This window comes from Kocuria turfanensis (genome assembly GCF_001580365.1).
Lineage (GTDB): Bacteria > Actinomycetota > Actinomycetes > Actinomycetales > Micrococcaceae > Kocuria > Kocuria turfanensis.
In genome coordinates this window covers 1,533,418-1,978,735 of sequence record NZ_CP014480.1, presented here as the reverse complement: position 1 = coordinate 1,978,735, position 445,318 = coordinate 1,533,418, and the positions used below count along the sequence as shown (strand labels likewise).

At 73.7% G+C, this 445,318-nt stretch carries 422 protein-coding genes, 6 tRNA genes, 1 other RNA gene, 4 pseudogenes and 4 riboswitches (2 of these 437 running past the window's edge); of the genes and pseudogenes, 221 read left to right on the top strand and 212 right to left on the bottom strand.

Annotation, left to right across the window (positions count from 1 at the left end; translation table 11 throughout):
• On the top strand, window positions 1-575 hold the 3' portion of the coding sequence (locus AYX06_RS09155; protein ID WP_186815682.1) for an arsenic resistance protein. Its footprint begins 430 nt before the window's first position; 575 of the gene's 1,005 nt are visible here — the last part of the coding sequence; its start codon lies beyond the left edge, outside the window; it ends in the stop codon at window positions 573-575.
• Here the strand turns inward: AYX06_RS09155 and AYX06_RS09150 are convergent, their stop codons facing one another.
• Window positions 576-1,817, bottom strand: a complete 1,242-nt coding sequence (locus AYX06_RS09150; RefSeq protein WP_062735511.1) for a glycosyltransferase — start codon at window positions 1,815-1,817, stop codon at window positions 576-578.
• A gap of 142 nt (window positions 1,818-1,959) precedes the next feature.
• Here AYX06_RS09150 and AYX06_RS09145 point away from each other — a divergent pair, with 142 nt between their 5' ends.
• Complete coding sequence (locus AYX06_RS09145) at window positions 1,960-2,586, top strand: TetR/AcrR family transcriptional regulator (protein ID WP_062735510.1); 627 nt, start codon at window positions 1,960-1,962, stop codon at window positions 2,584-2,586.
• A 10-nt stretch (window positions 2,587-2,596) separates the two neighbouring features.
• On the opposite strand, the gene AYX06_RS09140 is transcribed toward AYX06_RS09145, so the two are convergent.
• A complete protein-coding gene (locus AYX06_RS09140; RefSeq protein WP_062735509.1) occupies window positions 2,597-3,232 on the bottom strand; it encodes a flavodoxin family protein in 636 nt (211 codons plus the stop codon).
• Window positions 3,233-3,396: 164 nt separating this feature from the next.
• On the opposite strand from AYX06_RS09140, the gene AYX06_RS09135 reads away from it, so the two are divergent.
• Window positions 3,397-3,882, top strand: a complete 486-nt coding sequence (locus AYX06_RS09135; protein ID WP_062735508.1) for a pyridoxamine 5'-phosphate oxidase family protein — start codon at window positions 3,397-3,399, stop codon at window positions 3,880-3,882.
• 83 nt (window positions 3,883-3,965) lie between these two features.
• Window positions 3,966-4,148, top strand: a complete 183-nt coding sequence (locus AYX06_RS09130) for a PspC domain-containing protein (protein ID WP_062735507.1) — start codon at window positions 3,966-3,968, stop codon at window positions 4,146-4,148.
• Between the two features lie 11 nt (window positions 4,149-4,159).
• Here AYX06_RS09130 and AYX06_RS09125 read toward each other — a convergent pair whose 3' ends face one another.
• Window positions 4,160-4,606, bottom strand: coding sequence for a MarR family winged helix-turn-helix transcriptional regulator (locus AYX06_RS09125; RefSeq protein WP_062735506.1), 447 nt, complete (start codon window positions 4,604-4,606; stop codon window positions 4,160-4,162).
• A 107-nt stretch (window positions 4,607-4,713) separates the two neighbouring features.
• Between AYX06_RS09125 and AYX06_RS09120 the strand changes: the two genes are divergently transcribed.
• Entirely contained in the window at window positions 4,714-5,409 is a 696-nt protein-coding gene (locus AYX06_RS09120; protein ID WP_062735505.1) for a maleylpyruvate isomerase family mycothiol-dependent enzyme, read from the top strand.
• Here the strand turns inward: AYX06_RS09120 and AYX06_RS09115 are convergent.
• The 4 genes from AYX06_RS09115 to AYX06_RS09100 are packed head-to-tail and all read right to left on the bottom strand — an operon-like array spanning window position 5,367 to window position 7,713.
• Window positions 5,367-5,963 (bottom strand): biotin transporter BioY, encoded by a 597-nt coding sequence (locus tag AYX06_RS09115; RefSeq protein ID WP_062735504.1) that lies wholly within the window; start codon window positions 5,961-5,963, stop codon window positions 5,367-5,369. The two genes, AYX06_RS09120 and AYX06_RS09115, sit on opposite strands and share 43 nt — an antisense overlap.
• A 30-nt stretch (window positions 5,964-5,993) precedes the next feature.
• Window positions 5,994-6,623: an energy-coupling factor transporter transmembrane component T family protein gene (locus AYX06_RS09110; protein ID WP_062735503.1), complete on the bottom strand. Its 630-nt coding sequence runs from the start codon at window positions 6,621-6,623 to the stop codon at window positions 5,994-5,996.
• A complete protein-coding gene (locus tag AYX06_RS09105; protein WP_232319273.1) occupies window positions 6,620-7,390 on the bottom strand; it encodes an energy-coupling factor ABC transporter ATP-binding protein in 771 nt (256 codons plus the stop codon). The genes AYX06_RS09110 and AYX06_RS09105 overlap by 4 nt, the downstream gene beginning before the upstream one ends.
• An 8-nt stretch (window positions 7,391-7,398) precedes the next feature.
• On the bottom strand, window positions 7,399-7,713 hold the full coding sequence (locus AYX06_RS09100) for a CHY zinc finger protein (protein WP_062736967.1): 315 nt from the start codon (window positions 7,711-7,713) through the stop codon (window positions 7,399-7,401).
• Between the two features lie 215 nt (window positions 7,714-7,928).
• On the opposite strand from AYX06_RS09100, the gene AYX06_RS09095 reads away from it, so the two are divergent.
• Window positions 7,929-8,960 (top strand): LCP family protein, encoded by a 1,032-nt coding sequence (locus AYX06_RS09095; RefSeq protein ID WP_062735502.1) that lies wholly within the window; start codon window positions 7,929-7,931, stop codon window positions 8,958-8,960.
• Between the two features lie 159 nt (window positions 8,961-9,119).
• On the opposite strand, the gene AYX06_RS09090 is transcribed toward AYX06_RS09095, so the two are convergent.
• The 6 genes from AYX06_RS09090 to AYX06_RS09065 form a co-directional block, all read right to left on the bottom strand.
• Window positions 9,120-10,217, bottom strand: coding sequence for an NAD(P)/FAD-dependent oxidoreductase (locus tag AYX06_RS09090; protein ID WP_084271535.1), 1,098 nt, complete (start codon window positions 10,215-10,217; stop codon window positions 9,120-9,122).
• Window positions 10,218-10,256: 39 nt separating this feature from the next.
• A complete protein-coding gene (locus AYX06_RS09085) occupies window positions 10,257-10,463 on the bottom strand; it encodes a hypothetical protein (protein ID WP_047802618.1) in 207 nt (68 codons plus the stop codon).
• Window positions 10,464-10,508: 45 nt separating this feature from the next.
• Window positions 10,509-11,429 carry an EamA family transporter gene (locus tag AYX06_RS09080; RefSeq protein ID WP_062735501.1) on the bottom strand — a complete coding sequence of 307 codons (921 nt, stop codon included), beginning with the start codon at window positions 11,427-11,429 and terminating at the stop codon, window positions 10,509-10,511.
• A 33-nt stretch (window positions 11,430-11,462) separates the two neighbouring features.
• Window positions 11,463-12,335 (bottom strand): N-acetylglucosamine kinase, encoded by an 873-nt coding sequence (locus AYX06_RS09075; RefSeq protein WP_062735500.1) that lies wholly within the window; start codon window positions 12,333-12,335, stop codon window positions 11,463-11,465.
• Between the two features lie 74 nt (window positions 12,336-12,409).
• On the bottom strand, window positions 12,410-13,150 hold the full coding sequence (locus AYX06_RS09070; RefSeq protein ID WP_062735499.1) for a dienelactone hydrolase family protein: 741 nt from the start codon (window positions 13,148-13,150) through the stop codon (window positions 12,410-12,412).
• A gap of 76 nt (window positions 13,151-13,226) precedes the next feature.
• Complete coding sequence (locus AYX06_RS09065; RefSeq protein WP_062735498.1) at window positions 13,227-14,666, bottom strand: sodium/glutamate symporter; 1,440 nt, start codon at window positions 14,664-14,666, stop codon at window positions 13,227-13,229.
• Between the two features lie 125 nt (window positions 14,667-14,791).
• Here AYX06_RS09065 and AYX06_RS09060 point away from each other — a divergent pair, with 125 nt between their 5' ends.
• Entirely contained in the window at window positions 14,792-15,856 is a 1,065-nt protein-coding gene (locus AYX06_RS09060; RefSeq protein WP_232319272.1) for a DUF368 domain-containing protein, read from the top strand.
• A gap of 28 nt (window positions 15,857-15,884) precedes the next feature.
• Here the strand turns inward: AYX06_RS09060 and AYX06_RS09055 are convergent, their stop codons facing one another.
• The 6 genes from AYX06_RS09055 to AYX06_RS09030 all read right to left on the bottom strand — a co-directional run bounded on the left by AYX06_RS09055 (window position 15,885) and on the right by AYX06_RS09030 (window position 21,324).
• Window positions 15,885-17,549, bottom strand: a complete 1,665-nt coding sequence (locus AYX06_RS09055; protein WP_062735496.1) for an NERD domain-containing protein — start codon at window positions 17,547-17,549, stop codon at window positions 15,885-15,887.
• Window positions 17,550-17,706: 157 nt separating this feature from the next.
• Window positions 17,707-17,895 (bottom strand): CsbD family protein, encoded by a 189-nt coding sequence (locus AYX06_RS09050; protein ID WP_062735495.1) that lies wholly within the window; start codon window positions 17,893-17,895, stop codon window positions 17,707-17,709.
• A gap of 114 nt (window positions 17,896-18,009) precedes the next feature.
• Window positions 18,010-18,513: a hypothetical protein gene (locus tag AYX06_RS09045; RefSeq protein ID WP_147017345.1), complete on the bottom strand. Its 504-nt coding sequence runs from the start codon at window positions 18,511-18,513 to the stop codon at window positions 18,010-18,012.
• Window positions 18,514-18,533: 20 nt separating this feature from the next.
• Window positions 18,534-19,586, bottom strand: coding sequence for an alcohol dehydrogenase catalytic domain-containing protein (locus AYX06_RS09040; protein WP_062735493.1), 1,053 nt, complete (start codon window positions 19,584-19,586; stop codon window positions 18,534-18,536).
• Window positions 19,587-19,668: 82 nt separating this feature from the next.
• Window positions 19,669-20,646 carry a hypothetical protein gene (locus tag AYX06_RS09035; protein WP_062735492.1) on the bottom strand — a complete coding sequence of 326 codons (978 nt, stop codon included), beginning with the start codon at window positions 20,644-20,646 and terminating at the stop codon, window positions 19,669-19,671.
• A gap of 63 nt (window positions 20,647-20,709) precedes the next feature.
• Complete coding sequence (locus AYX06_RS09030; RefSeq protein ID WP_062735491.1) at window positions 20,710-21,324, bottom strand: PadR family transcriptional regulator; 615 nt, start codon at window positions 21,322-21,324, stop codon at window positions 20,710-20,712.
• A 174-nt stretch (window positions 21,325-21,498) separates the two neighbouring features.
• Here AYX06_RS09030 and AYX06_RS09025 point away from each other — a divergent pair, with 174 nt between their 5' ends.
• Genes AYX06_RS09025 through AYX06_RS09015 form a run of 3 tightly spaced genes read left to right on the top strand, consistent with a single transcriptional unit; the run spans window position 21,499 to window position 24,982 of the window.
• Complete coding sequence (locus AYX06_RS09025) at window positions 21,499-22,614, top strand: aromatic ring-hydroxylating dioxygenase subunit alpha (RefSeq protein ID WP_062735490.1); 1,116 nt, start codon at window positions 21,499-21,501, stop codon at window positions 22,612-22,614.
• 15 nt (window positions 22,615-22,629) lie between these two features.
• Entirely contained in the window at window positions 22,630-23,634 is a 1,005-nt protein-coding gene (locus AYX06_RS09020) for a PDR/VanB family oxidoreductase (RefSeq protein WP_062735489.1), read from the top strand.
• Between the two features lie 10 nt (window positions 23,635-23,644).
• Window positions 23,645-24,982 (top strand): MFS transporter, encoded by a 1,338-nt coding sequence (locus tag AYX06_RS09015; protein WP_062735488.1) that lies wholly within the window; start codon window positions 23,645-23,647, stop codon window positions 24,980-24,982.
• A 154-nt stretch (window positions 24,983-25,136) separates the two neighbouring features.
• On the opposite strand, the gene AYX06_RS09010 is transcribed toward AYX06_RS09015, so the two are convergent.
• Window positions 25,137-25,364, bottom strand: a complete 228-nt coding sequence (locus AYX06_RS09010) for a sulfurtransferase TusA family protein (RefSeq protein WP_017833997.1) — start codon at window positions 25,362-25,364, stop codon at window positions 25,137-25,139.
• Window positions 25,365-25,399: 35 nt separating this feature from the next.
• Window positions 25,400-26,452, bottom strand: a complete 1,053-nt coding sequence (locus AYX06_RS09005) for a YeeE/YedE family protein (RefSeq protein WP_062735487.1) — start codon at window positions 26,450-26,452, stop codon at window positions 25,400-25,402.
• A 142-nt stretch (window positions 26,453-26,594) separates the two neighbouring features.
• Between AYX06_RS09005 and AYX06_RS09000 the strand changes: the two genes are divergently transcribed.
• Window positions 26,595-27,092: a DUF427 domain-containing protein gene (locus AYX06_RS09000; RefSeq protein WP_062735486.1), complete on the top strand. Its 498-nt coding sequence runs from the start codon at window positions 26,595-26,597 to the stop codon at window positions 27,090-27,092.
• Between the two features lie 136 nt (window positions 27,093-27,228).
• Window positions 27,229-28,662 (top strand): gamma-aminobutyraldehyde dehydrogenase, encoded by a 1,434-nt coding sequence (locus tag AYX06_RS08995; protein ID WP_062735485.1) that lies wholly within the window; start codon window positions 27,229-27,231, stop codon window positions 28,660-28,662.
• Window positions 28,663-28,676: 14 nt separating this feature from the next.
• Here AYX06_RS08995 and AYX06_RS08990 read toward each other — a convergent pair whose 3' ends face one another.
• Window positions 28,677-29,342, bottom strand: a complete 666-nt coding sequence (locus tag AYX06_RS08990; RefSeq protein WP_062735484.1) for a TetR/AcrR family transcriptional regulator — start codon at window positions 29,340-29,342, stop codon at window positions 28,677-28,679.
• 161 nt (window positions 29,343-29,503) lie between these two features.
• On the opposite strand from AYX06_RS08990, the gene AYX06_RS08985 reads away from it, so the two are divergent.
• From AYX06_RS08985 to AYX06_RS08960, 6 genes are all read left to right on the top strand, one after another.
• Window positions 29,504-30,235, top strand: coding sequence for a DsbA family protein (locus AYX06_RS08985; RefSeq protein WP_062735483.1), 732 nt, complete (start codon window positions 29,504-29,506; stop codon window positions 30,233-30,235).
• 113 nt (window positions 30,236-30,348) lie between these two features.
• Window positions 30,349-31,785 carry a flavin monoamine oxidase family protein gene (locus AYX06_RS08980; protein ID WP_186815598.1) on the top strand — a complete coding sequence of 479 codons (1,437 nt, stop codon included), beginning with the start codon at window positions 30,349-30,351 and terminating at the stop codon, window positions 31,783-31,785.
• A complete protein-coding gene (locus tag AYX06_RS08975; RefSeq protein WP_062735481.1) occupies window positions 31,782-32,678 on the top strand; it encodes a universal stress protein in 897 nt (298 codons plus the stop codon). The genes AYX06_RS08980 and AYX06_RS08975 overlap by 4 nt, the downstream gene beginning before the upstream one ends.
• The gene (locus AYX06_RS08970) at window positions 32,675-34,201 is read left to right on the top strand and encodes an APC family permease (protein WP_062735480.1); all 1,527 of its coding nucleotides are present in this window, start codon (window positions 32,675-32,677) and stop codon (window positions 34,199-34,201) included. The genes AYX06_RS08975 and AYX06_RS08970 overlap by 4 nt, the downstream gene beginning before the upstream one ends.
• 181 nt (window positions 34,202-34,382) lie before the next feature.
• Entirely contained in the window at window positions 34,383-35,426 is a 1,044-nt protein-coding gene (locus AYX06_RS08965; RefSeq protein ID WP_084271748.1) for an agmatine deiminase family protein, read from the top strand.
• The gene (locus AYX06_RS08960) at window positions 35,423-37,204 is read left to right on the top strand and encodes an amidase (RefSeq protein WP_084271534.1); all 1,782 of its coding nucleotides are present in this window, start codon (window positions 35,423-35,425) and stop codon (window positions 37,202-37,204) included. The genes AYX06_RS08965 and AYX06_RS08960 overlap by 4 nt, the downstream gene beginning before the upstream one ends.
• 110 nt (window positions 37,205-37,314) lie before the next feature.
• Here the strand turns inward: AYX06_RS08960 and AYX06_RS08955 are convergent, their stop codons facing one another.
• Window positions 37,315-39,291: a M13 family metallopeptidase gene (locus AYX06_RS08955; RefSeq protein ID WP_062736964.1), complete on the bottom strand. Its 1,977-nt coding sequence runs from the start codon at window positions 39,289-39,291 to the stop codon at window positions 37,315-37,317.
• Window positions 39,292-39,449: 158 nt separating this feature from the next.
• Window positions 39,450-40,289 (bottom strand): ABC transporter substrate-binding protein, encoded by an 840-nt coding sequence (locus AYX06_RS08950; RefSeq protein WP_062735478.1) that lies wholly within the window; start codon window positions 40,287-40,289, stop codon window positions 39,450-39,452.
• Between the two features lie 259 nt (window positions 40,290-40,548).
• Between AYX06_RS08950 and AYX06_RS08945 the strand changes: the two genes are divergently transcribed.
• From AYX06_RS08945 to AYX06_RS08930, 4 genes are all read left to right on the top strand, one after another.
• Window positions 40,549-40,920 carry an RNA-binding S4 domain-containing protein gene (locus tag AYX06_RS08945; protein ID WP_062735477.1) on the top strand — a complete coding sequence of 124 codons (372 nt, stop codon included), beginning with the start codon at window positions 40,549-40,551 and terminating at the stop codon, window positions 40,918-40,920.
• Between the two features lie 61 nt (window positions 40,921-40,981).
• On the top strand, window positions 40,982-42,337 hold the full coding sequence (locus AYX06_RS08940) for an MATE family efflux transporter (RefSeq protein ID WP_062735476.1): 1,356 nt from the start codon (window positions 40,982-40,984) through the stop codon (window positions 42,335-42,337).
• Window positions 42,338-42,389: 52 nt separating this feature from the next.
• On the top strand, window positions 42,390-43,361 hold the full coding sequence (locus tag AYX06_RS08935; RefSeq protein ID WP_062735475.1) for a universal stress protein: 972 nt from the start codon (window positions 42,390-42,392) through the stop codon (window positions 43,359-43,361).
• Between the two features lie 47 nt (window positions 43,362-43,408).
• The gene (locus tag AYX06_RS08930; protein ID WP_062735474.1) at window positions 43,409-44,296 is read left to right on the top strand and encodes a universal stress protein; all 888 of its coding nucleotides are present in this window, start codon (window positions 43,409-43,411) and stop codon (window positions 44,294-44,296) included.
• A gap of 69 nt (window positions 44,297-44,365) precedes the next feature.
• On the opposite strand, the gene pdxT is transcribed toward AYX06_RS08930, so the two are convergent.
• Together pdxT and pdxS are read right to left on the bottom strand one after the other, a co-directional pair.
• A complete protein-coding gene (gene pdxT / locus AYX06_RS08925; protein WP_062735473.1) occupies window positions 44,366-44,968 on the bottom strand; it encodes a pyridoxal 5'-phosphate synthase glutaminase subunit PdxT in 603 nt (200 codons plus the stop codon).
• The gene (gene pdxS / locus AYX06_RS08920; RefSeq protein WP_062735472.1) at window positions 44,965-45,921 is read right to left on the bottom strand and encodes a pyridoxal 5'-phosphate synthase lyase subunit PdxS; all 957 of its coding nucleotides are present in this window, start codon (window positions 45,919-45,921) and stop codon (window positions 44,965-44,967) included. The genes pdxT and pdxS overlap by 4 nt, the downstream gene beginning before the upstream one ends.
• 112 nt (window positions 45,922-46,033) lie before the next feature.
• Here pdxS and pdxR point away from each other — a divergent pair, with 112 nt between their 5' ends.
• The 4 genes from pdxR to AYX06_RS08900 all read left to right on the top strand — a co-directional run bounded on the left by pdxR (window position 46,034) and on the right by AYX06_RS08900 (window position 49,150).
• A complete protein-coding gene (pdxR, locus tag AYX06_RS08915) occupies window positions 46,034-47,611 on the top strand; it encodes a MocR-like pyridoxine biosynthesis transcription factor PdxR (protein ID WP_198161389.1) in 1,578 nt (525 codons plus the stop codon).
• Between the two features lie 81 nt (window positions 47,612-47,692).
• Window positions 47,693-48,283, top strand: a complete 591-nt coding sequence (locus tag AYX06_RS08910; RefSeq protein ID WP_084271532.1) for a DUF308 domain-containing protein — start codon at window positions 47,693-47,695, stop codon at window positions 48,281-48,283.
• A gap of 60 nt (window positions 48,284-48,343) precedes the next feature.
• Window positions 48,344-48,835, top strand: a complete 492-nt coding sequence (locus tag AYX06_RS08905; protein WP_232319271.1) for a hypothetical protein — start codon at window positions 48,344-48,346, stop codon at window positions 48,833-48,835.
• A 117-nt stretch (window positions 48,836-48,952) separates the two neighbouring features.
• Entirely contained in the window at window positions 48,953-49,150 is a 198-nt protein-coding gene (locus AYX06_RS08900) for a hypothetical protein (protein ID WP_062735470.1), read from the top strand.
• Between the two features lie 81 nt (window positions 49,151-49,231).
• On the opposite strand, the gene AYX06_RS08895 is transcribed toward AYX06_RS08900, so the two are convergent.
• The 3 genes from AYX06_RS08895 to AYX06_RS08885 all read right to left on the bottom strand — a co-directional run bounded on the left by AYX06_RS08895 (window position 49,232) and on the right by AYX06_RS08885 (window position 52,114).
• The gene (locus AYX06_RS08895) at window positions 49,232-51,463 is read right to left on the bottom strand and encodes a heavy metal translocating P-type ATPase (RefSeq protein WP_232319449.1); all 2,232 of its coding nucleotides are present in this window, start codon (window positions 51,461-51,463) and stop codon (window positions 49,232-49,234) included.
• A gap of 73 nt (window positions 51,464-51,536) precedes the next feature.
• Entirely contained in the window at window positions 51,537-51,746 is a 210-nt protein-coding gene (locus AYX06_RS08890; protein ID WP_084271531.1) for a cation transporter, read from the bottom strand.
• A 53-nt stretch (window positions 51,747-51,799) separates the two neighbouring features.
• A complete protein-coding gene (locus AYX06_RS08885) occupies window positions 51,800-52,114 on the bottom strand; it encodes a metal-sensitive transcriptional regulator (RefSeq protein WP_047805310.1) in 315 nt (104 codons plus the stop codon).
• Between the two features lie 98 nt (window positions 52,115-52,212).
• Between AYX06_RS08885 and AYX06_RS08880 the strand changes: the two genes are divergently transcribed.
• Genes AYX06_RS08880 through AYX06_RS08870 form a run of 3 tightly spaced genes read left to right on the top strand, consistent with a single transcriptional unit; the run spans window position 52,213 to window position 55,246 of the window.
• Entirely contained in the window at window positions 52,213-54,213 is a 2,001-nt protein-coding gene (locus tag AYX06_RS08880) for a glycoside hydrolase family 15 protein (RefSeq protein ID WP_062735468.1), read from the top strand.
• On the top strand, window positions 54,210-54,938 hold the full coding sequence (locus tag AYX06_RS08875) for an AzlC family ABC transporter permease (RefSeq protein WP_062735467.1): 729 nt from the start codon (window positions 54,210-54,212) through the stop codon (window positions 54,936-54,938). The genes AYX06_RS08880 and AYX06_RS08875 overlap by 4 nt, the downstream gene beginning before the upstream one ends.
• The gene (locus AYX06_RS08870; protein ID WP_047805313.1) at window positions 54,935-55,246 is read left to right on the top strand and encodes an AzlD domain-containing protein; all 312 of its coding nucleotides are present in this window, start codon (window positions 54,935-54,937) and stop codon (window positions 55,244-55,246) included. Before AYX06_RS08875 ends, AYX06_RS08870 begins: the two co-directional genes overlap by 4 nt.
• Before the next feature lie 105 nt (window positions 55,247-55,351).
• Here the strand turns inward: AYX06_RS08870 and AYX06_RS20865 are convergent, their stop codons facing one another.
• The 3 genes and pseudogenes from AYX06_RS20865 to AYX06_RS08860 all read right to left on the bottom strand — a co-directional run bounded on the left by AYX06_RS20865 (window position 55,352) and on the right by AYX06_RS08860 (window position 57,744).
• On the bottom strand, window positions 55,352-55,666 hold the full coding sequence (locus AYX06_RS20865) for a BBE domain-containing protein (protein ID WP_307725488.1): 315 nt from the start codon (window positions 55,664-55,666) through the stop codon (window positions 55,352-55,354).
• A gap of 616 nt (window positions 55,667-56,282) precedes the next feature.
• Window positions 56,283-56,639: pseudogene (locus tag AYX06_RS20860) on the bottom strand (FAD-binding oxidoreductase); the annotation flags it as partial.
• 454 nt (window positions 56,640-57,093) lie between these two features.
• Window positions 57,094-57,744 (bottom strand): helix-turn-helix transcriptional regulator, encoded by a 651-nt coding sequence (locus AYX06_RS08860; protein WP_062735466.1) that lies wholly within the window; start codon window positions 57,742-57,744, stop codon window positions 57,094-57,096.
• A 387-nt stretch (window positions 57,745-58,131) separates the two neighbouring features.
• Between AYX06_RS08860 and AYX06_RS08855 the strand changes: the two genes are divergently transcribed.
• The 4 genes from AYX06_RS08855 to AYX06_RS08845 all read left to right on the top strand — a co-directional run bounded on the left by AYX06_RS08855 (window position 58,132) and on the right by AYX06_RS08845 (window position 62,986).
• Window positions 58,132-60,426, top strand: a complete 2,295-nt coding sequence (locus AYX06_RS08855) for a glycosyltransferase family A protein (protein WP_062735465.1) — start codon at window positions 58,132-58,134, stop codon at window positions 60,424-60,426.
• A gap of 166 nt (window positions 60,427-60,592) precedes the next feature.
• Window positions 60,593-61,987 (top strand): OFA family MFS transporter, encoded by a 1,395-nt coding sequence (locus tag AYX06_RS08850; protein ID WP_062735464.1) that lies wholly within the window; start codon window positions 60,593-60,595, stop codon window positions 61,985-61,987.
• A 1-nt stretch (window position 61,988) separates the two neighbouring features.
• Window positions 61,989-62,090: an MFS transporter small subunit gene (locus tag AYX06_RS20995; RefSeq protein WP_417466370.1), complete on the top strand. Its 102-nt coding sequence runs from the start codon at window positions 61,989-61,991 to the stop codon at window positions 62,088-62,090.
• A gap of 161 nt (window positions 62,091-62,251) precedes the next feature.
• Complete coding sequence (locus AYX06_RS08845; protein ID WP_062735463.1) at window positions 62,252-62,986, top strand: GAF and ANTAR domain-containing protein; 735 nt, start codon at window positions 62,252-62,254, stop codon at window positions 62,984-62,986.
• Between the two features lie 69 nt (window positions 62,987-63,055).
• Here AYX06_RS08845 and AYX06_RS08840 read toward each other — a convergent pair whose 3' ends face one another.
• Window positions 63,056-63,271, bottom strand: a complete 216-nt coding sequence (locus tag AYX06_RS08840) for a hypothetical protein (protein WP_062735462.1) — start codon at window positions 63,269-63,271, stop codon at window positions 63,056-63,058.
• 87 nt (window positions 63,272-63,358) lie between these two features.
• Here AYX06_RS08840 and AYX06_RS08835 point away from each other — a divergent pair, with 87 nt between their 5' ends.
• Window positions 63,359-63,946: a CGNR zinc finger domain-containing protein gene (locus tag AYX06_RS08835; RefSeq protein ID WP_084271530.1), complete on the top strand. Its 588-nt coding sequence runs from the start codon at window positions 63,359-63,361 to the stop codon at window positions 63,944-63,946.
• A gap of 6 nt (window positions 63,947-63,952) precedes the next feature.
• On the opposite strand, the gene AYX06_RS08830 is transcribed toward AYX06_RS08835, so the two are convergent.
• Window positions 63,953-64,783 (bottom strand): FadR/GntR family transcriptional regulator, encoded by an 831-nt coding sequence (locus AYX06_RS08830; protein WP_232319270.1) that lies wholly within the window; start codon window positions 64,781-64,783, stop codon window positions 63,953-63,955.
• A gap of 189 nt (window positions 64,784-64,972) precedes the next feature.
• On the opposite strand from AYX06_RS08830, the gene eat reads away from it, so the two are divergent.
• The 5 genes from eat to AYX06_RS08805 are packed head-to-tail and all read left to right on the top strand — an operon-like array spanning window position 64,973 to window position 70,799.
• Window positions 64,973-66,403, top strand: a complete 1,431-nt coding sequence (gene eat, locus AYX06_RS08825) for an ethanolamine permease (RefSeq protein ID WP_062735461.1) — start codon at window positions 64,973-64,975, stop codon at window positions 66,401-66,403.
• 48 nt (window positions 66,404-66,451) lie between these two features.
• Window positions 66,452-67,834, top strand: a complete 1,383-nt coding sequence (locus AYX06_RS08820; RefSeq protein WP_062735460.1) for a glutamine synthetase family protein — start codon at window positions 66,452-66,454, stop codon at window positions 67,832-67,834.
• 34 nt (window positions 67,835-67,868) lie between these two features.
• Window positions 67,869-68,612 carry a gamma-glutamyl-gamma-aminobutyrate hydrolase family protein gene (locus tag AYX06_RS08815; RefSeq protein ID WP_186815599.1) on the top strand — a complete coding sequence of 248 codons (744 nt, stop codon included), beginning with the start codon at window positions 67,869-67,871 and terminating at the stop codon, window positions 68,610-68,612.
• Window positions 68,609-69,970: an aldehyde dehydrogenase family protein gene (locus tag AYX06_RS08810; RefSeq protein WP_062735458.1), complete on the top strand. Its 1,362-nt coding sequence runs from the start codon at window positions 68,609-68,611 to the stop codon at window positions 69,968-69,970. Before AYX06_RS08815 ends, AYX06_RS08810 begins: the two co-directional genes overlap by 4 nt.
• A 52-nt stretch (window positions 69,971-70,022) precedes the next feature.
• Window positions 70,023-70,799, top strand: a complete 777-nt coding sequence (locus tag AYX06_RS08805) for a 3-oxoacyl-ACP reductase (protein WP_062735457.1) — start codon at window positions 70,023-70,025, stop codon at window positions 70,797-70,799.
• 84 nt (window positions 70,800-70,883) lie between these two features.
• On the opposite strand, the gene AYX06_RS08800 is transcribed toward AYX06_RS08805, so the two are convergent.
• The 3 genes from AYX06_RS08800 to AYX06_RS08790 all read right to left on the bottom strand — a co-directional run bounded on the left by AYX06_RS08800 (window position 70,884) and on the right by AYX06_RS08790 (window position 74,531).
• Complete coding sequence (locus AYX06_RS08800) at window positions 70,884-71,957, bottom strand: threonine aldolase family protein (protein WP_062735456.1); 1,074 nt, start codon at window positions 71,955-71,957, stop codon at window positions 70,884-70,886.
• A gap of 146 nt (window positions 71,958-72,103) precedes the next feature.
• Window positions 72,104-73,309 carry a hypothetical protein gene (locus AYX06_RS08795; protein WP_062735455.1) on the bottom strand — a complete coding sequence of 402 codons (1,206 nt, stop codon included), beginning with the start codon at window positions 73,307-73,309 and terminating at the stop codon, window positions 72,104-72,106.
• A gap of 85 nt (window positions 73,310-73,394) precedes the next feature.
• Window positions 73,395-74,531: a hypothetical protein gene (locus tag AYX06_RS08790; protein WP_147017349.1), complete on the bottom strand. Its 1,137-nt coding sequence runs from the start codon at window positions 74,529-74,531 to the stop codon at window positions 73,395-73,397.
• 140 nt (window positions 74,532-74,671) lie between these two features.
• Between AYX06_RS08790 and AYX06_RS08785 the strand changes: the two genes are divergently transcribed.
• From AYX06_RS08785 to AYX06_RS08765, 5 genes are all read left to right on the top strand, one after another.
• On the top strand, window positions 74,672-75,070 hold the full coding sequence (locus AYX06_RS08785; protein WP_062735453.1) for an NUDIX hydrolase: 399 nt from the start codon (window positions 74,672-74,674) through the stop codon (window positions 75,068-75,070).
• A gap of 43 nt (window positions 75,071-75,113) precedes the next feature.
• Window positions 75,114-75,587, top strand: a complete 474-nt coding sequence (locus AYX06_RS08780; RefSeq protein WP_062735452.1) for a DUF2867 domain-containing protein — start codon at window positions 75,114-75,116, stop codon at window positions 75,585-75,587.
• 155 nt (window positions 75,588-75,742) lie between these two features.
• Window positions 75,743-79,279 carry a proline dehydrogenase family protein gene (locus AYX06_RS08775; RefSeq protein WP_062735451.1) on the top strand — a complete coding sequence of 1,179 codons (3,537 nt, stop codon included), beginning with the start codon at window positions 75,743-75,745 and terminating at the stop codon, window positions 79,277-79,279.
• 45 nt (window positions 79,280-79,324) lie between these two features.
• Complete coding sequence (gene ggt, locus AYX06_RS08770) at window positions 79,325-81,979, top strand: gamma-glutamyltransferase (RefSeq protein WP_232319269.1); 2,655 nt, start codon at window positions 79,325-79,327, stop codon at window positions 81,977-81,979.
• 106 nt (window positions 81,980-82,085) lie between these two features.
• On the top strand, window positions 82,086-83,138 hold the full coding sequence (locus tag AYX06_RS08765; protein ID WP_062735450.1) for an LLM class flavin-dependent oxidoreductase: 1,053 nt from the start codon (window positions 82,086-82,088) through the stop codon (window positions 83,136-83,138).
• A gap of 104 nt (window positions 83,139-83,242) precedes the next feature.
• Here AYX06_RS08765 and AYX06_RS08760 read toward each other — a convergent pair whose 3' ends face one another.
• The 3 genes from AYX06_RS08760 to AYX06_RS08750 form a co-directional block, all read right to left on the bottom strand.
• Window positions 83,243-84,631, bottom strand: coding sequence for a sensor histidine kinase (locus tag AYX06_RS08760; protein WP_062735449.1), 1,389 nt, complete (start codon window positions 84,629-84,631; stop codon window positions 83,243-83,245).
• Window positions 84,628-85,251, bottom strand: coding sequence for a response regulator transcription factor (locus AYX06_RS08755; protein WP_062735448.1), 624 nt, complete (start codon window positions 85,249-85,251; stop codon window positions 84,628-84,630). The genes AYX06_RS08760 and AYX06_RS08755 overlap by 4 nt, the downstream gene beginning before the upstream one ends.
• Before the next feature lie 203 nt (window positions 85,252-85,454).
• Window positions 85,455-86,309, bottom strand: a complete 855-nt coding sequence (locus AYX06_RS08750; protein WP_062735447.1) for an AfsR/SARP family transcriptional regulator — start codon at window positions 86,307-86,309, stop codon at window positions 85,455-85,457.
• 309 nt (window positions 86,310-86,618) lie between these two features.
• On the opposite strand from AYX06_RS08750, the gene AYX06_RS08745 reads away from it, so the two are divergent.
• The 6 genes from AYX06_RS08745 to AYX06_RS08720 all read left to right on the top strand — a co-directional run bounded on the left by AYX06_RS08745 (window position 86,619) and on the right by AYX06_RS08720 (window position 92,498).
• Window positions 86,619-87,173, top strand: a complete 555-nt coding sequence (locus tag AYX06_RS08745) for a hypothetical protein (protein ID WP_147017355.1) — start codon at window positions 86,619-86,621, stop codon at window positions 87,171-87,173.
• Between the two features lie 94 nt (window positions 87,174-87,267).
• A complete protein-coding gene (locus AYX06_RS08740) occupies window positions 87,268-89,028 on the top strand; it encodes a multicopper oxidase family protein (protein WP_084271526.1) in 1,761 nt (586 codons plus the stop codon).
• Complete coding sequence (gene lepB / locus AYX06_RS08735; protein WP_186815600.1) at window positions 89,025-89,537, top strand: signal peptidase I; 513 nt, start codon at window positions 89,025-89,027, stop codon at window positions 89,535-89,537. The genes AYX06_RS08740 and lepB overlap by 4 nt, the downstream gene beginning before the upstream one ends.
• A gap of 117 nt (window positions 89,538-89,654) precedes the next feature.
• Window positions 89,655-91,304, top strand: coding sequence for a peroxidase family protein (locus tag AYX06_RS08730; RefSeq protein WP_062735445.1), 1,650 nt, complete (start codon window positions 89,655-89,657; stop codon window positions 91,302-91,304).
• A 139-nt stretch (window positions 91,305-91,443) separates the two neighbouring features.
• Window positions 91,444-91,776: an ArsR/SmtB family transcription factor gene (locus tag AYX06_RS08725; protein ID WP_062735444.1), complete on the top strand. Its 333-nt coding sequence runs from the start codon at window positions 91,444-91,446 to the stop codon at window positions 91,774-91,776.
• Complete coding sequence (locus AYX06_RS08720; protein ID WP_062735443.1) at window positions 91,773-92,498, top strand: cation transporter; 726 nt, start codon at window positions 91,773-91,775, stop codon at window positions 92,496-92,498. The genes AYX06_RS08725 and AYX06_RS08720 overlap by 4 nt, the downstream gene beginning before the upstream one ends.
• A gap of 196 nt (window positions 92,499-92,694) precedes the next feature.
• Here the strand turns inward: AYX06_RS08720 and AYX06_RS08715 are convergent, their stop codons facing one another.
• Together AYX06_RS08715 and AYX06_RS08710 are read right to left on the bottom strand one after the other, a co-directional pair.
• Entirely contained in the window at window positions 92,695-94,674 is a 1,980-nt protein-coding gene (locus tag AYX06_RS08715) for a hypothetical protein (RefSeq protein WP_062735442.1), read from the bottom strand.
• A gap of 163 nt (window positions 94,675-94,837) precedes the next feature.
• Window positions 94,838-95,413, bottom strand: coding sequence for a cysteine hydrolase family protein (locus tag AYX06_RS08710; protein ID WP_062735441.1), 576 nt, complete (start codon window positions 95,411-95,413; stop codon window positions 94,838-94,840).
• A 120-nt stretch (window positions 95,414-95,533) separates the two neighbouring features.
• Here AYX06_RS08710 and AYX06_RS08705 point away from each other — a divergent pair, with 120 nt between their 5' ends.
• Complete coding sequence (locus AYX06_RS08705) at window positions 95,534-96,037, top strand: phosphoribosyltransferase (protein ID WP_062735440.1); 504 nt, start codon at window positions 95,534-95,536, stop codon at window positions 96,035-96,037.
• A gap of 18 nt (window positions 96,038-96,055) precedes the next feature.
• Here the strand turns inward: AYX06_RS08705 and AYX06_RS08700 are convergent, their stop codons facing one another.
• Window positions 96,056-97,450, bottom strand: a complete 1,395-nt coding sequence (locus AYX06_RS08700; RefSeq protein WP_062735439.1) for an MFS transporter — start codon at window positions 97,448-97,450, stop codon at window positions 96,056-96,058.
• Between the two features lie 214 nt (window positions 97,451-97,664).
• On the opposite strand from AYX06_RS08700, the gene AYX06_RS08695 reads away from it, so the two are divergent.
• From AYX06_RS08695 to AYX06_RS08685, 3 genes are all read left to right on the top strand, one after another.
• Window positions 97,665-98,426 carry an IclR family transcriptional regulator gene (locus AYX06_RS08695; RefSeq protein WP_062735438.1) on the top strand — a complete coding sequence of 254 codons (762 nt, stop codon included), beginning with the start codon at window positions 97,665-97,667 and terminating at the stop codon, window positions 98,424-98,426.
• 73 nt (window positions 98,427-98,499) lie between these two features.
• Window positions 98,500-99,402, top strand: coding sequence for a shikimate dehydrogenase (locus tag AYX06_RS08690; RefSeq protein WP_062735437.1), 903 nt, complete (start codon window positions 98,500-98,502; stop codon window positions 99,400-99,402).
• A 54-nt stretch (window positions 99,403-99,456) separates the two neighbouring features.
• Entirely contained in the window at window positions 99,457-101,304 is a 1,848-nt protein-coding gene (locus tag AYX06_RS08685; protein ID WP_062735436.1) for a bifunctional sugar phosphate isomerase/epimerase/4-hydroxyphenylpyruvate dioxygenase family protein, read from the top strand.
• Window positions 101,305-101,350: 46 nt separating this feature from the next.
• Here the strand turns inward: AYX06_RS08685 and AYX06_RS08680 are convergent, their stop codons facing one another.
• Entirely contained in the window at window positions 101,351-101,830 is a 480-nt protein-coding gene (locus AYX06_RS08680; protein WP_062735435.1) for a hypothetical protein, read from the bottom strand.
• A gap of 204 nt (window positions 101,831-102,034) precedes the next feature.
• Here AYX06_RS08680 and ppc point away from each other — a divergent pair, with 204 nt between their 5' ends.
• Both ppc and AYX06_RS08670 read left to right on the top strand, forming a co-directional pair.
• On the top strand, window positions 102,035-104,842 hold the full coding sequence (ppc, locus tag AYX06_RS08675; RefSeq protein WP_062735434.1) for a phosphoenolpyruvate carboxylase: 2,808 nt from the start codon (window positions 102,035-102,037) through the stop codon (window positions 104,840-104,842).
• Window positions 104,843-105,332: 490 nt separating this feature from the next.
• Window positions 105,333-105,821 carry an FBP domain-containing protein gene (locus AYX06_RS08670; RefSeq protein WP_062735433.1) on the top strand — a complete coding sequence of 163 codons (489 nt, stop codon included), beginning with the start codon at window positions 105,333-105,335 and terminating at the stop codon, window positions 105,819-105,821.
• A 64-nt stretch (window positions 105,822-105,885) separates the two neighbouring features.
• Here AYX06_RS08670 and map read toward each other — a convergent pair whose 3' ends face one another.
• Window positions 105,886-106,659, bottom strand: a complete 774-nt coding sequence (gene map, locus AYX06_RS08665; protein WP_062735432.1) for a type I methionyl aminopeptidase — start codon at window positions 106,657-106,659, stop codon at window positions 105,886-105,888.
• Window positions 106,660-106,738: 79 nt separating this feature from the next.
• Between map and AYX06_RS08660 the strand changes: the two genes are divergently transcribed.
• Both AYX06_RS08660 and AYX06_RS08655 read left to right on the top strand, forming a co-directional pair.
• The gene (locus tag AYX06_RS08660; protein ID WP_062735431.1) at window positions 106,739-107,041 is read left to right on the top strand and encodes a helix-turn-helix domain-containing protein; all 303 of its coding nucleotides are present in this window, start codon (window positions 106,739-106,741) and stop codon (window positions 107,039-107,041) included.
• 66 nt (window positions 107,042-107,107) lie between these two features.
• Window positions 107,108-108,145 carry a zinc-dependent alcohol dehydrogenase family protein gene (locus tag AYX06_RS08655; protein WP_062735430.1) on the top strand — a complete coding sequence of 346 codons (1,038 nt, stop codon included), beginning with the start codon at window positions 107,108-107,110 and terminating at the stop codon, window positions 108,143-108,145.
• 108 nt (window positions 108,146-108,253) lie between these two features.
• Here the strand turns inward: AYX06_RS08655 and AYX06_RS08650 are convergent, their stop codons facing one another.
• Window positions 108,254-108,559 (bottom strand): DUF4193 domain-containing protein, encoded by a 306-nt coding sequence (locus AYX06_RS08650; RefSeq protein WP_062735429.1) that lies wholly within the window; start codon window positions 108,557-108,559, stop codon window positions 108,254-108,256.
• Window positions 108,560-108,728: 169 nt separating this feature from the next.
• Between AYX06_RS08650 and AYX06_RS08645 the strand changes: the two genes are divergently transcribed.
• Window positions 108,729-109,496, top strand: a complete 768-nt coding sequence (locus tag AYX06_RS08645; RefSeq protein ID WP_062735428.1) for an alpha/beta fold hydrolase — start codon at window positions 108,729-108,731, stop codon at window positions 109,494-109,496.
• 44 nt (window positions 109,497-109,540) lie between these two features.
• On the opposite strand, the gene AYX06_RS08640 is transcribed toward AYX06_RS08645, so the two are convergent.
• From AYX06_RS08640 to AYX06_RS08625, 5 genes are all read right to left on the bottom strand, one after another.
• Entirely contained in the window at window positions 109,541-109,909 is a 369-nt protein-coding gene (locus tag AYX06_RS08640) for a hypothetical protein (protein ID WP_084271525.1), read from the bottom strand.
• A 200-nt stretch (window positions 109,910-110,109) separates the two neighbouring features.
• Window positions 110,110-112,515, bottom strand: a complete 2,406-nt coding sequence (locus AYX06_RS08635) for a glycoside hydrolase family 31 protein (RefSeq protein ID WP_062735427.1) — start codon at window positions 112,513-112,515, stop codon at window positions 110,110-110,112.
• Window positions 112,425-112,847: a transposase gene (locus AYX06_RS20940; protein ID WP_084271524.1), complete on the bottom strand. Its 423-nt coding sequence runs from the start codon at window positions 112,845-112,847 to the stop codon at window positions 112,425-112,427. The genes AYX06_RS08635 and AYX06_RS20940 overlap by 91 nt, the downstream gene beginning before the upstream one ends.
• Before the next feature lie 45 nt (window positions 112,848-112,892).
• Window positions 112,893-114,209: an LLM class flavin-dependent oxidoreductase gene (locus AYX06_RS08630; protein WP_062735426.1), complete on the bottom strand. Its 1,317-nt coding sequence runs from the start codon at window positions 114,207-114,209 to the stop codon at window positions 112,893-112,895.
• A gap of 11 nt (window positions 114,210-114,220) precedes the next feature.
• Entirely contained in the window at window positions 114,221-114,985 is a 765-nt protein-coding gene (locus tag AYX06_RS08625; RefSeq protein WP_062735425.1) for a 3-oxoacyl-ACP reductase, read from the bottom strand.
• Between the two features lie 46 nt (window positions 114,986-115,031).
• Window positions 115,032-115,127, bottom strand: a riboswitch (TPP riboswitch).
• Window positions 115,128-115,733: 606 nt separating this feature from the next.
• On the opposite strand from AYX06_RS08625, the gene AYX06_RS08620 reads away from it, so the two are divergent.
• The 3 genes from AYX06_RS08620 to AYX06_RS19740 all read left to right on the top strand — a co-directional run bounded on the left by AYX06_RS08620 (window position 115,734) and on the right by AYX06_RS19740 (window position 117,367).
• Window positions 115,734-116,111: a hypothetical protein gene (locus AYX06_RS08620; protein WP_147017357.1), complete on the top strand. Its 378-nt coding sequence runs from the start codon at window positions 115,734-115,736 to the stop codon at window positions 116,109-116,111.
• 186 nt (window positions 116,112-116,297) lie between these two features.
• Window positions 116,298-116,933, top strand: coding sequence for a M15 family metallopeptidase (locus tag AYX06_RS08615; protein ID WP_186815602.1), 636 nt, complete (start codon window positions 116,298-116,300; stop codon window positions 116,931-116,933).
• 260 nt (window positions 116,934-117,193) lie between these two features.
• Window positions 117,194-117,367: a hypothetical protein gene (locus AYX06_RS19740; protein ID WP_157093457.1), complete on the top strand. Its 174-nt coding sequence runs from the start codon at window positions 117,194-117,196 to the stop codon at window positions 117,365-117,367.
• Between the two features lie 299 nt (window positions 117,368-117,666).
• On the opposite strand, the gene AYX06_RS08610 is transcribed toward AYX06_RS19740, so the two are convergent.
• The 6 genes from AYX06_RS08610 to AYX06_RS08585 all read right to left on the bottom strand — a co-directional run bounded on the left by AYX06_RS08610 (window position 117,667) and on the right by AYX06_RS08585 (window position 123,823).
• Window positions 117,667-118,167, bottom strand: a complete 501-nt coding sequence (locus tag AYX06_RS08610; RefSeq protein WP_062735422.1) for a hypothetical protein — start codon at window positions 118,165-118,167, stop codon at window positions 117,667-117,669.
• Window positions 118,168-118,372: 205 nt separating this feature from the next.
• A complete protein-coding gene (locus AYX06_RS08605; RefSeq protein ID WP_062735421.1) occupies window positions 118,373-119,356 on the bottom strand; it encodes a pirin family protein in 984 nt (327 codons plus the stop codon).
• Entirely contained in the window at window positions 119,353-119,895 is a 543-nt protein-coding gene (locus AYX06_RS08600) for a carboxymuconolactone decarboxylase family protein (RefSeq protein ID WP_084271523.1), read from the bottom strand. The genes AYX06_RS08605 and AYX06_RS08600 overlap by 4 nt, the downstream gene beginning before the upstream one ends.
• A gap of 245 nt (window positions 119,896-120,140) precedes the next feature.
• Entirely contained in the window at window positions 120,141-121,283 is a 1,143-nt protein-coding gene (locus AYX06_RS08595; RefSeq protein WP_062735420.1) for an acetate/propionate family kinase, read from the bottom strand.
• 76 nt (window positions 121,284-121,359) lie between these two features.
• Window positions 121,360-123,453 (bottom strand): phosphate acetyltransferase, encoded by a 2,094-nt coding sequence (pta, locus tag AYX06_RS08590; protein WP_062735419.1) that lies wholly within the window; start codon window positions 123,451-123,453, stop codon window positions 121,360-121,362.
• Window positions 123,454-123,565: 112 nt separating this feature from the next.
• Window positions 123,566-123,823, bottom strand: coding sequence for a metal-sensitive transcriptional regulator (locus AYX06_RS08585; RefSeq protein ID WP_047802863.1), 258 nt, complete (start codon window positions 123,821-123,823; stop codon window positions 123,566-123,568).
• A 238-nt stretch (window positions 123,824-124,061) separates the two neighbouring features.
• On the opposite strand from AYX06_RS08585, the gene AYX06_RS08580 reads away from it, so the two are divergent.
• From AYX06_RS08580 to AYX06_RS08565, 4 genes are all read left to right on the top strand, one after another.
• The gene (locus tag AYX06_RS08580) at window positions 124,062-124,379 is read left to right on the top strand and encodes a thiamine-binding protein (protein ID WP_047802862.1); all 318 of its coding nucleotides are present in this window, start codon (window positions 124,062-124,064) and stop codon (window positions 124,377-124,379) included.
• Window positions 124,380-124,402: 23 nt separating this feature from the next.
• Window positions 124,403-124,921: a GNAT family N-acetyltransferase gene (locus tag AYX06_RS08575; protein WP_062735418.1), complete on the top strand. Its 519-nt coding sequence runs from the start codon at window positions 124,403-124,405 to the stop codon at window positions 124,919-124,921.
• Window positions 124,918-125,817, top strand: a complete 900-nt coding sequence (locus AYX06_RS08570; protein ID WP_062735417.1) for a spermidine synthase — start codon at window positions 124,918-124,920, stop codon at window positions 125,815-125,817. Before AYX06_RS08575 ends, AYX06_RS08570 begins: the two co-directional genes overlap by 4 nt.
• A gap of 125 nt (window positions 125,818-125,942) precedes the next feature.
• On the top strand, window positions 125,943-126,158 hold the full coding sequence (locus tag AYX06_RS08565) for a helix-turn-helix transcriptional regulator (protein WP_062735416.1): 216 nt from the start codon (window positions 125,943-125,945) through the stop codon (window positions 126,156-126,158).
• Between the two features lie 22 nt (window positions 126,159-126,180).
• On the opposite strand, the gene AYX06_RS08560 is transcribed toward AYX06_RS08565, so the two are convergent.
• The 6 genes from AYX06_RS08560 to AYX06_RS08535 all read right to left on the bottom strand — a co-directional run bounded on the left by AYX06_RS08560 (window position 126,181) and on the right by AYX06_RS08535 (window position 133,668).
• Window positions 126,181-126,507 (bottom strand): hypothetical protein, encoded by a 327-nt coding sequence (locus tag AYX06_RS08560; RefSeq protein WP_062735415.1) that lies wholly within the window; start codon window positions 126,505-126,507, stop codon window positions 126,181-126,183.
• 125 nt (window positions 126,508-126,632) lie between these two features.
• Window positions 126,633-127,427 carry a GAF and ANTAR domain-containing protein gene (locus AYX06_RS08555; protein ID WP_084271521.1) on the bottom strand — a complete coding sequence of 265 codons (795 nt, stop codon included), beginning with the start codon at window positions 127,425-127,427 and terminating at the stop codon, window positions 126,633-126,635.
• Window positions 127,428-127,640: 213 nt separating this feature from the next.
• Window positions 127,641-129,527, bottom strand: coding sequence for a pectinesterase family protein (locus AYX06_RS08550; RefSeq protein WP_062735414.1), 1,887 nt, complete (start codon window positions 129,525-129,527; stop codon window positions 127,641-127,643).
• On the bottom strand, window positions 129,524-130,873 hold the full coding sequence (locus AYX06_RS08545) for a pectate lyase family protein (protein WP_232319428.1): 1,350 nt from the start codon (window positions 130,871-130,873) through the stop codon (window positions 129,524-129,526). Before AYX06_RS08545 ends, AYX06_RS08550 begins: the two co-directional genes overlap by 4 nt.
• Before the next feature lie 342 nt (window positions 130,874-131,215).
• Window positions 131,216-132,136 (bottom strand): alpha/beta fold hydrolase, encoded by a 921-nt coding sequence (locus AYX06_RS08540; protein ID WP_062735412.1) that lies wholly within the window; start codon window positions 132,134-132,136, stop codon window positions 131,216-131,218.
• On the bottom strand, window positions 132,133-133,668 hold the full coding sequence (locus AYX06_RS08535; protein ID WP_062735411.1) for a flavin-containing monooxygenase: 1,536 nt from the start codon (window positions 133,666-133,668) through the stop codon (window positions 132,133-132,135). Before AYX06_RS08535 ends, AYX06_RS08540 begins: the two co-directional genes overlap by 4 nt.
• Window positions 133,669-133,737: 69 nt before the next feature.
• Between AYX06_RS08535 and AYX06_RS08530 the strand changes: the two genes are divergently transcribed.
• From AYX06_RS08530 to AYX06_RS08520, 3 genes are all read left to right on the top strand, one after another.
• Window positions 133,738-134,760: an AraC family transcriptional regulator gene (locus AYX06_RS08530; protein ID WP_062735410.1), complete on the top strand. Its 1,023-nt coding sequence runs from the start codon at window positions 133,738-133,740 to the stop codon at window positions 134,758-134,760.
• A 117-nt stretch (window positions 134,761-134,877) separates the two neighbouring features.
• Entirely contained in the window at window positions 134,878-135,741 is an 864-nt protein-coding gene (locus AYX06_RS08525) for an SDR family NAD(P)-dependent oxidoreductase (RefSeq protein ID WP_062735409.1), read from the top strand.
• 9 nt (window positions 135,742-135,750) lie between these two features.
• Entirely contained in the window at window positions 135,751-136,116 is a 366-nt protein-coding gene (locus AYX06_RS08520; RefSeq protein ID WP_062735408.1) for a VOC family protein, read from the top strand.
• A gap of 11 nt (window positions 136,117-136,127) precedes the next feature.
• On the opposite strand, the gene AYX06_RS08515 is transcribed toward AYX06_RS08520, so the two are convergent.
• Together AYX06_RS08515 and AYX06_RS08510 are read right to left on the bottom strand one after the other, a co-directional pair.
• Window positions 136,128-136,517 (bottom strand): YchJ family protein, encoded by a 390-nt coding sequence (locus AYX06_RS08515; protein WP_062735407.1) that lies wholly within the window; start codon window positions 136,515-136,517, stop codon window positions 136,128-136,130.
• Window positions 136,518-136,587: 70 nt separating this feature from the next.
• Window positions 136,588-138,057, bottom strand: a complete 1,470-nt coding sequence (locus AYX06_RS08510; RefSeq protein WP_062735406.1) for an NCS2 family permease — start codon at window positions 138,055-138,057, stop codon at window positions 136,588-136,590.
• Window positions 138,058-138,326: 269 nt separating this feature from the next.
• Here AYX06_RS08510 and AYX06_RS08505 point away from each other — a divergent pair, with 269 nt between their 5' ends.
• The 9 genes from AYX06_RS08505 (at window position 138,327) to AYX06_RS08465 (ending at window position 148,143) form a co-directional block, all read left to right on the top strand.
• Window positions 138,327-138,806, top strand: a complete 480-nt coding sequence (locus AYX06_RS08505) for a general stress protein (protein WP_062735405.1) — start codon at window positions 138,327-138,329, stop codon at window positions 138,804-138,806.
• 122 nt (window positions 138,807-138,928) lie between these two features.
• Window positions 138,929-140,623 carry a nitrite/sulfite reductase gene (locus AYX06_RS08500; protein WP_062735404.1) on the top strand — a complete coding sequence of 565 codons (1,695 nt, stop codon included), beginning with the start codon at window positions 138,929-138,931 and terminating at the stop codon, window positions 140,621-140,623.
• Entirely contained in the window at window positions 140,620-141,387 is a 768-nt protein-coding gene (locus tag AYX06_RS08495) for a phosphoadenylyl-sulfate reductase (protein ID WP_062735403.1), read from the top strand. The genes AYX06_RS08500 and AYX06_RS08495 overlap by 4 nt, the downstream gene beginning before the upstream one ends.
• 26 nt (window positions 141,388-141,413) lie before the next feature.
• Window positions 141,414-142,346, top strand: coding sequence for a sulfate adenylyltransferase subunit CysD (gene cysD, locus AYX06_RS08490; RefSeq protein ID WP_062735402.1), 933 nt, complete (start codon window positions 141,414-141,416; stop codon window positions 142,344-142,346).
• 2 nt (window positions 142,347-142,348) lie between these two features.
• Window positions 142,349-143,740, top strand: a complete 1,392-nt coding sequence (locus tag AYX06_RS08485) for a sulfate adenylyltransferase subunit 1 (RefSeq protein WP_232319427.1) — start codon at window positions 142,349-142,351, stop codon at window positions 143,738-143,740.
• Window positions 143,741-144,877, top strand: a complete 1,137-nt coding sequence (locus AYX06_RS08480; protein ID WP_062735401.1) for an ABC transporter substrate-binding protein — start codon at window positions 143,741-143,743, stop codon at window positions 144,875-144,877. It begins immediately after the preceding gene.
• Window positions 144,874-145,653: an ABC transporter ATP-binding protein gene (locus AYX06_RS08475; RefSeq protein WP_062735400.1), complete on the top strand. Its 780-nt coding sequence runs from the start codon at window positions 144,874-144,876 to the stop codon at window positions 145,651-145,653. The genes AYX06_RS08480 and AYX06_RS08475 overlap by 4 nt, the downstream gene beginning before the upstream one ends.
• Complete coding sequence (locus tag AYX06_RS08470) at window positions 145,643-146,617, top strand: ABC transporter permease (protein WP_062735399.1); 975 nt, start codon at window positions 145,643-145,645, stop codon at window positions 146,615-146,617. The genes AYX06_RS08475 and AYX06_RS08470 overlap by 11 nt, the downstream gene beginning before the upstream one ends.
• A gap of 98 nt (window positions 146,618-146,715) precedes the next feature.
• On the top strand, window positions 146,716-148,143 hold the full coding sequence (locus AYX06_RS08465; protein ID WP_147017359.1) for an FAD-dependent oxidoreductase: 1,428 nt from the start codon (window positions 146,716-146,718) through the stop codon (window positions 148,141-148,143).
• A gap of 117 nt (window positions 148,144-148,260) precedes the next feature.
• Here the strand turns inward: AYX06_RS08465 and AYX06_RS08460 are convergent, their stop codons facing one another.
• Window positions 148,261-149,622 carry a D-arabinono-1,4-lactone oxidase gene (locus AYX06_RS08460; RefSeq protein ID WP_062735398.1) on the bottom strand — a complete coding sequence of 454 codons (1,362 nt, stop codon included), beginning with the start codon at window positions 149,620-149,622 and terminating at the stop codon, window positions 148,261-148,263.
• A 178-nt stretch (window positions 149,623-149,800) separates the two neighbouring features.
• Between AYX06_RS08460 and AYX06_RS08455 the strand changes: the two genes are divergently transcribed.
• On the top strand, window positions 149,801-150,874 hold the full coding sequence (locus AYX06_RS08455; protein ID WP_084271520.1) for a universal stress protein: 1,074 nt from the start codon (window positions 149,801-149,803) through the stop codon (window positions 150,872-150,874).
• Window positions 150,875-150,884: 10 nt separating this feature from the next.
• On the opposite strand, the gene AYX06_RS08450 is transcribed toward AYX06_RS08455, so the two are convergent.
• Complete coding sequence (locus tag AYX06_RS08450; protein WP_371860048.1) at window positions 150,885-151,229, bottom strand: metallopeptidase family protein; 345 nt, start codon at window positions 151,227-151,229, stop codon at window positions 150,885-150,887.
• Between the two features lie 191 nt (window positions 151,230-151,420).
• On the opposite strand from AYX06_RS08450, the gene AYX06_RS08445 reads away from it, so the two are divergent.
• The 6 genes from AYX06_RS08445 to AYX06_RS08425 all read left to right on the top strand — a co-directional run bounded on the left by AYX06_RS08445 (window position 151,421) and on the right by AYX06_RS08425 (window position 153,090).
• Window positions 151,421-151,493 (top strand) — tRNA-Glu (locus AYX06_RS08445).
• An 80-nt stretch (window positions 151,494-151,573) separates the two neighbouring features.
• Window positions 151,574-151,647, top strand: a tRNA-Asp gene (locus tag AYX06_RS08440).
• 77 nt (window positions 151,648-151,724) lie between these two features.
• Window positions 151,725-151,797: transfer RNA gene (locus AYX06_RS08435), tRNA-Phe, on the top strand.
• 105 nt (window positions 151,798-151,902) lie between these two features.
• Entirely contained in the window at window positions 151,903-152,376 is a 474-nt protein-coding gene (locus tag AYX06_RS08430) for a hypothetical protein (protein ID WP_147017361.1), read from the top strand.
• A 64-nt stretch (window positions 152,377-152,440) separates the two neighbouring features.
• Complete coding sequence (locus AYX06_RS19735) at window positions 152,441-152,596, top strand: hypothetical protein (protein ID WP_157093456.1); 156 nt, start codon at window positions 152,441-152,443, stop codon at window positions 152,594-152,596.
• On the top strand, window positions 152,593-153,090 hold the full coding sequence (locus AYX06_RS08425; RefSeq protein ID WP_062735395.1) for a hypothetical protein: 498 nt from the start codon (window positions 152,593-152,595) through the stop codon (window positions 153,088-153,090). Before AYX06_RS19735 ends, AYX06_RS08425 begins: the two co-directional genes overlap by 4 nt.
• 11 nt (window positions 153,091-153,101) lie before the next feature.
• On the opposite strand, the gene AYX06_RS08420 is transcribed toward AYX06_RS08425, so the two are convergent.
• Entirely contained in the window at window positions 153,102-154,808 is a 1,707-nt protein-coding gene (locus tag AYX06_RS08420; RefSeq protein ID WP_062735394.1) for a glycoside hydrolase family 13 protein, read from the bottom strand.
• Window positions 154,809-155,063: 255 nt separating this feature from the next.
• On the opposite strand from AYX06_RS08420, the gene AYX06_RS08415 reads away from it, so the two are divergent.
• From AYX06_RS08415 to AYX06_RS08390, 6 genes are all read left to right on the top strand, one after another.
• Window positions 155,064-156,611 carry an ABC transporter substrate-binding protein gene (locus AYX06_RS08415; RefSeq protein ID WP_062735393.1) on the top strand — a complete coding sequence of 516 codons (1,548 nt, stop codon included), beginning with the start codon at window positions 155,064-155,066 and terminating at the stop codon, window positions 156,609-156,611.
• A 52-nt stretch (window positions 156,612-156,663) separates the two neighbouring features.
• Window positions 156,664-157,605 (top strand): ABC transporter permease, encoded by a 942-nt coding sequence (locus tag AYX06_RS08410; protein WP_062735392.1) that lies wholly within the window; start codon window positions 156,664-156,666, stop codon window positions 157,603-157,605.
• Window positions 157,598-158,443 carry an ABC transporter permease gene (locus tag AYX06_RS08405; protein WP_062735391.1) on the top strand — a complete coding sequence of 282 codons (846 nt, stop codon included), beginning with the start codon at window positions 157,598-157,600 and terminating at the stop codon, window positions 158,441-158,443. Before AYX06_RS08410 ends, AYX06_RS08405 begins: the two co-directional genes overlap by 8 nt.
• On the top strand, window positions 158,436-160,061 hold the full coding sequence (locus AYX06_RS08400) for an ATP-binding cassette domain-containing protein (protein WP_062735390.1): 1,626 nt from the start codon (window positions 158,436-158,438) through the stop codon (window positions 160,059-160,061). The genes AYX06_RS08405 and AYX06_RS08400 overlap by 8 nt, the downstream gene beginning before the upstream one ends.
• A complete protein-coding gene (locus AYX06_RS08395; RefSeq protein ID WP_062735389.1) occupies window positions 160,048-161,349 on the top strand; it encodes an MFS transporter in 1,302 nt (433 codons plus the stop codon). Before AYX06_RS08400 ends, AYX06_RS08395 begins: the two co-directional genes overlap by 14 nt.
• Window positions 161,350-161,703: 354 nt before the next feature.
• The gene (locus tag AYX06_RS08390; RefSeq protein WP_147017363.1) at window positions 161,704-162,147 is read left to right on the top strand and encodes a hypothetical protein; all 444 of its coding nucleotides are present in this window, start codon (window positions 161,704-161,706) and stop codon (window positions 162,145-162,147) included.
• A 196-nt stretch (window positions 162,148-162,343) separates the two neighbouring features.
• Here AYX06_RS08390 and AYX06_RS08385 read toward each other — a convergent pair whose 3' ends face one another.
• The 6 genes from AYX06_RS08385 to AYX06_RS08360 form a co-directional block, all read right to left on the bottom strand.
• Entirely contained in the window at window positions 162,344-163,825 is a 1,482-nt protein-coding gene (locus AYX06_RS08385; RefSeq protein WP_062735387.1) for a phospholipase D-like domain-containing protein, read from the bottom strand.
• Window positions 163,826-163,933: 108 nt separating this feature from the next.
• The gene (locus tag AYX06_RS08380) at window positions 163,934-164,467 is read right to left on the bottom strand and encodes a hypothetical protein (RefSeq protein WP_062735386.1); all 534 of its coding nucleotides are present in this window, start codon (window positions 164,465-164,467) and stop codon (window positions 163,934-163,936) included.
• Between the two features lie 366 nt (window positions 164,468-164,833).
• The gene (locus AYX06_RS19730) at window positions 164,834-165,400 is read right to left on the bottom strand and encodes a hypothetical protein (RefSeq protein ID WP_147017365.1); all 567 of its coding nucleotides are present in this window, start codon (window positions 165,398-165,400) and stop codon (window positions 164,834-164,836) included.
• A 66-nt stretch (window positions 165,401-165,466) separates the two neighbouring features.
• A complete protein-coding gene (locus tag AYX06_RS08370; protein ID WP_062735384.1) occupies window positions 165,467-166,714 on the bottom strand; it encodes an MFS transporter in 1,248 nt (415 codons plus the stop codon).
• Window positions 166,715-166,772: 58 nt separating this feature from the next.
• Window positions 166,773-167,645, bottom strand: a complete 873-nt coding sequence (locus AYX06_RS08365; protein WP_062735383.1) for a hypothetical protein — start codon at window positions 167,643-167,645, stop codon at window positions 166,773-166,775.
• Between the two features lie 6 nt (window positions 167,646-167,651).
• A complete protein-coding gene (locus tag AYX06_RS08360) occupies window positions 167,652-168,458 on the bottom strand; it encodes an exodeoxyribonuclease III (protein WP_062735382.1) in 807 nt (268 codons plus the stop codon).
• Window positions 168,459-168,675: 217 nt separating this feature from the next.
• On the opposite strand from AYX06_RS08360, the gene AYX06_RS08355 reads away from it, so the two are divergent.
• Complete coding sequence (locus tag AYX06_RS08355; protein WP_062735381.1) at window positions 168,676-169,929, top strand: CAP domain-containing protein; 1,254 nt, start codon at window positions 168,676-168,678, stop codon at window positions 169,927-169,929.
• A 72-nt stretch (window positions 169,930-170,001) separates the two neighbouring features.
• Here the strand turns inward: AYX06_RS08355 and nadE are convergent, their stop codons facing one another.
• The gene (gene nadE, locus AYX06_RS08350; protein ID WP_062735380.1) at window positions 170,002-170,826 is read right to left on the bottom strand and encodes an ammonia-dependent NAD(+) synthetase; all 825 of its coding nucleotides are present in this window, start codon (window positions 170,824-170,826) and stop codon (window positions 170,002-170,004) included.
• A 73-nt stretch (window positions 170,827-170,899) separates the two neighbouring features.
• On the opposite strand from nadE, the gene modA reads away from it, so the two are divergent.
• From modA to AYX06_RS08315, 7 genes are all read left to right on the top strand, one after another.
• A complete protein-coding gene (gene modA, locus AYX06_RS08345; protein ID WP_062735379.1) occupies window positions 170,900-171,706 on the top strand; it encodes a molybdate ABC transporter substrate-binding protein in 807 nt (268 codons plus the stop codon).
• 160 nt (window positions 171,707-171,866) lie between these two features.
• Complete coding sequence (locus AYX06_RS08340; protein ID WP_062735378.1) at window positions 171,867-172,670, top strand: enoyl-CoA hydratase; 804 nt, start codon at window positions 171,867-171,869, stop codon at window positions 172,668-172,670.
• Window positions 172,671-172,724: 54 nt separating this feature from the next.
• On the top strand, window positions 172,725-175,079 hold the full coding sequence (locus AYX06_RS08335; protein WP_062735377.1) for a glycoside hydrolase family 65 protein: 2,355 nt from the start codon (window positions 172,725-172,727) through the stop codon (window positions 175,077-175,079).
• Between the two features lie 42 nt (window positions 175,080-175,121).
• The gene (recQ, locus tag AYX06_RS08330; RefSeq protein ID WP_232319448.1) at window positions 175,122-177,023 is read left to right on the top strand and encodes a DNA helicase RecQ; all 1,902 of its coding nucleotides are present in this window, start codon (window positions 175,122-175,124) and stop codon (window positions 177,021-177,023) included.
• A 188-nt stretch (window positions 177,024-177,211) separates the two neighbouring features.
• Window positions 177,212-177,610, top strand: coding sequence for a TOBE domain-containing protein (locus tag AYX06_RS08325; RefSeq protein WP_062735376.1), 399 nt, complete (start codon window positions 177,212-177,214; stop codon window positions 177,608-177,610).
• A gap of 70 nt (window positions 177,611-177,680) precedes the next feature.
• Complete coding sequence (locus AYX06_RS08320) at window positions 177,681-178,529, top strand: ABC transporter permease (RefSeq protein WP_062736955.1); 849 nt, start codon at window positions 177,681-177,683, stop codon at window positions 178,527-178,529.
• Entirely contained in the window at window positions 178,526-179,179 is a 654-nt protein-coding gene (locus AYX06_RS08315; RefSeq protein ID WP_062735375.1) for an ATP-binding cassette domain-containing protein, read from the top strand. The genes AYX06_RS08320 and AYX06_RS08315 overlap by 4 nt, the downstream gene beginning before the upstream one ends.
• Window positions 179,180-179,215: 36 nt before the next feature.
• Here the strand turns inward: AYX06_RS08315 and AYX06_RS08310 are convergent, their stop codons facing one another.
• Window positions 179,216-179,860, bottom strand: coding sequence for a TetR/AcrR family transcriptional regulator (locus tag AYX06_RS08310; protein ID WP_062735374.1), 645 nt, complete (start codon window positions 179,858-179,860; stop codon window positions 179,216-179,218).
• A gap of 82 nt (window positions 179,861-179,942) precedes the next feature.
• Here AYX06_RS08310 and AYX06_RS08305 point away from each other — a divergent pair, with 82 nt between their 5' ends.
• The 6 genes from AYX06_RS08305 to AYX06_RS08280 all read left to right on the top strand — a co-directional run bounded on the left by AYX06_RS08305 (window position 179,943) and on the right by AYX06_RS08280 (window position 184,931).
• Entirely contained in the window at window positions 179,943-181,151 is a 1,209-nt protein-coding gene (locus tag AYX06_RS08305; protein ID WP_062735373.1) for an acyl-CoA dehydrogenase family protein, read from the top strand.
• A 70-nt stretch (window positions 181,152-181,221) separates the two neighbouring features.
• Complete coding sequence (locus AYX06_RS08300; protein WP_062735372.1) at window positions 181,222-181,980, top strand: SDR family NAD(P)-dependent oxidoreductase; 759 nt, start codon at window positions 181,222-181,224, stop codon at window positions 181,978-181,980.
• A 51-nt stretch (window positions 181,981-182,031) separates the two neighbouring features.
• The gene (gene pyrE / locus AYX06_RS08295; RefSeq protein ID WP_062735371.1) at window positions 182,032-182,613 is read left to right on the top strand and encodes an orotate phosphoribosyltransferase; all 582 of its coding nucleotides are present in this window, start codon (window positions 182,032-182,034) and stop codon (window positions 182,611-182,613) included.
• Complete coding sequence (locus tag AYX06_RS08290) at window positions 182,606-183,268, top strand: TrmH family RNA methyltransferase (protein ID WP_062735370.1); 663 nt, start codon at window positions 182,606-182,608, stop codon at window positions 183,266-183,268. The genes pyrE and AYX06_RS08290 overlap by 8 nt, the downstream gene beginning before the upstream one ends.
• Before the next feature lie 89 nt (window positions 183,269-183,357).
• Window positions 183,358-184,380, top strand: coding sequence for a class II fructose-bisphosphate aldolase (gene fbaA / locus AYX06_RS08285; protein WP_062735369.1), 1,023 nt, complete (start codon window positions 183,358-183,360; stop codon window positions 184,378-184,380).
• 131 nt (window positions 184,381-184,511) lie between these two features.
• Window positions 184,512-184,931, top strand: a complete 420-nt coding sequence (locus AYX06_RS08280; RefSeq protein ID WP_062735368.1) for a DUF3151 domain-containing protein — start codon at window positions 184,512-184,514, stop codon at window positions 184,929-184,931.
• 42 nt (window positions 184,932-184,973) lie between these two features.
• Here AYX06_RS08280 and AYX06_RS08275 read toward each other — a convergent pair whose 3' ends face one another.
• The gene (locus AYX06_RS08275) at window positions 184,974-185,708 is read right to left on the bottom strand and encodes a trimeric intracellular cation channel family protein (RefSeq protein WP_062735367.1); all 735 of its coding nucleotides are present in this window, start codon (window positions 185,706-185,708) and stop codon (window positions 184,974-184,976) included.
• A 69-nt stretch (window positions 185,709-185,777) separates the two neighbouring features.
• Window positions 185,778-187,028 (bottom strand): phospholipase D-like domain-containing protein, encoded by a 1,251-nt coding sequence (locus AYX06_RS08270; protein ID WP_232319426.1) that lies wholly within the window; start codon window positions 187,026-187,028, stop codon window positions 185,778-185,780.
• Between the two features lie 286 nt (window positions 187,029-187,314).
• On the opposite strand from AYX06_RS08270, the gene AYX06_RS08265 reads away from it, so the two are divergent.
• On the top strand, window positions 187,315-188,088 hold the full coding sequence (locus tag AYX06_RS08265; protein ID WP_062735365.1) for a GAF and ANTAR domain-containing protein: 774 nt from the start codon (window positions 187,315-187,317) through the stop codon (window positions 188,086-188,088).
• A 197-nt stretch (window positions 188,089-188,285) separates the two neighbouring features.
• Here the strand turns inward: AYX06_RS08265 and metE are convergent, their stop codons facing one another.
• Both metE and AYX06_RS08255 read right to left on the bottom strand, forming a co-directional pair.
• On the bottom strand, window positions 188,286-190,703 hold the full coding sequence (metE, locus tag AYX06_RS08260) for a 5-methyltetrahydropteroyltriglutamate--homocysteine S-methyltransferase (RefSeq protein WP_062735364.1): 2,418 nt from the start codon (window positions 190,701-190,703) through the stop codon (window positions 188,286-188,288).
• A 124-nt stretch (window positions 190,704-190,827) separates the two neighbouring features.
• The gene (locus AYX06_RS08255; protein ID WP_062735363.1) at window positions 190,828-191,751 is read right to left on the bottom strand and encodes a methylenetetrahydrofolate reductase; all 924 of its coding nucleotides are present in this window, start codon (window positions 191,749-191,751) and stop codon (window positions 190,828-190,830) included.
• 68 nt (window positions 191,752-191,819) lie between these two features.
• A riboswitch (SAM riboswitch) is annotated at window positions 191,820-191,923 on the bottom strand.
• A gap of 229 nt (window positions 191,924-192,152) precedes the next feature.
• Between AYX06_RS08255 and AYX06_RS08250 the strand changes: the two genes are divergently transcribed.
• The 5 genes and pseudogenes from AYX06_RS08250 (at window position 192,153) to AYX06_RS08230 (ending at window position 195,859) form a co-directional block, all read left to right on the top strand.
• Window positions 192,153-193,145 carry a glycosyltransferase gene (locus tag AYX06_RS08250; protein ID WP_062735362.1) on the top strand — a complete coding sequence of 331 codons (993 nt, stop codon included), beginning with the start codon at window positions 192,153-192,155 and terminating at the stop codon, window positions 193,143-193,145.
• The gene (locus tag AYX06_RS08245) at window positions 193,133-194,539 is read left to right on the top strand and encodes a hypothetical protein (RefSeq protein ID WP_062735361.1); all 1,407 of its coding nucleotides are present in this window, start codon (window positions 193,133-193,135) and stop codon (window positions 194,537-194,539) included. The genes AYX06_RS08250 and AYX06_RS08245 overlap by 13 nt, the downstream gene beginning before the upstream one ends.
• Before the next feature lie 46 nt (window positions 194,540-194,585).
• Window positions 194,586-194,936: pseudogene (locus tag AYX06_RS08240) on the top strand (ArsR/SmtB family transcription factor); the annotation flags it as partial.
• 6 nt (window positions 194,937-194,942) lie between these two features.
• Window positions 194,943-195,440 (top strand): SRPBCC family protein, encoded by a 498-nt coding sequence (locus tag AYX06_RS08235; RefSeq protein WP_062736954.1) that lies wholly within the window; start codon window positions 194,943-194,945, stop codon window positions 195,438-195,440.
• 2 nt (window positions 195,441-195,442) lie between these two features.
• Window positions 195,443-195,859, top strand: coding sequence for a VOC family protein (locus tag AYX06_RS08230; RefSeq protein WP_062735360.1), 417 nt, complete (start codon window positions 195,443-195,445; stop codon window positions 195,857-195,859).
• A gap of 53 nt (window positions 195,860-195,912) precedes the next feature.
• Here the strand turns inward: AYX06_RS08230 and ehuA are convergent, their stop codons facing one another.
• The 5 genes from ehuA to AYX06_RS08205 form a co-directional block, all read right to left on the bottom strand.
• Window positions 195,913-196,674, bottom strand: coding sequence for an ectoine/hydroxyectoine ABC transporter ATP-binding protein EhuA (ehuA, locus tag AYX06_RS08225; protein WP_062735359.1), 762 nt, complete (start codon window positions 196,672-196,674; stop codon window positions 195,913-195,915).
• 70 nt (window positions 196,675-196,744) lie between these two features.
• Entirely contained in the window at window positions 196,745-197,386 is a 642-nt protein-coding gene (gene ehuD, locus AYX06_RS08220; protein WP_062735358.1) for an ectoine/hydroxyectoine ABC transporter permease subunit EhuD, read from the bottom strand.
• Window positions 197,383-198,114 (bottom strand): ectoine/hydroxyectoine ABC transporter permease subunit EhuC, encoded by a 732-nt coding sequence (ehuC, locus tag AYX06_RS08215; protein WP_062735357.1) that lies wholly within the window; start codon window positions 198,112-198,114, stop codon window positions 197,383-197,385. The genes ehuD and ehuC overlap by 4 nt, the downstream gene beginning before the upstream one ends.
• Before the next feature lie 4 nt (window positions 198,115-198,118).
• Window positions 198,119-199,066 (bottom strand): ectoine/hydroxyectoine ABC transporter substrate-binding protein EhuB, encoded by a 948-nt coding sequence (gene ehuB / locus AYX06_RS08210; protein WP_062735356.1) that lies wholly within the window; start codon window positions 199,064-199,066, stop codon window positions 198,119-198,121.
• Window positions 199,067-199,223: 157 nt separating this feature from the next.
• The gene (locus AYX06_RS08205) at window positions 199,224-200,639 is read right to left on the bottom strand and encodes an amino acid permease (RefSeq protein WP_084271517.1); all 1,416 of its coding nucleotides are present in this window, start codon (window positions 200,637-200,639) and stop codon (window positions 199,224-199,226) included.
• 236 nt (window positions 200,640-200,875) lie between these two features.
• Between AYX06_RS08205 and AYX06_RS08200 the strand changes: the two genes are divergently transcribed.
• Window positions 200,876-202,162 (top strand): adenylosuccinate synthase, encoded by a 1,287-nt coding sequence (locus AYX06_RS08200; RefSeq protein ID WP_062735354.1) that lies wholly within the window; start codon window positions 200,876-200,878, stop codon window positions 202,160-202,162.
• Between the two features lie 88 nt (window positions 202,163-202,250).
• Here AYX06_RS08200 and AYX06_RS08195 read toward each other — a convergent pair whose 3' ends face one another.
• On the bottom strand, window positions 202,251-202,610 hold the full coding sequence (locus tag AYX06_RS08195) for a DUF202 domain-containing protein (protein ID WP_062735353.1): 360 nt from the start codon (window positions 202,608-202,610) through the stop codon (window positions 202,251-202,253).
• Window position 202,611: 1 nt separating this feature from the next.
• Complete coding sequence (locus tag AYX06_RS08190; RefSeq protein ID WP_062735352.1) at window positions 202,612-202,998, bottom strand: YidH family protein; 387 nt, start codon at window positions 202,996-202,998, stop codon at window positions 202,612-202,614.
• A 147-nt stretch (window positions 202,999-203,145) separates the two neighbouring features.
• Between AYX06_RS08190 and AYX06_RS08185 the strand changes: the two genes are divergently transcribed.
• The 4 genes from AYX06_RS08185 to AYX06_RS19725 all read left to right on the top strand — a co-directional run bounded on the left by AYX06_RS08185 (window position 203,146) and on the right by AYX06_RS19725 (window position 207,224).
• On the top strand, window positions 203,146-204,186 hold the full coding sequence (locus AYX06_RS08185) for a M14 family zinc carboxypeptidase (protein WP_062735351.1): 1,041 nt from the start codon (window positions 203,146-203,148) through the stop codon (window positions 204,184-204,186).
• A gap of 157 nt (window positions 204,187-204,343) precedes the next feature.
• Window positions 204,344-205,150, top strand: a complete 807-nt coding sequence (locus AYX06_RS08180; RefSeq protein ID WP_062735350.1) for a carbon-nitrogen hydrolase family protein — start codon at window positions 204,344-204,346, stop codon at window positions 205,148-205,150.
• 4 nt (window positions 205,151-205,154) lie between these two features.
• Complete coding sequence (locus tag AYX06_RS08175; RefSeq protein WP_062735349.1) at window positions 205,155-206,690, top strand: DUF2142 domain-containing protein; 1,536 nt, start codon at window positions 205,155-205,157, stop codon at window positions 206,688-206,690.
• Between the two features lie 66 nt (window positions 206,691-206,756).
• Entirely contained in the window at window positions 206,757-207,224 is a 468-nt protein-coding gene (locus AYX06_RS19725) for a hypothetical protein (RefSeq protein WP_062735348.1), read from the top strand.
• Window positions 207,225-207,236: 12 nt separating this feature from the next.
• Here AYX06_RS19725 and AYX06_RS08165 read toward each other — a convergent pair whose 3' ends face one another.
• The 7 genes from AYX06_RS08165 to paaA all read right to left on the bottom strand — a co-directional run bounded on the left by AYX06_RS08165 (window position 207,237) and on the right by paaA (window position 214,100).
• Window positions 207,237-209,219, bottom strand: a complete 1,983-nt coding sequence (locus AYX06_RS08165; protein ID WP_062735347.1) for a M13 family metallopeptidase — start codon at window positions 209,217-209,219, stop codon at window positions 207,237-207,239.
• 112 nt (window positions 209,220-209,331) lie between these two features.
• Window positions 209,332-210,108: an enoyl-CoA hydratase/isomerase family protein gene (locus AYX06_RS08160; protein WP_062735346.1), complete on the bottom strand. Its 777-nt coding sequence runs from the start codon at window positions 210,106-210,108 to the stop codon at window positions 209,332-209,334.
• A 109-nt stretch (window positions 210,109-210,217) separates the two neighbouring features.
• On the bottom strand, window positions 210,218-211,378 hold the full coding sequence (paaE, locus tag AYX06_RS08155; protein WP_062735345.1) for a 1,2-phenylacetyl-CoA epoxidase subunit PaaE: 1,161 nt from the start codon (window positions 211,376-211,378) through the stop codon (window positions 210,218-210,220).
• A complete protein-coding gene (paaD, locus tag AYX06_RS08150; RefSeq protein ID WP_371860049.1) occupies window positions 211,378-211,926 on the bottom strand; it encodes a 1,2-phenylacetyl-CoA epoxidase subunit PaaD in 549 nt (182 codons plus the stop codon). The genes paaE and paaD overlap by 1 nt, the downstream gene beginning before the upstream one ends.
• Before the next feature lie 4 nt (window positions 211,927-211,930).
• On the bottom strand, window positions 211,931-212,758 hold the full coding sequence (gene paaC / locus AYX06_RS08145; protein WP_062735343.1) for a 1,2-phenylacetyl-CoA epoxidase subunit PaaC: 828 nt from the start codon (window positions 212,756-212,758) through the stop codon (window positions 211,931-211,933).
• Window positions 212,755-213,081 (bottom strand): 1,2-phenylacetyl-CoA epoxidase subunit PaaB, encoded by a 327-nt coding sequence (paaB, locus tag AYX06_RS08140; protein WP_047802111.1) that lies wholly within the window; start codon window positions 213,079-213,081, stop codon window positions 212,755-212,757. The genes paaC and paaB overlap by 4 nt, the downstream gene beginning before the upstream one ends.
• A 2-nt stretch (window positions 213,082-213,083) precedes the next feature.
• Entirely contained in the window at window positions 213,084-214,100 is a 1,017-nt protein-coding gene (gene paaA, locus AYX06_RS08135) for a 1,2-phenylacetyl-CoA epoxidase subunit PaaA (protein ID WP_084271514.1), read from the bottom strand.
• A gap of 200 nt (window positions 214,101-214,300) precedes the next feature.
• On the opposite strand from paaA, the pseudogene paaI reads away from it, so the two are divergent.
• From paaI to AYX06_RS08115, 4 genes and pseudogenes are all read left to right on the top strand, one after another.
• Window positions 214,301-214,693, top strand: a pseudogene (paaI, locus tag AYX06_RS08130) (hydroxyphenylacetyl-CoA thioesterase PaaI); the annotation flags it as partial.
• Window positions 214,694-214,819: 126 nt separating this feature from the next.
• Window positions 214,820-216,163, top strand: coding sequence for a phenylacetate--CoA ligase family protein (locus AYX06_RS08125; RefSeq protein WP_062735341.1), 1,344 nt, complete (start codon window positions 214,820-214,822; stop codon window positions 216,161-216,163).
• A gap of 108 nt (window positions 216,164-216,271) precedes the next feature.
• Window positions 216,272-216,895: a TetR/AcrR family transcriptional regulator gene (locus tag AYX06_RS08120; RefSeq protein ID WP_062735340.1), complete on the top strand. Its 624-nt coding sequence runs from the start codon at window positions 216,272-216,274 to the stop codon at window positions 216,893-216,895.
• 305 nt (window positions 216,896-217,200) lie between these two features.
• A complete protein-coding gene (locus AYX06_RS08115; protein WP_062735339.1) occupies window positions 217,201-217,566 on the top strand; it encodes a VOC family protein in 366 nt (121 codons plus the stop codon).
• Between the two features lie 265 nt (window positions 217,567-217,831).
• Here the strand turns inward: AYX06_RS08115 and paaZ are convergent, their stop codons facing one another.
• On the bottom strand, window positions 217,832-219,922 hold the full coding sequence (gene paaZ, locus AYX06_RS08110) for a phenylacetic acid degradation bifunctional protein PaaZ (protein ID WP_062735338.1): 2,091 nt from the start codon (window positions 219,920-219,922) through the stop codon (window positions 217,832-217,834).
• A 157-nt stretch (window positions 219,923-220,079) separates the two neighbouring features.
• Between paaZ and AYX06_RS08105 the strand changes: the two genes are divergently transcribed.
• Window positions 220,080-220,484 carry a hotdog fold thioesterase gene (locus AYX06_RS08105; RefSeq protein ID WP_062735337.1) on the top strand — a complete coding sequence of 135 codons (405 nt, stop codon included), beginning with the start codon at window positions 220,080-220,082 and terminating at the stop codon, window positions 220,482-220,484.
• Between the two features lie 61 nt (window positions 220,485-220,545).
• Here AYX06_RS08105 and AYX06_RS08100 read toward each other — a convergent pair whose 3' ends face one another.
• The 4 genes from AYX06_RS08100 to AYX06_RS08085 all read right to left on the bottom strand — a co-directional run bounded on the left by AYX06_RS08100 (window position 220,546) and on the right by AYX06_RS08085 (window position 224,282).
• Window positions 220,546-221,265, bottom strand: a complete 720-nt coding sequence (locus AYX06_RS08100) for a tyrosine-protein phosphatase (RefSeq protein WP_062735336.1) — start codon at window positions 221,263-221,265, stop codon at window positions 220,546-220,548.
• A gap of 147 nt (window positions 221,266-221,412) precedes the next feature.
• On the bottom strand, window positions 221,413-222,282 hold the full coding sequence (locus AYX06_RS08095) for a 3-hydroxyacyl-CoA dehydrogenase family protein (RefSeq protein WP_062735335.1): 870 nt from the start codon (window positions 222,280-222,282) through the stop codon (window positions 221,413-221,415).
• A gap of 12 nt (window positions 222,283-222,294) precedes the next feature.
• Window positions 222,295-223,074 carry an enoyl-CoA hydratase/isomerase family protein gene (locus AYX06_RS08090; protein ID WP_062735334.1) on the bottom strand — a complete coding sequence of 260 codons (780 nt, stop codon included), beginning with the start codon at window positions 223,072-223,074 and terminating at the stop codon, window positions 222,295-222,297.
• Window positions 223,074-224,282, bottom strand: a complete 1,209-nt coding sequence (locus AYX06_RS08085) for a thiolase family protein (protein ID WP_062735333.1) — start codon at window positions 224,280-224,282, stop codon at window positions 223,074-223,076. The genes AYX06_RS08090 and AYX06_RS08085 overlap by 1 nt, the downstream gene beginning before the upstream one ends.
• Before the next feature lie 233 nt (window positions 224,283-224,515).
• Here AYX06_RS08085 and AYX06_RS08080 point away from each other — a divergent pair, with 233 nt between their 5' ends.
• Complete coding sequence (locus AYX06_RS08080) at window positions 224,516-224,887, top strand: DUF1622 domain-containing protein (protein ID WP_062735332.1); 372 nt, start codon at window positions 224,516-224,518, stop codon at window positions 224,885-224,887.
• Here the strand turns inward: AYX06_RS08080 and AYX06_RS08075 are convergent.
• On the bottom strand, window positions 224,884-226,221 hold the full coding sequence (locus AYX06_RS08075; RefSeq protein WP_062735331.1) for a condensation domain-containing protein: 1,338 nt from the start codon (window positions 226,219-226,221) through the stop codon (window positions 224,884-224,886). The two genes, AYX06_RS08080 and AYX06_RS08075, sit on opposite strands and share 4 nt — an antisense overlap.
• An 88-nt stretch (window positions 226,222-226,309) precedes the next feature.
• On the opposite strand from AYX06_RS08075, the gene AYX06_RS08070 reads away from it, so the two are divergent.
• Window positions 226,310-227,113 carry an alpha/beta fold hydrolase gene (locus AYX06_RS08070; RefSeq protein ID WP_062735330.1) on the top strand — a complete coding sequence of 268 codons (804 nt, stop codon included), beginning with the start codon at window positions 226,310-226,312 and terminating at the stop codon, window positions 227,111-227,113.
• A 7-nt stretch (window positions 227,114-227,120) separates the two neighbouring features.
• On the opposite strand, the gene AYX06_RS08065 is transcribed toward AYX06_RS08070, so the two are convergent.
• The 4 genes from AYX06_RS08065 to AYX06_RS08050 all read right to left on the bottom strand — a co-directional run bounded on the left by AYX06_RS08065 (window position 227,121) and on the right by AYX06_RS08050 (window position 233,115).
• The gene (locus tag AYX06_RS08065) at window positions 227,121-228,791 is read right to left on the bottom strand and encodes a thiamine pyrophosphate-binding protein (protein ID WP_062735329.1); all 1,671 of its coding nucleotides are present in this window, start codon (window positions 228,789-228,791) and stop codon (window positions 227,121-227,123) included.
• A 145-nt stretch (window positions 228,792-228,936) separates the two neighbouring features.
• Entirely contained in the window at window positions 228,937-230,346 is a 1,410-nt protein-coding gene (locus AYX06_RS08060) for an MFS transporter (RefSeq protein ID WP_062735328.1), read from the bottom strand.
• A gap of 273 nt (window positions 230,347-230,619) precedes the next feature.
• Window positions 230,620-231,837, bottom strand: a complete 1,218-nt coding sequence (locus AYX06_RS08055) for a cobalamin-independent methionine synthase II family protein (protein ID WP_062735327.1) — start codon at window positions 231,835-231,837, stop codon at window positions 230,620-230,622.
• Between the two features lie 60 nt (window positions 231,838-231,897).
• A complete protein-coding gene (locus AYX06_RS08050; protein ID WP_062735326.1) occupies window positions 231,898-233,115 on the bottom strand; it encodes a cobalamin-independent methionine synthase II family protein in 1,218 nt (405 codons plus the stop codon).
• Window positions 233,116-233,405: 290 nt separating this feature from the next.
• On the opposite strand from AYX06_RS08050, the gene AYX06_RS08045 reads away from it, so the two are divergent.
• Complete coding sequence (locus AYX06_RS08045; RefSeq protein WP_062735325.1) at window positions 233,406-234,161, top strand: 3-hydroxybutyrate dehydrogenase; 756 nt, start codon at window positions 233,406-233,408, stop codon at window positions 234,159-234,161.
• A 16-nt stretch (window positions 234,162-234,177) separates the two neighbouring features.
• On the opposite strand, the gene AYX06_RS08040 is transcribed toward AYX06_RS08045, so the two are convergent.
• A complete protein-coding gene (locus tag AYX06_RS08040; RefSeq protein WP_062735324.1) occupies window positions 234,178-234,957 on the bottom strand; it encodes an IclR family transcriptional regulator in 780 nt (259 codons plus the stop codon).
• A 143-nt stretch (window positions 234,958-235,100) separates the two neighbouring features.
• Between AYX06_RS08040 and AYX06_RS08035 the strand changes: the two genes are divergently transcribed.
• The 5 genes from AYX06_RS08035 to AYX06_RS08020 all read left to right on the top strand — a co-directional run bounded on the left by AYX06_RS08035 (window position 235,101) and on the right by AYX06_RS08020 (window position 238,931).
• Window positions 235,101-235,844, top strand: a complete 744-nt coding sequence (locus tag AYX06_RS08035) for a CoA transferase subunit A (RefSeq protein WP_062735323.1) — start codon at window positions 235,101-235,103, stop codon at window positions 235,842-235,844.
• Window positions 235,841-236,563 carry a CoA transferase subunit B gene (locus AYX06_RS08030; protein WP_062735322.1) on the top strand — a complete coding sequence of 241 codons (723 nt, stop codon included), beginning with the start codon at window positions 235,841-235,843 and terminating at the stop codon, window positions 236,561-236,563. Before AYX06_RS08035 ends, AYX06_RS08030 begins: the two co-directional genes overlap by 4 nt.
• Window positions 236,560-237,750: an acetyl-CoA C-acetyltransferase gene (locus AYX06_RS08025; protein WP_062735321.1), complete on the top strand. Its 1,191-nt coding sequence runs from the start codon at window positions 236,560-236,562 to the stop codon at window positions 237,748-237,750. Before AYX06_RS08030 ends, AYX06_RS08025 begins: the two co-directional genes overlap by 4 nt.
• 152 nt (window positions 237,751-237,902) lie before the next feature.
• The gene (locus AYX06_RS20190; RefSeq protein ID WP_198161422.1) at window positions 237,903-238,064 is read left to right on the top strand and encodes a hypothetical protein; all 162 of its coding nucleotides are present in this window, start codon (window positions 237,903-237,905) and stop codon (window positions 238,062-238,064) included.
• A gap of 6 nt (window positions 238,065-238,070) precedes the next feature.
• Window positions 238,071-238,931 (top strand): potassium channel protein, encoded by an 861-nt coding sequence (locus AYX06_RS08020; protein ID WP_198161421.1) that lies wholly within the window; start codon window positions 238,071-238,073, stop codon window positions 238,929-238,931.
• Between the two features lie 37 nt (window positions 238,932-238,968).
• On the opposite strand, the gene AYX06_RS08015 is transcribed toward AYX06_RS08020, so the two are convergent.
• The 4 genes from AYX06_RS08015 to AYX06_RS08000 all read right to left on the bottom strand — a co-directional run bounded on the left by AYX06_RS08015 (window position 238,969) and on the right by AYX06_RS08000 (window position 242,901).
• Entirely contained in the window at window positions 238,969-239,550 is a 582-nt protein-coding gene (locus tag AYX06_RS08015; protein ID WP_062735320.1) for a hypothetical protein, read from the bottom strand.
• Window positions 239,551-239,567: 17 nt separating this feature from the next.
• A complete protein-coding gene (locus tag AYX06_RS08010; protein WP_062735319.1) occupies window positions 239,568-240,716 on the bottom strand; it encodes a zinc-dependent alcohol dehydrogenase in 1,149 nt (382 codons plus the stop codon).
• Window positions 240,717-240,814: 98 nt separating this feature from the next.
• Window positions 240,815-241,132 carry a hypothetical protein gene (locus AYX06_RS08005; protein WP_062735318.1) on the bottom strand — a complete coding sequence of 106 codons (318 nt, stop codon included), beginning with the start codon at window positions 241,130-241,132 and terminating at the stop codon, window positions 240,815-240,817.
• A gap of 242 nt (window positions 241,133-241,374) precedes the next feature.
• Window positions 241,375-242,901: a gluconokinase gene (locus AYX06_RS08000; RefSeq protein WP_062735317.1), complete on the bottom strand. Its 1,527-nt coding sequence runs from the start codon at window positions 242,899-242,901 to the stop codon at window positions 241,375-241,377.
• Window positions 242,902-243,128: 227 nt separating this feature from the next.
• On the opposite strand from AYX06_RS08000, the gene ilvD reads away from it, so the two are divergent.
• The 3 genes from ilvD to AYX06_RS07985 all read left to right on the top strand — a co-directional run bounded on the left by ilvD (window position 243,129) and on the right by AYX06_RS07985 (window position 247,308).
• Window positions 243,129-244,961 carry a dihydroxy-acid dehydratase gene (gene ilvD / locus AYX06_RS07995; RefSeq protein WP_062735316.1) on the top strand — a complete coding sequence of 611 codons (1,833 nt, stop codon included), beginning with the start codon at window positions 243,129-243,131 and terminating at the stop codon, window positions 244,959-244,961.
• A gap of 246 nt (window positions 244,962-245,207) precedes the next feature.
• Window positions 245,208-246,686, top strand: a complete 1,479-nt coding sequence (locus AYX06_RS07990; RefSeq protein WP_062735315.1) for an alanine/glycine:cation symporter family protein — start codon at window positions 245,208-245,210, stop codon at window positions 246,684-246,686.
• A gap of 100 nt (window positions 246,687-246,786) precedes the next feature.
• Complete coding sequence (locus AYX06_RS07985) at window positions 246,787-247,308, top strand: OsmC family protein (RefSeq protein WP_198161420.1); 522 nt, start codon at window positions 246,787-246,789, stop codon at window positions 247,306-247,308.
• A gap of 123 nt (window positions 247,309-247,431) precedes the next feature.
• On the opposite strand, the gene AYX06_RS07980 is transcribed toward AYX06_RS07985, so the two are convergent.
• Window positions 247,432-247,926 carry a CoA-binding protein gene (locus tag AYX06_RS07980; RefSeq protein WP_062735313.1) on the bottom strand — a complete coding sequence of 165 codons (495 nt, stop codon included), beginning with the start codon at window positions 247,924-247,926 and terminating at the stop codon, window positions 247,432-247,434.
• The gene (locus AYX06_RS07975) at window positions 247,923-249,266 is read right to left on the bottom strand and encodes an O-acetylhomoserine aminocarboxypropyltransferase/cysteine synthase family protein (RefSeq protein ID WP_062735312.1); all 1,344 of its coding nucleotides are present in this window, start codon (window positions 249,264-249,266) and stop codon (window positions 247,923-247,925) included. The genes AYX06_RS07980 and AYX06_RS07975 overlap by 4 nt, the downstream gene beginning before the upstream one ends.
• A 307-nt stretch (window positions 249,267-249,573) precedes the next feature.
• On the opposite strand from AYX06_RS07975, the gene AYX06_RS07970 reads away from it, so the two are divergent.
• The gene (locus AYX06_RS07970) at window positions 249,574-250,641 is read left to right on the top strand and encodes a tartrate dehydrogenase (RefSeq protein WP_084271513.1); all 1,068 of its coding nucleotides are present in this window, start codon (window positions 249,574-249,576) and stop codon (window positions 250,639-250,641) included.
• 128 nt (window positions 250,642-250,769) lie between these two features.
• Here the strand turns inward: AYX06_RS07970 and AYX06_RS07965 are convergent, their stop codons facing one another.
• From AYX06_RS07965 to AYX06_RS07935, 7 genes are all read right to left on the bottom strand, one after another.
• Window positions 250,770-252,389 carry an SLC13 family permease gene (locus AYX06_RS07965; RefSeq protein WP_062736951.1) on the bottom strand — a complete coding sequence of 540 codons (1,620 nt, stop codon included), beginning with the start codon at window positions 252,387-252,389 and terminating at the stop codon, window positions 250,770-250,772.
• An 81-nt stretch (window positions 252,390-252,470) separates the two neighbouring features.
• Window positions 252,471-253,184 carry a 2Fe-2S iron-sulfur cluster-binding protein gene (locus AYX06_RS07960; protein WP_062735311.1) on the bottom strand — a complete coding sequence of 238 codons (714 nt, stop codon included), beginning with the start codon at window positions 253,182-253,184 and terminating at the stop codon, window positions 252,471-252,473.
• A 42-nt stretch (window positions 253,185-253,226) separates the two neighbouring features.
• Window positions 253,227-254,012, bottom strand: coding sequence for a succinate dehydrogenase cytochrome b subunit (locus AYX06_RS07955; protein ID WP_084271512.1), 786 nt, complete (start codon window positions 254,010-254,012; stop codon window positions 253,227-253,229).
• A gap of 84 nt (window positions 254,013-254,096) precedes the next feature.
• Window positions 254,097-256,223, bottom strand: a complete 2,127-nt coding sequence (locus tag AYX06_RS07950) for an AMP-binding protein (RefSeq protein ID WP_062735310.1) — start codon at window positions 256,221-256,223, stop codon at window positions 254,097-254,099.
• Window positions 256,224-256,290: 67 nt separating this feature from the next.
• Window positions 256,291-257,145, bottom strand: coding sequence for an ABC transporter permease (locus AYX06_RS07945; protein WP_062735309.1), 855 nt, complete (start codon window positions 257,143-257,145; stop codon window positions 256,291-256,293).
• Window positions 257,142-258,182: an aliphatic sulfonate ABC transporter substrate-binding protein gene (locus AYX06_RS07940; RefSeq protein ID WP_062735308.1), complete on the bottom strand. Its 1,041-nt coding sequence runs from the start codon at window positions 258,180-258,182 to the stop codon at window positions 257,142-257,144. The genes AYX06_RS07945 and AYX06_RS07940 overlap by 4 nt, the downstream gene beginning before the upstream one ends.
• Window positions 258,183-258,268: 86 nt before the next feature.
• On the bottom strand, window positions 258,269-259,108 hold the full coding sequence (locus AYX06_RS07935; protein ID WP_062736949.1) for an ABC transporter ATP-binding protein: 840 nt from the start codon (window positions 259,106-259,108) through the stop codon (window positions 258,269-258,271).
• Window positions 259,109-259,113: 5 nt separating this feature from the next.
• Window positions 259,114-259,217, bottom strand: a riboswitch (SAM riboswitch).
• 104 nt (window positions 259,218-259,321) lie between these two features.
• On the opposite strand from AYX06_RS07935, the gene AYX06_RS20730 reads away from it, so the two are divergent.
• The 4 genes from AYX06_RS20730 (at window position 259,322) to AYX06_RS07915 (ending at window position 262,924) form a co-directional block, all read left to right on the top strand.
• The gene (locus tag AYX06_RS20730; RefSeq protein ID WP_062735307.1) at window positions 259,322-260,002 is read left to right on the top strand and encodes a maleylpyruvate isomerase N-terminal domain-containing protein; all 681 of its coding nucleotides are present in this window, start codon (window positions 259,322-259,324) and stop codon (window positions 260,000-260,002) included.
• A 129-nt stretch (window positions 260,003-260,131) separates the two neighbouring features.
• Window positions 260,132-260,596, top strand: coding sequence for a CoA-binding protein (locus AYX06_RS07925; protein WP_062735306.1), 465 nt, complete (start codon window positions 260,132-260,134; stop codon window positions 260,594-260,596).
• Window positions 260,597-260,681: 85 nt separating this feature from the next.
• Window positions 260,682-260,796, top strand: a riboswitch (SAM riboswitch).
• Window positions 260,797-260,872: 76 nt separating this feature from the next.
• Window positions 260,873-262,291 (top strand): LLM class flavin-dependent oxidoreductase, encoded by a 1,419-nt coding sequence (locus AYX06_RS07920; RefSeq protein WP_147017376.1) that lies wholly within the window; start codon window positions 260,873-260,875, stop codon window positions 262,289-262,291.
• Between the two features lie 147 nt (window positions 262,292-262,438).
• Complete coding sequence (locus AYX06_RS07915; protein WP_062735305.1) at window positions 262,439-262,924, top strand: DUF4383 domain-containing protein; 486 nt, start codon at window positions 262,439-262,441, stop codon at window positions 262,922-262,924.
• A gap of 112 nt (window positions 262,925-263,036) precedes the next feature.
• Here AYX06_RS07915 and AYX06_RS07910 read toward each other — a convergent pair whose 3' ends face one another.
• Window positions 263,037-264,167, bottom strand: a complete 1,131-nt coding sequence (locus AYX06_RS07910; RefSeq protein ID WP_062735304.1) for a baeRF2 domain-containing protein — start codon at window positions 264,165-264,167, stop codon at window positions 263,037-263,039.
• Window positions 264,168-264,327: 160 nt separating this feature from the next.
• Here AYX06_RS07910 and AYX06_RS07905 point away from each other — a divergent pair, with 160 nt between their 5' ends.
• Window positions 264,328-264,558, top strand: a complete 231-nt coding sequence (locus AYX06_RS07905; protein WP_062735303.1) for a hypothetical protein — start codon at window positions 264,328-264,330, stop codon at window positions 264,556-264,558.
• 72 nt (window positions 264,559-264,630) lie between these two features.
• Here AYX06_RS07905 and AYX06_RS07900 read toward each other — a convergent pair whose 3' ends face one another.
• Window positions 264,631-265,377 (bottom strand): SDR family NAD(P)-dependent oxidoreductase, encoded by a 747-nt coding sequence (locus tag AYX06_RS07900; protein WP_062735302.1) that lies wholly within the window; start codon window positions 265,375-265,377, stop codon window positions 264,631-264,633.
• 205 nt (window positions 265,378-265,582) lie between these two features.
• Between AYX06_RS07900 and AYX06_RS07895 the strand changes: the two genes are divergently transcribed.
• The 4 genes from AYX06_RS07895 to AYX06_RS07880 all read left to right on the top strand — a co-directional run bounded on the left by AYX06_RS07895 (window position 265,583) and on the right by AYX06_RS07880 (window position 268,712).
• Window positions 265,583-266,401, top strand: coding sequence for a DUF4397 domain-containing protein (locus AYX06_RS07895; protein WP_062735301.1), 819 nt, complete (start codon window positions 265,583-265,585; stop codon window positions 266,399-266,401).
• The gene (locus AYX06_RS07890) at window positions 266,401-267,237 is read left to right on the top strand and encodes a class F sortase (RefSeq protein ID WP_062735300.1); all 837 of its coding nucleotides are present in this window, start codon (window positions 266,401-266,403) and stop codon (window positions 267,235-267,237) included. The genes AYX06_RS07895 and AYX06_RS07890 overlap by 1 nt, the downstream gene beginning before the upstream one ends.
• 127 nt (window positions 267,238-267,364) lie before the next feature.
• On the top strand, window positions 267,365-267,928 hold the full coding sequence (locus AYX06_RS07885; RefSeq protein WP_062735299.1) for an RNA polymerase sigma factor: 564 nt from the start codon (window positions 267,365-267,367) through the stop codon (window positions 267,926-267,928).
• Complete coding sequence (locus tag AYX06_RS07880) at window positions 267,912-268,712, top strand: anti-sigma factor (RefSeq protein ID WP_084271511.1); 801 nt, start codon at window positions 267,912-267,914, stop codon at window positions 268,710-268,712. Before AYX06_RS07885 ends, AYX06_RS07880 begins: the two co-directional genes overlap by 17 nt.
• Before the next feature lie 52 nt (window positions 268,713-268,764).
• Here the strand turns inward: AYX06_RS07880 and cls are convergent, their stop codons facing one another.
• The 5 genes from cls to purS form a co-directional block, all read right to left on the bottom strand.
• Window positions 268,765-270,258, bottom strand: a complete 1,494-nt coding sequence (gene cls / locus AYX06_RS07875; protein WP_232319424.1) for a cardiolipin synthase — start codon at window positions 270,256-270,258, stop codon at window positions 268,765-268,767.
• A gap of 37 nt (window positions 270,259-270,295) precedes the next feature.
• A complete protein-coding gene (locus AYX06_RS07870) occupies window positions 270,296-270,814 on the bottom strand; it encodes a GNAT family N-acetyltransferase (protein ID WP_062735297.1) in 519 nt (172 codons plus the stop codon).
• Between the two features lie 93 nt (window positions 270,815-270,907).
• Entirely contained in the window at window positions 270,908-273,205 is a 2,298-nt protein-coding gene (gene purL / locus AYX06_RS07865) for a phosphoribosylformylglycinamidine synthase subunit PurL (protein ID WP_062735296.1), read from the bottom strand.
• 17 nt (window positions 273,206-273,222) lie between these two features.
• On the bottom strand, window positions 273,223-274,011 hold the full coding sequence (purQ, locus tag AYX06_RS07860) for a phosphoribosylformylglycinamidine synthase subunit PurQ (RefSeq protein WP_062735295.1): 789 nt from the start codon (window positions 274,009-274,011) through the stop codon (window positions 273,223-273,225).
• 2 nt (window positions 274,012-274,013) lie between these two features.
• Entirely contained in the window at window positions 274,014-274,271 is a 258-nt protein-coding gene (gene purS, locus AYX06_RS07855) for a phosphoribosylformylglycinamidine synthase subunit PurS (protein ID WP_062735294.1), read from the bottom strand.
• A 248-nt stretch (window positions 274,272-274,519) separates the two neighbouring features.
• Here purS and AYX06_RS07850 point away from each other — a divergent pair, with 248 nt between their 5' ends.
• Entirely contained in the window at window positions 274,520-275,359 is an 840-nt protein-coding gene (locus AYX06_RS07850) for an SDR family oxidoreductase (RefSeq protein ID WP_062735293.1), read from the top strand.
• 20 nt (window positions 275,360-275,379) lie between these two features.
• Window positions 275,380-277,173, top strand: a complete 1,794-nt coding sequence (locus AYX06_RS07845) for a glycoside hydrolase family 15 protein (protein WP_062736946.1) — start codon at window positions 275,380-275,382, stop codon at window positions 277,171-277,173.
• A gap of 48 nt (window positions 277,174-277,221) precedes the next feature.
• Here AYX06_RS07845 and AYX06_RS07840 read toward each other — a convergent pair whose 3' ends face one another.
• Window positions 277,222-277,644, bottom strand: coding sequence for a CBS domain-containing protein (locus tag AYX06_RS07840; protein ID WP_062735292.1), 423 nt, complete (start codon window positions 277,642-277,644; stop codon window positions 277,222-277,224).
• A gap of 227 nt (window positions 277,645-277,871) precedes the next feature.
• Here AYX06_RS07840 and AYX06_RS20935 point away from each other — a divergent pair, with 227 nt between their 5' ends.
• On the top strand, window positions 277,872-278,474 hold the full coding sequence (locus AYX06_RS20935) for a helix-turn-helix domain-containing protein (RefSeq protein ID WP_084271510.1): 603 nt from the start codon (window positions 277,872-277,874) through the stop codon (window positions 278,472-278,474).
• Between the two features lie 7 nt (window positions 278,475-278,481).
• Here AYX06_RS20935 and AYX06_RS19720 read toward each other — a convergent pair whose 3' ends face one another.
• The 6 genes from AYX06_RS19720 to ffs form a co-directional block, all read right to left on the bottom strand.
• Window positions 278,482-278,814 carry a Rieske 2Fe-2S domain-containing protein gene (locus AYX06_RS19720; RefSeq protein WP_232319423.1) on the bottom strand — a complete coding sequence of 111 codons (333 nt, stop codon included), beginning with the start codon at window positions 278,812-278,814 and terminating at the stop codon, window positions 278,482-278,484.
• 25 nt (window positions 278,815-278,839) lie between these two features.
• Window positions 278,840-279,775: a hypothetical protein gene (locus AYX06_RS19715; protein WP_062735291.1), complete on the bottom strand. Its 936-nt coding sequence runs from the start codon at window positions 279,773-279,775 to the stop codon at window positions 278,840-278,842.
• A 40-nt stretch (window positions 279,776-279,815) separates the two neighbouring features.
• On the bottom strand, window positions 279,816-281,102 hold the full coding sequence (locus AYX06_RS07820) for an aspartate kinase (RefSeq protein WP_062735290.1): 1,287 nt from the start codon (window positions 281,100-281,102) through the stop codon (window positions 279,816-279,818).
• Between the two features lie 96 nt (window positions 281,103-281,198).
• Window positions 281,199-281,795, bottom strand: a complete 597-nt coding sequence (gene recR, locus AYX06_RS07815) for a recombination mediator RecR (RefSeq protein ID WP_062735289.1) — start codon at window positions 281,793-281,795, stop codon at window positions 281,199-281,201.
• Between the two features lie 129 nt (window positions 281,796-281,924).
• Entirely contained in the window at window positions 281,925-285,323 is a 3,399-nt protein-coding gene (locus AYX06_RS07810) for a DNA polymerase III subunit gamma and tau (protein WP_062735288.1), read from the bottom strand.
• A 76-nt stretch (window positions 285,324-285,399) separates the two neighbouring features.
• Window positions 285,400-285,496: signal recognition particle sRNA small type (gene ffs, locus AYX06_RS07805), an RNA gene on the bottom strand.
• A gap of 132 nt (window positions 285,497-285,628) precedes the next feature.
• Between ffs and AYX06_RS07800 the strand changes: the two genes are divergently transcribed.
• Window positions 285,629-285,713, top strand: a tRNA-Ser gene (locus tag AYX06_RS07800).
• 122 nt (window positions 285,714-285,835) lie between these two features.
• Here AYX06_RS07800 and AYX06_RS07795 read toward each other — a convergent pair.
• Complete coding sequence (locus tag AYX06_RS07795) at window positions 285,836-286,552, bottom strand: hypothetical protein (protein ID WP_062735287.1); 717 nt, start codon at window positions 286,550-286,552, stop codon at window positions 285,836-285,838.
• Between the two features lie 182 nt (window positions 286,553-286,734).
• Here AYX06_RS07795 and AYX06_RS07790 point away from each other — a divergent pair, with 182 nt between their 5' ends.
• Window positions 286,735-288,096 (top strand): hypothetical protein, encoded by a 1,362-nt coding sequence (locus AYX06_RS07790; protein ID WP_062735286.1) that lies wholly within the window; start codon window positions 286,735-286,737, stop codon window positions 288,094-288,096.
• An 80-nt stretch (window positions 288,097-288,176) separates the two neighbouring features.
• Window positions 288,177-288,527: a type II toxin-antitoxin system VapB family antitoxin gene (locus tag AYX06_RS07785; RefSeq protein WP_062735285.1), complete on the top strand. Its 351-nt coding sequence runs from the start codon at window positions 288,177-288,179 to the stop codon at window positions 288,525-288,527.
• Here the strand turns inward: AYX06_RS07785 and AYX06_RS07780 are convergent.
• Window positions 288,511-289,179: a TetR/AcrR family transcriptional regulator gene (locus AYX06_RS07780; protein WP_062735284.1), complete on the bottom strand. Its 669-nt coding sequence runs from the start codon at window positions 289,177-289,179 to the stop codon at window positions 288,511-288,513. The two genes, AYX06_RS07785 and AYX06_RS07780, sit on opposite strands and share 17 nt — an antisense overlap.
• A 255-nt stretch (window positions 289,180-289,434) precedes the next feature.
• Entirely contained in the window at window positions 289,435-290,289 is an 855-nt protein-coding gene (locus AYX06_RS07775; RefSeq protein ID WP_062735283.1) for a hydroxymethylpyrimidine/phosphomethylpyrimidine kinase, read from the bottom strand.
• Between the two features lie 240 nt (window positions 290,290-290,529).
• On the opposite strand from AYX06_RS07775, the gene AYX06_RS07770 reads away from it, so the two are divergent.
• Window positions 290,530-291,243: a queuosine precursor transporter gene (locus AYX06_RS07770; protein ID WP_062735282.1), complete on the top strand. Its 714-nt coding sequence runs from the start codon at window positions 290,530-290,532 to the stop codon at window positions 291,241-291,243.
• A gap of 34 nt (window positions 291,244-291,277) precedes the next feature.
• On the opposite strand, the gene AYX06_RS07765 is transcribed toward AYX06_RS07770, so the two are convergent.
• Window positions 291,278-292,096, bottom strand: a complete 819-nt coding sequence (locus tag AYX06_RS07765; RefSeq protein WP_062735281.1) for an MBL fold metallo-hydrolase — start codon at window positions 292,094-292,096, stop codon at window positions 291,278-291,280.
• Between the two features lie 175 nt (window positions 292,097-292,271).
• The gene (locus AYX06_RS07760) at window positions 292,272-292,745 is read right to left on the bottom strand and encodes an SRPBCC family protein (protein WP_062735280.1); all 474 of its coding nucleotides are present in this window, start codon (window positions 292,743-292,745) and stop codon (window positions 292,272-292,274) included.
• A gap of 60 nt (window positions 292,746-292,805) precedes the next feature.
• On the opposite strand from AYX06_RS07760, the gene AYX06_RS07755 reads away from it, so the two are divergent.
• Window positions 292,806-293,552, top strand: a complete 747-nt coding sequence (locus AYX06_RS07755; protein WP_147017383.1) for a TVP38/TMEM64 family protein — start codon at window positions 292,806-292,808, stop codon at window positions 293,550-293,552.
• Window positions 293,553-293,678: 126 nt separating this feature from the next.
• On the opposite strand, the gene AYX06_RS07750 is transcribed toward AYX06_RS07755, so the two are convergent.
• Together AYX06_RS07750 and AYX06_RS07745 are read right to left on the bottom strand one after the other, a co-directional pair.
• Window positions 293,679-295,262, bottom strand: coding sequence for an alanine/glycine:cation symporter family protein (locus AYX06_RS07750; RefSeq protein WP_084271507.1), 1,584 nt, complete (start codon window positions 295,260-295,262; stop codon window positions 293,679-293,681).
• A gap of 156 nt (window positions 295,263-295,418) precedes the next feature.
• Entirely contained in the window at window positions 295,419-295,607 is a 189-nt protein-coding gene (locus AYX06_RS07745) for a hypothetical protein (RefSeq protein WP_062735277.1), read from the bottom strand.
• Between the two features lie 127 nt (window positions 295,608-295,734).
• Here AYX06_RS07745 and AYX06_RS07740 point away from each other — a divergent pair, with 127 nt between their 5' ends.
• The 3 genes from AYX06_RS07740 (at window position 295,735) to AYX06_RS07730 (ending at window position 297,288) form a co-directional block, all read left to right on the top strand.
• On the top strand, window positions 295,735-296,160 hold the full coding sequence (locus tag AYX06_RS07740; RefSeq protein ID WP_047804142.1) for an Lrp/AsnC family transcriptional regulator: 426 nt from the start codon (window positions 295,735-295,737) through the stop codon (window positions 296,158-296,160).
• A gap of 83 nt (window positions 296,161-296,243) precedes the next feature.
• Window positions 296,244-296,732, top strand: a complete 489-nt coding sequence (locus tag AYX06_RS07735; RefSeq protein ID WP_062735276.1) for a universal stress protein — start codon at window positions 296,244-296,246, stop codon at window positions 296,730-296,732.
• 109 nt (window positions 296,733-296,841) lie between these two features.
• Window positions 296,842-297,288, top strand: a complete 447-nt coding sequence (locus AYX06_RS07730) for a universal stress protein (RefSeq protein WP_062735275.1) — start codon at window positions 296,842-296,844, stop codon at window positions 297,286-297,288.
• Window positions 297,289-297,377: 89 nt separating this feature from the next.
• Here the strand turns inward: AYX06_RS07730 and tgt are convergent, their stop codons facing one another.
• The 5 genes from tgt to AYX06_RS07705 form a co-directional block, all read right to left on the bottom strand.
• Window positions 297,378-298,691, bottom strand: a complete 1,314-nt coding sequence (gene tgt, locus AYX06_RS07725; protein ID WP_062735274.1) for a tRNA guanosine(34) transglycosylase Tgt — start codon at window positions 298,689-298,691, stop codon at window positions 297,378-297,380.
• A 95-nt stretch (window positions 298,692-298,786) separates the two neighbouring features.
• On the bottom strand, window positions 298,787-299,329 hold the full coding sequence (locus tag AYX06_RS07720; protein ID WP_047804138.1) for an NUDIX hydrolase family protein: 543 nt from the start codon (window positions 299,327-299,329) through the stop codon (window positions 298,787-298,789).
• 98 nt (window positions 299,330-299,427) lie between these two features.
• Complete coding sequence (locus tag AYX06_RS07715) at window positions 299,428-300,696, bottom strand: glycoside hydrolase family 76 protein (RefSeq protein WP_084271506.1); 1,269 nt, start codon at window positions 300,694-300,696, stop codon at window positions 299,428-299,430.
• 42 nt (window positions 300,697-300,738) lie between these two features.
• Window positions 300,739-301,983: a DUF418 domain-containing protein gene (locus tag AYX06_RS07710; protein WP_062735273.1), complete on the bottom strand. Its 1,245-nt coding sequence runs from the start codon at window positions 301,981-301,983 to the stop codon at window positions 300,739-300,741.
• Window positions 301,980-302,915 (bottom strand): pseudouridine synthase, encoded by a 936-nt coding sequence (locus AYX06_RS07705; protein WP_062735272.1) that lies wholly within the window; start codon window positions 302,913-302,915, stop codon window positions 301,980-301,982. The genes AYX06_RS07710 and AYX06_RS07705 overlap by 4 nt, the downstream gene beginning before the upstream one ends.
• A 119-nt stretch (window positions 302,916-303,034) precedes the next feature.
• Here AYX06_RS07705 and idi point away from each other — a divergent pair, with 119 nt between their 5' ends.
• Entirely contained in the window at window positions 303,035-303,622 is a 588-nt protein-coding gene (gene idi, locus AYX06_RS07700) for an isopentenyl-diphosphate Delta-isomerase (RefSeq protein WP_062735271.1), read from the top strand.
• Between the two features lie 3 nt (window positions 303,623-303,625).
• On the opposite strand, the gene AYX06_RS07695 is transcribed toward idi, so the two are convergent.
• Window positions 303,626-304,534, bottom strand: a complete 909-nt coding sequence (locus AYX06_RS07695; RefSeq protein ID WP_062735270.1) for a LysR substrate-binding domain-containing protein — start codon at window positions 304,532-304,534, stop codon at window positions 303,626-303,628.
• 129 nt (window positions 304,535-304,663) lie between these two features.
• Here AYX06_RS07695 and AYX06_RS07690 point away from each other — a divergent pair, with 129 nt between their 5' ends.
• Window positions 304,664-308,170, top strand: a complete 3,507-nt coding sequence (locus AYX06_RS07690) for a bifunctional proline dehydrogenase/L-glutamate gamma-semialdehyde dehydrogenase (RefSeq protein WP_084271505.1) — start codon at window positions 304,664-304,666, stop codon at window positions 308,168-308,170.
• 113 nt (window positions 308,171-308,283) lie between these two features.
• On the opposite strand, the gene AYX06_RS19240 is transcribed toward AYX06_RS07690, so the two are convergent.
• From AYX06_RS19240 to AYX06_RS07675, 3 genes are all read right to left on the bottom strand, one after another.
• Window positions 308,284-309,123, bottom strand: a complete 840-nt coding sequence (locus AYX06_RS19240) for a class F sortase (protein ID WP_232319422.1) — start codon at window positions 309,121-309,123, stop codon at window positions 308,284-308,286.
• 13 nt (window positions 309,124-309,136) lie between these two features.
• The gene (locus AYX06_RS07680) at window positions 309,137-309,907 is read right to left on the bottom strand and encodes a hypothetical protein (RefSeq protein WP_062735269.1); all 771 of its coding nucleotides are present in this window, start codon (window positions 309,905-309,907) and stop codon (window positions 309,137-309,139) included.
• A 536-nt stretch (window positions 309,908-310,443) separates the two neighbouring features.
• Window positions 310,444-311,160 (bottom strand): hypothetical protein, encoded by a 717-nt coding sequence (locus AYX06_RS07675; protein ID WP_062735268.1) that lies wholly within the window; start codon window positions 311,158-311,160, stop codon window positions 310,444-310,446.
• Between the two features lie 154 nt (window positions 311,161-311,314).
• Here AYX06_RS07675 and AYX06_RS07670 point away from each other — a divergent pair, with 154 nt between their 5' ends.
• Window positions 311,315-311,941, top strand: coding sequence for a MarR family winged helix-turn-helix transcriptional regulator (locus tag AYX06_RS07670; protein WP_084271743.1), 627 nt, complete (start codon window positions 311,315-311,317; stop codon window positions 311,939-311,941).
• A 49-nt stretch (window positions 311,942-311,990) separates the two neighbouring features.
• Here AYX06_RS07670 and AYX06_RS07665 read toward each other — a convergent pair whose 3' ends face one another.
• Window positions 311,991-312,485: a nucleoside deaminase gene (locus AYX06_RS07665; protein ID WP_062735267.1), complete on the bottom strand. Its 495-nt coding sequence runs from the start codon at window positions 312,483-312,485 to the stop codon at window positions 311,991-311,993.
• 323 nt (window positions 312,486-312,808) lie between these two features.
• Here AYX06_RS07665 and AYX06_RS07660 point away from each other — a divergent pair, with 323 nt between their 5' ends.
• Entirely contained in the window at window positions 312,809-313,906 is a 1,098-nt protein-coding gene (locus AYX06_RS07660) for a pyridoxal-phosphate-dependent aminotransferase family protein (RefSeq protein WP_062735266.1), read from the top strand.
• Between the two features lie 122 nt (window positions 313,907-314,028).
• Here the strand turns inward: AYX06_RS07660 and AYX06_RS07655 are convergent, their stop codons facing one another.
• The 10 genes from AYX06_RS07655 to tadA form a co-directional block, all read right to left on the bottom strand.
• Window positions 314,029-314,361, bottom strand: coding sequence for a carboxymuconolactone decarboxylase family protein (locus AYX06_RS07655; protein ID WP_062735265.1), 333 nt, complete (start codon window positions 314,359-314,361; stop codon window positions 314,029-314,031).
• 77 nt (window positions 314,362-314,438) lie between these two features.
• Window positions 314,439-315,914 (bottom strand): stealth family protein, encoded by a 1,476-nt coding sequence (locus tag AYX06_RS07650; protein WP_232319421.1) that lies wholly within the window; start codon window positions 315,912-315,914, stop codon window positions 314,439-314,441.
• A 183-nt stretch (window positions 315,915-316,097) separates the two neighbouring features.
• A complete protein-coding gene (locus AYX06_RS07645) occupies window positions 316,098-316,937 on the bottom strand; it encodes a DNA-formamidopyrimidine glycosylase family protein (RefSeq protein WP_062735264.1) in 840 nt (279 codons plus the stop codon).
• A 27-nt stretch (window positions 316,938-316,964) separates the two neighbouring features.
• Window positions 316,965-322,076 carry an Lhr family ATP-dependent helicase gene (locus AYX06_RS07640; RefSeq protein WP_062735263.1) on the bottom strand — a complete coding sequence of 1,704 codons (5,112 nt, stop codon included), beginning with the start codon at window positions 322,074-322,076 and terminating at the stop codon, window positions 316,965-316,967.
• Window positions 322,066-322,917, bottom strand: coding sequence for a DUF4232 domain-containing protein (locus AYX06_RS07635; protein ID WP_062735262.1), 852 nt, complete (start codon window positions 322,915-322,917; stop codon window positions 322,066-322,068). The genes AYX06_RS07640 and AYX06_RS07635 overlap by 11 nt, the downstream gene beginning before the upstream one ends.
• Window positions 322,918-323,062: 145 nt before the next feature.
• A complete protein-coding gene (locus AYX06_RS07630) occupies window positions 323,063-325,930 on the bottom strand; it encodes an FAD-binding and (Fe-S)-binding domain-containing protein (protein WP_062735261.1) in 2,868 nt (955 codons plus the stop codon).
• Between the two features lie 85 nt (window positions 325,931-326,015).
• On the bottom strand, window positions 326,016-326,342 hold the full coding sequence (locus AYX06_RS07625; RefSeq protein ID WP_047803157.1) for a 2Fe-2S iron-sulfur cluster-binding protein: 327 nt from the start codon (window positions 326,340-326,342) through the stop codon (window positions 326,016-326,018).
• A 102-nt stretch (window positions 326,343-326,444) separates the two neighbouring features.
• A complete protein-coding gene (locus AYX06_RS07620) occupies window positions 326,445-327,278 on the bottom strand; it encodes a thioesterase family protein (RefSeq protein ID WP_062735260.1) in 834 nt (277 codons plus the stop codon).
• Window positions 327,279-327,486: 208 nt separating this feature from the next.
• Window positions 327,487-327,576 (bottom strand) — tRNA-Ser (locus AYX06_RS07615).
• Between the two features lie 29 nt (window positions 327,577-327,605).
• On the bottom strand, window positions 327,606-328,127 hold the full coding sequence (tadA, locus tag AYX06_RS07610; protein ID WP_062735259.1) for a tRNA adenosine(34) deaminase TadA: 522 nt from the start codon (window positions 328,125-328,127) through the stop codon (window positions 327,606-327,608).
• A 103-nt stretch (window positions 328,128-328,230) separates the two neighbouring features.
• Here tadA and upp point away from each other — a divergent pair, with 103 nt between their 5' ends.
• From upp to AYX06_RS07580, 7 genes are all read left to right on the top strand, one after another.
• Entirely contained in the window at window positions 328,231-328,866 is a 636-nt protein-coding gene (upp, locus tag AYX06_RS07605) for a uracil phosphoribosyltransferase (protein ID WP_062735258.1), read from the top strand.
• Between the two features lie 506 nt (window positions 328,867-329,372).
• Window positions 329,373-330,197 carry a winged helix-turn-helix domain-containing protein gene (locus AYX06_RS07600; RefSeq protein WP_062735257.1) on the top strand — a complete coding sequence of 275 codons (825 nt, stop codon included), beginning with the start codon at window positions 329,373-329,375 and terminating at the stop codon, window positions 330,195-330,197.
• Window positions 330,198-330,291: 94 nt separating this feature from the next.
• Window positions 330,292-330,831: a SixA phosphatase family protein gene (locus tag AYX06_RS07595; protein ID WP_062735256.1), complete on the top strand. Its 540-nt coding sequence runs from the start codon at window positions 330,292-330,294 to the stop codon at window positions 330,829-330,831.
• Between the two features lie 12 nt (window positions 330,832-330,843).
• Window positions 330,844-332,016, top strand: a complete 1,173-nt coding sequence (locus AYX06_RS07590) for an FAD-dependent monooxygenase (RefSeq protein ID WP_062735255.1) — start codon at window positions 330,844-330,846, stop codon at window positions 332,014-332,016.
• 250 nt (window positions 332,017-332,266) lie between these two features.
• On the top strand, window positions 332,267-332,641 hold the full coding sequence (locus tag AYX06_RS20930; protein WP_084271504.1) for a helix-turn-helix domain-containing protein: 375 nt from the start codon (window positions 332,267-332,269) through the stop codon (window positions 332,639-332,641).
• A gap of 46 nt (window positions 332,642-332,687) precedes the next feature.
• Window positions 332,688-332,921, top strand: a complete 234-nt coding sequence (locus AYX06_RS07585; protein ID WP_062735254.1) for a helix-turn-helix domain-containing protein — start codon at window positions 332,688-332,690, stop codon at window positions 332,919-332,921.
• 83 nt (window positions 332,922-333,004) lie between these two features.
• Window positions 333,005-333,775 (top strand): TIGR04255 family protein, encoded by a 771-nt coding sequence (locus AYX06_RS07580; RefSeq protein WP_186815605.1) that lies wholly within the window; start codon window positions 333,005-333,007, stop codon window positions 333,773-333,775.
• Between the two features lie 272 nt (window positions 333,776-334,047).
• On the opposite strand, the gene AYX06_RS19710 is transcribed toward AYX06_RS07580, so the two are convergent.
• Complete coding sequence (locus tag AYX06_RS19710) at window positions 334,048-334,254, bottom strand: hypothetical protein (protein ID WP_147017388.1); 207 nt, start codon at window positions 334,252-334,254, stop codon at window positions 334,048-334,050.
• Window positions 334,255-334,289: 35 nt separating this feature from the next.
• On the opposite strand from AYX06_RS19710, the gene AYX06_RS19705 reads away from it, so the two are divergent.
• Both AYX06_RS19705 and AYX06_RS07565 read left to right on the top strand, forming a co-directional pair.
• Window positions 334,290-334,721: a hypothetical protein gene (locus AYX06_RS19705; RefSeq protein ID WP_147017390.1), complete on the top strand. Its 432-nt coding sequence runs from the start codon at window positions 334,290-334,292 to the stop codon at window positions 334,719-334,721.
• Window positions 334,722-334,841: 120 nt separating this feature from the next.
• A protein-coding gene (locus AYX06_RS07565) for an IS3 family transposase (RefSeq protein ID WP_147018050.1) occupies window positions 334,842-336,097 on the top strand; the annotation gives its coding sequence in 2 pieces (ribosomal slippage) (window positions 334,842-335,115 and window positions 335,115-336,097; 1,257 coding nt in all).
• 24 nt (window positions 336,098-336,121) lie between these two features.
• Here the strand turns inward: AYX06_RS07565 and AYX06_RS07560 are convergent.
• The 16 genes from AYX06_RS07560 to AYX06_RS19230 all read right to left on the bottom strand — a co-directional run bounded on the left by AYX06_RS07560 (window position 336,122) and on the right by AYX06_RS19230 (window position 345,481).
• The gene (locus tag AYX06_RS07560; protein ID WP_062735251.1) at window positions 336,122-337,288 is read right to left on the bottom strand and encodes a hypothetical protein; all 1,167 of its coding nucleotides are present in this window, start codon (window positions 337,286-337,288) and stop codon (window positions 336,122-336,124) included.
• Entirely contained in the window at window positions 337,288-337,503 is a 216-nt protein-coding gene (locus tag AYX06_RS07555; protein ID WP_062735250.1) for a hypothetical protein, read from the bottom strand. Before AYX06_RS07555 ends, AYX06_RS07560 begins: the two co-directional genes overlap by 1 nt.
• 145 nt (window positions 337,504-337,648) lie before the next feature.
• Window positions 337,649-338,278 carry a hypothetical protein gene (locus AYX06_RS07550; protein ID WP_062735249.1) on the bottom strand — a complete coding sequence of 210 codons (630 nt, stop codon included), beginning with the start codon at window positions 338,276-338,278 and terminating at the stop codon, window positions 337,649-337,651.
• Window positions 338,275-338,472 carry a hypothetical protein gene (locus AYX06_RS07545; RefSeq protein WP_062735248.1) on the bottom strand — a complete coding sequence of 66 codons (198 nt, stop codon included), beginning with the start codon at window positions 338,470-338,472 and terminating at the stop codon, window positions 338,275-338,277. Before AYX06_RS07545 ends, AYX06_RS07550 begins: the two co-directional genes overlap by 4 nt.
• The gene (locus tag AYX06_RS07540) at window positions 338,469-338,858 is read right to left on the bottom strand and encodes a hypothetical protein (RefSeq protein WP_062735247.1); all 390 of its coding nucleotides are present in this window, start codon (window positions 338,856-338,858) and stop codon (window positions 338,469-338,471) included. The genes AYX06_RS07545 and AYX06_RS07540 overlap by 4 nt, the downstream gene beginning before the upstream one ends.
• Window positions 338,855-339,103 carry a hypothetical protein gene (locus tag AYX06_RS07535; protein ID WP_062735246.1) on the bottom strand — a complete coding sequence of 83 codons (249 nt, stop codon included), beginning with the start codon at window positions 339,101-339,103 and terminating at the stop codon, window positions 338,855-338,857. Before AYX06_RS07535 ends, AYX06_RS07540 begins: the two co-directional genes overlap by 4 nt.
• Window positions 339,104-339,419: 316 nt before the next feature.
• A complete protein-coding gene (locus AYX06_RS19700) occupies window positions 339,420-340,340 on the bottom strand; it encodes a hypothetical protein (RefSeq protein ID WP_147017499.1) in 921 nt (306 codons plus the stop codon).
• Between the two features lie 135 nt (window positions 340,341-340,475).
• A complete protein-coding gene (locus tag AYX06_RS07525; protein WP_062735244.1) occupies window positions 340,476-341,186 on the bottom strand; it encodes a helix-turn-helix domain-containing protein in 711 nt (236 codons plus the stop codon).
• A gap of 121 nt (window positions 341,187-341,307) precedes the next feature.
• Complete coding sequence (locus AYX06_RS19695) at window positions 341,308-341,595, bottom strand: hypothetical protein (protein WP_147017497.1); 288 nt, start codon at window positions 341,593-341,595, stop codon at window positions 341,308-341,310.
• Window positions 341,596-341,740: 145 nt separating this feature from the next.
• Window positions 341,741-342,901 carry an AAA family ATPase gene (locus AYX06_RS07520; protein ID WP_062735243.1) on the bottom strand — a complete coding sequence of 387 codons (1,161 nt, stop codon included), beginning with the start codon at window positions 342,899-342,901 and terminating at the stop codon, window positions 341,741-341,743.
• Complete coding sequence (locus AYX06_RS07515; RefSeq protein ID WP_147017495.1) at window positions 342,898-343,401, bottom strand: hypothetical protein; 504 nt, start codon at window positions 343,399-343,401, stop codon at window positions 342,898-342,900. The genes AYX06_RS07520 and AYX06_RS07515 overlap by 4 nt, the downstream gene beginning before the upstream one ends.
• The gene (locus AYX06_RS07510; RefSeq protein WP_062735241.1) at window positions 343,394-343,621 is read right to left on the bottom strand and encodes a hypothetical protein; all 228 of its coding nucleotides are present in this window, start codon (window positions 343,619-343,621) and stop codon (window positions 343,394-343,396) included. Before AYX06_RS07510 ends, AYX06_RS07515 begins: the two co-directional genes overlap by 8 nt.
• A gap of 353 nt (window positions 343,622-343,974) precedes the next feature.
• Window positions 343,975-344,466: a hypothetical protein gene (locus tag AYX06_RS07505; protein WP_062735240.1), complete on the bottom strand. Its 492-nt coding sequence runs from the start codon at window positions 344,464-344,466 to the stop codon at window positions 343,975-343,977.
• Window positions 344,454-344,882: a hypothetical protein gene (locus AYX06_RS07500; RefSeq protein WP_062735239.1), complete on the bottom strand. Its 429-nt coding sequence runs from the start codon at window positions 344,880-344,882 to the stop codon at window positions 344,454-344,456. The genes AYX06_RS07505 and AYX06_RS07500 overlap by 13 nt, the downstream gene beginning before the upstream one ends.
• Window positions 344,883-344,978: 96 nt before the next feature.
• Window positions 344,979-345,230, bottom strand: coding sequence for a hypothetical protein (locus AYX06_RS07495; protein ID WP_062735238.1), 252 nt, complete (start codon window positions 345,228-345,230; stop codon window positions 344,979-344,981).
• Between the two features lie 47 nt (window positions 345,231-345,277).
• Window positions 345,278-345,481, bottom strand: a complete 204-nt coding sequence (locus AYX06_RS19230) for a helix-turn-helix transcriptional regulator (protein ID WP_084271503.1) — start codon at window positions 345,479-345,481, stop codon at window positions 345,278-345,280.
• 121 nt (window positions 345,482-345,602) lie between these two features.
• Between AYX06_RS19230 and AYX06_RS07490 the strand changes: the two genes are divergently transcribed.
• Window positions 345,603-346,115 (top strand): helix-turn-helix transcriptional regulator, encoded by a 513-nt coding sequence (locus AYX06_RS07490; protein ID WP_062735237.1) that lies wholly within the window; start codon window positions 345,603-345,605, stop codon window positions 346,113-346,115.
• The gene (locus tag AYX06_RS07485; protein WP_062735236.1) at window positions 346,102-347,268 is read left to right on the top strand and encodes a tyrosine-type recombinase/integrase; all 1,167 of its coding nucleotides are present in this window, start codon (window positions 346,102-346,104) and stop codon (window positions 347,266-347,268) included. Before AYX06_RS07490 ends, AYX06_RS07485 begins: the two co-directional genes overlap by 14 nt.
• A gap of 102 nt (window positions 347,269-347,370) precedes the next feature.
• Here AYX06_RS07485 and AYX06_RS07480 read toward each other — a convergent pair.
• A tRNA-Arg gene (locus tag AYX06_RS07480) sits at window positions 347,371-347,443 on the bottom strand.
• 287 nt (window positions 347,444-347,730) lie between these two features.
• Between AYX06_RS07480 and AYX06_RS07475 the strand changes: the two genes are divergently transcribed.
• The 3 genes from AYX06_RS07475 (at window position 347,731) to AYX06_RS07465 (ending at window position 351,495) form a co-directional block, all read left to right on the top strand.
• Entirely contained in the window at window positions 347,731-349,596 is a 1,866-nt protein-coding gene (locus AYX06_RS07475; protein WP_062735235.1) for a phosphoenolpyruvate carboxykinase (GTP), read from the top strand.
• Window positions 349,597-349,758: 162 nt separating this feature from the next.
• Window positions 349,759-350,250 carry an RrF2 family transcriptional regulator gene (locus AYX06_RS07470; protein WP_062735234.1) on the top strand — a complete coding sequence of 164 codons (492 nt, stop codon included), beginning with the start codon at window positions 349,759-349,761 and terminating at the stop codon, window positions 350,248-350,250.
• Between the two features lie 57 nt (window positions 350,251-350,307).
• Entirely contained in the window at window positions 350,308-351,495 is a 1,188-nt protein-coding gene (locus AYX06_RS07465; protein WP_062735233.1) for a globin domain-containing protein, read from the top strand.
• A gap of 172 nt (window positions 351,496-351,667) precedes the next feature.
• Here the strand turns inward: AYX06_RS07465 and AYX06_RS07460 are convergent, their stop codons facing one another.
• A complete protein-coding gene (locus tag AYX06_RS07460) occupies window positions 351,668-353,068 on the bottom strand; it encodes a phosphomannomutase/phosphoglucomutase (protein WP_062735232.1) in 1,401 nt (466 codons plus the stop codon).
• A gap of 74 nt (window positions 353,069-353,142) precedes the next feature.
• On the opposite strand from AYX06_RS07460, the gene manA reads away from it, so the two are divergent.
• Both manA and AYX06_RS07450 read left to right on the top strand, forming a co-directional pair.
• Window positions 353,143-354,300, top strand: coding sequence for a mannose-6-phosphate isomerase, class I (gene manA, locus AYX06_RS07455; RefSeq protein WP_062735231.1), 1,158 nt, complete (start codon window positions 353,143-353,145; stop codon window positions 354,298-354,300).
• A 79-nt stretch (window positions 354,301-354,379) separates the two neighbouring features.
• Complete coding sequence (locus AYX06_RS07450; protein WP_062735230.1) at window positions 354,380-354,592, top strand: hypothetical protein; 213 nt, start codon at window positions 354,380-354,382, stop codon at window positions 354,590-354,592.
• Window positions 354,593-354,602: 10 nt separating this feature from the next.
• Here the strand turns inward: AYX06_RS07450 and AYX06_RS07445 are convergent, their stop codons facing one another.
• Together AYX06_RS07445 and AYX06_RS07440 are read right to left on the bottom strand one after the other, a co-directional pair.
• Window positions 354,603-355,475: an FRG domain-containing protein gene (locus tag AYX06_RS07445; RefSeq protein WP_147017493.1), complete on the bottom strand. Its 873-nt coding sequence runs from the start codon at window positions 355,473-355,475 to the stop codon at window positions 354,603-354,605.
• Window positions 355,476-355,590: 115 nt separating this feature from the next.
• Window positions 355,591-356,808, bottom strand: coding sequence for a glycerophosphodiester phosphodiesterase family protein (locus tag AYX06_RS07440; protein ID WP_232319420.1), 1,218 nt, complete (start codon window positions 356,806-356,808; stop codon window positions 355,591-355,593).
• 130 nt (window positions 356,809-356,938) lie between these two features.
• Between AYX06_RS07440 and AYX06_RS07435 the strand changes: the two genes are divergently transcribed.
• Complete coding sequence (locus AYX06_RS07435) at window positions 356,939-358,273, top strand: hemolysin family protein (RefSeq protein WP_062735229.1); 1,335 nt, start codon at window positions 356,939-356,941, stop codon at window positions 358,271-358,273.
• Between the two features lie 34 nt (window positions 358,274-358,307).
• Here AYX06_RS07435 and AYX06_RS07430 read toward each other — a convergent pair whose 3' ends face one another.
• Together AYX06_RS07430 and AYX06_RS07425 are read right to left on the bottom strand one after the other, a co-directional pair.
• The gene (locus AYX06_RS07430; RefSeq protein WP_062735228.1) at window positions 358,308-359,975 is read right to left on the bottom strand and encodes a thiamine pyrophosphate-binding protein; all 1,668 of its coding nucleotides are present in this window, start codon (window positions 359,973-359,975) and stop codon (window positions 358,308-358,310) included.
• Window positions 359,972-360,754 (bottom strand): cyclase family protein, encoded by a 783-nt coding sequence (locus AYX06_RS07425; RefSeq protein ID WP_062735227.1) that lies wholly within the window; start codon window positions 360,752-360,754, stop codon window positions 359,972-359,974. Before AYX06_RS07425 ends, AYX06_RS07430 begins: the two co-directional genes overlap by 4 nt.
• Before the next feature lie 252 nt (window positions 360,755-361,006).
• On the opposite strand from AYX06_RS07425, the gene AYX06_RS07420 reads away from it, so the two are divergent.
• A complete protein-coding gene (locus AYX06_RS07420) occupies window positions 361,007-361,303 on the top strand; it encodes a DUF1540 domain-containing protein (protein WP_062735226.1) in 297 nt (98 codons plus the stop codon).
• A 227-nt stretch (window positions 361,304-361,530) separates the two neighbouring features.
• Entirely contained in the window at window positions 361,531-362,130 is a 600-nt protein-coding gene (locus AYX06_RS07415) for a hypothetical protein (protein ID WP_062735225.1), read from the top strand.
• On the opposite strand, the gene AYX06_RS07410 is transcribed toward AYX06_RS07415, so the two are convergent.
• The 5 genes from AYX06_RS07410 to AYX06_RS07390 all read right to left on the bottom strand — a co-directional run bounded on the left by AYX06_RS07410 (window position 362,093) and on the right by AYX06_RS07390 (window position 366,846).
• Window positions 362,093-362,596, bottom strand: a complete 504-nt coding sequence (locus tag AYX06_RS07410; RefSeq protein ID WP_062735224.1) for a metallophosphoesterase family protein — start codon at window positions 362,594-362,596, stop codon at window positions 362,093-362,095. The genes AYX06_RS07415 and AYX06_RS07410 overlap by 38 nt on opposite strands.
• Window positions 362,597-362,600: 4 nt before the next feature.
• Window positions 362,601-363,683 (bottom strand): HoxN/HupN/NixA family nickel/cobalt transporter, encoded by a 1,083-nt coding sequence (locus AYX06_RS07405; protein WP_147017488.1) that lies wholly within the window; start codon window positions 363,681-363,683, stop codon window positions 362,601-362,603.
• Between the two features lie 210 nt (window positions 363,684-363,893).
• Window positions 363,894-365,246 carry an MBL fold metallo-hydrolase gene (locus AYX06_RS07400; protein ID WP_062735223.1) on the bottom strand — a complete coding sequence of 451 codons (1,353 nt, stop codon included), beginning with the start codon at window positions 365,244-365,246 and terminating at the stop codon, window positions 363,894-363,896.
• 198 nt (window positions 365,247-365,444) lie between these two features.
• The gene (gene trxA / locus AYX06_RS07395; RefSeq protein ID WP_062735222.1) at window positions 365,445-365,843 is read right to left on the bottom strand and encodes a thioredoxin; all 399 of its coding nucleotides are present in this window, start codon (window positions 365,841-365,843) and stop codon (window positions 365,445-365,447) included.
• Between the two features lie 139 nt (window positions 365,844-365,982).
• Complete coding sequence (locus AYX06_RS07390; protein WP_062735221.1) at window positions 365,983-366,846, bottom strand: sulfite exporter TauE/SafE family protein; 864 nt, start codon at window positions 366,844-366,846, stop codon at window positions 365,983-365,985.
• A 410-nt stretch (window positions 366,847-367,256) separates the two neighbouring features.
• On the opposite strand from AYX06_RS07390, the gene AYX06_RS07385 reads away from it, so the two are divergent.
• Entirely contained in the window at window positions 367,257-367,799 is a 543-nt protein-coding gene (locus AYX06_RS07385) for a type 1 glutamine amidotransferase domain-containing protein (RefSeq protein WP_062735220.1), read from the top strand.
• 85 nt (window positions 367,800-367,884) lie between these two features.
• Here the strand turns inward: AYX06_RS07385 and nhaA are convergent, their stop codons facing one another.
• The 3 genes from nhaA to AYX06_RS07370 form a co-directional block, all read right to left on the bottom strand.
• On the bottom strand, window positions 367,885-369,294 hold the full coding sequence (gene nhaA, locus AYX06_RS07380) for a Na+/H+ antiporter NhaA (RefSeq protein ID WP_084271501.1): 1,410 nt from the start codon (window positions 369,292-369,294) through the stop codon (window positions 367,885-367,887).
• Window positions 369,295-369,515: 221 nt separating this feature from the next.
• Window positions 369,516-371,120, bottom strand: a complete 1,605-nt coding sequence (locus AYX06_RS20725; RefSeq protein ID WP_062735219.1) for an ABC transporter permease — start codon at window positions 371,118-371,120, stop codon at window positions 369,516-369,518.
• Window positions 371,117-372,037, bottom strand: a complete 921-nt coding sequence (locus AYX06_RS07370) for an ABC transporter ATP-binding protein (RefSeq protein WP_062735218.1) — start codon at window positions 372,035-372,037, stop codon at window positions 371,117-371,119. The genes AYX06_RS20725 and AYX06_RS07370 overlap by 4 nt, the downstream gene beginning before the upstream one ends.
• A gap of 189 nt (window positions 372,038-372,226) precedes the next feature.
• Here AYX06_RS07370 and AYX06_RS07365 point away from each other — a divergent pair, with 189 nt between their 5' ends.
• Window positions 372,227-373,216, top strand: a complete 990-nt coding sequence (locus AYX06_RS07365) for a hypothetical protein (protein WP_062735217.1) — start codon at window positions 372,227-372,229, stop codon at window positions 373,214-373,216.
• A gap of 84 nt (window positions 373,217-373,300) precedes the next feature.
• The gene (locus tag AYX06_RS07360) at window positions 373,301-373,786 is read left to right on the top strand and encodes a hypothetical protein (RefSeq protein WP_062735216.1); all 486 of its coding nucleotides are present in this window, start codon (window positions 373,301-373,303) and stop codon (window positions 373,784-373,786) included.
• Window positions 373,787-373,810: 24 nt separating this feature from the next.
• Here AYX06_RS07360 and AYX06_RS07355 read toward each other — a convergent pair whose 3' ends face one another.
• The gene (locus AYX06_RS07355) at window positions 373,811-380,425 is read right to left on the bottom strand and encodes a DUF3320 domain-containing protein (protein ID WP_062735215.1); all 6,615 of its coding nucleotides are present in this window, start codon (window positions 380,423-380,425) and stop codon (window positions 373,811-373,813) included.
• A 378-nt stretch (window positions 380,426-380,803) separates the two neighbouring features.
• On the opposite strand from AYX06_RS07355, the gene AYX06_RS07350 reads away from it, so the two are divergent.
• Entirely contained in the window at window positions 380,804-382,294 is a 1,491-nt protein-coding gene (locus AYX06_RS07350; RefSeq protein ID WP_062735214.1) for an NCS1 family nucleobase:cation symporter-1, read from the top strand.
• Between the two features lie 283 nt (window positions 382,295-382,577).
• Here AYX06_RS07350 and AYX06_RS20440 read toward each other — a convergent pair whose 3' ends face one another.
• The 3 genes and pseudogenes from AYX06_RS20440 to AYX06_RS07335 form a co-directional block, all read right to left on the bottom strand.
• A complete protein-coding gene (locus AYX06_RS20440) occupies window positions 382,578-382,769 on the bottom strand; it encodes a hypothetical protein (RefSeq protein ID WP_062735213.1) in 192 nt (63 codons plus the stop codon).
• Between the two features lie 9 nt (window positions 382,770-382,778).
• Window positions 382,779-382,871 (bottom strand): annotated as a pseudogene (locus tag AYX06_RS20435) (thiamine pyrophosphate-dependent enzyme); the annotation flags it as partial.
• A gap of 201 nt (window positions 382,872-383,072) precedes the next feature.
• Window positions 383,073-383,306 carry a hypothetical protein gene (locus AYX06_RS07335; protein WP_062735212.1) on the bottom strand — a complete coding sequence of 78 codons (234 nt, stop codon included), beginning with the start codon at window positions 383,304-383,306 and terminating at the stop codon, window positions 383,073-383,075.
• 198 nt (window positions 383,307-383,504) lie between these two features.
• On the opposite strand from AYX06_RS07335, the gene AYX06_RS07330 reads away from it, so the two are divergent.
• Window positions 383,505-384,803 (top strand): cytochrome P450, encoded by a 1,299-nt coding sequence (locus tag AYX06_RS07330; RefSeq protein ID WP_062735211.1) that lies wholly within the window; start codon window positions 383,505-383,507, stop codon window positions 384,801-384,803.
• On the opposite strand, the gene AYX06_RS07325 is transcribed toward AYX06_RS07330, so the two are convergent.
• A complete protein-coding gene (locus AYX06_RS07325) occupies window positions 384,761-385,603 on the bottom strand; it encodes an SDR family oxidoreductase (RefSeq protein WP_062736938.1) in 843 nt (280 codons plus the stop codon). The two genes, AYX06_RS07330 and AYX06_RS07325, sit on opposite strands and share 43 nt — an antisense overlap.
• Before the next feature lie 182 nt (window positions 385,604-385,785).
• Between AYX06_RS07325 and AYX06_RS07320 the strand changes: the two genes are divergently transcribed.
• From AYX06_RS07320 to AYX06_RS07310, 3 genes are all read left to right on the top strand, one after another.
• A complete protein-coding gene (locus tag AYX06_RS07320; RefSeq protein ID WP_062735210.1) occupies window positions 385,786-386,286 on the top strand; it encodes a pyridoxamine 5'-phosphate oxidase family protein in 501 nt (166 codons plus the stop codon).
• A 121-nt stretch (window positions 386,287-386,407) separates the two neighbouring features.
• Window positions 386,408-386,947: a DUF488 domain-containing protein gene (locus AYX06_RS07315; protein ID WP_062735209.1), complete on the top strand. Its 540-nt coding sequence runs from the start codon at window positions 386,408-386,410 to the stop codon at window positions 386,945-386,947.
• Window positions 386,935-387,267, top strand: a complete 333-nt coding sequence (locus AYX06_RS07310; protein WP_062735208.1) for a cupin domain-containing protein — start codon at window positions 386,935-386,937, stop codon at window positions 387,265-387,267. Before AYX06_RS07315 ends, AYX06_RS07310 begins: the two co-directional genes overlap by 13 nt.
• A 52-nt stretch (window positions 387,268-387,319) precedes the next feature.
• On the opposite strand, the gene AYX06_RS19690 is transcribed toward AYX06_RS07310, so the two are convergent.
• Entirely contained in the window at window positions 387,320-387,487 is a 168-nt protein-coding gene (locus AYX06_RS19690) for a hypothetical protein (RefSeq protein WP_157093455.1), read from the bottom strand.
• Window positions 387,488-387,667: 180 nt separating this feature from the next.
• Between AYX06_RS19690 and AYX06_RS07305 the strand changes: the two genes are divergently transcribed.
• The 5 genes from AYX06_RS07305 to AYX06_RS07285 all read left to right on the top strand — a co-directional run bounded on the left by AYX06_RS07305 (window position 387,668) and on the right by AYX06_RS07285 (window position 390,789).
• Window positions 387,668-388,327: an SDR family oxidoreductase gene (locus tag AYX06_RS07305; protein WP_062735207.1), complete on the top strand. Its 660-nt coding sequence runs from the start codon at window positions 387,668-387,670 to the stop codon at window positions 388,325-388,327.
• 226 nt (window positions 388,328-388,553) lie between these two features.
• Window positions 388,554-389,036, top strand: coding sequence for a pyridoxamine 5'-phosphate oxidase family protein (locus tag AYX06_RS07300; protein WP_062735206.1), 483 nt, complete (start codon window positions 388,554-388,556; stop codon window positions 389,034-389,036).
• Window positions 389,033-389,371, top strand: a complete 339-nt coding sequence (locus AYX06_RS07295) for an acylphosphatase (protein ID WP_084271500.1) — start codon at window positions 389,033-389,035, stop codon at window positions 389,369-389,371. The genes AYX06_RS07300 and AYX06_RS07295 overlap by 4 nt, the downstream gene beginning before the upstream one ends.
• A 67-nt stretch (window positions 389,372-389,438) precedes the next feature.
• The gene (locus tag AYX06_RS07290; RefSeq protein WP_062735205.1) at window positions 389,439-390,410 is read left to right on the top strand and encodes a cation diffusion facilitator family transporter; all 972 of its coding nucleotides are present in this window, start codon (window positions 389,439-389,441) and stop codon (window positions 390,408-390,410) included.
• Entirely contained in the window at window positions 390,400-390,789 is a 390-nt protein-coding gene (locus AYX06_RS07285) for a hypothetical protein (RefSeq protein ID WP_062735204.1), read from the top strand. Before AYX06_RS07290 ends, AYX06_RS07285 begins: the two co-directional genes overlap by 11 nt.
• Here the strand turns inward: AYX06_RS07285 and AYX06_RS07280 are convergent.
• Window positions 390,764-391,162, bottom strand: a complete 399-nt coding sequence (locus AYX06_RS07280) for a DUF779 domain-containing protein (RefSeq protein ID WP_147017485.1) — start codon at window positions 391,160-391,162, stop codon at window positions 390,764-390,766. The two genes, AYX06_RS07285 and AYX06_RS07280, sit on opposite strands and share 26 nt — an antisense overlap.
• Before the next feature lie 108 nt (window positions 391,163-391,270).
• Window positions 391,271-392,041, bottom strand: coding sequence for a spermidine synthase (locus AYX06_RS07275; protein ID WP_062735203.1), 771 nt, complete (start codon window positions 392,039-392,041; stop codon window positions 391,271-391,273).
• 92 nt (window positions 392,042-392,133) lie between these two features.
• On the opposite strand from AYX06_RS07275, the gene AYX06_RS07270 reads away from it, so the two are divergent.
• Complete coding sequence (locus AYX06_RS07270; protein ID WP_062735202.1) at window positions 392,134-393,651, top strand: MDR family MFS transporter; 1,518 nt, start codon at window positions 392,134-392,136, stop codon at window positions 393,649-393,651.
• On the opposite strand, the gene AYX06_RS07265 is transcribed toward AYX06_RS07270, so the two are convergent.
• Window positions 393,617-394,297: a cyclodeaminase/cyclohydrolase family protein gene (locus AYX06_RS07265; RefSeq protein WP_232319419.1), complete on the bottom strand. Its 681-nt coding sequence runs from the start codon at window positions 394,295-394,297 to the stop codon at window positions 393,617-393,619. The genes AYX06_RS07270 and AYX06_RS07265 overlap by 35 nt on opposite strands.
• A 223-nt stretch (window positions 394,298-394,520) precedes the next feature.
• On the opposite strand from AYX06_RS07265, the gene AYX06_RS07260 reads away from it, so the two are divergent.
• From AYX06_RS07260 to AYX06_RS07225, 8 genes are all read left to right on the top strand, one after another.
• Window positions 394,521-394,949: a hypothetical protein gene (locus AYX06_RS07260; protein ID WP_062735201.1), complete on the top strand. Its 429-nt coding sequence runs from the start codon at window positions 394,521-394,523 to the stop codon at window positions 394,947-394,949.
• 76 nt (window positions 394,950-395,025) lie between these two features.
• On the top strand, window positions 395,026-396,288 hold the full coding sequence (locus AYX06_RS07255; protein ID WP_371860060.1) for an endonuclease/exonuclease/phosphatase family protein: 1,263 nt from the start codon (window positions 395,026-395,028) through the stop codon (window positions 396,286-396,288).
• Entirely contained in the window at window positions 396,285-398,114 is a 1,830-nt protein-coding gene (locus tag AYX06_RS07250) for a pyruvate kinase (protein WP_062735200.1), read from the top strand. Before AYX06_RS07255 ends, AYX06_RS07250 begins: the two co-directional genes overlap by 4 nt.
• Window positions 398,115-398,149: 35 nt before the next feature.
• On the top strand, window positions 398,150-399,124 hold the full coding sequence (locus AYX06_RS07245; protein ID WP_062735199.1) for an acyl-CoA thioesterase: 975 nt from the start codon (window positions 398,150-398,152) through the stop codon (window positions 399,122-399,124).
• Between the two features lie 104 nt (window positions 399,125-399,228).
• Window positions 399,229-400,020 (top strand): hypothetical protein, encoded by a 792-nt coding sequence (locus AYX06_RS07240; RefSeq protein WP_062735198.1) that lies wholly within the window; start codon window positions 399,229-399,231, stop codon window positions 400,018-400,020.
• 159 nt (window positions 400,021-400,179) lie between these two features.
• Window positions 400,180-401,133: a glycerophosphodiester phosphodiesterase gene (locus AYX06_RS07235; protein ID WP_084271498.1), complete on the top strand. Its 954-nt coding sequence runs from the start codon at window positions 400,180-400,182 to the stop codon at window positions 401,131-401,133.
• 125 nt (window positions 401,134-401,258) lie between these two features.
• A complete protein-coding gene (locus AYX06_RS07230) occupies window positions 401,259-402,149 on the top strand; it encodes an FAD:protein FMN transferase (RefSeq protein WP_062735197.1) in 891 nt (296 codons plus the stop codon).
• Between the two features lie 595 nt (window positions 402,150-402,744).
• Complete coding sequence (locus AYX06_RS07225; RefSeq protein ID WP_232319418.1) at window positions 402,745-406,812, top strand: Pls/PosA family non-ribosomal peptide synthetase; 4,068 nt, start codon at window positions 402,745-402,747, stop codon at window positions 406,810-406,812.
• 76 nt (window positions 406,813-406,888) lie between these two features.
• On the opposite strand, the gene AYX06_RS07220 is transcribed toward AYX06_RS07225, so the two are convergent.
• Window positions 406,889-407,596 carry an AfsR/SARP family transcriptional regulator gene (locus AYX06_RS07220; protein WP_062735195.1) on the bottom strand — a complete coding sequence of 236 codons (708 nt, stop codon included), beginning with the start codon at window positions 407,594-407,596 and terminating at the stop codon, window positions 406,889-406,891.
• 321 nt (window positions 407,597-407,917) lie between these two features.
• On the opposite strand from AYX06_RS07220, the gene AYX06_RS07215 reads away from it, so the two are divergent.
• Window positions 407,918-408,181, top strand: a complete 264-nt coding sequence (locus AYX06_RS07215) for a hypothetical protein (RefSeq protein ID WP_062735194.1) — start codon at window positions 407,918-407,920, stop codon at window positions 408,179-408,181.
• A 91-nt stretch (window positions 408,182-408,272) separates the two neighbouring features.
• Here the strand turns inward: AYX06_RS07215 and purB are convergent, their stop codons facing one another.
• The gene (gene purB / locus AYX06_RS07210; RefSeq protein ID WP_062735193.1) at window positions 408,273-409,700 is read right to left on the bottom strand and encodes an adenylosuccinate lyase; all 1,428 of its coding nucleotides are present in this window, start codon (window positions 409,698-409,700) and stop codon (window positions 408,273-408,275) included.
• A 166-nt stretch (window positions 409,701-409,866) separates the two neighbouring features.
• On the opposite strand from purB, the gene AYX06_RS07205 reads away from it, so the two are divergent.
• The 5 genes from AYX06_RS07205 (at window position 409,867) to AYX06_RS07185 (ending at window position 416,870) form a co-directional block, all read left to right on the top strand.
• Complete coding sequence (locus AYX06_RS07205) at window positions 409,867-411,030, top strand: histidinol-phosphate transaminase (protein ID WP_084271739.1); 1,164 nt, start codon at window positions 409,867-409,869, stop codon at window positions 411,028-411,030.
• 56 nt (window positions 411,031-411,086) lie between these two features.
• Window positions 411,087-412,394, top strand: a complete 1,308-nt coding sequence (locus AYX06_RS07200) for a thiamine pyrophosphate-dependent dehydrogenase E1 component subunit alpha (protein WP_084271495.1) — start codon at window positions 411,087-411,089, stop codon at window positions 412,392-412,394.
• Window positions 412,391-413,374 (top strand): alpha-ketoacid dehydrogenase subunit beta, encoded by a 984-nt coding sequence (locus AYX06_RS07195; protein WP_062735192.1) that lies wholly within the window; start codon window positions 412,391-412,393, stop codon window positions 413,372-413,374. Before AYX06_RS07200 ends, AYX06_RS07195 begins: the two co-directional genes overlap by 4 nt.
• Window positions 413,375-413,459: 85 nt before the next feature.
• Entirely contained in the window at window positions 413,460-415,061 is a 1,602-nt protein-coding gene (locus AYX06_RS07190; RefSeq protein WP_062735191.1) for a dihydrolipoamide acetyltransferase family protein, read from the top strand.
• Between the two features lie 579 nt (window positions 415,062-415,640).
• Window positions 415,641-416,870, top strand: a complete 1,230-nt coding sequence (locus tag AYX06_RS07185) for an aminotransferase class I/II-fold pyridoxal phosphate-dependent enzyme (RefSeq protein WP_062735190.1) — start codon at window positions 415,641-415,643, stop codon at window positions 416,868-416,870.
• Here AYX06_RS07185 and AYX06_RS07180 read toward each other — a convergent pair.
• The 5 genes from AYX06_RS07180 to AYX06_RS07160 all read right to left on the bottom strand — a co-directional run bounded on the left by AYX06_RS07180 (window position 416,836) and on the right by AYX06_RS07160 (window position 422,012).
• Window positions 416,836-417,654: a DNA-3-methyladenine glycosylase I gene (locus AYX06_RS07180; RefSeq protein WP_147017477.1), complete on the bottom strand. Its 819-nt coding sequence runs from the start codon at window positions 417,652-417,654 to the stop codon at window positions 416,836-416,838. The two genes, AYX06_RS07185 and AYX06_RS07180, sit on opposite strands and share 35 nt — an antisense overlap.
• A 128-nt stretch (window positions 417,655-417,782) precedes the next feature.
• A complete protein-coding gene (locus AYX06_RS07175) occupies window positions 417,783-418,796 on the bottom strand; it encodes a hypothetical protein (protein WP_062735188.1) in 1,014 nt (337 codons plus the stop codon).
• The gene (locus tag AYX06_RS07170) at window positions 418,793-420,088 is read right to left on the bottom strand and encodes a sensor histidine kinase (RefSeq protein WP_062735187.1); all 1,296 of its coding nucleotides are present in this window, start codon (window positions 420,086-420,088) and stop codon (window positions 418,793-418,795) included. The genes AYX06_RS07175 and AYX06_RS07170 overlap by 4 nt, the downstream gene beginning before the upstream one ends.
• A gap of 33 nt (window positions 420,089-420,121) precedes the next feature.
• Window positions 420,122-420,838, bottom strand: coding sequence for a LuxR C-terminal-related transcriptional regulator (locus tag AYX06_RS07165; RefSeq protein WP_062735186.1), 717 nt, complete (start codon window positions 420,836-420,838; stop codon window positions 420,122-420,124).
• A 136-nt stretch (window positions 420,839-420,974) separates the two neighbouring features.
• Window positions 420,975-422,012 carry a hypothetical protein gene (locus tag AYX06_RS07160; protein ID WP_147017475.1) on the bottom strand — a complete coding sequence of 346 codons (1,038 nt, stop codon included), beginning with the start codon at window positions 422,010-422,012 and terminating at the stop codon, window positions 420,975-420,977.
• A 74-nt stretch (window positions 422,013-422,086) separates the two neighbouring features.
• Here AYX06_RS07160 and AYX06_RS07155 point away from each other — a divergent pair, with 74 nt between their 5' ends.
• Window positions 422,087-423,793 carry a long-chain-fatty-acid--CoA ligase gene (locus tag AYX06_RS07155; protein ID WP_062735184.1) on the top strand — a complete coding sequence of 569 codons (1,707 nt, stop codon included), beginning with the start codon at window positions 422,087-422,089 and terminating at the stop codon, window positions 423,791-423,793.
• 10 nt (window positions 423,794-423,803) lie between these two features.
• Here AYX06_RS07155 and AYX06_RS07150 read toward each other — a convergent pair whose 3' ends face one another.
• Window positions 423,804-424,418 (bottom strand): flavin reductase family protein, encoded by a 615-nt coding sequence (locus tag AYX06_RS07150; RefSeq protein ID WP_062735183.1) that lies wholly within the window; start codon window positions 424,416-424,418, stop codon window positions 423,804-423,806.
• 179 nt (window positions 424,419-424,597) lie between these two features.
• Here AYX06_RS07150 and AYX06_RS07145 point away from each other — a divergent pair, with 179 nt between their 5' ends.
• Window positions 424,598-425,491 (top strand): LysR substrate-binding domain-containing protein, encoded by an 894-nt coding sequence (locus AYX06_RS07145; RefSeq protein ID WP_062735182.1) that lies wholly within the window; start codon window positions 424,598-424,600, stop codon window positions 425,489-425,491.
• A 363-nt stretch (window positions 425,492-425,854) separates the two neighbouring features.
• Here AYX06_RS07145 and AYX06_RS07140 read toward each other — a convergent pair whose 3' ends face one another.
• Both AYX06_RS07140 and AYX06_RS07135 read right to left on the bottom strand, forming a co-directional pair.
• On the bottom strand, window positions 425,855-426,337 hold the full coding sequence (locus AYX06_RS07140; protein WP_062735181.1) for a MarR family winged helix-turn-helix transcriptional regulator: 483 nt from the start codon (window positions 426,335-426,337) through the stop codon (window positions 425,855-425,857).
• Between the two features lie 59 nt (window positions 426,338-426,396).
• Complete coding sequence (locus AYX06_RS07135; RefSeq protein WP_062735180.1) at window positions 426,397-427,074, bottom strand: hypothetical protein; 678 nt, start codon at window positions 427,072-427,074, stop codon at window positions 426,397-426,399.
• Between the two features lie 184 nt (window positions 427,075-427,258).
• Here AYX06_RS07135 and AYX06_RS07130 point away from each other — a divergent pair, with 184 nt between their 5' ends.
• Together AYX06_RS07130 and AYX06_RS07125 are read left to right on the top strand one after the other, a co-directional pair.
• Window positions 427,259-428,335 carry a glutathione S-transferase family protein gene (locus tag AYX06_RS07130; RefSeq protein WP_062735179.1) on the top strand — a complete coding sequence of 359 codons (1,077 nt, stop codon included), beginning with the start codon at window positions 427,259-427,261 and terminating at the stop codon, window positions 428,333-428,335.
• Window positions 428,336-428,455: 120 nt separating this feature from the next.
• The gene (locus AYX06_RS07125; protein WP_062735178.1) at window positions 428,456-429,301 is read left to right on the top strand and encodes an HpcH/HpaI aldolase/citrate lyase family protein; all 846 of its coding nucleotides are present in this window, start codon (window positions 428,456-428,458) and stop codon (window positions 429,299-429,301) included.
• A gap of 34 nt (window positions 429,302-429,335) precedes the next feature.
• On the opposite strand, the gene AYX06_RS07120 is transcribed toward AYX06_RS07125, so the two are convergent.
• Window positions 429,336-430,052: an HAD family hydrolase gene (locus tag AYX06_RS07120; protein WP_084271494.1), complete on the bottom strand. Its 717-nt coding sequence runs from the start codon at window positions 430,050-430,052 to the stop codon at window positions 429,336-429,338.
• 135 nt (window positions 430,053-430,187) lie between these two features.
• Between AYX06_RS07120 and AYX06_RS07115 the strand changes: the two genes are divergently transcribed.
• From AYX06_RS07115 to AYX06_RS07060, 12 genes are all read left to right on the top strand, one after another.
• Window positions 430,188-431,180, top strand: coding sequence for an LLM class flavin-dependent oxidoreductase (locus AYX06_RS07115; RefSeq protein WP_062735177.1), 993 nt, complete (start codon window positions 430,188-430,190; stop codon window positions 431,178-431,180).
• Between the two features lie 71 nt (window positions 431,181-431,251).
• Entirely contained in the window at window positions 431,252-432,298 is a 1,047-nt protein-coding gene (locus AYX06_RS07110; RefSeq protein ID WP_062735176.1) for an NAD(P)-dependent alcohol dehydrogenase, read from the top strand.
• Between the two features lie 57 nt (window positions 432,299-432,355).
• A complete protein-coding gene (malQ, locus tag AYX06_RS07105) occupies window positions 432,356-434,566 on the top strand; it encodes a 4-alpha-glucanotransferase (protein ID WP_062735175.1) in 2,211 nt (736 codons plus the stop codon).
• 40 nt (window positions 434,567-434,606) lie between these two features.
• Window positions 434,607-435,506 carry an SGNH/GDSL hydrolase family protein gene (locus AYX06_RS07100; protein ID WP_232319417.1) on the top strand — a complete coding sequence of 300 codons (900 nt, stop codon included), beginning with the start codon at window positions 434,607-434,609 and terminating at the stop codon, window positions 435,504-435,506.
• A gap of 258 nt (window positions 435,507-435,764) precedes the next feature.
• Complete coding sequence (gene rpmB / locus AYX06_RS07095; RefSeq protein ID WP_047804470.1) at window positions 435,765-436,001, top strand: 50S ribosomal protein L28; 237 nt, start codon at window positions 435,765-435,767, stop codon at window positions 435,999-436,001.
• A 1-nt stretch (window position 436,002) separates the two neighbouring features.
• Complete coding sequence (rpmG, locus tag AYX06_RS07090) at window positions 436,003-436,170, top strand: 50S ribosomal protein L33 (RefSeq protein WP_017832642.1); 168 nt, start codon at window positions 436,003-436,005, stop codon at window positions 436,168-436,170.
• Window positions 436,171-436,174: 4 nt separating this feature from the next.
• Window positions 436,175-436,480 (top strand): 30S ribosomal protein S14, encoded by a 306-nt coding sequence (gene rpsN / locus AYX06_RS07085; RefSeq protein ID WP_047804469.1) that lies wholly within the window; start codon window positions 436,175-436,177, stop codon window positions 436,478-436,480.
• A 73-nt stretch (window positions 436,481-436,553) separates the two neighbouring features.
• On the top strand, window positions 436,554-436,838 hold the full coding sequence (locus AYX06_RS07080) for an HU family DNA-binding protein (protein ID WP_047804493.1): 285 nt from the start codon (window positions 436,554-436,556) through the stop codon (window positions 436,836-436,838).
• A gap of 340 nt (window positions 436,839-437,178) precedes the next feature.
• The gene (locus AYX06_RS07075; protein WP_062735174.1) at window positions 437,179-437,814 is read left to right on the top strand and encodes a hypothetical protein; all 636 of its coding nucleotides are present in this window, start codon (window positions 437,179-437,181) and stop codon (window positions 437,812-437,814) included.
• 171 nt (window positions 437,815-437,985) lie between these two features.
• The gene (locus tag AYX06_RS07070; RefSeq protein WP_062735173.1) at window positions 437,986-438,600 is read left to right on the top strand and encodes a copper resistance CopC family protein; all 615 of its coding nucleotides are present in this window, start codon (window positions 437,986-437,988) and stop codon (window positions 438,598-438,600) included.
• A 281-nt stretch (window positions 438,601-438,881) separates the two neighbouring features.
• Entirely contained in the window at window positions 438,882-441,044 is a 2,163-nt protein-coding gene (locus tag AYX06_RS07065; protein ID WP_062735172.1) for a cytochrome c oxidase assembly protein, read from the top strand.
• 41 nt (window positions 441,045-441,085) lie between these two features.
• Complete coding sequence (locus tag AYX06_RS07060) at window positions 441,086-442,981, top strand: NHL domain-containing thioredoxin family protein (RefSeq protein ID WP_062735171.1); 1,896 nt, start codon at window positions 441,086-441,088, stop codon at window positions 442,979-442,981.
• 152 nt (window positions 442,982-443,133) lie between these two features.
• Here AYX06_RS07060 and AYX06_RS07055 read toward each other — a convergent pair whose 3' ends face one another.
• Window positions 443,134-444,117, bottom strand: a complete 984-nt coding sequence (locus AYX06_RS07055) for a zinc ribbon domain-containing protein (protein ID WP_062735170.1) — start codon at window positions 444,115-444,117, stop codon at window positions 443,134-443,136.
• Between the two features lie 200 nt (window positions 444,118-444,317).
• Here AYX06_RS07055 and AYX06_RS07050 point away from each other — a divergent pair, with 200 nt between their 5' ends.
• Complete coding sequence (locus AYX06_RS07050) at window positions 444,318-444,968, top strand: hypothetical protein (protein ID WP_062735169.1); 651 nt, start codon at window positions 444,318-444,320, stop codon at window positions 444,966-444,968.
• Between the two features lie 78 nt (window positions 444,969-445,046).
• Here AYX06_RS07050 and AYX06_RS07045 read toward each other — a convergent pair whose 3' ends face one another.
• On the bottom strand, window positions 445,047-445,318 hold the 3' end of the coding sequence (locus AYX06_RS07045; protein ID WP_062735168.1) for an ABC transporter ATP-binding protein. 988 nt of this gene lie beyond the right edge of the window; the window shows 272 of its 1,260 coding nt (coding positions 989-1,260); its start codon lies beyond the right edge, outside the window — the gene reads right to left on this strand; its stop codon occupies window positions 445,047-445,049.

Genomic DNA, 445,318 nt, shown 5'->3' with positions numbered 1-445,318 from the left:
TGCTGCCCGCCTGGCTGCTGGTCCTCGCCGGTCCCGAGGCGGTCGCCCTGGTGGAGCTGGGGCCCTTCGTGGAGGCGTTCGTGCTGCTCATCGTCCTGCCCCTCGCGGCGGCCGCGGCGCTGCAGCGGGCGGTGCCGCGCTCCGCCGCGGCACGCCGGGTCGTAACGGCCACGGCCGCGGCGATGATGCCGCTGATGGCGCTGACCCTGTTCACCGTGATCGCCTCGCAGGTGCGCGGGGTGGGGGAGCAGCTGGCCGACCTCGTGACCGTGGTGCCCCTCTACGTCGGCTTCCTCGTGGCCATGGTCCCGCTCGGAGTCCTGGCCGCCCGGGTCGCGGGCCTGGACGTGGCGGCCTCCCGGGCCCTGGTGTTCGGCGGGGTCACCCGCAACTCCCTCGTGGTGCTCCCCCTGGCCCTGGCGCTGCCGGAGCGGCTGGCGCTGACACCGTTCGTCGTCGTCACCCAGACCCTGGTGGAGCTGGTGGGGATGGTGGTCCTCGTCCGGCTGGTCCCCCGCCTGGTGCCGGGCCGCGATCCGCGGCGCAGCGTGGTCCCGCCCGCGCCCGGGGGCTGATCACCGCCGCGGGTCGAGCGCGGCCCAGGTCTCCAGGCGGGTCACGGCCGTGCCCACGCCGTCCTCCGCGCGGATCGCGGCGCCCAGCTGCCGCGCCCGCTCCCGCAGCGACCCGTCCCGCAGGCACCGTTCGAGCGCCTCGACCAGGCGCTCGGTCGTCAGCCGCCTCCGGGGGATGGGGGCGGTGCCGGCCCCGAGCTCGTGGACCCGTGCCGCCCAGAACGGCTGGTCGACCCCGTAGGGAATCGTGACCTGGGGGATGCCCGCGCGCAGTCCCGCCGCCGTGGTCCCGGCCCCCGCATGGTGCACCACGGCCGCCGCCCGCGGCAGCAGGAGGTCGTGCGGGACGGCGGTGCGCACCAGGAACCCCGGGCCGGGGTCGTCGCCGGCGAGTCCGCCCCATCCGGTCAGCAGCACGCCGCGGGAGCCCGTGGCGCGCAGGGCGGCGGTGACCGTCCGCGACGCCCGGCGGGCGTCGGTGCTGGACATGCTCCCGAAGCCGACCACCACCGGGGGCGGCCCGTCGGCCAGGAACGCCTCGAGCTCGGGGTCGAGGGCGGCCCCCGGGTCGTCGAGGAACCAGTAGCCGGTCAGTACGTGACCGGGCGGCCAGTCGGAGGGCTGGGGGAGCACCTGCGGGCTGATGCCGTACAGGGCGCCCGTCTCCGGCCGGGCGGCGGGGCGCTCCGCGAGTCCCGCGGCCGTCCGGGCGGCACGCTCCGCCGGACGCGTGGGGGCGGCCGCCGCCAGGGCGGTGATCCGGTGGGCCAGGCGGTTGCCGGCCCGCCCCGACCACCGGGGCACGTGCGGGGCCAGGACCCCGGGGAACGCGCCCGTGGCCGGGCCCAGCGGATGCAGGTGCGCCGGGAGGAACCGTGCCCCGATCCGGTCGGCGACCGCGCGGGCGATGGGGGCACCCCCGATGCCCGCCAGGACCACGCCGGCCTCCGGGGCGGCCTCCAGGAGCGCGGCGGTCCGCACGGCGGCCTGGCGGCTCACCTCATCCTGCATCCCGCGCGGCACCAGACCGCGCATCCCCTCACTGGACGGCAGGCGCGCGGCGGCCTCCTGCATGCTCCCGGGCAGGGCGACGGCCGGGACGCCGTGCTGCTCCGGGAGCCAGGTGAGATCCTCGGGCGCCGCGACGACGGTGGGGTGGCCCCGGGCCCGCAGGCCCGCGGCGAGCGCGGTGTAGGGCTGGACACCACCGCGGGTGTCGACGGCGACGATGAGCACGTCCATGGGCACCTCCCTTAATGCAACATATTGTTGCATTAAGGGAGGTGCCTCGCCCAGGGGCCCGGGGCCGCCGGTGCGGGCTCCCGGTGCGAGCTCCCGGTGCGGCCGGCACCCGTAGGCGGCCGCGGCGGGCGACAATGAGGGCATGTCCGCCACCGGCTCCACCCCCGAGCCCCGCCCGGCACGGTCTCCCGGCCGGGTGGGACGGCCCGCCGTGCCCATCGACGGCGTGGTGCTGGCCGCCACGCTCGAGGAGCTGGCCGTGTCGGGACCGCACGCGCTGAGCGTCGACCGGGTCGCGCGGCGGGCGGGCGTCCACCGGACCTCCGTGTACCGGCGCTGGCCGGACCGCGGGTCGCTCGTCGTCGCAGCCCTGGAGCACCAGCTGGACGCCCTCGGGGCGCCGGCGGACACGGGCCGGCTGCGCACCGACCTGGCCTCCGTGCTCGGGCCGCTGGCGCGGCACCTGGCCACCCCCGGCGGCCGGGCCCTGCTGCTCGTGGCCCTGGCGGACGGGGTCTCCCACGAGGTGGAGGCGGTCGTCGCCCGGCGGCTGGCCGCCACGGAGCAGCCGCTGGACGCCCTGGTCCGCCGGGCCCGGGACCGCGGGGAGTGGGGGCCGGGGGTCACCGCCGCCGAGGTGGCGGACGCCCTGGTGGGCGCGGCGCTGCACCGGGTCGTGATGCTGCGCCGGCCCGTGACGGACGAGTGGGTCGATGCCGTGTGCGGCCTGCTGGCACGGGGTGCGGCGGCCGGGCCCGCCGGCGGCTGAGGCCGGGCGGCTACCGGCCGGAGCGGCCGCTGCCGCCGTCGTCCGCCGGGTAGGGCTCGGCGCGCAGCAGGCGCGCGAGGTGGGCGGCGTTGCGGGCGGCCCCAGCCGTGGTGGCCGCCACCTTCTCCGGCACCTCGTCCAGGTCCTGGTAGTCCACGGTGTGCATGGCCTCGCCCACCCAGTACGTCCCGGCCTGGGCCGGGACGGTGAAGCCGACGTCGCTGAGGGCCTGAGCCATGTCCGCGATCGTCTTGTGCGCGCCGTCCTCGTTGCCGACCACGGCCACGATCGCGGTCTTGTCGTACATGATCGGCCGGCCGGCCTCGTCGGTTTCGGCGAGGTCGGCGTCGAGGCGCTCGATCACCCGCTGGGCGACGCTGCAGGGGTGGCCCATCCAGATGGGGGTCGCCAGCACCAGGATGTCCGCGTCCAGGACCTGCTGCCGCAGGGCGGGCCAGGCGTCCCCGGCGCCCATGTCCACCTGGACGCCCGGGCGCACGTCGTGGTCGACCACCCGCACGGAGGAGGTGGCCACCCCGTGCCGCTCGAGCGCCTCCAGCACGTGGCGCGCCATCAGCTCGCTGCTGGACGGCGCCGGAGACGGGGTCAGGGTGCAGACGAGGGCGACGGCGGAGAGCTGGGGCATGGGAGGGTCCTTCCGGGCGGGTGCGGGCGTCGGCGCGGTCTCCCGGCCCAACCTACTCCGTCGCTCCCCGCCGGGGCCCGCCCCCTCGTGCGATCCGCCCGTGGTTCGTAGACTGGCCGTTCGCGCCGCGGAACCGCGGTGATCGACGAGAGAAGGGCATCCCCATGACCGATCAGCACGACGGCGCCGCCAAGGTGCGCGAGCTCATCCGGAAGACCCGCATCGCCATGCTCACCCACGCCGACGAGCACGGCAACCTCATCTCCAAGCCGATGGCCACGCAGGACGTGGACTTCGACGGCACCGTGTACTTCATCGCCGAGCGCACCTCGGACCAGGTGCAGGACCTCCAGCAGCGGCCCTCCGTCAACGTCGCCTACGCCGGGGAGGGCGCCTGGGTCTCGCTCACCGGGACCGCGCTGGTGCTCAACGACGTGGACAAGCTCAAGGAGCTGTGGGACAGCTTCACCGGCTCGTGGCTGGAGGGCGGGCCCGAGAACCCGGACAACGTCCTCATCGAGGTCACCGGCCGCTCCGCCGAGTACTGGGACACCCCCGGCGGGGGCAAGGTCACCCAGGTGGCCAACCTGGTCAAGGCCAAGGTCGCCGGGGACACCATCAAGGGCGACAAGGGCGTCGTCGACCTCTGACGCCTCCGCCGCCCGCTCCGCCCGGCCCGGAACGGTCGGTTCCGGCCCGGGCGTGTCCGGCGGTCCGCGCGTACAATCCGGGCATGACTACCACACTGGTCCGTCCTCGCAACGGCAAGCTCCTCGCCGGCGTCTGCGCGGCGCTGGCGAACCGCTTCGGTCTGCCGAAGTTCCTGGTGCGCCTCGGCTTCATCGTCTTCGGCCTCGTGGGCGTGGGCGAGCTGGTCTACATCGCGCTGTGGATCATCATTCCCAAGGAGGCGTGACCGCGGCACCGCTATGACGTCGGCGCCCCGTACGGGTCGGTGATCGTCCGGAGCTCGGTCAGTGCGTCGCGCAGCCGGGTCATCTGCTCCGGTCCGAGGTGCGCCGTCCACTCCGCCTCGATCCTGGCCTCCTCCGCCCGCGCGATCGGCACGAGGTCGGCGCCGCGGCCGGAGATGCGCACCAGGCGCGCTCGCCCGTCGCGGGGATCGGGCGTCCGCGCCACGTAACCCGCCCGCTCCAGGTGGTCCACGAGCACCGTGGCTGTCTGCTTGGTCACCTGTGCCTGCTCCGCCAGTTCGGACAGGCGTGTCCCGTCCGGGCCGATGCGGGCGAGGATGCGCGCCTGCGGCACCGTAAGGTCCTCGAAGCCCGCGCGGCGCACCGCGTCGATGATGCGGTTCTCCGCCGAGCGGTACGCGATGAACATGAGTGCACCGATGTGCAGCCGATCCGCCATGCCACCCCTTCATCTAGTTCTATCAACGAACTATACTGGGTGCATTCCACCCGTCACAGGACCGGGCAGCGTCTCCGGACACGGACCCCGGACGAGGGGGCAGCACCATGGACGACGACGAACTCTGGGCCGTGATCGATCGGCAACGCCGCCGCACGGCGGAGATGCTCGACGGGCTGTCGGAGGAACAGTGGAAGCACCCGTCCCTGTGCGAGGGCTGGACGGTGCGGGATGTGGCCGCCCACCTCACCCTGCAACAGATGGGGCTCGGGGCGGCGATCCTGTCCGTGCTCCGGCACCCGGGCGGACTGAACCGCACGATTCGCGAGGCGGCCCGTAGCCGCGCCCTGCTGCCGCCGGAGCGGCTGGTGGCCCAGCTCCGGGCCACGGTGGGGTCCCGCCGGCACAACGTGGGCCTGACCGCTCTCGAGACCCTGGTGGACATCCTGGTGCACGGGCAGGACATCGCCGTGCCCCTGGGGCTCGACCTCGAGGTGGCCCCGGAGGCGGCCGCTGTGGCGGCCGACCGGGTGTGGTCCCACAGGGGCCGGGCCAGGGGGAGGGTCTTCGCTGACCTCCCGCTCGGGGGTCACCGCTTCACGGCCACGGACGTCGCCTGGTCCGTGGGTGAGGGTCCGGAGGCGCGGGGGCCGATCGTCGCGCTGCTCCTGCTGCTCACGGGTCGCCGCGCAGGCCTGTCCCGGCTGTCGGGAGACGGCGCGGAGTCGCTGCGCCGGAGGCTCGCCCCACCTGAGGGCGCTCACCGCGCCGCGGCCGACACGCCGCCGAGGAGGCGGCGGTAGCTGCGGTGGACGTTGAGGGCCACGGCGGTGGCCACGACGGCCTTGAGCAGGTCGCCGGGGACGAACACGAGCGAGCCCAGCAGGGACGTGGACAGCGGCAGCCCGGCGACCACGGCCGTCCACGGCACCCCGAAGGCGTAGACCACGCCGATGCCGCCCACGACCGTGCTGAGCAGGACGGCGGCGAAACGGGCCGCGGGACGGGCCTGCCGCAGCGCCCAGTGCTGCACCAGGAAGCCGATGACCAGGGCGGCCGGGATCCAGCCGAGCACGTAGCCGCCGGTCGGCCCCAGGAACACCCCGAGCCCGCCCCGGCCGCCGGCCAGCAGCGGCAGCCCGGCGAGCACGAGGACCTCCAGCACGACCACGGAGAGCATGCCCCGGACCGGGCCGAGCAGCGCGCCGGCGAGCATCACGCCGAGGGTCTGCAGGGTGATGGGCACGGGGATGATGCCCACGGTGATCGGCGGCACCAGGCCCAGGGCGGCGATCAGGGCGGCGAAGACCGCCACGAGGACGGTGTTCTGGGTGGTCTGCGGGTTCTCGGCGGCCATGGGGATCCTTCGGGTGGGCGGGACGGGAGGTCAGTCGGACACGGGAGGAGCGGGGCGCGGGCCCGGCGGGGCGGAGTCGTAGCACCGGGCGTCGATCGCGGCGGAGATCTCCTGGGCGGACTCCAGGGTGCGCACCAGCAGGGGCACCAGCACGGCGACCGGGCGGTGGTGCAGGCCGCGGGCGAACTGCGCCTCGCGGATCGCGAGGTACTGGGTGCGGATCTCGGGGATGAACCGGATCGTCATGGACAGGGCCAGGCTGATCTGGGCCGGGTTCAGGCCCAGGTGCCGGGCCGGGCGCAGCAGGGTCTCGAACAGGGCCAGCATCTCGCTGAACGCGGTGCTCAGGGTGACGGCGTAGGCGAGGAAGCAGAGGCTGAGCAGCCGCAGGGCCGAGACCGCGGCGGCCTCCCAGCCGGTGGTCAGCACCAGGGTGACGGCGACGATCCCCACGACGAGGAACAGCCCGGCCAGCATGCGCGCCAGCCGCGGCAGCGGGGTGCGGGTCAGCAGCACCGCCGCCACCGCGAGGACGAAGAAGCCGATCTGCGCCGGGAGCCCGGGCACCGCGTACAGGGCGATGCTGGCGAGGAAGAGCACCGCGAACTTGGGTCCGGCCGGGACCGCGGCCAGGGGCCCGGCGGGGCGGGCGCCGGTCACGAGTCGCTGATCCGGCAGTAGAACTCGAGCGCCCGGCCGGGGTCGCCGTCGAAGGCGATGCGGCCCTCGTGGACCACGAGGACGCGGTCGTAGGCCTCGACCATGTCCAGGTCGTGGGTCACCACGATCGCCCGCTGGTCCAGGCCGTCGATCGTGGCCTGGAGCCGGCGGCGGTTGCGCCGGTCGAGCATGGTGGTGGGCTCGTCGAAGACGACGGTGGAGGGCTCCATCACCAGCACCGCGGCCAGGGCGACCATCTGCTTCTCCCCGCCGGAGAGCGTGTAGGACTCCCGGTCGCGCAGGTGGGCGATGTCCAGGTGCTGCAGGACCGCCTCCACCCGGTCGGTGAGCTCGGCACCGCGCAGCCCGAGGTTCTGCACGCCGAAGGCGATGTCCTCGGCCACCAGGGGCATCACGATCTGGTTCTCCGGGTGCTGGAACACGAACCCCACCTGGCGCCGGATCCGTTTGGCGTCCCGGGCGGTGGTCAGCCCGCCCACCTGCACCGTGCCGCGGGTGGGCAGCACCAGCGCGTTGAGCAGGCGCACGAGGGTGCTCTTGCCGGAGCCGTTGAGCCCGATCACGGCGATCCGGTGCTCGTCCAGGGTCAGGTCCACGTCCCGGAGGATGTCCCGGCCCTCCCGGGTGACGGTGACGTCCGTGAGCCGCAGCCCCGGATTGGGGCCGGAGGGGCCCGGGGGCACGGAGCGCTCTCCCCGGCGGCGCGGGCGGCCGGGGGCGGAGAAGGCGGGGCGGGGGATCGGCACGGTCCGGGTCAGTCCTCGAAGTACAGGGAGGCGTGCAGACGGCATCCCGGGTTGAAGCGCGCGCTGCAGCGCGGGCAGCCGTCCGCGTCCCGGTACTCGCGCACGGTCAGCTCGTGGGCGCAGACCCCGCAGAGGACGGCGGCGGCGTCGCGCTCGGCGGCCGGCCACGGCACCGCGGCGTGCCCCGCGCTCTCCGCGTGGCAGAAGTGGCAGGGGTAGTACTCCTGGCAGCACCAGAAGCGGATCGCGACGACGTCCAGCACCGTGCGGTAGTGGGTGCACCTCGTCTGGTCGTCGACCGTGCTCCCCAGGACTCTCGGCATGGCCACCTCTTCTCCTCGGTCCGGGACGCGCTCGTCCGTGCCGGCCGGCTCGGACGCCGATGTCATTATCCCTGCTCCCGTCCGGAGGGACCGTCCGGCGGGACCGTCCCGGTGCGTCCAGCCCGCGCCCAGAGGGCTGGCCTACAGTTCGGGGCTGACATCCGGAGGCCGCGTGGTGCGCCCCCACGGAATGCCCGAGACGACGCAGGAGCCGCATGCCGACCTTCCCCCGTTCCCAGTCCGTCGCCCTCGCGCCGCAGCACAGATGGCGGCCGGTCGTGGCGCTCGCCGCCGTGCTCGTCCTGCTGGTGGTGGCCACGGTCTCGGCCACGGCGGTGCGCTTCGCCCGGCTGGCCGGGAACATCGACACGGTGGACCTGGTGCGGGAGGACGTGGCCGCGGCCGGCGGGGGAGGGGTCAACCTCCTCGTCGTCGGCTCGGACGCCCGGGACGAGGATCCGCGGATGGGGGACCGGGCGGACTCCATGGTCCTGGTCCACCTGAGCGAGGACCGCTCCCGGATCGACGCGGTGCAGATCCCGCGCGACACCGTGCTGGACCTGCCCGCCTGCACCGAGGACCTCGGCTACGCGTTCTCCGGCTACTACGGCATGATCAACGGGGCGCTGGGCGCGGGCCCGGGGTGCCTCGTGTCGGCGGTGGAGGCGCTGAGCGGAGTGCGGCTCGACCACTTCCTCGAGCTGCGCTTCGAGGGCTTCTCCCGCGTCGTCGACGCGCTGGACGGCCTGCCCGTGGATCTGCCCGAGGCCATGGTCGACCCGAAGGCGGAGCTGGACCTGCCGGCCGGTGAGCAGGTGCTCGACGGGCAGCAGGCCCTGGCGTGGGCGCGGACGCGGGACAGTTTCCCGGACGGCAGCGACATCGGGCGGATGGGCAACCAGCAGACGGTGATGTACACGATCGTGGACCGGGTCAAGGAGCGGAAGCTGGTCACGCATCCCGGCCGGGCGTATTCCTTCGCGGACGCCGTGACGTCCTCGGTGCGCGCCGACGCCGACCTTTCCGAGCTGCGGACCCTTGCCCGGCTCGGCGCCGGGCTGGCGCGCGTTCCGCGGGAGAACATCAGCATCGCGACGATGCCGTGGCAACCGGATCTCCACGACCCCAACCGTGTCGTGCCCTCGGCCGCGGCGGAGGAGCTCTTCGTCGCCCTGGCCCGCGACGAACCGGCTCCGAGCCCCGTTGAACCGGACCCGGTGACCGGGGCGTCCGGCGCGGTCTCGTGAGGTCGGCGGCGCCCTCCGGGACCGGGTCCTCCTCGGGGCCGGCCCCGGGGGGCCGGGGCCTCGACGACCGGACGGTTCCTCGCGGCCGCACGGTTCGGCGGCCGCCGCCGGGCGGTGCCGCCACGGCAGGTCCGTCACCGCGGGAGGACCGGCCGGAACTCAGCCGGTGGAACGGCCCAGCCGCTGCGCGTGGTGCAGGTCCCCGGGAACCGTTCCGCTCAGGGCGGTCTCGGCCAGGGCCTCGCCGAGCGCGGGGGCCTGCTTGAACAGGTTGTGCCCGGCCAGGGCCGTGAGCCCGTCCTCGGACCACACGCCCACTCCGTCGTCGCCCCAGGGCAGGCGGGTGACCCAGCAGTGCACATGGTCCACCGGGGACGGGTCGAGCCCGGGCAGGGCCCGCCGCACGTAGCCGACCGTGCGCTCGGCGAACGCGGCGAGCTGCCCGGGGTCGGCCAGGCTGCCGTCCGCGCGGGCGTCCGTGTCGGCGCTGAGGCCCACGGAGTAGTGCCGGCCGTCCGGGTACGGTGCGGCGTAGACCCCCGTCTCCCCGAACGCGCCGCTGCCGTCCTGGAACGTGGGCAGCCCGGCCGGCCCCGGCGGGTCCGCCACGGCGAAGGTCAGGCGGACGTGGGCGCCCAGGGCGACCGGCAGCCGCAGACCGGCCCCGAGCGCCAGCGGGGCGGTGCCCCGGCCCGCGCACAGGACCACGTGGTCGTGGTCCTCGCAGGTGGTGCCGGTGCGCACCTCCACCCGGCCGGAGCCGGTGCGCCGCACCGAGAGCACGTGCTCTCGCAGCATCGACTCCCGCAGCCGGTCCGTCAGGGCGCCGACGGCGGCCAGGGTGCGGATCGCCCCGCCCTCGACGTCGAGCATGGCCGGCCCGTCCCAGGCGGCCAGCAGCGGCAGCCGCTCGCGCAGCTCCGCGGGCTCGAGCCGGCGGACGGGGATGTCCGGGAAGGGCTCCAGGGTGCGCAGCTTCTCCGCCACGCCGTCCCCGATGGCCACGGCCCCGTCCGGGGAGACCAGCTCCACCCCGAACTCCTGCTCCCACGCCCGCCACAGAGCCCGGCTGCGGGCGACCAGCGCCACCAGCCGGGGGTCGTCGTGGGCGTGCCGGAAGATCCGGGACTGCCCGGCGGACTGGCCGCCGCCGGGCGGGCCGGACTCGTAGAGGGTGACGTCGACGCCGCGGGCCCGCAGGGCGTGGGCGGTGGCGAGGCCGACGATGCCCGCGCCCACCACGGCCACCCGGCTCATCGTGGCCCTCCGGGGGTGCTCAGGTGCCGTCGCGTGGGCTCAGCCGTCCTGCGCGGGATCGGTGCTCTCCCCGAGGATGTCGTCGAAGGCCTCGCGCACGGCCTGCCGGGTGGCCAGGCGCACGCTCGCGGCGCCCTGCTTGTCCGCGGTGTCCGCGTCGGCGATGTTCTGGCGTTCCTCGCGCTCCTGCTCCAGGGCGTGGTCGCGGGCGGAGCGGATGCGGTCCATGATCTCGTTGGCTTCCATGGCCCCATCCCATCACGGGAACCCCCCATTTGCACAGGGGGCTGATCATTCGGCGCGCGACCGGACCAGCTCGACGGGCCCGGTCTCCGCGGGGGCCTCGGGTGATCCGCTGCCCACCATGACCACGGCGCTGGCCGCCACGACCAGGCCCATGCCCAGCAGCTGCAGGGTGGTGAGCCCCTGGCTCAGCACCAGCAGTCCCACCAGCGCCGCGACGGCGGGCTCCAGGCTGAGCAGGATCCCGAAGACCTTCGGCGGGATGGAGCGCAGCGCCAGGAGCTCGAGCGAGTAGGGCACCACCGAGGACAGCAGGGCGATCCCCACCCCGCCGGCGAGCACGCCCCAGGTCAGGGCCGGGGCGTGGGCGGTGGCGACGCCCACGGGGGTGACCAGCACCGCGGCCACGACCAGCGCCACGGCCAGCCCGTCCAGCTGGTCGAAGTGCCGGCCCGCGGAGCGGCTGCCCAGGATGTAGGCCGCCCAGCCCACCCCGGCCAGCGCCGCCCAGGCGATGCCCACGAGGTCGAGCTCCGCCCACGGCACCGTGAGCGCCTGGGAGATCAGCACGACCCCGGCCAGCGCCGCGAGCACGGCGAGCACGTCCCGGGCGCGGCGGGAGAGCACCGCCGAGAGCGTGAGCGGGCCCAGGAACTCCACGGTCACGGCCACCCCCAGCGGCAGCGTGGCCAGGGACTGGTAGAACGCGAAGTTCATCCCGGCCAGCGCGGCCCCGAACAGCAGTCCGGCGCGCCAGGCCTCGCGGCTGCGGCCGCGCAGCCGCGGCCGGATGACGAGCAGCATGATCACGGCGCTGAGGAGCAGGCGCATCGTCACCGTGGCGGAGGCGCCGATCAGCGGGACGAGCACCGCGGCGAGGGCGCCGCCGAACTGGACGGAGACGACGGCCGCCAGCACGTAGGCGGTCGGGCGCAGCCCGGGGCGGCGGGCGGGGGCGAGGGTGGTCACCCGTTCAGGGTAGGGCCCCGCCGCCGTCCCCGCTCACGATCGGTCCGCCAGGCGCAGCGCGCCGTGCACGGGCGCGCGGTCGAGCACCCGCACCTCTCCGAGCCCGCGCCGCGCGGCGGCCTCCCGGAGGCGCTCCCGCAGCAGCGGCTGGTGCACCGCGAGGCCGCCGCCGACCACCACCGGCCCGCTCAGCGCCAGGCGCCGGGACACGGTCGCGGCGAGCTCCGCCAGGGCGTCCGCGGTGCGGTCCACCAGCCGCATCGCGTCCTCGTCCTGCTCGGCCGCGGCGAACGCCACCCGGGAGAGGTCCGCCCAGAACCCGCGCTCGGGGAGCGTGTGGAAGCGTTCGATGAGCCCGCCGGGCTCGGCGAGGCCGCAGCGGTCGAGGACCGCCCGGTCCAGGGCGTCGGGGACCCGCCCGTCGTCGTGCCGGGCGAGCGCGCGGCGCACCAGCTCCCGGCCCATCCAGTAGCCGCTGCCCTCGTCGCCGAGCAGGTGGCCCCAGCCCCCGGCGCGGGCCTCCCGCCCGTCGGGTGCGGTCCCCCACGCGGCGGAGCCCGTGCCGGCGATGACCGCGATCCCCGTGCGGCAGCCCCCGGCGGCCAGCACGAGCCGGGTGTCGTGCACCACGACGACGCGGGCCCGGCCCGCGTGCGGGGCGATCAGCCCGCGCAGCGCCTCCGCGTCGGCCGCGGTGTCCACCCCGCCGGCGCCCGCCACCACGACGTCCGCGGCCGCGGCCCCCAGCTCGGCGAGGACCTGCGCCAGGACGGAGGCCGCCGCGTCACGGCTGACGTTCTGCACGTTCGCGCTGCCGCCGAACGCCTCCTGCGCCACCGTGCCGCCCTCGGCGCGCAGGCCGTGGGTCTTGGTGCCGCCGATGTCCAGGCCGATGAGGATGCTCATGGACCCATCCTGCCGGTCCCGCCCCCCGGACGAGGAGTTCCTGCTCGACGCCGCCGGGTCGTTGCGCCACCGGATCACGGGGGCGCCGGGGCGTCCTCCCGCAGGTGCCGGTCGAAGAAGGCGGCGATCCGCCGCCGGGCGTCCTGGGTGGCGGGGTCGTCGTAGGCGGTGCGGCTGAACCGGCCCAGGACCCGCAGCAGGGGAGTGAGGTCGGCGGGGTCGTGGTCGTTCATGAAGCCATGGCCTACCCCGGGGTAGATCCTGATGTCGTGCTCCACCCCGGTCTCGGTGAGGATGCCCTCCAGCCGGCGCCCGGCGTCCGCGCCCAGGGGCGAGCCGTCCGCGCCGCCGTAGCTGCCCACGATCGGGCAGGCCCGCGGCAGCCACTCCTCCGCTCCCTCGGGACAGCCGCCGTAGTTCGTGCTGGAGACCGCGAAGCCGTGCTCCGCGGCCAGCGCGAGGGCGTAGCCGCCGCCCATGCAGAAGCCGATGACGCCGATCCGCCCGGTGCAGTCGGGGCGGGCGGCGAGCCAGGAGCGGGCCGCCTCCACGTCGTCGAACGTGCGCCCGCGCCGGGCGCCGATGTCCTTCAGCACCGTGCGCAGGCAGCGCAGCCGGCCGCCCCAGTGGAAGAGGTCGGGGGCCACGGCGAGGAAGCCCTCCTGCGCCAGCCAGTCCGCCTGGTGGCGCAGGTCCTGGCTCATCCCGGTGAAGTCGTGCACCACGACCACCCCGGGCCAGGGCGGCGGCGTGGCGGGCACCGCCACGTGGGCGGGCATCTGTCCGTGGTCGGTGGCGAGCAGCGCGGTGGTCATGGCCGGATCCCCTCGACGGGCGGTGGAGCACGAGTCTGCCACCCCTCCGGGGGCCCTGCCACGGACCGGGGCCGGGTTACGCCCGGACGGCCGGCGGGCGGGCCTCCCCGCGGGCCACGAGCCGACGGCGGTGGGCGATGCCGCCGCCGAGGGCGGCCACGAACACCACCGACATGACCACGAGTAGCGGCCACGGGCCGAACTGGTAGATCAGCGGCACCGAGGCGGCCGTGACCAGGCCGCCGCCGAAGAACGGCTCGAAGAACAGCTGCTTGTAGCCGAAGGCCTCCATGGCCGGGCTCTCGTCGTGCGGGTCGGCGATGCGCATGAGGATCAGGCCGGTGGCCGTCACGCCCATGGACTGCCCGAAGTCCCCGATGCCGCGTTCGAGCCAGTAGTCGGGAATGACCTTGGGCACGAAGTAGAGCAGGAAGGCGGTGCAGAACACGACGCCCGCGAGGGAGAGGACCAGGAAGGCCTCCCAGTTCGCGGCGATCGCGGTCAGGGACAGGGTGGCGATCGCGGCGAGGATCAGGAAGTCGAGGGCGAGGCCCTGGATGCGCAGCATCATCTGGTGGTCCAGCAGATGGCCGATGCCGCGCCGGTCCATGACCAGCTGCACCACCACACCGCCCAGCATGGCCAGGGGGAAGAGCGGCACGAAGGCGAGCAGCTCCACGGTGTCCGCCCACAGGGCCTGCTCGATCCGCTGCAGGGCGGTGAGCATGAGGTAGCCGATGAGGATCGCGATGCCCACGACGGCCACGTGCAGCGTCAGCGGCTCGATGGACGCCGGGCGGGAGGTCATCATGGCCGCGGGGATGTTCTCGTCGCGGCGGTAGAGACCTTTCTGCTCCTCCACGGACTGCTCGACGTCGCCCTGGAACACCCGGGTGCGCCCGGTCCGCACACCCCAGTTGATCACCGCGATGCCGATGACGATCCCGCCCACGAGGCCGATGGTGGCCATGCCCAGGGCCAGGTCCGCGCCGTCGGCGAAGCCCACCTCCTCCATGACGCCGCGCATGCCGGCGGCCGTGCCGTGGCCGCCCTCGAAGCCGATCTCGATGAGCGTCCCGGCCATGGGGGAGATGCCGAACAGCGGGGTGAGCACCAGCACCACCAGCAGCAGCCCCACCACGTACTGCCCGGAGCCGAAGGCCAGGCCCACCGACAGCTGCGGGCCCGCGAGCTTGGCCACGCGCCGTGGCCCGGGGATCGTGGCGCCGAGGAAGAGGGTCGCGAAGACCACGCTGATCAGCAGGCCGGGCAGCGCGGACCAGACCTCGAGGATCTCCGGGGTGAACAGCCCGCCGTCCGCGAGCCAGCCGACGCCCGCCGCCTCCCCGACCCGGCCGAGCACCTGGGGGCCCGCCAGCAGGGCGAGGAAGCCCACGATGATGGAGCTGGGCAGGAAGATCTTCTGGATCCACCGCACCTTGACCCGCAACCACTTCCCCACCAGGAAGAGCGCGGCGAGCAGGACGAGGGCGAAACCGACGTGGTCGGGACTCATGGGAGGGCTCCTGGGTCGGGGGCACGAAGGGTCGGGCCAGTCTACGGGCGGCCCCGCCGCGGCATGCCCGGCCGGTGCCGGTAGCCTGGCAAGCGCCCATGCCGTTCCCTCGCCCAGGAGTCCCCGTGCCCGCTTCCCCCGCCCCGGACCATCCCTCGACGCCCTCCGGCGTCCTCCCCGCCGCGCAGTCCGGGGCCACCTCCGCCGGGGCCGCCTCCGCCGGGGCGCTCGGCGCCGGCGGCCCCGTCCGTCGCAGCCTCCCGGGCAACGTGGTGCGCGGCGCGCTGATCGGGGTGGTCGAGACCGTCCCCGGCGTCAGCGGCGGCACCGTGGCCCTGGTGGTGGGCATCTACGACGAGCTGATCAACTCGGCCGGCCACGTGGTCTCCGCGGGGAAGCGTCTCCTGCTGGGCCCCGACCGCGCCGCCGGGGCGAGGCACCACCTCGCCCGGGTCGAGTGGCGGATCGTGCTCCCCGTGGCGATCGGCATGGTCGCGGCCCTGCTGACCGTGGCCGGGCCGATGAGCCACCTCGTGGAGGAGCACCCGGTCACCATGCGCGCGCTGTTCTTCGGCATGGTCCTGGCCTCCGTCGGCGTGCCCCTGCGCCTGGCGGGCGGGGCCCTGCGCGTCCGGGACGCGGCGGTGGTGGCGGCCGCGACCGTCCTGGCGTTCGTGCTGGTCTCCGTGCCGCCCACCACGGTGGCCCCCGCGCCCCTGCTCGTCGTCCTGGCGGCCATGGTCGCCGTGTCCGCGCTGCTGCTGCCCGGGCTCTCCGGGTCCTTCCTGCTGCTGACCATCGGGCTCTACCAGCCGACCCTGCGGGCCGTGGACGAGCTCGATCTCGGCTACCTGTCCCTGTTCCTCCTGGGCGCCGCCCTCGGCATGGTCGTGATCGTGAAGGGCCTGCAGTGGTTGCTGGACCGCCACCACCGGGTGACCATGCTGGCCCTCACCGGCCTGATGCTCGGCGCCCTGCGCACCCTGTGGCCGTGGCAGCTCGAGGACCGCACCCTGCTCGCCCCCGAGGGGGACTGGTGGCTGCAGCTGCTCGCCGCCGCCGCGGGGTGCGTCGTCGTCCTCGTCCTCCTGGCCGTCGACGCCCGCACCCGGGCGCGCACCGGGCACGGCGCCCAGGAGGAGCTCGCCGGGGTGGAGTCCGGCGTCGAGGACACGGACCGCACGCGGTAGCCGGCCCGTCCCCCGCCCGGCGGGGTGCTCACCCGGCCGGCGGGCGCCATGCCTCACCGGCGTCGAGGGCGGCCAGCAGCTCCGGGCCGGCAGCCTCCTCCACGACCTCCCGCGGGCCGACGACGACGAGCAGCGACCGTGCGCGGGACATGCCCACGTAGACCATGTGCCGGGCACGGGCCATGTCGTGGAACCCGTTGACCGCCAGGACCACGGCCGAGCGCTCGAGGCCCTTGAAGCCCAGGACGTGCCCGTAGAACACGTCCTCCTCCGCGAAGTGCCCGTCCCAGTAGGCCCCGAACCCCTCGGCCTCCACGATCTCCCGCTGCACCGGGTGACGCCTGCCGGTGGTCAGCAGGGCGATCCGGCCCGGGTCCCAGCCCTCGTGCTGGAGGGCGACCACGGCGTCGTCGGCGAGGTCCAGGACCGCCCCCGGCTCGACGTCCACGAACCGCACCGCCGGTCCCTCCGCGTTCCGGCACCGCTGCGCCTCCCAGGCGAGCGGGGCGAAGGCCCGGGCGATGGTCGAGGTGTTGCGCAGGTTGTCGTCCAGCGGGAACGGGTTGAGGTCGATCGGGGCCTGCCCGTCGCGGTCGAAGATCCGCTGGTGCTCGTCGGTGAACACGAACAGCACGCCCTGCTCCGGGTCCTTGAAGCACTGCACGAGCGCCTCCCACCACAGCTCCCCGAAGTCCTGGGCCTCGTCCACGATGATCGCGTCGAACCGGCACTCCTCCGGCTGCTCGGCGGCCAGCTCCCCGAGCCGCCGGGGGAGCCGGCGCTCCCAGTGGTCGGGGTCGTCGTCCTCGCCGGGCTCGGCGCCCCACTCGACGGGCAGCTGATGGAACAGCCCGATGTAGGCCGGGCGCTCCGCGTCCGGCCAGGCCCGGGACATCAGCTGGAAGTACCGCCCGAGACCCCGGGAGTAGCACACCAGAGCGGTGCGGAACCCGTCGCGGGTCAGCCGGCGGGCCTTCAGCATCGCCAGGTGGGTCTTGCCGGAGCCGGCACCCCCGGTGATCTGGGCCCGGTGCTGCCAGCGCAGCAGGGACAGGGTCCGCTCCTGGTCGCGGGTGAGCTGGTTGCCGGAGTCCTCCAGCTCCCGCGCCAGCTCCTGCACGTTGCGCAGGGACAGGTGCGTGCGGCGCAGGTTCTTCACGACCAGCTCCACGGTGGCCCGGTCGGGCGGGCTGTAGGCCTGCGTGCTGCGGCGCAGCACCTGGCGCAGCCGTTCGGCGACGCCGTCCAGGTCGGTGCTGTCGAGCAGCCGGTCGCGCGGGGCGTCGGGGGCGTCCCAGCCCTGGGGCAGGCGGGTGTAGGACAGCGCCGCGAAGAAGGTGGTGCGGCCGGGCCCGCGGGACAGCCGAGGCTTGAGGTACTCCAGGAGGGCGTGCATCCCGGATCGGGCCTGGTCCAGCGGCGAGCGCCTCAGCCGGTGCGATCCGTCCCTGCCGGACTGGTGCCACTGCCCGTCGCGCAGCGCGACCTGTCCGCCCTTGACCTCGATCACCGCGTTGCCCACCCCGGGCCAGAGCACGAGCAGGTCGAGCTCCGCATCGACGTCACCGGTGATGCGCTGGCCGGAGATCAGGACCGCGTCCGCCGGCAGCTGCGCCCGCAGGGCGCGCCAGACGCACTGCTCCGCCTCGAAGCCGGGCGGGAACTCGGGGCACTCCGGAATGGTCTGCGGCATGGCCCCAGGCTAGCCATGCTGTGCTCCTGCAACCGGGAGTCGGCGTGTGCCCGCGCGCCGGGGCCGGGCGGGGCGCACGAGCAGGACACGGCGGAGGGCCCCGGCGTCGCGCACGACGCCGGGGCCCTCCTGGTGGTTCGACGGCTGAACCGTGGTGCTAGATGCCGTCCTTGAAGTTCTTGCCCGCGTCCTTGACGTTCTCGCCGGCCTGCTTGGCGCTGCCGGACAGCTTGTCCGCCTGGCCCTCGGCCTGGAGGTCGCGGTTGTCGGTGGCGTCGCCGACCTTTTCCTTCGCAGCACCGCCCGCCTTTTCCGCGGCGTTGCTGATCTTGTCTCCGAGTCCCATGGAATCTCCCTCCGGTCGGTGAACAGGTGCCCCCAGCCTAGACCCCTCAGCATGCTGAAGGAACAGCATCCGGGGGTGACGGGCCGGTTGTTCCCGCACGGCGAACGGCCCGGGTCAGCGCTCGGGCACCTCGAGGCCGGCCTCGGTCAGGCGCTGCCGCAGCCAGCCGGGGATCCTCCGGTCCATCCTCCGGTAGCGGAGCAGGTGCCGCCGCCAGTCCTCGGCCGCGACCGGGTGCGGGGCGTGCGCCGGGAGACGCGGCTCGTCGGTGTAGTTGAGCACCAGCTCCACCCCGGGCCGGTCCCAGCGCCGTTCGGAGACCGTGACGAGCAGGGTGGCCGAGAGCCAGGAACCGTCGACGAGGTCGGCGTAGTCGTCCTGGAGGGCACGGACCAGCCGTTGCGGGGCGCCGCGCCGCCCGGCGGCGTCCACGGGGTGGCAGGACGTGGTGCCGCCGCGGACCTCCCGCACCTGCAGGCGCAGGTCCCGGCCCACGCTGAGGACGTCCAGCACCAGGGCGTCCCACCCCGGGTCCGCGCCGTGGGTGCGTGTGAGCCAGCGGGCCAGCCGGTCGATGGTCTTCCGCTGCCGGGGGCTCTGGAGTCTGTCGGTCCGCACGGCCACACGCTAGCAACCGCTCAGTCGGCGCGGATGACGACCTTCACCGCCCGGTGCTGCGCGGCGTTGCCGAACAGGTCGTAGGCCTCCTCCATCTGGGACATCGTGAAGCGGTGCGTGGCCATCGCCTTCGCGTCGAGCCGGCCGGAGCGGACCATGTTGAGCAGGTTGCCCACGGTGCGGCAGTCGACGAGGCCCGTGGTGATCCGGACGTTGGAGATCCACAGCCGGTCCAGCGGCAGCTCGACCGGCCTGCCGTGCACCCCGGCGTTGGCCACGGTCCCGTAGGGCCGCACGACGTCCAGGCAGGTCCGGAACGTCTGCGGGATCCCGACGGCCTCGATGGCCACGTCCACGCCGAGCCCGTCCGGGGACAGGGCCCTGATCCGTTCGACGGCGTCCGGGTCCCCCGCGTTGACCTTGTCGGTGGCGCCGAGCTCGAGCGCCTTGTCCATCCGGTTCTCGTCGAGGTCCACGGTGATCACCCGCCCCGCGCCGCAGAGGTTGGCGGTCATCACCGCGCCCAGGCCCACCGGGCCCGCCCCGACGATCGCGACCGTGTCACCGGGCTTCGTGCTGCCGTTGAGGATTCCGATCTCGAAGCCCGTGGGCAGGGCGTCGGTGAGGAACAGGACGTCCTCGTCGTCGAGGCCCTCCGGGACCTTGTGCACGGAGGTCTCCGCGAACGGGACGCGGACGTACTCGGCCTGCGTGCCGTCGATGAGGTGGCCGAAGACCCAGCCCACGCCCCCGAGCGTCCGGCAGTGGGACGGCTGGTTGTTCTTGCAGTAGGAGCACTTCCCGCAGTTGGTGATGGCGGGGATGATGATCCGGTCGCCGGCCGCCAGGCCGGTCACGGCGCCGCCGACCTCGGTGATCGTGCCGATCGCCTCGTGGCCCAGGATCCGGCCGTCGGTCACCGCCGGGACGTCGCCCTTGAGGATGTGCAGGTCGGTGCCGCAGATGGTCGTCGTGTCGACCTTCGCGATCACGTCGGTCGGGTCCTGGATCGTGGGGGCCGGGACGTCCTCCCACGCCCTGTGCCCCGGTCCGTGGTAGACGAGCGCCTTCATGGGGTCCTCCTCGATCGGCGGACCGGCGGGCTGCCCGTCCGCTCTCCTCATCGTAGGCAGGAGCTCCCCGGGGGCCGAGGGGTCACTGATATGAGACGAACCAGGGCCGCGGCTCGATCGCGAACGTCTGCTCCGGGGTGAAGGTGGGGGTGTCCTCGTCGTAGAAGTTCTTCCACGCCATCCGGATCCCCGGGGGCAGGCCCTGCTGCAGCCGCTCCCACGTCCCCATCTTCAGTTCCGGCGTGCCGTGGCCGTCGGCGTGCAGCACGAGCGCGAGCTCCGGGCGCGAGGCGTCCACCAGGTGCCGGTCCGGAATCATCGACTCCGCGAACTGGTGCAGCAGCACCACCTTCTGCGGCAGCCCGTGGCGGGCGGTGAGGTCGGCCAGCCACGCCGTCGTCGCGTTGATCTCGGCCGCGTCCACCGAGCCGATCTGCGCCAGGTGCACCTGCCCGGGCGCGAGCCGCCACTCCGGGTCCAGGGCCAGTCCCACGTTGGGCAGGCGCAGCAGCTCCTCGTACTGCTGCGCCTGGCTCAGGAAGTCCTGGTGGCCGGGCTGCAGGTCGAGCACCACGTAGACGTCGTGCTCCGCCGCGGCCTCCACGTAGGGGCGCAGGTCCTCCACGGTGGACTCCCGCGAGTAGTCCCCGTCCTCGCCGGGCTCCGCCGAGGCCGTGGTCGCGATGATCTCGAACGCCGGGACCACCGGCTCCTCGCTGAAGGGCTCGTACTGCGCGGCCAGTTCCTTCGCCCGGAGCGCGGACTCCTCGGGGCCCTGCTCGCCGAGCGCCCCCAGGGCGGGGGTGCCGGGCTGCCCGTAGAGGGCCACCATCCGGCGCCCGGGGAACACCTCGGTGCCCCCGCCGATCAGCTCGGCGGGCTCCTCGGGGGTGGCGGTGGGAGTGGGGGACGGCGTCGGGGAGGGGGCGGACGACGACGAGCTCCCGTCCGCCGCGGGCGTGGCCGCCGCCCCTGGGCCGGTGTCCTGGGCGCAGCCCGCCAGGAGCAGCCCGGCGCACAGGACGGGGGTGAGCAGGCGGGACAGCGGCGCGCGGGTCATGACGGGTCCTTCGGCCGGAGACGGGACTGCGGCCAGCCTACGCACCCGCGGCCGGGGCCGCCGTCAGGACGTCTCCCGCGCGCCGGGCCCGTCCAGCTCGCCCAGTTCCGCCAGCAGGCGCAGGCCGCGCTCGGCCCACGCGATCTCCTGCTCGGCGCGGGCCACCTGCCCCTCGTAGGCGAAGACCTTGAACCGGGTGATCCGCTCCCACTGGTCCTCCGGGTTGGCCGCCAGACGCCGGGCGAGCGTGGGGTTCGTGCGGTCCTCGAGCGCCCGGATCTGCTCGAGGGCCTGCGCGCGCTGCTGCCGGTAGTGCTCGATGTGCGCGCGCAGCTGCGCGGCCGCCGCCCCGGGGGAGGCCCATTCGAAGTAGGCGGCCTTGAGCTGGGCGGGATCGCGTTCCCGGACGTAGTCCAGCGGGGTGTCCTGCCACTCCCGCAGGGCGCGCTCCCCCTCGGGGGTGATCGTGTACTCGGTCTTGGTGGCCCCGCGGGATCCCCAGGGGACCGGCCGGCTCGAGAGCAGCCCCTCCGCGTGCATCTTCCGCAGCTCCGGGTAGATCTGCGAGTCGGGGGCGTGCCAGACGTGGCCCACCGAGGTCCTGAACTGCTTGACCACGTCGTAGCCCGTCAGCGGGCCGGAGGAGAGCAGCGCCAGCAGGGCCGAACGGAGGCTCACGGGTGGCTCCTTCCGGGAAGCGGTGGATCGTCCCCCCGAGCCTAGTCCGATCGGCGGGCCGTGACCCTTGTCAACAACTATCTGCATAGCTAATCTGTGTTCCACGCCACAAACTATCTATGCATGTAGTTATTTGTTCGTGCTCATCCCGACCGCCCAGCAGAGGACCGCACCATGACCGTCACCGCCACGCGGACCACCACGACCGCCAAGCTCCTGTCCCATCCGCTCAACGCCTGGTACGTGGCCGGATGGGACCACGAGATCACCGGCAAGGGGATCCTCTCCCGCACCGTCGCGGGCCGGCCCCTGGCCCTGTACCGGACCCAGGACGGCCGCGCCGTCGCGCTCGCCGACGCCTGCTGGCACCGCCTGGCTCCGCTGTCCCAGGGCAAGCTGGTGGGCCGGGACGAGATCCAGTGCCCGTACCACGGGCTGCGCTACAACGCCGCCGGACGCTGCACCGCGATGCCGGCGCAGGAGACGCTCAACCCCTCCGCGACGGTGCCGTCCTTCCCGGTGCTGGAGCGCTACCGGTTCGTGTGGGTGTGGCTCGGCGACCCCACCCTGGCCGACCCCACGCTCGTGCCGGACATGCACCAGATGGACAGCCCGGAGTGGGCCGGCGACGGGGAGACCATCCATGCACCCTGCAACTACCAGCTCGTCCTCGACAACCTCATGGACCTCACCCACGAGGAGTTCGTGCACTCCTCCAGCATCGGCCAGGAGGAGCTCTCCGAGGCGGAGTTCGAGACCACCCACGACGAGCGCTCCGTGACCGTGACGCGCTGGATGCGCAACATCGACGCCCCGCCCTTCTGGCGGAAGAACATGCGGGACCGGTTTCCCGGTTTCGAGGGGAAGGTGGACCGCTGGCAGATCATCCACTACTACTTCCCCTCCACCATCTGCATCGACGTCGGCGTGGCCGAGGCCGGCACCGGCGCGCCCGAGGGCGACCGCTCCCGCGGGGTCAACGGCTACGTGATGAACACGATCACCCCGGAGACGGGCCGCTCCAGCCACTACTTCTGGGCGTTCATGCGCAACTACCGCCTGGACAGCCAGCTCATCACCACGCAGCTGCGCCAGGGCGTGCACGGGGTGTTCGGCGAGGACGAGGCCATGCTGCAGGCCCAGCAGGCGGCCATCGACGCCAACCCGGAGCACGAGTTCTACAACCTCAACATCGACATGGGCGGGATGTGGGTGCGCCGTCTCCTCGAGCGGGCGCTCCAGGCCGAGGGCCGCGCCGCGGCCGTCCCGACCGCCGCCTCCGGCGCCTGAGCGGACGGAACGGTCATGGCTGACTCCCACCACCAGGTCTGGCAGCGCGCGGTCGTCGTCACGGTCGAGGAGATCGCCACGGGCATCCGGCGCATCGTCCTGCGCCCCGAACTGCCCCGTCCCACGAGGCCCGGGGAGCACGTGGACGTCCGCGTCCTCGTCGACGGGGCGCCCGTCGTGCGCTCCTACTCCGTGGTGGACGCCGCCGCCGACGGGTCCGAACTGGCGCTCAGCGTCTTCCGCACCCCGGCCTCCCGCGGCGGGTCCGTGTTCATGCACTCGATCGGGGCCGGGCAGACCCTCGAGATCACCCAGCCGCTGCAGAACTTCCCCCTGCGCATCGGCGCGCCCTCCTACGTCCTGCTCGCCGGGGGCATCGGCATCACCGCGGTCGCCGGGATGGCGGCGCTGCTGCGCCGTCTCGGGGCGGACTACCGCCTCGTCTACGCCGGCCGCTCCCGCCCCGCCATGGCCTACCTGGAGGAGCTGGCCGCCCTGCACGGCGACCGGCTGCAGGCACACGTGGACGACGAGGGCGGAGCCCTCGACGTGGACGGCCTCGTGGCCGGGGTGCCCGAGGGCGCGGAGCTCTACATGTGCGGGCCCATCCGGCTCATGGACGCGGTGCGCCGCGCCTGGGCCGAGCGCGGACTCGACCGGACCGGCCTGCGCTACGAGACCTTCGGCAACAGCGGCTGGTTCGAGGCCCAGCCCTTCCTCGTGCGCATCCCGCGCCTGGGCGTCGAGGCCGTCGTCGGCTCCGACGAGTCCATGCTCGAGGCCCTGGAGAGGGAGGGCGTGGACATGATGTCCGACTGCCGCAAGGGCGAGTGCGGGCTGTGCCAGGTCAAGGTCCTCGACCGGGCCGCGCGGATCGACCACCGCGACGTGTTCTACTCGGACCGGCAGAAGGAGCCCGGCACCGCCATGTGCTGCTGCGTCTCCCGCGCCGTGCCGGCCGCCCCCGTGACCACCTCCGACGAGCGCCCGAGCGCCGTCCTCACCATCGACGTCCCCTGAGAGGCCCGCCATGGACATCCGACACCAGATCGACGCATCGAAGATGTCGTCCTACCAGTGGCTCATCATCGCGGTGGCCACGTTCCTCAACGCCCTCGACGGCTACGACGTCCTCGCGATGGCCTTCACGGCCACGTCCGTGACCGAGGAGTTCGGCCTCTCCGGCGCCCAGCTGGGCTGGCTGCTCAGCGCCGGCCTCATCGGCATGGCCGTGGGCTCGCTCGTCCTCGGCCCGTTCGCGGACCGGTACGGCCGGCGCACGATCCTCGTCGTGGCGCTGGCCGTCAACGCCCTGGGACTGTTCCTGTCCACCACCGCGGACTCCGCGACGGCGCTCGGGGCCTGGCGCGTGGTCACCGGCCTGGGGGTGGGCGGCATCCTCGCCTCGGCCACGGTCCTCACCAGCGAGTACGCCAGCGCCCGGCGCCGCGGCATGGCCGTGAGCATCTTCACCGCGGGCTACGGCGTGGGCGCCACGCTCGGAGGCATGGGCGCGACCCAGCTGATCCCCGCCTTCGGCTGGCGCTCCGTGTTCCTCACCGGCGGCCTCCTCACGCTGGTGGCGATCGGGCTCGTGCTCGCCCTGATGCCCGAGTCGGTCGACTACCTCCGCACCCGGCGCCCGGCCGGCGCCCTGCCGAAGCTGCAGCGCATCGCCCGGCGGATCCGGCTCTCCGGCGAGGTGGAGCTCGGCCCCGCCCCGGTCGCCACCGGCCGACGGCAGGGCGCCGTGGCCACGCTGCTGAGCCCGCGCTATCGCACCGCCAGCCTCCTGCTGTGGATCTCCTTCTTCGTCATCATGTTCGGCTTCTACTTCGCGAACTCCTGGACGCCCCGCCTGCTGGTGGAGTCCGGGATGACCGAGCAGCAGGGCATCGTCGGCGGGCTCATGCTCACCATGGGCGGCACCTTCGGCTCCCTGCTGTACGGCGTGCTCACGACCCGCTGGGAGGCGCGGGCCACGCTCATGGTCTTCACGGTCCTCTCGGCGCTCACCCTCGTCGTGTTCATCACGACCACCTCCGTGCCGCTGCTCGCCTTCGCGAGCGGGGTGCTGGTGGGGATGCTCATCAACGGCTGCATCGCCGGGCTGTACACGGTCGCGCCGCAGACCTACGAGCCCGGGATCCGGACCACCGGCGTGGGCTGGGGGATCGGCGTGGGCCGGGCCGGGGCGATCCTCGCCCCCATCGCGGTGGGCGCGCTGCTCGACGCCGGGTGGAGCCCGACCGCCCTGTACGTGGGCGTGGCCGCGGTCGTGGTCCTGGCGGCTCTCGCGCTGCTGCGGCTGCGCCCCTTCGAGGAGGCCGGCGCGACCGCTCCGGAGCGCGCCCCGGCGGTGCGGTGAGCCGAGGCCGGCGGGCGGCCCCGCCGGCTGCCGTCCGGGGTCGTGGGCCGGGCGGCGCCGGGCCGCTCCCCGGCGGCGACGACGGACCCCCGCGACCGATCAGCTCGGTCGCGGGGGTCCGTCGTCGGGGCCCGGGGCGTGCGGTGCCCGGGGCTCAGGCCTTCTGCACGGTGATCGACCACTCGGCCGCGCCGCGCTTGGAGAACTGCGTGACGGGGTAGCCGTTCTCGGCCGCCCAGCGCGGGATGGCCTCGGTGCCCTGCGTGCAGTCGAAGTTGATGACGAGCTCGTCGCCGGCGGGCATCTCGGCCATCGCGGCCTTCGCCTCGACGACGGGGAACGGGCAGACGAGACCGTCGGTCTCGAGGATGTGCTGTGCCATGAGGAGTGCCTCCTGGGGGTCGGGGTGGGTGGGGGTCAGACGCCGGCCGGGACGCGGCCCGGGGCGGCGGACTTCTTGCGGGGGGCGATGAAGATCTTGGCGGCGGCCCCGGTGCCGAGGATCATGGCGCCCAGGCCGATCCAGCCCTGCCACGAGAACATCGAGGTCTCGACGAGCCCGTTGCCGATGGTGCAGCCGCCGGCCCAGGCCGCGCCGATGCCCATCAGGGCGCCGCCGGCGATGGACCGGACGATCGTCTGCGCGTCGGGGACGCGGATCTTGAACTCGCCGGATCCCTTGGCCGCGATGAACGACCCGACCAGGATGCCGACCACCAGCAGCACGCCCCAGTCGACCATCTCGAGGTCACCGGTGGTGAGGTAGTTGGCGATGTTGGCCGAGGGGCCCGTGATGCCCAGGCCGAACTCGCGGCCGGTGGCCCAGCTGGCGGGCCAGGCGGCGAGCGCGATGAGGCCGATCACCACGGCGGTCGCGAACGGGTTCCAGGCCTTCTCGAACAGCAGGTGGTTGAGGCCCGTCCGCTCCGGCGGAAGGGTGGCGACCTTCATCCGGGGCTTGGTGAGGTGGTGGCGTGCCCAGAGAGCCGCGACCGCGACCAGCAGGGCGACCAGGATCCACGGGGAGACGTGCAGGGTCTCGTGGATCGTGCCGTGCTCGGTCGTGATCCCGCGCAGCGCCTGCGTGGTCCCGGCGAGCGGGCCGTACTTGGAGATCGCCGCGAACAGGGCGTAGAAGAGCAGGGCGAACCAGGAGCCGACGAGGCCCTCGCCCGCTCGGTAGTAGGTGCCGGTGGCGCAGCCGCCGGCGAGGACGATGCCGAAGCCGAAGACGAAGCCGCCGACGATCGTGGCCAGCCACGCGAAGCCGGTGGAGGAGAGGGTGATCACGCCGAGGGCGTCGAGCACCCACACTCCGACCGACTGGACCGCGATGGCCACGAACAGGGCGGACAGCCACCACGTGTTCTTCGCGATCCAGACGTCGCGGAACGCGCCGGTGACGCAGAAACGGCCGCGCTGGAGGACGAACCCGAGGGCGGCGCCGATGAGGAGACCTGAGATAAGCACCCGAAGATCATATTATTTCCGCGGCAAGCATTTCCAGGGTGCCGTCACGCGCCGTAGCATAGTGATGCATCCCTCAGCACATTGTGACGTCCCGTGGCCGGCCGGTGGGCCGTGACGGGCGGGGCGTCCGGACGGAGCGCGCATGAGCAGACCACGGCCCCGGACCCCGGGTCCCGGCCAGGAGTCCGTGTGGGACTACCCGCGCCCGCCCCGGGTCGAGCCCACCCCGGAGCGGGTCGAGGTCTGGCTGGGCGGGACCTGCATCGCCGCCACCACGGCCGCCCTCCGGGTGCTGGAGACCAGCCACCCGCCGGCCTACTACCTGCCCCGCGCGGCCTTCGCCGAGGGCAGCCTCCGCCCCTGCGAGGGGGCCTCGTGGTGCGAGTGGAAGGGCGCGGCGGCCTGGTTCGACGTGCAGGGCGGGCGGCGGAGCGCCCCGCGCGCCGCGTGGACCTATCCCGATCCGGCGCCCGGCTTCGGGTCCCTGCGGGGGCACGTGGCGGTGCTGCCCGGGGCGATGGGCCGGTGCCTGGTCGACGGGGAGCGGGTGGTCCCGCAGGAGGGCGGGTTCTACGGCGGCTGGATCACCTCCCGGGTGATCGGCCCGTTCAAGGGCGGCCCGGGCAGCCGGGGGTGGTGAGCCCGCACCGGGGGGACTTCTGCCCGCCGCAGCGGCGCTAGAGTTGTGCTGCCGGTCACTCCGGAGCCTACTAAAATGAAACCCGATCATTTAGAGTGGGCGGCACCGTGTTCCCGCCCGCAGAGGAGACCCCACCATGAGCGACGTCCTGCAGAACTACGTCGACGGCGCCTTCGTCGACGCCCACGGCACCGGCCGGATCGACGTGGTCGACCCGGCCACCGGGAAGACGGTGGCCGTCTCCCCGGTCTCCGACGCCACGGACGTGGACCAGGCCTTCGCCGCCGCCAAGAAGGCCTTCCGGACCTGGAAGCGCACCACCCCGAGCGAGCGCCAGCTCATGCTGCTCCGGCTCGCGGACGCGCTCGAGGCGCACAGCTCCGAGCTCGTCGACGCCCAGCACCGCAACACCGGCCAGCCCCGCCAGATGATCGCGGACGAGGAGGTCGCCGCCGGCGCCGACAACCTGCGCTTCTTCGCCGGCGCGGCCCGCACCCTCGAGGGCAAGGCCGCCGCGGAGTACATGGGCGAGCACACCTCCTACGTGCGGCGCGAGCCGGTCGGCGTCGTCGCGCAGGTCACCCCCTGGAACTACCCGCTGCTCATGGCGATCTGGAAGCTCGGCCCCGCGCTGGCCGCGGGCAACACCGTGGTCCTCAAGCCCTCGGACACCACGCCCGAGTCCACCCTCGTGCTGGCCCGGCTCATCGACGGCATCTTCCCCGCCGGCGTGGTGAACATCCTCCTGGGGGACGGCTCCACGGGGGCGCTCATGACCGCCCACCGCACGCCCTCCATGGTCTCCATCACCGGCTCCGTGCGCGCCGGCCGCGCGGTGGCCCTGGCCGCGGCGCAGAACCTCACCCGCGGCCACCTCGAGCTGGGCGGCAAGGCGCCCGCCGTCGTGTTCGCGGACGCCGACCTGCCCGCCGCCGCCAGGGCCCTCGTCGAGTTCGGCACCTTCAACGCCGGCCAGGACTGCACCGCGGTGACCCGCATCCTGGTCCAGGACAGCGCCCACGACGAGTTCGTGCGGCTGCTGGCCGCGGCCGCCCGGGACATCGTGACCGGGGACCCGGACGAGTCCAAGAACTTCTACGGCCCGCTCAACAACGTCCGGCACTTCGAGGACGTCTGCCGCAAGCTCGCCGACCTGCCCGGGCACGCGACCGTGGTCACCGGCGGGAAGCCGGTCGAGGGAGCCCCCGGCTACTTCTTCGAGCCCACCGTGGTGACCGGGGTCCACCAGGACGACGCCCTCGTGCAGGAGGAGACCTTCGGCCCGGTGCTCACCGTGCAGCCCTTCAGCACGGAGGAAGAGGCGCTCGAGCTCGCCAACGACGTGGACTACGCGCTGGCCTCGAGCGTGTGGACCACCGACCACGGCACGGCCATGCGGGTCTCCCGCGACCTCGAGTTCGGCTGCGTGTGGGTCAACACCCACGTCATGCTGACCTCCGAGATGCCGCACGGCGGGTTCAAGAACTCCGGCTACGGCAAGGACCTCTCCCTCTACTCGGTCGAGGAGTACACCCAGGTCAAGCACGTCATGCACGCCCTGGACGTCTGAGCGGGCCGGGCGGGTCAGTCCCGCCCGGCCGCCAGGCGCAGGCGCAGGCCGTCCAGCATGGCGCGCAGGGCCACGTCGAACGCCTCGTCGGCCGCCGCCGCCGCGTCCGCGGGGCGGGCCCGCACGGCGTCGGCGAACACCGGGGCCAGGTCCGAGCGCTCCCCGGGGTCGAAGATGTCGGCCGGCGCGGTGGCGTCGTAGGCGGCGCCGAAGACCAGGGACTCGACCGAGACGATCACGTCGGCGATGTCGCCGCGCGCCCAGCCGGCGTCCGCGAGCCCCCGGGCCACGGCCTCGTACATCTCCAGGGTGTGCGGGGAGTCCGCCACCGGCAGCACGGCCATGATCGGGATCATCGCCGTGTGCTGGGCGTAGCAGTCCCGGTAGGACCGTGCCCAGCGCTCGAGGGCCCCGTCCCACGGGAGGCTGCCGAAGCCGGAGCGGTCGATGCCCTGGTTGATCCGGTCCTGGACGCGGATCAGCACGTCGCGCTTCGAGGACGTGTGGTTGTACAGCGCCGAGGTGGAGACCTTCAGCTCGCGGGCGAGCTCCGTCATGGTGAGGTGCTGGTAGCCCCGGGTGGCCACGATCTTGATGGCGGCGCTGGTGATCCGCTCCTCGGAGAGCACCGGCTGGCTCGGGCGCCCGCGGCGCCGAGGAGGGGTTCGGGCGGGAGCCATGGGCGGTGTCCTCCTGGAGTCGGTGCTGCGGGTCCCGGTGCCGCCGGGGGCGGCCGCCGGGGGCGGGCGGTCAGGTCGAGTCTAGGTCGGCGGCCGGGCGGCCGTGTCCGCGGCCGCCCGGATCCTTGACCGCCGCCCGGGGCGGTCCTAGCGTGTGGACGATGACGGACGCCGACCTGCACTTCTACTTCGACCCCACCTGCCCGTTCGCCTGGCTGACCAGCAAGTGGGTCCGCACGGTCGCAGCCCGGAGGGACCACCGGGTGGACTGGCGGTTCATCTCCCTGCGCCTGCTCAACGAGCACGTGGACTACGACGCGTGGTTCCCGCCCGAGTACGAGGCCGGCCACACGGCCGGCCTGCACCTGCTGCGGGTGGCCGCCCGCACCCGCGCCGAGCACGGCCGCGAGGCCGTGGGGCGGCTGTACGAGGCCCTCGGGGCGCACACCTTCGACGCCGACCCGGTGCCCGACCCCGGGACGCCCGGGAAGGACCGCCGCGCCACACCGGCCTTCCTCGAGCCGGTCCTGGAGGCCGCCGGGCTCCCGGCCGCACTGGCCGCCGCCCTCGACGACGAGTCCCTGGACGCGGTGGTCCGGGCCGAGACCGAGGAGGCGCTGACCCTGACGGGCCGGGACGTGGGCACGCCGATCATCCACTTCGGCCCCCCGGAGGGCGTGGCCTTCTTCGGCCCGGTCATCAGCCGGCTCCCGGGGGAGGACGAGGCCCTCGAGCTGTGGGACCACGTGGTGGCGCTCGCCCGCTTCCCCGGCTTCGCCGAGCTCAAGCGCAGCCTCCGGGAGCAGCCGCAGCTGCGGGGACTCGGAGCCGCCCCGGACCGCCCCGGGGCCGAGGAGGACTGGCACGCCGGGAGCCGGCGGACCAAGAAGTAGCGTTCCCGCAGCGGGGCGGACCCGCTGTGTGAATTTCTTGTTGCGGCTCTTGACGGGTCCCGGTGCGCTCCCGCTTAATGAATCAAGTTCATTTTAGTGTGAAGGAGAACACCGTGACCGATCAACGCACCCTGGGCAGCGAGACCGCGATCGAGCGCGACGTCGTCGTCGTGGGAGCCGGTCCCGCGGGGCTGATGGCCGCCCGCGCGCTCGTGGCCGCCGGGCGCACCGTGGCCGTCCTGGAGGCCCGCGACCGCGTGGGCGGGCGCACCTGGTCGCAGACCGTCGAGGGCGCCTTCCTCGAGCTCGGCGGGCAGTGGATCTCCCCGGACCAGACCGAGCTGCTCGCCCTCGTCGACGAGCTCGGCCTGGGCACCTACCAGCGCTACCGCGAGGGCGAGTCCGTCTATCTCGCCCCCGACGGCGCCCGCCACACCTACACCGGGTCGATGTTCCCCGCCGGGGAGTCCACGATCGCCGAGATGGAGCGGCTCGTCGGGATCCTCGACGGGCTGGTCGAGCAGATCGGCGTGGCGCAGCCGTGGGCGCACCCGCTGGCCCGGGAGCTGGACACGATCTCCTTCTCCTCCTGGCTGCGGCAGCAGTCCTCGGACGAGGCCGCCTGCGACAACATCGGCATCTTCGTGGCCGGCGGGATGCTCACCAAGCCGGCGCACGCGTTCTCCGCGCTGCAGGCCGTGCTGATGGCCGCCTCCGCCGGGTCCTTCTCCCACCTCGTGGACGAGGACTTCATCCTGGACCGCCGCGTGGTCGGCGGCATGCAGTCCGTCTCCGAGACCATGGCCGCCGAGCTCGGGGAGGACGTCGTGTTCCTGAACACCCCGGTGCGGACCATCCGCTGGGCCGGCGAGGGGCAGACCTACGCCGAGCACGTGCCCGGGACCCCCGTGACCGTCTGGTCCGACCGGCTCACCGTGGTCGCCCGCGACGTGGTCGTGGCCGTCCCGCCGAACCTCTACTCCCGGATCTCCTTCGAGCCGCCCCTGCCGCGGCTGCAGCACCAGATGCACCAGCACCAGTCCCTGGGCCTGGTGATCAAGGTGCACGCGGTGTACGAGACGCCGTTCTGGCGGGCCCAGGGCCTCTCCGGCACCGGCTTCGGCGCCCACGAGCTGTGCCAGGAGGTCTACGACAACACCAACCACGAGGACCCGCGGGGCACCCTGGTGGGCTTCGTCTCCGACGAGAAGGCCGACGCGGTCCTCGCCCTGCCCGCCGAGGAGCGCCGCCGGCTGATCCTCGAGTCCCTCGCCCGCTACCTCGGCGAGGAGGCGCTGGAGCCGGTGGTCTACTACGAGTCCGACTTCGGCTCCGAGGAGTGGACCCGCGGCGCCTACGCCGCCAGCTACGACCTCGGCGGGCTGCACCGCTACGGCGCGCACCAGGCCACCCCGGTGGGCCCGATCCGCTGGGCCTGCTCCGACCTCGCCGCCGAGGGCTACCAGCACGTCGACGGGGCCCTGCGCCAGGGCCGCGCCGCGGCGGACGGGATCCTCCGCGCCGGCGCGCTGACGGGAGCGGGGCGATGACCACCGCCGGGGTGCCGCGCTACGTCATCGGCTGCAGCGGCGACCGCCGCAGCCGCGACGCCGTGCGGCTGGGCGCCGCGCTCGCCCGCGACGTGGGCGCCGAGCTGGAGATCGTCCTCGTGCTGCGCACGGACGACCCGTACCAGCAGGTCTACCCGCCGGTGGGCGACATCTCGCCGGTGCTCCACCGGCAGGCCCACCAGTGGCTGCGCGAGGCCGCCGCGCTGGTGCCCGAGGAGGTCACGGCCCGCACCCACGTGCGCGAGGCCCGGTCCGTGCCGGCCGGACTGGTCGAGGCCGCCACCGAGTTCGGGGCCGCGATGATCGTGGTCGGCGCCGGCACGGGCGGCGGGCGCCTGACCCTGGGTTCCGTGGTGAACTCGCTGCTGCACAGCTCCCCGGTCCCGGTGGCCCTCGCCCCGCGCCGGTATCCCGGGGACGAGCCGATCACCCGGCTCTACGCCGCCGTGGGCACCCGCCCCGGTGCGCACCAGGTCATCCGGGAGGCGGTCGAGGCCGTCGAGCGCTCCGGCCTGGAGCTGGAGCTGCTCTCCTTCCTCGAGGGAGAGGCCGCGGACCCGGACGCCACCGAGCAGGCCCGCCGCCGCGTCGAGGAGCACCTGGAGGCCGCGGCGGCCGAGGCCCGCCGCACCCGGCCCGTGACCGTGCGGGTCGCCTCCGGGCGGACCCTCAAGAAGGCCGCCCAGGACGTCGACTGGGCCCCGGGCGGGATCCTGCTCATCGGCTCCTCCCGCCTGGCCCAGGGGCGGCAGACCTTCCTGGGCACCACCGCAGCCCGGCTGCTCAAGCACATCCCGGTGCCGATGGTCGTCGTGCCCCGGCCCCTCCCGGAGGATGCTCCGGACCAGACCGAGAAGGAGGCCGCGTCATGAGCACCGGCACCGCACCGCTCGCCCACGAGCGCAGCACCCGCCACGAGAAGGGGCTCAGCAAGGGCTCCGTGGGCCTCCTCGGCTCCGTGGTCATCGGCGTGTCCACCATCGCGCCCGCCTACACCCTCTCCGGCGCCCTCGGGCCCACCGCCGCCGCGGTGGGGACCCATCTCCCGGCGATCCTGCTGGTCGGCTTCGTGCCCATGCTCCTCGTGGCCGTCGGATACCGGCAGCTCAACCGGGCCATGCCCGACTCCGGCACCACCTTCACCTGGGTGTCGAAGGCCTTCGGCCCCTGGGTGGGGTGGATGGGCAGCTGGGGCCTCCTCGCCGCGACCATCCTCGTGCTGTCCAACCTGGCCGGCATCGCCGTGGACTTCTTCTACCTGGCCCTCGCCCAGATCACCGGCAACGACGCCATCGCGGAGCTCACCCGCAACGTGCCCGTCAACGTGGCCACCTGCCTGGCGTTCGTGGCGGCCGCGGCCTGGATCTCCTACCGCGGCATGGAAGCCACCAAGGTGGTGCAGTACGTCCTGGTCGTCTTCCAGCTGCTCGTCCTGCTGTGGTTCGCCGCCGCGGCCTTCGGCCACGTCGCCGGCGGCACGGCCTTCGAGGGCCTCGTCGTGCGCGCCGAGTGGTTCAACCCGTTCGGTGTGGAGACCTTCTCCGCGTTCGCCGCGGGGGTGTCCCTGTCCGTGTTCATCTACTGGGGCTGGGACGTGGTGCTCACCCTCAACGAGGAGAGCAAGGACTCCACCACCGGGCCCGGCCGCTCGGCCATCGCGACCATCCTCGTCATCGTCGCCCTCTACATGGCCGTCTCGCTCGCCGTGCTGTCCTACTCGGGGGTGGGGTCCGCCGAGCTCGGCCTGGGCAACGAGGACATCCAGGAGAACGTCTTCGCGGCGCTCGCCGGGCCGGTCATGGGGCCGTTCGCGATCCTGATGTCCCTCGCCGTGCTGTCCTCCTCGGCGGCGTCGCTGCAGTCCACGATGATCTCCCCGGCGCGCACCATGCTCGCCATGGGCCACTACGGCGCGCTCCCGGCGAAGTACGCCCGGATCACCTCCCGCTTCCAGTCCCCGGGCTACGCCACGATCGCGGCGGCCGTCATCGCCTCGGTGTTCTACGCCGTCATGCGCGTGGTCTCCGAGAACGTCCTGTGGGACACCATCACCACCCTGGGGATGATGGTGTGCTTCTACTACGGGGTCACCGCCCTGGCCTGCGTGTGGTACTTCCGCCGCGAGGCCTTCCGCACCTCGAAGGCGTTCCTGACCAAGTTCCTGGCCCCGCTTCTCGGCGGGATCCTGCTGCTGGTCTTCTTCGTCCAGACGTCCTACGACTCCATGGACCCGGAGTACGGTTCGGGGTCCTCGATCGGCGGGGTCGGCCTGGTGTTCATCCTCGGGGTGGGCATGCTCCTGCTCGGCATCGTCGTCATGCTCGTCCAGTACCGGCGCAACCCCGCCTTCTTCCGGGAGCGCTTCGAGACCACCGAGCTGCCCGTCCTCGACTGAGCCGACCGGCGGACGGCCCCGGGCGCGAGCTCGGGGCCGTCGGTCCGCCCCCCACGACTGCGACCCGATCCGCCCCCGACCCGGACCACCGAACGACCCGAGGAAGACCGAGACCATGCACCCTGCCACCCGCGCCGACAGCCGTTCCGACCCCGAGACGGTCACCCCCGCGGTCACCGTGATGCCCCCCGAGTGGGCCCCGCACGAGCGGACCTGGATGGCCTTCCCGCCCCCCAACGACACCTTCGGCCCTGCCGGCAGCGAGACCCTCGACCGCGCCCGGCGCGCCTGGGCGGCCGTGGCCCGCACGATCGTCCGCCACGAGCCCGTCACCGTGGTGGCCGCACCCGCCGACGCCGACGCCGCCCGCGCCGCGCTGGGGGAGGGCATCGACGTCGTGACGGCTCCGCTCGACGACGCGTGGCTGCGCGACTCCGGGCCCACCTTCGCCCACGACGCGGCCGGGGACGTGGTCGCCGTGGACTGGGTGTTCAACGGCTGGGGCGCCCAGGAGTGGGCCGCCTGGGGCCACGACCAGCACCTGGGCCGTTTCGTGGCCGAGCGGTCCGGGGCCGTGGTGCGGGCCAGCACCCTGGTCAACGAGGGCGGCGGGTTCCACGTCGACGGCGAGGGGACCGTCCTGCTCACCGAGACCGTGCAGCTGGACCCCGGCCGCAACCCCGGCGCCACGAAGGAGCAGGTGGAAGCGGAGATCCACGCCCGGCTGGGCACGTCCCGGGCGATCTGGCTGCCCCGCGGGCTCACCCGCGACTACGACGAGTTCGGCACCCGCGGCCACGTGGACATCGTTGCCGCCTTCGCCGGGCCGGGGACCGTCCTGGTGCACCGGCAGGACGACCCCGCCCACCCCGACTTCGAGGTGTCCCGGCAGATCCGTGCGGTGCTCGAGGACGCCACCGACGCCCGCGGGCGCCGGCTGCGCGTCGTCGACGTCCCCGCGCCCACCGTGCTCGACGCCGGCGACGGGTTCGTGGACTATTCCTACATCAACCACTACGTCGCCAACGGCGTGGTCGTGCTGTGCGCCTTCGACGACCCGCACGACGCCCTCGCCGCGGAGATCCTCGCCGAGGCCTATCCGGGCCGGGCCGTCGAGCTGGTCGACGCCCGCGACATCTTCGCGTTCGGCGGCGGCATCCACTGCATCACCCAGCAGCAGCCGTCGCCCCGCGGCGCCGCCACGGACGGGGAGGGCACCCGATGAGCACCTCCGGCAGCCTGAGCAACAGGCCCGGCACCACGATCGACGGCAGGCCCGGCCGCGCGATCGACGTCGTGGAGGCGAGCATCGCGCGGCTGCGCGCGGCGCTCGAGGCCGGGCGCACCACCAGCGAGGAGCTGGTCACCGCCTACCTCGCCCGCATCGCGGCCTACGACCGCGGCGGCCCGGAGCTCAACGCCGTCGTCGTGGACAACCCTGCGGCGCTGGAGGAGGCCCGCGCCTCCGACGCGCGCCGGGCCCGCGGGGAGGTGCTCGGTCCCCTGGACGGGATCCCGTACACCGCCAAGGACAGCTACCAGGTCCGCGGCCTCACCGTGGCAGCCGGCTCGCCCGCGTTCGAGCACCTCGTGGCCCGGCGCGACGCCTTCACGATCGAGCGGCTGCGCGCCGGGGGCGCGGTGCTGCTCGGGCTGACCAACATGCCCCCGATGGCCAACGGCGGCATGCAGCGCGGGGTCTACGGCCGGGCCGAGAGCCCCTACAACGGGGCCTACCTCACCGCGGCCTTCGGGTCCGGCTCCTCCAACGGCTCCGGGACGGCCACAGCCGCGAGCTTCGCCGTGTTCGGCCTCGGCGAGGAGACCTGGTCGTCGGGCCGCGCCCCGGCCTCCAACAACGCCCTGTGCGCCTACACCCCCTCGCGCGGAGTGATCTCGGTGCGCGGCAACTGGCCGCTGGTGCCCAGCATGGACGTCGCCGTCCCGCACACCCGCACCATGGCCGACCTGCTCGAGGTCCTCGACGTGGTGGTCGCCGACGACCCCGAGACCCGCGGGGACTTCTGGCGCGTGCAGCCCTGGGTCGACATCCCGGCCGCCTCGGCGGTGCGGCCGGCCTCCTACCCTGCTCTCGCGGTGCCCCACGCCGCCGCGGCCGCCGGCGTCCTGGCAGGACGGCGCCTGGGCGTGCCGCGGATGTACGTCAACGCCGACCCCGAGGCCGGCACCGCCGACTCCCCGGGCATCGGCGGCCCGACCGGCCGGCGCATCGAGACCCGCCCCTCCGTGATCGCGCTGTGGGAGGCGGCCCGGCGCGACCTCGAGGCCGCCGGCGCCACGGTGGTCGAGGTCGACTTCCCCGTGGTGAGCAACTACGAGGGCGACCGGCCCGGAGCGCCCACCGTCGCCACCCGCGGACTGGTGAGCGCGGAGTACCTGCACCGGGAGATCGTGGACCTCTCATCCTGGGCGTGGCACGACTTCCTCGAGGCCAACGGGGACCCGGCCCTGCACCGGCTGGCCGACGTGGACGGTTCCCGGATCTTCCCGCACCCGCCCGGCGCCCTGCCCGACCGCTACGACGGGTTCGACGACGACATCGCCGACTACCCGCAGTTCGTGCGCGAGCACGGAGTGCCCGTGCTGACGCAGATCCCCCACCTTGCGGAGGGGCTGCGCGGGCTCGAGGAGACCCGCCGCGTCGATCTGGAGCAGTGGATGGACGACCTGGGCCTGGATGCCGTGGTCTTCCCCGCCGTCGCGGACGTCGGGCCCGCTGACGCCGACGTGAACCCGGCCTCCGCAGACCGGGCCTGGCGCAACGGCGTGTGGGTGGCCAACGGCAACCTCGTGCCCCGGCACCTGGGCATCCCGACCGTCACCGTGCCGATGGGCACGATGGCCGACACCGGCATGCCCGTGGGTCTCACCCTCGCGGGCCGCGCGTGGGACGACACCGCCCTGCTGCGCCTCGCCGCGGCCTTCGAGGCCACCGGTGCCCGCCGCACCGTCCCCCCGCGCACCCCGCCCCTGCCCGCGTGACCCGCCCGACCCCTCCTGCCCGCGAGACTGCACGCGTCGGCGACCCAGCACGCGTCGGCCGCCGACGCGTGCTGGGTCGCGGGCAGGGGGAGGGGGAGGAGGAGGGGCGGTCACCAGATGGTGACGCGGGCCTCCGGGGGGAGCCACAGGCCGTCGCCCGGGCGGGTGCGGAAGGTCTCGTGGAAGGCGTCCATGTTGCGGACCACGCCGTTGCAGCGGAACTCGTCCGGGGCGTGCGGATCGCCCGCCAGGCGGTTGATCAGCTCCTGCTCCCGGGCGGTCGAGCGCCACAGCCCCGCGTAGGCGTAGAAGAACCGCTCGGCCCCCGTGAGCCCGTCCAGCACCGGCGCCGTGGCCAGGTCCAGGCCCCGCTCCGCGAGCGCCATCCGGTAGGCCACCAGGGCGATCTCCAGGCCGCCGAGGTCCCCGATGTTCTCGCCCACGGTGAAGGCCCCGTCCACGTGGTGCTCGGCGGAGAGCCCGCGCGGGGTGAAGCCGTCGTACTGGGCCACGAGCGCTGCGGTGCGCCGGGCGAACTCGCCGCGGTCCTCGTCGGTCCACCAGTCCACGAGGTGCCCGTGGGCGTCGTAGCGGGCGCCCTGGTCGTCGAAGCCGTGGCCGATCTCGTGGCCGATCACGGACCCGATCGCGCCGTAGCACACGGCGTCGTCGGCGTCGGCGTCGAAGTACGGCGGCTGCAGGATCCCGGCGGGGAAGACCACCTCGTTGAGCACGGGGTGGAAGTAGGCGTTGACCCAGTGCGGGTAGAGCAGCCACTCGCCGCGGTCCACGGGCGCGCCCACCTTCCGCACGGCGCGGTCGTGCTCCAGGGCCAGGCCGGCGCGGACGTTGCCGAGCAGGTCCTCGGGGTCCAGGTCCAGGCCCGAGTAGTCCCGCCAGGTGCCGGGAGAGCCGACCTTGACGGTGAACGTGGACAGCTTCTCCAGGGCCCGGGCCCGGGTGGCCTCCGACATCCACTCCAGCCGGCCGATCCGCTCCCGGTAGGCGGCCAGCAGGTGCTCCACGAGCTGCTCCACCCGGGCCCGGTGCGCCGGCGGGAACCAGCGGTCCACGTAGGCCCGGGCCACGTCGTCGCCCAGGATCCGGGTGACCAGGAACTCGGCGCGCTTCCACCGCTCCCGGGGGCGGGTGATCCCGGACAGGGCGGTGCTGTAGAAGCGGAAGTTCTCCGCCACGAAGGACCGGGGCAGGAACGGGGCGCGCCGGGACACGATCCGCCACGACTGCCAGATCCGGATCTGCTGCTCCGACCACTCCGCCCAGAGCTCGCCGAGCCGGGTCGTGAAGGAGGGCTGGCGCACGATGATCCGGTCGAAGGCGCCCGTGCCCCGCTGCGGGGCGATGCCCGCCAGCCACGCCGCCCAGGGGAAGCCGGGGGCCAGGGCCACCAGGCCGGGCACGTCCACGGGGTTGTGCATCTGCGCCACGTCCCGCGCCGCGACGGTGTCCCAGTGCGCGGCGGCCAGCTGGGTCTCCATGGCCAGCACCGTGCCGGCGGCCTCCTCACCGGTCACGCCCCACCGCGCCGGCAGGCCCGCGAGCTCGAGCATCGCCGCGACGTGGTCGGTGAACGCCGCGCGCAGCGGCCCGTGCACGGCGTCGGTGTAGTAGGACCGCGTGGGCAGGGACAGCCCGTCCTGGCACAGGAAGAAGGAGTACCGGGAGGAGTCCCCGGAGTCGTTCTCCACGAAGAAGGACAGCAGGCCGTCCACCCCGGTGCGCTGCAGGGCCGCGGAGGCCCCGGCGAGCTGCTCCTTGCCGCGCGCGGCGCCGAGCAGCTCGAGGTCGGGGTCCAGGGCGGCCCGGCCGCGGCGCTCGACGGCGTCCTCGTCGAGGAAGGACCGGTGCAGGACCGCCATCCGCGACCCGGCCGGGGCCGCCCGGACGATCTCGTGCACCCGCCGGGCGTTGAGCTCCGTCAGGAGCGCGGACGCCCCGTCGGCGGCGCGGTCCTCGGGCAGCTCGTGGGCGTCGATCCAGCCGCCGTTGACGTGCCGGTGCAGGTCGTCCTGCGGGCGGACGCCGGGGTGGAGGTGCTGCAGGTCCAGGCCGGAGGCGGTCGTCACGGGCGCATCCCCTGTCGTGGTCGTGGGGCGTGTCGGAACGCACGGGGCCGACGACGTCGCCGCCCGGTCCCAGCCTACGGACGGGAACGCCGTGGCCCGCGGTCGGCGGGCCACGGCGTCCGTGGTGGTCGTCACACCCGGGGTGGGCGCGGGGCGGATCAGCTCGCGGTCGGCTCCGGGCTCGCCGAGCCGGCGGCCTCCCCGGTGCCCAGCCACTTGCCCTCGAGCTCCTCGAGGGTGCCGTCCTCCTCCATGGTGGCCAGCGACTGGTTGACCTGCTCGAGCAGGGCGGTGTTGCCGGTCTTCACAGCCAGGCCCAGCTGCTCGCCGGTCTCGATCTCCTCGACCAGGCGCAGGTCCGGGTTGTCGGTGATGGCCGGGCCCATCACGGAGATGTTGCCGATCACGGCCTCGACGTCGCCGGTGTTGAGGCCCTGGATCATCAGGGCGGAGTCCTCGTACTGCACGACCTCGGCGTTGTTCTCCTGGGCCTGGGTCTCGCCGGTGGTGGCCTGCTGCACGCCCACGCGCTTGCCCGTGACGTCGGCCAGGGAGTCGATGTCGGCGTCCGGGGCCACCAGCAGGGCGAGGTTGTCGTCGAGGTAGGGCTCGGAGAAGTCCATGACGGACTCGCGCTCCTCGGTGATGGTCATCCCGGAGGCGGCGAGGTCGCACTGGTCCGAGTCCAGGGCCACACCCGACTGGATGCCCTCGAAGGCGGTGCGGATGAACTCCGTCTCCACCCCCATGTCCTCGGCGATGTTGTTCACCAGGTCGATGTCGAAGCCGACGGTCTCCCCGTTCTCCGTGTACTCGAAGGGGCGGTAGGGGATGTCCGAGCACACCGTGAGGGTGCCCTCGTTGATCAGGCTGATCTCCCCGCCGGTCGCGTCGCCGCCGGCCTCCTCGCCGCCGCCCGTGTCCGAGCACGCGCTCAGCGCCAGCGCGGAGACGGCCAGCACGGACAGGGTCGCTGCCCCGTGGAACCTGCTCTTCATGGATCTTTCCTTCCCTCGGGAGGTGCTCGCTCGTCCGCCCCCGGCGCGGCGTCGCGCCGGGGAGGGAGCCACTGCTGAATGAGCCTCAGTGTAGGGCGTCCGGGGTTGCCGGTGTGTTGCGCGCCACTGGTCAGTAGCACATCGGTTGTCCCCACTGCTGTCCACGCGGACCGGTTGCGGGGTCCGCACCGGCGCGCGGTCTTCGGCACAATGGGCTCATGACTCGGACCGACCACATCCTCGCCCCCGAGGGGCACCGGTGACGGCCGCGCCGGCGAGCGTGCGCGTGGACGCGTGGCTGTGGGCGGTGCGCGTGTTCAAGACCCGGTCCGCCGCCACGGCGGCGTGCCGGGCCGGCCACGTCAAGATCGACGGCACCTCGGTCAAGGCGGCCCAGCCCGTGCGGCCCGGCCAGCGGGTGACCGTGCGGCGTCCCGGCCACGAGCAGGTCCTTGAGGTCGTGCAGCTGCTGACCAAGCGCGTCGGCGCCCCCGTGGCCGCGGCCGCCTACGTGGACCACAGCCCGCCCCCGCCCCCGGCCCTGCACGCGGCCGTGCCGCGCCGGGACCGGGGCGCCGGACGTCCCACCAAGAAGGACCGCCGCGAGATGGACCGCCTCCGGGGCCTGTGAGCGGGTCCGGCGGGACGGCCGGTCGCACCGGCGGGTGCGGGGGCGTCGGTACCCTGGTCCGGTGACCACCACCACCGCCCGCCCGCGCGGGCTCAACCGGCAGATCCTGGCCCTGGCGGTGCCCGCCTTCGGCGCGCTCGTGGCCGAGCCGCTGTTCCTGCTGGCGGACTCGGCGATCGTCGGGCACCTGGGCACCCCACAGCTGGCCGGGGTGGGAGTGGCCGCCGCCCTGCTCCAGACGGTCGTGGGGCTGATGGTCTTCCTCGCCTACAGCACCACGCCCGCGGTGGCCCGGCACCTCGGCGCCGGCCGGCTCCCCGAGGCCGTGGCGGTGGGCCGGGACGGGCTCTGGGTGGCCGCCGGGCTCGGCGTCCTCCTCTCCGCGGCGGGCTGGGTGCTCGGCCGGCCCCTGCTGGAGCGGATGGGCGCCCGCGGCGAGGTCCTGGAGCACGCGGTCGCCTACCTGCACTGGTCCCTGCCCGGGCTGACCGCCATGCTCCTCGTGCTCGCGGCCACCGGCGTGCTGCGCGGGCTGCAGGACACGAGGACCCCGCTGCTCATCGCGGGGATCGGCGCCGCGGCCAACGCGGTGCTGAACCTCGTGCTGGTGCACGGCGCCGGTCTGGGCGTGGCCGGCGCCGCGATCGGCACGAGTGCCGTGCAGTGGGCCATGGCCCTGGCCTACCTGCGCATCGTGCACCGGCTGGCCCGCCGGCACGGGGTGGGGCCGGCGACCTCGTGGGCCCGGCTGCGCGCCCACCTGGCCGTGGGGTCCTGGCTGATGCTGCGCACGGTGTCCCTGCGGGTGGCCATCCTCGCGACCGTCCTGGTGGTCACGGCCCAGGGCGCCCAGAACCTCGCCGCCCACCAGCTCGTGATGACGGTGTTCAGCTTCCTCGCCTTCGCCCTCGACGCCCTGGCCATCGCCGCGCAGGCGCTGCTGGGCCGGGACATGGGCGCCCGGGACCTGGCAGAGCCGGCCGAGCGGCAGGCGATCCGCGGCCTGATGCGCCGGCTGGTGCTGTGGGGCCTCGGGTTCGGGGTGGTGACCGGCCTGGCCGTGGCCCTGCTCGGGACGCGCCTGGGCTTCCTGCTCAGCCCGGACCCGGCCGTGCAGGCCCTGTTCGCGGCGGCCCTGCTCGTGGTCGCGGCGGGCCAGCCGCTGGCCGCCTACGTCTTCGTCCTCGACGGGGTGCTCATCGGGGCCGGGGACGCCCGCTACCTCGCCGTGGCCGGGGTGCTCAACCTCGCCGTCTACGCCCCGCTGCTGGCCCTCGTGGCCGGCTCCGGCGGCTCGGGCGCCGGCGGGCTCGTGTGGCTGTGGATCGCCTACGCGGGCGGCTACCTGGGGGCCCGGGCGCTGACCCTCGGACTGCGCGCCCGCGGCGACGCCTGGCTGCTCCGGAACGCGCGGTAACAACCGGGAACCCACGGCGGGGATGTGCGGTGGATCACCTAGGATTTCGACCATGGACAACGACTCCCGCACGCAGAACCAGCCCGCTGCCGGACACGACGTCGTGCTCGTCGGGATCGACGGGTCGGACCAGGCCCGGCACGCCCTCGACCGGGCGGTCGAGGAGGCCCGGGCGCACAACCTGTCGGTCCGCCTGGTCGGCGCCTATCCGGTCATCGGGGTGGGCGACCCCGGGCTCGAGCAGCGCTTCACCGAGGCGGTGACCAAGGAGAACGCGGAGCACCTCGCCGAGGCCCGGCGGGTCGTGGAGGCCGCGGGGCTGCCCGTGGAGACCGTCGAGGCCGCCGGGGACGCCGCCAAGGCCGTCGTCGAGCAGTCCGGCAGGGCCGCGCTCGTCGTCATGGGCAAGCGCGGCCGCGGCGGGGCCCTGCGCGGCCGGCTCGGCTCGGTGTCCGCGGCGGTCGCCGCCCACGCCAAGTGCCCGGTCGTGGTCGTCCCGGAGCCGGCCGAGAAGCGGCACAGCGAGCGCAGCCGCGGCGGCACCGACTACGCGCTCGAGGACCAGGGGCCGGTCAAGGCCGAGGAGGTCGACTTCTCGGGTCGGGTGGTCGTCGGTCTGGACGCCCTCGGCTCGCGCAACCCGGCGCTGTGGCAGGCCGTGCAGTACGCCGAGGAGCACGGCAAGCCCCTGGCGCTCGTCTCCGTCAACGGGGCCCTGTCCGGCACGCCCTCCTGGTTCCAGGACGAGTTCAACCAGGCCCGGTACTTCCGCGAGGCCGAGCGCAAGCTCGAGGAGATCTCGCAGGAGATCGCGTCCGAGCACCCCGGCCTGACCGTGGAGCACCACATCTTCGTCGGCCGCCCGGGGCGCATCCTGATGAACGCCACGCACTCCGCGGACCTGGTCGTGGTCGGCTCCCGCGGCATCGGCGGGTTCCGCGGGCTGCTGCTCGGCTCGGTCTCCCAGGCCGTGCTGGAGAACGCCGCCGGACCGGTCATGATCGTGCCCGCCCACCCCGCCTGAGCGACTCGACCGGCGGCGCCCGCCGCGAGAACAGGAAGCAGCCGTCCATGGCAGAGCAGATCGTCGTCGGCTACGACGGCTCCGAGAACAGCGACCGCGCCCTCGACTGGGCGATCCAGGAGGCGCAGTCCCTCGGGTCCGAGCTGAGGGTGGTGGTCTCCATGGGCCGGCCCGTGGCCGTGGACCCCAGCCTGTACGGGCCGTTCCTGGAGGCGATCGAGGCGGAGGCCGACCAGGTCGCCGGCACCGCCGTCGCGAGGGCCCGGGAGGCCGGTGTTCCGGCCGTCGGCGTCGTCGAGCGCGGTGACGCGGCGGGCGTGCTGGTGCAGGAGTCCGAGCACGCCGCGGCGCTGGTGCTCGGCCGCCGCGGCCGCCGCGGGGTGCGCGGCCGCCTGGGCTCGGTCTCGGCCGCGGCCTCGGCGCACGCCCGGTGCCCGGTGATCGTGCTCCCGGAGCGCTGGGACCCGCGGGCCGACCGCGGCGCCGGGGGGCCGTTCAGGGGCCGGGTGCTCGTCGGCGTGGACCGGCTGGGGCGGGACAACCCGGCGGTCGTCGCGGCCGCGCGGTACGCCCAGCGGCACGGCACGGGCCTGACCCTGGTCACGGTGGTGCCGGAGGCCGCGAGCGTGCCCACGGGTTCCGCGGACCTGGACCGGGCGGTGCGCGAGCAGCTCACCGAGCCCGCCCAGGCCCTGGTGGACCAGGTCGCCGCGGGCGTGCGGGAGGACCACCCGGGACTGGACGTCGAGACGTACGTGTTCTCGGGCACGCCCGCGGACCAGCTGGTGCAGGCGGGGCGGACGGCGGACCTCGTGGTGGTCGGCAGCCGCGGCTACGGCGGGTTCCGGGGCCTGCTCATGGGCTCCGTCTCCCAGGCCGTGCTCAACGAGGGCGGCAGCCCGGTGATGGTGGTCCCCACCCGTCGGAAGGGCTGAGCCCGGACCGCGCACGGCACCGTCCCGTGGGCGCGGCCCAGGGAGGTGCCGTGCGAGCGCCGGACCCGGTCAGGCGGGCAGGGCCCGCCGGGCGGCGACGAGGGAGAGCAGGTGCCGGTGCACGGCGGTCTCCCCGGTCAGCTCGGGGTGGAAGGAGATGCCCACGACGCTGCCGCTGGCCACCGCGACCACCTCGCCGCGGTGCCGGGCCAGCACCGTGACGCCCTCGCCCACGCGGGTCACCACGGGGGCGCGGATGAAGGCCGTGCGCACGGTGGCCCCGTCGTCGCCCCAGGCGAGCACGGCCTCCTCGGAGGCCGTCTGGGAGCCGAAGGCGTTGCGGGCCACCGTGACGTCCAGGACCTCGAGGGTGCGCTGGCCGGGGGCCGGGTCCTCGATGCCGGAGGAGAGCAGGATCAGCCCGGCGCACGTGCCCAGGGTCGGCAGGCCGCCGAGCACGGCGTCGCGCAGCGGATCGCGCAGCCCGAACAGGCGCAGCAGCCGGTCCATGGTGGAGGACTCCCCGCCGGGCAGCACGATCGCGTCCAGCCCGGAGAGCTGCTCGGCCGTCTTCACGAGCACGGCCTCGGCGCCGAGCTGCTGCAGCATCGCGGCGTGCTCGGCGACCCCGCCCTGCAGGGCGAGGACCCCGACCCGGGGCGCGGAGCTCACCAGCCGCGCTCCGCGAGCCGGTGCGGGGCGGGGAGGTCGCCCACGTTGATCCCGACCATCGCCTCGCCGAGCCCGCGGGACGCCTCGGCGATCTTCTCGGGGTCGTCGTAGTAGGCGGTGGCCTTCACGATCGCCTGCGCCCGGGCGGCGGGGTTGCCGGACTTGAAGATGCCCGAGCCCACGAACACCCCGTCGGCGCCGAGCTGCATCATCATGGCGGCGTCCGCGGGAGTGGCCACGCCCCCGGCGGTGAACAGCACGACCGGCAGCTTCCCGGTGCGGGCGACCTCGAGGACGATGTCGTACGGGGCGGCGAGCTCTTTGGCCTTCACGTAGAGGGCGTCGGGGGAGACGGCGTAGAGGGCCTGCAGCTCCGCGATCTGGCCGCGGATGGTGCGGATGTGCTTGGTGGCCTCGGAGACGTCCCCGGTGCCGGCCTCGCCCTTGGAGCGGATCATGGCGGCGCCCTCGGCGAGCCGGCGCAGGGCCTCGCCCAGGTTGGTGGCACCGCACACGAACGGGACGGTGAAGCGCTGCTTGTCGATGTGGTTGACGTAGTCGGCGGGGGAGAGCACCTCGGACTCGTCGATGTAGTCGACCTTCAGGTGCTCCAGGACCTGGGCCTCCACGAAGTGGCCGATGCGGACCTTGGCCATCACGGGGATCGACACGGCGGCCTGGATGCCCTCGATCAGGTCCGGGTCGGACATGCGGGCCACGCCGCCCTGGGCGCGGATGTCGGCGGGCACCCGCTCGAGGGCCATGACGGCCACGGCGCCGGCGTCCTCGGCGATGCGGGCCTGCTCGGCGGTGACGACGTCCATGATGACGCCGCCCTTGAGCATGTCGGCGAGGCCGCGCTTGACCAGCGGGGAGCCGGTGAGCGGGGTGGCGTCCGCGGGGGAGGTGGTCCGGGCGGAGTTCTGGGCAGGGGTGGTCTGCAGATCGGTCATGCGACCATCCTCCGCCCCTGAGTGGTCCATCAACAGGTCCACCAACGGTAGAATCTGTTGGACCACTTCCGGTCCGGAGCCGCCCGGACCCCGATCAGGACCCGAGGTGCCCGTGCGCCACCCCCACGACGTCGACCTGCCGGTGCGCGTCGACCGCGCCGACCCCGCCCCGCTGCCCGCCCAGCTCGTCCAGCAGCTGCGGGAGCTGGTGGTCTCCGGCGCGCTGCGCCCCGGGGACCCGCTGCCCTCCACGCGCGGGCTCGCCGCCCGGCTCGGCATCTCGCGAGGGTCCGTGGTGACCGCCTACGACCAGCTGCACGGCGAGGGCTATCTGCACGCGACCAACGGGGCCACGATCGTCCATCCCGACCTCGCCCGCTCCCGCGTCGAGCGGGCGGGGCCCCGGCCGGACGACCGGTCCGGGGCCCGGCCGTCGGCCCCGCCGCAGCGTCGGACCCGGGACCGGCCCATGATCGATCTCACCCCCGGGCGCCCCGACACCGCGCGGCTGGCCACCCCCGGCTGGCGGGCCGCGTGGCGGGACGCCGCGGCCGCGGCGGCGGGGGCGGCCGCGCCCCCGGCCCAGGGCGCGGAGCCGCTGCGCGAGCAGATCGCCGAGCACCTGCGGCTGATGCGCGGCGTGGTCCGGGACCCGCAGGACCTCTTCGTCACGGCCGGGGCGCGGGACGGGCTGCAGCTGCTGCTGGCCGCCCTGGGCGGCCTCGCCGGCCGTCCGCTGCGCGTGGCCGTGGAGGACCCCGGCTACCCCTCCCTGCGCCGGGTGCCGGAACGGCTCGGCCACCGGGTGCTGCCCGTGCCGATCGACGACCACGGCCTCGACCCCGCCCGGCTGCCGTCCGGCGCGTGGTCGGGCGCGTGGTCGGGGGACTGGGAGATCGACCGGGCCCCCGACGCCGTGGTGGTGACCCCCAGCCACCAGTACCCGCTCGGGGCCTCGATGCCCGCGGCCCGCCGCCTCGAGCTGCTCGACTGGGCCCGCGCCCACGACGCCCTGATCGTGGAGGACGACTACGACTCGGAGCTGCGCTACGTCGGCGAGCCCCTCCCGGCGCTGTCCGCCCTCGACCACGGTCCCGGCGCCGTCGCGCGCCCGCCCGCCCCGGGCCGGCGGCTCGGCGGCGGCGGGCACGTGGCCACGCTGGGCTCCTTCACCAAGGTCCTCGCCCCCGGACTGGGGGTCGGCTACCTGGTCGCCCCGCCGGCCCTGCGGGAGGAGCTGCTGCGGCTGCGCACCGACCTCGGCAACCCCGCCTCGGCGGTGGCCCAGGACGCGATGGCCCGCTTCCTCGCCGGCGGCGGGCTGCGCCGGCACACCGCCCGGATGCGGCGGGAGTACCGGCGCCGGCGGGACCTGCTCGGCGCCGCGCTCGCCGGGGTCCGCGGGGTGCGGGCCGTGCCCATGGACGGCGGGCTGCACGCGGTCCTGGAGTTCACCGGGGAGGTGGCCTTCGACGAGCGGGACGTCGTGGCCCGCGCCGCGGCGGCGGGCGTGCGGGTCGCCGCGCTGGGCTCCTACTGGGCGGAGGGCGCGCGTGGTGGGCGCCGCGGCGTCGTCGTGGGCTTCGGCGCCACCGGCGCCGCCCCGGAGGGAGAGGCCCTGCCGGACGCCCTGGGGGTGCTGGCCCGGGTGCTCTCGGCGCCCGGACGGGCCTCCGGGGCCGCTCGCTAGACTGTGCGGTGGCCCGCGGGCCCCGCCCGGGGGCGCCGCACCAGGGCCCCTCCCGCCGAGTCGTCCCCGAAAGGCCTCACCGTGAACCCCGAACCGAGCACCGGCATCCACCGCGACCTGTTCGCGCCCACGCTGCTGCGCGCGCTCGTGGCCCTGTGCTTCGCCGCCGTGACCATCTTCTGGCAGGAGCCGTCGATGGGCGCGGTGATCTGGGGCGTGGGCCTCTACCTCCTGCTGACGGGCGCGGCGAGCATCCTGCTGCAGCTGCGGCTCAACGGCAACGACCACGTGGACCTGGGCCGCAGCCGGCAGGTCCCGCAGTCCTACGGCCTGCTCTACGCCGTGGGCGGGGTGCTCACGGTCCTCGGCGCGGACGGCCCCGGCGGCCTCGCGCTGTACGCCGGACTCGTCATGGGCGTCGCCGGGCTCACCGAGCTCGCGCTCGGGCTGACGTCCCGCACCACCTTCCCGCTGGGCCGGGACTGGACCATCGCCGGGCTCGTCACGGTCCTCGCGGCCACGGGCCTCGTGCTGGTGGCCGACCTCGGCGCCAAGGCCCTCTTCGGCGTGGTGGGCGCCGCCGCGGTGGTCATCGGCGTCACCCACCTGCTCGCCGCGCTGAGCCTGCGGCACGAGGACCGCCGGGGACGGGCCCCGGCCGGAACGGCGTAGACTGGGCAACCGCACAGCAGGCCCCGACCTGCCGACGACACCGGTTCACGAGGAGGACGAGTGGCACAGCGCAAGGGTTCGCGAGGCGGCTTCCGGGCCGACGTCAAGGGCCCCCTGATCCTGTCCGCCGTGCTCGCGGCCGTGGCCTTCGGCGGCGTCGCGATCTTCGCCAGCGGCGGGACCGAGAACCAGCTGCGCCTGGACCTGGCCTTCACTGCGGCCGGCATCGTGTTCATCGTGGCGCTGGTGGTCAGCGCCACGCTCATGATCGTCGAGAAGCCCAACGATCCCCATCTCGGGGAGGGCACCGGCGTCAACCGCTCCTCGGCCAAGCTCTACGCCGAGGCGCGCGCCCGCCGCGAGGCCGCCGCGCAGCCGGCCGGCGAGGCCGAGTTCGGCCAGCGCGTCCACCCCGACACCCGCGGCGAGGACCTGCTCGGCCGGCGCCCCGCCGAGGACCCGGCCCGGGACACGACCGGCGACACGGGCGGGGACACGACCGGGGGCACGGGCGAGAGCACCCGTGGCGACGACGGAGCCCCCCGCCCCTGAGCCCCGGCGGCCGGCCTCGGGTCCTTGGCCGCCGTCCGCCCGCTCAGTAGATTGGACACCACCTGAGCAGCCGGGCCGACCCGCGCCCCCGCTCCAGACGCAAGGACGGGAATCAGCATGAGCCAGCAGCCGGAGCCGCCCACCGAGGGCGACGAGGAGTTCGAGAAGAAGGTCGAGCAGCGGATGGCGGACACGCCGGACGCCGACCCGGAGGACAGCTACTCGAACGCTCCTCAGGAGGGTCAGAAGAGCGACCTGCCGGTCCTCGAGGAGGACGAGGAGAGCGTGGCCACCCCGGGCAGCAGCGACGCCTGACGGGCGCGCTCCGCACACGGCGACGCCCCGGGAGGACAACGGTCCTCCCGGGGCGTCCGCGCGTGCGGGCCGGTGCCCGGGTCAGCGGCCGAAGCCGCGCAGCCGCAGGGAGTTCAGCACCACGAACACGGAGCTGAAGGCCATGGCGGCGCCCGCGATCACCGGGTTGAGCAGCCCGGCGGCCGCCACCGGGATGGCCACCGTGTTGTAGGCGAAGGCCCAGAACAGGTTGGACTTGATGATCGACAGGGTCCGTCGGGACAGCGCGATGGCCGTGGGCACCGATCCCACGTCGCTGCGCACGATGGTGATGTCCGCGGCCTCGATGGCCGCGTCCGTGCCCGAGCCCATCGCGATCCCGAGGTCGGCCTGGGCCAGCGCGGCGGCGTCGTTGACGCCGTCGCCCACCATGGCGACCACGCGCCCGTCGTCCTGCAGGTCGCGGACCACCGCGACCTTGCCCTCCGGGCTGACGTCGGCCACGACGTCCCCGGCGGGGATGCCGGCCTCGGCCGCGACCGCGCGGGCCACCGGCTCGTTGTCGCCGGTCAGGAGCAGGGGACGCAGCCCCAGGCCCTGGAGCCGCGCGATCGCCTCCCGGGCGTCGTCCTTCACGGTGTCGCGCAGGTCCACGAACCCGGCGAGGGCCCCGTCGACGGCCACGAGGATCGTGGTGAACCCGCCCTCCTGGGCGCGCCGCAGCGCGTCCAGCTGGGCGGCGTCGAGGCGCACGCCGTTCTCGGCGAGCCAGGTGGTGCGCCCGACCACCACCGAGCGGGAGTGCATCCCGTCCGCCACGTGCGCGCGGACGCCGCCCCCGGGGGCGGAGACGAAGCCGGAGAGCGGGAACCGGTGCGGGGTGGCCTCGGCCACGGCCCGGGCGATCGGGTGCTCGGAGTGCTGCTCCACCGAGGCGGCGAGGTCCAGCACCTGGTCCCGGGAGTAGGCGCCCACGGGGGTCACCGCGGCCACGGAGAGCCGGCCGCTGGTCACGGTGCCGGTCTTGTCCAGCACCACGGTGTCCACGGTGCGGGTGTCCTCGAGCACCTCGGCGCCCTTGATGAGGATCCCCAGCTGCGCGCCGCGGCCGGTGCCGGTGAGCAGGGCCGTGGGCGTGGCCAGGCCGAGGGCGCACGGGCAGGCGATGACGAGGACGGAGACCGCCGCCACGAACGCGGCGTCGACGTCGCCGGTGAGCACCAGCCAGCCCACCAGCGTGAGCAGGGCGAGCACGAGCACGACCGGGACGAAGACCCCGGAGATCCGGTCGGCGAGCCGCGCCACGGGCGCCTTGCTCGTCTGCGCCCGGGCGACCGCGCGGCCCATCTGGGCCAGGGTCGTGTCGGCGCCCACGCGGGTCGCCTCGACCAGCAGCCGGCCGTTCGTGTTGATCGTCGCCCCGGTCACGGCGTCGCCGGCGCCCACCTCGACCGGCAGGGACTCGCCGGTGAGCAGGGAGGTGTCCACGGCCGAGCGGCCCTCGACGACCACGCCGTCGGTGGCGATCTTCTCCCCGGGGCGCACCACGATCCGGTCCCCGGGCTGCAGCTGCTCGGCCGGCACGCTCGTCTCGACCCCGTCCCGCAGGACGACGGCGTCCTTGGCGCCCAGCTCGAGCAGCGCGCGCAGCGCCTCCCCGGAGCGGGCCTTCGCCCGGGCCTCCAGGTAGCGGCCCAGCAGCAGGAAGGCGGTCACGAGGGCGCCGGTCTCGAAGTACAGCTGGTGCCCGCTCATGTCCATGGTGTGGCCGAGCATCGCCCCGGCCGTCATGGCCGGGTCGCGCAGCAGGTTCCACAGCGAGAACAGGTACGCGGCGGACACGCCCAGGGAGACGAGGGTGTCCATGGTGGAGGTGAGGTGCCGGGCGTTGACGGCGGCCGAGCGGTGGAACGGCCAGGCGGCCCAGGTCACGACCGGCAGGCTCAGCAGCGCGGCCACCCAGCCCCAGTGCGGGAACTGGAAGCCGGGCAGCATCGAGATCACGACCACCGGCAGGGAGAGGGCGCCGGCCACGACCAGGCGCCGGCGCAGGGACTCGGGGGAGCGCAGCGAGGAGGCCTCCCGGCCGGACACCCGCTCCATCGCCGAGACGGACCCTCCGCCGCTCCCGTCGTCGTCGGGCCCACGGCGGGGCGCCGTCCTGATGACGGCCCCGTAGCCGGCGTTCTCGACCGTGCCGAGGATCTGCTCGTCGCTCACGCCCTCCGGGACGTGGACCGTGGCGGTCTCCAGGGCGAGGTTCACGGAGGCGTCCACGCCGTCGAGCTTGCCGAGCTTCTTCTCGACCCGGCTCACGCACGAGGAGCACGTCATGCCGGTGATCTCCAGCTCGAGGGTGCGCAGGGGCCCGGCCACCCGGCCGGGCACCGCCGCGCGCGTGCGGGTCTCAGGCAACCGAGTACCCCGCTTCCTCGACGGCCGCGGCGATCTCCTCGGGGGTCAGCTCGCGGGAGGCGGTGACGACGACGGGGGACACGCCGCCGGCGACCAGGTCGACGTCGACGGACTCGACGCCGTCCAGCTCGGTCAGCTCCTCGGTGACGGACATGACGCAGTGCCCGCAGGTCATTCCGGACACGTTGACGGTGGTCTGCACGGTGGTCTCCTCTGGGGTTTCTTCGGTGAGTGCGGGTCGGGGTGCGGGGCGGATCAGCTCTTGAGCAGGCGCGCGATGGCCGCGGACGCCTCCTGGAGCTTGTCGTCCACGCTGGCGACGTCCCCGGACTCCTGGGCGGCCTCGACGGCGCCCACGACGCAGTGGCTGAGGTGCTCGTCCAGCAGGCCGAGGCTCACGGCCTTGAGCGCCGACTGGATCGCGGAGATCTGGGTGAGGACGTCGATGCAGTACTTGTCCTCCTCGACCATCCGGTGGATGCCGCGGACCTGGCCCTCGATGCGCCGCAGTCGCTTGAGGTACGCGTCCTTGTCCTGGGTGTACCCGTGCGGCGGCAGGGTCTGGGTCATGGGTCCTCCTCGGTCGTCCTGCCGCCACTGTATACCCCGCGGGGGTATGTTTCAAGGGGTGGGCCGGGAGCGCCGCGGCGATGTGCCAATCTTGAGGCATGGCTTCACTGATCGAGGACTACGCCCTGCTCTCGAACATGCGCACGGGTCCGCTCGTCTCCCGCACCGGCTCGGTCGACTGGCTGTGCGCCCCGCGCTTCGACTCCCCCTCGGTCTTCGGCGCCCTGCTGGGCGAGGCCGACCACGGGCGCTGGCTGCTCGCCCCCTCCTGCACGGTCGCCGACGAGGCCGGCGGCGAGGTCCTCGACGAGGAGGAGAGCGGGGCCCAGGTCGCGGAGCGGTTCTACGTGGAGAACACCTTCGTGCTGCAGACCGTGTGGGTGACGGACTCCGGCTCCGTGCGCGTCACCGACTTCCTCCCGCTGACCTCCCGCACGGACGTGATCCGCCGCGTGGAGGGCCTCACCGGGGAGGTCGAGATGTACCAGGAGCTGCGGGTCCGCTTCGGCTACGGCGCCGTGGTGCCCTGGGTCAGCCGCTTCGAGGGGGAGGAGGACCCCGAGGGCGGGGACCCCGCCCCGCCCATGCTCGTGGCCATGGCCGGGCCGGACGCGCTCGTGCTGCGCGGCGAGCCCCTGCCCGAGTCCTCAGACGACGACGAGCGCCGCCACCGCGGGACCTTCACGGTCTCCGCCGGCCAGGCCCGGGACTTCGTCCTGACCCACTTCCCGTCCCACCGCACACCGCCGGCGCCGGTGGACGTCAACGAGCAGCTCACCCGCACCGTGGAGCTGTGGCAGGACTGGTCCGGGCTCTACACCCCGCCGGCCGCCGAGCAGGACGAGCCGGTGCACATCGTCCCGGTCCGCGGCCACGCCGTGGCCCGGCGCTCGGACGTGGTCCGGCGCTCGCTGCTCGTGGTGCGGGCCCTGATGCACCAGGAGACGGGCGGTCTGGTGGCCGCGCCCACCACCTCGCTGCCGGACGTGGTGGGCGGCGAGCGCAACTGGGACCACCGCTTCTCCTGGCTGCGGGACGCGGCGATGGCCCTGGAGGTCATGCTCGACCACGACCACGACCGGGAGGCCGTGCAGCTGCGCAACTGGCTGCTGCGGGCCGTGGCGGGGGACCCCCACGACCTGCAGAACATCTACGGCGTCGCCGGGGAGCGCCGCGGCCGCGAGCACCAGCTGGACCTGCCCGGCTACGAGCGCTCCCGCCCGGTCCGCGAGGGCAACGGCGCGGCGGGCCAGCACCAGACCGACGCCGTGGGCCACGTCATGGTCGTGTTCGAGAAGCTGCGCCGGCGCGGGGCGGCGGAGGACCACCTCTCCTGGCCGCTCCAGCAGGCGATGCTGCGCTCGGTGGTGGAGAACTACGAGGTCAAGGACCAGGGCCTGTGGGAGATGCGCGGCGAGCGGCAGTACTACACGCACTCCCGGGTGCTCATGTGGGCGGCCCTGCAGTCCGGGGTGGACGCCGTGCGCCTGCACGGGCTGCCCGGGGACGCGCCGGTGTGGGAGCAGCTGCGGGACGCCCTGGCGGAGGAGATCTGGACGAGCGGCTACGACCCCGAGGTCGGCTCCTTCGTGCAGTACTACGGGTCCAAGACCGTGGACGCCTCCCTGCTCCAGCTGCCGCAGGTGGGCTTCGTGGCCCACGACGACGAGCGGATGCTGGGGACCGTGCGGCGGATCGAGGAGGAGCTGCGGCACCCGTGCGGGCTGATCCACCGCTACCGCAACGTCCTGGGACCCGTGGACCCCGAGGACCCCGACGCCTACGCCGGGGTGATCGGCGTGGACGGGTTCTCGGGCCAGGACAACCCGCACCTCGGCGCGTCCCTGTGGCTGGCCGCCCAGTACGCCCGCTCCGGGCGCACCGACAGCGCCCGCAAGCTCGTGGACCTGGTCCTCTCCCGCGCCAACGACCTCGGCCTGCTGTCCACCGAGTGGTCGCCCGACCGGCGGCGGATGACCGGCAACTTCCCCCAGACCTTCACCCACCTGGCCCTCGTCCAGGCGATGGACGCCCTCGACGCCGCGCAGGGACGCCGGGGCGCGCCGGAGCCCCGGGAGGCCACGGGGGTCACCCCGTGAGCCACGCCGTCCCCGTCGACTGGCGGAGCTCGCCGGCGGTGCGGATCGGGCTGTCCCTGTCCGTGGCCACCGGGCTGTACGGGATCTCCTTCGGCGCGCTGTCCGTGGCGGCGGGCCTGAGCTTCTGGCAGACGGTGGCCCTGTCCGCGCTCATGTTCACGGGCGGGTCCCAGTTCGCCTTCATCGGGGTGGTCGCGGGCGGCGGGGCCGGGGCCTCGGCGCTGGGCGCCGCGACCCTGCTCGGGGTGCGCAACGCCGTCTACGGCATGAGCATGAACGCCCTGGTCCGCCCCCGCGGCGGGCTCCGGCTGCTCGCCGCGCACGTGACCATCGACGAGTCCAACGCGGCAGCGTCCTCCCAGACCCACCCCCTCGAGGAGAGACGGGGGTTCTGGACCGCGGGGGTCGGGGTGTGGCTGCTCTGGAACCTGTTCACCGTGGTCGGCGCGCTGCTCGGCAACGCCCTCGGCGATCCCGCGCGCTGGGGCCTGGACGGCGCCGCCGTGGCGGCGTTCCTCGGACTGCTGTGGCCCCGGCTCAGCGCCCGGGAGCCCGTGGCCGTCGCGGTGGTGTGCGCCCTCGTCACGGCGCTGACCATCCCGGTGCTGCCGCCGGGGCTGCCGATCCTGGTGGCCGCGGTGGTCGCCGCGCTCCTCGGCCGTTCCCGCCGCCGGGGGGCCGACGCGGCAGGGGCCGCGCCCGGCCGGACGGAGGCCGGGGCATGAGCATGTGGTTCTGGGTCCTCGCGGCGTGCGCGCTGGCCTACGGGCTGAAGCTCGTGGGCTACCTCGTGCCGGACCGGGTGCTGGACGACCCCCGGGTGGGCCGGATGGCGGGCACCGTCACGGTGGGCCTGCTCGCCGCCCTCGTGGTGATGAACGCCTTCGGCTCCGGTCAGGCGCTGGTGCTCGACGCCCGGCTCGGGGCCCTGCTGGTGGCGGGGGTCGCCCTGATGCTGCGGGCGCCGTTCCTGCTGGTCGTCGTCCTGGGCGCGGCCGCCGCGGCCGTGCTGCGGCTGCTCGGGGCCGCCTGAGCCGCGTCTCCGTGCTTGCGTCCGCTCGGCGCTGCGGTCCGGCGCTGCGGTCCGGCGCTGTGGGTGCGCTCGCGCGATCCGCGGTGGCGTCCCCGCACGGGCCCGTCAGGCGGCGCTCGGCACGATGTTGTGGTTGAGCCGGAAGATGTTGCCCGGGTCGTAGCGGTTCTTCAGCTCCACGAGCCGCTGGTGCGTCCGCTCCCCGTAGGCCTGCCGGGCCGCCTCGGGGGTGACGGGGCCCTGCTCGGCGCCGAGGAAGTTCACGTACTGGCCGAGCTCGGCGAACGGCGCCATGGCGGCGTGGGCCTTCCGGGCGAAGGCGGTCAGGCGGGCGTCCTCGGCCGGGTCCTGCCAGTAGCCGTAGACGTTGAGCCAGTACCGCGACGACCGGTTGGGGAAGGCGGTCGCCCCGGCGGGCACCCGGCCGAAGAAGCCCCCCCATGTGGTGGATGTCGATGCCGGTGCCGAACCAGGTGACCTCGCCGGCGAAGCCGAGCAGGGCGTCGATCACCTCGTCGTCCAGGCGGGAGAAGGAGGCGTTCTTCCAGTAGCCGCGTGCGCCCTGGGGGAAGAGCTCGTCCATGGCCGACTGCCACTCGAGCCACTGCACCGGGCCGACCTCCTCCTCGTCGGGCGGCGCGTCCGCGCGCAGGCGCTCGACCAGGCGCAGGCCGTCCTCGTGGTCGGGCGACATCCAGGCGAACCCGACGATCAGCAGCGGCTCCTCGCCCATGCCGAAGCTGGGCGGCAGGCGCAGGACCGAGACGATGCTGTTCATCTCGTCCGGCAGGTCCGCGGTCCAGCGGGCGTAGGCCTGCAGCGCGGTCCGCCACTGCGCTCGTCGGTAGACCAGGTTCCCGCCGAGCACGGACGGCGGCAGCCGCCGGGCGAGGAAGGTGAAGGAGGTCACCACACCGAAGTTCCCGCCCCCGCCGCGGATCCCCCAGAACAGGTCCGGGTTGTGCTCGGCGTTCACGTGCAGGTGCTCCCGGGTCCCGGTGATCACCTCGGCGCCGATGAGGTTGTCGAGGGTGAGGCCGTTGCTGCGGGTCAGCCAGCCCACGCCGCCGCCCACCGTCAGGCCGGCGACGCCGGTGGCGCTCACCACGCCGACGGGCACGGCCAGCCCGTGCGGGACGGTGGCGCGGTCGACGTCGGCGAGGGTGGCGCCGGGCTCCACGGTCACGTGCCGGGTCGCGGGATCCACGTCCACCCGGCGCAGTGCGCTCAGGTCCAGGACCAGCCCGCCCTCCACGGTGCCGTGCCCGGCCACGTTGTGCCCTCCGCCGCGCACGGCCAGCGGCAGGCCCGTGTGCTGGGCCGTGGCCAGCACCGGGTCGATGTCCGCCACGGAGCCCACCCGGGCGACGGCGCGCGGCCGCACGTTGATCATCCCGTTCCAGACCCGCCGTGCCTCGTCGTAGAGCGGGTCGTCGGGTTCGACCAGTGTCCCGGTCAGTCGGCTCCGCAGCGCCTCGAGCGCCCGCGCGACCTCGTCGTCATGTTCCCCACGGTCCACGATCCCCATCGGACTGGCTTCCTGTGTGCGGAGGCGCTCGCCCCCGGACGAACCTCTGCGATCGGCGGCGCGCACGCCACCGCCGACGACGCCGGGCCGGGCCGCCCTGGTCGTGCGCGTGGGCCGGGCCGGGAAGGCGGGTCCGGTGCAGGACGCGGACCCGCGCACGATGGTGCTGACCCCAGTCTAGGAACGGGTTTCCCGGAGCCACAACGGACGGTGCGCAACAGGCCGGTCACGGTCGCCCCGCCCGGCTCCGGCCCGCCCGCGGCGGTGTCCGCCCGGCTCCGGCCCGCCCGCGGCGGTGCCCGTCCCGGTGTGCCGGAACTCAGGCGAGCGGCAGGACGGGCGGGATGATGCCGTCCTCGATGGCCCGCTTGTACAGCTCGAGCTTGGTGCGCGCCGGGCGCTCCACGAGGGCGTACTTGCGCCGGATCCGCTTGAGGTGCTCCTCGACCGTGGACTCCGCGATCCGGAGCCGGGTGGCCACCTCCTGCTCCTGGAGGCCGTCCACGTAGAGCGCGAGCACCTCCCGCTCCCGGGCGGAGAGCTTGGCCGGGGCCCGGCTGGGCAGCTCCGCGAGGGAGGCCTGGAGACCGTCGCTCACGAAGTGGCCCAGCTGCTTGGCCAGCCGCATGGTCCGGAAGACCGCCTTGATCGGCTCGCACTTGCCCACGGCGCCCGAGGCCCCGCACGTGAAGGCCGAGCGGACGCGGACGAGCTCGTCCGGGGGCGTGAGGACCACCACGGTGTGCTCGTGCACGACGAGGTCGGTGATGTTCTGCACCAGGCTGCGGCCGTCCTGGGTGTTGAGGCTCAGCAGCACCACGGCGGCCTCCGCGGCGTTCTGGGCCAGGAACTCCGGAACCGTGCCCGCCACGGTGCCGATCCGCACCCCGTGCTCGGGGTGCTCCAGGGACTCCCGCTGCATCGCGATGCGGGTCATGGGCTGGGGGCTGACGACGGCGGCGGTCAACATGGTGGGAACTCCTCGACTTCTCCCGCGACGAGGTGCGCGGGGTCTCCGGGGCCGGTCCGGCCCGGGGCGGCGACGGGCGGTCGACGGCCCGGATCGTCCTGCCCCGACCTCCCCTTCATATGCCGGATCAGGCATGTACAGGGGGTCGGTGCAGAGCGTCCCGGGCGACGGTCCTCGACGTGGCCGCTGCCGGCGGAGACGGTGCTCTGTGGTTCCTCCACGATGGCGGACCCGCTCGCACACGGACAAGGCAGATCCGTACGGACCTGCAACTTCGTACACCGTACGAGGGACAGTCCGCGTCCGGACCCTGTCGTGGCCGCCCTGGAGAGGGTCGCCTGGGAGAATGGTGGCGCACGAGCCGCCGGAGGAAAGGCCTGTCCCGTCATGCGCATCGACGTCCTGAGCAGCACCAGCGGCCGGGGGCCGCACCTCGGCCAGGAGTCCGGGCCGGACCGCCTGCTCCAGCAGCTCGCGGCGCGCGGGGTCGAGGCGGTGCTCGCGCGGCCGGGTGCCCCGCGGCCGTCCACGGGGGCGGAGGCCGGGGCGGAGGGTCCCGCGGCTCCGGGTGCCGCGGAGGAGGCGCCGCCGGCCGCGGAGGGGCTCCTGCTGGTCGGGACCGAGCACCCAGCCGACCGGGAGCTGCTGGCCGGCTGGCTCGAGGCGGCGCGCGCCGCGGTGCGGCACGGCCGGCCGGTCGTGGTCAGCGGCCTGGCCCTGGACGTCCGGGACGCTCCGGCGGAGGTCCTGCGCGAGCTGCTGGCCGCGGCCTCGCTCGTGGGACTGCGGGACGAGCACTCCTCGGCCCTGGCCTCCCGGCTCTGCGCCGAGCACCCCGGTCTGCACCTCGGCTGGGACGACACCCTCTTCCTCCTCCCGGAACCCGCCGCACCGGGCGCCGCCTCCGTTCCCGCCCCGGGACAGAGGTCGGACCAGGAATCGGATCACGCGCCGGAGCGCCTGCCGGACCCAGCACCGGAGCGCGCGCCGGAGCACGTGTCGGACCCAGCATCGGAGCGGGCGCCGGAGCAGAGGCCGGACCAGGGATCGGATCGCGCGCCGGAGCAGATGCCGGAGCAGGCGTCCGACCGCGCGCCTGGGGAGGCTTCGCCCTCGGTCGTCGCGGTGCTCGAACGCCCCGCGGGGCCGATCGGCCCGGAGGAGGCCGCGCCGGTGCTCGCCGCCCTGCTGGACGCCCTGGTGCACCGGGCGCCCGGCGCGGTCGCCGTCCTGCCGTGCCGTGCGGAGGACGCGGACTTCGCCGCGGCCGTCGCCGCGCACCTGCCGCAGGACGTCCGGCGGCACTCGCCGGCGCCGGGAAGCGCGGACGCGCTGGTGGGCGCCGCCGAGCACGTCGTGACCACCTGCCCCCGCGCGGTCGCCCTCGGGCTCGCCGGCGGCGCCGACGTCCTTCCCATCGGCTCGGACGCATATGCCGCTGAGCGCATGGATGCGGTGCTGCACCGCTGGGGGCTGGCCGGGCACGTGGTGCCGCTGGCCGCGCTGCTCACCCCCGGTGACGCGGCGTGGGACACCCATGCCGCCGTCCAGCAGTGGGCCTCGGAGGCCGTCGAGCACCGGGCGGCGGTCCGCTCGGCGCTGGCCGACGCGGTGCCGGCCCTGCGCGCCGCGGGCGAGCGCTGGTGGGACGGGGTGGCCGAGGCGCTCCGTGGCGGGCGGCCCCAGCCGCCGCCCGCCAGGGTCGTCGCGCCGCGCGGGGTCGGTGCCCCGGTGGTGCGCTCCCTCCGGCGCCGGTACGTCGTCCCCGCGGTGCCGCCCGCACGTCCCACGGTCGCCGTCCTGCTCCGGACCCGCGGGCGGTCCTCGGAGCTGGCCCGCGCCCTCGACGGCGTCCTGGAGCAGACCTTCACCGACTGGCGGCTGGTCGTGGTGGACGACGGAGAGGATCCGGCCGAGGTCGACGAGCTCCTCGCCGTGCGGCGGGCGGAGCTCGCGGGGCGGGCGGCGGTTCTGCACCACCGTCGTGGCCTGGCCCCGGGGGCCGCGGCCAATCGCGGGCTGCGCGCGGGCGACTCGGAGCTGGTGGTGCTCCGGGACGACCACGACGGGTGGTCCCCCACGGCCCTGCAGCGGGCCGTGGCCCGGCTGGAGGACCCGCTGGCCACGGACGACGGCGTGGTGGTCCTCCGGCGCGGCCCGGACGCCGGGTCGCCGGCGCCCGCCGCCCCCAGTCTCACCGGCGCGCTCGGCGGCGACCGCGCGGCGTCCGGGGCGTTCGTGTACCGGCGCGCGGTGCACGGGGTGCTCGGTGACTACGACGAGACCCTGTCCGCCGCCGCGGACTGGGAGTTCCGCCTGCGCTTCCTGGAGACCTTCACCGTGGGTCTCGTCGAGGGCCCGCCGCGCCCCGTGCGGGCCCGGCGGGGCGGCGCGCCGGGTGCGGAGCTGCGCCGCCGGGACGAGCTGCTCGTGCGCGAGCGCCACCTCAGGCAGTGGACCGCCGAGAACGGCATCGGCCTGCCGCTCTACCTGAGCCAGGAGGTCCGCACGCAGGCGCAGGGGCTGCACGCGCGCCTGGACGGCTCCGAGGCCCTCGCCCGCGAGCTCCTCGAACTCGTCCGCGCGCAGTCGGACCGGATCGAGCAGCTGGAGCGGACGGTCGCGGAGCGGGGCTTCGCCGCCTTCTGGCGACGCGTGTGGCGGGCCGTGCGGGGGCGGTGAGGCAGGACGCGCCACGCCGCTGGTCGACAGGGTGCTTTCCGTTCGTGTCCGTGATGTGACATGATTCACCCTCGTGCGCCGGAGTGGGTGCGCCCGGTCCCGTGCCCCCAGGCTGTCCCGGGCCCGTCCCGTCACGGCATGTCCGCAGCAGAGAAGGAGTCGAGGCATGGGCTGGCTGGATCGAGAGCACACGGTGGCACCCCCCGGCTTCAACCGCTGGCTCATTCCCCCGGCGGCCCTGGCGGTGCATCTGTGCATCGGCCAGGCCTACGCCACGAGCGTGTACAAGACCGCGCTGGTGGAGCACTTCGACGCGAGCCTGACGGAGATCGGCATCATCTTCTCCATCGCGATCGTGATGCTGGGTCTGTCCGCGGCCGTCTTCGGCACATGGGTGGACACCAACGGGCCCCGCAAGGCGATGTTCACTGCCGCCCTGCTGTGGTCCGGCGGGTTCCTGGTGGGCGCGGCCGGGATCTTCACCGAGCAGCTGTGGCTGGTCTATCTCGGCTACGGCGTGATCGGGGGGATCGGCCTGGGCATCGGCTACATCTCGCCCGTCTCCACGCTGATCAAGTGGTTCCCCGACCGCCCGGGACTCGCCACGGGCATGGCGATCATGGGCTTCGGCGGTGGCGCGCTGATCGCCAGCCCGCTCTCCGCGGCGCTGCTCAACATCTACGACCCGGAGTCCGGCGGCCAGGGGTGGGTGGCCAGCGGGGACGCCGTGGGCAAGCTCTTCCTGACCCTCGCCGTCGTCTACCTCGCCTACATGCTCTTCGGGGCGTTCACCATCAAGGTCCCCGCCGACGGCTGGAAGCCCGAGGGCTTCGACCCGTCGACGGTCACGAAGAAGGCGCTCGTCACCACGAACCACGTCTCCGCGAACAACGCGATCCGGACCCGGCAGTTCTGGCTCGTGTGGATCGTGCTGTTCTGCAACGTCACGGCCGGCATCGGCATCCTGGAGCAGGCCGCACCCATGATCCAGGACTTCTTCCGCCAGGCCGACGGGGCGTCCCTCGTGACCGCCGGGGTGGCCGGCGGCTTCGTCGGGCTGCTGTCCATCGGCAACATGGGCGGGCGCTTCGTGTGGTCGACCACCTCGGACGTCGTGGGACGCAAGCGCATCTACATGATCTACCTGGGCGTGGGGGCCGTCCTCTACACCGTGCTGGCCCTGTTCGGGTCGAGCTCCACGCTCCTGTTCGTGCTCCTGGCCTTCGTCATCATCTCGTTCTACGGCGGCGGCTTCGCCACGGTGCCCGCCTATCTGCGGGACCTCTTCGGGACGTTCCAGGTGGGGGCCATCCACGGCCGGCTGCTCACCGCCTGGTCCGCCGCCGGCATCGCCGGGCCCCTCATCGTCAACGCGTTCCTCGACGCCCAGGGCACCCCCGGGGAGCTCACCGCGCAGGCCTACCAGCCCGCGCTGCTGACCATGGTCGGCCTGCTGGTCGTGGGCTTCGTCGCCAACCTCCTCGTCAAGCCCGTGGACGCCCGCTACCACGAGCCCGACACCGCCCCGTCCGACACCAAGGCCCTCGCGAAGGAGGCATGACATGAGCCGTGCACGACTGGCACTCGGCTGGGTCCTCGTCGGGGTCCCGCTGCTCTACGGGATCACCCAGACCGCCCTGAAGGTCACAGCCCTCTTCGTCTGAGCCGCCGCGCAGGGTCCCGGCCGGCCGGTGCGCTCCGCCGCGTGCGCACCGGCCGGCCGGCCGTCCGCACCGGCCCGGATTCCTGGCACGATGGATCCAGGACGTCCCGGACCTCCGGGGCGACCGCCGATCCGGCACCTGACCGACGACAAGGGGACCCCATGACCGAGCGCGACCCGAGCGGGGTCCCGGTGGCCCAGTTGCAGGAGCTGCTGCTGGAGTCCGAGGACATCACCGCGTTCCTCGACGAGTTCACCGCCACCATGGCCCAGGCCCTCTCCACCGACGGGGACGAGGTGTGGTGCGCGGTGACGCTGCTGCGGCCGCGGCGCTCGGCCACGGTGGCCTCCTCGAGTCCGCGGGCCGAGGCCCTCGATGAGATCCAGTACCACTACGGCGACGGCCCCTGCCTGTCCGCCGCCCGCGAGCACCGGGTGGTACACGTGCCCGACACCGGCGCCGATCCCCGCTGGCCGGCCTACGGGCAGGCCGCGGCCGCGGCCGGGATCGGTGCCGCTTTGGGCGTGCCGCTGGAGCTCGGGGGCGAGGCGGCCGCCGGCCTGAACGTCTACGCCGAGCGCCCCGGGACCTTCGACGCGGCCACCATCGAGGTGGTCACCCGCCAGGTGGCCTCCGTGTCGGCGTCGCTGGCCCTGGCCGTGCGCCTGGCCCGCCACCGCGACACCGAGACCGACCTGCGGGCGGCGATGGAGTCCCGCACCACCATCGACCTGGCCGTGGGCATCGTCATGGCCCAGAACCGCTGCAGCCAGGACCGGGCCGTGCAGATCCTCCGGGCCGCCTCCAGCCACCGCAACGTGAAGCTGCGCGACCTGGCGGCCGACCTGGTCGCCACCGTGTCCCAGGGGCCGACCAGCACCCACTTCGACGGCTGAGCGACCCTGCGGAGTGCCGGCGTGGTTCCGTGCCCCCCACGCTCGTCGTCGGCCGCGCGGTCCGCGGGATCAGCTCCGCCGCTGCGCCACCGGCCGGGCGGCCTCGTGCAGTGCCGGATAGGACGGTCCGTGCGCGCCGAGCACGGCCAGCCCGCGCCGGATGTTGTAGTACCCGTCCCGCAGCGTCCAGGTGCGCAGCGGCGTGCGCTCCCGCCGCGGCACGGACAGTCGCCCCACGGTGGCGAGGAGGACGAGCAGCACCAGGATGTAGACTCCGCCGGCCATGGAGGGCTCCTTCTCGCGACCGATGCCGCGTAATGGTCTAATAGCAATACGCCACTTACGCTAGCCCCGGAAAGGATAAGTAGTCAAGTGCATTTTGCCTATGACACCGAGGATGTCCTCGAGTTCGACGTGGCGTTGCTCAACACTGCTCCCGGCGCCTCCCGCTCCGGGGAGGAGGAGCTGGTGGGCACCGAGCAGCTGCGGGTCCTCCTCGAGGAGCACGGCTGGTCCGGGCGCTTCGACCGTGACGAGCAGGAGCTGTCCGACGTGCTGGGGGTGCGTCACGACCTGCGGCGCATCTGGGCCCTGGAGCGGGACGCCATGGTGGCGGCGGTCAACGCCGTCCTGGACACCGACGCCGTCGCCCCGCAGCTCGCGCGGCACGACGGCAAGGACTGGCACCTGCACGCCTCCCCGTCCCATGCGCCCCTGGCCACCCGGCTGCGCCTGGAGTCGGCCTTCGCTCTGGTGGACGTGATCCGCGCGGACGAGACCGACCGGCTGCGGGTGTGCGAGGCCGAGGACTGCGAGGGGGTGCTCCTGGACCTCTCCCGCAACCGCTCCAAGCGCTTCTGCAGCCAGCGCTGCGCCAACCGCACCAACATGACGGCCTACCGCCGGCGCCGGGCCGAGGACGCGGAGCCGGGCGGCGGGGAGTCCGGCGCCGGCGACTGAGGCGGCTCAGGCCCCGCCGTCGCCCCGGATCTCGGGCGGACCGCCGCCGGCGTCCTCGGGCCGCTGCCCGACCGCGGCACCGCCCCGGTCCGCGGCACCGCCCCGGCCCGCGGTCCGTTCCCCGGCCCCGTGGCCGAGGAAGCCCCGCAGCAGCGCCGCGGTGCCCTCCAGGTGGGCGAGGGCCGCGGCGCGGGCGGCAGGCGCGTCGCCGGTGAGGATTGCGTCCGCGATCTCGCGGTGCTGGCGGTCGGAGTGCTCCAGGTTGACCGGCAGCACCGGGATGCGGTCCAGCAGGTCGCTCGCCCGCGAGCGGACCTCTGCAACCGCCCGGACCAGGCTGGGGCAGCCGCCGAGCTCGGCCACGGCGATGTGGAACCGCGCGTCGGCGGGGCGGTAGTCCTCCGGGGGGCTCTCCTCGACCTGGCGGAGGCAGGTCCGCAGGTGGTTGCGCGCGGCAGCGCTCAGCGCGGCCCGGGCGGCGAGCTCGGCCGCGGCGGGCTCCACCACGGCGCGGAAGACGATCACGTCCTCGACCTCGGCGGGGTCCACGCGGGGGAGGTCCTCGTCCGGCAGGGCGGTCCGCCCGGTGACGAAGGTCCCCCCGTACCGGCCGCGCACCACCTCCAGCACGCCCGCCCTCTGGAGCTCGCGCAGGGCCTCCCGCAGCGTGGCGCGCGAGATGCCCAGCAGGGCGGCCGTCTCCCGCTCCGGCGGCAGCCGCTCGCCCCGGCGGAACAGGCCGAGCCGGATCGAGTCCAGGATCCGCTCGACGGCCTCCTCGAAGGCGTTGCCCTGCCGGACGGGCCGGATCAGCGGGTGCTGGACGGGGTCGCTCACGGTCGTGCACCTCCTCGCGCTCGGTCCTGCGCCCATCGTGCCACGGTCCCGCAGGCCGGCCGGTGGCCCCTGGCGGCGGGCGCTGGTGGCGCGCCGGGTCTTGACGGCCCCCGGGCGACGCCACAGACTGTCAGCACTGACGCCATATGTCTGTTTTCAGACCTTTGCGGAATCCGGAGGGATCGTCCCATGCCCGACTCCCCAGCACAGCCGACGCGCACCGACGAGTACTTCCAGCACCGCCAGCTCCGGTCCGGGGCGGCGGGCTGGGTCCTGCTGGCGGGCCTGGGCATCGCCTACGTCATCTCCGGGGACTTCTCCGGCTGGAACATCGGTCTGTCCCAAGGCGGGTGGGGCGGGTTGCTGATCGCCTTCGTGCTCATGGGCCTGATGTACACCTGCATGGTGTTCGGCCTCGCCGAGCTCTCCTCCACGCTGCCCACGGCGGGCGCCGGCTACGGTTTCGCCCGCCGCGCCCTCGGCCCGCTGGGCGGGTTCGCCACCGGGATGGCCGTGCTCATCGAGTACGCCGTGGCCCCGGCGGCGATCGCGACCTTCATCGGTGGCTACATCGAGGCCCTCGGCCTGTTCGGGATCACCAACTCCTGGCCCGTCTACCTGGTCACCTACCTCGTGTTCATGGGCATCCACATGTACGGGGTCGGCGAGGCGCTCAAGCTGATGTTCGGCATCACGGTGATCGCGGTCCTCGCGCTGGGGGTGACCGTCGTCGCGCTCGTGCCGCACTTCGACACCGCGAACCTCTTCGACATCGTCCCGAACGACGCCGTGGGGGCGAGCGCGTTCCTGCCCATGGGCTGGGCCGGGGCGATGGCGGCGCTCGTCTACGGCATCTGGTTCTTCCTGGCGATCGAGGGCGTGCCGCTGGCCGCCGAGGAGACCGCCGACCCCCGCCGGGACATGCCGCGCGGGATCATCGTGGCCATGGCCTTCCTGCTGGTCTCGGGGGCGCTGATGCTCGTCCTGGTGCCCGGGGCCGCGGGCTCGGAGGCGATGAGCACCTCGGACAACCCGCTGCCGGAGGCGATCCGCACGGTCGCCGGGGCGGACAGCGTGATGGCGAGCATCGTCAACTACGCCGGCCTCGCCGGGCTGGTGGCGAGCTTCTTCTCCATCATGTTCGCCTACTCCCGGCAGCTGTTCGCCCTCTCCCGGGCCGGCTACCTGCCCCGCTGGCTGTCGCTGACGGGCAAGCGCAGAACCCCCTGGGTGGCGCTCATCGTGCCGGGCACCATCGGCTTCGTGCTCGCGGCCGCGACCGGCGACGGCGGGCTGCTCATCAACATCGCGGTGTTCGGCGCCACCGTCTCCTACGTGCTGCTCAACCTCTCCCACATCGTGCTGCGGCTGCGCGAGCCCGACCTCCCGCGCGGCTACCGCACCCCGGGCGGCACGGTCACCACCGGCATCGCCCTGGTGCTGGCCCTCGTCGCGGTGGTCGCCACCTTCCTGGTCGACGTGGTCGCGGCCTCCATCACCGCCCTCGTGTTCGTGGTCTTCCTCGCCTACTACTGGTTCTACAGCCGGCACCGCCTCGTGGGCCACGCCCCCGAGGAGGAGTTCGCGCAGATCCGCACCGCCGAGGCCGACCTGCACTGACCACCCGGACGCACCCTCCCACCACCCCAGCGACGAAGGACCGGACCCATGACCGAGACGCCCCAGCACCCCCGCAACGCCAGGATGCTCACCGTCGAGCAGCTGCGCCGGCACGTCGCCGACGGGCTGGTGGACACCGTGGTGCTCGCCTTCACCGACATGCAGGGCCGGCTGCAGGGCAAGCTCAACCACGCGCAGTTCTTCCTGGACTCCGTGCTGGGCGAGGGCGCCGAGGGCTGCAACTACCTGCTCGCGGTGGACACGGAGATGAACACCGTGGGCGGCTACTCGATCAGCAGCTGGTCCTCCGGCTACGGGGACATGGAGTTCGACATGGACCTGGACACCATCCGGCTGATGCCCCACAACCCGGGCCAGGTCATGATCCAGTGCGACCTCACCGGACACGACGGCCGGCCGATCCCCATGTCGCCGCGGGCCATGCTGCGCCGCCAGCTCGACCGGGCCCGGGACATGGGCTTCCGGATGGTCACCGGCACCGAGCTGGAGTTCTGCGTCTACGACACCACCTACGAGGACGCGTGGGCGTCCAACTACCAGCGGCTGACGCCGGCCAACCAGTACAACGTGGACTACTCCGTGCTCGGCTCCCAGCGCGTCGAGCCCCTGCTCCGGGAGATCCGCAACGCGATGTACGCGGCCGGCATGACGGTGGAGTCGGCCAAGGGCGAGTGCAACCTCGGCCAGCACGAGATCGCCTTCCGCTACGACGACGGGATGGTCACCGCGGACAACCACGTGGTCTACAAGCTCGCCTCGAAGCAGATCGCCCACCAGCAGGGGAAGTCCATCACCTTCATGGCCAAGCCCAACGAGCGCGAGGGCAGCTCCTGCCACATCCACATGTCCCTGCGCGGCACCGACGGAGAACTCGTCTTCTGGGACGAGGAGCGCGGTGCGCGCAGCGCCACCTACGACCGGTTCATCGCCGGGGTGCTTCGCACCATGCGGGAGTTCGCGCTGTTCTACGCGCCCAACATCAACTCCTACAAGCGCTTCGCCAAGGGCAGCTTCGCCCCCACCGCCGTGGCCTGGGGTGTCGACAACCGCTCCTGCGCCGTGCGCCTCGTCGGCAGCGGCGCGAGCGCCCGGATGGAGAACCGGGTGCCCGGCGGGGACGTCAACCCCTACCTGGCGCTGGCCGCGATGCTGGCCTCCGGGCTGCACGGCATCGAGCAGGAGCTCGAGCTGGAGCCGATGACCGAGGGCAACGCCTACGAGTCCGACGCCCCGGTGGTGCCCTCCACCATGCGCGAGGCCCGGGACCTGCTGGCCGGCTCGGAGCTCGCGCGCGAGCTGTTCGGCGAGGACGTCGTCGAGCACTACGTGCACTACGCGGACGTGGAGCTGGACGCCTTCGAGTCCGCCGTCACCGACTGGGAGCTGCGCCGTGGCTTCGAGCGCCTCTGAGCCCTTCCGCGCGGGGTACCGTCCCCGGATCGCCATGACCACCTACTACCAGGAGGGGTCGTGGGGGGTCTGGAACTCGGTGGCCGCGATCGTCCCGGGCGCCTACGTGGAGGCCGTCGCCGACGCCGGAGGAACACCCCTGCTGCTGCCCCCGGTCGGCACGGACCCGGGGGTGCTGGAGCTCGTGGACGGGCTGATCGTGATCGGCGGCGTCGACGTGGACCCGCAGTTCTACGGCGCCGAGCGGCACGAGCTGACCTCCTCGCAGCCCTCCCGGGACGAGCACGACCTCGCCCTGACCCGGGCCGCGCTCGAGCGCGGGCTGCCGCTGTTCGCCATCTGCCGCGGCGCCCAGATCCTCAACGTCGCCCTGGGCGGCACGCTGATCCAGCACCTGCCGGACGTCAACGAGAACGCGGCCCAGTACCAGCCCGAGCCCGGCCGCTACGGGCGGGTCGCCTTCCGCACCGAGCCCGGCAGCCGCTGCCGGGAGCTGCTGGGCGCGAGGGCGGAGTCCCCCTGCTACCACCACCAGGCCCTGGACGAGGTCGCGGAGGGGCTGGTCGTCACCGCCCGCGCCGAGGACGGGACGATCGAGGCCGTGGAGACCACCACCGGGGGCTGGGCCCTCGGCGTCCAGTTCCACCCGGAGGAGAACCGGAAGGACCCCCGCCTGTTCGAGGGCTTCGTCGTGGTGGCCCACCACCACGCCCGCGGGCGCACCCCCTCCGGCGGCCCCGCCGGGGCCCTGCACCGAGAGGACACCTGCACCCCATGACCAGCACGCAGATCATCGACCCCACCACCGAGGAGGTCATCGGCACCGTCGCGCTGACCTCCCTCGAGGAGACGGACGCGGCCATCGACCGGGCGCACCGGGCCTTCCGGGCCTGGCGGGCCGTGGACCCGGGCGATCGCGCACGGCTGCTGCGCCGCTTCGCCGACGCGGTCGACGCCGACCTCGAGCACCTGGCGGCCCTGGAGGTGCGCAACGCCGGGCACACCATCGGCAACGCCCGGTGGGAGGCCGGCAACGTCCGGGACGTGCTGGCCTACTACGCCGGCGCCCCGGAGCGGCTCTCGGGCCGCCAGATCCCGGTGCCCGGCGGGGTCAACCTCACCTTCCACGAACCGCTGGGGGTCGTGGGCGTGATCGTGCCCTGGAACTTCCCCATGCCCATCGCCGGGTGGGGCTTCGCCCCGGCGCTGGCCGCCGGCAACACGGTGGTGCTCAAGCCGGCGGAGCTCACCCCGCTGACCGCCGTGCGGCTCGGGGAGCTCGCGCTCGAGGCCGGGCTCCCGGAGGGGGTGCTCACCGTGCTGCCCGGCAAGGGCTCGGTGGTGGGGGAGCGGTTCGTGACCCACCCCGCCGTCCGGAAGGTCGTCTTCACCGGCTCCACGGAGGTCGGCCGGAGGATCATGGCCGGGTGCGCGGACCAGGTCAAGCGCCTGACCCTGGAGCTGGGCGGGAAGAACTCCAACATCGTGTTCGCCGACGCCGACCTCGAGCAGGCCGCCGCGAGCGCCCCCGCCGGGGCGCTCGACAACGCGGGCCAGGACTGCTGCGCGCGCTCGCGCGTGCTCGTCCAGCGCTCCGTGCTGGAGCGCTTCCTGGAGCTGCTCGAACCGGCCGTGCGGGGCTTCACCTGCGGGAACCCGTGGGCCGAGGACACGCAGATGGGGCCGCTGGTCTCCGCCGCCCACCGGGACGCGGTGGCCGCGTACCTCGACGACGACGCGCCCGTCGCCTTCCGGGGGACCGCCCCGGACGGTCCCGGCTGGTGGTTCCCGCCGACCGTGCTCACTCCCGCGCCCGACTCCCGGGTGTTCCGGGAGGAGATCTTCGGCCCGGTGATCGCCGTGGTGCCCTTCGAGGACGAGGCGGACGCGGTCCGGATCGCCAACGACACGGAGTACGGGCTGTCCGGGTCGATCTGGACGCGCGACGTCGGCCGGGCGCTGCGGGTCTCCCGGGCCGTCGAGGCCGGCAACCTGTCGGTCAACTCGCACGCCTCGGTGCGCTACTGGACCCCCTTCGGCGGGTTCAAGCAGTCCGGCTTCGGCCGGGAGCTCGGCCCGGACGCTCCGCAGGCATTCACCGAGACCAAGAACGTCTTCCTCGCCACCACACCGTGACGACCGGCCCGTCCGGCTCCCCCGCCCCGCCCCCACCACCGAAGGAGAACTCATGGAGGTCAACGCCCGCCGCCTGGTCGGCCGCAGCGCCGTCGTCACCGGAGGCGCCAGCGGCATCGGTCTCGCCGCGGCACGCCGTCTCGCCGCGGAGGGCGCCCACGTCGTCGTCGCGGATCTGAACGCGGCAGCCGGGGAGGCGGCCGCGGCGGAGGTCGGGGGCCTGTTCGTGCGCACCGACGTGACGCAGGAGGACGACGTGGTCGCGCTCTACGCCGCGACGCACGAGGCCTACGGGTCCGTGGACATCGCGTTCAACAACGCCGGGATCAACCCGACGGACGACGGGTCGGTCCTCGACACCGGGCTCGACGCGTGGCGCAGGGTGCAGGAGGTCAACCTCACGAGCGTGTTCCACTGCTGCAAGCACGCCCTGCCCTACATGCGGGAGCAGGGCCGCGGCTCGATCGTGAACACCGCGTCCTTCGTGGCGGTCATGGGGGCGGCGACCTCCCAGATCTCCTACAGCGCCTCCAAGGGCGGGGTGCTGTCGATGAGCCGGGAGCTGGGCGTGCAGTTCGCCCGGGAGGGCATCCGGGTCAACGCCCTGTGCCCCGGGCCGGTGAACACCCCCCTGCTCCAGGAGCTGTTCGCCGCGGACCCCGAGCAGGCACAGCGCCGCCTCGTGCACGTCCCGGCGGGGCGGTTCGCGGAGCCGGAGGAGATCGCCGCCGCGGTGGCGTTCCTGGCCAGCGACGACGCCTCCTTCGTCAACGCCACCACGTTCCTGGTGGACGGCGGGATCGCCGGGGCCTACGTCACCCCGGTCTGAGCCCGCCCCCGCCCCACCCCGCGCGAATGACCCCGGGACCCCCGGCTGACCACGACTTCCCGTGGTCAGCCGGGGGTCGCGTGGTCAGTGGCCGGCGCCGACCGTCTGCTCCCGCAGGGCCGCCACGAACCCGTCGACGTCCTGCTCCGTGGTGTCCCACGAGCACATCAGCCGGACCTCCCCGGTGGCCGCGTTCCACACGTAGAACGGCCAGCGCTCCTGCAGCCGTGCGGTGGCCCCCGGAGGAAGCAGCGCGAACACCGCGTTCGCGTCGGGCAGCTGCGTCACCGTGACCCCGGGCACAGCGGCGAGGCCGGCCGACAGCCGCTGCGCCATGGCGTTCGCCCGGCGGGCGGCGGTGAGCCAGAGGTCCCCGGTGTGCAGCGCCAGCAGCTGGGCGGAGACGAAGCGCATCTTCGAGGCCAACTGGGTCGAGAGCTTGCGCACGAACCGGGGCTGGCGCACGGCCTCGGGGGTGAGCACGACGACGGCCTCCGCCCCCATCAGGCCGTTCTTGGTCCCGCCCCACGAGACCACGTCCACCCCCACGTCCGTGGTCAGCGCCCGCAGCGGCAGGTCGAGCGCCGCGGCCGCGTTGGCCAGGCGGGCGCCGTCGAGGTGGACGGTCATGCCCAGCCCGTGCGCGTGCTCGCACACCGCGCGCAGCTGCTCCGGGGTGTAGACCGTGCCGAGCTCCGTCGACTGGGTCACCGTGACCACGCGCGGCTGGGCGTGGTGCTCGAAGCCGAAGCCGTGGGCCTCCCGGTCGACCAGCTCCGGGGTGAGCTTGCCGTCGGGCGTGGACACGGGGAGCATCTTCACGCCGGCGACCTTCTCCGGCGCCCCGCACTCGTCGACGTGCGCGTGGGCGGTGGCCGTGCAGATCACCGCGTCCCAGCGATCCGTCATCGCCGAGAGCGCGACGACGTTGGCTCCGGTCCCGTTGAACACCGGGAGGCACTCCGACTGCTCCCCGAAGTGGCGGCGGACCACGTCCTGAAGGGCCTCCGTGTACGGATCCGCGCCGTAGGCCCCGACGTGGCCCCCGTTGACGGTCGCCAGCGCCTGGAGCACCTCGGGGTGGACCCCCGCGTAGTTGTCGCTGGCGAATCCCTTGCGGGCGGGGTCGTGCAGGCGGGTCAGAGCGGTCTCGATCACGGTGGGCCTTTCCGGTGGGTCGACGGCGTGCAGGGCCGATTCCGCACTCTACTCGCGCCGCCCGGGGGCGGCGCCGAGGTCGCGGGCAGCCCGGTGCCCCGGGGCGAGGTGCTCAGGACCCCGCCCCGGGGCACCGCAGCGCGCGGCTACCGCCGTGTCGCGCGCCGGCGGTCCCAGCGGTGCACCACCGCACCGCCGACCAGGGCGAGCAGCGCCGCCCCGAGGGAGTGGCCCGGGAACCCGGCCGTCGTGGTGGCGGCCGCAGGAGCCGCTGCGGAGACCGTCACCGGGCTGCACGTCTGTGCCGCGGCTCCGGCGGAGGGCTCCGCCGGGCGCGCGGAGGCCGTCACATCGGTGCTGGTGTTGGTGCTGGTGCTGGTGCTGCTGGTGGTGCCGGTGGCGAAGGAGCTGGCGGCGACACCGGCCGCGGCCCCGTCAACGGGCACCGCGGCCGTCAGGCAGTCGTGCACCTGGCCGGACCCCGTGGCCGGGACCGCGCTGTTCCCCCGCGTCGACTGCGCCTCGGCCTGGACCTGAGCCTCGAGGGCGACGGTGCGGCCCGCGCCGGAGGTCACCGGAGCGGTGGGCCCGCTGACGAGTCCGGCGGGGGCGGGGTCGCCGTCGGCCGTGGCCGGGGCGTCCGCGGGAGCCCCGCTCGCGCTGCCGACCTCGGCCCCGGTGTCGGTGCCGGGGTGAGCAGGGTTCCCCGCGGGCTCCTCACCGCTGTCGGTGCTGCCCGGGGTCCCGGGGGCGGCGGGGACGCCCTCGTCGGCCGGGGTCGTGCCCGCGTCCGGAACCGTTCCGCCGGAGCTGTTCTGGCTGGTGCCGGTGGTGGGGTCGCCGATGAGGGTGATCGGGTTGCCCTCGGCGGTGACGGGGGTGGTGATCACGGGGGTGACCTGGTTGCCGCCGGCGAGGCTGTCCTGGCCGGACGTCTCGGTGGCCGGGGTGGTGCCGTCACCGCCGGTGCCGGTGCCGGAGCCGTTCTGGCTGGTGCCGGTGGTGGGGTCGCCGATGAGGGTGATCGGGTTGCGCTCGACGGTGACGGGGGCGGTGATCACGGGGGTGACCTGGTTGCCGCCGGCGAGGCTGTCCTGGCCGGTGGTCTCGGTGGCCGGGGGTGCGGCCGGGGTGGTGCCGGCACCGCCGGTGCCGGTGGTGGGGTCGCCGATGAGGGTGATCGGGTTGCCCTCGACGGTGACGGGGGCGGTGACCACGGGAATGACCTGGTTGCCGGCGAGCAGGCCGTCCTGGCCCGAGGTCTCGGCGGCGGATGCCTCCGACGAGCCGATGGCGGCGATGCCGGCGGCGAGGACGAGGCCGTACAGGCCGCGACGAATGTCCTGATGCATGACTGTTCTCCTGATGTGATGACGGGTGACCGCGAGGCGGCCGGACAGGGCTGCGTCTGCCCGGGAACGGGCAGGGCAGTCCTCATCAATCAGGTGTGGAACCGGGGTCGAACGCCGGGGGCGCGGGGAGGTCCTCCGCGACCCCGCGCGGCAGCTCGGTGCCGTCGGCCGTCGACCGGGCCGTCAGGTCCAGGACGAAGGCCGCCCCGGGCATGCCGGGCCAGGCGCCGGCCCCGGCGTCGCCGAACGGTGAGCCGGTGCCGCCGCTGCCGGAGGACGAGGAGCTCGTCCCGGTCGTGCCGACCCCTTGAGCGCCCGTGTGGACACCGGCGTCGACCGGAGCCGGGGCCGCCGCAACGGCCCCGCCGCTCTGGGGAACGACCAGCGCGCGGAGGAGATCGGCGGGGGAGGCGACACCCGCCCGCGGGGTGATGGACGCTGCCGGGGTCACCGTCTCCGCCCGCAGGCGTTCGGCAGGCTCGGCCAGCGCGGCACGCTCCGCGAGCGCGGCCGGCGCGCGGTCTGCAGGAGCAGGGACGGCGCCGTCGGGCACCGGAGCCTCCGGCACCCCGTCCCGCGACGGGGCGGGGGCCGCAGGCGCCGGGGCCCCCGGCGCCTCGGCCGGTGACCCGGCGTCGAGCGGAGCCGTGTGCGGGGCGGACGGAACGGGCGTGACCCCCGGAGCGGGCACGAGAGGCGGAAGGCCGGGAACGGCGACGGGGTCCTGCCCGACGACGGGGGCCCGGACGAGCACGTCGTCCACGGTCCCGGTGACGGGCCGGACGACTGCGTCCACCGTGCCGGTGAGGTCCTCGACCAGTCCGGTGGTCTCCCGGGTGGCGGCGCCCACGGTGCCGGGCGGCACGATCTCGCCGACCACGGGCACCGCGGCGACGGTGTCGTCCGCCGCCTCGGCGAGCGGGACGGCGAGTTCCTCGACCGCCCGTGTCAGGTCGCCGACGGTGCCGGTGACCTCCTCCACGAGCGGGCCGGTGCGGAGCTCGACCGGTGGCACGGGCGCGGGAGCCGGGGACTCCGCGGAGGGAGCCGGCTGCAGGACGTCGCGGACCGTGCCGCCGAGGTGGTGATCGAGCTCGCCCACGGGCCCCTCCGCGGCGCTCGCCGAGGTCGCTCCGATCAGGAGCCAGCCGAGGGCGGTCAGCGCGGAGAGGAGCGCCAGGCGCACGGCGGCGGCACGGGAGCGCCGCATCGACGACGTCACGGTGGCACCTCCTCGTTCGCATCCTGACGAGTCCGGCCCGCTGGGGGGTGCTCCCAGGGTAGGACCGCACGACGTGCATTTCAATGAATTCGTCTGTAAAAGAGCGGCCGGCCCGCACCGGCCGCCGGTAGGGTCGGGACATGCGCATCGTGCGGGCCGCCGCGGCGGTGGTCGTCGGCGCGGACGGCCGGCTGCTGCTGATCCGCCGGGGCACGGACCCCCAGCGCGGTCGCTGGAGCGTGCCGGGCGGCCGGGTGGAGCCCGGTGAGACGGTGGCCGAGGCCGCCGTCCGGGAGGCCTTGGAGGAGACCGGCGCCCGGGTGCGCGCCGAGCGCGAGCTCGGGGCGGTGCGCGTCCCCGGCGGGCGGGACGTGGTCTACGAGGTGCACGACATCGCGGCCACCTTCCTCGGCGGGACGCTGCGCCCCGGCGACGACGCCGACGAGGTCCGGTGGGTCGCCCCGCAGGAGCTCTCGGCGCTGCCGACCACCGACGGGCTGCTCGAGCACCTCGCGCGCTTCGGGATCCCGGTGCGCTGATCCCGCGCTCCCCGGCCCGGCGCCCGCGTGCTTGGATAGGGGCATGGGACGGACGCAGGGCTTCTACGTCGACACGGTGCAGCGCACCAGCCCGGCCGACCGGGACGCGGTGTGGTCGGTCGTCGAGGGCATCGGCGGGGAGCGCGGCTGGTACAGCACCGACCGCCTCTGGGCGGCCCGCGCCGCAGCCAACCGCCTGGGCCTGCCACCCGGGCGGCTGCGCCACCGCGAGGACCCGGACCGGCTGGCGCCCGGGCAGCGCCTGGACTGGTGGACGGTCGAGGCCCTCGAGCCGTCACGGCGGCTGCGGCTGCGCGCCCTGGTCCGGATGCCCGGGGAGGCCTGGCTGGACATCTTCCTGGAACCCCGCGCCGACGGTGGCTGCCTCTACCGCCAGACCACGGTCTTCCGGCCCGCGGGCGCCGCCGGTCGCGCCTACTGGTACGCCATGCTCGCCCCGCACAAGGCGGTCATGGGCCGGCTCGCCTCGGACATCCTGGAGCACGCGCGCCGCTAGGGACCGCGCGGCCTCTTCCGCAGCGGCTCTTCCGCCGGCGGTCCCGCAGCCGTAGCGTGGTCTCACCGGCCACCGTGACGCCCGGTGGATGCGGCCGGTGGCCGAGGGAGTGCCTCGGCACCGCTGCCGGGCGGAGCTCCCAGGAGAGTGCCGCCATGTCCGCCGACGCCCCGTCCGTTCCCGACTCCCGCGCACTGGCCGACGAGGCCGTCGCCCTGGTCCGCGAGTGGCTCACCCGCGCCGCCGACGGCCGGAAGCACCGGGACGGCGCCGCCGACCGCCTCGCCACCGTCCTGCAGGACCCCCACGGGCTCGAGTTCACCGTGGGCTTCGTCGACCGGGTGGTGCGCACCGAGGACGTCCGCGCGGCGGCCCGGGCCCTGCGCTCCGTCGCGGAGATCGTCCCGCGCACCATGCCGGCCGCGGACCGCGCCCAGATCCGGGCCGGGGCCGCCATGGCCTCCACGGCCCCGCAGGTGGTCGTCCCCGCCGCGCGCGCCCGGCTGCGCCGGCTCGTGGGCCACATGATCGTCGACGCCCGGCCCAAGCCGTTCGGGCAGGCCGTGCGGAAGCTGACCGCCCAGGGGCACCGGCTCAACATCAACCTGCTGGGCGAAGAGGTCCTCGGCCAGGAGGAGGCGGACAAGCACCTGGCCGACGCCGCCGCGCTGCTGGACCGCGACGACGTCGACTACGTGTCCCTCAAGGTCTCCTCGGTGGTGCCGCAGCTGTCCCACTGGGGCTTCGAGGGCACCGTGGCGGCGGTGGTCGAGCGGCTGCTGCCCGTCTGCCGGGCGGCGGCCCAGGCCCCGGCCGGGAGCAAGTTCATCAACCTCGACATGGAGGTCTACTCCGACCTGCACCTGACCACCGAGGTGTTCACCCGGCTGCTCGAGCGCCCGGAGCTGCGCGGGCTCGAGGCCGGGATCGTGGTCCAGGCCTACCTGCCGGACGCGCTCGCGGTGGTCCGGCGGCTCTCCGCGTGGTCCGCCGAGCGGGTCGCGGCCGGCGGCGCCGGGATCAAGGTCCGTCTGGTCAAGGGCGCCAACCTGCCCATGGAGCGGGTGGACGCCGAGCTGCACGGCTGGCCCCTGGCCACGTGGGGCACCAAGCAGGACACCGACACCAACTACAAGCGGGTCCTGGACTGGGTCTTCCGCCCCGAGCGGATGAGCGGGCTGCGGCTCGGCGTGGCCGGGCACAACCTCTTCGACATCGCCTTCGCCCACCTGCTCGCGCAGCGCCGCGGCGTGACGGAGCGGATCGAGTTCGAGATGCTCCAGGGCATGGCCGTGGAACAGGCGCGGGCGGTCAGCGCGGACGTCGGCGAGCTGCTGCTCTACGTGCCCGCCGTGCGCCCCGCCGAGTTCGACGTCGCGGTGTCCTACCTCGTGCGCCGGCTCGAGGAGAACGCCTCGCACGAGAACTTCATGTCGGGGATCTTCGACCTGGCCCCGGACAACGAGGTCTTCGCCCGGGAGGAGCGCCGCTTCCGCGCGGCGCTCGAGGCGCTGGACCCGCGGCAGGACGCCGACCCGGTGCCCGCCCGCGCCCAGGACCGCAGCGCCCCCGGCGCCGGCTCCGAGCACCTGCCGCTGGACGAGGCCTTCCGCAACGAGCCCGACACCGACGTCGCGGTCCCGGCGAACCAGGCGTGGGCCGAGGGCATCGCCGCCCGGATCACGGACCGCCGCTGGTACGAGGAGCTGCCCGTGCCCGGGCCGGTGGACGCGGCCGACGTGGAGCGGCTCGTGGCCACCGGCCGGGCCGCCGCCGAGGACTGGCACGCCCGCGGCGCCCGCGAGCGCGCGGAGATCCTCAACCGGGCCGCCGACGTGCTGGCCGCCCGCCGCGCCCACCTGCTCGCCGTGGCCGGCGCGGAGGCGGGCAAGACCCTCGGGCAGTCCGACCCGGAGGTCTCCGAGGCGGTCGACTTCTGCCGCTGGTACGCCCGCCGGGCCCTCGAGCTCGAGACCGTCGACGGCGCCCGCTTCGTCCCCGACCGGCTGGTGCTGGTCACCCCGCCGTGGAACTTCCCGCTGGCCATCCCCACCGGCTCCACGGTGGCGGCGCTGGCCGCCGGGGCCGCGGTGCTGCACAAGCCCGCCCCCGAGGTCCGGCGCTGCTCGACCGCCGTGGTGGAGGCCCTGTGGGAGGCCGGGGTGCCGCGGGACGTGCTGCAGCTCGTGGACTCCGTGGAGGGGGAGGTCGGGCAGGCGCTCGTCTCCCACCCCGGGGTGGACCGGATCGTCCTCACCGGCGCCTACGAGACGGCCCAGCTGTTCGGCTCCTGGCGCCCGGGCCGCCCCCTCACCGCCGAGACCTCGGGCAAGAACGCCATGGTGATCACCCCCAGCGCCGACCGGGACCGGGCGGTGTGGGACCTCGTCACCAGCGCCTTCGGCCACGCCGGGCAGAAGTGCTCGGCGGCCTCCCTCGGGATCCTCGTGGGCAGCGTGGCCCGCTCCCCGCGGTTCCGCCGCCAGCTGCTCGATGCCGCGTCCTCGATGGTGGTGGACTGGCCGCAGAACCTGCAGGCCACGGTGGGCCCCACCATCGACGAGCCGGGCGGGAAGCTGCGCCGGGCCCTGACCCGGCTCGACCCGGGGGAGGAGTGGCTGCTCGAACCCCGGCAGCTCGACGACACCGGGCGGCTGTGGCGGCCCGGCATCAAGACCGGGGTGGCCCCGGGCTCCTTCTACCACCGCACCGAGTGCTTCGGCCCGGTCCTGGGGCTCATGGAGGCCTCCGACCTGCACGAGGCGCTCGAGCTGCAGAACGCCGTGCACTACGGCCTCACCGCCGGGCTGCACTCCCTGGACCCCGAGGAGATCAGCACGTGGGTGGACCTGGTCGAGGCGGGCAACCTCTACGTCAACCGCGGCATCACCGGCGCCATCGTCCAGCGTCAGCCCTTCGGCGGCTGGAAGAGGTCCTCGGTGGGGCTGGGCGCCAAGGCCGGCGGGCCCAACTACCTCGTCCAGCTCGGCTCCTGGCAGAAGGCCCCCTTCGCGGAGGTCCCGGCCGGGCAGAGCGGCACCGGGGCGCGCCCCGCCGGGCCGATCGCCCACCACCTCGAGGCCCTGCGCCCCCTGGTCCCGGAGGCCGACGCGGCCTGGCTCACCGCCTGCGCCGAGCAGGACCAGGCCTGGTGGGAGCGGGAGTTCGGCCGCGTCCACGACGCCAGCGGCCTGGCGTGCGAGGCGAACCTGTTCCGCTACCGCCCGCGCGACGTCGTCGTGCGCGCCGCGGAGGACGCCCCGCTCACGGACGTGATCCGGGTGGGGCTGGCCGCCGTGCGCTCCTGCTCCCGCGCGGTCCTCGTCCCGGCGGCCGAGGTGCCGGGGGAGGTGCGCGAGCTGTTCCGCTCCGTGCTGGACCCGTGCGGGGACGAGGCCTTCGCCCGGGTGGCCGCGGACTGGTCGGACCCCAGCGGGTCCGGGCGAATCCGGGTGGTCGGGACCGCGCACGGGCTGGCCGAGGCGCTGGCGGGGCGGCCCGAGATCGACGTGCTCGCGGATCCGGTGGTCGGCGCCTCCCGCGTGGAGATGCTCCCGATGCTCGCCGAGCAGGCCGTCGCCGTCACGATGCACCGCTTCGGCAACCCCTCGGCGGACGCCGAGACGGTGGTGCACCGGCTGGTGACGGCCTCGCAGCCGGCGGAGGCCCCCGCGCAACCCTCGGACATCTGAGCATCAGCCCTGGTGGGGTCGGGGATCCGGTGCCAGCATGAGCCCATGCGCGCATCCCTGAGGTACCTCGCACTGGGTCTGGCCGGAGCGCTCGGCGTCTCCGGCACCGTTCTCGGCGGCTCCGCGGCCGTCGCGCACCAGGATCGGCAGCACGAGGGCCGGGGCTCGCCCGTCACCGCGGAGCTGCCCAAGGTCCCCACCATGACCGGCGGCGGCGGGGCGGTCTCCTCGGTGGACCCGCTGGCGAGCCAGGTGGGCATCGACGTCCTCGAGCGGGGCGGCAACGCCGCGGACGCCGCCGTGGCCGCCGCCGCCACCCTGGGCGTCACCGAGCCGTACTCCGCGGGCATCGGCGGCGGCGGCTTCTTCGTGCACTACGACGCCGCCACCGGGGAGGTCCGCACGATCGACGGGCGCGAGACCGCTCCGGCCACCTACACCGAGGACGAGTTCCTGGGCGAGGACGGCGAGCCGCTGGACTTCGCCACCGTGGTCAGCTCCGGGGCCTCCGTGGGCGTGCCGGGGACGCTGGCCACCTGGGAGACCGCCGCCGAGGAGTTCGGCACGATGGACCTGCACCGGCTGCTGCGACCCGCCGAGCGGATCGCCGCCCGCGGCTTCACGGTGGACGAGAACTTCTCCGAGCAGACGGCGGCCAACGCCGAGCGCTTCCGGAAGTTCCCCGCGACGGCCGCGCTCTTCCTGCGCGAGGGCGAGGCGCCGGCGGTCGGGGACGTGTTCCGCAACCCGGACCTGGCCCGCACCTACCGCACCATCCGGCACGAGGGCACCGGCGCCTTCTACGACGGGTCGATCGGGGCGGCGATCGTCGACGAGAGCCGGGCGCCCACCACCGCCGAGGGCGTGGCCGTCCTGCCCGGGGAGATGACCCGCGAGGACCTCGGCTCCTACGAGGCCCTGCTCAAGGACCCGGTCTCCACCGAGTACCGCGGCCTGGAGGTCTACGGCATGGGCCTGCCCAGCTCCGGGGGGATCACGGTGGCCGAGACCCTCAACCTGCTGGAGGCCTACGACGAGCGGACCGGCACCGCCCTCGCGGACGTCCCCGAGACCCAGTACCTGCACCGCTTCTCGGAGGCCACGGCCACCGCCTTCGCCGACCGCAACCGGTGGATCGGGGACGTGGCGGGCGTGCCCGTCGCGGAGCTGACGAGCCAGGAGTTCGCCGACGAGCGCGCCTGTCTCTTCGAGGAGGGGACGGCCCAGCCCCGGCCCATCGCCTTCGGGGAGCCCGACGGGGACTACGCCGCGTGCGGGACGGGGCAGGCCCGCCAGCCCGAGCCCGTCGGCGGGGTCTCGACCACCCACCTCAACGTGGCCGACCGCTGGGGCAACGTGGTCTCCTACACCCTCACCATCGAGCAGACCGGCGGCTCCGGGATCACGGTCCCCGGGCACGGGTTCCTGCTCAACAACGAGCTGACCGACTTCAACTTCGCGCCCCTGACCGAGGGCGTGCCGGATCCGAACCTGCCGGGGCCGGGCAAACGGCCCCGCTCGTCGATGAGCCCGACGATCGTGCTGCGGGACGGGGAGCCGTGGATGTCGGTCGGCACCCCCGGCGGGGCCACGATCATCACCACCGTGGCGCAGATCCTCACCGGGCACATCGACCGGGACCTCGCCCTGGTCGACGCCGTGGCCGCTCCGCGGCTGAGCTCCCGCAACGGGACCGAGGGCGCCGACCTCGGCCTCGCCGGCTCGCCCACCGGCGCGCAGCTGCGCGAGCTCGGTCACGAGCTGGAGGACGTGCGCTGGATCGGCAACGCCTCGGCGATCCGCGTCCTCGGGGACGGGCGCTTCGTCGCGGCGGCCGAGACCGAGAGCCGCGGGTGCGGGCCGGGTCCCGTCCGCCGCGGACCGGGGCCCGTCCCGCGCGGGCGTGTCGTCCGCGCACCCGCCCGCGGCCTAGGCTGGGCCGGGAGTCGCGACCGCCGCGCCCGCCCGACCCAGGAGCAGCACGTGTTCAGCCATCCCGCCCCCGAGCCCGCCGAGCCCGCCGGTCCCTCCGCGGCCGCCCCCGGGGAGCCCGCCCTCGACGGGCGGTGGCGCGCCGCCACCGCCGGCTGGCGTCCGTCCTCGATCCGCTCCGCCGGCGCCGAGCGCGTCTGGGCCTGGGTGCGCCACGCCTGGGAGGCCCTCGCCGCCCCTGCGGCCGGGGACGACGACGAGGCGGTGGCCGGCGACGACGCCCCGGGCCGCTCCGGCACGGGGTCGGGGCGCCGGGCGGACGACCTCCTGACGGTGGCCGCGCTGCTGGCCCTCCAGGAGCGGTTCCTGGCCGTGGCCGCCGGCGAGCCGGTGCCGGCCGAGGTCCCCGACCCCCGCCGGGAGGGCGCCACCCTGGGCGAGGACGAGGTCCTGGCGGTGGTGCGCCGGACGTGGGAGATCGACCCGGCGGAGGCCGGCGCGGACGGCTTTGCGGCGGAGCTCTCCGGGTTCCTGCAGGACCACCTGGACGAGCTCGCCGAGGAGGTGCGCGAGCGGCTGGTGGATCGGCGCGGGCCGACGCAGCTGTTCGCCGAGCTGTGGAGCCTCGAGCACGTGGACGAGCTCGAGCCCGCCGCCGAGCAGGACGCGGCGCCGCCGTTCCCGCTCTCCACGGACGACATCGCCTGGATCGTCAGCGGCGTCCCGGGCCCCGAGAAGCACACCGCCTGGGAGTGGCTCACCCGCTGACCGGGGCGGCGGACCGGGACGCACCGGCCGGAACAGCGTCGGAATAGAACGGTCCGGCGGCGACTTTTATGGATGCATCCACAAAATCACGACCAGGAGCACCGCCATGACCCTCCAGCTCGGCCTCAACACCTTCGGCGACCTCTATCCCGGCCCGGACGGGCGGATGCTCAGCGGCGCCCAGGTCATCCGCAACGTCGTCGCCGAGGCCACGCTGGCCGACCGGGTGGGGCTGGACTTCTTCGGCATCGGCGAGCACCACCGGGAGGACTTCGCGGTCTCCTCGCCCGAGACGGTCCTGGCGGGCATCGCCACGGTGACCGATCGGATCCGCCTGGGCTCGGCCGTGACCGTGCTCAGCTCCGACGACCCGGTGCGCGTCTACCAGCGCTTCGCCACCGTGGACGCCCTCTCCTCCGGCCGCGCCGAGGTCATCCTCGGGCGCGGGTCCTTCACCGAGTCCTTCCCCCTCTTCGGCTATCCGCTCGACCAGTACGAGGCGCTGTTCGAGGAGAAGCTGCAGCTGTTCGACCGGTTGCGCACCGAGGGGGTCATCGACTGGGAGGGCCGGCTGCGCGCGCCCGTCCGGGGGCTGGAGGTCCACCCCAAGACCGAGTCCGGGTCGCTGCCGGCGTGGATCGCCGTGGGCGGCTCGCCCCAGTCGGTGGTGCGCGCCGCCCACTACGGGCTGCCCGTGATCTTCGCGATCATCGGCGGGAGCCCCGCCGCCTTCGCGCCCTTCGCGGACTACTACCGCCAGGCCCTCGAGCACTTCGGCAAGGAGCCGCAGCCGGTGGCCTTCCACTCCCCGGGCTACGTCGCGGAGACCGACGAGCAGGCCCGCGAGGAGTTCTTCCCGCACCAGGCCTACACGCACGCCCGGATCGGCAGGGAGCGCGGCTGGGGCCCGCTGACCCGCGCCGAGTTCGACGCGATGTGCGGCCCGGAGGGCGCCTACTTCGTGGGCTCTCCCGAGACCGTGGCCCGCAAGATCGTGCGCTCCTCGGCGGCGCTGGGCGCCGCCCGCTTCGACCTGAAGTACGCCGTGGGCACCCTGGACCACGCCCGGATGACCCGCAGCATCGAGCTGTTCGGCACCGAGGTGCGCCGCTACGTCGAGGACATGACCGCCGACCTGCCGGCGGGCCTTTCCGGCTGAGCCTCCCCGGCCCGGACGGCCGGACCCGGCGGGCCGGCCGTCGCCGCCGGCCGGGCACGGGAGCCTGCTGGGCCCCCGGGGCGGGCGGGGCCGGCACGGGACCGTCAGAACCGTACGGTGACGGCGTCGTGGGGCAGGGTCGTCAGCACGGTGGTCCCCACCCCCGGGCGGGACCGGATCGAGAGCTCGGCCCCCGCGGCGTCGGCGATGTCCCGCATGATGCGCAGCCCGAGGTGGCCCTCCGGCGACGAGCCGGAGTCGTCGAAGCCGGTGCCGTCGTCGCTGATGGTCATCACGGTGGCCCCGTGCACCACACCGAGGTGCACGGTGACCGTGGACGCGTGGGCGTGCTTGGAGATGTTCGCGAACGCCTCCCGCGCCACCTTCAGGAACATGCCCTCCTGCTCCGGGGTGAGGAACACGGCGGGATCGATCTGCACGGCGGTGTCGACCCCCCGCTGGACGAGCGGCTCCGCCAGGTTCGCCATGGCCTTCGGCAGGCCGAGGGTCAGCAGGTCGGGCGAGTAGAGGGCCGTGGTGATCCCGCGCAGCGTGCGCAGGCTGCCCTGCAGGATCGAGCGGGTGCGGCCGAGCACGCCGCGCTGCTCCGGGCCGGCCTGCATCTCCTGGGCCTCCAGGGCGTAGGAGAGTCCGGCGAGGTCCTGGATCACGTCGTCGTGCAGGTCCCGGGCGACCCGGACGCGCTCCAGCTCGGCCGCGTCCACGGCGTGCTGGAGCAGCCGGGCCCGGGCCGCCCGCTGGTCCTGGATCCGCCGGGCCAGACGCACTGCCGGACCGAGCTGGGCCAGCTGGAACAGCACCAGGGTCAGCAGCAGCGCGGGAGCCATGCCCAGGAGTACCGATCGCTCCTCCTCGCGCACGATCGCGTCGTCGTAGTAGGCCTCGAAGACCAGCTGCTCGCCGCTGGCGGGGACGAAGCCGACGTAGACCTCGACCAGCTGGCCGGCGCGGGACTCATGGGTGTTCTCCGTCCCCTCCTGGTGCTCGATGGTGGCAACCCCTTGACCTTGGGCGACCAGGTCCGCGTCCCAGGGCGGCGGCCCGAAGTTCTGACCGACGAGAGAGCGCTCGTCGGAGTAGAGGATCGTGCCGTCCTCGTCCCAGATCTTGATGCGGTGAATGGTGCCGTCCTGGAGCCAGGGGCGCAGACGCTGGTCCAGCTGAGCCGCGTCTGCCGTCCCGCCGGAGAGGAGGTCGTCGGTGATCAGGGGCGCGACGGCGTAGCTGGTGAGCCTCTGGGTGGTGCGCAGGACGTGGTCCACGGCATGCTCCTCGGCGACGACCCGGATCCACCAGGCCGCCGGCACGGCGGTCACCAGCAGGACCACCAGGCCGGCGAGCAGGAACCGCGCGATTGCCGCCCGCACCTCGGAGTGCCGGGACAGGGACTCCGAGGCGGTGACCGGCCAGGACGGGAACAGGGTCTCGACCTCCGGAGCGGTGCCGCCCCCGTGGGGCAGGGTGCGTCTCATCGGCCGTCCCCCAGCAGTCCCAGCCTGGACGCCGTGGCGACCGCCTCGAGCTGGGAGTGCGCGCCCAGCTTGGCGAGGATGGCCTTCACGTACCCCCGGCAGGTGTTCGGCGTGATGCTCAGCAGCTTCGCGTTCTGGCCCACGCTGTGGCCCTGGGCCATGAGCCGCAGCACCTCCATCTCGCGCTGGGTCAGTGCGGGTGCGTTCCCGGTGCGATCGGCGCGGCGGCAGGTGTGGGCCGCGGTGAGCAAGGACGGGTGGACGATCATGGTGCCGAGGCGTGCGCTGCGGATGGGCTGCAGCAGTGTGGCGAGGGAGCCGTCCTTGGGCAGGAAGGCGCAGATGCCCGTGCCCGCCGCGGTCTCCATCAGGTGCTGGGACGGATCCCCGGTCAGCATGACGATCCGTGTCGCCGGCGCCTCGGCCAGGATGCGCGCGGAGGCCGTCATGCCGTCTCCGCCGGAGAGGTGGTAGTCCATGACCACGACGTCGGGCCGCAGCGCTGCGCACAGGCGGACGCTCGACTCGACGTCGTCGGCCACGCCGACGCTGTGCAGATCCGGCTCGTGGCTCAGCGCGCCGGTCAGCAGCTCCGCGAACGTGGTGTGGTCGTCGACCACCAGTATCGAGGTGCGCGTGGCAGTCCCCTCATCACGCCCGTCGGCCATATCGGACCAGCCCCCCGGCATCCCCTCCATTACGTAGCGGTAGTATGCCGATCGCGAATCCTGCGGGGCAAGGGGTGCACTGTACCCACTTCGGGGGTTGACCAGGGGTTTTGTTCGGGAGCACCTCGGTGTGTGGGGCCGCATGACGTGGTCCGCTACGCGGCGGCGCTCAGGGACCGTCCCAGGAAGGCCCGGAGGACGCTGGCCGCCTCCTCGCGCGCCAGGAGCGGTTGCGTGCCGGACGACCACTCCGGGTCCCCGCCCCGGCCGTGGAGCACCAGCAGGGCGGACAGGGCCTGTCCCAGCTCACCGCCCGTCGCGGCGGTGCTGCGCAGCATGCGTTCGTAGGCCGCCCGCAGGACGATGGTGGGCGCGCATCCCAGTTCCTGGTCCAGAACCTGACGGCACCGGTCGTAGGCCTGGAGGCCCTCGATCGGGTGACCGGCGGCCTCGAGCCCGAGCACCAGGACCGTCCAGGACCGTTCGTGCAGCGGGTCCTCGCCGAGCACGTCGCGAGCGTGCCGCACCGCCTCCCGGTGCCGGCCCAGCTCCAGCGCCGCCTCGGCCGCCGAGATGCGGGCCTCGAGCACCTGCGCCGCGTGCAGCTGCCGCTGTCGCTCCACCCACTCGCAGCACAGCTCGTTCTCCAGCAGCGGGGCCGTGGCCAGTGCGAGCGCGTCGCACCACAGCGGATAGGCCCGGGCAGCGGGGCCGCGGCGGGCCCGCTCCACGAGCAGCTGGAAGCGGTGCACGTCCAGGTCCACCGCCGACTCGTCCATCACATAACCGCCGTTGGCGGTGCGCAGCGGCCCGCTGCGGCCGGCTCCGGGCTGCAGGCCTCGGCGCAGCACGCTCACGTAGCTCTCGAGGTTCTGCAGGGCGGCGGCCGGCGGCCGGTTCCCCCAGAGGAGCTCGACCAGCCGGTCCTTGGACACCGGCATGCCCAGCTGCAGCAGCAGGACCTCCAGGATCTGCCGCTGCTTCGGCCCTCCGAGCTCCTTGGGCGTCAAGGTGCGTTCCCCCCGGCGTACCTCGAGCGGTCCCAGGACACGGGCGCGCAACCGAACGCCCTGCCCACCTGTGCTTCCCGCATGGCCTGTTGTTCCCACGGGTCCCCCTTCCCGGAAGTGAACACCAGTGTGTCGGTGGGAGAGGAGAAGGATCAGCCCTCTTCGAGGGGGTGCGACCCCCCCCAAAACAGGGGGGTCGGCCCGGCTGTTGCCGGATTCCGGGAGAGTGCTTCCTGCCGCCGAGGAGAAGGCCCGACTTGTTTCCGTGCGGGCAACGTTTTCCCAAGGTCGGCTTTCCATCGTGCTGGCATGACCACTTCAGCCACGCCCACTGCCGTCGGTTCCGCTGCCGGTCCCGCCGGTGAGGACGGTCCCGCCCGACGGGCCCGCCGGCGCCGGCTGCTCCCGGCGGTCGCTGTGCTGGGGCTCGGCGGTGTCCTGGGCGGGGTCGCGCTCGCGCAGGACGAGGTGCCGAGCACTCCGCTCGGTGCGGTGGCCCCGGTGGCCGGGGGGCTCGCGCGCATCAACGGCGTCCTGCCGGTGGGCGAGACGGTCCCCGGCACGGGAAACCAGGCGGCCGAGGACGGCACCCACCGGGTGCGGGTGCTGCTGGAGCTCACCGCGCTGGAGCCGGGCGGGATCGGGTTCCGTGCGGACGACTGGGCGGTGGAGCGCCTCGGCGGCGGCGAGTCCCCGGTCCTGCAGGCCTCCGTCACGGAGACGTCCGTCCGGCAGGGCGACGTCCTGCTGACCGAGCTCGTCTTCGAGGTTCCGGACCGCGCACTGGAGCTGACCCTGGAGGGAGCCGGTGACGCCCGCCTGTCGCTGGGCTCCGACCACCACCGCGGGGGCGATCCCCGATGACCGCCCCGCCGCGCCCGGCCCCCGGGCCGTCCCGCCACCGGGTGTCCGGGACGCCCGGAACGCCGTTTCCGAGCCTGCTCGAAGGAGAAGTCCGATGACCCTCTCACGAAGGAATGTCCTGCTGGCCGGGGGCCTGGGAGTCCTGGGCGCCGGATCGCTCATGGTGCCCACACGGTCCGTGGACGCCAAGTCCGCCAGCCGGCTCGACGAGTCCGAGATGCCCCGGCCCTTCCGGACGGAATTCGTCCAGGCCCCGGTGCTGCAGCCGCACGCGCGGACGACCGACCCGGCCGACGGGGCGCCGGTGCACCACTACGTGGTCACCGAGCGGGCCGCCGACGCCCAGATCCTGCCCCGAGCCGGGCTCACCACCCCGATCCTGGGCTACAACGGGATCTTTCCCGGCCCCACCATCAGCCTCGAGCAGGGGACGAAGGCAGTGCTGCGCGTGCGCAACCAGCTGCCCCAGACGCACGCCCTGGACGGGCACGTCCTGTCCACCTCGACCCACCTGCACGGGTCCGCGTCCCTGCCGCAGTACGACGGCTACGCCAACGACGTCACGAACCCCGGCTTCTACAAGGACTACCACTACCCGAACTTCCAGTCGGCGAGGACGCTCTGGTACCACGACCACGGCGTGCACCACACCGCGCTCAACGCCTACTCCGGCCTGGCCGCGCAGTACCACCTGCACGACCCGCTCGAGCGGGGCCTCCTGCCGCAGGGCCGTTACGACGTGGCCCTCACCATCTCCGACGCGATGTTCGCGGAGGACGGCTCGCTCGGCTACGACGACAACAGCCACTCCGGGCTGTGGGGAGACGTCATGCTCGTCAACGGGCGGCCGTGGCCGGTCATGAAGGTGCAGAAGCGGGTCTACCGTTTCCGGGTGCTCAACGCCTGCATCTCCCGGTCGCTGCGCCCCACGCTGAGCACGGGCGACCCGATCGCGGTCGTCGGCACGGACGGCGGCCTGATGCCGGGCACCCAGTTCGTGAACAACTACCGCCACGCCGGGGCGGAGCGCTACGAGGTGCTCATCGACTTCCGCAAGTACCGCACCGGGCAGCGGATCGAGCTGCGCAACCTGTCCAACGACAACAACGTGGACTACGACTACACCCACCAGATCATGGCGTTCGACGTCGTGGACGAACCCGTGGACACCTCGGACCCGACCTGGAACCGGATCCCCGCGCAGCCGGCACCCGGCAACGAGGTGATGGCCCTGACCGCGGCCCAGTCGACGCGGACCCGGCACTTCGAGCTCGACCGCACCAACGGGCTCTGGACCATCAACGGCGCCATCTGGCAGGACGTCGTCGCCAGCGGCTACCAGAAGGTCGCGGCACAGGTGGACGTGGACGCCGTGGAGATCTGGGAGTTCGAGAACGGATCCGGAGGGTGGTTCCACCCTCTGCACATCCACCTCGTCGACTTCCAGATCCTCAGCCGCAACGGGGGCTCGCCCTTCAACTACGAGCGCGGTCCCAAGGACGTGGTGTACGTGGGCGAGGGGGAGACCGTCCGGCTGCTCATGAAGTTCGGTCCGCACCGGGGCCGGTACATGATCCACTGCCACAACCTCTCCCACGAGGACCACGACATGATGGTCCAGTTCCGCGTGGGCCTCGCAGAGGGCGAGCCGGACCCGTGGGACCCGATGACGGCCGCTCCGCCCCAGTGGGAGGGGGACGGGTCCTCCGCCCCGTCCCCGAGTCCCACGGCCAGCCCGACGCCCTCGCCCTCCCCGAGCCCCACGGTCAGCCCCACGCCCTCGCCCTCCCCGAGCCCCACGGCGTCCCCGAGCAAGGGCAAGGGCTCCGGCGGGGGCCAGCAGAAGCCGCGATGACGGCCCCGGCCGGAACCGCCCGGAGGGCCCGCCCCGGGCGGGCGGGGACCGCCGCGGGGCTGCTGGTCGTCGCCGCGGTCGTCGCGCTCCGGCTGTGGGTGGTCGAGCCCCTCGTCGTCGGCTCCGACAGCATGGAGCCGACCCTGCCGGAGGGCGGCCTGGTCCTCCTCCTCAAGAGCGGCTCCCCGCAGGAGCGGGCCGTGCCCGGGGCCCTGGTCGTCCTCGCGGGCCCCGACGGCGGGCACAGCACCGTCAAACGGGTCGTGGCCTCCGGAGGGCAGACCGTGGCCATCCAGGACTCCGTCCTGGTCGTCGACGGCGCACCCGTCCCCGAGCCGTTCGTCGACCACGACCGGATCGACGGCACCTGGTTCGGCCCCGTCACCGTCCCACCGGAGCACGTCTTCGTCCTGGGCGACAACCGCTCCCCGTCCGTGGACTCCCGCGACTACGGCAGCGTCCCCCTCTCCGTCGTCGAGGCCACGGTCCTGCTGCCCCGAGGGCCGTGACGGCCCGGACCCGCCGGGGAGCAGGTCCAAGGCTTTTCCAACCACAGCTCCCTTCACTGGTGTTCACACCAGCGAATACCGGGTCCGTCGTGGCGGGCCGTGCCGGAAGGAACCAGCATGCATCCCCTCGACACCGCGTCCACCTCGGCCGCTGCGACGGACGGGCCCGGTCTCTCGCGCCGCGGCGTCCTCGCCGGGCTGGCCGCCGGGCTCGTGGCTCTGCCGGCCGCGGGTGCCACACCGGCCCACGCCGCGCCACGCGCACCGGTGACCACCCCCGCCGGCGGAGTTCTCTCGGGTGGCGGCGGCCACGGGGCGGCCCACCTGCGGGGCGCCGACATCGCGGTGACCGCGGGGCGGAAGGTCGAGGGGCGGTTCGGGGTGATGTTCCCGAAGCTGCCCGCCTTCGCGCCCGACGACGCCCTGCTGGAGGGCCTCGCGCACCGGATGATCGACCGGACCCCGCCGCTGAGCGACGTGTCCCTGAGCAACGACGGCTTCGACAACCCCGACATGCCTGCGGGCTTCGCCTACCTGGGCCAGTTCATCGACCACGACATGACCCTCGACCTGACCCCGCTGCCGGAGCAGCAGGTCGACCCGACGGGCCTGACCAACTTCGACACCCCCTTCTTCGACCTCGGCTCCGTCTACGGGCGGGGCCCGGCGGCGGATCCGCAGCTCTACGACCCAGCGGACCCGCGGAGGATGCGCCTGGGGCGCACGTCCGACGGGCTGCCGGACCTGCCGCGGCGTGCCGACGGAACCGCCGTCATCGGGGACCACCGCAACGACGAGAACCTCATCGTCTGTCAGCTGCACCTGGCCTTCCTGCTGCTGCACAACGGTTTCGTGGACTCCGGGGCGTCCTTCGAGGAGGCCCGGCGGCTGACCCGCTGGCACTTCCAGTGGCTGATCGTGCACGACTTCCTCCCCCACGTGGTCGGCCGGCCCGTGGTCGAGGCCATGCTGCGGGCGGACGCGCGGGGTGCTGTGACCGTCGACCGCCGGTTCTACCGGCCGGGCAATCCGCACCGGCCGATGATGCCGATCGAGTACTCCGTGGGCGCCTACCGGTTCGGGCACAGCATGGTGCGGGCGGAGTACGAGATGCACGACGAGGTGACCATCCCGTTCTTCGGCTCCCCGGGCCACGACCTCCGGGGCTCACGGCCGATCCCCTCGATCGCCCGGATCGACTGGAACTACTTCTTCGAGATCCCCGGCACGAGCGCCCCGGACGACCGCAACCTGACCCGGCTCATCGACACGAAGCTCGCGCTGCCGCTGGCGGAGCTTCCCCCGACCGTGGTGAAGCACGTCGACGGCGCCATCCTCAACCTGGCCCAGCGCAACCTGCTGCGCGGCAAGCGCCTGGGCCTGCCGGCCGGGCAGGACGTGGCCCGGGCCATGGGGGTGGCGCCCATCCCGAACGACCGGCTGGGGCTGACGGAGCGCGGCTGGAGCGGGAAGGCCCCGCTGTGGTTCTACGTGCTCAAGGAGGCCGAGCTGCTGGGCGGACGGACGCTGGGGCCGGTGGGGGGACGGATCGTCGCCGAGGTGATCCTGGGCGTCCTCGCCCTGGATCGCTCCTCGTTCCTCAACGCACCCACCGCGTGGGCGCCGGCGAGCACGCCCTTCGCGTGCGGGGACCTCCTCCGGATGGCCGGCGTCGTCCAGGAGGGCCCCGGCGCGGAGGAGAACGAGCTCCCCGAGGAGCAGGGCCCGGAGGGGGATCCGCCGGAGGAGGCAGCGCCCGGGACGTAGCACGGCCACGGGGGAACCGGCGGGGCCGAGGGCGTCGACGGGGCGTGGCTCCGCTGTCCGGCGGAGGCGGAACGCGCCCCGGACGGAGGATCCCTGGCGACCGCCTCGTTGAGTACACGTTCGCGTGTACTGTGGGTGCATGACCTCGGTGACCCTCACCCACGCCGCTGCCCTGACCCGGCTCGGCCACGCCCTCTCGGAGGGCGCGCGCACCCGGATCCTGCTGAGCCTGCGTGAGGGCCCGGCGCGTCCCACGGACCTGGCCGAGCGCCTGGGCGTGTCGAAGCAGGTGGTCTCCAACCAGCTCTCGTGCCTGCGCGGCTGTGGGCTCGTGGTCGCCGCCCGCGAGGGACGCAGCACCTGGTACCGGCTGGCCGACCCGCGGCTGAACGGTGCCCTGGGGGACCTGCTGGACCTGGTGGTCACCGTGGATCCCGACTGCTGCTCCCCGGAAGGCTGCACCTGCACATGAGCTCCGTCAGCCTGGGCCGCACGCCCCTGACCGCCGCCCGCCGCTCGCTCCTGCACCGGCGGGTGCGCTGGATCGTGGCCGGCACCATCACCTACAACATCCTGGAGGCGGTCGTCGCGATCACCGCCGGCACGGTGGCCTCCTCCTCGGCGCTGATCGGCTTCGGGCTGGACTCCGTCGTCGAGGTGCTCTCCGCGGCCGCGGTGGCCTGGCAGTTCGCCGCCCCCGACCCGCACCGCCGGGAACGGGCGGCCATGCGGGTGATCGCCTTCTCCTTCTTCGGCCTCGCCGCCTTCGTCGCCGTCGACGCAGCGCGCGCCCTGCTCGGGGCCGCCGAGCCGGAGCACTCCCCGGTGGGGATCGGCCTGGCGGCGGTGAGCCTGGTGGTCATGCCGCTGCTGTCCTGGTTCGAGCGCCGCACCGGCCGGGAGCTGGGCTCGGCCTCGGCGGTGGCCGACTCCAAGCAGACCCTGATCTGCAGCTACCTCTCAGCCGTGCTGCTGGCGGGCCTGGTGCTCAACAGCACACTGGGCTGGACCTGGGCCGACCCCGTGGCCGCGCTCGTGATCGCCGCCGTGGCCGTGCGGGAGGGGCTGGAGGCCTGGCGCGGGGATGCCTGCTGCACGCCCGCGGCCGTCCTCGTCGGCGCGGACGACACCGGCGTGGACGGCGACGACCCTGCCGAGGGGTGCGGAGCCGGCTGCTCCTGCTGCGGTCACTGATCTCGGGCCGACCGACCCGTTCCCGCCCGCTCGCAGGAGCCGGACCGCGGTTTCCGCACCCTGGTGCCGTTCTCGGAGCCGGGAACCGGGCCCGCTGCCTCCACGTGTCCGGAGGACTCTCCTCGGGGCGCAGGCCGGCCCGCGCCAGGGGGGACCTGGGCGCGGGCCGGCCGGCAGGGGGTCTTGCTCCAGGGGCTCATCCGGCGCCGACCACACCCCTCGCCTCTCCGCCGCGGGTCGACTGCACGAGCACGCTCGAGACGCGCTGGCCCGGACCCGGCTTGGCGCGGTACTCCCAGCTGCCCAGGGTGTCCACCGGTGCGGAGCCGATCTTGACAGGCGTGCCCGAAGTCGTGTCGTAGAGGTTGACCGACGTGGCGGGGTTCAGCAGGGACGGTGCGCCGGGGACCAGGGCCGTGCCCGTGATCCGGATCTCCTTGCCCACACGGTGCCGGGAGCCCGCGGCGACGCTCACCACGTCGTCGCTCTTCACGGTGGTCGTCACAGGAGCGCTCCTGTTGCCCGCGGTGTCCGTGACCACCAGCTGGAGCACCGGGTCCGCGTCCGGCGCCGCGGGCGCCGTGGCGCCGGTCGTCGTGAAGAACGGCACGGTCACCTTCGGCTTCGCCGCGTCCGTCCTGTCGAACGTCACCGCGGGGCCGCTCACCTGGGACCACTCGTAGGTGACGGCTCCGGCGTTGTCCGCCGAGCCGCTGCCGTCCAGCTCGGTGGCGATGCCGCGGGCCACCGAGGCCGTCAGCTCGGCGATTGCCGCGGTCGGTTCGACGGTGTCTCCGGCCGGGGTGCCGGGGCCGGTCCCCGTGCCGCCCTCGGTCTCGGTGACAGGACCGGGGTTCTCCCCTTCAGGGGGCGCCGGAACCCCGACGGGCGACGCCTCACCGCCGGTGACGACGACCGGGACGGTGGCCTCGCTCGTGCCGGTCGAGACGGTGACGCTGACCGGAGGGGCAACGGTGTCGAACGAACCCTGATGGGTGCTGTCAGCCCCGGCCACCATGTCCCCGAAGCCTTCGACCTTCGCGGACGCGGACGTCGTCCTCGCCACGACGGTCAGCTTCGTGCCGTCGTACGTGGCGGAGGTGGGGATGGAAACGTCGCTCACACTCACCGTGCTGGTGCTCTGCGGGTCGTCGGTGAGGTTCGTGACGGTCACCTCGCTCGGTGCCGCCCCGTCGACCTTGATGCGGGCATAGGCGAGCTCGGAGGTCCCGGGCGCCTTTTCCAGGGGAGTGGCCGGGATGTTCTGCCCCGCCACCTCGAGACTGTCACCGCGGCTGGTCGCGAAGACGTCGAGGTAGGTGCCGGTGGCGTCCGAGCTGACGACGGCCTGCTCGGCCTTCACCCCCGTGTTCGTGGCGATCTTGCCCTGGACCGTGAACAGGTCGGTCGTCGCGGAGACGGCCTCACCGGTCTGCGCGTTCGTGCCGGACACCGAGAAGGTGGTCCGGAGGCCTCCCACGACCGTGTGCGGCACATCCGGGTTGCCGAGGTAGCCCTCGGGGGCTCCGGTGTCCCACTTCAGGAACGGGCCGAGATTGCTCCCCAGCGGCGTCTCGAAGTTGCCGACGGCGGGAGCGATGTCCTCCACGAGCTTGGCGCTGCCCTCGGCGTCGGTGTCGACCTCGATGGTCCCGTAGGGGTGGGGGAAGGAGAGCGTGCTGTTGGCCGGCCCGTCTTTGACCACCAGGCGCTGCCGGGCGAACACCATCTGCTCCCCGGGCGCCACCTCGTTGGCGAAGGCGGCCTCCAGCCCGAGCGTGAGCACCGCGCTTCCGCCGCCGGGGAGGTCCAGCTCGGAGCCGGCCAGCATGTAGAAGATCTCGTGGGGGAAGTTGCCCGGCAGCGCCAGGGGCCGCTCCGGGTCGAAGCCCTCCTCCGGAGCGAGGCCGCACAGCGGATTCCCGCCGTCGTCGCACAACTCCAGGCGTGTTCCGGTCGCGTCCTCGTACCAGGCCGGGAAGCCGTACTTGCTGTTCACCGGGCCGACGGCCGTCAACTGCCCGGGATTCTTCTCGGTGACCATGGTGGCGGCCACCGCGGCACTGAGGCCCGTGGCGCCCAGCACCAGGGCGACGGACGCTGCGAGGCCCCGCCGGAAGCGGGGTCGTCGTGGTGGGTCCCGCAGCAGCTCCCGGGGACCGGTTGACGTGCTCATGGCGACTCCTCATAGAGCGAAGGTGATGACCTCGCCAATATGTGGACCGCTTCTTGGAAAAATCCTGTTGCACATGCGATCGGGTCGGAGTCGTAGCAGGTCGGAGTGCGTGCGGTGTCGCGACGCAGACCGTCACACCAGGCTGGTGGTCACGTTCTTGCGCTCAGCCCCGCAGCCGGGCCACCGAGTCGGGCTGGTGCAGGATGTCCTGGCGCATCTCGTCCTCCAGGAAGGCCAGGAGCGCCTGGGACAGGTCCGCGTTCTCGGAGGCGACCGCGTCCCGGGCCACGGCGACCCGGAAGTTGTGCGCGAACGCGTCGATCGCGGTCTGCGCCACGCAGCTGTGCGTGGAGATCCCGCACAGCACCAGGCGGTTCGCGTCCAGGTTGCGCAGCCGGGCCGCGAGGTCCGTGTCGAAGAACGCGCTGTCCCGGGTCTTGATCAGCCCCACCCCGCCCTCGGTGTCGAGGCCGGCCACGTACTGGGACTGCTCCGTGCCGGGGTAGGCGAAGCCCTGCCCGTCGTCGTGCATGTTGACGGTCCAGGTGGAGCGGTCCCGCTCGTGCTGGGTGCGGATCAGCAGCACCGGGCACCCGCCCTCGCGGGCCGCCGCGATCAGCTCGTTCACCTTCGCCGTCACGGACTCCCGCTGCTCCTCGAGCTCGGGGAAGTCGAAGTAGGAGTTCTGCATGTCGATGACGAGCAGGGCCGTGCGGCCCTCCGTGCGCTGCGGGGTCATGGCGTCCTCTCCGGTGGGGGGCGTCGCCGGGGGCGGCGACGCGCGACGATCTGATCAGCGAACTTACTACCAATGCCGCGGACGCTCCAGCCGCCGTCCCGCTCGGGTAGCCTGAAGCCCATGGCTTATCACGCGGACGCCCTGGAGCTCGAGGGCAAGGAGATCCTGACCTGGGAGCGCTTCGGCGAGGCGACCCAGGAACTCGCCCGGAGCGTCGCGGACAGCGGCTTCCTCCCGGACATCATCATCGCGGTGGCCCGTGGCGGCCTCCTCCCGGCGGGCGCCCTGTCCTACGCGATGGGGGTGAAGCTCTCCGACGCGATCAACGTGGAGTTCTACACCGACGTGCACCAGACGCTGCCGGACCCGGTCCTGCTCGCCCCCATGCTGGACACCGAGTCCATCGCGGGGCGCAAGCTGCTGGTGGTCGACGACGTGGCCGACTCCGGGCGCACCCTCGCCCTGGTGCTCGAGCTGCTGCGCGGTTTCGGCGCGGAGGCGCGCTCCGCGGTCATCTACGCCAAGCCCCGCTCGGTCGTCGAGCCGGACTTCGTGTGGCGGGCCACCGACGAGTGGATCGTCTTCCCCTGGTCGGCCGCCCCGCCGGTCACGGCCGCCGGTTGACGCCGAGCGGGGTCCGGCTCACCGGGAGGCGCGGGAGCTCCCGCCGGCCCGGTCGATCTCGACCAGCTCGAGAGCCTCGGTGCGGGAGGTGTGCAGGTTGTCGATCTGCTCCAGGGTCCGGTCCTTGGTCTCCGTGGCCGTCAGGGCCGCCGCGGCGGAGACCGCGCAGGCGAGGCTGACGAACAGGGCCACGCCCATCCAGTTGGTGCCCTCGGCGCCGGCCAGGGAGCTGGCGATGACCGGGGTGAGGCCGCCCGAGACGGCGAAGCCGATCTGGGTGCCCATGGCCAGGCCGGTGACCCGCACCCGGGTGGGGAACATCTCGGCGTAGAAGGACGGCCAGATGCCGTTGGCCATCGAGTAGAAGAACCCGGACAGGATCGCGCCGAGGGCGAAGATCAGCACCCAGTTGCCGGCCGAGACCGCGGCCAGGTAGGGGTACATCATCACGGCCGGGCCGATGACGCCGGCGAGGAAGACCGGCTTGCGCCCCACCCGGTCGGCCACCGTCGCGGCCACGGGGATCATCAGCAGGGCCAGGGCGTTGGCGGCGACGGACACCCACAGCATGGTCGAGCGCTCCAGGCCCACCACCGAGGTGGCGAAGGACAGGGACCACACCAGGAACACGACGTTGACGGTGTTGATCATCGCCGCGGCGGCGATCCGCAGGACGGCGGCCTTGTGGTACTTGAGCATCAAGGACAGCGGGGTGGCGGGCTTCTCTCCGGGCAGCGCGGCCTTGGCCTGCTCGAACGCCGGAGGCTCCTCCAGCCGGCGACGGATCACCCAGGCGACGACCACCACCACGGCGGAGAGCCAGAAGGGCACGCGCCAACCCCAGCTGAACAGCTGCTCCTCGGTGAGGAGGAGGGTGAAGGGGATGAACACCGCGGTGGCCAGCAGGGTGCCGAACTGGGTGCCCTGCAGGGTCCAGGACGTGGTGAAGGCCCGGCGGTGCTCCTCGGAGTGCTCCAGGGAGACCGAGATCGCGCTGGCCTGCTCGCCGGAGGCCGACAGGCCCTGGATCACCCGGCACAGCACGAGCAGCGCCGGGGCGAGCAGCCCCGCCTGGTCGTAGGTGGGCAGGCACCCGACGGCGAAGGTCGCCCCGCCCATCATGAACAGCGTCAGCATGAGGACGAACTTCCGGCCCAGGCGGTCCCCGAGGGGACCCATGACCAGGGCCCCCAGCGGGCGCACGACGTAGGCCACGCCCACGGTGCCCATCGACAGCAGGATCGCCACTCCGGGGGAGGCGTCCTGGGGGAAGAACAGGTGGTTGAGCACCAGGGCGGCGGCGGTGCCGTAGACGGCGAAGTCGTAGTACTCCAGGGCCGAGCCGATCCAGCTGGCAAGCGCTGCCTTCTTCGGCGTCTTGACGTGGGCGGCCGGGGGCGAGGCGTGGGTCATGGTCAGGGTCTTTCACTCGAGGGACGCATGGGAAGGGCCGGGTGCGGTCGGTGGTCCGTCGGCGGCCGGCCGCCGGATAAGGGTGTCGACCCCGGGATCCCCCGCGGGAGACCATCAGGTCGACATCCCCTCAGTTTCCACATATCGGCAATAGTTTCTGTATGCTGGACTCACAGCATGTTCCAGATCACACTGGGCGTCAAGGGAGGTGCCTATGGCAACCGAGAAGTCCGGCACGGTCGGCAAAGCACTGGGGCTGCTCACGCTGCTCGGGGACTACCCCGAGGGCGCGACGGCCGGGCAGATCGCCGACGCGGTCGGGTATCCGTTCAGCACGGCCTACCGTCTGCTCAACACCCTGGTCGAGACGGGGTTCGCCGGCTACGACCGGCGGGAGAAGCGGTACCGGCTCGGCCTGCGGATCTACCAGCTGGGCCAGAAGGTCGCCCACCACCGCGGCTTCGAAGGGGCGGCGGTGCCGATCCTCCAGCGCCTGACCGACCTCACTGGAGAGAGCTCGATCCTGGCCGTGCTCGACGACGACCGGTTCCTGACGGTGCACAAGGTGGACGGGCCCCAGTTCCGCACCACCACCGACCCCGGCGACCGCGGGCCCCTGCACACCTCCGCGCTGGGCAAGGTCCTGCTCGCCTGCACCGACCCGGCCACGCGCGAGCACCTGCTCGAGACCATCGAGCTGACGCCGCGCACCGAGCACTCGATCACCGACCGCGCAGAGCTCCGCCGGCAGATCGACCAGGTCCGCCGCCGGGGCTGGGCCGGGCAGCAGGAGGAGAACGACATCGGGATGGCGGCCGTGGCCGTCCCCGTCCTGTCGGCCTCGGACCGGCTGGTCGCCGCCGTGGCCCTGGCCGCCCCGATCTTCCGGGCGGACCAGGAGGCCCTGCAGGCCCACCTGCCGGACCTGCGCCGGGCCGCCGCCACCCTCGCGCTGGAGCTGCCGCTGCGGGCCTGAGCCCACCACGGCCCGTCCGTCCCGGCCCGCCTCCCCGCGGGCCGCGTCCTGTCCACCTTCCGCAAGGAGCCCCATGAGCACCGTCTCCGAGTCCCACCTGGTCGGCCTGATCGGGGCGGGCATCACCGCCAGCCTCACCCCGCCGATGCACGAGACCGAGGCCGCCCACCACGGCCTGCACTACCTCTACCGGCCGGTGGACCTGGAGGTCATCGGCCGCCCGGGCACCGACGTCGGCGAGCTGCTGCGGGCCGGGCGCGACCTCGGCTTCAACGCCTTCAACATCACCCACCCCTGCAAGCAGCTGGTGCTGGCCCACCTGGACGAGGTCAGCCCCGCGGCCGCCGCGCTGGGCGCGGTCAACACCGTGCTCGTGCGGGACGGGCGGTTCATCGGCCACAACACCGACCAGTCCGGCTTCGCCGCCGGGCTCACCACCGAGCTGCCGGGCGCGGCGCGGGACACGGTGGTGCAGATCGGCACCGGGGGGGCCGGCTCGGCGGTGGCCGCCGCGCTGCTGTCCGCGGGGGTGCGCACGCTGCATCTGGTCGACGTGGACCGCACCCGGGCGGCCGAGCGCGCCGCGGCGCTCGCGGCGACCTTCCCCGGCCGCGAGGTGGTGGCCGCCCCGGCCGGGGCCCTGCCCGAGCTGGTCCCGGCCGCCGACGGGGTCGTCAACGCCACCCCGGTGGGCATGCAGCACCACCCCGGCACCCCCGTCGATCCCGCGCTGCTGGACGGGCGCCAGTGGGTGGCGGACGTGGTCTACCTCCCGGTGGACACCGAGCTCGTCGTCGCGGCCCGGGCCAAGGGCTGCCGGGTGCTCGACGGCGGGCACATGGCCGTGGGGCAGGCGGTGGACGCCTTCCGGCTGATCACCGGCGTGGTCCCGGACCGAGCCCGGATGCGCGAGCACTTCCTGCAGCTGCTCGCGGCCCGGCAGAAGGCCCCGCAGACGGCCCCGCTGGGCCCCTGAACCGACCCCGATCCGCCCACGTTCCGCCCACCGACCACAAGGGGCCCCCCCACCATGAGAACCTCCATCGCCACGGTCTGCCTCTCGGGGACGCTCGAGGAGAAGATGCACGCCGCCGCGGCGGCCGGCTTCGACGGGATCGAGGTCTTCGAGCAGGACCTCGTGGTCTCGCCGTCGGCGCCCGAGCAGATCCGGGACCTCGCCGCGGGCCTGGGCCTGGGCCTGGACCTCTACCAGCCCTTCCGCGACGCCGAGGCCGTGCGCCCCGAGCGGTTCGTCGCCAACCTGAAGCGCGCCGAGGCGAAGTTCCGGCTGATGAACCGGCTGGGCACCACGACCATGCTCGTGTGCTCCAACGTCGCGACCGCCGAGATCGACGAGGACGAGGTCATGGCCGGGCAGCTGCGGGCGCTGGGGGACCTCGCCGCGGACCACGGTGTCCGGCTCGCCTACGAGGCCCTGGCCTGGGGGACGTTCGTCGACGACTTCGAGCACGCCCAGCGGATCGTGGACCTCGCCGACCACCCGCACGTGGGCACCTGCCTGGACAGCTTCCACATCCTCTCCCGCGGCTGGGACCCCGCGCCCATCGAGGCCATCGCGGCCGAGAAGATCTTCTTCGTGCAGCTGGCCGACGCCCCGCTGCTGCACATGGACGTCCTCTCCTGGTCCCGCCACCACCGGGTGTTCCCCGGCGAGGGCGACTTCGACATGGTCGGGTTCCTCTCCCACCTGGTCCGCGCCGGCTACGACGGGCCGGTCTCCCTGGAGATCTTCAACGACGCCTTCCGCCAGGCCGACGTGCACCGCACGGCCGTGGACGGGCTGCGCTCCCTGCGCTGGCTGGAGGACCGGACCCGGCGGGCCCTGGCCGGCGAGCCGGCGCGGGACCGGCTGCAGCTGCAGCCGCTGCCGCCGGTGGAGGAACCGGAGGGCTACGACTTCGTGGAGATCCGCACCGGCCGCCTCGGGGAGACCACCCGGCTGCTGCACCAGCTGGGCTTCGCCCTCGGCGGGCACCACCAGTCCAAGGAGCACGTGCAGGTGTGGGTCCAGGGACCCGTGCGGATCGTCGTGAACAACGACGTCGCCCTGGACGACCCCACCGAGGTCGCCGCTCTCGGGTTCGAGGTCGCGGACCCCGACACCGCCCTCGAGCGCGCCATCCGGCTCGCGGCCCGGCCGGTGCCCCGCACCCAGGAGCCGGGCGAGCAGGTGCTGCGCGGGGTCTTCGCCCCGGACGGCACGGAGATCTTCTTCTGCCGGCGTCCCGGCAACGCCGTCCCGGCGTGGCTCGGCGAGTTCGGCGCGGACGAGGAGCTCGACCCCACCTCCCTGATCACCGGCGTGGACCACATCAACATGGCCCAGCCGTGGCAGCACTACGACGAGGCCGTGCTCTTCTACACGTCGGTGCTCGCCCTCGCCGCCCAGCCGGCCCAGGACGTCCCGGGCCCGTCGGGTCTGGTGCGCAGCCAGGTGATGCGCTCGTCCGACGCCGCGGTGCGGCTGCCGCTGAACGTGGCCCCGGCCGCCGCCGAACAGGGCTCCTTCGTGGGCGCGGCCTATCCCGAGCACGTGGCGCTGGCCTGCACGGACGTGGTCGCGGCCGCCCGCCGGGCCCGCCGGCGGGGGCTGGAGCTGCTGCCGGTCCCGCAGAACTACTACGAGGACCTCGCTACCCGGTTCGACCTGGACGAGGCGTTCGTGGGCTCCCTGCAGGAGCTGGACCTGCTCTACGACCGGGACGCCCAGGGCGAGTTCCTGCACTTCTACACGGGCACCCTGGGCACGGTGTTCTTCGAGGTGGTCGAGCGCCGCGGCGGCTACGCCGGGTTCGGGGCGCCCAACGCCCCGGTCCGCCTCGCCGCGCAGTACCGGCGCACGCACGCGCAGGGGTGACCCGCCCGCCGACCGTCCCCGGCGGCCGCGGCCGGGGCCGCGCCGCTCAGCGCAGCGCCGCCCGCACCCCGGGCCGGCCGGCCACCACCAGCCAGAGCACGTTGACGGCCACGAGGGCCACGGTGCTCAGCGCCGGCAGCACGTGACCGCCCAGCAGGAACACCGCCAGGTCGAAGACGTCGCCGAGCACGGCCAGGGAGCAGAAGACCAGGCCGAGCACCCACCCCCACTGCAGCTGCTCCCGCAGCGGGAACCAGACCAGCGCGTAGAGCACCGTCGTCATCACCACGCCGAAGAGCGCCAGCGCGGCCGCCGGCCCGCCCCCGGGCAGCCCGGGGACGCTGATGGCGTCCTCCAGGCCCGGCAGCAGGGTGCTGAGCCCCACCATCGCCTGCACGGCGGAGTCCGCCACGTTGACCGCGAACGAGAGCAGGGTGAGCCGCAGCAGCAGGTGCAGCTCGGCCGTCCGGGGCGGCCGGGCCGACCCCGGCACCGGGCCGGGCGAGCCGTACGGGTCTCGGGTCATGGCGGTGCCTCCTGGCGCGCGCGAGGTGCTCACCGCCGAACCTACCGCTCCGGGGCCGGACGGGCACGGGAGCACCCGGGCCGTGACGCCGGATACACCCGCCCGGGCCCGCGGGGTAGGGTGGACGGGTAGGCACCGACGGCGCGACCGGTCGTCGGTCGTGCGCGATTCCGCCCCGACCGACGAGCCAGGAGCAGCCGAGACATGACGACGCAGCACGACCGGCCCCCGCACACCGCCCCCAGCCCCGCCGGGGTGATCGACGCCCCGCTGCGGGCCGACGTCCGGCGGATCACCACCCTGCTGGGAGAGACCCTGACCCGCCAGCGCGGCGAGGAGCTGCTGGACCTCGTCGAGCAGGTCCGCCGGCTCACCAAGGACGCCAAGGCCTCCGAGGACGACGGCGCCGCGGCCCAGGTCCGCGAGCTCCTCGGCTCCCTGCCCCTGGACCGGGCGACCGACCTGGTGCGGGCCTTCGCCCAGTACTTCCACCTGGCCAACGCGGCCGAGCAGGTGCACCGGGTGCGCGTGCTCGGCGGGCGGCCCGAGGAGGAGGGATGGATCGCCGCGGCGGTCGGCGACGTCGCCGCGGAGGCCGGCCCGGAGGCCCTGCGCCGGGCGGTCGACTCCCTCGACGTCCGCCCGGTCTTCACGGCCCACCCCACCGAGGCCTCCCGCCGCTCCGTGCTGACGAAGATCCGGCACCTCTCCGACATCCTGGCCCACGAGACCCCGGAGGGCTCCGCCGCCCGCCGGAGCCAGGACCGGCGGCTCGCGGAGCTGATCGAGCTGCTCTGGCAGACCGACGAGCTGCGCCAGAACCGGCCCACCCCGCTGGACGAGGCCCGCAACGCCCTCTACTACCTGCGGGAGGTGCTCACCGAGACCATGCCCGTGCTGCTCGCGGACCTCGAGGAGCAGCTCGCGGAGCACGGCGTGCACCTCCCGGCGGGCGCCCCGCCGCTGCGCTTCGGCTCCTGGATCGGCGGGGACCGGGACGGCAACCCCAACGTCACCCCCGAGATGACCCGGAAGGTCCTGCAGCTGCAGGGACAGGCCGCCGTCGACATCGCACTGAGCTTCCTGGACGTCCTGGTCTCCCGGATCTCCTCCTCGACCGCCATCGTCGAGGTCGACCCCGAGCTGCTGGAGTCCGTGCGGCGGGACGTGGCGCACCTGCCCGGGCTGGACCCGCGGGTGCTGGAGCTCAACGCGCAGGAGCCCTACCGGCTCAAGCTCACCTGCATCAAGGCCAAGCTGATCAACACCCGCCGCCGCTTCGCCGAGGAGACGGCCCACGAGCCGGGCCGGGACTACCGGACCACCGCCGAGCTCGTGGCCGACCTCGACGTGGTGGCCCGGTCCCTGCGCCACCACGCGGGGGCGCTCGCCGCCGACGGCACTCTCGCGGCCGCCACCCGCACGATCGCCGGGTTCGGGCTGGGCCTGGCGACCCTCGACGTGCGCGAGCACGCCGACGCCCACCACGAGGCCGTGGGGCAGCTGCTCGACCGGCTCGGGGAGCTCGACCGGCCGTACGCGGAGATGTCCCGGGCCGAGCGCGCGCAGGTGCTGGCCGGCGAGCTCGCCGGCCGCCGCCCCCTCGCCCCTCCGGGGCTGTCCACCGGCGCCGTGCACCTGGACGGGGACGCGGACCGCACCTTCGCGGTGTTCCGGGAGATCGTCCGGGCGCAGGAGACCTACGGCGAGGAGGTCGTCGAGACCTACATCGTGTCCATGACCCGCGCGGCCGACGACATCCTGGCCCCCGTCATCCTGGCCCGCGAGGCCGGGCTGGTGGACCTCACGGGCGAGCAGGACCGCGCCGGCATCGGCTTCGCGCCCCTGCTGGAGACCGTCCAGGAGCTGCGCCGCTCGGCGGAGGTCATCGACGAGCTGCTCTCCGACCCCGCCTACCGGCGCGTGGTCGCGGCGCGCGGGAACGTCCAGGAGGTCATGCTCGGCTACTCCGACTCCAACAAGGAGTCCGGGGTGATGACCAGCCGCTGGGAGATCCACCGGACCGAGCGCCGGCTGCGCGACGTCGCCGCCCGGCACGGGGTCCGGCTGCGGCTCTTCCACGGCCGCGGCGGTTCCGTGGGCCGCGGCGGCGGCCCCACCCACGACGCCATCCTGGCCCAGCCCAGCGGCGTCCTGGCCGGGGAGATCAAGTTCACCGAGCAGGGCGAGGTGATCAGCGACAAGTTCTCCCTGCCCGCCCTCGCCCGGGAGAACCTGGAGCTGTCCCTGGCCGCCGTGCTGCGCGCCACCGCCCTGCACCAGGACCCGCGCTCCACGGAGGAGGAGCTGGACCGCTGGGGCGAGGTCATGGACGTCGTCAGCGACGCCGCCTTCGCCGCGTACCAGGGCCTGGTCGAGGACCCCGACCTGCCGGAGTACTTCCTGACCGCCACCCCGGTGGAGCAGCTCGGCGCCCTGAACATCGGCTCCCGCCCGGCCAAGCGCCCGTCGTCGGACAAGGGCCTGTCCGGGCTGCGGGCCATCCCGTGGGTGTTCGGCTGGACGCAGTCCCGCCAGATCGTCCCCGGCTGGTTCGGCGTGGGCTCGGGCCTGCGCGCCGCCCGCGAGGCGGGGATGGAGACCGACCTGCGCACCATGCTCGAGCGCTGGCACTTCTTCCGCTCCGTGGTCTCCAACGTGGAGATGACCGTGGCGAAGACCGACCTGGAGGTCGCCGCCCACTACGTCCGGGCGCTGGTGCCCGAACGGCTCCAGCACCTGTTCGAGGTGATCCGCCGCGAGTACGAGCTCACCCTGGACGAGCTCTCCCGGCTCACCGGGCAGGAGGAGCTGCTGGACGGCAACCCCACCCTGAAGCAGACGCTCCAGGTCCGGGACCAGTACCTCGACCCCATCTCCTACCTGCAGGTGGAGCTGCTGAGCCGGATCCGGGAGCAGGCCGCCGCGGGCCAGGAGGTCGACGAGGGCCTGCAGCGGGCCCTGCTCATCACCATCAACGGGGTGGCCGCCGGGCTGCGCAACACCGGCTGAGCCGGTGAGCCCGCACGGTGGCCGCCGTCGGCCACCGTGCGGCCCGGCGCTCCGCGCGGGGCAGGACCCCGGCGTGCCGGCGGCGTGGCAGCGGCGGCCCGGTCGGCCTAGAGTGGGGGCATGGGCGAACGGAGCGGCACGGCAGAGCTGCCGGTGCCCCCTGCCCGTCCGTCCTCGGCCGGCCCTGCGACGTTCCCAGGAGGTTCCGGCGGCTGCTCCGCCGGTCAGAGATAGTGCCGCCCCGTCGGATCCCGGGCCGGCGCCGCCTCCACCGCTCGGTGCGGTGACCGGGGCGGCCTCTCCCTGCCCGGGCCCGGTCCCCGGCGTGTGCCGGCCACCGGGCGTCCGACGGTCGACGACCACCTGACCCTCTTCCGCGCCGCCCCCTCGGACCGGCCGGGACCGGTGCCCCTCGCGGCGCACCCGGCTCCGGCCGGTGCCCTGGCGTGGGCGGGCGGGAGACCCTCACCCCACCCGAAGGACCTTCCGCATGCACCCGCTGACCGAAGCAGAGATCCGCTCCAGCCTCATCAACTGTTCCCGCAAGGACGCCGCCCGCCTGCCCGTGCCCCCGGACCTCGGGGCCCTGGACTGGGACCGGCTGGACTACCTGGGATGGCGCGACCCGCAGTCCCCGCGCCGGGGATTCGCCGTCGTCCCCACCGAGCAGGGCCCGAAGGGCATCGTGGTGCAGACCTCCGGGGCCGCGGGGGCGGGGAAGCAGGCGATGTGCGCCTGGTGCCAGGACGTGCGGCTGCCCCACCCCGTGGTGATGTACGTGGCCCGCCGCGCCGGGGCGGCCGGACGCGAGGGCTCGACCGTGGGCACCCTGGTCTGTGCGGGCTTCCAGTGCTCGGCCAACGTCCGCAAGCGCCCGCCCTCCCCGTACAAGGGCTTCGACATGGACGCCTACGTCGCCGACCGCATCGCCGGTCTGCGCGAGAGGTCCCGGGGCTTCGTGGCCGCCGTGGACCGCTGACGGCGCCGCGCTCAGGGCCCCTGCGCCGGCCCCGGGCCGGCGCAGGGGCCCTCGTGGCTGCGGCTCACTGCTGCGCCAGCGTGAGGATCTCGGGTCCGTCGTCGGTGATGGCGATCGTGTGCTCGCTGTGCGCCGCCCGGCAGCCCGTCGCGCTGCGCAGCGTCCACCCGTCGGCGTCGGTGACGAGCTCGGCGGTGTCCTCCATGGCCCACGGCTCCAGGGCCAGCAGCAGGCCGGAGCGCAGCCTGTAGCCGCGGCCGGGTCGTCCGGTGTTCGCCACGTGCGGGTCCTGGTGCATCGTCGACCCGATGCCGTGGCCCCCGAACTCCGTGTTCACCGGATATCCCGCCGCACCGAGGACGGCACCGATGGCGTGGGAGATGTCGCCGACGCGGGCCCCGGGGACGGCGGCGGCGACCCCCGCGGCCAGCGCGCGCTCGGTCGCGTCGATCAGCGCGACGCTCTCCGGGGGCTCGGCGCCGCCCACGAGGAAGCTGATGGCCGAGTCCGCGGCGAGCCCGTCCCGGGAGACGGCGAGGTCCAGGGTCAGCAGATCCCCGTCGGCCAGCTCGTAGTCGTGGGGACGCCCGTGGAGCACGGCGTCGTTGACGGCGGTGCAGATGTAGTGGCCGAACGGCCCGCGTCCGAAGGACGGCGCGTAGTCGACGTAGCAGGACAGCGCTCCGGCCTCCAGGATCATGGTCCGCGTCCACCGGTCGATGTCGAGGAGGTTCGTCCCCACCGTGATGCGGTTCCTGAGGGTCTGCAGGATGCCGGCGACCAGGGCGCCGGTGTCCTTCGCCCGGGCCGTCTCGCCGGGGTGCAGGATCTCGATCATGGGGGTTCTCCTCCGCCGTCCGATAACTATCCCGGTCCTATGATCCCGGCCATGTTATCCCGGTACTAGAATCGGAGCCATGGTCAGACTGCCGCTCACTCCCGCCGAGGTCGAACGCGGGCAGCGCCTCGGTGCCCTGCTGCGCCGGGGCAGGGGGGAGCGCTCGATGCTCGAGACCGCGCTCGACGCGGGGGTCTCACCGGAGACCCTGCGGAAGATCGAGTCCGGCCGCGTCGCCACTCCTGCCTTTCCGACCATCGCGGCGATCGCCGGCGTGCTCGGCCTGTCCCTCGACCAGGTGTGGGCCGAGATCAACCGGCCCCACGCCGAGGCCGGTCCCACGGGACCAGGCCCCACCGCCCGCGAACAGCTGGCCTCGTAGGCCACGGTCCCGCAGCCCCGTGCCGCCCGGTGCGGGAAGCCGGACGGCCGTGGGAGAGTGGGAGGCATGCGCGCAGTGGTGATCGATGCCGTCCGGGCCCAGCCCGAGGTCCGTGACGTCGCCGAGCCCTCGGCCCCGCCGCACGGGGTGGTCGTCCAGGTGCGGGCCACAGGCCTGTGCCGCAGCGACTGGCACGCCTGGGCCGGGCACGACGAGATCGCATGGCCCCACGTGCCCGGGCACGAGCTGGCCGGAGTGGTCGCCGCGGTCGGCGAGGGCGTGCGCCGGTGGAGGACCGGGGACCGGGTCACCGTCCCGTTCGTCTGCGGCTGCGGTCGCTGCGACTGGTGCCGGGCCGGCGACGCGCAGGTCTGCCCCGCGCAGGAGCAGCCGGGGTTCACCCACTGGGGGTCCTTCGCCGAGTACGTCGCCCTGCACGCCGCCGACACGAATCTCGTGGCCGTCCCCGAGCACGTCGACTTCGCCACCGCGGCCGGGCTGGGATGCCGGTTCGCCACGGCGTACCGGGCCCTGGCCGCGCGGGCGCGCGTGGCCGAGGGGGAGTGGGTGACCGTGCTCGGCGCCGGCGGCGTGGGGCTCAGCGCGGTGATGATCGCCCGCGCGCTGGGCGGCCGGGTGATCGCGGTCGACCGCAACCCCGAGGCGCTCGCCCGCGCCCGCGAGCTGGGCGCGGAGCACGCGCTGCGCGCGGACGGGACCGACGTCCCGGAGGCCGTCGCCGACCTCACCGGCGGCGGCAGCCACGTGGCCGTCGACGCCGTGGGCAGCGAGCAGACCTGCGCCGACGCCGTCCTGAGCCTGCGCCGGCGGGGACGGCACGTCCAGATCGGCCTGCTGCCGCCGGTCGAGGGCCACCCGCGGGTCCCGATGGCGCGCGTCATCGGCTGGGAGCTCGACCTGCTCGGCAGCCACGGGATGGCGGCGGCCGACTATCCGGCCATGATCTCGCTGATCGAGCAGGGCGCCCTGCAGCCCCAGAGGCTCATCGAGCGCACCATCGGCCTCGACGCCGCCGCGGCGCTGCTGCCCGTGTTCGACCGGGCGACGCCCGCCGGCATCACCATGATCGACCCGGCGCTGTAGCCGCCGTCGAGGAGTCGCGCGGCGGGAGGGCACCGGACCGCCGACGCCCGGGCCCCGGCGCGACGTGCGCCGGGGCCCGGGCCGTCGTGTGCCGGCGGGCTGCCGGGGTCAGCCCTCGCAGTCGCTGCAGTAGCTGGTGCCGGCGCTGGTGCGGGCGAGCTGGGAGCGGTGGCGGACGAGGAAGCAGGCCCCGCAGGTGAACTCGTCGCTCTGCTCGGGGATGACGGCCACGGTGAGTTCTTCGTGGGAGAGATCCGCCCCGGGCAGGTCGATGCCCTCGGCGGTGTCGAAGTCCTCGGCGTCGATCACCGCGGTCTGGGTGGCGGCGCTGCGCTGGACCTGGATCGCTTCCAGGGACTCGTTGGCCGGCTCGTCCTCGGGGCGAGTGCGCGGAGCGTCGTAGTCGGTGGCCATGATGTGGTGCGTCCTCCTGGGAAAGGCGTTGCTGTGCAGGGCTGCCCTGCACGGAAGGACCAAAGTGTAACCGCACCCGGTGGGGATCTGCTGGGCCCGGGGGCGTCGGCCCGGTCCGCCGCGCGGCGGTACTGGCGCGGCGCCCGCCGGGACGGCGAGACTGGGGCCCATGGGCACCGAGGAGACCGACCGGCCCGCGCAGCTGTGGTTCGGCGCCCGGGGGGACGGGCCGCCCTTCGTGCTGCTGCATCCCGGCGGCACGGACTCCCGGGCCCTGGAGCCGCTGGCCGGGGAACTGACGGGCAGCTACCGGGTGCTCACCCCGGAGCAGCGCGCCCACGGCCACACCCCTGACCCGGGCGGTCCGCTGTCCTACGCCACGATGGCGGGGGACACGATCGCCTTCCTGGAGCGGGAGGTGGGGGCCCCGGTGCACCTGCTGGGCTACAGCGACGGGGCCGTCGTCGCCCTGGCCGTGGCGCTGCGGCGCCCCGACCTGGTCCGCGACCTGGTCGTCGCCGCCGGGGTCCACCACCACAGCGGGTGGGCGCCGGGAGTCCTCGAGGACCGGGCGCAGGTGCCGGAGTTCATGGTCGACGCCTACGCCGAGGTCTCGCCCGACGGGCGCGAGCACTACGGGCAGGTGGTGGAGAAGCTGCAGCGGATGCACGCGGCGGAACCGGCCTTCACGGACGCGGACCTGGCGGGTCTCGACGTTCCCGTGCTGGTGCTCCTCGGCGACGACGACGAGGTCCGGCTCGAGCACGCCGTGGCCATGTACCGCGCCCTGCCGCAGGCGGAGCTGGCCGTGGTCCCGCACGCCTCCCACGGGGTGCTGGTGGAGAAGCCGGGGCTGTGCGCGCGGCTGATCACCGACTTCCACGCCACCGACAAGCCGGAGACCTTCGCCCCGATACGGCGCCGCACGGACGCCTGAGCGGGGCGCGCCGGGTCCGGCCGGGGCTCCCTCGGCGGCGGTTCCTAGTGCTCGGGAGACCCGGGGTCGTCGCGGTCCAGCACGTCGCCGTCCTGGACCGGGACGTTGGGCTCCGTCCCGGCGGGGTCCCCGCGGGGCGGGGCCCGGTCGCCCCGCAGGTCGTCGACGTAGGGGGCCGGCGGCGGGGCCTGAGCGGCGACGAGCTCGTTGGCGGCCTGGGCGAGCAGGTCCCGCTGCAGCGGCGGCAGGCTCAGGGAGTGGTGCAGATAGGCGTCGACCTCCAGCTCGCTGACCTCCCCGCCGATGCTGAAGTAGGACAGCCACAGCCGATCACGGTCGATCCCGGCGGCCACCATCGTGGCCCGCAGCCGGCGGGCCTGCTCGTGGCCGATCGCCTCGTCGTCGGCGCCCATGGTCCTCACCGTCCTCGCTCCTGCTCGCGGTCCCCAGCACCTCGGTGGTGACCCGCACCACGGTCGCGGACGAGCTCCCGTGCGCGAGCCGGCCGCACCGTCTCGTGCACAGTAGGCGCCGGGGACGGACGGGCGCACCTCGGTTGCGCTGTGCGGACGGCCCCGGACCGGAGGGTCCGGCCGGCTGCCGGGCGCCGGGGTCAGGCGCCGTCCCGGACAGCCAGGACCAGCTCGGCGAGCGCGCTGAGCAGCGGTCCCTCGGCGCCCAGGGCCGGGGCCTGGCCCAGCGCCGCCACGGGATCCTGCCGGACGGCGGTGTAGAGGCGCTGCTTGACGTCGTAGCCGATCTGGGCGTCGTTGAGCATGTCGAAGACCCGGGGCGCCGGATCCGGGACCGCCACCCCGCGCAGGCCCGGGGAGCGGAGCACGACCCGCGCCCCGGCCGGGACGTCCGGGACCGTGACGGAGGTGCGCCGGTCCCGCCGGACGACGGACACCGGGACGTCGTCGCCGTCCACGGTGACGGCGAGGCCGGTCAGCTCCGCGGCGCCGAGGACGGTGACGGTCCAGCTCCGCGCCGGCGGCAGGCAGCCGAGGTGGCCCCGCGCCGGGCCGAGCGAGAACTCCCCGGCCGCGACGTCGAGGGACAGCTCGGTGCGGGCCCAGCGGGCCGGGTCCCGGCCGTCGCCGGCGCCGTCGTCCTCGTCCAGGACGGAGCCGTGGGAGGCGCCGGCCACGACCAGCACCTCGAGCTCGGCGGGGTTTCCCGGGCCCGGCGCAGCGTCGGGGTCCGCGCCGGCCAGCGGGACGATGGCACCGGCGCGCGCCAGGACGGGCAGCTCGCCGAGGCCGCGGTGCAGCATGAGCTCGCGCCCCCCGTCGTAGACCGTGCCGGTGCACAGGTCCGTCCACGACCCCTCCGGCAGCCACACGGGCACCGCGGCGCGGGTGAGCACGGGGTCCACGGGCGCTGTCACGGGGGCGACCATCAGCTCGGGGCCGAACAGGTACTGGTGGTCGTAGCGGTAGGCCTGCTCCGCCTCCGGGTGCTCGAAGTACAGGGGCCGGACCAGGGGCACGCCGTCGACGGCCGCGGCGCGGTTGGCGGTGTGCAGGTAGGGGATCAGGCGGTGCCGCAGGCGCAGGCCGCGCTCCATGATCTCGGCGTAGGGGGAGCGGTAGCGCCACGGCTCCTTGGCGATGAAGTCGTTGTTGCCCGAGTGCAGGCGCAGCATCGGGGAGAACACCCCGAACTGCAGCCAGCGCGTGGCCAGCTCGTCGTCGCGGGAGCCGTAGATGTGCCCGCCGATGTCGTGGCTCCACCAGCCGAAGCCGATGTTCGCCGCCGTCGCGGTGAACCGCGGCTGGAAGGCCAGCGAGGCCCAGGAGATGACGGTGTCGCCGGAGAACCCCACGGGGTAGCGGTGGCTGCCGGGTCCCGCGTACCGGGAGAGGATCAGCGGCCGCTCGCCGCCCGAGGCGGAGTCCAGGAAGTGGTAGTGGTTGAGCACCCACAGCGGGTCGACCCCGGGCAGGCGGGAGTGCTCGCCGGACTGCCAGTCGATCCACCAGAAGTCCACGCCGTCCGCCTCCAGGCCCCGGTGCAGGACCTCGAAGTAGGCGGAGACGAACTCCCGGTCGGTGACGTCGAAGGCCACCGGCTCCTCCGTCCCCGGGTCCCGGCCCAAGGCCTGGAGCATCGCGGGATAGGGCTCCTCGAAGGAGCGCACGCCGTCGGCCGGGTGCAGGTTGAGGGTGACCCGGTAGCCGCGCTCGTGCGCCCATCCCAGGAAGCGCCGCGGGTCCGGGAAGAGCTCCCGGTTCCAGGTGTAGCCGGTCCAGCCCGAGCCGTGGTGGCGTTCCACGTGCTCGTCGGTGAGGTGCCAGTCCATGTCCACCACGAGCACGGAGAAGGGCAGGCGGCGGTCCGCGAAGTCCTGGACCAGCTGCCGGTACTCGGTCTCGTCGTAGGCGTGGTAGCGGCTCCACCAGTTGCCCAGCGCGTAGCGGGGCAGCACCGGCTGCGGCCCGGACAGCGCGTAGAAGGCGCGCAGGGCCTCCTGGTGGTCGTGGCCGTAGCCGAAGAAGTAGAGGTCCACCGCGCCCTCCTCGCGGGGACGCGGGGCGTACCAGCCGTCCTCCGTGAGCAGCACCGAGGCCGAGTCGTCGACCACCCCGAAGCCCTCCCGGGAGTTGATGCCCGGCTCGAGCGGGATGGGGCCGTCGGCCTCGTCGAGGGTGCGGGCGGTCCCGCCGAGCGTGGGCACCGGCGTGCCGTAGCGCCACACGCTGTGGTAGTTGGTCACCCCGCCGCGCACCTGCACGGACAGACCCGAGGGGCTGAACTCCCGCTCGTCGTAGCTCAGGTGGATCCGGTCGGTGAACAGCTCGAGGCCGGCCTCCGAGCGCCGGACGCGGAACGGCGGCACCGGGAACCGCCGGTGCACCGCGAAGGCCGAGGGCCGGTCCTCGAACCGTCCGCCGGGGCTGTACTCCAGGCGGAGCAGCCCGTCGGTCAGCACGGTGATGCGGTAGTGCGCGCCGGCGACGACGGCGGCGGGCTCCGGGGAGCCGTGGCCGGTGGGACGGAAGCGGGGGAGGGGCATTCCCCCAGCGTAGGGCCCCGGGTCCGGCGGGGGCTGGGGCACGTCTCCGGTGCAGTCCTCCGGTGTGGTCCTCCGGGTCGGAGGAAGGCGGCCCGGACCCTGTCCCCGGGTCCGTCGGCGCTGCAGCGGCCGCGCCGCGTCCGCCCGGCCTGCCAGGGCCCGAACTGTTCGGGGACGTCACGCCAGGCGGTCCCGCACCGGCAGGGGCAGCGGGTGCCCTCCACCACGGGACGGTCGTCGCGCAGCGGCCGGCCTCTCTTGCCGTCGGAGAACGGCCAGGGAGGCCGGATCCGTGCCCATCGGTCATCGCTCAGCACAGCCGCACGGGACATGCCTCCGGCGTCGAAGAACCCCTCCCACGATGGAGAGGACAGGCCCTATGCCGGTGCTCCGCGGGCGGGGCGGGGGAGCCCCAGGTGCCCGCGGAGTGAATGGGCGGTGTAGTCGGTGCGGAAGAGGCCGCGGCGCTGCAGTTCCGGCACGACGTGGTCGACGAAGTCGTCGAGGGCGTCCGGCAGGGTCGGGGGCATGAGGTTGAACCCGTCGGCCGCTCCGGAGCGGAACCAGTGCTCGATCCGGTCCGCGATGCTCTCGGGGGTGCCGACCATGGTGCAGTGCCCGCCACCGGCGGCCAGGCGGCCCAGCAGCTGTCGGACGGTGGGCCGTTCCACGTCGATGATCCGCAGGATCGTGGCGTAGCGGCCCTGAGGGCCGCCGAACCGCTCGAGCGGAGGCAGCGGTGGGACCGGGGCGTCGAGTTCCCATCCGCTGCAGTCCTGCTGGATGAACGTGCTCAGCTGGGCCAGCGACTGGGCGGTGGGCAGCAGCGCGTCGACCGCGGCCCGCTGGGCCCGGGCCTCCTGCTCGGTGGAGCCGACGTAGGTCACGAGCCCGGGCATCACCGCCACCGCCTCCGGGTTCCGCCCGGCCGCGGTGATACGGGCCTTGACGTCGGCGTAGTAGTCGCGGCCGGCGGTCAGGTCGTAGGCCACCGCGTAGATCGCCTCCGCGTACCGGGCGGCCAGATCCCGTCCGGGGCCGGAGGCCCCGGCTTGGAAGAGCACGGGTCTGCCCTGCGGCGGGCGCGGCACGGTCAGTGGTCCGTCCACCTGGAAGTGCTCGCCGTGGTGGTGCACCGGACGGACCCGGGCGGGGTCGGCGTAGAGCCCTGCCCGGTCGACGAGTACGGCGTCGTCGGCCCAGGAGTCCCACAGCTGCTGGGTGACCTGCACGAATTCCTCGGCCCGGGCGTAGCGCTGCTGTCGGGCCGGCATGGCCTCCAGCCCGTGGTTGCGGGCCTCGGCGTCGAACATGGAGGTCACCACGTTCCACCCCGCCCGCCCGCCGCTGATGTGGTCGAGGGAGGCGAGCATCCGGGCGGCGTGGAACGGGGTGAAGAAGGTGGTCGAGATGGTGCAGACCAATCCGATCCGCTCCGTGGCCCGGGCCATGGCGGACAGGGCGGTCAGCGGCTCGAGGAACCACCGGGGCCCGGAGGCGACGTCGCCGGTGCTGTGGCCGTCGGCGAAGAACACGGCATCGAAGAAACCGCGCTCGGCCGTGCGGGCCAGCCGCTCCCAGTAGGAGATGTCCCCCAGCTGCTCGGCGGGGGAGTCGGGGCGCCGCCAGGCCGCGCTGTGGTGGCCGGCGCCGAGGAGGAAGGCGTTGAGGTGCAGCTGCCGGTGCGTGCTCATGAGTGCCCGATTCACCCCATGACCAGTCCGCCGTCGACCACCAGGTTCTGCCCGGTGACCGACCGCGCCCAGGGCGAGGCGAAGAACAGGACGGTGTCGGCGAACTCCTCCGGGGTGGTCACACGGCCCAGCGGGGTGGAGGAGGCGATGAGGTCGAAGACCTCCTCAGGGGTGGCCGCGCTGGCGTCGGTGGTGCGCAGCAGCCCGCCGGAGACCATGTTCACCGTGACGTTGTGTTGACCCAGGTCCTTGGCCAGGGTCCGGGTCAAGGAGAGCAGGGCCGCCTTGGCCGCGGTGTAGTCGTGATACGGGACGACGGGATTCTGGAACAGGTTGGTGCCGATGTTCACGATCCGCCCGAACCCCTGCTCCTGCATTCCCGGCAGGCACGCCTGCATCGTGTTCAGCGCCCCCCGGACGCTGCCGGAGAACTGGCTGGTGAACTCGTCCCAGCCGATCTCCGCCGCACCCGAGCGGGCGTCCCCGTTGAAGGAGAAGTCCGCCAGCGCGTTGTTCACCACAGTGGTGACCGGGGCGCCGAAGTGCTCCCGGGTGCGCTCGAGCATGGCCGACACCTGCCCGGGATCGGTGACGTCAGCAGGCAAGGCCACAGCCCGTTGCGGACCGAAGCGGCTCACGAGCTCTTGGGCGGCGGTGGAGCTGGATCGGTAGTTGATGACCACCCGCGCGCCCTCGGCGGCGAAGGCCTCCACGATGCGGCGGCCCAGGCCGCGGGCCCCGCCGGTCACGAGGACGATCTGCTCTGCGATCTGCATGAGGTTCCCTGAGGATCAGGGCGAAAAGATGCAGGCCCGGCAACGGCCCGGCCTGAGAGGACATCCCTTCGCCAGTACGAACTGGATCAGGTTCGACGGGTGTCATCTCAGCCGGATGGAACCGGCACCCCGTGTCACTGCTCCGACCGTACACGCTCTGCCGAGAACGAACAGCCCCCCATTCCCATCGGCACAGCGCAGTCGATCGCGGCAACGCCGATGACCTGCCTACCGGAGCAGTCCGAGGTCCCGCGAGGCGCTCCACGGTCCGGGAACGGTGGCCGCCACCGGAGACGACAGGGCGAAGTTCGCCTTCCGACCCCGTACGGCCCAGGCGCCCCGCCCGCAGCGGCGACATCGCCGAGCCGCAGTGGAGATCGGGCACACCCCTCCGCGGGACCACGCCGGAAATGGTTGCGGTCATGCACCTGGTGCTGGCGGGGTTTCGCACCGACCACCTGGTGGTTGCGGCTCAGCAGGGGCCATCAGGCGTCGACGACTCCCGGGTCACCACGACGGTGACCGGTAGTGGCTGGGCGGGGAGACGGTTTTTCGACCGGGCACGCGGCAGGACGCAAGGTGACCCACCGGAGGTGCCTTTACATCTGTTACGACTCCTCTCCATAGTGGGGGAGAACTCTTCTCGGGAACGGTCCACCGATCGTTTCCGGGGAGGCCTGGCTGGGGCAGCAGTCGGAGATTCATGCGGTGCTCCGATCCGCTTGACGCCGGGTGAAAGGGCTTGATCGTGCGCGAGGACCTCATCGCTGCCTGCCGGCACTGGGGCGTGATCCAGCGGGTCTCGATGCGTGAGCACCTGCGACGGGCCGAGGCGTTGCTGGATCCGGCCGAGACCGTGCACGTGGTGGCGCCGGGATGGTGGCGAGGCCAGCGGACCCTTGTCCTCGTCACGACCTCACGGCTGCTGTTGGTCCGTCGGGAGCTGAAGTGCTCCACACGCGATCACGGGACCTACCCGTTGCGCAGCATCGGGGCCCTGCGTGTCCATGCCTGTCCGCCGGAAGGCGTGCGGTTCCGGGTGGGTGCGGGCCTGGACCTGGAGGAGTTCTCCGTGACCCGGCACGGCGACCTGGTGGAACATGCACTCCGGAAGGCGCGGTCATGATCACCGCCACCCGCCCCTCGTGTGAGTGCTCCCGGGGCTCGTCACAGTGTCACACAGCACATATCACGGGGGTCGTGCAGTTACGCTGAGGCGGATCTTTCCTGGACACGTGGGGGCGTAGACATGATGAGGAACTTCGGTGGACTTCTCGGTGGGGCGGCAGCACTGAGCCTGGCGACGGGGCTGATGGCGCCATCGGCGGCGGTCGCGACAGGGACGACCTACGACATCGACTCGGCCTCCAGCCTGACGGTGGTGGTGAACAAGCACCGCCCGCTGGACCCGCAGACCTACGTACCGAAGCCGCTCAGTCGTATTCAGGCCGAACGGATGCGGTCCGATGCGGCGGAGGCGTACAAGAAGATGGTCCGCGCCGCCAAGGCCGACGGGGTGAACATCGTGGCCGTGAGCGGGTATCGCTCCTACGACACGCAGGCCAGTCTCTACGACAGCTACGTGCAGCAGTACGGCCAGGAAACCGCTGACACCATCGCGGCTCGCCCGGGGCACAGCGAGCACCAGACCGGGCTGGCCATGGACGTGGGCAACGCCTCCGGGGTGTGCGCGCTGCAGGACTGCTTCGAGGACACCCCGGTCGGGGCGTGGGTCGCCGAGCACGCCGGGGAGTACGGGTTCATCATCCGCTACCCGGACGGTGAGGACAATCAAGCCGTCACCGGCTACGCCTACGAGCCCTGGCACATTCGCTACGTCGGTCATGACCTGGTCCGGGACATGCAGGAAGCGGCTCTCGCGGACCCGGAGGTCGACACCATGGAGGAGTTCTTCGGCCTGGAGCCTGCCCCCGACTACCTGCCGTAAGCGGAGTCGACCCCGATTCCACCGCTGCGCGACCCAGGACCTCACAGGCGTCACGGGCCATCTGCTGCGGTGAGGTACTCGTGCACGCGTCAATAGTTGACCCGGCTGTGCAGCACCTGCACCACCTGTCGGTCGGGCTGGTGCGCTCCGTCAGGACGAGCTGATGACGGCCGCCGGCCGGGTGGGAGCGGCGCGGCCGCTGCAACGCCGACGGAACTCGGGACCGGGTCCGGGCCGCGCTGCTCACCGATGCGCCGAAGATGGAACTGATCGACGGGGCGGTGTCGGTGGACTCCACCGTCGACCGGGCCCGTCAGCACGCCGCGAACCTCACCGGCGACGCCCCGATGGTGCCCCATCTCCTGGCCGGCCTGCGGGTGGCCCGTCACGGGCCGGGCCGTCCCCGGACCCGGCCCGCAGCACCTGCGCGGTGACCAGGCCTGCTCCTTCCGCGCCGTCCGCCCTCACCTGCGGGCCGGGGGCGTCACCGCCGTGATTTCCGGGCCCGCCGGCCGGCAGGGCCACCGGAAGCGCCGTGATCCCAGGGCGGTCGGCCGCCCTCCTCCGACCCGGAGGACGACCAGGGCCGCAACGTCGTGGCACGATCCTGCACCGCCTTCAGGCCATGGCGCGGGCTCGCGACACGCTGCGACAGAGTCGCGCCGACCTACCGCGGCGGGGCCGTGCTGCGCACCATCGCTGTCCGGCTCACGGCACTACCGGGAGACATGCCCTAGCGCAGGGCGGCGCGCACCCCCGGGCGCACGGCCACGACGAGCCACGCCGCGTCCACCGCGAGCTTGAGCGCGGCGGGCAGCAGCTGCAGCGGGTGCGTCCCGGTCGGCACGACGGGCACGGCGAAGGACAGCACGAGACTGGCCACGGTGCTGAGCACGGCCATGGCCGCGAAGACGATGCCGAGGATCCAGGCCCACTGCCGCTGCTCGCGCAGCGGGAAGAAGACCAGGGCGTACAGGCCCGCGTTGACGGCGAGGCCCACCACGGCGCTCGCGAGCACGAAGCCCGTGCCCAGGAACATGCCTCCCGAGGCGGCGGCCACCTGCTCCGAGGACGTCAGGTAGCCGATGACGCTGCCCAGCACGCCGATCGCGAAGGACGCCACCGTGAGCTGCAGCAGCAACCGGAGATCCGGGGTCCTCGGCGGGACGGGGCCGGCCGCCCACGGGCCGCCGGGGCCGGGGGCGCTGTGCGGGCCGTACGGGTACTGGGTCATGGCGGTCGACTCCTCGCGGCGGGACGGGGCCCCGTCGGGGCTCAGCACCGAACCTAGCCGCTGATCCCGCCCGCCGGAGGGTTCGCGGGTGCAAAGACGTCGGCGAGTCGTCGTACGACGGCCCCCTCGTGGCCGGGGGTCTGGCGGTGCAGGACGACCGGCCCGGTGCCGGGCGACCCGGACGGTCCGGGGCGGTCTCGGGGGCTCAGCCGCGCGGGCGCAGCGGGACGGTGGGCAGGGCGGGGGCCGGCAGCGGAGCGGGCTGTCCCTCCGGATAGGGGCCGAAGCGCGGGTCGGCCTCCCCGTCCGGCGCCGGTTCGGCTCCGATCTCCGCCTGCCATGCCGCCCGGTAGGCGGCGACCTCCGCGTGGCTGCGGCCCACGAAGTTCCACCACATCACGATGCGCTCGCCCAGGGGCTCCCCGCCGATCAGCAGCGCCCGCACCGGGCGCGGCCCGGCCTGCAGGACCAGGCGCGCCCGGCCCGGGGGCAGATAGGCCAGGTGGCCCGCCGGCACCGGGTCCCCCTCGAGGACGAGGTCCCCGGCGTCGAGCAGCACCCCGTGCTCGAAGGCCGGGTCCACCGCCAGTTCCAGCCGGGCGCCGGCGTCCAGGGCGATCTCGGCGGCCAGCAGGGGCGGGGTGTGGGTCCGCACCGGGGAGACGGACCCGGCCAGGGCGCCCAGGTACACCCGCAGCAGGCTGCCCGGGCCGGGCACGGGCTCCGGTGCGTAGTGCTCGAAGGTCGGGGCCGTGTGCCGGGTCCGGTCCGGCAGGGCGTACCACAGCTGCACCCCGTGCAGGAGGCCGGTGTCCGGGGTCGAGAACTCCTGATGGGAGATCCCGCGTCCGGCGACCATGAGGTTGACCTCGCCGGGGCGCACGATCGCGCGGTACCCGGCGGAGTCCTGGTGGGCGATCGCCCCGGTGAAGAGCAGGCTCACCGTGGCCAGGCCGGTGTGCGGGTGCCGGGCCACCCGCATCCCCCCGGACGCGGAGACCGGGTCCGGGCCGTAGTGGTCCAGGAAGCACCAGGAGCCGATCAGGCTCCGCCGGCGCTGGGGCAGGGTCCGGCGCACGGTCATCGCCCGGGGCCCGCCCAGCGGCACGTCGCGCGGCGGGAGCAGCTGCGGGCCGCCGCCGCCCTCGGCGCAGACGACCTCCTCGGGGCGCGCATCCAGATTGGTCATGCCCCGCTCCCGGGCACGCGCGCCGGGGCAGGGGTGGCCGGGGCCGGGGCCGTCCCCGCGGCCGCCTTCGCGGCGCCCCTCGACCGGACGGGGTGGCGGGAGAGGATCGAGATCCGGTTGAACGCGTTCATCGTCACCGCCGCCCACTGCAGCGCCGAGAACTGCTCGTCGGTGAGCGCCTCCCGGGCCGCGGCGAGCTCCGCGGCGCGCGCCGACTCCTCGGGCAGGACGGTGGCCGCCTCCCCGACGGCCAGTGCCGCGCGCTCGAGTTCCGAGTACAGGGCCTCGGCCTCCCGCCAGGCGGTCAGCACGGCGAGCTGCTGGGAGCTCACCCCGGCCTTCACGGCGTAGCGGACGTGCAGGTCCAGGCAGTAGGCGCACCCGTTGAGCTGGGAGATCCGCACGTTGACGAGTTCGAGCACCGCCCGGGAGATCCCCGCCTCCTCGGCGGCGCCGGCGACCGTGCCGGCCAGCCCGTTGAGGGCGTGCCAGGAGTCGGGATCGGACTTGTCGAGGAAGAAGCGGTCACGGGCGGTCATGGATCCTCCTCGCCGTCGGTGCGGCCCGGCGCGTCGGTCAGCGGAGCCCTGTCCTCAGCAGACACCTCCGCCGCCGCCCCGTCAAGGGCGGGCGGCACCGTGCCGTCATCGGTGCGCGGAGCACCGTCGTGGCGCACGATGGGGCGCGGCGGTGCGGCGCGCCCTGGTGCGGCGGTCCGGTGTCTTGGCCCGGTGTCCCGGCCCGGTGCTCCGCTCCGGTGCTCCGCTCCGGTGCCCCGGTCCGCTCAGCCGGCGACCAGCGCCGCGGTGGCCGCGGCGATCGCCTGCTCCTCGTCGGTGGGCACCACCAGCACCTCGAGCGCCGAGCCGGGGGCCGAGATCCGCCGGGTCCCGCGCGCGCGGGCGGCGTTGGCGTCGTCGTCGAGCCGGACCCCCAGGGCGCCGAGCCGGTCGCACACCCGCTTCCGGAACGGTGCGGCGTTCTCCCCGATCCCGGCGGTGAAGACCAGCGCCTGCGCCCCCTCCACGGCCACGTGGTAGCCGCCCACGTACTTCGCCAGGCGGTAGGCCGCCATCTCCAGGGCCAGCTCGGCACGCTCGTCGCCGCGCTCGGCGGCCTCCTGGACCGCGCGCATGTCGTGGTCCCCGGCCACGGCCCGCAGCCCGGACTCCTTGTTGAGCACGGCGTCGAGCCGCTCGGGGGTCATCTCCGGGTCCCGGCGCAGCACGGCGGTGACCACGGACGGGTCCAGGTCCCCCGTGCGGGTGCCCATCACGAGTCCGGCCAGGGGCGTGTAGCCCATCGAGGTGTCGTAGGACCGGCCGTCCCGGATCGCCGTGACGGAGGCGCCGTTGCCCAGGTGGGCGACCACGGCGCGGAACCGCTCGCGCGGGATCCCCAGGAACTCGGCCGCCTGCCCGGTCACCCAGTCGTGGGAGGTGCCGTGGAAGCCGTAGCGGCGGATCCCCCAGTGCTCGTAGAACCGCTCCGGGACCGCGTAGCGCCACACGTGCTCGGGCATGGTGCGATGGAAGGCGGTGTCGAACACGCACACCTGCGGCAGGTGCGGCCAGGTCTTCTGGACGGCGCGCAGGCCCAGGACCGCGGCGGGGTTGTGCAGCGGCGCCAGCGGGACGAGCCGCTCGATGTCGCGGATGATCTCCGGGGTCGCCAGCACCGGTGCGGAGAACCGCTCGCCGCCGTGCACCACGCGGTGGCCGGCGGCGTCGACGGTCCGCCCGTCCAGCTCGGTCTCGAGGCGACCGGCGAGCAGCTCGAGAGCCTGTGTGTGGTCCTGGATCCGGGAGCTGCCGATGTTCTCGATCAGCCCGGACGTGAGCACGGTGCCGCCGTCGGCGCCCGGCTCCAGCTCCCGGACCTGGTACTTCAGCGAGGACGAGCCGCAGTTGACGACGAGCACGAGCATGGTGGGACCCCCTGGGGCGGTCGGGAACGGGACGGTCGGGAACGGGTGGACGCGGACCGGGCGGCGGGGCGCCGGCTCACATGTGCTGGGCCTGGATCGCGGTGATCGCCACCGTGTTGACGATGTCGTCCACGGTGCATCCCCGCGAGAGGTCGTTGACGGGCTTGCGCAGCCCCTGCAGCACCGGGCCCACGGCCACGGCGCCGGCGGACTGCTGGACGGCCTTGTAGGTGTTGTTGCCGGTGTTGAGGTCCGGGAAGACGAACACCGTCGCCCGTCCCGCCACGGTCGAGCCGGGCAGCTTGGAGGCCGCGATCGAGGCGTCCACGGCGGCGTCGTACTGGATGGGGCCCTCGACCTCCAGCTCGGGGTCCGCCGCGCGCACGATCTCGGTGGCCGCCCGGACCTTGTCCACGTCCTGACCGGAGCCGGAGCCGCCGGTGGAGTAGGAGAGCATCGCCACCCTGGGCTCCACGCCGAACTGGCGGGCGGTGCGGGCGGAGGCGAGCGCGATGTCCGCGAGCTGCTGGGCGTCCGGGTTCGGGTTGACCGCGCAGTCGCCGTAGACCAGCACGCGGTCCTCGAGGAGCATGAAGAACACGGAGGAGACGATCCGCACGCCCTCGGAGGTCTTCACGAACTCCAGGGCCGGGCGGATCGTGTTGGCCGTGGTGTGCGCGGCGCCGGAGACCATGCCGTCCACGTCCCCCATCTGCACCATCATGGTGCCGAAGTAGGAGCCGTCGAGCATCCGCTCCAGGGCCGCCTCCGGCTGCACGCCCTTGTGGGCGCGCAGCCGCACGTACTCGCCGGCGTACTTCTCGCGCAGCGCCTCGTCGTGCTCGAAGTCGATGAGCGTGAGCCCCTCGTCGTCGAAGTCGAGGTTGATGCCCTCCGTCTGGCACAGGCCCGCGATCTTCGCCGGGTCGCCGAGGATCGTGAGGTCGCAGAAGTTGCGGCGGTGGATCATCTCGGCCGCGCGCAGGATGCGGGGGTCCTCGCCCTCGGGCAGCACGATGTTCTTCCGCTGCGTGCGCGCCGCCTCGACGAGTTCGTGCAGGAAGCGCAGCGGCGTGCGCCGCAGCGGGCGCGGCAGGTCAAGGCGGCTGACCAGCTCCTCGTCGTCCACGCGCCGGGCCCACTCGCCCAGCGCGGCCGCGACCTTGCGCGGATGCGCCCCCGAGAGGGTGCCCCGGGAGCGGGAGACCGCGCGGGCGGCGCTGTAGGTGTCGAGCCCCGTGGTGAGCACGGGGAACGGCGCCGCGGCGGTGAGCTCCTGGATCCGCCCCTCGGTGCCGAAGCCGCCGGTCAGCAGCATCCCCGAGGGGACCGGCAGGGCCGGGGACAGGGCGGAGGCCAGGGACGCGACGACGATGTCGGAGCGGTCCCCCGGCGTGATGACGAAGTCGCCGTCGGCGAGCTGCTCGAGGTAGTGGGCCACCGTCATCGCGGCGATCTTCACGCCCTTGACGTCGCGGTCCAGGGAGACGGCGGAGGGCCCGTCCCCGAAGCCGTGCCGGTCCCGCAGCTCGGCCACGGTGGGCGCGGCCACCGCGGCGTTCTCGGCGATCACGTAGACGGGCAGCCCGCGCACGCCCCGGGAGGCGTTGGTGCTGAGCTGGTCGACCCACTCGGGCCGGGCCCGGTTGACGATGACGGCGAAGATGTCGCACCGGGCCTGGTGGAGCTCCGCGCGGGTGACCTCGATCGCGTTGAGGACGTCCTCGGGGGACTCGGACTCGTCCGCGCCGATCACGGCCAGCACCGAGGTGCCCAGGTTGTTGGCCATCCGGGCGTTCATGTCGAACTCGGCGGTGGCCGCGTTGTGCGCCAGCAGGTCCGTGCCGTCCACCACGATCACGTCGCAGTGCCGGGCCATCTCGCCGTAGACGCTCACGGCCATCGAGTCGAGCTCGTCGTGGTCCCCGGCCGCGAGCAGCTCCCGGGTGCGGGCCAGCGAGAGGCCGCCGCGGCACCGCTCGTCGGGGAGGTCGAAGTTGCGCTTCATGAGCTGGACCATGGGGTCCTCCGCCGGGCTGCTCCCGAGGTGGACGGGGCGGAAGTAGCCCAGGCGGTCGGTCCTGCGGAACAGCGAGTCGGCCAGCCCGAGGGTCACGAGCGACTTGCCCGACTGCGGCGTCATGGCACTGACGTAGATGCCTTGGGTCATGGTCTGGGCGTCCTCCGGTGGGCGGGCTCGGGGCTGACGTGCTCGCCCCAGTCTAGGGTCCGCCCCTTCCGGGGACCGGGCCGCGGCGCCCGACGCCCGGCCCCGCGGCCGCTCAGGCCAGGGAGAGGAACATCTTCTCCAGCTCGGCCTTGTCCAGGCTCGGGTCCTCCTGGCGCAGGCACTGCTCCAGGCCGGTCGCGATGATGCTGAAGCCGGCCTTGTCCAGGGCGCGGGAGACCGCGGAGAGCTGGGTCACCACGTCCTTGCAGTCGCGGCTCTCCTCGAGCATGCGGATGACGGCGGTGAGCTGGCCCTGCGCCCGCTTGAGGCGGTTGATGGTCGGGGTGAGGTCCTGGGGATCGAGTTGCACGGGGCGCTCCTGGGAGACGGGGGAGGGTCACGCCCAGTCTATACCCCCTGGGGGATCCCGTATACCCTTGGGGGTATCGTTCGGGCAGGGGGTCCGCTCCCGCCGCTCGACGACCTGCCGCACGACCTCGGCGGTCGCTCCGGCCGGGCTCGCGGGGCGGAGGACCGCGGGTCGGGCGGGACCGTCGTCGTCGTGGCGCGGGGTTCTCCCCGGGCGTCCCGGATGGGAGACTGGGGGCATGCTGGTTGCCTTCTCCGTCTCCCCGTCCGGTGGCTCCGACGCCACCGGCTCCGTGCACGACGCCGTCGCCGCCGCCGTCCGGGTGGTCCGCGACTCCGGACTGCCGCACGAGACCGACGCCATGTTCACCACGATCGAGGGCGAGTGGGACGAGGTCATGGACGTCGTCAAGCGCGCCACCGAGGCCGTCGGCGCCTACGGGCCCCGGGTGTCCCTCGTGCTCAAGGCCGACATCCGCCCCGGTCGCACCGGTGAGCTGACCGGCAAGGTGGAGCGGCTCGAGGCCGCGATCCGGCGGCAGGCGATCGAGTCCTGACCCGCGCCACCACGGCCGCGCGGGTGCGCCCCGCGGGCGTCGCCGACGCACCCGCGTGGTCCGCCCTGCACCTGCGCTGCCTCGACGAGACCTATCGCCCGATCTTCGGCGACGCCTTCGCCGACCGGCAGCAGGACGCGGCCGACCGCACGGCCGGCTACGACCGCGACCTCCTCGCCGACCCGCGCGTGCGCACCCTCTGGGCGCTCGACGACGACGGGACCGCCCTCGGGCTGGTCTCCGCCGGACCGGCCCCCGCCGCGTGGGAGTCCCGCGCCGGGGTGCCCGCCCCGGTGGTCCCCCGGCAGCTGTTCCAGCTCTACACCCTCGCCGCGACGCACGGCACCGGACTGGGCGCCGCGCTGCTGGAGGCCGCCATCGGCCCCGCGGACGCCTACCTGTGGATCATGGACGGCAACGACCGCGCCGAGCACTTCTACGCCAAGCACGGCTTCCGCGCCCTGGACGAGTCCTTCCCCGCCGGCGGGCCGTGGACCGGCCAGCGCATGCACCGGATGGTGCGGACGACGGGCCCGGTGTGAGCCGCGCGGCCCGCCGCGGGCGCCGGGCGCCGGAGCCCGCCGCCCCGGGCGGCCCCGCGGCCGGCAGCTACGAGATCTCCACCGGCACCGCCGAACTGGTGCCGGACGAGTACGCTCCCGGCTCCTGGGTGCTGCACGTCAACGGGGTGCCCTCCTCCCACGTGGACCCGCAGCACCCCGAACGCCTGGACTTCGAGTACATGCGCTGGATCGCCGCGCTGGTCCACGCCCACGTCGGCGCGCACCTGGACCCCTCCGCGCTGCGCGTCCTGCACCTGGGCGGGGGCGCCTGCTCGATGGCCCGGTACCTCGCCCACGCCTATCCGGCGGCGCGGCAGGTCGTCGTGGAGCTCGACGGCCGGCTCGCCGAGCTGGTCCGGCAGTGGTTCGACCTCCCGCGCGCCCCGCGGCTGCGGATCCGGGTGGGGGAGGCCCGCGCCGTCACGGAGTCGCTGACCCCGGCCACCCGGGACGTGGTGGTCCGGGACGTGTTCGCCGGGGCCACGACCCCGCGACCGCTGACCACGGTCGAGTTCGCCCGGCACGTGGCCCGCGTGCTGGCCCCGGGCGGGCTGTACGTGCTCAACTGCGGGGACACCCGGGACCTCGCCGGGGCGCGGGCCGAGCTGGCCGCGCTGTCCGAGGTCTTCGAGCACGTGGGCGCCGTGGCCGACCCGGCGATGCTCAAGGGCCGCCGCTACGGCAACATCGTGCTGGCCGCCTCCGCCGCGCCGCTGCCGGCGGCCGGCTCGCCGGAGGCGGCGGCGCTCGGCCGGGAGCTGCTCGGCGGGGCGGTGCCCGCCCAGTACAAGGACGGGGCCTGGGCCCGCTCGTTCGTCGCCGGGACGCCCCCGCGCCGCGACGCCGCCCCGCCCGGGGCGTTGCACGCTCCGTGACGCGCCCCGCGGCGGGCTTCCGGGGAACGTGCAGGCACCCGTGCCGCGCCGCGTCCAGCAGTGCGCCGCCGAAGCCGCTAAGGTTGCTTGGTAACCGACGAGGGTGTCCGAGGAGGTGGTGTCAGATGCGCAACGAGCTGAAGGCGCTGCGGGCCGCCCGGACCCTGTCGCAGGGGCAGCTGGCCATCGCCGTGGGGGTCTCCCGGCAGACGATCTACGCGGTGGAGAACGGGCGGTCCGAGCCGTCCCTGTCCGTGGCCCTCGCCCTGGCGCGGTTCTTCGGCCGGTCGGTCGAGGACGTCTTCCACGACGACGCCGGCCGCACCCCGCCCCGGAGCTGACGGGCCGCGGCCGGCGCGGGGCTCACCCGATGCGCAGGAGCCCCCGGGCCGCGAGCTCGGCCGCCACGTCGTAGTGCCGGTCCCGGGTGAGCGGGTGCGGTCCTTCGACGGACAGGTGCTCGCGCTCGACCTGGCGGGTGACACGGCTGTGGAGCACCTGCAGCTCGACCAGGGAGAGGTCCTCCAGGATCTCCGGGAACTCCTCGGCAGGAGCGAGAACGGTCGCGTCGGTGGGCGGGGCGTCCGCGGCGGGGAGCCCGGCCCGGCCGTGCCCCGGCGCGGGATCGGCGTCACCGCCCAGGACGGCCACGGTCGGGGAGGCGGCGGGGGAGTCGGGAAGAGAGTGCACGGGAGCTTCTTTCGCTGGCTACGACAAAGTCGCGGCCGACTACTCGACGCACTCCCCGATCGTAGCCGCGCCGCCCCCGGGGCGCCACCGCCGGCGCCGGCCGGGACCCGCCGCGCCGCCCGGGCTCAGGCCACGCTCCCGTCCGCCGGGGACGGCACGGGCCGGGGCCGCGACGCGGGCGGCTCGGAGGGGTTGAAGTGCGTGCTCGTCGGCCCGTCGTTGGCCGCCGCCACCAGCTGGGCCGCGACGTCGCGCAGCTTGACGTTGCGGTGGTTCGACGCCGCGGTCAGCAGGGCCACGGCGTCGTCCTGGGTGCAGCCCTGGCGGGCCATCACCAGCCCGATGGCCATGTCGATCGTGGTGCGCGAGGCCATCGCCGCGGCCAGGTCGGTCTGCGTCTCGCGGTGCCGGGCCAGGCGCAGGGCCAGGCGCAGGGCCCGGGAGGCCAGCTCGACCTCCCGCTCGATCGCGGCGGTGGTCCGGGCGTCGAACTGGCGCAGCGTCCCCGAGTAGACGTTCAGCGCGGCCCGGGCCCGGTCCTCCAGCTCGAAGGGCACGGCCAGGACGGAGCGGATCCCGTGCTCCGCGGCCGCCCGGCTGTAGGCCGGCCACTGCCGGTCGGTGCGGGTGTCGGCCAGCAGCACGACCCGGTGCCGGTCCGCCGCGCTCAGGCACGGACCGCCGTCGAAGGTGTACTGGACCTCGTCCAGGGCGGCGGCCCGCCGGTGGCTGGCGACCACCGTGGCCGCGGCGGCACCGCGCACCAGGGTGATCGAGCACCACAGGTCGTCGGCGTCCTCCGCGAGGTGCCGTGCCGTGCTGAGCACGAACTGCTGCAGGAAGTCCGTCAGGTCCTCGGAGGCCAGCAGCAGGTCCTCCAGCTGCACGGAGCGCGCGTCGGCCGTCGTCGAATCCACCATGGGTCAGGCCCACCCGTTCCGTCCTGTGTGCGGGCCCCCTCGCCGCAGTCGAGTCCGGCGCGTGCGCGTGCCGGCGGCAGAACTGTACCAGCAGCGCTGACGGGTGCCGCCGCCACGGGCGCCGGCACCCGGGCAGGTGGCGCCGGGAGGCCTGCCGGGCGGTGGTCCGCCGGGGGCGCGCGCCGCCCGGCGGGCCACCCGCCCGTGGCGGCGTCAGCCCGGCAGGTCCAGCAGGGCGGTGCAGTCGACCGCCGTGCCGGCCAGCTGCGGGGCCCAGCCGTCCTCGCCCGCGAGATAGTCGCGGACGGTGAAGCGCTCCGCCTCGCCGGCCGGCAGCTGGGGGCGGTCCGAGGTGAGCTGCGCGCCCGGGCCGCGGTTGGCGTGCTCGGCGAAGCGGGCCTCCCGCCACGAGAAGCCGCTCATGTCCGTCCACGGGCTCGCCGCGATGTGGGCGCCGAGCCAGGAGTCGCGCACGAGCACCTGCGCCACGGCCCGCGGGTCGCCGCTGGGGTGCCAGGGGCGGCCCAGGTGCACGGTGCCGGCGGCGGCCCCGGACGTGAAGCGGCAGCCGGTGAACAGGTACCCGCGCTCGATGCTCAGATCCTGGCTGCCGGCCGTGACGTACCCGTTGTTGCTGTCGGAGCCGCGGTCGAGGGACCGCAGCTCGCAGCCGTCGAACACCGCGGTGCCGCGTCCGAACACGAAGTCGACGTCGCCCTCGACGTAGCACCGGTCGAACCAGGACCGCGCGGCCACGCCGCTCGCCGGGGAGTTGACCAGCAGGGTGTCCTGGTTGCCGAGGAGGCGCACCCCGGAGAGGACCGCCCGGTCACCGGTCAGGTGCAGGGCCACCGCCTGGCGGTTCTTCATCTCCGGGTGCGCGGCCTCGTCGAAGTCGTTGCCGAACGTCAGGTTCCGCGCCACGAAGTCCGCGCCGTCCACCCGGGCGGAGGCGCTGCCGAACGTGCCGAACGGGCCGCTCCCGTCGGGCTTCAGGGTCCCGGAGGCGTTGTCGTGCACCAGCACCACGTCCTCGGGTCCCGCGCCCGTCCCGACCAGGGAGATCCGCGGTCTGCTCGACGGCACGTGCAGGACCTCCCGGTACTCCCCGGGCTGGATCCGGATCACCGTCCGGCGGGCGCCGCCCGGCTCCGCCGCGTCCACGGCGGACTGCACGGTGCGGAACCGTTCGCCGGGCCCGACGTCGAGCACCACGGGGGTGTCCACGGGCCGCTCGCCGGGCCAGTACATCCGGCCCAGCGGGTCGGCCGCCGCGGCGGTGTCCGCGAACCAGCCCGGCGGCACGATCCGCCGGGACCGCAGCTCGCCGGCGACCAGCCGGGCCACCGCCAGGGCGCCGAGGGCCTGGAAGTGGGTGTTGTCCGCCGAGCCCTGCGGGTACTGCGGATGCTCGCCCGGCGCCAGGTGCAGGAAGTGGGACGTCGTCCCCTCGGGGCCGAGGCGCTGCCACAGGTCCTTGGAGGAGGCGGTCAGGTCCACCAGGGGCGTGCCGGTGGCCGCCGCGAGGTCGCGCACGGCCTGCGGATAGGCGCCGTGGGTGTCCCGGGCCGCCCCGAAGGCGTCGAAGCGCCGCCGCTCCACCGGGGTGACCAGTACCGGCTGCGCGCCGTGCGCGAGGGCGCCGTCGACGTAGCGGCGCAGGTACGCCTCGAAGGTGGAGCCCGGCAGCGTGCCGCGGGCCGGGTCCTGGACCTTCTCGTCGTTGTGGCCGAACGCGATGAGCAGGTGGTCCCCGGGCTGGAGCATGCCCAGCACCCGGTCGAGCAGCCCGGCGTCCGCGTAGCTCTTGGACGAGGCCCCGGACCAGGCGTAGTCCAGCACGCCGGCCCGGGGGCCCAGCAGCAGGGGCATCGCCTGGCCCCAGCCCGCGCGGGGGCGCTCGGAGTGCTGGTAGGCGGACGACGTCGAGTCGCCGACGACGAACAGCGCCGGGCGGGTGCGCCGGATCCCGCCGGTGTTGCCGGCGGCTCCCGGCGCGGCCAGGGCCGGGGTGCCCGCCGCGCCGGTCAGGGCGGTGGCGCCGGCCGCCAGCGCGAACGCGGTCAGGAGGGTGCGCCGGGTGGGCGCGGCGGGGCTCACCGGTTCCCGCCGGTGCTGAGCACGGGGCCGGCGGTGCGGGCCAGCAGCGCCGGCACCGCCTGTGCGGAGTGCACCTGGGGGCGCAGCGTGGGCGTCCAGGAGGTGTCGTGGGCCAGCTGCGCGGTCGCGGGGGCGGCGGCGTTGTAGGCGGCCCGGAGGTCGACCTTCCTGCCGTTCACGGTGTTGTCCACGGTGGCGATGACCGAGCCCTTGTAGCGGCCGATGATCCGCGCGGGGTCCGTGCCGGCGGGCAGGGTGAAGGCGTTGGCCTCCGCGTACAGGTGCGACTCGATCCCCGCGCCCAGGGAGTACACGTAGGGCACGGACCCGTCCTCGGGCACCACGTAGTGGTTGTTGTAGACGTCCACCTGGCCGTAGCGGACCCGGGGGGCCCGCTGGCCGACGTCCTCGAACACGTTGTGGTGGACGGTCACCCGCAGCCGGCCGGGGTCCCCCCGGGTGGGGGAGTCGGTGGAGCCGATGAGCATCAGCTTGTCGTGGTCGGTGAACCGGTTGTAGGAGATCGTGACCAGGTCCGAGCCGTTGGTCACGTCGAGGGCGCCGTCGTGCACCTGGTAGGGGGAGCCGAAGTAGCTGGGCTGCCCGCTGTCGGGGTTCGGGGCGTCGGTGAACTCCGAGTGGTCGACCCACACGTGGCTGGCGCCGTTGATGACCTGCAGCAGGTCGTACTCGCTGTTCCAGGCCCCGGTGCTGCCGTCGCCCGGGTCCCAGGCCGGGAAGCAGTCGGCGGCGTCGGAGAACGTCAGGTTGCGCAGGATGACGTTGTCGGCCCCGTTGACCCGCAGCGCGGCGCCGCGGATCTCGCTGTCCGGGCCCGCACCGACGATCGTGGTGTTGCTGGGGACGTCCCAGCGGATCGTGCGCGCCTGGTTCGCGGCCGCGGCGCGGCGGGCGTCCTCCTGCGCCCCGGCGGGGTCGCGGTCCCGGCCCCAGGTGGCGGGGTCGTAGTCCTGCAGGTACTGCTCCAGGTCGTAGCCGGTGCCGGCCGCGTAGTCCGCGCAGTCCAGCGCGGAGCCGTCGGGGGCCGTGTTGGCGTCGATCCGCCCGTGCACGCGGATGATCTTCGGCCGCTCGCCCGAGGCGGCGAGCGCCTTGAGGAGCCCGGCCCGGTCGTCGACGTCGTGGACGTCGGCGGGGGCGGCCGCCGCCCCGCCGGTGGTCCCGCCGTCGGCGGAGGCCCAGCCGTCACCGGCGGGCAGCACCTGCCGCTCGACCGGGGTGCGGGCCGACTGCGCCGTCGGGTCGGCGAGCGGACCGGGGGCGGCGGCCGCGGGGGCCGCCGTGAGCAGCGCCAGTGCGGCGGCGGTGGAGATGGACAAGGACATGGACAAGTACGAGGCGCGTGGGCGCATGATCCCTCTTCCGTCGTTGCGGTGGGCACGCCCCGGTGAGGGGGAGAACTGTGATGGGGGTCACTGGGGGTGCTGGGCAGGACGGTAGCCGAAAGCGCTTTCCCACCGGAAGGGGTCGGGGTGTGGATGCCGGAAAGGACCTGTTCGGGCGGCAGTCATGCCCGGCGGCGCCGCTCGCGGTGCGCCGCTCGGCACCGGGTCGACCGGGGCGGGATGCCGCGGGCGGGGTCACCGGGGAGGAGGGCAGGGGCAGGCGCCCCGGGGCGGAGCGGCTCCGGGATCCACGCCGCGGGCGGCCGGGGCCGCGGTGGGGGCTCAGGAGGCCGCGCGGCGCTCCTCGGCGGAGGCCACGAACTCCCGGGCCAGCTCCACCAGCTCCGCGGTCCGCTCGATCTGCGGCATGTGCCCGGTGTCCGGGAACACGTGCAGCCGGGCCTCGGGCAGGGCGGCGGCCGCGGCCTCGGCGTGGTGGGCGGGCAGCACGGCGTCGGCGTCGCCCCACAGCACGAGCACGGGCAGCCCGGAGTCGCGGATCCTCTCCAGCAGGGCCCGGCGCCAGCCGGGCAGCACACCCACCACCGGCAGCCCGATGCTGCGGTAGGTGCCCACGAAGGTGGCCCGGAAGTCCGGCTGGGAGCCCACCTGCGCCGCGTGCCGGAGGAGCTCGGGCGTGGCCAGCGCCGGGTCGAAGAAGCAGTTCTGGTTCGAGCGCACCGCGGCGGCCCTGGCCAGCGGGCGGAACCGGTGGCCCACCACGGGCAGGCGGGACAGCGCGGCCCACACCATCGGCAGCGGGGAGACGTTGGCCTCCCGGCCGAACCCGGCGCTGTTGGCCAGCAGCAGGCTCGCCACCCGCTCCGGGTGCTCCGCGGCCACGGTCATCGCCACGGCTCCGCCCAGGGAGTTGCCCATCAGGTGCACCGGGCGGTCCTCGCCCACCGCGTCGAGCACCCCGACCACGGAACGGGCGAACGCCGCGAGCCCCGGCTTCTCCGGGCCCGCGGGGCTCAGCCCGAAGCCGGGCAGATCGGTGCTCAGCACCCGGTGGTCCTGGGCGAGCAGCTCGTGGGCGGCCGACCAGTCCTCGAGGCTGCGCCCGATCCCGTGCAGCAGCACCACGGGCGGAGCCTGCTCCGGCCCGGAGAGGCGGATGCGCACGGGCCGGCCGGCGACCTGCACCGTCGTCGTGGCCCCCGGTGCGCCGGCGGCGGGCTGCGAGGTGTGCTGCTCGGTCATGCGTGGGTCTCCTGGGGTGCGGCCGCGGGGCGGGCGGCGGGGCGGGGGATCAGGTCGAGGGTCCGGGACAGCGGCGTGCGCAGGGTGGTCGCCGAGTCCAGCAGGTAGTTCTGCCGCACCCGCCACGGGTGGCGGTCGCCCTGGCGGGGGAACGCGTCGATCGAGCGCCGGACGTAGCCGGAGCTGAGGTCCAGCAGCGGGTGCTCGGTCATGCCCGGGGCGGCCTTGGGCACCGCGGCGGCGGCGTCGTGGCGCTCCAGGTGCTGGAGCACCTTGCAGACCAGACGGTGCGTCAGGTCGGCCCGCAGCGTCCATGAGGCGTTGGTGTAGCCGATGCACAGGGCGAAGTTGGGCACGCCCGTGAGCATGGCGCCGTTCCAGACGAACTGCTCCGACAGCTCCACCGGGGCGCCGTCCACGGTCGGGGCGATCCCGCCGAAGGGCAGCAGCCTCAGCCCCGTGGCGGTGACCACCACGTCGGCCTCCAGGACCCGGCCGCTGCTCAACCGGATCCCCTCGGGCACGAACGTGTCGATCGTGTCGGTGACCACGTCCGCCCGGCCCCGCCGCAGGGCCTTGAACAGGTCCGCGTTCGGCACGGCGCACAGCCGCTGGTCCCAGGGGTCGTAGGACGGGGTGAAGTGCTCGGCCACGAGCTCCTCCGAGCCGAGGATGCGCGCGGCCCGGGACGTGAAGTACTCCCGCGCCGCGGCCGGGCGGCGCCGGCAGAACTGGTAGACGGCCGTGCTGAACAGGATGTTCTTCGTCCGGATCAGCCGGTGGGCCGGTCCCGGGGGCAGGGCCCGGCGCAGGGCGTCGGCGCGCCGGTCCCGGCCGGGCACGGCGCTGATCCAGGTGGGGGAGCGCTGCAGCATCGTCACGCTCGCCGCGTCCGCGGCCATGGCCGGCACGAGGGTCACCGCCGTGGCACCGCTGCCGATCACCACCACCCGCTGCCCGCTCCAGTCCAGCTCCTCGGGCCAGAACTGCGGGTGCACCACCCGGCCCCCGAACTCCTCGATCCCGGGCAGGACGGGGTCGTGCCCCCGCTCGTAGTCGTAGTACCCGGCGCAGGAGTACAGGAAGGAGCACGTCATCGTGCGCCGCCGGAGCCCACCCTCGTCGTCGCGCTCCTCGAGGCCCAGCGTCCACCGGGCGTCCGCGGAGGACCAGTCGGCCGAGACCACCTTGGTGCGGTAGCGGATGTGCCGGTCGATGCCGAACTCCTCGGCCGTCTCGCGGATGTAGGCGAGGATCGACGGGCCGTCGGCGATGGACTGCGGGTCCCGCCAGGGCTTGAAGGAGTAGCCCAGGGTGAACATGTCGGAATCGGAGCGGACGCCGGGATAGCGGAACAGGTCCCAGGTCCCGCCCATCCCGTCGCGCGCCTCCAGGACGGCGTAGGACAGGCCGGGGCACTCGGTCTGCAGGCGGTAGGCCGCGCCGATGCCGGACAGGCCCGCGCCGACGACCACGACGTCGCGGTGCTCCGCCCCGGCGGGGTTCTCGGGGGTGGGGAAAGAGGCTGACATGGGTACAGGATCCCCCGCCGCGCCCGGCAGCACTTGACGCTGCACGACGATTGCTTGACTCTGGGCGACATGTCCGTCATCCGTTCCGCGGGACTGCGCGGCTTCCGCGCCGCCGTGGCCGAGCTCGGGGGCGACGCCGAGGCGCTCGCCGACGCCGCCGGCCTGCCCCGGGCCGCCCTGGACACCGACGACCTCCTGGTCCCGGAGCGGGCCGTCGGGCGGGTGCTGGAGACCGCCGCCCTGGAGCTTGCCTGCCCCGACCTGGGGCTGCGGGTCGCCGCCCGGCAGGACCCGGGCGTGCTCGGGCCGCTGGCGCTGGCCGCCCGCCACTCCGAGACGGTGCGCGACGCCCTGGAGTGCGTGTCCCGCTACCTCTTCGTGCACGCCCCCTCGCTCGAGCTCGCGCTGGTCGAGGACCCCTACGGCGCCCGCGGGGTGACGGCCGTGCGCTACGGCGGGCACGTCCCGGCGGCCCGGGGCGGGCGCGGCAGCCCGCAGGGCACCGACCTCGGGCTGGGACTGCTGCACCGGGCCCTCACCTCGCTGGTCGGCGGCCGCTACGGGCTGCGCACGGTCGACCTGGACCACCGCCCCGCCGCGCCGCTGCGGGTCTACGAGGAGTTCTTCGGCGTGCCGGTGCGCCCGGGCCGGCCCGAGGTCCTGCTGCGGATCCCCACGAGCACGCTCGCCCGGCCGCTGCACGGGGACGCCGGCGTGCGGCAGGTGGCGCTGGCCTTCCTCGACGCCCAGATCCCGGGGGCGGGCTCGGCGTGGGCGCCGCGGGTCCGCGGGGTGCTGGTGCAGCTGCTGGGCACCGCGGCCCCGGAGCTGGAGGCGGTGGCCCGCGTCCTGGACCTGCACCCCCGCACCCTCCAGCGCCGGCTGGCCGAGGAGGGCACCACCTTCGGCGCGGTCCTGGACGAGGCCCGGCGCAGCGCGGCCCTGCGCTGGCTCACCACCACCGAGGTCCCGCTGAGCCAGATCGCCGGGCTCGTGGGGCTGTCCGAGTCCTCGGCGCTGACCCGGTGCGCCCGCCGCTGGTGGGGCGCCCCGCCGCGGGAGGTGCGCCGCGGGACGGCCCGCGCCGGCTGAGCGTGTCGCACCGGGTCAACTTCCTGTCGTGAGCGGTCAAGCCCGGCTCGGCGACAGCGGCCCACACTGGAGCCTGAGCCCGTCCCCCGGTCCCGTCCCTCGTCCCAGGAGCAGTCCGTGTCCCCCTCCGCCCCCTTCCGCTTTCCCGGCGCCACCGCGGTGCTCACCGGCGCCGCCGGCGGCATCGGCGAGCAGCTGGCCCACGGCCTCGCCGCCCGCGGCGCCCACCTGGTGCTCCTCGACCGGGACGAGCCCGGGCTCGAGGGCGTCGCCGGCACGATCCGCCGGCGGCACCCGGAGGTGCGGGTGCGCACCGTCGTGGCGGACCTGGCCGAGCTCTCCGCGCTGCCCGCCGTCGCCGACCGGATCCTCGCCGAGCACCCGCGCATCGACCTGCTGGTGAACAACGCCGGCGTGGCCCTCGGCGGCACCTTCGAGCAGGTCTCCGCCGAGGAGTTCGACTGGCTCATGGACATCAACTTCCGGGCCCCGGTGATCCTCACCCGCCGGCTGCTGCCCGCCCTGCTCGCCACCCCCGGCAGCCACCTGGTCAACCTCTCGAGCCTGTTCGGGCTCATCGCCCCGCCCGGGCAGGTGGCCTACTCCGCCAGCAAGTACGCCGTGCGCGGGTTCACGGAGGGCCTGCGCCACGAGCTGGCCGGCCGGGTGGGCGTCACCGTGGTCCACCCCGGCGGGGTCCGGACCCGGATCGCCGAGTCGGCCCGCACCCCGGCCGGCGTGCCGGCCGAGCAGGCCGCGGCCGGCCGCGAGAGCTTCGCCGCGCTGCTGAGCTACCCGGCCGAGCGGGCGGCCGCGGACATCCTGGAGGCGGTGGAGCGGCGCCGGGGCCGGCTGCTGGTGGCCCCCAGTGCGGTGCTGCCGGACCTGGCGGCGCGGCTGTTCCCGGGCACGTACTGGCCCGTCCTCCAGCGCGCCCGCCCGCTCCTGCAGCGCCTTTCCCGGCGGCGGCGCCGGGCCTAGGCTGGCCCCATGACCAGCACCCTGTCCTCCGTCGTCGTCGACTGCCGCGACCCCGCGGCCCTGGCCCGCTTCTGGTGCGCCGCCCTGGGCTACGTGGTCCACGGCGAGGCCGAGGGCTACGTGGGGATCGCCCCCGCCGAGGGCCCGGGCCCGCACCTGGACTTCCTGCTCGTCCCGGAGCCGAGGACCGCCAAGAACCGGCTGCACCTCGACCTCCGGGCGGCGGACACCGACCAGGACGGGGAGGTGGCCCGCCTGGAGTCCCTCGGCGCGCGCCGGGTGGACGTGGGGCAGGGCCCCGAGGTGACGTGGGTGGTGCTGGCCGACCCGGAGGGCAACGAGTTCTGCGTGCTGGCCGACCTCGAGGACGACTGAGCCGCCCGGCGTCAGGCGGGGGTGCCGTCCACGTAGAACCAGCGGCCGCCCTCGCGCACGAACCGGGAGCTCTCCCGCTGCCGGCCGCGCGCCCCGGAGCCGTCGCGCCAGTGGGCGCTGAACTCCACCCGGCCCTCGCTCCCGAAGGGCCCGCCGCCGTCGGCGGCGTGCACGTCGAGCCGGTACCAGCGCACGTCCGGGTCCAGCGTCACGGAGGCGGGACGGGTGCCGGGGTGCCAGGTGGCCAGCAGGTAGGCCTCGTCCCCGGCGGCGAAGGCGCTGAACCGGGAGCGCATCAGCAGCTCGGCGGTCGGTGCGGCGCGGCCGCGGTGGAAGCGCCCGCAGCACGCGCCGTAGCTCTCACCGGTGCCGCAGGGGCAGCGGGCGTCGTCGTCGATCATCCCCCCATCCTCCCCCCACCCCCGTGAGCTGCGACCTCCCGGCAAGGGGAGAGGGGAGGGGAGCAGGGCGTCAGGCGAGCCAGCCCTCCACCACGCCCTTGCCGAAGAACACCACGAAGGCCGCGGCCACCACGTACATCAGCGGGTGGACCTCCCGGGCCCGGCCCTGCACGAGGCGGATGAAGACGTAGGAGACGAAGCCGGCCCCGATGCCGTCGGCGATCGAGTAGGTGAAGGGCATCACCGCGAAGGTCAGGAAGGACGGCACGGCCAGGCCCCAGTCCTCCCACTCGATGCGCACCACCTGCTTGGCCATGAGGAAGCCGACCACGACCATGGCCGGGGCGACGGCCTCGAACGGCACCACGTTGACCAGGGGCGTGATGAACGTCGCGAGCAGGAACAGCGCGCCGGTGACCACGTTGGCCAGGCCGGTGCGGGCGCCGTCGGCGATGCCGGTGGAGGACTCCACGAAGATCTGGTTGGAGGACACGGAACCCGCGCCGCCCGCGATCGCGCCCGCGGCGTCCACGAGCAGCACCCGGTCCACGTTCTCGATCTGCCCGTTGCGGCCCACCAGGCCGGCCTGCTGGGAGAGCCCCACCATGGTGCCCATCGCGTCGAAGAAGATCGAGAGCAGGATCGTGAAGACCAGCAGCAGCGCCGCGAGGGCCCCGAGGCTCCGGAACGCCTCCAGCGGGGCGACCGCGCCCACGAGCGAGAGGTCCGGGAGGGCCACGAAGGAGGTGGGGGCCGAGGGGACCACGAGCGACCACCCGGTGGGGTTCTCCGCCGAGGAGCCGGACGGGAAGACCGCCTCCAGCACGTGGGCGAGGACCGTGGTGAGGACCACGGCGATCAGGATCGCGCCGCGGACGTTGCGCACCATGAGGGCCAGGGTCAGCAGCAGGCCGACGACGAAGGTGAGCATGGGCCAGCCCAGCAGCGTCCCGCCGTCGCCGAGCTGCACGGGCACGGTGGTGCCGGCGGCGTCCGGGATGCGGCGCACGAAGCCGGCGTTCACGAAGCCGATCAGGGCGATGAACAGCCCGATGCCCACGACGATCGCGGTCTTCAGCGACGGCGGCACGGCGTTGAACACCGCCGTGCGGAAGCCGGTGAGCACCAGGACGAACATGATCACGCCGGCCCACACGACCAGGCCCATCACCTGCGGCCAGGTGAGCTCGGGGGTGGTCACGATCGTCACCGCCAGGAACGCATTCACCCCCAGGCCGGTGGCGATCGCGAACGGCGAGCGGGCCACGAGGCCCATCAGGATGGTCATCACGCCGGCCACGAGGGCGGTGACGGCCGCGACCCGCTCGGCGCCGAGGGTGTTCCCCGCGCCGTCCGGGCCGTAGCCGAGGATCAGCGGATTGAGGACCACGATGTAGCTCATCGCGATGAACGTGGCCACGCCGCCGCGGACCTCGCTCGTCACGGAGGAGCCGCGCTCGCTGATCCTGAAGAAGCGGTCCAGGCCGTTGCGCGGTGGACGGGAAGGGGTCTCCGTGGGAACGGAGGCGGAGGATGCCATGGCGGTCCTAAGGGCACTCGACGGGACAGGGCGGGCTCGACGGCGGCGGCCCCGGAGCGGCCCCGGATCCGCGTGCCACCGGGGGAACATTACCGGTCCCGCCCGGTGGTGTCGCGGTGAGCACCCGGACATGGACGAGGCCGGCCGGCGCCGGGCGGAACAGGGGCCCGGCAGATCCCGTTGCACCGGACGGCGGTCGCACCACGGGTGCGGCACCGGACCCCGCCCCAGCACGACGGACCACACGACGGAACAGGAGCGCAGCAGCCATGACCCAGCCCTCACGGATTCCTCCCACCTCCTCCGGCAACTACCGGGTGCTGCGGACCGTGCCCACCTACGCCGAGGCGCAGCAGATCGTCGACTCCCTCTCCGACGCGGGGTTCCCCGTCGAGCACGTGCGCGTGGTCGGCACCGGGCTGCGCTCGGTCGAGCAGGTCACGGGCCGGATGACCAACGGGAAGGCCGCCCTCTACGGCATGGCCTCCGGCGCGTGGCTCGGCCTGTTCGTGGGGCTGCTCCTCGGCCTGTTCACCGTGGGCGGCTGGCTGTCCGTGGTGCTGTGGGGCGTGGCGCTGGGCGCGGTCTGGGGCCTGATCTTCGGCCTCGTGGGCCACGCGGCCACCGGCGGACGCCGTGACTTCCGCAGCGTCCAGGGCCTCGAGGCGGACGCCTACGACGTCCTGGTGGACGCCGAGCACATCGACGACGCCGCGGCGCGGCTGACCGGGGGCGGGCCCGCCGCCTGAGGGTGCCCGCGCCGTTGCACATTCGGGTGCCGGTGTCCAGCCCTGTGTCACGTCAGGTCGATTCATGGCGGTTTGTGACGACCGGCGTGACTGTCCGGGGGAAGCCACGAAGAATCGACGCCATGACACAGACGACGCGCGCGCCCCGTGCCGCCCGGAAGCCGAAGCCCGAGGGGCAGTGGAAGGTCGACGGCCGGGATCCCCTGAACCCGAACGAGGTCTTCAAGCAGGCCGACGACGGGCTCAACGTGCGCACCCGGATCGAGGAGGTCTACTCCCGGGAGGGCTTCGACTCGATCGACCCCCAGGACCTGCACGGGCGGTTCCGCTGGTGGGGGCTCTACACCCAGCGCCGGCCGGGCATCGACGGCGGCCGGACGGGGTCCCTGTCCGACGCCGAGATCGAGGACAAGTACTTCATGATGCGCGTCCGGCTCGACGGCGGGGCGCTGACCCGTGAGCAGCTGCGCGTGCTCGGGCAGATCTCGGCGGACTTCGCCCGGGACTCGGCCGACATCACGGACCGGCAGAACATCCAGTACCACTGGATCCGCGTGGAGGACGTCCCGGAGATCTGGCGGCGGCTCGAGGACGCCGGCCTGGACACGATCGAGGCCTGCGGCGACGTCCCGCGCGTGATCCTGGGCTCCCCGCTGGCCGGGATCGCCGCGGACGAGATCATCGACCCCACCCCGGTGATCGAGCGGATCAAGTCCACCTGGATCGGTTCCCCGGAGTTCTCCAACCTGCCGCGCAAGTACAAGACCGCGATCACCGGCCACCCGTCCCTGGACGTGGTGCACGAGATCAACGACTGCGCCCTCGTGGGCGTGGTCCACCCCGAGCTCGGTCCCGGCTACGACCTGTGGGTCGGCGGCGCGCTGTCCGTGGTGCCGTTCCTCGGCAAGCGCCTGGGCGCCTTCGTGACCGAGGAACAGGCCCCGGAGGTCTGGAAGGGCGTCACCAGCATCTTCCGCGACTACGGCTACCGGCGGCTGCGCAACCGTGCCCGGCTGAAGTTCCTGGTCCAGGACTGGGGGCCCGAGAAGTTCCGCCAGGTGCTCCAGGACGAGTACCTCGGCTACGAGCTCGCGGACGGCCCGGCGCCGGAGAAGGCCGCCACCCCGGGCGACCACATCGGCGTGCACCGGCAGAAGGACGGCCGGTTCTACATCGGCGTGGCCCCGCGCGTGGGCCGCGTCTCCGGGGCGAAGCTGCTGGCCCTGGCCGACGTGATGGCCAGGTACGGCTCCGACCGGCTGCGCACCACCCCGCACCAGAAGCTCGTGGTCCTCGACATCGAGGAGGCCGACGTGGAGAGCGTGGTCGCCGACCTCGACGCCCTGGACCTGCAGGCGCGGCCCTCCGCGTTCCGCCGCTCCACGGTGGCGTGCACCGGCATCGAGTACTGCAAGCTGGCGATCGTCGAGACCAAGCAGACCGCCTCGGACACCATCGACGAGCTCGAGCGGCGGCTCGACGGCGTGGAGCTGCCGCACCCCATCTCGATGCACGTCAACGGCTGCCCCAACTCGTGCGCCCGGATCCAGACCGCGGACATCGGGCTCAAGGGCCAGCTTCTGCCCACCGAGGACGGCGGGCAGAAGCCCGGCTACCAGGTGCACCTGGGCGGCGGACTCGCCGCCGACGACCGGGCCGAGGCCGGGCTGGGGCGGACCGTGCGCGGCCTGAAGGTGTTCCAGGACGACCTGGCCGACTACGTCGAGAAGCTGGTCCGGCGCTTCCTGGCCCAGCGCACCGAGAACGAGACCTTCGCCGAGTGGACCCACCGGGTCGAGGAGAGTGAACTCGCATGACCAGCACCGACACGGGCACCCGCCCCGCGCTGCGCGACGAGCAGCAGCTGCGCGAGCTCGCGGCGGCCGGCGCCGCCGCGCTGCACGCCGAGCTGGACGCCGAGGGCCGGGTGCCCGCCGCCGGCGAGGCGTCCACGGAGGAGGCGATCCGCTGGGTCGCGGAGAACTTCGACCTGCGCAACGTCACCGTGGCCTGCTCGATGGCCGACGCCGTGCTGCCCGCCCTCGTCGCCGAGCAGCTGCCCGGGGTGGACGTGCTCTTCCTGGAGACCGGCTACCACTTCCCGGAGACCATCGGCACCCGCGACGCCGTGGCGCACATGCTCGACATCACCGTGGTCGACGCCCTGCCGGAGCTCACCGTGGCCGAGCAGGACGAGAAGCACGGCAAGGACCTCTTCGCCCGCGACCCCGGCCTGTGCTGCGCGATCCGCAAGGTGGCGCCGCTCAAGAAGTCCCTCGAGGGCTACGAGGTCTGGTTCACCGGCGTGCGCCGCGACGAGTCCTGGACCCGCACCAACGCGCCCATGGTGACCTTCGACGAGACGCACAAGCTCGTCAAGGTCAACCCGATGGTCCGCTGGACCCTCGACGAGCTGGTCCAGTGGTCCCAGGACCACGGGATCCCGACGAACCCGCTGATGGGGGAGGGCTACCTCTCCATCGGCTGCGCCCCCTGCACCCGGCCCACCGCCCCGGGCGAGGACCCGCGCGCGGGCCGCTGGGCCGGCCGGGACAAGATCGAGTGCGGGATCCACCTGTGAGCGCACCCACGACGACGGAGGCGAACGTGACCACCCCCAGCACCGCCCCGGCCCCCGCGGAGGCCGGCGTGCACAGCAGCCTCGACGCGCTCGAGGCCGAGTCCATCCACATCCTGCGCGAGGTCGTGGCCGAGTTCGACCGCCCCGCCATGCTGTTCTCCGGCGGGAAGGACTCGGTGGTCATGCTCCACCTGGCCGCCAAGGCCTTCTGGCCGGGCCGGATCCCCTTCCCCGTGCTGCACGTGGACACCGGGCACAACTTCCCCGAGGTCCTCGACTTCCGGGACCGCACCGTGGAGCGGCTGGGCATCCGCCTGGTCGTGGCGTCCGTGCAGGACTACATCGACGACGGCCGGCTGCTCGAGCGCGCCGACGGGACCCGCAACCCGCTGCAGACCGTCCCGCTGCTGGACGCCATCGCGGACAACCGGTTCGACGCCGTGTTCGGCGGCGGCCGCCGCGACGAGGACAAGGCCCGGGCCAAGGAGCGGATCCTGTCCCTGCGCGACGAGTTCGGCCAGTGGGACCCGCGCAACCAGCGGCCCGAGCTGTGGAACCTCTACAACGGCCGGCACACCGCCGGCCAGCACGTCCGGGCGTTCCCCATCAGCAACTGGACCGAGCTGGACATCTGGCGCTACATCGAGCGGGAGAACATCGAGCTGCCGCCGATCTACTACGCCCACGAGCGCGAGGTGTTCCGCCGCGACGGGATGTGGATGGCCGTGGGCGAGTTCTCCGCCCCCTCCGCCGCGGAGCCGGTCGAGCGGCGCAGCGTGCGCTACCGCACCGTGGGGGACATGTCCTGCACCGGGGCGGTGCTCTCCGACGCCGGCACCGTGGCCGACGTGGTGGCCGAGGTCGCCGTGTCCACGCTGACCGAGCGCGGGGCCACCCGCGCGGACGACAGGATCTCCGAGGCCGCCATGGAGGACCGCAAGAAGGACGGGTACTTCTAGACATGACTTCCCCCAGCACCGTGACCCCGCAGGCCTCCGCCGCCGATCAGGTCCCGACCATCGACCCCGGCTCGCTGTTCCGCTTCGCGACCGCCGGGTCCGTCGACGACGGCAAGTCCACCCTGGTGGGCCGGCTGCTGCACGACGCGAAGGCGATCCTCGCCGACCAGCTCGAGGCCGTGGGCCGCACCTCGGCCGAGCGCGGCTTCGGCGGCGGCACGGGCCGTCTCGACCTCGCCCTGCTGACCGACGGCCTGCGCGCCGAGCGGGAGCAGGGCATCACGATCGACGTGGCCTACCGCTACTTCGCCACCGACCGCCGCTCCTTCATCCTCGCCGACTGCCCCGGCCACGTGCAGTACACGAAGAACACGGTCACGGGCGCCTCGACGGCCGACGCCGTCGTGCTGCTCGTGGACGCCCGGCACGGGGTGGTCGAGCAGACCCGCCGGCACCTGGCCGTGGTCTCGCTGCTGCGCGTCCCGCACGTGGTGATCGCGGTGAACAAGATCGACCTCGTCGACTACGACCGGGAGGTCTTCGACCGGGTCGCCGCCGACGCCACCGGCATCGCCGCCCGGCTGGGCATCGAGGACGTGCACGTGGTGCCCGTCTCCGCCCTCGAGGGCGACAACGTGGTGGAGCCCTCCGAGCGGACCCCCTGGTACACCGGGCGCCCGCTGCTGCGCGTGCTCGAGGAGCTGCCCACGGTCGACGAGTCCGGGCGCGGCACCGCCCGCCCCTTCCGCCTCCCCGTCCAGTACGTCATCCGCCCGCAGGGCGGCACGGCGCCCGGCGCGGACGCCGAGGCCCTGCGCGACTACCGCGGCTACGCCGGGCAGATCGCCTCCGGCACGGTCGCGGTCGGCGACGAGGTCGTGGTCCTGCCCGCCGGCCGGCGCACCACGGTCACCGGCATCGACGTGGCCGGCACCGCCCCGGCCCCGGGCGCGCCCCTGCCCGGCGAGCAGCTCCCGGAGGCCGCCGCCCCGCTGTCCGTGACGCTGCGGCTGGCCGACGACATCGACATCGCCCGCGGCGACCTCCTCGCGAGCGCCGACGCCGAGCTGCCCGAGCCCACCCGGGACCTGACCGCCTCGGTGGCCTGGCTCGGCGAGCGGCCCCTGCAGCCGCGCGCCCGCGTGCTCGTCAAGCACGGCGCCGCCACGGTCCAGGCCATGGTCCAGGACCTCGAGGGGCGCCTGGACCTCGAGGAGCTGGTGCTGCGGGACGCGGCCACCCTGGAGCTCAACGACATCGGACGGGTCCGGCTCCGGCTGGCCTCCCCGCTGCCCGTCGACCCGTACGACCGGCTGCGGCGCACCGGCGCCTTCCTGCTCGTCGACCCCGCCACCGGCAACACGCTCGCCGCCGGGCTCGTCCGGGACGCCTAGGTGGACCGGCAGCAGCCGCCGGCCCTCACCACGGTGACGGCCGGCGACGGCGGGCGCCCCGCCGCGGGCCGCCGCCGCCCGGGCTGGCCGCTGGTGCTGACCGCGCTCGCGCTCCTGACCGCCCTGACGGTCGCCGCGACCGTACTGCGCGGCAACGGGACGCTGGCGGCATGGGAGCAGACCGCGGTGGAGACCTCCGACGCGGCCGAGCTGCGGCTGGGCTACTTCGGCAACCTCACGCACGGACCGGCCCTCGTCGGGCTCGAGAGCGGCGACTTCGCGGAGGAGCTGGGGGACACGACGCTGTCCGCCCAGGTCTTCAACAGCGGTCCCACCGCGGTGGAGGCCATGAACGCCGGATCGATCGACGCCGCCTTCGTGGGCCCCAACCCGGCGATCAACTCCTTCGTCCGCTCCCAGGGCCGCTCGCTCGCCGTGGTCGCGGGCGCGGCGTCCGGCGGGGCGCAGTTCGTGGTGGGCCCCGGCGTCACGGACGCCGGGGACCTGGCCGGGCGCACCGTCGCGAGCCCTGAGTTCGGGGGCACCCAGGACGTGGCCCTGCGGACCTGGCTCACCGAGCAGGGCTACGCGGTGGACGGCGACGGCGAGCGCGCGGTCGCCATCACCCCCATGGCCAACGGCCAGACCATCTCCATGCTGCGGCAGGGACGCGTGGACGGGGCCTGGCTGCCCCAGCCGTGGGCCACCCGCGCGGTGCAGGACGGCGCCCGGGTCCTCGTGGACGAGCGCGACCTCTGGGCGGACGGGCGCTATCCCACGACCGTGCTGGTGGTGCGCAAGGACTACCTCGAGCGCCATCCGGAGACGGTCGAGGAGCTCGTGCGGGGCCTGCAGCGGTCCGTGGACTGGCTGGACGAGCACGAGGACGACCCCGCGCTGCTGGCCTCGACCCTGAACCGGGGCCTGGAGCGCGCCCAGACCGAGACCCTGCCCGAGGAGACGGTCGTGGGCGCCCTCGAGGCGATCGAGTGGACCACGGACCCCCTCGCGGACACCTACCCGCAGCTGCTGGCCGACGGCGTGGCGGCGGGGACCACGGACGAGGCCTCGCTGGACGGACTCGTGGACACCACGGTCCTCGACCGCGTCCGCTCCGGCTCGCAGGAGGGCGCATGAGCACCGCGACCACCACCGCGATCCGGCTGCAGGGCCTCGGCAAGACCTTCTCCCCCGAGGACGGGCCGGTCCTGCAGGACGTGGACCTCGAGGTGGAGCGCGGGCAGTTCGTCGCGCTGCTCGGGGCCTCCGGCTGCGGCAAGTCGACGCTGCTGAACATCGTGGCCGGGCTCGAGGAGCCGACCGCGGGCTCGGTGACCGTCCCCGCGGAAGGAGCGGCCCTGATGTTCCAGGACGCCGCGCTGTTCCCCTGGCTCACCGCGCGGCGCAACGTGGAGCTCGCCCTGGAGCTGCGCGGTGTCCCCGCCCCGCAGCGGCGGGAGCGGGCCGAGGAGCTGCTCAAGCTGGTCCGGCTGCCGCACGCGGCGGACAAGCGCCCGCACGAGCTCTCCGGCGGGATGCGCCAGCGCGTGGCCCTGGCCCGGGCCCTGGCCCAGGAACGGGAGGTCCTGCTCATGGACGAGCCGTTCTCCGCGCTGGACGCCATCACCCGGGACCTGCTGCACGAGGAGCTGCTGCGCGTCTGGCGCGCCACGGGACGGACGATCGTGTTCATCACCCACAACGTCGGCGAGGCCGTGCGGCTGGGCCAGCGGGTGCTGCTCATGTCCTCCCGCCCCGGCCAGGTGGTCCAGGAGTGGGACACCCGGCCGTGGAAGGACCCCGAGTCCTACGGGTTCGAGGGCAGCGCCCAGTCGCTCGACGACACCCTCGCCGAGCTGACCCGCACCATCACCGCACGACTGCGTGAGGAGATCAGCCGCCATGCGAAATGACACGGCCCTGCCCCAGGTCCCGGCCGCGCCGCCGGCCGCGCCCCGCGCGCCCCGGGCGGAGGAGCGCACGGCCTCCGGGCCGCTCCCGGTGCCGCCCGCCGAGCAGGACGCCGCCGGCGAGGAGCTCGCCGGCCTGGACGCCCTGCAGACCGAGCGCGCCCGCAGGACCTCGGCCGGGGAGGTGTTCCGCACCAAGGTCGCCCCGCCGCTGGTCGCCCTGGTGGCCGGCCTGCTGCTGTGGCAGCTGCTCGTCGCCCTCCTCGGCCCCCGGCCCGACGTCATGCCGGGGCCGCTGGACGTCGGGCGGCAGTTCGTGGCGCTCCTCACCGACGGCACCGTCCTGGGCGCCCTCGGCACGAGCCTGTGGCGGGGGATCAGCGGCTTCCTGGTGGCCGCGGCGGTGGCCACGCCGCTGGGGCTGCTGATCGCCCAGCGGCGCGCCCTGCGCGACGCCGTGGGCCCCATCATCTCGGGCCTGCAGGTGCTGCCCTCCATCGCCTGGGTGCCCGCCGCGATCATCTGGTTCGGCCTCTCCGACGCCACCGTGTACTTCGTGGTGCTCATGGGGGCCATCCCGTCGATCGTCAACGGCATGCTCGCGGGGGTGGACCAGATCCCGCCCCAGCTGCGCCGGGCCGGCCACGTGCTCGGGGCCCGCGGCTGGACCATGGCCAGCAAGGTGGTGCTCCCCGCGGCCCTGCCCGGCTACGTCGCCGGGCTCAAGCAGGGCTGGGCCTTCTCCTGGCGCTCGCTCATGGGCGCCGAGCTCATCGCCATCGGCGGCTCCATCGGCTTCGGCCTGGGCTCCCTGCTGGAGCAGGGCCGGACGGTCTCCAACATGGCGGTGGTGATGGTCGCGGTCCTGTCGATCCTCGCCGTCGGCATCCTCGTGGAGCTGCTGTTCTTCAACCCCGTGGAACGCCGGCTGCTGCGCGGGCGGGGCCTGCTCGGCCACCGGTCGTGAGCATCCTCACCCAGGAGATCCTGGGACGACTTCACTAAACTTGGACCCGGTCTACGACGCGCGCGGTGCACGCCGTGCGCGCAATCGAAAGGAACCCTGTGGCTGACACCACCACCCGCCCTCTGCGCGTCGCCGTCGTCGGCGCCGGCCCGGCCGGCATCTACGCCGCGGACATGCTCACCAAGTCCGAGCCCGTGAAGAACGGGGAGCTCGAGGTCAGCATCGACCTGTTCGACCGCTACCCGACCCCGTTCGGGCTGATCCGCTACGGGGTGGCCCCCGACCACCCCCGCATCAAGGGCATCATCACCGCGCTGCGCGCCATCCTGGGCCGCGGCGACATCCGCTTCTTCGGCAACGTGGAGTTCGGCCGGGACCTGACCCTCGCCGACTTCGGCGCCCACTACGACGCGGTGATCTTCGCGACCGGCGCCGTCTACGACGCCCCGCTGAACATCCCCGGCAACGACCTCGAGGGCGTCCACGGCGCCGCCGAGTTCGTCGCCTGGTACGACGGGCACCCGGACTTCCCGCGCACCTGGCCGCTCGAGGCCGAGGAGGTCGCGGTCATCGGCAACGGCAACGTGGCCCTCGACGTCGCCCGGGTGCTCTCCAAGCACGCCGACGACATGCTCGTCACCGAAATCCCCGGCAACGTCTACCAGGGCCTGAAGGCCTCCCCGGTCACGGACGTGCACATCTTCGGCCGCCGCGGCCCCGCCCAGGTGAAGTTCACCCCGCTGGAGCTGCGCGAGCTCGCCAAGTCGCGCGACGTCGACATCGTCGTCTACGACGAGGACTTCGACTACGACGAGGGCTCCGAGCAGGCCATCGCCGAGAACAACCAGGTCAAGGTGATGGTCAAGACCCTCGAGAAGTGGCGGGCCGACGACTCCCCGAAGACCGCCTCCCGGCGCCTGCACCTGCACTTCCTGCAGAGCCCCCGGGAGGTCCTCGGCGAGGACGGCCGGGTCACCGGCCTGCGCATGGAGCGGACCCGGCTCAACGGGGACGGCTCCGTGTCCGGGACCGGCGAGTACGTCGACTACCCGGTGCAGGCCGTCTACCACGCCGTCGGCTACCTGGGCTCCCGGCTGCCCGAGCTGCCCTTCGACGACGGCCGCGGCGTGATCCCCAACGCGGAGGGCCGCGTCCTGGCCGAGGACGGCACGGTGCTGCACGGCCTCTACGCCACCGGGTGGATCAAGCGCGGCCCGGTCGGGCTGATCGGCGCCACCAAGTCCGACGCCCTCGAGACGGTCACCCACCTGCTGGAGGACCGCCCCGTGCTGCCCGGCGCCACCCGTCCCGACCCCGCGTCCGTGAACGAGGTGCTCGAGGCCCGCGGCGTCGAGTACACCACGTGGGAGGGCTGGCTGGCCCTGGACGAGTACGAGCAGGGCCTGGGCCAGTCCTCGCACGACGCCGAGGGCAACCCGCGCGAGCGGGTCAAGGTGGTCGAGCGCGAGGAGATGGTCAGCGTCTCCCGGGAGGGCGTGCCCGAGCCGGTCTCCTCGCCCGCCTGAGCCGGCGCCCAGCACCCGAGGGGCCGCGTCCTGCCCGACAGGACGCGGCCCCTCGCGCTCCCGGGACGGGAGGAGGCGCTCCGGGCCGCAGCGCCGGCTGGGCGGCGCCCCGCCGGGTCAGAGGCCCAGCAGCTCCCGGACGTGGTCGTTGAGGAAGACCCCGTCCGGGTCGGCCGCGGCACGGGCGTCGAGGAAGTCCTGGAAGCGCGGGTAGACCGCGTGCAGGTACCCGGCGTCCCGGGTGTGCACGGTGCCCCAGTGCGGGCGTCCGCCGTGGTCCACGAAGATCTCCTCCGCCGCGGCGAAGACCTTCGGGTCGTAGCGCCGCCAGTACTGCCGCAGCGCGATCCAGGCGGTGTCGCGGCCGTGGGCGGGCGCGAGCCAGGCCTCCTCGGCGGCGGAGCAGCGCACGTCCACGGGCAGCGAGAAGGCGTAGCCGCGGCGCTCGACGAGGGTCTGCAGCTCCCGGAAGGCGACCCCCAGCTCCTCCACGGGCAGCGCGTACTCGGTGGAGACGAAGCGGACCCGGCGCGGGACGGTGAACACCCGGAAGGAGAGGTCGCTGTACTGCCGCGGGCTGTTCGTGAGGGCGTCGACCCGGTTCAGCCCGGGCGTGGAGCGCGGCAGCGCCGTGGCCAGCTGGTTCAGCCCGGCCGTGAGGGTGTTGCGCAGCAGGACGTCGTCGAGCCGGCGCACGGTGCGCGCCACGGGGGAGCCGGGCCGGGTGAAGGAGTCCGGGAGCTTGTGCAGCCGGGTGAGGATGCGGGTCTGGGCGGTGGCGGTCCCCGGCATCCAGTAGAACTCGAAGTGGTCCGACCCGGCCATCCGGGCCGCCACGCTGTCCACGAGCTGGCCGAGCGGCTCGCGGATCTCGGCGGCGTGCAGCCGGAAGGCCGGTTCGCAGGCCAGGGTCACGCTCGCGAGGATCCCCAGGGCGCCCAGCCCGGCCCGTGCCGCCTGGAACAGCTCGGGGCGCTGCTCGGCGGAGCACTCCACGAGCTCGCCCCGGGCGGTGACCAGGGTCAGGGACACCACCTGGGCCGAGAGGGAGCCGAAGGCCAGGCCGGTGCCGTGGGTGCCGGTCGAGACCGCGCCGGCGATCGTCTGCCAGTCGCTGTCCGGCAGGTTGGTCATCGCCAGCCCGTGGGCGTCCAGCTCCTTGTTGAGGGCCCGGATCGTGGTGCCCGCCAGGACCGTGACCCGGTGCTCGTCCGCGTCCACCGCCGTGAGCCCGCTCAGCCCGGTGAGCTCGACCATCACCTCGGGCGCCAGGGGCAGCGCCGAGAAGCTGCAGCCGGAGCCCACGGCGCGCACGCCCAGGCCCCGCTGCGCGGCGGCGGCCACGCCCTGGGCGAGCTCCGCCACCGAGGACGGACGCAGGACGTGCCGGGGGGTGACGGCGTGCGTCCTGCCCCACGTGGCCCACTCCGTGGCCCCGGTCTCCCCGGGCAGAGCGTCGGGCAACGAGACCTCGCTCATCGGCGGGACCGTCCTTCCTGACAGGCGGGTGCACAGTGCGCCCTCATCTTCTCACCCCGGGCGCCGATCGTCCGTCGGCGGGGCGCCGTCCGCGGCGCGTCCGCGCGTACCATCGGAGGCGAAGCCCCGGACCGCGACGGAGCCGTCCGGGCGGAGGCCGCGCACAGGAGGCAGCACCATGACCGACCACCCGTCCCCGGAGCGCGAGGAGCGCCGCGACACCAGTCTGGGGGAGGAGGCCGTGCGCCGGCGCTCCCCGGCCGGCGGGGGGCAGCGCCGCGCCCTGGACGCCACCGGCGAGGTCGTCGTGGGCGTCGACGGCTCCGAGCAGAGCCTCGGCGCCCTGCGCTGGGCGGCCCGGGAGGCCCGCCGCCGCGGCCTGCCCGTGCGGCTGGTCACCGCCTACAGCGTGCCCGTGTTCTCGGGCTCCGGGTTCGATACCGGCTACGCCACCGTGGACGAGGCCGCGCTGACCCAGGGCGTCGAGGAGCTGCTGAACCACGCCGCGGACCAGGTCCGCCCCGTGGGGGTGGAGCTGCGCGCCACGGTCGAGACGGGGGACCCCTCCGGCGCCCTGCTCGAGCTCAGCCGCACGGCCGAGCTGATGGTCCTCGGCTCCCGCGGCCGGGGCGGGCTGCTGGGCCGGCTGCTGGGCACCGTCTCCACGGCGGTGCCGGCGCACGCCAAGTGCCCCACCGGGGTGATCCCCCTGCCCTGGTCCCAGGAGCACCTGGGCGCGGAGGAGCTCACCACCGGCCGGGCCCTCGTGGACCGCGTGGTCGTCGGCTCGGACGGCTCCACGCAGGCCCGGGCGGCGATGCTCTACGCCGCGGAGGAGGCCCGCCTGCTCGGGGTCCCCCTGACCGTGGTCTGCGCGCTCCCGCCGGTGAGCGGGGCGCTGGCCTGGATGCCCACGGCCGTGGACTTCGAGGTGATGTACGACGACGTCGCCCGGGCCCTGGGCGGCGGGGTGGCCTGGCTCAGGAGCTGGTTCCCGGACCTCGAGATCGGCTCCGAGCTGGCCGACGGCCCGCCGGTGCAGGTCCTGGTGGAGCAGACCCGGAAGAACTCCCTCGTGGTGCTGGGCACCCGGGGCCGGGGCGGCTTCGCGGGCATGCTGCTGGGCTCCACCTCCCAGGGGGTGCTGCACAACGCGGCCGGCCCGGTGCTGATCGTCCCGGACCGCTACGACCAGCGGATCGAGACCCGCAAGGACTTCGACTTCGACGACGTCCGCCCCTGGGACGCCTGAGCGGGCCGGCTCAGCCCCAGCCCAGCTCGTGCAGCCGCTCGTCGTCGATGCCGAAGTGGTGGGCGACCTCGTGGATGACGGTCACCGTGATCTCCTCCACGAGCTCCTCCCGCTCGGTGCACATGCGCTGCAGCGGGCCGCGGTAGACGAAGATCCGGTCCGGCAGGGACCCGGCCCCCCAGCCGCCGTCCCGGGCGGTGAGGGGCACGCCCTCGTAGAGGCCGAGCAGGTCCGGCGCGTGCGCGGGCGGTTCCTCCTCGACGAGGATCACCACGTTGTCCATGGCCCGGAAGAGCTCGTCCGGGATGAGGCCGATGGCGTCGTCGACGGCGCCGTCGAACTCCTGGCGGGTCATCTCGATCACGCCCCCCTTCCTACCCCACGCGCGGCCCGGACGCACGGGGGTGCCGGCCGCACGGGTGCCGCCGGGGGACCGGCCCGCACCGCAATTGTGCGAATTCCGGGCGAAGCCCTAAGCTGTACTCGGTTTCTCCCGTGTCAGGGTCCTCGGTCGTCGAGTCCGTGGCCGCCGGCGCGGGCGTTCTGGCCCCCATCGTCTAGCGGCCTAGGACACCGCCCTTTCACGGCGGCGGCACGGGTTCGAATCCCGTTGGGGGTACGCGAAGCAGGTGGGCCTCCCACCGATTTGCACAACCGGCGAGGAATGCTGGTAAGATCAGTCCTCGTTGGAAACAGCAAGGCCCTGTAGCGCAGTTGGTTAGCGTGCCGCCCTGTCACGGCGGAGGTCGCGGGTTCAAGTCCCGTCAGGGTCGCTCAGGCGGCGTTCACAGCGGAAGAGGTCTTTCCGTGGTGCGACGCCGTCGCGGCATATCCGCCTCGGATGTGCCGGGGCTCTGTAGCTCAGTTGGTAGAGCGTACGACTGAAAATCGTAAGGTCACCGGATCGACGCCGGTCGGAGCCACCGCGGAAGAACCGCCGGTCCCCACGGGGGCCGGCGGTTCTTCTCATGTCCGGCCCCCTCACCCGCTGCCAGCCCGCGCCGAGGTTCGCTCCGTATTCTGGAGCCGTGACCCGCCCGTCCCGACGCCCGAGCGCACCCGGCGCAGTGCTCGTTCCCGCCGTGCTGTGCCTGCTCGCCCTGACCGGATGCGGCACCGGTCAGCAGCAGGGGTTCGTCCTGGAGCCGGTGCCGGGACCGACCACCCCCGCCCCGGCCCCTCCCGGGGACTCCCCGGGCCCGGAGACCTGTTTCGACGTCGCCGGCGCCTACACCGCCCTGATGCTCGTGCCGCTGTCCACCGACGGGCCGCACCCCGGCTTCGACCCCGGCCGGGCGGCGGACTCCGTGCAGCAGCTCGCCCCCGGGATGCCCGCCGATCTCCGGCCGGCCTTCGACACCGCCGTGGCCGATCTGCGCGCCGCGGGCGACTCGCTGCAGCCGGTCGAGCTCGCCGGTCTGCAGCGCACGCTCGCCCCGGTCGACGACTGGCTGCAGCGGCGCTGCGGCGGGACCGCCCCGCCCACGGACCGACCCAACTGATCAGCTTCCTGTCTATACTGGCCGCGGGCCGCCCGGGCCGGGTGCCCGAACGGAAGGAGCGACCATGAGCGAGCAGCAGCGGGAGCAAGGACCGGCGCAGGAACCGGGGCGCGGGCCGGTCGGGGACCAGCGCGAGGACGGCGTGGTCGTCGAGCCGGGCGCCGAGCTGGACCGCGACCTGGCGCGACAGGGGCTCGAGGACGAGGGGGACCGGGCATGACCGCCGCCTCCCGTCCGGACCTGCTGCTGCGCGCCGCCGGGATCGGCGCCGCAGCCGGGGTGATCGGCGCCGCCGGGATGGTGGTGGGGGAGAAGGCCGAGCAGGCCCTCACCCGGCGCCCGAACTCCTACGTCCCCGGCCGTGCCCTGCTGACCCTGCTGGGGCAGCACCCGGGCGACGACGAGCGGCCCCGGGGCTGGAACTCCGTGATGCACTACGGCACCGGGGCCGCCCTGGGCTCCCTGCGCGGCGTGTGGGCGGTCACGGGCATCCGCGGCGGGTCCGCCAACGCGTGGCACACCGTGGTCCGGCTCGCGTTCGACCAGACGGTGGAGAACGCGACCGGTGTGGGCGCCCCGCCGGCGTCCTGGCCGGTCCAGGAGCTGACCGTCGACGTCCTGCACAAGGCGGTCTACTCGGTGCTGACCGGGGCGCTGGCCGACCGGCTGCTCGCCCCCGTGCTCGCCTCGGGCCGGGGCCGCACCAGCCACTGACCCGCCGCGGGTCAGTCCGCCAGGCGCACCCACACCGCCCGCTCGGGCCGCAGCGCGCCGTCGGCCACGGCGTCCTCCCGGCTGGCCACCAGCAGCTCTCCGGCGGGCAGAGGCACCGGGGCGGTGCCCAGGTTCGCCGCCACCAGCACCCGCTGCCCGGTCTCGGTGGTGCGCACGAAGGCGAGCAGGCCCGTCGCGGCGTCGTGCGCCTCGTGCCAGGCGAACGCGCCCCGGCCCAGGCCGAGCTCCCGGCGCAGGGCGATGGCGGTGCGGTACAGCGAGTGCGTGGACCCGGGGACGCCCACCTGCAGGTCCGCCGCCAGCTCCCCGAAGGCCTCGGGCTGCGGCAGCCACGGCTCGGGGCCGAAGCCGTGGCCGGGCTCACCGGCGGCCCAGGGCAGCGGCACGCGGCAGCCGTCGCGGCCGATCTCCTCGCCCCCGGTGCGGGCGAACGCCGGGTCCTGCCGCAGCTCGGCAGGCAGCCCCGTGTGGTCGGGCAGGCCCAGCTCGTCCCCCTGGTACAGGTAGGCGGAGCCCGGCAGGGCGAGCTCCACCAGGGCGGCGGCACGGCCCCGGGTCAGGCCCTGGTCGTGGTCCGGCTGCTCGCTGTCCGCGTCGATCCCCTTGGGATAGGCGATCGGGTCCGAGAGCCCGAAGCGGGAGACGTGCCGGACCGTGTCGTGGTTGGAGAGCACCCAGGTGGTGGGCGCCCCGACCTTCGCGGACTCGGCCAGCGAGTCCCCGATCGCCCGGGACAGCCGCGCCCAGTCCCACCCGGCGACCAGGAAGTCGAAGTTGAAGGCCTGGTGCATCTCGTCGGAGCGCACGTACATGGCCAGCCGGTGGGCCGGCTCGACCCACGCCTCGGCCACCATCATCCGGTCGCCGTCGTACTCGGCGAGCACCCGGTGCCAGTCGCGGTAGACCTCGTGCACCCCGTCCTGGTCGAAGTAGGGGCTGCCGGTGCTCATGGGGGTGTCCGGCTCGTCGTGCTCCCGGGCGTCGTGCTCGCCCTCCACCATGTGCACCTGGTGGTCCCAGTCCGGCAGGCCCTCGGCCTTGACCAGACCGTGGGCCACGTCCACGCGGAAGCCGTCCGCGCCGCGGTCCAGCCAGAAGCGCAGGACGGAGCGGAACTCCTCCCACACCTCCGGGTTCTCCCAGTTGAGGTCCGGCTGGGTGCTGTCGAACAGGTGCAGGTACCACTGACCGTCCGGCAGCCGCGTCCACGCCTCACCGCCGAACACGGAGCGCCAGTTGTTCGGGGGCAGCTCGCCGTGCTCGCCCCGGCCCTCCCGGAACATGTAGCGCTCCCGCTCGGGGCTGCCGGGCCCGGCCGCCACGGCCGCCCGGAACCACTCGTGCTCGCTGGAAGTGTGGTTGGGCACGAGGTCCACGATCAGCCGCATGCCCAGCTCCGCCATGCGGGCGCGCATCCGGTCGAAGTCCTCGAGCGTGCCGAAGCGGGGGTCGATGTCCCGGTAGTCGGAGACGTCGTAGCCGGCGTCGTGCTGGGGGGAGACGTAGAACGGGGACAGCCACAGGGCGTCCACGCCCAGGTCCGCCAGGTAGTCCAGCCGGTCGATGATGCCGGGGATGTCACCCATGCCGTCACCGTTGCCGTCGTTGAAGGAGCGCGGATAGATCTGGTAGATCACCGCGGAGCGCCACCACTCTCCGGCGGCGGTCGTGCGGGGCGTCTCGGCCTGCTGCGTCATGGAACTCCTCGGGATCGTCCAGGCGGGGGTGTCCGTCCCCTACTGTGCCAGGCCGCCGGTGCGGTGTCAGCCCGGACGCGCCCGGGTGCATATGACATGCGTGACGGGCGGCGAAACCCGTGCCGCTTCATGACGGGGCCCGGCGCCCGAGTGGACCCGGGGGTTAGGTTCCCCTAACCTTTCCCCCGGGGTTTTACCGAACTCTTCCGTGTCCTTATTCCCTGCCGTCCTCGGGCGGCGACCTGAGGTGGTCCCGTGCGCTCTCCGCTCCGGTCCGCGACGCCCGTCGGGCTCGTGGCTCTTCTCGCCCTGTCGGGCTGTGGCTTCAGCGGCGAGGAAGGAGGTGCCGCCCGGGCGGCCGACCGCGAGCAGCGGATCGTGGTGGACAACTTCCGCGCCCCGGTCGCCGACTGGGCGCTGGAGAGCGACGCCGCCTACATCCTGTCCCTGTCCGGGTGCCTCGAGACCCTGACCCGCTACGACGAGGCGGCGGGCGAGATCGTGCCGGCGCTGGCCACGGAGTGGGAGCAGGTCTCGCCCCTGGAGTGGGAGTTCACCCTGCGGGAGGGCGTGCGGTTCCAGGACGGCACGGCGCTGACCGCCGACGCGGTGGTGACCTCGCTGCGGACCGTCCTCGACGCGGAGGTCCCGGCCCGCGCCTTCAGCCCCGCCGTGGTCAGCGGCGTGGAGGCCGTCGACGAGCGCACGGTGCGGATCACGACCCCGTCCGAGAGCCCGCTGGTGCCGTACCGCCTGGCCAGCGTCAACACCGGGGTGCTGGCGCCGGCGGCCTTCGAGGGCGGGTCGGTGGACCCCTTCGGGCACTGCACCGGGCCGTTCACCCCGGTGTCGGAGCAGCCCAAGCAGTCCCTGACCGTGGACCGCAACGAGGACTACTGGGGCGGAGAGGTCCAGCTGGCCGGCGCCGAGGTCCGGTTCATCACCGACGGGGCGACCCGCGCCACGCAGGTCCAGACCGGGGAGGCGGACGTCTCCCTCTCCATCCCGGCGGCCAACGTCGCCGCGCTGGAGGCCGACTCCGCCGTCGAGGTCCTCAAGGCCGAGTCCCCGCGCACCGCGACCCTGTACATGAACAACGGCCGGGCACCGTTCGACGACGTCGACTTCCGCAAGGCCGTCCGCTCGGCCCTGGATCTGGACGCCCTGGCGGCCAGCGTCTACGAGGGGGCGGCCCTCCCGGCGACCGGGCCCTTCGCGCCCTCCGAGCCCTGGGCGACCGAGGGCGCCGAGGCCCCGCAGCAGGACGCCGACGCCGCGAAGGAGCTGCTGGCCGCCGCCGGCTACACCGCGGAGCGGCCGCTGGAGATCATCGCCATCGTGGAGCGGGCCGAGTTCGCCGACGTGGCCACCGTCATCCAGGAGAACCTCAAGAGCGTCGGGGTCCCCGTGACCATCACGACCAAGGAGTACGCCGCCGTGGAGCCGGACCTGCTGGCCGGGGACTACGACATGGTGCTGAGCCAGCGCAACCGCCTGATCGACATCGCCGACCCCATCGGCTTCCTCACCGCCGACTACACCTGCGAGGGCACGTACAACCTCAGCCACTTCTGCGACGAGGACTACGACCGGCTCGTGGCGCAGGCCGCCGGGACCGCCGACACCGAGCAGCGCTACGAGCTGTACGCCCGGGCCGGGGAGATCCTCGAGGAGCAGGCCGTGAACGTCTGGCTGGTCAACGAGCAGGCCGTCGACGCGGTCCGTGCCGATCTGCAGAACCACCGGCAGGACCCGCTGTCCCGGTACGTGCTGCGCGCGGAGACCACCAAGCCCGCCTCGTGAGCACCACCGGCAGCACCAGGACCCCGGGACGACCGGAAGGACGGGACCGCGCGTGACGGCCTTCCTCGCCCGGCGGACGGCGACCCTGGGGATCACCGTCCTGCTCGCGTCCTTCGTGGTCTTCCTCATCCCCTACGTGACACCGGGGGACCCGGTGCGCAAGATCATCCGGTCCCGGGTGGCCGGAGAGGTGATCGACGACTCCGTCGCCCAGGCCCTGGCCGCCGACCTGGGACTCCAGGACCCCCTGATGATGCAGTACCTGCGGTGGCTGGGCCGGCTGCTCGGGGGCGACATGGGGCTGTCCTACGCCAGCCGCACCCCGGTGGCCGAGCAGGTGCTGCCCGCCCTGGCGGTCACGCTGAGCCTCGTGGTGATGACCCTCGGGGCGGCCGCGGCGGTCTCGGTGGTCCTGGGCGTCGTCGCCGCGCTGCAGGAGGGCCGGGCCGCCGACCGGGTGATCACCACGGTCACCCAGGCGTTCATCGCCGTGCCGGAGTACTGGCTCGCCCCGGTGCTCGTGCTGGTGTTCGCCCTCAACCTGTCGCTGCTGCCCTCCGCCGGGTGGTCGGGGCCGTCCTCCGCGGTCCTGCCGGTGGCCGTCCTCGCGCTGCGGCCGACGAGCTACTTCACCTCCGCCGTGCGCGAAGGAGTCCTCGACGCGCTGGGCGCCGAGCACGTCGTCGCCGCCCGGGCCCGCGGCCTCGGACGGGTCCGGACGCTCCGGCGGCACGTGCTCCCCAACGGCCTGCTGCCCCTGACCACGCTGGTGGCCGTCTGGTTCGCCGGGCTGCTGGGCGGATCCGTCATCGTGGAGGTCGTCTTCGCCATTCCCGGCATGGGGCGGCTGCTCTACGACGCGGTGCGCAACAGCGACATCCCCCTGGCACAGGGCGGCGTGGTCGTCGTCGTGGGCCTGGCCGTCCTGCTGACCACCGCCGCCGACCTGGTCCACGGCCTGCTCAACCCGCGGCTCAGGGGGCGCCGTGCGTGAGCGCCGCGCCCTCGTGTGGGCCGCGTCGGCGGTCCTGGCCCTCGTCGTGCTCGCCGTGGCCCTCGCACCCTGGCTCGCGCCCCACCCGCCGGCCGCGCAGGACCTCACGGCCCGGCTCGCCCCGCCCAGCGCCGCCCACTGGCTGGGCACCGACCACCTGGGACGGGACACGCTGAGCCGGCTCCTCGACGGCGGGCGGTTCTCCCTGACCGTCGCCGCGCTGGCCACGGTGCTCACCGCGGTGACGGGCACCGCCATCGGGGTGCTCAGCGCCCGCCGCCGGGGCTGGCTGGACGAGCTGTTCACCCGGACCAGCGACGTCCTGCTGGCCCTGCCGGAGATGGTCGTGGCCCTGTTCCTGGTGGCCGTGCTCGGTCCCGGCCACCTGTCCCTGCTGCTGGCCCTGACCGTGACCGGCTGGACGCCGTTCGCCCGGCTGGCCCGGGCGCTGACCTACGACGTCTCGGCACGCGGCTTCGTGGAGGCCGCCCGGGTCCTCGGCTGCTCGCCCTCCTTCATCGTGCTGCGCCACGTCCTGCCGCACCTGGCGGGGCCGCTGCTCGGGCAGGCCACGCTGCGCTTCGGGCAGTTCCTGATCACCGTGGGAGCCCTGTCCTACCTGGGCCTGGGGGTGCAGCCCCCGCAGTCGGACTGGGGGGCGATGCTGGCCGCCGCCCAGCCGTACGCGGCCCGGTCCCCGCTGACGATCCTCGCCCCCGGGCTGGTGGTCTTCGTCGTCGCCCTGTGCGTCACCCTCGTCGGCCAGCGCCTGGCCCGGGCGACGAGCACCCGCATGGTGCTCTCCTCCGCGCCCTCCCGGACGGTGCCGGATGCCTGAGGGGCTGAGCGTCGAGCAGCTGCACGTCAGCCGGCGAGGGCCCTCCGGAGCCCCCCGGCCGGTGCTGTGCGGGGTCGACCTCGCCGTGGCGCCGGGGGAGTTCGTGGCCCTGGTCGGCGCCTCCGGCAGCGGCAAGACGATGACGGCCATGTCCGTCCTGGGCCTGCTGCCCCCGCAGGTGCAGCTCGACTCCGGATCGATCCGGCTGGGCGGGAGCGACCTCGCCCGGGCGGGCGAGGCCGAGCTGAACAGGGTCCGCGGCGGGCGGATCGGCATGCTGTACCAGCAGCCCAAGCGGATGTTCAATCCCCGCCGGACCGTCCTCGAGCACCTGCGGGAACCCCTGCGGCTCCACGGCGGGCTCCGGGGCGGGGCGGCCCGGGAGCGGGCGCTCGAGCTGCTGTCCGAGGTGGGCTTTCGGGACCCGGAGTCCTGCGCACGCGCGCACCCCCACCAGCTCTCCGGAGGCATGGCCCAGCGGGCCATGGTGGCCCTCGCCCTCGCCGGCCGGCCGGAGGTGCTGCTCGCGGACGAGCCGACCTCCGCCCTCGACACGGTCCTCGAGCGGCAGATCCTCGAGCTGCTCGACCGGGAGCGGCGCGACCGCGGGCTGGGGGTGCTCTACATCAGCCACAACCTGGCCACCGTCTCCGCCTACGCGGACCGCGTGGTGGTGCTCGACGCCGGGCGCGTCGTCGAGGCGGGCCCGGCCGGAACCGTGCTCAACCGTCCCCGGAGCGCGTGCACCCGGGCCCTGCTGGAGGCGGCGGCCCTGACCCCCGCCGGCACGCCGCCGCCCGCCGCGGGAACGGGTGCCGCGCTGGCGCTGGAACGCGTCACCAAGACCTTCGGCACGGGCCGGCGCCGTGGGCGCCCTGCCCTGGAACAGGTCACGCTCGAGCTGCGCGACCGGGAGATCCTCGGGGTCCTGGGCCAGTCCGGCTCCGGGAAGAGCACCCTGGCCCGTCTGGCCGTCGGGCTGGAGACCCCCGACGCCGGACGCGTCGCCCGGGCGCCGGGGGCGGCCGAGGGCGCCGGTCCGGTGAGCACGGCCGTGCAGCTGGTCTTCCAGGAACCGCACGACTCCTTCGACCCCCGCATGCGGCTGCGCACCAGCCTGGAGGCCCCCCTGCGGCAGCACAGGGACCTCACCGCGGAGGAGCGGGAGGCCCGTCTCCTGGACGCGGTGCGCGAGGTGGAGCTCGACCCCGAGCTGCTGGAACGGCATCCCGGCCAGTGCTCGGGCGGGCAGCTGCAGCGGCTCACCATCGCCCGGGCCCTGCTGCTGGAACCGTCGGTGCTCATCTGCGACGAGGCCACCTCGGCCCTGGACGCGGCGACCCAGCGCACCGTCCTGGACCTGCTGCTGCGGCTGCACCGGGACCGGCCGCTGTCGCTGATCATGATCTCCCACGACCTGGGCGTCATCCGCTACATGAGCCACCGGGTCGCGGTGCTCCACCACGGAGCCCTCGTCGAGCTCGCGCCGACCCGCGAGTTCTTCGCCGCGCCCCGCCACGAGCACAGCCGGCAGCTGGTCGCGGCGGCCCTGCCCCGGGTGTGCGCGATCCTGGACCACCACGCCCTGGCGTCGGAGCACCGTGATGTCCCCGCCTGATCCCCGGGCCGAGACCCGCACCCTGCTCGGGGCCCAGCTGGTGTTCAACATCGGCTTCTACGCCGTCATCCCCTTCCTCGCAGGCGCCATGGGCACCGAGTACGGCCTGGACGCCGCCGCGATCGGGCTGGTGCTCGGGGCCCGCACCTTCAGCCAGCAGGGCATGTTCCTGTTCGGCGGGCTGCTGGCCGACCGCTGGGGCCCCCGCCGGGCCATCCTCACCGGCTGCCTGGTGCGCATCCTGGGCTACGCCACCCTGGCGGCGGCCTCGGACTTCCCCCTCTTCCTGCTCGGCGCGGTCCTCACCGGCGCCGGGGGCGCCCTGTTCTCGCCCGCGCTGGAGTCCCAGCTCTCCCACGCCGACCAGCCGCCGGCCGGAGGTCCCGGGCCCGGGGGCGCGGGCCGGCGGTCGGTGTTCGTGTGGCTGGCGATCACCGGCGAGCTGGGCGCGGTGCTGGGCCCCGTGCTGGGCACCGCCCTGCTGGGCTGGGGCTTCGACGCGGCGCTGGCGGCCGGAATCGCGGTGTTCGCCCTCGTGACCGTCCTGCTGTGGTTCCGCCTTCCCGCCGACCCCGGCCGGCCGCCGCGGGGCCGGGACGCGGTGGACGCGGGCACGGGCCGACCCGGACCCGCCCTGGAGTGCCTGCGCAACCGGCGCTTCGTCGTGTTCTGCCTGCTCGCGGGCACGAACATGCTCGCCTACAACCAGCTCTACTTCACCGTTCCCGTCGACCTGGGCCGGCGCGGCCTGGACGCGGCCTGGCTGGGCGCGCTGTTCCTGCTCGCCTCGGCGCTGACCCTGCTCCTGCAGCTGCCGGTCTCCGCCCTGGGCCGGCGGATGGGGCCGGGGCGCGCCCTGTCGGCCGGGTTCCTCCTGGTCGCCGCCGCGTTCGCCACCGCCGCCGTCACCTCGGTGCCGGCGGGAGCGTCCGAGAGCTCCGTGCTGCCGGTCATGGCCACCGTCGCGGTCCTGATCCTGGGGCACATGCTGCTCACCCCCACGATCCTGTCCCTGATTCCCGGCTTCCTCCCCTCCCCGGGGGCCGGCGCCGGCCGGGGCGCCTACTACGGGCTGGCCGCCACCTGCGGCGGTGTCGCCGTGCTCGTGGGCAACGCCGGGCTCGGGATGCTGCTCGAGCTCACCGCCCGCCACCACTGGTGGCCCGGCACGCCGTGGATCCCCCTGGCCCTGCTCGCGCTCCTGGCCGCCGCGGCGCTGCCGGTCGTGCTGCGCGGCCACGGCCGCGACCGTTCTTCCGTCGAGGCGCCGTCCCGCACCGCTCCCTGAGCCCCGCCGGTCACGAGCCCGGGGTTCCTCCGGCCGGTGCGGACGGGTGCGGACGGGGCCTGTCCGGACGGGGCGGCGGCCGATCCTGCGTCCTGGACTCCCCGACGAGAGCGCGGGCACCAGCACGAACGGGTCACGATTCCCGCAGAGGATGCGCGGCAGGACCTCGGAAGGTCCGGGGCAGAGGCCCCGTCGTCCGCTGTCGTGGTGTGCCATGGGAGGAGGGCGGGGCTGTCCGGTCCTTCGCGACCGGCGGCTCCCACGCCCCGACCGGGTCCGGCAACCAGCGCGGCCGGACCGCGATCCAGGACCGACCACCGTGCGCACTCCGTCACCGCAGCACCGAGGAGGACCATGATGACCCACCGCACCCCGACCCGCCGCACCCCGACCCGCCGCACCCTGCCCCTGGCCGCCGCCGGCCTGACCGGCGCGCTGCTGCTGGCGGGATGCCAGGGCGAGACCCGGCTGACGGAGCTCGACCAGTCCCAGGTCGCCACCGAGGAACTGGTCGGGAAGGAGATCACCCTGACCAACGAGGTGGACGGCATCTACGGTGAGGAGTTCCTGACCATGGGAGACGAACAGACCGTCGTCTTCGTCGAGGACATGCCGGCCGATCTGCGCCCCGGCGACGAGGTGGAGGTCACCGGCACCGTGGCCGCCGGTGACCTGTTCAGCGATCCCGGGGACCGGGAGCGGCTGTACCGGCTCACCGACGAGCAGACCGCCAACTACCTCGTCAACCGTGAGACCGAGCCCTACCTCGTCGACGCCACCGTCACCGTCGCCGGGTAGGGCGGTCGGGCAGGGCGGTCGGGCAGGCCACCGGTCCGGTGCCGACGGCCGGCAGGACGGAGTTCCCGCCCACCGCGGGGCGCGTCCTCGTCCTGGCGGTCCTGCCCGGCGGCCCGTTCCGCGGCCGGTCCCCGTGCCCGTCCCCGGGGGAGTCGCGGCCCGTGGCGGATCGGCCGCCCCGCAGGGCTTCCCCGCGCTACTGCAGGGCGGAGGTCAGCCGGGCGGTGTTGTCCAGGTACTTCTGGTACCAGGGCCTCGCCAGCCAGTCCGCCAGCTCCAGCTCGTGGCTGTTCTCCCGGTATCCGGCCACGACCCCGTCCAGCCGGCCCACGAACTCGGCACCGACGACCAGGAGATTGACCTCGTGGTCGAGCACGAAGGAGCGGATGTCCATGTTCGAGGAGCCCACCACCGCGGTCAGCTCGTCGATCAGCACGAACTTGGAGTGCAGCACGTAGGGGGCCCGGTAGAGGTGGATCCGGATCCCGTCACGGATCAGACGCTCGTAGAAGGAGCGCTGGGCGTGGTGGGTGAGCACGTGGTTGGAGGTCTCGCCCATGTACAGGTGCACCTCCACCCCGCGGCCCACCGCGGTGCGCAGGGAGTTGTACATCGAGTCCTCGGGCACGAAGTAGGGGCTGCACACCGTGATCCGCTCCCGGGCGGTGGCGAAGAGGTGGTTGAACAGCTGCAGGTTCGACTCCTGGCCCAGGCCGGGCCCGGACGGCAGCACCTGGCAGGCCAGCTCCCCGCCGCCCGGTGCCGGGTCCGGGGCCGGAGGCCGGTCCGTGTCCAGGACCATGTCGTCGGTCTCGCAGTACCAGTCGGTGGCGAACAGCGCGTCCAGGTGCCCCACCGCCGGGCCCTGCACACGGACGGTCAGCCCGATCCACTGCAGGCCCTGTCGCTTGTTCCGGGTCTTGTTGTAGCTGCGGTCGATGACGTTCTGCGACCCGGTGAAGGCCACCGTCCCGTCGACCACGAGGATCTTGCGGTGGTTGCGCAGATCCGGGCGCTGGTACTCACCGCGCCAGGGTCGCACCGGCAGCATCCTCCGCCAGTCCACCCCGGCGTCCTCCAGGCGGCGCACGAGCTGCCGGTACCCGGGGTAGCCGGCCGCGCCGAGGTGGTCCACGAGCACCCGCACGGTGACCCCGCGGGCCCGGGCCTCCTCCAGGGCCGCGATCACCGGCTCGGTCGTGGCATCGGCCACGGCGATGTAGAACTGGAAGTGCACGCAGCGCCGGGCTTCCCGGATCGCAGCGGCCATCGCGGCCAGTGAGGCGTCGTAGTCGTCGAGGACCTCCATGCGGTGCCCGCCGGCCACGGGGAAGGCGCCGTTGTGCTGATTCAGCCGCACCGTCTCGGCCACCCGGTCCGGCAGCCGTTCGAGCAGCCGGGCCCCGTCCTCGGCGTCCCCGGGGTCGATCCTCCCCACCACCTCCTGCTGCTTCCGCTGCCGGGCCTCGGGCAGATCCGCCCGGCCCAGGGCCAGGAACACCAGCCCGCCGAGGATCGGGAAGAAGAAGATCACCAGCAGCCAGCCCCACGCCGCCGAGGGCCGTCGGTTGTGCGGCACCGTGCCCAGGGCCAGCAGCCGGATGACCAGGTCCACGGCGAAGAACGCGACCGCAGCCCACGGCGGCACGGTGTTCCACAGCAGGTGGGCGAAGTCCATGGGGCGGTGCCTCCGGGGCGTCGGGACAGGGGCGTTCGGGGCCGGCCCTGCCGCGTCGGCGGCCGGGTGTCCTGAGCCGCGAGGCTCGGGGCGCCGGGCCCTGGCGATCTACTGCTCGGGCAGCAGTCGGACGGAGTCGGCCTCGACGTAGGGCTGCTGCTCGTGGTCCTGGTAGAGCTCGTCGGTGAAGTCCTCCTGGGCCTGGTCGTCCAGGGTCGAGGGGTCGAAGGACCGCTGGACCGTGCCGACGACCTCCACGGCCTGGCCCTCCTCGACGTCGACCTGGTCCATGTCGTAGAGGACCAGCAGCGGGTCCACGGTGTTCTCCGCCGCGCCGGCGATCACCAGGCCGTCGTCGCCGATGACGTCGTCCACCTCGGCGGAGAGCGTGACCTGCTGGCCGACGTAGGTCTCCCGCGCGTCGTGGAAGCCCTGGTCGTAGTCGCCGACGAAGGTGTCCCCGGCGGTGGAGCTGTTCTGCGGGGCGGGGGAGGACTCCAGGACCTCTCCCTCGCTGACGTCCTCGACGTCGGTGCCGGTCTCGGGGCCCTCGGTGCTGCACCCGGTCAGGCCGAGCGCGGCGACCGCGGCGAGTGCGGCGGCGGCGGTGCGGGCGGTGGAACGGCGTTCACGGGCGGTCATGGAGTGCCTCCTGGTGCGTTGCTGCGACGGGTCCGGGCGGGCCCGGTGTGCAGGAAACCGTCGATGGACCGACAGACCGTAAGCACACTGAGCGGGGCCTTTCAACAGCCGAGGCGCTGTCCTGCCGGCCACGTCCGGAAACGTGACCGGTCCGTGACGGTCTGTGCAGGGACCTCGCCGCGCGCGTTGTGGTGGCGCCCAGGTCGGGGGTCATCACGTCCGCGGGCGCAAAGGCTCCGCCGGCATCTCAGCCGATCGCCGAGACGGCCGCGGGGACGACCTCGTGCCGCACCGCGCCGGGGCGGCGAGCGGATTCCCCTGGGAACCCGGGGGCCTCTGTCCGCACGCTCCCGGCCCGGGCGGGGATCAGGTCCCGGCGCGCCGCGCCCAGCGCAGCACCAGCAGCCCGGCGACCAGAGAGCCGCACATCCCGGCGAGCAGGTCCACGACCGTGTCCGTGTAGCCCACGAGCATGCCCTGCGGGCTGATCTGCTCGACCACCCACTCGTAGTACTCCCACAGCACCGCCGCGGTGGTGCCGACCACGCCCACCCACACGACCGGGGCCCATCCCCGGACCGGCCGTCCGGTCTCCCGGGCGTCGGGCAGCAGGCGGGCGTCCACCAGCAGGAAGTAGGACACCGCCGCCAGGCTGCCGGGGGTCAGGACATGGACGACCGTGTCGAAGTGCGGGACCTGCGCGTACCAGTGCTGCACCGAACCCCACATCGCCAGGAGCACCAGCACCGCGAAGGCCGCCACGAAGCCGGTGGGCACGCGCGCCCGCCGGGTCAGCAGCAGCACCACCGTCACCGCCGCGAAGCGCAGCATCCCGTCCCAGTGCTGGATCAGGCCCAGGCCCACAGCACTGGCCACGGCCGCGGCCACCGCCGCGCCGAACACCCACGCTCCCGCTCTGCCGCTCGTGCTCATCCGTCCACGCTACGGCCCCGGCCCCGGGGACGGCCACCACCGGGGCCGACGGCGGCCGGGCTGCCGCTACGGCCGGGGCGGGCCCGCGAGCTCGTCGTCGACCCAGCGCGGTGCGGCGGCGACCCAGCCGGCCGCGACGAGCACCAGGCCGGTGCCCATCAGCAGGACCAGGGGGACCGTCCAGCTGCCGGTGGCCTCGTGCAGGGCGCCCACGGCGAAGGGGCCGACCGCGGCCAGCAGATAGCCCACCGGCTGGATGAACCCGGAGAGCCGTGCGGTGATCCGGGGATCCCGGGTGCGCGCGGTGAGCAGGGCCAGGGCGGTGGGGAAGGCGAAGCCCCCGACCCCCAGCAGCAGGGCCCAGACCCAGGGGACCGTGGCGGGCGCGAGCATCAGCCCGAGGTAGCCGGTGACCATGCAGGTCCCCAGTCCCGCGATCCAGCGCCGCAGGTGCGGGGAGCCGGCCACGAGCAGGGGCATGAGCAGCCCGCCCGGGATCCCCATCGCGGCGATCAGGGCCATCAGCAGACCGGCACGCGCCTGGTCCAGTCCGCCGTCGCGGTAGATCTGCGCCACCCAGCCGAACTGGACGTAGGCGTGCATCGACTGGATCCCGAAGTACACGCACAGGGCCACGGCGGTGCGGGACCGGGCGATCGCCGCCCCCGGCCCCCCGGGCAGCGCCCGGGACGGTGCCGTGGCCGCCTCGCGCCGGTCCCGGGCGGTCACCAGCAGCCAGGGGAGCAGCGCCACCAGGGCCATCAGGCCCCACAGGCCGAGGGCGGCCCGCCAGCCCTCGGGGCCCCGGGCGGTCAGCGGCCCCGCCGCCAGCAGGGGCAGGGTGGCGCCCACGGCCAGGCCGGTCGTGTACACGGAGTTCAGCGCGGCGGTGCGCCGGCCGCCGTGGCGCTTGATGAAGGCCGGCACCAGGATGTTGCCCACGGCCATGCCGGCGAAGCCCAGGACCGTCAGGGCCAGGAACACCGGCACCGAGCCGGTGACCGCCCGCCCCAGCAGCCCGGCGGCGACCAGGGCGAGGCCGGCGGTGACGGCGCCGCTGATCCCCGTCCGGCGGGACAGCGCGGCCGCCCCCGCCCCGGCCACCGCGAAGGTGAGACCGGGCAGGGCGGTGAGCACCCCGGCCATCGTGGGGCTCAGCCCGAGGCCCTGCTGGATCTCGGCCAGGACCGGGCCCACGGACGTGGCGCCGGGACGGAGATTCACCGCGACCAGCACGACCGCGGCCACCACCAGCCACCGCGGGACGCGGGCAGGGGCGGGGAAGCGGTCCGGGGGCGGGGTGGGCGGGTTCACCGGGCAGTTCTACCACGGGAACCGCCGGGCCCCGGACGGGTGGTCCCCGCCGTGGGGCTCAGCTGGCGCTCTCCAGGTGGGCCAGGGGCAGCCAGCGGTGCATGAGCCGGCGGAAGGCCACGGCGGCGCCGTTGGCGTCCCGGGACGCCAGCAGCTCCACGGCGTCCTCGAAGTCCTGCGGGCTCTCGTCCGGCTGGAACGGGTCCGCGAGCGCCCCGTAGTGCAGGACCACCAGCGAGTTGGCGGAGAACGCGCCGAGCCACCGGCCGAGGTGCGTGAGGTCGTCGGCGAGCTCCTCGAGGTCCTCGCCGCCGGCGTCCTCGACCACCTGCGCCGCGTGCGCCACCCGCAGGGTCGCGGTGTCGACCGGCACGGCGCACCGGTGGACGCGGTTGCCGTGGTGGAAGCTCTCGGTGTGGTCCTCCGGGGTGAAGAGGGCGAACCACGCCATGGGCACCGTGAACGCCGACTGGCGGGCGTGGACGGGCACGAAGTGCTCCCGGGTGACCTGCTCGCCGGCGGCCCGGACCACGTCCTCGGGAATGAGCAGGTTGGGCAGGGGCTGGCCGCCCTCCTCCTCGGCGAGCGCGACGAGACGCAGCGAGCGCCGCAGCCGCTGCGGGGGGTGGTACACGGGGAAGTCCCCGACGCCGGCGGCGAGCATGTCCCGGCCCCGGGGTGCCGCCGAGAACGGCAGGGTCCACAGGGGCTCCACCGCCGGCGGCAGCGGCTCCTCGCCCGGCTCGGCCAGGCGGGCGAGCTGCTCGGTGAGCTCGTTCACCCCGGCCTCCTCGGGCGGCAGCGCCCGGGGCAGCAGCGGCGCGTACACGGCGTCGAGCTCCTCCGCGGGCACGTAGACGCGGAGGGCGAACTGGTGGGGGACTCCCGTGGCCGAGCGGAACGTCCGGCCGACCTGCAGCAGCTGGGCCACGGCGGCTCAGGCGATCTCGACGACGACGGGGGCGTGGTCCGAGGCGCCCTTGCCCTTGCGCTCCTCGCGGTCGATCACCGCGTCGGTGACCCGGTCGGCCAGGGCCGGGGAGTAGAGCTGGAAGTCGATGCGCATGCCCTCCTTCTTCGGGAAGCGCAGGCCCTTGTAGTCCCAGTAGGTGTAGACGCCCGGGCCGGGCAGCCGGGGGCGGACCACGTCCTGGTAGCCGGCCTCCTCGAGGAAGGCGCGGAAGGCGGCGCGCTCGGGCTCGCTGACGTGGGTGAGGCCGTTGTCCAGGAAGAACTGCATGTCCCACACGTCCTCGTCCAGCGGGGCGACGTTCCAGTCGCCCACGAGGGCGACCTGGGCCTGAGGGTCCTCCTCGACCCACTGCCGGGCGTGGTCCTTGAGCACGCGCAGCCACTCCAGCTTGTACGGCATGTGGGGGTCGTCCAGGCCGCGGCCGTTGGGGACGTAGAGGGACCAGACGCGGACCCCGTTGCACGTGGCGCCGATCGCGCGCGCCTCCTGCACCGGGTCCTCGCCGGGCTTGCCGAAGGCCGGCTGGTCCGGGAAGGTGCGCTCGACGTCGTCGAGGCCCACCCGCGAGGCGATCGCCACGCCGTTCCACTGGCTCAGGCCGAAGTGGGCGACGTCGTAGCCCATGAACTCGAAGAGCTCCCACGGGAAGTTCTCGTCCTTGGCCTTGGTCTCCTGGATGGCCAGGACGTCCACGTCGGAGCGCTGCAGCCAGGCCTCCACGCGGTCGGCGCGGGCGCGGACGGAGTTCACGTTCCAGGTGGCGATCTTCATGGGCCCCACGTTACCGGGTGGCCCGGACGGCAGCGCCCGCGCACCCGGGCGCGGCACCGGGGCGTGCCCGGCGGTCGTCCCCGGCGTGCTCCGGCGCCGTGCCGCCGCGCCGGATGACGTGGGGCGTCCCCGGGGTCTCGACCGCGTGTGGTTGCAGATGCTAATTTCCTGCTGGCCCGCGCCCCCGGCGGAGCCGCCCCCAGCAGGGAGAGACCCCATGAACCTCGCACGGACCGTGCTCACCGTGACCACTGCCGCCGCGCTGCTCCTCGGCGGGCTGCCGGCCGCGCTCGCCGCACCGCATCCTCCCGCCGTCCCGCCGGAGCCGGCCCACGCCGCCGGCGCACCGGCCGTGCAGCTGGAGGGCGGCTCGGCCACCGAGCCGGCCCCGGCCGTCCCGCCGGCGCCGGTGGACCCCTCCGCCGGCGGCGGCCTGGCCGGAGCGGCCTCCGCGGGCGTGCACCCCACCACGGTGGAGCACGTGACCGAGGCCTTCAAGATCGTCAACGACCACCGGCGCCAGGCGAACCGTGCCCCCCTGGTCTACAACACGGCCCTGTCCCGCAACGCCCAGCAGTGGGCCGAGACCATGGCCGGCGCCCGCAAGGAGTCGCGCAATCCGGACCCCTGGGCGGGCGCCCCGGCCGGCGGCGTCCGGATGGACCAGTACTACGGGAAGGGCGTGTTCACCGGCGCCTTCGCGGGCACCGACGCGGTCGAGGCGCTCACCCACTACCTGCTGGACTTCTTTCCCCGCAACGGGACCGACCAGTTCGCCCGGGACCTGACCCACCTCGGCATCGGTGTCAGCCACGTGGCCACGTCGGGCTCGGACGGCCCCGGCTGGGAGACCTATCTGACCGTCTACTACTACGCCTATCCGGCCGGGCAGGCCGTGCCCGGGACCTTCGCGACCCCGGCCCAGGGATTCGTGCCCCCGGTGACCGCCCCGGCCTACGCCGTCCGCGGCGCGATCGCCACCAAGTACCAGCGCCTGGGCGGGTCCGCCGTGCTGGGGGAACCCACGATGAACGAGCGCGGCGGCCTGGTGGACGGCGGGGTGTACCAGCAGTTCCGCAGGAGCGGCCGCACCACCACCATCTACTGGGCCCCCGGCTACGGGGCGATGGCGGTGAAGAACTACGGCTCGATCGGGCAGAAGTGGATCGGAGCCGGCCGGGAGCACAACTACGGTCTGCCGAGCACGGACGAACGCCCCGTCAGCGGGGGCGCCTACCAGGTCTTCCGCCGCGACGGGCGCTCCACCCAGGTGATGTGGAGCGCCGGCACGGGCTCCCGCGCGATCAAGCTGTACGGGGCGATCGGCCGGGCCTGGAAGGCCGCCGGCTCCGAGCGCGGCTACGGGTTCCCCGTCACCGACGAGTACCGCTACGGCGCCGAGGTGCGCCAGCGCTTCTCCAAGGGCTACACCGTCCACTACGCCGCCGGGCGGACCTGGGCCACCCGCTGAGCGGGCCCGACGACGGAGCCGCGCACCCCGATCGGGGTGCGCGGCTCCGTCGCGCTGCGGGTGCCCCCGGCGTCAGTCCCGCCACCAGTCGTCGAGGATCGTGGCCGGCGTGGTGCGCTTGTGCCGGGTCGTGAGCCAGCGGTGCTCGATCTTCTCGGCCACGGCGTCGTCCACGTCGCGGCCCTCCAGGTAGTCGTCGATGTCGTCGTAGGACAGCCCGAGCTCGGCCTCGTCCGTCTGGCCGGGGGCGTCGTCGAGCAGGTCGGCGGTGGGCGCCTTCGCCCACAGCCGCTCCTCGGCGCCGAGGGTCTTGGCGAGGAGCCGGTTCTGCCGCTTGTTCAGCCCGAACAGGGGCAGCAGGTCCGCCCCGCCGTCGCCGTACTTGGTGAAGAACCCGGTCACGGACTCGGCGCCGTGGTCGGTGCCGATCACCAGGCAGTGGTGCTCCCCGGCGATCGCGTACTGGGCGATCATCCGCACGCGGGCCTTGATGTTGCCCTTGTTGAAGTCCGAGATCCTCCGGTCCGTGGCGCCCTCGAAGCCGTGCTCGAAGCCGTCCACCGCCGGGGCGATGTCGTAGGTGATGGTGCGGTCGGCGGCGATGAAGCGCAGGGCGGCCTGGGCGTCGTCCTCGTCGTGCTGGACCCGGTACGGCAGGCGCACCGCCACGAACTGGGCCTCGCCGCCCTCGGCGCGCAGCCTCTCGGCGGCCAGCTGGGCCAGCCGGCCCGCCAGGGTGGAGTCGAGGCCGCCGCTGATCCCGAGCACGAAGCCCTGGCTGCGGCTGGCCCGGAGGTAGTCGCAGAGGAACCGGACGCGCGCCTCGATCTCCTGCTGGGGGTCGATCTCGGGCTTCACGCCCATCTCGTCGATGATTGCTGCCTGGAGTTTCCGCATGCACCCATGCTAGTGCTGGGCTCTGACGGCACCGCACGGACACCCGGGGGAGGGGCCGCGTAGGATGCGGGCCATGCCCCTGCACCGCTCCAGGACCCCGGCCCGGGCGCGCGGGCGCGCCCACCGGGCCGCCGCCGCGAGCGCTCTGCTGCCAGGCGCCCTGCTGGCCGGGGCGGTGCTGTCCGGGTGCGGGGCCTCGAGCGCGCAGGAGCGCGTCGACGTCTACGCGGCCTCCTCGCTCACCGGGGCGTTCACCGAGCTGGCCGCGGCGTTCGAGGAGCAGCACCCGGGCGTGGACGTGGCCCTGAACTTCGCCGGCTCCGCCGACCTCGCCGTCCAGATCGCCGAGGGCGCCCCCGCCGACGTGTTCGTCGCCGCGGACGAGCCCACCATGCAGCGGGTCGTCGCCTCGGGGCGGGCCGTGGCCGAGCCGGTGGAGCTGGCGAGCAACCGCCTGACGATCGCCGTGGCCGAGGGCAACCCGCACGGGGTGCGCTCGCCGGCCGACCTCCGGCGGGCGGACCTGGCCACCGTGGTGTGCGCCGAGCAGGTCCCCTGCGGCCGGGCCGCCCGTGCGCTCGAGGAGCGCGCCGGGGTCGCCCTGCGGCCGGTGAGCGAGGAGAACTCCGTGACCGACGTCCTGGGCAAGGTCCGCTCCGGCCAGGCCGACGCGGGACTGGTCTACGTCACCGACGTGGCCGCCCACGAGGACGAGCTGGACGGCGTCCCCCTCCCCGGGGCCGCGGCCTCCGCGAACACCTACACGGTGGTGGGCCTGGACGGCGCGGCCCAGGACCGGGCCGCCGAGTTCACCGCCTTCGTGACCGGCCCCGCCGGCCGGGAGCAGCTGCGGCAGGACGGCTTCGACGTGCCGGGCTGACCGGCCCCGCCAGCCCCCGGCGGCCGCGGGCCCCGAGGACAGGCGGACCGCCGCCTCCCGGACCCGCCGGCACCCGGCCCCGATCACTTCCCAGCCCCGACCAGCACCGAGCCCGGCGAGCACACCGCACCGGACCAGCACACCGACCCAGGAGATCAGCATGAGCGAGCAGCACGGCACCGACCCCCGCGAGACCCACCGGAACATCCTCGTCGAGACCCGCGGCCGGGTCGGGATCATCACCCTCAACCGGCCGAAGGCCCTCAACGCCCTGGACGAGGCGACCCTGCGCGAGGTCGTGGCCGCGTCCGCCGCGCTGGACGCCGACCCCGGGATCGGGGCGATCGTGCTGACCGGCTCGGAGAAGGCCTTCGCCGCGGGCGCCGACATCAAGGAGATGGCCGGGCGCGGCGCCCCGGAGATGTACCTCGCGGACTGGTTCGCGGGCTGGGAGGCCTTCACCCGGGTGCGCACCCCCGTGATCGGCGCCGTGGCGGGCTACGCCCTGGGCGGCGGGTGCGAGCTGGCGATGATGTGCGACATCCTGCTCGCCGCGGACACGGCCCGCTTCGGCCAGCCCGAGATCAACCTCGGGGTGATCCCCGGGATGGGCGGGTCGCAGCGGCTGGCCCGCGCCGTGGGCAAGGCCAAGGCCATGGACATGGTCCTCACCGGCCGGATGATCGACGCCGAGGAGGCCGAGCGCACCGGGCTCGTCTCCCGGGTGGTGCCCGCCGCGGACCTGCTCCAGGAGGCGCTGGGCGTCGCGGAGACCGTCGCCGCGAAGTCCCTGCCCTCGGTGCTGGCCGCCAAGGAGGCCGTCAACGCCGCGTTCGAGACGACGCTGGCGCAGGGTGTGCAGTTCGAGCGCCGGCTCTTCCACGCGCTGTTCGCCACGGAGGACCAGAAGGAGGGCATGGCCGCGTTCGCCGAGAAGCGCGAGCCGCGGTTCACCCACCGCTGAGCCGCGGCGCCGCACCCGGGGCCGCGGCTCGCCGGGGAGCGCTACCGTGGTCCCATGCCCACACCGCCGATCGACGCGTCCGCCTGGCAGGTCCGCGAGTCCGCCCTCGACCCCGGCGCGCGCGGCGCCCTGGAGTCCCTCTTCGCCCTGGCCAACGGGTGCGTCGGGGTGCGGGGCACCCTGGACGAGGCCCAGCCCAGCTCCTCCCGGGGCACCTTCATGTCGGGGGTCTACGAGTACCACCCGCTGTCCTACCCCGAGGGCGGCTACGGGCACCCCGAGCACGGGCAGGCCATCATCGGCGTGGCCGACGGCAGCACCGTGCGCCTGCAGGTCGACGGCGTGCCGCTCGACGTCCGGGAGACCCCGCCGGAGGAGCACGACCGCGTGCTGGACCTGCGCGAGGGCACGCTGCGCCGGGAGACCGAGTGGCGCACCCCCCGCGGCGCCCGGATGCGCCTGACCTCCACGCGCCTGGTCTCGCTGGTCCAGCGCTCGGTCTCGGCCGTCCGCTACGAGGTCGAGGCCGTGGACCGCGCGGTCCAGGTCGTGGTGCGCTCGGACCTGGTGGTCAACGGCACCCCGCCCAAGGTCCACAACTCCGACCCGCGGGTGGCCGAGGTCCTGGAGCGGCCCTTCCGGGCCCGGCTCAGCCGCCGCCACGCCACGGGCGGGGTCCTGGTGCACCGCACCCACGGCAGCCGGATCGGCGTGGCCGCCGCCGTGGACCACGCCGTGGAGCTGCCGGACGGCGGGGCCGTCAGCACCCGGGGCGACGACGACCAGGTCGTCACCACGCTCGTGGCGGACCTCCGCCCCGGGGAGCGCGTCGGGTTCGTCAAGTACCTCTGCCACGTCATGTCCACGGACGACCCCTCCGTGGACCTGCAGGAGCGGGCGCTCGCCGCGCTGGACGGTGCCCGGCACCGGGGCTGGGACGGGCTGCTCACCGCCCAGCGGGCCGAGCTGGACGAGTTCTGGGACGGCGCCGACGTGGAGGTGGACAGCGACCCGGAGCTGCAGCTGGCGGTCCGCTTCGACCTGTTCCAGCTCCTGCAGGCCTCCGCCTGCGTCAACGGCGCCCCCGTCGGCGCGAAGGGCCTCACCGGCGGGGGCTACAGCGGGCACACCTTCTGGGACATCGAGGGCTTCGTGCTGCCGGCGCTGGCCCTGCTGCGCCCGCTCGACGCCGCCCGGCTGCTGCGCTGGCGCTCCTCCACCCTGGAGCGGGCGCGGGAGCGGGCGCAGGTGCTGGACCTGGCCGGCGCCTCCTTCCCCTGGCGCACCATCGACGGGCACGAGACCTCGGCGTACTGGCCGGCCAGCACCGCCGCCATGCACGTCAACGCCGGCATCGCCCGGGCCTTCGGCTGGTACGCCGACGTCACCGGCGAGGACCTCACCACGGTCGGCGGCGTCGACGTCCTCGTGGAGACGGCGCGCGCCTGGGCGGCCATGGCGCACGAGGACCACGAGGGCGTCGTCCACTACCGCGGGATGACCGGCCCGGACGAGTACACCGGGGTGGTCGACGACAACGTCTTCACCAACCTCATGGCCCGGCGCAACCTCCGGGCGGCCGCCGACGCGTGCGAGGCGCACCCCGAGCACGTGGGGCGGCTCTCCGTGACGGCGGAGGAGCTCGAGCGCTGGCGGGCCGTGGCGGAGGCGATCCACCTGCCCTACGACGCGGTGTGCGGGGTCCACCCCTCCAACGAGGGGTTCACGACCTACCGCGAGTGGGACTTCGAGGCCAAGCAGGACGGATACCCCGTGGAGGAGCACTTCCACTACGCGAAGATCTACCGCCGCCAGGTCGTCAAGCAGGCGGACCTGGTCCTGGCGCTGTGGTGGTGCGCCGAGGAGTTCACCCCCGAGCAGGCCGCCCGGGACCTGGACTACTACGAGCAGCGCACCGTCCGCGACTCCTCCCTCTCCGCCTGCGTCCAGGCGGTGGTCTCCGCCCGCGTGGGCCACCTGGACCTCGCCTACCAGTACCTGCGCGAGTCCGCCCTGGTGGACCTGCGCGACATCCAGCAGGACGCCGACGAGGGACTGCACCTGGCCTCCGCCGCCGGGTCGTGGCTCGCCGTGGTCTGCGGGTTCGGGGGCCTGGACACGGCCGGCGGCGAGCTGCGCCTGGCCCCCCGCCTGCCGGACGACCTGCACCGGATCGCCTTCCGCCTCCGCTGGCGCGGCCACCGGCTCGCCGTGGAGATCACCCGCTCGGGCACGACCGTTCGGCTGCCGGACGGCGCCGCCGGCGAGGTGGCGCTGCGGATCGACGGCGCGCCCCTGACCGTCACGGCCGACCGCCCCGCGACCGCCCCGCTGCGCACCCCCCGCCCGTCCGCACCTGTCCCGCGCCAGCCCCCGGGCCGCGCCCCGCGCGCCCCCCACAGGCCGTGACGCTCCCGGGCCCGCACCGGCTACCCTGGCCGGGTGGCTGAGATGTGGAGCGGGCCGGAGCCCGGCGGGACCGGGCCGGCGCCGGACGCCCCGAGCGGGCAGGCCCCGCACGACCCCGCGGCGGCCGACGCGGTGCGTGCGGCGCCGTCGGCGGCTCTCGAGGTGCTCACCCGGGTCTGGGGCTACGACGCCTTCCGCGGGCAGCAGGCCGAGATCATCGAGACCCTCGTCCGGGGTGACGACGCGCTGGTGCTCATGCCCACCGGCGGCGGCAAGAGCCTGTGCTACCAGATCCCCGCGCTCGTCCGGGAGGGCACCGGAGTGGTCGTCAGTCCGCTCATCGCGCTCATGCACGACCAGGTCGACGCCCTCGAGCAGCTCGGGGTGCGCGCCGCGTACCTGAACTCCACCCAGACGGTCGAGGAGCGCCGGGCCGTCGAGGTCCGCCTGCTGGCCGGCGAGCTCGACCTGCTCTACCTCGCCCCCGAACGCCTCCCCGTGGCCGCCGACCTGCTCGACCGCGCCCGGATCGCGCTCTTCGCCGTCGACGAGGCGCACTGCGTGGCCCAGTGGGGGCACGACTTCCGCCCCGACTACCTCGGGCTGACCCTCCTGCACGACCGCTGGCCCCGGGTCCCGCGCATCGCCCTCACCGCGACCGCCACCGCGGAGACGCGCGAGGAGATCGTCCGCAACCTCCGCCTGGACGGCGCCCGCGTCTTCGTCTCCAGCTTCGACCGGCCCAACATCCAGTACCGCGTGGGGCCCAAGAAGGACGCCCGCCGCCAGCTGCTGCAGCTCATCCGGACCGAGCACAGCGGCGAGGCCGGCATCGTCTACTGCCTGTCCCGCGCCTCGGTGGAGCGCACGGCCGAGTGGCTGGCCGCCCAGGGCGTGCCCGCGCTGCCGTACCACGCCGGCCTGCCCGCCGAGCTGCGCGCCCAGCACCAGACCCGGTTCCTGCGCGAGGACGGGATCGTGATGGTCGCGACCATCGCCTTCGGCATGGGCATCGACAAGCCCGACGTGCGCTTCGTCGCCCATCTCGACCTGCCCAAGAGTGTGGAGGGCTACTACCAGGAGACCGGCCGCGCCGGGCGCGACGGGCTGCCGTCGACGGCGTGGCTGGCCTACGGGCTGCAGGACGTCGTCCAGCAGCGGCGGATGATCGAGGACGGCGAGGGGGACCGGCAGCGCAAGCGCGCCCAGACCCTCCACCTGGACGCGATGCTCGCGCTGTGCGAGACCGTGCAGTGCCGCCGGCAGCAGCTGCTGCGCTACTTCGGCGAGGACAGCGGGCCGTGCGGCAACTGCGACACCTGCCTCAGCCCGCCCGAGGCCTTCGACGGCACGGTCCCGGCGCAGAAGCTCCTGTCCACGATCGTGCGGCTGGACCGGGAGCGGGGCCAGCAGTTCGGCGCCGGGCACCTGGTGGACATCCTGCTCGGCCGGGAGACCGAGCGGGTGGTGCGGATGCGCCACACCGAGCTCAGCACCTTCGGCATCGGCACCGAACTGGGCGAGCAGGAGTGGCGCGGGGTGGTGCGCCAGCTGCTGGCCCAGGGCCTGCTCCAGGTGCAGGGCGAGTACGGCGTCCTGGCGATCACCCCCGCGGCCGGGGACGTGCTGCGCGGGCAGCGGGAGGTCCGGCTGCGCCGCGAGCCCGAGCGGGGCAGGACCGTCCGCACGCCGCGGACGGGCGCCGCGCGGCCGGTCCTCGACGAGCCCCAGCAGGAGCTCTTCCAGCAGCTGCGGGCCTGGCGCGCCGGCGTGGCCAAGGAGCAGGGCGTGCCGGCGTACGTCGTGTTCAACGACGCGACCCTCGCCGCGATCGCCCGGGCCCGGCCGAGCACGCTGGGCGAGCTGCGCGGCATCTCCGGCGTCGGCGACGCCAAGCTCGAGCGCTACGGCCAGGCCGTCCGCCAGGTCGTCACCGGCGACTGAGCTCCGCCTCCCGCCCGGAGCCGGCGTTCCGCTGCCCGCGGCCGGGCGCCGTTCCCCGGGACGGCCGGGGCGGGCTCCCGGACCCACCTCGGGGCCCGCCCCGCGCGCCGGTACAGCCAGGACCCGACGTGCCGCACCTGCGCCCTTGACCCCGGGGAATCGGCCGCAGATGCGGATAGCATGACGCCATGACCGAGATCAGGATCGCCGACGCGGCCCGCTTCCTCGGCGTCAGTGACGACACCGTCCGGCGCTGGATCGAGCAGGGCACGCTGAGCAGCACCCGCAGCGCCGCCGGCCAGAGCGTGGTGGACGGACTGGAGCTGGCCCGCCTGCTCAAGGAGCGCTCCGTGCGGCCCGAGGACCCCGCCCGCGTCGCCAGCTCGGCGCGCAACCGGTTCGTGGGCCTGGTCACCGAGGTCGTCTCGGACACCGTGATGTCCCAGGTGGAGCTGCAGTGCGGCCCGCACCGCGTGGTCTCCCTGATGAGCACCGAGGCCGTCCGGAACCTGGGCCTGGAGCCCGGACGCGTGGCCACGGCCGTCGTCAAGTCGACCGACGTCGTCGTCGAGACCCCCGGGACCTGAGGCCGTGGCGCAGCCCCGACCCTCCGCCGTCGCCGGCCGGCCGGCCGGCCCCGGGCGGGTCCGTGGCCCCGTGCTCCGGCGCCGTCCCCGCGGCTTCAGCACCGTGCCCGGCTGGGTGTGGGCCCCGGCGGCCCTGGGCGCCCTGGTGGTGGTCCTGCCGGTCCTCGGGATGCTCGCCCGGGTGGACTGGGCCGGGTTCCTGGGCCTGATCGGCTCGCCCTCGGCGCTGCGCGCCCTGGGGCTGAGCCTGCGCACGGCCGCGGCGAGCACGGCGCTGTGCGTGCTCCTGGGCGTGCCCCTGGCGCTGCTGCTGGCCCGCACCGAGTTCCCCGGCCGGCGCGCGCTGCGCGGCCTCGTGCTGCTCCCGCTGGTCCTGCCGCCCGTCGTCGGCGGTCTGGCCCTGCTGTACACGTTCGGGCGCCACGGCCTGATCGGCCGCCACCTGGAGCTCGCCGGGGTCAGCATCGCCTTCTCGACCGCGGCCGTGGTGCTCGCCCAGACGTTCGTGTCCCTGCCGTTCCTGGTCGTCAGCCTGGAAGGCGCGCTGCGCACCGCGGGGGAGCGCTACGAGCGGGTCGCCGCGACCCTGGGGGCGGGCCCCGGCACCGTGCTGCGCCGGGTGAGCCTGCCGCTGGCCCTGCCGGGACTGGCCTCGGGGGCCGTGCTCGCCTTCGCCCGCAGCCTGGGCGAGTTCGGGGCCACCCTGACCTTCGCCGGCAGCCTCGAGGGCGTCACCCGCACCCTGCCGCTCGAGATCTACCTGCAGCGCGAGACGGACCCCGACGCCGCGATCGCGCTCTCGCTCGTGCTCGTGCTGGTCGCGGTGCTCGTCGTGGGGATCTCCGCCCCCGGCCGGCTCCGGGGCCCGGGGCCGCGGGTCTCCAGCGGGTCCGGCTCCGGCTCGGGGGCCGGGGCATGAGCCTGGACGTCACTGCGCGGCTGCGCGCCCGGGACCTGGACGTCACCGTGTCGGTGGCCGACGGGCAGACCCTGGCACTCACCGGGCCCAACGGGGCGGGCAAGTCCTCGCTGCTGGCGGTCGTCGCCGGGCTGCTCGTGCCGGACACCGGCCGGGCCGTCCTGGACGGGCGGGTCCTGTTCGACCTCGACGCCGCCGGGCGCGGCCCGTGGGTCCCGGCGCACGACCGCGGGGTGGTCCTGCTCGCCCAGGACCCGCTGCTGTTCCCGCACCTGAGCGTGCTCGAGAACGTCGCCTTCGGGCCCCGCTCCCGAGGGGCGGGGCGGCGCCGGGCCCGGGCCGCGGCCGTGCAGTGGCTCGAGGCCGTGGGGGCCGCCCCGCTGGCGCACCGCCGCCCCGCGGCGCTGTCCGGGGGGCAGGCCCAGCGCGTGGCCGTGGCCCGCGCGCTGGCCGCCGACCCGCGGCTGCTGCTGCTCGACGAGCCCTTCGCCTCCCTCGACAGCACCGCCGCCCCGGCCCTGCGCGAGCTCCTGCGGCGGGTGCTCGCCGGGCGCATGGCCGTGGTCGTCACGCACGACCCCGCCGACGTCGAGGCCCTCGCCGACGCCGAGGTGCGCCTCGAGCACGGGCGGGTCGCCGGCGCGTCCTGAGGCGGTCCCCGGCCGCCCGGACCGGCGCACCCCGGCTCAGCCCTCCCCGGGCCGGCGCTTCTCGGTCCGGCTCTCCCCGGTCGGGTCCGCCCGGATGCCGCCCACGATCAGCAGGCCCAGCTCCCGGTAGGCGCCGGGGCCCTCCACCCCGCCCAGGCCGGTGCGCTGCTGGATCCGGTCCATGGCGGAGGAGATGACCTCCGCGATGAACTCGGTGGGCACCGGGCGGAACTCGCCGCCGGCCACGCCCTCGGCCACGAGCTCGGCGAGCTTGGCCGAGGCGATCCGCGTGTTGCGCTCGTAGACCTCCGAGGCCACGGGGGAGCCGGCCACGTCCTGCAGGAACCGGGCCGAGGCCGGCCGCAGCTGCTCGGCCATCGCCTCCAGGTAGGCGCTCAGCCGCTGCCCCGCCCCGCCCGGGCCGCGCAGGGCCTCCTCGGTGCCCCGGCTGACCTGTTTGAAGAACGTCACGAGCACCGCCCGCACCAGCTCGTCCCGGCTGCCGGCCAGGGCGTAGATCGTGGCCTTGGAGCAGTGCAGCCGTGCCGCGGCGCCGTCCATGGTGAACCCGCGGAAGCCCTCGCGCAGGAAGATCCCGAGCAGCTCGTCGAAGAGCTGCTGCTGGCGGGGCGTGCGGGCCGCGGCCCCGCGCGCCGCAACTGGTGGAGTGAGGTGAGTCACAGTACGATATTACTCACAACCGTACTGTTCGACCCGGTCCCCGCGGGCCACCACTCCGCCCGGACCGACGAGAGGACATCCCATGACTCCGGTCCTGCGCGGGGAATCCCCGTCCGTGGAGCACGTCGCCGGCATCCCCTTCCCGGACGCCGACCTCTTCTCCTTCGCCGCCCTCCTGCCGCCCGCCGAGCGCACCCGGCTGGCCGACCTGCACGCCTTCCTCCAGGAGCAGGTCCGCCCCGCGGTCACGCCGTACTGGAACCGGGAGGAGTTCCCGGCCCACCTGCTCCCGGCCCTGGCCGAGCGCGGACTGGGGGAGCTGGAGCTCTCCGGGGCGAGCCGGCTGTTCCGGGGGCTGGCCTACGCCGAGGTCGCCCGGGCGGACGTGTCCCTGTCCGCCCTGGTCGGCATCCACAACGAGCTCATCCTGGGGCTGATCGACGCGCTGGGCTCGCCCGAGCAGAAGGCGCGCTGGCTCCCGGAGCTGCGCTGCTTCCGCGCCCTGGGGGCCTTCGCCCTGACCGAGCCCGAGCACGGCTCCGACATCGCCGGGGGCCTGGCCACCACGGCCGTGCGGGACGGGGACGAGTGGGTGCTCACCGGGACCAAGCGCTGGATCGGGGCCGGCACGATCGCCGACGTCGCGATCGTCTGGGCCCGCGACACCGCCGACGGGCAGGTCAAGGGCTTCCTCGTGGAGACCGACCGGCCCGGCTGGTCGGCCTCGAAGATCGAGCACAAGATCGGGCTGCGGATCATGCAGAACGCCGACATCGTCCTGGACGAGGTCCGTGTCCCCGCCGCCAACGCCCTGCCCGGGGCCGGCAGCTTCGCCGCCGCCAACAAGATGCTGCGCAACTCCCGTGCCTGGGTCGGCTGGCAGGGCGCCGGGGTGCAGCTGGCGATCTTCGACGTGGCCCGCGCCTACGCCCTGGACCGGCGGCAGTTCGGCCGGCCGCTGGCGAAGTTCCAGCTCGTGCAGGAGCCGCTGGCCCGGATCCTCGGCAACGCCACCGCCTCCCTGGGCCTGATGGCCCAGATCGCCCGGCTGCAGGAGGACGGGGGCTTCGACATGCCGCACGCCGCCCTGGCCAAGGCCACCACCACGTCCCTGGCCCGGGAGTCGGCCGCCCTGGGCCGGAACATCCTCGGCGGCAACGGGATCGTCACCGACCACGAGATGGCCAAGCTGTTCAACGACGTCGAGATCCTCTACACCTACGAGGGCACCTACGAGATCAACGCCCTGATCGTGGGCCGCGCCGTCACCGGCGTCTCCGCCTTCGTCTGAGCCGGCCCGTCCCAGCCACCCCGTCCGGGCCATCCCGCCCGAGCCCTCCGCCCCCTGCGAAAGGACCCCCATGGACGTCACCGACACCTCCGCCCTCGTCACCGGCGCCGCCTCCGGGCTCGGCGCCGCCACCGCCGCGATGCTCGCCGGGCGCGGCGTGCGGGTCGTGGCCGTGGACCTGCCCGCCGCCGTCGACACCGCCCCCGACGTCCCCGGCGTGCGCTACGTGGCCGCCGACGTCACCGACCGCGACGCCGTGCGTGAGGCCGTGGCCGCCGCGGACGCCACCGGGCCGCTGCGCACCGTGGTCAACTGCGCCGGGATCGGGCCCTCGGCCCGGGTGCTGGGCAAGCGGGGGGTGCACGACCTCGACCTGTTCGAGACCGTGCTGCGCGTGAACCTCCTCGGCACCTTCACGGTCCTCGCGCTCGCCGCCGAGCGGATCGCCGCCACCGACCCCGTGGACGACGACGGGCAGCGCGGGCTGATCGTCAACACCGCCTCCGTCGCGGCGTTCGAGGGCCAGGTCGGGCAGGCCGCCTACGCGGCGTCGAAGGGCGGAGTGCACAGTCTGGGCATCACCGCGGCCCGGGACCTCGCCGGCTCCGGCATCCGGGTCAACACCATCGCCCCGGGCGTGATCGAGACCCCCATGCTCGCGGCGGTCAGCGAGGAGTTCCGGCAGGGGCTCGCCGCGGGCGTGCCCTTCCCGCGCCGGCTCGGCCGGCCGCAGGAGTTCGCGCAGCTGGTCGCCTCCTTCCTGGACAACGACTACCTCAACGGCACCACCGTCCGGATGGACGGCGCCCTGCGGATGGCCCCGCGCTGAGCCCTCCCGCGCGATCCGCGGACCCGTGGACGGACCCATAGACTGGGGCGCATGACCACCGACTTCTCGACCGTGGACCTCGCCACCGCCCGTGAACGCCTCCGCCGGCTGATCATCGACCTCGCCGTGGTGCGCGGCAAGGTCACCCTGGCCAGCGGCATCGAGGCCGACTACTACGTGGACCTGCGGCGCGTGACCCTGCACCACGAGGCCTCCCGCTACGTGGGTCAGGTGATGCTCGCCATGCTCGACGAGGCCGGGATCTCCTTCGACGCCGTGGGCGGGCTGACCATGGGCGCCGACCCGGTGGGGCACGCGATCATGTACGCCGCCGGTGACCGGGGGCGGGCCGTGGACGCGTTCGTGGTCCGCAAGGCACAGAAGAGCTACGGGATGGGCCGCCAGGTCGAGGGCCCCCCGGTGGCCGGCCGCGACGTCGTCGTCGTCGAGGACACCTCCACGACAGGAGGTTCGGCGCTCACCGCGGTGGAGGCCCTGCAGCGGGCCGGCGCCAACGTGGTGGCCGTGGCCATCATCGTGGACCGGCGCACCGGCGCCAAGGAGCGCATCCAGGAGACGGCGGGCGTGCCCTGCCTCTACGCCTTCACGAAGGACGAGCTCGGACTTGACTGACCCCGCTGCCGAGGCGGCCGCTGCCGAGGCCGCCGCGGCCGGGCCCGCGGTGGGCGTCGGCCCGTGGGAGGGCCCCTGGCCCGAGGGCGCGCAGTGGGACCCGGAGCTGCTGGCGCACGGAGACCGGCGCAACGTCGTGGACGGCTACCGGTACTGGACCATGGAGGCGATCGTCGCCGACCTCGACACCCGCCGGCACGGCTTCCACGTGGCCGTGGAGAACTGGCAGCACGACCTCAACATCGGCTCCGTGGTGCGCACCGCCAACGCCTTCCTGGCCCGGGAGGTGCACATCGTGGGGCGGCGGCGCTGGAACCGGCGCGGTGCCATGGTCACCGACCGCTACCAGCACGTGCGCCACCACGCGAGCGTCGAGGAGTTCACGGCCTGGGCCGCGGCCGAGGGGCTGCCGGTCATCGGGATCGACAACTTCCCGGACTCCCGGCAGCTGGAGACCTACGACCTGCCGGAGCGCTGCGTGCTGGTGTTCGGACAGGAGGGCCCCGGGCTCAGCCCCGAGATGCACGCAGCGGCGGGGGCGACCCTGTCGATCGCCCAGTTCGGCTCCACCCGCTCGATCAACGCCTCCGCCGCGGCCGCCGTGGCCATGCACGCGTGGGTCCGCCGCCACGTGTTCGGCCAGCCGCCGGGCTGAGCGCACGACCCGTGACGGCCTTCCGTCGTCCCCCGGCGGCGGTTTGGCTAGAGTGGGGGCCAGGCCGCACCCGACCCGAAGGAGCCAGCATGCCCATCGCAACCCCTGACGTCTACGCCGAGATGATCGACCGCGCCAAGGAGAAGGGTTTCGCCTACCCGGCGATCAACGTCACCTCCTCCCAGACCCTCAACGCGGCCATCCGCGGCTTCGCCGAGGCCGGCTCGGACGGCATCATCCAGGCCTCCACCGGCGGGGCCGCCTACTGGTCCGGGGCCTCCGTCAAGGACATGGTCACCGGCTCGCTCGCGATGGCGGCGTTCGCCCGCGAGGTCGCGAAGAACTACGACGTCAACATCGCCCTGCACACCGACCACTGCCCGCAGGACAAGCTCGAGGGCTTCGTGCTGCCGCTGCTGGAGGAGTCGGAGAAGGCCGTGGCCCGCGGCGAGGACCCGATCTTCCAGTCCCACATGTGGGACGGCTCGGCGATCGAGCTCGACGAGAACCTGAAGATCGCCCAGGAGCTGCTGGCCCGCACCCACAAGGCCAAGATCATCCTCGAGGTCGAGATCGGCGCGGTCGGCGGCGAGGAGGACGGCGTGGAGAACGCGATCAACGAGAAGCTCTACTCCACCGTCGAGGACGGCCTGGCCACCGTGGAGGCCCTCGGCGCCGGGGAGAACGGCCGCTACCTCACCGCCCTGACCTTCGGCAACGTGCACGGGGTGTACAAGCCCGGCGGGGTCAAGCTGCGCCCCGAGCTGCTGCAGCAGATCCAGCAGGAGGTCGGCAAGAAGCTCGGCAAGGACCGGCCCTTCGACCTGGTCTTCCACGGCGGCTCCGGCTCCACCGCGCAGGAGATCGCGAACTCCGTGGAGTACGGGGTGGTCAAGATGAACGTGGACACCGACACCCAGTACGCCTTCACCCGCCCGGTCGCCGGGCACATGTTCACCAACTACGACGGCGTGCTGAAGGTCGACGGCGAGGTCGGCAACAAGAAGAAGTACGACCCGCGCGTGTGGGGCGCCCTGGCCGAGGAGCACATGGCCGCCCGCGTGGTCGAGGCCTGCCAGAACCTCGGCTCCGCCGGGACCTCCGTCAAGTAGCGGCACCACCCTCCGCGGCCGCGGAGGACCGGCGGCGGCGCCCTGCCCGTGCGGGGCGCCGCCGTCGTCCGTCCCGCACCGCGCCCCGCACGCATCCCGCAGCTCCGCGCACCGAAAGGACCCCTTCCCTCATGAGTCTCACCGGCAAGAACCTGCTCGACGGCCCCGAGCCCACCTATCTCTCGGCGGATCCCGGGCTGGCCGAGCGCATCGAGGCGGGCGACGAGGCGGAGGACCTCGCCGCGCGCTTCCCGAAGTCCTCCCTCGCGTGGGCGATGTGCGCCGAGGACGCCCTCGCCGAGGGCCGGACGCTGGAGGGCTACGCGTTCGCCCGAGTGGGCTACCACCGCGGCCTGGACGCCCTGCGCGGCCACGGCTGGAAGGGCCACGGGCCCATCCCGTTCTCCCACGAGCCCAACCGCGGCTTCCTCCGCGCGCTGTCCGCCCTCGGCCGGGCCGCGGCCGCGATCGGCGAGTTCGACGAGGCCGAGCGCATCCAGAAGTTCCTCAACGACTCCGACCCCACGGCTGCCGAGCAGCTGCAGCGCTGATCCGGCGGCGAGGGCCCGGGGACGCCCCCGGGCCCTCGCCGGTCAGCTCCGGCCGGACTCCGGCCCGCGGCCGGGGCCGTCGCCCTTGCGGCGGCGGGGCCGGCGCGGACGCCAGGACGGGCGGGGCCAGTCCCGCTTCGGCAGGCGAACGTTCCACTCGCCCGCCCCGGGCAGGCGCCACCCCCGGCGCCGGGCGAGGACGGTGACCGTCGCGGCGGTGAGGATCGCCGCCGCCATGCCCCAGTTGGGCCGGCCCAGGCCGTGCAGGACCGCCATCTCGGCGCTGGCGATCACCGCCCCCGTGGCGTAGAGGGTGTTGCCGCCGAAGATCATGGGCACCCGCCCCACCGCGATGTCGCGGATCATCCCGCCGCCCACGGCGGTGATCACCCCGATCATCACGGCCGGCAACCAGCTCAGTCCGACGTCGAGGGCCTTGGCGGTGCCCGTGGCCGCCCAGCAGCCCACGGCCAGGGCGTCGGCCACGATCAGCACGCGGTGGGTCCATCTGCCGCGCAGCTGCAGGAAGAACGCGATCGCGGCCCCGGCGATCGCCGTGCCGAGGTAGGCGGGATTGGTCAGCGCCACGGGAAAGCCCACCTGCAGCAGCGTGTCCCGCAGGAGACCGCCGCCGAGCGCGGAGACGACGGCGAGGAACACGAAGCCGACCGGGTCCATCCGCAGCTGGCGCGCCACCGCCCCGCCCAGCACGCCGTTGGTGAGCACGCCCAGCAGGTCGACGACGTCGAACACGACGCTCGGATCCGTACTTCCCACGACCACCTCATCCACGGCACACCGACGCCCGAGGGTAGCACCCGGGCCGCTCCCGCCCGGAGGGGGTGCTCAGAGGAAGGGCCGCAGCGGGACCAGGACGGTCTCGGCGAACCATGCCGCGGGGGACCGCTCGTCCCACTGCCCGGCGGTGAGCTCCCGGCAGTTCTCGCTGTCGGCGGCGAAGACCGCCTCCATGTCCGCGGCGAAGTCGCGGTCGTGGATCTCCAGGTTGGTCTCGTAGTTGAAGCCCAGGCTCAGCCGGTCGATGTTGGCGGTGCCCACGATCGACCACTGCCCGTCGATGGTGGCGGTCTTGGCGTGGATCATGGCGTTGCGGTAGAGCAGCACGGTGATGCCCTCGGCCAGCAGCGTGGAGTAGAAGCCCCGGGAGAGCCAGTCGGCGAGCACGTGGTTGGAGTTCTCGGGCAGGATCACGCGCACGTCCACCCCGCGCCGGGAGGCCTCGATCAGGGCGGAGAGGATCTGCTGGTCGGGGATGAAGTAGGCGGTGGTCAGGTAGATGTGGTCCGTGGCGCGGTGGATCGCGTCGAGGTAGACGCTGCGGATCGGGTACACCAGGCTGGCCGGGATGTTGTTGATCGCCCGCACCCGGGAGTCCCAGGCGCCCGGGTTCACGTGCGGCAGCTTGGGCCGCCGCGCGGAGGGGTGGTTCCACACCGAGGCGAAGGAGTGGCCGAGCTCGAAGGCGGCGGGGCCGGTGAGCCGCACGTGGGTGTCCCGCCACTGCGTGGCGTAGAGCGACCCCACGTTGTACCCGCCCACGAAGCCGACCTCCTGGTCGACGACCAGCAGCTTCCGGTGCGTCAACCCGGTGGCCTGCAGCGGGCTGAGCAGGAGGTTGGGGCGCAGCACGGGGAACCGGTAGACGTGCACGTCGGGGTGGAAGCGGTAGAAGGAGCGCGGGACCACCAGGTTGCCGAAGCCGTCGTACATCACGTGCACCTGGACGCCGCGGGCGGCGGCCGCGTTGACGGCCTCCAGGAAGGACCGGCCGACCTCGTCGTCCTTCCAGATGAAGGTCTCCAGCAGGACCTGGTGCTGCGCGCCCCGGATCGCGGCGAGCATGTCCCGGTAGAGGTCCTCCCCGTAGGTGTACACCGTGGTCCCGGTGTCCGCGACCGTGTGCTCAAAGGTGCCCGGACGCGGGAAGCCGGAACGCTTGGCGCGCTGGCGGCGCTTGATCGCGTCCGTGGCCACGAGGGTGGCCACCACCGCTGCCTGGACGGCGACCATGCCCGCGACCGAGCGGACGGCGAGGGAGCGGAGCATGCGGGGACCCGTGGCGCGAGGGGACGTCATCCGCAAAGCCTACCCGTGGTGCTTCCGCCCCGGTGCCGGCGGCACCCCCGGCCGGGGACCCGGGAGGCGCGGCCGGGCTCCACACGGGCAGCGGGACGGGCCGGCACGTCGGGGCCGCGCGAGCCTCCGCGGACCTGCCGGTCCGGCTGGACCGAGCTCGCCCGGATCGGGCGAGCTCGGTCCGGGCGGCGGCTTGTGACGAGCGCGCACTGGTGTCAGGCTTGCCTGTGCCAGGCCCTGCTCTTCCGGGGCGCCGAACCGTCACCACGACCGTCCGGAGGTGCTCGTGAGCACGCCGCTCCCGGCCACACCGGCCGACCCGGACGGGTTGGCCGAGATCGCCGACGCCGTCGTACGGCTGGGTGAGACGCTGCGCACCGTGACCGCGGACACCCTGGTCGAGGCGGTGATCCGGCAGGCCGTGGAGACGCTGCCGGGGGCCCGGTGGGCCAGCATCACGACCCTGCGCCACGGCACGTTCCGCACCCTGGCCGCCACCGGGAAGCGAGCCCTGCAGGCCGACGCGCTCCAGTACCGGGTGGGCTCGGGCCCGTGCGTGGACGCGGCGCTCGAGGACAGCGTGCACCGCTCCGGGGACCTGGCCCACGACGTCCGCTGGCCGGAGTACGGGGCGCAGGTCGCCCGGGAGGTCGGGATGCGCAGCGCGCTGGCCTACCGGCTGACCCTGGTCGCGGACCCGGACCTGGTCGCCGCGCTGAACCTGTACTCCGACGTCCCCGACGCCTTCGACGCGCAGACCGAGTGGGCCGGCACGATGCTGGCCACCCACGCCGCCTGGGCGGTGTCGACGGCGCTCGCTCAGGAACGGGCCGAGAACCTGGAGCTCGCGCTGCGGTCCAACCGGGAGATCGGCACCGCCATCGGGGTGCTGATGGCCCAGCACAAGCTCACCCGTCAGCAGGCGCACGAGCTGCTGCGCCTGGCCAGCCAGGACACCAACCGGAAGATGGCCGACATCGCCACCGAGGTCGTGGACACCGGGGAGCTCTCGCTGCCGCGCCGGCCCGGCCGTCCCGCGCCGGAGGCCCGGGGGGACTGACCATGCCGAGCGCGGCCCGCGGTCCGTGCTCGGCGCTCGGTCGGGCTGGGTGCCGGCGCCGCGCCCCCTGGCCTCGGGGCGCGGCACCGGCACTGACCACGGGCACCGCGGGTGACCACGTGATCACGTGGTCACCCGCGGTGCCCGTGGTCACTCACGCCGGCCCGCCCGGCCGCCCGGCGTCCGTGCTGCCCGGGTCAGGCGCGCGAGCCGTGCTGGACGATCAGCGCCGGCCCCGCCGGCTGCGCCGAGCGCTCCCGGGCGGTCCGGGCCGCTGCCACGAGGTGCTCCAGGGAGGCCTTCGTCTCCTCGTAGCCGCGGGTCTTCAGGCCGCAGTCCGGGTTGACCCACAGGGTCCGCGCCGGCACGTGCTCGAGCGCCCGCTCGAGCAGCTGCTCGATCTCCTCCTGCCCGGGCACCCGCGGTGAGTGGATGTCCCACACGCCGGGGCCGATGCCGCGGGAGAAGCCGGCGGCCTCCAGGTCCGTGAGCACCTCCATCCGGGAGCGGGCCGCCTCGATGCTCGTGACGTCGGCGTCCAGGCCGTCGATCGCCCCGACGACCTCGCCGAACTCGGAGTAGCACAGGTGGGTGTGGATCTGTGTCTCGTCCCGCACCCCCGAGGTGGCCAGGCGGAACGCGTCCACCGACCAGCCGAGGTAGGCCTGCTGGTCGGCCCGGCGCAGCGGCAGCAGCTCCCGCAGGGCCGGCTCGTCGACCTGGATGATGCCGATCCCGGCGGCCTCCAGGTCCGCGACCTCGTCCCGCAGCGCCAGTGCCACCTGCCGCGCCGTCTGCTCCAGCGGCTGGTCGTCGCGCACGAAGGACCACGCGAGGATCGTGACCGGGCCGGTCAGCATGCCCTTGACGGGCCGGTCGGTGAGGGACTGGGCGTGGCCGATCCACGGGACGGTGAACGCCTCGCCGCGCAGCCCCGGGCCCTCCCGGCTGACGTCGCCCCACAGGATCGACGGGCGGGTGCAGCGGGAGCCGTAGGACTGCACCCAGCCGTGCACGGTGGTCGCGAAGCCGTCCAGGTGCTCGGCGAAGTACTGGACCATGTCGTTGCGCTCCGCCTCGCCGTGCACGAGCACGTCGAGGCCGAGCTCCTCCTGCAGGCGCACCACCCGCTCGATCTCCTCGCGCAGGAACCCCTCGTACTGGGCGTCCGGAAGCGCTCCGGCGCGGTGCCGGGCGCGGGCGGCGCGGACCTCGGCGGTCTGCGGGAAGGAGCCGATGGTCGTGGTGGGCAGCGGCGGCAGGGGACCGGACGCCGTGAAGGACCGGCCCTCCTGGGCGGCACGGCGCACCTCGGCGGGGGCGCGGCCGATCTCGGCCGGAGTCAGGGACGCGGCCCGCTCGCGCACCGCCGCGTCCCGGACCCCCGGGGCGTCCTCGCGGGATCGGCGGGCCGCGGCGGCCTCGGCCAGCTGGTCCGCGACCGCCCCGCGGCCCGCGGCGAGACCGTGGGCCAGGGTGACGACCTCGCCGACCTTCTGGTCGGCGAAGGCGAGCCAGCTGCGCAGCAGCGGGTGCAGCCGGGTCTCCTCGGCCACGTCGTGCGGGACGTGGAACAGGGAGGTGGAGCTGGCCACGGCGACCCGGGCGCCGGCGCGGACCAGGTCGTCCAGCTGGTCGAGCCGGCCGGCCAGGTCGGCCCGCCACACGTTGCGCCCGTCGACCGCCCCGGCCACGAGCGCGGGGGTGCCCTCGCCCGCGAACAGCGCCAGCTCCGCGGGGGCGGGGGCCGCACCCTTGACCAGGTCCAGGTGCACGGCCTCGACCCCGCTGCGGGCCAGCGGGCGCAGCAGGGCGCCCGGGGAGCCGTATGAGGTGGTGACGAGCAGCCGCGGCCGCCCGGGCACGGCCGTGAGCGCCGAGTAGGCCTCCTGCACGGCCGCGGCGAGCCGCGCGGCGGGCACGTCCTGGTCGGCCACCAGTGCCGGCTCCTCCAGCTGCACCCACGGGGCCCCGGCCGCGGCGAGCGCGTCGAGCAGCCGGGCGTACACCGGCAGCAGGTCGGCGAGCCGCTGCAGGGGGTCGAAACCGGCGGGGGCGTCGTCGTCGGCCTTGGCCAGGAGGAGGAAGGAGACAGGCCCCACGAGGACGGGGCGGACGGTGAAGCCGTGCTCGGCGGCGCGGCGGACGTCGGCCACGAGCCGGTCGGCGGAGGCGGTGAAGGGGGTCCCGGGGCCGATCTCGGGGACCAGGTAGTGGTAGTTGGTGTCGAACCACTTGGTCAGCTCCAGCGGTGCCCGCCCGGCGTCGCCGCGGGCCAGCACGAAGCTGCCGTCCAGGTCCAGGCGCCCGTCCTCCCCGGCGAGGTCCGCGAAGCGGGACGGGACCGCCCCGAGGGCCACGGTGGTGTCGAGGACCTGGTCGTAGAGGGGGAAGGCCGCGGGCAGGGACGCGTCCTGCGCGCCCAGGCCCAGCTCCACCAGCCGGCGGTAGGTGGCCAGCTGCAGCTCGCCGGCGGCCGCCTCGAGCTCCTCGCGGGTCGAGCGCCCGGCCCAGTAGGCCTCGAGGGCCTGTTTCAGCTCGCGGCGCCGGCCGATCCGGGGGTAGCCGGTGATGGTGGCGGCGGGGAAGGGGACGGCAGGGGTGGTCGTGCTCATGGGTGTGCTCCTCAGCAGGTCTGGGAAGAGGTCCGGGAAAGGGGTCGGGCAGAGGTCGGGGACGAGGTGCGGGACGGGGCCCGGGCCACGAGGGGCGGCCGGGCCGGACGGCGTCCCTGGCTGCTCAGGCGGGCAGCAGATCCGGCAGTGCGGCCGGCTGGTGGGGCACGCGCGGCAGGTCCACGCGCTCCAGCAGGTCCAGGGCGGCCCGGTGCTCGTTGAAGGTGTAGAGGTGCAGCCCGGGCGCCCCGGCGTCGAGGGCCGCGCGGGCGAGGCGGGTCGCGAAGGCCACGCCCGCCCGGTGCCGCTCGGCGGGGCCGGAGGCATCCTCCAGGGCCGCGGCCAGGCCCGGGTGGGGCCGGAGCCCCGCGAGCCGGCAGAGCGTGGCCAGCCGCCGCGGCTCCGTGACGGGCATGATCCCCGGCACGATCGGGATCGTCACCCCGGCGGCCCGGGCGGCGACCACGAGGCGCTCGTAGCGCTGCGGGCGGAAGTAGACCTGCGTGATCGCGAAGTCCGCCCCGGCGCGCTGCTTGGCCAGCAGCACCTCGATGTCGTGCCGGAAGGACGGCGACTCGGGGTGCCGGGTCGGGTAGGCGGCCACGCCCACGGCGAGCCGTCCGGCGGCGAGGGACGCGGTGTGGCGCTGCTCGACCTCGCGCACGAGCTCCACCAGGTCCCCGGCGTGGGCCAGCTCGCCGGGCTCCGCGCCCGGCTCCAGGTCCCCGCGCAGGGCCAGGACGCCCCGGACCCCGCGGTGGAGCAGGGAGGTGACGGTCTCCTCCAGCTCGGCCCGCGTGCTGCCCACGCACGTGAGGTGCGCCAGGGGCCGCAGGCCGGTGCGGGCCAGGAGGTGGTCCAGCAGCGCCAGTGACCCGGCCCGCCGCGGGGCGTCCCCGCTGTAGGTGACAGCGACGTGGTCGGGGCGGGTGGGCTCCAGCTCCTCGATGGTCCGCAGCAGCGTCTCGGCGCTCGCCGCGCAGCGCGGTGGATAGAGTTCGTAGGACAGGGCCGGCGGTGGCGCCGTCCGGTCGGGTGGTCGTCTCACAGAACCTCCTGGGGTCACCCCGAGGGAGGGCGCCGGCCGTCCCGGGGCGGACCCGGGAGGCTGCGACAGCTCCATCGGTCCTGGCGGGAGCACCGTTCCGCGGCCCCCGTGGGGCTGCGGATGGTTGCTGCGGCGTCGACGAGCCAGGTCTCTCGGCCGCTCTGGATAGATGCAGGACCCATTCCAGCGGGTGCCCGGGCGGGTGCCAAGTCCGGCGGCGCAGAAGACGCCGGTGCGCCGACTGTGACGGCGGGCGCGTCACGCGGCGCAACATCGACACCGGACGTCGCGCGACCCGCGGCGGCGCCGCGCAGTGCCACCGCTGCGGACCGGTTCGCACGGTGCCCGCCCGCGGTCATAATGAACGTGCCCCGCCGCCACGACCCCAGGAACGAGAATCCATGCCCAGTTCGCCCCGCATCGTGGCGGTCGTCCCGTGCCACAACGAGGAGGCCGCGATCGCGAAGGTCGTCACCGACCTGCTCGCCACGGTCCCCGGCATCGAGGTCCACGTCTACGACAACTGCTCGACCGACGGCACCGCCGAGGCGGCCCGGCGGGCCGGCGCGCACGTGCGGCGCGAGGAGGATAAGGGGAAGGGCAACGTGGTGCGGCGGGCCTTCGCGGACCTCGACGCCGACGTCTACCTGCTCATCGACGGCGACGACACCTACGACGTCGCCGACGCGCCCCGGATGATCGACACCCTGCTGGCAGGTCCCTACGACCACGTGCTCGGGGTGCGCCGCCAGGTCAGCGGCACCGCCTACCGGGCCGGCCACGAGTCCGGCAACCGGTTCTTCAACACCCTCGTCACCTTCGCCTTCCGCCGGCAGGTCACCGACATGCTCAGCGGCTACCGGGTCTTCTCGCGGCGCTTCGTGAAGTCCTTCCCGGCGCTGTCCCGGGAGTTCGAGATCGAGACCGAGCTGACCGTGCACTCCGTCAACGCCCGCGTGCCGCAGACCGAGGTGGAGGTGGGCTTCCGCGACCGGGCCGAGGGCAGCGAGAGCAAGCTGCGGACCTACCACGACGGCTTCCGGATCCTGGGCATCTTCGCCCAGCTGCTCTTCCAGGAACGGCCCTTCCTCGTCACCGGCGCCGTCTCGTGCGCACTGTTCCTGCTGGGCCTGGTCCTGGGCCTGCCCGTGGTGGTGGAGTTCGCGGGCACCGGGCTCGTGCCCCGCTTCCCGACGGCGTTCCTGGCCGCCTCCCTCGTGCTCCTGGCCGGGGTGTTCCTGCTGATGGGCGTCCTGCTGCACGGGCAGGCCAGGATCCGCCGGGAGACCTCCCGGCTGTTCTACCTGTGCCAGCCGGCCCCGCCGTGGAGCGGCGGGGCCGGGGCGGACCGTCCCGTTCCGCCCGCCGCGCAGGAGCGCCGGTGGGCCCGGTGACCGCGGCGGACACCGGCGGCCGCCTGGCCCCGCTGCGCCCCTGGCTCCAGGGCCTGGGCATGCTGGTGGTCCTGCAGTTCGCCCTGTTCGGGCTGCTGGTGGTGGGCCAGGCCGTGCCGGACCGGCCCGTCGTCGAGCACCTCCTCGCCGCGGTCGAGGACGGCACCTACGGCCCGCACGGCACGGTCGACCGGATGGGCACCCCGGCGGACACCTTCACCGAGTGCGTGGTCGCGGGCACGGGCCTGGGTGCGTCCCCGGAGGAGTCGGCGTTCAGCCGGGCCGTCCGGATGCCCCGGCTCGCCACCTGCGGCGGCGGGCCGGAGCAGCTCCGGGCCATCGCCGAGGGAGCCGTGCTCGAGGACAACGACTACTTCAAGTACTGGGCCGGCTACACGGTGCTCACCCGCCCCGTGCTGGCCGTGGCCGGACTGGAGGGGTTGCGGATCGTCTCGGGCACCCTCATGGTGCTCGCCCTGGCCGGGGCGTTCCTCGCGCTGCGCGCCCGGACCTCCACCGCCGTGGGACTGGCCCTCGTGCTGCCCTACGTCGCGGGGACCAACCTGCTGTCCACCCCCTCGACCTCCTTCAGCCAGTCGATCTCCATCGCCTTCATCTTCCTGTCCGTGGTCCTCGCCACGCTCGGGGCCGGCCGCTCGCCCCGGCTGGGCTGCGCGGGCGCCGCCCTGGGCGCCGCGCTCTTCTGCTTCGTCGACCTCCTGACCACGCCCGCCGTCCCGTGGGCGATGTCCGCCTTCGCCGTGGGCGCGGTGACGTGGTTCCACCGCCGCGAGCTGAGGGCCACGTTCGTGGCGGTGCTCCTGGCCGGGGCGGTCTGGCCCGTGGCCTTCGCCGTCACCTGGGCGGCCCGGTGGGTGATCGCCGGCGCCTTCCTGGGCGTCCCGGCCACCGTGGAGGTGGTCCGCCGCAACGTGGGGAACCGGACCGGCGGGGACCACGCGGGGGTCGCGGAGTCCTTCGGCGCGGGGGTGCGCGCCAACATCGACTACTGGTGGACCAGGGTGCCCACCGCGGAGCTCGTGCTCGCCGGCTGCCTGCTGGCGGCGGCCGCGGGCCTGGTCCTGGCCCACCGGCGCGGCGGGCCGTCCCGCTGGGCGGTCGCCCTGGTGCTGGCCCTGCCCGCGGCCGCGGTGCCCCTCTGGTACACCGTGCTCAGCAACCACTCCCAGATCCACGCGTTCTTCGTCAACCGCGGGGTGCCCGCCGCGCTCGCCGTCGTGACCGCCGCGTGCCTGGCCGCCGCCGCCCTGCCGCGCCCGGCGCCGGACGCCCCCGACGCCGCGGAGCGGAGCGAGCCCGCGGCCCCGGGGAAGGGGGCGGACGAGCGTCACGATCCGGTCTCGGGAGTGGCCGCACCGGCTCACCGGGCGTAGCCTTGAACAACCAACAGGTTGATCAAGGAATGCGTTGACAAATACCGTGGATCCCGACGACGACCTGCTCGACCGGGCCTTCCTGGCCCTCGCCGACCCGGTCCGGCGGCGGATCGTCGCCCGGCTCAGCCGGGGCCCGGCCACGGTCACCGAACTGGCGGAACCCTTCGCGATCTCCAAGCAGGCGGTCTCGAAGCACATCCAGGTCCTCGAGCAGGCGCAGCTCGTCACGCGCACCCGTGACGCCCAGCGGCGGCCCGTCCACCTGGACCCCGCACGGCTGGAGGCGCTCACCGCCTGGATCGACCGGTACCGGCTGGTCCGGGAGGAGCAGTTCCGCCGCCTCGACGCCGTGCTCGACACCCGCGCCGCACCCCGCGGCGCGCACCGGGAGGAGCCCACCATGGGACACGCCCTGTACCTGACCGTCCCCGACGACGTGCCGTACATCGACTTCGAGCGGGACTTCGACTTCCCCGTAGCGGAGGTCTACCGCGCCCACGCCGACCCCGAGCTGTTCCGGCAGTGGATCGGCCCGCGCGGGCTGCGGACCCGGATCGACGGCTTCGAGTTCCGCGCCGGCGGCGCCTACCGCTTCGTCCAGCGCGGCGAGGACAGCGCCGAGGAGCACGCCTTCCGCGGCGTCTTCCACACGGTGCGCGAGAACGAGCTGGTCGTCCAGACCTTCGAGTACGAGGGCTGGCCCGACGCGGTCGACCTCGAGTACCTGCGCTTCGAGGACCTGGGCGGCGGCCGGTGCCGGCTGCGCGGGCACACCGTCCACGCCTCGCAGGAGGCCCGCGACGGGATGGTCGGCTCCGGCATGGAGAAGGGCATGGCCGAGGGCTACGAGCGGCTCGAGGAGCTGCTGGCCGGGCTGCTCGGCGGACAGGGAGGCTGAGCGTGGACTGGACCCTCGAGGTGGTGCTGGTGCCGGTGCGCGACGTCGACCGGGCCGTGGAGTTCTACCGGGACCAGGTCGGCTTCCACCTCGACCACCACACCACCACCGAGCAGATGGACATCGCCCAGCTGACCCCGCCCGGGTCCGGCTGCTCGATCGTGGTGGGCAACCTCCCCGCCCACCGGGAGATGGCCCCCGGGTCCCTGCGGGGGCTCCAGCTGGTGGTCGCGGACGCCCGGGCGGCCCGGGAGGAGCTGCTGTCCCGGGGCGTGGAGGTCAGCGGGATCACGGTGATCGACGAGCGGGACGGTGGCACGGTCTTCGGCTTCAGCGATCCCGACGGCAACTCGTGGGTGGTCCAGGAGCTGCGGGCTCGCGCCGGTCGTCCGCTGATCCCGCCCGAGCACCGCCTCTGAGCGTCCGCTCCCGGGCGTTCCCGGACGGCCCGTACCCGCCCGGGAGCGGACGCTCACAGGATCGCGCGCAGGAACGTCTTCGTCCGCTCGTTGCGCGGTGCCGTGAAGATCATCTCCGGAGCGCCGTCCTCGACGATGCGCCCGGCGTCGAACATCAGCACCCGGTGGGACACGTCCCGGGCGAACTGCATCTCGTGGGTCACGATCAGCATGGTGATGTCCGTCGTGTCCGCGACCTCGCGCAGGACGTTGAGCACGTCGTCCACGAGCTCCGGGTCCAGCGCGGACGTCACCTCGTCCAGCAGGAGGATCTCCGGGTCCATCGCGAGGGCCCGGGCGATGGCGACGCGCTGCTGCTGACCGCCGGACAGCCTCGAAGGGTGCTCATCGGCCTTCTCCTCCAGCCCGACTTGCCGCAGCAGGCCCATGGCCTTGTCCTTCGCCTCGGTCTTCTTCATCCCCAGCACGTGCACGGGGGCCTCGGTGACGTTCTCCAGCACGCTCATGTTGGGGAACAGGTTGAACTGCTGGAAGACCATGCCGATCCGGCGTGTGATCTGCTTTTTCCGCTTGGCCGGCACCTCCACACGCCGCCCGTTGCGCAACTCGTGGGTCAGGGGCTCGCCGCCCACGAGGATGAACCCGTCCGTCAGGTCCTCCAAGGTCATCAGAAGCCGCAGGATGGTGGTCTTGCCCGATCCACTGGGGCCGATCAGCGTGACCCGCTCGCCGCGGTCGACGCTGAAGTCGAGTCCGTCGAGCACGGTGTGGCCACCGAACCGCTTCACGACGTCGCGGAACTCGATGGTCGGCACCTGGTCCCGCCCCGGCGCAGGAGGCGTCGAGTCGCCTGCGGTGCGCTGTTCGGGAAGCTCGTCCTCACGGTCAGTAGTGGGCAAGGCGTTTCTCCAATCGGCGGATCAGGACGGAGGTGGGGTAGCTGGCCAGCAGGAAGATCAGGCCGGCGAGCGTGAACGCCTCCGTGTACGCGAAGTTGCGGGCCCCGAACTGCTGGGCGGACGTGACGAGCTCCACCACGGAGATGGCGAACAGGAACGGCGTGTCCTTGAACATGGCCACCGCGTAGTTGCCCAGGGAGGGGATCGTCGCACGCAGGGCCTGCGGCAGGACCACCGCGCGCCACGTGCGGGACGCAGGGAGGGAGAGTGCCGTAGCGGCCTCCCACTGGCCCTTCGGCACTGACTCGATGCCCGCCCGATAGCTCTCGGCCATATACGTGGCGTAGTGGATGCCGATGACCGCGACACCGATAACCAGGGGGGACACCTCGGTGAGCAGGTAGTACACGAACAGCAGCTGCACCACGAGCGGGGTCATCCGGACGAACTCGGTGGCCCAGTGGACGATCTGTCGCAGGGGAGTGGGCAGCGCGCGCTTGAGCACGGCGATGACGAGGCCCAGCCCCGCGGCGATGAGCGTGCCCAGCACGGTGGCCAGCAGCGTGATCCTGAAGCCCTCCAGCAGCAGCGGCAGGGCCTCGAGCGCACGCTCCCAGCTCCAGATCACGGCGTGCCACCGCCCACCTCGGCCGACTCCGGCCGGGTCGGCCGCCAGATCTCGCGCATGGACGGGCCCCGCCCCAGGGAGTTCTTCGCACGGATCTCGAGGACGTTCATCCCCAGGTTCAGCAGGTAGGCGAGCACGAAGTAGATGAGCAGGCCCACCGTGAACGCGAACAGGGTATCCCCGGTGGCCTGTCTGAGCTGGACGACATGGAAGTTGAGGTCGCTCAGCGTGATGAAGCTGACCACCGCGGTCCCCTTGAGCAGCTGGATCAGAAGGTTGGCCAGGGAGGGGATCATCAGCGCCCACGCCTGAGGGAAGATGATCCGGCGCATCCGGTGGATCCCCGACATCCCCAGGGCGTGCGTGGCTTCCCACTGACCGCGGTCCACCGAGGCGATGGAGCCGCGGACCACTTCGGCACCGTAGGCGCCGTAGTTCAGGGCGAGGGCCAGGACACCGACCGTCATCGGCTCCAGACGGACCCCCAGCAGCGGCAGCACGAAGAACAGCCAGAACAGCTGGACCAGCAGGGAAGTGCCGCGGAAGAACTCCACGACCACGCGAGCAGTCCCTCTGAGGAGCGCGGCCTCCGACCGTGAGGCAAGGCCGAGGGCCACCGCGACGACGAACGCCCCGAGCGCCCCGCCCAGCGTCAGCTGCAGGGTGACGAGCACGCCGTCGACGAGCCGGGGCGAGAAGTCCCACAGGACGGCGAGATTCTCCCGCACGGGGCTAGCCTTCGGAATCCTCGGTCCCGGCGGGCGCAGCCTCCGGCGTCTCGCCCTCCGCCAGCTCACCGGCGCACAGCTGCTCGGTGGTCACGGAGCCGTCCGGGCGCTCCGCCGCGGTGAACCCGAAGTCTCCCATGATCTCCAAGTAGCGCTCCTCGTCACTGACGATCTTCTCGAGCTCCTCGTTGTAGGCCGCGAGCAACTGCTCGTCCTCGGTGCGGAACACGGTCCCGCCGGCGCCCACCTGGGGAACGCCGTCGATCTCCTGGACGTAGGACTCGGTCACCTCCACCGGGGCGTCGGGGTTCCCGTCCGCCATCCAGTTGAGCGAGATCCCGGTCAGGGCGAAGACGTCCGCGCGTCCGTTGACCACGGCGTCCATGCCGTCCTGCGGACCGGCCACCTCGTTGTTGTCGATGCCCAGCGAATCGGCGTAGCTGGACTCGATGGCCCCGGTCATCGTGACGAGTTGCACGTCCGGGTTGGCTGCCACGTCGTCGAGCGTCCGGAGCTCGTACGGATTGCCCTCGGCGACCATGAGCGCGGTCGTGTACATGAACTCGGGGTTGCTGAAGGACGCCTGCTCGCACCGCTCGGGAAGGATGGACATCCCGGCGCTGACGGCGTCGAAACGGCCCGCCGTGAGCCCGGGGATGAGCGACCCGAAGTCGGTGTTGACGCCCTCGAGCTCCTCGACCCCCAGCGCGCCGAAGATCTCACGGTGCAGCGCCACGGTTGCCCCGGTCAGCTCGCCGCCCTCCTCGAAGCTGTAGGGAGCCTCGCCGGCGAAGCCCACGGTGATACTGCCCGACTCCTGGGCCTGGGACAAGGTGTTGCCGGCATCCTCCCCCGCACCACCGCAAGCGGTCAGCAGGCCTAGTGCCGTCGCGCTCCCGAGCGCCGCGGCGCGGCGCTTCCTGTTCCACTGAGTCTTCGTCGACTGCACCATGGTGACGGCCCTCCGGGCTGATCAGTGCCCTGGCGCATCTCGCGGCACCGGTCCTTCGTGCCGCGGGCGAGGAGCCCGGGCGAGAGGTTGTGGTCCTGTCCGCTCATTCAACAGCGTCCCCTTGCGGATGTCACGCGATGTCAGTCGGAGATCCCCATCAGGTGGTCGATCCAGGGTGGCGGCCGAGAAGCTTCGAGGCCAGCGCGATGAGCAGCACCAGACCGGCGGTGAGCAGCAGCTGACCGCGCACGGCGTCGTCGAGCAGGCCGAGCAGCAGGATGCCGGCGAGGATTGCCAGCGCCAGCCAGGACAGCCACGGGAAGGCCCACATCCGCAGCGGCAGCTCGGTCCCGTCCCGGTCCGCGCGGCGGCGCAGCACGATCTGGGAGACCAGGGCGAGCCCCCAGACCACGAGGCAGGTGGCACCGACCGTGTTGAGCATCCACAGCAGCACGGTCTCGGGCCACAGGTAGTTCAGCACCACGGCCCCGAAGCCGAAGGCCACGGAGACGAGCACCGCGGTCCGGGGCACCCCGCGGGCGGAGACGTCGGCGAAGGCCCGCGGGGCGGAGCCGCGGCGGGCCAGGGAGTACAGCATCCGGGACGAGCCGTAGACGTTGGCGTTGAGCGCCGAGAGCAGCGCCAGGATGATGATCACGGCCATCACCACGTCGGCGCCCGGCACCCCGGCGGTCTCCAGCACGGCCACGAAGGGGCTCACGGAGAGCTGCTCGTCGTCCCACGGCAGCACCAGCACCATCACGGTCACCGCGCCCACGTAGAAGACGAGGATGCGGACCAGGATGGTGCGCACGGCGCGCGCCACGTTGTGCTGCGGGTCCTCGGTCTCCGCGGCCGCTATGGTCACCAGCTCCGTGCCGCCGAACGCGAAGATCACCACGAGCAGCGCGGCGGCGACCCCGGTGAGCCCGTTGGGCAGGAAGCCGCCGTGCGCGGTGAGGTTGCCGAGCCCGGGGGAGGGCACGTCGGTCAGGCCCAGCAGCACGGCCAGGCCGACCCCCAGGAACGCCAGCACGGCGAGCACCTTCATCAGGGCGAACCAGAACTCGGTCTCCCCGAGGGTGCGCACCTTCACCAGGTTGACCGCCGTGAACACCACCATGAACAGCAGCGCCAGCACCCACTGCTCGGCCACCGGCCACAGCTCTGTCAGCAGCTGGGCCGCGGCCGTGGCCTCCGCCGCGACCACCACCACGATCTGCGCCCACCACAGCCAGCCGAGGGTCCGGCCCACGGTCCGGCCCATGGCCTTCTCGGCGTAGGTGGAGAACGCGCCCGGGGACGGGTCCGCGGCGGCCATCTCGCCCAGCGCCCGCATGACCAGCACGAGCAGCACGCAGGCCACCAGGAAGGACAGCAGCACCGCCGGCCCCGCCGTGCGGATCGCGGCGCCGGTGCCGATGAACAGGCCGGTGCCGATCGCGCTGCCCAGGGCCATCATGACCAGGTGACGCGCCTTGAGGTGGCTGCCCGGTGCGGTCCCGGACGGTGTGGCCGGGCGCGGCGGGCCGGACGCGGTCCGGGTCCAGGAGGAAGGGGAACTCATGGGCATCCAGGGTATCGGACCGCGGCACTCCCGGGTGGCGGGCCCGGATGCGTGCGCCCGGTCACGGACCGCTAGACTTGCACGGTACGAGCCCCTGGGCCTCCATCCTGCCGGCGCGGCGCCGCCTCGAGCGTGCGGACAGGACCGGGTCGACACAGGGGCGTTGTCGTGCCCGGCCGGGGCGAGCCTCCGCCGGGCCCCGCGGGAGAGCTCCCGCGTCATCCAGGCAGGAGAGTCCGTCAATGCCAGCAATCGTGATCGTCGGCGCCCAGTGGGGCGACGAGGGCAAGGGCAAGGCCACCGACCTGCTCGGCGGCCGCGTCGACTACGTGGTCAAGCCCAACGGCGGCAACAACGCCGGGCACACCGTGGTGGTGGGCGGGGACAAGTTCGAGCTCAAGCTCCTGCCGGCGGGGATCCTGAGCCCCAACGCCGTGCCCGTGATCGGCAACGGCGTCGTCGTCAATCCCCAGGCACTCTTCGAGGAGATCGACGGCCTGGAGGCGCGCGGGGCGGACACCTCGCGGCTGCGGCTCTCCGCGAACGCCCACCTCGTGGCCCCCTACCACCAGACCATGGACCAGGTCACCGAGCGCTTCCTCGGCAAGCGGGCGATCGGCACCACCGGCCGCGGCATCGGCCCGGCCTACATGGACAAGGTCGGCCGGCTGGGCATCCGCGTGCAGGACGTCCTGGACGAGTCGATCCTGCGGCAGAAGATCGAGGGCGCGCTGCGGCAGAAGAACGAGCTGCTGGTCAAGCTCTACAACCGGCGGGCCATCGACGTCGAGGAGGTCGTGCAGTACTTCCTGGGCTACGCCGAGCGGCTGGCCCCGATGATCGTGGACTCCACCTACCTCCTCAACCACGCCCTCGACGAGGGCCAGGTGGTGCTCATGGAGGGCGGCCAGGCCACCTTCCTCGACGTGGACCACGGCACCTACCCGTTCGTGACCTCCTCCAACCCGACGGCCGGCGGCGCGTCCGTGGGCTCGGGCATCGGCCCCACCCGCATCACCCGGGCGATCGGGATCATCAAGGCCTACACCACCCGGGTGGGCGCCGGCCCGTTCCCCACGGAGCTGTTCGACGAGATGGGCGAGCGGCTGCGCACCACCGGCGGCGAGTTCGGCGTGAACACCGGCCGCCCGCGCCGCACCGGCTGGTACGACGCCGTGATGGCCCGCCACGCCTCCCGGATCAACGGCTTCACCGACTACTTCCTCACCAAGCTCGACGTCCTCACGGGCATCGAGCGGATCCCCGTGTGCGTGGCCTACGACGTCGACGGCGTGCGCCACGACGAGATGCCGATGACCCAGACGGAGTTCCACCACGCCAAGCCGATCTTCGAGCACTTCGACGGCTGGACGGAGAACATCACCGGCTGCCGCTCCCTGGAGGACCTGCCGGCCAACGCCCGCGCCTACGTGGAGGCGCTCGAGTCGATGAGCGGTACCCGGATGTCCGCCATCGGCGTGGGCCCGGACCGCGACGACACCATCGTGGTCCGCGACCTCATCGACTGATCCCTCCCGCACGCGAGGTCGCACGTCTCGGCGACCGAGCGCGCTCAAGGTCGCCGAGACGTGCGACCTCGCGTGCGGGAGCGAGGGGTCAGACGAGGACGAGCACCACCCAGACGCCGAGCGCGCCGAGCACGAGCACGGCGAGCGCGGTGGCCAGCACCGCCCCGGCCTCCGGGGCCGACTCCTCCCGGGCGATCCCGCGGGCGCTGCGCGCGTACCGCGGCCGCTGGGTCAGGTAGATCGACCCGGCCGTGAGCACCGCCAGCCCGAAGAGCACCAGCACGAACGGCCCGTGCTGGGGGAGCCAGCGCAGGAAGACCGCCGAGACCACCACGAAGGACATCAGGGTCCGCCCCCACGCCATGGTGGTCCGCTCCGGCTGCAGGCCCTCGTCCTCGTGCGGGCGCTCCGGCGGTGGGGCGGGCCGGCGGCTGTGCGGGCGCGGCATCTCAGCCCTGCAGGACGACGACGACGAGCACTCCCGCCGCGATCGCCCCACCCACCGCGAGCACCGGCGCGATCAGGGGCAGGGGCAGCGGGGCCTGGCGCCGCATGCTCCGCTCGACCCCGATCCAGCGGAACGTGGCGCCCGCGCTGACCAGCATGCTCAGCACCAGCAGGACGACCGCGAGAAACGTGCGGATGCCCTCGTCGAACAGGTCCGCGGTGAACGCCTCGATCGCGATCCCGCCGGCCAGGAACGCCAGCGCGGTCCGGATCCAGGCGAGGAACGTGCGCTCGTTGGCAAGGGTGAAGCGGGGGTCGGGGTCCTCCCCGCCGCCGAGCACCCGCTCGGTCAGCCGGCGCCGTCCCGGGGTTCCCGGCTGCTCGCCCATCGTCCGCCCTCCGCTCGCCCGGTCGTTCCACGGCCCATCCTGTCACGGGGTCCCGCCCGTGCCGGGGGCGGAGGGGACGGCACTGTTGTCCGGATCACGTCCGCCCCATACCCTGGGATTCCCTCCAACCCCCCTGAGGAGCCCCCCATGGAACACGCCCGCACCGCGCGTCTGACCTCCGTCCTGGCCCTGGCGGCCCTGCTCGCCGCCGGCGGCGCCGTGACCGCGCCCGCCACCGCCGTGGGCGAGGGCCCGAACCCCGGCACCGGCCAGTACACGACCGCCCACCTCAGCACCTACGAGGACCTGGCCGCGGAGCTGCAGGACCAGGACGCGCGCCAGGACGCGCTCGAGCTGAAGGTCATCGGCCAGTCCGTCAAGGGGCGGGACCTCTACCTCGCCGAGTACGTCTCCGACCCCGAGAACCCCACGATCCTGTACCTGACCCAGCAGCACGGCAACGAGCAGCTCACCACCGAGGGGGCGCTCAGCTTCATCAAGGCACTGGGCACCGGCAAGTCCGCCGACCTGCTCGAGAACGTGAACATCCTCGTGGTGCCCATGCTCAACCCGGACGGCGCGATGGGCGACGTCGACTTCTCGCTCGACGACTACCTGGCCAAGGACCGCCACCTCACCCGGTACAACGCCAACGGGATCGACCTCAACCGCGACCACGTCGCCCGCACGCAGCCCGAGACGCAGGCGCTGCACCAGAACGTGCTGGGCGCCTACGACATCGACTACATGATCGACCTGCACCACCAGGGCACGCAGTCCGAGGTGGACGGGGAGCTCGTCTCCGGCTCGATCCTGTACCCGACGACGCCGAACGCCGACCCCGAGCTCGTCCAGCGCTCGCAGCAGCTCGGCGCCGTGGTGCACTCCGCGATCGAGCCCACCGGCTGGGGCCGGCTCGGCAAGTACGTGGGCGGGACGGCCGAGACCATCAGCCGCAACGGGATCGCGGTCGAGTACGGGGTGGCCACGCTGCTGTTCGAGATGCGCGGGATGTCCGACCACTACCGCGAGGACTACATCCTCGGCGGCCGCAGCAACGGCTACCTGATCCGCCAGACGGTGCTGACCCTGACGGAGACGGCCCGGGCGATCGGGGACGGGTCGATCGAGACCGCCGACACCAGCTTCTGGGACACGCTGCCGGAGCAGACCACCCGCACGGAGTGACCGTGCGGGGTGACCGTGCGGGGTGACCGCGGCGGCGCGGGCCGCTCGACGTCGGGCGGTCCCGCCCGCGCGCGGCGGCGGATACAGTGGGCGCAGCGGCGCCGCCGGCGCACCGCGCCGGGGCGCCCCGGACCCGCCGCCGCACCGAGGAGAGACCGTGAAGATCGCCGTCGGACAGTTCGCGCCCACCGCGGACACGGCCGAGAACCTGCAGACCATGCGCCGGATGGCCGGGGAGGCCGCCGCCGCCGGCGCGGAGCTCGTCGTGTTCCCCGAGGAGGCCATGTTCTCCGAGCGGCTCATCGGGGAGCGGTTCGAGGAGCTGGTGCTGCGCGGGTGGTCCGGCTTCGTCCAGCAGCTGTCCTTCCTGGCCGCGCAGACGGGCGTGGCCGTGATCGCCGGCGGCTACGAGGCCTCCGCCGACGGCCGGCCCTACAACACGCTCGCGGCCGTGGACGGGCAGGGCGCGGTCCTCGGGACGTACCGCAAGCTCCACCTCTACGACGCGTTCAGCCACCGGGAGTCCGACCGGATCCGGCCCGGGGACAAGGGCGTGACGGTGGTGCGGATCGGTGAGCTCTCGGTCGGCATGATCACCTGCTACGACCTCCGCTTCCCCGAGATCTGCCGCGCCGTGGTCGACGCCGGGGCGCAGCTGCTGACCGTGCCCGCCGCCTGGTTCGCCGGGGAGCACAAGGTGGACCACTGGCAGGCGCTGCTCAAGGCCCGCGCGATCGAGAACACGGTCTGGGTGGCGGCCGCGGACACCTGCGCCGCGCACACGGTCGGCCGCTCCGCGGTCCTGGACCCGCTCGGCGTGGTCGTGGCCGAGGCCGGGGAGGAGGAGACGGTGCTCACCGCCGACGTCACCGCGGAGCGCATCGTCGAGGTGCGCGCAACCGTGCCCGTGCTCGCCAACCGCCGGTTCGGCCCGGCCCAGCTGCTGCCCGCCGACGATGACTGAGGCGGTGGCCACCGCGACCCCGGCCCCCGGACGGGCCCCCGAGGACACCGTCCGCCCCGCCCTGCGGCCCCGCACCGTGGTGGCGCTGTTCGCGGGGCTGTCCCTGCTCTTCGGGACGGTCTTCGCCCTGATGGTGCCCTCGGCCTGGGGCCCGGACGAGCACACCCACTTCAAGCGCGCCTACCAGGTGTCCCAGGGCGGATTCGCCCCCCAGCGGCTTCCCGACGACGGTCCCTATCCCGTCTACGGCGGCGCCGTGCCCGCCACCGCCCAGGAGTTCATGGCCGAGCACGCCGGGGCGCCGCGGTCCAAGGAGCGCAACTCCGACCCGCTGTACGTCGCGACCGAGGAGCGCGCGCGGGCACTGGCGGCGCCCCTGGCGGGCGAGCACGTGCTGACCTCGTTCTCCAACACCGCGGCGTACTCGCCGGTGCCCTACCTGCCCGCGGCCCTGGGGGCGCGGATCGCCACCGCCGCGGAGCTCGACGTCGGCACGGCCTGGACCCTGATGCGGATGCTGCAGGTGCTCGCCTACACGGGCGTGGCCGCGGTGGGGCTCTGGGCCCTGCGCGGCACCCGCTTCCTGTGGGTCGGCTTCTGCGTGGCGCTGCTGCCCACCGCCCTGTACCAGTCGGCGGTGATCTCCGCGGACTCGGTGACCAACGCCGTGGTGCTGACCTTCACCGCGCTCGTGCTGCGCGCGACCGTGCTGGACCGCTCCGGGGCGCCCCTCACCCGCACGGAGCTGGGGATCGTGCTCGCGAGCGCGATCGCCCTGCCGCTGATGAAGCCCACCTACGTGATCCTGTCCCTGCTGCTGCTGGCCGTCCCGCTGCGGAAGTACCCGCTGCCCCGCCGCCGGGACGGGCGGCCGGCGGCGGCCTCCCTGGTGCTCACCGGATGCCTGCTGCTGACGCTGCTGGGCTTCGCGGGATGGATGTCGCTGGCCGCCGGGACCACCGAGGCGATGGGGGCGCTGCGCGGCCCGGAGGAGCGGCACACCGTGCGGCCCGACGACCAGCTGGCCTTCGTGCTGAGCGAGCCGGTGGCCGTCCTGGGGATCGCCGCGCGGACGATCCTGACCGCGGACTGGGACTACGCGGCCGGCTTCGTCGGCCAGATGGGCTACGGGCCCGGGCGGACCATCGACGGTCCCTTCGTCGGGGCGGTGTGCTGGCTCGTCGCCGTGGGCGCCGCGTTCTTCCACGGCCCGCGGGGCGTGGCGTCGCGCCGGGTCGCGGCGTGGTTCGCCGGGGTGCTGCTGCTCAACGTCGCCGCGATCTTCGGCACGCTCTACCTCAGCTTCGCCCCGGTGGAGTCCGGCATCGTCAACGGTGTGCAGGGCCGCTACTTCGTCCCGCTCGCCCTGCTGCTGCTCGGGGCGCTGGTGCCGCTGGTGCACGCCCGGTTCCCCGCCACCCCGGCGGGCCTGCGCCGGGTGGACACCACGATCCTCGTCCTCGTACCCCTGTCGGCCGTGCTGGCCGTGGCCGGCTACGCCACCGTGGTGCACATCACCGGCCACTACGCCCTTCCCTGACCGGCCGCACCGCGCGCGCCGGCCGCACCGACGACTCCACCGCACCGACGACCTCTGGAGGACCCCGTGGACGACGACCGCTCCGACTCCCCGCCGCGCCCGGACCGCCCCGGCGGCGCGACCGGCCCCGGTGATCCGACCGGCCCCGGTGGGCCGGACGGCCCTCGCGATGCGCACGGTCCCGGAGGGCCGGGCGGGCCCGGCAGCACGCCGGTGCCCGGCGGGCCCGCGCCCGCCGGCGGCTACGGCCCGCCGCCCTCGTGGGGGCCGCCCCTGCAGTGGGAGCGCTTCGCCGCGGGCCGCAGCCACGCCGACACCGCGCTGATCCTGGGCATCCTCAGCGTGGTGGTGCTGCCGCTGCTGGGTCCCTTCGCGATCTGGCAGGCCAACGAGGCCGAGAAGCTCGGCACCCCGGCCACGCCCGGGCGGGTGCTGGGCTGGGTCGGGACGGTCCTGCTCGCCGTCCTCGCCCTCTTCCTCGTCCTGTGGCTGATCGCGGTGGTGTTCCTGATCAGCTCCGGCGGAGGCGGCTGAGCCGGGCCCGGCTCACCAGATGCTGACGCGCTCGGCCTCCGGCAGCCACAGCCCGTCCGACTCCTCGACGCCGAAGGCCTCGTAGAAGGCCGGCACGTTGCGCACCGTCTGGTTGGCCCGGAACTCGTTGGGGGAGTGCGGGTCGGTGGCGATGCGGTGGCGCAGCGCCTCGTCGCGGGACTTCTGCTGCCACACGTAGGCCCAGGACAGGAACAGCCGCTGCTCGGGGGTGTAGCCGTCGATCAGCTCGCCGGCCCCGAAGGTGCTGTGCTCCGCCCGGGACATCCGCCAGGCCTTGTGCGCGATCGTCAGACCGCCCAGGTCCCCGATGTTCTCGCCCAGGGTCAGCTCCCCGTTGACGCTCGTGCCCTCGTCCTGCAGCTGCTCCGGGACCAGCCGGTCGTACTGGCGCACCAGCTCCGCGGTGCGCTCCTCGAACGCCCGCCGGTCGGCGTCGGTCCACCAGTTGCGCAGCCGGCCGTCGCCGTCGCAGGTGGAGCCCTTGTCGTCGAAGCCGTGGCCGATCTCGTGGCCGATCACGGAGCCGATCGCGCCGTAGTTCACGGCGTCGTCGGCGTTCTCGTCGAAGAACGGGGGCTGGAGGATCGCGGCCGGGAAGACGATCTCGTTGCGCAGCGGGTGGTAGTAGGCGTTGACCGTCTGCGGGGTCATCAGCCACTCGTGCTTCTCCACCGGCCGGCCGGCCTTCCGGACCAGCTCGGCGAGCCGGAACTCCGTGGTGCGGATCCGGTTGCCCACGAGGTCCTCGGGGTCGATCCGCAGGGAGGAGTAGTCCTTCCACCGCTCCGGGTAGCCGATCTTCGGGGTGAACTGGGAGAGCTTCTTCAGCGCCTCCTGGCGGGTCTCCGCGGTCATCCAGTCCAGGCCGGTGATCGAGACCCGGTAGGCCTCCAGGAGGTTGGCCACGAGCTCGTCCATCCGCTCCTTGGCGGTGGGGGAGAAGTGCGCGGCCACGTAGAGCTCGCCCACGGCCTCGCCGAGCACCCCGTTGACCAGCTCCACCCCGCGCTTCCACCGGTCCTTCAGCCGCGGCGTCCCGGAGAGCACGGTGCCGTAGAACGCGAAGTCCTCCGCCACGAACGCCGAGGACAGGTAGGCGGCGCGCGCGGAGACCAGGTGCCAGCGGGCCCAGGCCCGCCACGCCGGCAGCAGCTCGTCGGCGAGCAGCTCCTCGACGCCCGTGAGGAAGGACGGCTGGGCGTTGACCACCGTGCGCAGGGCCGGGACGGGCAGCTCCGCGCCCTCGGCGAGCAGCGCCCAGTCCAGGACCGTGGTGGTCCCGGCGAGCTCCTCGAAGCTCATCGGGTTGTACATCTTGGTGAGGTCGCGGACCGTGACCTTGTCCCAGTGGTGGGAGGCGATCCGGGTCTCGAGCTCCACGACGGCGCGGGCCTGCTCGGCGGCGTCCTCCACACCGGCCAGGGACAGCATGGAGCGCACGTGGTCGTGGTACTTCTCCCGGATCGCGGCGTGCTGGGCGTCCCGGTAGTACTCCTCGTCGGGCAGGCCGAGGCCCGCCTGGCCGACGAAGACGAGGTTGCGCTCGGGGTCGCCCGGGTCGGCGTCGACGTCGACGCCCACCAGCCCGCCCACGCCCCGGCGGATCATCCGCCCGAAGTGGCGCACGAGGGCGGGCACGTCGGTCACCGCGTCGACCTCCGCGAGGTCCGGGGCCAGCGGCGAGGCCCCGAGCGCCTCGATCCGCTCCTCGTCCATGAAGGACGCGTAGAGGTTGGCGATCTTGGACTCGATCGCCTCCGGGTCCCCGGCCTCGGCCCGGGTGATGAGCTCGCGCACGGCGGCCTCGGCCTGGTCCCGCAGCTCGATGAACGCCCCCACCGAGGGCTTGTCGTCGGGGATCTCGGTGCGGCGCTGCCAGGTGCCGTTGACGTGCCGGTAGAGGTCGTCCTGGGGGCGGACGGAGCGGTCGAAGCCGGAGAGGTCGAACACCGAGGAGGTCGCCGTAGAAGTCATGGCCCCCACGTTAACGCCCGTCCGGCGGCGCGGCAGGTCTTTTCCCCGACCGCTTAACCCGTGCCGTGCAGTCCGTGCCGTTCATCCGGCGCCGTTCGGTCCGTGCCGCGGCTCAGGCCCGCCCGCCGGTGAAGCGGGGGCGGCGCTTCTGCTGGAACGCGGCGAAGCCCTCGGCGTAGTCGGCGCTGCGGCACAGCTCGCCCTGCACCCGGTTCTCGTGCTCCACGGACTCCCACAGGCCCAGCCGCTCGTCGCGGATCTGCGCCACGAGCTCCCGGGAGGCCAGGAACGCCCCGGTGGCGCCCTCGGCCACCGCGGCGGCCTTCGCCCGGGTGAGCTCGAGCAGCTCCTCGCGCGGCACCGACCGGCTGAACAGCCCGGAGCGCACGGCCTCGGCGCCGCTCATCAGCTCCGCGGTGTAGATCAGGTCCAGGGTCCGGTGGGCGCCCAGCCGCTCGGTGAACAGGGCGTGCCCGCCGGAGTCGAGGGTCGCGCCGAGGTTGGCGAAGGGGGAGCCGATCCTGGCGTCCTCGGCCACGTAGACCACGTCGGTGGCGATCGCCAGGCCCAGCCCCACCCCCAGGCACGCCCCCTGCACGGCGGCGAAGGTCGGCGCCGGGAAACGGCTCATCGTGCGCAGCAGCGGGGTGACCTTCCCGGCGAGGTACCCGTAGGCGTCGTCGGAGGCGGGGTCCACGGCGGAGATGTCCCGGCCGGCGCAGAAGCCGCGGCCCTCACCGCGCAGCACGAGCGCCCGGACGCCGGCCCGCTCTGCCTCGGCGTAGGCCTCGCCCAGCTCGGCGAGGGCGGCCTCGTCCAGGGCGTTCATCTTCTGGGGCGCGTCGAGCACCACCTCGGCCACGGATCCGTCGATGGTCAGGTCGATCACTGCTGCTCCTCGGGAGGGTCGGGCACGGGGCCGGGCAGGGCGCCGGGCAGGGGAGGGGGGACGGGCCGCGGGGGTCGCGTCCCGGGCGGCGCCGCCCGGGACGCACGGCTCAGGCGTCGAAGTCGACGGCGAACTCCTTGGAGGTCGGCCGGGTCTGGCAGGTGAGGACGTAGCCCTTCTCGACCTCGTCCTTCTCCAGGGCGTAGTTCTCCTCCATCTCGAACTCCCCGGAGACCACCTTCGCGCGGCAGGTGCCGCACACCCCGCCGGCGCACGCGAACGGCACGTCGGGCCGGACCCGCAGCGCCGCGTTGAGCACGGTCTCGTGGGCGCTCCTCGGGGACTCGATCGTGCTGGAGAGCCCGTCGAGGTTGAAGGTGATCTCGTAGTTCTCCCCCGAGGGGTCGGCGGGGACCACCCGGCCCTGCTGCCCCTGCGGGGCCTCGGGCCGGCCGGTGGTGAAGAGCTCGAAGCGGATCCGGTCCTCCGGCACACCGCGCTCGGCGAGGGCGTCCCGGCACAGCTGGACCAGCTCGAAGGGCCCGCACAGGAACCACTCGTCGGTCCGGTCCACCTGGACGACCTCGTCCAGGATGTCGTTGAGCTTGTCGGCGTCGATCCGCCCGGACATCAGGGGGCTGATCCGCTGCTCGCGGGAGAGCACGTGGTGGACCGCCAGGCGGGACGGGTACTTGTCCTTGAGGTCGCCCAGCTCCTCGGCGAACATCACGTCCATGGCGGAGCGGTTGGCGTAGACGAGGTCGAAGGTGGAGGTCGGGGAGGCCCGCAGCACCGCCTTGGCGATGGCCATGATCGGGGTGATCCCGGACCCGGCCGCGAAGGCCACCAGGTGCACCGACGCGTTCCGGGCGACCTCCTCCGCGGCGAGCCGCTCGGGGTCGTTCAGGCTGGTGAGCCCGAGCTTGGAGATGAACGCGCCCTGCGGGTTCATCACGTCGAGCCGGTCGCCGGCCTGCAGCGACTCGTTGGCCCAGGTGGAGAACACCCCGCCGATGTCCTGCTTGATCGCCACCCGGATCTCGCCCGGCTTCGGCTCCGCGCAGATCGAGTAGGACCGGCGGACCTCCTGGCCGTCGATGTGGGCGCGCAGCGCCACGTACTGGCCCGGCAGGTAGTCGTAGTCGTCCACGAGCTCCGGGGGGACCGCGAAGGCGACCTCGACCGAGTCCGCCGTGAGCTTGCGGACCTGGGAGACCTCGAGGGAGTTGAACGTGGCCCGGCGCCGGGCCGGGGCGGTGATCTCGGTCATCAGTGCACCTTGAAGTAGTCGAAGGGTTCCAGGCACTCGTTGCAGACGTGGAGCGCCTTGCAGGCGGTGGACCCGAAGCGGGTCATCTCGCGGGTGTTCAGGGAGTCGCAGCGCGGGCACTTGACGGCCAGGCTCAGCCGGACGGGCCCGGCGGCGGCGCGGCCGGTGGGCGGGGCGATGCCGTACTCGGCGAGCTTGCGCCGGCCGTCCTCGCTCATCCAGTCGGTCGTCCAGGCGGGCTGCAGCACGAGCTCCACGCGCACGTCCTCCCAGCCGTGCGCGTTGAGCGCCGCGGTGACGTCCGCGGTGATGGTCTCCATGGCGGGGCACCCCGAGTAGGTGGGGGTGATGACGACGACGGCGCGCTCGCCCTCGGCCCGGGCCCCGCGCAGGATCCCGAGGTCGGCGATGGAGAGCACCGGGATCTCCGGGTCGTTCACCGTCGCGGCGACGTCCCAGATGCGCGCCGAGGCCTCGTCCTGCGGCCGCAGCTCCCGGCCGGTCACCGGCGCGGGCCGCGTGTGCGGGTGGTCGGTCATCGTCGTCATCTCCTCACCAGGTGGCGCCGGGGTGCCGGCGGGCGAGCACCTGCATCTCGGCGAGGATGTGGCCCCGCTGCTCGCTGAACCGCCCGGAGCGGTCCCCGCCGTAGGCGCCCAGCACCTCGGGCACGGACAGCTCGGCCTCGTCCAGGACCGCCTGCAGGCGGACGTCGAAGTCCGCGCGCAGCTCGGACGGGCGCACGGCCGCGTCCCCGAGCGCGTCGACGAGCTCGTCGTCGTGGAAGAGCTCGTCCACGTAGGGCCACATGGTGTGCAGCCCCTCCTGCATCCGCCGCTTGGACTCCTCCGTGCCCAGGCCCAGGCGCAGCACCCACTGGCCCGCGTGGTCCTGGTGGTACTGGACCTCCTTGAGCGCCTTGTCGGCGATGGCCGCGAGCGTGGGGTCGGAGGAGTGCACCAGGCGGCGGTAGAGCTCGTACTGGTAGTAGGAGAAGATCAGCTGCCGGGCGATGGTCTGCCCGAAGTCGCCGTTCTCCTGCTCCACCAGACGGCAGGAGCGGAACTCCTCCTCGTCGCGGAAGTAGGCGAGGTCGTCCTCGGTCTTCCCCCAGGCGGTGCCGGCGTAGGTCAGGAAGAAGCGGGCGTGCCCGAGCAGGTCCAGGGCGATGTTGGCCAGCGCGATGTCCTCCTCGAGCTCCGGGGCCCGGGCGATCCACCAGCCCAGGCGCTGGGAGAGCATCAGGGCGTCGTCGCCCAGCTGCAGGGCGTAGCGGGCCACGTCCTCGGCGGCCTTCGCGCCGCCGGCCTGGATGTCCTCGGCGGTGATGGCGTGGCCCGCGCTCTGCTTGGTCGCGGAATCGTGGGACGCGAAGCTCACAGGTGCTTCACCCCTTCGCTCTTCGTGTAGTACGTGGCGTGCCGGTAGCTCTTGCCCTGCGCGGACTCGAAGTACCCGCCCTTGGAGTCGGGGTCCGAGGCGGTGATGGCCTCGGAGGGCACGACCCACACGGAGGTGCCCTCGTTGCGGCGGGTGTACAGGTCCCGGGCGTTGCGCACGGCCATCGTGGCGTCCGGGGCGTGCAGCGAGCCGGCGTGGACGTGGGACAGTCCGCGCGAGGAGCGCACGAACACCTCCCACAGGGGCCACTCGTCCGAGGCGGCGCCGATCGGGCGGACCGTGTTCTCGTGGTTCTCGCTCATGCTCAGGCTCCGATGAGTTCGGCGGAGGCGCGCTCCGCGGCGGTCTTGCGGGCGTAGGCGGCGGCGGCCTCGCGGACCCAGGCGCCCTCCTCGTGGGCCTGGCGGCGGCGCTGCATGCGCTGGACGTTGCACGGGCCCCTGCCCCCGACGACGGCCTTGAACTCGTCCCAGTCCAGCGGTCCGTAGTCGTAGTGGCCGCGCTCCGCGTTCCACTTGAGGTCCGGGTCCGGCAGGGTCAGCCCGAGGGCCTCGGCCTGCGGGACGATCATGTCGACGAAGCGCTGGCGCAGCTCGTCGTTGGAGAAGCGCTTGATGTTCCACGCCATCGACTGCTTCGAGTTGGGCGAGTCGTCGTCCGGGGGGCCGAACATCTGCAGGGACGGGCCGTAGAAGCGGTTGACGGCGTCCTGGGCCATCTCCTTCTGCGCGGGCGTGCCGTGGGAGAGCTCGTAGAGGATCTCCCAGCCCTGGCGCTGGTGGAAGGACTCCTCCTTGCAGATGCGCACCATCGCCCGGCCGTAGGGGCCGTAGGAGGCCCGGCACAGCGGGACCTGGTTGGCGATCGCCGCGCCGTCCACGAGCCAGCCGATGGCGCCCATGTCGGCCCAGGTGCGCGCCGGGTAGTTGAAGATCGAGGAGTACTTGGCCCGGCCGTCCAGCAGCTGCTGGGTGAGCTCGGAGCGCGGGGTGCCCAGGGTCTCGGCGGCGGAGTAGAGGTACAGGCCGTGACCGGCCTCGTCCTGCACCTTGGCCATCAGGATGGCCTTGCGCTTGAGGGACGGGGCCCGGGAGATCCAGTTGCCCTCCGGCTGCATCCCGATGATCTCGGAGTGCGCGTGCTGGGAGATCTGGCGGACGAGGGTGCGGCGGTAGGCGGCGGGCATCCAGTCGCGCGGCTCGATGCGGGAGTCCTCGGAGATGATGTGGTCGAAGTGCTCCTGGCCGGCGCGGTCCAGCTCGGCCTGCTCGGCCGGGTCCGCCGCGGCCACGGCGTGGAGGCCGGTGTTCTGCGAAGTCATGGTGTCCTTCTTCCGACGAGATGGCGCCGCGGGGCGCGGAGGGCCGCACGCGACTAACTGACCGTTCGTTCAGAATATGGGACCCCAGGGGCCGCGTCAACAGGTTGCGGTCCGGTGTCGCCGGGTCGGCGCGGGTTGACAGGGGCTCCCGAGTGAGATTGTCTACTGACCATTCGGTCGTGAATTGTGAGGAGAGTTACATGTCCCAGGGCCACCCGATCCTCGCGGGGGACCACACCTCGCGCTGGATGGGCATCACCGTGGACCGCGCGGAGTACGGCCACGCCCAGATCCGCATGACGCTGCGCGAGGAGATGCTCAACGGGTTCGGCATCGCCCACGGCGGCATGGTCTTCGCCTTCGCGGACACCTGCTTCGCCCTCGCGTGCAACGACCCCGCCGGTGACGGCAGCACCATCACGGTGGCCTCCGGGGTGGACATCAACTTCATCGCCTCCGCCCACCGGGGTCAGGAGCTCACCGCCGTGGGCACCGTGCGCGCCCAGGCCGGGCGCAGCGGCGTCTACGACATCCAGGTCACGGCCGAGGGCCGGCTCGTCGCCGAGTTCCGCGGCCGCAGCCGGACCATCCCGAACCCGGCCCTCCGCGCGGCGACGCCCGCGGAGCGCCCGGACGAGGTGCCGGCCGGCGCACCGGCCGAGCAGCCCGTCCTGCAGCCCGCCCAGCCGTCCGCCCCGCAGCCCGAGGAAGTCTGAATCATGGCCGAGTGCTCCGTCCCGAATCCCTACACCCCCGCTCCCGCCCCCGCGGACCGGTCGCAGCCGGACCCCGAGGAGACGATGAGCCGGGACCAGGTGGAGTCCCTCCAGCTGGAGCGGCTGCGCTGGACCCTGCACCACGCCTACGAGAACGTCCCCGCCTACACCGAGCTCTTCGACGCCCACGGCGTGCACCCGGGCGACCTCAAGGAGCTCGAGGACCTGCGGCTGTTCCCATACACGGACAAGGAGTTCCTGCGGAAGGCGTACCCGTTCAAGTCCCTCGCGGTGCCGATGGGCGAGGTCCGCCGGATCCACGCCTCCTCCGGGACCACCGGCCAGCCCACCGTGGTGGCCTACACCGAGAACGACATCAGCACCTGGGCGAGCCTCGTGGCACGCTGCTTCCGCCTCTCGGGCGTGCGGCCGGGGGACAAGGTGCACAACGCCTACGGCTACGGGCTGTTCACGGGCGGGCTCGGGGCCCACTACGGCGCCGAGCGCCTGGGCTGTGCGGTCATCCCGATGTCCGGCGGGCAGACCGAGAAGCAGGTCCAGATGATCCGGGACTTCGAGCCCCAGGCCATCCTCTCGACCCCCACGTATCTGCTGACCATCGCCGACGGCTTCCGGAAGCTGGGGCTGGACCCGCGCGAGACCTCGCTGCGCACCGCCGTGCTCGGCGCGGAGCCGTGGACCGAGGAGATGCGCCGGGAGATCGAGACCACGTTCGGGGTCGACGCGTGCGACATCTACGGACTCTCGGAGGTCATGGGCCCGGGCGTGGCCGGGGAGTCGGCGCAGTCCAAGGACGGCTCCCACATCTGGGAAGACCACTTCCGCCCCGAGATCATCGATCCCTTCACGGACGAGGTGCAGGAGACCGGCCGGCCCGGCGAGCTCGTGTTCACGGCGCTCACCAAGGAGGCCCTGCCGATCATCCGCTACCGCACCCACGACCTCACCCGTCTGCTGCCCGGCACGGACCGGCCCGGGCACCGGCGGATGGGCCGGATCACGGGCCGCTCCGACGACATGATCATCCTGCGCGGGGTCAACCTGTTCCCCTCCCAGATCGAGGAGCTGGCCCTGCAGGTGCCGGAGCTGAGCCCGCACTTCACGCTCGAGATCACCCGCCCGCACCGGATGGACCAGATGACCATCAACATCGAGCGGCGCGAGCAGGTGACCGTCGAGGCCGCCGAGGCGGGCGGGCAGAAGCTGCTGCACGCCATCAAGACGAAGATCGGCTCCTCGGCCTCGATCCGGATCGCCGAGCCGGGCACGCTCGCCCGTTCCTCCGGCAAGCTGCGCCGCGTCTACGACCACCGGGACAAGGCGTGAGCCGCCTCCCCTGAGACCTTCCGCGACAGCCCCCGGGACCCCCGGGGGCCGGCCGCGTCATAAGATCGTTGCTCGGCCCACCCCGTCATCGTCGAGATCGAGGTCCCCATGTCCCACGCACCGGCGTCCGCACCACCGGACAGCGGGGCGCCGCGCCGCGGTCGGCCCGGCTACGACCGTGAGACGCTGCTCGACGTCTGCGTCGAGGTGTTCAACGTCCACGGCTACGACGCCACCTCGATGGGCACCCTGTCCAAGCACCTGGGCATCTCCAAGTCCGCGATCTACCACCACGTGGAGTCCAAGGAGGAGATCCTCGAACAGGCGCTGAACCGGGCCCTCGATGCGCTCGAGGAGGTCCTGGCCGCCGCGGAGCGGACGGAGGCCCCCGCGGTCCAGCGGCTCGAACAGGTGATCCGCGGGACCGTGCACGTGCTCGTGGAGCAGATGCCGTACGTGACCCTGCTGCTGCGGCTGCGGGGGAACTCGGAGGTCGAGACACGGGCGCTCGAGCGCCGTCGCACGGTCACCCGCCGGGTCGGCGCGCTCATCGAGCAGGCGCAGGAGGAGGGCGACCTGCGCCGCGACCTCAGCGGCCGCTCCGCCTCCCGCCTGCTCCTGGGCATGATCAACTCGATCGTCGACTGGTACCGCCCGGATCCGGACAAGCCCGACGACGGGCTGGCCGACACCGTGGTCGCGCTCGCCTTCTCGGGCCTGCGCGCCCCCTGACCCGCCGGTCGGCCCTCCGCCGAGTCCCCATCGTGGCGGGTGGTTGCCCGCCGAGTCCCCACGGTGGCGGGTGGTTGCCCGCCGAGTCCCCAGATCACCCGCGATCCCCCACGCCGTTGCGTGGGGGATCGCGCTGTTCGTGGGGACTCGACGGAAGGGGGGCGGGGGAGTGCGCGAGGGAAGGCCACAGGGCGACCGGGCGTGGCGCGGTGAGGGCGGGGAGGCGTTCGAGCGCACTGGTGCCACGTCCCCGGGCGGACGCGCCGCAGGCCTGCCCGCCCCGACCCAGTGCACCGGGAGGCACCGTGGGAGTACGACTGTCGCGCACGACCGTCAGCGCGCTGGACCCCTGCGCCCAGGCCCGGTGGTGGCACCGGCTGCTGGGCTGGCCCCTCGGCGGGCAGTGCCGTCCCGGCGACACGGAGTGCTGGCTGGAGAGCCCGGAGGGCTTCCGCCTGCTGTTCTTCTCGGAGGGCGTCCGGGAGCCCAAGGGCCCGGCGTGGAACCGGCTCCACCTCGACCTGCGGCCCGACGAGGGCGGCACCTGCGAGGAGGAGGTCGCGCGCGCGGTGGAACTGGGCGCCGAGGTGGTCGACGACCGCCGTGGGACGGACTCCTGGGTGGTGTTGGCCGACCCGGAGGGCAACGAGTTCTGCATCCTGGGGGCCTGACGCCCCACCGCCCTGACGGCCCGACGGTCCGCCATCGCCGAGCCCCCACCGGCGCGGGTGGTCGCCCGCCGAGTCCCCACTGTCGCGCGCGACTGCCCGCCGAGTCCCCCCTGTTGCGGGCAGCTGCCCGCCGAGCCCCCAGGACGCGCGCGATCCCCCACGCCGTTGCGTGGGGGATCGCGCCGTTGCTGGGGACTCGAGGGAGCCCCGGGGGCCCGGCGGGCCGGAGTTCAGCGAGCCGGGGGTCCGGGGGCCGGTCAGGTGGTCACGCCACCGGCCAGGTCTTCGCGACCAGGGTCAGCACGTCGTAGGTCGCCACGATCTCGTCGTGCTGGTTGTGCAGGATCGCGTCCCAGCGGACCTCCCCGTACTCGTCGGTCACGCGCGGAGTGATCTGCTTGGCGGTCAGGGTCACCCGGACGGCGTCGTCGTAGGTCACCGGGGTGATGAACCGGAGGTTCTCCAGCCCGTAGTTGGCCAGCACGGGCCCCGGGGCGGGCTCCACGAACAGCCCGGCCGCCCAGGAGACCAGCAGGTAGCCGTGGGCCACCCGCCGGGGGAAGAACGGGTTGGCCGTGGCCGCCTCCTCGTCGGTGTGCGCGTAGAACGTGTCCCCGGTCCGCTCCGCGAACTCGGTGATGTCCTCCAGGGTCACCGTGCGCAGCTCGGAGGCGAACTGGTCGCCGATCCGCAGGGTCTCCAGCGACTTGCGGAACGGGTGCTCGCCGGTGCCGCTCTCGACCGCCTCCCGGGTCACCGTGTTCGCCGCGGCGCCCCGGTGCCACACGCCGGTGACGGCCGTGAGGATGTCCGGGGGCCCCTGGATCGCGGTGCGCTGCATGTAGTGCTTGACGCCGCGCACCCCGCCCAGCTCCTCGCCGCCGCCGGCGCGGCCCGGGCCGCCGTGGACCAGGTGCGGCATGGGGGAGCCGTGGCCGGTGGAGGTCCTGGCGTCCTGGCGGTTGAGGAAGTGCACGCGCCCGTGGTGGGAGCCGATGCCGGCGGCGAACCGGGCGGCGGTCGCGCCGTCGTTCGTGCACACGGTGGCCACCAGCGAGCCGCCGCCGAGCGCGGCCAGCCGCACGGCGTCGTCGACGTCGGTGTAGCCGAGCACGGAGGTCACCGGACCGAAGGCCTCGACGAAGTGCACCTCCGGGGTCTCGGGGTCGTCGAAGGACAGGACCGTGACGGGGAAGAAGGCTCCCGCCTCGGTGTCGGCCCCGCCCACGGAGGCGTCGGGCCCGCCGAGCCGGACGGTGCCGCCGGCGGCCACGAGGCGCTCCACGGCCTTGCGGACCTCCGACTGCTGCTCCTTGGAGGCCAGGGCGCCCATGGTGACGCCCTCGGTGCGGGGGTCGCCGATCACCACGCGCTGCTGCACGCGCTGGGCCACGGCCGCCACGACGTCCTCCACGCGCTCCTGCGGGACGATGACGCGGCGGATCGCCGTGCACTTCTGCCCGGCCTTGGCGGTGATCTCGACGAACACGGCCTTGACGAACGCCTCGAACTCCGGGGTGTCCGGGGTGGCGTCGGGGCCGAGGACGGCGGCGTTGAGGGAGTCCGTCTCGGCGGTGAACCGGACCCCGCCGTTGACCACGTTGTCGTGGTTGCGCAGCGACTGCGCGGTGCCGGCGGAGCCGGTGAAGGCCACGTGGTCGCGGTAGTCCAGGTGGTCGAGCAGGTCCCGGGCGGATCCGGAGACCAGCTGCAGCGAGCCCTCGGGCAGGATCCCGGAGTCGACCATCAGACGCACGCAGGCCTCGGTGACGTAGCCGGTGGGGGTCGCGGGCTTGACCACGGTGGGCATGCCGGCGAGGAAGGCCGGCGCGAACTTCTCCAGGAAGCCCCACACCGGGAAGTTGAACGCGTTGATCTGCACGGCCACGCCGGGCATCCGGGTGTAGATGTGCTCGCCCAGGAAGGACCCGTCCTTCGAGAGCTGCTCCACGGCGCCGTCCACGATCACGTTGGCGTTGGGCAGCTCGCGCCGGCCCTTGGAGGAGAACGTGAAGAGGGTCCTGATGCCGCCGTCGACGTCGAAGAAGTGGTCCTTGAGCGTGGCGCCGGTGGCGTAGGACAGGTCGTAGAGCTCCTGCTTGTGCTCGGTGAGGTGCTGCGCGAGCTCCTTGAGCTTCAGCGCCCGCTCGTGGATGGTGAGCTCCCCGAGGGAGTGCTGCCCCACGGTGCGGCCGTACTCCACCGCGGAGGCGATGTCGATGCCGTCGGTGGACACCCGCGCCACGATCTCGCCGGTCGAGGCGTCGGCGACCTCCGTGATCCGCTGCGGGTCCTCCGGGGTCCACCACCGGCCCCGCAGGTAGCTGGGGAGGACGGTCTGGGTCTGTGCTGCCACGGTGGGTGGTCCTTTCGCTCGGGTGCGTGCCGGGCCGGGAGGAGGTCCCGCCCCGGCCTCCTGACCGATCGTTCGGTATTATGACCACGATAACGTACGTCACACCCGGGGACCACAGGGAATCTGCGGTCCCCGTCCCCTGCCACCGAGGAGTGCCATGAGCGCGAGCCCCGAGCCCTGGCGGATCGTCCTGGGCGAACTGGACGAGAAGATGGGCGTCACCGTCCTCGAGCAGTCGGCGGAGCGGGTGGTCGCCACGATGCCCGTGGAAGGCAACCGGCAGTCGCTGGGTCTGCTGCACGGCGGGGCCATGGTGGCGCTCGGGGAGGCCGTGGGCTCCTGGGCGGCGGTGATCCACGCGTCCACGATGGGCAAGGTGGCCGTGGGGGTCGACGTCAACGCCACCCACCACCGGTCCTCCCGCACCGGCACCGTGACGGCCACGGCCACCGCCCTGCAGCTGGGCCGCTCCCTCACCTGCCACGAGGTGGTGATCGCGCACGAGGACGGCACCCGGCTGTGCACGGTGCGGATCACGAACTTCCTCAAGGACCGGAGCTAGGCACCGGAGTCAGGGGCCGGAGTCAGGCACCGGAGTCAGGGGCCGGAGTCAGGCATCGGAGTCAGGCGCCGGGGGCGGGGTGGCCGAGCCGACGGCGCAGGGCTGCCAGCTCCCCGGCGGGCACCCCCGCCTCGCGGAGATAGCGCTCGGCGTCGAGCCCGGCCACCAGCTCGGCGAGGGCGGCCCGGCGCCCGGCGAGCAGCCCGGCCAGCTCCTCCTCGGGATGGTGGCGCTCGACCGGATGGGGCACGGGCGAGACCCGGTGCCACTCGTTGATCCCGCGCGCGGCCGCTTCGTCCTCGGCGAGCAGGCGCCCCGGGGAGGCCCCGGCGAGGCCCAGGAGCAGCAGGGCGAGCACCCCGGTCCGGTCCCGCCCGGCCGAGCAGTGCACCACCACGGCGCCCTCGGCGGTCGCCACCGCCCGCACCGCCGCGGCGATCGGGCCCGGGAAGAGCCGCAGGTAGTCGCGGTAGCCGCGCGGGTGGTTCAGGTACGGGGTGCCCACGAGCGTGAACTCCGGGTGGGCAGGGTCCTCCGTGGGGCGGTGCAGGACGGTGATGCCCGCCCGGGCCGCCGGCTCGTCCACCGGATCGGTGGGCCGGCGCCGGCGCTCGCCGGCGTTGCGCAGGTCCACGACCGTGCGCACCCCGTCCGCCGCGGCGGCCCGCCAGCCCGCGGGCGTGAGCCGCTCCGAGCGGCCCATCCGCCACACGTCCCCGGCCAGGAGCCGGGCGTTGATCGCTCCCTCCCACGGGGCCGGGGTCCCGGGCTGCGCGTCCATGCCCCCACGGTAGGCCCTGCCCCCGACGACGCGCTCCTCCGGCACGTCGCCCGCGCTGGTCCCCGGCACCTGCGGGCACCGGCTCCGCCCGGGCCCCGGCAGGATCCGAGCGGCCCCGGGCAGAGCCGGCGGGTGCGGACGAGGGCGCTACCCGTCGTAGCTGAAGAAGCCCTTGCCGGTCTTGCGGCCCAGTTCGCCGCGGGCGACCATGTCCCGCATCAGCTGCGGGGGCGCGAAGCGCTCACCGAGCTCGGACTCGAGGTACTCCGCGATGCCCAGCCGCACGTCCAGGCCCACGATGTCCGTGAGCGCCAGCGGGCCCACCGGGAACTTGTAGCCCAGGACCATGGCGTTGTCGATGTCCGCGGGGGAGGCCACGCCCTCCTCGACCATGCGGATGGCCTCGAGGGCGATCGCCACGCCCAGCCGGGAGGAGGCGAAGCCGGGGGCGTCGTTGACCACCACCGGAGTCTTGCCCAGGCCCTCGACCCACTGCACCGACAGCCGCTTGAGCTCCTCGCCGGTGTGCTCCGAGACCACGACCTCCACGAGCTTGGAGGCCGGCACCGGGTTGAAGAAGTGCAGGCCGCAGAACCGCTCGGGGCGGGTCAGCTGCCCGGCCAGACCGTCCACGGACAGCGAGGACGTGTTCGTGGCCAGCCAGGCGGTCCCGGCCAGGTGCCGTTCGACCTGCTGCAGCGCCGAGACCTTCAGGTCCCAGGACTCGGGCACGGCCTCGACGACGAGGTCGCACCCGGCGAAGTCCGCGGAGTCCAGGGACACGGTCAGGCGCTCGGACCACTCGTCCAGGTTGCCGTCCACGCTCCCGCGCTCCAGCGACTTCGCCAGGTCCCGCTCGATCCGCTCCCGGGCGGCCTCGGCGGCCGGGCCGTCGCGCTCCACGACGGTCACCTGCGCCCCGGCGAGCAGGAAGGCGTGGGCGATGCCCGCGCCCATGCGGCCTCCGCCCAGGACGCCGACGGCGGCGGGGACGGCCAGTGCGTGCTTCTCGGTCATCGGTTGCTGCTCCTACTTCTTCTTGCGGTCCAGGAAGGCCTGCATGCGGTCGAACTTCGCCTCCGACTCGAAGAGCACGGCCTGGGCCAGCTCGTCGATGTGCGGGTGGGCGGACGGCGGGGCGGCGAAGACCCGCTTGGAGATGCGCACGGCCAGGGGGTCCTGGGCGCCGATCCGGTCCGCGAGCGCGTGTGCCGCGCCCACCAGCTCGGCGGGCTCGTGCAGCTCGGTGACCAGGTGCAGCTCCAGGGCCTCGGCGGCGTCGAGGATCCGCCCGGCGAGCAGGATGTCCAGGGCGACGGGCTCGCCGACGAGCTCCTTGAGCCGCCACAGCCCGCCGGCCGCGGCGATGATGCCCAGGTTCGTCTCCGGCTGGCCGATCCGCAGGTGCGGGGTCGCGATCCGGAAGTCCGCCGCGTAGGCCAGTTCGGCGCCGCCGCCCAGCGCGTAGCCGTCGATCGCGGCGATCACGGGCATGGGCAGCTGGTGGATCCGGGCGAAGATCCGGGAGTTGATGCCCTGCAGCGCGTCGTCGCGGCGGCGCTCGCGCAGCTGGCCGATGTCCGCGCCGGAGGCGAAGACCCCCTTCCCGTTCACCTCGGTGCCGGAGAGGAGCAGGATCTTCGGGTGCCGCTCCAGGTAGCCGCACACGGTGTGCAGCTCCTCGACCATGGTCGCGTCGATGGCGTTGCGCACGGCGGGCCGGTCCAGGACCACGTGCAGGCGGTCCTCGCGCTCCTCGAGCCGCAGGGCGGTGAACTCCCCGCCCAGGATCTCGCTGGGGCCGACCATCAGAGCTTCTCCACGAGCATCGCGGTGCCCTGGCCCACGCCCACGCACATGGTCGCCAGACCGCGGTCCGCGCCCTCGCGCTCCATGCGGCCCAGCAGGGTCACGACCAGCCGGGAACCCGAGGAGCCCAGCGGGTGGCCCAGCGCGATGGCCCCGCCGTCGTTGTTGACGGTGCCGGCGTCGAGGCCGAGGCGGCGGATGCAGGCCAGGGACTGGCTGGCGAAGGCCTCGTTGAGCTCGACCGCGCCGAGGTCGTCGATGCCCCACCCGGTGCGCTCCAGCACCTTCTGCGTGGCCGGGACGGGGCCGATGCCCATGATCTCCGGGGCCACGCCGGCGGAGGCGCCGTCCACGATCCGGGCGCGGGCGGCCAGCCCGTACTTCTCGGCGGCCCGCTCGGAGACCACCAGGATCGCCGAGGCGCCGTCGTTGAGGGAGGAGGAGTTCCCGGCGGTGACGACCGAGCCGTGGGCCACCACGGGGCGCAGCTTGGCGAGCACCTCGGCGGTGGTGCCCGGGCGGGGTCCCTCGTCGGTGTCCACGACCGTCTCGGCGCCCTTGCGGCCCGTGACGGTCACCGGCACGATCTCGGGGGCGAACCGGCCGGCGTCGATCGCGGTGATCGCCTTCTCGTGGGAGGCGACGGCGAACGCGTCGGCGTCCTCGCGGGTGATGCCGTCCACGGCGGCGACCTCCTCGGCCGTCTCCGGCATGGAGTAGGTCATCTTGTCCTGCTTCTTGAACTGCGGGTTGGTGAAGCGCCAGCCGATCGAGGTGTCGAAGACCTCGCCCGGCTTGGCGAAGCCCGTGGCGGGCTTCTCCATCACCCACGGGGCCCGGGACATGGACTCCACCCCGCCGGCGACGACGATGTCCGCCGCCCCGGCCTTGACCATGTGCGAGGCCATGATGATCGCGGACAGGCCCGAGGCGCACAGCCGGTTGACCGTGATGCCCGGGACGGTGTCCGGGAAGCCGGCCAGCAGCCAGGCCATGCGGGCCACGTTGCGGTTCTCCTCGCCGGCGCCGTTGGCGTTGCCCAGGATCACCTCGTCGACGTCGTGGGGGTCGATCCCGGCGTCGGTGACCGCGTGCTTGACCACCAGGGCCGCGAGATCGTCCGGGCGCACGCTCGAGAGCGCGCCGCCGTACCGGCCCACGGGGGTGCGCGCGCCCCCGACGAGGAAGGCCTGAGGGGTTGAGGACATGGCAGAACTCCTGTCGCGACGGGGAGGGCCGGTCGCGGGCGACGGTGCCCAGCAATAACCGACCGTTCGTTCACCTTACGATCCCACGAGCGCGCGCGCCGGGTCAACAGAGACCGCGTCCGTGAGATCCTGGCGTCTTCAGCGCAGATCCAGCGCAGAGTCAGTGCAGAGTCAGTGCAGAGTCAGTGCAGACACGATCCGGCGTCGACCGCCGGAGTCACCGGAGGTGCAGGATGTCTTTCCAGGAGTCCATGGAGCTCGTCGGGGAGGTCGTCGACGTCGCCGGGGTCGTCGCCATCGTGATCGGGGCGGTGGTGGCGTCCCTGCTGGCCGGACGGGAGCTGCTGGGCCGCCGGGGCGGAGGCCGCGACACCTATGTGAACTACCGGCAGCGGCTGGGCCGTTCGATCCTGCTGGGCCTGGAGCTGCTCGTGGCCGCGGACATCATCAGGACCGTGGCGATCACCCCCACGTTCGAGTCCGTGGGGGTGCTGGCGCTCATCGTGCTCGTGCGCACCTTCCTCAGCTGGTCCCTGGAGCTGGAGATCACCGGGCGGTGGCCGTGGCAGAAGGAGCCGGAGGCGGTCGGGCCCGCCGCGCCCTAGCGGTCCGGGACGGGGCCGTTCCGCCGGTCCGGGGGCGCGGCGGACGCCTCCGCGCGCAGTCCCTCGCAGACCGCGGTGAGCCAGGCCTCCACCGAGGACCGGGCCGCCGGGGTGCCGGGGAAGCGGGCCCGCAGGTGCAGGCCGTCCTCGCCGACGACGAACCAGACCTGCACGCCCGTGGCCGGCGCCGAGGCGGAGACGTGCTGGGCCCGCAGCTCCGCGGGCAGGCTCACCGGGAGGCGCCGGTAGTCCATGTAGGAGAGCATGAACATGCCCGCGGGGACGGGCATGCCGCCGTGCGGGCGCAGGATCGGCTCGAGCGCGTGGGAGCCCAGCTCCAGGGCCTCGCGCACGGCGGCCGCACCGGCCCGGGGATCGGCGTCGGCGCACTCGAGCACCGAGTTGGTGATGAACCAGCCCACGGCGTCGCGCCACCGCGGGTCGGTGCGGCTGTGCACCGGCAGCACGGCGCGCAGCGGCCGCCCGGCCAGCTCCAGGGTCGCCCGCGTCAGCACCGACACCAGCAGCGCCAGGAGCCGCACGCCGAGCACCTCGGCGCGGGCCTCCAGGCGGGCCAGCGCGCGGGCGTCGAGGACCTCCAGGGTGGTCACGGTCTCGGGCGCGGGGCGCGCGAGGTCGCCCAGCGGGAGCGGGAAGACCGGTATGGTGCCCCCGCCGTCGGCGAGGATCCGCCCCCACCGCTGTGCGACCCGCGCCGGGGCCGCGGGGCGGGCCGCCAGCTCGCGCGTGTGCTCGGCGAAGGAGGCCACCGGGGGCCGGCCGGTGCCGGGCGGGCGCCCGGCACGGACGTCGGCCAGGGCGTCGAGCAGGTCGCGCACCAGCACGGGCAGGGACCACGCGTCCACGTGGGCGTGGTCGGCGGCGAGCAGGACGACGACCGGCCCGTCCGGCGGCTCGACCAGGCACAGCCGGTGGGAGGGCCGGGCCAGGGGCGAACAGGCGTCGTCGACCAGCTCCTGCAGGGCCGCCCGGGTCCCGGCCGGGCCGACGTCGTGGCGGGCCCACCGCGGGTGCACGGCGTCGCCGACCTCGTGCAGCAGGACGGCGCCGTCGTCGCCGGTGGAGAACACGGTGCGCAGCGTGTGGTGGCGGGCCACGACACCGGCCCAGGCCTGGCCCAGGTCCTCGGTGCGGACCGGGGCGGGCAGCTCCAGGGCCACGCCCATCCACGTCCCCGGGCGGGAGCCGGCGCCCACGTGCATGCCCTGGTCGAAGGACACCGGCAGCCGCCGGCCGGTGCGCGTGACCGGGACCGTGCAGCTGGAGAGCCGCCCCTCGGGCAGCCGGGCGTGCGTGATGTTGGTCAGCCGCATGGGCACCTCTCGATCGCGTCAGGGGCAGTCTGACCCGGGACGCGTGTGCGGTCCAGCGGCGTCCACGATGCAGGCGTAGCGTGGCCGCATGCCGACGCTCGACCTCGACCGCTGCCGACTGGCCTACGACGTGACCGGTTCCGGCCCGCCGGTGGTGCAGCTGCACGGGCTGCTGTCCGACCGGGCCTCCAACGCCGCGGGGGGCCTGGACCTGGCCTCCGGCCTGGCCGGGCACCGCGCGGTGCGCTACGACGCCCGCGGGCACGGGTGCTCCGCGGCGGAACCGGTGGCGGAGGACTGGTCCTGGCCGCGACTGGCCGCGGACCTGCTGGACCTGCTGGACGCCGTGGTGCCCGGGGAACCGGTGCACGGCATCGGCCCCTCCATGGGGGCGGCCACGCTCCTGTACGCCGCCCTGGCCCGGCCCGAGCGCTTCCGCTCCCTCACCCTGTGCGTGCCGTCCACGGCGTGGGCCTCCCGCCGCGGCCAGGCGGCGGCGTACCGGCGGGGGGCGGAGCTGGTGGAGCGGCACGGCCTGGAGGCCTACCTCCGGGCCGGGCGGGCCGCGCCCCGCCCGCCGGCCGTGGCCGACCGCGCGACGCACCCGCCGCGCATCGACCCCGGTCTGCTCCCCACCGTGCTGCGCGGCGCCGCCGCCACCGATCTGCCGCCGGTCCACGAGCTGGCCCGGATCGGGCTGCCGACCCTGGTGCTGGCCTGGTCGGAGGATCCCACCCATCCGCTGTCGACCGCCCAGGCGCTGCGCGAGGCCCTGCCCGGGGATGCCCTGCACGTGGCGGGCACCCCCGGTGGGCTGGCGCAGTGGCCGCGACGGTGCGCGGACTTCGTGCGGGCGGTGGAGGCGGGTCCCCCGGTCGGCGGGGCGGGCTGACCGGGGGTCAGAGCCTTTTGCCGGCGGTGAGGGAGGCGGTCATGAACTCGGCGACCACCTGCTGGGAGATGGCCACGTCGAGGACGAAGACGCCCTCGTCGTGGGTGTCCAGCCAGTCGGTGAGCGCGGTGAGGTCGGCCAGGGTGGTGGCCTTGGTCCCGGCCGCGCCCATCGCCCGGCCCAGGGCGGCGAAGTCGACCTCGTCGATGAGCATCGCGGTGGGGTCCAGGCCCTTGGCGGCGTACTGGTGCAGCTCGGCGCCGTAGGCGGAGTCGTTGAGCACCACGATCACCCCGCGGGCGGTGGCGCGCAGGAAGGTCTCCAGATCGGCCAGGCCCATCAGGCCCCCGCCGTCACCGGTGACGAACACGGTGGTGCGCTCGGGGCGGGCGACCGAGACCCCGGCGGCGGCGCCGAAGCCCAGGCCGATGGACTGGAAGGCGGTGCCGACCAGGACCATGGCCTGCGGGTCGGGCACGGTGAGGTACATCGGGGCCCAGCCGATGAAGTGGCCCCCGTCCATCACCACCGACCGCTGCCTCGGGAGGATGTCCTCCAGGGCGGCGACCACGGCCCTGGGGTTGAGCCGGCCGTCGGGGCCGTACTCGGCCGGGTCCTCGATCGGGGCCGAGGAGCGGTAGGTCTCCCCGGCGACCTCGGGGGCTCCCGCCCGCCAGGTGCGGGCCGGGTCGGCGGCCGGGGTGCGGGCCAGCAGCCCGGCCAGGGCCACCTGGAGGTCGGCGCGGAGGTAGTCGGTGACGGCCGGGTGGGCCATCGCCTCGGCCGGTTCGTTGTCGATGCGGATCATCCGGGTGCCTTCGGCGAAGAGGGTGCCGTAGCGGGACTGGAAGGCGTTCAGGCTCGCCCCGGCCACCAGCACCAGATCGGCCTGGCGGGCGGTGGCCAGGCGGTGGTCGCGGGTGAAGCCCCCGGCGATGCCCAGGTTCCACGGGGAGTCCACCGCGCCCACGGCCATGACCGAGGTCATGAACAGGGCCCCGAGCCGGTCCCCGAGCTCGGCCAGTTCGGTGGTGGCCCCGGCCAGCAGGACCCCGCGCCCGGCCAGGATCAGCGGGCGGTCGGCGGTGCGCAGCAGTCCCGCGATCCGGTCCAGTTCCTCGGGGCCGGGCTGCCAGGCCTCCTTGGCCGGCAGCGGCTCCAGGTCCACCGGCTCGGTCAGGGCGGCGGTGGCGCAGTCGTAGGGGATCGCCAGCACCACCGGCTGGACCGTCCGGGCGGCCAGGTCGAAGGCCCGGTGGGTGATCGCCGCCGCGTTTGCGGGGGTGGCGATCAGGGTGGTGACCCCCACCGCGGCGGCCGCGCCGGTCTGGTCGATGTCGAAGGGCCGCGCCCCGGTGGTGGGGGCGTCACCGACGACGAGGACCAGGGGGATGCGGGCCAGGCGGGCCTCGGCCAGGGCGGTGTAGGTGTTGGTGAACCCGGCCCCGTAGGTCGTGGTGGCCGCCCCGACCCGGCCGGTGGCCCGGTGGTAGGCATCGGCCATGGTCACCGTGGCGGCCTCGTGCCGGGCGGAGGTGAAGCCGAAGCCGGCGGAGGTGAGGTGGCTGATCAGGTGGGCGTTGCCGTTGCCCATCAGCCCGAACAGGTGATCGGTGCGCGCGGCCAGCACATCGGCCACCGCCGTCGAGACCGTGGGCAGCGAGGAGTCGGGGGTCATGGGCGGAGTCCTTTCGGTGGGGCTCCGGTAGGAGTCCCGGGGTGGGAGCGGGATGTGCTCGGGGAGGTCCTGCACGGGTGGAGCCGCCCGCCCGCACCCGTGGGGTGCCGGCGGGCGGCTCGGTGCGCGGCCGGAGGCCGCGCGATCAGTCGCGCCGCTTCTCGGCGGACTCCGCGGCCGTGAGGATCTCGGCGGCCTCGGGGTGCTCGGCGAGGTAGTCGCGATGGACGTCCTGCACGTGCAGGTCGATGCCCTGGATGCTCTTGGGCACCATGGAGACCGCCACGAGCGAGATGATCGCCAGGGCGGCGATGTACACGCCGATGGTCCAGGAGATCCCGGTCTCGTTGAGCAGCAGCTGGGCGATCATCGGGGCGAAGGCCCCGCCGATGATCGAGCCGAACGCGTAGCCGATGGAGACCCCGGAGTAGCGCACCCGGGCCGGGAACATCTCGGCGTAGAGCGCCGACTGCGGCCCGTAGGACAGGCCCAGCCCGACGGTGAGCACCACGATGGCCGCGGCGAAGATCCAGGTGACCCCGGTGTCGAGCAGGAACCACATCGGCACCGACCAGGCGATGATGACGGCGTAGCCGATCTGGAAGGTGCGCACCCGCCCGGCGCGGTCGGACATCCACCCGCCGAGCATGGTGAACACCAGCCAGCCCACGCCGCCGATGAGGGAGGCGATCAGGGTCGCGGAGCGGTCCATGCCCAGGGACTTGGCGCCGTAGGAGGCGAAGAAGGCGATCACCAGGTAGCCGGCGGCGTTGTTGGCCGCGAAGATCAGCGCCGCGAGGGTGACCTGCTTGGAGTTGTGCTTGAACAGCTGGCCCAGCGGGGCCGAGGACTCCTTCTTGCGCAGCTGCATCTCCTTGAACACCGGGGACTCGTCCACGGCCTTGCGGATCAGGTAGCCGACGACGATGAGCGCCACGGAGGAGAGGAACGGAATGCGCCAGCCCCAGGCCTGGAAGTCCTCGGGGGACATCATCGAGGTGAGCGCGAACATGAAGCCCGTGGCCAGCAGCATGCCGATCGGCACGCCGATCTGCGGGTAGGCCCCGAACAGGCCGCGCTTGTGCCGCGGGGCGTGCTCCACCGACATCAGCGCCGCGCCGCCCCACTCGCCGCCGGCGGAGAAGCCCTGGACCACGCGGAAGAGGATGAGCAGGATCGGGGCCCAGATCCCGATGGTGGCGTAGGTGGGCAGCAGGCCGATCAGCATGGTCGCCGCACCCATGCCCACGAGGGTGAGAACGAGGACGATCTTGCGCCCGTACTTGTCGCCCAGGTGGCCGGCCACGACGGCGCCCAGCGGGCGGAACAGGAAGCTGATGCCCAGCGAGGCCCAGGCGACGACCTGGGCGAGGCCGGCGTTGGCCGATTCCAGCGGCTCGAAGAAGAGCGGGGCCAGGACGAAGGCGGCCGCCTGGGCGTAGATGAAGAAGTCGTACCACTCGATGGTGGTGCCCACGAGCGTGCCCGCGAGGACCTTGCGCTCCTCGTGGGACATCTCGTGCCGCCCGGCCGGGGCGGTGTCAGCGTGCGCCATGGGATCTCCAGTGTGGTCGGGGACGGTGTCGTCCTCGGCGGAACCGAACGCTTAATAACCGAACGTTCGGTAGTTCAAGAAGATCCTACGGAGGAAAGTGACGCCTGTCACTACGCATGGGCTGCGATCCGATGCTGCGCCGGGAATGTGACGACGCCCGCTCTGCGGGGAGGGGTCGCCGGGCGGCCGGGCACGGACCGCCGGGGCCGTGGTGCCCGTGCCGTCCCCGTGCCCCAGCCGTCCCGGTGCCCCAGCCGCCCGGGCGGGATCCGCTCAGCCGAACAGCCGCTCCGAGGCCAGGCGCGCGCCGGCCGTGAGGGACTCCAGCTTGGCCCAGGCGATCTGCGGGTGCAGCCGGCCGCCCAGTCCGCAGTCGGTCGAGGCGACGACGTTCTCCCGGCCGACCACCGCGGCGAACTGCTCGATCCGGTCCGCGACGAGCTCGGGGTGCTCCACGACGTTCGTGGAGTGGGAGACCACCCCGGGGATGATCACCCGGCCCTCGGGCAGCGGGTGCTCCTTCCAGACCTTCCACTCGTGGGCGTGGCGGGCGGATGCGCCCTCGAAGGTGTAGCCGCCGGCATTGATGGTCAGCATGAGGTCCACGAGGTGCTTCAGCTCGAGGTCCGTGGTGTGCGGGCCGTGCCAGGAGCCCCAGCACAGGTGGAAGCGCACCTGCTCCTCGGGGATCCCGCGCAGCGCGTGGTTGAGCGCCTCGACGCGCAGCCGGGTGAAGGCCAGGTAGTCCTCCACCGTGGGCTCCGGGTTGACCTGGTCCCAGGACTCCGCGATGGAGGGGTCGTCGATCTGCACGATCAGCCCGGCGGCGGTGATCGCCAGGTACTCCTCCCGCATCGCGTCGGCGCACGCGTAGACGAGCTCCTCGTCGGTGCGGTAGTACTCGTTGGTCACGCGCGCGCAGGAGCCGGGGGACAGCGCCGCGACGAACCCCGTCTCCGCGCCCGTGGCCGCCATCGCGGCCTTGAGGTTGCGGACGTCGGAGGCCACCGCCTCCTGACCGGTGTAGGTCAGCGGCCCGGTGATCTTCGGCTGCGTGGTCGAGGAGCGCCCGGTGAGGATGCCCGACGTCGGGTCCTCGTACGCCTCCCGGAACCGCTCCCGGTCCCGGCGGTCCGGGAAGCTCGTGAGCACGACGTGTCCGGGCGAGGAGCGTCTGCGCTCCGTGGACGCCCACCGGTCCTCGTCCGTGGGCGTCAGCCCGCCGAGGCGGGAGAAGGAGTAGTTCCACCAGGCCCCGTAGTCGACGGCGCTGGACATCGTGTGCCCGTACTCGCCGTCGTTGACCACGTCCACACCGGTCTCCCGCTGGCGCCGCACGACGTCCTCGACGCCCGCCGCGAGCTCGTCCGTGAGCTGCTCGAACGTGATCGCGCTCTGGGCGTGCTGCCGGTTGGCCTCCAGGAGGCGCGGGGTCCGGGGCAGGGAGCCCACATGGGTGGTCTGCACGCGGTCGGTGTTCTGCAGGGTCATGGAGGTGCTCCTCGGAGGGGGGTGACGGGTGCGGTGACGGGGGCGGGGCGGGCGGGGCGCTCAGGCCCAGAGCCGGCGCGAGGCGAGCTCGGCGCCGCGGGCGAGGGTCTCGAGCTTCGCCCACGCGATCTGCGGGTGCACCCGTCCGCCCAGGCCGCAGTCGGTCGAGGCGATGACGTTCTCGCGCCCCACGAGCTTCGCGTAGCGCTCGATCCGGTCGGCGACGAGCTCGGGGTGCTCCACGACGTTGGTGGCGTGCGAGACCACGCCGGGCAGGATCAGCTTGCCCTCGGGCAGCGTGTGGTCCTCCCAGACCTTCCACTCGTGCTCGTGCCGGGCGTTGGCGCCCTCGAAGGAGTAGGCGCCCGCGTCGATCGACAGCAGCAGGTCCACCAGGTGCTTGAACTCGAGGTCCGTGGTGTGCGGGCCGTGCCAGGAGCCCCAGCACAGGTGGAAGCGGATCCGCTCCTGCGGCAGGCCGCGGAGGGCGTGGTTGAGGGCCTCCACCCGGACCTGGACGAAGCGCCGGTAGTCCTCGACGGCCGGCTCGGGGTTGATCTGGTCCCAGGACTCGGCGATGGAGGGGTCGTCGATCTGCAGCACCAGGCCGGCGTCGAGGATGGCGGTGTACTCCTCGCGGAGCACGTCCGCCCACGCGTAGAGGAACTCCTCCTCGCTCGCGTAGTGGTGGTTGCCGATCCGCGCGGCCGAGCCGGGGGACAGGGCGGCGACGAAGCCCTCGGCCGCCCCCGTCTCCCGCAGCGCGGCGGTGAGGTTGGCGACGTCGGAGGAGACCGCGTCCCGGCCGGTGTAGCTGATCGGACCGGTCGCGGCCGGGAACACGGGCGGCGGCAGGTCGGGGTCGGCCAGGTGGATGCCGGAGGAGGGGTCCGTGTAGGCGTCGTGGAAGGCGGCGAGGTCCCGCCGGTCCAGGAAGCTCGTGAGCACCACGTTGCCGGGGGTCGAGCGCTTCGGGACGTGGATGTCGTTGTCGTCGACGATCTCGAGCCCGCCCGTGCGGTCGAAGGAGTAGGTCCACCACGCTCCGTAGTCCACCGAGTGGGTCATCGCGTGGCCGTACTCGCCGTCGTTGACCACGTCGATGCCGGCCTCGCGCTGGCGGCGCACGACGTCCACGACGGCGTCCCGCAGCAGGCGGTCGAACTCCTCGGCGCCGGCCCCGCCCGGGACGCGCGCCTCGTTGGCCTCCAGCAGTTCCGGGGTCCGGGGGAGGGAGCCGGCGTGGGACGTGAGGATGCGGTCGGCACTGTGCAGCATGAGGCGCTGTCCTTTCCATCGGTCCTGGCGGTAGCACCGGGGCGGAGGGCGCGGGGGCCGTCCGTGCGGGTTGCTGCGGCGTCGTCGAGCCAGGTCTCTCGGCCGCTCTGGATGGTGACGACCCCATCCAATCCCACGGCCCGGATGTTGCGCCATTCGGGAGCCGCGTGACGGGCATGACGCCGTGTGACGCGCGGGCCCCTGCTCGCCGTCGTGCTCCGGATCACATACCGTGACGGTGACCGGCGCCCCGGACCCTGTGGGCGCGGCCGACGGAAGGAAGGATCCCCATGTTCCAGGACAACGGCCTCGAGGGCCGCACCGCGCTGGTGACCGGTGGAGCGAGCGGCATCGGGCTGGCCGCGGCCCGCGCCCTGGCGGGCGCCGGGGCGCACGTGGTGGTGGCCGACGTCGACGAGGCCGGCGCGCAGCGGGTCGCCGACGAGCTCGGCGGGCGGGCGTGGGCCGTCGACCTGCTCGACACCGCGGCGCTGGCCGGGCTGAGCCTGGAGGTGGACGTGCTCGTGAACAACGCCGGCATCCAGAAGGTCGCCCCGATCCAGGACTTCGACCCCGCCGACTTCCACCGGATCCTCGTGCTCATGCTCGAGAGCCCGTTCCTGCTGGTGCGCGCGGCCCTGCCGCACATGTACGAGCGGGGCTGGGGACGGGTCGTGAACATCTCCTCCGTGCACGGGCTGCGGGCCTCCCCCTACAAGAGCGCCTACGTCGCGGCCAAGCACGGCCTCGAGGGGCTGTCCAAGACCGTGGCCCTGGAGGGGGCGGCGCACGGGGTGACCAGCAACTGCGTCAACCCCGGCTACGTGCGCACCCCGCTGGTGGAGAAGCAGGTCGCCGACCAGGCCAAGGTGCACGGGATCCCCGAGTCCGAGGTCGTGGAGCGGATCATGCTCGGCGAGACGCCGGTGAAGAAGCTCGTGGACCCCGAGGACGTCGGCAGCCTCGTGGCGTGGCTGGCCGGACCGCACGCCGCCATGGTCACCGGCGCGTCCTACACGATGGACGGCGGCTGGACGGCGCGCTGAGCGGGCCGGTGGCCGCTCAGCGGTGGCCCAGCTCCCGGGAGAGCCGGTGGGCCTCCGTGAGCAGAGCCCGCCCCAGGAGCCCGCGGCGCTCCCCGGCGAAGCGGGGCTCGATCCCCGTGAGGCTCAGCGCGTAGACGGGGGCGCCGGTCGTGTCGAAGACCGCCGCGGCCATGCCCCAGCTGCCCTCCACGATCAGCCCCGGGTTCACCGCGAAGCCCTCCCGCCGCACGTCCTCCAGCAGCCCGCGGATCCGCTCGGGGGTGTGCAGCGGGCCCCACTGGGCGCGGGCCTCGGCCGTGGCGGCGAGGATCCGCTCCACCTCCGCGTCCGGCAGGTGGGCCAGGACCGCCAGGCCGGCCGAGGCCACCCCCAGCGGAAGCCGCAGGCCCTCGTACAGCACGTGGGAGCGGATCGGGAACGCCCCCTCGACCCGGGCCAGGCACACCGTCTCGGGTCCGCGGCGCGCCGAGAGGAACGCGCTCTCCCCCGTGGCCTCGGCGAGCCGGCGCAGGGACGGCCCGGCCAGCTCCCGGATCGGGTAGCGGTGGGCGGCGACCGCGCCCAGCACGTAGAGCTCGGGGCCGAGCTGCCACGCCGTGCTGCCGGCGGGGCGGTCCACGAGCCCCTCCTCGGCCAGTCCCGTCAGGAGGCGGTGCACGGTGGGGCGCGTCAGCCCGGTCGCCGCCGCGAGCTCCGCCACGGTGCTGCCCTGCTCCCGCCCCGCGACGGCGCGCAGCAGCTGCGCGACGCGGTGGACCACCTGGGTGCCCGAGCCGGCCCCGACCTTCTCCGTCATGGACTCCACTATATGGACATTCGGGGACCTGGTGGCCGGATGGTGAGGAACGTCCGCGGAATCCCGGCGCACCTGTTGACCGGTATGTGGGGTGTTCCTAGATTGAGTCCTGGGTCACAGTTCACCGACAGGAAGGGACAAGGGTGTCCAAGGTCATCGACAACGCCGCCGAGCTGCTGGCGGAGCACCTGCGGGACGGCATGACGCTCGCCGTCGGCGGGTTCGGGCTCAGCGGGATCCCGCGGGACCTCATCGAGGCGGTCCGCGACTCCGGGGTCACCGGCCTCACGGTGGTCTCCAACAACATGGGCGTGGACGGCAAGGGCCTCGGGGTGCTGCTGGAGAACCACCAGGTGACGAAGGTGCTCGCCTCCTACGTGGGCGAGAACAAGCTCTTCGCCCAGCAGTACCTGGACGGCGAGCTCGAGGTCGAGTTCAACCCGCAGGGCACGCTCGCCGAGCGGCTCCGGGCCGGCGGCGCGGGCATCCCGGCCTTCTACACGAAGACCGGGGTCGGCACCCTCGTGGCCGAGGGCAAGCCGCACGCCGAGTTCGACGGCGAGACCTACGTGCAGGAGCGCGGCATCGTCGCGGACATCGCCCTGGTGCACGCCCACACCGGTGACACCGACGGGAACCTCGTCTACCGCTACACCGCGCGCAACTTCAACCCGATCGTCGCCACCGCGGGGAAGCTCACCGTCGCCGAGGTCGAGCGCCTCGTGCCGGTCGGCGAGATCCACCCGGACCACATCGTGACCCCCGGCGTCTACGTGCAGCACGTCGTGCAGTACAGCGGCGCCCCCAAGGACATCGAGCAGCGCACCGTCCGCCCCCGCCCCGCCCTGGCCGGGCAGCCCTCCCAGCAGAACGGAGACCACGCATGAGCTGGACCCGCGACGAGATGGCGGCGATCGCCGCCGTGGAGCTCTCCGACGGCGACTACGTCAACCTCGGCATCGGCATCCCCACCCTGGTGGCCAACAACCTGCCCGAGGGCGTGAACGTGGTGCTGCAGTCCGAGAACGGCGTGCTCGGCATGGGCCCGTTCCCCTACGAGGGGGAGGAGGACCCGGACCTCATCAACGCCGGCAAGCAGACCATCACGCTGCTGCCCGGGGCCTCGATCTTCGACTCCGCCACGTCCTTCGGGATGATCCGCGGCGGCCACGTCAAGATCGCGATCCTCGGGGCCATGCAGGTCTCCGGCTCGGGCGACCTCGCCAACTGGATGATCCCCGGCAAGATGGTCAAGGGCATGGGCGGGGCCATGGACCTCGTCGCCGGCACCCCGCGCGTCGTCGTGCTGACCGAGCACGTGACCAAGGACGGCTCCGCCAAGATCAAGACCGAGTGCGACCTCCCGCTCACCGGTGTGGGCGTGGTCGACCGCATCGTCACGGACCTGTGCGTCTTCGACGTCGAGGACGGCGGGCTCGTGCTGCGCAGCCTCGCCCCCGGCGTCACCGAGGACGAGGTCCGCGCGAAGACCGAGGCGTCCTTCCGCACCGAGCTGCAGGACGTCACCCCCGAGAGCGTCCCCACCGAGAGCGTACCCACCGAGACCGTGTCCACCGCACCAGGTGCTGCCGAGGAGAACCGATGAACACCGCCGACGACGTCGTCATCCTGTCCGGCGCCCGCACGCCCCAGGGCAAGATCCTGGGGCAGCTGGCGTCCCTCACCGCCGCCGAGCTGGGCGCCCACGCCATCACGTGCGCGCTCGAGCGCGCCGGCCTCACCCCCGACCAGGTCGACTACGTGATCATGGGCCACGTCCTGCAGGCCGGGGCCGGCCAGAACCCCGCCCGCCAGGCGGCGGTCACCGCCGGCATCCCGCTCGGGGTGCCCGCCGAGACCGTGAACAAGGTGTGCCTCTCCGGGCTCGTGGCCATCACCAACGCCGCCCGGATGATCCGGGCCGGCGAGGCCGAGATCGTCGTGGCCGGCGGCCAGGAGTCCATGACCAACGCCCCGCACCTCGCCGCGGGCGTGCGGCAGGGCAAGAGCTACGGCGACCTCAGGCTCGAGGACGCCGTGGCCAAGGACGGTCTCGTGGACGTCGCCGCCTGCGTGTCCATGGGCTCGCTCACCGAGTCCGGCAACGGCGAGCGGTCCATCTCCCGCGCGGAGCAGGACGAGGTCGCGGCCCAGAGCCACCGGCGCGCGGCCCGCGCCACCGCCGACGGCATCTTCCGCGAGGAGATCGCCCCGGTGACGATCCCGCAGCGCAAGGGCGACCCGCTCGTGGTCGACGCCGACCAGGGCATCCGGCCGGACTCCACGGCCGAGTCCATGGGGGGCCTGCGACCGGCGTTCGCGAAGGACGGCACCATCACCGCCGGCAACTCCTCGCCGCTGTCCGACGGGGCGGCGGCCGTGGTGCTGACCAGCCGGGGATACGCCGAGCGCCACGGGCTGGAGCACCTCGCCGTCGTCGGCGCCCCGGGCCAGGTCGCCGGGCCCGACACATCCCTGCACTCCCAGCCGTCCCGGGCCATCGAGGCCGCCGTCGAGAAGGCCGGCTGGTCCGTGCAGGACCTCGACTTCATCGAGATCAACGAGGCGTTCGCGTCCGTGCTGATCCAGTCCCTGCGGGACCTCGACTACCCGTGGGAGAAGGCCAACATCCACGGCGGCGCCGTGGCCCTCGGCCACCCGATCGGCGCCTCCGGGGCGCGCCTGGCCCTGCACGCGGCGCTCGAGCTCTCCCGCCGCGGCTCCGGCAGGGCCGCGGTCTCCCTCTGCGGCGGCGGCGGCCAGGGCGAGGCGCTGCTGCTCTACCGCGACTGACCCCGCTCCGCCCACTGACCACGTCCGGCGGGAGCCGCCACGCGATCGCGTGGTCGCTCCCGCCGGACGTGGTCGCTCGTGTCGGGGCACCGGCCGGCGCGGACCCCCGTAAGGTCGGTGCGAGGACCGCGACGAGACAGGAGAATCCACCCGTGCCGTTCTTCCTCGCCCGCCTGGTCCGCCGGCTGGGCAGCGCCCGGGCCTGGGGGCTGCCCCTGCTGATCGTCGTCACGGTCTTCCTCACCAGCTGGCCGCTGATGGCCTGGGCGGAGCCGGCCGAGAACCCGATCGCCGCGGTCGAGAACTACTGGTGATGGTTCGTGGTCACCGCGTCCACGGTCGGCTACGGCGACTTCTTCCCGACCACCCTCGGCGGCCACCTCGTCGGCGTCTACGTCATCATCGGGGGCATCGCCACCCTGACGACCCTCTTCACCAAGATCGCCACGGCCATCGAGAACGCGAAGGGACAGCGCATGAAGGGCCAGCTCGACCTCGACCTGTCGGACCACCTCGTGATCCTCGGGTACACGCCCGGACGCACCGAGCGGCTCGTCCAGGAGCTCACCGCGGACGGCGTCCTCCCGATCGCGCTCTGCGCCTGGGACGAGGTGGCGGAGAACCCGCTGCCGGACCACCCCGACCACGGCTTCGTCCGCGGCGACCTCGCCGAGGAGACCGTGCTCCGCCGCGCCGGGACCCACCGCGCGGGCCGGGTGCTCGTCGACGCCCGCGACGACAACGAGGCGCTCACGCTCACCGTGGCCGCGGCCCACCTGAACCGCAGCGCCCACATCGTGGTGACCCTGCGCGACATGGTCCGCGCCCGGAACTTCTCCTACCTCGACCGCACGGTGCAGTGCGTGCAGTGGCACTCGCCGCGGATGGCCACCGAAGAGCTCCAGGACCCCGGCATCGCGGCCGTGTACGCGGACCTGATGACCCACGGTGGCCGCAACACCTACAGCACCCGGCTGCCCGACGCGCTCGCGGGGACGGTCGTCGGGGAGCTCCAGACCGGCATCGGCCGCGGCTTCGACGCGACCCTGCTCGCCGTCCAGCTCGACGGCGCGGTGATCAGCCCCGGCTGGAACTCCCCGCTGCCGGCGGGCTCCGTCCTGTACTACGTGGGCGGGCGCCGGCTCTCGGCGGAGGACATCGTCAGGTCCTGCGCGCGCTGAAGCCCGCCCGGCGGGCGTGCGGCGCGTACCGGACGGGTCAGCCCCGGCGCCGGAGCAGGGCCCGTCCCGCGGCGACGGCGGCGCCGCCCGCCAGGACCCACGGCCCGGCGACGACGACCGGGTCCAGCCACGTGTGGGAGAGGTCGGCGCGCGTGGAGCCCCGCCGGGACGAGAGGCCGTGCCGGGAGAACTCGCTGAGCACCCCGGTCTCGGTGATCGGGTTGTCCGGGCGCAGGCTCGCGAACGAGACGAGGTGGCTCTCCCACGCGTCGACCCGGTCGGCCGCCAGCAGGATCAGCCAGTGCGCGGCCCGGCCCTCGCCGTACCTCCGGTAGGCGTGCCGGCGGAGCACCCCGGAGAGGCCCTTGGGCGGGCAGGAGGTGCCGAAGACGGGGGTGAGCTGCGCGTGCTCGATCGACCGCTCCCGCGGCCACCGCTCCTCCTGGGGCTCCGGGACCTCCCAGTGCGCCCCGGTGGCGCCGGGGTCGTAGCGCAGCTTCGGCACGGAGGGGCGGTCGGCCGGGTCCAGGTCCGCGCCCCAGCCGGGGATGCGGGACCGCAGCTCCGCGCGGTCCACGGGACGCCGGGCCTCGCCGGCGGTGTACGGGGTGGAGGTCATGGTCGCAGTGCCCTTCCTCAGGAGGTGCCCGGCACGATGAGCGGCTTGATGCAGCCGTCCAGCTTGGCCGAGAAGATGTGGTACCCCTCGGCGATGTGCTCCAGGGGGATCCGGTGGGTCACGATGTCGCTGGGCTTGAGGTAGCCGTTGCGGATGTGCTCGAACAGCCTCGGCCACTGCCGCTTCACGGGGCACTGGTTCATCCGCAGGGTCAGCCCCTTGTTGAGTGCGTCGCCGAACTTCACCGCGCTGAACATCGGCCCGTACGCACCCATCACCGAGACGGTCCCGCCCTTGCGCACGGAGTCGATCGCCCAGTTCAGCGCGATGGGGGACCCGCCCTGCAGCTTGAGCTTGGCCGAGGTCACGTGCTGGGTGAAGTTGCCGTCCGCCTCGGCCCCCACGGCGTCGATCACGACGTCGGCGCCCAGGTGGTCGGTGGTCCTCTTCATCTCCACCACGATGTCGTCGTGCTCCGCGAAGTTGACCGTCTCGGCGTGGGCGAACTCCCGGGCCTTCTCGAGCCGGTACTCCAGGTGGTCGATCACGATCACCCGGCCCGCGCCCATCAGCCACGCCGACTTCGCGGCGAACAGCCCCACCGGGCCGGCGCCGAGGACGACGACGGTGTCGCCCTCCACGATGTCGCCCAGCTGGGCCCCGAAGTAGCCGGTGGCGAGGGCGTCGGTGAGCAGCACCGCGTCCTCCTCGTCCATCCAGTCCGGGATGATCGAGGGCCCCACGTCAGCGAAGGGCACCCGCACGAACTCGGCCTGGCCGCCGTCGTAGCCCCCGCACGTGTGGGAGTAGCCGTAGATCCCGCCCACCGCGGTGGCGTTCGGGTTCACGTTGTGGCAGTTGGAGTACAGGCCCCGGGCGCAGTACCAGCAGGACCCGCAGTACACGTTGAACGGCACCATCACCCGGTCACCGGGCTTGAGGCGCTCCACCGAGGAGCCCACCTCGTGGACCACTCCGACGAACTCGTGGCCGAAGGTCATCCCCACCCGGGTGTCCGGCATCATCCCGTGGTAGAGGTGCAGGTCCGACCCGCAGATCGCCGCCGTCGTCACCCGGACGATCGCGTCGTTGGGATGCTCGATCCGGGGGACGTCCCGTTCCTCCACGCGCACCTTGTAGGGTCCGCGGTACACCATTGCTCGCATCCGGCCCGCCTCGATCAGTAAGCACACTGTTGATGGAGGCCAGCGTTCCACCGTCCCCGGGCGCGGTCAACCCCCTGCGCGGGACAGGGTCCGGGTGCTCAGCCCGCGCCGGCGGAGCCGGCCCGGTCGCCCCGCTCCCGACCGGCTCCGGCTCCCACGGAGCCGGCGAGGTCGCCGCTCGAGGGCACGCGCGGGTGGAAGCGGCGGTCGAGCAGCGTGTTGGCCGCCCAGGCCAGCAGATCGCGCTGCCGGACCGGCAGGTCCAGGCACCCGTGCCGGTAGCCCTCGACCTCGAGCTCCCCGGCGGTCCCGCCGAGGGCGAGGTAGCGCACCCAGAGCCGGCGACCGCCGATGCGCGCGTCCTCGAGCGCCTGGTGCAGCCGGGCGGCCTGTTCCCGGCCCAGGGTGTCGTCCATCGTCGTCCTTCCGTGCGTCGGGGCGGAGGAGGCGGTGCCGCGGCTGCGGCCGGCTCCCGCTCCCACTCCCACGGTAGGAAGGCGCTTCCCTGCGGGGCCACGGTTTTCACAGAGGTACACCATTGTGTCCGTGTGTGGTGCCGCGCCCCGGGGTGCCGTCCCCGCGTCCCGTCCCGGGGTCCCGCCGCGGCATGCGGCCGGGGCGTCCCGCGGGCTCCGGGCCCGGTCTCCCGGCACCCGGGTCAGGCGGCGACGACCGCGCCGTAGAGCTCCTCGAAGCGGGCGCGGACCGCGCCGTAGTGCTCGGCCCGCTCCGGCACCGGCGCGCGCTCCGGGCCGTAGGGCGGACGGGCCCGCTCGACGTCCGGGGCCAGGGTCTCGAGGGCGAGCAGGGCCGTGCCGCGCAGCGTCGCGCGCTTGAACTCCGCCCGGGCCACGGGCTTGCCGAGGGTGTCGGCGAGGATCTGCATCAGCCCTGGCACGTCCTGGGACGCGCTGCCCGAGGCCACCACGTGCTCCACGCCGCCGGCGACGTCCTCGAGCTGGTCCGCCACGCGCGCGTAGGAGGCGGCCACGCCCTCCAGCACGCCGCGCGCCAGGTCCGCGCCGGTGGCCGCGGCGGTGACATCGGCCAGCACCGCCCGGGCGCCGCCGGCCCAGCCGGTCGAGCGCTCGCCGGTGAAGAAGGGCAGCACCACCGGGGTGCCCTCGGCGACCTCCGCCTCGGCGACGTCCTGGAGCGTGGTGCCCTCCGGCAGCCGCACCGTGTCCCCGAGCCAGCCGATCGCCCGTCCGACGTCGTTGAGGGCCCCGCCCAGCAGGCACCGCCGCGCGTCGACGCGGTAGCACCACAGCCCGCTGGGGACCCGCTCCGGGATCGCGTGCAGCAGCACGCGCGCGGCCCCCGAGGTGGCGGCGGAGACCACCAGGGTCGAGGCGTCGGTCCCGCCCGAGCCCAGGTTGGCGCTCAGCCCGTCGGCCACGGGAGCGAACCAGCGCGCGCCCTCGAGGGCGGGCCAGCGCCGTGCCACGGAGTCCGCGACGTCCGGGATCGGCTCGTGCGGGTCGAGCACGGGGCTGAGCTGCTCGGCGTCCAGTCCGCAGGCGAGCAGCAGCGGTTCGTCCCACCGGCCCGTGCGCCGGTCCAGCAGGCCGGTCCACGCGGCCGTGGCGGTCCCGGCGCACGCGGTGCCGAGCAGGCGCAGGTGCACGTACTCGCCGAGGGACATCCACCGCCGTGCCCGCTCCCACGTCCGCGGGTCCGTCTCGCGGATCCACCGCAGCCGCGGGGCGAGGTAGGAGGTGTGCAGGCGGGTGCCCGTGCGCTGGAGGACCGCGGGCTCGTCGAGCTCCGCCCGCAGCGCCGCGAGCTGCTCCGCGCACCGGGAGTCCGCGTAGGTGAAGCAGGGGGTGAGCGCCGCGTCGTCGTCGCCGACCCCCACGAGCGAGGACGCGAAGGTGTCCAGGGCGACCCCGGCCACCCGGCCGGCCAGCGCCGGGTCGGCCAGGACGAGGTCGAGGATCGCCGCCAGCTCCTCGGTGACCTGGTCGGGGTCGATCACGGAGGTGCCGTCGGCCCCGGTGGTGAACTCGTGCTCGATCTTGTGCCGGTAGCCGCGCACCGGGGTCCCGGTGGCGTCGTGCAGGCCGCCCCGGCTGCCCGTGGAGCCGACGTCGAGGGCCATCACGAGCGGGTCGACCGCCTCCGCCAGGCCCACGGAGAAGGAGGCGTTGTCGTCCGGCCGCGGGGGCGTGGCGTGCTGGCTCATGGGGGAGTCCTCCTTCGGGTCGTCTCTCGCCCCAGTGTAGGAGCGGCCCACGGTGACCACATGGTGAGACAGCAGTCCGGGAAGCGGGACGCCGCCGCGGCGGCGCGTATTCTGGGCGGCGGACCTCCGGCGGCCGCCCCGGTCGCGCCGGCCCTCGGCCGGTGCGCGGGGAGTGCGCCCCACCGGCCCCTCGTCCCAGGACCCGACCAAGGAGACGCAGCCGCGCCATGCCCCACCTCCGCTCCCGCACCTCGACCCACGGCCGGAACATGGCCGGCGCCCGCGCCCTGTGGCGGGCCACCGGCATGGGCGACGACGACTTCGGGAAGCCGATCATCGCGATCGCCAACTCCTACACGCAGTTCGTGCCGGGCCACGTGCACCTCAAGGACATGGGCGACCTCGTGGCCTCCGCGATCCGGGAGGCCGGGGGCGTGGCCAAGGAGTTCAACACCATCGCGGTCGACGACGGCATCGCGATGGGCCACGACGGCATGCTCTACTCGCTGCCCTCCCGCGACATCATCGCGGACTCCGTGGAGTACATGGTCAACGCCCACCGGGCCGACGCCCTGGTGTGCATCTCCAACTGCGACAAGATCACCCCGGGCATGCTGCTGGCCGCGCTGCGGCTGAACATCCCGGTGGTCTTCGTCTCCGGCGGGCCCATGGAGTCCGGCGAGGCCGTCGAGGGCGTCGTGGAGCACCGCCTGGACCTGGTGGACGCCATGTCCATGGCCGTCGACGAGTCCGTCACCGACGAGCAGCTGGGCCAGATCGAGCGCAACGCCTGCCCCACCTGCGGGTCCTGCTCGGGCATGTTCACCGCCAACTCCATGAACTGCCTCACCGAGGCCCTGGGGCTGTCCCTGCCCGGCAACGGCACCACGCTGGCCACCCAGGTGGCCCGCAAGGAACTGTTCCTCGAGGCCGGCCGCCGGGTGGTGGACCTGTGCTGCCGCTACTACGAGCAGGACGACGAGTCCGTGCTGCCGCGCAACGTCGCCACGAAGGCCGCCTTCGAGAACGCCATGGCCCTGGACATCGCGATGGGCGGGTCCACCAACACGATCCTGCACATCCTCGCCGCCGCCCAGGAGGGCGAGGTGGACTTCACCCTCCCGGACATCGACGCCCTGTCCCGGCGGGTGCCCTGCCTGTGCAAGGTCGCCCCGAACTCCACGAAGTTCCACATCGAGCACGTCCACCGCGCCGGCGGGATCCCCGCGATCCTCGGCGAGCTGCGCCGCGCGGGGCTGCTCAACGAGGACGTGCACACTGTGCACGCCCCGGACCTGGCCACGTGGCTCGACGAGTGGGACATCCGCAGCGGCCGGTCCTCGGAGCGCGCCCGGAAGCTCTTCCACGCCGCCCCCGGCGGCGTGCGCACCACCCAGGCCTTCTCCACCGCCAACGAGTTCGAGTCCCTGGACACCGACGCCGCCGACGGCTGCATCCGCTCCGTGGAGCACGCCTACACGGCGGACGGCGGCCTGGCGATCCTCTACGGCAACATCGCCGAGGACGGGGCGGTGATCAAGACCGCCGGCATCGACGAGGAGCTCTTCCACTTCGTCGGCAAGGCCTTCGTGGTGGAGTCCCAGGACGAGGCCGTGTTCGAGATCCTCTCCAAGAACGTGCAGCCCGGCGACATCGTGGTCATCACCCACGAGGGCCCCAAGGGCGGGCCCGGGATGCAGGAGATGCTCTACCCCACCTCCTACCTCAAGGGCCTCGGCCTGGGCCGGGAGTGCGCGCTGATCACCGACGGCCGCTTCTCCGGCGGCACCTCCGGCCTCTCGATCGGGCACATCTCCCCGGAGGCCGCCGCCGGCGGCGCCGTGGGGCTCATCGAGACCGGCGACGAGATCGAGATCGACGTCGCGCAGCGGGTGCTGCGGGTCAACGTCGACGACGCGACGCTCGCCGCCCGGCGCCAGGCCAGGGGCCCGGCGCCCTGGTACCCCACCAAGCCGCGGGAGCGGCAGGTCTCCAAGGCCCTGCGCGCCTACGCCTCCATGGTCACCTCCGCGGACAAGGGCGCGGTGCGCGTGATCTGACCCCTCCCACCCCCACCCCGCCCCGTCCGCGAGGTTGCGGCCGACGGCGACCGGGCGCCGTCCGGTCGCCGTCGGCCGCAGCCTCGGCGCAGGGGGAGGGGCAGGGGGAGGGGCAGGGGAGGGGTCGAGACGCCCATCACTTCCACTAGAGTTCCGTCGGGGCGCGCAACCGCTGCGTCCTGACCGTTCACGCGGGTCCGCAAAGATCCCTGCCGAGGCACCGCGTCGTCACAGTTCGGAGCTGGAATGGAACTCGTCACCGACCTCGTCGGCACCCTCGGCGGCTGGGTGTGGAACGTGGTCTTCGCCATCCTCATCGGAGTGGGCCTGTACCTGACCGCGCGCACCGGAGTGGTGCAGCTGCGGCTCGTCCCGGAGATGTTCCGGGTGCTCAACGACAAGCCCGGCATGGCCGAGGACGGCAAGAAGGGCATCTCCGCCTTCCGCGCCTTCACCGTCTCCGCCGCGGCCCGCGTGGGCACCGGCAACATCGCCGGCGTCGCAATCGCCATCAGCCTGGGCGGACCGGGCGCCGTCTTCTGGATGTGGGTGATCGCCGGCATCGGCGCGGCCAGCGCCTTCGTGGAGTCCCTGCTGGGCCAGCTCTACAAGATCAAGGCGCCCACCGGCTACGTGGGCGGGCCCGCCTACTACATGGAGCGGGGCATCGGGGCGCGCTGGATGGGGCTGCTCTTCGCCGTGGTCATCACCCTCACCTACGGGTTCGTGTTCAACTCCGTGCAGTCGAACTCCATCGTGGACGCCCTGGGCGGGTCCCTCGGCGTCGACATCGCCGCGGCGGACGCGCTGTGGTTCCGGATCCTCGTCGGCGCCGTGCTCGTGGGACTGACCGCCGCGATCATCTTCGGCGGGATCCGCCGCATCTCGGCCGTCTCCGAGGTGGTCGTCCCGATCATGGCCGTGCTCTACGTCCTGCTCGGCCTGCTCGTGGTCGTGCTCAACATCGGCGAGATCCCGGCCGTCCTGGGCCAGATCCTCCAGGGCGCCTTCGGCATCCGGGAGTTCGTCACCGGCGGGCTGATCGGCGTCATCATCCAGGGCATGAAGCGCGGCCTGTTCTCCAACGAGGCCGGCATGGGCTCGGCCCCCAACGCGGGGGCCACCGCGTCGGTCTCCCACCCGGCCAAGCAGGGCTTCCTGCAGGCGCTCGGGGTGTACTTCGACACCTGGCTGATCTGCTCGATCACGGCGTTCATCGTGCTGCTGTCCGATCCCGAGTTCGGCGGCCGGGAGGGTGCCTCCCTCACCCAGTCCGCGCTGGCCCTGCAGCTGGGCGGCTGGGCGGTGCACTTCCTCACCGTGGCGATCTTCCTCTTCGCCTTCACCTCCGTGATCGGCAACTACTACTACGGCGAGTCCAACATCCGCTTCCTCACCGGCTCGCCCGCGGCGATGACCGCCTACCGTGTGCTCGTGCTGGTGTTCGTCTTCGCCGGCGCCGTGCTGGCCCTGGACCTGGTCTGGTCCCTGGCCGACCTCTTCATGGCGGTCATGGCCACGATCAACCTCGTCGCCCTGGTGCTGCTGGCCGGGGTGGCCGTGCGCGTGCTCAAGAATTACGAGGCCCAGCGCAAGCAGGGGCTGGAGCCGGTGTTCCACAGCGGCGACGTCCCCGGGCTGTACGGGCTCGGGGCGTGGGACGGCACCGACGTGGTGACCACCCGCGCGTACTGGGACGACCTGGCGGCCGAGCGCGTCCGCTGAGCCGATCCACTGAGCCGGTCCGCTGAGCCGGTCCGCCGAGCTCGTCCGGCGCGGGCGCCCCGCATGGTGCCGTCCGCGCCGGACGCTCTACAGTGACAGCATGGAATCTCGAACCCAGATGACCGCCGCGGAACTCCGACAGCTCCAGGCCCCGCTCAAGGACCGCTACCGGGCGGAGCCCGAGGCGGCCCGCACGCCCCTGCACTCCCACGGGGACTTCCGGGACCCCGGCCTGACCTGCACGGTGGACACCTGGGCGGGCCCCGTGCGCGGCGGCCCGCACGCCGCCACCGGCGGTGACGGCAGCGACGCCTGCTCCGGGGACATGCTCCTGGACGCGCTCCTGGCCTGCGCCGGGGTGACGCTGCGCAGCGTCGCCACCGCCATGGGCGTGGAGGTGCGCTCGGCCGAGCTGACCGCCGACGGCATGTTCGACGCCCGCGGCACCCTGGGCGTCGACCGCGCCGTGCCCGTCGGGGTCCAGGACGTCGTGGTGACCGCCCGGGTGGACGCGGACCTCGACGACACCGCCCTGGAGCGCCTCGCGCGCGCCACGGAGCGGTACTGCGTGGTCAGCCAGAGCCTCAAGGCCGACGTGACGTTCGTCCTCGAGCGCGTGTAGCGACCGGCCCCTCGGGACGGGAACGGCCCCGGAAGCTCCAGGCTTCCGGGGCCGTTCCGCGTGCCCGGACAGGACGTGCCCGGACAGGACGTGCCGGGACAGGACGTGCCGGGGCAGGACCGGTCAGGACAGGACCTGCCGCTTCGCCGAGATGACCCCGGTGTTGAAGCCGGCCAGGTGGAGGCCGCCGTGGAAGCGTGCGTGCTCGATCTTCAGGCAGCGGTCCATGACCACGTCGAGCCCTCCCTCCTCGGCGATCCGTGCGGCCTCCTCGTGCCAGGAGCCCAGCTGCAGCCACAGGGTCTTCGCCCCGACGGCCACGGCGTCGCGCGCCACGTCGGGAAGGTCGTCGTGGCGCCGGAAGGCGTCGACGAGGTCGGGAGTCTCCGGCAGGTCCGCCAGGGACGGGTAGACGGGCCGGCCCATGATCTCCCGCAGCACCGGGTTGACGAAGTACACCCGGTACGGCGAGGAGGACAGCAGGTAGGTGGAGACGAAGTAGGAGGCGCGGGAGGGCTTGTCCGACGCCCCGACGATGGCGATCGACTCCGTGCCGCGCAGCAGGCTCAGCCGTTCGGGGGCGCTCGGGCCCTGCCAGGTGCGGGTCTCGGCGGTCATCGGAGTGCTCCTTCGACGGTCGGGGCGGACTCCCGGGCGAGCCCGGTGGCCGCGGAGAGGGCCTGGTCGAGGTCCCAGAGGATGTCCTCGGCGTCCTCGATGCCCACGGAGATGCGGATGAGGTCCTCGGACACCCCGCCCACCTCCAGCTGCTCGGGACTGAGCTGCTGGTGCGTGGTGGAGGCCGGGTGGAGCACGAGGGTGCGGGCGTCGCCGATGTTGGCGAGGTGGCTGGCCAGCTGCAGGTTCTCGATGAACCGCTCGCCGACCTGCCGCCCGGTGAGCTCGCCGGTGGCCGTCACGCCGAACGAGAAGACGGAGCCCACGCCCAGCGGCAGGTACTTCCGGGCCCGCTCGTGGTGCGGGTGGCCGGGCAGCCCCGCGTAGTTGACGTAGGAGACCCGCGGGTCCTCCGCCAGCCACTGCGCCACCGCCGCGGCGTTGGCCAGGTGGGCGTCCATGCGCTGCGGCAGCGTCTCGACGCCCTGCAGCAGGTTCCACGCCGACTGCGGGGACAGCGCCGGGCCGATGTCCCGCAGCTGCTCCGAGCGCAGCTTGGTCAGGAAGCCGTACTCGCCGAAGTTCTCCCACCAGGAGACGTTGTTGTAGGAGGGCACCGGCTCGGTCATGGACGGGAAGTTGCCGTTGCCCCAGTCGAAGCGCCCGGACTCGACGACGACGCCGCCCAGCGTGGTGCCGTGGCCGCCCAGGAACTTGGTGGCCGAGTGGATGACGATGTCCGCGCCGTGCTCCATCGGGCGGATCAGGTACGGCGGGGTCATCGTGGCGTCGACCACGAGCGGGACGCCGGCCGCGTGGGCCACGGCCGCCAGGCCCTCGAGATCGGCGACCTCCCCGGAGGGGTTGGCGACGACCTCGGTGTAGACGGCCTTGGTGCTCGGCCGCAGCGCCGCACGGTAGTCCTCCGGGTCCGTGCCGTGCACGAACGTGGTGTCCACGCCGAAGCGGCGCAGCGTGACGTCGAGCTGGGTGACGGTCCCGCCGTAGAGCTGACCGGCCGCCACGATGTGGTCGCCCGCCTGGGCGAGCGCGGCGAAGGTCAGGAACTCGGCGGCCATCCCGGAGGCGGTGGCCACGGCACCGATGCCCCCCTCCAGGGAGGCGATGCGCTCCTCGAACGCGGCGACGGTGGGGTTGCCGATGCGGGAGTAGATGTTGCCGTACTTCTGCAGGGCGAACAGGTTGGCGGCGTCGTCGGCGTCCTTGAAGACGAACGAGCTGGTCTGGTAGATCGGGACCGCGCGGGCGCCGTGCTCGGCGTCGGGGGTGCCCCCGGCGTGCAGGGCGCGGGTGCGGAACCCGAACTGGTGGTCGGCCATGGGAAGGACTCCTCGTGCGAGTGGTGCCGCTGGTCGGTCCCGGGCGGAGAGGGGTCCCGGCGGGTGCCGGGAGTGCGCTGCTCCATCGGTCCTGGCGGTAGCACCGTGCGGCCTGCGACGTCGACCACGGTTGCTGCGGCGTCGTCGATCCAGGTCTCTCGGCCGCTCGGGATGGCTGCCCTCCATTCTGCGGCTCCGGGTGCCGGAGCGCCAGCCGGGCCCCGGGGAGATCCCGGCGGGCTATGCTCGGCACCAGTCGTGGAGCGCAGCCGCCTCCGCGGTCCCGACGACGCTGCGGAGGAATCCTGTGACCGGCACACGGCAGTACACCATCGACGTCATCGCCGGCGACGGCATCGGCCAGGAGGTCATGCCCGCCGCGCTGCGCTGCGTCGACGCCCTGGCGGACGCGCACGGCTTCACGGTGCGCTGGCGCGAGCGGGACTGGGGCTCGGACCACTACCGGGCGCACGGGAGGATGATGCCGGCCGACGGCATCGCGCAGCTGGCCTCCGGGGACGGCGTCCTGCTCGGCGCGGTCGGCGCCCCGGACATCCCCGACGACGTGACCCTGTGGGGGCTGCTGATCCCGATCCGCCGGGAGTTCCACCAGTACGTCAACCTCCGGCCGATCCGGATCCTGCCCGGCGTCACCTCGCCGCTGCGCGGACTGGACGAGCTGGACCTGGTCGTCGTCCGGGAGAACATCGAGGGGGAGTACTCGGAGGTCGGCGGCCGGCTCTACCGGGGCCGGCCCGAGGAGATGGCCGTCCAGGAGTCCGTGTTCACCCGGGCGGGGGTGACCCGGATCGCCCGCTACGCGGCCGAGCTGGCCCAGCAGCGCTCCGGCCGGCTCGTCTCGGCCACGAAGTCCAACGGGATCATCCACACCATGCCGTTCTGGGACGAGGTCGTGGAGGCCACGGTGGCCGAGTACCCGGGCGTGACGGTCGAGAAGGTGCTCATCGACGCGCTGGCCGCCCGGATGGTGCTCAAGCCGCGCAGCGTCGACGTGGTCGTGGCCTCCAACCTCTTCGGCGACATCCTCTCCGACCTGGCGGCCGGGGCCGCCGGGTCCATCGGGGTGGCGCCCAGCGCCAACCTGAACCCGGAGAAGACCCACCCGTCCATGTTCGAGCCGGTGCACGGCTCCGCCCCCGACATCGCCGGGCAGGGCATCGCGAACCCCGTGGGCACGATGTGGGCCGCCGCCATGATGCTGGACCACCTGGGCGAGGAGGAGGCGGCCCGGCACCTCGAGTCGGCCTTCGAGCAGGCCATGGCCGGCGGCACCCTGACCGGGGACCTGGGCGGCACCGCGAGCACCGAGGAGTTCACCCGGGCCGTGCTGGCCCGCTGCGCCACGGCCCCGTAGCCGAGGGCCTCGCAGCCCGGGGCCGTGCGGCTCGGCGTCGTCCAGCGCAGCGCCGTGCGGCTTCCGGGCCCGGGAGGGTCCGGGCCGGCGGAGCCCCGTGGCCCGGCGGTGCCGGGCCACGGGGCGGCTCAGATCACCAGGCCCAGGGCGAACGGGCCGATGAGCACCGTGAAGAGCGTGATGAGGATGACGCCCACGATGTTGAGCACCACGCCGCCGCGGACCATCTCGGTGATCTTGACCTGGCCGGTGGCGTAGACGATGGCGTTGGGCGGGGTGCCCACCGGGAGCATGAAGGCGCAGGTGGCCGCCAGCGCCGCGGGGATCAGCAGCGTCATCGGGTCCACGCCGATGCCCACCGCGACCCCGCCCAGGATCGGGATGAAGGTGGCGGCGGTGGCGGTGTTGGAGGTGATCTCGGTCAGCAGCAGCACGATGAGCACGACCGCGGCCAGCAGCAGGATGATCGGCAGGGCGCCGAGGCCGGTGACCTGGGCGCCGAACCAGGCGTCCAGGCCGGTGCCGGCCACCGCGGCGGCCAGGGACAGGCCGCCGCCGAAGAGCAGCAGCACGCCCCAGGGCAGGCCCTCCTCGGCGTCCTTCCACTCCAGGGTCATGTTGCCCTGCTTGTCCCCGGGCAGCAGGAAGAGCAGCACGCCGGCGCCGATGGCCACCACCGTGTCGTCGAAGAGCTCCAGGAAGGGCAGCTGCTCGCCGAGATCGCCGATCCCGGAGAGCAGCCCGGGCACGATCCAGAAGAACGCCGCGGTGACGAACACGCCCAGCACGATCTTCTCGCCCTGGCTCATGGGGCCCAGCGCGGCGATCTCGCGGTTGATCAGCTCCTTGCCCCCGGGGACCTCCTCGAGGTGGAAGCGGAACAGAACCCGGGTGAGCAGCCACCAGGACAGTCCGATGAAGACGATCACGATCGGCACCCCGAGCATCATCCACTGGGCGAAGCCCACGGTGCGGCCCAGCTCCTCGCTGATGTAGCCGGCCACGATCGCGTTGGGCGGGGAGCCCAGCAGGGTGCCCAGCCCGCCGATGGTCGCGGACCAGGCGATCGACAGGACCAGGGCCACGCCGAACAGACGCACGTCGCGGTCGTCGATGACGTCGCTGATGGCCTGGCCGGAGCGGATGTCCTCGGTCATGGCCGCGGACTCGGCCCGGGTGCCGGCGTGCTTGGAGTTCTCGACCACCAGGGTCAGCACGGACAGCCCGATGGGCAGCATCATCAGGGTGGTCGCGGTGTTGGAGACCCACATGGACAGGAACGCCGTGGAGATCATCAGGCCCAGGATGATCTGCCGCGGGTGGGTGCCCACCCGGCGCAGGGTCAGCAGGGCGATGCGGCGGTGCAGGTTCCACTTCTGCATGGCGATCGCGATCAGGAACCCGCCCAGGAACAGGAACACGATGGGGTTGGCGTAGGGGGCGGTGACCTCGGAGACCTCCAGGGCGGTGAGCACCGGGAAGATCACGATCGGCAGCAGCGAGGTCACCGACAGGGGCATGGACTCGGTCATCCACCACACGGCCATCAGCGTGGCCACCGCACCCACCACGCGGGCGTCGGCGGAGATGTCCGCCCCGCCCAGCAGGAACCAGACGACGAGGGCCAGCAGCAGCCCCAGCCCGCGCAGCAGCCACGTGCGGGCCGGGGCCCGGGCGGGCTCGCGGTCCTCCGGCTCGTGGTCGAACTCACCTTGTTCGGGGATGACACCCCGGGACTGATCGCTCACGTGCTCCACCTCACACTCCGTCGTGTCGTGCTCGTGAACGTAGCAGTCGGACCCCGGGGGAACAAGGCCATCGTGAACGTGTCAGTCGCCGTCCGGAGCCCGCCGCGGGAAGCGGTTGCGCAGGTTCTCCCGCGCCACCGCCGAGAGGTTCTCGATCGGCAGCCCGGCCGGGCAGACCTCCACGCAGTCGCCCAGCAGGGAGCACGGGCCGAACTCGTCCTCCGCTGCGGCCAGCACCTTGGAGGAGCGCTCCCGGCGCTCGGCGTCGTTCGTGGCCAGCGGCGGCAGCTCCCGCAGCATGGTGCCCACGAACAGCTGCCCCGAGCCGTTGGGGCAGGAGGAGATGCACGCCCCGCAGCTGATGCAGCCGCCGTTGGCCAGCGCCTTCATCGCCACGGGGAACTTGGCCGCCTTGGCCACCCGGCGCAGCGCCTTCTTGTCCACCGAGAGGTCCTGCTTCACGGGCAGGGACGCCGCCTGCAGCGGCTCGATGCGCACGCGGTCCCCGTCCCGGTAGGCGCCCAGGTGCTGCATGCAGCTGGCCGCGTTGCGCTCGGGGCCGTGCGCCACGCCGTCGACCGTCACCCCGCACTTGCCGCACACGCCCTCGCGGCAGCCGTCGTCGAAGGCGATGGGCTCCTCGCCGGCGGCCTCCCGCTGGGCGTTGATCCGGTCCAGGAGCTCCAGCACGGTCATCTCCGGGCCGGCGTCCGGGACCACGTGGGTCGCGAAGTGCCCGGGCTCGTCCGGAGAGGGCTGGCGCCACACGTCCACGGTCAGGGAGAAGGTGCTCACTCGCTCGGGTCCTTGTCGTCTGGGGGTCGTCCGGGAAGGGGGTCAGCGGACCGCGCGCGTCAGCACGGCCACCGGGATCGTGGTGTTGCCGACGGCCACCGCGGCGCCGAAGGCGTTGGCGCCGATCCGCAGCCGCCGCTGGGTGCGCCGGTCGCTGCCCGCCCCGATGTCGTTGGCGATCTCCGGGATGCCGTGCACCAGGTGCGCGGCCAGCGCGGCCATCGACACGGCGTACGCGACCGCCACGGGCGGCCGGGACAGGCTCGCGACGAGGTTGGCGTAGGCGCTGCCGTGCGCGAAGTCCCGGGACGCGGCGGGACGGGTCCCCGTCGTCAGGTCCAGGACGTGGAAGGCGGTGAACAGGCCCAGCACGCCGCCGGTGCTGCGCATCGAGCGCCGGGCCACCTCCCACGGGGAGCGGCGCCGTCCCCGCGGCCGCCGGGGCCGCCGCGGCAGGAGCGTGCCGTTGGCCCGCCAGGCGCGGGCGGTGAGCATCCCGGCGGCCCCCACGTGCACGGCCAGGCTCGCGGTGAGGACCGCGCGCGCCCCCCAGAGCACGGTGCCGCGCGGCAGCACGGGAGCCCCGGCGGTGCGGAGGAACTCGGCGTAGGCGTTGAACTTCTCCTCGCCCTGGTAGACCTTCAGGTTGCCGAGCATGTGCACCAGCACGTAGCCGGAGAACACGGCGCCGGACCCGGCCATCCCCAGCTTGAGGTCGGTGCTGGACAGCTCGGGCAGGGCGGCCGGGACGGGGATCCGGGGCAGCTCCGCCAGGGGGCGGCGCCGGTCCGGGGCGGGGGTCGTGGGGGAGGGGCTCACAGTGTTCATCCTAGGAGTCGGGCGCGGGGCTGGTCACACGGCTCAACCTGGGGTCATCCGGCTTGACGGCGCGGGGCCGGGCACCCCGGCGGCTCAGCCGCGCGCCGCCAGCACCTCGGCGATGCGCTCGAGCGCCTCCTCGTTCTGCAGGGAGGAGCGGTCGCCGAGCGGCTCGCCCTCCCACAGCTGCGCGAGGAGCCGGCGGGTGATCTTCCCGGAGCGGGTCTTCGGCAGGTCCGGGACCGCCACGACGGCCCGCGGCTTGGCGATCGGGCCGATCTCGCGGGCCACGTGCTCCCGCAGGGTCGCGGTCAGCTCGTCCGCCGGCACCCGCTCGGCCTCGGGCGTCAGCACGACGTACGCGAGCACCGCGTGCCCGGTCAGCTCGTCGCGCACGGGCGCGGCCCCGGCCTCCACGACCCACGGGTGGGTGACGAGGGCCGACTCGATCTCGATGGTCGACAGCCGGTGACCGGAGACGTTGATGACGTCGTCGACCCGGCCCAGGATGTAGATGTCGCCCTCCTCGTCGCAGCGGGCGCCGTCCCCGGCGAGGAACCAGCCCTGCTCGGCGTAGGCCTGCCAGTAGGAGGACAGGTAGCGCTGCGGGTCGCCCCAGACGGTGCGCGCCATCGACGGCCCCGTCCGGTCGACGACGACGAAGCCCTGCACCCCGGGCGGGACCGTCGCCCCGGCCTCGTCGACCACGCGGGTGGAGAGCCCCGGGACCGCGCGGGTGGCGCAGCCGGGCTTGAGGGCGGTGTGCGGGGCGCCGTCGTCGAACGTCCCCGGGGGCGCGAACTGCGGGTCGTGCGGGCGCGGGGACATCACGGTGGCACCGGTCTCGGACTGCCACCACGTGTCCACGAACGGCACCTCGTCCCGGCCCAGCTGCGCGCGCAGCCAGCGCCAGGCCTCCGGGTTGACCGACTCGCCCACGGAGCCGAGCAGTCGGACGGAGTTGAGGTTGTAGAGCGGGGGGACGCCCTTCGGGAACGCGCCCATGAGGGAGCGGATCAGGGTGGGCGCCGTGTAGTAGGTGGTGACCCCGTAGCGCTCGATCACCTCGAAGTGCCGGCCCCAGTGCGGGGTGTTCGGGGTGCCCTCGTAGATCACCTCGGACACGCCGTTGACCAGCGGGCCGTAGATCTCGTAGGTGTGCGCGGTGACCCAGGCGAGGTCGGCGGTGCACCAGTGCACGGTCGAGTCGACCTTGGCGGGGTCGTTGACGGTGGACAGCTCGTCGGGCCGCAGCCGGCCCTCGTCGTCGCGCACGTCCGGCAGGAGGTCGAAGAGCAGGGCGTGGGTGTAGGCGGCCTGCACCAGGTAGCCGCCCATGGTGTGCACCAGGCCCTTGGGGCGGCCGGTGGTGCCGGAGGTGTAGATGATGAACAGCGGGCTCTCCGCGTCGAAGGCCTCGGCCTCGTGCACGTCGGGCTGCTCGGCCACCAGCTCGTGCCACCACACGTCGCGCCCGCGCGTCCACGGGACCGCGTCCTCCTCCTTGGAGTGCGTCCCCCGGGTCCCGCGCGGCAGGTCGCTGCGGCCCGGCCGGGAGGTGCGGCGCACCACGACGACGTGCTCGATCGCGTTGTCCCCGCTGCACGCCTCGTCGGCGACGGCCTTGACGGGCACCACGGCCCCGCGCCGGTGCTGCCCGTCCGTGGTCACGAGCACCTTCGCCCCGGTGTCCTCGACGCGGAACCGCAGGGCCTCGGCGGAGAACCCGCCGAAGACCAGCGAGTGCACGGCGCCGATCCGGGCGCAGGCCAGCGTGATGACGACGGTCTCCGGGATCACCGGCAGGTAGATCACGACCCGGTCGCCCCGCTCCACGCCCAGGGCGAGCAGGGCGTTGGCCGCCCGGGACACCTCGCGCTGCAGGTCCGCGTAGGTGTAGACCAGCCGGTCGCCGGGCTCGCCCTCGAAGTACAGGGCCACGTGGGCGCCGCGGCCCGCCTCGACGTGGCGGTCCACGCAGTTGTGCGCCACGTTGAGCCTCCCGCCCTCGAACCACGCCAGCTCCGGGACCGACCAGGTGGGGTTGCCGTCCGCGTCCTGCCCGATCCGCCGGGGGCCCTCGAACCGGTGCGCCGTGGTCCACGGCCCGGCCCAGTCGAGCCGCGAGGCCTGGCCCTCCCAGAAGGCGACGCGGGCGGCGTCGGAGACCAGGGCCGGGTTCGGGGTGGGGGAGAGCGGGTCGCTCCAGCTGGCGTTCACGGTGCTGCGGTCCTTTCCTGGCGGCACGGGCGTGCCCGGTGTGTGCCCACTGTGCCAGACGGGGATGTCAGGCCCATTTCTTCACGGCCCACTTCTCGAACACGCCGAGCAGCGCGTCGGAGAGCTTGCCGAGCACGGCCAGCAGGACGATCGCCAGCAGCAGGCGGTCGGTGCGGCCGTTGTTCTGCGAGTCGGTGAGGAGGAAGCCCAGCCCCATGGACGCGCCCAGCAGCTCCGCGGCCACCAGGAACAGCCACGCCTGGGCCAGCGCCAGGCGCAGCCCCGAGATGACCGAGGGCATGACCGCCGGCAGCTGCACCGTGGTGAGCAGCCGCAGCCCGTGCACGCCGAAGGCCCGGGCCGCCTCGAGCAGGTTGCGGTCCACGTGCTGCAGGGCGGCCGAGACGGTGGTGTAGACGGGGAAGAACGCCCCGATCGCCACCAGCGTCACCTTGGAGTCCTCGCCGAGGCCGATCCACAGCAGCAGCAGAGGCACCCACGCCAGCGAGGGCACCGCGCGGAAGGCCCCGATCGTGGGGCCCACCAGCGCGGAGCCCCAGCGGGAGAGCCCGATGAAGGAGCCCGCCGCCAGGCCCAGCCCGGCCCCGATCAGGAAGCCGATGAGCACCCGCTGGGCGGAGATGCCCACGTGCGTCCACAGCTCGCCCCGGGACAGCAGGTCGGCCCCCGCGGCCAGGACCGCCAGCGGGGCGGGCAGCTGGACGGCGCTGAAGACCCCCGCGGTGGACAGCACGTGCCACAGCACCAGCAGCGCCGCGGGCAGGAGCAGGCCGAGCCCCGCGCGCAGCAGGGGACGGCGGCGGGGCTCCGCGACGGGGGTGGGCGCCGCGCCCGGGTCGTCGGCGCCGACGGCGTGCTCGGCGCCGACGGTGTCCCCGGACGGGCTCAGCGGCGACGTCACTGCCCGGCCTCCGCGCCCTCGGCGGCCTCGGCCACCCGGGCGGCGTCGGCGTCCTCGGCGTAGGAGCTCTCCACGATGCCGGCCAGGGCCTCGTCGATCTGCTCCTGGCCGGGCACGTCACCGGAGTCCACGAAGATCGGGCCGACCTTCTCGAGCACGGCCAGCTGCTGCTCGCCGGGCACGTGGTCGATGTCCAGGTGGGTCCGCTCGAGCACCTGCTCGGCCACGGACAGCTCGATCCCGGCCGCGTCGGCGAGCAGCTGCGCAGTCTCCTCCGGGTGGGCCAGTGCCCAGTCCCGGGCGTAGGCGTAGACGTCCACCACGGTCTGCGCCGCCTCGGGCTGCTCCTCGAGGAAGTTCTCGTGCGCGTTGAGGAAGCCGTAGGTGTTGAAGTCCACGTTGCGGTAGAACAGCTCGGCGCCGTTCTGCTCCGCCGCGGCCATGATCGGGTCCAGCCCGGACCAGGCGTCCACCTGGCCGTTCTCCAGCGCCGAGCGGCCGTCGGCGTGCTGCAGGTTCTGGATCGTGACGTCGGCCGGGTCCACCCCGCCCTCCTCGAGGGCCTGGAGCAGGAAGAAGTAGGGGTCGGTGCCCCTGGTGGCGGCCACGGTGCGGCCCTCGAGGTCGGCCACCGACGCCACCCCGGTGCCCGGGGTGGTGACGAGCGCGGACCACTCCGGCTGCGAGTACAGGTCGATCACCTTGATCGGGGTGCCGTTGCTGCGGGCCAGCAGCGCCGCGGAGCCGGCGGTGGAGCCGACGTCGACGGCCTCGGCGCGCAGCGCCTCGTTGGCCTTGTTCGAGCCCGCGGACTGCACCCACTCGACCTCGGTGCCCTCCTCGGCGAAGGCGGCCTCGAGCCAGCCCTTCTCCTTGATCACCACGGAGAGCGGGTTGTAGGTCGCCCAGTCGACCGTGACCTTCTCGGCGGCCTGGGCCTCGCCGGAGCCTTCCCCGGCCATGCAGCCGGTCAGGGACAGGGCCAGGACGGCGGCGAGGGCGGGGACCGTGCGGGCGGGGCGCGGGGACAGCGGCATGGTGGGGCCTTTCGTGGTGGGGTGGGCGTGCCGGGCGGAGCCGGCGCGGCGCAGGGCCGCGCCGCGCTCCGGGGAGCGGGGCGGGATCAGCGGGTCGCGGGGTGGTGGGCGTCGACGCCCAGGTGGCCGAGCAGCTGGACCCGCAGCTCGGCGAGGACCTCGGAGGCCCGGTCCCGGGGGCGGTCGCCGGGCACGAGGAGCACTGTGCTGATCGACGCGGGGGCGGTGGGGCCGGTGCGGCCCAGGACCACGATCCGGTCGGCCAGCTGCAGCGCCTCGTCGACGTCGTGGGTCACCAGCAGGACGGTGGTCGGCTGCGCGGCGTGGACGGTGAGCAGGAGGTCCTGCATCCGCAGCCGGGTCAGGGCGTCGAGCGCGCCGAAGGGCTCGTCGAGCAGCAGCACGCCGGGGTTGCGGGCCAGCGCCCGGGCCAGCGCCGCGCGCTGGGCCATGCCGCCCGAGATCGCCCGGGGGCGGTGGTGGGCGTGGGCGGTCAGCCCGACCAGGCGCAGCAGGTCGTCGATCACGGCGTCGGCCTCGGCCCGGCCCACCCCGGAAGGCAGCCCCAGGCGGACGTTCTCGCGCACGGAGCGCCACGGCAGCAGCCGCGGCTCCTGGAAGGCCACGGCGCAGCGCGGGTCGATGCCGGAGACCGGGGTGCCGTCGATGAGCACCCGGCCCGCCGAGGCGGTGTCCAGGCCGGCGGCGGCCCGCAGCAGCGTGGACTTGCCGCAGCCCGAGGGCCCCAGGATGGCCAGGACCTCGCCCGGCCGGGCGGTGATGTCGACGTCGTGCAGGACGTGGTGGCTGTGCCCGCCGGACGGGAAGGCCTTGCCGACGTGCTCGAACGCCACCGAGTAGGCGCGCTTCGTGGTGGCCGGTGCGGTGGCGGTGGACGGTGCAGAGCCCAGCAGAGACGTGCCCATGATCAACTCCATCGGTCCTGGCATTAGCACCTCGCACGGGGATCGGACGGATCCGTGCCGGTTGCTGCGACGTCGACGAGCCAGGTCTCTCAGCCGCTCCGGATGGTTACCGCCCCATTGAACGTGCTCCGCGGGCCGCCTGGCAAATCGCTCCGCGGGCCGTCATGGTCGAAAACGGTGGCACGCCGCGCCCTCGTGCCGCACCATGGACCCATGACGAGCCGGAACACCTCCACCCGGGCGGACCTGGTCCGGGACGCCTGCACGGCGTTCGCGGCGGTCCTCGACGGGCTCGGTGACGACGACTCCTGGGCACCCACCGGCTGTCGCGGCTGGTCGGTGCGGGACCTCGCCCACCACTGCGCCGCGGACGCGGTGCGCGGGCTGGTCGCCCTGCACACGCCCACCACGGCCCGCCCGGACCGGGACGCCGCCACCTACTGGGCGGACCGGGGCGCGGATCCCGCGGCCGCCGCCGAGGACCGGCGCCGCACCCGGGCGGCGGCCAGCCTGTACCCGGACTGGGAGGAGCTGCGGGGGCACTACCGGGAGTCCGCGCGGGCGCTCGTGCACGCGGCGGAGCGCTGCCGGCCCGGCGGGACGGTCCGCACCCAGGGCCACGTGCTCCGGGTGGACGATCTCCTGAGCACCCTGGCGGTGGAGGCCACGGTGCACCACCTGGACCTCATCGAGCACCTGGAGGGCTGCCCGGGGCCGGCGGTGGACGGGCTCGCCGAGGTCCGCCGGGTCCTCACCGACCTGTGGGAGCGGGAGCCGCCCGAGCACTGGAGCGACGAGCACTTCGCCCGGGTGGGCACCGGCCGCGCGGCCCTGCCCGCCCAGGACCGGGTGCAACTGGGCCCGGAAGCCGACCTCCTCCCCCTCTTCTCCTGACCCCTCCGCCCGTCCTCCGCCGAGGTCGCACGTTCCGGCGACCCGCGATCGGTGGCCGGGACGTGCAACCTCGGGACACGGTGGGGCGCGCTCGGGACGTGAGCGGCGGGTTCGTGCCAGGGTGGGCACATGAGCCGCAACGATCCCGCCGCGATCGACCGCCTGATGACACAGCCCGGACGGTGGGCCGTGGTGGGGCTGACCGGGAACACGGCCCGGCCCGCGCACTCGGTCGCGAAGCGCATCCGGGACGACCTCGGCATGACGATCGTGCCGGTCAGCCCGAAGGGCGAGGTGGTGCACGGGGAGCCTGGCTACCGCACGCTCGCCGAGGTCCCGGGGCGGATCGACGTGGTGGACTGCTTCGTCAACTCCCGCCGCGTCGGAGCGGTCGTGGACCAGGCCATCGCCGCCGGCGCGGGCGCCGTGTGGCTGCAGCTGGGCGTCGTGGACCACGAGGCCGCGGCCCGCGCCGCCGCTGCCGGGCTCGACGTGGTGATGGACACGTGCCCGCTGATCGAGCTCGGGGCGCGGCTGCGGCAGGGCTGGACGCTGGACCCGCGGCGCACCCCGCCGCTCGCGCCGCGGGCCTGAGCTCCTCCCACGATCCTGCCGCGCACCGGGAGCACGAGGGGTTGCCCCGCGTGCGGGGGGAGCCGCTAAGCTGGTCCGCGACGACGATGACGAGTCCCGACGCGAAGCTCTGGCTGGTCGGGCGGCAACCCTCTCCCGTAGCGGGGTGCCCCAGATGAACATCGGGCCGCGGTGCACACGCGCCGTGGCAAGTACGGCGCCCACGAGTGCGTCGGACCCGCGAGCAGGTCTTCACGACGCACGGGCGCGGGTCGGTGATCGACCCTGGAGGTCCCTGTGAGCAAGCGCATCGCCCTGAACGCCTTCGACATGACCTGCGTGGGGCACCAGGCCCCGGGCCTGTGGAAGCACCCGCGCTCCCGCGCCGACGAGTACAACACCCTCGAGTACTGGACGGACGTCGCCCAGGTCCTGGAGAAGGGCCTGTTCGACGCGATGTTCCTCGCCGACGTGGTCGGCTACTACGACGTCTACCAGAACTCCGCGGCGCCGGTGATCAAGGACGCCACCCAGATCCCGGTCAACGACCCGTTCATGCAGATCTCCGCGATGGCGGCCGTGACGAAGCACCTCGGCTTCGGGGTGACCAGCGCGATCACCTACGAGCAGCCGTACCCGCTGGCGCGGAAGTTCGCGACCCTCGACCACCTGACCAAGGGCCGGATCGGCTTCAACGTGGTGACGTCCTACCTGAAGTCCGCGGCCGAGAACCACGGGCTGACGGAGCAGATCTCCCACGACGAGCGGTACGAGATCGCCGAGGAGTTCATGGAGGTCTGCTACAAGCTGTGGGAGGGGTCCTGGGAGGACGGCGCGGTCAAGCGCGACCGCAAGAACGGGATCTTCGCCGACCCGTCCCTCGTGCACCCCATCCAGCACCACGGCAAGTACTTCGACGTGCCGGGCATCGGGCTGACCGAGCCGTCCCCGCAGCGCACCCCGCTGATCTTCCAGGCCGGTGCCTCCTCGCGCGGCCGCGCGTTCGCCGGGCGGCACGCGGAGGCGGTGTTCGTGGGCGGCATCCGCCCGGACCTCACCCGCGTGGTCACCGACAAGCTGCGCGACGAGGCCGAGGCCCAGGGCCGGGGGCGGGACGACCTCAAGATCTTCGCCATGCTGCACGTGATCGTCGACGAGACCGACGCGAAGGCCGAGCAGAAGCGCCGCGACTACGAGCAGTACGCCGACGCCGACGGCGCCCTGGGTCTCGTGGGCGGCTGGTCCGGGGTGGACCTGGGCCGCTACGACGAGAACGACGTGCTGGAGTACATCAAGACCGACTCCATCCAGTCCTTCCTCACCCCGTTCACCACCGCGGACCCGAAGAAGAAGTGGACCGTCAAGGAGGTCGCCAAGCACATCTCGATGGGCGGGATGGGCGTACCGATCGTCGGGTCCCCGCAGACGGTGGCCGACGAGCTGGAGCGGTGGATCGACGAGGGCGGCCTGGACGGCATCAACCTCGCCTACCACGTCTCCCCGGGCTCGTTCGAGGACTTCGTGGAGTGGGTCGTGCCGGAGCTGCAGAAGCGCGGCCGCTACCGCACCGCCTACGAGGGCACCACGCTGCGCGAGAACGTCTACGGCGCCGGGCAGACCAAGGTGCTCGACACCCACCCGGCCGCGCGGTACCGCGGCGCCTACGCCGGCAAGCCGTCCGCCGCGGACACCCCCGCCCGCGACCTGGTGTCCTGACCCGTTCGTGACTGCGTTGTCCCGCGGCATTTGACGTCGCGCGGCAGCGCAGTACGCTGGTGGTACCAAGCATGCTTTCCATGAACGTCCGCCCCTCCGGGATCCGTACCCGGATCACCGCAGACACCAAGGAAGCGAGGCACCACCATGACCACCCCCGCCGCCCGGCCGGAGCACCGCACCAGCCGCCGCTCGCCCGTCCAGATCGCCGCCCTGCTGTACGGAGCGGTCTTCCTGCTCGTGGGCGTGGCAGGCTTCATCCCCGGACTCACCACGAACTACGACCAGCTCATGGTCGCCGGCCACCAGTCCGAGGCGATGCTCCTGGGCATCTTCCAGGTCTCCTGGCTGCACAACATCGTCCACCTGCTCTACGGTGTGGCCGGCCTCGCCCTGGCCCGCTCCGCCTCCGGGGCCCGCAACTACCTGCTGTGGGGCGGTCTGGTCTACCTGGTCCTGTGGATCTACGGCCTGCTCGTGGGCCCGGAGTCGCAGGCGAACTTCGTGCCCCTGAACACCGCCGACGACTGGCTGCACCTGGTGCTGGGCGTGACCATGGTGGGCCTGTCCTTCCTGCGCCGCGACACCCACGACCGCAGCGCCACGCGCAACACCACCGGCCCGGCCTACTGACCGCTCCGCCGCACCGGCAGCGCAGCACGGTGCGCGGAGCAGGCGCACCCGGCAGGCCCGCACGGCAACGGCTCCCCCGCTTCGGCGGGGGAGCCGTTGCCGTGCGGGCCGGTCAGCCGGCCGGGGCGGCGCGCCAGCGCAGCAGGGCCGCCACGTCCGTGCTGTCCGGCAGGGCGCCGGGCGGCACGAAGACCGGGCGGCCGTCGGTCAGCACCGCGGCGCGGACCAGCGCGGCGTCGGCGGGGACCCGGCCGAGCACGCGGGCGCCCACGGCCTCCGACTCCGTCACGGCGACCCACGGCTCGGCGTCCAGCGCGAGCAGCTCCTGCTCCGCGTCCAGGTGGGTGTCGTCGATCAGCAGCGTCTCGGCCTGCGCCTGCTGGAGCGCCGAGACCACCGGTTCGATCCCGGACACCGCGGTGGGGTCCGGGCGGCCCTGCTGCTCGGCCAGCCGCTCGAGCAGCTCGTGCTGCCGGTGGGCGATGACCTCCGCGACGCGCCCCTCGACCTGGTGGGCGAAGGCGGCGGACTGGCTGCCCTCGGCCCGGGTGTTCGCGTCCACAACGCTCACCAGGGCCCGGGTGGCCTTCGACAGCTGATCCTCGACGAGGCCCCGGGCCCGCAGGTCCCCGGCCAGGACGACGAGCTGCGCCCCGCTCTCGGCCACGACCTTGTCGATCTGCTCGGCGACCTGCTCCGTGTTGCGCCGCCACACGTCCTCGGTGTGCCGCTGCCAGCGACCCTGCGACCAGCCGCCGCCGGGGAACTTCTTCAGGTGCTCGGTCTCGCCCTCGATCTGCTGCTCGTCCAGGGCGCGGGCCCGGCTGGCGTACTCCAGGCAGATCTCGCCGCCGTCCCGCCCCACCTCGGCCACCACGTAGGGGAAGTCGTCCGGACGGTGCCGGAACAGGGGAGTGAGGTCGGGCACCTCGCCCACCTCGAGCACGCCGCGCCCGGCCAGGGGGCCGGGGAGGACCTCGTCGATCTCCACGGCGCCGTCGCGCACCAGCAGATAGCGGCACACCGGGTCCGGCACGCCCTCCGCCGGGCGCACGGCGGCCTCCACCGCGGCGAGATCGGCCTTGGACGCCCCCTGCTGCTCCAGCTCCCGGCAGATGTTCTCCGGCAGGACGTCGATCGCGTGCAGCGAGTCGACCGTGCCCGTGCTGATGTCCGTGTACACGGTGCACCAGGGACCTGTGCTCTTGAACAGTTCGGCGTAGCGGTGGAATCGACTCGTCATGATGGACAACTCCTGCTGTTGGGCGGTGCTTCCTGTGGTGCAGACCACGTTATCGGACGCCCAAGGGGCTGGGAACAGCGGCCGGGCCGAGTAGGGTCGGACGCACGCGACCGGTCGCCCGACCGGTGGCTCCATCGGTCCCACGACGCAGGAGGAAGCCATGAGCGACGCACCCGGTTCGAGCAGCGAGTACAACGAGGCCGACCGGCTCGAGCAGTCGATCGACGCCGAGCCGCCCGAGATGGACGACCAGGACGTCGAGGCGTCGGCGCACAGGCCCGACCGCTCGGAGGCGTCCTCCCTCGAGGCGAATCCCGCCGACCTCGAGGAGCAGGACCGCGAGGTCGCGCTCGAGGAGCCGGTCGAGGGGTCGACGCTCGAGGAGATCTGAGCCCCGTGCCGCGCGGGCCCGCCCGGCCGTTCCCGCGGACGGCCCCCGGCGGGCGCCGCGGCGGGGCGCGGCTCAGACCGCCGACCAGCCGCCGTCGGAGGGCAGGACGACACCGTTGACGTTGGACGCGTCGTCGCTGGCGAGGAAGACGATGACGGCGGCCACCTGCTCGGCCGTAGCGGTGTAGGGCACGTTCTGCAGGAACGCCCCCATCCGCCCGGGGAACAGCTCCGAGTCCATGGGCGCCTCGATGCCGGTCGCGGTCGCGCCGGGAGCCACGGCGTTGGTGCGGATGCCGTCGGCCGCGTGCATGAGGGCGGTGTTGCGGGTCAGCCCCACCACCGCGTGCTTCGAGGCCGTGTAGGCGGCGCCGGCGGCGGAGCCGCGCAGGGAGGCCTCGGAGGCCACGTTGACGATCGCCCCGCGGCCGGAGGCCCGCAGCAGCGGGATCGCGGCCCGGGTCAGCCGCATCACCGCGACGACGTTGACGGCGAAGACCCGGTCCCAGGTCTCGTCGTCGACCTCGGCGACGGACTCGAACCGGTCCATGATCCCGGCGTTGTTGACGAGCACGTCCAGCCGGCCCTCCGCGGCCGCGAGCACCCGGCCCACCGCGCCCTCCTCGGTGAGGTCGGCCACCACGGGGAACAGCGGCAGGAGGGGGTCGTCCGCCACCAGGTCCTCCAGCCGGCGCGCCGAGGAGTCCACCACCACGACCGTGGCCCCCTCCCGGGCGAGCCGGAGCGCGGTGGCGCGCCCGATCCCGGAGCCCGCCCCGGTGACGACGGCGGTGCGGGCGGTGAAACGCTGGTCGTCCACGGTGGCTCCTGCTGCTCGGCGGGCGGACGGGGAGCGCCCCCGGGCGGGCCGCGGTGACGCCCTCCCATTCTGGGGCGGCGGGGGGCGGAGAAGAATCTCTCGGAAAAAATGTGACCTGCTGCATCCGCCAGAGGGTTCCCGCCGGTAGTACGGGTGCAAGGTCGATCCCGCTTCCGCCAGGGAGCCCGTTCAAGGAGCACACACCATGCGCAAGACCCTTTCCGCCGCCGCAGTCCTCGGCCTCGGTGCCGGCGCCCTCACCATGACCCCGGCGTTCGCCGCCGAGCACGCGGAGCTCTCCGTGCTGCACGGGGTCCCGGACACCGTCGTGGACGTGTACGTCAACGGCGAGCTGACCCTGGACGACTTCGAGCCGGGCACCCTGGCCGGCCCGCTGGAGCTGCCCGCCGGCAGCTACGACCTGGCGATCACCGCCCCGGACGCCGCGGACGCCTCGGCGCCGATCATCGGTCCCGTCACCGCGGACCTGCAGACCGGGATGAGCTACACGGCCGCGGCCCACCTGGACGCGGAGGGCAACCCCACGGCCGCCCTGTTCACCAACGACATGTCCGAGATCGAGGCCGGCAAGTCCCAGCTGACGGTCCGGCACGTGGCCGCGGCCCCGGCCGTGGACGTGCTGGCCGGTGGCCAGCCGGTCATCAGCGGCCTGGAGAACCCGAACGAGGAGTCCCTGACGGTCGACGCGGGCACGGTCTCCGCGTCCGTGGCCGCCGCCGGCACCACCGAGCCGGTCATCGGCCCGGCCGACCTCGAGCTGGCCGAGGGCACCCACAACATCGTGTACGCGTGGGGCTCCCTCGAGGCCGGGAACCTGGCCCTCGCCGTCCAGACCCTCGAGGGCATGGAGCAGGCGCCCGGGGCCGTGCCGGGCGGCCAGTCCGGCCTGGCGGCGCAGGAGCAGGGCACCATGCTCACCGCCGGCCTCGCGGCCGCCGGTGCGCTGGGGCTGATCGGCGCGGCCTACGGCGCCCGCCGGGTGCTCGCGGGGAACCGCCGGTAGTGAACCGCCCCGGCAGCCACGGCCCGGGCGCGCGGCAGGCTGCGGCCCACCGCGCGCCCGGGCCCGCCACTCCCGGCGCCCGTCGTCGTCGCCTGGCGGCGGCGGGCGCCGGGGCCCTCGCCTCCGTGTCGCTGCTGGTCGCGGCCGCCGTCACGGCCCTCCCCGCGGAGGGCGGGCCCCCGCCGTCGGCGCCCCTGGCGGCGGGTCCCTGGACGAGCCCGGCGCCCGTGCCGGTGCCCGCCGCCGACCCGGCGGAGGACGCCGCGGACGGCACCGCGGACGGTGCGGCGCAGGACGCAGCGGCGGCTCGGGCGCAGGACCCGGCGCCGGCGGGCGCGGCGCCCGACCGGGTCCCCGTCGCCCCCGCCACCCAGGCGCCCGGTCCGGACGTCCCCGCCCCCGTGCGGGTGGTGGTGGACGGGTCGCCGATCGACATGCCCGTGGTCCCGGTGGGGATCGAGGACAACGGCGCCATGACCATCCCGGACAACCACGTGGAGCTGGGCTGGTACCGGCACGGGCCGGCCCCCGGCTCGGACGAGGGCGCCGCGGTCGTCGCCGGGCACGTCGACACCCTCACCGAGGTCACGCCGATGGCGCGGCTGAAGGACGTGCCGGTCGGGGCCGAGATCAGGGTGGAGCGCGCCGACGGCAGCGTCCAGCGCTACCGCACCGAGTCCGTCCGGCACATCCACAAGGAGTCGCTCGCGGACGCGGACCTGTTCCGCCGCACCGGCGAGCCCGTGCTCCACCTCGTGACCTGCGGCGGGGAGTGGCTCGAGGACATCGGGGACTACGAGGACAACGTGGTGCTGAGAGCGGTCCCGGTGCCCTGAGGGGTGGGAGGAGGCGATGTCCATGACCGGATGGCCGGTGTCCACTAGGCTGGGCAGGACGCACGCGCCCGGGTCCCTCCCGCTCGCCCGTCACCACGACCTCCGGCCCACGAGGAGCTCTTCGACGATGCCGCCGCCGCCCCCGGAATGGGGACCCGAGCTCGACGCCGCGTTCGCCGCGGGGGACGAGCAGGCGCTCAGCGCGGCCTACCGGCACTGCGCGGGAGTCATCCGGGGCCTCGCCGTCCGGGTCCTGCGGGACGACACGGCGGCGGACGACGTGGTTCAGGAGGTCTTCGTCCGGGCGTGGAAGTATCGCTCCGGCTACCGTCCCGAGCACTCCTCGGTCCCCGCGTGGCTGATCGGGATCGCGCGCAACTGCATCGCCGACGCCGCCCGGACCGCCGGCCGGGAGGCGGAGCGCCGGGAGGCGGACGCCGTCCGGTCGGACCGGGAGCCGCGGCACGAGGAGTCGGACCTGCTCGTGGACCGGCTCGTGGTGCGGGCGGAGGTCGAGCGCCTGGGCCCGCCCCGGTCGACGATCATGGCGCTGGCGTTCTACGAGGAGCTCACGCACCAGCAGATCGCACAGCACCTGGACCTGCCGCTCGGCACGGTCAAGAGTCATCTGAGGCGCGGCCTCATGAACCTGCGGACACGATTGGGAGACGGTCATGGCACACCTGAGTGAGGAGTCGCTGGTGCTCCTGGCTCTGGGTGAGTCCGGAGACCTCCAGGCCCACGAGCACCTCGCCGCGTGCCCGGAGTGCGCCACGGAGCTCGAGGCCCTCGGGCACGTGGTGCGGGTCGCCCGCGCCGACCCGCCCGCCCCCGCGGCGCCGGGACCGGAGGTCTGGGCCGCCATCCACGCCGAGCTGGGCCTCTCCGACGCCGTCGCGGCGGATCCGCTCGCGGGCTCCGGAGACGGCGGCCGGGAGCACGACGGGGTCGACGCCGCGGGCAGCGGGCACACCGCGACCGCCGACGGCGACGGGGGCCGCGGCGGGGCGACCGTCGTGGACCTCGCGGACCGCCGCCGGCGCGGGGTGCCCTATCCGCTCGCCGCCGCCGCGGCCGCGGCGGCGCTGCTCGTGGGCGGCCTCTCCGTCTGGGGCGCGCAGCGACTGGGTCTGGAGCCGGACCCCACGGTGCTGGCCACCGCCGAGCTCGAGCCCCTGGCCGGCTACACCGCCCGCGGCTCGGCGGAGGTGGACGAGCTGCCGGACGGGACCCGCCAGCTGGTGGTGCGCACCGACCCGGCCGACGTGGACGGCTTCAAGGAGGTCTGGCTGCTCGCGCCCGACGCCCAGCGGATGGTGAGCCTGGGCGTGATGGCCGGGGACGAGGCCGTGTTCGTGCTGCCCGCGAACCTGGACGTGGGGGAGTTCCCCATCGTGGACGTCTCGAACGAGCCGATCGACGGCGACCCGACGCACTCGGGGGACTCGATCGTGCGGGGCGCCCTGGAGGCCTGAGCCGGATCGCGCCCCGCGCCGGGAGCAGGGCGCGGTCGGAGCAGGGCCGGGCTCAGAGCAGGGCCGAGGTCAGCCGGGCCACGTTGTCCGCGTACTTGTGCCACAGCGGCCGCCGCTTCCACTCCTCGACGTCCAGCAGCGTGCTGGCCTCGTGGAACTCGGCGACCACCGCGTCCATCCGCCGCCGGAACTCGCGGTCCACGATGTACACGGACACCTCCAGGTCCAGGGCGAAGGAGCGTTCGTCCATGTTGGAGGAGCCGATCACCGAGACGTAGTCGTCCACGAGCACGAACTTGGCGTGCAGGACCGTGGGGGAGCGGTAGCGGTAGATCTTCACCCCCGCCTCGACCAGTTCCTGGTAGTAGGAGTTCTGGGCGTGGTAGGCGAGGAAGTGGTCGGAGGTCTCACCCACGAACAGCTGCACGTCCACCCCGGACTGGGCCTCGGTGGTCAGCGCGTGCATCAGCGACTCGTCCGGGACGAAGTAGGGGCTCGCGATGACGATCCGGTCGTTGGCGTTGTAGATCAGGTGGTTGAACAGGCGCAGGTTGTTCTCCGTCTCGAACCCTGGCCCGGAGGGCAGCACCTGGGCGAAGACGGGTCCCTCGACGTCGGGCACCTCGCGGGTGACCTCGTCGAGCAGGAGGTCGCCGGTCTCGGAGTACCAGTCGCTCGTGAACAGCGCGTTGAGCTCGGCCACCACCGGGCCCGTGCACCGGATCATGAGGTCCTTCCACTCCAGGCCCTTCCGCAGGTTCCTCCGCTTGTTGTAGGAGCGGTGGATGACGTTCTGCGACCCGGTGAAGGCCAGGCTCCCGTCGACCACCAGGATCTTGCGGTGGTTGCGCAAATCGGGCCGCTGCCACTCGCCCTTCCACGGCCGCACCGGGAGCATGCGCCGCCAGGGGAGACCGGAGCGGTCGAAGCGCCGGACGAGCTCCCGGTAGCCCGGATAGCCGACCGAGCCGAGGTGGTCGACCAGCACGCGGACCCGCACCCCGCGCTCGTGCGCGCGGACCAGGGCGTCCAGGAGCACCCGGGACGTGTCGTCGACGGCCACGATGTAGAACTCGAAGTGCACGTAGTCCTCGGCCCGGTCCACCGCCTCCGCCATGAGCCGCAGGCACTCGTGGTTGTCCGTGAGGATCTCGAAGGAGTTGCCGCCGACCATGGGCAGCGCCCCGAGGCTGTAGTTCAGCGCCGCGGTGGACTCGATCCAGTCCGGCAGCTGCTCGTGGGCGTTGCCGAGGATGTGCGCGTCCGGGGTGTTCTCCCGGATGACGTCGTTCATCTTGGCCTGCATGGCCATCCGCTTCCGGGGCAGCCGGGTCGAGCCGATCACCAGGAACAGGAGCACGCCCACGATGGGCTGCAGGAAGATCGCCAGCAGCCAGGCCAGCGCCACCGAGGGCCGGCGGTTGTGCGGGATCCAGCCCAGCGCCACGAGCCGCAGGATCCAGTCGAGCACCACCACGACCACGAGGATCGACTGTGGCACACCGTCCAGGGGCAGCAGGTCGTAGGGGAGCAGGCGGAGGTCCACCCTGCCAGCCTATCGGCGCGGCGCGGGCGGCCGCCGTTCAGGCCGGGCGGGGCAGGACGTAGTCGATCTCTGGTCCCCGGCTCTCCCGCCGGAGGAAGCCCGCCGCCACCAGCACCTGCGCGGCCGGGACGTTGTCCTCGGGCACGCTCGCCCGCACCGCGGTCACGGAGGGGTCCGCGAACGCGACGTCCAGCAGCGCCGCGATCGCCTCCTGCGCGTATCCCTGGTTCCGGCGGTCGGCCGTCAGGGAGCCCACGACCTCCAGCTCCGCGTCGATCGGCGGGCCCACGAAGCCGGCGGTGCCCACGACCTGCCCGCTCGCCTTCTCCAGGACGGCCAGCCGGGCGTAGACGGACTCCGTGAAGAAGTACCCGCCGGCCAGCAGGGACTCGCGGGCGAAGTCCACGTCCTCGGGCCCGGGGAACCCCGCGGCGAAGTGCTCCGCCGCCTGGCCCGCGGCCACGGCGTCGAGCTCCCCGGCGGTGAACGGGCGGAGCAGGAGCCGGTCGGTCTCCAGAACGGGTGCGGGACGCAGTGCCTCGAGGTCCTCAGTCATGCTGGTGCTGCTTTCTGCGTGCGCGGGACGCGCGGGGAAGGGTGCCGAGGTTCCGAGGATACCCGCGCCGGGCGGCGCGGGTCTCCCCGGGGATCAGTCGAAGTACTTCGGCAGGGTGCCCTCGTGGGCCGCGCGGAGCTCGTCCAGGCCGATCCCGAACTCGCCCTGCACGTCCAGCGCGCGGTTCTCGGCGTCCACCACGCCGATCCGCTCGTGCGGATAGGCGCGCATGGTGCACATGTCCTTGAACCGGACCTCCTCGCTGCGGGGCACGGCCACCACGGCGCGGCCCTGCGTCTCGGAGAAGAACATCGTGAACAGGTCCACGCCGTCGCGCTCGCACACCTCGCCCAGGCCGATGCGCGCGCCGACGCCGAAGCGCAGGGCCATCTCGGCCAGGGTCGCGGCCAGCCCGCCCTCGGCGACGTCGTGGGCGGCGTCGACCATGCCGTCGCGGGACATGTTGATCAGCAGGTCGCCGAGCAGCTTCTCCCGGGCGAGGTCCACGGCCGGGGGCAGCCCGCCCAGGTGGCCGCGCAGGTTCGCCCACTCGGAGCCGTCCAGCTCGTCGCGGGTGGTGCCGAGCAGGTAGATCGCCTGGCCGTCCTCGCGCCAGCCCGAGGGGGTGCGGCGGCGGACGTCGTCGAGCACGCCCAGCATCGCGACCACGGGGGTCGGGTGGATGGCCACGCCGCCGGTCTGGTTGTACAGGGACACGTTGCCGCCGGTGACCGGCACGCCGAGCTCCCGGCAGCCGTCGGCGAGCCCGCGCACGGCCTCCGCGAACTGCCACATGGTCTCCGGGTCCTCGGGGGAGCCGAAGTTCAGGCAGTCGGAGACGGCCGCGGGGCGGGCGCCGGAGGTGGCCACGTTGCGGTAGGCCTCGGCCAGGGCCAGCTGCGCGCCGGCGTACGGGTCGAGGTAGGCGTAGCGGCCGTTGCAGTCCGTGGACAGGGCCACCCCGAGGCCGGTCTCCTCGTCGACGCGGACCACCCCGGCGTCGTCGGGCATGGCCATGGCGGTGTTGCCCTGCACGTAGCGGTCGTACTGGTCCGTCACCCAGTCCTTGGCGCACAGGTTGGGCGAGGCCATGAGCTCCAGGACGGCGTGCTTCAGCTCCGCGCCCGAGGGCCGGGACGCGTCGGCGGGGGACCCGCTGAAGTGCTCGGCCTGGATCCGGTCCTGGTCCGCGGGGCGGTGGTAGGGACGCTCGTAGACGGGGCCCTCGTGGGCGACGGTGCGCGGGTCGACGTCGACGATGACCTCGCCGTCCCACTCGATCACGAGCCGGCCCGTGTCGGTGACCTCGCCGATCCACGAGTACTCGACGTCCCACTTGGCCATGACCGCCTCGAAGTCGGCGACCCGCTCCGGGGTCACGACCGCCATCATGCGCTCCTGCGACTCGGACATCAGGATCTCGCCCGGGGTGAGGGTGGGGTCGCGCAGCAGCACCGCGGTGAGGTCCACGTGCATGCCGCCCTCGCCGTTGGAGGCCAGCTCCGAGGTGGCGCAGGAGATGCCCGCCGCGCCCAGGTCCTGGATGCCCTCCACCAGGGAGCCCTTGAACAGCTCGAGGCAGCACTCGATGAGCACCTTCTCCGCGAAGGGGTCGCCCACCTGCACGGCCGGCCGCTTGGACGGCTTGGCGTCGTCGAAGGACTCCGAGGCGAGCACCGAGGCCCCACCGATGCCGTCTCCGCCGGTGCGGGCGCCGAAGAGGACCACCTTGTTGCCCACGCCGGAGGCGTTGGCCAGGCGGATGTCCTCGTGGCGCATCACCCCCACGGCCAGCGCGTTGACCAGCGGGTTGCCCTGGTAGACGGAGTCGAAGACGACCTCGCCGCCGATGTTGGGCAGGCCCAGGGAGTTGCCGTAGCCGCCGACGCCGGCGACGACGCCGTGCACCACGCGGGCGGTGTCCGGGTGGTCGATCGCCCCGAAGCGCAGCGGGTCCATCACGGCCACCGGGCGGGCGCCCATCGAGATGATGTCGCGCACGATCCCGCCCACGCCCGTGGCGGCGCCCTGGTAGGGCTCCACGTAGGACGGGTGGTTGTGGGACTCGATCTTGAAGGTCACGGCCCAGCCGTCCCCGAGGTCCGTGACGCCGGCGTTCTCGCCGATGCCGACCAGGAGGTCCTTCTTCATCTCCTCGGTGACCTTCTCGCCGAACTGGCGCAGGTGGACCTTGGAGGACTTGTAGGAGCAGTGCTCGGACCACATGACCGAGTACATGGCCAGCTCCGCGGCGGTGGGGCGGCGGCCGAGGATCTTCTTGACCTCCTCGAACTCGTTGTCCTTGAGGCCCAGCTCGGCCCAGGGCAGCTCGGTGTCGGGGGTGCCCGCCGCGTGCTCGACGGTGTCCAGGTTGAAGTGCTTCTCGCTCATGGAGTGTTCGGTGTCCCTTACTTGACCAGTGCCTTGAGGGCGGAGACGAACAGGCCCAGCCCGTCCGTGCCGTCGCGCATGCCGACCTCGCCGGCGGCGGAGAAGTCCGCGCCGAAGCCGGGCTCCACCGCGTGCTCGGGGTGCGGCATGAGGCCCACCACGTTGCCGCGGTCGTTGCAGATCCCGGCGATGTCCCGGCGGGAGCCGTTGGGGTTGACGCCGACGTAGCGGAAGACCACGCGGCCCTCGGCCTCGAGGGCGTCGAGGGTGCGCTCGTCCGCCACGTACTGCCCGTCCTGGTTCTTGAGCGGGACCACGATCTCCTGGCCCTGCTCGAACTCGGTGGTCCACACGGTGGTGCTGTTCTCCACGCGCAGGCGCTGGTCCCGGCACAGGAACTTGAGGTGGTCGTTCTTGACCATGGAGCCCGGCAGCAGGTGGGACTCGGTGAGCACCTGGAAGCCGTTGCAGATGCCCAGGACCGGCAGCGGGGCGGAGCCGGAGGTGCCCGCGGCGGTCGCGCCGTCGATGATCCGGCCCATCAGCGGGGCGAACCGGGCGATCGCGCCGGCCCGCAGGTAGTCCCCGTAGGAGAAGCCGCCGGGCAGGATGACGGCGTCGACGCCCTGCAGTTCCTCGTCGGCGTACCAGAGGGGAACCGGGGTGCCGCCGGCGAGCAGCACGGCCCGCGCGGCGTCGCGGTCGTCGAGGGTGCCCGGGAAGGTGACGACCCCGATCCGGGCGTCCGCGAGCGCGGCGTCCGGTGCGGGGCTGGAGAGGTCGGCGATCAGCGGTGTCTCGGCCATGCTCAGTGCTCCTCGTCCAGGACGGCCACCCGCACGACGTCCTCGATCACGGGGTTGGACAGCAGCTTCTCGGCGGCCTCGCGCGCCTGGGCCAGCACGTCCTCGGTGGCCTCGCCGTCGACGGTGAGCTCGAAGCGCTTGCCCTGGCGCACCCCGGCGAACCGGTCCAGCCCGATCCGCGGCAGCTCGTTGGCGATCGCCTTTCCCTGCGGGTCGAGGATCTCGGGCTTGGGCATGACGTCGACAACAATGCGGGCCATCGGGGAACTCCTGAGGGTCGTGCAGCGGGCCGGGATCCGGCGAACGGTGACCATCCTATCGTTCCGCCGCACCCCGGGCCCTCCGAGGTGCGGGGGTGTGGTACGGGACACGCCCGTCCCCGGCCGGAGGCCTCCGGGGTCGACCGCCCGCCCCGGACCGCCTAAAGTGGTCAGCGTGCTGATCATCGGGTGTCCCGGTGGCCGGCGCGTGCACCGACCGGAACCGCACACCTCGGAAGGACCACGTCATGAGTCAGCCAGAACAGCAGCAGGACGTCCCCGGCGAGCAGTCGGAGATGACCCCCGTCCCGGACTGCGGGGAGCACAGCTACCGCGGCTCCGGCAAGCTCGAGGGCAAGGCCGCGATCATCACCGGCGGCGACAGCGGCATCGGCCGCGCCGCGGCGATCGCCTACGCCCGGGAGGGCGCGGACGTCCTGGTGGCCTACCTCGAGGAGGACGACGACGCCCGGGACACCGCCCGCTGGATCGAGGAGGCCGGGCGCAGGGCCGTGCTGGTGCGCGGGGACCTCTCCGACCCGGCGCACTGCCGCAGCGTGGTGGACCGGGCCGTCCAGGAGTTCGGCAAGGTCGACGTGCTGGTCTCCAACGCCGCCTTCCAGATGAGCCACGAGAGCCTCGACGAGATCAGCGACGAGGAGTGGGACTACACCTTCCGGCTCAACGTCGGGGCGATGTTCCACCTGACCAAGGCCGCGGTGCCGCACATGGCCCCCGGCTCGGCGATCATCGGCAGCTCCTCGGTGCAGTCCGACCAGCCGTCCCCGCAGCTGGCGCCCTACGCCGCGACGAAGGCCGCGATCGCGAACTTCTCCGCCGGCCTGGCGCAGATGCTGGGCGAGAAGGGCATCCGCGTGAACAGCGTGGCCCCCGGCCCGATCTGGACGCCGCTCATCCCGGCGACCATGCCCCCGGAGAAGGTCGGCGCCTTCGGCGACGACGTCCCCCTGGGCCGCGCCGGGCAGCCCGCCGAGCTGGCGCCCGTCTACGTGCTGCTGGCCTCCGACGACGGCAGCTACATCTCCGGGTCCCGGGTCGCCGTGACCGGCGGCAAGCCGATCCTGTGACGGCCCGTCCACGGCCCGTCGTGGCACCCGGCGACCTGTCCTCTCGCCGGGACGGCTACGTGGAGCTGCGCTCCTACGCGGCCATCGGGGACGGCCGCACGGTCGCGATGGTGGCCCACGACGGGTCCGTGGACTGGTACCCGGTGCCCGACCTGGACTCCGCCCCCGCGTTCGCGCGCCTGCTCGACGCCGAGCACGGCGGGTGCGTGGAGCTGTCCCCGGCCGGCCCCTTCGAGACCAGCCGCGGCTACGTGCCCGGCACGAACGTGCTGCAGACCACCTACACGACCGGCACCGGGGTGGTGCGGGTGACGGACTCCCTCAACGTCGGCTCCACCGGGCCGCTGCCGTGGAACGAGCTGGCCCGCACGGTGGAGGGCGTCGCCGGGGAGGTGCCCATGACGTGGCGGGTGACCCCGGGGACCATGTTCAACACGGTCTCCCCGTGGATCCAGGACACCGAGCAGGGCCCCGTGCTGCGCGTCGACGCGGTGTCGTTCGGGGTGCGCTCGGAGGCGCTGGGCGAGTGCGTGGTGGGCGGACAGGAGATCTCCGGGCGCTTCGGCACGACCCCGGGCTCCCAGCACCTGCTCGCGGTCGTCTCGACGCACAGCGAGCCGCTGCGGCTGCCCACCCCGGCGAGCATCCGCAAGAACGTGGACCTCACCCTGGACATGTGGCGGCGCTGGACCGACCTGCTGGAGTGCGACGGGCCCTACCGGGCCGACGTGGAGCGCAGCGCCCTCACGCTGAAGATGCTCAGCCACGGGCCGTCCGGCTCGATCGCCGCCGCCGCCACCACCTCGCTGCCGGAGAACCGGGCGGGGACCAAGAACTACGACTACCGCTTCGCCTGGGTGCGCGACGCCGCCTACACCCTGCACGCGCTCCTGCGCCTGGGCGAGCAGGAGGACGTGCACGCCGCGGTGTCCTGGCTGCTGCGCCTGGCCCGGGCCCAGTCCCCGGAGCTGCACGTGCTCAACCGGCTCAACGGCGCGGTGCCCGGCGACGGGATGACCGTCTACGAAGCCCCGGGGTGGCAGGGCGTGGGCCCCGTGGTCTCGGGCAACGCCGCCGCCGAGCAGCTCCAGCTGGGTGTCTACGGGGACCTCTTCGACATGGTGGACCTCTACGTGGGCGGCGGCAACGTGCTCGACGCGGCCACCGGGCGGATGCTCGCCGACGTGGCCGACCGGATCTGCGACCTGTGGCGCCGCCCCGACGCCGGGATGTGGGAGCTGCCCGAGCACCGTCACTACACGAGCTCGAAGATGGGCTGCTGGCACGGCCTCGACCGCGCGGTGCACCTGGCCGACGTCGGCCAGATCCCCGGCAGCGCCGACCGCTGGCGGGCGGAGCGGGACCGGATCGCCACGTGGATCGACGAGAACTGCTGGAACGCCGCGCGCGGGGCCTACGTCTGGTACCCGGGCACGGACGAGCTGGACACCTCGGTGCTGCTGCACGCGATCAGCGGCCTGGACCGGGGTCCGCGGATGAGCTCCACCATCGACGCGCTGCGGGAGGAGCTGGGCACCGGCCCCCTGCTGCACCGCTACAGCGGGATGCAGCACGAGGAGGGCGCCTTCGTCGCCTGCTCGTTCTGGGCCGTGGCGGCGCTCGCCCACGTGGGCCGGCAGGACGAGGCCCTCGAGCTCATGGACGAAATGCTCGGCCGGGGCAACGACCTGGGCCTCTACACCGAGATGATCGACCCCGCGGACGACGCGTTCCTCGGCAACTTCCCGCAGGCCCTCAGCCACCTCGCGCTGCTGACGGCGGCACTGACCCTGGAGGACACGAGCCGGTCCTGAGCGGCGCCGTTCCCGCGACGCGGCCGGTGCCGGTCAGGGCCCCGGCCGTCAGTACCGATCGGCGGAGACGAGCCGCACGAGCTCCCCGACCCGGTCCTCGGGCAGGGACCGGGCGACGTCCGCCTGGCTGAGCATCCCGACGAGGTCGTGCCCGTCGATCACCGGCAGGCGGCGCAGCTGGTGCTCTTGCATGGTCCGCACGGCCTCCTCGACGGTGTCGTCGGCACCGATGGTCACGGGCTTGCCCTCGGCGAGCTCCCGGGCCCGGGCCGTCCGGGCGTCCGCGCCGTCCGCGATGCAGCGCACGACGATGTCCCGGTCGGTCAGCACGCCGACCAGCCGACCGTGCTCCCCGCAGACGGGCAGGGCGCCGACGCCCAGGTCCTTCATCTTCCGGGCGGCCGCCTCGAGGGTCTCGTGCTCGCCGATGCACTCCGCACCGGGGGTCATGATCTCGCGTGCCTTCGTCATGGCTGCTCCTCCTGCTCCGGGGACTCCTGCCCGAGGAATTCCTTGCATGGTGGACTCCTGCTCGGTGGATTCGTGCTCGGTGGACTCCTGCTCGGTGGACGAGGACCACCGGCGCGCCGGCGGTCCGTGGCACCAGGGTAGGAGCCGCGCCCGGGCTTGTCTGCCCCCCGGGGGGAGGGATCCGGACCGGTGGCGCGGCGCGGACGGCGGGCTGGAAGAATGGGCCCATGACCCAGCACCCTCCGACGACCACCCCCGGACTCGACGGCCGGGACGCCGAACGACTGGCGCAGGCCCTCGAGTCCCGGGACGTGACGGTCTTCGTGGACGGCACCTCCCTGCGCCTGCCGGAGGGAGCGCGCGGCGCCGTCCTCGATCTCCTGTCCCGGCTCACCCGCGGGGAGTCCGTCACCGTGAGCTCCGCCCGGCAGCCGCTGACCGGCTCCGAGGAGCTGCTGACCACGTCCCAGGCGGCGGCGCTGGCCGGGATCTCCCACACCTACCTGCGCAACCTCACCAGCGAGGGCGTGATCCCGGTGCAGTACCGCGGCAGCCACCGCCGGATCCGCCGCTCCGACGTCCAGACCTGGCTCGCCCGCCACGGCGACGACGCCGCCGACACCGCCGACGCCGCTGAGGAGCTGCTGACCACCTCGCAGGCGGCGGCGCTGGCCGGGATCTCCCACACCTACCTGCGCAACCTCACCAGCGAGGGCGTGATCCCGGTGCAGTACCGCGGCAGCCACCGCCGGATCCGCCGCTCCGACGTCCAGGCCTGGCTGGCGGGGCGGCAGCGCGCCGACGCCGGGGGCGCATCCGCGTCGGACTGACCCCGGTTCAGTCGAAGCGGGCCACGACCCAGCCGTCGACCACGTCGACCGCGGCGGCGGACAGGTCCTTGGCCGGGTCCGCCGGCGCGCGCCGGCCGGCCGCGAGCGCCAGGCGCGAGCCCAGGAACCGGCCGTCGGGCGCGAAGACCCAGTAGTGGTTGGGGCACTCGAAGCTCTCGGCGCGCCCGGCGGCCTCGCGGCACACGACGGCCTGCTGGTGGGTGCAGGCGTTGCGCAGCACGTGCAGGGCGCCCTCCGCGTCACGGGCGACGATCACCGGCCCGCCGCGGGCGGCGGTGGTCACGAAGTCGAGCGGCTCCGGCACGGCGGAGGCCTCCACGATCCGCTCCCACGCTCCGCGGAGCTCACGCGGCGGCCCCGCCGGTGGTGTGCTCCGGGTCCAGCAGGTCGACGGCCTCGGCCAGCCGGCGGCGCAGCGGCTCGGCCCGCCGGGCGAAGTCCCGCTGCCGGCGCACGTACTCGGCCTTGCCCTCCGGCGTCTCGATCCGCACGGGCTCGTAGCCCCAGCCGGAGAGGTCGTAGGGGGCGGCCTGCATGTCGGTCTCCCGCACGTCCCGGGCCAGCTCGAAGCAGTCCATGAGCAGCTCGGAGGGGATCGCGGGCACGAGCTTGTACGCCCACTTGTACAGGTCCATGGTGGCGTGCAGGCAGCCCGGCTGCTCCAGCCGGCGCTGGGACTCCCGGGTCGGCCGCAGCTCGTTGAGCGGGACCGCCTGCGGCTGGAAGAACCGGAACGCGTCGAAGTGGGTGCAGCGGATGCGGGAGGACTCGACGACGGCGTCGGTGCCCTCGGCGCCCAGCCGCAGCTCGAGGTACTCGTGCCGGAGCTCGTTGTCCTCCGAGCGGTAGGCCATCGCCCACTCGTGCAGCCCGAAGCAGCCGAAGAAGCCGGGGTTGCGCGCGTGCGCGCCCAGGACCGCGCGGGCGAAGTCGACCGCGGCGCCACGTCGCTCCCGGACGGCGGCGGCATCGACCGTCACCGCACCGCTGGAGGCGCCCAGCCCGAGCGCCGTCAGCTCGGGGCCGGTGAGCGGGCGGTAGAACTTCTCCGCGGCGCGCCCGGCCGCGTCCAGCAGGACCACGCCCGTCCCGGGGTGCCAGCGCTTGAGCTGCGCCGGCTTGAGCGTGTAGTAGGTGAACAGGAAGTCCTCGACCGGGTGCTTGGCCCCGCGGTGCCGGCGGGCCACGAACGGGTCCGCGTGGGCGGCCGCGCGGCGCTCGTGGGCGTGCGCGCGCGGCTCCCAGTCCGCCCGGGACAGGACGGCGACGGGGCGGGTCACCGGACCCGCCCCGTCGGCTCTGTGGAGCGCAGCGGACCGGTCAGCGGCCGGTCCCCGCGTACACGGTGGCCTCGTCCTCGGAGTCGAGGTCGAAGGCGCTGTGCACCACGCGCACGGCCTCGTCGAGGCGGTCGGCGGCGGTGACCACCGAGATCCGCACCTCGGAGGTGGAGATCATGTCGATGTTGATGTTCGCGGCGGCGAGCGCCTCGAAGAACGTGAACGTCACGCCCGGGTTGGACTTCATCCCGGCGCCCACCAGGGAGAGCTTGCCGACCTCGTCGTCGTACTCCAGGCCCGCGTAGCCGATCTTCTCCTCGGCGGCGCGCAGCAGGCTCATGGCGAGCTCGCCCTGGGACTCGTCCACCGTGAAGGAGAGGTCCGTCAGGGGGTCGTCGCCGGTGGAGATGTTCTGGACGATCATGTCCACGTTGACATTGGCCTCGGCGAGGAGGCGGAAGATGCGGGCGGCGATGCCGGGCCTGTCCGGGACGCCGACGACGGTGACCTTCGCCTGGGTCCGGTCATGGGCGATGCCGGAGATGAGCGGCTGTTCCAAGGGGATCTCCTTCGGGGAGGTGGCGGCGTCTTCGGGGTCCGGGATCACCCAGGTGCCCTCGTTGTGGCTGAAGGACGAACGGACGTGCAGCTTCACGCCGAAGCGGCGGGCGTACTCGACGCAGCGCAGGTGCAGGATCTTCGCGCCGTTGGCGGCGAGCTCGAGCATCTCCTCGCTGCTGACCACGTCCAGCTTGCGCGCCTTGGGCGCGATGCGGGGATCGGCGGTGAAGACGCCGTCGACGTCGGAGTAGATCTCGCACACGTCGGCGTCCAGGGCGGCGGCCAGCGCCACGGCCGTGGTGTCCGAGCCGCCGCGGCCGAGCGTGGTGATGTCCTTGGTCTGGCGGTGCACACCCTGGAACCCGGCGATGATCGCGATGTTGCCCTCGTCCAGGGACTCGCGCACGCGCTGGGGGTTGACCTCCACGAGCAGGGCGGCGCCGTGGGCGCCGTCGGTGACCATGCCCGCCTGCGACCCCGTGAAGGACTGCGCGGGAGCGCCCATTCCGGACACCGCCATGGCCAGCAGGGCCATGGAGATGCGCTCCCCGGCGGTGAGCAGCATGTCGAGCTCACGGGCCGGGGGCTTGCGGGTGACCTCGCGGGCGAGGTCCAGGAGGTCGTCCGTGGTGTCGCCCATCGCGGAGACCACCACGACGACGTCGTGGCCCCGGTTGCGCGTCTCGACGATCCGCCGTGCAACGCGGCGGATGCCGTCGGCGTCCGCGACGGAGGATCCACCGAACTTCTGCACGATCAGGCTCATGGGTACAACTCCTGTGGTCGAGGGCGGCCGGCGGTCGGCACCGGGCCGTGCGCCCGCTCCCCACGGCAGGGCACCAGGACATCCTACGCGAGTCGGTCAGGCGACGACCGTGCGGCCCTCGAAGGCCCGCCCCAGGGTGACCTCGTCGGCGTACTCGAGGTCACCGCCCACGGGCAGCCCGGAGGCCAGGCGGGTGACGCGCACCCCGAGGGTCTTGAGCATCCGGGAGAGGTACGTGGCGGTGGCCTCGCCCTCCAGGTTCGGGTCGGTGGCGAGCACGACCTCCTGCACGGTGTCGTCGGAGAGCCGGGTCATGAGCTCCCGGATCCGCAGCTGGTCCGGGCCGATGCCCTGGATGGGGCTGATGGCCCCGCCGAGCACGTGGTACCGGCCGCGGAAGCTGCGCGTGCGCTCGATGGCCATGACGTCCTTGGACTCCTCGACCACGCAGATGACGCTGCCGTCCCGGCGGGCGTCGCGGCAGATGGCGCACTCGTCCAGCTCGGAGACGTTGCCGCAGATCCGGCAGAACTTCACCTTGTCCTTGACCGCCGTCATGGCCTCGGCCAGCCGGCGCACGTCGTCCTTGTCGGCGTCGAGGAGGTGGAACGCGATCCGCTGCGCGGACTTGGGCCCGACGCCGGGCAGCCGTCCCAGCTCGTCGATCAGATCCTGAACAGCGCCTTCGTACACGTTCTCCTCGATTTCCGGGCCGGTCCGCGGCCCTCCTGCTCGTTCGGGGCCACGGCGTTCCCCGGGGTCCGTGCGGGGCGGTCAGCGCCCCGGTCCCGGTCCTGGACGCGACGGTCCGGCCACCGGGCCTCACTCCCCGGCGTGGAGGTCCCGCTCCTCGATCAGCATGCCGCCGAGGATGCGCTCGATCGCCGCACGGCCGTAGAGGGTGGAGTCCTCGAGCGCCTCGTCGTCCGAACTGGGGACGAAGGAATCGTCCCATTCTACGCCGCCGTCCCGCTCCGCCGCCGCGCTCGGGTCCGGGGTCCGGCGCCCGGCGGCGATCGCCGCGGCGTGGCGCTCCCGGAAGCTCAGCCGTTCCCGCCGCTCGGCCTCCGCGGGGCCGTCCCGCGGGGCGGTGCGCGGGGTGGCGTCGGCGGGTGTGCTGCGACGAGCCGTCTCCCAGGTCCGGGGCGGGGCGCCGGCCGCGGCGGGGCTCTCCCGCACCGGGACGTCCCGGGCCGGTGCTGGCCGTTCGGTGCGCTGCTGCTGCGCGGGCCGCCACTGCTCCGGGGGCGCCTCGTCGAGATCCTCCGGGTACGGGGGCTCGTCCGGGTACGGGGGCTCGTCGGGGTGGGGCGGTTCCTCCGGCGGCGGGACGTCGTCGAACGGCGCGTGGTCCCGGCCCCGAGGCGTGCCGCCACCGGCCGGACGGCCGCGGCCGGCTCCGCCGCCGGGGCCGCCCTGGGCGGGACCGGGCTCCCGGCGCGGCGGGGAGGCGGGGTCCGCGGTGGGCGCGGCGCCGACGGGTCCGGCAGCCCGTCCCGGTCCCCGGGCCGGTTCGGTGGCGGACGGGGAGCCCCCGGGGGCGTCCGGCGTCCGGGAGTTCCCCGGGTGCTCGGCGGGGGACTCGGCACGGTGCTCCGCCGGGGGAGCAGCCGGTGACCCGGTCCCGGTCCCTGTCGTTGTCGAGGTCCCGTTCCCTGTCGAGGTTCCGGTTCCTGTCGAGGTCCCGTTCCCTGTCGAGGTCCCGTTCCCTGTCGAGGTCCCGTTCCCTGTCGAGGTCCCGTTCCCTGTCGAGGTCCCGTTCCCTGTCGAGGTCCCGTTCCCTGTCGAGGTCCCGTTCCCTGTCGAGGTCCCGTTCCCTGTCGAGGTCCCGTTCCCTGTCGAGGTCCCGTTCCCTGTCGAGGTTCCGGTTCCTGTCGAGGTCCCGTTCCCTGTCGAGGTCCCGTTCCCTGTCGAGGTCCCGTTCCCTGTCGAGGTCCCGTTCCCTGCCGACGGGGCGGCCGGGACCGTGGCGGCGGGCGAGGTCCCGGGCGCGCCGCTCTGCGGGATGGCGGCCACGGACCAGCTGTGCACGGGTTCTTCGGCCCACCCGGGATCCGTCCACTCCGCGGGCGCGTCCGTGGCGGGCCGGCCGTGCGCGTGCCACGCGTCCTGCCCGCCCCGGGGCCCGTCCGGGGACGGCGGTCCCCCGGGGGAGCCGGTGCCGGACGCGGCGCCGGGCCCCGCGGTGCTGCTCCGAGGAGCCTCCGCGTCCCGGGACATGGGCGGTCGCTGCTCCGCCGCCCGGCCCGGGCCCGCGGACCCGGTGGGGCGCCGGTCCGCGCCGCCGCGGGCGGTCGGGGCGGTCGGTGACGGGGGCGAGGCGGGGCGCTGCGCCTCGGTGCGGAGCTCGCCCCGCTGCCCGGACGGGCGCGGCGCCGGCTCCGGGCCGCGCGGGGCGCTTCCCCCGCCGCCCCGGCCGTGCCCGCCGCCCGGGGGGACGGCCTCCGCGCGGCAGTCGATGCCGAGGACCTGTTGCACGGCCTGGCGCAGGTCGTCCTCGAAGCGCGGGAAGTTCATGAGGTCGCCCTCGGCGTCGAACATGATGCGCAGCACCTTGCCGTCGAAGGACTGCGGCGTGCCGCGCTGGACGGTGAACCACGCGACCCGGCGGATGTCCGCGAGGGCGTTGACGATCTCCGGCCAGGAGGCGCGCAGCAGCTCGATCTCGCTGCCGCCCGGCGCGAGCGGGGTCCCCTCGCCGGCCCCGGGCTCCGCCGGCGCGGCCGCACGGGTGTCCTCCTGGTGCGCCGCCGCCGGGGGCTGCCGGTCCTCGGGCCGCGGACCGGTCTCCGGGCCCCGGGGTGCGGCCGGACGGGTGTGGCCGCCTGCGTCCGGCTCCGCCGCGCTCCGTTCGGCCGCGCTCGGTTCGGCCGCGGCGGCCGTCCGCGCCGGGGCGGGCCGCTCCGGCGCGGACGGCGCGGCGCCGTCCGGTGCCGTGGTGCTCTCGGCGTCCGCCCGTGCGGCCGCAGGCTCGGCGGTGGCTGGCGCCGCGGCCGCGGAGGGCCGCGGGGAGGCGGCCGCCGGCTCCTCGTGCCCGGCGGCGGAGGCGGTGCCGCGGCCGATGCTCAGCCGCCGTTCCAGCCGGTCCACGCGCGCCGTGACGCCGCGGGTGGTGTCCTCCGAGGAAGGCAGCAGGATGCGCGCGCAGAGCAGCTCGAGATGCAGCTGGGGCGAGGTGGCGCCGGTCATCTCCGTGAGGGCGGTGTTGGTGATGTCCGCCGCCCGGGAGAGCTCCGAGGCCCCGAGCTGGGACGCCTGGTTGCGCAGCCGCGCGATCTGGTCCTGGGGCATCCCGTGCAGGATGTTGCCCGCCGACTCCGGGACCGCGTTGACGATGATGAGGTCGCGGAAGCGCTCGAGCAGGTCCTCCACGAACCGGCGCGGGTCCTGACCGGTCTGGATCACCCGGTCCACCGCGCGGAACACCGTGGCGGCGTCCCCGGACGCGAAGGCGTCGACCACGTCGTCGAGCAGGGCGCCGTGGGTGTAGCCCAGCAGGGCCACGGCGAGGTCGTAGCCGATGCCGCGCTCGTCGGAGCCCGCCATGAGCTGGTCCAGCACGGAGAGGGTGTCGCGGACCGATCCGCCGCCGGCCCGGACCACCAGGGAGAGCACCCCCGGGGCCACCTCCACGTGCTCCTCGGCGCACAGCTGCTCGAGGTAGTGCATCAGCGGCTCGGTGGGGACCAGGCGGAAGGGGTAGTGGTGGGTGCGGGACCGGATGGTCGTGAGCACCTTGCTGGGCTCGGTGGTCGCGAAGATGAACTTGATGTGCTCCGGGGGCTCCTCGACGATCTTGAGCAGCGCGTTGAAGCCCTCGCGCGTGACCATGTGCGCCTCGTCGATGATGAAGATCTTGAACCGGTCCCGCACGGGCGCGAACGTGGCGCGCTCGCGCAGGTCGCGGGCGTGGTCCACGCCGCCGTGGCTGGCGGCGTCCATCTCGATCACGTCGAGGGAGCCGGCTCCGTCCCGGGCCAGGTCGCGGCAGCTCTCGCAGCGGCCGCAGGGCGTGGGCGTGGGGCCCTCGGCGCAGTTGAGGCAACGGGCCAGGATGCGGGCGGAGGTGGTCTTGCCGCATCCGCGGGGCCCGGAGAAGAGGTATGCGTGGCTGACCCTGTCCTTGCGCAGCGCCGTCATCAGCGGCTCGGTCACGTGCTCCTGGCCGATGACGTCCTCGAAGGTCTCCGGGCGGTAGCGGCGGTACAGAGCGGTAGTCACAGGAGCCACCTTAGCGACGGATTCCGACAGGCGGGGCGGGGCCCCGGGGCTGGGGAGCCGGGCCGCCCCGAGGGGACGAAAAGACCCCTCGCGCACCCGCCAGAGCCCGTTTACCCTTGCTGCCTTCCGGCCCTGGGGGAGTTCAACAGGATGACGCCACGCGAGGGGCTGGCACCGAGTCTAGCCGATGCCGCGGGCAGGTCGAAACCGGGCGGCGCCGCCGACGATTCGGCATTGCCCGGGGGTTGGGCTATGCTGGATTCCGCATGTTCCGGCACCGCGAGGTCGCCGGGGCGTGCGTGCCTGGAGGATTCGCCTAGCGGCCTATGGCGCACGCCTGGAACGCGTGTTGGGTTCACGCCCTCGGGGGTTCAAATCCCCCATCCTCCGCACTGCAGAGCCCCTGACCGGGACACCCTTCCGGTCAGGGGCTCTTTTGCGTTCCGCGCCGCAGAGGTCCGCGGCCGCCCGGGCGAGCCCCGAGGGCCTCGCGTGCCGCAGGAGCCGGGCGCTCAGGCCCTGCGGCGGGCCCTCGAGCGGCGGACGGCCAGGGCTGCGGCACCGGCCGCCACGATCCCCAGACCGCCCAGGGCCACCGGCAGCCCGGGGGCGGTCCCCGTCTCCTGTGCCGGAACCCGGGTGAGACTGCCCAGGGGCACCCGGGTGACCGTGCCCGGGACCACCTGCTGCGCTCCGGGCAGCCCCTGGGCCTCGAGCGAGCGGGCGTCCGTGTCCTGCGCCGAGGGCTCCACCGCCGTGGCCCCGGGGGAGCGGGACGTTCCCGACCGGGCGGCGGCCGGTGCCGGGCGCGTCGTCCCGGCGTCGTCCTCCGTGCCGGTCCCGGTGCCGGTCTGGGTGCCGGTCGCCCGGTCCGCGGCCGGGCCGTCCTCCGTGCCGGAGGGGGCGGAGTCCGCGGCCGGGCCGGCGTCGGGCGCCGCCGACCGCTCGGGGACGGGCTCCTCGTCCGGGCCCGGTGCCGCCCCGGAGTCCGACGGAGCGCCGACCGCGGGATCGGCAGCCGGGGTCTCCACCGGGCCGGCCGGGGCCGGCTCGGTCGGCTCGGCCGGCTCGGCCGGCTCCGCCGGTGCGTCGAGGGAGCCGTCCCCGGCCGGCGCGCCGGTGGGGGATCCGACGGCCGGCGCGGGAGCCTGCGCGGCATCGGGCGAAGCCACGGCGGGGGCGGGGGCGAGCAGGATCAGAGCGGCCAGGGCGAGGGTCCGAACGGGCATGGGGCGAACCTTACAAGGGGATGCGGGCGCGGAACGGGCGCTCGTCATTTTACGTCGTTCCGCCCCTGGAGTTCGCACATGCAATAGCCTGCTGGTGTGGCGGGACGGGCTGTTCCGCCGCACCAGCAGCTGTCCCCCCGGCTGTGCACGTCCCCCCACCCCTCTCCCCCCAAGAGGTTCCCTTGAAGCTGCCTTCGTTCCGCCTGCCCTCCTCCACCCTGCCCGCCGCCGTCCTGGCCGGCGTGCTGATGACCGGGACGGTGGCCGCCACGGCGGCGCCGGCCCATGCCTCGACGACCAACACCACCTACACCGCCGCCGGGATCTCCTCCCAGTACCACCTCTACGACGCCGGTATCGACCGCTCCCGGGCCGTGGGCGCCGTCTTCTACTTCGACGGCGACGGCCAGTACTACGCGCAGCGTCCGACCACGACCATGCTCCGGACCATGGCCGCCCGCGCCGCCGCGAAGAACATGGTCCTCGTCGTCCCCGTCGCCCCGGCGAACCGGTCCTGGACCGTCAACAGCGAAGCGGCCGGGGACTGGTTCCGGGCCCTGGCCGGCAAGGTCGTCGCCGAGCAGCGCATCGACCCCACCCGCATCCACCTGGCCGGCTACTCCGGTGGCGCGGAGTTCATCTCCACCGAGGTGCTCTCCGACCGCGCGGGCTGGATCCGCGGCGGCGGGGCCACGCTGATCGGCGGCGGCGGGGTGTACTCCCGCGGCCTCGAGACCGCCCCCGACGCCGCGCTCAAGGCGACCGACCCGACCTGGTACGTCGGCTCCCTGGACGGCTACGGCGCCACCCAGCCCTCCACCTGGTCGGCCCTGGAGGCCGCCGGGAAGGGCGCGGACGCGTACCGGTCGGCCGGCTTCGCCAAGGCCGACCGGGTGGTGCTGCCCGGGCTGCACCACACCAACTACAACCTGCCGGGCCTGGTCGGCGACGACGTCGACCGCCTCTACTCGACCATCGGCACCGCCGGGCCCTCCGTCCCGGGGACGAGCGAGCTCAACGGCTTCGAGCTCAAGGGCGCCATCGGGACCCGGTGGCGGGCCCTGGGCGGGACCTCCTGGGGCACCCCGGTCAGCGCCGAGCACGCCTCCGCGCACTCCTCCGTGTACCAGCGATTCCTGGGCGCGGGCGGCCGCGAGAAGGCCATCTACTGGTCCGGGGCCACCGGCGCCCGGACGGTCGACTACGGCGGGGCCATCGGCCGCAAGTTCGAGGCCGCGGGCTTCGCCGCCGGCTACGGGGTGCCGTCCTCCGACGAGGCGCGCACGGCCGACGGCGGCGCGTACCAGCTGTTCGACGCCGCCGGGAAGCGCACCAAGCTCGTGTGGTCCTCCGCGACGGGAGCACGGGCGGTCAAGGAGTACGGGGCCATCGGCAAGCGGTGGGCGGCTCTCGGCCACGAGCGGGGCCTGGGCTATCCGACCTCCGACGAGTACCGCACGTCGACCGGGATGGCGCAGAACTTCACCGGCGGCCGGATCGAGTGGAACTCGTCCACCCGGGCCGTGCGCGTGGTCCGCGCCTGACCCGGGGCCGCGCGGGGCGCCCCCGGGCCGGCCCGCGCGGCCCTCGCACGCCGGCCCGGGAGCGCCCCTAGAATGAACGCATGATCTTCAAGGCCGTGGGCGACTCGCGCCCGTACCCGGATCACGGCCTCGTCTCGCCCTCGGACTGGTCCGACATCGCACCTCGTCAGGTGCGCCTGGACCAGTTGATCACCACGAAGACGACCCTGGACCTGGCGACGCTGCTCGACGCGGACTCCACGTTCTACGGCGACCTCTTCCCGCACGTGGTCCGCTGGGACGGGCTGCTCTACCTCGAGGACGGGCTGCACCGGGCGCTGCGCACCGCCCTGCACCACCGCACCGTGCTGCACGCCCGCGTGCTGGAGCTCGGGCCCGGGAGCGGCCCGCGGGCGGTGCGCAGGGCGCAGGAGGTCAGGACGCCGCGCTGAGCGGGGGCCTCTCCGGAGTCAGCCGCACGGGGCGGCCGTCGGCGTCGAACTGCGCGCCCAGACCCTGCTGGATGAAGCGGACCGTCGAACGGATGTGCCGCTCCCGCGCCGCGCGGTCCTGGTCGGAGTTCTGGCCCCGGTCCGCGGCGGTGGTCAGCGAGCCGTGGACGAGCGAGGCGAGCTCCGGGATGTCCCCCTCGGGCAGGTAGCCCTGGTCGATCGCGTCCCGCAGGATCGCGGCCAGCAGCCCCTGCAGCTCACCCACGTGCTCGCCCAGCTTCTGGTAGTCCTCGGGGGACAGGACCGTGCGCATGGTCGGCCCCGGGGGCAGGTGCCGACGGGCGAGGTCCTCGATCTGCGCCCGGATGTAGACGGCGAGCCGGTCGACCGGGTTGGCGACGCCCTCCAGGTCCCGGCGGAGGTCGGTCATGAAGCGCTCGGTCTCGTCCAGGGCGTAGGCCACGAGCAGCTCGCCCATGTCGGCGAAGTAGTTGTAGACGGCGGTGCGGCCCACCCCGGCGTTCCTGGCCACGTGGGTCATCGTCAGCCCGGTCAGGCCCTGCTGGTACAGCAGCTGGCCGAAGGAGTCGAGGATCGCTCGCTTGGTGTTCTCGCGCTGCGCGGCGTTGGTGGCCGCTGAAATACGAGGCATGATGACACCTTATCTCTGCATGTCATCAAAGTATGCACACTTCAATGATCCTTGGTGACGGTATGTCTGACTATGACACCACCGTTCGCCCCGTTTCGGCTCTCTCCGCACGAACGTCTGGGGAAACGTCCAGGAAACCGTCGGTCCGGGCCCGAGGGACGACCACCGGCGAAGCCGCGACGCGCACCGTGGCCGGCGACGGAGCTCGTCGCCGGCCACGGCTCGGTGCGGTGGGACGCGCTCGGGCGGGCAGGGTCACTGCTCGGCGGCCGAACCGCCCTGCCAGAGGGAGTCGAAGGGCGCACGCGAGCTCAGACGCTGCCGGATGCCGGCGGAGACGAAGGCCTTGGCGGTGCGGGCGGCCTCGAGCGGGGCAGCGCCCTTGGCGAGCTCGGCGGCGACGGCGGCCGCGAGGGTGCAGCCGGCGCCGGCCACGGGGACCTCGCCGACCTTGGGGTCGGACAGGATCTCGAGGGTCGTCCCGTCGTAGAAGACGTCCACGGCGTCGGGGCCGGCCAGGCGCACCCCGCCCTTCGCGAGCACCACGGCCCCCGAGGTCTCGTGGATCCGCCGGGCGGCCTCCTCGAGGTGGTCGACGGTGCTGATCTCCTCCATCCCGGACAGGGAGAGCGCCTCGAAGTGGTTGGGGGTCACGAACGTGGCCAGCGGCAGGATCCTCGCCTTGAGCGCCTCGTCGGTGTCCAGGGCGGCCCCGGGCTCCTGGCCCTTGCAGATCAGCACCGGGTCCAGGACGAGGTGCTCCGGCCGCAGGGCGGTCAGCGCCTCGGCGGTCGTCGCGATGGTCTCCGGGCTGCCGAGCATGCCGATCTTGACGGCGTCCAGCGCGTGGGCCGCCGTGATCGCCTCCAGCTGCTCCCGCAGCACGTCCTGGGGAACGGGGAACAGGCGGTGGCCCCAGTCCGCGTTCGGGTCGAAGGAGACGATGCAGGTCAGCGCGAGCGAGCCGAAGACGCCGAGCTCCTGGAAGGTCTTGAGGTCCGCCTGGGCGCCGGCGCCGCCGGTGGCCTCGGAGCCGGCGATGGTCAGGGCCACGGGAGGCTGGGCGGTGCTCGCGGCGTCGGGGACGGGTGCGGTCGTGGTGTCGGTCATGGGAGCCATTGTGCGCCCCGCGCCGCGTCCCCGGCCAACCGCGCGGCCGGGTCCCGGCGCTAGACTGTCGGACGGCCTCCGGCCGCCACGACGTCCCCGCTCGGGGTTCCGCGGCGGCGGGAGGAGGGCTCCCGGGTGGCAGCCGGGCGTCCCGCACCCGTTCTGCAGACCGCACAGACCGCGGCACCGGCCCGGCTCCTCCCGGGCCGGTGCCGCGGTCCGACAGATTGGTGACCCACCGTGTCCTCCTCCGCAGGCCCTGCTCCCGCCGGCTTCGCCCACCGTCCGCGCACGTACTTCGACCTGATCGTGGCGGCCTACTGCGTGGTCCTCGTGCTCTCCAACGTCGCCGCGACCAAGGGGGTCGCCTTCGGCCCCGTCCTCACCGACGGGGGCTTCTTCCTGTTCCCGCTCGCGTACGTGCTGGGCGACGTCGTCGCGGAGGTCTACGGCTTCCGTGCCGCCCGGCGGGCCATCGTCACGTCCTTCGCGGCGGGCCTGTTCTCCTCGGTGGTGTTCTGGCTCGTCATCGCCCTGCCCCCGGCCGCGTTCTACGAGGGCCAGGAGGCCTTCGAGTCCGTCCTGGGCCCCGTTCCGCTCATCGTGGCGGGCTCCCTGCTGGGCTACCTCGCGGGGCAGCTGCTCAACGCCTTCGTCATGGTGCGGATCAAGGCCCGCACGCGGGAGCGCCACCTGTGGGCCCGGCTCATCGGCTCGACCCTGGTCGGCGAGCTCGTGGACACCGTCGTCTTCTGCACGGTGGCGGCGCCGATCATCGGGATCAGCACGCTCCCGGACTTCCTGAACTACGTGGTCGTCGGCTACGCCTACAAGGTGCTGGTCGAGGTCCTCGTCATGCCCCTGACCTACGCGGCGATCGGCTGGCTCAAGCGGCGCGAGCCGACCTACGGGACAGCCGTGTCCCCGGCGGGGGACGCCGTGGCCGTTCGCTGAGCGCGACCGGCCCGGGCGCTGCCGCTCCGGCGGCTCAGAAGCCGAGGTAGGCCAGCTGCGCCCCCACCGAGCTCCGGGCGGCCGGCAGCACGTGCGCGGGGACGTCGGCGTAGATGCGTGCGGTGATCGCCTCGAGGCTGGCGCCGCGGCCGAGGTCCCGCAGGGCCTCACGCACCTCGGCCAGGCGCTCCATCCGGTGCTCGAGCAGCTCCTCGCACACCGCCTCGGCGTCCTCGCGCACGTCCCCGTGCGCGGGCAGCACGAGGGCGCCGCCCAGCACCGCCAGGCGCTGCAGGGAGCGCAGGTAGTCGCCGAGGCTCCCGTCCGGGTGGTCGAGCATCGTGGTCCCGCGCCCCAGGACCGTGTCCCCGGTGAGCACCGACCCCGGGCCCGCGGCCGGCGCGGCGGACCGGCCGGGCCCCGGCGTGCCGGCCGGGGTGTCCTCGGGCAGGTGGAAGCTCACGGAGTCGGAGGTGTGCCCCGGGGTGTGCAGGACCCGGATCCGGCACCCGGCGGCCTCGATGGTCTCGCGGTCGGCCAGCGGGGGCGCGTCCCGGCAGAACTCGGGCCGGAAGGCGCGCACGGGTGCTCCGGTGAGGGCGTGGAAGTCCGCGACGCCCTCCGTGTGGTCCGCGTGCCGGTGGGTGACGAGCGTGAGGACCGTGCGTCCGGCCGCGGCCAGCACGGCGAGGTGCCCGCGGTCGGCCGGTCCGGGGTCCACGACGACGACGTCCTCCTGTCCCGGCGCCCCGATCACCCACGAATTGGTGCCCTCCAGGGTCATCGGGCCCGGGTTGGGGGCGGTCTGCCGCCGGGTGAGGGTGGTGGTGCGGATGCCGGTGTCCTCGGTCATGCGGTGCTCCTGTGTCGGGCGGCTGGTGGGGTGCGGGTCTGGGGGCGAGCGGCTGGGGGAGGCCGGCCGGGGGGAGGGCGACCGGTGCGGGCGAGCGACGCAGTGGCGTGAGGGGGTGTGCGGTGGTCGCCGGCGGGGCGGGGCCCTCCGGATGCGGCGGGTCCGGCGGCGCGGCTCACCCCCGGTCGAGCAGCGCCTCGAGCTTGGCGAAGGAGCTGCGCCACCCGGCCGCCGCGCCCGCGTGCACCACGGCGGGCAACGGCCCCTGCGTGAGCACGAGCAGGGTGCCCCCGTCCCCGGTGGCGAGGAACTCCGTGCGCACCAGCACGTGCTGGTCCAGCGGCCGGCCGTCCGGGCCGGGCAGCGCCTCGCGGCCCTCGAGCAGCGCGTCCTGCTCGACCCGCAGATAGGTGGCGTGCACCGGGGCGACCTGGGCGGGGTCGGCGTCGCTGACCATGCGGAAGCGCTGCCGTCCGCCGGGCCGGACCTCGAGCAGCACCGACTCCCGGGGCACGCTCCAGCCCTCCGGGCCGAACCACGCGGCGAGCCGGTCCGGGTCGGTGAACGCCGCGAAGACCGCCGCCGGCGGGTGGGGCAGGTCGTGGGAGACGGAGAGGACCTCTGCGGGGTCCAGATCGGTGATGTCCATGCCGTCCATTGTCCCCGGGCGGTCTCGGTCCCGGGAACGGCGGTCGGTACAGTGGCGCTCGTGAGCACCGAACCTGCGCGGGACCCGGAGGCGGGGAAGGGCGGTTCCCGTCCGGTCTGGGTGACCGTGCTCAAGGCCGGCGTCCTGCTGCTGCTGCTGGCCGCGGCGGTGTGGTACCTCATCAGCCACGAGCTGCCCACGGTGGAGCAGATCCGCGGGTTCGTCGAGGGCTTCGGGGCCTGGGGCCCGCTCGTGTTCGCGGTGGTGTTCATGCTCGTGGCGGCCACGCCCGTGCCGGTGACGATCATGGCGGTGTCCGGGGGGTTCCTCTTCGGGATGGCCCAGGGCAGCGTGGTGGGCGTGGTGGCCACCACGGCCGGGGCCTGGCTCGGGTACTGGCTCGCCCGCTTCCTCGGCCGCGACGCCCTGTACCGCCTCGCGGGTCCCCGGATGGGGACCGTGGAGCGCAAGCTCGACGGCAAGGGCTTCCTCACGGTGCTCGTCCTGCGCCCGGTCCTGCCGAACTGGACCCTCAGCTACGGGTCGGGGCTCGTCCGCATCCCGCAGCGGGACTACCTGGCGGCGACCCTGCTGGGCGGGATGCCGGGGCAGATCAGCTTCGCCGCCCTGGGGGCCTTCACCTCCCGGCCGTCGTGGCCGGCGCTGGCCGCCGTCGCCGCCTCCTGGGCGCTCGTGGTGGTGGTCGGGGTGTTCTCCTGGCGCCGGTCCCGGCACGACGCGCAGCCCGGCGGCACGGCCGAGCCCGGCGACGCCGCGGACCAGGCGGGGGCCGGCGGTCCGGCCTGATCCCGCCCCGATGCCGCGGCGGGTGCCGTGAACGACGTCGTCCGGCCCTCCTGAGGAGGGCCGGACGACGTCGTTCGGCGGTCGTGTCCGCGAGTGTGGGCAGGCCCGAGGCGGTCCCGGACCGGGTCAGTGCTGGGAGGACTCCGGGTGGACGGCGGTGGAGCCGCTCGCCTCCGCGCCGAGCAGGTGGAGCTTGCCGCTCTTGCGGTCGGCCAGGTACTCCTTCATCTCGCGCTTGATCACGGGCAGCAGCATGTAGACGCCCAGGAGGTTCACGAAGCCGCAGACGAACAGGGCCGCGTCCGCGAACGCGATGACCTCGCTGAAGGTCAGCACGCACCCGGCGATCGTGAAGAACAGGTAGATGCCGCGGAAGATGTTGTCGCTGAGCCGGCTGCGGCCGAAGAGGAACTCCCAGGCCTTGAGACCGTAGTAGAACCAGGTGATCAGCGTCGAGAACGCGAACAGGACCACTGCGATGGCCAGGACGACCGGGAACCAGGGGATCACTGTGGCGAACGCGTCCGAGGTGAGGATGACGCCGTCGGGAGCGCCTCCCCCAGCCTGCACCTGGTCGATGCCGGCCTGCAGGCTCGGGGCGCCGGCGATGATGATCGCCAGGGCGGTCATGGTGCAGATGATCACGGTGTCCACGAAGGGCTCGAACATCGCCACGAAGCCCTCGCTCACCGGGCGGCGGGTCTTCACGGCCGAGTGCGCGATGGGGGCCGAGCCGAGGCCGGCCTCGTTGGAGAAGGCCGCGCGCTGGAAGCCCACGATCATGACGCCCAGAACGCCGCCGGCCATGCCCTCGGGGGAGAAGGCACCGTCGATGATGGCGCCGAAGGCCGCCGGGACGTTGGGGAGATTGGCGAGGATGACCACGAGGCAGGCGGTGATGTAGACGGCGGCCATGGCCGGCACCAGCCGGCTGGTGGTCGCACCGATGGACTTGATGCCGCCGATGATGACCAGGCCGACGAGGACCGCCAGGATGATGCCGAAGATCAGGGCCGCGCCGGCGCTGCCGAGGAAGCCGTCGGGGCCGCCGGTGACGTTCTGCACCTGGGCGAAGGTCTGGTTGGCCTGGAACATGTTGCCGCCGGCCGCGCCGAAGAGGAGGATCGCGATGGCGAAGATTCCGGTGAAGATCTTGGCGACGACGCTGCCGAACCTGCCGTAGGCCACGAGCAGGTACCGGAAGGGCCCGCCGCTGACGGTGCCGTCCTCGTGGACCTCGCGGTACTTCACGCCCAGGGTGCACTCGGCGAACTTGGTGGCCATGCCGAGCAGGCCGGCGCAGATCATCCAGAAGGTGGCGCCGGGTCCGCCGAGGGCCATCGCCGCGCCGACGCCGGCGATGTTGCCCAGTCCCACGGTGCCGGACAGCGCGGAGGTCAGCGCCTGGAAGTGGGGGACCTCACCGGGGTCGTCCTTCGAGGAGAACTTGCCCCGCACCACGTCCCAGGAGACCTTGAGCCCGCGGAACTGGATGAACCCGAAGTAGATGGTGAAGATGACGCCGGCCGCGATGAGCCACGCGACCACGAAAGGAAAGCTGATCTCCCCGATCGTGATGGGGTAGAAGACGATGGTCGAGAAGACTTCGGTGATGGGAGCGAACGCCGCATTGATTGCGCGGTCGATCTCGGCCAGCCAGCCGACTTCCTCCGTCACCGTGGACATGGGTACCGCCTGAAGAATCTCCATCCACTAACTACACCCCCTGGACCGTCCGTTGGCAACAGAAACACGTGTCCCCCGATGTAAATACTTGACGCACCGGTAGAAACGGCTCCGCGCGGCGGAGTGCAGGGGGTGGGATCCCGGTGACGGCGCGGGCGCACCGTCACCGGCGGAGGCGGCTCAGCGGGTGGCGGAGGCGCTGCGGAGGTGCTGCGGGGAGGTCATGGCGCACACCCGCAGGCCGCGGGCGAGGTCGCTGCCCGCGTGACGGACGGTCTCGCCGAGCGAGGTGGAGCGGGCCGGGGCGGCGGCGCGGCCGATCGCGGTGAAGAGGACGGCGGGGAGGCCGAAGACGAGGAGGAGAGCCACGGGAGCATCCAGCTTTCTGTACGGAGCGAAGGAGACCTGCGACACAGTCGTCGCAGTTGACATCTAAAGTCTAACGGGGACATATTGAACCATCCAGCCCGATACAGCCTGATGGAGGAACTATTCGTTGCGTCTTGACGAGATCGACCAGCAGATCATTGCGTCACTGATCCAGGACAGCCGCCGGAGCTACGCCGCCATCGGCAAACGGGTGGGTCTGTCCGCCCCGGCGGTGAAGCGGCGGGTCGACGCCCTGCAGCAGACGGGGGCCGTCAAGCGCTTCACCGCGGAGATCGACCAGTCGGTCCTGGGCTGGAACATCGAGGCCTTCGTGGAGCTGCACTGCGACGGCGGGCTGTCCCCGTCGATGATGCGGACCATGGCGGCGGAGATCCCCGAGGTGACGGACGCCTACACGGTGACGGGGGAGGCCGACGGCATCTTCCTCATCCGGGCGCAGAACACCTCGCACCTGGAGGACGTCATGGTGCGGATCCGGGAGTGGAAGGGCATCAACCACACGCGCAGCTCCGTCATCCTGTCGCATCTCTGACCGCGGCGGCGGGGCTCTGGGATACTGGAGGCCCAGCACGGCCGGCACGGCAGGGCGGCCGGCGCAGCAGCGGAGGGGGCAGCATGGCCGACGAACCGGACGCCGTGATCGTGGTGGGCGTCGACGGGTCCGAGCAGTCCGTGGAGGCGTTGCGCTGGGCGGCGCGCCTCGCACCCGTGTACGGGGCGCGGATCCGGGCGGTGGGGGCCTGGGAGAATCCCCCCGAGTACGTCGGGTTCGTCCACTTCAAGGACGACCACTTCGACGAGCTCGCCCGGAAGCACGTGGACGAGGCGGTGCAGAAGGCCTTCGGGGCCGACCTGCCGGCCGGGCTGAGCACGGTCGTGGAGTTCGGCCACCCGCCCAAGGTGCTGATCCGGCACAGCGAGGACGCCGCGATGCTCGTGGTGGGCCGCCGGGGGCACGGCGGCTTCCGGGGGCTGCTGATGGGCTCGGTCAGCTCGGCCTGCGTCGCGCACGCCCGGTGCCCGGTCCTGGTGCTGCCCGGGCGCACCGAGGAGCGCACGGAGCAGCGCACGGAGCGCGTCGAGGAGACCGAGCGCGCGGACTGAGCCCGTGCCCGGCCGGCGGGACGGTCATGGTCCCGCATCTTCGCCCGTCCGCACCTGCCCTCTGTGATACTGAGCGCACCATCGTGATCGCGAGAGCAAAGGATTGGGCATGGAACAGGGAACTTCAGCCGTCGTCGTCGGGGTCGACGGATCCGAGCAGTCCGTGGAGGCGCTGCGCTGGGCGGCCCGGATCGCCCCGGCTCTCGGCGCGTCCATCAAGGTGGTCGGCGCCTGGGACTACCCGCCCGAGTACGCCGGCTACGTACCCCTCGGCAGCGACAACTTCGACGAGGTCACCCGGAAGCGGGTGGACAAGGCGATCCATCAGGCCTTCGGCGAGGACGTCCCGGAGGGACTGACCACCACCGTGGAGTTCGGCCACCCGTCGAAGGTGCTGGTGCGCGAGAGCGAGGACGCCTCGATGCTCGTGGTGGGGCGGCGGGGCCACGGCGGGTTCCGGGGCCTGCTGCTGGGCTCGGTCAGCGCCGCGTGCGTCTCCCACGCCTCCTGCCCCGTGCTCGTGATCCACGAGGACGGCGCCGCGACGACGAGCTAGCCAGAGTCGGACAGCGTGTGGTGCGCGGCCCGGCGCGCAGCGGGCCCGGCCGCGGAGCCCCGTTGGGCGGACGCCGGGGCGCGGGGCGCTCAGCCCCGGTGCGCGTAGTACCGGCCCAGGACCTCGTCCCGGTACTCGACGTAGGTGCCGTCGGCCATCGCCTGCCGTGCGCCGTCGACCATGCGCACGACGAACCGCTCGTTGTGGATCGAGGCGAGCGTCGCGGAGAGCCGCTCCTTGGCCTTGAACAGGTGGTGCAGGTACGCCCGGGTGTAGTGCGTGCACGTGTAGCAGTCGCAGCCCTCCTGGACGGGGGAGAAGTCCGTGCGGAAGCGGGCGTTGCTCACGGTGAAGCGGCCGTCCGGGCCGTACACGGCCCCCGTGCGGGCCACCCGGGTGGGCGAGACGCAGTCGAAGGTGTCCACGCCGTTCTCCAGGGCGGTGAAGATGTCGTCCGGCTCGGAGATCCCCAGCAGGTGCCGCGGCCGGTCCTCTGGCAGCTCCTCGCTGCACCAGCGCACGATCGTGCCGAGGTTCTCCTTCTCCAGCGCCCCGCCGATCCCGAAGCCGTCGAAGTCCATCGCTCCGAGGTCCCGGCACGCCTTCCGGCGCAGGTCCTCGTACTGGGCGCCCTGGATCACCCCGAACAGCGCCTGGTACGGCCTGTCGGCGCGCTCCTCGGTGAGCCGGGCGTGCTCGGCCACGCAGCGCCGGGCCCACCGCCGGGTCCGCTCGAGGGACGTCTCCTGGTAGCCCCGGGAGTTGTGCAGCGTGGTCAGCTCGTCGAACGCGAACATGATGTCCGCCCCCAGCCGGTGCTGGACCTGCATCGAGATCTCCGGGGTGAAGCGGTGCACGTCGCCGTTGATGTGGGAGGTGAACGTGACCCCGTCGTCGTCGACGCGGGCCATGCGCTCCTTGCCGGTCACGACGTCGTCGTCGCCCGCCGCCGAGGACGCGGCCGTGGACATGTCGATGACCTTCTTGAAGCCCGAGCCCAGGGACATGACCTGGAACCCCCCGGAGTCCGTGAAGGTGGGCCCGTCCCAGTTCATGAACGCGCCGAGCCCGCCCGCCGCGTCGAGCACCTCTGCCCCGGGCTGGAGGTAGAGGTGGTAGGCGTTGGCGAGCAGGGCCTGGGCGCCGAGCTCCGCCATGGACTCCGGCAGCACCGCCTTGACCGTGGCGGCGGTGCCGACGGGCACGAACGCGGGGGTCCGGATCTGCCCGTGCGGGGTGCTGATCGTGCCGGTGCGGCCCAGGAACGGGCCGCCGTCGGCGGCCACGCGCGATCCGGTGGCCCGGGTCGTCTCCTCGAGCCGGTGCTCGACCTCGAAGCCGAAGGCTGCGCGTCCGGCGGAGGAGGGAGGGGCGGAGGGGGAGGAGGGAGCTGGTGTGGGCACCGGTCCATTGTGCGCCACGGCCCGTCCGCGTGCGATTCCACGGGCCCCGCCCGGACGGGGCGGCCGCCCGCCCTGCACCGTGGAGGAGCGGGGCCTCAGCGGCCCCAGCCCGCGTGCGCGACGGCCTGGCGCACGAGGTCTCCCCGGCCCCCGGCGAACTCCGCCTGCACCTCGGGGCTGAGCGCCTCCTCGGGGCTCATCCAGGACAGCTGCAGGGCGTCCTGGCGGGGGCTGCACTCGCCGCGCACGGGCACGATGTAGCTCAGCGCCACGGCGTGCTGACGGTCGTCGGTCAGCCCGGTCTCGGAGGGGGAGGGGAAGAACTCGGCCACCGCGAACGGGGTCGTGGACACCGGCAGCTGCGGAAAGGCCATGGTGCCCAGGTCCTTCTCGAGGTGGCGCAGCAGGGCCGCCCGGATGGTCTCCCGGTACAGCACCCGGCCGGAGACGAAGGTGTACATCATCTCCCCCTCGGGGGTGGCCTGCAGCAGCAGCCCGATCTCGGAGAGGTAGCCCAGCGGGTCGAGCCGGACCGGCAGCGCCTGCACGTACACCATCGGCAGACGGCGCCGTGCTTCCTGCAGGTCGTCCTCGTTGAGCCAACCGGGGTTCGGATCGGGGGTGCGGAGGAAGTTCATACTGCTGTTCTATCCCATGACCCCTGGCGCGGCCACGATCCTCCCCGACCCGGGACGCCGGTTCAGCGCTCAGCGGAGCCGCCGGCCCCCGTCCCCGCTCACGGGCGCTCCAGCCGGGCGGCGGCCTCCAGCACCGTCCACGCCTGGACCTGGGTGGACAGCTCCACCGGGGCGCCGGGGCGCTGCGCCTGCTCGGCGGGCCGCGCCGGGTCGGGGGAGAAGATCGCCACCGCCCCGCCCGTCCGGGCCGACGGCGCGCCCCCGCGCCCGGGGACCGTGGCGGGGTCGGCCTCGCGCCGGCCGGCCCACAGGGCGTCGGCGGTGCCCGTCACCAGCTCGGCCGCGGCGCGCCGCGCGGGCTCGGCCAGGTCCGGGTGCAGGGCCGCCTGGGCGAGGTAGCGGGCCAGGATCCCGCTGAACAGCCCGCCGTCCCCGCCGCCGTGCGTGGTGAGGACCCGCCGCCCCGGCACCGTCCGGCCGTAGGCCTCCGCGGCGCCCGCCACCACGTCGGCCGCCGTGCCCAGCAGGCGCGCCCGGTCGTCCGCGCCCGTGCCGGGGGCGTCCGCGAGCTCGAGCAGCGCCCCGAGCACGGGCCCGGAGTTGTAGCTGAACAGCCGCTCGTCCCGCCGCGTGACCTCGCTGCCGGATCCGGCGGCGACCAGGACCAGCCCGTCGTGGAAGACCTTCCGCCCGGGGTCCCACAGGTTCTCCTGCAGCCAGCCCAGCACCGCGCGGGCCTGGTCGGTGCGGTGCGTGCGCACGAAGGCCAGGGCCGCAGGGGCTGAGGACGCGGTGTTCTTCACGTCGTGACGGGTGTTCCAGAAGACCCCGCCGCCCAGGTCCGCCGTGTGCCCCCGCTCGATCCGGGCGAGCAGGGCCCGGCCCGCGTCCAGGCACGCCACGTCCGCCCGCCCGGTGAGCTCGCGGTCCAGCGCGGCGAGCCGGCCCACGGCCAGCAGCAGCCAGGCCATGTCGTCGTAGTAGGAGTTCTGGGTGACCCGTCCACCGCTGCGCAGGGTGATCCCGCGCAGCAGCCGGTGCGCCTCCCGGCGGATCCCCTCCGCGCGGGCGGGCTCGTCCCGGTGCCGCAGCGCGGCGTCCACCAGGGCGTCGAGCAGGTGGGCCTGCCACCAGTAGTGCCACGGGGCCGTGCGGGACCGGGGCCGCGGGTGCCCCGGTGCGCCCAGCAGGGTGCCCGGCACGCCCAGGGCGCGCCCGGCGAAGAGCTCACGGACCGACCGCGCCGCGGTGTCGGCGCGCTCCGGGGCGCTGGCGGTCCGGTCGGTGGCCGGGCCGGCGACCGGGCCGGCGGTCGACGCGGAGGAGAGCGGGTGGGGCGCGGGACTCGCGCCGGCGGGGCTGGGCATGGCGGCTCCTGGTGCTGGCGGGGGGAGGATGCTGCTCCGAGCCTATGCGCTCGTCGCGGGGTGCGGGCCGGAGCGGCCCCGGGCGGGGCCGAGGAACAGCCGCCGGTGGACCGTCTCGACGGGCCCCCGCAGGCCGCGCCGCTCGAGCAGGACGGCGCCGAGCAGGGTGGCCAGCCACACCGCGGTGCCCAGCAGCAGCGCGGCGGTGGGGGTCAGGGCGCGGCCGAGGCCCAGCGCGAACGGCGGCATCAGGACCGTGAAGAGCACGGACTGGGCGATGTAGCCGCTCATCGACCGGCGCCCCAGTGCCTGCAGCGACCACAGCGCGGGGTGCTCCCGCGCCCGGAGGGGAGTGCCCGGGGACCGGCGCTGGGCCCGCGCGCAGACCAGGGCCACCACGAGCGCGTAGCCGATGCCCTGCGCGGCCCCGGTCAGGGCGTCCAGCCCGGTGAGCAGGGACCCTGCGGTGGTGGAAGGCTCGAGCATGTCCGTGGTCAGCAGGCCCGTGCCGAAGCCGGTGAGCAGCCCCGCGCCGATGCAGGCCACCGCGGTGACCAGCAGCCGCCCGCGGCGGGGCCCGGGGTCCTCCAGCACCCGGTAGCGGCTGAGCGCCAGGCCGAGCAGCAGCATGGGCAGCAGCCCCAGCAGCTGGAGCGGGGCGAAGGCCACCACTCCCGCGCCCTCGGCCAGCACGAGGGCGAGGTGCTCCTGCGCGGAGTCCGTGACGAGGCTGGGGAAGGGCGCGGTGCCGGGGGCCCGCACGGCCCAGCTCGCCGCGCCGTAGAGGACCATCAGCACGGAGCCCAGGCCGGCCAGGACGAGCAGGGTGGCCGTGCCCTCCGCGATCAGCAGGGTCAGGAACAGGCCCCCGAAGGCGTAGGCCGTGATGATGTCCCCGGGGAAGAGCAGGCACGCGTGCAGGGCCCCGATGAGCAGCAGCCACCCGTAGCGCCGGACCAGCAGCTGCCGGGCGCGCGGCAGCGGGGTGCCGCACGCGGCCTCCCGGGCGGCGATCTGGCCCACGCCGTAGCCGACCAGGAAGGAGAACAGGGGGAAGCCGCGGCCGTCCACGAGCATGGACATGGCGGTGTTGACCACGTCGTCCGCCGTCCACCCGGCCGTGCCCGCCCCGGCGCCCAGGGTCCGGTCGCGCGGGCCGTCCGTGGGCCCGGGCGCCCAGATCCACGCGGTGACGTTGGCGACGGCGATGACCCAGAGCATCAGCCCGCGGGCCACGTCCGGGGCGGGCACCCGGGCGGACGCCGGCGCGGTGCGCGGCGCGCTCACGCGGGGGTCCCGCTGCGCAGGGCACGCCGGCTCTCGAGCACGAGCGGGCGCCCCGTCATCGGGTGGGTCAGGCCGATCCGCCGGGCCAGCAGCTGCAGCGGCCGGGCGGGGTCCTCGCTGCCGGCCGGCCGCACCCGCGGGTAGAGGGGGTCGTTCCGGACCGGGACGCCCAGCCCGGCCAGGTGCACCCGGATCTGGTGGGTGCGCCCGGTCTCGGGCCGCAGCCGGTAGCGCGCCCACTCGCCCTCGGCGTCCGAGAACGGGGGGCCCGCCCGGTCGACGACGGTGCGCGCGTTGGCCGGTCCCGGCACCTCCCGCGCCTGCAGGCACGTGCGGTCCTTGACGATGCGGGACTCCACGACGCGCGGCAGCCCGAGCCCGGGCCGGTGCACGGCGACCGCCTCGTACTCCTTGGCCACCGCCCGGTCCTGGAAGAGGGTCTGGAACCGGCCGCGGGTCGCGGGATCCCGGGAGAGCAGCAGCACCCCGGCCGTGCCGCGGTCCAGCCGGTGCAGCGGGGAGAGCCGGTCCTCGCCGCGGGCGCGGCGCAGCTTCACGAGCGCGCTCTGGGCCACGAACCCGCCGCGCGGAGTGGTGGGCAGACCGTGCGGCTTGTCGACGGCCAGCAGCCACTCGTCCTCGAACAGCACCGGCAGGTCCCCGGGCAGCTCCGGTTCGGCCGGCAGGGCCCGGTGGTACCAGACCGACCCGCCGGGCACGTACGGGGCGTCGTGGGCGAGGGACCGCCCGGCGTCGTCGACGATCCCCCCAGACGCGAAGAGCTCCTCCAGCTCCGGGGCGGAGGCCGGGAACCGGTCCAGCAGCCAGCCCCGGACCGTGCTCCACCCGTCCTCCGCCGGCAGCCGGACCCGGACGGGGTCCACGCCGTCCCGCAGGGGCAGAGGGGCGGGGGCGGGCCGACGTCGTCGCATGGTTCCCGATCGTGCTCCCCGGGCGAGCCCTTGTCCACTCCCCGCCCCGCGTGCCTCCTGCGCGCAGGCCTGGGAGAATGGGCGCGGACACCCTCCCGCCACCGACCGGAACGAGACCCATGGCCAGCCACGAAGCCGTCCCCGGAGCCGTCCCCGGAGCCGTCGAGGAGGTCGTCCTGCTCGACGACGCCCACCGTCCCGTGGGCACCGCGCCCAAGGCGGAGGTGCACACCACGGACACCCCGCTGCACCTGGCGGTCTCGTGCTACGTCCTCGGCGACGACGGGCGGCTGCTGCTGACCCGCCGGGCCCTGGCCAAGAAGACCTGGCCCGGGGTGTGGACCAACAGCTTCTGCGGCCACCCGGCTCCCGGCGAGGACTTCGAGGAGGCCGTCGCCCGGCGGGCGGGCCAGGAGCTGGGCTTCGCGGTGACCGGGGTGACGGAGGTCCTGCCGGACTTCCGCTACCGGGCCGTGGACGCCTCCGGGATCGTGGAGAACGAGTTCTGCCCCGTCTACGTGGCGCGCGCCGCCGGGCAGCCGCAGCCGCTGCCGGCGGAGGTCGCGGAGGTCGCCTGGATCACCCCGGAGGAGCTCTTCGCCGCGGCCGAGGCCGCGCCGTTCCTGCTCAGCCCGTGGCTGCTGGAGCAGATCGCCGACGGCCGGCTGCGCCGGGCGCTCACCGGGCCGGCCGCCGCCCGCCCCTGACCGTCAGTCCATCCGCGCGGCGAGCTCGGCGGCCACCGCCTCGAGCGCCGCGCGGAGGGCCAGGATCGCCGGGCGCCGCACGCTCGAGCCGCGGATCGAGGTGAACACCGTCCGCCGCGGCCCGGAGGGCAGGTCGACCAGCCGGCAGGGCGAGTCGCCGCCCGCCCACATGAGGTCCGGCATGAGGGCCACGGCGTTGCCCGACTCCACGAGCCGGGTCTGGGCCTGCAGGTCCGCCGTGGAGAACCGGACGTCCGGCTCGAACCCCGCCCGCCGGCACAGCTGCTCGCCCCAGTGCCTCGACGCCGCTCCCCGGGGCTCCATGACCCACGGCATCCCGCCGGCGTCCTGCAGCGAGGCGATGGACGCGTGCTCCGCCCCGGGGGGAACGGCCAGGCGGATGGCATCCGTGATGAGCCGCCGCCGGTCCAGATCGGGGTGGTGGGCGGCGGCGTGGCTGGGGTACTGCTCCGCGACCACGAGGTCGAACTCGCGCGTCCAGGTCTCGTAGAGGGCGCGCTCCGGCTCCGCCTGCACCATCTCCACCCGCACCTCCGGGTGCTCGCGGCGCATCGTGCCCAGCACCTCCGGCAGCAGCGCCAGGGCGGCCGACTGGAACACGGCGACCCGCACCGTGCCCGTGACCGTGCTCAGCGACGCCGCCAGGTCCGACTCGGCCCGCTCCAGGACGTCCAGCAGCTCGGCGGTGCGCGCCACCAGGATCTCCGCCTGCGGGGTCAGCTGCACCCGCCGGCCGGCCTTGGAGAGCAGCTCCACCCCGGCCTCCTTCTCCAGGGCGGAGAGCTGCTGGGAGACCGCCGAGGGGCTGTAGCTCAGGGCCGCCGCCACCTCGGCCAGGGTGCCGCGCAGCGCCAGTTCGCGCAGCAGGCGCAGCTTGCGCACGTCGAGCACGGGAGCACCTCACAATCATCACATCCACTGATGAATCATCCGTGGAAAACATCACTTTATCCGAACAGAAAGAAGGCGCATAGTGAGGGACGCACCAGTGCTTTCCACGCAGACCAGGGAGTACCACCCATGACGACGATCCCCGTCCCCGCGACCGCGCACACCCCCGCGGAGCCGTCGAGCGGACGCACCCTTCCCCACGCCGCGATCCCGGCGTCGCTGCCCGAGCAGGCCGTGGCCACGGTGCGCCGCTGGCTCACCGAGGCGGAGCAGTTCCCCAAGGACGCCTCGGGCGAGCAGCTGGCCGGGGTGCTCAAGGATCCCAGCGGGCTGGACTTCACGGTCGGCTTCGTCGACGGCGTGATCCGCCCGGAGGACATCAAGGTCGCCGCCCGCAACCTCGCCCGGCTCGCGCCCCGCGTCCCGGGCTTCCTGCCCTGGTACCTGCGCACCGCGGTGCGCACCGGCGGGGCCCTGGCCCCGGTCGCCCCGCAGGTCGTGATCCCGGCCGCCCGCAAGGCGTTGCGCGAGATGGTCGGACACCTCATCGTGGACGCCAGCGAGGCCAAGCTCGGGAAGTCGATCGCGAAGATCCGCACGGACGACGTCCGGCTCAACGTCAACCTCCTCGGCGAGGCCGTGCTCGGCGAGCGCGAGGCCGACCGCCGGCTGCAGGGCACCCACGACCTGCTGGCCCGCCCGGACGTGGACTACGTCTCCATCAAGGTCTCCTCCACCGTGGCCCCGCACTCCGCCTGGGCCTTCGACGAGGCCGTGGCCGAGGTCGTCGAGAAGCTCACCCCGCTCTACGCCCGGGCCGTCTCGTTCTCCACGCCGAAGTTCATCAACCTGGACATGGAGGAGTACAAGGACCTCGACATGACGCTGGCGGTGTTCACGCGGATCCTCGACCAGCCCCAGTTCCAGGACCTCGAGGCCGGCATCGTGCTGCAGACCTACCTGCCCGACGCCCTGCAGGCGATGATCCGCCTCCAGGAGTGGGCCCAGGCCCGCCGCGCGGCCGGCGGGGCGCGCGTCAAGGTCCGCGTGGTCAAGGGGGCGAACCTGCCCATGGAGCAGGTCGAGGCCTCCCTGCACGACTGGCCGCTGGCCACCTGGGGGACGAAGCAGGACTCGGACACCCACTACAAGCGCGTGCTCAACTACGCGCTGCAGCCGGAGCACGCCGACGCGGTCCGGATCGGCGTGGCCGGGCACAACCTCTTCGACATCGCCTTCGCCTGGCTGCTCGCCTCCGAGCGCGGGGTCACCGAGGCCATCGACTTCGAGATGCTGCTGGGCATGGCCACCGGCCAGGCTCAGGCCGTCAAGCGCGACGTCGGCTCCCTGCTGCTCTACACCCCGGTGGTGCACCCGGCCGAGTTCGACGTGGCCATCGCCTACCTGATCCGCCGGCTCGAGGAGGGCGCGAGCCAGGAGAACTTCATGTCCGCGGTCTTCGAGCTCTCCGCGAACGAGGAGCTCTTCGAGCGGGAGAAGAACCGCTTCCTCGCCTCGCTGGCCGCGCTCGACGACACCGTGCCGCTGCCCCACCGGACCCAGGACCGCCGGCTGCCCGAGCTGCCCGCGCCGACCGACGGCTTCGCCAACACCCCGGACACCGACCCGGCCGTGGCCGCCAACCGGGACTGGGGCCGGGCGATCCTCGACCGCGTTCCCGGGTCAACGGCCGGCACGGCGACCGTCGCCGCCGCGGCGCTGCAGACCGAGGAGCAGCTCGACCGCGTCATCGACGCCGCCCTCGCGGCCGGCCGCGGCTGGGCCGCGCTGACCGGCGCCCAGCGGGCCGAGGTGCTCCACCGGGCCGGGGAGGCCCTGGCGGCCCGCCGGGCGGAACTGCTCGAGGTCGCGGCCGCGGAGGCCGGCAAGACCCTCGACCAGGCGGACCCGGAGATCAGCGAGGCCATCGACTTCGCCCACTACTACGCCGAGCGCGCCCGGGAGCTGGACGAGGTCGACGGCGCGACCTTCCTGCCCTCCCGGCTCACCGTGGTGACCCCGCCGTGGAACTTCCCCGTGGCCATCCCGGCCGGCTCCGCCCTGGCCGCCCTGGCCGCCGGGTCCCCGGTGGTGTTCAAGCCGGCCGGCCCGACCAAGCGCTGCGGCGCCGTGGTGGCCGAGGCGATCTGGGAGGCCCTGGACGCCTCCGGGATTCCCCGGGACGTGCTCGCCCTCGTGGATCTCGAGGAGCGTGCCCTCGGCCGCCAGCTGATCTCCCACCCGTCGGTGGACCGCCTCATCCTCACCGGCGCCTACGAGACGGCGGAGCTGTTCCGTTCCTTCCGCTCCGACCTGCCGCTGCTGGCCGAGACCTCGGGCAAGAACGCCCTCGTCGTCACCCCCAGCGCCGACTTCGACCTCGCCGCCAAGGACGTCGCCTACTCCGCGTTCGGCCACGCCGGGCAGAAGTGCTCGGCGGCCTCCCTGGTGATCCTGGTCGGCTCGGTGGCGAAGTCCAAGCGGTTCCGCAACCAGCTGGTGGACGCGGTCAGCTCCCTCACCGTGGACTACCCGACCAACCCCGCCGCGCAGATGGGTCCGCTCACCGAGCCCGCCGAGGGCAAGCTGCTCCAGGCCCTGACCACCCTCGAGGACGGGCAGTCCTGGCTGATCGAGCCGCAGCAGCTGGACGACACGGGCAAGCTGTGGTCCCCGGGCGTGCGCACCGGGGTGCAGCGCGGCTCCGAGTTCCACCTGGTCGAGTACTTCGGCCCGGTGCTGGGGGTGATGACCGCCGAGACCCTGGAGGAGGCCGTGGCCATCCAGAACGAGGTCGACTACGGCCTCACCGGCGGGCTGCACTCCCTGGACCCGGAGGAGATCGGCTACTGGCTGGAGCACGTCCAGGCCGGCAACGTCTACGTCAACCGCGGGATCACCGGGGCCATCGTCCAGCGCCAGCCCTTCGGCGGCTGGAAGAAGTCCGCGGTGGGCCCGGGCACCAAGGCCGGCGGCCCCAGCTACCTCATGGGCCTGGGCGAGTGGGAGCCGGCGCCGCTGCGCGGGGACGGGCGTCCCGTGACCGACGCGGCCGTGGCCGATCTGCTCGCCGCCGCCCGTGCGGGCCGGGCCGGGGTCACGGAGCAGGAGGCCGGGACCCTCGAGCAGGCGCTGCGCAGTGACGAGGCCGCCTGGGCCGAGGAGTTCGGGGTGGCCCGGGACGTCTCGCAGCTCTACGCGGAGCGCAACGTCTTCCGCTACCTGCCGCTGCCGGTGACGGTGCGGCTGTCCGAGGGGGAGCCCCTGGCCGATCTGCTCCGCGTGGTCGGCGCCGGCCTGCGCGCCGGCGCGGAGCTCAGCGTCTCCTCGGCGCTCGAGCTGCCCGCGGCGGTGCGCTCCGTGCTCACCGGCCGCGGCGTGCCGGTCCGGGTCGAGGACGACGCCGCCTGGCTGGCTCGCGCCGCCGAGCTCGGCGGCGGGCGGGTCCGTCTCATCGGCGGGGACCGCGCGGCCTTCATCGCCGCGACCGGGTCCCGTCCCGACGTGGCCGTCTACGCCCACCCCGTCACGGGGGCCGGCCGGGTGGAGATGCTCCCGTTCCTGCACGAGCAGGCCGTGAGCATCACCGCCCACCGGTTCGGCACGCCCAACCACCTCACGGACGAGCTGATCTGACGAGCTGACCCGGCGCGCTGATCCGGCGCGCTGCTGCGACGGCGCCCCGCGCCGCGGCCCCCGTTCCCCGACGGACCGCGGCGCGGGGCGCCGTGCCGTTCGGGGCGGGCCGTTCAGCCCCGGGCGAGGGAGGCGTAGACCACCAGGTTCTCGTCGAAGGTCCCCGTCGCCGGATCGTAGCCGTCGCAGGTGATCAGCCGCAGCTCCGGCCCGGCGGTGTTGCCGTAGACCCGCAGCGTGGGGAACGAGTCCTTCGCGTGGCGTTCGACGGCATCCACCGTGAACTCCGCCGTGGACCCGTCCGCGCGGGCCACGGCGATGCGGTCCCCGGGGACCAGCCGGTGCAGGTCCGCGAAGACCCCCGCCCCGCCGCCGGTGGCGTTGACGTGCCCCAGCAGCACGGCCGGGCCCACCTCGCCCGGTGTGGGGGAGCGCCGGTACCAGCCGGCCGGGGCGCCGGGGTGCTCCGGCGGGACCTCCAGGGTGCGGTCGGGGCGCCGGTCCAGCGTCATGAGCCGGTCCTCCACCCCGAGAGTGCCGATGGTCAGGCGCACCGGCGCCGAGGCGGGCAGCGCCCGCGGGCGGGCCTCCGGGTCCAGGGTGCGTGCCGGGGCACGCGGTGCCGCGGCGCCGGGTGCCGCTGCGCTGGGCGCCGGAGGTGCAGAAGTGCCGGCGGTCGGGGCACCGGATCCCGAGGGCGTCGCAGCGCTGGGGCCCGCCGCGCCGGGCTCCACAGTGCTGGGCGCCGGGCTGCCGGTTCCCGGGGTGCTGGAGCTCGCCGCCTCCGGCGGGACGGAGGCGGCGAGCGGGACGGCTTGCCCGGCGACGGGGTGCTGCGCCGTCGCCGGGGGCGTGGGCGCGGTGCTGTCCCCGGTGCACCACAGGCCCAGGACCACGGCGAGACCCGCCACCCCCGTGCGGAGGTGGCGGGTCTCGGCGCGGTGGCGGGGCACGCGGTGTCCGGGGTCAGCGACCGCCGGCCGCGCGGCGGCGCAGGCCCACCGCGGCGCCGCCCAGGGCGAGCATCCCCAGCACGGCCGCTCCGGCCAGGCCGCGGGCGTCCGAGCCCGCCGCCGCCGTCTCCACGCCGGTGTCCGCCGGGCCCTCGGGCACCGCCATCTGGGCGGGTGCGAGCACCCCGCAGGCGATCGGGATGTCGGAGGCCAGCGGCAGGGCCGGGGCCATCGGGTTCGCCTTCGCCTGCGCCGCGGCCGAGAGCGCCGCCGGGTCCGCGCCGTGGACGTTGACCACCGCGGTGCCGTTCTGCAGGGCGGCCAGCGTGGCCCCGTCGACCGGGAAGGTCCGCTGATAGGTGTAGGCCTCACCGGCCGGGAAGCGGTCGACCGCCACCGCGGAGGCCGGGCTCGTGTCCCCCGAGGTGGTGAGCGAGGTGCCGATCCCGCCGGTCCAGGGCTTGCCCTCCATGGAGCTGACCGCGCCGTCCCCGTCGGCGTCGGCGCTCGGCGGAGCGCACACCCCCTGGCCCCCGATGTGGATGTGCTGGGCGTGCGGATAGGGCGCGCCCTGGAAGAGGGCGGGCGCCCCGGCGACCTCCACGGTCACGGTGGCCTCCTGGCCGGTGACGTCGACGACGGCGTGGCCGGCGGCGGTGCTGTTGTTGACCGGCGCGAGCTCGGCCTGGAAGGACCAGCTTTCGGCGGCGGTGGCAGTGGTGGTGGGCAGGGTCACGGCCGCGAGCGCCAGGGCGGGCGCGGCGAGCAGAGCGGACTTCTTCATGGGATCGGCCTCTCGGTCAGGAATGACAGGGCTGGGAAGTGACGCAATGCACAGTCTACTGATCATTCGGGTCGCGTCGAGGGGGCGGCCATATGCGACGGTGAACGCGTCATGCAGCAGTCGGTTCCCGATCGGTGGGCAGGCCGACGGGCCGGTCGAGGGGGGATTCCGGAGTGCCCGGTGGATGCTGCGGCGCGGGCGGCAAAGATCCCGGTCGAGGTGCTGTCCTCTCGATGAGCACGACGCCGAGGGCACGCGGCTCGTTCCCCGGGACCGACCGGGCCGGCGCCGCCAAAAACGTGCCGCCCCCGGCGGATCGGACCGGGGGCGGCACGGCGAGCTGCCGGGCGGCTGCGCTCCGGTGTCCCCCCACGTGCATCGCACATCGGACCCGTGCGCCGACCGAGCTCCTCGAGATCAGATTACTGACATGTAAACGAATGATCGACATTTTGTAAGCCGCTTCACACGGGGAGACGTGTCGGCGCCGACCTGCACGGGGATCGCCGGCAGGCTGCCGCGCGGAGGGGGTCCGCTCAGCCCGCGGCGGCGAAGGAGTCGACCCGCCGGCCCTCCGCCGCTGCGCGGTGACCCGGGGTGCGGAGTTCGGTCACTCCTGTGCTCGCCGCCGCGTGGGGCGCTCGGCGGTCCCCGCCGGCAGGGACGGCCGGTGCCCGGTCGTGGCGGAGTGCTGCGACCACGGACTCCTCGTCGAGGCAGGCGGCCGCTGACAGCGCGGCGAGCGGCACTCCGTGGCGGGCGGCCAGGCGGAGCTCGGCGTGCAGGGCGTCGACGGCCTGGTCCAGCTCCCACTGCGCGGTCTCGGCGCCGGCCTCCAGGAGCCACACGTGCCGGGCGGCGTCGTCGTGGCCCTGGGCGGCGTCGTCCTCCGCGAGCTGCTGGTCGAGGGTCCACTCGGCCGTCTCGGCGCGCCCGGCCGCCGCCAGGACCCGCCGAGTGAAGAAGGGGTGGAACAGGTGCTCGTCCCCGCGGGCGACGAGCGGGGCGCCCGTCCCGGCGGGATCCTCGGTCTCGACCAGGAAGCCGCAGGTGCAGGCGTGCAGCCGGCGGCCGTCGACGGCGGCCTGGGCGGCGGCGTGGTTCGCGTGGCCGTCGAGGTCGGCGAGGTCGAGCGGGCGCACCGGCATGGGACGGCCGCAGTGCACGGGACCCGTCGTCTGCGGGGTGGCCGGCCGGCCGGTTCCCGGATCCGTCCTCTGCTGCGTGGACCGGTGCTGCACCTGCTGGTTCATACCTCGACCTTCCTCACGTTCCCTGCGTTCCCTGCGGTCGTGCGCAGATCCCGGGGCCGGGCCGCGAGACGCGCACCACATCATCCAAGTCGATAGTGTCTAGTTTGTCTAGTTACTCGAAGGTCGCGCTTGTCGGTGACCTAGGATGATCGTCATGACGTCTCCCCCCCCTGCCTCCTCCGGCTACTGGTACGGCACCGACGACGCCGCCGGGCCCGGACCGGTGCAGGTGCTCGAGGCCCTGCGCGCCTACCGCGCCGCCGAGACCGCCATGCGCCGGCGCACCAAGGACTCCATGGGCATGGGCGAGAAAGACGTCCTCGCCCTGCGCTACCTGCTCGAGGCCCACCGGGCCGGCACCCCGATGAGCCCCCGCGACCTCGCCGCCCGGCTGGGCATCTCCTCGGCCTCCACCACCACCCTGCTGGACCGGCTCACCCGCACCGGCCACGTCGCCCGCCGCCCGCACCCCACCGACCGGCGCGCCCTGGTGATCGTGGCCACCGCCGAGGCCGACTGCGAGGTGCGCACCACCCTGGGCAGGATGCACGAGCGGATGCTGGCCACCGCCCGGGCCCTGGACCCGGACCAGGCCGCCACCGTCACCGCCTTCCTGCACGCCATGGCCGACGCCGTCGGCACTGTCGACATCGTCGAGGCCCTCGAGGATTCCGGTGATGCGGGGGATCCCCAGAGCCTCGAGAGCCCCGAGGATCCCGGGGCCGTCCGGGGCGCCGACGCCGCCGAGCGGCCGGGCGCGCCGGCCGCTGCCGGAGCCTGACGGCCGGCGGCGTCCGGCGCGGGCCCCTGCCGGTGCCGTGGCGCGGCGCTCAGTAGGCGGTGCGGGTCGTGTTCGCCGCCCACGCCTCGAAGGGCGCGGTGCGCTCCTGCAGGTCGACCGGACGCACGGGCAGCGAGCGCTCCTCCACCGGCCGGGCGAAGAACTCGTGGAACTCGGCGTCGTCGAAGCCCCCGGCCGCGGCGTCGTGCCGGTCGGCCGCGAACCAGACCGCGTCCAGGCGGGACCACAGCGACGCGGAGACGCACAGCGGGCACGGCTCGCAGCTCGAGTAGAGGGTCGCCCCGGAGAGGTCGAACGTGCCGAGCTCCCGGCAGGCGGTGCGGATGGCGACCACCTCGGCGTGTGCGGTCGGGTCGTTGTCGGCGGTGACACGGTTGACGCCGGAGAAGCGGCGGCCGTCGGCGGTGACGACCACGGCGCCGAAGGGCCCGCCGTCGGCCTTGGCGTTGTCGACCGCGAGCGCGATGGCCTCGCGCAGGAACTGCCGGGCCTCGGCCGGAACAGTGGTCTCGTTCGTGCTCATGCGGATCTCCCGGGTGAGGCAGGTGCCGCTGAGGAGCTCGCCGAGCCAGAACCGGGAGACGCGCCGACGGCGGCCGCTGCGTGATCGATGGTGCAGTTCTGCCTGGTAGATAGCCCGGTCGCCCGGACCCGCCGTGGGCCAGTCCAGAGGCTACCGGGCAGTGTCCCGCTTCACAACAGTCGTCCCTGCGGCGCCGGGGACCGCGCGCGGGCACGGCCGGCACGGCGTCGCCGGACCGGTCACCCGGCCCCGGGCCGGAGGGCGTCCCGGCTAGGCTGGCTCCCGACCCGAAGACCCGTCCGTGTGAGGAGCGCCCCGTGCCCATGATCCAGCGACACCTGTTCGGTCCCGGCCCGTCCAACCCGTATCCCGAGGCCACGGCCGCGCTGGCCCATCCGCTGCTCGGGCACCTCGACCCCGCGTTCCTGGAGATCATGGACAGCGCCTGCGACGGCCTGCGCGAGGTCTGGGGCACCCGCAACCGGCGCACCCTGCCGCTGAGCGCCACCGGCTCGGCCGGCATGGAGGCCGCCTTCGTCAACACCGTCGAGGAGGGCGACGTCGTCGTCGTGGCGGTCAACGGCCTCTTCGGGGAGCGGATGTGCGACGTCGCGGCCCGGTGCGGCGCCGAGGTGGTGCGGGTGGACTTCCCGTACGGGCAGCCGATCGACCCCCAGCAGGTCGCCGAGGCGCACCCCGCCCCGAAGATCATCGCCGCGGTGCACGCCGAGACCTCCACGGGCGTGCGCTCGGACATCGCTGCGCTGGGGGAGCTCAAGGGCGACGCCCTGCTGCTCGTCGACGCCGTCACGTCCATCGGCGGGATCGAGCTGCGCGCGGACGACTGGGGGGTGGACCTCGGCTACGCCGGCACCCAGAAGTGCCTGGGCGTGGCCCCCGGTCTGGCGCCGTTCACGATCTCGGACGCCGCGTTCGAGCGCCGGGTGCGGCATCCCCGGTCCTGGTACCTGGACCTCGGCATGCTCGGCGGCTACGTGGGGGAGGCGCAGGGCCGTGCCCGCACCTACCACCACACCGCGCCCACGGCCATGATCGCCTCCCTGGACGCGGGGCTGCGCCGGATCTCCGCGGAGGGCCTGGAGAACGTGTGGGCCCGCCACCAGGCGGCGGGCGACGCCCTGCAGGACGGGCTGCAGGAGATGGGCCTGGAGCTGTTCGCCGCCGAGGGCCACCGGCTGCCGGAGCTGACCACCGTGAAGGTGCCCGAGGGGGTCGACTCCGCCGCGGTCCGGGCCCACCTGCTGGAGCACTACTCGCTGGAGATCGGCGCGGGCGTCAAGGAGTACGCCGACACGGTCTGGCGGATCGGGCTGATGGGCCCCAACGCCCATGCCGGCTCCGTGGCGCTCGTCCTGGGCGCCCTGCAGGAGGCGCTGCGGAAGGCCCCGCTGCTGGTCTGAGCCGCAGCCCCGCGCGGTGGACCCGGCCGGGCCGGACCCACCGGCCCGGCCGGCGCACGCCGCGCGGCGGGGCCGGACCCGGCGGGGCCGGACCGGTCCCCCCGGCCCCGGGAGGACCGGGATCAGGCCTCGTCGAAGATCCGCACGGCCATGGTGCCGTGGGTGACCGCGGCGCCGGCGCCCAGCCCGGCGGCGACCATGACCGCCTCGGCGATCTGGGCCTTCGACGCCCCGGCCTTCTTGGCCTGGGTCACGTGCACCTCGAGACAGTAGGGGCACTGGGAGCTGGTGGCCACGGCCACCGCGATGAGCTCGCGGTGGAGCTGGTCGATGGCCCCGCCCTCCCGCCCGATCGTGCCGTCGAAGGCGGCGAAGGCCTGGAACTCCTGCGGGGCGAGCTCCTTGAACTCGGGCAGGCGCTTGAGGTCGTCCGGAGAGTGGTAGTGGTCGGTCACGGTGACGTCCTTCCGGGTCGGGTGCCCCCGAGGCTACCGCGATCGGCTCCGGCGGCCCACCCCGGCGCCCGGCCCGGTCACTTCTCCCAGGGCGCCCGGATCGGGAAGTACCGCTCCAGGAACTCCGTCATCCGCTCGGCCCGCTCGGCCGCCGGCACCTCCGGGAAGCTGCCGTCGTTGAGGCAGAACATGTCCAGGCTCCGCCGCCTGAGCAGTCTGTCCATCTGCTGCAGCCCCGCCCGGGTGGTGGTGTCCACGTACTCGGTGCGGGCGGTGTCCTGGGTCACGGCCCGGCCGGTGAGCAGCGCGTAGTAGTGGTACAGCGAGTTGGTCACCGAGATGTTCTCCGCGGCGCGGAAGCGGCTGGAGGCGGTGCGGAGGAACTCCCGGGGGAACTCCCGCTCCATCTCGGCCACCACGCTGCGGCGCAGCGGGGCGGCGCAGTGCTCCAGGTGCCGGGTGGTGATCCGGCCGAAGCGCTCCCACAGCAGCCGCCGGTTCACCCGGGCCGCGTTCTCGAAGCCCGAGCGCTCGGGGTGCCCCTCGCCCAGGCCGATGCGGGTGCTGGCCTCCACGAACTTCGTCACCCCGCCGGGGGAGAAGAACAGGGCCGGCCCGAGCTGGCGGCCGAAGAACATGTCGTCGTTGGAGTAGAGGAAGTGCTCGGAGAGCCCCTCGATCCGGTGCAGCTGCGCCTCGACCGCCTGCGAGTTGTAGACGGGCAGCACCGAGGTGTCCGCGAAGAACTCCTCGCTGCGCACCAGGCGCACCCGGGGGTGCTCGGCCAGCCAGGCCGGGGGCCGGGAGTCGGTGGCGATGTAGATGGTGCGGACCCAGGGGGCGAACATGTGCACCGAGCGCAGGGCGTACTTGAGCTCGTCGACCTGCCGGAAGCGGGCCTCGTGGTCGTCGCCCTCCCCGACCACGGCGCCCTCCATGTAGGAGGCCCGGACCCGCCGGTACTCGGCGTCGGAGCCGTCCACCCACGAGAAGACCATGTCGATCTCGAAGTCGATGTCGCTGGCGTGGTCGGCGAACATGTTCTCGATGGTCGGCCACGGCAGGCCGAAGCGCTCCACGCTGCCGCGCACGGCCTCCGCGCGGGAGACGGTCCGGCGGGTCAGGGAGTTCTCCACCGGCAGGCGGATCTCCTGCTCGCCGAACTCCCACAGCTCGAGCTGCACGCCGGTCGCCGCGCCGTAGTACAGCTTCGAGCGCTTCGAGTAGTGCGGGCGGTAGAGCCGGAACACGCGGGCGTTGCGCCGGTGCGTGAGCTCCCCGTCCGCGAGCAGCTCGGAGGTCTGCTTCTTGGTGTCCATGGGCTTGACGTAGTACGGCTCGCCGACGGCCGCCTGCACCAGGGCCTCGCGCAGCCGCGCACGGTCGTGCAGGTCCACCGCGACCACGGGGCGCTCGTCGTTGCCCCGCACCAGGAGGTGGTCGATCCCGGCGTCCTCCAGGACGCGGCGCAGGAACAGCAGGTTCTGCACCATGACGTCGTGGGGCGTCTGGTCGGTGATGCGCAGGGCGAAGCGGCCCTTGTACCGGACCACGTCCGGGCGCTCGTCGAGCGCCGCGGCGGAGGCGCGGGACGCGCTGCGGAACTCCTCGCCGTCGGGCCCGTCCTCGGGCGCGGGGAAGTAGGCGGTGTCGAGCGTGGTGGCGTCGATGGTCGTCTCCTGGTCCTGGTCAGCGGCTGCGGCGCTCCCAGGATAAGACCCCGCGGGCGCCCGCCGTCACGGGGCCGGCTGGCAGCGCTCGCAGAACCACAGCGCCCGGTCCTGCAGGGGCCCGGGGTGGGCCTCGCCGGGGGCCAGCTCGGCGTCGTCGATCCGGGCCTCCCGGATCGGGGCCCCGCAGCGGCGGCAGGGCTGCCGGCCGCGGCCGTAGACCCAGAACTGCTCGCCGCGCCGGGCCGGCCCGCCCACGGTGGAGCGCTGGGAGCGGTCCCGGTTGGCGTGCAGCAGCCGGTGGGAGAGGTCCACCACGGCCCCGAGGTCCTCGACGGCGGCCACCGGGGTGAAGGGGTGCAGGCGCCGCAGGAACAGGATCTCGTTGCGGTAGACGTTGCCGATCCCGGCGAGGTTGCGCTGGTCCATCAGCGCGGCGGCCACGGGCCGGCGCGGGTGCCGGGCCAGCCGGGACAGGGCCTCCGCCCGGTCCCAGTCGGGACCGAGCAGGTCCGGGCCGAGATGGCCCACGAGCTCGTCCTCGTCCGCCGTGGCCACGAGGTCCAGCATCCCGAGGTCGAAGCCCACCGCCTGGGCCCCGGCGGTCTCCAGGACCGCGCGCGCCTGGTAGCCGGGGCGCCGCCATCGGGCCCCGCGCGGATAGACGTGCCACATCCCCTCCATGAGCAGGTGGGAGTGCAGGGTCAGCGGCACCAGGGCCTCGGGGCCGCCGTCCACGCGGATCAGGAGGTGCTTGCCGCGCGGGACCACCGCGGTCACGGTGCGCCCAGAGAGGTCCGCGGTGGCGATCGCGGGGAAGCGCAGGTCGCTGCGTGTGAGGACCTGACCGGCCAGGGCACGGCGCAGCAGCGCGGCCTGGCGGTAGACGGTGTCACCTTCGGGCACGGCGGCCTCCTCGCCCGGGCGCCGCGGTCACCGGCGCATCCTCAGCCCGCGCGGCGTCGAGTAGAAGCCGCCGGCCAGCAGGGACTCCCGGACGGCGGTCTCGAGGGGGCCGGAGCCGAGCACCGGGGCCCCGTTGACCTTCTCGACCGTGAGCTTGTCCACCGCGCCCCGCCGCACGGTGTCGGCCACGGCCGGGCCGGCGGCGGCCAGGGCGTCCGCGTCCTCGGTGAACGCGAGGACGGTCCGCCCGCCGCGCTCCACGTACAGGGCCAGGGCGCCGTCCACGAGCACGACGACGGCGCCCGCCTTGCGCCCGGGCCGGTGCCGTCCGGCCGGCGCGTCCGCACCGTCGGGGGCGTTCGCCGCGACCGGGTCCGGCCACTCGAGGGCGGCCCCGTAGGGGTTGGCGGGGTCGGTCGCCGCCAGGGCCAGCGCCACGGGCTCCTCGGCGCGCACCTGGTCGTCGGTGCTGAACGTGCGCAGGTGGTCCACGGTGGCCGGCTGGGCGAACTGGGCGGCGCCCAGGCCCTCGATGAAGTAGCCCCGGCGGGCGCGGCCCGTGTCCTCCAGGGTGGAGAGCACCTTGTAGACCGTGGCGAAGCCGCCGGGGATCTCCTCGACGGCCACGGGCCCCTTGGTGACCACCCCGTAGCGGTCCATGAGCAGCTCGGCGGTGGCCGAGGCCCGCAGCGTGGGCTCGAGCGGCTCCGGGCGCAGCATCGACCAGCGCCCGGCCACGAGCGGGGAGTCGTGGCGCTCCAGGGTGGCCGCACCGCTCGTGGCCCGCAGCGCCCCGCCGATCCCCGGCCGGGACGCGGCGCCGCCGGGGCGCAGCCGGGCGGCACCCCGGCGGACCGTGGAGCGGCCCCGCGGGGGCTTGGCCCGGTGCCGGTGGGCGGCCTGCCCGCCGGAGAGCAGCGAGCGCACCGGGAGGAAGGTGTCGTTGGTGATCAGGCCCGCCCAGACGAGGTTCCACAGCGCGGTGGTCAGCTCCCCGGCGGGCACCGGGTCCCCGCCGGCCTCGAGCAGCCCCAGCAGCTGCGGGAAGAACCAGGCGCCGCCGGGGGCGAGGACGTCGAGCACCCGGCGCTCGAGGGTGGAGTCCAGGGCGGCGGCCGCCACGGCGAGGGTCTCGGCGGGCGGCAGGGTCAGCTGGGCGGCCTCGCTCAGGTGCAGCGACACCCACCCGTCGTCGCCCGCCAGGGAACCGGCCCCGGACCACAGGACCTCCCCGGACGCGGTGAGCTCGTCCAGCAGCTCGGGCCGGTAGTCCGCCACCCGGGCCGCCAGCACGAGAGGCTCCCAGGCCGAGGCCGGGACGGCGACGCCGGCGAGCTGGTCCACCACCGTGAGCACGCCGTCCTCGCCGCGCAGCTGGTGGCCCCGGCCCACGTGCTGCCAGGCGGGCAGGAACCGGGCGTAGACCTGCCCCGGGACCGGCTCCACGTCGCGGCGCAGCGCGGCCAGCGAGCGGCGCCGGATCCGGCGCAGCACCTCCGCCTCGCACCACTCGGAGGCGGCCGGCCCGGGCGCGCCGGCGTCCGTGCGCGCCGGCCGGAACTCGCCCTCGACGACCCGCCGGTCCGCGGCGAGCCGCTCCAGCGTGGTCCGCACCACGGCGGTGCCCAGTCCGAGCCGGGCCGCGGCCTCGTCCACGGTGAAGGGCCCGTGCGTGCGGGCGTAGCGGGAGACGAGGTCGGCCAGCGGGTCCTCGACGGGCTCGACGAACGCGAGCGGCACCCCCATGGGCAGGGGCACGCCCAGGGCGTCGCGCAGCCGGGAGGCGTCCTCGATCGCCGCCCAGTGCTCCACGCCGCGCAGGTGCACCCGCAGGGCGCGGTTGGCGGCCACGAGCCGCTCCAGCCAGCCGGCGGCGGTGTCCTCGGGGCAGGCGGCCTCCGGATCGTCCGGGTCCTGGAGCCGGCGGGCGGCCTCCGCGGTGGTGAGCGGGCCGAGCAGGCGCAGCAGGTCCGCGGCGCCCTCGAGCCCGCGCAGCCGGCGGTCGGCGGCGAGACGCTGCAGCTCCGCCTCCGTGCGCTCGAGGACCTCCGGGTCCAACAGCTCCCGCAGCTCGGCGCGGCCCAGGAGCTCGTTGAGCAGGGCGGCGTCGAGGGACAGGACCGCCGCCTTGCGCTCGGCCAGCGGGGAGTCCCCCTCGTAGAGGAACTGGGCGACGTAGCCGAAGAGCAGGGTCCGGGCGAACGGGGAGGGCTGGTCGGTGGTGGTCTCCACCACCCGGATCGCCCGGCGCTCCACGGCCCGGTGCAGCTCCTTGAGGGCGGGCAGGTCGTAGACGTCCTGCAGGCACTCGCGCACCGTCTCCAGGATGATCGGGAACTGCGGGTACTTCCGGGCGACGTCCAGCAGCTGCGCGGAGCGCTGGCGCTGCTGCCACAGCGGCGTGCGCCGGCCGGGGTCCCGCCGGGGCAGCAGCAGGGCCCGGGCGGCGCACTCCCGGAAGCGGGAGGCGAACAGCGCCGAGCCGCCCACCTCTTCGGTCACGATCCGGTCCAGCTCGTCGGGGTCGAACAGGAACAGCTCCGCCCCCGGGGGCTCGTCCTCCATGGCCGGCACGCGCAGCACGATGCCGTCGTCGGCGGCCTGCGCGGAGCCGTCCAGGCCGTAGCGCTCGTGCAGCCGGGCCCCCACGGCCAGCGCCCAGGGGGCGTGCACGGGCATGCCGAACGGGGAGTGCAGCACCACCCGCCAGTCCCCGAGCTCGTCGTGGAAGCGCTCGACGACGAACAGCCGGTCCGAGGGCACCTGCCCCACGGCCTCCTTCTGCTCGCCCACGTAGGCCAGCAGGTTGTCGGCGGCCCACTCGTCGAGCCCGGCCGCGCGCAGCCGGGCGCGGGCCTCGTCCTCGGCGGCCCCGGCGATCTCCCGGTTGAACCGGCCCACCGCGCGGCCCAGCTCCACGGGCCGGCCGGGGCCGTCGCCGTGCCAGAACGGGAGCTTGCCGGGGACCCCCGGGGCGGGGGAGACGATCACCCGGTCGTGGGTGATCTCCTCCACCCGCCAGCTGGAGGCGCCCAGGGCGATGACGTCGCCCACGCGGGACTCGTAGACCATCTCCTCGTCGAGCTCGCCCACCCGCTTCGAGTTCTTCCCGTCCTGCTCGCCGACCAGGTACACGGCGAACAGGCCGCGGTCCGGGATGGTCCCGCCCGAGGTCACCGCCAGTCGCTGCGCCCCGGGCCGGCCCTCGATCGTGCCGGTCTCCCGGTCCCAGACGATGCGCGGGCGCAGCTCGGCGAACTCGTCGGAGGGGTAGCGGCCCGAGAGCAGGTCCAGGGTGGCGTCGAAGGCGGAGCGGGGCAGGGTCAGGAACGGGGAGGACCGGCGGACGGTGTCGAACCACTCCTCCACCTCGACCGCTCCCAGGGCGGTCGCGGCCACGGTCTGCTGGGCCAGCACGTCCAGCGGGTTCAGCGGGACCGCCAGCGGCTCGATCCGGCCCTGCAGCATCCGCTCGACCGTCACCGCGGCGTCGAGCAGGTCCCCGCGGTGCTTGGGGTAGAACCGGCCGCGGGAGACCTCTCCGACCTGGTGGCCGGCCCGGCCCACGCGCTGCAACCCCGAGGCGGCCGAGGGCGGGGCCTCGATCTGGACCACCAGGTCCACCGCGCCCATGTCGATGCCCAGCTCGAGGGAGGACGTGGCCACCACGCAGCGCAGCCGCCCGGTCTTGAGGTCGTCCTCGATGACCGCCCGCTGATCCTTGGAGACCGACCCGTGGTGGGCGCGGGCCAGCACCGGGGCCGCGCCCTCGTAGCGGCCGGTCTGCCGGCGCAGATCCGCGTGCTCGGCGGTCCGGCCGGGCTCGGCGGTCCCGCCGGGCGCGGCCGGGTCCTGCCCGGCCAGGGCGGAGCGCAGCACGTCCCCGAGCTGCTGCGGCGCGGAGCCCGCCGGGACCCCGGGGACGGCGGCGTCGTGCGGGTCCCCGCCGTGCCCGGGAGCGGCCTGCGGCGCGCCGCCGTCCGGGGCCGTGTGCTCGAGGCGGAAGGCGTAGATCTCGTTGAGCCGTGCCGTGAGCTTCTCGGCCAGGCCGCGGGAGTTGGCGAACACGATGGTCGAGCGGTTCTCCAGCACCAGGTCCACGACCCGCTCCTCGACGTGCGGCCAGATCGACGCGGTGGCCGTGGGGGCGAGGGCGTCCAGGTCGTCGTCGCCGAAGCCGGACCCGGCCAGGGACGGGGAGGCGGCGGGCCCGCCCAGCACGGTCATGTCCGGGATCGGCACCGAGACCGTCAGGTCCCACCGCTTCTCCGCCCGCGGCGCGACGACGGAGACCGGCTCCCGCCCGCCCAGGAACCGGGCGACCGTCTCGACCGGCTCGACCGTGGCCGACAGCCCGATGCGCTGCACCGGCTTCTCCAGCAGGGCGTCCAGCCGCTCCAGGGTGAGCGCCAGGTGCGCCCCGCGCTTGGTGCCGGCCACGGCGTGCACCTCGTCCACGATCACGGTGTGCACGTCCGTGAGGGTCTCCCGCGCCTTGGACGTGAGCATCAGGTAGAGCGACTCGGGCGTGGTGATGAGGATGTCCGGCGGGCTGGACAGCAGGGCCCGGCGCACGGCCTGCGGCGTGTCCCCGGAGCGGACCCCCACGCTGACCTCCGGCGGCTCGACGCCGGCGTGCCGGGCGGTCTGGGAGATCCCGATCAGCGGGGCCCGCAGATTGCGCTCCACGTCCACGCCCAGCGCCTTGAGCGGGGAGATGTAGAGCACCCGGGTGCCGCGCCGCGCACCGCGGGCGCTCGCGGAGCGGGCCTTGGTGCGCAGGCTCCCGGCGGACCCGGCCGCTGCCGCGGAGGCGGCGGCGCCGGGTCCGGGCGCGGACAGGGTGTCCCCGGTCCCCGGTTGCGCGGCCCCCGGCTGCCCGGCCCCCGGCTGCCCGGTCCCCGGCTGACCGGGCGCCGCGGCCCGTCCCGCCGCGGCCTCGGCCACGAACCGGTCCAGGGCCCACAGGAACGCGGCCAGGGTCTTGCCGGAGCCGGTGGGCGCCACGATCAGCGCGTGGCGTCCCGCGGCGATGGCCCGCCAGGCGCCCTCCTGGGCGGCCGTGGGCGCGGCGAACGCACCCGAGAACCAGACCCGGGTGTGCTCGGTGAACAGGCTCAGGGCCGGATCAGGTGCCAAAGCCCTGGATCTCGAGCTGCTGGATGCCGGGACCGGTGCAGGCCTCGGCGGGGAAGGGCACCACCACGGACCGGGTGTTCTCGGGCGGGTAGACGCGCAGCCCCGCGGCCTCCCGGGCCTCGCACCCGGGGTGGACGGCGGCCTGGCTGATGCGCAGCGCGGCGGTGGCGGACTCGCCCGGCGCCAGCTCCCTGCCGGTCCCGGGGACACCGGCGTCCCGCACCGCCGGGGCGCCGAGTGCCGTGCCGCCGGCGTCCACGAAGGACACCCCCGGGTAGCCCGCGAGCACGCAGGGCTCCGCGGCCGCGTTGGTCACGGTGACGTCCACCCAGACCGACCCCGCGGCGCCCCCGGCCGGTGCGGCGGAGACCTCCAGCGCGGAGGTCGCGCACCAGTCCGCGCGGGCACCGGCGGCGGCACCGCCCCGGGCGGGCTCGCCGGCGGCGCCGCCCGCGGTCCCGCCCGCGTCCCCGGCGGTCTCCTCGGCGGTCTCCTCAGGGATCTCCTCGGTGGGCTCCTCGGTGGTCTCGCCCGCGGGCTCCCCGGCGGGCCCCGCCGCGCCGGTGGGCTCGGTGGCGGGCTCCGCGGGGCCGCCCTCCGGGGCGGCGGGCGCCGCGGTGGTCCGCTCGCCGGTCGGCTCGTCGGCCGGGGCCGCGTCGGCGCCGTCCGCGGGTGCGCTGCCGGACGCGGCCGGGGCCGTGGAGGCGCTCCCGACCGTGCCCGGGACGGCGGCGGTGCCGGCCTGCTCCGGCTGCTCGCCGCCGCAGGCGGTCAGCGCCAGGACCGAGGCGAGGGCGAGAGCGCCCAGAACCGGACGGGCAACGGGGGAGAGCGAAGACATGGGGGGATATCCTCCTCGTGCGGACGTCGTGGCGGACCACGCCTTGAGGAGGGGGCCCTCCCAGGGCCTTCATTCTAGGCAGGGCCACCGACACCCCGGCCGGACGCGTCCGCCGCCGGGGCCGGGGCCGCGTCCGGGGCGGGCGCTACCGCTCGCCGGCCTCAGCCGGGGGCAGCGCGGCGCGCATCACCTCGGCCAGGTGGACGCCGTCGGCGCCGGTGCCCTGGGCGATCTGGGTGCGGCAGGAGAAGCCGTCGGCGAGCACGATCGTCCCGTCGGCCGCGGCACGGATCGCGGGGAACAGCTCCCGCTCGCCGAGGGTCTGCGAGACCTCGTAGTGGCCGGGCTCGAAGCCCCAGTTGCCCGCCAGCCCGCAGCAGCCGCCGCCGACCACGGCGGTGTCCACGCCCAGCTTCGCCAGCACCTCCAGCTCGGGGCCGTAGCCGAGCATGGACTTCTGGTGGCAGTGCACCTGGCACACGGCCTCGGCCGGACCCGCCTCGGTGGCCAGCTCCCGGAAGGGCCAGGGGCCGCCCTCGGCCAGGTGCAGGGCCGCGAACGCGCCGATCGTCGTCGTCAGCTCCGAGACGCGCCGGGCCCGGGGGTCGCCGGGGAGCAGCTCCGTGATCTCGTCCTGGAGCATGACCGTGCAGGAGGGCTCCAGGCCGATGATCGGGTACCCGGCCTCCAGCAGCGGCTCCATCACGTCGAGGGTCTGGCGCAGCACCTTCTGCGTCATGTCCAGCTGCCCGGTGGAGTGCCAGGTGAGCCCGCAGCAGACGTTGTCCATGGGCAGCAGCACCCGGTAGCCCATGGCCTCGAGCACCTCCACGGCGGCCTTGCCGGGGGCGTCGGCGGCGAAGTTCGTGAACGTGTCCGGCCACAGCACCACGGTGGGCCGGCCGTCGACGTCGTCGCCGGGGCGCCGGGCGGGGCGGCCGCGGAACCAGCGGGTGAGGGGCTGGTCGGCGAAGGAGATCATCCGCCGCTTCGGCTCGATCCCGCCCAGCCGCTTGGTCAGCTCCTCGACCGCCCGGTTGGACTCCAGCAGGTTGATCAGCCGGAAGGAGAAGGGCACCTTCTCCACGATCCGCATCAGCAGCGGCATCCAGCCCATCGTGAACTGGGCCATGGGCCGCCGGTTCCGGCCCAGGAAGGAGAGCAGGCCGTGCCGGTAGTGGTGGTGCAGGAACTCGGCCTTGTACGTGGCCATGTCCACGTTGACCGGGCACTCGGTGGCACACGCCTTGCAGGACAGGCACAGGTCCAGGGCCTCGAGGGTCTCCTTGGACTTCCAGCCGTCCGTGATGGACTCCCCGCGCAGCATCTCTGCCAGGGACCGGGCGCGGCCCCGGGTCGAGTGCACCTCGTCGTGGGTGGCCTGGAAGGACGGGCACATGGCGCCCACGTCGGAGCGGCAGGACCCCACGCCCACGCAGCGGTTCACGGCGCTGGAGAACGACCCGCCGTCCCGGGAGAACGCGTGCACGGGCGTGAGCGCGAACGTCCGGGCGCCGGGGCCGGGGCGGATGCCCTGGTCGATGGGCTCCGGGTCCACCAGCACGCCGGGGTTGAAGAACCCGTCCGGGTCGAAGACGCGCTTGAACTCCGCGAAGGCGGCCAGGGCCTCGGGGGAGTAGATGGTCGAGAGCAGCTCGGAGCGGGCGCGGCCGTCGCCGTGCTCCCCGGAGACCGAGCCGCCGTAGCGGTGGACCAGCGCCGCGGCGCGCTCGATGAACGTGCGGTAGGTCGCCATCCCGGCCTCGGTGCTGAAGTCGAAGGAGATGCGGATGTGCACGCAGCCCTCCCCGAAGTGCCCGAAGGGGATGCCGGTGAGGCCGAGCTCGTGCAGCAGGTCGTAGAGGTCCCGCAGGTACTCGCCCAGCCGCGCCGGGGGAACCGCGGAGTCCTCCCAGCCCGGCCAGGCCTCCCCGCCCTCGGGCAGACGGGTCACGATGCCCGCCCCGGCCTCGCGGATCCGCCACAGGGCCTTGGCCTGCGCCGCGCCGGGGACGATCACGGAGTCCACGACGTTCTCGGGCACCAGTCCCGGCAGCTCCCGCGCCCGGGCCTCGGCCTCCTCCAGGGTGTCGGCGCCCACCTCGCAGTAGAGCCAGCCGCCGCCGCGGGGCAGCTCCCCGCCGGCGTGCTCCTGCCCGGGGCGGGTGCGCAGGGCGTCGAGCAGGTCCGAGCCCATGCCCTCGATCGTGTACACCCCGGGCACCCGCAGCTTCGGGGCCGCCGTCGCCGCCTCGAAGGCGTCCTCGAAGCCGAGCACGGCCAGCGCGGTGTGGGCCGGCTTGGCCACCAGCCGGACGGTGAGCTCGGTGATGATCCCGCAGGTGCCCTCCGTCCCGGCGAAGGCCTTGGCGGTGTCGAAGCCCTTCTCCCCGAGCAGGTAGTGCAGCCCGTACCCGGAGACCTGGCGGGGGAACTGGCCCAGCTCGGTGCGCAGCATCGCCAGGTGCCGGTCCCGGATCGCGGTCAGCGCCCGGTCGATCCCCGGCTCGGAGGTCCCGCCCGCGCGCAGCCGGACCTCCCGGCCGTCGGCGAGCATGACCGTCAGGGACACCAGGTTGTCCGCGGACGTGCCCCAGGCCACGGAGTGGGAGCCGCAGGCGTTGTTGGCGACCATCCCGCCGACCGTGGCCCGCGAGTGCGTCGAGGGGTCCGGCCCGTAGGTGAGGCCGAACTCGGAGGCCGCCGCGCGCAGCTGGTCGCAGATCACCCCCGGCTGGATCGTGGCGGTCATCGCCTCGGAGTCGATCGACAGGATCCGGTTGAAGTGCCGGGAGGTGTCGATGACCAGGCCCTCGCCGATCGCGTTGCCCGCCACCGACGTCCCGCCCCCGCGGGAGACCACCGGCCAGCCGCGCTCGTGCGCGAGCGCCAGCAGCTCGCGGACCTCCTCGACGCTGCGCGGCTCGGCCACCGCCGCCGGCACCCGCCGGTAGATCGACGCGTCGGAGACGTAGGCGGCACGCGTCGTGAGGTCGTCACGGATCTCGGTCATGGGTCCACTTCCTGCGCGCCGGCGACGCCGGTCCGTCCGGGGGCTGGTCAGAGTCGGGGGTGCCGTCCCCGCGGGGACGAGCGGGTCACCACTCGGGGGCGATGGTGACCTCGGCGCCGTCGAGGTCCTCGGACCACTCGACCTGGCAGCTGAGCCGGGAGGTGTCGTGCCGGGTGTCGTCGAGCATGTCGAGGAGGTCCTCCTCCTCGTCGTTGATCTCGTTGGCCTTGGCGAAGGAGCCCTGGTCCAGGTAGGAGTGGCAGGTGGAGCAGGACGCGTTGCCGCCGCAGGTGGCGAGGATCGGGTACTTGTGGCGGGTGAGGGCCTCCATGAGGCTCTCGAAGTCCTTCCACTCGACGCCCTCGGTGCGGTTGCCCTCGCGGTCGATCACGGTGATGTTGATGCTGCTCACTTCGATGGCCTCCTCGGGGCGCGGTGGCCCCTGGTCTCGACGTCGGAAATCCCGCCGCCCATTGTACGGTCGCGCGGTGGGCGTCCCGGACGGGAGCGGGCCTCAGCCGGTGATCGGCAGCGGCCGCACGGTCAGGGACTGCGCCACCTGGCCGAGGTAGCCGGCCTCGTCGTGCAGCGCGGACTCGGTGAGGCCCACCCCGGTCGCACCGAAGGTGACGTGCGTGTCCAGCCCCACCCAGGCCGAGACGGGCTCCCGCACCAGGTGCACGCCGAGGTCCACGTTGGGGAAGGCCAGCTCGTCCGGGCCGACCCGCACGGCGATGCCGTTGGCGGCGTCCACCGCCGCGAGGAACTGCGCCGTGGCGGAGGCCTCCTCCCCGGCGACGACGGCGTGCGGCGCGCGCAGCCACATGGCGGCCCGGCCGGGCCGGTGCTCGCGCACGGTGCGGCCCTCCAGCGAGGCGATGTACCCGCCGGGCCACCGTCCCGTCATCGTCGTGGGCAGGGCGCCGGCCACGGGCGGCAGGGCCTCCCGGTGCGTCCCGGCGACCGCGGCGGTCCCGCCGCGGACCAGCCGCCACACGCTGAGCCGGATGCAGGAGCGACCCCCCTGGCTCATCGTCGCCTCGACCAGCTCGATCGTGCGGCCGGGGCGGACCACGCGCGTGGTCACCTCCACCTCGCCGCCGGGGATGAAGCCGAGGATGTCGTAGGAGAACCGCGAGGGCAGCAGGTCCGCCCGGGGGTGGTTGACCTCCACCGCGTGGGCGAGCAGCCCCGAGGCGGCGCCCATGTGCTGCTCCGCCGCGTTCCAGGCGCCCTGCGCGTGCAGGGTGGAGCGGAAGCGGGTGGCGTCCAGCCGCACGAAGTAGGCGTCCGGGTACTCCTCCCCGTCCGTTCCCAGGTGTCCGACTGCCTGTGCCGACGTCGTCATGCTGCGCCTCTCTGTTTCCCGCCCGCCGGGCGGCGGGCCGTGACCGGCACCACGGTAGCCGGTGCCGGCCGGCCGGTGGCGCGGGAGGCGGCCCGGCCGCGGCGGACGGCGGGCGAGCCGGAGGGGCCCGGCGGGAACCCTGCGCCGGCGCGGTCCGGCCGGGCACGGGAAAGGGCCCCGCTCCCGGAGGAGTGGGGCCCTTCTCGACTGGCGGTGACGGAGGGATTTGAACCCTCGTTGGCTTTTACACCAAACATCATTTCGAGTGATGCACCTTCGGCCGCTCGGACACGTCACCAGCTCGCAGTACTGTACCGGCTGGCGTGCTCAAGCGCCAAAACCCGCCGGCCCGGCGTCGTCGCGCCCGCCGCGCCGGTGCCCGGCGAAGAAGTCGAGGAGCAGGCGCGAGCACTCCTCCTGCAGGACGCCCCCGGTGACCTCCACCCAGTGGTTGAGCCGGCGCTCCCGCAGCACGTCGAGCACGGAGCCCGCGGCCCCGGCCTTGTCGTCCCACGCGCCCAGCACCACGCGGGGCACGCGGGCCAGGACGACCGCCCCGGCGCACATCGCGCACGGCTCGAGGGTCACCACGAGGGTGCAGTCGTCGAGGCGCCAGGTGCCCCGGGCGCGCGCCGCCTCCCGCAGGGCGAGGACCTCCGCGTGGGCGGTGGGGTCGCCGTCGGCCTCCCGGCGGTTGCGCCCGCGGCCGAGCACCGTCCCGTCCGGGGCGACGACGACGGCGCCGATCGGCACGTCCTGGGTCTCCAGGGCGGCGCGGGCCTCCGCGAGGGCCAGCCGCATCCACTCCTCGGCGCGGGCCTCGTCCCGGGTGCGCGGGGGCAGTGCCATCCTGGTCCTCTCCTGGTTCTCGCCCGGCCGTCCTCCGGGCGGGGCCGGCGGGCCGGGGTGGGGCCCGGCGGGGGCCGCAGAACCCCGATGGTAATTTTGGTCCATGCGAGTGACCGTTCTCGACCACCCTCTGGTGGCGCACAAACTGACCGTCCTCCGGGACAAGAACACGACCTCCCCGGTGTTCCGACTGCTCGTCGAGGAGCTCGTGACGCTGCTCGCGTACGAGGCCACCCGGGGCGTCCGCGTGGAACCGGTGGAGATCGACACGCCGGTCACCCGGACCACCGGCACCGGGCTGTCCAAGCCGCGCCCGCTCGTGGTGCCGATCCTGCGGGCCGGCCTGGGCATGCTCGAGGGCATGACCCGCCTGGTCCCCACGGCCGAGGTGGGCTTCCTCGGGATGGCCCGCAACGAGGACACCCTCGACATCATCACCTACGCCGAGCGCCTGCCCGACGACCTCACCGGGCGCCAGGTCTTCGTCCTGGACCCGATGCTGGCCACGGGCGGCACGCTGCGCGAGGCGATCAAGTTCCTCTACCGCCGCGGTGCCGAGCAGATCACGTGCGTCTGCCTGCTCGCGGCCCCCGAGGGCCTGGCCGCCCTGGAGGAGGAGCTGGGGGACTCGGAGGTGAGCATCGTCCTGGCAGCGAGGGACGAACGGCTCGACGAGAATGCGTACATCGTCCCGGGGCTCGGTGACGCCGGTGACCGCCTCTACGGCGTGGTGGACTGAGCCCTGCCCCTGACAGCCCGCGGATCCGCCGCCACGGAGGCCCGTCGACCCGGTCGACGGGCCTCTGCCGTCCCCGGACGCATCTGTCCGCATGCTGAGATGGGCTGGTGAGCGCATTCCGTATCTTGACAATCTCGGCACGTTGTGCCTGAGGCTCCCAAGGGGGGTCGCGCCCCCTGATGGACCCGACTTTTCGGGGTTTCGCCCCCGGCAGTGGGCGCGGGGGGAAGGTGAAGGGGGTTCATTTTGGTGCGCGGCCAGGAGTGCTGTCGTTCGTGTCTCACATCGTGAGAAAGTGTCACGATTATTACTTGCCAGTTCCCGAGGGCTGGTGGACCATGAGATCAACGCCACTGTCAGGGATCTGCCAGCTTCGCGGGGACGATCCCCGAGAAGTCCGAGGCCGGTGATCCGGGAGCTGGGAGTGGTGGGGTCGGTCCGAGGGGCGGGGCGGCCCAGGTGGGCGGGAGACGTCCATCGCACGACGCAGAGACAAGGGGCACCAGATGCCAGGTACACCGGGATACGTGCACATTTCTCAGCGCACCCGCACGAGCGAGGCCCGCGGTGCCCGCCGTCCGGCCACGGCTCCCGATCGGGTGCCGGGCGCTCCCGCCGACTACCGCAGCCTCCGCAGCACGCTGGGGGCCATGCCGGCCGCACCGGGAGAGCCGCCGCTGCCCACGCGCCTGGAGCGGGAGGCGGCGCCGCGGCCGCAGGTCCAGGAGAACGAGGCCCGCGGCTTCGTGATCTACGTGGGCCTCAACGAGGAGACCGCCGCGGCGAACGGCACCTCGCTGGTCAAGATGGTCCAGAGCATCCGGGCCTACGCCCAGCAGCTGGTCCCGGAGGCCGACTCCTACGCCGCCGTGGCCCTGGCCCCGGCGAACACCACCGGCAGCGACCTGGAGGTCGTCCGCAACGCCCTCGGCGACCCGACCTCGGGCGCGGTGCGCCCGACCGCTCCCGCGGCACCGGCGCCGGCGCCCGAGACCAAGACCAACCAGTCCACCGGGGTGCTCATCGACCTCTCCCGGCGCGAGGTCTTCCTCGACGGCGGACTGCTCAACCTCACCTTCAAGGAGTTCGAGCTGCTGAACTACCTCGTGGAGAACGGCAGCCGCACCGTGGGCCGCCACGAGCTGCTGCACAGCCTGTGGCGGGACTCGGAGGAGGTGCCCAACGAGCGCACCATCGACGTGCACATCCGGCGCCTGCGCTCCAAGCTCGGCCGGCTCGCCAACACCGTGCGCACCGTCCGCGGTCAGGGCTACCGCTTCTACGAGCACCCCGAGGTCGTCGTGTGGGCGGCCCCCGAGTACTCCATCTGATCCCTGTCCGGCCCGTGCAGGCCCCGGCTCCTTCCCGCGGTGCGGGAGTGCCGGGGCCGTCCCACGCCGGTCGGGCACGTGGCATCATGAACCGATGACCCGCCACGACCGCAAGAAGCTCGTCCTCATGCGCCACGCGGAGGCGGAGCACCCGTGGGGCGTGACCGACCACGACCGCCCGCTGCACCGGAGCGGGGCGCGGGACGCCGCCGCGGCGGGCCGCTGGCTGCTGGCGCAGGGCCACGTCCCGGACATGATCCTGTGCTCGAGCGCGCTGCGCGCCCGGCAGACCTGCACCTGGGTGTGCAGCGTCCTGGGCGACCTCGCCCCGACCGCCCGGCTGGACGAGTCGCTCTACGCGGCGCCGGACGCCCGGATCATCGCGGCCGTCAACCACGTGCCGGACACCGTGGAGTCCCTCCTGCTCATCGGCCACCTGCCCGGCCTGCGGGACGCCGCCCTGCGTCTGGCCACCCCGGACTCCGACTACGACGCCGTGATGGCCCTCGCCGACGGCTGCCCCACGTCCGGGCTCGCGGTCCTCGAGGTCCCCGGCTCCTGGGCGGAGCTGGACGGCGCCGACGCGCGTCTCGTGGACTTCACGGTGCCGCGACCGTCCGCCGGGCGGGCCTGAGGCGGGCCCACCGTGCGCGCCGTCGTCTGCGGAGCCGGCATCGCGGGTCTGGCCCTGGCCGGGTGCCTGGGCCGGCAGGGCTGGGACGTCGAGGTGCTCGAGCGGGCCCCGGGGCCCCGGGCGCAGGGCTACATGATGGACTTCTTCGGCCCCGGCTGGGACGCGGCCGAGGCCATGGGCGTCCTCGGGGCGATCCGGGAGGCCGGCTACGCCGTGTCCCGGCTCAGCTACGTCGACGGGCGCGGCCGTGAGCGGGCAGGACTGCCGTACGCCCGGTTCGCGCACGCCCTCGACGGGCGGCTCACCAGCGTCCTGCGCCCCGACCTCGAGCGCGTGCTCCGCGAGCACGCCGACCCGGTGGCGGCGCTGCGCTTCGGCCGTGCCGTCGTGGACGTCGTGGCCCGGCCCGGCGGGGCGGGCGTGGTGCTCGACGACGGGACGCTGCTCGACGCCGACCTCGTCGTCGGCGCGGACGGCGTCCACTCCGCCGTCCGCCGGGCCGCGCTCGGCCCCGAGGAGCGCTTCCGCCGGTTCCTGGGCTGCCACACGGCGGCGTTCCTCCTCGACGACCCCGAGGTGCGCCGGGACGTGGGCGGCCGGGTCTGCCTCACCGACGACACCGATCGCACGGTGGGCCTCTACGGGCTGCGGGACGGGCGCGTGGCGGCCTTCGCCGTGCACCGGGTGGACGACCCCGCGCTGCCGGCCGATCCGCGCACGGCCCTGTGGCGGGCGCACTCCTCGTTCGGCTGGCTCGTGCCGCGCGTGCTGCAGGCCTGCCCGGAGGACGTCTACTACGACGAGGTGCTCCAGGTGGAGGTCCCGCGCTGGAGCCGGGGGAGGGTGGTCCTGCTCGGGGACGCGGCGCAGGCCGTGTCGCTGCTCGGCGGGCAGGGCGCCTCGATCGGGGTCGCCGGGGCGTGGCTGCTCGCCGAGCGACTGGCGCGCGCGGCCTCCGTGGAGGAAGCGCTGGCCGGGTGGGAGCGGGTGTGGCGGCCGGTCGTGGCCGAGAAGCAGCGCGCGGCCCGGGACGGTGCCGCCTGGTTCCTCCCCGCCTCCCGGTCCCGGGTGCGTGCCCGGCGGCTGATGCTGCGGCTGGCGGGCCTGCCGGGTCTGGACCGGGCGGTGACGCGGGGGCTGGTGGGACGGGCCCGCGGGGACGTGCGCGCACTCGCCGCTGGGTGAGACCTGGCGGGAGCGCACGACGGAGGCCCCGGACCGTGCGGTCCGAGGCCTCCGTCAGTGGTGCGCCCGAAGGGATTCGAACCCCCAACCTTCTGTACTGGCGTCGAGGAATCCGACGGGTGTCGCCGGGTGCCATGTCCCGCGTGATGTCGCGGAAGTAGCACGGGCCGCCCGCTCTCGACGTTCCATCCGATTCCGCGGGGAGCCGTCGAAAACGTGAGGTAAGCGTGGGGGAGACGGGAGCCCCGATATGGGGTGTCGCCGCGCTCCTTACCTCTTATCGAGAGACGTGCGGTGGCACCGAGCGGGCAGATCGTTGCAGACTGCCGTCAACGCGACAGATCCGCAGGCAGTCTCACTGACCGCCCCTGAAGGAGCCCCCATGCCAATGCCGGCCTCAGCCAAGCTGTTCTTCACCCTGCAACAAGTGGCGGATCTCTTATCCCTCCACCCCAAGACGGTGGCCCGGTACTTCGCCATAGGGGAGATCCCTGCAATCAAAGTTGGAGGACCGGGGAACCACGAATGGCGGGTCCGCTCCGACTGGTTGGACAAGTGGGCCAGAGACAACCTCTACGACCCTCGAGGCGGCGCGGACAAGCGAAGTAACCGAAGGCGGCGCTGACCGTTGTCCACGTACTCGTCGTTGCGGTTCTTGAGAGGAAGCACCCGTGCCCGACCCCGTCCCACAGAGGCAGTACTACTCGTTGCAGCAGGTAGCCGAGATCCTGTCCCTACACCCGGAAACGGTCCGCCGGTATCTCGCCAGAGGCGACCTGCCGGCCATCAAGGTCGGCGAAGGACGTTCCCATCACTGGCGTGTCCGCTCCGACTGGTTGGACAAGTGGGCCGATCAGAACATCTACGACCCGCGGGGCGGCGCCGACAAGCGGGGTAAGCGGTGACGCAAAGTCCAGGCTCGCCACTCCCACAAATGGGGGCGGAGCGGATGCCCGGGGGTGGGGCGTGCAACCCTTACGATGAGGCTATGACGATCGACGCAGCGACGGGTCTCCAGTTCAAGCAACCTCCCATACGACAGGTGACCCTGACCTTGCACTTCTCGTCCGACGCGCCGGTGGGGCCTCATGCTGTCGCACCATTAAGCCAGCGATGGGGGCATGACTATCCCGTGGTGACGGAGCGGCCGCCGCTACCTGGTCGTGAGGATGCTGGCCCAGTGTCCTTCCTCAGTCACTCTGAGGCATGGCCGATGCCATACACCACTTATCAAGGGTCGGACCGAGCTCTGTCCTTTCAGGGCGATCGTTTTGAGGTCACGTGGAGCTTCCATGACGCGGGCAACCCTTCGTACCCCGGGTTTGAAGAGCTCCTTGCAGGAATGCGTACATCGTTCAGTGACTTCTCAGACACTCTGGCAAAGCACCAGATCGGGCTCCAGATCCAAGCCGTGGAGTGTTACTACGTCAATGAGATCGCGTCTGTAACTGCGGGAGAGCTAGCTGTCGGAATCCTCACCGGCTGGAATATGGCGCCACCTGAGGTGGAACGCGCTGAGCAGTACGTGGGAGTGCGGTTGCAACGAGAGGCAAGCGAGGAGAGCCCATACAGCTCACTGGTCATGGTCGATTCGAACCAGGATGGGGACCCGCTGCTAGCCCTACGTCTGAGTCGGGGCGTGGACTTGCAACACGGCAACGCGTTCGACGCTTTGCAGGAAGTTCACGAGGAACTAGTGGCACAATTCCTCATACACACAAGTGAAGAGATGCATCGACAGTGGGGGAAGACGTCATGAGCCTTACAGCTTCTGCCCCGTTCGCCGTGGCCGGCTGGCATAGCGCTGGTTCGCGACCAGTTGAACGACCCCACACGTTCATTGAACACGTGCAGCCGTGTGAGTTCACATGGAGGCCTGTCCAGCCTCCCCTTCCGGTTATTGACGATGTTCGCAACAAGATGTCAAAGCTTGGCCGTGACGTTCTGGGGCCGCTTGGCTTGAGCCGGAGGACTAAGTCGCAAGTTCTCGACTTCTTGCGTGACACGTGTGACGAGCGCACGACCTTCCCATCAATCGTCCCTGATGATGATGGAGTGGCTGTGCTCCACTGGGTGACGGGTGCCCTCGCGTTGCAAGTTGACGTCGACGAAACCGGTCCCATTTATCTGTGGGCCAAGCGTCAGGGGGGCACTGCCATAACCATCGATGAGCCATGCGCCGAACTCAACATTACGGCTGCGATGGTACTCGCGCAGATGGCTGAGGTCGCGAACCATGCGAATCCACACTGGCGTGTGGCGTACCTGCACGCATGACCGAGTGGGAATTTAACCACCACACGGTATCGGATGAAGATACGCTCTACCGGCGCATACCCAAGAAACCTGATTTTCGCACCTGGGATCCTTTGACCGGTAGGTATACGCCTAATCCGGCAGCGTTCCGCCGTGAGGCGCAGGAGGGTATGTCTACTCACCTTGACTCTGTGTTGCAAGGGCGAAGTCGTTTGCCTATCACGCTCTATGACCCCGACCGGTACGGCTCTGTCGGGTTCCATGTTGCTACTCCACGACAGGCAAACGCGGGGGTCTTGCTGGCGGATGACCCATATGAGAAGGACGAAGATTTGCGGTGCTCGCATGCTGAGGTACGTCCCCCTCAACCTGAAAAGAACCGCAAGCATTGGAAGACCGTAGCCAACGAAATCGCCATGGCATGCTGGTGGGTTCAGGATCCTGCCTGAGGCAGGGGTCAGTTTTGGGATAACACCTAGATCGACGAACGCAGATAGGTCTAGGCGCACGGAAAGCGCCTTGAACCGTCACGGGTTTGATGCCGCTTCCTTTCGATGAAGGATGAGGACATGCCCAAGAAGTACGACGCCGAGTTCAAGGCCCGAGCGGTGCGCATGGTGCGCGAGCACCAGCAGGACTATCCGTCGCTGACGGTGGCCTGTCAGCAGATCGGTCAGCAGCTGGATCTGGGGCGGGAGACGCTGCGCAACTGGGTCCGTCAGGCCGAGATCGACTCCGGGGACCGGGATGGAGTCACCACGGCCGAGGCCGAAGAGATCAAGCGGCTCAAGGCCGAGAACAAACGGTTGCGCGAGGCCAACGAGATCCTGCGCAAGGCCTCGATTTTCTTCGCGGGGGAGCTCGACCCCCGCAATCGTTGATCGCCGGGTTCATCGACCAGATGAGGTCCGAAGGCTACGCGGTCGAGTCGATCTGCGCGGCCCTGCGCGAGCAGGGCGTGCCGATCGCCGCGAGAACCTACCGCTCCTGGAAGCAACCCGGTCGGCAGCCTGCCGCGCGCACGGTCAGCGACGCGATCGTCATGGATGTGCTGCTGGCCACCGTGGGCACCCCGGAGGGCCTCTACGGCCGGCGGAAGATGACCGCCTACCTGCGCCGGTGTGGGCTGGCGGTGGCCCACTGCACGGTGGATCGACTGATGCGCTCCCTCGGGCTGGCCGGGGTGGTCCGAGGCCGGCGGGTGCGCACCACGATCCCGGCCAAGGATGGGACGCGGGCGTCGGATCTGCTCAACCGCAACTTCACCGCCGCGGCCCCGAACACCGTGTGGGTCGCCGACTTCACCTACGTGCGCACCTGGGCCGGATTCGTCTACGTCGCCTTCATCGTCGATGTCTTCGCCCAGCGCATCGTGTCCTGGAACGCCGCCACCACCCGCACGACGGATCTGGTGCTCACCTGCCTGCGAATGGGCCGGTGGGACCGCACCCGTCAGGGCCTGGTGCTGCCGGAGGGGCTGATCCATCACCACGACGCCGGGTCCCAGTACACGGCGCTGCGCTTCACCGAGCATCTGGCCCTGGAGGGGATGGCCCCGTCGATCGGTTCGGTCGGGGACGCCTACGACAACTGCCTCATGGAGTCGATCATCGGCCTCTACAAGACCGAGTGCATCCGCCCGGGCCCGTTCGTGAAGGCACCACTGAAAACTGTCAGCGACGTCGAGTACTCCACGCTGGCCTGGGTGGACTGGTACAACACCCGCAGGCTGCACTCCAGCCTCGGCAACGTCCCGCCTGCCGAGTTCGAGGCCGCCCACTACGATCAGATCACTGCGCCCCAGCCGGCGGCGCAGCCCGTATAAAGACGGCAGAGAAGCCGTGACGGTTCAATCGGAGTTTTTTCGATACTCGGCGCCGTTCACGTAAACCGCGTTCGAGTTCGTATCGGTGCGGTCCAGCGCCCGGTAGGTCGTACCAGAGACGAGGGTCCACCCGGTGACTGTGAACCACGGGGATCTGCGGATGCCACGGACATCGCAGTGCTCCACGGTGCACCGAGAGCAGTTGTAGAGCCCGATGCCGGTGCCGTATCCAGTGTTCCGGATGCGAGCCCGGGAGATGCGGATGTCGTAGTTGTGCGTCCCGCCGGAGCGGAGCTGGATGCCGTAGGCCTCGTTGGGGTCTGAGGTTGAGTAGCTGCCGCCTTCGACGACGGTGCCGTTGCAGGTGCCGTTCGCCAGGTGCAAGGCGTCCCCGACCGTAGTCGTGGCCACGACGGCCACCAGCTGTGCCTCTTCGGCGTTGACGGTGAAGGCGCTATCGAATGAGCCGGAACGCGCCGTGCCGGAGCGGGAGACTCGGACGTTTTCGAGGCGGATGCCGGCGGCATTCAGGAGAGCCACCCGTGCGTCGACTGCGGTGAGGCTACCGTTGCGGAGAGTGATTTTCTTCCCGATGGTGAGCCCGGATCCGACGTTGTAGGTGCGCCCACCGAGATCGATCACGGCCCCGGCCGCGGCGGCCGTGAGGGTCGCGGTCAGCGCCGCCTGGTCGCTGGTGACACCGTCCCCGACGGCCCCGTAGTTCAGCGGGGACAGGGCGAACTCGCCGCGTCGCGCCGGCACGTTGCCGTTCACCAGGGCGGGGGCGTACCCATCGGACAGGGCTTTGCCGACCACGGTGGCGGTGTTCGTGAGGTCCGACGCCAAGTCCGTCTTCGCTGCCGCGGGCAGTTTCTTACCCTCGGTCAGGCCCAGAATCTCGCCCGTGCCGTCCGCGATCCGGTACACGCCCTCCTGGGCTTCGGTGATGGTGAGGTCCTGGGCGATGCCCCCGCCTTCGACGACGAGGCGGCCGTCAGCGGCGGCACGGTCCACGGCGGAGTCGAATGCCGCGTCAGTGACCTGGCCGGCCTGGATCTGCACAGCGACGTCATCGACGTATGTGCGGGCCTCGGTGGACACCCCGACGATGCCATTCTCGATGTGGGCGAGGTGGTCCGGGGTAAGGATCGACTTGAGGGGCAGATCCGGGTAGAGGGGCGTGTACGCCATCAGAGGGCACCTTCCGACTTGGCAGCGTCCACCATCGCCTGAGCGTTGGCGACCTTATCGGCAAGGGCGGCGCAGGTGCGGATGGCCTGGACGAGGGCGTTGGTGGTCTCCTGGAGCATCGCCTGGGCGTCCTCGAGGCGGGGCGGGCTGTCGTCGCCTAGGCGCATGGTGCCGAGCACGGCGTACCCGAGGCGGGCGGTTGTGGAAGCAGACACGGGGTTCTCCTGGTTAGTGGGTGCCTCGGGCCTGTCCTCCGTCAGCGGTTTTGATGGGTGCCCCGCCCGCCGGTTTCCAGGCGACGGACGGGGCGGTGGCGCCCTCCGCTACCACCAAGCAGGAGGAAGGCGCAGTCTGTGGGGTCTAGCGGGTGCGGGCCTGCCGGACCAGTTCTTCTGCAAGGCGCTCAGCCTCACGGGTGAGGTCGGGGCGCTTGATGGGTTTGCCGTCGATCAGGACGTGCCCGAGGCGGCCTTCGATCTTCCACTGGCCCTGGTAGGAGGTGGCGTAGGCCGGCCATCCGGTCGCCTTCTCCTGGCCGGGCTTGCCGTGGGGGAAGTCCGGGAGACCCTTCGCCTCGGCGTAGAGCTCTCGCACGGCGTCGTCCTGGGCGCGGACAGCGGCAAGGTAGTCCTCGAACGCCTTGACGGCCTTCTGGCGGGGCTTGTCCAGTGACGGAAGAGTGGCGGCCATGTCGGTCAGGCGGGCGGCGTAGACGGCTTCCTGCGCCTGATCCACGGCCTCCTGAGCCTCGGCAATCTGAGCGGAAAGCGCCGCGGTACGCCGGGACTTGAGAGACAGGTCAGCCTTCGCCGTGGTGAAGGTAGCGGTGTCCACTTCCTCGCCACGGTCGGCGGCGGCCTCGAATGCGGCCAGGGTGGCGCGGGCTGCGTCGGACGCTTCCCGGGCGGCCTGGTGGGCAGCAGTGGCTTCGGTGAGGCGCTCGCGGGCCTCGGCCAGGGTGTCGTCGGGGGAGATGGTGGTCAGGTTCATCGGTGGGTCTCCTGGGGAGTGTTGGCGGGGTGGGCGTCGACGGCTCGGGCCACGGGGTCGATTCCGGCGGAGACGGACAGCAGTACGGCCCCGGAGCGGGTCAGTCCGGCGTGGGCTGCGAGCTCGTCCACCCGGGACAGCAGCGAGGCGGGAAACCGGACACCGACGGTGGTCGTTTCACGAGGGGCGGTCACGGTCGCAGCCCCATCCGGTCCAAGTACTCGTTCGCGGCGTCCTGCTCCCGGGCTTCCTCGAGGGTCGCGCCGACGCCGTACTTCGCTTCGAAGTCCCGGATCTTCTCGTGGGCGATGATCTCCGCGGCCCGGCGCTGCGCTACGGACGAGCCGTTGACGAGCTTCACCGTCTGCGGCTTCGCGGCCGGTTGGGAGGGCGCGGACAGTGCCACGACGGGGGCGGGCGTCTTGCACGCGGCGTCCCGGAGGTTGGCGAGCTGAGCCCAGGTCGGGGGCTTTGGAGCATCCTCGGACAGCGCGACGTCACCAACACCGTCGAGCGTCGCGGCCACGAGCTGACCTAGGGCCTGCGCCTGGTGGGCGGGGAGGGGCTTGAAGGTGCTCACGGGGTCACCGCCGGGATGTCAGCGGCCTTGTCCGCCACCCATGCCTGCACGGTGTCCAGGGGAGTCACGGAACGGATAGCGCGGTCAACAGCGTGGGTGATTTCCTCGGCGGTGGCCTCAGCAGCACCGGCCCCGGCGTGATTCTTGCCCAGCAGGGCGTAAATCTCGAAGAGCGTGCGCTGCCCGATTTCGGCCCATGATGCCGGGGTCGCGCTCCAATCGAAGGGCTTGGTTTTGGCTCCCATGGGGGGTTCTCCTGATAGTCGGTCGGGGCTTATATCAGATCAACCCCTCTAGTACCTAATTGTTTCACGACCTACAGCGAGGGGTGGGGATCAGGAGGGACCTTTATCTGTCGCGCAACGCTCAGCTTGAGAGACACCTGAAGAGACACCTTCGATTCGGAACAAAGCCGCAGGTGGAGGTGTATCGCAACTATGTATTTCCATCTCGGGGGCCTTGTGTTGTCTACATCGACTGTTGTGAGACACTGCGGGACACGCAAACGCCCCCGCCAGCAAGAGGGCGGGGGCGTTTATGGAAGTTGGAAGCAACGAGGTCCTATGGCTGGACAATCCCCAAGATTCCCTGCAGCAGACCAATGATGGTTCCACCAGCGGCGGTGCCTGCCGAGGCCGACAGTGCCTTCAACCCTTCATCTACACACCGCCGAATCATGCGCGGCTTCGGCTCGTCCTTCTCGACTTCCTCGAGCGCGTCCTCGATCGCCTCGGTGACGATCTGCTGATCGATCTCAGGCACGTCGCGGACTAGTTCCAAGGCCGTCTTAAGATCCGCTCGGACCCGCTCCACTTCATGGGGGCCGAGAGTCACGGTTCCTGTGATGGTGTTTCGATTTCCCATCCCTACTGCGCCTATGTTCCCGCCGTACTGAGTAAGGTTGTTCGACTGGTCCCGGTAGTCATTGAAAGTCGAAGAAGACTCGGGGGTGACGAGCCGGCGACGCTGGTCCAGAGCATCTTGACCCGCGGGCTCGATGCCGAAGCTGGAAAAGGCGCCTCCCCACACTCTGGTTGCCGTTATTAGGCGTGCGTCCAAGAGGAATCTAATCGCCTCAACGATCTCGTCGTGGTCCGGTGAGGGTTCGAGCGGCGGGCCGTTCCAATGATCAGCAAGATCGGTAGAAGCTACCTTCCGCTTGTTGCTCGCGGCTTCAAGCACGCCACGACGGATCACCTCCCTGCGACGCCCGCCAGCAGCGAAAGACTGTTCAATCTTCGCCACCACGGAGCGCCCGTAACCCGTCAGGCTCACCTCATCACCTGCCAAACTTTCATCTGGCTCCACCAAGCCGAGTTCGACGAGGTATCGCGTTATTTCGGCGATGTAGGCCGGGTGTTCCCCCATTTCGGAGGCGAGGTCCTTCGTCGTTGATCGTCCACCACATGAGTCCAGGATTCTCACTAGGCGCTCAGGGTCTTCGTGTCTAGCGAGTTCATTCATGACCTGCTGGGTGTTCATCGGTGCCCTCCTGGGGGTGAGTGGTCGATGGTGCGCTCAGCCTATGGGCCATCTCGGACGAACTATGGTCACAAAATGCGAAACGGCCCCCGATGACGGAAACTTCATCGGGGGCCGTTATGGGTACTCGTAGGGCTACGGGGCGACAATCGAATCAGTGTCCGCACAGGGCAGCCCTCGTGCCGCACGTGCCTGTGCGTGCCGCTCGTCCCTTTGCATCCGGCGCCACTCGAGGAACGGGTCTAGCTCTTCGGGTTCGCAGCGGAGCAAGGTGTTGCCCCGCTTCAGCTTCCCACCCCGGCTGAACACCCCGATGCCTGCCGGATGGAGCTGCCAGTCTGGGTCCACGAGGATGAGCACGGTGTCCGGCGGGATCACGCCCACGGCTTCGAACTCGCGGGGGAGCACCTCGGTGGGGGCGCCGTCTAGCGACACGACGTTGAGGAACCCTGGGCCAGCATCGGGCATCTCTGAGATCTCGGCCTCAGCAGCTGCGTGGGCACGTTCCAGGGCTTTCCCGTAGCCGATGAGCTCCCCGCGGTCGGTTAGTACCCGCCGACGGAGGTCCAGTGCTCTGAGCCTGTCTCCATCAGAGGCGGTGGGGGATTCGAGGATTGCGACGGTCTGCCGGTTGATCTCGTCCAGCTCCTGCCACGCGTAACTGCGATAGGCGCCTACGGCCACTGATCGGTCCTTCTCCAGTGCCCGCCGTAGGGCTTTGGAGACGCCGGACGACGTAGTGATGCTGACGGACGGGTCTGCTGCGATCTCTTCCACCGTTTTGCCCTGGGCGCGGAGTTCTAGGACCCGGGCTTCGGTGGCGAGGATGTCCTCGCGTCGGCTCACCGGTCTCGTCCTCTCCTGGTGTCCCGCTTGGTGTCCTGGCAGGGCTTGTGCGCCCGTTTCCGGGCCTTGCGGCGGCGCGTGGGCCAGTCGTCGGCTCGTCGGGGGTCAAGGGTCTTGTGGCTCATCGGCGGGGGCCTTTCGTGTCGGCGCGAGTGGGGAGTGCCGCTTGTCGGCGGAGCAGTTCGGTGGGGTCAAGTCCGTCGAAGACATCACTGGTGGCTGCGTCGATCCGAGGGATGATGCGGGCGTTGACCAGCCGGCGGTGCTCCAGGTAGCCGCGGTAGGCCACCGCGACGTTGCCTTGGGTGAGGGCAAGGCGGCTTCCCCACAACGGGTACCCGGTGGATCGCCCGAGTGCGTCGATCGCTTCGGCCAGTTCCACGGGATCGGGGAGTCCGGTGCGCTTCATCGGTTCCCCTGGTGTCCGCAGCAGGGGTGGATGGGCTCCGCCAATGCGGGGTGTAGGGGGTAACGGCAGGCGGGGCACCACCGGCCGGTGATCGGGATGAGGTGCCCGTCGTTGTCGGGCACCCGCTTGTAAGCCTTCAGCGGGTTCATGCGGCGTCACCCGCCTGTCGAAGCAGATCCTCGGACATGCACTGGAAGCAGTCGCCGTCGGCGAGGCCGTGTACGCAGGCTGAGTGAGGCTCGGAGCCCCAAATATCTGTTGTTACATCTGCTACATCTGTCACATTGGTGGATGGATCCCCGGGGATCGTGACACTTGTAACGGTTGTGACAGGGGCGTAGATGCCCCTTCTCGGGTTGGTGATTCGCCCGGCCTCTGTAGCCCGGCGTAGGTAGACACCAAGGCTCCCGGGCTCCATGTGCACCAGGGCCTCCAGGTCCTTCCGCCTAATGCCGTCGGGATGACGGTTGACGACCCTGACGAGTTCAGCCATCTCATCCCCGACGCCTTCGGTGGATCGGCGTTCCTCCACCCGCTGTGCGGCGTCAACCAGAGTCGTCCCATCGAGCGCCCATGTCCCGGTGGTCGAGTCGAACCGGACTGCGTACTCGCCCTCCGCGGCGTCACGGCTGGTGACGTTCAGCGTGGCGTCCTGTTCGTGGCGGGACCGGCGGAGAACGAGGATCGAATCAGCGGCGCCGGCGAGGCCCTGAGTGCCCGAGACGCTGTCAAGGAAGTCCGTGGTCTCTGCCTTCTTGGTGTGATGGACGATGATGAGGGAAGACCCTGGTTTGGCGTCCACGAGTTCCTTGAGCACGGACATCTGCTGGTAGTCGCGCTGATACTGGTCGTTGCCGCCGTTGACGGGCCGCACCTTCCCCAGGGTGTCAAGGACGATCAAGGGGTTCCGCTCACCGTGGCGCTCCAGGAACGCCTCGATAGTGGCGATGGGCCCAGCGGGAACGGTCGTCATGAAGGTCAGGTCGGGCGGCCCGTCATCCACACCGATCGTGCGCAGGCGGGACTGAAGGCGCCGCTGGCCATCCTCGAGGGCGAGGTAAAGCACCGGGCGTCGACCCACTGGAATGCTGCCGAATGCGTATCCCCCGGTAGCGGCTGCCACTCCAAGCCCTAGGACCAGCCACGACTTACCAATCTTCGGCGCGGCCGTGAGCAAGGTCAGCCCCTCGGGGATGATTCCCGGGACAACGTACTCAACAGCAGGGAAGTCCTGGGCCGTGAGCCACCTGGCGGAGAACGCCAGGTCAAGCGGGTCGGGGATCGTGGCCTCGTTGAAATCGCTCATGCCGCTGCACCCCGCGTGGTCTCGATCTCGTTCAGCTCCTGTGCCGTGTGGGTCGGGTACGGGTCGTTGGTGCGGTCGGTATTGGCGCGGTCGCCGAGGGCAGTCCCGGTGTAACGGCCGGCGCCTTTCTGGGCAGCCCGAGCAGTTTGAACGGACTCCTGTCCCAGGGACAGCAGCACCACGACCTGTTGGGCTATGAGGTCCACGTCTTCGGGGTGAAGGCGCATGGGCTGTGGCTGGGCCCGGGATTCGAGGCCGAGACGGTGGCAGGCAAGCGCCAACGGATCACCGTCGAAGATCCGCCGGATAGCAATGTCCTCGACGGCCTCCGGGGTCATCTCATGACCGGGTGCACGCCCCATGGGGGTGTATTCGGCGGTAGAATGGGTCGTAGAGTTCACGTGTCCCTGTTCGTTGGTAGCGGCTGGGGCTGCGGCTCCGGTGTTCTGTTTGGCGACGTGCACCGGGGCCGTTTTCATGTCCTGGGGGGATCTACTCATTAGGGATCTCCTCGTGACCGTCGATGGCGGTAAGGAGGATGCCGCGTTCGTCGGCGTTGAACCCGTTGATCTCGTCCCGTACGGCGCCGATCTGTATGGCGAGGCGGATGGTGCGGTAGGCGCGGCGGGCGGCGAACGCTTCGGGGGAATGCGCCCCATGAAGGCGGGTAGCAACCCCGAGCGCGGAGTGGGCCTGTCTGGCGGTGGCGTCTTGTACCACTTTGGTCTCCCAGTTTCAAAGGCATTGAGGGCTTTCCTCGTGCACATCTCCAGTATCCCGGACCCATCCCACTTGTTGGGTGATCAGCCGCCAGATAGGCCAGTGAGCGCGGAATTCCGCGGTTCCTGCGATCGCCTGCATTAGGAACAATTGACCCTCTTTTGGATGCATATGCCTGCTTATGGAAGCTAGTTCGAGGTAGCGGCGTGCCGAAAAAACTTTCAGTGTTACGTGTTATGAAGCGATGCAAGGGTCATTCGGCGTACTGCTGGAGAGCGGCCCCCACCACCACGCAGGTAGCAGGGGCCACAATCGGGAGGGTTCCAGTCACTCCTTCGCAGCCTGCATGCGCTTCACATGTCCACTCCCAATTCAGCCCAACCGCCCGACCGGGGTGTCAGATCGAGGGTGCCCACGCCCTGCTCGGTGAGGACCCCGTCACCGACCACCAGGCCGACGACTGGGCTCACTTCGCGGGCGACAATGTTCTCCCGCCTGGTGATCGCACCCTTGGATACCGGCCACTGGTCAAGGCGACTGATGCCTTGGAACCTCCATGCCTGCCACCCCTCGTCCCTTCCACATTGAGAACAGACGGGGATGCATCGACACCGGGTGATCCGGGAGCCTGCTCCGGGGTGCTCGGTCGGCAGCGGGTCCAGGCAACGCGGGCAGTTGCCGCGCTCGAGGGCGGCCGTGGTGGTGCCGGCGACCTGTGCCGCTAGGCGCTCAACGAAGGCGTCAGCACCGAGGTGCTCGAACCACGCGTCGAAGACCGAGTTCCGAACGCAGTTGTCCTGGTAAGCGTGGGTTCCGGAGAACGACCTGATGTTCACTTCGACCACCCGAGCTTCTGGTGGGCCATGTCGCGGACCTCATCATCAGTCATGTTGCGGACGCCGCCCAGCGTGATGGGGTCCTCATCCCACGGGAGGTACAGGTACCACCACGGGCCGACCCACTTGGCGATGGGCTGGTCGTGCGTGTCGTCGAACGTGAGGCCCTCACCATCGGTGGTGCGGTCAACGTGGATCTGGTCGCCGTCGTGCAGGGCCGTTTCCACGTCCTCCAGGGACAGACCAAAGCCGGTGTTGGGGTTCCCGGCAACCAGATAGTTCAGGTGCCCGTCGTAGAGCCCGTAGGTGCCCCACGCGGGGTGCTCGGGGGTGCGGGTGCGTGCCTTATGGAGGGTGAGTCCCTGTCGTTTGGCGGCCCGTCGGAGGCGAGCTTCCCGGGTCAGGTCGTCGGTGGCGATGTTCATGGTTCCTCCTGTGGGTGCGCGGCCCCGGCGGGTGTCACCAGTTGGTGGAGTCGCGCTGATGTTGATGGGTTCTTTTGTGGGTAGTGGGAGGCAGGGTCAGGCTGCGTCGTTCAGCGCCTCGCGGGCCAGGTCCTGAACTTCCTGATCGGTCATGTCGGAGTGCCCGCCCAGCATGATCGGAAGGTCCTCCCCGAAGACGAAAAGGTCCCAGCTGTCGCGGTTCCACTCCGCGATGGGCTCGCAGTTGGTGTCGGCCCACTGGAGCCCGTCGAAGTCAAAAGGGCCGCTGCGGTCAACGTGGACATTGGTGGGGGCGGTGGTGGTGGGGGTGTGCTGGGTGGTGGACATGGGGGGTCCTGTCTCTTTTTTTGGGGGTGGGGGGAGGGGTGAGTCAGTCAGGCTGCGTTGACCTGAGAGTCAAGCCATTTCTCAACGTCGGCCGGGCGGTACTTCACGTGCCGGCCGACGGTGAATCCCGTAGGTCCGTATCCGGTGACTCGCCAGCGTCGGACGGTTTGCAGGGGAACTCCGAGGTAGTCGGCGAGATCAGCCATGCCGAGTAGCCGGTTCGGGTTGGGGGTCAGGTGATGGTCAGGCATTTGTTGCTCCTGATGCGACGTAGTGACTTGCTCTTGTCGGATTTAGCTTGCACTGTCTCGCCTATGTTGTCAACAGTGTGCGTTCATGTCATTCTGAGACGACACAACAGGAAGGGATACGATGCCGGAAAAGCTCCGTCCAAACCGCGCCACGTTGGAGCAGATCGTGGGTTGGAACCTCACCAAGTACCGCGAACAGGAGAACATCAGCCAAGCTGAGCTGGGCCGCCGGATTGGGAGCGCTGGGCGAGCGTGGTCCCGTCAAGCTGTGCACCAAGCCGAGGCCGGCAAAAGGGCTTTTGGGATCAGCGACCTTGTCGCGATAGCCATAGGGACCGGCATGACGATTGCGGATCTCCTGGACCCCGGGTATGACGTGCAGGAAGTGGACCTTGGTGGAGACCAGCCTGTGCGCGTAGCCCTTCTAGAGCGATTGCAGATACCCGGGCTCACTCGGGAGCAGCTGACAGACCTCAAGATGGAGGGGTACGGCTTGGCGCTTGCAGACGTCTCCAGTGACTTAAACCGTAGGATCCAGTTCGTCGCCGACTGGGAAGCAGGGGACATCGATCAGGGGGATGTGGCGGACCTGCCCTGGCGCTATGAGGTAGGGAACGGCGATGGCGCGTCCTAGATTAGGGATCGGTGAGCTCGGGGAAGTCGCCTACACACAGCTCGGCCACCGGAAGGTGAGGGCCCGTGCCCGCTACCGGGACGCCACGGGCACTACCCGTCAGATAGAGGCCACTGGCACCTCACAGTCCGCCGCGAAACGGGCCCTGGAGCAGCGGTTGAAGGAACGCGGGGCCGGGGCGGGAAACACGATCACGTCCACCACCCTTGTCCGGGACCTCCTCGCCGTATGGCTGGTCGACGTGGAGCAGTCCGGGAGGCGACGCCCTCAGACCCTCGCCCGGTATAAGGCGGTCGCTGAGAACATCGTGGTGCCCGGGCTCGGCGGTGTGGAGTTGTGGGAGGCCACCACGGATCGCCTGCACACCTTCCTGGGGAAGGAGGCGGCCACCAGGCCAGGGCAGGCTAAGCACGCCCGTGTGGTGCTCCTGGGGGCTTTCTCGCTCGCCGTTCAACGCGGTGCGGTGGCCGTGAACCCGGTGACCGGGGCCAGGCTCCCCGCGGGGGAGAAGGCCGAACCTAGGGCTTTGACGATCGAGGAAGTCCACCGACTGCGTGCCGGGGTGCGGGCCTACGTGAGCGACCCCGACCAGGTAGGCCACCCCCGCCCAAAGGACCTCCCAGCGATCATCGACGTGATGCTGGGGACCGGCGCCCGTATCGGGGAAGTGCTGGCGTTGCGGTGGTCCGACATTGACCTGGGGGCCACCCCGGTCAGGATCACGATCAACGGAACCGTGGTGCAACTCGCCGGCGGGGTGATGCGGCAGGGGGTGCCGAAGACGTCGAGCAGCTTCCGCGTGGTGACCGTGCCGGGCTTTGTGGCAGATGCGTTGCTGGCCCGATCGGTTGAGGAATGGCCCAACGACGGCGACCTCGTCTTCCCCAGCAGTACAGGCACGCTGCGGTGGACGAACAACGTCCAGCGGCAGTGGCGGGCGGCGCGGGCATCGAAGCACCTGGACGGCCTGGACTGGGTGAACCTGCACGCGTTGCGGAAGACGGTGGCGACCCTGGTGGAACGGTCATCCACGGTCCACGACGCGGCGGCTCTACTGGGGCACTCGTCCCCGGCAATCACAGGGCGTGTTTATGTGGAGAGGGCCAGTGTGGCGCCGGACGTTTCGGCTGCACTGGAAGCTCTCGGGGGATAGGTTCCAGACGAAAACGTGGGGTAAACGTGGGCGTATCTTGTTCCGGTTAACATGAAACAGGCCCCTCACTCGTATTTCTACTAGTGAGGGGCCTGTCCTCTGTGCGCCCGAAGGGATTCGAACCCCCAACCTTCTGATCCGTAGTCAGATGCTCTATCCGTTGAGCTACAGGCGCATCGGCTTCCCGGCGTCACCGCCGTCCAAGCCGGGTACAACTCTACATGCGGGCCGCAGGAGCGCCAAATCGCCGGCCGCCCCGGTCCCCGGACCGCCGCGCACGTAACCCTGCTGGGGCGGCCCCCGCCCGGGCGATAGGATGAGCCCACATCACAGTAGAGACCGGCCGCCCATCTCCCTGCCGCTCACTGTGGGCCCGGTGCGACCGGGTCGTGTGTTCGACGGCGAGCACCACCACGAGAGCCCCGGGCGGTCGGCTGACGGCCTCAATGAGGAGACATGTCAATGGCTGACAACCCCACTGCAACGACGGAGACCACCGGGCTGAACGAGGCTGTGACGAGCGCGCTGGACAACGCGCCCACCACCCACGCGCACCTTCTCGACTGGGTGCGCGAGACGGCGGAGCTGACCCAGCCGGACAGCATCCACTGGGTCGACGGCTCGGAGGAGGAGTGGAAGCGGCTCACCGACGAGCTCGTGGACGCCGGCACCTTCGTGCGCCTGGACGAGCAGAAGTTCCCCAACTCCTTCGCCGCCTTCTCCGACCCGGACGACGTCGCCCGCGTCGAGGAGCGCACCTTCATCTGCACCAAGACCGAGAAGGGCGCGGGTCCCACCAACAACTGGGAGGACCCGGAGGTGATGAAGGCGGCGCTGCGCAAGCGCTTCCGCGGTGCCATGCGCGGGCGGACCATGTACGTCATCCCCTTCGTCATGGGCCACCTCGACGCCGCCCGGCCCAGCTACGGCGTGGAGATCACCGACTCCGCCTACGTGGTGTGCTCGATGCGCATCATGGCGACCATCGGCACCCCCGTGCTCGAGAAGATGACCGCGCAGAACGGCTTCTTCGTCGAGTGCCTGCACTCCCTGGGCGCCCCGCTGGCCCCGGGCGAGGAGGACGTGCCGTGGCCCTGCAACCCGGCCAAGTACATCGTGCACTTCCCCGAGGACCGCTCCATCTGGTCCTTCGGCTCCGGCTACGGGGGCAACGCCCTGCTGGGCAAGAAGTGCTACGCCCTGCGGATCGCCTCGGCCATCGCCCACGACGAGGGCTGGCTGGCCGAGCACATGCTCATCCTCAAGGTCACGAACCCGCAGGGGGAGAGCCGGTTCATCTCCGCGGCCTTCCCCTCCGCGTGCGGCAAGACCAACTTCGCGATGCTCGAGCCCACGATCGAGGGCTGGAAGGCGGAGATGGTCGGCGACGACATCGCCTGGATCCGCTTCGGCAAGGACGGCCAGGCCCGCGTGACCAACCCGGAGGCCGGCCTCTTCGGCGTGGCCCCGGGCACCGGGTGGCCCACGAACCCCAACGCCATGCGCGCCATCGCCCGGGGCAACACGATCTTCACGAACGTGGCGCTCACCGACGACGGCGGCGTCTGGTGGGAGGGCATGACCGAGGAGGTCCCCGAGCACCTGACCGACTGGAAGGGCCGCGAGTGGACCCCGGAGTCCGGGCGTCCGGCTGCGCACCCGAACTCCCGGTTCTGCACCCCGATCAAGCAGGTCGACATCCTGGCCCCCGAGTACGACGACCCCGAGGGCGTGCCGCTGTCCGCGATCGTCTTCGGCGGGCGCCGCAAGACCACCGTGCCGCTGGTCTCGCAGTCCTTCGGCTGGGAGCACGGCGTCTTCCAGGGCGCCACGCTGTCCTCGGAGACCACGGCCGCCGCCAAGGGCGCCGTCGGCGTGGTGCGCCGCGATCCGATGGCCATGCTTCCCTTCATCGGCTACAACGCCAACGACTACCTCGCCCACTGGGTCGAGATCGGCGAGCGCGTGGGCGAGGAGAACATGCCGAAGGTCTTCTACGTCAACTGGTTCCGCCGCACCTCGACCGGCGGGTTCGCCTGGCCGGGCTTCGGCGAGAACTCCCGGGTGGTCAAGTGGATCGCGGAGCGCCTCGACGGCACCGCCGGCGGGCAGGACACCCCGATCGGGACCGTGCCCACCCCGGAGGACCTGGACCTGACCGGCCTGGAGCTGGCCCCCGAGGACCTCGAGGCCGCCCTGAAGGTCGACGTCGAGGAGTGGAAGGCGGAGCTGCCCAGCATCGACGAGTGGTTCCACCGGCTGGGCCACGTGCCCGAGTCGATCCTCGAGCAGCGCGCCGGCCTGGAGGACCGTCTGCACCAGGCCTGAGCCGGACGGCCCGGGCGGCGCTGCCCGGGCTCTCGCACGACGGAGGGGTCCCCGCACCGGGGGCCCCTCCGTCGTGCGTGGGAGAATGGGGGAGCTCCCGCGGACGGCCGGGAGCGCCGGGATCCGGGAAGGAGCCGCCATGAGGAACGGGAGGGTCCGGCCGTGCGGCTGACAGCATTCTCCGACATCGCCCTGCGGGTCCTGCTGCTGACCGGCGGCGCCCCCGAGGACGAGAGGCTCACCACCCGTGCCATCGCCGAGGGGGTCGGCGCGCCCTACCACCACGTGACCAAGACGGTGGGCCGGCTGAGCGGGCTCGGTCTGCTCGCCTCGAGCCGCGGGCGCACCGGCGGGGTGTCCATCACCGCCGCCGGGCTGGACGCCGGCGTGGGCACGCTGCTGCGCGAGCTCGAGGCCGGTTCCGCGATGGTCGCGTGCGAGGCCCCGGACGGGCACTGCCCCCTGGACCACGAGTGCCGGCTGCGCCGGGCCCTCGCGGACGCCCGGGAGGCCTTCTACCGGGCGCTCGACGACGTGCGGGTGCGCGACCTCGTGAGCGAGCGGCAGGTGGGCCCGGTGCTGCTGTCCATCGGGATGCGGCCCCCGGGGGAGCCGGACAGCCGGCTCACGGCCCCGGCGGCACCGATTCCTTAATAAAGCAACTCAAATGCTAGTTTCGGGGTGTCAGATACCGGCACCCAGGAGGCAACGATGCTGTCCGAGAAGTCCCGCCCCGTCATCGAGCAGACCATCGGCGTGATCGCCGAGCGCATCCCGTTCATCACCCCCGAGTTCTACCGCTCCATGTTCGCGGCGCGCCCCGAGCTGCTGGACGGCATGTTCAGCCGGGCGAACCAGAGGAACGGGAGCCAGCCGCAGGCGCTCGCGGGCTCCATCGCGATGTTCGCGTCCTGGCTGCTGTCCCACCCGGAGGGCTACCCGGACGAGCTGCTCTCCCGCGTGGCGCACAAGCACGCCTCCCTGGGCGTGCAGCCGGAGCACTACCCGATCGTGCACGAGCACCTGTTCGGCGCGATCGCCCGGGACCTCGGTGACGCCGCGACCCCCGAGGTCGTGGCCGCCTGGGACGAGGTGTACTGGCTGATGGCCGACGCCATGATCAGGATCGAGGCGGGGCTCTACGGATCCCAGGCCAACGACGCGGTCCTCGCCCCGTTCCGGGTCGCCGCGAAGGAGCAGGCCGGGGTCGGCACGGTCGCCCTCACCCTGGAGCCCGCCGACGGCACTCCCATGACTCCCGCCGTGGCCGGACAGTACGTGACCGTCCAGGTCCGGATGCCCGACGGGGTGCACCAGCCCCGTCAGTTCACCCTGGTGCCCGGGCCCGAGGGGACCCGGCGCATCGCCGTACGCCTCGACGAGCGCGGCGAGGTCACCCCGGTGCTGCACCACGACGTCCGGGTGGGCGACGTCCTGCAGGTCTCCAACCCCTACGGCGACGTGGTGCTCCCGGAGGGGGACGGGCCCCTGGTGCTGGCCTCCGCCGGCATCGGCGTCACGCCCATGCTGGCGTTCCTGGACCGGCTCGCCCGCCAGGAGTCGCCGCGGGAGGTCCTCGTGCTGCACGCGGACCGCTCGGCCGCGACCTGGCCGCTGCGGGAGCTGCACGAGCTGCTCGTGGCCGAGCTGCCCGGTGCGCGCCTGGAGACGTGGATGGAGACCCCCGGGCAGGGCGACCACGACGGGTTCATGGACCTGGGCGAGGTGCGGATCCCCGCCGGCGCCCAGGTGGTGCTGTGCGGTCCGCTGCCGTTCATGCGGGCCGCCCGCTCCGCCGCGGTCGCCCAGGGCGTGCCCGGGCGCAGCATCGCCTACGAGATCCTCGGCCCGGACCAGTGGATGCTGCACGACGACGCCCGCGAGGCCGCCGTGGCCTGAGCCCGCCCCGGCAGCACGGAGCCCCGCGGGACGGTGCGTCCCACGGGGCTCCGTGCTGCCGGTCCCGGACGTGCTGCCGGTCCCGAGCGGCCGGCCGGGTGGAGGTCGGCCGCCGATCCCTGGCGGGCCTGCCGGGCCCGGACGGCTGACGGGGACCGGGCGACCGCCGGGCTCAGGAGCGCACGAGCTCCAGCACCCGGTCCCGGACCCGCTCCATGGTCTCGGCGTCCTTCGCCTCGACGTTGAGGCGCAGGAACGGTTCCGTGTTGGAGGGGCGCAGGTTGAACCACCAGCCCTCGTCCGGGCAGCTGAGCGTCGTCCCGTCCAGGGTCTCCACCACCACGTCCCGGCCGGCGAGGGCGTCCACGACGCGGCGCACGGCGCCCTCCTTGTCCTCGACCGTGGAGTTGACCTCGCCCGAGGCCGCGTACGGGTCGTACTGGTGCATCAGCTCGCTCAGCGGGCGCTCCTGCTCGCCCAGCGCCGCCAGCAGGTGCATCGCGGCGAGCATCCCGGTGTCCGCGTTGAAGAAGTCGCGGAAGTAGTAGTGGGCGGAGTGCTCCCCGCCGAACACCGCGGACTCCTGCGCCATCACGGCCTTGATGAACGAATGGCCCACCCGGGTGCGCACCGGCCGGCCGCCGCGGGCGGTGACCAGCTCGGGAACGGCCCGGGAGGTGATGAGGTTGTGGATGATCACCGGCGTCTCGACGCCCTCCGCCCGGGCCCGCTCGATCTCCCGCTCGGCCACGAGCGCGGTGACGGCGGACGGGGAGACCGTCCCGCCCCGCTCGTCGACCACGAAGCAGCGGTCGGCGTCGCCGTCGAAGGCGATGCCCAGGTCCGCCCCGTGCTCCTGCACGGCGCGCTGGAGGTCCACGAGGTTCTCCGGCTCCAGCGGGTTGGCGGGGTGGTTGGGGAACGTGCCGTCCAGCTCGAAGTACAGGGGCACGATCTCCAGGGGCAGGGCCGGCAGGACCGCGTCGCCCAGCACGGCGGGGGTGGTCAGTCCGGCCATGCCGTTGCCGGCGTCGACCACCACCTTGAGCGGGCGTGCCCCGGAGAGGTCCACCAGGGAGCGCAGGTACTCCGCGTAGCCGGCCAGGACGTCCCGCTCGGTCACGGTGCCGGGAGCCGGGGCGGCCGGGATCCGGCCCTCGTCGAGGTAGCGCTGCGCCAGGTCGCGGATGTCGTAGAGCCCGGTCTCGGAGGAGACCGGCACGGCCCCGGCCTTCGACATCTTCATGCCGTTGTACTCGGCGGGGTTGTGACTCGCCGTGAAGGTGACCCCGGCGGCGTCGAGGGTGCCGGAGGCGTAGTACAGCTCGTCGGTGGAGATCAGCCCGATCTTCAGCACGTCCGCGCCGCGGCGGAGCGCGCCCTCGGCGAAGGCGTCCATGAACTCGGGGGAGGAGGGGCGCATGTCCCCTCCGACCAGGACCGTCCGGCCGGCGAGGTCCAGGACGTCCACGAACGCGGCGCCGGTGGCCCGGACGGTCTCCGCGGTGATGGACTCGCCCACGATGCCGCGGACGTCGTAGGCCTTGAACGAAGCTGAGAGATCGATAGTCACAAGCGCCGATCTTAGGCCACGACCGCCCCGGGTCGCCGCCGGACCGGCGGGTGGTCTGTGATTGGATGACGGGCATGGGTGAGATCCTCCGCATGCGCAATCCGGTCCAGCACTATGCCTGGGGCTCGCGCGAGGTGCTGGCCCGGCTGCGGGGCGAGCCCGTGCCGAGCCCCGAGCCCGAGGCCGAGCTGTGGGTGGGGGCGCACCCCTCCGCGCCGTCGACGGTCCTGCTCGACGGCGGCGAGCGGCCGCTGGACCGGCTCGTGCGGGAGGACCCCGAGGGCTTCCTGCCCGCGTCGGCGCGCGGCGGCGAGCTGCCCTATCTGCTGAAGATCCTGGCCATCGACGCCCCCCTGTCCATCCAGGTCCATCCCTCCCCGGAGCAGGCGGAGGAGGGCTACGAGCGCGAGCAGCGGGCGGGGATCCCCCGGGACGACCCGCGGCGCAACTACAAGGACCGCTCGGCCAAGCCCGAGACCGTGGTGGCGCTCACGGACGTGGAGCTGCTCACCGGCGTGCAGCCGGCGGAGCGGCTGCGGGCCACGGCCGACCGGCTCGGCCTGGACTGGCTGCGCGCGGCCGCCGACGGCCGGCGCCCCGTGCTGCCCCGGGTGCTCACCCTCGACGACGCCGCCGCCGCGGACGCCGTGGCGGCGACCGTCGCCGCGGCCCGCGCCGCCGGCCCGCAGGACCCGGTGGCCGCGCTGGTCCGCTACGTGCACGACCGGCACCCGGACGACCGCGGCCTGCTGGTGGCCGTGTGCATGCAGCACGTGCACTTGGCCCCCGGCCAGGCGCTGCACACCCCGGCGGGACAGGTCCACGCGTACCTCTGCGGAACGGCCGTCGAGGTGATGAGCTCCTCGGACAACGTCCTGCGGGCCGGGCTGACCGGCAAGCACGTGGACGTGCCCGAGCTGCTCGCGGTGCTGGCCGAGGTGCAGTCCGACCCCGAGGTGGTCGAACCCGCGGCCGACGAGCACGGCGCGCGCGTCTACCCCCTGTGGGACGAGCGGCTGGCCCTGGTCGCCCACGAGCTCGTGCCGGGCCGCAGCGTGCCGTTCGATCTGCGCGGGACCGCCGTGCTCCTCGCCGTCGGGGACCGCGCGGTCGTGCGCGCCCCGGAGGCCGAGTGGACGCTGGGCGGCGGGGAGTCGCTGCTCCACCGGGGCGCCCCCACCGCCGTGGAGCTGTCCGGGGACGCCCGGGTCTTCACCGTCTCCTGCGGCTGAGGCCGCCCCGGCCGGGGCCTCTAGACTGGGCCCACCGGCCCCGGAGCGCCCGGTGCCTGTTCTCCCCGGGAGACCCGCCATGAGCACCACCCCGTCCGACGGCCTGCGCGGCACCACCGCGCCGTGCCCCCGCTGCGGCGCCACGGGCTTCGAGCTCGTCTATGTCCAGATCATGCCCGACGACTGGGACACCGCGCGCGACGTCGAACTGGCGTCGCCGTCGATGATGCTGCCCGACGGGCGCGCCCCCGGGTTCTCCTGCCAGAACGGGGCCTGCCGCCACCTCTGGTGAACCGGCGGGTTCAGCCGACCGGGGCCTGCGGGCCCTCGGTCATCCCCGGCGCGGCCGGACCCTCGACGCGGGACATCTCCGGTCGCGGCCCGTAGTAGCGCCGCAGCCACCGGGAGAGCCCGTCGAGGCCGGGGAAGAGCACCCGTTCCGTCACGTTGGCCTGGTCCAGGTGGTCGCGGATCCGCCACTTGAGCCCCGCCGGGATGATCACCTTGCGGTAGAGCTCCGGGTGCTCGCCCAGCCAGTCGTGCAGGGAGGCGGTCGCCCCGGGCATCGCCGAGAAGACGGCCGACTGGTTGACGATCCGCTCGTCCAGGGAGGGCGGCTCGAAGAACAGGGGAGCGGCCTGCGCGCCGCCGCTGACGCACCGGTCGAAGTCCTCGAGGGTGTAGGCGATCCGGCCGAGCATGCCGGTGGTGAACAGGCCCGCCTCGTGCGCGTGGATCTCGCGGCGCAGCTCGGCGGGGAGGAGCTCGTGGGCCGCGGCGTAGTCGACGCACCACACGGCGCCCGGGGCGTCGTAGCAGCGGGGGTCCGCGGTGGCGAAGTGCAGCGCCACGTAGGGGGAGTTCGTCCAGTCCAGCAGGCGGGTGGGCAGCCCGTGGTGCTGGGCCACGGACAGCCAGTTCCAGTCGGAGTCCCCCGGCGAGGTGTCCCGGGCGGCGTACTTGCGGAAGTTGCGCAGGATGTGGGACTCGATCCGGTCGCTGGACCCGCCCCGGAGCCGGTACAGGCTGGTGTGCAGGTCGTGGTCGGCCAGCGCGTGCCCGCGGTAGACCACGTTGATCCGGAACTGCCCGCGGGAGGGCTGCCAGTCGCTGTGCGTGAGGGCGTCGATCAGCCCGTAGAGGTCGTCGTCGGCGATCTCGATGACCGGGTCCATGAACGGCGTCCCTGCCTTTCCGCGGGTCCTCCTCGACAGCGTGCGCTCCACCGTAGTGCGCGCCCGCCGTCCGGGGAAGACCCGCGGTCAGGAACGGTCCCGGGCCGGGGACGGCTCAGTTCGCGAAGACGTCCTGCAGCCGGTCCTCGTCGGTCCACAGGGCCACGGAGTCGCCGCCGTTGTTGAGCACGGAGGAGGATCCGCCGTTGTAGGAGGCCTCGTCGGTGTCGGTGCCCGGGCCGGTGTACACCCGCAGCTGCTCGCCCGGGGCCAGCTCGTAGCCGGCGCCCACGGTCAGGACGTTGTTCGCCGCGTCGCGCAGGATCCAGCCGCTCACGTCGACGGTGCGGGGGCCCGTGTTGGCGAGCAGCACGTGCTCGCCGGTCCCGTACTGGACGTCGTCGCCGGGCACGTCGTTGACGGCGCCGGAGATCTCCACGCCGTGGTCGCCCGGGTACGGGTCCAGGCCGTCGAGGAGGCGGTCGGTCTGGATCGGGAAGTCGCCGGTGACCATGTCCACCCCGAGGTCGAGCACGTGCCGGACGGCCTCCGGGGAGTTGACGGTGTACACGCCCAGGTCCAGGCCGGCGGCGTCGACGCGCGCGACGTCCTCCGCGTCAAGTGCGCGGTAGTTGGTGCCGACCGAGTCCACGAAACCCGCCCAGCGCTCGATCGTGGCCGCGTCGGGCACGGACCCGGTCAGCTGCTGGAGGGGGACCTCGGGGGCGAGGCCGGCGAAGGTGCGGTTGGAGGCCTCGTCGAAGCCGATCACGGTGACCTTGCCGGCCTCCAGCAGCTTCGACCAGTCCTTGTCCTGCGCCAGGGCGTCGGCGACGACCTGTTCGATGCCCGGGGAGTTCCGCGGCGACTTGATCTCGATGTAGACCCCGGTGTTGACCGTGGCGACCTTCGCGGCGTCGTCGAGGTGGGGGATCCGCTCGCCGGCGAACCGCGGGCCGAAGTACGACCCGGCGTCGAGCTGCTGCAGCTCCGCCCAGGTGAAGGAGGTGACGGGGTCGTTCTCCCGGCCCGGGAAGACCTCCGCCACGTTCGTGGTGCGCGCCGGGGTGTCGTCGTGGAAGAGGAACGGCACGCCGTCGGCGCTGAGCTGCACGTCGATCTCGAGGTAGTCCACGCCGGCGGCGCGGGCGTCCTTGAACGCGGAGACCGTGTTCTCGGGGGCGGTGCCGGCCGCGCCGCGGTGGCCGATCACGAGGGGGCGCTCGGCGTCGGCGGGGGCCGCGACGGCCGGTGCCGCGACGGTCAGCACGGTCGCCGCGCTGAGGGCTCCGGCGGTCACGGCGCGCAGGACGGGAACGAGGGGAACGGACACGGGGGTGCTCCTTCGAGTTCGGGGGACGGTGCCCCTCCAGTCCAGCCGGGCCGGGTGACGGCGCGGCCGACGCGGAGTGAAGCGCCGGTGATCTCCTGGCGTCCCGCGGCCGGCCGGTACCGTGGGCGGCATGGACTCCGACACCCTGGTCAACCTGCTGCTGGTCCTGCTGTTCGTGGTGATCGGGGGTGTCTTCGCCGGCACCGAGATGGCGATCGTGAGCCTGCGCGAGAGCCAGATCCGCCGGATCGAGCGGTCCGGGCGCAAGGGCGCCCGGACCGCGGCGCTCGTGCGCGACCCCAACCTGTTCCTCTCGGCGGTGCAGATCGGCGTGACGGTGGCCGGGTTCTTCTCCTCGGCCTACGGCGCCTCCACCATCGCCCCGGACCTCGCCCCGCTGATCGAGCGGGCCGGGCTCTCGCAGTCCGCCGCGCGGACGGCGGCGCTGATCGGGATGACCCTGGTGATCGCCTACCTGTCCCTGGTCTTCGGGGAGCTCGTGCCCAAGCGCCTGGCCATGCAGCGCTCGGTGGGCTTCACCCAGCTGCTGGCCCCGCCGCTGAACCTGTTCGCCAAGCTCATGCGCCCGGTCATCTGGCTGCTCTCGGCCTCCACCAACCTCGTGGTGCGGCTGGTCGGCGGGGACCCGCACGCCGTCACGGAGGAGGTCTCGGCGGAGGAGATCCGTGAGCTGGTGGTGGACACCCGCGGCATCGGGCCCGTCTCCCGGTCGATCCTCACGGACGTCTTCGAGGCCGGGGAGCGGCGCCTGGCCGAGGTGATGCGGCCCCGCCCCGACGTGCAGTTCCTCGACGGCACCCTGTCCATCACCGAGGCGTACCGCACGGCGCTGGCCCTGCCGCACTCCCGCTACCCGGTCACGGGCGCCACCGTGGACGACGTGCTCGGCTTCGTGCACATCCGCGACCTCGTGCAGGCCGACGCCGACGGCGACGGCGTGATCGAGGCCCCGCCCCGCACCCTGCGGGACGTGGTGCGGCCCATCCCCTTCCTGCCTGAGACCAACCACGTGCTGCGCACCCTCCAGGCCATGCGCAAGAACGGGCAGCACATCGGTCTCGTGGTCGACGAGTACGGCGGCACCGCGGGCATCGTGACCCTGGAGGACCTCGTCGAGGAGCTCGTGGGCGAGATCTACGACGAGTTCGACGCCGGGCTGCGGGAGCACGAGGACACGGTGCTGCGCTCGGGCGAGGCCGTGCTGGTCGACGGCGGGCTCATCATCCAGGAGGTGCCGGAGGAGACGGGCCTCACCATCCCGGAGGGGCACTACGAGACCGTGGGCGGGTTCGTCATGGACCGCCTGGGCCGGGTGGCGCGCCCGGGCGACGCCGTGCAGGTGGACGGGTACCGCCTCGAGGTCCTGGCCGTGGACCGCAGCCGGGTGGAGCGGGTCCGGATCACCCGGCTGCCGGGCGGCGCGCCGGCCGGCGGGCCGTCCTGACCGGGGGCCGCGCCCGGCGCGGCCCCCGGTGGGCTCAGTGGCCCCGGAAGGCCTCGGCCAGCCACCACGCCCCGCCGTCGGAGGCGATCTTCGCGTCGACCACCAGCGGGCGGTCCCGGGGCCCGTCCGCCCAGGCGCGCACGGCGGCGAGGTCCTCGACCGTGCGCACCACCACGCCCTCGGCGCCGAAGCCGCGGCCGACCGCGGCGATGTCCACGTCGGGGAACACGACGGTGTCCAGGGGGACGGCGTCGGCGCCCGGACCGGCGAAGTGGTGCACCTCGGCGCCGTAGGCGGCGTCGTCGTAGACCACGCAGACCAGCGGCAGGCCCAGCCGCACCGCCGTCTCGAGCTCCGCGACGCCCATGAGGAAGCCGCCGTCCCCGGTGCCCAGCACGGGCAGCCGGTGGGGCTGCGCCAGGGCCGCGCCGATCGCGGTGGCCAGGCCCAGGCCCACCGACTGGAAGGCCTGGGTGAAGCAGAACCCGCGCTCGTCCGGCACGGAGAGGTACTGGCTGGGGTAGCCCATGAAGTTGCCGCTGTCGACCGCCACGACCCGCTCGGCGGGCAGCAGCGCGTCCAGCTCGCGGGAGAGCACCCGCGGGTCGATCCGCTCGCCCGTGGAGAGGTCCTCGAACGGCACGTCCTGCCAGCGCCCCTCCCGGGCGATCCGCGCCGCCAGCTCCGGGGTGCGCCAGGACGACGCCGTGGGCGCGCCCTCCAGCGCGGCCAGGACGTCGCGGGCGGTCTGCGCGCAGTCGCCCACGACCCCGAGCGCCAGCGGGCGGTCCACGGGCCGGTGCGCGCCCAGCGCGGCCTCCTCGAGGTCGACCTGCACCACGGCGGCCTCCGGGCCGATGAGCCGCCCGTGCCGGGTGGTCCACATGTTCAGGGCGCAGCCCCAGCCCACCACGAGGTCGGCCGCGCCGATCAGCTCCGCGGCCAGCGGCGTGGAGAAGCCGCCGGAGATGCCGAGGTCGAACTCCTCGCCGGCGAACAGGCCCTTGGCGACCGCGGAGGTCGCCAGCAGCGCGCCCCTGCGCTCGGCCAGGGCGGCCAGCTCGGCCCGCGCCCCGCGCGCCCCGCGGCCGGCCACGAACACCGGCCGCCGGGCGGCGGCCAGCAGCGCGGCGAGCCGGCCGGCGTCGTCGCCGTGCGGGCGCACCCGCGGCGCGGGCGGGACCCCGGGCGCCCCGGAGGTCTCCGTGGCGGCGGCGGCCTGGACGTCGAGGGGCACGCTGAGCACCACGGTGCGGCGGTCGTTGCGGGCGCGGCGGAAGGCCCGGACGACGTCGGCCACGGCGCTCGCGGGGGAGTGCACCCGTTCGGCCACCGCACCCACGGACCGGGCCAGGCCGTCCTGGTCGACCCGGAAGTTCGAGTGCACGGCCGCGGCCTGGGCGTCGGCGGTGAGCACGATCAGCGGCGTGCGGGACTTCGCGGCCTCCCCGATCCCGGTCACGGCGTTGGTCAGCCCGCAGCCCTGGTGGGTGGTCAGCACCGCGACGCGCCCGCTGGTGCGGGCCCAGGCGTCGGCCATGGTCGCGGCCCCGCCCTCGTGCCGGGCCGCGGTGTAGGGCACGCCCGCCGCGATCAGCGCGTTGGTCAGGTGGAAGTTGCCGCTGCCGACCACACCGAACACGTGGCCGGCCCCCAGCTGCGCGAGCGTGCGGCCCACGAGCTCGGCGACGGTGCCGGTCACGCCCCGGCCCGCTCGACGAGGGCGAGCACGCGGGCCGGGCTGCCGGTGCCGCCCACCACCGGCAGCGGGGCCACGACCAGCTGGGCGCCGAGGACCGGCAGCCGGTCGAGGCCGCGCAGCGACGTCAGCCCGTACTTGTCGGCGCCGAGCAGGTGGTGGTGGGCGGGGAAGGGCGGGTCGAAGCCGCCCGCGACGCCGGCGTCGATGCCGACGGTCTCCACCCCGAACCCGCTCACGTGCGGGTGCGCGGCCAGCCACTGCGCGGCCGCCACGGAGGGCCCCGGCGCGTGCAGGCCGTGCTCGTCGGCGTTGAGGAACCGCGCGGGATCCTCCCCGCGCGCGGACCAGCCGGTGCGCAGCAGCACCCAGCAGTTCTGCGGGAACCGTCCGTGCTCGGCCTCCCACCGCTCCAGGTGCTCGAGCTCGAGCAGGGCGTCGGCGTCCGCCGCGGCCTCGGCGGTGAAGTCCACCACCGCGGCGGGCCCGACGAGCCGGGCCGGCTCGATCCGGTCCACCGACCTCCCGTGCCGGCCCGTGATCCAGTGGGAGGGGGCGTCCAGGTGCGTGCCGGCGTGCTCGCCCAGCCGCAGGTCGTTCCACGCCCAGCCCGGCCCGGCGTCGTCGAAGGCGCTCACGGGGGTCATGGACAGGCCCACGGTGTTGGCGAAGGGCGCGGGCAGCTGCAGGATCGGGGTCTCCGGCGTCAGCGGGGTGGTGAGGTCGACGACCTCCACCGACCCGGCGGCCAGCGCCGCGCCCAGTTCGGTCAGGACGTGCATGGGACGGTCCTCCTCCGCCCCCTGCGGGGGCCTTCTGCGCCCGTGGCCTCCGTCGCGGGCCCGGTGCCCTCGCCATGGTGCGGTCCCCGCCATTGTGCCCCGGGCGTCCCGGCGCGGGCACCTGGCCCGGGCCGCCGGGAATCGGGCACGAAAAGATGTGCTATCCAGGGCCGCCGATGCGGCGCATCCTGGGAGGACGAAGAGGCCGCCGCCACCGGCCCGGTCTCGTGGACATCCCCAGGAGGATCAGCCATGGCCACCACCGAGTTCGTTCCCGTCTCCGACTGCAGCGTGGGGCAGTGCTCGTACAACCACGACCACGAGTGCACGGCCCACGCCATCACCGTGACCGGGTCCTCCGGCCACGCCCACTGCGGCACCTTCATCCCGCTGGGCAAGGAGGGCGGTCTGCCCACGATCCACGCCGAGGTCGGGGCCTGCCAGCGGGCCGAGTGCGTGCACAACTCCCACCTGATGTGCACCGCCCACGACGTGAAGATCGGAGCCGGCGCGGACGAGGCCGACTGCCTCACCTACCAGGCGGCCTGAGCCCGTCCGCCCCGACGCCACCCCCTGGTCCCGGCAGCCTGCCGGGACCAGGGGGTGGCGTCGTCGCCGGGGCCGTGGCGTTGCGCGCCCGGGGTGACCCCGCGTCGGTGCCCGGGGTCGTGCCGGGCCGGACTCCGGGCGGTGCCGGGGCGGGCCCCGGAGTCCCCGGCGCGGGACAATGGAGGCGTCCGAACCGAGACCACCGACGACGAGAGGACGGTACGGCCATGGACGAGGAGATCCGGCTCAGCGGAGCCGACCACCCGCACGTGCAGATCCCGCGGCTCGGGGAGCTCGATGCGATCTGGGCGCGGCGGATCGTCCTGGCCGCGGTGCTCAGCCTGGTCGTCGGCCTGCTGGGCGGCATCGCCGCGGCGCTGCTGCTCGGTGCGGACGGCCCGCTCGGCCCGGCGCAGTGGGGGCTCATGGCCGGTGGCGCGGCCCTGCTGCTCAGCGGCATCGTCCTGTCCCTGACCCGCGCCGACGACGCCCCCCGCAACGACCTGATGGACGCCCGCGCCCGGGCGAGCAAGGGACTGCGGATGTCGGTGCGCCGGGGCGCGATCCCGCAGGACCCGGTGCTGCGGGAGATGCAGGACTACATGGCGGTGGAGATGGTGCAGTACGCCTGGCCGATCGCGCTCGCCGTGCCCGGCATGGCGCTGGTGGTCTGGGCGATCTTCGTGCCGGCGCCCGTCGTGGTCGTGGCGCTGCTCCTGGTGCTGGTGTGGGCCGTGATCCGGGTCAACGGGACCGTGGTGGGCCGGCGCTACTACGGGCTGCGGGCGCTCAGCGCCGGGGGAGACGGAGGAGCTCCACGTCGGTGAGCCGGCCGCCGGCGGCGACGGCCGTGACGTAGGTGCAGTACGGCTGCCGCCGCCGGTCGGTGGGGGAGCCGGGGTTGAGCAGCCGCAGCCCCTGGGGGGTCGTGCTGTCCCACGGGATGTGGCTGTGGCCGAAGACCAGGACGTCGAGGCCGGGATGGGTCCGGTCCATGCGGGCCTCCCGCCCGGCCGCGGCCCCGGTCTCGTGGACCATGCCGAGGCGCACGCCCCCGATCGTCTCGCGGGCCACCTCCGGCATCCGCTCGCGCAGCTCGGGGCCGTCGTTGTTGCCCCACACCCCCACCAGCCGCGCGGCCCGCTCCTGGAGCCGCTCGAACGTGGCGAGGTCGACCCAGTCGCCCGCGTGCAGGACCACGTCGGCCTGGTCGACCGCCCGCCACACCGGTTCCGGCAGGTCGCGGGCCCGCTTGGGGACGTGCGTGTCGGCGAGCAGCAGGAGTTTCACCATGCGCTCAGCCTCGCACGGGCAGCGGGTCGCCGTCGCGCCGCACCCGCTCCACCAGGCGGGCCGCGAGCCAGGAGAGGACGAAGAAGGCGAGCACGCTGACGCCGAGGAAGTTCAGGTCCACGGCGGTGACCGCGGCCAGCGGTCCGCCGGCCGGCTGCAGGAGCTCCGCGAGCACGGACAGCAGGCTGGTGCCGCCGATGACGAAGGCGATGGCGACCGAGACGGTGGTGACCGTGAGGTTGTAGTCCAGCTTGCGGTGGGGGTCCACGCCGGCCCACCCGTAGACCCGGTGCATGAGGATGCCGTCGGCGCTGTCGAACAGGGTCATGCCCGCGGTGAAGAGCACCGGCAGGACCAGCACGGCGTACCACGGCAGGTCCGGGGCGAGCCCGCCCGCCATGACGAACAGGCCGATCGAGGCGGCGGTGTCGAGGCCGAGCCCGAAGAGGAAGCCGACCGGGTACATCCGCGCCGGCCGGTCGACCACGCGGGTCACGGGGTGCAGCAGGCGGTGCAGCACGCCGCGCCCGTCGAGGTGGGCGTCCAGCTCCGCGGGGTCCAGGGCGCCGGCCCGGGCCCAGCCGCGGGCGCGGCGCAGGCGCAGCAGCACGGCCAGGTTGAGGAACCCCGCGGTGAGCAGGAACAGCCCGGAGACGGTGCCGCCCCAGAGGCCCGCGGCCCGGCGCAGCGCGGAGCCCTCGTCCGCGAGCCCGCCGGCGAACATATCGAGGCCCAGCGCCAGCAGCAGCACGGACAGCAGGACCACCGACGAGTGGCCCAGCGCGAACCAGAAGCCGGTGGCCGTGGACTCCCGGCCACGGGCCATGAGGACCCGGGTGGCGTTGTCGATCGCGGCGATGTGGTCGGCGTCGAACGCGTGCCGGACCCCGAGGGCGTAGGCGCTCAGAGCGAGCCCCACGAACAGCCCGTCCCCGCCGGGCTCGGAGCCCGCCGTCAGGCCCAGCAGGGCGCCCCCGCCGACGAGGTGCAGGAGGACGACGGCGGCGCCGATCGCCGGCACGGCCCGCCGCCCGGCGCGGGACGGGCGGGCGGCGCGGAACGGGTGCGAGGTGCGGGTGGAGCTCACGGGAGGCCTTTCACGGGGCGGTGGGGCGTCGGGGTGCTCGACCCGGTGGCGGAGGGGCGCTGCTGGAAGGCAGGCTGCGGAGATCCGGCGGCCGAGTACAGGCGTCCGGATTCAGACAGCCGAGTTCAGACAGCGGAGTGCAGGCGGCGGATGACCGGCGACGGTGGGCCGGGCCGGGGACCGGGCGCGCACCCCCGGTCCCCGGCCCGGTCAGCGCTCGAGCGGGACGCCGGACTCCTCGGCCTCGGCGAACATCGCGTCGATGTGCACGGCGTCCCTGCCGGCGCGCTCCAGCAGGGAGGCGGCCACCCCGGAGCGGTAGCCGGAGCCGCAGTGCACCCACAGCCTCCCCGCGGGCAGCTCGTCCATGCGTGTCAGCAGCTCGTGCAGCGGGATGTTGACCGCGCCCGGGATGTGCGAGTCCTCGTACTCGTCCGCGCGGCGCACGTCCAGGATCGGCTCGTCGGCCGGGCGGTCGGCGAGCACGTCCTTCCAGCCCACCCGCGGGTAGGAGGACACGGTCGCCCCGGGGGCGAGCTGCCGCGGGTCCTCGCCCAGCGCCGCGTCGGGGGAGTCGATGCCGATCCGGGACAGGTCGCGGATCGCGTCCTCGACGTCCTCGCGGGAGCCCACCAGGGTCAGCTGCCGGTCGTAGGGGAACACCCAGCCCAGGAAGGTGGTGAAGCTGGAGCCGTCGCCGTACTCGAAGCTGATCGTGCCTTTGAGGTGGCCGGCGGAGTACGCCACGCGGTGGCGCAGGTCCACGACCCACTCGCCGGCCTCCAGGCGCGCCCGGAGCTCCTCCGGCGCCAGGGACTCCGGCACGGACAGGTCGGGGGCGGACGGTCCGGCGGCGTTGGCGGGGCCCATGTGCACGTAGTAGTTCGGGTACGCGGTGAGGTTGGCGATCAGCTCCGTGACGAAGTGCTCCTCGTCGGGATCGGTGTACACGTGGTTCGTCTCGAGCTGCTCGCCCATCGTGGACCCGGAGGCCCCGGTGGCCGGCCCGGAGGAGCAGAAGGAGCCGAAACCGTGGGTCGGGTACAGGGCGGCCTTGGCCTCGGCCTCCTGCGCCAGGCGCCGGGCCGAGGCGTACTGGTCGTGGGTGAGGCCCACCATGTGCTCCCGGCCGAGCAGGTCCGTGCGGCCCACGGAGCCGTAGAGGACGCTGCCGCCGGAGAACACGGCCTGCTCGTCCCCGTGCTCCACCACGAAGGAGAGGTGGTGGTGGGTGTGCCCGGGGGTGGCCACGGCCTTGACAGTCATCTCCCCGACCCGGACGGTCTCGCCGTCGGTGATCGGGGTGCGCTCGAAGGAGACGTCGTCGGCGGCGTTCACGAGGTAGGCGGCTCCGTGCTTCCGGGCGTAGACGTAGCCGCCGGTGATGTAGTCGTTGTGGATGTGCGTCTCGGCCACGTGGGTGACCCGCACCCCGGCCTTCTCGGCCTCGGCCTCGACGCGGTCGATGTCGCGCTGGGCGTCGACCACGAGAGCGACCGTGCCGTCGTGCACGAGGTAGCTGCGGTCGCCGAGCTGGGGGGTGTCGATGACGGTGATGTCCATGGTGGTTCCTCCTGGTGTCGTGCGGCGCGGGCCCCGACACCTCCACGGTATCGGCGCGGGCCGCGGCCTCGGTATGGGTGCCGGCCCGGATGACGGCCCCGATGACGGCCTGGACGGCGGTCGGGGTCGGCCCGGATGACGGCCCGGATGACGGCCCGGATGGCGGTCCGGGTCGGTCCGGTCGCGGTGCGGTCCGGCTCAGGCCTGCGCGGACTGCCGGCCGGTGGTCCCGGCGGCGGACCGCTGGGCGGCGAGCTGGGCGCGGACCTGGGTCATGTCCAGGTCCCGCACCGCGGTGATGACCTGCTCGAGTCCGGCGGCCGGCAGCGCGCCGGACTGGGAGAAGACGAGCACGCCCTCGCGGAAGGCCATCAGGGTCGGGATGGAGCTGATGCCGGCGGCGGCGGACAGCCGCTGCTCGGCCTCGGTGTCCACCTTGGCGAACACCACGTCCGGGTGCTTGGCCGAGGCGGCCTCGTAGGTGGGGGCGAACATGCGGCAGGGGCCGCACCAGGACGCCCAGAAGTCCACGAGGACGATGTCGTGGTGCTCGACGGTGGGGGCGAAGTCGGCTTCGGTGAGGTCGATGGTGGCCATGGGGTTCTCCTCGTCGGTGCTCGGGGTTGTGAGTGGTTGTCGGTGCTCGGGGATGTCGATGTGATGCGGGGGCGCGGGGATGCCGGAGGGCATCGAGGCGGCAGGGCCGGCCGGGCGCCGCGGCCCGGTGCGGTGCGGGTCAGGCGGTGAGGGGGGTGCGCAGCGGGCACCGGGGCACGGCGAACCAGCACACTGCGGCGGCCAGACCGGCCGCTGCGGCGGTGATCCCGACGACGGCCCCGGCGGTGCCGGGCAGTTCCTGGACCAGGACGAAGACGCCCATGACCAGGACGAAGACGCCGAAGCCCTTGCGCAGGGCGGCCTCCGGGATCCGGCCGGCGAGCCGGGCGCCGGCGAACGAGCCCAGGACCGCGGCGACGGTCACGGCCCCGACCAGGACCCAGTCCAGGGAGACCGTGGTGAGGTAGCCGCCGAGGCCGGCGAAGGACTTCATGGCGATGACCACCAGGGAGGTGCCGACGGCCACGGGCATGGACAGCCCGCCGAGCAGGGCCAGGGCCGGGACGACGAGGAAGCCGCCGCCGGCCCCCACCAGTCCGGTGACCAGGCCCACGACCAGGCCCTCGGCGACGACCTTCAGGACGGGCAGTTCGCCGTCGTGGGCCCTGGCGGGCCCGTTCCTGCGGCCGCGGATCATGGCCAGGGAGGTGGCGACCATCATCAGGGCGAAGGCGATCATCAGCACGGTGCCGGGGATGCGGCCGCCGAGGAGGCCGCCGGCGAAGGCCCCGGCCATGCCGGCGGCGCCGAAGACCAGGCCGGTGCGCCACTTCACGCGGCCGTTGCGGGCGTGGTTGACGGCGCTGACGGCCGAGGTCACCCCGACCACGAAGAGCGAGGCCGCGATGGCCTCCTTGGGGTCCAGGCCGGTGACGTAGGTGAGGATCGGCACGGTGAGGATGGACCCGCCGCCGCCGAGCAGTCCGAGCGAGAGCCCGATCAGCACCGCCAGCAGCAGGGTCAGCACGAGGGTGAGAGTCATGGGTCGAAGTCCTTTGCCTCCGCGTCCGGCGCGGGTCGTGCGGCGCACCCGGGGGCCCGGGTGCCGTGCAGTGGGTCGACGCCAGTCTGGCAGATACCCCCCGGGGTATGCAAGTACCCCGGGGGGTATCAACTGTGCCCGGCTGATCGCCGTGCGAGAACGGACCGCCTGCAGGCTTCCCGAACCGGGCCGTTGCGGCCAGAGTGGACGGGTACGACCCGGCGAGACGCAGCACCCGCGACGCACCGGCGAGAAGCAGTCCTGCGACAGGCCACGGCGGGACCGGCACGGCAGCCGCTGCCGCACCGGGGGCGGACGTCCCGGTCCCGCGGCTCCCTGTGACCGCCCGCCCGCGTCCACCCGTCCGCGTCCGCCCGTCCATGTCCGTCCACCCAGCAGGAGGTATGCGCATGACCACCGACATCACCGGCAAGAAGATCGCGTTCATCGCCACGAACGGCGTCGAGGAGCCCGAGCTCACCGAGCCCTGGAAGGCCGTGCAGGAGGCCGGCGGCACTCCCGTGCTGCTGTCCCCGGAGCAGGGCAGCATCACCGCCATGCAGGGCGACTGGGACCGCGCCGGCAGCTACGACGTCGACGCCACGCTGGCCGACGCCACGGCCGATGACTTCGACGCCCTGGTCCTGCCCGGCGGCACCCTCAACGCCGACAACGTGCGCGTCGACCAGGACGCCCTGCGCCTGGTCAAGGAGTTCGACGCCGCGGGCAAGCCGATCGCGGCCATCTGCCACGCCCCCTGGATCCTCATCGAGGCGGGGCTCGCCCAGGGCCGGCGGCTCACGTCCTACAACTCCCTGGCCACGGACCTCAAGAACGCCGGCGCGGACTGGGTCGACGAGGAGGTCGTCGTCGACGGCCGGCTCGTGACCTCCCGCAACCCCGGTGACCTCGAGGCGTTCAACCGGGAGGCCCTGAAGCTGTTCGCGGGCTGACGGCACCGCACACGCGACAGACCCCCGTCCGGCATCCCGGGCGGGGGTCTGCGCGTGCGGAGGCCGGGCGCGGCGGCCCGGCGGCTCAGCGGCGGCCGTCCGGCCGGACCTCGTCCTCCCGCACCTCGTCCTCCTCGTAGACGTCGGGGATGCCGTCGTGGTCGGCGTCGACCGACTCCAGCCGCTCGATCTCGCGGTAGCGCCTGTTGCGCGCCCGCAGCAGCACCGAGGCCAGCGTGGCCGCCAGCACGGACGCGGTGAGGATCGCCACCTTGGCCTGGTCGCCGGGCAGGCTGCCCGGGACGAAGCTCAGCTCCGCGATCAGCAGGGAGACGGTGAAGCCGATGCCGGCCAGGAGGGCGACGCCCACGAGGTCGATCCACTGGAAGGCGGGGTCGAGCCGGGCGCGCGTGAGCTTGGTGACCAGCCACGTGGCGCCCACGATGCCGATCGGCTTGCCCAGCACCAGGCCGCCCACGATGCCCAGCGTCACCGGCGCGGAGAGCGCGGAGGTCAGGCCCTCCCAGCCGCCCACGGCCACGCCGGCGGAGAAGAAGGCGAACACCGGCACGGCGAACCCGGCGGAGAGCGGGCGGAAGCGGTGCTCGAAGACCTCGGCCAGGCCAGGCCCGGCCGAGGGACCGCCGCTGGCCCGGCTGCGGATCACCGGCACGGCGAAGCCCAGCAGGACGCCGGCCACGGTGGCGTGGATGCCTGCCTCGTGCACGAGCGCCCAGACGACGACGCCGAGGGGCAGCAGGATCAGCCAGGCGGCCGGGGCCTTGAGACCGAAGAACCGCCGGTACTTCTGCGCCAGGAACAGGTACAGCGCGAACGGGATCAGGGCCAGCAGCAGCGGCTGGACCGAGACGCCCTCCGAGTAGAAGACGGCGATGATGGTGATGGCCAGCAGATCGTCGACCACCGCGAGCGTCAGCAGGAACAGCCGCAGCGCGGTGGGCAGGTGCGAGCCGATGATGGCCAGCACCGCCACGGCGAAGGCGATGTCGGTGGCGGTGGGAATGGCCCAGCCGCCGGAGGTCTCGGGGTCGGAGAGGTTGATCGCGGCGTAGATCGCGGCCGGCACCACGACACCGCCGATCGCCGCCGTGATCGGCACGACGGACTTGCGGAACTCGCGCAGGTCACCGGCCACGAACTCGCGCTTGAGCTCCAGGCCCACCAGGAAGAAGAAGATCGCCAGCAGGCCGTCGGCCGCCCACGTGCCGAGGCTGAGCTTCAGGTGCCAGGGCTCGTAGCCGACCTCGAGGTCGCGCAGGGCGAAGTAGCTGTCCGCGAACGGGGAGTTCGCCCAGACGATCGCGACGAGGGCGGCCGCCACGAGGAGCAGACCGCCGACGGTCTCCTTGCGCAGGATCTCCCCGACGCGCAGTGCCTCCCGGTAGCTGCCCCGGCGCAGCGTGTCGTTGCCGTGGTTCTGCGCGCGGTGCTCGGGGTGGTCCTCGGGGCGGACCGTGGGATCGTGACTGGACATGGTGGCTCCTTCGTCTGGGCTCGCTGAATGTGCTCATGCCGACCAGACTTCCCGGCTCACCAGGTGCTCAGTCTACGGAACTCGGTGGCGTGCGCCACCCGGGGCCGGCGGCCGGCCCCTCGGACCCGGCCGCGGAGGCGTCCGCGCGACCGGGCGGGGGCCACGTTCCCGACCGTCTCCCCGCGCCCGGCACCGGCGGGCCGCGGGCGAGCGCGCCCGAGTCAGCCGATCAGGTCCCGGCGCCGGAAGCCCGCGGCGGCGGCCGCCACGAGTGCGAGCCCGGCCGTGGTCAGCCCCAGCAGGGGAGCGGCCGCCCAGTCCTCGGAGGGCAGCAGCGGCGTCAGCTGCACCGGGGAGAGGTTCATCGCCCACTCGGGCAGGTCCAGGAGCATGCCGAACCAGGCCACGAACACCACGTACGCGACCACGGCCCAGCTCAGCCCGGCGACCCGGGGCGCGACCCCCACCAGGGCGGCCGTGAGCCCGCCCACGGCCAGGACCGCCGGGGCGTAGGCGAGCGCACCGAGGGCCAGGTCGCCGGTCCAGGAGGTCTCGCCGGTGGTCGCGGTGACCCCCGCACCCAGTGCGACCCCCGAGAGCAGCAGCGCCAGGAGCGCCTGCACCCCGACGACGGCCAGCCAGCCCAGCCACCAGCGCAGCCGCGGCACCCCGGCGGCGAGGACCAGCCCGGTGCGCCCGGCCTCCTCCTCGCCGCGCAGCCGGAGCACGGCCGAGACGACGAACGCGACCACGCCCAGTGCCAGGTAGGACAGCATCGCCGCGGCGAAGGACTCGGTGAGGGCGTCGAGGTCCACCACGAGCATGTCGGTGATCGCCGGGATGTCCGCGATGCTGTCCTCCAGGGAGTCGGCCAGGGTGCCGAAGGCCAGGCCGAACAGCACCAGCCCGGCCGCCCAGCCGAGGAACGCGCCGCGGAGCAGGCGGTGGGCCAGCCCCGTCACCGAGAGCAGGGAGCCGCGGGCCGCCGCGGGACCGGGCCGGGCCGCCCGCAGGCCGGCACCCAGGTCCCGGTGCTGGGCGAGCACGACGGCCGCCGCGAGCAGGACCAGGGTCAGCGCCGCGGACAGCGCCAGCGGCCACCAGCGCAGGTCCACGTACATCCGGGTCTGCTGCGCCCAGGCGAGCGGGGAGAACCAGGACAGCCAGGAGCCGGTCGGCTCGATCACGTCCCCGGTCCCGCGCACCAGGAAGGCGGCCCCGAGCACGGCCAGGGCCGTGCCGGACGCCGCCCGGGCGTGCTCCGTCAGCTGGGCGGTCACGGCGGCCACCGCGCCGAAGACCAGGCCGGTCAGCGCCGTCGCCAGCCCCCAGGCCACGGCGTCGGGGCCGCCGAGCCCCGCGGCGGTCAGCGCCAGCACGACCGCGGCGCCGACCGCCGCGTCCGCCACGGCGACCGCCCCGAGGGCGGCCGCGGGCGGGGCGAACCGGCCCACGGGCAGGGCGCGGACGGTCTCCAGGCGCCCGGACTCCTCCTCCGCGCGCACGTGCCGGCTCGCGAGCAGGATGCTCATCACGGCGGTCGCCACGAGCACCGACAGGCTCAGCTCGTTGACCGTCATGGCGCCCAGCGTGTAGTCGTCGGCGCCGAAGGCCGGGCCGGTCATCATGATCGCCGCGGGGCTCTCCAGCAGCGCCGCTCTGGCCTGACGGGCCTGGTCGTCCGGGAAGGTCGTCTCCAGCGTGAGCACGGTCCCCCAGACGGTCCCGGCCAGAGCCAGCACCCACACGAGGGTCCGCACCCGGTCCAGCCGCAGGTTCAGTCGGAGCAGCCGGCCGGTGGCCGCCCACGGCTCGGCGGTCCTCATCGCGGCGCCCCCGCCCCGTGCTCGTCGAGCCGGTCCCCGTAGTGCCGCAGGAACAGCTCCTCCAGAGAGGGCGGGGCCACGGTGAGGTTCTGCACGCCCAGGTCGGCCAGTGCCCGGAGGGCCTCGCCGACCCGCGCGTCGTCGACGTCGAAGGACAGCCGGCCGTCCTCGTGCACGAGGTGGTGCACCCCGGCCACCGCCGCCAGCCCGGCGGGGTCCGCGGCCGTGGTCGCGGTGACGGAGGAGCGGGTCAGATGGCGCAGCCGGGCCAGCGTCCCGCTCTGCACGTCCCGGCCCGCCCGGATGATCGTCACGGTGTCGCAGAGCTTCTCCACCTCGGCCAGGATGTGGCTGGAGAGCAGCACCGTGCTGCCCTGCTCGCTGAGCCGGCGGACCTCGTCCGTGAACACGGCCTCCATCAGCGGGTCCAGCCCGGAGGTCGGCTCGTCCAGGACGTAGAGCTCCGCCTCGGCGCTCAGGGCCGCCACGAGCGCCACCTTCTGCCGGTTGCCCTTGGAGTAGCTGCGGGCCCTCTTCGTGGGGTCGAGCTCGAAGCGCTCGATCAGCTCGTCGCGGCGGCGCCGGCGTCGACGGCCGCCGCGGATGCCGGTGAGCAGGTCGATGATCTCGCCGCCGGTGAGGCTCGGCCACAGGCTCGTGTCCCCGGGGACGTAGGCGGTGCGGCGGTGGATCTGCACGGCGTCGGCCCAGGCGTCCTGGCCCAGCACCCGCGCCGTCCCGGCGTCCGCCCGGAGCAGCCCCAGCAGCACCCGGATCGCGGTGGACTTGCCGGAGCCGTTGGGTCCCAGGAAGCCGGCGACCTGCCCCGCGTCCACGGTCAGGTCGAAGCCGTCCAGGGCCGTGGTGCTGCCGAAGGTCTTGACGAGCCCGCGGGCCTCGATGACCGGGGTGTCCATGGGGTCTCCTGACGGATTCGGTGCCGGCGACGGGCTCGCTCCCACGCTAGGCACGGGCCGGGCGGCGGACAAGGGGCGTGCCGCCCGGGCCGCCGGCTGTCACAAACGTCCCGGGAGGCGGTGAGGCTAACGCGCTGGTCAGGACGCGTGCGAACCTGTCAGCAGATCCGCTCGAGGAAGGGGAACCCCGTGCTGGAGATCCGAGGCGCCGCCCAGAACCGGGCCACGGCCGAGCCCCGTCGATCCACCGAGCCGGTGGCCCGGGAACGGTCCGCCGTCGCGGTGCCGGTGGCGCTGGTCGTGCTCGGCGCGGCGCTCGTCCTGGCCGCCTCGCTCGGCGGGCCGACGTGGTCCGGGGTCCTGCGGGACGCCGGCGTCGTGCTGCTCACCGTGGGCGGGGTGGGTCTGCTGCTCGTCGCCGCGCCGGCGCGCCGGTCCACCGCCGTGCCCGCCGAGGCACCGGCCCGTCCGGCTGCCGAGCCGGCCGTGCCCCGCGGCGACCAGCTGGGCCTCGTGGGGGTCCGCGAGGAGCTCGACGTCGTCGACGTGCTCCGGAGCGTGCGCCCCGGCCAGGAGCTGTGGTGGATGGACACCTTCCCGCTGACCCTGGCCGGTGATCTCGACGCCATCCACCGTGCGCTCCGCGCCGGGGTCCGGGTGCGGCTGCTGGTCCTGGACCCCCGGTCGCCGGCGCTCGCGGCCCGGCTGCGGGAGATCCGCCACCACTACGGGCTCTCGCCGATGGACCTGCGCCGCAGCTTCGACACCCTGGTCCACCAGCTCCGGGCGCTGGGGGAGACCGACCCCGTGGTCGCCGAGCGACTGGCGGTGCGGGTCCACGACGGCCTGCCGGGGGCGCCGCTGTTCCTGGTCCTCGGGGAGTCCGCCCCGGCGGAGGGCCCCGCGGCGGAGGCCGGCGCGGCCCCGGAGCAGGTCCCGGCCAGGCCGGAGGTCGTGCGGGCCTTCACCAGCTACTACCTCCTCGACGCGAGCCAGGACATGCCCTACCTGGAGTGGCGGGAGGGGCCCTTCGCGGAGCGGCTGCACGACTACGCCCGGCACCACTGGACCGAGGGGCACATGGTCTTCCCGCTCGAGCCCGGCGACCGCTCGGCCTCGGCGTTCAACGTCCGGACCGAGCACGTGCCGCGCAACGGCCGCAGCGCCGACGGCTCCTGACGCCTCCCGCGCACGCCCGACGGGACCGTCCCCGGAACGCCGCGGCCTGTGGCGACAGGACCGTAAGTCTGCTGAGATGGCGGCATGGACGTTTCGGACTTCAAGACCCTCTTCGGGGACAGCATCCGCACCTGGCTCGACTGGGACGCGCTCGACGACGACAACGCGCGGGTCGAGGACCTGGTGCTCTCGTCCCGGGAGGACATCGGCACGCTCTACACGGTGTGGCACGTGGACCCCGAGGGCAACCCCGGCGAGTGGTCGCACCCCCAGCACCGGCCGCTGACCATCGCGCAGGCGGCCGGGACCAGCTGGCCGGAGGACCGGCAGGCGAAGCTCGACGGGATCCGCGAGGAGCTCGCGGACAACGACGAGCCCGTGGTGCTGACCCTGCCCGTCTACCGGGCGGACGACAACCTCGTGGTCCTGGACTCGAACCACCGCATCGTGGGGGCCTACCGCGCCGAGGCGGAGCTGCGGGTGCTGCTGGTGGTGCTCGCCGGACCGGCCTCCTCCCTGATCCTGCCGGGTCTGGCCCAGGTGGAGAACGACCGGGCCGACCGGATCTGAGGCGGTGTCCGCGGCGGGAAGCGTCTATCCCGCCGCGGACACGGCGAGCACCTCGTCCTGCCGCACGAGCCTGCCGTCCCGTTCCAGCAGGTCGAGCACCTGCTGGTAGCGCTCGCGGATCTCGCGGCCGGTCCGGTTGAAGCCGAAGACGTCGTTGAGGAACTGCATCACGTCGGGCGCCGGGGACGGGCCTTCGGAGCCCAGCACGTCGAGCACCGCGTTGCCGATCTCCTGCGGGGCGATCTCGGTGACGCGCCGCTTCTCCCCATCGGCCGGGGTGCGGCGGTAGCCCGTGTACTCCTCCGGGGCCGTGTCCTCGGGCCAGTAGAAGGTGCCGAGGACGCTCCTGCTCCGCCGCGCCGTCGGCAGGCAGCCCAGGATGGCCTCCTGCCGCTGGGCCTGGACCCGCTGCAGGCCGAACCGGTTGGCGAGCAGGCGCGCCAGGCGCTGGGCCTCGACCGGTCCCTCGGCCGCGACGATCTCCTCGAGGTGGCCTCGGACCAGTCGCTTGTTGCCCGGAGCGGTGAGGGCGTCGAGCACGGCCCGTTCGCCGGCGACGCGGTGCGGAGCAGGCTGGTAGAGGTCGTCCGTCGGTCCTGTGCCCGTGGACGGGCCCGGGTTGACGGGGTCGAGGTCGTCACCCCGGTCGTCACCTCGGTCGTCGATGACAGCGGCGGCGTCGGCCGGGCCGACAGGTGCCTGCGGACGTACCGTGGTCGTTCCCCCGTGGCCGGCGACGAGGACGTGCTCCTCGTCGGGTCCCGGCGCGGTGGGCGGTGCGCCGACGGGAACGAGCTCCTGGTCGCGCTCGAGCTCGGGGTCGGCGGAGGAGCCCGACCCGGTCGACGGAGCCGCGGTGTCCAGCCCGTCGACGACGCCGTCCTCCACGGGGGGCTCTTCCGACGCCTTGGTCGCTCGTTGCGCGGTGTCCGAGATCTCCTGCACCACGGTGCCCCGGGAGCGGATCCAGGCGGGCAGCCACACCCGTTCGAGATATCGCCATCCCATGGCGCCGGTCAGCACCTGGGTCGGGAGGGCGTCCCGGTCGGAGACGATCGACCGCCGGGCCCAGGCGGGCCCGTCGAGCAGGATGCCGACCCACGCGTGCTCCGGGGACGTCCGGGCGGCCAGGTCGACGCGGAAGTTCGACATGCCGATGTCCTCCGCCACCTCCAGCCCGGCGGAGCGCAGCGCGGCGGCGACGTCCTGCCGGTGCAGGTCCCAGGACTCGCCCGTGGGCACGTGGGCGTCGTCGTGCCCCTGTTCGCGCGCGAACACCAGGTACTCCCGCAGGTGCCGCAGGCCCTCGGACGAGGTGCGGGCCAGGTCGATGTCCTCGGGGCCGAAGGAACTGAAGATCGTGATGGCCCGGCGGGCGCGAGTGATCGCCACGTTGAGCCGCCGTTGTCCGCCGGCGGTGGTGAGCGGACCGAAGTTCAGGCGGAGCGTCCCGCTCTCCCGGTTCCGCGAGAAGGCCAGGGAGAAGAGGATGACGTCGCGCTCGTCGCCCTGCACGTTCTCGAGGTTCTTCACGAAGAGCGGGTCCTCGGCACGCACCAGCGCGGCCTGCACGGCGCGCACCGTGGACTGCTCGAGCTTGTCGAGGACGAGGTCCCGCTGCTGGGTGTTGAAGGTGACCACGCCGATCGACGCCTCCGGGTCCTCGCGCAGCAGCCCGATGACCTCGTCCACGATCCGTTGCGCCTCGACCTCGTTGGTGCGGGTCCCGCCGGCGCCGCCGTCGAACTCGCCGTCCACGCGCTCCCAGCGGACGCCGAGACCCGGGCGGGGCTCGGGCGGGGCGGGGAAGCTGGAGAGCTCTCCGCGGTAGTACCGGCGGTTGGAGAAGGCGATGAGGGACTCGTCCTGGCTGCGGTAGTGCCAGGTGAGGCCGAGGCTCTGCACGTTGGAGTCGACGGCCTCGGTGAGGATGGAGTCCTGGTCCGCGACGGTCAGCCCGTCCTCCTCGGCGCCGTCCAGCTCGTCCTCGCCGGCGGCGGCGGCGAACATCGAGCTGGGCGGCATCTGCTGGGAGTCACCCACCACGACGACCGCCTTCGACCGGCCCATGGCCCCGATGGCGTCGGCCACCCGGATCTGGGAGGCCTCGTCGAAGACCACGACGTCGAAGTCCACCGATCCGACGGGCAGGTACTTGGAGACCGAGTGCGGGCTCATGAGCAGGCACGGGGTCAGGTCCAGGAGGACGGAGCCGGTCTTCTCCATGATCTCCCGGATGGATCCGCCGCGCTTCTGGTGGATGAGCCGGTTGAACTCCACCTGCTGCTTCGTCAGCTTCTCCCGGTTGATGCCGGTCGCGGCGAGCACCTGGGCCGGCAGGTCCGCCCGCATCCTCCGGCGCACCTGCGCGGAGAGCTCGAGGTAGCTCTCCACCTGGCGGTCGCGCACCGCGGCGTCGAAGGAGGTCAGGTTCGCCTCCTCGAGCGTGTCCGCCCGCACCTCGTACGCCACCGCGCGCTGGAGCCGCTCGGCCAGGCCGCTGACCGGGACCGTGCCGGCCCGCAGATCCCCGGCGAGCCGACCGAAGCCCGCATCCTCGATCTCCCGGAGCTGGGCGTCCACCGCGCGGTAGCTGCGCAGTCGTCGGTCGCGCTGCCGGTCCACCTGGTCCTGCCAGACGGCCGCCGTCTCGGCGAGCCGGTCGGGGACGGGGCTGTCCTCCTGCCACCGTCGCACGGAGGCGTCCGTGGCGCCCAGGAAGTCGAGCGCCGCCGTCCAGGCCTCGACGAAGGAGGCAGTGCCCGGCGCCAGCTCGGTCCGGGAGGAGCCTCGTCCCGCGGTGGGTCCGGCCGCCCCGGTGAACAGGGCGCCCAGGGCCCCGTCCTGGCCCGGGAACGCGGCGAGGACCGGTTCCAGGGCCTCGGCGAAGGCCAGGACCGAGCCGGGGACCGTGAGCGGGTCCGGGTCGGTCAGGGACCAGCGGAGCCCGGAGGGCAGCAGCGCCCGCACGCGTGCGCCCAGGTCCTGCTCGGCCCACTGGACGGCGTGGAGGGCGTCGAGGAATCCCGAAGGATCGTGGAGGGCGCTCGTGTCGGCCGACACCACGAGGGGCCGCAGGCCGTCGACCACGGACTGCACGGCCTTCTTCTTCCCGAAGAGCTTGCCCTGGGCCTCGGCCAGGGCCTGGCGGTGGGGGGTGAGGTCAGCGGCGAAGGCGGCCGGGTGCAGTGACTGCAGGAGCGGTCCGTGCTGGTCGAGCACCTGCCGGATGTCGTCGAGGGCCTGTCGCATCTCCTGGTGCCACGTCACGGTGATGATCTCGCGGTAGTGCGCGGGCGGCATGGCGCGGCCCTGGTCGAGGAACGGCAGCCAGGCGGCCAGCGTCCGCCAGCGCGCGACGTCGTCGGTCGTGCGCAGCAGCGCGGTCACGCGCTCGTCGAGGCCGTCGAGTGCGGCGAGGAGCGTCCGGACCGGCTGCAGGACCGGGCCACCGGGCTCTTCGGCCGAGGGTGCCTCCGGGCCCGCCAGCGACCACTCGTCGTCGTCGGGGGCGTGGCCGAGGTCCGGCAGCAGCTGTTCCAGGGCGCTCGCGGTGCGGAACACCGTCTCGGCGCGCTCCGGCTCGGCCACGAGCGTGCCGGGGACGACGATGCCGTCCTCCGCGGCGGGTTCCGCCGACGAGCCGGTGAGGGCCAGGACGTTCTGGTGGGCCTCCCAGACGCTGCGACCGCGCGTCGGGCGGTGGAGGGCGTGCGGGTAGCGGGCGAGGTCCGCGACAGCGGCGGCGTGCTGGTCCCGGAGGACGCCGAACGCCGACGCAGGACGGCGGACCCGGGCGTCCCACGAGTCCACGAGCTGACTCCGGACGCTCTTGATGCTCTGCTGCCTCCCGTGCAGCTCGAGGGTCAGGGGACCGAGGCCGACCTTCTCGAGCCGCTCCCGCACGACCTGCAGCGCGGCCTGCTTCTCCGCGACGAACAGCACCTTGCGCCCGGCGGCGAGGCTGTCCGCGATCATGTTGGTGATCGTCTGGGACTTGCCGGTGCCGGGAGGGCCCTCGAGCACGAAGGTTCGTCCGGCCGTGGCCCAGGTGACCGCTCTCAGCTGTGAGCCGTCGGTGGGGACGGGCAGATACCGGCGCGACTCGTCCAGCTCGTCGGTCTCCGGGGCCTCGACCGGGTCGTCGAACGGTGCCGTGGGGGTCCGCACCAGGTGCCCGACCAGGGGGTTCTCCAGGAAGGACTCCCAGTTCTCCGACAGATCCCGCCACATCTCGAGCGTCGAGAACTGCAGCATCGCCAGCCGGACGTCCGGCTCCACGGTGAACGGCAGACCGCTCAGGGCCAGGGACCGCCGGAGCTCCTCGAAGACCTGGGCGACATCCATGCCGTTCTCGTCGGCCGGAGGTTCGGACAGCACGGGGATCTCCAGCCCGTAGTCCTGCTTGAGCTTCTCGACGAGGCAGTAGTTGGGCCGGGCCTCGGCGCCGTCCTCGACCTGAACGTGGAACGTCTGGTTCTTCCGGCCGGTGAGCGTGACGGGCAGCAGGAACAGCGGGGCGAGGCCCTCCTTGCCCGCCCGGTCCTTCCAGGACAGGGCGCCGATGGTCACGAAGAGGTTGTTCGCACCGGTCTCCTCGATCACGACCTTGGCCTTGCGCCGCAGACCGTCCAGGGTCCGCTCGTGCCGGGCGACCGTGTGGTCGGTGTGCACCGCCCGTTCGGTGCGCAGCACCTCCTGGAGGACCTCCTCCGGCAACTGGGCGGCGGAGTGCCGGCCCTGGGCGACGTGGATCTCGGACAGGTCGTCCGCGGGACGAAGCCGCAGTCTCTCGCCGCTGGCGAGCTGGTCCTCGAAGTCGGGGAGCGCCCGTTCGGGGACGCTGAGGGACACGGAGCCGGTCCTCTTCAGCTTCAGCAGCGGGTTGCGCAGGCTCAGGTCCAGCAGCGCGGAGCGCCACCGGGCCACCCTGGCCGGGTGGGCGGTGCGATCCACGGCCGCGCCGGTCGCGCCGGCCGCCCGGCGCCCGGAGCCGTGCCCCGGCAGGGGAGCCTCGGGCGTCTTCTCGACCTCGACGACGACGGTGCCGCCCTCGACCCGCACCCGCGGCAGCGGCCGGATGCGGCGGTGGGCCGCCGCGACGTCGAGCACGTGCAGCACCTCCCCGTCGGGACCCCAGTGCCGGGCGGTCGCCTGGCGGGCGTCGTCGAAACCGATGTCCTGGCCGGCCACCAGCGCCGTGGTCTCCACGGGCAGCAGCAGGCCGCCGCGGACGAAGTTCTGGAGGACACCGCGGTCGGCGAGCGCGAGCTCCGGCAGCTGCGCCTCGGCCGTGAGGAACCCGGCGAAAGCATGTCCGGGAACGCGCACGACGACCGGGTGCAGACCCGCCTGCTCCAGCGCAGCGGCGTAGGCGACCGTGAGGTCCAGGCACGTGCCCCACCGCTCGGAGAGCACCTGCTCCACGGGCCGGACCTTCTGCCCGGTGGCCTCGAAGGAGGCCGGGGGCTCGATGTAGCGGATCTCGAAGGCGGCCAGGGCGTCGTAGAGGGCCCGGCCGATCTCCACCGCACGTTCGGGGCCGCTCTGGTACCCGTCCAGGGACGGGCTGCCGGTGCGCTCTGCGAGCAGGTCGGAGGCCCCGTCGAGGATCTGCCGGACCGCCGGCGCGTTGGGTGTGATGAACGCCGCGAGCAGCTCCGGGATCGAGCGGGCGTACCACTCGTCCCGCGCCAGCAGCCGCACGCTCGTGGTCCCGGTGGCCACCTCGCCGTCCACGGTCGCGTTGATGCGCAGCGAGACCGTGCGGGCTTCGTCGAGAGCCGCGAAGGCCGTGTGGCTCAGGGGCCAGGCGAGGTCCGCGCCGTCGAGCAGGACCTCGTCGGCCGGAGCGACCAGCAGACGGTCGAAGCGGCGCGGAGTGCCCATCGACGCCTCGGCGTCGGCGTCGTCGAGCACGAGGACCAGCTGCTCGAGCGCGTGCGGCACCGCCGGGTCGCTGTTGCGGACGCGGATCTCCAGCAGCGGGCTGACCCCGTTGTTGACCAGCGCGTAGTTCACCGCCTCCCGGAACAGGACCGTGACGGTGAGCGGGCCGGCGGCCACGGTCGCCGCGCGGGTGCCCGGCGGCAGGTCGTCCCGGTCCGCGGGGACCCCCTCGTGCGCGGCCCCCGACTCGTCCACGGGCTCCGGGACGTTCACGGCAGGAGGCCACGGTGCCCGGGGGCCCGGGGCTTCGGCCGCCTCCTCGGGCTCGTCGGCGGCCTCGACGGCTGCCGGCCGTGCCGGTGCCCCCGACTCGGCCAGGCCGAGGCTCTCCAGCAGCAGGCGCATGGTGTCGACGGCCCGCTCGGCGTCCGCCGCCGTGAGAGTCAGCGGCTCGTGGGCGCACACGTTCAGGCAGTGCGTCAGCTCCCGGGCGTAGCTGCTGTGCAGCGGGGTGACCTGGTGGTCGAACTGCCGCCACTCCTGGATCAGCAGGCGAAGCAGGAAGCGCGGGTCGTGCAGGCTGTACCTGCGAGCCGGCCGGCCGTTGAGCCTGTCCTCCCGCTGTGCCTGCGCCACCCATGACTGGGGGTCGCCCGGCTCGGGGGCGTGGCTCCCGACCCAGGGGCCGAGGGTGCGGGCCATGGCCAGAGCGGCGCGCTGGATCGCTTCGGACGGAAGGGTTTCGGGCACGGTCCGGCTCCTCGGGGGCGTGTGCAAAAGCAGATCGTTGCAAGTGTATGAGGGGCGGTCGATGCCGTCCCGGCCTCTGCCGTTGGGCCTGTGGGCGAGTCGGCCCACAGCCGCCGGTGAAGCCGTCGGCGGAGCGTAATCAAAACCGTGCCGGGGAACGCGCCCATGTCGGCCCCGGGGCCCGCGATGCAGGCGCTGGCGCACTCGCCCTCGGCATGTCGTTGCCAAGGGGCTGTCAGGCGTCGCCACGGGACGAGCTGCCGAAATGTTCCGTACGTCGTTGACGGGGTGTGACGCGCACCATACCGTTGGAGGCGGAAGGATTCTTCCGTGATACGAAAGTTATGCCGAATCCCGGTGTGGGGAAGTGACGCAGCCATGACTGTCCGGAACAACGACCTCTCGGATGCCGCTCTCGCCGTCCACACGGCCGACCCGTCCCTGTACAACGAGGACCTGGCACCGTTGCCGGCCTCTCGCCGCACGTGGGGCTGGTTCGCCATCTTCAACGTCTGGTCCAACGACATCCAGAGCCTTGCCGGCTACACCTTGGCCGCGAGCTTGTTCATCACGGCCGGCATCAACGGATGGTTCGTGTTCGCCGCGATCCTCCTGGCTGGCTTCATCGTGAAGACCCTCGTGGATCTCAGCGGCCGGCCCAGCGTGAAGTACGGCTTCCCCTATCCCGTGCTCGCCCGCGCCTCGATGGGAGTGCGTGGGGCCCAGTTCCCGGCCATCGTCCGCGCGGTCGTCGCCATCTTCTGGTACGGGGCGCAGACGTACTTCGCCTCGACGGCGATCGCGCTCGCCCTGAACGCTGTTCTCGGCAATCCCGGCGGCCCGCAGTTCCTGGGCATGGACGCGATCTCGTGGATCTCCTACGTCGTCGCCTCGGGCCTGCAGATCGCGCTGTTCCTGGGCGGCATCGAGCGGATCGCCAATTTCCTCAACATCGCAGGCCCGGCGGTCTACCTGGTGATGATCGCCCTGCTCGTGGCGATCTGGGCGCAGCTGGGCTCGGAGCTGCCGGGCGCCGTCGCCACGGTCTTCTCCCGCTCGGAGGTCACCGGGTGGGCCGCCGTGTCCGCCTTCGCGGGCGTGACGGGCACGATGATCGCCTACTTCGCGGCCGTGGTGATCAATTTCGGCGACTTCGCCCGCAACGTCCGCACCGAGCGCGCCATGCGCTTCGGGAACTTCACCGGCCTGCCGCTGAGCCTCGCGCTGTTCACGTTCCTGTCCGTCTTCATCACGGCCGGTGCGTACCTGCTCTACCAGGACGGCCGGGGGGAGCCGTTGACCAACCCCACCGACATCGTCGCCGCGGTCGACAACGTGCCGCTGACGGTTCTGGCCGCGGTCACCTTCCTCGTGGCCACCCTCGGCATCAACGTCGTCGCGAACTTCATCCCGCCGTCCTACTCCCTGTCGAACATCGATCCGGCCAGAATCTCCTTCCGCCGCGCCGGGGTGATCACCGCGATCACGGGGTTCGTCATCGGCGCCCTGTGGGTGGCCGTGATCTCCACCATCGGTCTGCCCAAGTTCGTCGACACTCTCGGCGCCGTCCTCGCCCCGCTCTACGGCATCATCATCGCCGACTACTACCTGGTCCGTAAGCAGCGCTTGAATCTGCAGGACCTGTACTCGGCCGATCCCGGCGGCTGCTACTGGTTCACCCGTGGCTGGAACCGTCGCGCCGTGGTGGCCTTCGCCGTCGCCGCCGTGTTCTCGGTCCTCACCGTGTGGCTGCCGCAGTTGGCCCAGTACAGCGGCTTCGCCTGGCTCTCCGGCGCCGCCCTCGGCGGACTGCTCCACTGGCTGGCCATGCACAAAGTCGTCGTCCGCGCCTCTCACGACGACATCTGAGGCGCCCTCCCGGGCGGGTGGCTCCGCGTGAAGCCGCCCGCCGCGTCCCGGTGCTCAGGTGATCCGCGCGACGGGGGCTCCCTGCCGGACGGCCTCGTCCTCGGCGACCAGCAGCTCGATCGTGCCGGCGGCCGGGGCGGTGACCTCTGCGTCGACCTGTCCACCTGCACCTCGCCGAGCAGCTGCCCCGCCGCGACGGTGTCGCCGTCGGCGACGAACCAGGTGGCGAGCACGCCCTCGGTCTCCGGGTCGCTCTCGTGCAGCGACGGGAAGAGCACGTCGGTCATCCCAGCACCGTCCGCACCGCGGCCTCGATCCGGTCCTCCTCGGCGCAGACGTGCTGCAGCACATCGGCGGTATCGGGGGTCGGGCTCTCCTTGGCGAACGCGACGGCCGCCTCCACCGTCCCGGTAGCCTCCGCGGCGATCCGGGCCACGGGGATGCCCCACTCGTTGTCCTCGACCACGAAGACCACCGGCAGCCTTCACGGCGCGGCGAGGTTGAGGGACTCGTGGAACGCGCCCTGGTTGGCGGCCCCTTCGCCGGTGACCGCGCCGGTGACCGCGACGGCGACCGCGACGGCGACCGCGTCGGTCCCGCGGTGCCGGAACGCGAACGCGGCACCGAGCGCCGGGGGAGTAGCCCTCGGCGATGACGCCGGAGCAGGAGAAGTGGACGGCGGGGTCGAACAGGTGCCTGTGCCCGCCGCGTCCCCGGCCGAGGCCCGTGGCGCGGTCCGCGAGGACCCGGTGAGGGCGTGCTGCGCGGCCCCGGCCCGCTAGACCCGGTCGGAGAGACCCGTGACGCCGGAGTGCTCCGCACAGTGCGCGCAGCAGTACACCGTGCCGCCGGCCTCGACCCCGTGGCCCAGGATGCGGCAGCCGCAGTGGGCGCAGGCCGGGGCCATCGCGTGGACGGCGCACTCGAAGCTGTCGAACGTGCCGGTGCGCTCGCCCTGGGTGACGGTGAAGGCCTTGTCGTAGTCGTTGCCGCAGGTGTCACAGGTCGCCATGGTCGTCTCCTGGGCCGGTCCGGGCGGTTGGGCGCGGCGCGTCCGGAGCGCGTGGGCCGTGCTCTCCTCGACGGCACGTCGCGTGTGGGACAGGTCACTCCAGTCTAGGGAGGGCGTCCCGGACCGGCTCTTCGGTCGCAGGATGTGACGGGCCGCTGTTTCCGTGTGCGGCGTCACACCCGCCGGTAGCATGGCTCCATGAGCGACCACGACGCCCGCTGCCCCGTCCCGCACGGAGATCCGCACGGCGATCCGCACGGTGACCGGCGCCGGACCGCACCGCCCGGGGAGCGGACCACGCCCCGGGTGGAGGTGCGCGACGGCGTCTGGCACGTCCGTGCCCTGCCGCTGGTGCGCCAGGTGCTGCGGGAGGCCGACGCCACGGTGCAGGCCGGGTTCAGCGCCGAGACCGCCCGGCAGGGCCTGACCGGCGACCACCCGCCCGTGCTCTACGCGGACGGCCCGGAGCACCGGCGCCAGCGCAGCGCCACCGCCAGGTTCTTCACCCCGGCCACCGTGCGCCGCCGCTACCGGGACCTGATGGAGGAGCGGGCCGACGAGCTCGTCGAACGGATCCGGCAGGACGGCGGGGCGGAGCTCTCCGCCGTCACGCTGCGCTACTCGGTGGAGGTCGCCGCCCAGGTGGTGGGGCTGACGAACTCGGACGTCGACGGGATGTCCCGGCGCCTGGAGCGCTTCTTCAGCGGCCCCGTCACCGGCTCCTCCGGTGCCCCGCAGCGCCGGCTCCCGGGGCGGCTGGGCGCCGTCGTCGGCTCCGTGCGGCCGCTGTGGGCGATGAGCGCCTTCCGGTTCCGGGACGTGCGCCCGGCCGTCCGGGCGCGGCGGAGGCAGCCGCGGGAGGACGTGATCTCGCACCTGCTCCAGCAGGGGTACACGGACCGGGAGATCCTCGTGGAGTGCCTCACCTACGCCGCCGCGGGCATGGCCACCACCCGGGAGTTCATCGCGGTGGCGGCCTGGCACCTGCTGGAGGACGACGCGCTCCGCGCGGAGTACCTCGCCGCCGAGGAACCGGCCCGGCACGGGATCCTGCACGAGATCCTGCGCCTGGAGCCGGTGGTGGGCCACCTCTACCGCCGTACCACCCAGGACCTGGTCCTGGAGGACGGCGAGGAGCGCCACGAGGTGCCGGCGGGGGCGCTGCTGGACCTCTACGTCCGGCAGGCCAACGCGGACCCGCAGGAGCTGGGGGAGGACGCCCGGCGGCTGTGCCCGGAGCGACCCCGGCCGAAGGGCGTGCGCCCCGAGGTGATGTCCTTCGGCGACGGCGCCCACCGCTGCCCGGGCGGGTTCATCGCGATCCAGGAGACCGACATCTTCCTGCAGCGGCTGCTGCGGCTGCCGCTGGAGTTCGCGCACCCGCCCCGGGTCTCCTGGGTGGAGCTCATCGCCGCCTACGAGGTGCGGGACGTGGTGCTGCGGGTGGGCGCCGGTCAGGGATGGCGCGAACCCTCCCCGGCGAGCACCGCCCGGTAGCCCTCCCGGTAGGTGGGGTAGCGCAGCTGCACCCCGGACGCCCGCAGCCGGGCGTTGGACAGCCGCTTCGAGCCCCGCCGCGGCGCGTCGGCCTCCGGCACGTCCTCGGGCAGCGGGGCACCGAGCTCCTGGGCCAGGAACTCCAGGACCTCCCGCTCGGGCACGGGCTCGTCGTCCGTGCCCAGGTACAGCGTCAGCGGCTGGGCCTCCATGGTCAGCAGGTGCACGGCGGCCGCGGCGGCGTCGTCGCGGTGGATCCGGTTGGTCCACGCGGCCCCGGCCGCCGTGTCCCCGGAGCGCACCTTGTCGATCAGCCGGGTCCGGCCCGGCCCGTAGATCCCCGACAGCCGCAGGACCGTGCCGTGCGGGAACTGCTCGTGGAACAGCTCCTCGGCCTCCAGCAGGATCTGCGCGGTGGGGGTCGCGGGCGCCGGGGGATCGTCCTCGGTCACCTCGGCGCCGTCGGCGTCCCCGCACACGGCGGTCGAGGAGACCAGCAGCGCGCGGCGGGGCAGCGCCCCCGCGGCGCGCAGCCCGTCGAACAGGTGGCGCAGCCCGTCGAGGTAGGCGGCCCGGTAGGCCTCCGGGGTGCGCCCGTCCGCGGCCGTGGCCACGACCAGCAGCTCCACGTCGCCCGGCAGCTCGGGCACCTCCGCGCTCAGGTCCACGGGCACCCCCACCAGGGGCGGGGGCACCAGCTCCGCCCGGCGGCGCAGGCCCAGCACCTCGTGCCCCTGCTCGGCCAGCCGCAGCCCGATCTCCGTGCCCAGGTCTCCGCATCCCGCGATCACCACGCTCATGCCGGCCATTCTCGCACTCCCCGCCCGTTCCGCCTGCCCGTTCCGCCCCGCCGGTGCGCCACGCCGTTCCCTCCGCGCCCGCCCGGGCATAGGTTGGGGACAGGCACGCACCGCGGGGCAGGGCCGCGGGCAGGCGCCGCTGAACGGGCGCCGTGCAGGGACGCGAGAGTCAGGAGCCGGCGATGGAGTGGTACCGCAAGGACGTGGAGGAGCTGCCGGCCGAGACCTGCTGGCAGCTGCTCAGCACGGCCGGGATCGGCCGGCTGGCCGCGGTGGTGGACGGGGCGCCCGAGATCTTCCCCGTCAACTACGCCGTGGACGGGGAGTCGGTGGTCCTGCGCTCCGCGGCGGGCACGAAGACGGCCGCCGCGATGGCCGCCGCCCCGGTGGCCTTCGAGGTCGACGGGCACGACCCGGCGACCTCCACGGCGTGGAGCGTGGTCCTCAAGGGCCCCGCCGAGGAGGTGGAGCGGGGCCACGCGCTCATGGCCGCGCTGGAGCTGCCGCTGTTCCCGTGGCAGGCCGGGGTCAAGGACCGGTTCGTGCGGATCGTCCCGGCCGCCGTGACGGGGCGCCGCTTCCCGGTGGTGGACCCGGCCGCGTGGAACTCCCCGGCGGCCGTGGGCCGGCGGACCCCGGGCGGCTCGGCCCGCTGGACCGAGGCCGGGCCCGGCGAGCCGTGAGACCCCGCGGCGGCCGGAGCCGCACGCCCCACCGGCGGCGTGAGCCGCACGGCCCACCGGCCGCGGAACCGGCCGTGTCGGCCTCGGAGGGCTCCCGGGGCGCGGTCAGTAGGGTGGGGACATGGCAGCGCACACCGTCCACACCGTGGGGCACTCGACCCGCTCCGCCGAGGAGTTCGTGGAGCTGCTGCAGGAGTTCGGCGTGCAGCACGTCGTCGACATCCGCACGGTGCCGCGCTCGCGGACCAATCCGCAGTTCGACCTCGACCGGCTGCCTGCCACACTGGCGCACGCCGGGATCGGCCACACCCACTGCCGGGGGCTGGGCGGGCTGCGCCGCCCGTCGAAGGACTCGGTCAACACCGCCTGGCGCAACGCCTCGTTCCGCGGCTACGCCGACCACATGCAGACCGAGGAGTTCCGGGCGGCGCTGGCGGAGCTGGAGCGGCTGGCCGAGGACCGTGTCGTCGCGATCATGTGCGCGGAGGCCGTGTGGTGGCGCTGCCACCGCTCGCTCGTGGCCGAGGCCCTGCTGGTGCGCGGGCACGACGTGCAGCACATCATGGGCCCCGGCGCGCTGACCCCCGCGACGCTGCGGGACTTCGCCGTGGTCGACGGCGACCGGATCACCTACCCAGGAGGAGAACCATGCGGCACCTGAACGAGATCGCCCTGCAGCACCTCAACGAGGCCCGCCACAACGGCCACGGCCGCAGCTCGGAGCGCCTGCTGCACCAGAGGGTGCTCCGCCAGACGCTGGTGGCCCTGAAGGAGGGCACGGTGCTGGCCGAGCACAACGCGCCGTACGCCGGCAGCCTCCAGATCCTGCACGGACGGATCCGCGTCACCTCCGGCGAGGACCTGGTGCTCGAGGCCGGGCAGCTGCACGTGCTGCCCGTGGAGCGGCACTCGGTCGAGGCCCTGGAGGACGCGGTGCTCCTGCTCACCGCGGTGACGGGCATCGAGGACGCCGCCGAGTAGCCGCGGCCGGCCCGCCGGCACGGCCCGGCGTCCGGGGCGCGCCCGGGCCGGCTCAGCGGCGGCCCAGGTGCTTCTCCCGGCGGTAGGCGATGAACACGCCGGACAGCGCGATCATCAGCATCATCGCCGCGATGAGCGCGAGGGTCGCCGCGCCGTCGAGCAGCGCGGCGACCAGCAGGACCAGGGCGATCGTGGACAGCAGGACCTGGAAGATCAGCACGGGGAGCCTTCGGTCGGGAACGGGGGCCGCACCGAGGCTACCCGAGCCGGGAACCCCGCGGCGGCGGGGCCTGCGCGCATTCCCGGTTTCGCCCTGCGCGTGAGCCGTGTCCCTGCGGCCCGGACGCGGCTAGCGTCGGGGAGGACGACGCACTCCCTCCCCACCGTAAGGAGCACCCCCATGTCCCACGTAGCCATCATCGGCGGCCACGGCAAGGTCGCACTCATCCTCTCCCAGCTGCTCAAGACCGGCGGCAACGACGTCACGAGCATCTTCCGCAACCCGGACCACACGGACGACGTCGAGAACACCGGGGCGACCCCCGTGGTCGCCGACGTGGAGCAGCTGTCGGTCGCGCAGATCGCCGACCTGCTCGAGGGCCACGACGCCGTGGTGTGGACCGCCGGCGCCGGCGGCGGCAGCCCCGAGCGCACCTACGCGGTGGACCGCGACGCGGCGATCCGCGCGATGGACGCCGCCGAGGTGGCGGGCGCCAAGCGCTTCGTGATGGTCTCCTACTTCGGGGCCGGCCAGGACCACGGCATCCCCGAGGACGACCCCTTCCACGCCTACGCCCAGGCCAAGGCCGACGCCGACGACCACCTGCGCGCCTCCGCGCTGGACTGGACCATCGTGGGCCCCGGCGCCCTCACCGAGGACGAGGCCAGCGGCAAGATCGACGTCTCCACGGGCGAGCGCGACGGCGAGCGCAAGACCTCCCGCGCCAACGTGGCCCTGGTGGTCGGAGCCGTGCTGGACGACCCCTCCACCGTGGGCAAGAAGATCGACTTCTCCGACGGGGACACGCTGATCTCCGACGCCCTCGAGGTGGTGGCCTGAGCGGCTGAGCCCGTCCGGACGAGGGGCGGCGCCGGGACCCGTGCGGGTCCCGGCGCCGCCCCTCGTCGCGCGGGCACCCCGGGACGGCACCCCGGGGCGCGCACCGGGCCGTCGGCACCGTGCGCCGGCCGCCCGGGCCGTCCGGCGGCCGACACACGGTTCCGCCCACGAAGAACTCCCGCGCCCGGCCGTGCCCCGGAGCGCGGTCGTTCCCTACGCTGAGCTCATGAGCACGCACCAGGATGACATCCAGCACATCGTCGAGTTCGTGAACCGCACCCGCGTGGGCATGCTCGGCACCCGGGAGCCCACCGGCAAGCTCGTCAGCCGGCCCATGACCGTGGTCGACGTCGCCCCCGGGGAGGACCTGGACTTCTTCACGAGCCGGGACACCTCCGCCGTCCGGGACGTGCGGGCCAACGACGCCGTCAACGTCGCCTTCGTGGGCGACCACGAGTGGGTGTCGATCTCCGGCGCCGCCGAGGTGGTCGAGGACCCGGCGGTGATCGAGGGGCTGTGGTCGGACGCGCTGAGGGCCTACTACCCGGACGGGCCCTCGACCCCCGGTCTGGTCGTGCTGCGCGTGCGCACCGAGACCGCCGAGCACTGGCGCGGTCCGGGAACGGTGGCCACCGCCCTGCGCTGGGCGAAGGCCCGGGCCACCGGCGAGCAGATCGACCCCGGCGAGTCCACGGTGGTGGACCTGTGAGCCTGCCGCCGATCCACCAGGGCGCCTCCGCGGACCGGGACCCGGACGAGCTGGACCTCGACGAGCCGCTGCGGCTCACCGCGGTGGTGCACGGCGCCGTGCAGGGCGTCGGCTTCCGCTGGTGGACCGCGCAGCGGGCCGAGGAGCTGGATCTGGTCGGCTCGGCCGTCAACAACACCGACGGCACCGTGGGCATCATCGCCGAGGGCCCCCGGCGGGCGGTGCGGGACCTGCTGCAGGCCCTGCACGGCCGCGAGGCGCCCGGCGCGGTCATGAAGGTGGACTCGCACTACGGCCCGGCCACCGGCGAGTTCAGCGCCTTCGTCACGGGCTGAGCCCGCCCGTCCGCCGGCCCCGCCGCGGCGCGGCGAAGGCACGTCCCCGCCGTTCTACGATGGAGGCATGGCGCACGAACACACCGGAGTCCGCGGGCGCGCGGCGGACGGGCACGACCACGGGCCCGGGCACTCGCACGCCGGGCCCGGCACCGACCGGTGGCGGATCGCCACCGCGTTCGGCATCACGGCCGCCCTGTTCGTCGTGCAGCTCGCCGGTGCGCTGTGGACCGGGTCCCTGGCCCTGCTCCTCGACACCGCGCACGTGCTCACCGACGCCGGGGGGCTGCTGCTGGCGCTGGTCGCCGCGCAGCTGAGCCTGCGCCCGCCGACCGCCCGGCGCACGTGGGGCTGGCGGCGCGCGGAGATCGTGGCCGCGGCCCTGCAGGCGGGGGTGCTGCTGGCCGTGGGGCTGTTCGTGCTGGTGGAGGGGGTGCGCCGCTTCGTCGAGCCGCAGCCGGTGGCCTCCGCCGAGCTGGTCGTCTTCGGCGTGCTGGGGCTGCTGGGCAACCTCGTGGCGATGGTCGTGCTCTTCGGGGGCCGCCGCTCCAACCTCAACCTGCGGGCGGCGATGCTCGAGGTGCTCAACGACGCGCTGGGATCCGTGGCGGTGATCGTGTCGGCCGTGGTCATCACGCTCACCGGCTGGGTGCAGGCGGACGCCGTCGTGGCCCTGCTCATCGGGCTGCTCATCGTGCCCCGCACCATCCGGCTGCTCACGGAGTCCCTGTCCGTGCTGCTGGAGAGCGCGCCCCCCGGCCTCGACCTCGCCGACGTCCGCGGGCACATCCTCGGCCTGCCCCACGTGGTGGAGGTCCACGACCTGCACGCCTCCCGGATCTCCTCGGACCTGCCCGTGCTCACCGCCCACGTGGTGCTCGAGGAGGAGTACTTCTACGCGGGCGGATCGGCCGAGGCCCTGGGCCGGATCCAGCGCTGCGTGGCCGAGCACTTCCCCGTCTCCGTCCAGCACTCCACCATCCAGCTGGAGCCCGCCGACCACGTCGAGCCGGAGGTGTGCGCGCCCCATGACTCCTGAGCCCCCGAGCGCCGAGCAGCACTGCCTGGTCGTCTACGTCCCCGCCACGCACGCGGAGCAGGTCCTGCAGGCCCTCGGCGACGCCGGGGCCGGCCGCGCCGGTCACTACTCCCACGTGGCCTTCGTCAGCCCCGGGACCGGCCGCTTCACGCCGCTGCCCGGGGCCGAGCCCGCGATCGGGGAGGTCGGGAGGCCGGAGCAGGTCGACGAGGTCCGGATCGAGACCCTCTACCCGGCGGCCGAGCGCGAGCGCGTGCTGCGGGCGATGGCCGGGGCCCACCCCTACGAGGTCCCGGCCTTCGCCACCTTCCCGGTCCACGACCGGGGCCCGTCCTTCGACGAGCAGGGCCGGCTCAGGGGGCGACCGGGTCCGGCATGAGCGCGGAGCGGATGAGGAACCGCTTGCCCTCCGGGGCCTCCACCGAGAAGCCCGAGCCCCGGCCCACCACCACGTCCACCGTGAGCAGGGTGTGCTTCCAGTACTCGAACTGCTCCTGGGACATCCAGAACTCCAGCTCGGCCGTGGCCGGGTCGCCGGGCAGCCGGAACACGCCCAGGAGCACGTCCGCCGGACCGGTGAGGAAGTCCCCGGCCGGATAGCACATGGGCGCCGACCCGTCGCAGCACCCGCCGGACTGGTGGAACATCAGCCGCCCGTGCCGCTCCCGCAGCGTCCCGAGCAGCTCCACGGCGGCCGGGGTCAGGGCCACACGGGAGAAGGTCTCGCCCTCGACGGCGGGGGAGGACTCCAGGACGGCGCTGTCCGCGGCGCTGCCCGCGGTGCCGCCCCCGGCGGGGCCCTGCACGGTGTGGTCGGTGCTGCTCACGGCGCGCTCCTCGGCTCGGCGGTGTGAGCCAGGCTACAGGCGGGCGAGCAGTTCCTCCAGGCCCAGCCCGTCCAGCACCCCCGCCGGGTGCGGCCCGGCCGCCGCGAAGGCGTCCGCCCACTCCCGGGGCAGCGGGCGGCGGCCGGCCACGAGGACCAGGTTGCCCGGGTAGCGGCCGGTGAGCAGCCGCTCCTCGGCCAGGCACCACACGTCCGCGAACGCCGAGCGCACGGCCCGGGCCTGGCCGGCGAAGAAGCCCAGCCCGGGGTCGTCGCCCACGTTCACGACGAGCACGCCGCCCGGCGCCAGCAGCCCGGCGGCCTCGGCGTAGAAGGACGGCTGCGTGAGGTGCCCGGGGGCGTCCCGGCCCGAGAAGACGTCGAGGACCACCAGGTCGGCGGTCCCGGGGGCCACGACCTGCGGCAGCGCGGCCCGGGCGTCGTCGACGACCACGCGCACCTCCGCCCCCGCGGGCAGGGGCAGCGCCTCGAGCACGAACGCGGGCAGCTCCCGCTCCAGCTCCACGGCCGCCTGCGGCGATCCGGGCCGGGTCGCCGCCACGTACCGGGCCAGGGTCAGCGCCCCGGCGCCCAGGTGCACCGCGGTGACCGGCGCGCCCGGCGCCGCCACGACGTCGACGACGTTGGCGATCCGCCGCAGGTACTCGTAGAAGATCTCCTCCGGGTGGGCGAGGTTCACGTGGGACTGCTCGGCCCCGCCGATGGACAGGACGAACCCGCCCTCGGTGAAGCCGTCCGGGATGATCTCGGCGTGCACGCCGGCGTCCTTGAGATATCTGCGCATGAGCCCATTGTCACGTCCCCGGCGGGAATGAACCGGGGCGTGGGGCGGCTGCACCGGTGTACCCCTGCTGCGTCCCGAAGGATCCCCCGCCCATGAGCCCCGACGTCCCCGTGTCCGAGACCACGCCGGCCCCCGCCCCCGCCCCCACCGCCGGCGTCCCGGACACCGGTGCCGCCGCCGCGGGCACCGACCACTCCGCCCGCAACCGCCTGGTCATCGGGCTGCTGCTCGTCTCCACGTTCGTGGTGATCCTCAACGAGACGATCATGGGCGTGGCCCTGCCCCGCCTCATGGCCGACCTCTCCGTCACGGCGGTCGCCGGCCAGTGGCTGACCACCGCCTTCATGCTCACCATGGCCGTGGTCATCCCGGTGACGGGGTTCCTGCTCCAGCGCCTGCACACCCGCCCCGTGTTCCTGACCGCCATGACCCTGTTCAGCCTCGGCACGCTCGTCTGCGCGGCCGCGCCCGGGTTCGGGACCCTGCTCGCCGGTCGGGTGGTGCAGGCCTGCGGCACCGCCATCATGATGCCGCTGCTGATGACCACGGTCCTGACCCTGGTGCCGCCGGCCGGTCGCGGGCGGGTCATGGGCAACATCTCCATCGTCATCTCGGTGGCCCCCGCCGTGGGACCGACCATCTCGGGCGTCATCCTCAGCGTGCTCGAGTGGCGGTGGATGTTCATCCTGGTGCTGCCCATCGCGGTGGGCTCCCTGCTGCTGGGCGCGTGGCGGATGCAGAACGTCACCGAGCCCCGCCCGGCGCCGCTGGACGTGGTCTCCGTGGCGCTCTCGGCGCTGGGCTTCGGCGGGCTGGTCTACGGCCTGAGCACGCTCGGCGAGGGCGGGGAGGCCGCCGTCCCGGCGTGGGCCCCCCTGGCCGCGGGGCTGGCGGCACTGGCCGTGTTCGTGCGGCGCCAGACCCGGCTGCAGCGCGCGGACCGGGCCCTGCTGGACCTGCGGACGTTCCGGTCCCGGGTGTTCACCGCGTCCACGGCGGTGCTCTCCGTCAGCATGATGGCCCTCTTCGGCACGCTGATCGTGCTGCCCATCTACCTGCAGACCGTGCACGGCCTCGACCCCCTGGGCACGGGCCTGCTGCTGCTGCCCGGCGGGCTCGTCATGGGCCTGCTCGCGCCCGTCGTCGGGCGGGTCTACGACCGCTCGGGCCCCACCGTGCTGCTGGTGCCGGGCTCGGTCCTGCTGAGCGGGTCCCTGTGGTACCTGGCGTCCACCTCGGCGGCCACGCCGGTGCCGATGGTGCTGCTCGCCCACGTGGTGCTCAGCACGGGCCTGGCCCTGATGTTCACCCCGCTGTTCACCGCGGGCCTGGGCTCCCTGCCGGAGCGGCTGTACTCGCACGGCTCCGCCATGGTGGGCACCCTGCAGCAGGTGGCGGGGGCCGCGGGCACGGCCCTGTTCGTCACCGTCCTGACCCTGGGAGCCGCCGGCGCCGCGGCCGCCGGGGCCTCGGGGCCCGAGGCCACCGAGGCCGGCGTGCGCAGCGCCTTCCTGTGCGGCGGGATCATCTCGCTGCTGGCGGTGGCCGGGTCCTTCGGGGTGCGCCGGCCCGCGCTCAGTCCTGAACCCGCTCCCGGATCCGCCGGCTGAGCTCCGCGGCGTCCTCGACGGCCCGCTCGCCGCGGGCCACCTCCGCCCGCAGCTGCTCCACCACGGCCTCGTCCTTCAGCGACCGGACGTTGATCTCCAGGGTGACCAGCGCGGTCGCGACGGCGGCGCGGGCGGCCTCCACGGCCGCCGCGACGTCGCTGAGCACGTTGGGGTTGCACCAGCCGTTCAGCTCCCGGGCCAGGCCCAGGACGTCCGCGCCCACGCCGATCAGCTCCTGCGGCGGCCGGGCCGCACCCGCGGTGGCCTCCTGCACCGCCCGCGACCGGGCGGCCCGCTGCTCGTCGGTGTCCCGGGGCAGCCCGAACGCCGCGGAGAGCTCCCCGAAGGCCTCCGCGTCCGCGTCGGCGAGCCGCAGCGCGGCCGGGATCAGCTCCTCGGCGCGGGCGGCCGCGTCCGCCGCGTGCTCCGAGCCGGTGGAGTACCGCGCGGACATCGCGAGCAGGGCCGCGCCCAGCGCCGCCTGCAGCGCCCCGGCGGCGCCGCCGCCGGGGGCGGGCGCGTCCGAGGCCATGCGCTCCACGTAGGTCCTGATGTTCTCCGAGTTGATCCTCTGCGGGTCGGTCCTCTCCGAGCTGGTCCTCTCCGAGCTGGTCCTCTCGGGACCGGTGTTCTGCGAGCTGCTCACGGTGGGTCCTTCCGGTGGCGGGCCGGCGCCGGGGACGGGCGCGGTGTCCGCACGAGCCTAACGGCCCGTGGCCGATCTCACAGGCCTCCCGGCGTGGCGGCACGGCCCGTCAACCGGACCGAAACGTCCCGGCCACATCGGCGGACGATCCTGGGGACGTCCGACGAAACCGCAGTCGACGGCCCCGGCTCCCACAGGGCCGGGCCCCGAGAGGACGTGCCCCATGACCGCTCTTCCCGCCCCCGCCGGCCACACCATCCCCGCCGGCTCCACCCTCGACACCGCCCCCGCCGGCACCGTCCCCGTCGGCGCCGTCCCCGTCGCGTCTCCGGCCGACGCCAACCCGGCCGACGCCAACCCGGCCGAGGCGAACCCGGTCGGCGCGAACCCGGTCGGCGCGAACCCGGTCGGCGCGAACCCGGTCGGCGCGAACCCGGCCGACGAGACCTGGGTCCGGGACCCGGCCCTGATCCGGCCCGGTGACCGGATCGAGGTGTGGGAGCAGGGCACCCGCTGCCACGTGGGCACCGTGGGCCAGTCCGCCCCGCACCTGGGCCTGCTCTGGATCCTGGAGGCGGGGACCGGCGCCCGCCGGCTCGTCCCGGTCCACGGCTACCGCCTGCGCCGGTCACCCGTCGCCCGCGCCGCCTGAGCCGACCTCCGTTCAACCGCTGTTCGCCCGGACCCGCTACGGTCGTCGCTGACAGCCGGGCGGACGAGGAGGATCATTGGGACCGAGCAGATCGACGGCGGCGGTGGGGCTCGCGGCGCTCCTGATGGGCGCCGGCCTCCCGGCCGCCGCCGGAGAGGGCCCGGCCCGGGCGCAGGGCCACGACCGGGCCCCCGGGCACGGGAGGGAGCAGGCCGTGGCGGCACAGGACCCGGTGCGCTTCATGACGTACAACGCGTCCCTCAACCGCGCGTCCCCGGGGCAGCTGCAGCAGGACCTCGCCACCCCGGGCGACGCCCAGGCGCGGGCGGTGGCCGAGGTGGTCCAGCGGACCGCCCCGGACGTGCTGCTCCTCAACGAGTTCGACCACGACGCGGCGGGCCGCTCGGCGGAGCTGTTCCGCACGAACTACCTGGAGGTCCCGCAGCGCGGCCAGGACCCCGTGCACTACCCGTACGTCTACACCGCCCCGGTGAACACGGGGGAGCCCTCGGGGCTGGACCTGAACCGGGACGGGGTCGTGGGCGGGCCCGACGACGCGTGGGGCTTCGGGCTCTTCCCCGGCCAGTACGGCATGGTCCTCTACTCGAAGCACCCGCTCGACACCGACGGGATCCGCACCTTCCGGGACTTCCGGTGGGCGGACATGCCCGGCAGCCGCCTGCCCGCGGAGCACTACGCCCCCGGGCACGCGGAGCAGCTGCGGCTGTCCAGCAAGTCCCACTGGGACGTTCCGGTGCGCATCGGGAGCACGACGGTGCACGTGCTGGCGTCCCACCCGACCCCGCCGACCTTCGACGGGCCCGAGGACCGCAACGGCCGGCGCAACGCCGACGAGATCCGGTTCTGGGCCGACTACGTGCGCGGCCCCGCCGCGTCGTCGTACGTCTACGACGACGAGGGGGTGCGCGGCGGGCTGCGGCCGGGGGAGCGCTTCGTGGTGATGGGCGACCAGAACGCGGACCCCCTCGACGGCGACTCGTGGCCCGGGGCGATCCAGCAGCTCCTGGAGCACCCGCGCGTGCAGGACCCCCTGCCCGCCTCCGCCGGCGGCCCCGAGGCCGCCGCCCGGCAGGGCGGGGCGAACCTCGCCCACCGCTCCGACCCCGCCCACGACACCGCGGACTTCGCCGACGACCCCGCCCCCGGCAACCTGCGCGCCGACTACGTGCTGCCCTCGCGGAACCTGCGGGTCACCGGCGCCGGGGTGTTCTGGCCCGTCCCCGGCGAGCCCGGCGCCGAGCTGACCGGCGAGCACCCGTTCCCGACCTCCGACCACCGCCCCGTGTGGGTCGACGTGGTCCCCGGGGGCCGGCGATGACCGCCCGGCAGGAGCGCGCCGCGGAGCTGCTCGACCGCCTCCTCGCCCTCGTCGAGGTGGTCGCCGCGGCCCGCCGCGCCGCGGTGCCGGAGCTGGAGCGGGTGACCCCCCGCCACCGCCGCTCCGCCCTGAACCTCGTGGACTACGTGGCCGTGCGCAGCCAGGACGTCCGGGACCTGCAGCGGGACCTCAGCCGTCTGGGCGTGTCCTCGCTCGGGCGGATGGAGGCGGGCGTCATGACGCACCTGACCGCCGTGGTGGAGACCCTGCAGGTGCTCGCGGCCCGCACCGACGAGGCCTTCGCCGCCCCCGACCCCGGGGTCCCCCTCGAGGAGCCCGAGCTGCCCGGGACCGAGGTCCTGCGCCGCAACACCGCCGCCCTGCTGGGACCGGGCCGCGAGGACCGGCGCACCCGCATCATGGTGACCCTGCCCTCGGAGGCGGCCGGGGACCGTCGTCTCGTCGAGTCCATGGTCCGCGCCGGGATGGACGTGGCCCGGATCAACTGCGCGCACGACGGCCCCGAGCAGTGGGAGGCCATGATCGGGCACGTGCGGGCGGCCGAGCGCGCGACCGGGCACGAGGTGCGCGTGGCGATGGACCTCGCCGGGCCCAAGCTGCGCACCGGGCCGGTCGAGCCGGGCCCGCAGGTCGAGAAGATCAAGCCGGTCCGGGACAGCCGCGGCCGGGTCACCGCACCGGCCCGCCTCTGGCTGGGGGACCCGGACCCGGGGGTGGACGACGACGCCCCGGCCGTTCCCGTGGCCGACCCCGCCTGGACCGCGGCGCGCGTGCCGGGGGAGAGGCTGCGGCTGAAGGACGCGCGCGGCTCCGGGCGGACGCTGCGGGTGCTGGAGGCGACCGGTCCGGGCGTGCTGGTGGAGTGCTCCAAGACCGTGTACTTCGCCACGGGCCTGGCCGTCGAGGCGGAGGACGGCACCGAGGGCGTGCTCGGCGAGCTGCCCGCGGTCGAGCAGTTCCTGCGCGTGCGCACCGGTGACGTGCTCGTGCTGACCCGTGACATGGCCCCCGCCCCGGTCCGGGCGCAGGGGCCGCACCGGATCGGCTGCTCGCTGCCCGAGGCCTTCACCGACGCCCGGGAGGGGCAGCCCGTGTGGCTCGACGACGGGAAGATCCGGTGCCGGATCACCGCCGTGTCCCCCGAGGAGATCGAGCTCGCGGTGCTGCAGGCCGCTCCCGGCGGCGCGAAGCTGCGGGCGCGGAAGGGCATCAACCTGCCCGAGACCGACCTGCGGATCTCGGCGCTCACCGACGAGGACCGCGCGCACCTGCCCTTCGTGGCCGAGCACGCCGACGCCGTCAACATGTCCTTCGTGCGCTCGCGCCAGGACGTGACCAACCTGCTGGAGGAGCTGGAGGCCGTCGGCCGCCGCGAGCTGGACATCACCCTCAAGATCGAGACGGTGGGCGGCTTCCAGGCGCTGCCGCTGATGCTCCTGGAGGCGATGCGCTGGCAGGACGTGGGCGTGATGATCGCCCGCGGGGACCTCGCGGTCGAGGCCGGCTTCGAACGGCTCGCCGAGGTGCAGGAGGAGATCCTGTGGCTGTGCGAGGCCGGGCACGTCCCGGTCGTGTGGGCCACCCAGGTGCTCGAGTCGCTGGCCAAGAAGGGCCTGCCCTCCCGGGCCGAGGTCACCGACGCGGCGATGGGCCAGCGCGCCGAGTGCGTGATGCTCAACAAGGGGCCGTTCGTGGTGGACGCGATCGAGGCGCTCGACGACATCCTGGTGCGCATGGAGGGGCACGCGCACAAGAAGTCGGACATGCTCCGCCGGCTCAACGCCTGGGCGCCGTTCACCCGGTGAGCCCCGGCCCGGGGCGGCCGTGCCACACTGGTGCCATGGCCGCCCGTGACACCGCTGTGCTCCGCTTCCTCGCCGCCCCGACCGACGCCGGGCGCACCGGCACCGTGGACGGCGGGCGCGTGCTGGAGTGGATCGACAAGGCCGCGTACGCGTGCGCCGTCGGCTGGTCGCGGGCCTACTGCGTCACCGCCTACGTGGGCAACATCCACTTCGACCGCCCGGTCAGCGTGGGGGACATGGTCGAGGTCGCCGCGAAGATCGTGCACACCGGCCGCTCCTCGATGCACATCCGGGTCGAGGTGGCCTCCGCGGACCCGCGCGAGCAGGGGGTCACCCTGCGGGACACCTGCCTGATCATCATGGTGGCCGTCGACGGGGACGGCCGCCCCACCCCGGTCCCGCAGTGGACGCCCGAGACCGAGCACGAGCGCCGGCAGCAGGCGGTGACGAAGCGGCGGATCGAGCTGCGCAACAGCATCGAGGCGCTGATGGCGGAGCAGAAGTACACCGACGAGGGCACGGCCGAGGAGACGGTGCTGCGCTTCCTCGCCGCCCCCACGGACATCAACTGGGGCGGGAAGGTGCACGGCGGCACGGCCATGCGCTGGATCGACGAGGCCGCGTTCGTGTGCGGGTCCCGGTGGGCCGGGCGCCCGGTCATCGCCGTGTACGCGGGCGGGGTCCGCTTCTACCGGCCCATGCACATCGGCCACCTCGTGGAGGTCCGGGCGCGGCTGATCCACACCGCGGCCCGCGGCCTGCACATCTCCGTCAACTGCTGGTCCGGGGACCCCGCCACCGGCGAGCTCCAGCTGACGACCAACTGCCTCATGGTCATGGTCGCCCTCGACGACGCCGGCCACGCCCTGCCCGCCCGGCAGTGGCACCCGGTGAGCCAGGAGGACCGGGACCTGGACGCCTTCGCCCGCGAGCTCGTCCGGCTGCGCGCCGAGTTCCCGGACTCCTTCCAGCGGGTCGACCCCTCGGTCTCCCTGCTGCCGGGGGACTGAGGGTCCGCACCTCCGCCGTCGGCGAATCCCGGCTCCTGCTCAGTGGGCTGTGCATATAGTGGGCCGCAGACCACCGTCCCGGCATTCCACGAGGAGAGCACCCCATGGACCTGAACCCCCTGAGCTCGGCCTTCGACGAGCACGGCAAGCCCAAGCCGGCCATGAACAAGTTCCTGGACACCGTCCTGCGCGCCCAGCGCCCGGTCGTGCTCGCGTTCGTGAAGAAGGTGCGCGCCAAGTACCCCGACGAGACGCCCGAGCAGCTGGCCCGGCGCCTGGAGAAGATCTACGTCCGCTCCGTCACCGTCGAGGGCGGCGCGGTCGGCGCCACCGCGGTGGTCCCCGGCGTCGGCACCGTCGCCTCCCTGGGGCTGTCCTCCTTCGCGGTGGTCGGCTACCTCGAGGCCACCGCCCTCTACGCCCAGGCCATCGCCGAGCTGCACGGGGTGCACACCGAGGACCCCGAGAAGACCCGCACCATGGTCATGGCCCTCATGCTCGGCGAGGACGGCCGGCAGGTCATGAACCAGATCCTGGCCAGCGGCACCAAGGGCAAGGGCATGGTGTCGTCCTGGGGCCTGATGATGGGCAAGGACGACTCGAAGACCTTCGACGTCAGCCGGGTCATCCGCAACATGTTCGTCAAGCGCTTCCTGCTCCGGCAGACCGGAGCCGTGTTCGGCCGGGCCCTGCCGTTCGGCGTCGGCGCGATCGTCGGCGGGGGCGCGAACCTGGCCATGTCCAAGCAGGTCATCACCGCGACCCACGAGGCGTTCGGGCCGCTGCCCGCCACCTTCCCGGCCGAGCTCGCCCTCTCCGAGCGGGCCCCCCGGTTCGGCGGCGAGGACGGCACCCCGGACACGGCCGCCCACGGCGAGATCTCCGGCGGGAAGTAGCCGCCGCACCGGTCCCCGCTCCGACGACGCCCCGCCCTCCGGCGGGGCGTCGTCGTCGTTCACGACGCATCCGCCCGGACGTGGTGACCCGTTCACCGCGCCTCCCTACTCTGGCGCCGGGAGCGGGGCCACCGCCCCGCCAGGAGCCGAGGGAGCGCCGTGCGACCGATCGTCTACGCCCACCGGGGATCCAGCGCCGCCTATCCGGAGCACACCCGGGCCGCCTACGTCCAGGCGCTGCTGGACGGGGCGGACGGCGTGGAGTGCGACGTCCACCTGACCCGGGACCGCCACCTCGTCCTCCACCACGACGCCCAGCTCGGGCGCACGAGCGACGGCCGCGGACCCGTCTCGGCGCGCACGCTCGCCGAGCTGCGCCGCCTCGACTGGGTGTCCTGGAAGGGCGTGCCGATCCCGCCGGGCCACGGGTCCCGCGACCGCCAGCTGCTGACCCTGCCGGAGCTGCTGGACCTGCTGCGCGGGGCCGGCCGGCCCGTGGGCCTGGCCGTGGAGACCAAGCACCCCAGCCCGTACGGCCACCAGCTCGAGGAGGAGGTCCTGAACGTGCTGATGCGCGAGGGGTGGGACCCCGAGACCGGCCGACTGGGCCAGGTCACGATCTCGCTGATGAGCTTCCACCCCGACGCCGTCCGCCACCTCCTCGAGACGGTGCCCGCCCGGCACGTGTGCCAGCTGGTGGAGACCACCACCCGCCGCACGGTCCGGGAGAGCCTGCGCGTGAACCGCACCGCCGCCGCCGTGCTGCACGCCGGGATGCGGCTCGTGGTGCCCCCGGCGCTGCCCGTCATCGCGGCCGGGCTCGTGGACATCGTGGGGCCCGGCATCGACTTCGTCCGCGCCCGGCCGGACCTGGTGCGCCGGTGGGCCGCCGACGGACGCGTGCTGCGGGCCTGGACGATCGACACGGCGCGGGACGTGGACCTGTGCCGCGCCCTGGGCGTCCAGCAGCTGACCTCCAACCGCCCGGCCGACGTGCTGCGCTGGACCGCGGCGGCCGGCGGGCGGGACGGTGGCGCCGGGATCCCCGACGGCGCGCCGGTGCCGGGGGCCGGGCCGCGGCGGCCCCGGCCCGCCGCGATGACGGTCAGGTAACGAGCGGTCACGTCACCGTCCGGAGGGTCCCCGTCGCGCGTATGCTCGGCACCACCTGCCCGTTGTCCCGCAGGGCCTTGCGCGTCCTCCGACACGCGCCGACACGAGACCGCCAGGAGACGGCCATGTCCACCCCCACCCCGCCCGGGGCGCCGAGCCCGGACACCGTCCGCGCCCCGGCCCCGGACCTCCAGGAGGAGGCCCGGCGGCTGGCCGAGCGCGTCCACCGCGAGGTCTCCGCGGCCGTGGCGCCCGAGCGCATCGACTCGGAGCTGTCCCTGCTGAACCGCTTCGCCGAGCACGAGGACGTCGACGTGGTCGTCGGTCCCGTGCTCGCACAGGTCCTCGCCGCCGCGCTGCAGGCCACCCGCCTCACCAGCGGGCTGGTCGACCCCACCACCGGCGACGCCGCCTGGCGTGCCCAGGACGGCCTGCCGGCCCGCCCGGCCCCGGGGATCGCCCACCTGGACCTCGACCTGCCCGCCCGCCGCCTGCGGATGCGGCGGGGCACCGTCCTGGACCTCGCCGAGGTCGCCGACGCCTGGGCCGCGGACCGCACGGCCCAGCTCTTCGCCGAGGCCTTCCCCGGCCACGGGCTCGTCGCCCGCGCCGGCGGGGTGCTGGCCGTGGCCGGCCCTCCCGCCGGGGCCGCCGCCCTGGCCGCGGCCCCGGGGCCCGGTCCGGACCCGGCCCTGGACGCCGCCGCCTGGGCCGGCCTCCTGGCGGCGGGCCACCGCGGTCTCGCCGTGCTTCCCCGGCCGGGGAGCGCCCTGGTCAACCCGGTCACCGGTGCCGCCGCGGAGAGCCCGTGGGACCGTGTCGTGGTGGCCGCGCGCAGCGCGGTGGAGGCCCAGGCCTACGCCCGCGCCGCCCACGTGCTCGGCGGGGACGCCCCCGGCTGGGTCGCGGCGTGCGGCGCGGAGGGCGAGTTCACCGGCTCACGGCCCGGCAGCACGCTCCGGCGCCGGCTCCGGACGCCGGGCTGGCCCGGCCGGACGGGCCGCGCGGCCGCCTGACCGGCGCCGCCAGCGCGGGCCCACGAGGATCCCCGTCGTGGGCGCGACCGCGGTGGCCGACCTCGCCGAGCTCAGCCGGCCCGCTCCCCGCTCCCCGGCCGGCTGACCACGGCCCACCGCACGGCCCACCGCACGGCTCACCGCACGGCCCACCGCACGGCTCCGGCGAGGGGGACAGGGCCGGACGGGCCCCGCCCCGGACGGGACCGCCGCGTGCCCGCGCGACCGCCCGAGCATTCACGAAAGGTAACACGGTGGGCCTTTTTCTCCCCCGGGGGCCGTGCCCGCCGGGGAGGCCCGATGACGCGCGCGCCGGGCTCGGCGCGCGCCGCGACGCGCTCCCGCCGGCGCTCCCCGGTCCGGGAACCGCGCGATTGCAGTCGAAAACGACCCTCCGGACGGGGCCACGCCCTGTGATCTCGCCCACGTCTGGCCCGCGCCCCTGCCCGGTGCGCCCCGCCGGCGCCCGGGATCGACTCGGCGATGACGCACCGATAACGCCGCGGTGACGGCGGCGTGAGGAAGGCATAACAACCCCCTGCGTAGAACGGACCTGCCGGTAACACCGGTGTCCGCGCATCGAAAGGAGTTGGACATGACCTCAGCACCACAACGCTCACACCGCCGCGACGGGGGGTCGTCGGCAGAGCGAGTGCTGTGGGGCGAGGCTGCGGTGAAGGGGGGCGCCGCCGGAGCGCGGCCGAGGCCGGACTCCCCGGCACGGGAGGCCCGGGGCGCCGGGACGAGGCCGAGCCGGCTCCACCACTTCTTCGAGCGCAGCTGCGACCGCACGCCCCACGCCCAGGCCCTGCACGCCGACGGCCAGACCTACACGTACGCGGAGCTGGACGAGCTGGCCAACCGCATGGCCCACCTGATCGCGAGCTACGGTCTCGCCGCCGGGGACCGCGTGGGCATCCTCCTCCAGCGCTCCACGATGCTGTACGCGTCGCTGCTGGCCGTCCTCAAGACGGGCGCCACGTTCGTCCCGATCGACCCGAACCTGCCCGCCGACCGCGTGCAGTTCATCGCCGAGGACTCGGACCTGGCCCTGCTGCTCACCTCGGCGGAGCTCGTGCCCCTGGTCGAGGACGCCGCTGCCGACGTCGTCGACGTCGGGCGGATCGACCATGAGCTCGACGCGGCGCCCGCCCACCGGCCGGAGGTCCGCCACGAGGGCGACCCCACCTGCTACATCATCTACACCTCGGGCTCGACCGGGCGCCCCAAGGGTGTGGAGGTCGCGCACTCGAGCATCTGCAACTTCATCGAGATCGTGCCCGAGGTCTACGACGTCCGTCCCGAGGACCGGGTCTACCAGGGCATGACCATCGCCTTCGACTTCTCCATCGAGGAGATCTGGCCCACCTGGGCCGTCGGCGCCGCCCTGGTGGCCGGCCCCACGGACGACGCCCGGCTGGGCCAGGGCCTGGCCGAGTTCCTGCAGCGCACGGAGATCTCCGTGCTGTACTGCGTGCCGACCGTCCTGGCCACCCTCGAGCACGACCTGCCCGGCATCCGCAGCATCCTCGTGGGCGGGGAGGCCTGCCCGGCGGACCTCGTGGAGCGCTGGTCCACGCCCGGGCGCCGGATGCTCAACACCTACGGGCCCACCGAGGGGACCGTGACCGCCACGTGGGGCGAGCTGACCCCCGGGCGGCCCGTGACCATCGGCAAGCCCCTGCCCACCTACGAGGTGCGCATCCTCGACGAGTCGATGAACGAGGTGCCCGAGGGGGAGCCCGGGGAGATCTGCATCGCCGGCCCGGGCGTGGCCCGCGGCTACGTCAACCTCCCGCACGTGACCGAGGAGCGCTTCCGGCCGCACCCGGACGGGCCCCGGGCCGGGCGGATCTACCGCACCGGCGACCTGGGCCGGATGCTGCCCGACGGCGAGATCGAGTACCTCGGCCGCGCCGACAGCGAGGTGAAGATCCGCGGCCACCGCGCCGACCTGCAGGAGATCGAGAACGTGCTCCGGCGCGACGACGCGGTGGCGGACGCCGCCGTGAAGCTGGTCTCCGGCGGCGAGGACGTCGCCGCGTTCCTCACCCTGCGCGGGGAGGTCCGCGACGAGCGCGCCCTGTTCGAGCTGCTCCACGACTCCGTGACCGCGGCCCTGCCGCCGTACATGGTGCCGTCCTTCTACGAGATCCTGCCCGCCATGCCCATGATGGTCAGCGGCAAGGTGGACCGGAAGAACCTGCCCGACCCCGCCTCGCCCCGCTTCGTGACCACGGTGGGCCTGGTCCCGCCGCAGACCGAGTCGGAGTGGCAGCTCACGGAGGTCTGGTCCCGGGTCTTCCGGATCCCCGTCGACCAGCTCTCCGCGGAGGCGGACTTCTTCCTGGAGCTCGGCGGGCACTCGCTGCTCGCCGCGACCGCCACCTCCGAGCTGCGCCGGGAGCTCCCCGACCAGGACATCTCCATCGCGGACATCTACACCTACCCGACCGTCCGGGACCTGGCGCGCCACCTCGACGCCGCCCCGGCGGTCGTCCCGGCGGTGGCCGACCCGGACGACCGGCCCACGGCCCTGCACCACACGAGCGGGCGGGTGGCCCTCTGCGGGACGGCCCAGGTGACGACCATGGTCCTGGCGGCCATGGTCGTGGGCTCCCCGCTCGCCGCGGTCCTGTACTCCTACGGCGGGCAGTTCAGCTACTCGCTCATGTGGGACCTCCTGCTCGTGGGCGTGCTGGTCTCCGTGCTGGCCCGCTTCTTCCTGCCGCTGCTGGGCTCGCGGGTGCTGGGCCGGTTCGTCCGGCCGGGGCACCACCCGCTCTGGGGGAGGCAGTACTTCCTGCTGTGGTGCATCGACGGCCTGACCCGGCTCTCGCCGCTCAGCCTCCTGACCGGCACGCCGATGGCCGCCGGCTACCTGCGCCTGCTCGGCGCCGAGGTCGGTGCCGGCGCCCACGTGGGCACCGCGGCCGTGGGCCTGCCCTCCCTGGTGAGCATCGGCTCCCGCGCCAGCATCGGCTACGGCTCCTCCGTGCAGACCGCGCAGGTCGAGGAGGGCTGGGTGAGCATCGCCCCGGTGCGGGTCGGCGACGACGCGTTCGTGGGCGCCAACGCCCTGCTGCAGCCCGGTTGTCGGGTCGAGGACGGCGCCCGGCTGGCGGAGCAGTCCCTGGCCGCGCGCAACCAGGTGATCCCCGCCGGGGAGCACTGGCTGGGCTCGCCCTCCCGGCCCGCCGACGGCGACGACGAGCTGCTCGAGCGGATGGAGCGCCGTCCCCTGCCGGGCGGCCGCTGGCCGGCGCCGCTCGTGGCCGCTCTGCTGCTGGGCTGGGCCACCCTCGAGGTGCTGCCCTTCGTCCTGGTGCTCCCGTCCTTCCTGATGATCTGGATCGCGGCCATCGAGTTCGGTCTGCCGGTGGGCCTGGCGCTCACCCCGGCCGTCGGCGTGGTCTACGTCCTCACGGTGTGCACCGTGGTGGCCGTGGGACGGGCGATCGTCCTGCGCCGGACCCCCACGGGCATCCACCCGGTCCGCAGCGGCCTCGGCGTGCGCAAGTGGATGGCCGACCAGCTGCTGAGCACCAGCCTGGAGAGCACCAACGCCCTGTACGCCACGCTGTACACCGTGCCCTGGCTGCGCGTTCTCGGCGCCGAGGTCGGTCCCCGCTCCGAGGTGTCCACGGTGGGCCACATCGACCCCGACCTCCTCACCCTCGGGGAGGGCAGCTTCGTCGCGGACATGGCCAGCGTGGGCAGCGCCGTGTACCACCACGGGCACCTGCACATGGAGCGCACCGTCGTCGGCGACCGCTCGTTCGTGGGCAACGCCGCGTTCGTCCCGTCCGGCACCCGGATGGGCGACGGCTCCCTCGTGGGCGTCGCCTCGGTGCCCCCGGCCGACGTGCCGGAGGGGACCTCGTGGCTGGGCTCGCCGGCCATGTTCCTGCCCCGCCGGCAGGACAGCGGCAACTACGACGAGAGCCTCACCTTCCGGCCGTCCCGCGGGAAGGTGGCCGCCCGCCTGATCATCGAGGCGCTGCGCATCACGGTGCCCCCGGCCCTGATCGGCCTGATCGGCTACCTCGGCCTGCTGGCCTCGGTGAGCCTCGTGCCGCAGCTGAGCCTGCTCGGCTTCGTCGCGGTGCTGCCGCTCATCGCGCTCGCCACCGGGTTCACCGTGGTGCTCGCCGTCGTCGTCCTCAAGTGGGCGATCGTGGGCCGGTACCGGCAGCGGATCGAGCCCCTGTGGGACAACTTCGTGCGGCGCAGCGAGTTCGTCACCGGCGTCTACGAGTCCGCCGCGGTCCCCGCGCTCGTCGGCGGCCTGGTCGGCACCCCGCTGATCGGTCCGGTGCTCCGCCTGTTCGGCGCCCAGATCGGCCGGCGGACCTACATCGGCACGACCTACCTGACGGAGTTCGACCTCGTGCACATCGGCGACGACGCCGCCGTCTCGACGGACGTGTCCCTGCAGACGCACCTGTTCGAGGACCGGGTCATGAAGATGTCCTACGTCGAGATCGGCGAGGGCGCCAGCGTCGGGGCGCGCTCCATCGTGCTCTACGACACGACGGTCGGTGCCGGCGCCACGGTCGACGGGCTGTCGCTGGTGATGAAGGGCGAGCAGCTGCTGCCCCGGACGAACTGGCGCGGCATCCCGGTGCGCTCCGCCTCCGCGGCGCTCACCACGGGCCGCTGAGCCGGCCATGGACGGCACACGGGTGTCCCCGCGACGCTGGTCGCGGGGACACCGTGCCCACCGGGGCGAGGAGGTCTCAGGCGCTGCGCATGTAGCCCATCAGCTGGGTGATCTGCGGGGAGGGCGGGGCGCCGAGCTCGTCGGCCATCGTGCTGCAGAAGCTGCGGAAGGTCTGCAGGGCCGGGGCGTTGTTGCCGAGGCCGAGATCCGCCTCGATCAGGACGCGGACCGCGCTCTCCCGCAGGGGGTCCAGGGCCCGGACGTTGGAGGCCAGCAGGTGCGCCCGGTAGAAGTCCCCGTGCTCGAGGGACAGCCGCGCCAGGTGCTCCACGGCGTTGACGTAGAGCGTCCGGAGCCGGTCCTGCTCGGCCATCACCCAGCCGTCGTACCAGCCGGGCAGCAGCTGCGCGCCGGCCGGGTCGAGGAACCACGGGTCCTCCGTGGGGGGCGCGGTCGCGGCGGCCGCCTCGTGCAGCGACTCGCGCAGCTCGTGCAGGTCCACCACGACCTGGTCCGCCAGGGCGATGTTGTTGCCGCGGGTGCCCACGGCCCCGGGGACCTGGCGGGAGAGGTTGAAGACGGTGGTGCGCAGGCTGCCCATGGCGCGCTCGGCCGTGCGGTCCGGCCACAGCAGCTCGCCGAGGAAGCGCCGCGGCTTGGGGCCGAGGACGGCCAGGGCCGCCAGCAGCCGCTGCTGCCGCTGGCCGAGGGCCAGCACCGAGCCGTCGAGTTCGACCTCGACGTTGCCCAGCAGCCGCAGCGTGATCGAGTGTTCCCCATCCATTGCCATGATCCCCCACTGTCATGAGCCGAGTGCCCCGGTGCTCCCTGCCGGTCTTCCCCCGAAGACCGTGGGCGGGACGTCCTCCCCCTGGTCCTGCGGCGCCGGATCGGGTGCCGCAGGAAGAGAGGGGTCAGCACCGATGATCCCGGCAGACGTGCTGTGAGTCAAAAGCGAACGGCCGGATGTCGTCGAAAGCAAACGATCGACACGGGTTGACGTGCGCAAACCGGCGCGAGGTTTGTGCTGCACCCCGCACCGTGTTACATGGCTGATCCCCGGGCCGGCGTCGCCGGTCCGGGCACGTACTCAGGAGTTCATCCGATGACCGACCATCGACCCGTCACAGGGGTCCGTACGGACCCCCTCGGCAACATCGTCGCCCTGTGCAACCCCGCGGAGGTGTGGTCGCCCCGCTCCACGCCCCGGGTCATCCGGGACATCGAGTGCGGCGTGCACGACTACTACGTCCCCGGCACGACCGGCCGGCTCCGCGTCCGCGTGGTGTCGGCGGGGTGCGGAAAGCGCCTGTGGGCCGCTCCGGAGGACACCGTCTGCAACAACCTGCACGACCTGCCCTCCGTCTGAGCCCCCTGCGCCCCGGACCCCTTCCGCGGGGAGGGCGCCCGCGGCGGGCCGCCCGGGTCGTGCGCCCGGGCGGCCCGCCGCCCGCCGGGGGTCAGAGGTAGCGCACGAGCTCGGTGGCGATGCCCGTGTAGGTGGCCGGGGTCAGCGCGGAGAGCCGCTGGGCGGCCTCCGGGGAGAGCCCCAGGCCCGCCACGAACTCCTGGAGCCGGTCCGCGTCCACCCGCCGCCCGCGGGTCAGCTCCTTGAGCCGTTCGTAGGGGTTGTCCATGCCCTCGACCCCGGCGATCGCCTCGGCGCGCATGACCATCTGGACGGCCTCCGCCAGGACCTCCCAGTTCTGGTCGAGATCGGCGGCCAGCACGTCCTCCGCGACGTCCAGGCGGGCCAGGCCCTTGCGCACGTTGGAGACCGCGAGGAGGGAGTGGCCGAAGGCCACGCCGATGTTGCGCTGGGACGAGGAGTCCGTGAGGTCGCGCTGCCACCGCGACGTCACCAGGGTCGCGCCCAGGACGTCGAGCAGGGCGTTGGAGAGCTCCAGGTTCGCCTCGGCGTTCTCGAACCGGATGGGGTTGACCTTGTGCGGCATGGTCGAGGAGCCGGTGGCCCCCTCCACCGGGATCTGCTGGAAGTAGCCGATCGAGATGTAGGACCACACGTCCGTGCAGAAGTTGTGCAGGACCCGGTTGAACCGGGCGACGTCGGCGTAGAGCTCCGCCTGCCAGTCGTGCGACTCGATCTGGGTGGTCAGCGGGTTCCAGGTCAGGCCCAGGGCCTCCACGAAACCGCGGGAGACCTCGGTCCAGTCCGCGTCCGGGACGGAGGCGTAGTGCGCCGCGTAGGTGCCCGTGGCGCCGTTGATCTTGCCGAGGTACTCCGTGCGCTCGATCCGGGAGAGCTGGCGGCCCAGACGGTGGGCGACCACCGCCATCTCCTTGCCCAGCGTGGTGGGCGTGGCGGGCTGGCCGTGGGTGCGGGAGAGCATCGGCGTGCCCGCGGCGGACTCGGCGAGGCCCGCGACGTCGGCCACGAGCGCCCGGGCGGCCGGCAGCCACACGTCGGTCGTGGCGTCCTTGACGCCCAGGGCCCAGGCGAGGTTGTTGATGTCCTCGGAGGTGCAGCCGAAGTGCACGAGCGGCACCAGGTGCCCCAGGCCCAGGGCGGGCAGGCGGCGGCCGATGTAGTACTCCACGGCCTTCACGTCGTGCACCGTCACGGCCTCGATCTCCGCCAGCTCCGCGACCGCGTCGGTGTCGAAGTCCGTGACGATCCGGCGCAGCCCGGCCTTCTGCTCGTCGCCCAGGGGCGCCAGGCCCGGCAGCACCGCGTGCTCGGCCAGGTGGATGAACCACTCGACCTCCACGTGCACGCGGTTGCGGTTGAGGGCGGCCTCGGAGAGGTGGTCGACGAGCGGGGCCACGGCCGGCTGGTACCGGCCGTCGAGCGGGCCCAGCGCGACAGGCGGAACAGCGGCGGCGAGCGAGGCGCGCCCGGAGGACAGGATGCGATCGGTGTGGGGCATGGGCACATTCTCCCACGGCGCCCGGGCCGCCCCGGGCGGACGAATTGTCGTCGGCCACCAACTTTCGCGGGACCCGGTTGTAGCTTTCGCGCCGAAAAATGCCGGGTCGTCCGGAGGGGCGTCATCCACCCGGGAACCCCGGGGGAGCGGGGATAGCATGGCCCCCATGAGTACCAGCGACGCTACCCGCACCCTGGCCGGGAACGCCCCGGCACAGGACGCGGCCCCCGCCACCACCCCGGCGGTCCGGCCGCGCCCGGCTCTGTCCCGGCTTCCCCGCTACGTGGCCGGCAAACCGCCGCTCGTGGTCGAGGGGCTGCCCTCCTACAAGCTGTCCTCCAACGAGAACCCGTTCGGGCCCGTGCCGGCCGTCCGCGAGGTCCTCGCCGACTGGGACGCCGTGCACCGCTACCCCGAGACCACCTCCGCGGAGCTGCGGGAGGTCCTGGGCGAGTTCCTCGGCGTGCCCGCCGAGGACGTCGTCACCGGCGCCGGCAGCCTCGGCGCCCTCAACCAGCTGCTGGGCGCCTTCGTGGGCGCCGGAGAGGACGGCGCCCCGGACGAGGTGGTCCACGCGTGGCGCTCCTTCGAGGCCTACCCCATCAGCATCGGGCTCTCGGGCGGGCTGAGCGTCCCGGTCCCGAACCGCCGCGACGGCTCGCACGACCTCGAGGCCATGGCCGCCGCCGTCACCGACCGCACCCGCGTCGTGCTGCTGTGCACGCCCAACAACCCGACGGGCCCCAGCCTCACCACCGCCCAGGTCGAGGAGTTCCTCGCCGCGGTGCCCCGCGACGTCGTCGTGGTCATCGACGAGGCCTACCAGGAGTTCCAGCGCCGCGACGACCTCGTCGACGGCATCGACGTCTACCGCCGGCACCCCAACGTCGTCGTGCTGCGGACGTTCTCCAAGGCCCACGGGCTGGCCGGCCTGCGGATCGGCTACTCCGTGGCGGGCCAGGGCATCACCCCGTACCTGCGCCAGAGCTCCCCCGCGTTCTCCGTGACCGACCTCGCCCAGCGCGCGGCCATCGCCTCCGTGCGCCACTACGACCAGGTCGCCGAGCGCGTCCAGCGGGTCGTCGACGAGCGGGAGCGGGTGCTGGCCGGGCTCGACGCGCTGGGCTGGCCGTACCCGGAGACGCAGGCGAACTTCGTGTGGCTCAACCTCGGCGAGCACAGCGGGCGCTTCGCCGAGCTGTGCGACGCCCACGCCCTGGCCGTGCGCCGCTTCGGCGACGAGGGCGTCCGCGTCACCGTCGGGGAGCCGGAGGCCAACACCCGGTTCCTCGAGCTCTGCGCGCAGTTCCCGCACGCACCCGTGCTCTGAACCCCGGGCACGAGCGCTCCGCTCCCACCCGAGCACACCGAAAGGACGTCCTGACCATGGATGCCGCCCCGTTCACCCCGGCCGCCCACGCGCCGGCCCGCCACGCGCCGACCCCGGAGCCACGCACCCGGCTGGTGCGCCTCCTCGACCGGGACGGCGTGCGGTCCGAGGACCCGGTCTTCTCGCCGTACGTCGCCGAGGTCGGCGCCGAGCAGCTGCGGGACCTCTACCGGTCGATGGCGCTCGCGCGCCGGTTCGACGAGGAGGCCACCAACCTGCAGCGGCAGGGCCAGCTGGTGCTCTGGGCGCCGATGCGCGGCCAGGAGGCCGCTCAGGTGGGCTCGGCCCGCGCCCTGCGCCCCGCCGACCACATCTTCCCGACCTACCGCGAGCACGCGGTGGCGATCGAGCGGGGGGTGGACCCCGCCGAGCTGCTCATGGTCTTCCGGGGGCACGCCGCCGGGGGGTGGAAGCCCTCGGAGCACGGCATGAACGTCTACTCGATCGTGCTCGGCTCCCAGGTGCCGCACGCCGTGGGCTACGCCATGGGCATGAACCTGGACCGCCGCGCCGCCGAGGAGGAGGGGCGCGAGGTCGAGCCCGCCGCCACCATCGCGTACTTCGGGGACGGCACCTCGACCCAGGGGGAGGTGCACGAGGGCATGGTCTTCGCCGCCTCCTTCGACGCCCCGGTGGTCTTCTTCGTGCAGAACAACCAGTGGGCCATCTCGGTGCCGTTCTCCACCCAGTCCCGTCTGCCGCTGGCCGAGCGGGCCGCCGGCTACGGGTTCGAGGGGATCCGGGTGGACGGCAACGACGTCCTGGGCGTCCTGGCCGTCTCCCGGTACGCCATGGAGCAGGCCCGCGCCGGGCGCGGCCCGGTGCTCGTGGAGGCCGAGACCTACCGGCTGGGCGCCCACACCACCGCCGACGACCCGACGAAGTACCGCCGCCGGGAGGACGAGAGCCACTGGGCCGAGCTCGATCCGCTGCTGCGCCTCGAGACGCACCTGCGCCGGCACCACGGCACGGACGACGCCTTCTTCGACGAGGTCGCCGCGGCCGCGCAGGAGTTCGCCGACCAGACCCGCGCGCACGTCCTGTCCATGGCCCCGCCCTCCTTCGAGGAGTTCTTCGACAAGCCCTACGCCGAGCGTCACGCCCTGATCGAGGAGGAGCGCGCCTGGTACGCGGCCTACCAGGCCGGGTTCGACGACGACGGCCGCGACGACGGCCGCTCCGGCGGCGACGGCACCGCCGGGCCCGATCGCGGCACGCAGGCCTCGAGCCTCACCGTCGCCGCCGATCCCGTCACCGGGGCCCCCGACGAGCGCTCCGCCGGCACCGAGGAGGACCTCGCATGAACGCCGCTCCCGACCTGACGATCGCCAAGGCCGTCAACGCCGGCCTGCGCCGGGCCATGGAGGAGAACCCCCGGGTGCTGCTCATGGGCGAGGACATCGGCTCCCTGGGCGGCGTCTACCGCGTCACCGAGGGGCTCAAGAAGGACTTCGGCGGGCACCGCGTGATGGACACCCCGCTGGGGGAGGCCGGGATCGTGGGCACCGCCGTGGGCCTCGCCCTGCGCGGGTACCGGCCCGTGTGCGAGATCCAGTTCGACGGCTTCTCCTTCCCGGCCTTCAACCAGATCACCACGCAGCTCGCGAAGATGCGCAACCGCACGAACGGGGACGTCTCGGTCCCCGTCACCATCCGGATCCCCTACGGCGGGGTCATCGGCTCGGTGGAGCACCACTCGGAGTCCCCGGAGGCCCTCTTCGCCCACACCGCGGGACTGCGCATCATCACGCCGTCCAACGCCCAGGACGCCTACTGGATGACCCAGCAGGCGATCACCTGCGAGGACCCGGTGATCATCTTCGAGCCCAAGCGCCGGTACTGGCTCAAGGGCGCGGTCGACACGCAGCGCCCCGCCGCCGACCCGTTCACCGCCCAGGTGGTCCGGCCGGGGGAGGACGCCACGGTGGTGGCCTACGGCCCGCTCGTGCCGGTGGCCCTCGCCGCGGCCCGGGCCGCCGAGGAGGACGGCCGCAGCGTGGAGGTCATCGACCTGCGGTCCCTGTCGCCGATCGACTTCGACACCGTGGAGGACTCCGTGCGCAGGACCGGTCGCCTGGTCGTCGCCCACGAGGCCCCGACCTTCGGCGGCCTCGGCGGGGAGATCGCCGCCCGCATCACCGAACGGGCCTTCTACTCCCTCGAGGCGCCCGTGCTGCGCGTGGGCGCCTTCCACCTGCCGTACCCCGTGGCGGCCGTCGAGGACCAGTACGTGCCGGACCTGGACCGGATCCTCGAGGCGCTGGACCGGTCCTTCGCCTACTGACCCCGCCGACCCCGGCCGCCGGCCCCTCCGGGCCGGCGGCGCCGTCGCCGACCCGGAGGGGCCGCGCGAGAGAGGAAGTACTGACATGCCGCAGATCTTCAACCTGCCCGACGTCGGCGAAGGCCTGACCGAGGCGGAGATCCTCGCGTGGCGAGTGGCACCGGGGGAGACCGTCACGGTCAACCAGGTGCTCGTCGAGATCGAGACCGCCAAGTCCGTGGTGGAGCTGCCCTCCCCGTACGCGGGCACCGTGCTCGACCTGCTGGTGCCCGAGGGCCGCACCGTGGAGGTCGGCACCCCGATCATCGCCGTGGGCTCCCCCGAGGAGGCCTCCGGCACGGGCCCCGCCCCGGAGGGGACACCGGGGATCCTGGGGGAGACCCCGGTGCCCGCCGCGTCGCCCGACGCCGACGGCGACCGCCCCCTCGTCGGCTCCGGGCCCAAGGCCGACCCCGTGCGGCGGCGCCGCCGGATCGCCCCGGAGCCGGCTCCGCAGTCCGCCGCCGGGCCGGCCCCGGAGCCGGCCCGCCCCGCGGGGTGGGCGGAGAAGCTCGGCCGCGGTCCGCTGGGCACCGGGATCGGGGGGATCGGCAGCGGGATCGGGGGGATCGGCACGGCCGCCCAGGGCATCGCCGATCGCGCCGCCCGGCTCGCCGAGGACAGCGGCGTCTGGCGCCGTCCCGGCCGCCCAGACGGCGCCGGCACACCGAACACGGCCTCGGCCGGCGCGGGCACACCGGACACGGCCTCGGCCGGCGCGGTCCAGGCCGGTGCGGTCCCGACGGGCGCGGGCCGGGCCGGTGCGGTTCCGGCCGCCGTCCCGCGCCGTCCCGCGCTGGCGAAGCCGCCCGTCCGCAAGGCGGCCCGTGACCTGGGCGTCGACCTCGCCGAGGTCCCCGCGACCGGGGCCGCCGGGCAGATCACCAAGCAGGACCTCCTGGCCCACGTCGCCCGGCTCGGCGAGGCCGGGGCCCGGCGCCGCCCGCCCGCCGCCGAGGAGCGGATCGATCGGATCCCCGTCAAGGGCGTGCGCAAGGCCACCGCGCAGAACATGGTGCGCAGCGCCTTCACCGCCCCGCACGCCTCGGTGTTCGTGGAGCTCGACGCCACACGCACCATGGAGTTCGTCCAGCGGCTCAAGGCCGCCCCCGACTACGAGGGGGTCAAGATCACGCCCCTGCTGGTGCTGGCCAAGGCCGTCATCTGGGCGGTGGCCCGCAATCCGCAGGTCAACGCCACGTGGACGGACGAGGAGATCCTCGTCAAACACTTCGTGAACCTGGGCATCGCCGCCGCGACGCCGCGCGGGCTCATGGTCCCGAACATCAAGGACGCCCAGGACCTGTCCCTGCGCGAGCTGGCCGTGGCGCTCGACGAGCTCTCCCGCACCGCCCGGGCCGGGCGCACCCAGCCGGCGGACATGCAGAACGGGACCCTGACCATCACCAACATCGGTGCCCTCGGCCTGGACACCGGCACGCCGATCATCAACCCGGGAGAGGTCGCGATCGTCGCCTTCGGCAGCATCAAGCAGAAGCCCTGGGTGGTGGACGGCGCCGTGGTGCCCCGCTGGGTCACCACGCTGGGCGGCTCCTTCGACCACCGGGTGGTCGACGGCGACCTCGCCGCCCGCTTCACCGCGGACGTCGCCCGGATCCTCGAGGAACCCGCGCTGCTGCTGGACTGAACTCGACGGCCACCGCAGCCCCGGACCGGCCGGCACGGCAACGGCCCCGCACCGATCGGTGCGGGGCCGTGTGCTGCGTCGTCGACGAGCGCGCCTCCACGACTGCGGCTCTCCCCGCCGGGCGGATGCCCGGCGTCACGCGGACGCGGAACGGGGTGGTCGCCGCCGACCGCGCGGTGCCGCAACGCTCGTGGACCCGTGATTGAAATCCCCCCAGACACAATCACACATCTCATTCACGACGGATCACTCGTGCGACGCCGGCCGCGGTGACGACCTGCCCGATCGGTCCCCGGTGCTGCCACCGGCGACCTGGTCCGCGCCCCCGGAGGACCGCCTCAGCGCGGTCCCCGGGGTCCAGGACTGCGTCCATTATGGCCACCGGCCTGGACGAAAGTCTGTCCCCCGATGTGCGCCCGGCCCGGTGGCCGGCGGCCGCGCGGAGGAGAGGCTGTCCCCGGAGCGCGCCCGGCCCGGCCACGGTCCGGACGGGCGTCCGTTCCACCACGGGCGTCCGGGCCGGCGCTTCCCGCCGGGCCTTCCCGGTCCGGCCGCAGGCCGCGGCCGTAGGCTGGGGCCATGCTGCCGCACCCGCCGCCCCGCCCGTCCGCACGCTCCACGGTCCCGCCCTTCCGGGTGATGGAGATCCTCGCCGATGTCGAGCGGCTGCGCTCCGCCGGCCGGGACGTCGTCTCGCTCTGCGCCGGTGAACCCTCCGGCGGCGCCCCGCAGGCCGTGGCCCGCGCGGCCGCGCGCGTCCACGCCCGCAACGAGGGGCTCGGCTACACCCCCGCCCTGGGCATCGAGCCGCTGCGCCGCGCCGTGGCCGGGCACTACGCCCGGTGGTACGGCCTGGACGTCGCGCCGGAGCAGGTCGCCGTCACCACGGGTGCCTCGGGCGCGCTGGTCCTGACCTTCCTCGCGGCCTTCGACGTCGGGGACCGGGTCGCCGTCTGCCGCCCGGGCTACCCGGCCTACCGCAACACCCTGGCCGCGCTGGGCGCGGAGGTCGTCGAGCTCGACTGCGGTGCGGCGACGCGCTTCCAGCCCACGCCGGCGATGCTCGACGCCGCGGTCGCCGCGCACGGCCCGCTGCACGGCCTGGTCGTGGCAGGTCCCGCCAACCCGACCGGCACCGTGCTCGAGCCCGCCGAGCTGGCGGCGCTGGCGCGCTGGTGCGCCGAGCACGGGACGCGGCTCATCAGCGACGAGATCTACCACGGCATCGTGCACGCCGCCCCCACGGGGAGCGGCCCGCGGAACGGGGCACCGTACCGGGGCACCAGCGCCTGGGAGCACGACCCCGACGCCGTGGTCATCTCCTCCTTCTCCAAGTACTGGGGGATGACCGGGTGGCGGCTGGGCTGGGCCCTGCTGCCCCGGGACCTCGTGGCCCCGGTCGACGCGCTCGCCGGCAACCTCAGCCTCTGCCCGCCGGCCGCCGCCCAGTACGCCGCCGTGGAGGCGTTCTCGGAGGAGGCCTACGCCGAGGCCGACCGGGCGGTGGAGCAGTTCGCGCGCTCCCGGAGCCTGCTCCTGGACGCCCTGCCTGCTCTCGGCTGGGGCGAGAGCGCGCCGGCGGACGGGGCGTTCTACCTCTACGCGGACCTCGGCGAGCAGCTCGAGCGCCACGGCAGCTCCCTGGAGTGGTGCCGCCGTCTGCTCGAGGCGGAGGCCGTGGCGGTCGTGCCGGGACTGGACTTCGACGCCGCGCGCGGTCACCGCACCGTCCGGCTGTCCTTCGCCGCAGGACCCGCCCAGGTCGAGGAGGCCGTCACCCGGATCCTGCGGTTCCAGGCCCGGTCCTGAAGCACTGCGCGAGATGACCGGGGAGCACCCCGGTGCGCAGCAGGAACCCGTGGGCGGTCGTGCGGCCCACGAAGACCAGGCCGAGCTGCTTGAACCGGGCGGCCAGCCGGTCCGCCTCCGGGGACCGGCGGGTCAGCTCCAGCACGGTCACGGGCGGCTGCGCGCCCGCCGGCGGCTCGCCGGCCAGCTCCGCCCAGTCCGCCGGAGCGAGCCCCGCGCACGCACGGGTGTTGTGCACCACGGCCTCGATCTTGACGCGGTTGCGGATGACCGCCGGGTCGAGCAGGAGCTCGTCGACGGCGTCCTCCGTCAGCTCCGCCACGTCCCCGGCGACGAAGCCGCGGAACGCCCGGCGGAGCCCGTCCCGGCGCTGGGCGATGCTCCACCGGGCCAGGCCCGCCTGGAAGATCTCGAGGCTGAGCGCCTCGAACCAGCCGGGGGAGTCCACGGGCGGGGCTCCCCAGCGGTGGTCGTGCTCCTCGAGGGCGGCCGGTCCCGTGGGCGCCCAGGGGCAGCGGCGCAGGCCGTCCCCGCAGAGCACGGCACGGAAGGCGTCCTCGGGATGGGAGCCGGCGCTGTGCGGGACGTCCGCGGCGCGGACACGATCGGGGTCGTCGCGGGAGCCGGTGCCGCGGGCCAGGTCCGCGGCGCGGGCGGGGTCGGGGGGATCAGCGGCGCGGGGGGAGCCGGCGGCGTGCGGGAGTCCGGCGCTGCGCGCGAGGCCCTCGGGGTCGGGGAGATCAGCGGCGCGGTCGAGGCCGCGCCCGGCGGAAACGGTGTCCATGCGCCCACCGTAGGAGCGGCCGCGCCGGTCCCGTCCGCCGGGCAGCCGGTTGTGGACGGTCCGTGCCGGTCCGCCCGGACCGGTGGGCCGGTGCAGTGGAACCGGCACGGTGCCCACGGCGGGCCGGGTCAGAAGCGGGAGACCTCCCCGGTCACGTCGGCGATCTCGATGGCCACGGGCTCCTCGTCCCCCGCGTTGCCGTCGTGGACGATGAACACGGCGGTGGGGTCCCCCTCGGGGAACGCCCGGATCGTCACCGACCCGGACGTCGCGGCGTTGAGCACCTCCATGGACCGGCGGGTCGCGGACCGCAGCACGGCGGTGGGCAGGGGTTTGCCCCGCTCGTCCAGGATGTCCACCTGCACGCCGCGCGCCCGCGCCGCCCGGGTGACCTCGAGCAGGTAGGGGGTCGCCACGGAGCGGCCCCGGATGGAGTCCCGCAGCTGCGCCTCCGTGAGCCGGAACTGCTCGATCTCGTAGTCGGAGACCGGGGAGGGGTCGTGCGCGATGCGCTCGAGCAGTCCTCCCGCCAGCCGGCGCACCTCGTGCACCCGCTGGACGGAGGCGTTGACGGTGTCCTTCTCGGCCTCGTCGTGGGAGCGGGCGGAGATCACCATGTCGCGGGCCTCCGCGAAGGCGATGGAGGCCCGGTCGTACTCGCGGGCGATCAGCTGGCTGGCGAGCAGCAGCGCCGCGGTCGCCGCGTTGCTCAGCGCGGCGTCCCACAGCCCGATCGCGGAGCGGGCGCCCCACGTCATGGAGATGGCCACGGCGATGACCAGCGTGGCCCACCCCCAGCCGCCGCGGCGACGGATGCCCAGGACCACGATGAAGCCGTCGAAGCCGAGGGTGAACCACTGCCCGCCGAACAGCTCGGCCTGCGGGTCCAGGGCGTCGTAGGAGCGCTGGATGGAGACCAGCATGAGCAGCACGGCCAGGGCCGTGGGCAGGTCCGGCAGCCGCCGCCGCCCGTGCGGGTAGACGGCCAGGGCCACGGCGATCACGTAGGTCACGAGCGCGGCCTGCATCAGCTCCGGCTTGTCCATGCTCTGGGTCTGCAGGACGCCGAGCACCACGGGGATCAGGAAGAAGACCGCGGCGGCCACCAGGGTCAGCGGGTGGAAGAGGGCGCGGGAGATCACGGGCGGGCGTCCCGCGGCCAGAGGATCGTCACGCTGGCGCCCCGGCCGGGTGCGGAGTCGACCTCGACGTCGCCGCCCACCTGCTGCACGCTGCCCAGGATGGACACGCGGACCCCGAGCCGCCGGGAGTCGATGCTGCGCGGCTGGAAGCCCCGGCCCCGGTCGACCACCTGGAAGCGCAGGTAGAAGCCCTCCGGGTTGATCGCGGTGGGCGGGCACGCACCGCCGTCCATGGTCACGAACGTGACGTCGGTGCCCGAGTGCCGGGCGCTGTTGGAGACCGCCTCGGTGATGGCCTGGACCAGCGCCTGCGCCGTCTCCACGGGGATGAGGGGCCGCGGCTCGCCGGGCGGCCGGATGTAGGGCGTGATGCTGTTGAAGCGCACCCGGTTGCGCCACGGGGACAGGGACTCCAGCAGGTCGTCCAGCAGCGTGTGCACCATCGTGGTGCCCTTGCCCTGGGCGCGGCGCTCCTCGAAGACGAGGACGTCGAGGGCGCGCTGGGCCAGCTCCCGGGTGCGGCGCTGGACCGGGCCCGTGGCGCGGCCGGCATCGAGCAGGGCCGCCATGACGTTGTCGTGGATCAGGCGGTCGAGCCGCTCCTGCTCCTCGGCCTGGGAGCGGGAGCGGGTGAGCTGCAGCTCCTGGGCGATCGCGTCCGCGTAGACCTGGTCCGCGTTCTTCCCGCCCCGGAGGACGAAGCTGATCAGCACCACGAGCACCACGCCGAACGCGATCCGGCTCGTGGCGTCGAAGAGCACGTCCATGATGTCGGGGGCGGCCGCGGTGCGCACCATGACGAGGACGTAGAGGACCGTCACGGACGTCAGATAGGCCACGGCCAGCTCGAGGCTCCACACGACCACGGTGGCGCAGGCCGCGAGCAGGATGAACGGCTCCACCCACGGGTCCTGCGGCGGCGCCTGGCCCGTCCAGGCGAGCGGCAGCGTGACGACGGCGAGCGCCACCAGCACCGGCGCCACGAGGATCGGCCACGTGCGGACCCGTTGCCGGGCCGACTGCAGGAGCAGCACGCACCCGTTGAGCAGCAGCACGACCAGGAAGACCAGGTGCCACCGCTCGAAGGAGCGCAGCTGGTCCTCGAGGATGGTGAGGGACTCCAGGAACAGCGCCACGGCCACGAGTCCGTGGCAGATGTTGGCGAGCAGGAGGATCCGGTAGGAGTTCATCCCCAGCTCCTGCGGCGAGGCCGGCACCAGCAGGCTGGTGCGGCGCCGCCGGGCCGGGACCTTCCGGTAGGCGAGCGGGGACCGGGGCGCGACGTGGCTCACGGAGCGGCGGTCCTCAGCGGCTCCGGGGACGGCTCACAGGCGCTTCTCCGCCGTGGTGATGTCCGCGGTCGGCTCCACGAGACCGTCCTCGATCGCCCGGATGCGCAGGTCGATCTTGGTGGGGGCCGGGCGGCCGACACGCGCGTACTTCTCGCGGATCCGGTCGATGTTGGTCTTCACGGCGCTCTGCTTGATCCCCATCCGGCGGGCCACCTGGACCTGGGCGAAACCGGAGGCGTAGAGCCGCAGGGTCTCCTGCTCGCGCGGCGAGAGGCTGGCCCGGGAGAACTCGACGTCGCCGTCGATCGCGGCGGCCAGCTCCTTGGTGATCACCGGCTTGCCCTCGGCGATGTTGCGGGCCTCCTCGATGGCGTGCTCGAGCGGGTCCGACTTGCGCACGAGCCCCAGTGCGCCCGCCCGCAGCGCCTCGCGGATCAGGGCGGCGTTCTCGCCGATGCTGAAGATCAGCACCTTCATGCCCGCGGCCCGGAGCAGCTCCACGTTGGCGGCGGGGCGCGACATGTCGTTCAGGGAGAGGTCCAGGAGCACGACCTCGCACTCGATCCGCTTCGCGCCCTGCGCCGTCAGGGCCGGGTTCTCGGGGTCCCGGCCCAGCTGGTCGAGCAGGTCCGGCACGCTGGAGGCCGATCCGACGAGCTTCACGTCCGCCTGGGAGGTCATGGAGACGAGGCGGACGCCCTCCCGGACGACCTCGTGGTCATCGACGACGGCGACAAGGGTGGACGGCATGGGTGTTTCCTCCGGGTGCTGCTCGGTGGGCCGGTCCGCAGATTTCTGCGTGGGGGTGACGGATCTCACCGAGGTGCTCCGATTGTCCCCCTTCGCCTCGGGGGAAGCGAACCCGACACGGTTCCGGGTGCGAACGTTACCTCCCCGTGTCCCCCCAGCGGTCGACCCGGCGGTGGTAGCGGATGCCCCACATCCCGCCGAGCACCGCCCCGAGCAGGTCGACGAGCAGGACGGCGGCCACGGCGAGCAGGCCCGGGACGAGCAGGTCACCGATGAGCGCCTGGGCCGAGACGCCGACCGGGGCCAGGCCCACGGTGTCCGCCCACAGCAGTCCGGCCACGGTCGCCACGGACCGGCCGAACAGGGACCACAGCCACACGGACACGCCCTGCCGGGCGCCCGAGAAGCGGGCCATCCGGCCGGCGGCGTACCCGCCGGCGAGGAAGGCCAGGAACTCGACGACGCCGAGCACCGCCGCCCCGGTCCAGGCCGCCGCGGAACCGGCGGCCAGGTCGTCGACGACCCCGCCCATGCCGCTGTCGATCCGGAACCCCAGGGCGGCCGCGGCCAGCCCCGCCGGCGCCAGCAGCAGCCAGGTCACGGCCAGCGCACTGAGCCAGCCGAAGAAGCCGGGGACGAGCTGCAGGCCGCCGAACTCCTCCCGCTGCCGGGCGTAGCGGGTGGCGGGGTCGGCCGGCGCCGGGCCCGCAGCGGGGGCCGGGTACCCGGAGGGCGGGTACCCGGGGGACGGGTGCGCGGAGGTCGGGTGCGCCGCGGTGGGGCCGCCGGGGAACGGGGGCGCGGCCCCGCCGGTGCCCACCGTGGGCGTCGGATCGGTGCGGGGACCCAGCTCGGGGGCCCGCGGCGGGTCCTCCGGCACCGGGCGCTGGGCGCTCACCGCCGGCAGCGGACGGGTGTGCTGGGTGTCGTCGTCGTCGTACCAGGACCAGTCCTCGTCCTCGCTCCCGGAGCCGGAACCGGTGGCGGAGCCGGAACCGGTGCCGGCGCCCGGCGCCCGGTCCTGCGGGGTGGCGCCGTGGCCGGAGGAGCCGGTCGCCGGGAACCGGCTGACCGGGGGCAGCGGGCGCGTGGCGTCGTCGTCGTGCGGGCCGGTGTCCGACCAGGGCATCGGGTCGTCGGCGGAGGGCGAGCCGGGTGTCGAGGAGGGAGTCATGTCATCGAAGTCTACGGGCGGGCGCCCCCGCCGGAACTGGGAGTCCGCGCCGACCGCCGAGTAGGGTACGGGCCATGCCTGCCGAATCCGCCCGCGACTTCCTGCGTGCCCGCCCCTGGACCGCCAGCTACGACCCCGGGGTCCCCGCGGAGCTGGACCTGCCGGAGACCTCGCTCGCGCACATGCTCGAGCGGTCGGTGGCCCGGCACGGCCGGAAGACCGCGCTCGAGTTCTTCGGGGCCCGGACCAGCTATGCCGACCTCGGGCGGCAGGTCGAGCGGGCGGCCGAGGGTCTGCGCCGGCTCGGCGTGCGGCACGGGGACCGGGTGGCGATCGTGCTGCCCAACTGCCCGCAGCACATCGTGGCATTCTACGCCGTGCTGCGCCTGGGGGCCGTCGTCGTGGAGCACAACCCCCTCTACACCGCGCACGAGCTGCACCATCAGTTCGAGGACCACGGCGCGCGCGTGGCGATCGTGTGGGACCGTGCGGCCGAGCGGGTCCGGTCCCTCGGCGCCGACCTGCCGGTGGACACGGTCGTGGCCGTGGACATCACCGCCGCCATGCCGAGGGTGCAGCAGCTGGCCCTGCGCCTGCCGCTGCCCGCGGCCCGGGCCTCCCGCGCCCAGCTCACCGGGCCGGCCCCGGGCACGATCCCGTGGCGGGAGCTGCTGGACGCGCGGCCGATCGCCGTCGACCACCCGCGGCCCACCGCCCACGACCTCGCCCTGCTGCAGTACACCTCCGGCACCACCGGGCTGCCCAAGGGCGCGATGCTCACCCACCGCAACCTCGAGTCCAACGCCCTCATGGGCCGGCACTGGCTCGATTCCACCGAGCACGAGGTGGTGCACGGCGTGCTGCCCCTCTTCCACGCCTTCGGCCTGACCCTGGGGGTGACCTTCGCGATGTCCCTGGGGGCGAAGCTCGTGCTGTTCCCGACCGTCCGGACCGACCTCGTGCTCGGGGCGATGAAGCGCTCGCGGCCCACCGTGCTGCCCGCCGTGCCGCCGGTCTACGAGAAGCTGCTCGACGCCGCACAGGAGCAGCGCACCGACCTGCAGGGCATCTCGGTGGCCGTCTCCGGGGCCATGAGCCTGCCCGTCCCGCTCGTGGAGCGGTGGGAGCAGGCCACGGGCGGCATCCTGATCGAGGGCTACGGGCTCACCGAGTGCTCCCCGCTCGTGGCGTGCAACCCGCTCAACGACTCCCGCCGCGCCGGGTCCATCGGCGTCCCCTTCCCCTCCACCGAGATCCGGCTCGTCGACCCGGAGACCCTCGAGGACGTCCCCCGCGGCCACGAGGGCGAGCTGTGGGTGCGGGGACCGCAGGTCTTCCAGGGGTACTGGGGGCGTCCCGACGAGACGGCCCGGACGCTGAGCACGGACGGCTGGCTGCGCACCGGGGACATCGTCACGGTCGACGACGCCGGCTTCCTGCGGGTGGTCGACCGGCTCAAGGAGGTCGTGATCACCGGCGGGTTCAACGTGGCCCCCACCGAGGTCGAGAACGCGCTGCGCCGGCACGAGGACGTCGAGGACGCCGCCGTCGTGGGGCTCACCGACCCGCGCGGCACCGAGGTCGTCGTGGCGGCCGTGGTCCTGGCGCCGGGCCGCGAGCTCGACGAGGGCGCCCTGCGCGAGCACTGCTACGCCGAGGTGACACGCTACAAGGTGCCCCGGCGGATCGTGGCCGTCGACGAGCTCCCGCGCACCATGCTCGGGAAGGTCCAGCGCCGGGAGGTCCGCCGGCAGCTGGAGCGCACGGGCGTGCGGCTCTGAGCCCGGGTGCTCAGGGCAGGTCCGCCTCCGGGGCGGCCTCCCGGTAGGGCACGCGCCGGATCGAGCGGATCCGGCCGAGCTCTCCCCACTCGTCGCGCCCGAGCCGGGCGACCGGCTGCAGGGCCTGGACGAGCGGGCCCCGCCCGTCCACGGCCGCCTCGTCCACGGCCACGTGCGTGACCGCGCCGAAGACGAGGAAGCAGTCGCCGATCGGCATCGGCTCCGCGTGCAGCCGGCACTCGATGGCCGCCGGGGACTCCGCCACCCGGGGCACGCCCACGGTGAGGGACGGCTCGCGGGTGAGCCCCACGGCGTCGAACTCGCTGACCTCCGGGGGGTAGTCGGTGCCCGTGGCGTTGATCTGCTCGAACAGCTCCGCGGACGCGAAGTTCACCACGAACTCCCCGGTCTGCCGGATGTTGCGGAGGCTGTCCTTCTCCCCGACCGAGACGAACTGGACGATCGTGGGCGTGCTGGAGGCGACCGTGAAGAACGAGTGCGGGGCGAGGTTGTCCACGCCCGCCGAGGACCGCGAGCTGATCCACGCGATCGGGCGGGGGACGACCAGGGACTTGACCGCCCGGGCGAAGGAGCCGTGCCGGTCGGCGGGGATGTCGGTGCGCATGTGCCCATTCCACCACCTCGGCCCATCCCGGTCACGGACACCGACGGGCTCGGGCCGGCGGCCCGGGCGCGGCCCAGGGTGCTGTCACCGCGGCGTCCTCCCCGGGTAGTCTGCGGAAGAACGGGAGTCCGGGGGTCGACGACGATCCCGCGGAACGAGCGGAAGGACGGCCGTCCACGATGGAGCTCCGGCAGCTCAACTACTTCATCGCCGTGGCCGAGGAGCGGCACTTCGGCCGGGCCGCCAAGCGCCTGCACATGGCCCAGCCGCCACTGTCCCAGCAGATCCGCCAGCTCGAGGAGCAGCTCGGGGTGCGCCTCCTGGACCGCACCACCCGCCGGGTGGACCTCACCGCCGCCGGTCAGGTGCTGCTCGACCGGGGCCGCCGGATCGTCGGGGAGATCGAGGCCCTCGAGGCCGACGTCCACCAGGTGGGGCAGGGCACCACGGGGGTGCTGCGGGTCGGCTTCTGCGGCTCCGCCACCTACGGGACGATGCCCGGCCTGGTCCGGCGGGCCGCGCAGCTGCTGCCGGGGCTGTCCCTGGCGCTGCAGGGGGAGATGCTCACCCCCGCCATGGAGGAGGGGCTCCGCGGGCACACGCTGGACGCCGCGCTGCTGCGCCCCCCGGTGGCCTCCCCGGGCCTCGAGCACCGGGTCGTCGCCCGCGAACCGCTCGTGGTCGCGGTGCCCTCCGGCGGTCCGCTGGACGAGGACGGCCCCGTGGCCGCGCACGAGCTGCAGGACCAGGACTTCGTCGCCTGCCCGCCGGACTCGGTGCTCTACCGGGCCGGCACGGACCTGTGCCGCCGGGCCGGGTTCCAGCCCCGGATCGCCCGCGTGGCGGGCGGGACGTCCGCGCTGCTGTCCTTCGTGGCCGCCGGCGGCGGCGTGGCCGTGGTGCCCGCCGGTGTGCGTGCCGTGCAGCTGGCGGGCGTCGTGTACCGCGGGATCGAGCACGCCCCGGAGCTCGAGCTGGCCGTCGCGTGGCGGCGCGAGGACCGGTCCGCGCTGCTGCACCGATTCCTCGACCTCGTCGCCGATCTCCGGCCCGGGCCCGGCGCGGCTCCGTAGCCCGCCCGGCGCGGCCGCTGCGCCCCGGCCGGCGCCGGGCGCCCGGGGCGCGACGGCACCCGAAAGGACGCCCCGCGGCGACCTGTGCGTTTTCCGGACGCGCGCCCCGAAGGTGGCTTGCCCATGCAGATCACTGGGTCTAAAGTGAATCTGTCGTCGGCGATGGCCCGGGCGCGATCCCCCCATCGGCGCCCGGATGATTCCTGCCGATGACCGGCGTCCCATTCCCCCGATCGGGATGCCCGACAGGCCCTGCCGATCCCCCCATGCGGCAGGGCCTGTCCCTTGCCCTCACCGCGCCCCGGGCGCTCCTGCCCGGACGGGCCGGTCCGGGCAGGACCCCAGCGGGTCAGGCGGCCGGCGTCAGCACAGCCCCAGCTCCTCGAGCCGGGGGATGACCTTGCCGGAGACGCGGCGCAGGGTGTCCATCTCCTCCTGCGTCAGGTGGTCGACGAACGCCGCGCGCACCATCTCGAGATGGCCGGGGGCGGCGGCCTCGATGGCGCGGCGGCCCTCCGGGGTGATCCGCACGTCGAGGCCCCGGGCGTCGCTGTCGCACCGCAGGCGCTCGAGCAGGCCGCGGCGGGCCATCCGCGAGAGCAGGTGGGACAGCCGGCTGCGCTCCCAGCCGAGCGCGTGCATGAGGTCCCGGGACCGGATCACCCCGGTGCTGCTCTCGGAGAGCGGGACGAGGACCTCGTACTCCGAGCCGGACAGCGCGCTGTCCCGGGACAGCTGGCGGTCGATCGCGGTCTGCATGCCACGGCTCAGCGCCAGGAAGCTCCGCCAGGCGCTCTGTTCCTCGTCGGTCAGCCAGTTGACCTCGGCGGGCTCCGGGGTGTTCATGCGGGGGTCCTCTCGTGCGGGGCGGGACCTCCCAGCTTATATTGACATGTCAACCAAAGTCAAGTGCCGGGTGGCCCTCCGGGCGAGGGGTCGCCGTCGGGGCCGTACCGGGGTCCCCGGCCGCGTCGGATCCAGTCCGAGTCGTAGTGCTCCCGGGGGTCGGTCCGCCGCAGGCGCTCGGCGTAGCCGGTGGGGCGCAGCGGGGAGTCGTCGTCGTCCGGAGGGGTGAACGTCGCCATGGCGACCAGTCCGAAGCCCAGGCCCGCCGAGACCACCAGGGTCATGCCGGAGACGACCAGCACGCTGACGTACTCGTCGACCAGGTCGGCGCGCGCGGTGCCCTCGAGGGCGGGCTCCACCGCGAACGCCCCGGCGAGCGGGAGCAGGCCGAGCGCCAGCAGGGCCGCGGGGATCAGCCACCACCTCGAGCGGCTCCGCAGGGGCGGTGCCGCGGGGTCCCGCAGGGCGGGGTGCAGCTGGGCCTGGACGGCCACGAAGCCGGCGGCCCCGGGCGCGGCCAGCAGCGCGCCGACGAGCCAGCCCCAGACCACGTCCTGCGCGGCGAGCCCGGCGCCCAGCAGGACGCCCAGCAGGACCAGTGTGAAGGAGAGGCCGCGGGCCATCCGGCGGGTCGCTCGCGGTGAGGCCGGGGACGCCCGCGGCGCCGGGGCGGGCGCCGGGAGGTCCCGGTGGGGAATGCGCTGCCCGTACTCGGGCTCGTGGCCGTGGCTGCTCATGGGCGGGGTCCCGTGGTGGAGGAGTGCTGGACGGCTCTACTGTAGACCTCACCCCCGACGGCACCCGGTCTGGTGCTCCAGCGCATTATTGACATATCATCAAAAGCGGGAGCGGCCCAGCGGCCGCTCCGTCACCGGCCCGCCGGCGACCCGCCGTCCGGCAGCGCAGCCCCGAGGAGCCAGCATGTCCCCACGCACCACCCGTCAGTCCCAGCACAGCACCGCCGGCGCCTACGTGCACCCGGGGGAGGAGTTCACCCGGGACACCACCTACATCGAGGACCGGATCGTCCGCGACCCGGAGCGCGCCCGGCTGGGCGAGGGGGCCCGCGCCTGGCCGGTGGAGGCCGGTCGCTACCGGCTCGTCGCCGCCCGGGCCTGTCCCTGGGCCAACCGCACCCTGATCGTGCGCCGCCTGCTGGGGCTGGAGGACGCCCTCTCGGTGGGGCTGCCCGGTCCGGTGCACGACGCCCGGTCCTGGACCTTCGACCTCGATCCGGACGGCCGGGACCCCGTCCTGGGCATCGAGCGGCTCCAGGAGGCGTACTTCGCCCGCTACCCGGACTACCCGCGGGGCATCACCGTGCCCGCCGTCGTGGAGATCGCGAGCGGGAAGGTGGTGACCAACGACTTCGCCCAGCTCACCGAGGACCTCGCCAAGGAGTGGACCGCCTTCCACCGGGAGGGCGCCCCGGACCTCTGGCCGGCCGAGCTCGAGGACGAGATGCGGCAGGTCATGCGGCGGGTCTACACCGAGGTCAACAACGGCGTGTACCGGTGCGGCTTCGCCGGCTCCCAGCAGGCCTACGAGAAGGCCTACGAGCGGCTGTGGGCGGCGCTGGACTGGCTCGAGGAGCGCCTCGCCACCCGCCGCTACCTCATGGGCGAGCACATCACCGAGGCCGACGTGCGGCTGTTCACCACCCTCGTGCGCTTCGACCCGGTCTACCACTCCCACTTCAAGTGCTCGCGGAACAAGCTCACCGAGATGCCGCACCTGTGGGGCTACGCCCGGGACCTCTTCCAGACCCCCGGCTTCGGGGATACCGTGGACTTCCAGCAGGTCAAGGAGCACTACTACATCGTCCACGAGGACATCAACCCGTCCCAGATCGTGCCGGCGGGGCCCGACCTGCGCAACTGGGTCTCCGCGCACGGCCGGGAGGCCCTCGGCAGCTCGCCCTTCGGCGCGGGGACCGCGCCGGGCCCCGTCCGCCCCGAGGAACGGGTTGACCGACGTCACACCCCCCTGGCCGTCTGAGCGGCGTCCCACCGCGGCGCGCCGCCTAGACTGGTCAGCTGGTGCGGTCCGGGTCCGCGCACCAGGAGGCGGACCGCCGGGCCCTCCGCCCTCCGCCCCTCGTCCCGGAAAGGACCTCCCGTGGCCCCCTACCGCAACCAGCGCGCCGCCGCGCTGCCGGCCCGCCTGTCCCGCTCGTGGCTGCTCACCTCCGCCGCCGACCCGTCCGTCTTCCCGGCGGCGCTCGCGTCCGAGGCCGACTCGGTCGTCTTCGACATCGAGGACGCGATCCCGGCCGACGGCAAGGACCAGGCCCGGCGCAATGTCGTGGAGGCCCTGGAGGCCGGTGCGAGCGCCTGGGTGCGGATCAACGACATCACCACGCCGTACTGGGAGCAGGACCTGGCCGCGCTGAGCCGGGTGGGGCGCCTGCGCGGGATCATGCTCGCGAAGACCGAGCACCCCGACCACATCACCAAGACCGCCATGATGGCGCCGGCCGGCACGCCGGTGGTGGCGCTGATCGAGTCCGCCGTGGGCATCATGAACGCCAACGACATCGCGCGGGCGCCGGGCGTGTTCCGGCTCGCGTTCGGGGTCGGCGACTTCCGCCGCGACACCGGCGTCAGCGCGGACCCGATGGCCCTGGCCTTCGCGCGCTCGAGCCTCGTGGTCGCCTCCCGCGTGGGCGAGCTGCCCGGGCCCATCGACGGACCGACCCTGGGCGCCTCCGGGGAGGAGCTCGCGCAGGCGTGCGCGGTGACCCAGTCGATGGGCATGACGGGCAAGCTGTGCCTCGACCCGGACCAGACGGACGGGATCAACCGCAACCTCGCTCCGAGCGAGCAGGAGATCACCTGGGCGCGCGAGCTCATCACGCAGCACGACTCCGGGCACGTCGTGGGCGACGGCAGCTACCTGCCCCGCCTGGCCCGGGCGCGCAAGGTCTCCGAGCTGGCCCAGACCTACGGGATCTGGAACCGCTGAGCCGACCGGGCGGGACGCCGGGTCGGCGTCCCGCTCAGCCCAGCCAGCGGGCCACGAGCACCCGGAACGCCGGATCCGTCAGCGACGCCACCCGGTGGTGGGCCGGCACGGGGTCCCCGTCCGGGACCGAGGGCACGGCCACGACCACCAGTCCCGCCGCCACGGCCGAGGACGCGCCCACCGCGGAGTCCTCCACGGCCAGCGCCTCCGCCGGGGCGAAGCCCAGCCGCCGCACGGCCTCGGCGTAGATGTCCGGGGCGGGCTTGCCGTGCGCCACGTCCTCCGAGGAGACCCACGTGCTGAGGTGCGGGGCGAAGCCCGCCTGCTCCAGCTTCACCCCGAGGATCGTGCGCGTGGAGTTGCTGGCCACGGCCACCGGCAGCCGCTGCGCGAACTCCCGCACGGTCTCCAGCGCGCCCGGCAGGGGGACGATCTGACCGGTCAGGGTCTCCTCCTCGGTGCGCAGCACGTCGGCGTGGACCAGGGCGCGGTCGGCCCCGGCGGCGTCCGCGATCGCCGTGGCCACGTCCGCCGCGGACCAGCCCATCATGGCGCGCTCCATCGCGTCGGTGTAGGCCAGCCCGTGGCGCTGCGCCACGGCGCGCTGGACGCGGGCCCAGTTGGCCTCCGTGTCCATCAGGATCCCGTCGCAGTCGAAGACCACGCACGCCGGCGACCAGTCCGCGGCGGGCGCGGACAGCCCGGGGTGGGCCGGGGACGGCGAGGTGGTCCGGGGCGGGAAAGTCGTCATGGTCCCATCGTGCCTCACGCGGGCCGGACCGTCGCCGGGATGTGAGGAGGGCAACGGCGCGGAATAAGCGTCCCGGCCCGGGGTGTTGCCGCCACCGGATCCCTTCGTGCCCCTCCCCGACGGAAGAAGCCGCCCGTGCCCACCACGCCCCGCATCCCGCTGTCCGCCCTCGACCTCGTGCCCCGGTCCGAGGGGCGCACCACCGCGGACGCCCTCCGGGAGGCCGTGGACCTCGCCCGCCGGCTCGACGCGTCCGGCTACCGGCGTCTGTGGTACGCCGAGCACCACAACACGGAGGCGTTCGCCTCCTCCGCCACGGCGGTGCTGATCGGCCAGGCGCTGGCCGCCACCGAGCGCATCCGCGTGGGCTCGGGCGGGATCATGCTCCCCAACCACGTCCCGCTGACCGTGGCCGAGGCCTTCGGCACGCTCGCCAACCTCTACCCCGGCCGGGTGGAGCTGGGCCTGGGCCGGGCGCCGGGCACCGACATGCGCACCGCGCTCGAGCTGCGGCGCGGGCACGCCGGCCACGACACCTTCGAGTCCGACGTCCGCCGGCTGGTGCGGCTGTTCGGCGGCCAGGAGCAGGAGGTCGTGCGGGCGCCCGTGGCCCGGGACACGGACGTGCCCCTGTGGATCCTCGGCTCCTCCACGGGCGGCGCCGAGGTCGCCGCCCGGCTCGGCCTGCCCTACGCGTTCGCCTCCCACTTCGCCCCCGCCATGATCATGGACGCGATCGCCCTCTACCGGCAGCGCTTCGACGCGGACGCCCCGACCGCCACGGTGGAGCGCCCGTACGTGGTGGTCGCGGCGAACGTCCTGGCCGCGGACACCGACGAGGAGGCGCGGCGGCAGTTCAGCACCCACCAGCTGCTCGTGCGCGGGATCGCCCGCAACGACCGGCGCCCGCTGCAGCCGCCCACCGAGCGCGTGGAGCTGACCGCGGCGGAGGCGAGCATGGTCCAGGAGCACCTGGCCGTCTCGGCGGTCGGCACCCCCGACCGGGTGGTCGCCGAGCTGGAGCAGGTCGTCGAGATCACCCGCGCCGACGAGCTGATGCTCAACAGCTATGCTCACGACGCCGAGGTGCGCGCCCGCTCGTACGAGCTGGTGGCCCGCGCCTGGTAGCAGCCCGCGTGCCGGTCCGCACCGCACCCCCACGACCTTCCGCACGACCCGTCCCACGACAGGAGCACCCCATGACCACGTTCCCCGCCCTCGAGGCCGTCTCCGCCGACTCCGGCTTCCGCCGCACCACGATCGAGCGCCGCCCGGTGGGCGCCCACGACGTCGAGATCGAGATCGACTACGCCGGGATCTGCCACTCCGACATCCACACCGTCCGCGACGAGTGGGGCGGCGCCCGGTACCCCGTCACCCCCGGCCACGAGATCGTGGGCCGCGTGCGCGCGGTGGGGGACCAGGTCACGGGCTTCACGGCCGGCGACACCGTCGGCGTCGGCTGCTTCGTCGACTCCTGCGGGCGCTGCGACCAGTGCACCCAGGGCCTCGAGCAGTTCTGCGCCGAGGGCGTCGTGGCCACCTACAACACCGCCCTGCCGGACGGGAGCGCCACGCGCGGCGGCTACAGCGCGGGCATCGTCGTCGACGAGCGCTTCGTGCTGCGCGTGCCCGAGGCCCTCGACCCCGCGAAGGCCGCCCCGCTGCTGTGCGCCGGGATCACGACCTACGCCCCGCTCAAGCGCTGGGGCGCGGGTCCCGGGAGCAAGGTCGCGGTCGTGGGCATGGGCGGGCTGGGCCACGTGGCGGTGAAGATCGCCGCGGCCATGGGCGCCGAGGTCACCGTCCTGAGCCAGAGCCTGTCCAAGCAGGAGGACGGGCTCGCCTTCGGGGCCACCGACTACTTCGCCACGAAGGACCCGGAGACGTTCGAGCGCAACCGGGGCCGCTTCGACCTGATCATCAACACCGTCTCCGCGGACCTGCCCATCGAGGACTACCTGTCCCTGCTGCGGGTCAACGGCGTGCTCTGCTCGGTGGGCCTGCCCACCGAGCCGTACAGCGTCCGCCCCGGCGCGCTCATCGCCCCGCAGCGCGTGCTCACCGGCTCGATGGTCGGCGGCATCCCCGAGCACCGGGAGATGCTCGAGTTCTGCGCCGAGCACGGCGTCGAGGCGGAGATCGAGCTGATCGGCGCCGACGAGGTCGACGCCGCCTACGACCGGGTGGTCGCCTCGGACGTGCGGTACCGCTTCGTCGTCGACGTCGCCCGGACCCTGGCGTAGCGGCCGGGATCATCAGCACCCTGCGACTCGGGGCGGGCTCTGGCTAGAGTGGTCCCCATGGCCGACACCACCAGCACTGCCGACCCCCTGCACCGGCTCGCCGAGGCGTACCGGGTCTCCACGACCTACTCCGGGTTCGACGGCCGGGAGCGGGAGGTCCCGGACGCCACGCTGCGCGCCGTCCTCGACGCCCTGGGCGCCGACGCCGGCGACGACGACGCCGTCGAGGCCTGCCTGGCCCGGCGGGAGCTGGCGCCGTGGCGGCGGGTGCTGCCGCCCGTCGTCGTCGCCGTCGAGGGCGCCCGCACCCGCTTCGCGGCCCACGTCCCGCACGGCTCGGCCGTGCACGTCTCCCTCGTGGGGGAGGACGGGACGCGGACCACGGCCCCGCAGGCCGACAGCCGGCCCTCCCCGCGCGACGTCGACGGGGTGCTCACCGCGGAGGTCACCTTCGAGGTCCCCGAGGACCTCGGCCCGGGCTGGTACGAGGTCCGGGCCGAGTGCCCCGACGTCGACGGCGGGCGGCCCGTCACCACGCCGCTGGCGGTGACCCCGCGCCGGCTCTCCACCACCGACCGGCTGCACGGCCGGCGGCGCTGGGGCTACATGGCCCAGATCTACTCGGTGACCTCGGGGCGCTCCTGGGGTGTGGGGGACGTCTCGGACCTGGCGAGCCTCGCGGCGGTCTCCGGGGAGCAGGGTGCGGACTACCTGCTGGTCAACCCGCTGCACGCCGCCGAGCCCACCCCGCCGGTGGAGCCCTCGCCGTACCTGCCCACCAGCCGCCGGTTCTTCAACCCTCTCTACCTGCGCATCGCCGAGGTCCCCGAGTACGCCTACCTGCGCCCGGCCGACCTCGAGGTGGTCAACACGCTCGCCGCCATCCAGCGCAGGGAGAACCTCGACACCAGCACCATCGACCGGGACAAGGCGTACGCGGCCAAGCTGAAGAGCCTCGAGCTGCTGTTCACGGTCCGCCGCTCCCCGCACCGCCAGCAGCAGCTGCGCCGGTTCGTGGCCGAGGGCGGGCAGGGCCTGCAGGACTTCGGCCTGTGGTGCGCGCTGCGGGAGGAGCTCGGCGAGGACGCCCCCGAGTGGGGCGACGTCGCCGCGTCCCCGGCCGCCCCCTACGCGGCCGAGGCGCGGACCCGGCTGTCCCACCGGATCGACTTCTACGTGTGGATGCAGTGGCTGCTCGACGAGCAGCTCGAGTCCGCCCAGCGCGCCGCCCACCTGGCCGGGATGGACATCGGCGTGATCCACGACCTCGCGGTCGGCGTGCACAAGCAGGGCGCCGACGCGTGGATGCTGCAGGACGTGCTGGCATCCGGGGTCAGCGTGGGCGCGCCCGCGGACATGTACAACCAGAAGGGCCAGGACTGGTCCCAGCCCCCGTGGCACCCCGAGCGCCTCGCCGAGGCCGGCTACCTGCCCTGGCGGGACATGCTGCGCACCATCTTCCGGCACGCCGGCGGCATCCGGGTGGACCACGTCCTGGGCCTGTTCCGGCTGTGGTGGATCCCGGACGGCCAGGAGGCCTCCGAGGGCGCCTACGTCTACTACGACCACGAGGCGATGGTGGGCATCCTGGCGCTCGAGGCCGAGCTCGCCGGGGCCGTGGTGGTCGGCGAGGACCTGGGCACCCTGGAGCCGTGGGTGCGGGAGTACCTCGCCGAGCGCGGCGTGCTCGGGACCTCGATCCTGTGGTTCGAGATGGACGGCGACGAGCCCCTGCCGCCGGCGCGGTACCGGGAGCTGAGCATGGCCTCCGTCAGCACCCACGACTTCCCGCCCACCGCGGGCTTCCTCCAGGGGGTGCAGGTGGACGTGCGCGAGCAGCTCGGTCTCCTGGCCCGCCCGGTGGAGGAGGAGCGCGCCGAGGCCCGGAAGCAGCTGGACACGTTCTTCGCCGCCGTGGCCGCGGACGGGCTCCTGCCCGAGGGCGAGGCGACGGGCGAGCAGGCCCGGGTCGAGGCGCTGCACCGCTGGCTGGGCCAGGCCCCGGCGCTGCTGTTCAACGTCTCCCTCGTGGACGCGGTCGGCGAGCGGCGGATGCAGAACCAGCCCGGCACCGGCGACGAGTACCCCAACTGGCGGATCCCCCTGGCCGACGGGGCGGGCAACCCCGTCCTGATCGAGACGCTGCCGGAGAACGCGCGGGCCAACTCGCTGGTCCGTGCGATCAACGAGGCCCTCGGCACCCGTCCGCGCTTCCAGGGCGTGGGGGAGCCGGCGCAGCCGCAGCACACCGACCGCACGGCGCCCTGAGCCCGGGCCGCCCCCACCCCCCCCGAACGGAGCACACCGCATGACGGAGCCGACGGCGCCCCGCCCTGCCCCTGTCCCGCCCGCCCGGCCCATCCGGTACGTGGCCCTGGGCGACTCGATGACCGAGGGCGTGGGCGACCCCGACCCCGCCCGCCCCAACGGCGTGCGCGGCTGGGCGGACCTCGTGGCCGAGCAGCTGACGGCCGCCCACCCGGACACCCGCTATGCGAACCTCGCGGTCCGCGGACGCCTGCTGCGCGGGATCGTCGAGGGGCAGCTGGACGCGTGCCTGGCCCTGGAGCCGACCCTGGTGAGCCTCTACGCCGGCGGCAACGACATGCTCCGCCCGCGGGCGGACGTGGACGGCCTCATGGAGGTCTACGAGCAGGCGGTCGCCCGGCTGCGCTCCTCCGGCGCCGAGGTGGTGCTGTTCACGGCCTTCGACCCCGGCCGGGACGCGCCCACGTCCTGGACCCGTCCCCGGCAGGCCCTGTACAACGAGCACGTCCGCGAGATCGCCGACCGGCACGGGTGCCGGGTGCTCGACTACTGGCGGATGCGCGCGCTGCAGGACTGGCGCTACTGGGCGGTGGACCGGCTGCACATGTCCACCGCCGGGCACACCTACGTGGCCGCCCGGATGCTCGAGCTGCTCGGCGTCGCGCACACGCTGGAGCTGCCGCCCACGGACCAGCTGCCCGTCACCGCCAGCCCGGGCGTGCTCAAGGAGGACCTGTACTGGGCCCGCGAGTACCTGCTGCCCTGGATCGGGCGCCGGCTGCGCGGCACGTCCTCCGGGGACGCCGTCGCCGCCCGTCACCCCGGGTGGACGACCCTGCTCCCGCGGGCCGTGGTCCCCGCCGGGCCCGCGCCCCGCGGGGCCGCCGGTTTGCGGGGGTCCGGGGAGCCGGTAGACTGGCCAGAAGCTGGTCACGCCTGACGTCAGGTTGCGGGGAAGTCCGTACGGGCCTAGACTTCAAGGCTGTCGTGGGGTGCTGTCCACCTTCCGGCACCTTGATCTTCACCGTCTTCATCGTGGCGAGGCCTTCGCCGGTTCCGACCGCGGGTCTCACGAGAGGGCCCGGTTGGCGAACGGTGGCAATTCTGAAGGTGACGGGACGCTCGCGGCCGCAGGTGAGTGATCATCCTGCGGCTCCCACTGCGTGCCGTCATTTCGTCAACATTGGAGGAGAACACTATGGCAGCGCACTGCCAGGTGACCGGAGCTCAGCCGGGCTTTGGGCACAGCATTTCGCACTCGCACCGCCGTACCAAGCGCCGGTTCGACCCGAACATCCAGAAGAAGCGTTACTGGGTGCCGTCCTTGCGGCGCAGCGTGACGCTCAACGTCAGCGCCAAGGGCATCAAGGTCATCGACGCCCGCGGCATCGACGCTGTCGTGACCGACATGATCGCACGTGGGGAGAAGATCTAGCATGGCCAAGGACAAGGACGTTCGTCCCATCATCAAGCTGAAGTCCACCGCCGGCACCGGTTTCACCTACGTGACCCGCAAGAACCGCCGCAACGACCCGGACCGCATGGTGCTCAAGAAGTACGACCCGGTCGTCCGCAAGCACGTCGATTTCCGCGAGGAGCGCTGAATCCATGGCCAAGAAGTCCAAGATCGCCAAGAACGAGCAGCGCAAGGTCGTCGTCGAGCGCTACGCCGCGAAGCGTGCCGAGCTGAAGAAGACCCTGGTCGACGAGAACGCCACCGACGAGGCCCGCGAGGCGGCTCGCCTGGGCCTGCAGAAGCTGCCCCGCGACGCCTCCCCGGTCCGCCTGCGCAACCGCGACCAGATCGACGGGCGCCCCCGCGGCACCATCCAGAAGTTCGGCATCTCCCGCGTCCGTTTCCGCGAGATGGCGCACCGTGGCGAGCTGCCCGGCATCTCGAAGTCCAGCTGGTAATTTCTGACGCAGGAGCGCGACCGGTTCCCGGTGCCGCGCTTCCCCACGACCCCAAGTCCAGGAGGACATGAACATGGCTAAGAACCGCAGTGAACTCGTCGCCGAGGTCGCCGAGAAGGCCGGCACCACCAACGCCGCCGTCAACGGGGTGCTGGACGCGCTGTTCCAGGTCTTCGAGGAGTCCGTCTCCGCCGGTGAGAAGATCACCATCCCGGGCTGGCTGGCCGTCGAGCGCACCGACCGCGCCGCGCGCACCGGTCGCAACCCGCAGACCGGTGAGACCATCGAGATCCCGGCCGGCCACGGCGTCAAGCTGACCGCTGGTTCCAAGCTCAAGGCGGCCGTGTCCAAGAAGTAGGGACACCCGCGGGTCCGTCCTGGACCTTCTCCATGGCTTCGTCCGAAGGGGCGGCCCCCACCGGGGCCGCCCCTTCGCCGTGCCGGGGGCCCGGTGCGCGGTCCCTGTCCCGTGCCGGGGCGCCGGGTCTGCGCGGGGTCGTGCGTGCATCCGTGGGGCCCGGACGCCCGGTCCGGGCGGCGCGGTCTGCGGGAGGTCGTGCCCCCGAGCTTCCGAGCTTCCGTGCCTCCGTGGTGCCGGGGCGCCCGGGGCCGGTCCGCCGCGACTGGCCCGGCTCCGGCGGTGCCGCGCATAATGGGAGCACCGACCGACCGGCCGGCGATCCGAGGGGAGGGGGCGCGTGAGCCCACGTGCACGCCGTCTCGCCCGCGGCTGGGCCGGTGCGGCTCTGGCCACCTCCGCGGCCGCGGCCTCCCACACCGTCGCGGGCGGTCAGCCCCCGCCGGCGCTGCTCGTACTCCTGTCCCTGGCCCTGTCCGGGCCGCTGTGCATGGCCCTGGCCGGCCGGGCGCTGTCCCGGTCCGCGCTGGTGCTGAGCGTGCTGCTCAGCCAGTCCCTGTTCCACGCCCTGTTCGCCGCGTCGGGCACCGTCGGCGCCGTCACGGACGCCTCCCACCACGGGGCGGCCGGGGGCGGACCCGTGCTCGTGCTGCAGGCCGGCCCGCACCCGGAGCACGACGGGCCCGTCATGCTCACGGCCCACGTGCTGGCCGCGCTCGCCGGATACGCCCTCATGCGCCACGGAGAGGTCGCGGCCGTGGTCCTCCTGGAGGCCCTGCGGCTGCGCGTGCGGCGGCTGTGGCGGACCCTGTTCTCCCCGGTGGTCGCCGGCCGTCCGCGGGCGGTGCGGCCGGGACACCCGCACGCGCTCACCGACCAGTCGCTGCTGCGCCCCGTGCGCTCCCACCGTGGGCCGCCGCGCCCTCGGCGCCGGCTCCTGCCCCCGGCCGGACCCGCCCTGCTGCCCGTCGGCTGACCCGGCCGGTGCCGCGGCGGGGTCCCGGAACCGGACAGCGGCGGGACGAGCGGCGCCCCGTGCTCGCCGCCGACCGCCCCGGTCCGGCGGCCCCGAACCACCGGCACACCGACGCCCCCGCACCGACGGCCGACCGATGCCCTGCCCGGGCCCCTCGAGGAGACACCACCCATGCGCACCGCACGACACAGCACACCAGGCACCGCACGACACACCACAACAGGCGCCGCACGAGGCGCCGCACGAGGCGCCGCGGCCCTGCTGGCGGCGGGCGCCCTCACCGTCCTGACCGCCCTGCCCGCCTCCGCCCACGACGAGCTCACCGGTGTGAGCCCGGAGCCCGGCGCCACTCTCACGACCGCCCCGGGAGAGCTCGAGCTGACCTTCTCCGGCCAGGTGATGAACATCGGCCACCAGGTGCAGGTCACCGACTCCGAGGGCCGCTCCGTGACGGACGGACCGCTCGAGACCGAGGGGAACCGGATCGTCCAGCCCCTGGCCGACGCCGGCCCGGACGACCAGACCTACCAGGTCGTCTGGCGCGTCGTCTCCAGCGACGGGCACCCCATCGAGGGCACCTTCGCCTACGAGGTCGGCGCCGGGTCGGAGCCGTCCCCCGGCGTGACGCCCACGGCCGAGGTCCCCGAGGAGCCGGCCGAGGAAGCCGCGGCCCAGGCCTCGACCGGGGACACCCCGCTCTGGCTGGTCGCGGTTGCCGGAGCGGCGGTCGCCCTGGCCGTGCTCGGCGCCGTGAGCCTCGTCTCCCGGCGGCGCCGCGGGGACTGACCGGGGTGCCGCGCATCGCCGGCAGGATCCCCGGCCCGGTCGCTGAGCGGGCAGGATCCCTGCGCCGGCCGTTGAGCGGGCAGGGCGACTGCTCCGGCAGGACCCCTGCGACGCCCGCTCGACCGGGCTCCGCGCCCGGCCGGCACAGCCGCCGGGCCGGCGCCCGGGCGGGGCCGCCGGGCCACCGTCCGGGAGCTGCCCCCGGGGCCGGGCGGATTTGCGCTGCGGGGGACAATGGATGGAGCCGCCCCGACGGGGGAGGCGGAAGAAGGAGATGCACCATGAGCACGAGGACGGCCGAGCGCGCCGACCACGGCACCGCCGCGCGCGCGGGCGGACGCGGGCTGGACCCCTGGCTGCTCGCGGCCGTGCCCGTCGTGGCCCTCACGGCGCTCGTCGTGGCCATGGTCTGGACCGGGTCGGGCGCCGCCCGGCTGGCCGCCGATCCCGGGGCGCTGGTGCGCTGGGGCCTGCCCGCCGCCGAGCTGGTGCACAACAGCGCCCTGGTCGTCGTGATCGGCGCGCTGCTGTTCGCCGTCGGGATCGTGCCCAGCACCCGGCGCGCCGGCCGCGCCGGGACGGGCACGGACGGCGGGAACGCGGCACCGGAGCACCCGCTGTTCACGACGACGCTGCGCCTGGCCGAGGCCGCGGCCGCGGTGTGGACCGTGGCGGCCCTGGCGGTGCTCGTGCTGTCCTACTCCGACGTCGCGGGCGTGCCCGTGGGCGGGGACGGCACCTACACCCAGCAGCTGCTGCACTACGCCACGGACATCCCCACGGGGCAGGCGCAGACGGCGATCGTCGTGACGGCGGCCGTGGTGACCACCCTCGTGTTCGGGATCCGGGCGCCGCTCGGGCTGCTGCTCACCCTGGCCCTGTCCTGCACGGCCCTCGTGGCGATGGCCCTCAACGGTCACTCCGCGGGCGGCAACGACCACATGGGCGCCGTCAACTCCCTGGGCCTGCACCTGCTGGGGGTGTGCCTGTGGACCGGCGGCCTGGTGGTGCTCGCCTGGCTCTCGCCGCAGCTGAGCGCCCCGGACGCCGGCACCGGCACGCTGCCGGAGGGCGCCGCCCGCGGCCGGACGGCGGCCGGCCCCCGGGACCGCGCGCCGATCGCGGCCGTGGTGCTGCGCCGCTTCTCCGCGGTCGCGTTCGGCGCCTTCTTCCTGGTGTTCCTCTCCGGAACCGTCAACGCCGCGGTGCGGATCGGGTCCTGGGACCAGCTCACGAGCGGCTACGGGGGACTGGTGCTCGTCAAGGCCGCCCTCACGCTCGCCCTGGGCGGTGCCGGGCTGGCCCACCGCCGGTGGCTGGTGCCCGCGCTGGAGGCCGGCCGGCTCACGGCCCGCCGCGCCGTGTGGCAGCTGGTGCTCGGGGAGCTGCTGCTCATGGGCGCCGTCATGGGGATCGCGGTGGCCCTGTCCCGGACGGCGCCGCCGGTGCCCGAGGAGCTGGCCCCGGACGCCTCCCCGGCCCAGATCCTCACCTGGTACGAGCTGCCGCCGGAGCCCACCGCCGCCTCATGGTTCACCACGTGGCGCGTCGACTGGCTGTGGCTGGCCGTGTGCCTGTTCCTCGCCCTCGTCTACCTCTGGGCGTTCGTGCGGGTGCGCCGCCGCCGGGACTCCTGGTCGGTGCTGCGCACCCTGTCGTGGCTGACCGGTCTCCTCGCGCTGTTCTACATCACCTCCGGCGGGGTCGCCGTCTACGGCCGGGTGCTGTTCTCGGCGCACATGGTCGAGCACATGGCGCTGACCATGGTGGTGCCGATCTTCCTGGTCCTGGGCTCGCCGGTCTCCCTGCTGCTCAAGGCCCTGGAAGCCCGCCGGGACGGCAGCCGCGGGCCCCGCGAGTGGATCCTGCGCCTCGTGCACTCCACGTTCGGCCGGATCGTGACCCATCCGATCTTCGCCGCCGTGAACTTCGCCGCCTCGATCGTGGTCTTCTACTTCACCCCGCTGTTCCACTTCACGCTGCACTACCACGTGGGCCACGTGTTCATGGTCACGCACTTCCTGATCACCGGGTACCTGTTCATGCTCGTGCTCATCGGCAGCGACCCCATCCCGTACCGTCCCGGCCACATGATGCGCCTCGTCATGCTGCTCGCCACGATGGTCTACCACGCCTTCGTCGGGGTGGCCCTGATGGGCTCGGACACCCTGCTGCAGGCCTCCTGGTTCGGCAACACCGGGCGGGACTGGGGCCGGTCGGCCATCGAGGACCAGCAGTTCGGCGGGGCCCTCATGTGGGGGATCGGCGAGTTCCCCACCGTCGTCGTCGCCGTGGTCGTCGCCGTCCTGTGGGCGCTGGCGGGCGGCAAGGAGAACCGCCGCGTGGACCGCCAGGCGGACCGCACCGACGACGCCGAGCTCAAGGCCTACAACGACATGATGGCCCGACTCGCGGAGCGCGACGACCGCGCCGCCCGCCGCTGAGTCCCGCCCCCATCGCACCCACCCGAAAGGACCCTTCCTCCATGCGCCTCACCTCCCGCGTCCGCGCCTCCGAACTGCAGGGCCGCGCCTGGCTCAACACCGGCGGCCAGGACCTGGACCTCGCCGCCCTGCGCGGCAAGGTCGTGATCCTGGACTTCTGGTCCTTCTGCTGCATCAACTGCCTGCACGTGCTCGACGAGCTGCGGCCCCTCGAGGAGCGCTTCTCCGACGTCCTCGTCACCGTGGGGGTGCACTCCCCGAAGTTCGAGCACGAGGCGGATCCGGAGGCGCTCGCCGCGGCCGTGGACCGCTACGAGGTCCACCACCCGGTGCTCGACGACCCCGAGCTCACCACGTGGGACGCCTACACCGCCCGGGCCTGGCCCACCCTCGTGGTGGTGGACCCCGAGGGCTACATCGTGGCGCACCTGTCCGGGGAGGGCCACGTCCAGGGCCTGGTCTCCCTCGTGGAGGAGCTCGTGGCCGAGCACGAGGCCCGGGGCACCCTGCACCGCGGCGACGGCCCCTATGTCCCGCGCCCCGCGCCCGAGGGCGACCTCCGCTTCCCCGGCAAGGTGCTCCCGCTGCCGGACGGCTCCTTCCTCGTCTCGGACACCGGCCACCACCGCCTCGTCCAGCTCGGCAACGACCTCGAGACGGTCCAGCGCGTGATCGGCGCCGGGCAGAAGGGCCACGAGGACGGGGACGCGGCGACGGCCCGCTTCACCGAGCCCCAGGGCCTGACCCTGCTGCCCGAGGACGTCCGGGCGGTCGTCGGGTACGACGTGGTCGTCGCCGACTCCGTGAACCACCGGCTGCGCGGCGTGGACCTGGCCACGGGCACGGTGCGCACGGTCGCCGGCAGCGGCGTCCAGCGCCTGCTCGACGAGGAGCGCGCCCGCGGCGCGGAGCCCAACGCCGTGCCCGTGGGCGCGGACCCGCTGACCGTGGCGCTGTCGTCGCCCTGGGACGTCGTGTGGTCCACCCGGGCCGGCCGGCTGCTGGTGGCCATGGCCGGCACCCACCAGCTGTTCTCCTTCGACCCGCGCAGCGGGCAGCTCGCCGTGCTCGCCGGCACCGGGGACGAGGGGCTCAAGGACGGGCCCGCCGCGGAGGCGTGGTTCGCCCAGTCCTCGGGGCTCGCGGAGGACCACCTCGGCAACGTGTGGATCGCCGACTCGGAGACCTCGGCGCTGCGCGTGCTGCGCTTCGACGACGACGGCGCCGTCGCGGTCGAGACCGCCGTGGGCGAGGGGCTGTTCGACTTCGGCTTCCGCGACGGCGACGCCGGGCAGGCGCGGCTGCAGCACTGCCTCGGGGTGGCCCAGCTGCCCGACGGCTCCGTGGCCGTGGCCGACACCTACAACGGTGCCGTGCGCCACTACGATCCGCGGACGGGACAGGTGGCCACCCTGGCCCGCGGTCTGGCGGAGCCCTCGGACGTGCTGCTCGACGTCTCGGGCGGGGAGCCGCTGCTCGTGGTCGTCGAGGCCAACGCGCACCGCCTGGTCCGCGTGCCGATCCCCGCCACCGCCCAGCGCGTGGACGAGGGGGCCTCGCAGACCCAGCGCGCCCGCACGAAGCTGGCGCCGGGGGCGCTCGCGATCGACGTGCGCTTCGCGGCCCCGACGGGGCAGAAGCTCGACGACCGCTGGGGCGACCCGACCCAGCTGAAGATCTCCTCCTCCCCGGAGGGGGCGCTCGTGGCGGGCGGCGGCACGGCGCAGGGCCTGCGCCGGGAGCTCGTGCTCGCGGACGGGGTCACCGAGGGCGTCCTGCACCTGACCGCGCGCGCCGCGGCCTGCGACGGCGAGCCCGGCGGGGAGATCCCCGACCACGCGGCCTGCCACCTGTACCAGCAGGACTGGGGGATCCCGTTCGTGCTGGACCCCGAGGGGGAGACCGAGCTCGTCCTGGACCTGCGCGGGGTCAACTGAGCCGGCCCGTCCCGGGCCGCCGTTCCGGGACTTCCTCTGCGGGGTCCCGGAACGGTCCGGTCCTCCCGCTGCGGGCTGCCACTTCGCCGGGGGCCGTTCCGGCTCGGGCCGGACGCTCGTCCCGGCCGGGCGGGGTGACCCGCACCGTGCTGTCAGCCGCGCGGGGTGACCCGCACGGTCGAGTCGTCGACGGCGAGGTCCGCCGCGACCTCGAACGGCACCGTCCGCTCGAGCCGTTCGACCTCGCCGGTGAACAGGTCCAGGGAGTCGAACTCGATCCGGGCGGTGCCCCGCGCCGACTCGAGGGACCAGCCGCGGCCGCCCCGCGTGCCCACCACGATCCGCGGGTCCGGATAGGACTCGATCGTCCACTGCACGTCCCCCTGGACCCGCCCGTCGAACTCGTAGGAGAACGGGCAGCCCGCCGGGAAGAGGGTGTTCTGCTCGGCGCAGCCGTCGAGGTGCTCCTTCAGCTGCCGGTCCACCTCCTCCTCGAGGGCCGCGGTGGGCCGGGGCTCGAGCACGACCTCCGCATCCTGGCCCGGGGCGGTCAGCGTGGTGCTGACCGGATCGGCCTCGACCAGCTCGGAGGTGTAGGAGGCCGTGTAGGTCCCCGGGAAGAACGCGGAGAACTCCCCGGCGGAGTCGGGCAGCGCCACGGACATGCCGTTGATGTCCACGGAGGTCACCCCCGGCAGGCTGACCGTCAGCGTGGGCAGCGGGGTCTCGTCGAAGGCCCAGACCGTGAAGAAGCCCCACTGCGTGTCCACCGGGTGCAGGCTGAACTCGGAGCTGTGCCGCTCGCCGCCGAGGCTGTAGTCGGCGCGCACCACGGCCTGCTCGCCGTCGTTGCTCACGGTGGACACCTCGAGGTCCTCGAGCTCCTCGGCCGAGGCCTCCAGCGGGTCACCGTCGAGCATCGCGGCGTTGGCCTCGGGCACGCTGGCGTTGAGCAGCCCCAGGGCCCGCCCGCCGTCGCCGTCCTGCAGGTCCTCGAAGTACGCCCGCACGTCCGTCTCCGGGCCGTACATGTACTTGTTGACCAGGGCGATGGTGACGGCGGCGGCCGCCATCCCGAGCAGCACGAGGAACAGCCAGGCCCCGAGGGCCTTGAGCACGCGGGCGTTGGACTCCATCCGTTCACGCTAACCGATCCCCATCCCGCCCGCCCGCCACGGGGCCGCACGGACGCCCGGGACGCACGGACCCGCCCGGGCGGGTACGCTGGCGTGCCGCGGCCCTTCCCGGTCGCCGCCCTCGTTCGCGGCCCTGGTTCGCTGCGCTCGTTCGCCGTCTCCCGCACGCTGTCCCCGTTCCCCGTCTGGAGCTGACTCCCATGGCCGACGCCGTCCGGCAGGTCCCCGAGAAGTACGGTCCCGTCCGTGCCGTGCTCCGCCCGCGGCTGGGCTCCTACGGCCGGCGCCTGCTCGCCTGCCTCGCCCCGATGCTCGCCGGCGCGGTGCTCCTGCTGCTCCTCTGGTCCCGGCGACCGGGCCCGGCCGTGGCGGTCGTGCTGCTGGGGCTCGTGCTCGTGGCCGCCCTGGCCTGCTGGCTGCGGCTGCGCCCCGCGCTCGTCGTGCGGACCGACAGCCACGTCCTGCGCTCCCGCACCGTGGGCTTCGCCGCCACGCCCCTCGAGAGGCTCGACTCCGTGGTCACGGTCGGGGCCCTGCACCGCTCGGCCGACAGCCCGCGGCGCGCCGGCCGGCCCCACCTGTGGGCCGCCGACCGGGCGGGCCGCCGCGTGTTCGCCCTGGACGGCGGCGTGTGGGACGGGCGCGCCCTCGAGGAGGTCGCCGAGGCCCTGGGCGCCCCCCGCACGCACGTGGAGCAGCTCACGGCCGGACAGGCCGCCGCGCGCTGGCCGCGGCTGGTGCCGTGGCGGCTGCGGCACCAGCGGCTGTGCTCGGCCGCGTCCTCGGCGGCGGTGATCGGCGTCCTCGCGCTCTCCGTGTGGCTCTCCCTGGACCTGCCCGGCACGGGCTGACGGGCGGGTGCCACCACGACGAAGGAGCCTGCCCCCGGTGACGCCGGGGGCAGGCTCCGCTGGTGTCGGCTCGGTGGCTCAGCCGGCCGCGGCCAGCTCCTGGCGGGCCCGCTCGATCTCGGCCTTGCGCTCCTCGACCGCCTCACGGGTCAGCTCGGCACCGGCCTCCGCGTCCCGGGTCAGGTTCTCCCCGGTCTCGGGGTCGAAGACGTGCATCCGGCGGGTGTCGACCCAGATCCGGCCCTTCGCCCCGCCGCGGATGCGTGAGGTGGCGTCCAGCTCCACGACGATCTGCGGGTGCATCTCGTCCCCGTCCAGGTCCTGCGCCAGCTCGTCGAGCTTCGCCTTGA

What these genes read in the sequence shown, in the direction of transcription:
- AYX06_RS09085 (WP_047802618.1), bottom strand. Translation starts at nt 10,463, where the DNA reads ATGGAAGCCAACGAGATCATGGACCGCATCCGCTCCGCCCGCGACCAC.
- AYX06_RS19735 (WP_157093456.1), top strand. Translation starts at nt 152,441, where the DNA reads ATGAGCGAGCAGCAGCGGGAGCAAGGACCGGCGCAGGAACCGGGGCGC.
- AYX06_RS07795 (WP_062735287.1), bottom strand. Translation starts at nt 286,552, where the DNA reads ATGCCCGTTCGGACCCTCGCCCTGGCCGCTCTGATCCTGCTCGCCCCC.
- AYX06_RS08485 (WP_232319427.1), top strand. Translation starts at nt 142,349, where the DNA reads ATGACTTCCCCCAGCACCGTGACCCCGCAGGCCTCCGCCGCCGATCAG.
- AYX06_RS07145 (WP_062735182.1), top strand. Translation starts at nt 424,598, where the DNA reads ATGGAGCTCCGGCAGCTCAACTACTTCATCGCCGTGGCCGAGGAGCGG.
- idi (WP_062735271.1), top strand. Translation starts at nt 303,035, where the DNA reads ATGGCCAGCCACGAAGCCGTCCCCGGAGCCGTCCCCGGAGCCGTCGAG.
- AYX06_RS08380 (WP_062735386.1), bottom strand. Translation starts at nt 164,467, where the DNA reads ATGACCGCCCGTGAACGCCGTTCCACCGCCCGCACCGCCGCCGCCGCA.
- AYX06_RS08515 (WP_062735407.1), bottom strand. Translation starts at nt 136,517, where the DNA reads ATGATCGACGACGACGCCCGCTGCCCCTGCGGCACCGGTGAGAGCTAC.
- AYX06_RS07925 (WP_062735306.1), top strand. Translation starts at nt 260,132, where the DNA reads ATGAGCCGCAACGATCCCGCCGCGATCGACCGCCTGATGACACAGCCC.
- AYX06_RS08520 (WP_062735408.1), top strand. Translation starts at nt 135,751, where the DNA reads ATGACCAGCACCCTGTCCTCCGTCGTCGTCGACTGCCGCGACCCCGCG.
- AYX06_RS09100 (WP_062736967.1), bottom strand. Translation starts at nt 7,713, where the DNA reads ATGCCGAGAGTCCTGGGGAGCACGGTCGACGACCAGACGAGGTGCACC.
- AYX06_RS07935 (WP_062736949.1), bottom strand. Translation starts at nt 259,108, where the DNA reads ATGGGCACGTCTCTGCTGGGCTCTGCACCGTCCACCGCCACCGCACCG.
- AYX06_RS08120 (WP_062735340.1), top strand. Translation starts at nt 216,272, where the DNA reads ATGTCCCACGCACCGGCGTCCGCACCACCGGACAGCGGGGCGCCGCGC.
- AYX06_RS07290 (WP_062735205.1), top strand. Translation starts at nt 389,439, where the DNA reads ATGGCGCACGAACACACCGGAGTCCGCGGGCGCGCGGCGGACGGGCAC.
- paaE (WP_062735345.1), bottom strand. Translation starts at nt 211,378, where the DNA reads ATGACCGAGATCACCGCCCCGGCCCGGCGCCGGGCCACGTTCAACTCC.
- AYX06_RS08745 (WP_147017355.1), top strand. Translation starts at nt 86,619, where the DNA reads ATGACCACTTCAGCCACGCCCACTGCCGTCGGTTCCGCTGCCGGTCCC.
- AYX06_RS08050 (WP_062735326.1), bottom strand. Translation starts at nt 233,115, where the DNA reads ATGCTGCACAGTGCCGACCGCATCCTCACGTCCCACGCCGGCTCCCTC.
- AYX06_RS08200 (WP_062735354.1), top strand. Translation starts at nt 200,876, where the DNA reads ATGCCAGCAATCGTGATCGTCGGCGCCCAGTGGGGCGACGAGGGCAAG.
- AYX06_RS08000 (WP_062735317.1), bottom strand. Translation starts at nt 242,901, where the DNA reads ATGAGCCAGCACGCCACGCCCCCGCGGCCGGACGACAACGCCTCCTTC.
- AYX06_RS08450 (WP_371860048.1), bottom strand. Translation starts at nt 151,229, where the DNA reads ATGACCCGCCAGGAGTTCGACGGCGCCGTCGACGACGCCATCGGCCTC.
- fbaA (WP_062735369.1), top strand. Translation starts at nt 183,358, where the DNA reads ATGCCCATCGCAACCCCTGACGTCTACGCCGAGATGATCGACCGCGCC.
- AYX06_RS07330 (WP_062735211.1), top strand. Translation starts at nt 383,505, where the DNA reads ATGAGCGACCACGACGCCCGCTGCCCCGTCCCGCACGGAGATCCGCAC.
- AYX06_RS07065 (WP_062735172.1), top strand. Translation starts at nt 438,882, where the DNA reads ATGAGCACGAGGACGGCCGAGCGCGCCGACCACGGCACCGCCGCGCGC.
- AYX06_RS08900 (WP_062735470.1), top strand. Translation starts at nt 48,953, where the DNA reads ATGAGCCAGCAGCCGGAGCCGCCCACCGAGGGCGACGAGGAGTTCGAG.
- AYX06_RS07715 (WP_084271506.1), bottom strand. Translation starts at nt 300,696, where the DNA reads ATGCCCAGCCCCGCCGGCGCGAGTCCCGCGCCCCACCCGCTCTCCTCC.
- AYX06_RS08090 (WP_062735334.1), bottom strand. Translation starts at nt 223,074, where the DNA reads ATGGTCGGCCCCAGCGAGATCCTGGGCGGGGAGTTCACCGCCCTGCGG.
- AYX06_RS07595 (WP_062735256.1), top strand. Translation starts at nt 330,292, where the DNA reads ATGACCCGCCACGACCGCAAGAAGCTCGTCCTCATGCGCCACGCGGAG.
- AYX06_RS08965 (WP_084271748.1), top strand. Translation starts at nt 34,383, where the DNA reads ATGCCCCCCGAGTGGGCCCCGCACGAGCGGACCTGGATGGCCTTCCCG.
- AYX06_RS07600 (WP_062735257.1), top strand. Translation starts at nt 329,373, where the DNA reads ATGCCAGGTACACCGGGATACGTGCACATTTCTCAGCGCACCCGCACG.
- AYX06_RS08545 (WP_232319428.1), bottom strand. Translation starts at nt 130,873, where the DNA reads ATGTCCTTGTCCATCTCCACCGCCGCCGCACTGGCGCTGCTCACGGCG.
- AYX06_RS07100 (WP_232319417.1), top strand. Translation starts at nt 434,607, where the DNA reads ATGACGGAGCCGACGGCGCCCCGCCCTGCCCCTGTCCCGCCCGCCCGG.
- AYX06_RS08600 (WP_084271523.1), bottom strand. Translation starts at nt 119,895, where the DNA reads ATGACCGCCCGTGACCGCTTCTTCCTCGACAAGTCCGATCCCGACTCC.
- AYX06_RS08360 (WP_062735382.1), bottom strand. Translation starts at nt 168,458, where the DNA reads ATGAAGATCGCCACCTGGAACGTGAACTCCGTCCGCGCCCGCGCCGAC.
- AYX06_RS07320 (WP_062735210.1), top strand. Translation starts at nt 385,786, where the DNA reads ATGGAGTGGTACCGCAAGGACGTGGAGGAGCTGCCGGCCGAGACCTGC.
- AYX06_RS08760 (WP_062735449.1), bottom strand. Translation starts at nt 84,631, where the DNA reads ATGAGACGCACCCTGCCCCACGGGGGCGGCACCGCTCCGGAGGTCGAG.
- AYX06_RS07415 (WP_062735225.1), top strand. Translation starts at nt 361,531, where the DNA reads ATGGACGAGGAGATCCGGCTCAGCGGAGCCGACCACCCGCACGTGCAG.
- AYX06_RS07080 (WP_047804493.1), top strand. Translation starts at nt 436,554, where the DNA reads ATGGCTAAGAACCGCAGTGAACTCGTCGCCGAGGTCGCCGAGAAGGCC.
- AYX06_RS08530 (WP_062735410.1), top strand. Translation starts at nt 133,738, where the DNA reads ATGTCCGTCATCCGTTCCGCGGGACTGCGCGGCTTCCGCGCCGCCGTG.
- AYX06_RS07955 (WP_084271512.1), bottom strand. Translation starts at nt 254,012, where the DNA reads ATGAACACTGTGAGCCCCTCCCCCACGACCCCCGCCCCGGACCGGCGC.
- AYX06_RS07990 (WP_062735315.1), top strand. Translation starts at nt 245,208, where the DNA reads ATGGAACTCGTCACCGACCTCGTCGGCACCCTCGGCGGCTGGGTGTGG.
- AYX06_RS08795 (WP_062735455.1), bottom strand. Translation starts at nt 73,309, where the DNA reads ATGCATCAGGACATTCGTCGCGGCCTGTACGGCCTCGTCCTCGCCGCC.
- AYX06_RS08690 (WP_062735437.1), top strand. Translation starts at nt 98,500, where the DNA reads ATGAGCACCGTCTCCGAGTCCCACCTGGTCGGCCTGATCGGGGCGGGC.
- AYX06_RS09095 (WP_062735502.1), top strand. Translation starts at nt 7,929, where the DNA reads ATGCCGACCTTCCCCCGTTCCCAGTCCGTCGCCCTCGCGCCGCAGCAC.
- AYX06_RS08025 (WP_062735321.1), top strand. Translation starts at nt 236,560, where the DNA reads ATGAACACCGCCGACGACGTCGTCATCCTGTCCGGCGCCCGCACGCCC.
- AYX06_RS09125 (WP_062735506.1), bottom strand. Translation starts at nt 4,606, where the DNA reads ATGGCGGATCGGCTGCACATCGGTGCACTCATGTTCATCGCGTACCGC.
- AYX06_RS08740 (WP_084271526.1), top strand. Translation starts at nt 87,268, where the DNA reads ATGACCCTCTCACGAAGGAATGTCCTGCTGGCCGGGGGCCTGGGAGTC.
- AYX06_RS08340 (WP_062735378.1), top strand. Translation starts at nt 171,867, where the DNA reads ATGAGCGAGCAGCACGGCACCGACCCCCGCGAGACCCACCGGAACATC.
- AYX06_RS07215 (WP_062735194.1), top strand. Translation starts at nt 407,918, where the DNA reads ATGACCGACCATCGACCCGTCACAGGGGTCCGTACGGACCCCCTCGGC.
- AYX06_RS08005 (WP_062735318.1), bottom strand. Translation starts at nt 241,132, where the DNA reads ATGGACGACACCCTGGGCCGGGAACAGGCCGCCCGGCTGCACCAGGCG.
- AYX06_RS07305 (WP_062735207.1), top strand. Translation starts at nt 387,668, where the DNA reads ATGTCCCACGTAGCCATCATCGGCGGCCACGGCAAGGTCGCACTCATC.
- AYX06_RS08475 (WP_062735400.1), top strand. Translation starts at nt 144,874, where the DNA reads ATGAGCACCGCGACCACCACCGCGATCCGGCTGCAGGGCCTCGGCAAG.
- AYX06_RS07765 (WP_062735281.1), bottom strand. Translation starts at nt 292,096, where the DNA reads ATGACCGAGGACACCGGCATCCGCACCACCACCCTCACCCGGCGGCAG.
- AYX06_RS07665 (WP_062735267.1), bottom strand. Translation starts at nt 312,485, where the DNA reads ATGAGCACGAACGAGACCACTGTTCCGGCCGAGGCCCGGCAGTTCCTG.
- AYX06_RS08705 (WP_062735440.1), top strand. Translation starts at nt 95,534, where the DNA reads ATGGCTTATCACGCGGACGCCCTGGAGCTCGAGGGCAAGGAGATCCTG.
- AYX06_RS09065 (WP_062735498.1), bottom strand. Translation starts at nt 14,666, where the DNA reads ATGAGTCCCGACCACGTCGGTTTCGCCCTCGTCCTGCTCGCCGCGCTC.
- AYX06_RS07465 (WP_062735233.1), top strand. Translation starts at nt 350,308, where the DNA reads ATGCTGTCCGAGAAGTCCCGCCCCGTCATCGAGCAGACCATCGGCGTG.
- AYX06_RS08305 (WP_062735373.1), top strand. Translation starts at nt 179,943, where the DNA reads ATGACTCCGGTCCTGCGCGGGGAATCCCCGTCCGTGGAGCACGTCGCC.
- AYX06_RS07495 (WP_062735238.1), bottom strand. Translation starts at nt 345,230, where the DNA reads ATGTCCACCACCCAGCACACCCCCACCACCACCGCCCCCACCAATGTC.
- AYX06_RS08850 (WP_062735464.1), top strand. Translation starts at nt 60,593, where the DNA reads ATGGGCTGGCTGGATCGAGAGCACACGGTGGCACCCCCCGGCTTCAAC.
- AYX06_RS07060 (WP_062735171.1), top strand. Translation starts at nt 441,086, where the DNA reads ATGCGCCTCACCTCCCGCGTCCGCGCCTCCGAACTGCAGGGCCGCGCC.
- AYX06_RS08335 (WP_062735377.1), top strand. Translation starts at nt 172,725, where the DNA reads ATGCCCACACCGCCGATCGACGCGTCCGCCTGGCAGGTCCGCGAGTCC.
- AYX06_RS08730 (WP_062735445.1), top strand. Translation starts at nt 89,655, where the DNA reads ATGCATCCCCTCGACACCGCGTCCACCTCGGCCGCTGCGACGGACGGG.
- AYX06_RS08935 (WP_062735475.1), top strand. Translation starts at nt 42,390, where the DNA reads ATGGACAACGACTCCCGCACGCAGAACCAGCCCGCTGCCGGACACGAC.
- AYX06_RS07120 (WP_084271494.1), bottom strand. Translation starts at nt 430,052, where the DNA reads ATGACGACTTTCCCGCCCCGGACCACCTCGCCGTCCCCGGCCCACCCC.
- AYX06_RS08095 (WP_062735335.1), bottom strand. Translation starts at nt 222,282, where the DNA reads ATGACCGAGAAGCACGCACTGGCCGTCCCCGCCGCCGTCGGCGTCCTG.
- AYX06_RS08885 (WP_047805310.1), bottom strand. Translation starts at nt 52,114, where the DNA reads ATGACCCAGACCCTGCCGCCGCACGGGTACACCCAGGACAAGGACGCG.
- AYX06_RS07880 (WP_084271511.1), top strand. Translation starts at nt 267,912, where the DNA reads ATGGCACACCTGAGTGAGGAGTCGCTGGTGCTCCTGGCTCTGGGTGAG.
- AYX06_RS07225 (WP_232319418.1), top strand. Translation starts at nt 402,745, where the DNA reads ATGACCTCAGCACCACAACGCTCACACCGCCGCGACGGGGGGTCGTCG.
- AYX06_RS07200 (WP_084271495.1), top strand. Translation starts at nt 411,087, where the DNA reads ATGGATGCCGCCCCGTTCACCCCGGCCGCCCACGCGCCGGCCCGCCAC.
- AYX06_RS07905 (WP_062735303.1), top strand. Translation starts at nt 264,328, where the DNA reads ATGAGCGACGCACCCGGTTCGAGCAGCGAGTACAACGAGGCCGACCGG.
- AYX06_RS08725 (WP_062735444.1), top strand. Translation starts at nt 91,444, where the DNA reads ATGACCTCGGTGACCCTCACCCACGCCGCTGCCCTGACCCGGCTCGGC.
- AYX06_RS08100 (WP_062735336.1), bottom strand. Translation starts at nt 221,265, where the DNA reads ATGGACGCGCAGCCCGGGACCCCGGCCCCGTGGGAGGGAGCGATCAAC.
- AYX06_RS07390 (WP_062735221.1), bottom strand. Translation starts at nt 366,846, where the DNA reads ATGACTCTCACCCTCGTGCTGACCCTGCTGCTGGCGGTGCTGATCGGG.
- AYX06_RS08855 (WP_062735465.1), top strand. Translation starts at nt 58,132, where the DNA reads ATGCGCATCGACGTCCTGAGCAGCACCAGCGGCCGGGGGCCGCACCTC.
- purS (WP_062735294.1), bottom strand. Translation starts at nt 274,271, where the DNA reads ATGGCCCGCATTGTTGTCGACGTCATGCCCAAGCCCGAGATCCTCGAC.
- AYX06_RS08680 (WP_062735435.1), bottom strand. Translation starts at nt 101,830, where the DNA reads ATGACCCGAGACCCGTACGGCTCGCCCGGCCCGGTGCCGGGGTCGGCC.
- AYX06_RS08455 (WP_084271520.1), top strand. Translation starts at nt 149,801, where the DNA reads ATGACCGACCACCCGTCCCCGGAGCGCGAGGAGCGCCGCGACACCAGT.
- AYX06_RS07230 (WP_062735197.1), top strand. Translation starts at nt 401,259, where the DNA reads ATGTCCACCCCCACCCCGCCCGGGGCGCCGAGCCCGGACACCGTCCGC.
- AYX06_RS07475 (WP_062735235.1), top strand. Translation starts at nt 347,731, where the DNA reads ATGGCTGACAACCCCACTGCAACGACGGAGACCACCGGGCTGAACGAG.
- AYX06_RS08640 (WP_084271525.1), bottom strand. Translation starts at nt 109,909, where the DNA reads ATGGGCGCCGACGACGAGGCGATCGGCCACGAGCAGGCCCGCCGGCTG.
- AYX06_RS09050 (WP_062735495.1), bottom strand. Translation starts at nt 17,895, where the DNA reads ATGGGACTCGGAGACAAGATCAGCAACGCCGCGGAAAAGGCGGGCGGT.
- AYX06_RS08635 (WP_062735427.1), bottom strand. Translation starts at nt 112,515, where the DNA reads ATGCCCCTCCCCCGCTTCCGTCCCACCGGCCACGGCTCCCCGGAGCCC.
- AYX06_RS08650 (WP_062735429.1), bottom strand. Translation starts at nt 108,559, where the DNA reads ATGGCCACCGACTACGACGCTCCGCGCACTCGCCCCGAGGACGAGCCG.
- AYX06_RS07620 (WP_062735260.1), bottom strand. Translation starts at nt 327,278, where the DNA reads ATGACGACGTCGGCACAGGCAGTCGGACACCTGGGAACGGACGGGGAG.
- AYX06_RS07110 (WP_062735176.1), top strand. Translation starts at nt 431,252, where the DNA reads ATGACCACGTTCCCCGCCCTCGAGGCCGTCTCCGCCGACTCCGGCTTC.
- AYX06_RS08195 (WP_062735353.1), bottom strand. Translation starts at nt 202,610, where the DNA reads ATGCCGCGCCCGCACAGCCGCCGGCCCGCCCCACCGCCGGAGCGCCCG.
- purB (WP_062735193.1), bottom strand. Translation starts at nt 409,700, where the DNA reads ATGCCCCACACCGATCGCATCCTGTCCTCCGGGCGCGCCTCGCTCGCC.
- AYX06_RS08045 (WP_062735325.1), top strand. Translation starts at nt 233,406, where the DNA reads ATGTTCCAGGACAACGGCCTCGAGGGCCGCACCGCGCTGGTGACCGGT.
- ppc (WP_062735434.1), top strand. Translation starts at nt 102,035, where the DNA reads ATGACGACGCAGCACGACCGGCCCCCGCACACCGCCCCCAGCCCCGCC.
- AYX06_RS08630 (WP_062735426.1), bottom strand. Translation starts at nt 114,209, where the DNA reads ATGAGCACGCACCGGCAGCTGCACCTCAACGCCTTCCTCCTCGGCGCC.
- nhaA (WP_084271501.1), bottom strand. Translation starts at nt 369,294, where the DNA reads ATGTCCAGTCACGATCCCACGGTCCGCCCCGAGGACCACCCCGAGCAC.
- AYX06_RS08660 (WP_062735431.1), top strand. Translation starts at nt 106,739, where the DNA reads ATGGTCAGACTGCCGCTCACTCCCGCCGAGGTCGAACGCGGGCAGCGC.
- AYX06_RS07735 (WP_062735276.1), top strand. Translation starts at nt 296,244, where the DNA reads ATGGCCGACGAACCGGACGCCGTGATCGTGGTGGGCGTCGACGGGTCC.
- AYX06_RS07910 (WP_062735304.1), bottom strand. Translation starts at nt 264,167, where the DNA reads ATGACGAGTCGATTCCACCGCTACGCCGAACTGTTCAAGAGCACAGGT.
- AYX06_RS07325 (WP_062736938.1), bottom strand. Translation starts at nt 385,603, where the DNA reads ATGAGCGTGGTGATCGCGGGATGCGGAGACCTGGGCACGGAGATCGGG.
- rpmB (WP_047804470.1), top strand. Translation starts at nt 435,765, where the DNA reads ATGGCAGCGCACTGCCAGGTGACCGGAGCTCAGCCGGGCTTTGGGCAC.
- AYX06_RS07680 (WP_062735269.1), bottom strand. Translation starts at nt 309,907, where the DNA reads ATGAAGAAGTCCGCTCTGCTCGCCGCGCCCGCCCTGGCGCTCGCGGCC.
- AYX06_RS08315 (WP_062735375.1), top strand. Translation starts at nt 178,526, where the DNA reads ATGAGCCTGGACGTCACTGCGCGGCTGCGCGCCCGGGACCTGGACGTC.
- AYX06_RS08250 (WP_062735362.1), top strand. Translation starts at nt 192,153, where the DNA reads ATGCCCAGTTCGCCCCGCATCGTGGCGGTCGTCCCGTGCCACAACGAG.
- AYX06_RS07260 (WP_062735201.1), top strand. Translation starts at nt 394,521, where the DNA reads ATGACCGCTCTTCCCGCCCCCGCCGGCCACACCATCCCCGCCGGCTCC.
- AYX06_RS08710 (WP_062735441.1), bottom strand. Translation starts at nt 95,413, where the DNA reads ATGACCCCGCAGCGCACGGAGGGCCGCACGGCCCTGCTCGTCATCGAC.
- AYX06_RS07285 (WP_062735204.1), top strand. Translation starts at nt 390,400, where the DNA reads ATGACTCCTGAGCCCCCGAGCGCCGAGCAGCACTGCCTGGTCGTCTAC.
- AYX06_RS07850 (WP_062735293.1), top strand. Translation starts at nt 274,520, where the DNA reads ATGAGTCAGCCAGAACAGCAGCAGGACGTCCCCGGCGAGCAGTCGGAG.
- AYX06_RS08085 (WP_062735333.1), bottom strand. Translation starts at nt 224,282, where the DNA reads ATGTCCTCAACCCCTCAGGCCTTCCTCGTCGGGGGCGCGCGCACCCCC.
- upp (WP_062735258.1), top strand. Translation starts at nt 328,231, where the DNA reads ATGCGAGTGACCGTTCTCGACCACCCTCTGGTGGCGCACAAACTGACC.
- AYX06_RS08070 (WP_062735330.1), top strand. Translation starts at nt 226,310, where the DNA reads ATGCCGACGCTCGACCTCGACCGCTGCCGACTGGCCTACGACGTGACC.
- AYX06_RS08845 (WP_062735463.1), top strand. Translation starts at nt 62,252, where the DNA reads ATGACCGAGCGCGACCCGAGCGGGGTCCCGGTGGCCCAGTTGCAGGAG.
- AYX06_RS07485 (WP_062735236.1), top strand. Translation starts at nt 346,102, where the DNA reads ATGGCGCGTCCTAGATTAGGGATCGGTGAGCTCGGGGAAGTCGCCTAC.
- AYX06_RS07450 (WP_062735230.1), top strand. Translation starts at nt 354,380, where the DNA reads ATGAGCACCACCCCGTCCGACGGCCTGCGCGGCACCACCGCGCCGTGC.
- AYX06_RS08325 (WP_062735376.1), top strand. Translation starts at nt 177,212, where the DNA reads ATGACCGAGATCAGGATCGCCGACGCGGCCCGCTTCCTCGGCGTCAGT.
- AYX06_RS08060 (WP_062735328.1), bottom strand. Translation starts at nt 230,346, where the DNA reads ATGGCGCACGCTGACACCGCCCCGGCCGGGCGGCACGAGATGTCCCAC.
- AYX06_RS20935 (WP_084271510.1), top strand. Translation starts at nt 277,872, where the DNA reads ATGACCCAGCACCCTCCGACGACCACCCCCGGACTCGACGGCCGGGAC.
- AYX06_RS08615 (WP_186815602.1), top strand. Translation starts at nt 116,298, where the DNA reads ATGGCGCCATCGGCGGCGGTCGCGACAGGGACGACCTACGACATCGAC.
- AYX06_RS08540 (WP_062735412.1), bottom strand. Translation starts at nt 132,136, where the DNA reads ATGACCGAGCAGCACACCTCGCAGCCCGCCGCCGGCGCACCGGGGGCC.
- manA (WP_062735231.1), top strand. Translation starts at nt 353,143, where the DNA reads ATGGGTGAGATCCTCCGCATGCGCAATCCGGTCCAGCACTATGCCTGG.
- ilvD (WP_062735316.1), top strand. Translation starts at nt 243,129, where the DNA reads ATGCCCCACCTCCGCTCCCGCACCTCGACCCACGGCCGGAACATGGCC.
- AYX06_RS07275 (WP_062735203.1), bottom strand. Translation starts at nt 392,041, where the DNA reads ATGCGCAGATATCTCAAGGACGCCGGCGTGCACGCCGAGATCATCCCG.
- AYX06_RS08355 (WP_062735381.1), top strand. Translation starts at nt 168,676, where the DNA reads ATGAACCTCGCACGGACCGTGCTCACCGTGACCACTGCCGCCGCGCTG.
- AYX06_RS07730 (WP_062735275.1), top strand. Translation starts at nt 296,842, where the DNA reads ATGGAACAGGGAACTTCAGCCGTCGTCGTCGGGGTCGACGGATCCGAG.
- AYX06_RS07300 (WP_062735206.1), top strand. Translation starts at nt 388,554, where the DNA reads ATGAGCACGCACCAGGATGACATCCAGCACATCGTCGAGTTCGTGAAC.
- AYX06_RS07135 (WP_062735180.1), bottom strand. Translation starts at nt 427,074, where the DNA reads ATGAGCAGCCACGGCCACGAGCCCGAGTACGGGCAGCGCATTCCCCAC.
- AYX06_RS09055 (WP_062735496.1), bottom strand. Translation starts at nt 17,549, where the DNA reads ATGCCGCAGACCATTCCGGAGTGCCCCGAGTTCCCGCCCGGCTTCGAG.
- AYX06_RS07420 (WP_062735226.1), top strand. Translation starts at nt 361,007, where the DNA reads ATGGCCACCACCGAGTTCGTTCCCGTCTCCGACTGCAGCGTGGGGCAG.
- AYX06_RS09020 (WP_062735489.1), top strand. Translation starts at nt 22,630, where the DNA reads ATGGCTGACTCCCACCACCAGGTCTGGCAGCGCGCGGTCGTCGTCACG.
- AYX06_RS07635 (WP_062735262.1), bottom strand. Translation starts at nt 322,917, where the DNA reads ATGTCTTCGCTCTCCCCCGTTGCCCGTCCGGTTCTGGGCGCTCTCGCC.
- AYX06_RS07180 (WP_147017477.1), bottom strand. Translation starts at nt 417,654, where the DNA reads ATGGACACCGTTTCCGCCGGGCGCGGCCTCGACCGCGCCGCTGATCTC.
- AYX06_RS08190 (WP_062735352.1), bottom strand. Translation starts at nt 202,998, where the DNA reads ATGGGCGAGCAGCCGGGAACCCCGGGACGGCGCCGGCTGACCGAGCGG.
- AYX06_RS08870 (WP_047805313.1), top strand. Translation starts at nt 54,935, where the DNA reads ATGAGCATGTGGTTCTGGGTCCTCGCGGCGTGCGCGCTGGCCTACGGG.
- AYX06_RS19705 (WP_147017390.1), top strand. Translation starts at nt 334,290, where the DNA reads ATGACCGAGTGGGAATTTAACCACCACACGGTATCGGATGAAGATACG.
- AYX06_RS07055 (WP_062735170.1), bottom strand. Translation starts at nt 444,117, where the DNA reads ATGGAGTCCAACGCCCGCGTGCTCAAGGCCCTCGGGGCCTGGCTGTTC.
- nadE (WP_062735380.1), bottom strand. Translation starts at nt 170,826, where the DNA reads ATGCGGAAACTCCAGGCAGCAATCATCGACGAGATGGGCGTGAAGCCC.
- AYX06_RS08385 (WP_062735387.1), bottom strand. Translation starts at nt 163,825, where the DNA reads ATGGACTTCGCCCACCTGCTGTGGAACACCGTGCCGCCGTGGGCTGCG.
- AYX06_RS07360 (WP_062735216.1), top strand. Translation starts at nt 373,301, where the DNA reads ATGGACGTTTCGGACTTCAAGACCCTCTTCGGGGACAGCATCCGCACC.
- AYX06_RS20930 (WP_084271504.1), top strand. Translation starts at nt 332,267, where the DNA reads ATGGGGTGTCGCCGCGCTCCTTACCTCTTATCGAGAGACGTGCGGTGG.
- AYX06_RS08820 (WP_062735460.1), top strand. Translation starts at nt 66,452, where the DNA reads ATGACCGAGACGCCCCAGCACCCCCGCAACGCCAGGATGCTCACCGTC.
- AYX06_RS07675 (WP_062735268.1), bottom strand. Translation starts at nt 311,160, where the DNA reads ATGAACCAGCAGGTGCAGCACCGGTCCACGCAGCAGAGGACGGATCCG.
- AYX06_RS07670 (WP_084271743.1), top strand. Translation starts at nt 311,315, where the DNA reads ATGACGTCTCCCCCCCCTGCCTCCTCCGGCTACTGGTACGGCACCGAC.
- AYX06_RS07580 (WP_186815605.1), top strand. Translation starts at nt 333,005, where the DNA reads ATGACGATCGACGCAGCGACGGGTCTCCAGTTCAAGCAACCTCCCATA.
- AYX06_RS07780 (WP_062735284.1), bottom strand. Translation starts at nt 289,179, where the DNA reads ATGCCTCGTATTTCAGCGGCCACCAACGCCGCGCAGCGCGAGAACACC.
- AYX06_RS07185 (WP_062735190.1), top strand. Translation starts at nt 415,641, where the DNA reads ATGCTGCCGCACCCGCCGCCCCGCCCGTCCGCACGCTCCACGGTCCCG.
- AYX06_RS08610 (WP_062735422.1), bottom strand. Translation starts at nt 118,167, where the DNA reads ATGACCCAGTACCCGTACGGCCCGCACAGCGCCCCCGGCCCCGGCGGC.
- AYX06_RS19730 (WP_147017365.1), bottom strand. Translation starts at nt 165,400, where the DNA reads ATGAGCACGAGCGGCAGAGCGGGAGCGTGGGTGTTCGGCGCGGCGGTG.
- AYX06_RS07520 (WP_062735243.1), bottom strand. Translation starts at nt 342,901, where the DNA reads ATGAGCGATTTCAACGAGGCCACGATCCCCGACCCGCTTGACCTGGCG.
- AYX06_RS07560 (WP_062735251.1), bottom strand. Translation starts at nt 337,288, where the DNA reads ATGGCGTACACGCCCCTCTACCCGGATCTGCCCCTCAAGTCGATCCTT.
- AYX06_RS08010 (WP_062735319.1), bottom strand. Translation starts at nt 240,716, where the DNA reads ATGCGAGCAATGGTGTACCGCGGACCCTACAAGGTGCGCGTGGAGGAA.
- metE (WP_062735364.1), bottom strand. Translation starts at nt 190,703, where the DNA reads ATGAGCACGACCACCCCTGCCGTCCCCTTCCCCGCCGCCACCATCACC.
- AYX06_RS09070 (WP_062735499.1), bottom strand. Translation starts at nt 13,150, where the DNA reads ATGACCACCGCGCTGCTCGCCACCGACCACGGACAGATGCCCGCCCAC.
- AYX06_RS09115 (WP_062735504.1), bottom strand. Translation starts at nt 5,963, where the DNA reads ATGGCCGCCGAGAACCCGCAGACCACCCAGAACACCGTCCTCGTGGCG.
- AYX06_RS19700 (WP_147017499.1), bottom strand. Translation starts at nt 340,340, where the DNA reads ATGAACACCCAGCAGGTCATGAATGAACTCGCTAGACACGAAGACCCT.
- AYX06_RS08075 (WP_062735331.1), bottom strand. Translation starts at nt 226,221, where the DNA reads ATGCGGCTGACCAACATCACGCACGCCCGGCTGCCCGAGGGGCGGCTC.
- AYX06_RS08685 (WP_062735436.1), top strand. Translation starts at nt 99,457, where the DNA reads ATGAGAACCTCCATCGCCACGGTCTGCCTCTCGGGGACGCTCGAGGAG.
- AYX06_RS07915 (WP_062735305.1), top strand. Translation starts at nt 262,439, where the DNA reads ATGACCACCCCCGCCGCCCGGCCGGAGCACCGCACCAGCCGCCGCTCG.
- AYX06_RS07690 (WP_084271505.1), top strand. Translation starts at nt 304,664, where the DNA reads ATGACGACGATCCCCGTCCCCGCGACCGCGCACACCCCCGCGGAGCCG.
- AYX06_RS08065 (WP_062735329.1), bottom strand. Translation starts at nt 228,791, where the DNA reads ATGACCCCCGACTCCTCGCTGCCCACGGTCTCGACGGCGGTGGCCGAT.
- AYX06_RS08185 (WP_062735351.1), top strand. Translation starts at nt 203,146, where the DNA reads ATGGAACACGCCCGCACCGCGCGTCTGACCTCCGTCCTGGCCCTGGCG.
- AYX06_RS08720 (WP_062735443.1), top strand. Translation starts at nt 91,773, where the DNA reads ATGAGCTCCGTCAGCCTGGGCCGCACGCCCCTGACCGCCGCCCGCCGC.
- pta (WP_062735419.1), bottom strand. Translation starts at nt 123,453, where the DNA reads ATGACCCAAGGCATCTACGTCAGTGCCATGACGCCGCAGTCGGGCAAG.
- AYX06_RS07705 (WP_062735272.1), bottom strand. Translation starts at nt 302,915, where the DNA reads ATGCGACGACGTCGGCCCGCCCCCGCCCCTCTGCCCCTGCGGGACGGC.
- AYX06_RS07050 (WP_062735169.1), top strand. Translation starts at nt 444,318, where the DNA reads ATGGCCGACGCCGTCCGGCAGGTCCCCGAGAAGTACGGTCCCGTCCGT.
- AYX06_RS07750 (WP_084271507.1), bottom strand. Translation starts at nt 295,262, where the DNA reads ATGGAGATTCTTCAGGCGGTACCCATGTCCACGGTGACGGAGGAAGTC.
- AYX06_RS20725 (WP_062735219.1), bottom strand. Translation starts at nt 371,120, where the DNA reads ATGAGGACCGCCGAGCCGTGGGCGGCCACCGGCCGGCTGCTCCGACTG.
- AYX06_RS07410 (WP_062735224.1), bottom strand. Translation starts at nt 362,596, where the DNA reads ATGGTGAAACTCCTGCTGCTCGCCGACACGCACGTCCCCAAGCGGGCC.
- AYX06_RS07535 (WP_062735246.1), bottom strand. Translation starts at nt 339,103, where the DNA reads ATGGGAGCCAAAACCAAGCCCTTCGATTGGAGCGCGACCCCGGCATCA.
- AYX06_RS09075 (WP_062735500.1), bottom strand. Translation starts at nt 12,335, where the DNA reads ATGAGCATCCTCATCGGCCTGGACATCGGCGGCACCAAGACCCACGGC.
- paaD (WP_371860049.1), bottom strand. Translation starts at nt 211,926, where the DNA reads ATGACGACGATGACCGACCACCCGCACACGCGGCCCGCGCCGGTGACC.
- AYX06_RS08080 (WP_062735332.1), top strand. Translation starts at nt 224,516, where the DNA reads ATGTCTTTCCAGGAGTCCATGGAGCTCGTCGGGGAGGTCGTCGACGTC.
- AYX06_RS08505 (WP_062735405.1), top strand. Translation starts at nt 138,327, where the DNA reads ATGACCCAGCCCTCACGGATTCCTCCCACCTCCTCCGGCAACTACCGG.
- AYX06_RS08960 (WP_084271534.1), top strand. Translation starts at nt 35,423, where the DNA reads ATGAGCACCTCCGGCAGCCTGAGCAACAGGCCCGGCACCACGATCGAC.
- AYX06_RS07435 (WP_062735229.1), top strand. Translation starts at nt 356,939, where the DNA reads ATGGACTCCGACACCCTGGTCAACCTGCTGCTGGTCCTGCTGTTCGTG.
- tadA (WP_062735259.1), bottom strand. Translation starts at nt 328,127, where the DNA reads ATGGCACTGCCCCCGCGCACCCGGGACGAGGCCCGCGCCGAGGAGTGG.
- AYX06_RS08625 (WP_062735425.1), bottom strand. Translation starts at nt 114,985, where the DNA reads ATGCAGATCGCAGAGCAGATCGTCCTCGTGACCGGCGGGGCCCGCGGC.
- AYX06_RS08105 (WP_062735337.1), top strand. Translation starts at nt 220,080, where the DNA reads ATGAGCGCGAGCCCCGAGCCCTGGCGGATCGTCCTGGGCGAACTGGAC.
- AYX06_RS08645 (WP_062735428.1), top strand. Translation starts at nt 108,729, where the DNA reads ATGGGCACCGAGGAGACCGACCGGCCCGCGCAGCTGTGGTTCGGCGCC.
- trxA (WP_062735222.1), bottom strand. Translation starts at nt 365,843, where the DNA reads ATGGCCACCATCGACCTCACCGAAGCCGACTTCGCCCCCACCGTCGAG.
- AYX06_RS08840 (WP_062735462.1), bottom strand. Translation starts at nt 63,271, where the DNA reads ATGGCCGGCGGAGTCTACATCCTGGTGCTGCTCGTCCTCCTCGCCACC.
- AYX06_RS08055 (WP_062735327.1), bottom strand. Translation starts at nt 231,837, where the DNA reads ATGACCCTGCAGAACACCGACCGCGTGCAGACCACCCATGTGGGCTCC.
- AYX06_RS07820 (WP_062735290.1), bottom strand. Translation starts at nt 281,102, where the DNA reads ATGAGCCTGATCGTGCAGAAGTTCGGTGGATCCTCCGTCGCGGACGCC.
- AYX06_RS08040 (WP_062735324.1), bottom strand. Translation starts at nt 234,957, where the DNA reads ATGACGGAGAAGGTCGGGGCCGGCTCGGGCACCCAGGTGGTCCACCGC.
- AYX06_RS07315 (WP_062735209.1), top strand. Translation starts at nt 386,408, where the DNA reads ATGGCAGCGCACACCGTCCACACCGTGGGGCACTCGACCCGCTCCGCC.
- lepB (WP_186815600.1), top strand. Translation starts at nt 89,025, where the DNA reads ATGACGGCCCCGGCCGGAACCGCCCGGAGGGCCCGCCCCGGGCGGGCG.
- AYX06_RS07195 (WP_062735192.1), top strand. Translation starts at nt 412,391, where the DNA reads ATGAACGCCGCTCCCGACCTGACGATCGCCAAGGCCGTCAACGCCGGC.
- AYX06_RS08030 (WP_062735322.1), top strand. Translation starts at nt 235,841, where the DNA reads ATGAGCTGGACCCGCGACGAGATGGCGGCGATCGCCGCCGTGGAGCTC.
- AYX06_RS08580 (WP_047802862.1), top strand. Translation starts at nt 124,062, where the DNA reads ATGCTGGTTGCCTTCTCCGTCTCCCCGTCCGGTGGCTCCGACGCCACC.
- AYX06_RS08975 (WP_062735481.1), top strand. Translation starts at nt 31,782, where the DNA reads ATGACCACCGCCGGGGTGCCGCGCTACGTCATCGGCTGCAGCGGCGAC.
- AYX06_RS08510 (WP_062735406.1), bottom strand. Translation starts at nt 138,057, where the DNA reads ATGGCATCCTCCGCCTCCGTTCCCACGGAGACCCCTTCCCGTCCACCG.
- AYX06_RS07445 (WP_147017493.1), bottom strand. Translation starts at nt 355,475, where the DNA reads ATGGACCCGGTCATCGAGATCGCCGACGACGACCTCTACGGGCTGATC.
- AYX06_RS08655 (WP_062735430.1), top strand. Translation starts at nt 107,108, where the DNA reads ATGCGCGCAGTGGTGATCGATGCCGTCCGGGCCCAGCCCGAGGTCCGT.
- AYX06_RS08930 (WP_062735474.1), top strand. Translation starts at nt 43,409, where the DNA reads ATGGCAGAGCAGATCGTCGTCGGCTACGACGGCTCCGAGAACAGCGAC.
- AYX06_RS09145 (WP_062735510.1), top strand. Translation starts at nt 1,960, where the DNA reads ATGTCCGCCACCGGCTCCACCCCCGAGCCCCGCCCGGCACGGTCTCCC.
- AYX06_RS08395 (WP_062735389.1), top strand. Translation starts at nt 160,048, where the DNA reads ATGTCCCCGCCTGATCCCCGGGCCGAGACCCGCACCCTGCTCGGGGCC.
- AYX06_RS08595 (WP_062735420.1), bottom strand. Translation starts at nt 121,283, where the DNA reads ATGCTCGTGCTCGTCGTCAACTGCGGCTCGTCCTCGCTGAAGTACCAG.
- AYX06_RS08460 (WP_062735398.1), bottom strand. Translation starts at nt 149,622, where the DNA reads ATGAGCGAGGTCTCGTTGCCCGACGCTCTGCCCGGGGAGACCGGGGCC.
- rpmG (WP_017832642.1), top strand. Translation starts at nt 436,003, where the DNA reads ATGGCCAAGGACAAGGACGTTCGTCCCATCATCAAGCTGAAGTCCACC.
- AYX06_RS07160 (WP_147017475.1), bottom strand. Translation starts at nt 422,012, where the DNA reads ATGACTCCCTCCTCGACACCCGGCTCGCCCTCCGCCGACGACCCGATG.
- AYX06_RS07245 (WP_062735199.1), top strand. Translation starts at nt 398,150, where the DNA reads ATGGCCGCCCGTGACACCGCTGTGCTCCGCTTCCTCGCCGCCCCGACC.
- AYX06_RS09135 (WP_062735508.1), top strand. Translation starts at nt 3,397, where the DNA reads ATGACCGATCAGCACGACGGCGCCGCCAAGGTGCGCGAGCTCATCCGG.
- AYX06_RS09015 (WP_062735488.1), top strand. Translation starts at nt 23,645, where the DNA reads ATGGACATCCGACACCAGATCGACGCATCGAAGATGTCGTCCTACCAG.
- AYX06_RS07425 (WP_062735227.1), bottom strand. Translation starts at nt 360,754, where the DNA reads ATGCACGTCCTGACCGAACTGGGCGCGGCGCTGGCCGCCGGGTCGGTG.
- purL (WP_062735296.1), bottom strand. Translation starts at nt 273,205, where the DNA reads ATGAGCGAGAAGCACTTCAACCTGGACACCGTCGAGCACGCGGCGGGC.
- AYX06_RS08670 (WP_062735433.1), top strand. Translation starts at nt 105,333, where the DNA reads ATGCACCCGCTGACCGAAGCAGAGATCCGCTCCAGCCTCATCAACTGT.
- paaB (WP_047802111.1), bottom strand. Translation starts at nt 213,081, where the DNA reads ATGAGCGAGAACCACGAGAACACGGTCCGCCCGATCGGCGCCGCCTCG.
- AYX06_RS08815 (WP_186815599.1), top strand. Translation starts at nt 67,869, where the DNA reads ATGACCACCTACTACCAGGAGGGGTCGTGGGGGGTCTGGAACTCGGTG.
- AYX06_RS20730 (WP_062735307.1), top strand. Translation starts at nt 259,322, where the DNA reads ATGACGAGCCGGAACACCTCCACCCGGGCGGACCTGGTCCGGGACGCC.
- AYX06_RS08695 (WP_062735438.1), top strand. Translation starts at nt 97,665, where the DNA reads ATGGCAACCGAGAAGTCCGGCACGGTCGGCAAAGCACTGGGGCTGCTC.
- AYX06_RS07985 (WP_198161420.1), top strand. Translation starts at nt 246,787, where the DNA reads ATGGAATCTCGAACCCAGATGACCGCCGCGGAACTCCGACAGCTCCAG.
- pdxS (WP_062735472.1), bottom strand. Translation starts at nt 45,921, where the DNA reads ATGACCGATCTGCAGACCACCCCTGCCCAGAACTCCGCCCGGACCACC.
- ehuB (WP_062735356.1), bottom strand. Translation starts at nt 199,066, where the DNA reads ATGGTGCAGTCGACGAAGACTCAGTGGAACAGGAAGCGCCGCGCCGCG.
- AYX06_RS07150 (WP_062735183.1), bottom strand. Translation starts at nt 424,418, where the DNA reads ATGCGCACCGACATCCCCGCCGACCGGCACGGCTCCTTCGCCCGGGCG.
- AYX06_RS08500 (WP_062735404.1), top strand. Translation starts at nt 138,929, where the DNA reads ATGACACAGACGACGCGCGCGCCCCGTGCCGCCCGGAAGCCGAAGCCC.
- AYX06_RS09040 (WP_062735493.1), bottom strand. Translation starts at nt 19,586, where the DNA reads ATGAAGGCGCTCGTCTACCACGGACCGGGGCACAGGGCGTGGGAGGAC.
- paaA (WP_084271514.1), bottom strand. Translation starts at nt 214,100, where the DNA reads ATGACTTCGCAGAACACCGGCCTCCACGCCGTGGCCGCGGCGGACCCG.
- recQ (WP_232319448.1), top strand. Translation starts at nt 175,122, where the DNA reads ATGTGGAGCGGGCCGGAGCCCGGCGGGACCGGGCCGGCGCCGGACGCC.
- AYX06_RS08605 (WP_062735421.1), bottom strand. Translation starts at nt 119,356, where the DNA reads ATGACCAATCTGGATGCGCGCCCCGAGGAGGTCGTCTGCGCCGAGGGC.
- AYX06_RS08205 (WP_084271517.1), bottom strand. Translation starts at nt 200,639, where the DNA reads ATGCCCATGAGTTCCCCTTCCTCCTGGACCCGGACCGCGTCCGGCCCG.
- AYX06_RS07515 (WP_147017495.1), bottom strand. Translation starts at nt 343,401, where the DNA reads ATGAGTAGATCCCCCCAGGACATGAAAACGGCCCCGGTGCACGTCGCC.
- purQ (WP_062735295.1), bottom strand. Translation starts at nt 274,011, where the DNA reads ATGGCCGAGACACCGCTGATCGCCGACCTCTCCAGCCCCGCACCGGAC.
- AYX06_RS07385 (WP_062735220.1), top strand. Translation starts at nt 367,257, where the DNA reads ATGACCACCGACATCACCGGCAAGAAGATCGCGTTCATCGCCACGAAC.
- AYX06_RS07350 (WP_062735214.1), top strand. Translation starts at nt 380,804, where the DNA reads ATGACTGTCCGGAACAACGACCTCTCGGATGCCGCTCTCGCCGTCCAC.
- AYX06_RS09150 (WP_062735511.1), bottom strand. Translation starts at nt 1,817, where the DNA reads ATGGACGTGCTCATCGTCGCCGTCGACACCCGCGGTGGTGTCCAGCCC.
- AYX06_RS19695 (WP_147017497.1), bottom strand. Translation starts at nt 341,595, where the DNA reads ATGAAGCGCACCGGACTCCCCGATCCCGTGGAACTGGCCGAAGCGATC.
- AYX06_RS07775 (WP_062735283.1), bottom strand. Translation starts at nt 290,289, where the DNA reads ATGACCGACACCACGACCGCACCCGTCCCCGACGCCGCGAGCACCGCC.
- AYX06_RS07155 (WP_062735184.1), top strand. Translation starts at nt 422,087, where the DNA reads ATGCCTGCCGAATCCGCCCGCGACTTCCTGCGTGCCCGCCCCTGGACC.
- AYX06_RS08125 (WP_062735341.1), top strand. Translation starts at nt 214,820, where the DNA reads ATGGCCGAGTGCTCCGTCCCGAATCCCTACACCCCCGCTCCCGCCCCC.
- AYX06_RS08775 (WP_062735451.1), top strand. Translation starts at nt 75,743, where the DNA reads ATGTCCGCCGACGCCCCGTCCGTTCCCGACTCCCGCGCACTGGCCGAC.
- modA (WP_062735379.1), top strand. Translation starts at nt 170,900, where the DNA reads ATGCCCCTGCACCGCTCCAGGACCCCGGCCCGGGCGCGCGGGCGCGCC.
- AYX06_RS08990 (WP_062735484.1), bottom strand. Translation starts at nt 29,342, where the DNA reads ATGGCTCCCGCCCGAACCCCTCCTCGGCGCCGCGGGCGCCCGAGCCAG.
- AYX06_RS19740 (WP_157093457.1), top strand. Translation starts at nt 117,194, where the DNA reads ATGGAACTGATCGACGGGGCGGTGTCGGTGGACTCCACCGTCGACCGG.
- AYX06_RS07500 (WP_062735239.1), bottom strand. Translation starts at nt 344,882, where the DNA reads ATGAACATCGCCACCGACGACCTGACCCGGGAAGCTCGCCTCCGACGG.
- map (WP_062735432.1), bottom strand. Translation starts at nt 106,659, where the DNA reads ATGATCGAGATCCTGCACCCCGGCGAGACGGCCCGGGCGAAGGACACC.
- AYX06_RS19710 (WP_147017388.1), bottom strand. Translation starts at nt 334,254, where the DNA reads ATGGTTCGCGACCTCAGCCATCTGCGCGAGTACCATCGCAGCCGTAAT.
- AYX06_RS09035 (WP_062735492.1), bottom strand. Translation starts at nt 20,646, where the DNA reads ATGACCCGCGCGCCGCTGTCCCGCCTGCTCACCCCCGTCCTGTGCGCC.
- AYX06_RS08780 (WP_062735452.1), top strand. Translation starts at nt 75,114, where the DNA reads ATGGGACGGACGCAGGGCTTCTACGTCGACACGGTGCAGCGCACCAGC.
- AYX06_RS07240 (WP_062735198.1), top strand. Translation starts at nt 399,229, where the DNA reads ATGGACCTGAACCCCCTGAGCTCGGCCTTCGACGAGCACGGCAAGCCC.
- AYX06_RS08270 (WP_232319426.1), bottom strand. Translation starts at nt 187,028, where the DNA reads ATGACGTCCCCTCGCGCCACGGGTCCCCGCATGCTCCGCTCCCTCGCC.
- AYX06_RS08995 (WP_062735485.1), top strand. Translation starts at nt 27,229, where the DNA reads ATGAGCGACGTCCTGCAGAACTACGTCGACGGCGCCTTCGTCGACGCC.
- AYX06_RS09010 (WP_017833997.1), bottom strand. Translation starts at nt 25,364, where the DNA reads ATGGCACAGCACATCCTCGAGACCGACGGTCTCGTCTGCCCGTTCCCC.
- AYX06_RS09140 (WP_062735509.1), bottom strand. Translation starts at nt 3,232, where the DNA reads ATGCCCCAGCTCTCCGCCGTCGCCCTCGTCTGCACCCTGACCCCGTCT.
- AYX06_RS19230 (WP_084271503.1), bottom strand. Translation starts at nt 345,481, where the DNA reads ATGCCTGACCATCACCTGACCCCCAACCCGAACCGGCTACTCGGCATG.
- AYX06_RS07220 (WP_062735195.1), bottom strand. Translation starts at nt 407,596, where the DNA reads ATGGATGGGGAACACTCGATCACGCTGCGGCTGCTGGGCAACGTCGAG.
- AYX06_RS08400 (WP_062735390.1), top strand. Translation starts at nt 158,436, where the DNA reads ATGCCTGAGGGGCTGAGCGTCGAGCAGCTGCACGTCAGCCGGCGAGGG.
- AYX06_RS08470 (WP_062735399.1), top strand. Translation starts at nt 145,643, where the DNA reads ATGCGAAATGACACGGCCCTGCCCCAGGTCCCGGCCGCGCCGCCGGCC.
- AYX06_RS08805 (WP_062735457.1), top strand. Translation starts at nt 70,023, where the DNA reads ATGGAGGTCAACGCCCGCCGCCTGGTCGGCCGCAGCGCCGTCGTCACC.
- AYX06_RS08300 (WP_062735372.1), top strand. Translation starts at nt 181,222, where the DNA reads ATGGACGTCACCGACACCTCCGCCCTCGTCACCGGCGCCGCCTCCGGG.
- AYX06_RS08425 (WP_062735395.1), top strand. Translation starts at nt 152,593, where the DNA reads ATGACCGCCGCCTCCCGTCCGGACCTGCTGCTGCGCGCCGCCGGGATC.
- malQ (WP_062735175.1), top strand. Translation starts at nt 432,356, where the DNA reads ATGGCCGACACCACCAGCACTGCCGACCCCCTGCACCGGCTCGCCGAG.
- AYX06_RS07980 (WP_062735313.1), bottom strand. Translation starts at nt 247,926, where the DNA reads ATGACCGCCGAGACCCGCACCTGGCAGGGCCCGAGCGCCCCCGAACGG.
- AYX06_RS07975 (WP_062735312.1), bottom strand. Translation starts at nt 249,266, where the DNA reads ATGGCCGACCACCAGTTCGGGTTCCGCACCCGCGCCCTGCACGCCGGG.
- rpsN (WP_047804469.1), top strand. Translation starts at nt 436,175, where the DNA reads ATGGCCAAGAAGTCCAAGATCGCCAAGAACGAGCAGCGCAAGGTCGTC.
- AYX06_RS07205 (WP_084271739.1), top strand. Translation starts at nt 409,867, where the DNA reads ATGAGTACCAGCGACGCTACCCGCACCCTGGCCGGGAACGCCCCGGCA.
- AYX06_RS20995 (WP_417466370.1), top strand. Translation starts at nt 61,989, where the DNA reads ATGAGCCGTGCACGACTGGCACTCGGCTGGGTCCTCGTCGGGGTCCCG.
- AYX06_RS07840 (WP_062735292.1), bottom strand. Translation starts at nt 277,644, where the DNA reads ATGACGAAGGCACGCGAGATCATGACCCCCGGTGCGGAGTGCATCGGC.
- AYX06_RS07070 (WP_062735173.1), top strand. Translation starts at nt 437,986, where the DNA reads ATGCGCACCGCACGACACAGCACACCAGGCACCGCACGACACACCACA.
- AYX06_RS07660 (WP_062735266.1), top strand. Translation starts at nt 312,809, where the DNA reads ATGATCCAGCGACACCTGTTCGGTCCCGGCCCGTCCAACCCGTATCCC.
- AYX06_RS09025 (WP_062735490.1), top strand. Translation starts at nt 21,499, where the DNA reads ATGACCGTCACCGCCACGCGGACCACCACGACCGCCAAGCTCCTGTCC.
- AYX06_RS09130 (WP_062735507.1), top strand. Translation starts at nt 3,966, where the DNA reads ATGACTACCACACTGGTCCGTCCTCGCAACGGCAAGCTCCTCGCCGGC.
- AYX06_RS07400 (WP_062735223.1), bottom strand. Translation starts at nt 365,246, where the DNA reads ATGGACATCACCGTCATCGACACCCCCCAGCTCGGCGACCGCAGCTAC.
- AYX06_RS07140 (WP_062735181.1), bottom strand. Translation starts at nt 426,337, where the DNA reads ATGAACACCCCGGAGCCCGCCGAGGTCAACTGGCTGACCGACGAGGAA.
- AYX06_RS08970 (WP_062735480.1), top strand. Translation starts at nt 32,675, where the DNA reads ATGAGCACCGGCACCGCACCGCTCGCCCACGAGCGCAGCACCCGCCAC.
- AYX06_RS08985 (WP_062735483.1), top strand. Translation starts at nt 29,504, where the DNA reads ATGACGGACGCCGACCTGCACTTCTACTTCGACCCCACCTGCCCGTTC.
- AYX06_RS08765 (WP_062735450.1), top strand. Translation starts at nt 82,086, where the DNA reads ATGACCCTCCAGCTCGGCCTCAACACCTTCGGCGACCTCTATCCCGGC.
- AYX06_RS07165 (WP_062735186.1), bottom strand. Translation starts at nt 420,838, where the DNA reads ATGCCGTCCACCCTTGTCGCCGTCGTCGATGACCACGAGGTCGTCCGG.
- AYX06_RS08565 (WP_062735416.1), top strand. Translation starts at nt 125,943, where the DNA reads ATGCGCAACGAGCTGAAGGCGCTGCGGGCCGCCCGGACCCTGTCGCAG.
- AYX06_RS08390 (WP_147017363.1), top strand. Translation starts at nt 161,704, where the DNA reads ATGATGACCCACCGCACCCCGACCCGCCGCACCCCGACCCGCCGCACC.
- AYX06_RS07550 (WP_062735249.1), bottom strand. Translation starts at nt 338,278, where the DNA reads ATGAACCTGACCACCATCTCCCCCGACGACACCCTGGCCGAGGCCCGC.
- AYX06_RS08950 (WP_062735478.1), bottom strand. Translation starts at nt 40,289, where the DNA reads ATGAAGAGCAGGTTCCACGGGGCAGCGACCCTGTCCGTGCTGGCCGTC.
- AYX06_RS08165 (WP_062735347.1), bottom strand. Translation starts at nt 209,219, where the DNA reads ATGACTTCTACGGCGACCTCCTCGGTGTTCGACCTCTCCGGCTTCGAC.
- AYX06_RS08810 (WP_062735458.1), top strand. Translation starts at nt 68,609, where the DNA reads ATGACCAGCACGCAGATCATCGACCCCACCACCGAGGAGGTCATCGGC.
- AYX06_RS08880 (WP_062735468.1), top strand. Translation starts at nt 52,213, where the DNA reads ATGGCTTCACTGATCGAGGACTACGCCCTGCTCTCGAACATGCGCACG.
- AYX06_RS08495 (WP_062735403.1), top strand. Translation starts at nt 140,620, where the DNA reads ATGACCAGCACCGACACGGGCACCCGCCCCGCGCTGCGCGACGAGCAG.
- AYX06_RS07720 (WP_047804138.1), bottom strand. Translation starts at nt 299,329, where the DNA reads ATGAACTTCCTCCGCACCCCCGATCCGAACCCCGGTTGGCTCAACGAG.
- AYX06_RS09090 (WP_084271535.1), bottom strand. Translation starts at nt 10,217, where the DNA reads ATGAGCCGGGTGGCCGTGGTGGGCGCGGGCATCGTCGGCCTCGCCACC.
- AYX06_RS07785 (WP_062735285.1), top strand. Translation starts at nt 288,177, where the DNA reads ATGATCTTCAAGGCCGTGGGCGACTCGCGCCCGTACCCGGATCACGGC.
- AYX06_RS08280 (WP_062735368.1), top strand. Translation starts at nt 184,512, where the DNA reads ATGAGTCTCACCGGCAAGAACCTGCTCGACGGCCCCGAGCCCACCTAT.
- AYX06_RS08700 (WP_062735439.1), bottom strand. Translation starts at nt 97,450, where the DNA reads ATGACCCACGCCTCGCCCCCGGCCGCCCACGTCAAGACGCCGAAGAAG.
- AYX06_RS07250 (WP_062735200.1), top strand. Translation starts at nt 396,285, where the DNA reads ATGACCGCCCGGCAGGAGCGCGCCGCGGAGCTGCTCGACCGCCTCCTC.
- AYX06_RS08895 (WP_232319449.1), bottom strand. Translation starts at nt 51,463, where the DNA reads ATGACGTGCTCCTCGTGCGTGAGCCGGGTCGAGAAGAAGCTCGGCAAG.
- AYX06_RS07270 (WP_062735202.1), top strand. Translation starts at nt 392,134, where the DNA reads ATGAGCCCCGACGTCCCCGTGTCCGAGACCACGCCGGCCCCCGCCCCC.
- AYX06_RS07335 (WP_062735212.1), bottom strand. Translation starts at nt 383,306, where the DNA reads ATGGCGACCTGTGACACCTGCGGCAACGACTACGACAAGGCCTTCACC.
- AYX06_RS08860 (WP_062735466.1), bottom strand. Translation starts at nt 57,744, where the DNA reads ATGTTGACCGCCGCCGTCGTCAGCCCCCAGCCCATGACCCGCATCGCG.
- eat (WP_062735461.1), top strand. Translation starts at nt 64,973, where the DNA reads ATGCCCGACTCCCCAGCACAGCCGACGCGCACCGACGAGTACTTCCAG.
- AYX06_RS08535 (WP_062735411.1), bottom strand. Translation starts at nt 133,668, where the DNA reads ATGTCAGCCTCTTTCCCCACCCCCGAGAACCCCGCCGGGGCGGAGCAC.
- AYX06_RS07190 (WP_062735191.1), top strand. Translation starts at nt 413,460, where the DNA reads ATGCCGCAGATCTTCAACCTGCCCGACGTCGGCGAAGGCCTGACCGAG.
- AYX06_RS07870 (WP_062735297.1), bottom strand. Translation starts at nt 270,814, where the DNA reads ATGACTGAGGACCTCGAGGCACTGCGTCCCGCACCCGTTCTGGAGACC.
- ggt (WP_232319269.1), top strand. Translation starts at nt 79,325, where the DNA reads ATGCGCGCATCCCTGAGGTACCTCGCACTGGGTCTGGCCGGAGCGCTC.
- AYX06_RS07885 (WP_062735299.1), top strand. Translation starts at nt 267,365, where the DNA reads ATGCCGCCGCCGCCCCCGGAATGGGGACCCGAGCTCGACGCCGCGTTC.
- AYX06_RS08015 (WP_062735320.1), bottom strand. Translation starts at nt 239,550, where the DNA reads ATGACCTCCACCCCGTACACCGCCGGCGAGGCCCGGCGTCCCGTGGAC.
- AYX06_RS07490 (WP_062735237.1), top strand. Translation starts at nt 345,603, where the DNA reads ATGCCGGAAAAGCTCCGTCCAAACCGCGCCACGTTGGAGCAGATCGTG.
- AYX06_RS07370 (WP_062735218.1), bottom strand. Translation starts at nt 372,037, where the DNA reads ATGGACACCCCGGTCATCGAGGCCCGCGGGCTCGTCAAGACCTTCGGC.
- AYX06_RS08420 (WP_062735394.1), bottom strand. Translation starts at nt 154,808, where the DNA reads ATGACGCAGCAGGCCGAGACGCCCCGCACGACCGCCGCCGGAGAGTGG.
- AYX06_RS08715 (WP_062735442.1), bottom strand. Translation starts at nt 94,674, where the DNA reads ATGAGCACGTCAACCGGTCCCCGGGAGCTGCTGCGGGACCCACCACGA.
- pyrE (WP_062735371.1), top strand. Translation starts at nt 182,032, where the DNA reads ATGACCACCGACTTCTCGACCGTGGACCTCGCCACCGCCCGTGAACGC.
- AYX06_RS07310 (WP_062735208.1), top strand. Translation starts at nt 386,935, where the DNA reads ATGCGGCACCTGAACGAGATCGCCCTGCAGCACCTCAACGAGGCCCGC.
- AYX06_RS07895 (WP_062735301.1), top strand. Translation starts at nt 265,583, where the DNA reads ATGCGCAAGACCCTTTCCGCCGCCGCAGTCCTCGGCCTCGGTGCCGGC.
- AYX06_RS08785 (WP_062735453.1), top strand. Translation starts at nt 74,672, where the DNA reads ATGCGCATCGTGCGGGCCGCCGCGGCGGTGGTCGTCGGCGCGGACGGC.
- AYX06_RS07130 (WP_062735179.1), top strand. Translation starts at nt 427,259, where the DNA reads ATGTCCCCACGCACCACCCGTCAGTCCCAGCACAGCACCGCCGGCGCC.
- AYX06_RS08555 (WP_084271521.1), bottom strand. Translation starts at nt 127,427, where the DNA reads ATGGTGGATTCGACGACGGCCGACGCGCGCTCCGTGCAGCTGGAGGAC.
- AYX06_RS07940 (WP_062735308.1), bottom strand. Translation starts at nt 258,182, where the DNA reads ATGCCGCTGTCCCCGCGCCCCGCCCGCACGGTCCCCGCCCTCGCCGCC.
- AYX06_RS09000 (WP_062735486.1), top strand. Translation starts at nt 26,595, where the DNA reads ATGAGCAGACCACGGCCCCGGACCCCGGGTCCCGGCCAGGAGTCCGTG.
- AYX06_RS07760 (WP_062735280.1), bottom strand. Translation starts at nt 292,745, where the DNA reads ATGGACATCACCGATCTGGACCCCGCAGAGGTCCTCTCCGTCTCCCAC.
- AYX06_RS07630 (WP_062735261.1), bottom strand. Translation starts at nt 325,930, where the DNA reads ATGACCGAGATCCGTGACGACCTCACGACGCGTGCCGCCTACGTCTCC.
- AYX06_RS20940 (WP_084271524.1), bottom strand. Translation starts at nt 112,847, where the DNA reads ATGTCCCGTGCGGCTGTGCTGAGCGATGACCGATGGGCACGGATCCGG.
- AYX06_RS09120 (WP_062735505.1), top strand. Translation starts at nt 4,714, where the DNA reads ATGGACGACGACGAACTCTGGGCCGTGATCGATCGGCAACGCCGCCGC.
- AYX06_RS08235 (WP_062736954.1), top strand. Translation starts at nt 194,943, where the DNA reads ATGGGACACGCCCTGTACCTGACCGTCCCCGACGACGTGCCGTACATC.